The organism is Bacillus cereus group sp. RP29 (genome assembly GCF_040459765.1).
Taxonomy (GTDB): Bacteria; Bacillota; Bacilli; order Bacillales; family Bacillaceae_G; genus Bacillus_A; species Bacillus_A paranthracis.
Map to the genome: position 1 here is coordinate 2,765,149 of NZ_JARVHN010000001.1, position 461,373 is coordinate 3,226,521.

Consider the following 461,373-nt stretch of genomic DNA (forward strand, 5'->3'; position numbering starts at 1 on the left):
TTGAACAATCGTTCTAATTCGCTTGTAATGCTACGCATGTTTGTTTGAAATAGAAAGTAAAAAAATCGTAATGGCTTCATTAAATAAAACTTCTAATTTCTCTGTTTCAAATGAATGAATGAATTGACATAATCCACCTAGCCATGAACCTAATAAAAGACTTGAATCCTCAACATTTTCTATATAAAATTCACCACTTTGTATACCTTCATCCAAAATTTTTTGATATGTTTTTAAAGGGATAACAGCTAAACCATAGAGTTGTTGAATTGTAGAAGGGTTCGCGCTCGGATCAGAGGCAAGTTCTTGTCCTGCTCTTAATAATGGCGTTGTGTAATTATAAAGTACAAATTTAGCTATCCCATATAATTTCCCAGTAGCGTTTGTATACTGTTTTTCTGCTAATTCCCATTTATCGTGCCAATTTCTCATACTGTCTTTAGCTAAATAAACAAATAATTCTTCTTTATTTTTATAATGGTAATATATATGTCCTTTACTATAACCAGAGGCTTTTGCAATGTTATCAATTGAAGTTCTTGTATATCCTTTTAAGGAAAATAATTCTGTCGCCTTCTCTGCTATTATTTCTTTGGCTAAATCGCTATCGTATCGTCTTTTATTCAATGTAGACTCCTTCCGTCGTTTCATACAAAAATTTGAACAGTCGTTCTAATTTCAATATATGTAGGTTTTTCTGTTTTAGTAACTGTTAAGTTTATTATTTCCCCTAAAAATTACGGTGCGTGAAATTACTTGAATCATAAAAAAAAGAGTCTATTATATAGACCCTTCATATTTCCTGAATTAATTTGTATTTGCCTCTGCTAACGGTTGTAACGGTGGTTCTAATTCTAGTTCTAATATATCGCCTTCTTGTATAGCTTGTCCTTTTTCAATACTTTGATTTGTTACATAACCCGTACCTGAAGTTTTTAAATCTAATTTTAATAGTTTAGAAAAATACATAACATCACGCATGGACCAACCTTGTAAATTGGGCATTGTTGCGTTGTTTCCTAATAAAAATATACGATCACCTTCGCTCATTACTTCACCAGACTGCGGATATTGTTTTTTAATTTTTCCTTCTCCTAAAATTATCGGTTGGAGTTTCTCTTTTTTTACATTATTCTCTACCGTATCTATTGATTGATTCACATAGTTTTGCACTTTTAATTGGGATTTTTTCGTTGCATCGGTCATTTGTTGTTCTGTATATGGTTTCACCTTTAAATATTCAAGGCTATTTTTCACAACTGGTTTAAATATTTCAGCGAGTGGCTGAGCTCCATATTCATCTCCCTTTAACTTTGGCTGCTTAATAGCTAAGTATACAATTAACTCTGGGTCATCAATTGGAGCCATACCTAAAAATGAAAAAATATAATTTTCTTTTCCTTCCATATATCGTCCATTTTCAGGATTCGGAATTTGCGCTGTTCCTGTCTTGCCTCCTATTGGGTAACCATCGACTTTATACATTGTACCTGTACCTTTTGAAGACGTAATAACACGCTCCATTAAGTCTCTTACCTTGTCCGCAGTCTCTTTTTTTATCGGATTGCCAACTTCTTTCGGTTGATTTTCCATAATAACTTGCTTGTTTGTTGGATTTACAACTTTGTCAACGATATATGGTTGCATCATTTTCCCGTCATTTGCTATAGCGGTTGCAGCTTGGATTAATTGAATTGGAGTTACTGTAGAACCTTGTCCGAAAGAAGTTGTTACTTGTTGAATTTGTGTATTTAATAATAAAGTATTTTTACTTTCACCAGGTAAATCTATTCCCGTTTTTTGGTTAAAACCAAATTTGTTCATATATTGCTTAAATTTATTTGGTTTTAATAACTGATCTTCTAAAATAGAAAAAGCTACGTTTGATGATCTTTCAAAACCTTCATCAAATGTAATAGATCCCCATCCAAATCCACCATTATGATCTTTTATATCAGATGAACCTACTGAATACTTGCCGGATTGAAAATATTCTTTCCCGTTATATACACCTTCATTAATTGCTGCAGCTAACGTAAATACTTTCATCGTTGAACCTGGTTCATATGCATTTGCGATTGGATCATTTAAAAAGTATTCAATATCCCCTTTATTAGGATTAAAACTAGGTTTACTAGACATAGCTAAAACTTTCCCCGTCTTTGGATCCGCTATAATACCTACTAACATAGAAGGATCATAGTGCTCTTGCGCCTTATTCATCGCTTCTTCTAAAAAACTATTAATTTGTTTATCAAGCGTAAGATATACGTTATTTCCATGTTTAGCAGGTTCTATTTTTCCTATATCATTTGTAAGCGGGATACCTCCTCGCGCTCCCACATATTCTATATTCCCATTTGTCGAGCGCAAATATTTATCTAAACTTTTTTCAAGCCCAAACTTCCCTTCTGTATTTCCTTTATCGTCTGGTCTAGCAAAACCAAGTATATAAGATGCAAAATCTTCATTTGGATACACTCTTGCTTTCTCAGGCATAAAAGAAACACCTGGGATTTTCAATTTTTTAATTTGTTCTTTCTTTTCCCTAGACAAATTCCGGCCAACTTTTCCGATTTCAACTTGCGTACGCCCTTCATGGAAATTCTTTAACACATCTTCTTTATTAATTTCAAGCGCATCAGCTAATTGCGCTGCGGTTTCATCTTTATTTTTCAATTTGCCATTACCTTTCAAATTCACAACAACACGATACGTTGTTGAATCTTGAACGAGCACTTTTCCAGTTTGATCATAAATCGTGCCACGATTCGCTTCCAAAACACCATTTTTATTATGTTGTTCAGTTGCAAGATCCTTTACATTCACATTATGCACGACCCCTACTGCTTGAATATAGAAAAAACGCAAAAGCATAATAAGAAACAAAACAATAAAAGCAATCATAAAATACCGCGCGCCTTTATTCGTTTGAAGTTTATGCATATTTCGCTCCTTTCTTTCACCATTAATTACTACAAAGATGTGCTACAAAATATGTAGTTTTTACTTTCAATACTATATGTTTCGAAGTTTTCGTATGAATTCCTTTAAAACAGTGTGAAACTAGTTATAGTTATTGTCAGTTATTTAAATACTTAAAATACAGCACGTGAAATTTAAGAATATTCATTCTTTTTTTGCATAACACTCAAATTGTTATTGCAAGTAATCTATTCACTTGTATACAACAAAAAATCCTCCTCTGAATTTCCAAAGGGGGATTTTTTCCTAAACTATAAAAGGCTAGTTATGAAATTTAAGCTACATGGTTATATTTCTCTAAAAAACGAATTCGTTTCGCTACGAATGCATACATTTTGAAAACAAGTTTTGCTATTGGTTCAAAAATACGTTTTTTCTGCAATAATAAACAGCTTGTTAAAATCGTTATGACAGCCGCACCCATTACATCTAAAGGAAAATGAACACCTACATACAAACGTGATATACAAACTAATACTGCCCACAAAAGTGCGATATATCTTAACTTTTCTCCTCTAAGAATAAACATGAATGCAATCGATAATACAAGTACAGAATGATCACTAACAAAGGATGAGTTTTCTGCGTGGGGTACTAATTGATTCACATCATATGATACAAAAGGACGTGGATGATAGTATACTAAATGAATAAAAACATTTACTAGCAATGCAATTATTACTGAAAGTGTCGTATACAACACTGTATATTGTTTTCTTATCGCATTCTCTTTCTTTCCGTTATGAAACCATAAGATAAGCATGAATAGAATAGCCACATATGCAGCACTATTTGTAATAGCAATCATTACCTTATCTAAGAGTACAGATGTACCTGCTAAATTGTTTATCCATTGAAATACTGCGTAATTCACATTACTCTCTCCTTATAATTTCTTATTTCACTTGAAATTAAGATACAAGTTTACTTGATTTACACAGTATACAACATTTACACACATTTAGATTTTCACTTTATTCATGTTACTATTTTTCATTTGACAATTATGTAACTATTTACACGCATTAAAAATATATATGATGGAAAAACCTTTAAAATCATATAACCCACTAACTAAAAGTGTATATATTACATAACATATACATATAAAAACATAGGTTATTAAATCATATTTTTATTCCATACGTAGAGCGATATTACCAAACTGTTCTCCCTGCTCCATACGTCTTAACGCTTGAATCGCTTCTTCCAACGAATAAACTTTATCCATAATTGGTTTAATCTTATATTTCTCTATAAACTTAATCATTTCATTAAATTCTTCACTGCTACCCATAGATGTCCCCATAATATCGATTTGATTATAAAATAACGCTCGTAAAGGTAATTCAATTTTATCTCCGGAGCTTGCACCAAAATTAACAATTCTCCCATTCGGTTTTAATACATCAAAGTATTTTAAGAATGTTGCTGGACCTATACTATCAATTATTAAATCTACTTTCCCTCCGCATAAACTCTCTTCCCAATTTCCAGAACTATTAAAAGAAAAATCTGCGCCATATGCTTCGGCAAATTTTCTTTTGTTCTCTACCCTTGAAGTAACACTTACTTTTGCGCCAATTGCTTTTGCAAATAACATAGCAAATGTCGCTACACCGCCGCCTATCCCAGGAATTAAAACATGTTCCCCACGCTTTAATCTACCCTTTGTAAAAAGCGCTCTATATGCAGTTAGTGCCGATAAAGATAGAACGCCAGACTCTTCCCAAGTAAGATATGACGGTTTTCCTACTACATTTTCAGCTGGGACAATTACATATTCAGCAAACGTTCCATCTTTTGGTCCCCCTAACACCTCTGGTAACTCTGGTACTTCGGCAATATTATCCCATCCAATACTAGGATTAATAATGACCTCGGTTTGTAATAAATCAGCTGAAACACCTTCTCCTATTTCTGTAACAATACCTGCACCATCTGACCCTATTACTAACGGTAGATCCATTTCTTTTCTATTGTTTATAATAAATAAATCCCTATGATTTAATCCTGCTGCTTTTAACTTTACTTTTACTTCCCCGGCATTAGGATTTGTTTCAGATAAAAACTTATATTCTAACCCCTCTACCCCTTTTTTATATTGATGTAAAATTGCTTTCATTGCTTCATTCCCCCTTAATATTTTCAATGTACTAGAAATATCGAAATAAATAAACTAATCTGTCTCCAATAATTAGATGTATATCGTTATGACAAAAGAAAAAATCCCTCCCTATAAATAACGCAGGAAGGGATTTTTTAAATTTTTTCAGATAAAAATCTGTAATGTTAATTCTTTTGAGTTTTAGCTAATTCTAATATCTTTTGAATAAATGGTGCTTTTGCATTTGTATAAGAAACACGATCAAAAGGATATGTAGCTGCAAGTCTCTCTTTTAGTTCTCTATATTCTTTACGTGCCCATTCATGCTTTATTAGAAAGTCTCGAAATAAAAGATTGTTTTTCCATTCGTCACTATTATAAATATAAACATGTAAATGATGAGTACCTGCTCTCCATTTTCCCTTTCTAAAAAAACGCCAATTAGGTGTTTCTTTTGGAACATACTCATATCCGATTTTTAATAGATCACCAATCCACTTTTCGATAATTTGCAAATCTGTTACGCCAATCATCATATCAATTAAAGGTTTCGCTCCTAACCCTTGTACAGATGTGCTCCCTATATGTTCAATAGCAATACAATCTTCCCCGAATAAAGAAATAAATTTCTCTTTTTCTATTAAATACTCTTCGTGCCACTCTTTTTCATATGGTTTAATAACGATTTGTTGTTCCATTTTATCCACCTTTTTATAATTGTTTATTATTATATTTATATAAATTTCATGTGATTCACATAGGATTTTTACAAAACGTGTCGAATACTGAAATATATAACTTAATTATAATAAATGCGAGGTATAATATGAAAGATATTCCAGTTGAAATTCAGTTAAATCAAGTTACATTCCAGTTAAAAGAACATCATAATTTTGATTGGCTATTGAAATTAGGAACCGTATTTGCAGTTTTTGACCAGCAAGATTCAGGTAATATAAGTTTTGGTGTTGAAAAAAATGGCCATAAAAAATTCATTAAATACGCAGGGGCACAAACAATTGCATACGAAGGAACAATAAACGACGCTATTGAACGTTTAAAAAATTCAGTTTTCCTATACGAGGAATTAAAACACAACTCGCTTATAAAACTAATTGAACACTTTCCAGTTCAATCTGGATATGTATTAATTTTCGATTGGTTTGATGGTGAATGTCTTCATTCGCACTGGAGTTTCCCGCCTCCTGAAAAATATAAAAATCCAAACTCTCCATTTTATAAATTTAAGCATTTACCTGTTAGAAAACGAGTTCAATCCTTAAATTCCATTTTTTCTTTCCATACATATGTCGAAAAGAAAAAATATGTAGCGATAGATTTTTATGATGGTAGTATTATGTATAATTTTAATACAAATGAAACGAAAATTTGTGATATTGATTTATATTCTAAAAAACCATACGTAAATAAAATGGGAAGATTATGGGGTTCCTCACGTTTTATGTCTCCTGAAGAATTTGAGCTAAACGCTATAATTGATTCGAGAACAAATGTATTTAATATGGGGGCAATGGCTTTCGCGATTTTAGGTGGTGGAAAAGATCGCTCCTTTACAAAATGGGAAGCAAGTAGGGATTTATATGAAATAGCGTATCGCACAGTAAATGAAAACCGAACCGAACGATATGCATCAGTTAAAGAATTTTATGAAGAGTGGGTAAACGTGTCGAATACTAAAAAGATATAAATCTATATTATTCAAACAAATATATAGTTTATACTATTATCATGATAATATATATGAAAAGGAAATTAAAAATAACGAGGCAAATATTATGAACTTTGTGTATATCAATCAACACGTGTTAAATAACCTTCTATACATTTTAAGTAGCATATTTATTTTTTATTTTATATATGATAGCGGGCGCAATTTGAAGAAATATAAAAAACTACTTATTATACTTTGTACGAGTATCCCTCTTATTTTATGTATGCGCTATCCTATCTATATGGATGAAAATTGTATTCATGATTTAAGACAAATACCGGTTATAGTAGGTACGCTTTATGGTGGCTTCCCTGTCGGTATAACATTGTTTGCTATTTTATTAATTACAAGATTTTCATTTTATGGATTTAGTATGTTAACAATAGTAGTGTATGGAACAATGTTTATCATTACAGCATTCGCATCCGCAAAATTTAATACGTATAATAGAAAAATTAAAGTAGCTTATGCAATGTTTTTAACATTTTTCTTAGCAATATTTACAACTGTAATTGTATTAACTTTATCAGATTTTGAAGTGAATAATTTGTACACCATTTATTTCATAATATTACCAACCGTTTTAATGTTGTTTGTAGTTTATTTTAATGAAGTTTTAAAAGATGCAGTATGCATGCGATCGAAGTTAATTAAAATGGAAAAAATGGAGATTGTTAGCCAACTCGCTGCTAGTATATCGCACGAAGTAAGAAATCCCTTAACTGTTGTAAAAGGATTTACACAACTTTTAAAAACACCAAATTTAACTCTAGAATCAAGAGACGAGTATATTAAGCATATACTGGAAGAATTACATCACGCCCAAGGAATTATTGATGATTATTTAACGTTTGCCAAACCTGCTTCAGAAAAATTAGATGAGATTTCAGTAGAACAAGAATTAAATCGAGTTATTAATATGATCTTACCTTTATGTAATATGAATACAATACATATTACAAAAGATTTCTCTACGGCAACAATAGTTGGTAATAAACAGCACTTTCAGCAATGTTTTTTAAACTTATTAAAAAATGGTATTGAAGCAATGCCTAATGGCGGTACTTTAAATATCTCCTCTTCTATTAGTAATAATAAAGTTATCATACGAATTGAAGATAGCGGAATTGGTATGTCACAAGAGCAAATAAATCGATTTGGCGAACCATATTTTAGTACAAAAACGAAAGGTACAGGTTTAGGTACAATGGTTGCTGTTAAGATCATTGAAACGATGCAAGGTAATTTGAAAATCCGAAGCGTTATGAATAAAGGTACTACTTTGACAATTACATTTCCGAAATGTAATACAAACGCATTTAACAATAAATAAAAAAGGAGCAATTATGCTCCTTTTTTATCTGTTTCGATACATAAGTATCTTCTATGTTTTTTAGTTTTACATTTGTGGAGACTAACTAAAAATTAGTACCCTCCGCCCCAGCAGCTGCATCCAACGATAATTAATAAAATAAATAACACAACTAATAAAGCGAAACCTCCACCAAAACCACAAGAACCACCGTAACTCATATTTTCTCCTCCTTTTGGTTTGAAAACTAATAGGTAGTTGATCATTTTAACTGGTTCGTATTATACATTATGTAAATATCCCTTTTTTGAGCATGTCTATATAAAAATAAGTAAAAGCACTCATTTGAGAGTGCTTTAAAATGGATACCAAAAATTTTGAAATACATGTAACTTTACATATACTGCAGCAATTAAAATAAAAATACCTACAAATAAAGCAATGAAATCCTGGCTTTTCGCTTTATTTGTATAGAACCACGTACGTGTATCCTTCTTTCCAAACCCTCTTAAATCCATTGCGTTTGAAACTGTATCGATTCTCTCTAAAGAATGAATAATTAAAGGCCAAAAAATTAAGACACGGTTTTGCATGCGGATCCATAAACTTGCTTCTCCTTTTTCGAAAGCTACTCCTCTCGCCTCTTGGGCATGTTTAATAACTTTATATTCGGACTGAATATCAGGTATATAACGTAATGCAATATTTATCGCATAAGTAATTTTATAATGAATTCGAAATTTACTTAAGCTACTCACAAATTTGCTTGGATCAGTCGTATAAATAAAAATAAGTGTAAATGGTAATAACGTAAAATACTTTAACGAAAGTGTAGCTGCATAAAATAATGTTTCGTATGTAATTGTTGCATATCCAATATACATAAATGAAGTATACGATCCAGTTAATTCAGATCCATGGGTTGGTGTAATAAATAAGATCATGACAGAATTTAATAAACTAAATGTAAATATAACAGTAAAAACAATAAAAATTTTACGAAATGGAATTTTAGCAACTAAAAGTCCGATACATCCAATTATAAATACGAATAGCAATACGCGAAAATCAAAAAATAAAAAGGTAAGCGTCATACAAAAAATAAATAACAACAATTTCACTGCTCCGTCCATGCGATGAAAATATGTATTATACACCTTCCTCCCTCCTAATATCATTAAAATACAGTTCCATAAATTTTTCAGGATTTGCAATACCACTAAATTTAACGAGTTTGAATAAAGAGCTCTCCTTTAAGTTCGCTCTTTGTAACGTTTCTGGATGTCCTAATACAATGGATGCGGTATGATTCGCAATAATTCTCCCTTCGTGTAAAACTATCGCCCTGTCTGCATATTCCAATGCGAGATTCATATCGTGTGTGATAAAAATAAATGATATTCCCTTTTTAGCTAATTTTCTAATAAACGACATAAACTGTTTATAATGATAATAATCTTGTCCCGCTGTCGGTTCATCTAATATGATAAGTTTTGGATTTGCTGTTAGTACAGATGCAATCGTTAATCTCTTTTTTTGTCCATAACTTAACGCCTGAATTGGCCAATTTCGAAATGGATACAAACCACAAATTTTTAACGCTTCCTCCGCTCTAAACTTAATTTCTTTCTTTGAAACCTTTTTTAATTTTAATGTGAATGAAACCTCTTCTATAACAGTAGGTTGTGTAATCATGTGATTTGGATTTTGCATGACATAAGATATAATCTCACCGCGTTTACATATAGACCAAGAATTGATATTTACTCCATCAATTAAAATCCTTCCATTTTTTGTTTTGTTTATTCCTATAAGACTATGAGCTAATGTTGATTTTCCAGCTCCGTTATGGCCCAAAAGTGCTACAATTTCTCCTTCATATATGGATAAATTTACATTCTCTAATACTTTTTGTTTATTAGGATATGAAAATGATAAATTCTCTACTTTCAATAATTCTTTTTTTGTAGGAGTATCTTTACAAAAAGCTTTTTTCTCCATCCACTCTTTTATTACGCCACTAATACTTTCCTTATGAAGATTTTCAAGTGGATATATTACGTCATTATTACTATCAAAATGTAATCTTTTTAATCCTTCTATGTACATAGGTTCTCTTAATCCGATTGAGGGTAATATATTTGACGCTAAAATCTCATCTGGTGTCCCTATCGCAACAATTTCCCCTTCATCAATTAAAATAATTTTATCTAAATCCAGATTTAACATTTCTTCTATTCGATGTTCAATAATTACAATTGTTTTATTATATTGCTTATGTATATTTTTAATAAGTTCAATTGTATGTAAGCTGCTAGCTGGATCTAAATTTGCTAACGGTTCATCGAACAATAATATAGGAGCATTTGTTGTTAACAAACCCGCTAAAGAAACAGTTTGTTTTTGCCCTCCAGATAATTCATGCGGACTTTGTTTATGAAAAGTATGCATCCCTACCTTTTTTAATGACTCCGAGACAATCTTTTTCATTTCATCCTGATTTACACATTCATTTTCTAAATAAAAGGCTACATCTTCTTCTACTGTAAGACCAATAAATTGTGCATCTTGATCTTGCAAAATTGTGCCTACATGTTTACTCAGTTCAAAAACACTCTTTTTCCTCGGATCTTTTCCAGCAATTAAAATATTACCAGTACTAGTCCCTTCATAAGAAAATGGGATTAGCCCATTCATACAATGAGCTAATGTTGATTTCCCTGAACCACTTCGTCCAGCAATTAGCACTTTTTCCCCAGGATATATATGAAATGTAATGTCTTTCACAGTAGGCTGCGCTGCATGCTTATATTGAAAGTTGAATTGTTCAAAAGAAATAATTGGTTGCATTTTAATATCCCTACTTTTCAATTTTTAAATGTGTATGTTTCTTATTCGATTTAGCTAGGCCTATTGTAATTGGCAATCCAAGAACTAAAAATACAATAACGTCAGCAATTGTTGCACCTAACACTTGTATAACAATTTTGTCAAACGGTTCTCCCATTACAATAATATCGAATGCCCCAGCAAATATAATAGCAATGACAATTCCAATTAAGCCAGTAATGGCTAAATAAGAAATATCTCCCTTATTATATGTCCCGTTTTTCACACTAAAGCCAACTCTTTTTTGAATGAACCCCATTGCAAAGCCAATAATGCCTGAACTAATAACCCATCCCCACCAAATACCCCAGCCAGCGATTGTGTCTGTTACGGTATGACCGATAAGTCCTATTAACAGTCCTGCCACTGGACCAAATAACGCTCCAAAAACGGTTAAAATAGCTAATGCAGGTTTAATAAATGTATTTGGTGCAATAGAAAACCCCCAAAGTCCTAATATCCCGTATAATGCTGCTCCAATTCCGATTGCCACTACTAATTTTGTTGATAATTTGTTCATAACAATTCCCCCCTCTTAATAGTCAACTTTTATTACTCTATATTTATTTTGAAAATGAATTATGCATCGACACTCCCTTTCTATACAACAAAAAATGACCTCTTACATAAGAGGTCATTTTCTTTCACGTTTAAGAATCCTCTTATCTTCCAAAAAACACATCGTGTTCTCTGCGGAATTAGCACCTTCCTATATACATTTACATAGGGGTTGCTGAGGTTTCATAGGGCCGTTCCCTCCACCTCTCTGGATAAGTATTAATTTGTAATTCGTATTATGGCATTAAACAATATAAATTTCAACACTTTTCTAATTATTTTTATTTTTTGTTTAATAGCACATTTAAATCATTGTATTCTTATCGGAATTATGAAATAATGAATTCAAAATAGTTACGGGAGGAATATACGATGAAAGTAATTGGTTTAATTGGTGGACTAAGTTGGGAATCTACATCATTATACTATAAACATATTAATACACTTACACTCTCTCAATACGACCAAAATGCAAAGCTTGTTTTATATAGCATGGACTTTGGTGAAGTAACGACTTTATTACAAAATCATCAATATGAAGAAGTGAAAAACGAATTAGTTACTGTTGCAAAGAAGGTTGAAAAATCCGGAGCTGAATGTTTATTAATGTGTTCCAATACGGTCCATTTATTTGCTGAAGAAGTAGAAAGTGCAATATCCATTCCACTTCTTCACATAGGTGATGTAAGTGCTAAAGAAATGGTAGAACAGAATATAAAGCGTATCGGATTATTGGGTACGAAACAAACGATGGAACAAGACTTCTATAAATCACGTCTAGCAAACTATAACATTGAGACAATCATCCCAAATGAAGAGGAAAGAAATTTTATTCATCATGTAATTTTAAATGAATTAAGTAAAGGGATTATTTCAGAAACATCAAAAGAAAAGCTATTACAAATTACAAAATCATTAATTCAAAATGGCGCAGAAGGTATACTACTAGGTTGCACCGAAATACCGTTGCTCATTTCCCAAAACGACCTTACTGTTCCTGTTTTTGATACTGCTTTTTTACATGCAAATACTGCTGTGCAGTTTGCGGGATAATCATATAAAAGCATAAAGGTTGAGCCTCTATGCTTTTATATTACCCACACTATTTATTTAAAAGAGATATAATCACTGTGATTGCTTCATTTGAACCACCACAATCTAAAAAACTATCATTCAGTTTTCGTATACCATGCTTATACTTTTCATTTAAAAGTACGTCTGTTACCGCTTCTTTTAAACTTTGTACATTAACATGCTCTTTCAATAACCTATGTGCGGCTTCCAGCTCAGTTAATCTTTGTGCTATCATCGGTTGATCTTTATCATGTGGAATGATGACAAATGGGACATTAAAATAAATAGCGTCGTGTACACTGTTCATGCCGCCATGTGTAATAAAAACATCTGCTTCATTTAATATTTCTGATTGGGGTACGTATGAAGCAATTATAAAATTGTCTGGCGCTTTCTTAATTTTAGAACGATCATTTCTATCACCAATTGCCATTACAACTACCCCTTTAAAATCTGAGAAAGTATCAATACAAGTATTAAAGAATGGTTCAAGTCCTTCAAGCAGTGTCCCCATTGAAATATAAATAACTTTCTTACCTTTAAGCAATTCAAGTGGAAACTCTACATTTGTTTTACGCTTTGAAATACTTGGTCCAATAAAAATGTTATTTTCTCCAAACAAATCGCTATTAAGTTGGAAGTAACGACTTGTGTACACAAGAGTAATATCTCCCTTGTTATGCATAAATTGAAGATTGTTTTTAGGCTTTACTCCAAATTCATGTTCCATTCGATATAGTAACTGTTCAGAAATTTCATCAGGTTGGAATGGTATTTCTGCATTAGGATGAAAAGGTAAAGTCTCCAAAAATTCAGTAGGAATTAAAAATATAGGAGAAGAAACTATGCCTGGAATTTGTAAATACTCCTTTACTAACTCTCCAGCACCAAATATATCATAAATTACGAAATCAAAATTAATGCTTTCACATAATTGTTTCGTAATTTCTAATATATATAAAGAAGTTTGAACATGTACATGAAAGAAAGAGTTCAATCCATATGAAGTTTCAGTATCAATAGAAATATCCTTTAATAAATCTGGATGGGTATATACAGTAGCTCCCAAATCTTCAATTCTGCCTTTAAAGTGTTCTGTAGTAATATAGTGTACGTGATTCCCCCGTTCAGTAAAGGCTTTGACTAAACTTAATGTCGGGTTTACATGTCCCTCTGCTGGAAAATTAATCATTAAAATATTTAGCACTTCTTTCTCACTCCTTACATTTCAACACTCTTATTAATCATACTGTAATGATTACCGTCAATCTTCCCCTAATAGTCCTAATATACTTGCTACTTTAGATTGATAAATAATTGTCAGTTATTTAATTAAAAAAGGCATCTACATAAGTAGATGCCTAACCGTGATAAGGAGTGTTCTGTGAGGTTAGAATAAGCTTTTCAGCTTGTCCTATGCTATCAATATATGATTTATTTTATAAAACGTGAACAATTGATAGAATGATTTTACCTTTCTATCACCCATTTTGAATCTATCCCTAAATTAAATGACTCTAGTTTCTATATTATTTCATATGTTTTAACCTTCTTGAGAGCTATCTATTTGTAAATTTTCTCCAGTCAATCTCTTATTTTTCAATTCAAAATAAGCATCTAAAACTTCTTTTCCAATATCAGAGTTAATACCAGATTTATCATTCATAACCCACGGCACAACTACAGAGAATGCTACTTCTGGATTATCATATGGCGCATACCCTGCTAACGTTAAGTTATAACATTCTCTTCTCTCGCCCTTTTCATTTCTTCCAATATCGCTTTCTCCACCGTAAACTGTCTGTGCTGTTCCTGTTTTACCTGCTGGTTTATAAGATGCTTTTTGGAACGCCCTTACTCCTGTTCCATCACCCTCTTGGAATACCTTTCTAAATCCTTCTTTTACTTGATTTATATATTCCTCTTTCATATCAATTTTATTTAAAACAATTGGTTCTACTGCATGCACCACTTTACCAATCTCATCTTTTTGCGACGTTTGCTCTCTTACCTCTTGTACAATTTGTGGCTTCATTCGATATCCACCGTTTGCAATTGTTGAAATATACTGTACGAGCTGAAGTGGTGTATACGTGTCATACTGACCAATTGAGTAATCTAATAAGAAACCCGGCTGATTATCTTTTTTACCAATTTGTCCAGCTGTTTCATTCGGTAAATCAATACCCGTTGGAACACCTAATCCGAATTGTCTGAAATAGTACCTCATTTTATCAAAGTATTCCTGTTTAATATTTAATGAACTATTTTTCACATAATCCACACCTGCAATTTTTAATGCTGTATGAAACATATAAACGTTTGAAGAGACTTGTAACGCTCTTAAATCATCAATGTTTCCAAACTCTTTCCAAGACTTCTTCTCCCTAGTACCTTTAAACTTCATAGGTGCATCATAAAAATAAGTACCTGGTGTTATAGCTTTCGTTTCAAATCCAGTTAAAACTGTCGCACCTTTAACTGTTGATCCTAGCTCATATGAACTAGTCATTGTGCCTAATGCATAGTCTTCAACTTCTGTTTTCCCGTCTTTTTCTACAAGTCTTTTCCCAGCCATTGATAATACTTGTCCGTTTTTCGGATTCATCATTACAACGAAAGCACGGTCCAACATAGATTCAGATCCTTTATATGCCTTTAATATTTTTTCTATACTTTCTTCTACTTTTTTCTGTAATTCCATATCTATCGTTAAAGTTAAGTTCTTACCGCTCTTTCCCTCAGAAATTGTTTCCGTTCTAATTGTAGTACCTTGTTTATCTGCAACGCTTCTTACTTCTTTTTTTGTACCATGAAGTACATCTTCATATTGCTGCTCGATATAACTTTTTCCAACCCTATCATTTCGGCTATAATCACGTACTAAGTAATAATCTAATCGTTCACTTGGTAATCCTTCATCAGAATTAGAAACATTTCCAAGAACGGATCGGAATAATCCATCATTCACATACACTCTCTCCCAATCAACCGACACGTCTACACCTGGGAGATTTGCTAAACCTTCACTAATTATAGTAAATTCCTTTTCACTAACGTCTTTTTTTATAATTTGTGGAGCCATTTGATAACCAGAAGTCATCTTACTTTTAATAGCTAACACTTTTATATCTTTATCTGTTAAATCTTGAAGATTTTTATCCGTAACTCGTTTTCTTTTTAACTCTTCAATTTTTTTATCTAAATTTTTTCCGGTAATATCTTTATCTCTGAACTTATTTATTTCTTTTTTAGATACTAATTTTTCAGTTAGTTTCGGATTTAATTGCATCCAAAAATCTTTCTTATCCGTCTCAGTTAGCTTGTCTATATCTTCTTTTGGTATTTCAATTATGTCTGCAAGTTGTCTTGCTGTTTTTAATATTTCTTCTGATTTTACACCTTTCATCTTTGTATATGTAATTGTACGTAAAGACTTATTATCAACTACTGGATTCCCTTCTCGGTCAAATATTTTTCCCCGCGGCACAGAAAGGCTTACGGTTGCATTTTCTCTCTTCTCCACTTCATTTTTATACGTCTCACCATCGATAATTTGTACTTTACCTAATTGTATAATCATGGCAGAAAACAATATAAATACACATAAGAATAAAATGTTTAACCGCATCGGTACTGCTCTACCGCTTTTTTTCTCTTGTTTTTTCACCTTGTCATAATCTCCTCCTTACTGTATTTCTATTAATAATTGAATCTATATATTAAAAGTAATGCACATTTTCTATACATTACTTTGCACAAATACTAATATATTGATAAAAACTTAATAGAAATTAAAGCAAATCTAAAGAAAAGGTAAAGTTTTCTAAATTAAATACAAAAATACCCAATAACGAAAAGCTTAACTTTTCGTTATTGGGTATTTAAGAATTAATAATTGAACGTATTGATTCTAATCTATCATCATAATTTGATAAAGGCTTTTTACTCTGAATTTTTGGCAAGTAAATCGTTACTGTTGTTCCGACGCCAACCTCACTCATAATACTTATATTCCCTTGATGACTTTCAATAATTTTATAACTTAACATCAATCCAATACCGGTACCTTTTTCTTTCGTACTATAGAATGGTTCACCTAATCTTTTAATTCGTTCTTCAGGTATTCCTATTCCTTTATCAATTACACTAATAATGATACCATCTTTGCCTATTTCTTTTATGTGAATTGAAATTCTCCCACCATCTGGCATAGCTTCGATTGAATTTTGCAAAATGTTAATAAATACTTGTTTCAGTTGATTTTCTGAGCATTCAATGATTATATCTTTGGTATCTGTAAATAGTTCAACTTGAATATTCGTCATAATTGCCTTTGTATTCATTAGCGATACGACATTTTTAAAAATTTGATAAATATTTTTCTTTTCTGTATTTATTTCATCCGTTTTAGCAATGGATAGAAATTCTTGAAGGATTGCTTCTATCCGTTCAATTTCAGAAAGCATAAGATTAAAATATTTTTCTTGATCTTCTTTATTAATTTGAAATAGCTGTATAAAGCCTTTAATGACTGTTAATGGATTCCTAACTTCATGAGCAACACCAGCTGCTAATTGACCAATTGCTGCAAGTGTATCTGATTTATTTAGCAATTCTTCTGTCTTTTTCCGCTCTGTAATATCACGTACAATAATCATAATTTTATCATGTAATAACGGTAAACATCTAGCTTCAAAGAAATCGATACTTTCATTAATTGTAAGCGGATATTCAACAATTGCATTTGTTCCTTTTTCTTTCACTTGAAAAATTGCTTCTTGAAATTTTTGTGCTACTGAAGTTGGTAATACTTCGTAAAACTTTTTTCCCATAAAAGCTTCTGCGGGTACGTAAAATTTTGTAGGGGATCCTGCTTTATAATCAATAATTGTGCCGTCATCTTCTGTTAAGAAACATAAGTCTGGTAAAGCTTGAAAAATTAATTCCAATTCAGACGTTTGTTGTATTAATTTCTCTTCTATTGCTTTTAAATGTGTAATATCTACACCAACAGCCCAATAACTAAATCCACTTACAGGAAACTGTTCTGATATATTGGACCACATTATCGTTTTAATTTCACCATTTTTACATGTTAAGCGCATTTCCCAATCTCTAAAGTTCTTTCCACGAGTCAAAAATTTCTTTTGTATCTCGTGACGATAATTATGATCAGGATACAGTAAGCGAAGTGCGTTTGGATTTCCAATTACCTCTTCCGCAGTATATCCTGTTACAATTTCACATTCGCGATTCCACAAAACAAAATCTCCATTATAATCAAGTGCATCAACCATAACAGGCATGTTTTGTAAGATTGTATGTAGTTCCTCCTCTTTTCGAGTAAGTAACGTTGTATTTTTATTTTGAAATCCTTTCATTACCCCACCTATAATTAGATTTGAAAGCATTTCAAAGTATTTTTGGGAATTGAAAATTTCGCTTTTCTGAGACCATACAACAAAAGATCCTAAATATTGATTGTATAAAAAAATGGGGATTTCAATTTTGGGAAGTTTACATATTTTCTTTTCATTTATTCCAAATGAAAATATACATTCTTTTTCAGCATCAAGAAGTTGATGTGATATGTTGGTTAATTGATAAAATTGTTCTGCCATGGTTTCTATTGTACTCACATCAATAAGTTCCATTAGCCGCGCATTCATTCCTTTTTCACCTCAATATGTAAAATTCATACAAACTTTAAATTCATACTTCTCCATTATACGAAGAATGTGCCTGTAGGTATATAGCTGAAGAATAATTATTCGAACAAATTTTATTTTTCAATTAAAAACAAAAAATGTATGCATGCAAATTGAAACTCTAATTAGTAAGTTTTATTCATCTCCGACTGATTATTAGCTGAGCCAATCATGATCTTTTATGTTGCATGAACTCTCCTTAACATCCTTACATTCGTTAAGTTTTGACATAGTTTTATACACACTAGTAGCAATATAAAAATACATTACATATAAAGTTCATAAAATTTTCACAATTATCATGAAAAATATAAACATTTATTCCAATATATTCTATATAATAAAATGTAATAAGGCTTCTATGAATCTCATAGAATACCTTACCCCTAATAAAAAGAAAAAAAGAATCCAATTGGATTCTTTTTTTCTTTTTATGTTACATTACATATTTATATAAAGCATGTGCAACACCATGTTCTTCATTAGATAATGTTTCATATTTACACATCGCTTTTATTTCTTCAACAGCATTTCCCATTGCAATTGAAATGTTCGCTTTTTCCATCATAGAAACATCGTTTAGCCCATCACCTATCGCAACAGTATTTTCAACTGAAATATTAAGATATTCAGCTAAAGTGTATAATCCATTCCCTTTTTGAGCATCTCGATGATTAATCTCTAAATTGTGCCAATATGAAGATGTAATTGCTAAATCTGAATTATGAAGAAATGTTTCTTTTAGTTTTTTTAATTTCTCTATATCATAAGAAAATGGCAACAATTTATGCACGTGTATTTCTGTTTCTACAATTGACTTGCAACTTTCCGTACTATGAAATGCTGTATGCTCAAGGTATAATGCTGCAATTGTTTCTAATTCTTGTATATCCACATTTGTTTTTGAATTTTTCAAATCCTCAATTTCCCTGCGTACACTTTCCACTCCATATTCTGGAACATATACGCCTTTATCTGTATAAAGTTGATAATATAAACCATTCTCTTCAAGATATTCTACTATTTTAAGTGCCTGCATATTTTGAATTGGATATCTTTTCATCATTTTTTTATCTTTATATATAAGTGCACCATTTTCTGCAATGATCGGACACTCTAAATCAGCTTCTAACAATAATCGTTCAATATCGACAATAGAACGTCCTGTACAAATCGCTACAACATGGCCCGCTTCTTGACATGCTCGAATTGCTTTTGCATTCTCTGTACTAATCATTTTATTCCCTGAAAGAAGGGTTCCATCTAAATCAATTGCTATTAATTTCATTATTTCTTCACCACTTTCTAAAATACACGAGTTCTACCTATATTCAAGGTATCGTTTTCACACTGGTCTCGTGAGGTTCTCTTTAGTTATAATTTATGAAAAGCGTTTCAGGTCAAGAAATAATTAAAAATAAAATCAGAAGCTTTTCTTTTTAAAGAAAAGCTTCTGATTTTAAACTATGAACTATAACTAATATATTTCGTCTCACACATGTACACATTCTTTTCTTCAGTTGGGACATATATTTTAAACTTTTCTAAACGTTTTCCGTAAACATGAATAGTGACAACGCTTTCATTTTCTGCTATTTCAAGAATATGACAATCAGCTGGTGGAATGACTTTATCTGTTTCTCCTTCTCCCAAATAAAGATTTTCTGTATGAGTTAAATAAACAAGTGAATTTTCAAACTGCTTCGTTTGTATAAAGTTCTGCACCATTATTCTTCCTGTAAATACGCCTTCTACTCCCCATGTGCCATCATGATCATGCAAAGGAGTCGATTGTCCATCTTTCCATACAAGAGCTAATACTTCAAAACGATTTAAAGGATCTTCATAAAGCAAGTGTCGTGCATATTGAGCCGAATTCGCCTTCTGTTTTTCTAACGGAAGCCATGTTTTCTTTTCTAAAAGTTCTTCTAATAATTTTTCAATCCCACAAACCATTTGATCTTCTAACAAATTACTATTTATTAAATCCGTTACAGCTTTAATAAATGTTTGGAACGTCTTACTTCCATTACACGTTAACATAAGCATCCTCCTCTACTCTTATTCACACACTTCCATACTAAATAACCAACTAAAATTTCACAATTGAGAAATAAAAGAACAAGGTACAGTAAATTTGTACCTTGCTGAACAGTTTATTGAGTTTTTAAGCAGATAGGTAAGAATTTCAAAGTTTGTTCATTTTCCAATATACATTGTTCTAAATTGAACGATGGAGATAATGCTATCTTTTCAAAAGCATTTATAAAGGTAGTTAATGCAATCTCAGCTTCTAAACGTGCAAGTGGTGCCCCTAAGCAAAAGTGAGGACCTTTACCAAATGTTAAATGCTTTTCATTTCCTATTCGGTGTATATTAAATTTAGAGGCTTGTGAAAACTTTTTCTCATCTAAATTTGCTGCACTTACCCACGCAACCACCATTTGATCCTTTTTCATTAAAGGGCCAAATATATTTGTATCCTCTGTAATTCTCCTAGCTAATGTAATGGGAAAGCGATAGCGTAATACTTCCTCAATTGCTTTTGAAATTAATGTAGGTTCTTCTCTTAATTCTTTATATGTTCCTGGTGAATCCACTAAGAAACAGTAAAAACTATTAATAATTAAATTTGTAGTTGTTTCATTGCCAGCCGCTAATAAACCCAATGAAAAAGTAACAATTTCTTCATCAGTTAATCTTTCGCCTTCATATTCAGCTCGTATTAAATCTGAGATAATATCATCCGTTAAATGGTATCTCTTTTCCTGAACGATTGGTAGAAGATATGCTTTAAATTCATTTAGTGCTATCCCCTTTTCTACATCCAGATCATTAAACTTTTCTTTACTATACGGCATAAATAAAATATCAGACCATGCTTTAATTTTTTTGCGGTCAGTTGTTGGCACTCCTAACAAATCGGATATAACAGTAACGGGTAAAGGAGCAGCAAACTCTTCAACGATATTAACTTCACTATATTTTCCAATATGTTGTACAAGTTCATTTGCGATAGCCTGTATTCGAGGTTTCCATTGTTCTAAACTCCTTGGAGTAAATGCTTTAGAAACGATAGAACGTACATTGCGATGTTCTGGTGGATCAGTAGAATTAATATTGATTCGAGTTTCTAAAGGAGGGATTGAGAATTGTCTTCGCTCCCTTCTACTTGAAAACAGGCGATAGTCTGATAAAACACGATTTACGTCCTCATACAAAAATACATTCCAAACATCTTGCTCTTCATCATAATGTACGGGGTGATTATCCCTCATAAATTGATACCACTCATACGGATTCCACAATTCCTCTTTCGTTTTCAGCTTTGAAATTTCATGAACTAAAATCACATTTTCAGGCGAAGCCATAGTCCTTTCCTCCCTTTTCTTTTACAATAAAAGTGATGGGTCGGTAATTCAAAGTTGTATAATCTAACATATGTTATTTTAACATATACTAAAGTGGATTTTTCGTAGGAGAACTTGAGAAATAAATAAGGGGGATTTTTATGTATGTTGATATTTTATTGCTCGCAGAATTGACGTCAGGGCCAAAATATGGGTATGAAATAAAGAAAAATATCCAAAATCGGTTAGGAGAGAATTTTGAATTAAATCATAATATGCTTTATCCTTCTCTTCGACGTTTTGAGAATATGGGGGCTATAACGAAAAAGGTACATACACAAGTCGGAAAACCAAACCGAAATATGTATGACATTACTGAAGCAGGAGAAGAAATTTTTTCTGAAATGTTACGCGAGTTTCCCGAAAAACTCGCGACAAATAATGCAGAATTTCTTGTTCGTATCGCGCTATTTGAAAAACTTGATTATGAAGCTAGAAAAGAAATTTTAACAATACGCCAAAACGTACTACATAAACAGCTTACTGCTATTCAATCTTTAGATGCTAGTTCATCTTTTATTACAGAAGTCATTGAATTTAGTAAATCGTGTATTGAACATGAATTGCTCTGGATTACATCACTTATGAAGAAAATATGAAAAATAACAAGAAAAGTTAAAAACAATGAATGAAAATGAGATTTATTATCAATACTATAATTAATAAAAGGGCAACCACGATTTGGTTACCCTTAAAAATTTATACTTCCGGATCGAAAGTTTTGCAATCTGTTTCTTCTGTAGTCGATGCCTGTTTCCCTTTATGACTTACTACATAAATTGCGTCTGCGCTACATTTATTACCGTTAGCCCAAAATTTACAGTTGTTTACTTCACATAAAACGTCTTGTGCCATAGTATCACACCTCCTTGTTCTATTATCATTAACAAAATTCGGAGGTATGATACTCTTTGTTATGCATTTTTTATTCCCTTTTTAGCTTTCTTAATGGCTCTATATTTCCTTGTACAATAGCACCTATATTTTCAGTTATTTTTTCAATATCAAAATGCCACCATTGAATTTGTAATAATTCTTCTATTATTGCATTTGAAAATCTCTCCCTTATTTTATTTGCAGGGTTTCCGCCAACAATTGTATATGGTGCGACGTCTCTCGTCACAACAGATTTAGCTGCTATTATTGCACCATCCCCTATTTTTATTCCAGGCATAATGGTTGCATCCATACCGATCCAAACGTCATTTCCTATAACTGTATCGCCTTTGTAAGGTAAATCAGACAAATTAGGTGTATACTTCTCCCACCCATTTCCAAATATATTAAATGGATATGCCGAAAACCCATCCATCCGATGATTCGCTCCGTTCATAATAAAGGTAACTCCACTTGCAATACAACAAAACTTTCCAATAATAAGGCGATCTCCAAGAAATTCATAATGATGTAATACTCGATCTTCAAATGTTTCTCCATCTTTCGCATCATAATATGAATAGTCTCCAACGAGTATATTAGCTTTTGTTATTGTATTTTTTATAAAATGGACGTTTTGATTTCCTTCAATAGGGTATTTAACATTTGGATTAGGATTCATTTTGTATAGCACTTCCTTTCCCATTCATTTCACTTTCTATTGCTATCGTTGGCTTTAAATTGTATATAGGTAAAATAAACAATAATCCAATTATAAATAGGAAAGCCGTTCCTTCATACATCATACTTAATGAAAACATCTCCTTTAATGAGCCAGCAATACTCATCGTTACTACCATTGAACCGGTGAATAGTGGACTTAAAATGCCATTTACACGACCAATAAAATCTGTATCGCTATTTTGAATAATGAGCGTATTAATACCTATTTGGATACATGGAAGAGCTAACCCACTAAAAAGTTGCGCTGTAAGTGTTACCCATAAATTTGTCGAATAACCTATAATACCGATGCCAATCGCCTGACCGAGCATACCGATAATTAACATCTTTTGCGGCGCAACGTTTTTTGCAAATACCATCGCTAAAGCACCGCCAACAATCATTCCTGCACCATTTACTGTTAGTAACCATTGTAAACTCTCTTTTGACAGCCCTAACTGCTCAGTTACGATAAATATGCCTAATGGCTGAATTAAACCTATACCTAGTCCTGCTGCCATAAAACAAAGCCCTAGCAAAGTTAATGCTTTTTTCTTTTTGACATACTTAATACCATCAAGCATTTCCTGTAACAGAGTGATTTCTTTCTTCTCATTATCATTCTCAAGATCTTTCGGAAGAAATAACAACACCGCTGCTGCAAGTAAAAAAGCGATACCTGTAATAATAATTGAAATATAAATTCCAAAACTATGAAAAATAAATGTTCCAAGAATCGGTCCTAAAACCATAAATATCGCAAATATTGTTTGATAAATAGACATTGCTAATTGGATTTGTTCTGCCGATAAATGTTGTTTAAATAATTTCATTCCAGATGGTTGAGAAAACTGCGAAAGGATTGCAGAAATAAGTGTTACAAAAAATACGATTTTCCACGTTCCGAACATTAGAGTAATTAATACAGCAAATACTGAAATAGAACTTAACGTTTCACACCATATCATTGTCTTTTTCGGCTTCCACCTATCGGCAAACGTTCCACCAATAAAGGAAAAGATGAAAATTGGAGCAAACTCCGCAACTGAAATCATCGAGATAGCAAAAGCATCACCTTTTGTCATTTCCATTACATATAGTAATACCGCAAAGTTCCGAACCCATATTCCAATTTGTAAAAATAATGCTGATGCTAAAATTCCTTGTACAAACCTGTTTTTTAATACTTGTGATACCCCATTATTTTGTTTCATTTCTACATTTGTCGACATAAAAAAGCCTCCTATTTCATGTTCTGAACAGGAGGCAGCACAAATCATATGAAAAGACTATATTTTTCGCAGAGCGAAATACATCCCTTTTCTATAAATGTACAGACTAATCCTATTCAGAAGAATATTTCGTTTTTTAACGAAGATCTCTTACAAATAGAATTAGTTGATCATTGGGATGTTTTCACCCTTCCGTTTCGAATTTAAATAACACATACATACTCTATGTAAATCATTTTCTATGTATGCATGTCTTACAATAAATATTCTAGAATGTTAATGGTAATTCCTCTAAAGAACGCATTAAATAATTACCTTGCCATTTAATGTCTTCACGATTCCCTTTTATTTGTAGTTCAGGCATTCTCTCAAACAAAGTAGTAATAGCAATTTTTGCTTCCAACCTAGCAAGTGGAGCGCCTAGGCAGAAATGGCTACCATGACCAAAAGCAATGTGACGATTGTTCTCGCGAGTAATATCGAATACTTCCGGATTCTCAAATACGGTTTCATCACGGTTTGCAGAAGCTAATGCAATGACAACCATATCTCCTTTTTCAATTGTTTGGTCGTGAATTTGAAAAGGTTCATCTGCCCATCTTGAAGTTGTTACTTCAACTGGAGAATAATATCGTAATCCTTCCTCAATAGCTGCATCAATTAATTTTGGGTTTTCCTTTAATAACCGTAATTGATTCGGATTTTCAAGAAGCGCTAATACTGTATTTGTTATTAAATTTACCGTTGTTTCGTGTCCCGCCACAATTAATAACATTATCATTGAATATAGTTCTCGAGCGCTAAGTTTATGTCCTTCGCTTTCTGCAAGTATTAAAGCACTAACCAAGTCTTCTTTCGGCTCTTTTCGTTTCATATCAACTAAATATTGAAGGTATGTAATAAACTCAGATAGTTGCTTTTCAGTTTCTTTTATTTCTTCTGGTGTTTCTGGGTAAGCAATAACAGCATGAGACCAAATTCTAAATTTCGCTTGATCTTCTTTTGGAATGCCGAGCATTTCACTTATTACAATGATTGGTAATGGGAATGAATAATCATCCACAAGGTTTAATGAACCTTTTCGCTCGACTTCGTTCAATAAATCATCTGCGATATGCTGAATTCTTCCTTCCAATTGCGCGATCATCTTCGGTGTAAAAGCTTTTTGTACGAGTGACCGTAAACGATTGTGGTTAGGTGGATCAGAATTTAACATGTGCGTCGTTAAATAATCACTATTATCAACAGTAAGAAACACATTCAATGTATCTTGAGAAAATACATTGGCCGGATCTTTTTTTAAGCGATTATCTTTTAATAGTGGTAAAGCATCTTCATATCTTGTTATAAGCCACTCTGCACCTAATTCTGTTTTATTCACAAATAAGATAGGTTGCATTTTACGAGATTCTTTATAAATTTCATATGCATCTTCTTTAAACTGAGCTGAAGCTAAATTGATGCCATCCTCTATTCTTAGCCCAACTTTATTTTTCATTGACATTGTATTCCCTCACTCTCATTTGTTTTTGAAAACCAACCAACATATGCATTATACTCTAATAAAAACGTGAAAATTGTAAATTTTTAATCAAAACCTTACTTCGTATATTGAAAAATAAAAAAAGTGAGAGAGTAAAATACTTCTACTCTCTCACTTTTTTATGCAAAGCACATATAATTACTAATTTGTTGATAGCGGTAACTTACTTTACGACGACGACCACCTTGCCAAGTGTAACCTGATACTCCGTTTCTTCTCACTTCAGTCGGAAAGAACCATAAGTCTCTTCCGAAAGGTCCAGGACGATGTAAACGTAAATAGCCCCACCTTCCTAAACAGTTACACATCCATGATTTCATATTGCCTGCTTGTGCTGGAGAGGAAAATGTAGATGGTAACGATGGAGCTTGAGACGGTGGTGGTGACGTTGGAGCATCTTCCGCATCATCTGGTCTATAATCTTCTTGTTCAATATCTCTCACTTCATTTGTAGATTCATATTCGTAGTTTTGTGGATTATAATACATCGCTTGATCATATGGATAATATTGTTGGTTATACATGTTAACAAATCACCTTCTTTTCATTCAGTACCTTTAACATTCATATGTGATATGCCCTCTAAAGGAAGCTTATGTTATAGCCCAACTTCAGTTTAAAAGCCTTGCATTTTTAAAAATACGAGGTTTTTAAACATAAAATGTATTTATTATTTCCTTAACTTCACACTATAAAAGCGCATTTCATCTAGTGAACCTACAAATTCAAATACTTCTTGTTTAATTAATTCCTTTAAGCGATATTCTAAAAACGTATCGCCAACTAACTGCTCTACAAGACCAAGTGCTTCACCAATTACTATCGGAGCTTTTAGAAATTCTTGATCAGCACCTACACTTTTCGCACATTCAATTATAAATTGATCAAAATAATCTTCTTGTACAGAATGCACTTCATTGTCTGTCCAAACTCTTAAAAATTCCGTACTTTTCGATAGACTATCCCACTCATGTTCAAACTGCATACGTTTCTCCACAGTTAAATACGGCAGTTCTACAAAACTTTTTTGAATTAGGGCTAAACTTTCAGGCGCTAATTCTCCAGTTCCACGAATATCATACTCTTGTTTTAATATTTCTTTACTCGCTTCAGACGTATTTATAAATCGAATGTTTTTCTTATCTTTTAATTGCGCGATTACAAAACTTAAGCCTACATGTTCATGCGCGTTATTTGCCTTCCAAATGGTAATTGGTGTTTCATGCGGAATTGAATGTAGAACTTCTACCGTTTTCTTAAATCTTGGTAAATACTCATCTTCAAAATAACTATCATAAGCGGTTAAGTTGTTTACTAACCATTCTTTTCTTGCTAACTGACCTTCATTTGTATGTAATTGATGTATTGGCCCAATTGAAAAGAATTCAGAGAATGAAACCACACTCTCCTCGAGTAACCCTTCCTGTTTCAACATATATTTTAAACAACCGGCTGTTGAATCATCAAAAGCGATATGAATGTGTATACTTTCACTTATATTCTTTTCCTTAGTTGTATCATTCGTTAATTGCTTAGGAATACTCGTTAAATTTTTTATCATATCTTCATTATAATTCCCGTCTAATACATCTAACTGTATTAGAATACTTTGAAGTAAATGTTTTGCTTCATCTTCATACATATCTTCAACAACGTTTTTAATTTTATCTATCACGTAAATCCCTCTATTCATTTCAAAAATAACGTAGAGTATAGTGTATCATTTTACTATCGTTCTTTAAAAGCTTTTTAGTCAAATCATTTCTTACATTGATTAATGCAGCTATCTAAGTTTTTAATGAAATCTTTCTCCATCTCCTCCTCAACTTATAGACCTAAAATATTTTTTGCTTCCACGTTATCAATCACACAAAATCACAATAGTTGCTAAATAAATTTTAAACACTTTGTAAATCTACTTATTTAAATGTATAATTATATAGAAAATAAAAACTGTAGGAGCAATATTAATGGAAAAAGTACTTACTAATTATAAACATTATTTAAAAAATTGGAGATTTATATTTATTTGTATATTACCTGCTGTCGCTTTATTGTATACACTTGATGTTACCTTTGAACTACTGTTTCACCAAAATTTCTATCTGTCTAATTTAATTATTGCTGTCATTTTATTCTTAATTTTTATTAACGTAAAAGATAAGTTTAAAATTAAAGGTTAAAGAAAACTATAATTGAAACGAAGCCATTGTAGAGCTACATTTTTCATAAAAAATAAGAGCACCCTGCTATTGGATGCTCTAATGTGATTAGAGGTTTTTTCTGAGTATTGATTCAGACACGAAGATCTTGTCCTACTATTTAATATATACTTGTACTTATTTTATTGTGCATATATTAAATATCATATCTAGCTACTTCATACATGCATAGGTATCGTTAAAAAATTTGTTCAAATATCCATTGTACAATTATCATATAAAAAAACATCCCCCTGGATGTTTTTTATGTACACATTTTTAAGCTTCCATAAATTTAGCCGGTACACCGATTTTTTCAACTACAGAAGATATATTAGTAGGATTAATCATTACATTTTCAATGCTAACTAATTTATTTTCTAATAGCCCATTCTCTGTTGTAATAAGTTCTTCAAACCGAGCTAAAGTCATCGAAAATTTGTGTTCACTTCCACCATTCATACTGACTTTTACGTACTTCATAGTGTCACCCGCCTTTCATAATAATCTATAATTCGGTAAAAAGGCGCTTACATCCTTTTTATTTACCCCTAGATTTTTCACTTTTACATTTGCTATTTTGAAGAAAACAGCCACCATTTTATGTTCAAGTTATAATTACTAATAAGAATGATAAAGATAAAAATGCACAAAGTGGTATATATAAAACAGTATCCATTCTAGCAAATTGAGTATCTTTTTTTCGCTTAAAAATACCAAAATAATGAAACTCACCAATTACTCTTATGAGAAATACAATCATACACACCCAGGATGCCACTTGAACAATACTATTAGGAAATGCAAAATGAACAATATTAGTTTGTTGTAATAAAATTATTGCTGCCATACTTAATAATAACGCAATGATCAATGTCATTCCTGCACCTGGTGTAAACGCCTTTTCTCCATCTTTAGTCGGAATAACACTATTTGTCGCCCACTTACCTCCGAAAGCCCAGTAAACATGTAAAAAGCTAACTAAAAATAATATACTGACGGCAATATATATAATAAGCATTTTATCCTCCCATTATTTTATTGGAGTCCTCAGTTTTAGATTATGCTATAAATTTCTCATTAGCAATCTATATGTAATTACAAAAAAGCCTTTAATGATAAATCATTAAAGGCTTACTAATATTTCTTATGCATTATACCTATTTCTACGACGTTCCATCCTTGTTTGTCCTTGAACAGTACCTTCTTTATATTGATGTATTTGCTCTTTCATTTCATATGTTGCAGCTGGAGCCGGTTCTTCGTAATTATGCTCATGTAGTTTTTCTGGTGTTTTTCGTTTTGATACTTTTTTACCAAACTTAAATAATTTCATCCTAAATTTAGGTAATCTTGGAAGTGGAATCTTAAAGGATAATTTTTTGCGTTTCTTTTTTTGTTTAAATAGATTTATATTTTCTTTATTATCATCTTTCTCTTTGCGGTGAATTAACATCGCAAGTAATCCACCAAATATAAGTCCACCAACTAAAAGCATGATATATTTGAAATTGCTTGTCATTAAGCTAGACATACGTTCAAGTATGACTAACGACTGTACTTCTTTCATATCCCAAAGTAAAGCGGACCATAATGCAAATAAACCGAAAGTAAGTCCATATGTACGAAAACGGAATAAACATGGGACTAAAGCGATACAAGAGGCAATTTTCGCATTCGCTATTATTGAACTAGTTGAAATATCTTGATGCCAAATGATTAACAATAATGTAATAAATGGCGCATACGCTATCCAACTACATATACGTGAATATATTTTTTTCGCAAAATAACTACCGAAACTAGTAAAAAATAAAAGACCTCCAATATATAAAGATTGTTCTAGTGGGATTTGCTTTAAAATTCCTGCAACTGGAAAGAGGCCGCTCAATAGCATGAATAGCACATCTAATTTCTTCACAATTCCTCATTCCTTTCAAATTTCTTTTGAATTCATTCATATTACTTTTCCACATGGTGTAGTTTTTCATTTCTAAAAAACATCTTAATCCTGTATGGAAATAAAGTAAATATGTAAAAGAAAAGATACATGACAAAAGATATCCTTATTTACATGAAAAAATGACAAATCCTGACCGATATAATGAACAGGATTTGTCTACTATTATTTAAATCCGAATAATCGAATCTTTCTTTTCTATTTTTATAATATCTACATCCAATTCATCATCAAACTCTTTAAACTCTCTTGCATCTATATCCGTCATATAGCTCTTTATTACTTTCGCCATATGCATGGAATATGGCATGTGTATATTCTTTTCCAAAAGCATACTTGAATTACAGCACATGTAATGTACCATTTTGGCAATATAGTTCCTTTCAACAGCTTTTACACCTAGAGGTAATATTTCAAGTATATATCGATGCAATGTTTCACTATCATTACACAGATACTCACCAGTGCTATAATACATTCCCTTTTGATCTATATATAAACTCGTACTATCTAATACGTCATCACATTCTATCACACCGTATTTGGGTACATCAAAAGATGTATTTATTCTTACAGCATTTAAGTTTGGAACCTTTAGCACATCTGGAACAATGTCAGGGAAAGTATCTATATCAATTTTTTCATTTTGTAACTCTTTTATCCAATGTTTTCTTACATTCGCATCTATAATGAAGTATACTTGCTCATTTTGCTCTTTTGCAGGTTGTAAAATTTCCGCTAATGTTTCAGAAACAAATTGTTTAAATTGAATGCCCATATCATTTCTTTTTGAAGGCTGCGGTAAAAAGGTGTTATGTTTATCTACATTTAATAATAAACGATCAATCGTTTGCCACTCTATATTCCCATATAATTTATATGAAATTTCTTTTCCTTTTATTTTTGAAAAAATGGGTAAGAAATCAAATTTCGAGATTCGTTCAATTGATAAATTAACATATGTACAAGGTAAATTTATCTTATTCCAACTACGTTTTAAAAATCCTTTTTGTTCTAATAAACTCAAAATACCATTTATAATCGTTTTACGAGATACACTTTGGCCTATAAATAAATTAATAAATGCTGAAATACGGTTTGTTCGTGCAAATCCTTCTCTAACAATTTGCTTTGGATCAATTTTTTCACGTCCATCACAATTTTTCATTGCAATTAACGCCAATGTCGCATCATTACGCTTACCTGCAGTAGCATAAACCGCTTTCATAACATCCTCTACTAAATTCGTTTTATACTTCTGGCAATATTGCATCTTATATGGATTTTGCAATACTTTTTCAATATTACATCTTACTATTTTTAACAACACTGGAGAATCTGCATTTAATATATATGATGACTCACTGATTTGAGCTAACACCATTTCACTTTCAAATAATGCTTGTTCTACTTCCAGCGATATTTTTTCAGACCATATTTCTAGCGTTATAGTCTCTAATCCTTTTGGTGCAATTAAAGGGAATACTTCTTTCCTATTGCCTGTTTCAATCTTTTTACATTCTGGTAGTAATGTGAAATAAGAAAATTTTTGCTGAAACCCTTTAAATAGATACTCTCTTTCTTTTGCTTTTATACCAGATCTTATTTTAGTACCTTGAACTTTATATATTCTCTCATTGTATGGAAGAAGTACCCTAAGATTTGCTCCTAGCATATAATCTTTCGGATATTGAAGAATATGATCTAATTCAACTTCTCCACCTATACGAAAATCATCTTTTAAATTTCTAAATATCTTAATCCATTTGATGCCGTTTGTAGCCTGCTGAACTTTTAGTTTTACAAATCGTAATTTCTTATTATTCAATGCAAATTCTGGAGTAGAAATTAATATCATGCCCCGTTTTCGTCTTAATAGCAAAGGGATGTCTGGATGGTTATATTCTTGATAAAATCTCCGAATTCCTATTGAAACATTTAATAATGGAATGTTCTCTCCTCCGCGCGTTATATATTCGAACCGAAATACATAGGCGAAATAGTCTTGTGTTTTTTCATCTTTAATAGGCTCTGACATCGCCTCACAAATATTTTGTGATCTAAGAGGAGAAAAATATATATCTTCTTCATTTATATTTTCTAATTGTACAGGACGTTCACAAAAAATATGTGAAATTAAAGCGGGCACCCATTTAGAATATACTTCCTTATCATGTAGTACTGTTAAATTAGAAATTAAATCGTAATGCCATTCATATTTTGGCGATTCTATTAATTTATTAGGTTTCCAATCATGAATAATCTCATACCAACTTTGAAAAATATAATCAAGTTGTTCTTTTCTTATAGGTTCTTTACATACAATCCATGGTGTATTTTCATTTAGTACATATGGATTATGCTGAATAAATAATATATCAGAAAACATATCATATAATCTTTCATTTAATCGTTTCAACTTACTCGTTAATAAAAATGTCTTATAATGTATCTCTACAATATCAAGCCATTCAATAGGAAAATATATAAATGATACGCTTTCGTTTAAAAGGGGTTCTATTATATTTTCAAATGTTAACAACTTTAATTTTTCCATAAAATGATTACTTCCTTTCTTCATTTTTCTTGATCTCAAAAAACTAAAGTATCATCACATAATTTAATTATTTAAAAGAGAAGCAAATACTGCTTATCCGACTTATATATTAATGACATGACTCTGATAAAAGTTAAAAGAAATTTTCATACATATCCCTCCTTTTATATAATAAATATAATATATTGAGATTATATAATATTAGTCACGTATTGTATTTGGGATTTACAATAATTTTACAAAAGATTATAAAAGAGGTATTGACCATACATATGTATATCAAATCCTCTTTTCACTATCCTATTACCTTTTTCGCTTCTTTATTCACTGACCACTGCTCTAATGTATAAGTCATTTCCCAAAATGAATATTCATATTGACTGCTAATAATAAAATGCTGTTTCATTCCTTTGCGGTCAGACTCTGTCACTTTTTCAGCGATAATTTATGTATATTTCTTCTACAAAACCAGCAACATCCTTATCCCGCCAAGATAGAGCATCATAGAAACGTAGATTGTTAACCTTTGAAACAACACGCTTCCCTACAATAGAAGAATCCACTGTGCTTTTCTTACTGAATTTCACATAAGATGGATCATTTTTAATCCATTGTTCTCCACCAAGATTTAACCAGCCATCTTTTTCAGTCCATACAATATAAGCTTCTGGATTGTTTAACTGGCGAATCATAGAATAGCTTGTACCTGATCCTTTACGTAAGTTAACGTTGTAACCTTCAATATAGGCGATACCGTCTGCTTCTCTAATATAGCACCAAATCCATTAGTAGCTTCTGTTACTCCCTTTATTTGTTTTAATGTTTCAAATGTATCAACATTAATATTAATCTCTAACTTGTTATTAACCATTCTTCATCCTCCTCCGAAATAACTCTAATTTAGTATTGAAATTCTCTAAAACTAGATGTATTATATTTTTGTGTTTTTCTCAGTTCCCGAGCCGAGAATACACCATCACTTGTGAAAGGACCCGAACTCCAGCGGGTTCTTTTTTATTCCTCTTCTTATATTTTTGTTCTTTTTTGTTACGAAATTGCGTTTTGCTTGTATATACCCATGTAAGCACTGAATAAAGAGAGGAGTTTTTATATGAACACTAAATTCGAGATTAATATTTCACCAGAGTTTATTATCTCTATCGTTCAATTATTAAATTTTTTACCTTAGCAGGAATCATTTGATTCTTGCTTTTCTTTTTTCGTTTGTTTTGCGAAATGCAACACGTTTGCGCTTATCTTTCTTTAACAACAAACAAGACGCCACCCAGATCACGGTAGCGCCTACAATAATTGCTGTTGGTTTAATCATTAACAAGTATATCTGGTCCCTTCTTTAACATGTACGAGAAACCCGAAATGAATACGACACTAAATATAATAATAGAAGACCACATATTAAAATGATATTCTTTACCTGCAGCTAAATTATATATGTTATGAACCAAGAAATTAGCACCTATGATAATCCCACCTAAAAATGCACTAATTAATATGCTCATTAAATAAAATTTAAGCTTTTGAAACATTTTCCCTCTACCCCTTTTCTAAAATAAACTTTATTTGAGTTTCTTTAGAAAATTATAACATTTATTTTCAGGTATTATTAAATCCATAGTTAAATTAAGGTTATTTTAAGGATGTGTTTTCTATCCAAATGTCCATTTTATTCAATAAAAAGAGTGCACCTGCGCCAGTAGGTGCACTCTTAATGTGATAAGGAAGTTTCTTATGAGTATTGAAACGAGATAGATACAAGCGAGTGAACTTGTACTATACTTCAATATATGCTTGTCCTCATCAAAAGGTGCAATAAAAAAAGCACCCTCGCCCAGGCGCCAAAAGATAGATCATATACTTTGAGGTAACTAACACGTTAGAAAAGACCTTTCCATATCATTGTATGATTATCAATTATCTTTATACCTAGATGACTCATTAAATATGTTTAATGTATAATTTCTATATAATAAAATAAAAAGCACCTAAATGAATGTTTTTATTAATAAAAACATTCATTACTGACTCATACTTTACCTAAAAGGATTGTTCGCAATGCTTTTTCTTAGATACTCTTCACTGTGTATCAGTTCCATTCTAGGTGGCATACTAATACTTTCTTTATTGTTCTTGTAAAAGTACATACTTTCTAATAAAAAGAGGACATCCATGTTTGGAAATGTCCTCTTTTTCAGTACGCTATTCTGTGATTCAATTACGGTAAATGAAATTTTATCCTGCTTCCAATTACCTATTTCGCTACACTCACCCGCTCCAACAATATTAAGTAGCTGGAAGAAGAGCAAAAGCCCTTCCTTGCTTACACAACAGATTTGACTTTGGAATTGAAAACAAGAAACTTGAAAGGAGAGTATTTCTAACTCTTATTATTCCGTTCATACTATAAATGCACTTGAGTTCTGAACTTCCTTCTTAATGCGTTTCAGAAGAGCAGTTAGCTTTTGCTAACTGCTCTTTTATTTGCAATCAAAGAATGATAAGAATTCACTATAATTAATGTGTTCGAAGTTACCTGTATCATTTTTAACAGCTATACCAACTTCTTCTGGTGTTCTAAACAACTTGAAGTCTTCGTCATTAAAACAATATTCTTTACCAGTACTAAATCCTCTTGATTCAGTTTTTGGCACCACATATGATCAATCTCTAAGACTAATTAATATTGATAAGTCGATTAGAATTTGCAAAACGTCCAGAGTCTTACTCATATCCATTCCTCCTTGAATATAAGTGATAACTTGTCATATACTATTTATGCATCTAGATTTTCATTTTGATCGGAGCAGTTAGCTTTTGCTGGCTACTCTTTGTTTGTAAAAAACACTCAATTAACTGAACGCGCATATAATATTCTGCGTTCCTTTCTTTATAAAATAGTCATTACAAAATGAATCTCGTCATGAGAGCACTTTATTAAGTGCTCTTTCTTGATTTTAAACTAAAACATAATGAAATTTTTACCACATAGCTAATTGTTAAATATTTTACGTTTATACATTATAATTGAATACGGTATTGTGTATTGGCATTAAGAGAAGCACTCTGGTCAAGTGCTTCTCTTTTTTATAAAATAGCGTTTTTGTCTAGTTTTATTACACCAAAGACATATAGAAAACTATATATCAAGATGTTAAAATGTTATTGTGATTCCCATATGGTTTCACAAACGACTTTTTCTCTGTTCTTGGGTTCTTACTATTACGTAAGAACCATTTTTTTATTCAAATTACGATTTTGTTCTATTTTTTGATACATTTATGAAACATTCATATGTTATCTTCAGTATGTTCTTTTCTCTTTTATTAATGCCGTGTGAGATATACTCAGACTTGAAGCCCTAGACCCCCTAACTCTAGGGCTTCTCTATTCAAATAAGAATTTTGTTCTATTTTTTCATTTAAAATATATAAAAATGATCCCTTTATAGAATTCGTCACACCCTAATAAAACAGACATATACTATTGTGTAATTCATTCACTTCTCTATTGGACCACCACCTAAAGGGCACTTATATAGTGCTCTTTTTTAGTATAAATTTTTATTTAAAATAACTATTTTGTTAAATTTCTCAATTCACTAAGTGCTAACTTTATAAAATGAATTCATATACATTTATTGAATACATATACGTTCATATAGAACTAAATAATTTAGGAGCTGATTAGTATGACAAGTAAACCAATGGTAATAACGCTTCCTCCTATATCAAAAACCAAAATTACTTTTTATTCTTCTTCTGGTGAAGTAATTAACAACACTTTTTTACAAACGAGACTTCAGAGCCTATAGCAACGTTTGCATATTGTCCTATAGACTTTGAAAGATTTGAAACTAAAAGAATGCCAGTCCTTATAAAATAATTTTCATTCTCATTTACGAATAATCTTTTTTTCATTACACATACTACATCTGAGCGCTCTCTCCCTGGGCTTCGCTCTTTCAAAACGGAAGGCACTCCTCCGTGCAGTGTATAAACATAGCGGGCAATCCAGTCAGTTGCCTGCTATGTTTGTTTATAGGTGTAAAGATTATTGTAAAAACTAACGCTTTTATTTCAAAATTATATTGTTTTAAACTATCTATTCTACTTCTCTTGTTCATATGCCAAGTTCTCTATTCATACACTAAACATAATTGACATAACTGAATGGAGGATAACTATGTCTTTTGCAAATATTATTAAATACGGACGCGTTCCCCTCTTTAATTCTAACTTCCCTTTAATTTTATTTTGGAGTCAAAAAAGTGGCTGTACCTCTCTTGCACATTGGTTTTTTTATCAAATAAATTTATTTAAACAAGCCATAAAATACGATTCTTTCATCCATAATTATGAAAATGAAATATATAAAAACTCCTCGGACTACTTTATTGAATTAGCTGCAGCTTTATATTCAAAAGAAAAAGATACCTATAAATTAGTAAGAAACCCGTATACAAGAGCTGTAAGTTCATTCTTCTCATTAATCGCTCCCCCTTACATAGAAAACCCAGCATGGAATCCTATTCGGAATTTTTATTATGGTAATCAATTTTGTAATAAACCTATTTCATTTAAAATCTTTCTCTACTACTTAAAAGCACAAATGATGGATTTAGAACAAGTAGATCCACATTTAATGCAGCAGTATGAACCAGGTGAGGATGAGTTTGTTACAAAGTATATCTACCTTGAAAATTTCTCTACTGAAATTATTCGCCTCGAACAAATATATCAACTAAAAACTTCCCCTTTACATATACTAACCAAATCATGGCATCATCAGAAGGACAGGGCGATTTTTAAAGGTAATTTTGCAGATGCTGATATTACCGATTCTTTATTCCCACGCCTCCCAACATACGATAGCTTTTATGACTATGAAACTATCCAATTAGTACAAGATGTTTTTAATAAGGATTTCAGCACATACAAATACCCATTAACTCCTTTAAAAAATAACTGATTTTCTAATTGCAGTTTCATATATTATGAGGAAACTTAAATTGACCTATTTAAGTTTCCTCATAAAACTCTCGTCGTAAGTTGGGACACTGGAAGCCGTGTTTTTTTTAATAAAATCAAATTTAGTCTTTATCAAAATCTTCAATACCATGTAAAATTTATGTAAAAAGTGTTAACCAATCCTCGAAATATACGTAAAATAGAAAGATGGTTAGATGATCCCTACAGCTCGCCAACTCTAACTTTAGGTATAGAGGTGATGAAGTTATTGGTGGATCTATTGTAAGAGGATCTGAAAATGTATTAGAGGTAACTAATGCTAAAATTATCTAAAAAAAGACGGACAAGGAAGTTATATTCGAACAGGATATCCCGTAAGATAGAAATTTAGGAGGATACTTATGAATGATAAAGATTATATGCACAGATAATTAAGTGAATTTTCAGACGAAATATTTCATCAAGATATAGGAACAGTAGAAAAAGCCTTAAATGAATTTATAGAAGAAGCTCACAAAGTGTGTATAGAAAACACTGTAAAGCACATAACTGAATTTTCAAAAAGTTATTTATCCACGCAAGAAAAAGAAGAATTCATTGAATATTATACTGAAATTTATTTTCCTTCTTTAAAACTTAATCCTATAGAATAGCTTGAACAAACAGTTGAAACGTTAAAACAAGCATTAAAAAAGCATTAATAAAAATCGACCGCCCTTAATTAAAGGGCGGATTTTATTTTTTTATCAAACTATTCTTTTGTTTTATTTAACTTCATACCACCAACCTTTACGATCAAGGTATTCTTTCATTGTTTTAATTGAACGTCCGACGTTGAATCAGAAATGAAATATGTTAATCCATCAGGTTTTAAAATGATTTTAGCAATCATTTTCAAGGGCATTACCCCCTGTAACATCAGGAGTTTCATAAGGTAAAAAAGCACCTGATTGGATGATGTTTTGTTTAGGTGCTTGTACAACTTCTTGTGTTGCTGATTCAGTAAACCAAGACATTGATTTATTACCTATAAGTAAATTTTCTCTTTAATTTAAGAAAAAAAGATAAGACTCTTTAAAATGATTTTTCTTGATTTCTCAATATAAAGAGTCTTAGATTTCCGCTAACAATCCTATACTATATGAACAACGAGTAAGGTACGATTGAATGATTGAATATATCCACTAGCGATGGCGCTATATTCTTTGCCGGCATGTACATATATAAAGCTAATATTTTATATGAATATTCGTAATCAATATTCATATATTACAATAGCGTCAGAAGTACCATTAAAACAATTAGAGCAACTACCACAGCTACCACAACCGCCACAACTAAAACAACCAAAACAACCGAAGCAACCAAAACAACGGAATCCACCACAACGAAATCCACCGCAACGACCTCCACAACGACCACAGCCACCACAACGACGAGCAGCATCTTCAATATAGTAATATGGATATTGGTTTTGCTGGTCCCAATACACAACATTTCCAGACTGGTAATCATTAAGGCTTAACGCTTGTAGTTCTTGTTGAAACTGATTCATTTTCATGACCTCCGTTTATTAACTTTTAACCTTTTGACGCTTTCCTATATTTCCTAAGTAGAAATAGCACTATAAAGTGAAACGTTAATCAGTGGGGGTTTTGTTCATCACCCACTGATTATTAGTTGAACCAATCGGACGTTTACGGACAGCCCGACTCCCACCTAACTTCTTTGCTCCAACTGAATTTTGAGGTGGGAGTTTTACTGTCCGTTAACGCGGGATAAACTAAGTTCAATACATACACCTACAAAATATGACCTATCACTAGATGATGCACCTTGTTCATGTACCTATTTTTCCACGGGCTCATTTTTATAAATTAAAAAAAGACGCATTTAGATTGATGCGCCTTTTTGCGATACTTCTTTTGTTAAATCATATACATAAGTATGATTCATACCTGTAAATAGCAATACCTCTTCTCTTTATCCCATTACGTTTTTCTCTTCTGTACTTATCGGCCACTTTTCTAATGTATAAGCCATTTCCCAAAATGAATATTCATATTGACTGCTAATAATAAAATGCTGCTTCATACGCTTACGGTCTGCCTCTGTTACTTGTTCAGCGATAGTATCTAACCTTGTAATTTGCTCTTCAACTAATGTTCGGAACCAATCGGATCCATAAGCAGAAATCCATTCGTTATAAATCGGCTCTTCTGGCTGGCACTCTTTTAAACGCTCACCAATTTCATAATACAACCAATAGCAAGGTAAAATTGCTGCAATAATATCGCCTAAATGTCCTTCATACGCAGCACGATACATATGTGAAGTGTACGCATATGCAGTTGGAGCAGGGATAAAATTATCTTTTTCTTCTTGTGTTATCCCTAATTTCTTCGCAAAATTCTCATGTAAAGATAATTCCGCTTCATATGTATTTTGAGCATGGTGTGCCATACGAGCTGTCGTTTCTAATTCTAGTGCTTTTGCAGCTCCTAAAGTTTGTACTCTAGCAAAGTGACTTAAATAATACGAATCTTGAAGCACATAATAGCGAAAACTAGCTAAATTTAACGTTCCTTCACCAAGTTTTTTTACAAAAGGATGATGAAAACTAGCTTCCCAAATTGAGTCTACTTCTTTACGTAATGATTGTGAAAAAGTCATGTAAATCCCTCCAATTATGTATGAAATTTAAGTATTTACCCACCATTATTAAATCTGTAAAACAAAAAAACTTTCTTTACAGACGTAAAGAAAGTGAAATTGACAGTATTTATACATGAAACAGCAATGTCTTTCCCACTTCCCTACGCTGGCATTAACCAGATCAGGTACTAAGAGTCTCAAATTCCAATTTGATCTCAGCCTATAATAGGCCCCCCTAGTGGATAAAATATTTAATTTTCGTATTGTATTCATCATAACATACTTCATGTAACTGTCAAAAGTTATTCATGATACCACTACTTAAAATCCTTCGTCTTTTCTTACTCTTAATGAAGTTTCAATAATCATATCTAATAGTTTACTATATTCAATTCCCGCTGCAGCTGCACTTTTTGGTAGTAAACTCGCTTGCGTCATCCCTGGTAATGTATTAATCTCCATTACATATGGAATACCATCCTTCACCATCATATCCACCCTTGCATAAACGCTGCATTTTAATGCTTTATAGCAAGCCAGTGACGCTTTGTTTACACGTTCCTTAAGTTCAGCTGGAAGTTCAATAACTTCTTCAATTGTACTAGTATCATCATATTTCGCATTGTAATCAAAGAACTCAGCCGCATGTCGAATTGAAATGATAGGTAACTGTTTTCCATCAAAAATGGAACATGTAATCTCATCACCTTTAATGTACTTTTCTATTACTACTTCAGAATCCCATTCGAACACAGTTTCCAGCATTGAAATTAATTCGTCTTTATCATAGACAATCTTTACCCCCACACTCGAACCACCAGAGTTTGGTTTTACCACTAATGGAAATCCTAACTTATCTAATTCATCAACATTTAGATCCTCCATTTTTGTAAGTTCAATCCAATCAGGTGTTTCTATTCCTTCATAACGTAGAATCTTTTTCGAAACATTTTTGTCCATACATATACCGCTAGATAACATATTGCTCCCGCTATAAGGAATACCTAAACTTTCAAGCGTTCCTTGAACTGTCCCATCTTCTCCATATTTCCCGTGTAATGCGAGCAGCGCAAAATCAATTTCTTTCGCTTTTTCGATTAAATCCATTTTTTCATTTAATGTAATTGGGACAATTTCATATTTATTTTTATCTAAATTTGCAATCATTTCATTTCCAGTCATAATGGATACTTGTTTTTCAGAGGATACTCCTCCCATAATAACGCCAATTCTCATTTCCTCAACTCCAAATTTCGTTTTTTATCCCACATTAACGAGCAGTAAGACCCCCACCTCAAAATTCAGCGAAAGCAATGCAGTTAGGTGGGGGATCAACTGCCCGTAAAAGCCCGATTGGTGAGGGCTAATAATCAGTGGGGGATGACCCCCCCTGATTAAAGTTTCACTTTATTGTATCACCGATTATTTTGATTCCCCGAACTATTTCTTCTTCTTTCAAACGTGAAAATCCTAATCGAAACGTGTTCGCTCCTCCTCCATCAGAATAAAACACATCTCCAGGAGAAAAAGTAACCCCTTGCTCATAACACTTTTGCAAAAGTGTGCGGGCATGAATTTTTTCTTCTAACTCTATAAATAAATGAAGTCCACCATCACCGGTCATTCTTTGAAACGGAATGTACTCGTTACACGCCCCAACAGCTAACTCATATTTTTTCTTATAAACAGATCTTGCCTTTTTTAAATATTTTTCAAAATATCCTTCATGTAAATATTGAAATAGGACAGCTTGATCTAAAGTAGATGTGTGAATAGTTCTTGCTCTTTTCACACTTTCTAAATAATGAATTAGTTCTTTATCTGCAATGATCCAACCTACACGCAAGCCAGGGAAAAGTACCTTTGAAAAGCTACTAATATAAATCACATTATTACCAGCACCAGCAAAAGTTAATAATGGTGCTAAATGTGAACCTGAATAACGTAACTCTTCATTAAATCCATCTTCTATAATAGGAATCTTATATTTTGAAAATAATCTCATCAGTTCCGTTCTTTTCTCTGAACTCGTCACAATGCCGGTTGGATTATGATAGGAAGGAATTAAATACGCAAAATCAAACTCTTTTTCACGCAAGCTTTTTTCAACTTGATTCGTATCAATACCATCTTCATTCATATCAATACCATGAACTTCAAGGCCATGTAAGCGGAATAGCTTCAGCGCAGCATGGTGAGTTGGATTCTCACAAATAACTCGACCTGATTTCTTTGATAACGAGGATAGAACAATATCTAACCCTTCAGTAAATCCATTTGTAATTAAAATATCTTTGTTCGAAATATCTACACCTTTCATTTCCATATAATGAAGTAGATATTTCATTAACGGTCTATAACCTTTTGCGTATCCGTAATTTAATACGACATCACCTTCAATGGACATACGAGTAAGAAAAGCTCTTTTGAAATTTTCCACATCAAATAGCTTTTCGTCCGGAGCAATACTGTTAAAAACAATCATTCCTTTTTCCCAACGAACACCATGTTTCATTAAATCTAATTCATCCGCTAATAAAGTAACTGTATTAAGTTTATTTTTCCAATCTATTTCAACAGACGAAGTGTTCGATATATCAACCTTCGCAACAAAATTCCCTTTTCCTTTAACTGCATAAATGAGCCCTTCTTGCTCTAAATCTGCATAAGCAGCGAGTACAGTGTTTCTGCTTACACTAAGTAATTCACTTAGTTCCCTTGTTGAAGGAATTTTTTGATCCCCGAGCAAATGCCCTTTCATAATCATCTTCTTTAAATAATCTTTTAATTGAATATAAACGGGACGATCTTTCACAACTTTAAAATCTTTAAACAATTCCTTACCCCCTGCAATCATTTTTGCATATTTATTTCATTCTCAAAAGGTCCACTACATATGTATTTTTTATAAAGGGCGGTACGGTTTTATAAAATACAACTTTAATCAATTAGTAACTTTACTCCCCGTTAATACGTGACAAATCTTTACGATATAAATTAATTATATCTTTTAAAGCTGCTGCTGCGGCTCCGCGTGGATTTGATGCACCACCAATTGTAGTAACTTGGCCCATCGTATCTGTAAAGAACGTAATCCCTTTTTCTGTCCCATTTATATTTGCTAGCGGATGATCTTTATCTATTTCGCACGGTTCAACATTTAAATTCACATTGCCATCCTCATCTTTATATGCTGATGCAATTAATTTAATAAATTTATTTTGTTCCTTAGCATTTCGAATTTGTTGTTTTGTAACATGTTCAATTCCTTTTATATGTATATCTGTAAGCATATGCTCTGTTCCCATTAAACTGTTTGTCAAAAGTAACAATTTACACGCACTATCAGAACCACTTACATCTAATATTGGGTTCGTTTCAGCAATTCCTTTACGTTGCGCTTCTTTCAGTGCTTCTTCAAACGTAATATTTTCCTCATTCATTTTCGTCAGAATATAATTTGTTGTCCCGTTTAATATTCCTTCTATTTTTTCAATATGGCAACCAGCTAAACTAAATTGACCAATATCAAGTGTAGGTAATGCGGCCGCAGTTGCACCACTATATCGAATTCGTACATTCGCAATTTTTGCTGCTTCATTTATTTCTCTCCAGTTTGTAACAAGCGCACCTTTTGAAATTGCTACTATGTCCATTTGTTTTTCAATCGCTTGTTTTATATATTGTTTTCCTGGATTTCCATCTTTAAGGTTTGTAACTGTTGATTCTACCAGCACTGTACCACTTATGTTATCTGTTGCACGTTCCTCCGGATGATATTCTATATACTTCTCAATTGCTGCGCTACTGCTACCATACGTTAATAAGTCCTGAATAGATAACCCATCCTCATTATGTATTGCAACATTTCTACCTAATAAGCCACTTACAACTAACTCTATACCATATGTTTCATATATATATGAACATTTTTCATGTAGTAATTTTATAAACTCTCTTCCTACTGTTCCATATCCTGATAATACAACTTTAATTTTCATAATATCCCCCCATATTTTTCTACCAAAGCCCTCTTTCAATATAATATAAAGCGCCCTCGAATTCCATCGAGAGCGCTTTATTACTATCTATTTCGGTAAACGTGATAACTTTTCAGCAATTGCTCTATAAAACTCTTGAATGCTAGAAAAACCTAACGTGTCCGAAACATTTAATCCTACCATGTCGAAATGGTCCCAATTTGCTTTCGTTTCGATATGATTCCATCTTCCAACCTGTAAAGGCTCATAATTATTTACAGCAGTATTAGTAGAAGATACAATCATAGAATTGGTATTTACTACACCGTCATTTTGCCACCAAACAGTATCAATTAATGGACGATTTTCTTCATATCTTGCATAGTAACTTAAGTTCCCTATTAACAATTTTTTCATCGTAATATAGGACAAATGTAATTATCCTGTATATCATGAACACCACCCCAATATTTTACGCCAAGCATTTCTTCTCTACCACATACTCCCCCTAATAAAACGTTTACACTTTTTTAATTTACAGTATGCTTTCATAACTTACACATAATATAAATTATTATATATACGTTATATATATACAGAAAATATATACAAATGTTGATAAATATTAATTCAAGTAAACATTTACTTTTTACAATACATCTTGTAAATCTGTTTATTTGAATTTATAATTAGATATAGTTTCCTCATGTTAAAAAGATTTAAAAACCATAAGAAAACTAATCTCATTGCTTCAAAAGGAGGAAAAATCATGCAAATCGGATCAAATATTCATACATTGTCTCAACCTACTAAAATAACTCCATCTAATCTTGAGCATAATACTATCTCTTCTACTAAACTTGAAAGTAAGAAAGTAAATGATCCCATCAAGTTCGATATTCGTTCATCCGAAAAAGAAATGAAACAGCCAGAGCATAAATTTAATGAATTAGATTTATGGAAGATGCTAAAAGATAAAGGCGTTCCTTTATGGATCATCCTTGAAATGCTACAAAAAGTTCGTAAAGAAAAAGAAGCTCAAAATAATTCGACTCAAAATACTAATGCGATTGAGGAAACAAACGAGACTCGATTAAATGAAGTAATGTAATCTTTTTTATATAAATAGTCTATAAACTAAAAAGAGTTCAAGCTTGATAAAGTTTCTATCAAGCTCGAACTCTTTTTTAAGATTTTTCTCCAATCGTTACAAACTGAAAAGATACTTCTCCTTCCAAACCTTTAATTAGCTTTTTTACTTTGACATTTTCATTAATCATTGTATTATCTGTCGACATTTTAGGTTTTTCGTCACCTATAGATTTTTTAAATTGAAGAAGATGCATTTTTGTTTCATTTGCTTTTATTTCCTTATATACGCTATTTTTTGCTACAATCACATACCATTGTGTTGGATAAATACGCTTGTTACCTATCCAAGCGTCACTATTGTATATGACAGGAATCTCTTTCCCTTCTAGTTTAATACTTTTCAAAGTCTTTTCGTCGTCTTGCGCAAACAGTAGCGAACCCTCTTTTGGGAATTTCGGTAACGTATTTACAGGTATATAATTAGAGCCATTGTCTCGTTCACGAAAAACTTTAGCTTTAATCAATGCTTGTGCTGTAGACTCATTTAAAATTAATACCTGTCCGTTTCCAACTTTACCTTTTTTTACAGAAAATACTTCATTTTCTTTCGTAATTTCCTGATAACGATTAATAATTGGTGAAATTTTATTTTCATCTCCAATGATTAATATACCGTTTGCAGGAAATAGATTCTCCTTTTTAGAACATGCACTAAAACTTATTAATAGTAGTATCGTTAACATAAAAATAGTTAGAGTTCTTTTCATCGCGTTTCCTTTCATCATACAGTTGATTTTTCACATACTTTCATATAGTCTTACAAGCTAATAAACTCTATTGTTCCATAACCTTATAAAGCTTTTGCAGGTAACGCCAACGGGTTATAAAGAAATATAAAACTTGTATACAAATAAATGAAATTAAAATTACGATAGAACTATTCATAATAGAAAAATCGAGTAATTGTTGTAATGCCATATAAGCGACTACGGTATGTATCACTGCAATGATAATCGGTAAGAAGAACATTAATAATAACTGTCTCGTTACAACTTTCTTTAGCTCGCGTTTACCTAATCCCATTTTCGAAATCATTTTATATTGCTGTTGATCACGATCCAAATCCGTATATAATCGGAAATAGATAAAACTAGCAGCGAATGTAAAGAAGACGATTCCGACTAAAACACTTGCCATAAGTAATAGTCCATTCGTTTGCTTCGCACTTAACAAATCTAGAGTTAAAGCTCGAAATTGAAAACTACCTTCTTCTTTCGCGAATGTACTAATTAATTCGTTTGAAATTCTCTTCGTTTTTATCCAATCGTCTACAACAAATCCGTAAGTACGATATGGAATATGAATATTATTTGGATCACTAGTAATAGGTATTTCATCATATACTTGATCCTGAACAGCGATATATATTTTTCTAGTATCATGTGGTAAAACTAAATTTTCTACAGCTTTTTCCACTTGAAATGTCTTTGTCCATTCACCTTGAATGACTTCTATACTTTTTTTATAGTCGCCATTTTTAAATTCGTGTTTTTGTGATACGACTCCAGGAATTAATAAAGTTTCACCTTCATTTTCAATTGTTTCTTGTTGATATCCAAGTGCTTTAGCAAGATCGTTATATTCGCTTAACTTCATTACAATTACATTACTTTCTGTGTATATATATGAAGCTGAAGCCATTCGATATGGAATATTAGCATCAGCAAGATGTTTTTTTATAATAGAAAGATTTTTATTTAATGCTTTATTGTTTTCAAAATCCTCATATAAAAATGTATACGGATTTGTCATCCTTACTAAATCTTTACTTCCAATTGCAGCTGTTGTACCAATCGCTGTAAATGCAACTGCTGAAACAATAGAAACTATAAAAAACATTGTTGCATTATCTTTCATACGGTAAATTAATTCAGAAATCGTTAATATATTTGTTCTCTTTAAAAAGAAAGATTCTCTCCTTTTAGCAAGATGTAATATATACACGCTACACTGTGTATATAAAAAGTACGTTCCTATAATTACTAGTAGGACACCCATTCCGAGCGTAGTAAAACTGGAACTTGAAATGAAACGAAATACTAAGAAATATCCATATCCTATACTAATTAAAGAAAGTAGTGATAATAAAATTGAAGATTTCGGTTCAGGTTTTGGTTTTTCCTCTGCTCGAATAAGTTCCACAAGTTCCGTTATTTTTACCATTTTAAATGTAAATAGTGAAACAATGAAAAATAAGAAAAGAAAAGTGATAATCGTTAATAATACAGCCTTCACTGGTGTATAAAAAGGCAAACCATTATTAATCATTAATACACTTGCGCTTATCAATAAGACTAGTTTAGAAAATATGAGTCCAATGAAAATCCCTATACAAATTGAACCAAATCCAATCAACATATTTTCAATTAATAATAATTTCTTAAATTGTCTCATTGACATACCTTGCATCATTAATATGCCAAATTCTTTCTTACGAGTTTTTAAAAATGAACTAACTGAATATAGGATAAAGAAAAATGAAAATACAAAAATCAAACCTTGCGAAATTGTAAATCCCATCGTACCATATGCACTTATTGTTGCACTTGTTGATTTTAATTCCCCTTGTAAATCAGGATGAAATAATAAAAGGGCATATGTAAAGAAAATCATAATAGAAAATGCACTACTTAAAAAATGAGCAGCATATGTACGCTTATTCCGAAAAATATTATTAAATGCGAACTGACGAAAAGTCATGCCTTTTCCCTCCTAACAAAGAAAGGACATCCATAATCTTTTGATAAAAAGTTTGCCGACTTTCACCACGATAAATTTCGTTATACAGTTGACCATCTTTTATGAAGATTACTCGGCTGCAAAAACTAGCTGCATACGGATCATGTGTAACTAACATCATCGTTGCCTTTTCTTCCTTATTAAGCGTATCCAGCATCTCCATTACATCATTTGAAGATTTAGAATCTAAATTCCCGGTCGGTTCATCAGCAAGTAATAATTGCGGCTTATGAACAATTGCACGAGCAATTGCTGTTCTTTGAGCTTGTCCCCCTGAAATTTCAAACGTTCTTTTATTCAAGATATCTGTAATATTTAATTTCTCTGCAATTTCTTCTACTCGTTTATTCATTTCTTGCACAGAAACACCATCTAATGTCATCGGCAATACGATATTTTCCTTCACTGTAAGCGTACTAAGTAAATTAAATGATTGGAATACAAATCCTAATTGTTTTCTACGGAATAAAGCCAAATCTTCAGATGATAACTGGAAAGGATTCGTACCATTTATTACTATTTCTCCCGATGTTGGAGAGTCAATAGTAGATACCATATTTAATAACGTTGTTTTCCCGCTACCAGATGGCCCCATGATCCCTATAAATTCACCTTCTTGAATTGATAAATCAATATCTACTAATGCTTTAAAAGGTATTTTCCCTTTATATACTTTACTAATATTTTTCGCATGTAAAATTCCCATTTCTATTCTCCCTTCATTTGCACTTCTCATAACAGAGTGTAAATGAATTGTCTTACAGTTCATATTGATTCTTCTTTCATTTATCTTACACGCTTGTAAGATTTCTAAAAAAACTGATAATAACATTATTTACAAATTAAAATTAACGCATAACTATCTTATAATAATTGTATAGTGGTAGGAAATACAATCTCCTATCTTTATTATACGAAAAAGAAAAGACCGATAATGGTCTTTTCCTTCCCGAAGTTATATTTTTAACTTACGCCTTTAATTGAAATGTATTTGATAAATACTCTCTGCATCACTGATCGTAAACTCTTGTAGGTATAGATCTCCACAATCTATTTTAAATAACTTAGTGAATCTATCTTCTTCCATGTTAATCCCCCTTACTTATATTAAAGCTCCTTAATCTGCTTCGTAAGTTCCATAAATCGTTCATCCAGAGCTTTATATTCTTTATCTTTAGAAGTTAAAAAGCTTAATTTCCCTAATACTTCTTGTCTTTCTGTTTCTAATGTTAAACGTAGCTCTTCGATTTCGTCTCTTGTTTTCGTAGGTTCTTCGAGCTGCTTTTGTATTGTATTGTTTACAAACACAAGCTTTGTATTAGTTGTTTTCTCCAGAAAATATCGATCGTGAGAAACGATAACGAGCGTTCCGTTATACTCAGCTAATGTATTTTCAAGCTGTTCACGTGAAGGAAGATCAAGGTGATTCGTAGGTTCATCTAAAATAAGTACATCTTTTTCATCTAAAATATAAGCCATTAGCTTACATTTTACTCGTTCACCCATACTCATATATCGAATCGGCTCTTTCCATTGGGAAGATTCAAACCCTAAATGTTTCATTAAATTTTGGACTTTTCCTCTTTCTTCAAACGTCTCTTTGAAAAATAAATCTTCTGGTGTTTTTTCCAGCGGTAAATCAAATACTTCTTGTGTTAAATAACCGATGTTTGCTGAAGGTGAAATCCATACTTCTCCTTCAGCAGTTTCGTTTCCCATAATCATCTTCAGTAAAGTTGTTTTCCCGCTACCGTTTGGTCCAACAATCGCAATCTTCTCACCGTGTTGAATTGTAAAATTAACGTTTTCAAATAATATTCGATTATTAAATTCTTTCCGCAATTGTTTTACTTCTAAGAAACGTTTCCCTACTTTTTTACTCGCTTGAATAGAAAATTCAACCGAATAATCTTCTTTCACACGTTCAACTTTCGTTTTCTCAAGCTCTTTTTCAAGACGTTTTCGTTTCGATTTTACTTGCGCATCCATTCGCTTCGCCTTTACACGATAAAACTCTTTCACACCTTCTTGTTTTGTGGACTGCGCATGTGCCTTTTGTGACCATGAGCTTAATTCTTTTATATGAGTTTCTACTTGTTCTATCTTTTTTTGTTGTTTTTCATATTCACGCTGCTGCGCCATTCTTTTATGTTCACGCGCTTTCATATAACTCGTATAATTCCCGCTATGATCAATTAATTTCTTATCCTCAATTGACCATATTCTAGTCGCGACAACATCTAAAAAATATCGATCATGCGATACGACGATAACTGTACCTTTCATATTTTTTATTTGTTTAATAAGAAATTCCGTACTCATCTCATCTAGATGATTTGTCGGTTCGTCTAATATTAAGACATTAGGATTTTCAGCAAATCCTTTTGCTAATCGAACTTTTAGCTTTTCACCACCACTTAAAGTAAGAAAATCATTCGTTGGCACGCCCCATTTCGCAAGAAGTTCTGCTTCTTTTGCAATTATATCCTTACTAACAAAAGATTCTTTTTCTTGTTCAACATATGCTGTTGTCATGTTCATTTGCATCCATTCAACAGTACCTTTTGAAGGCTCAATCTTCCCATTTATTAATTGAAGTAACGTTGATTTACCGGCACCATTTTTACCAATTAATCCGATAACATCCCCTTGTTTTACTGTCACATTCATTTTCTCTAACAACATATTTTCCTTTATTTCAACATAAACATCATTTAATTTTAATAGTTCTTTCATAATACCGATCCCTTTCATTAAGGGAGAATAAAAAAATCCTCCCAAATAAATTTGGCAGGATTAGTCGTTAAAATATTTATACCCAAATAAGCTATTGCGCAACATAAATAGCAATACCGTTGTATGGAAATTGGGCAGACTAATCCTATTTTTTAGAAATTGAAATGTATTGAATTTCAACATTTAAAAATAAGATTAGTTAATCATCGTCCACCCATCATTCCTTTCTGTCGTTAATAACCATATTGTACCATACTAGTACTGTATGAGTAAATGTAATTATATGTGCTGTTAAAAAGATTGCTTTCTTTTAGATTTATTTATCATTCCTTAACTTCATGTTGAATAAGCACAAATTACATTGATTGTAATACGTCCTTTAGGTTTCCCCAGTAATAAATTTTATATAAAAACAAAATCTTATTCGTTATCCAATAACCACTTATTGTTTTTCGATAAATTTTTATTGATTATTCCCTTGCAATAAGCTATTATATCTTTACAGAAAATATTAATGTAAGGATTGAATTTATGGACAGGACATTAGAAATCACAAAGTTAAATATGTTTGTAAGGATTTTTATCCTCCCGATTATAGTAGGGATACTTGTTGGTATACTAACGAAATTGGGGCAAGGTATACTTCCAGGAAATTGGCATTCATTAGCTAACTTAGGAAGCGTTTGGTTAGTTCCATCCTTTTTCGTGGCTAGCTTTAGTTATTCTAAGCGTACAGCTATGCTTTCTGGTATCCTTGCACTACTCGGTATGGTATTAGGCTATTATGGTTATGCAATAGTTATTAAAAATGTAGCTCACTCTATTTATTTTATATCTGTATGGATTGTATGTGCATGTATAGGAGGAACGATCTTTGGAATTGCAGGTTTTCTATGGAAAGATACTACAAATCCACTTCATAAATTCGGAAGCGCACTTTTAAGTGGAGTTTTTGTAACGGACGGACTTCACATTCTATTAAACTTTGAAGATTACAGTCACATGTTACCTGTTGGATATACGGAAGTGATAGTCGGAATTATCTTGATTCTTGTATTAGAACGCTCTAATGCTTATCGTGTGTCTTCTTTCTTAATGATGATTCCTATCACTATTTTAGGATTAATTGGGTATAAATTATTAAGTTTGTTTACTTAATTACAATACTGTATCATGAAAAAACAAAAGACTAATTGTATTATAGTCCACAAAACATATCACGTATTCGAACATTACACTTATACATAGGATAGATCCATGAAGCTATCTCTTTCAAAGGGGTGGCTTTTTTCTTACAAAAATATTTATCAGCTTTTTATTAAATCCTTCAAATTTAACAATCGTATTTATTAGTGTGTCATTATACATACTAATATAACGTTTTATCATTTCATATAACCGCTATAAAAAAAGGCTAAAAAACTTATTTCCAAAGCTCTTTAGCCTAGATCACTTATTTATACATTATAAAATTTAATTCGTACAACCGTACCTTTACCAACTTCTGAATGGATTTCTACACTATGTCCTAATTGCTTCGTAATTTCATATACGAGATATAGCCCCATTCCAGTTGATTCTTTAAAATCTCTACCATTTTCTCCTGTAAAGAAAGGTTTAAACACTCTTGGCAAATCTTGCTTCGGTATGCCTACACCATTATCAGCAATTTCAAGTATAACATTATTACCTTCCTTACAAGCTTTCACTTTAATCTTCTCTCGACTACCAGATGAATATTTAATCGCATTTGATAGTATTTGTCCAATTAAAAATTGTAACCATTTCGCATCACTTTCTACTGTAATGTCCTTATCAATTTTAAGCTCTGGATATACAAAATTCCGGATAAAGAAGCGTTTATGTTCATGCACAGAATCATTCACTATTTTATGTAATTGTACTCTTTCCACATAAAAATCTTGTGTAAATGCTTCTAAACGTGCGACATACAGTGCCATCTCTAACCCCTTTTTCAGCCTATCTGTTTCCTCATTTATACTTTCAAAACGCGAATCGACTTCATCCTGTGTAATTAATTCTATTACAGATAAAGGTGTTTTCATTTGATGAATCCACTGATTCATAAAAGTTAAATGATCATTATTTTTTCTTTCTTGTATGTGGAGCTGATTTTGATAATGGCGATATTGTACCTCAAGTAAGTCTTGAAGCGCAGCAGATATAGCTGCAAAATCAGATTTTTGAACCGATTCATCTAAAGATTGCATCGGGTTTGCTAATCGTTCATAGAAAGTACGATGAGTAAAGTAACGAAATACTAAATAGCCTACCATAAAAAAGGCACCTAAAAACATTGCATACAATGCCGTCGCGATATGCTTATGCCCATCAAACCAATATACGAGAAATATGGATAATAGTTGGATGACTGTAAAACAAATAAGAGGTATATGATCACGAATAAACAATCTTATCATTTTTCCATACCAGTATCCCAAGTAATATGCAATCTATATCCAACACTACGAATCGTTTCAATCGCACCCTCAATCTGTAACGTTTTTAACTTTTTTCTCACACGTGTTGTATTTACACTTAATGTATCATCATCAACATAGGATTCGCTATCCCATAATTTATTTAATAGCACTTCTCTACTCACAACACGCGGATAATTTTTCATTAACATTTCTAATAAAATAGCTTCATTTCTCGTTACATCAATTTCTTGATTCTTAAGCTTCAATACAAGCCTTTCAGGATATAAACAAAGACCATGTTGTTCAACCATCCGTTCTTCTATTTTCGGTGCATAATCTCCGTAAGCACGCCTTAAATGACTTCGAATTTTAGCCATTACAACTTCGTAATGGAATGGCTTTGAAATGAAATCATCGCCACCGTTTTCTAGCGCCATAACTTGATCCATCGTACCTTCACGAGCTGAAATAAATAATATCGGACATGTAGAAACTCCGCGAATTTGACGACACCAATAGTAACCATCAAAACTCGGTAAATTAATATCTAATAAAACTAACTCTGGTTGTTCTTCTAAAAAAATATTTAATACATTATGAAAATCCGATACAATAATCCCTTCATACCCATATTTCGCAACATGTGTTGATAATAGTTCTGCAATTTTCATATCGTCTTCTACAATCATAATTTTAACCATGTGTTTACTCCTTTTTCGATCCACAATCTTATATTCAATTATATAAAATAAATACTACCTTTTTTTATATAATCCGTAAATCAAAAAAGATACTTTTATACAAAATCATCCTTCTTCTATCATTTCTTATTTAATATGGAATTCACTCATAGTAAACCCCAATTTCTCCACATAATTCATCCCTAATTCCATTCGAGCAGTCTTCAGCGGGTCCACAACTTGACAAACTTTTAAATCGCCGGCTGCTGATAATAAAAGCGTGGCATCAGCTTTAGACATTTCTAATTCTTCATGTAAAAATGTCACCATATTACGTACAGCTCGATTCGCTGCATCATCTAGCAATTTTTCTGAAGCTATCGTCATTACTTTTTCTTTTTGAATAGCCATTGGCAATGGCCATTTCTTTCCTTTTATAATCTGAACTGTTACCGTCACCTCACCAGCAACCTCTACTCCACTAACCCCAATTTCACCATCGCCCATCGCTGCGTGTAAATCACCTAATGCTAATAGAGCACCAGGAACATTTACAGGTAATAATAATGTTGTCCCTTCTTTTATCTCTTTACAGTCCATATTCCCGCCGTGATCATGTGGTGTGCCACATGAAATGCTCGCTTCTTTCGGCGCTGTTCCAATTACACCGATCATTGGATTAATCGGGATTTGTAGTTCATTTGAAAACAAAACATATTCATTATGTACTGAGACAATTTTCACTGTATTTTCATGTAGCTCTTCACCCATTACACCAAGATTTGCACCTGTAGTTAAAACGCCTTTCTCTGCAATTTTTATCTTTTCAATGGTAACAACTAATATATCACCAGGTTCTGCACCATTAATATATACCGGACCAGTCGCTGGATTAATCCGGTTCCAATCTAACTCTTGAAACACAACATCTTCAGAATCAATTTGATTTTCAAAGCAATCATATGTTTCGAATATAAGGCGACTCCCAATTTCCACTTCCATACATGGTTTATTTTCTGGTGACATTGCGTAAATGATATGTTCTTTCTGAATTCGATACATATTATCTCTCCTCTTTATATTTGTCTACAATTACTAATTAGCTTTTTTCATAAAAGCTCCTTTTAATAATTAATAAATTTACATATAGAAAAGCACTTAGCTTATTTTCATACATACACTCTTTACTATAACAGGTAAAGAAAGGTGGTATCACTATGCCCCTTATTCCATATAACGAAAGCGATGTTGATTTACTAGCTCGTTTAATGCGTGCTGAAGCTGAAGGCGAAGGTCGACAAGGTGAACAACTTGTTGGCTGCGTAGTAGTAAATCGTGTACTTTGTGATTGCTTAGATTTTAAACAACTCCGTACCGTACGTGATGCTGTATATCAAAGCCCTGGTGGATTCGAAGCAGTGCAATACGGATATTTTTATCAACGCGCTCGTGAATCAGAAAAAGAAATCGCACGAAAAGTTTTACAAGGTGAGTGGCGCTGGCCTGCACGATGGGCTCTTTGGTATTTCCGTCCAGTTGGAGCTTGTCCGCCCCAATGGTATAATCAGCCGTTTGTAGGACAGTTTAAAAGTCATTGTTTTTATGAACCTAGTGGTGATGAATGTCCGAAATTGTATTCACGGTAGTAAAATTTGGAACGCAAGTACTTAGCTGAGTACTTGCGTTGCTTTTTTAGAAATCTAATAATTCGATAAATTTTTCGATACCTACAACATGTATTAATAACGGTATACGAGGGCCACTGGACTGATTCATAATAAGCCTATAAATTATAATAAATAATTGTTTTTGATTTTCTTTCATTATTTTTTTATTTTCATGATGACAAATCGAATAAAATTGCTCCATTATGTTTGAATAATTTTTATTTGAACGCAATATTTTACAAACTTCTACTAACCATTTTTTCTGCTTTCCCTCTAATGTGTTATAAAACTCTGTATTTTTCTCCTGATTTACCGCAATTAATTTTTCGGATTGAAAGTTTCTTATCCAATGCTCTGCACGATTACTTATCGCTCTCATTTCATCTAACGCATAGCTCCTATCTATTTTCTCTAATATCTCCTGTAAAATAAATGAGTCAAAATTTAATAACGGCAACGTTCCTGCTACTTGATTAAATTTCGGATATTCTTTAAATCCGCTATCAACTCTAGAAAGTTTAATTGCATCAAATAAATCTTCATTTTTGAGCGTTTTATTCTCATAACTATCTTTCAATCGTTCATATTCTGTATAATTGCGAATTACATCTTCATCAAGACCGATATGAAACGCTGCGTCTGGCCTATATTTTGCAAACATAAATAGAATCACTTCGGGCAAATACACTTTTAGCAACTCGCTAGGTGTAATACTATTCCCTGAAGAACTAGACATTTTTTCATGATGCCCTTTAATTCCAATAAAATCGTAAGCAATATAATGAGGCGCTTCACGATTGAATATTTTTCTCGCAATTTCTTTTGATACATTATAACTACCCGTTTCTGATGAATGATCTCTTCCGCCCGGCTCAAAAACAACATCCTCTATCATCCATCTCATCGGCCAATCGATTTTCCAATTCAGTTTCATTTCATTTGTATTTAATACCGATAATTCAGTTTGATTTCCGCATTCACATTCATACCGAACTGTTTTTAATACTTCATCAAAATGTGTAATCGTTGTCGCATCTTTCCTGCATTTCTCACAATATAATGTAACCGGATAAAAGCCCTCTCGCTCTTCTTCACTACACTCTCCCGTTTTAAAACTCATTAAAATATCATATATTTCTTTTCTTTTATATAAAGCCTCCAATATGTTTTTGTTATATCTTCCACTTCTATATTCAGCATGTTGATATATGAATTCCACTTCAATCCCAAATACTTGAAGCGATTCCTCAAACTCTTTTTCAAAATGCTCGGCATATGAATTATGACATCCATACGGATCTGGTATATCACAGTATGGCATTCCGATATACTTTACAAAAGATGAATCAACATTTTTAGGGACTTTTCTAAATCTGTCGTAATCATCCCATGAAAATATAAAACGAGTCTTTTTCCCTAAATCTTGAAGCGCCCTTACAACAAAATAAGTCGTTACGATTTCACGAAAGTTCCCAATATGAACAGAACCAGATGGACTAATTCCAGATGCGCAAACAAAAGTTTCTTTGTTTGGATGTTTTCTAATTAATTCGTGTGCTACTTCATACGCCCAATGCATATGTTACTCACCTCAATTGTTTTTTGTTTTCAGATTTTCAGTTTTATACAATAAAAAAACTCCCACCCCCAAGATTATTCATCTTGAGGACGAGAGTTATTAGCTTCGCGGTACCACCTCAGTTTGTCAATATGTCGCCATATTAACCTCTTCAGGTACGGCAAAATATGCTTATACCCTATCTCTATAACGGGAGATCCCGTCGCACCATCCCTAAATAAATTAGTTCCTTGCGCAGCTCCAAGTCTTTTTTCATTAAGATGTATACTGCTCTTTCTCAGCTACCAGAGCTCTCTGTACGTATTCTTTCTTAACTACTCTTCTCTTCCATGCCATTTTACATATTAGTTTTTTCATATGATAATTTAAAATAGTTTCATTGTCAAACTTTTCCGAAATAAAACAGTATAATTATCTAAAAAAATTCTTTATCGCTTCTAATTGAATTTTGTGGCTACACTCATCACAACAATATACCCCTTTTGGTTTCTCTTTAAATCGCTTATATTTTTCACTGCCTTCATAAACACGAAATATATTTTTACAAGAAAAACAAACAATTTCATAAAACATCATATGCATTTTCCTCTCAATATTTATACATTGTTTTAATCACTCGAGAAAATCAGTTTTTCCATGGTACAAATCTTAATATTTTCTGATTAAAAGGTTTGTCCCTATTCTTATCGAATTATATAAATATCTTATAAAGCGAGGTGAACATCTTGGACAGTAATATAGAATTAGTTTTAGATGCGAAAGCAAGTTTAGCTGAAGGACCATCTTGGAATGAAAAAAGCAACTTTTATACTGGGTTGATATTGTGGAGAAACAATTATGCATATTTAGTCCTACCGCTAATACAAACCGAGTAATTGCTCTCAATCAACAAATTGGCTGTGTTGTTCCATATTTAGATGACATACTACTCCTAGCTATGGAAAATGGCTTTTATTCTATTAATGTAGAAACAGAAAAACTGACACATATTTTTGACCCTGAACCACATTTATTTAAAAATCGTTTTAATGATGGAAAATGCGATCCGGCAGGACGTTTTTGGGCAGGTACTACAGATACATACGGTATTAATGCTGCTGGCTCCTTGTATTGTTTAAATAATAATTTAAAGGTAGAGAAAAAAGTTTCACATGTAAATACATCAAATGGCATAGCTTGGTCACCTGACCATACATACCTTTACTATATCGATACACCTACTAAAAAAGTAGTTCGTTTTCATTATGATATATGCTCTGGAGTAATTCGTAATCCAAGTGATGTAATTATTTTCCCCGAAAATGACGGTCTACCTGATGGTATGACAATTGACGAGGAAGGTTGCTTATGGATTGCTCATTGGGGAGGTTCAAAGATTACTAGATGGAACCCTTCAACTGGTGAAAAAATATTAAGTATCCCGATTCCAGCGCCATATGTAACATCTTGTACATTTGGAGGGCCTAATTTAACCGACCTATATGTTACAACAGCCAGAACAAGAATGACGGATGACGAATTAAAGCAATATCCACATGCTGGTGGTATTTTTCGAATTCAAACAAATGTAAAAGGTTGTCCTACCCATTCATTTTACAATAATAATATTGGAGCTGAAAACACTATGAATCGCATTAATTTTATAAGACAAGAAGAAAAGAAATATCATGACCTTTGCTATGAACAATATAAACTATTTGAAACTGGTTCTTGGCTGTACAAGCCGGTTAAAACAGTTATGGATTTGATGGATTATTTTGAAGGAAACAACAACTTGCAAGTACTTGATCTCGGCTCTGGCGTTGGAAGAAATAGTATTCCCATTGCCCGAAAGATTCAAAATACTAGTGGTACTGTTACATGTGTGGATTTACTTGATTCTGCTTTAACAAAATTACAAACTTATAGTAAAGAATATGGTGTAATTAATAATATTAAAATAGAACAAGTAGCAATTGAAAACTACTATATCCAACCTAATACTTATGATTATATCGTTGCAGTATCCAGTTTAGAGCATGTTCAATCAGAAGAAGATTTAAAAAACGTGCTCCATTCTATGAAAGAAGGTACAAAAAGCGGCGGTATGAATTGTTTAATTATTAATTCGAACATACAAGAAATTGACTTACATACAAATGAAGAGTTAGATGCTTTAATTGAAATTAACCTTCCTACTGAAGATATGATATATCTATTAAAAAGTATTTATAAGGAATGGAAAGAAATTAAAGTTGAAATAAAAGAATTAGTCTATGATATTGTTCGCGATGAAAGGCATATTCAATTAAAAACAAATGCTATTACGTTTGTTGTTCAGAAATAAAACTATAAAAGGTAGGGTTTTTCCCTCATATATTCAGAGAAACACCCTTACCTTTCAATTATAAATTCTTCAAAAAATTGCTTCGTTATTACCATCTAAAACATTATTTTTATTAGAAATACTATTCAGCTAGTAATTGAATTCATTCATTTATTAATAATTGCTTGTCGAGCTTTTTCTTTATCATCAAAATGAATAGTTGAATCTTTTAAAATTTGATACGTTTCATGCCCTTTTCCTGCAATCAAAACAATATCATTAGAAGATGCCATGTTTATTGCGTGAGTTATTGCAAGTTCACGATCTACTTCTACTTTATAATTCAAATTATTATTCTGCAAAAATCCTTTTTCAATATCTTTCATTATTGCCTGCGGATCTTCCGAACGTGGATTATCTGAAGTAATAAAAACAAAATCGCTATAACTTCCAGCAATTCCGCCCATTATAGATCGTTTTTTTGTGTCTCTATCTCCACCACAACCGAAAACAGTAATAACTTTACCTTTTGAAAACTCGCTAATTGTAGAGAGAACATTTTGTAATGCATCCGGTGTATGAGCATAGTCCACTATTACAAGAAAATCTTGATTTTCATCTATAATTTCCATTCTACCTTCAATACTCTTTAAGTTAGATAAGCTATCACAAATGTTTGTAAGCGGAATGCCTTCAACCATTGCAACTGTTATTGCTGCTAATGCATTATAAACATTAAAACGACCTACAAGATTAAGGCTAACCTCTATTTCTCCATTAAAGGACGAAACTAAAAAACGAATTCCTTTTGGGCTTAAAGTTATGTTCTTCGCTTGAACATCTGCTCTATTATGTATTCCATATGTGATAACCTCAGCTGAAGTAATTTTTTTAAAGTATTCTACCGATGGATCGTCTGCATTCAAAACAGCTATTTTTTTATCCGTAGTAGATAAATCATTTCCTAATCTTGAAAAAAGAAGACCTTTTACATGCTTATATTCATGAAATGTTCCATGATAATCCAAATGATCTTGCGTTAAATTTGTAAAAACAGCTATTTTAAAGTTACATCCTTTCACTCTTTCCATATGTAAACCTTGTGACGTAACTTCCATAACACAATAATCTGCATTTTGATTTTTCATCATTTGCAAATTCCGTTGAAGTGTTGGAGGTTCTTGCGTATTAATATCAGTAGGATACCATTTTGAATCAACTTTCACTCCGTTATTCCCCATGAGCCCCGTGTGATATCCATAATCACTTAAAATTTTTTCAAGTAAATAGGAAGTAGTTGTTTTTCCATTTGTACCTGTAATTCCAATTAGCTTCATTTTATTAGATGGATAACCATAGAAGTGTGACGCAATAACTGCCATAGCATATCTAGCATCTTTAACAATTATTTTAGGTATCTCAATATTTACATCTCTTTCTACAATTAACGCTACAGCACCATTCTTCACTGCATCTTCAACAAATTGATGTCGATCTTCAAGAAAACCATCGATACCTGATACACATATAAATAGATCTCCATCAGTTATCTTTCTAGAATCCATTTCTAACCCCGTAATTTCTACATCCATATCGCCAATAGTTTCTTTAACCAATAACAAATTCGCCAGCTCTTTTAGTTTCAAATCTCCCGCCCCCTTAAACATTTCCCTTATTTATTTTACCACTTTATACAAAATAATGGCTTAAAATACCATATTAATTTAACGAAATTTATTCATCTTAAATAAACAAAAAATAAAAGAGCACTTGTTTCCGCAAGTGCTCTTTTAGGGATTTTGAGATACCCTATTAACGAAAGTTAAGGTTACTTAAAGTTAAAAGGTATTTCTATTATATGCTTGTCCTCTTTATTTGTGCATAATTAATATATAAACATATTCAATCATTCTTAATAACTTTTAGTTATAGTTCTTTCTTACATTTTATCGTTAAAAAGTTGATTGAAGGTTTATTTGCCATGTTCTTATTTGGTTCATCAATTTCCGAAACTTGTACTAGTCCATATTTTTTAAAATCCTGTTTTATAGATTCAGAATCATAGAAGAACATTTTTACGCCTTCCATTATCTCATAATAATCTTTATCCAACTGTTTTCCTTTGCCATACATTGGAGCCTTTTTAGAAACAGTTGTAAAAACCATATATCCACCAGGTTTTAACTGATTATAACAATCTTTAATAAATTTCTCTCTTTCCTGTTCATTCAACAAATGAAGAAGTGCATGACTAAATATACCATCATACAGTTTATTATCAAAAGGCATTTCATTTACTGAACCGTGATAGATACTAACATCTTCTAGTCCGTTTTCTCTTGCTAAATCGATCGCTGTTTTCGAAATTTCAATACCTGTTACATTTATACTATTTTCGATAAATACCTTTGCGTTTCTTCCATAGCCAATACCCGGAACTAATATGTCTTTAACATTGTTTTCCACAAAAAAATCTTTTGTCAAAATTGCAGATTCTGTAGGTTCAAACCCCCACATCGTTTGTTTCTCAATAAAACTTGATTCCCAAAATTCCATTATATTTCTATCTCCTTATTTTTATCTCATGTTTAATATCACATGAAAGACCTATTCCATTTTAACGCTGCTTTTTTCACCACAGTCACTATAGGTCCATTGAATATAGCATATTAATAAGCCTATATCTAATTTAAAGATTGGCTGAATATCTATTCTAAATATTAGCTTTTACAATTAGAAAAAATAAAAAATGCCAATACTTCAATTGTATATTGGCATTTCACATAAGAAATTATCTTTTTATATTGTACTGATCTATTACTTTTTCTAACACTTCTAAAGTGATTGGCTGAGCTTTCTCTATTAATTGGTAACCAATCCGCCCATTTGGTTCAGCTGTAACTTGCTGTAAACTTTTTAAATCATGAATCCCTTTTTCTCTTAATTGCATATATAGTTGTTGTTCCGACATTTTCGCCTTCATCAAATTCTCTTTTACAATCTCTCCATTTTCTACTATTATAATGCTACTGCCATTTAGGAATTGTTCCATCTTCTTTGATTTCAATTCAAAGAAATGAATGATAAGAAGTACGCACGCAAATATTGCAGCTGCAAATATAGATGGGACTACTTTCCTACTTAATACCGGTTCTACAATAATACGTGCAATTGATACTACTATAATGATTTCAGCTCTTGTCATTTGGCTAACAGATTTACTACCTGTCATTTTTAATGCAATAATCCCAGTCAGAATTAAAATAATGCTTTCAAAAATCATATTCATAATAGCCCAATCCTTTAATGGTGAATGTTACTAACATTCCCATTTCATATAGCATTCTAAATGTATTTTAATTAAACTTTTTTGTAAAAATTAAACTTACATATACTGAAAAAGAATCTATTTTGACCAACCTTTTTTCAATAAGGATTTGATACTCCATCTTCCATTATCAAAAAAATAAAAAGCACCCGAATGGATGCATATAGATTAAACTTATTCATTATTACTTTCTTCACTTTCATCATCAACTGATTTGGAGTCTAACATGCTGCCTATATCAGGCGGTAAAGCTAACTCTATTCCAGCTATTGGTTGATTATCTTCATTAAACCATTGTTTCTTAAATCTAATTAATTCTTCATTTTTCTTTTTTTCATCCATATTACCCCGCCTTTTATATACATGATATGAAACATTTTACTTAATATGTACATTAAGAAAGATAATATACTATATATACTATTTGTACATATTGGAAAAGCAAAACCTCTTCTTTGTTTACACAACTCGTTATACCTGGTCATTTATCGATCTGTTTTGTGTTTGACATAATTATGAACGTATTCCCCACTCTTTTTGTAAAGACGTTATAAGTGATATTGTAATCGATTTAGATAACGGCTATATTTATTTACCTAATTGATAAGCCTATCCTTGTCCTTTGCCTTTATTTATTGTACATTTCTGCCCAGCATTTAATAAAACAATTAGCCCTACATTAACTATTCTGACAACATTTTAAGAAAAGTTGTTGCCGCCCAAATGAAATACGCAAGTTGCGTCATGATATACATCGTAATTTCAAAACCTGTAAGCTTTCTTTCCCTTTTGATTTTCTTTAAATATCTATAAAAACAAAATGAACATAGAAGTAATAAAACAATAGACATTTGAAATAGATTTTCCACTAAAAGAACTGCCATTTATTTCATCACCTTTCCAATAAAAAAGTATATAGTTCAAGCATATCATGTTAATGGAAGTAATTACCTTAATTTTCAAATTAAATAATCTTCCTAAGTAAAAGAAGTCACTTTTTTTTAATGTTTCAATACAATATTATGTAATTCACTACGCTCTATATAATATTAGATTACTTTTTCTTTTAATGTACATGCTTAGGAGGAAGTTTTACATGCAATTGATTCATAACATAAAAAAAGCGTTTCATAACTTATGTGACTACGATACGGCAAATCTAATATCCGCTATTCAATCATTAAATATTACACTTCATAAAATATCTCCTTTTATTACTTCACCACTTAACCTTGAATACGGAAGAAATGTTATCTATAAGTCTGAATTTGTGGAGATTTTAGTATTAAATTTCCCTAGCAAAGCAAAGACTCTTATTCATGATCACGGAATATCTATAGGATGTATATTAATAGTCAATGGTACGCTACAAAATATTACGTACGAAAAAAATAGAGAATGGATTGAAGAGTTTACAGAGGGAAATATTTTCACCGTAAAAAAAGATACTGTGCATAAAATGTATAATGCTACAGATTCAACAGCAATAACATTCCATGTATATTCACCACCATTAAAAGATGTACAAATATATGAGTAGTCTTTAAAAGGAGGAAATATGCAAAATTTAAAGGATCACTATATAAAGAGCTTACAAGATGGTCGAAATGTTTGGCTCTATGGAAAAAAAGTAGATGTAACTACAGACAACAATTTTTCGGGGACACTATGTACCATTTCTAATTTATTTTCGTTATTTGATGATCCCAAACAGAGAGATTCTATTGGATATGTGAGCCCAAAAACGAAAGACTTTGTTCATAAATCATTTTTAGTTCCGAATTCCTATAATGAATTATTAATGAGAAGAACTGCATTTGAAACATGGGGTTATGCTACAGACGGTGTAATGAGTAGACTATCTGATTACGCAAGATCGAGACTTACTGGCTGGTACGTATCAAGAGATTTTTATAAAAAGTTCGATGCACAGTTTCCAGATAAAATCGCATCTTATTACGAAAAAGCTAGGGATAATCACTTGTTTTTAAGTATAGTCCAACGTGATCCACAAATAAATCGCTCAACAGAATCAATGTTAAATGCAAATAACTTAGGGTTGCTAAGAGTTACAAAGGAAACTTCTGATGGAATTTATTTAAGTGGTGCGAAAATGATAGGAACTGCTTCTCCTTATTCAAATGATTTATTAATCTACCCATTAACAAAACTGACTGACGCTCAAAAAGATTTAGCTCACTTTCTTATCGTGGCAGCCAATTCTCCAGGATTACATATGGTTTGTAGAGAACCATATGCAAATACAACTTCAAGCACAGTTGATTCCCCTATTAGCTCACAGTATGATGAAATGGATGCACTATTAATCTTCGATAATGTATTTGTCCCTTGGGAACGTGTTTTACTTTATAACAATCCAGAAGCAATTTGGGCTATAAAATCAGATACAGCTTCTAGTAGTTTAGCTTATCATCAAGCTATAGTACGATTACTAATAAAGCTAGAATTTATAACTGCGATTGCTTTTGAAATTGCTGAAGCAATTGGAGCTCACACTTATTTGCATGTTCAAGAAAAACTTGGAGAATTAATTATGCAAATCGAAACAATTCGCGCACTTTTAATTGCTGCGGAAGTTGAAGGTACTACAAATGAAACAAAAACTTATTTACCAAACTTTAAATATATCGAAACTGCAAGGAATCTTGGTTCTAAATATTATCCCCGCGCAATAGAAATTTTACAATTAATTGGAGCAGGTGGCTTCATTCAACTTCCTTCAAGCTCGATTGATTTCCAGAGTCCAATAGCTGATTTATTAAAAAAGCACTTTAAAGGAACAAATATAGATGCCGAACAACGCACAAAATTATTTAAGTTAGCCTGGGATATTATTGGAAGCCCATTAGGATCAAGACACGAATTATACGAAAGATTTTACGCGGGAGATCCAATACGAAATACAGCTACACAATATGTAAATTATGATAAAAATCACTTTAAAAAGATGCTAAGTAAATATTTATGATGAAAAAGAGCACCCTTTGCTAAGAGTGCTCTTAAAAAATATATAATTATCCAGTTACATATATAGTTGCTCCGACCACAACTGCTACTTTTTCCGTAATGGTTTCATCTTATTCACCTTTATGTTTCTAATTAAGCTTTATAACTTTTGGTATATGCTTCCTATCATATTTCCTCGTATAGATTTCTCCATCTGGAGTAACGAATTGTAAAACAATCTCACCACATACCCCATCTAGTATTTCAAATTCACCTTCTGCATTTGAAATACTGCGTTCCTTACCTTTAATAGAATCTTCATAAATTTTCACATTAAATATAGGTTCGTTATTTTGACCTATGATAATACCTCTTGAATACTTACCAACGACAATGCATTTCTTTTTTATAATAATTAGTCACAACTATAGCTCAAATTATTACAACGGTACACACAAACAAGAGAATTATTTTACGCCTCACAACAAACCTCCTTATTCATTTTATTCTTTTTTTAAATTGAAAATTTAGACGTTCCACTTGTTTGATTTCTTCCACTACTTTACGAATTCCTTCCTCAATCCTATCTTCCTTTACATTCGATACGTTTAACTTTAATAGTCTTTGTTTCGGAAAACTTTTCACATAATTTTTATCAATCGTATCGATACTGATTTGCATTTCACTTAGTCTTTGTATCAACATGTCCGAAATACTTGTTTTATGTACTTCTAAACAAGTATGGATTCCAATTGTATTTTGCTTTTTATATGTGAATAAAAGCGGGTTTTCACTCTGCATCCTTTCTAATGCTTCTGCTAGTTTTTTAGATCTATTATTATAGGAAGATTGAATTTTATTTTTATGGCGTTCGAACATGCCACTCTTTATATAAATTTCTAAAGCAGCTTGGGATATCATTGGGCTATCGATATCTAAAATCTTTTTATATGTATGGAAAGCACTCGAAATAATCGGTGGAATAACTGCTACACCAACTCGTAAACCTGGAAAAATAATTTTCGAATAACTCTTTAAATATATGACATGATTACCATGATCCAGGCTATATAATGGATCGGCTTTTGAATCTGTTTCTAAATCTGCTAAATAATCATCTTCCACTATAAATACATTATATTTCTTAGCCAATAACACGATCTTTTCTTTCTCGTCTTTAGAATAAGAAGTTCCAAGCGGATGATGATATCTTGGTATTGTATAAAAGAATTTTATTTTACCTGTTCGAAAAATACGTTCCAATTCATTTAAGTCAATACCTTCATTCGTACGTTTAATACCAATTACTGGAACTTTATTTATTTCTAGATATTCTATATATAAATGATACGTTGGCTGTTCAACTAATATTGTTTCATTTTCATTTGGAAATGAGATAGAAGTTAATATTGCAAGTGCCTGTTGCACGCCTGACGTTATAAAAATATTGTCTTCTTTCGTGAACACTTGATAATTTGCCAACTGTTTTTGAATGACTGGAATTAAAGATGGTAAGCCTTTCGGTGTTCCGTATACGAACAAATCATTTTTATAAGTATCAATAGCCTTATTAATGCAATGCTGAAAATCTAAATATGGGAAAACATCTGGATCTGGTGCTGAAGAAGCGAAATCAATTATCTCTTTATTTTCTATAGTACTCCCAGATTTCTTAACAACGTAGTATCCACTTTGAGGGACAGAATATATAATGTGACGCTTTTCTAATTCATGAAGCGCACGTATAACTGTTGCCTTATTACATTCATATTGCGCAACGAGTGACCGTATTGATGGTAATTTCTGTCCTTCTTTTATCTCTCCATGTTGAATCATTTTTTCTATATCATTTAAAATATGTAAATACTTATACATTCTTTCACTCCCTTATAGAAGTATTTAAAAGGTCCCTCATTCTCACAGTCATTATAAAGTAAAAAGAAATACATCCTTTCTATCATTTTTAATTTTAACATTATTTCACATTTCCTCCTCTTAACAAGGAAATTACAATTAATAAATAGAATATCTTCATGAACAAATAAAAAGTGAGGGATATGTCATGCAGCGTTTAAATACGATTGATATTAGTAACGTTCTAGAATTAGAAAATACTCTTTCTACTTTATTGAATGAAATGATTTCTTCAAAGCTAGACCTAGAAAACTGGTTAAAAGAGCAGTCAAAAGTGATTTGGGAAATCGAAGAACAATTAAGAGCACATTATATCGCCTTTCAATGTAATACGGATGATGAAAAAATAAAGGATACTTTTGAACATGATCAACAATTTGTAAAGCCACTTTTAAAACGGTACCAAAATTTATTGGATAATAAATATTTAGAGTCACCTTTTCGAATGGAATTAGATTCTAACGTATATGGTTTGTTGGATGCAAAAATAAAAAATGCTCAAAAGTTATTTTGTGAGGAAAATATTGAATTAGAAGTAAAGGAAGACAAATTAGTCACAGAGTACTTTGAAATCACTGGAGGATTAATTGGAATTTGGGACGGAGAAGAAAAAACGATAACAGAATTACAATCCTATTTACAAGATTCGAATCGTGACATCCGTAAAAAGGCCAAAACCATTATTTCTGAACAATTTTTATCTGTTGAAAAAGAACTCCAAAACATATTAAATCAATTAATTGAAATTCGCCATCAAAAAGCAAAAAATATTCAACTAGAGAATTATCGCGATTATATGTTCAAAAAATACGAGCGTTTTGATTATTCAGCGAAAGATTGCTATGAACTAGCTGAATCCATACGTAAGTATGTTGTGCCTCTTAAAGATAAAATATTACTAGAGAAAAAAGAGAAACTGCAAGTGGATACGCTTCGCCCGTGGGATGTATCAGCTGTAACTCCAGATCAAAAAGTACTTAAACCAATTGCAAATGAAAATGATTTAATTGAAAAGAGCACTCATATCTTTAACAAACTAGATCTTGAATTTTCAACACTATTAAACCGAATGTATAAACACGATTGTCTTGATTTAACAAGCCGCAAAGGAAAAGCATCTGGAGGCTTTTGTGAGTACTTACCAGCTTCACAATTATCATTTATTTTTATGAACTTAAATTATACACAAGATGATATTATCACTTTTATACATGAAATGGGTCATAGTATTCATAACGAACTTATAAAACCATTAAAATTACGACAGTATATAGAAATTCCAGCTGAAACAGCTGAACTAGCTAGTATGACAATGGAGTTATTCTCGCTTAATTATTGGGATACCTTCTATACAGACAAAAAAGATTTAAAACAAGCAAAAATTAACTTCTTTAAAGATGTTATTTCATATTTACCTATTATGCTTATTGTCGATCAATTTCAACACTGGCTGTATGAAAATCCAAGTCATACTTCTGAAGAAAGAAATGAAAAATACTTACAACTTCAAAAACATTATCAGTCTAGCGTCATACATATTGATGGCTACGAAAACTGGATAGCAACGAGTTGGTTACCTGTACTCCATATCTTTGAAGTACCATTTTATTATATTGAATATGCGATCGCCCAACTTGGTGCATTACAAATGTATAAACAATATAAAGAGGATCCCAAGCAAGCACTTGAAAATTATAAAAAGGCCTTATCATTAGGTAGCTCTAAATCTTTAACAGAAGTATATGAAGCTGCTGGAATTCGTTTTGATTTTTCTAGCGAAACAATTAAGGAACTAATGGCATTTGTAGAAAAAGAATTAGAATTACTTGAGCAATTATAAGAAGAAAGCTGCACCTATATTTTTGGTGTAGCTTTCTTCTTTATTTTATTAATCACCTCTATATACTGAGAATCACCATATCCGATTGTTGGAAATAGTTGAAACAACTTTGTTAATAATTCTTGAGTTGATAAATCTTTATTTTTAGAGATAAATTTCATTACAGCATTATCTTCTTTTAGCATTTTTAAATATAGATCTATAGCCTGATACATTACAGGTGGTACCTTATAGAAAGTCTTTTTATGATTTACTAATACTTCATTGTATACCGAAGAATAATTTCCTAATTCAAGTTCAATTTGATTTACTTTAAATTCATCTTCTCTGAAGCTATTTAAGTATACCTTCCCCTCATAACGAGACTGTTCAAGGTATGAAAGTATTGTAAGTAAGTTCATTTGACAAAACATATCTTCACCAAACCATAAAACAATACATTTATACTCTTTCGTAAAAAGTTTCTTTAATGGATCTATAACCTTTTTTGTGTAACTTTCTACTGAACTGTTATGTCCTGCTGCCCTTGTCTTAATAAATTCTTTATCAAAAACTAGTGTAGTAACTTGGTTTACACACATCGCTTCATTAAATGGTGCGTAATCAGAATCACCCATTAGCTTTTCATTTTTAAATTCTTCATACATCATTTGACCATTCAATATGTTTAATACATCTTTATCAAACAGCTCGCTCTTCGCATTTCGTAATTGCTCAACCTCTATTTTTCTAGAAATATTCCTATTAAACTCTCCTTCCTTATTTATATTGAGTTTAACATATGTAATGCTCTGCTTTATTTAAATTATTAAGCAGGAGATTACCAATACTATCCCCTTTTATGTATTCCATAATAATTGCCTGTCTATTTTGTATCTTTATCACTTCAAATACGTTTGGAACTGACAGCCCACATGAATAAGCATATTTTTGTTTTTTTGCTTCATTCATAGACTCTGTATTCGGGAGGTAATCTTTAAATAATTTCATAATCTTATTATCATATAGATAAATTTCCGCTGTGTTCCCTTTTGCAATTGGATTACCTAAAACCACTTCATTTCTCCCCTTAACATAAATTAGAATAACATCTTATACCTCTCTTTACATTCACTATACCCCTAGCTAAAACCTTCTTCACGACTATACAAAAAACTTACCGCTTTCCATCATTAAATAGAAAGCGGTAAGTTTAATTTACTTGGAATATCAGCATGGAGATTTGGTGTATGCAAGATAGTAAATGAATATCCTTGCTGAATAAATGATACTTCATTATGTTTACATTCATATGGAACACTATTTTTCTTCAAGTTATTTTGTATGCGTTGTAAAAATGCTTGATCTGGTGTTCCAAAAGAAACATGTACTTTCGGTGGTAAAGCTTTCATCGCAATCGGAATCCATGGTCGCTGCCACCAAGTTGCGACAATGTATGCAGTGCCACCTATAACAAAGTTAAAAATATCTCCATCTTCCATTGTTTGCAAATTTAAATTTAATTTCAACCATTCCGTAAATACAGGTACACTTTTAACGGGAAGACCGATTTCCCTTACATATAAAACGTTTAATGGTGAATGCGGTATTAATACATCTTCTTTAACATAACTATGTGCAATAATTTCGAGAAGATTTCCATCTCCGTCTTTAAAGTATAAATTGAATAGATTATTCTCCTCACCAATTATATTTCCATCTTTCCATTTCACAATGAGTAACCCAGACTTTTCAAGCCATTTTGCTGTTTCATGAAATTTTGAATATGGGATCTCAAAAGCAAAATGTGCAGGTGCAATTGGTTCATATACTTCTTGAAAGCTAATTGTTGTATACGGTGTTACTTCAAATTGAATAAATGATGCTGTTTCTTTTTTTATTGGAAAAGATAATACGTCCCTATAAACTTGTTTTACCCCTTCTATGGAAACAGTTTGTAGTTTTATATCAGAAATATGTGTAATCATTTTACGTCCCCCTATTTCATACTATCTATTCGTATTGTATTACAATTATAAATAGATAAAATCAAACGGAAGGATGGATTTTTCATATAAAAGCTACAACTTTAGTATGAATATGTTAGCTTCTTTCATTGCTAGTACAGTAACATTTCAACACCATTATCCTCCATATTTCATTTTTTTGATTAACACTTTACTTAATTTTATTTTTTCAAGTTTCCCCTGCATTATTTCTATATAAAAAGAGCTGCCTTGCCTTAAACGAAAAGCAGCTTTTACAATAAAATACATTAAGATTTTACAGCAATAATCATAAACCTTTTTGAATTCGTACGAATACCTTTTTCAGAACTATTAGCTTTAATGAACTTTTGCAAAATATTAAAATCCTCTTCCTCTTCTCCAAAATTAGGAATAATAGGCGTATGTTTTAATAAGAAAATAAGATTCTCAGGCGTACTGTAATGATCAGTAACATCATATTCACGTACTTGTATGATTTTAAATCCCGCACTAATAAGTTCCCTCATATACTTTTCTTTTAAAGTTCCGTCTCTTTCACCAAAGCATTGTCCTCTGCCAAATACTTCTTTCAGATTTAATTTATCATGTTCGCTTACTTGTTGTGTTAAGAAAAAAGCACCTTGTTTCATTACTTTTGCTAATTCAGATGCTATAAACGGTGCGTGACAACTAGAAGCGATATCAAAATGGGCAGGCGGAAACGTTAACGCTTCAGAATTCATTTGAAAAAACTCAACATTTTGTACACCTGATTTTTTTAAATTGGAATGTGCCGTTTCAATCATGCCGTTAGAATTATCAATTCCAATTAACAGTTTAGCTGAAGATGCTATATTAAGTACATTTTCTCCTCCACCTGTACCAACATCAAGTAGGGTGTCTGAAAGTTTACATCTTTCTTTCACTTCCCCGTAAAAGTCCCATGAATCTCCTACAGTTTCACATTTTATTTTACTAAAATCCCAACCATTTACTCTTCCTACTTTATCATAAAAGTTTTTGTACTCTAATTCGTTCATTTTGTATTTTCCCCTCTATTAACGCTTATGCTATTGATTCTTTGTGAAAAAGATCCACCAATTTCCCCTATATATGCCAGCCAATCTTCATAAAAAGCTTGAACAGTGCGATATCTTTTATTTTTTTCTTTATGTAGAGCTTTTTTACATATATTATATAATTCTAGTGTGCTCTCCCATTTCTCATAGCTTTTATCATTTTTCTCGCCAATAAAAGCAAAAGCAATTCCGGCTAACACATACACATTCGTTTCGCTTGTAATTTGTGCATGCAGTTCATATTCTTCAGGTGCTTTGAAACGACCTGCTCCCCAAAAATCCTCCCCAACTTTATTGAATACAGGTTTTTTTGAAAGAAATCAATATCACAGATCGTAAGTTTTGATTGCTCAAAATTATATAAAATACTACCGTCATAAAAATCAACCATGACATATCCTAATGACTCCACATAGGCTGCAAACTCAAAAATTTGTGTCAATATGTTAAGTCTCTCCGTCACTGATAATTGTCTTAGCTTAACAAAAGGCGAACTTGGTGCATGGTGCTTTTCAAACGGTGTAAAGTCCCAATGATTGTGCATGCATTCCCCATCAATCCAATGAAACCTTAAACAAAATCCGTTTTGCATTTGAATAGGATTAATATATGGAACTAGTAAAGGATATTGAATTTGTTCATACACTTCTTTTGCCTTCATTAATCGTTGGATCGCGTCCTCTATCTTGCCTTTGTATTCTAAATTGCGTGCACCTGCATACTTCAAAAAATAACGTTTTCCATTTTCAATAATACCAAAGCTAATATTTCCTGAATCTTGCTGATCAAACACAGTAAACACTTCTACATCCTTTAACCAATCAAAATTATGCTCCTCAGCCAATGTTAATGGGTATTGATTTTTTCCAATTTTAATATTTATCATGTGCTGCTCCTAGCTTTGAGCGAACGTAGTTGATAGAGGTATGATACGCATACTCAAATTATTTTTACCTCATGCTTGATTTTCTTCTGTTTGTTCATAAAACATCACTCCTTTCAAATAACCGCCCTTAATTACTTTCTATTATATATTATAAAATACAAATTATAAGGAAAATATATTCCATATGCACAAATAGTTTACATAACATTTTTATGGTTTATTTATGTATGTAATCTACATCTCTCCCCAACCACACATACTATTTAAAACAGTACAGACTGCTTTTACATTCTTCATTTTTATTTCCTCCTTAAAATACATGTAAAAAGTAGGATTAACCAAAAAATTAAAGAATTCTATATATGACAAGTATTGGACGAATTATTTTCAAATTTCTCTATAATAAAGGTGGTATAAACAGTGTGAAACTTATGCAAGAACGTAGCCTTACCGTAAAGACAACTTTTACTAAAGAATACAAGATTTTTATTTTGGGTTTACTCATTTCACGAATTGGGGATTCACTATATACTTTTGCGTTACCTTGGATTGCCTATCAATTAACCGGTTCAGCTGTAATTATGAGTTCTTTATTTGCTATTAACGTATTGCCAATCGTTTTATTTGGCCCTTTAGTTGGTGTAATAATTGATCGTTATGATCGAAAAAAGTTACTTTTGGTAGCGGATATTACTAATATTATTTTAGTAAGTCTTGTTCCAATACTACATTCATTACATCTATTACAAATCTGGCATTTATACATAATTACTTTTATGTTAGCAGTTATGTCCATGCTTTTTGATGTAACAACTGTTACAGTCATTCCGCAAATTGCTGGAGCATCCTTAACGAAGGCCAATTCTTTCTATCAAATGGTTAATCAATTGGCTAGTTTATTTGGTCCAATGATAGCTGGGGTTTTCATTTCTTTTATTGGCGGCTTTCAGATGCTTTGGATTAATGTTCTTTCATTTATTGCAACATTAATTGCTGTGATATTATTACCGTCTATGAAAACCGTAAACAAGAAATGCCAAGATAAAAATACACTTCAAAATGTACTAGCTGATTTGGTTAATGGATGTAAATGGCTCAAAAATGACCGTTTAAATTTAGCTTTATCTTTTCAAGCTATGATTGGAAACTTTGGAGCAAGTGCGGTTTTAGGTGTGTTCATGTATTATTTACTATCCACATTGCAACTTACGCCGGAACAAAGTGGTTTTAATTATTTACTAATTGGAATAGGCGGGCTCTTAGGAAGCTTGATTGCAGTTCCTTTAGAAAAGAGATTGCAACGCGGTCTTCTAATTCCATTACTCCTATTTGTTGGAGCAATTGGTTTAACTTTTGCGCTTTGGAGTAGATATTGGCTTGCTCCCGGAATTGCTTTCGGTATTGCAATGACTTGCAATATTGCATGGAATACAATTGTAGCCACCGTTCGCCAGGAAACAGTTCCATCAAATATGCAAGGGAGAGTTTTAGGGTTTTCACGTGTACTTACACGATTAGCTATGCCACTTGGAGCGTTAGTAGGAGGTATTATTTCAGCTTATAATCCTGTCTTTGTATTTGCTTTAGCTGCTTTTACTAAATTAATTGAAGTCTTTATTGCTTTATATAGTCCGATACGAAAACTATAATAGAAGGAAAGATAACTATGATTGGTTAATTGCAATTACGGATAAGTTTATAAAGAAAAAAGGCATATTATAATGCCTTTTTTCTTTACAATCATTTAACTGGATAACAAACTTCTGTAACCCATTTATTAGCATCCGATTCCATCGCTGGGCTCACATGATAAATATTAAACATTGGACCTGCTAATTCGTAACCCTCTGTCTCAATCCATTTTGCCGCAGCTTCATTTACAGCTGTCATCTGTTCATAACTTCCATTAACTGTTATAGAAGCTACATTAGCTGATTCCACATTTTTAAATGTAACGTCTTTTGTATTTTCGTGCTTCCCTAGAATACTTAGCTGTATTTCTATATCTACATCATTTTCTTTGTATTCACGATCATGGAAAACCGCAATACTATAACTCGGATGGTCAATACTAATATTCTCCATTTGAATTTCTTGCATTAATATACTCCATAAATCACCTTCGCAATTATACGATGGAATAATCTTTCTAACACTAGCTACAGTTCTTTCTGGAATTTCTTTTATTGAAACATGATAATTCATCTCAACAACATCCTCTCTCATCGTTTTCATTGAGTCTTCGAGGAGACGTAATTGTTTTTGGAGGTTATACATGTCTTCTTTAATTTGAACACTACGATTTAAAAATTGCTCTTTTATGCTATCTATATTATCGCATTCTATTATTTCTTTAATAGTTGCAATATTAAATCCCATATCTTTTAATGTTTGAATTTGATTTACTTTCTTTAGCTGTGCTGCTGCATAGTATCGATAACCACTTTGTTCATCGACTTTTACTGGTTGTAATAATTCCACTTTATCGTAGTGTCTCAACATACGTATACTAATGGAAGATAGTTTTGAAAAGTCTCCTATTTTAAACATGATTTCCTCCTATAAATTACATCTACTTCGAAGCTCAATTTTATCTTAAACAATGACATTGTGTGAGAGTCAACCGTTTTTTATAACACTTGAATTATATTTCTTTAATTATTTCCCCTTATACTTTTTTCCTTCTTAAGGCTATACGAATTGATATTAGTCCGTTCACAGCTAATAAAGTTACAATAATACTTGTAACTAAAGCTACGTCTGGCGCAAATATTTTAATCGTCCGCCATGGTGAACTTGTACTATAAGTAAGTAGTGGGATGAATGTAATAGATAATAGTAGCGATAGCCCCCCTATAGATAACCAAATTACCTTTTTTACAGTTTTCATATGTTTATACTTTTTAATTAACATAATTGATATTACGAAAAGTATGAGTGTAACTATCAACATAATAATTTGTGTTAATGGTATATTTTTAGGGATATCAACCGGTTCTTCTCCATTCAAAATACTAATAATCCCCTTTTTCAATTCTGATAGTGCGGTTTCTTCTAATACATGATTTTTATTTGTTAAAATCACACCACTCCAGCCACTTTTATTTAAAGTAAATATTTCTGCACGAGCATCGGGCGTTGATCCTGAATGCCAAATCATCGTTTCGCTTTCATTTATATTTGTTGTTCTTAATCCAAAACCATAACTTTTTTCTGAATTTGTTTGATAAAGTGGTGAAAGATAAAGATTCATGTTTTCTTGCTTTAAAAATTGAGGATTTTCTTGGCGATTCAAAAACATAATGAATTGAATCATATCTTCCAAATTCGCGGTAATATAACCATATGGTGCCCCGGCATTATCATAGGACACTACACTTTTTCTTGGTATGCCAAACCACGACTGATAACCTGTTAAATAGCCTTTTTCATATGCAATTTCTTTACTTGCTGCCGCACCATTCATATTTAACGGCTGAAAAATATACTTTTCCATATATGATGAATATATTTCATTTGTGACTTCTTCAATAAGTGCGCCTAACACAATATAATTTGCATTACTATATTGATATTTTTCACCTGGTGGAGCAGTTACTTTTACATTTAAAAGCTCCATTACATTTTCTTTTAATGCTGTAGAACTTTTGGATTGCTTATCTGATAATGCTAAGCCTTCATATGTGTTGATTCCGCTTGTATGAGTTAGTAGATGTTGGATTGTTATAGTTGAGGATATTTGAGAATCTTTTAGTTTAAACCAAGGGAGATATCGTTGAACTGGATCTTCTAATTTTATTTTTTTATCTTCTATTAATTTCACTATAGCTAAAGCTGTTAAAGATTTACTTATTGAGCCGATTGCAAATGGAGTTTTACTAGTTACCTTTTTTTCAGATTCTCCAGTAACCCCCATCGTTTTTGTGAAGAATACTTCTTTATTATGTACAATTGCAACAGAAGCTCCTGGAATATTCTGTTCATTTATAAATTCTTCAATATACTTATCTAAAGTAGCTTTAATATTTTGCTGAGCATACACTTTTGGATGAACGATACATAATACTAATACATTACAAAGAATACATATTTGGAATAATTTATAGATAGTTTTCTTCATTATACTTTAGATAGCTTTCTTTTTTTATAATTTACTAAACTAATAAATACTACTACAGAGATTGTAAAACTACTCATTATTAATAATGAGTTCCACCATTGATTCTCTGATATACGATATAAAATATTATAATCAAATATAGCTTTACTATTAGTTTGGTTAAATGATTCAGTTAAAAATATTGAAAATGTAGTTTGCGAGATGAGGTAAGTAATAAATGCGATGAATATGCCACGTAAGACAAATGTGTTGTATTTTCCTTTTTCATTTTGAAGTTGTTTCATTTTAACTTGTAAATCAATTTCATTTATTTCTAAAAAATCTTGAACAAATAATTGGGGGGTACCTAAATCATCTATACTGTCTTCACCATGTTCACGACATTCTTGAATATGTTCTAATATTTGTCGCTTTATATTTTCCCTTTCTTCTAAACTAATATCGTATTGCTTTAATTCCTTTAGTACGTCTGTTAAAAATTGCTTTTCTTTACCTATCAATCTATTCCTCATTTCAGAAGGTCTCCTTTCAAACCGCTTTTTAATAATGTTTGAATATCCGATTGCAATTCTAACCACTCATTAATTTTCTTCTCAAGACGTATTTTACCGTTTTCATTAATTTCATAATAAATTCTAACTTTACCACTGTCTGTTACTTCTTGATAAGTATTAACCCAATCTTGATTTTTTAACTTAGTTAAAATTGGATAAATACTTCCTACTCCTTTCAATTTTAAATTGTGTACTTCTAGCTCTTTCATAATCTCATAACCATAACTTTTCTTTTTTGACAAAATAGATAATACACACATTTCTAAATGCCCTTTAATTAAACTCGTTCTATCCATAGGATAAATTTAACAGAAATATATACTTCATTCAAGTATATATTTCTGTTAAATGCAAAAAAACAGACAATAAAACAAAAAGATTAACAAACAACAATACCACTCATCAACCATTTTTAATCTTAACAATTATTTTTACAATATAATAATTACATAATTAATATAACTTTTAACGTTATTACCCTCTTACTTCAAGAACCTTATATCTTTATATATTTCAAACCATTGTTGCCATTTATCTTTAGAAAATTCTTTTTCTTCTCCTTCTAGAACGGCAGAAAAAAGATCTAAACAAATATGCCAACCAGCTATATCTTTCGGTGTATGATCAGTTAATTCGTGAATATATTCTTGGAGAAGTAAAAGGGTTCCATTATCCTCTTTATGTATTTCAAATCGGACCCGATCTTTATCCCAAGTAAATTCAAGCACTGAGTTTTGTTGACACTCTATAATATCAATATTTATAAATGAACCATCCATCATGTCGAACTTTATTACACCATTTGTTTTAAGGCTTTCAATCTGCAAATTGGACATCCATTTTTTTAACTTACTATTTTCTGTTAAAACTGACCAAACTTCTTCTATCGAATATGAAAAATGACGTTCAAATTTTACAATATATCCATTAGTTAGTTTCCCGATTTCAGCTATCATATTGATTGCCCCCTATATAGAATGTATGTTCTTAATTTATTTTACACGAATATAAATATAAAATAAATCTTTATATAAACGAAGTAGTAATTAAAAGTTAAACGTGATGAGAAAAACTTTAATCTTTTCTAAATCAATTTAAATAATCTTGAAAAATAAATATCATTTATGCACGTTTCTTCCCAAAATATAGACTTACGCTCAAATAAAAAGAGCCGCATTTGCGACTCATAAATTTATAGAATTACTCCTGTTTTTGTTGAATGATTTACCGCTTAATCGCATCAACAATTAACGATGGAAAACCAAGTTTATCACCTTTATTTCTAGAATCATACCTTTTCGAACGGAAAATAACACCGTCGTTTGCATCCCATTCATTATAATAAAACTGACCATTTTCATCACAATATTCAAGTAAAACTACCTCAAATCCAGCAGTTTCAAACATTTTCGTTAGTGTTTTATAGGTATGGACAATTTTATGACTTGCTGCTGGGTGATCTTTTGGGCCAGGTCCACCTATTTGAACTATCTTTTGGTACGCCTCATCTCGGAAAAATGCATCAGGAACACCGCACCGAATATGCCCCTCTTGCTTTAAAAATTCATAGCAAATTTCAGCAGCTCTTACACCTTCTTCAAACGAATAGGCTGTACTATCTACTTTTATATTTTTCTAAATTTGCGAACTAAAGTGAACACTATACCTGCAAAAACCATCCATAAGCCCATTGTTGTACTATTAGTTGTACTGCCCCCCGTGTTTGGAAGCTCTTTATATGTAGATTCTTTTTTATCAGAATTACTGTTGTTTTGGATATTACCGTTATTACTGTTATTAGTACTACCTTTAGCTTTGCTAGCGTCTGTATCCTTCACTAATACTTTTTGTATGGCATGTACCTTATTACCTACAGAATCTGTGACACTATATATTATTTCAAAAGTACCAACTTTAGTGGTATCTCCAATATCTTTATATACTACTTTAGAAGTAAGATCACCATCTTCTTTATCCGTAGCTGATACACCTACCATTGGATTGAATTCATCTCCCTTAGTAATTGTAGTTGTAGAAGGTACTTTTAGTATTGGTATGTCATTCTTAACTTCTTCTCTACCTGTGACTGTTACAGTTTGTTTCGCAATTTCTTCATGGCCTTTAGAATTTGTAACTGTATACGTTACTATGTAAGTACCGACTTTAGAGGTATCTACTTCCCCCTCAACTTTTACTTTAGAAGTAAGATCGCCGTCTTCTTTATCAATAGCTTTTACTTTTGCCATCGGATCGAATGATTCTCCTACAGTAATTGTCGTTGCAATAGGAACTGTTAATGTAGGTTTTAGATCTGATGTTTCTCCATCCCTCTCTACAATTACGGTCTGTGTTACCGTTGCTTTCCCACCTTGAGAATCAACGACAGAGTAATCCACAATGTATTTGCCTGGTTTAGAAGTGTCTACATCACCTTTATGTTCTACTCGATTTGTTAAATCACCATCTTCTTTATCAATAGCTTTTATATTGCTCATTGGGTCAAACTTATCACCGACACGTAGTGTAATTGTTGGCGGTACTGTTAGCTCTGGGACTTGGTTTGCCTCAGTTTTTTCGTTTTCTTTCACTGTTCCTTTAATTTTTGCTGCATCAAAAGCTTTTTGGACCGTTTCAACCTCAATGGAATTTGCCCCATATTTATTTGTTGCAACTTTAAGACACGCTAATCTTAATTCAGAGAAATTAGAAGTCATGTTCAATTCATCAGTATTTGCATAATAGAAAATATCAAACATTTTATCTTCACCAATACCATTTACAGTTACACCGTTATGAGTGCCACCTTGTGCAATTAAATACGCGACTTTATTAATAATACTTGAGTTGAAATGAACGCCCTCATTATCCTCTCCGTTTAAATCACTGTATTTGCTATAATCATCTGGATACGGTACTCCATTAAAAAATTTGACTGAAGATGGATTTTTCATATTACGGAGAACTGATCCACTTTGTTCTCCTATTGTCCAATTAAATTCCCCATTATTTATATATTTCTCAATAGCCGTTCCCATAATATCAGATAACGCCTCGTTAATTGCTCCAGATTCTCCAAAAAATTCAAGATTAGATTCACTAGATGTAACCGCATGTGTAAATTCGTGACCCGCTATGTCAAACGATCTAACCATTGGATCACCATATATAAGCATACTAACATTGTTAATATTAGCGCTAAATGCATTCCCCCAATTTTTAGGATCACTTGTTTCTCCAGAATCCCATGCATGTACAACTGAAACTACTTTTTCCCCTTTATTATCAAAACTATTACGCTTATATTTGTCTTTATAAAAATCATATACGTTTGTCGCTAAGAAATGAGCACTTACCGCTTTTGGGTCATTAAATGTTGTTGATGTGCTAGTTGTTAATATACCAGGATAATATTTTTCTTCAAAAGTAATATCTCTATAATTTACATCATACGTCTCAATTCCTTGCCCTCTTGTATAATCAGCAAGCGCATATTTCCCGTTACTTTGTTCAGAAATACCGAATGTACGAGTTATTCCTAAATCATCTTTTCCAGTCCCGGTTAATGATTTAAAATTACTTTTTTTACTCTCCTGAATAGCTTCAACACGCTCTTCATTTACTTTTAAATCTGACTCTTGCACCATATTTTTCAACATATCACCACTATGAGCATCCACTAAATAAGTTCCAGATACATAGTTTGGTGTGGCAGCTGCAAATGTAACTTGATATGCATTTGTAGCTTGCCCACGATTTTCATCAACAAAAATAACTTCCTTAACTTCTGCCTCAGAAATAAATTGAATATCATTTCCGTACTTCGTATAAATATATTGTTTTGCTTCTTCTTTTGATAAATTAATAGGATTCTTTAAATCTTCTTTTTCTAAGTTTTGTGCACTTTCCCCTGAAACACTTTTAATAATACCCTTTTTATCTACATGAGCAGTCAATTGGTGTCCGTATACTTCTTTACCTTCATATATTTGTTGCATACGAACAAGTGTAGTCCCATCATATGAACCACGTTTTTGAAGAACCTTGTAATCTACCCCTTTGTCTCCACTAACTTGTTTTGGAGACAAAGCATGTTCCGTCTTTTCCTTAAGTGCATCTTTCACTACGTTCTCTGGCGTTTTTTGTGATGGTTTTGTAAGTTCACCTGTACGGAACGAATCCTCTTGAATATCAACTTGCATTTGATCCGTTTCCTCCGCATAACCTTTCTCGTATGGTACTATGCTTGTCAAAGCTAATCCTGTTGTTAATGCAACTATAGCTATTTCTTTTTTATTTTTCATGTTATTTCCCTCTTATGATTTCCTAAAATATGAAATTACTAAAATTTATACAATCTATTTCTAATGTAAAAAGATGACTTCTGTAATCAACAAAAGTCACCTCTTCAATATGTAATACCCCTAATATATTTTTAATGCATAATTTCTATATAAAACAGAAAAAGCATTCATTAACGAGCATTTTGCATTACTTTTATTAGGTCATTTATATTTTCAACTTTCTGCTGAAACTGATCAAATCTACTATGTAACAATGAAGGATTCTTATCTTCAGTTGAAATAACTTTTTTTAACTCCTGTTCTAATATATCATATGTATCAAAGAAATTATCAAATTCTACACTTACAAGCTCTTCATTTTCACGATAAAATCTTTTTGTTTCTATATAAGTCATGTATGATTTATTTAAAAAACCTAATGAAATTAAATATTTAGAAGTGTTTTCTTGATAAATAGCAATATCACATGCTATTTTCATATCAGAATAAGTCTTTTGAACGAAACAATGCAATTCACAAATCTTAAACTTTAATCCATTATTCATTTCATCCCCTCCCATCCTATCTATTCTACATAAAAAAAGAATATTATACAAAGTAAAATATCAATATAGTACAAAAATAAAAAGCGAAAGAATAAATTCTCCCGCTTATTATATCAATAAATACATTTCATATTGTGCTAAAGAATTCTTTTCAAATCCAGTTTTCTTTAAAAACCCTTCTAGTAAATTGTTATTTGGAAATCCAATTGATAAACTTTCTAAATTCAACTCATCTCTTGCTACTTGTAATAATTTTGATCCAATACTACGATTTCTATACTCTTTGTCTACAAAAATAAAACTAATTTTACCTTGTTCATTTATACATATAGCACCTTTTAACTCATTATTGACATATGCGCCGTAAAATGAATTATTTGTTTTTTCAATATAGTCCATATCATTTTGCCAATTTATATGGAAGTGTAACCATTTCTGAATTTCAACTTTAAAAGCAGGGAATTCTAATTGTTTTACTTCAATTCCTTTACATTCTTTATGTATTATTTTAGTCATATCTTTTAAATTATAATAAGATAGATCGTACACTTTTTCATAGCCTAATTTATTATAAAAACGAATCGCTCGGTCATTACCTACAATGACTTCAAGAAAAAGTTGCTTACACTCATTTTGAAGCGCCTCTTCTTTATGCAGTTCAAATAACTTTTGACTCACACCAACACCACGATAATTCGGATGAACCGCTAATGTACCGCAGCGCATTGTTTTTATATTTTCATAATCCTTTATCCCACCAAGTATTACACCAACTGGCTTGTCACCGTCTAAAGAAAGAAACGAGTGTTCTAACGAATTCCCTTCAGCTCCAAAAAACCTTTTTATAAAATCTTCTTTTGAAACTTCCATCTTAATAATATAATCTGAAAACCCATCCCTAAAAGCTTCATACACTAAATCTATATTTATTTCACTGCATCTTTTATATTGAATCATATAAAATTATCCCCCACTTACTCGTGTTAAACTTAACGTTCAAATACATAAGATCTACTAGTCACATCATACTTTAATTTTGAATTCTACTGCTTAATTTGAAATGAACGGACACTTCCCTACATATCTATCACTATTAATTTGTTTTATAACAAACGGTGCAATATCGCCATTTTGTATTTTAATTCCTGGCATATCAACTAAACTCTCTTTTATACTTCCAATACCATTTCCCTCTATAACAAATGGTAATCTAACAATTGTCCAATCTACCTCACTATTTTGGATAATTTGTAATTCTTTATATTTATCTTGCATCATTTTTGGTAAAAACAATTTAAACAAAGTAGCTCCTATTTTATTTACAATTCCCTTCTGATCTCCCGTAACATTTAAAGAACCTCCGGAAATTAGAATATATCTTTTTATTTTAGACTCCTTCATCGCTTCTAAAATATGCTTCGTTACTGTACTAAAAATGTAAGATTCATTTTTCGGTTGACCTACTGCATTAATTACAGCACTACAACCTTGAAGTAAGTCTTGTATCGTTGAAAAGTTACGTGCATCCCCAATAATAGTCTCTATATTTTCATTTATTTTCTCTGTATTTGTAGAGTTTCTCGTTAATATTTTTACTTGATATCCCTTTTCTAACGCTTCATTTACAAGAATTTTTCCAGCTTTTCCGTTTGCACCCAAAATAGCTATTTTATTTGTACTTTCCAATATTAACCCCTCTTACTATCTATGATTTACTACATTAATCTCATATACACGTAAAAAAGCAATTAAATGCTCACACGCTCGTTCACATGCTAACATTTTAAAGATTTTTTGTTCCTCTTTCGTTTTATCATTTGCTTGATCTGAAGCAGCTTTTAAACATAAAAAAGGTTTTTTATTGATTTGACATACATAAGCAAAAGCTGCCACTTCTTGATCAACTGCCAATGCCCCATATACAGTATGGAGTAAATATCTCATTTCCGAACTACGGATACGTTGATCTCCAGATAAAAATGTCCCGAAATGAATCGGATCATACGATCGTATTTTTTTTATTCTTCTTACAAGTGATTTTGTTGTTTCAATAGGTGCTGTTCTACCATTATATAAGTTAAAAACATCTTCACCCGAACCAGCAGCAGTGACATCGTGTTGTATTGCGTTCAGTGCCACTACAATATGACCATTTTTCACCTTATTTGATAAACTCCCGCATATCCCTGTCATAAACAACTCATCCGGCTGAAACTCACTAATTAATAATTGTACACAACTAGCACAACTTACCTTCCCAACACCAGTTATAACTGAAATAATTTCCAGATCATTTATAGTATGAAAATGAAATTCCCAAGCGGCTTTTTTTTCAATGCGTTCACTTGGATAAGATTGATGCAAATACGTAAGTTCAGGTTCCCAAGCGGCTACGATTGCAATACGTTTCATTACAAACTTCACTTCCCTCACTGTCATTTAAATAATTTATCTATGCTTTCTCTTTTATAATCTGGAATCCACTCTTTATATTTCTCATATAAATTTCGTATTGTTTCTTTATTCTTCGAAATTACTTCACTTCCTCTATCATCATGCATAAACATGATAATATCTTTTGTTGCATTTATGAGAAATACATCTGGATAAGAAATTTCTTTTTTTGCGTCCTAAACGGGGATAAAGACCTGGTAAATCTTCATGATTCGCCGCTTTAATAAGTCGTTTATACTTTATATCACCAGCGAAATATTTTAATGAAAATTGATATGTACAATACAAGTCAGTTTCTTCATCTTCAAAAAAAAAGTGTGGATTTTTTACATTTCCCTTTTTAAGTCAATAAACATTTGCTATTAAAAACACTTTATCTTCTTTTGAAAATATATCTTCAAATAAGTGTTTATTATATGTATGGTACTAATGTAACCCCAGTAAATATTTCATTCATATATTCTTTTAACTGTATTTTATATTCTTTCTACTCTACAATTTCTTTTAACTGCCAATACGCATCTTCTAGCCAAGGGTGCAAAACTTTCAACGTGTCTTTTCTATCCCACAAATATGAAATATATGCAAAAGCTGCATGTTCTAAAGATTTTTCTAACCCCTTTTTTACTTCTACTAAGTATGGTGGTGTCCCATTTTGATCCCATTCTATTTTATCAGCAACAAATAACACTAAATCCATCTTCGTTGCATGTTTACGCAGTGTCGTATGGCAACAAATTGCATTTAAAGTCTCTTCATCATGCACTTTAAATATCTCTTTTGCGAGTACTCTAGAAAGTTTTTGATGAATAATCATTGGAAATTTTCGTTCTTCTTCTAATATCTCTATTCCGAATTCTTCAGCAACTACAATCCGTACTTCATTTGGAAAAATTGCACTAATATCATGTAAATATCCCGCAATTGTTGCCTTTTCTTCATTTACATGATACATAACCGCAATTTTACGAGACTCATTTGCCACTCGAATTGAATGTTTATATGTAACTTCTTTATTGTATTTTAATAGAAAAGCTTTTATATCAGTTTCAATCTTTCCAGTTGGAGTAAATGAATATATATCCTTATATAACATCGTAGTATGTCCCCTTCTTCCTAACTTTCAATATAACGTTGTATTTAAATATCCTTTTTATTTGTATTCGTTATAAATGTTGTAATCCCTTTTTTAATACGTTACATGAAATTTTATACAGAATCATCGCTACAAGTACATAAATGTTTGATATTATAGTAATGTTAATGATTTGTAAGGAAAGGAACTACATAATGAATAAAAATATATTAATTATTGATGACGATAAAGAAATTGTTGAATTACTTGCTGTTTATTTACGAAATGAAGGCTATAACATTTATAAAGCATATGATGGCGATGAAGCATTACAAATGATTTCTACATATGAAGTTGACCTTATGATTTTGGATATTATGATGCCAAAACGAAATGGATTGGAAGTTTGCCAAGAAGTTCGTGAAAATAATACTGTACCTATTCTTATGCTGAGTGCAAAAGCAGAAGATATGGATAAAATATTAGGACTTATGACAGGCGCTGATGATTATATGATTAAACCATTTAATCCATTAGAATTAGTAGCTAGAGTGAAAGCTTTGCTACGACGATCATCTTTCCAAAATGCCACTTCCCAAAAGAATGAAGATGGTATGATTCGCATTCGTTCTGCTGAAATACACAAACATAATCATACCGTGAAAGTAAATGGCGAATATATTAAGCTTACATCTATTGAATTTGATATTTTATATTTACTTGCGAGTAATACAGGAAGAGTATTTAGTTCTGAAGAAATATTTGAACGTGTTTGGAATGAAGATGGTTATGGTTCAAATAAAACTGTAATGGTCCACATTAGTAATTTACGAGATAAGCTTGAAACAGGAATGAACGGAGAAAAATTTATTCATACCGTTTGGGGAGTAGGCTATAAAATTGAGAAATGAAGCATTTGATATATTAAAAGATATCCCGAAATGGAAACTTATTTTTTGGCTCTTATTAGCTATTACACTCACTCCTATTACTGAATTAATTATATATCGCCTCGTTACGAGTGTAATTGAGAGTTCGCTTACGTTAAGCGAACTTGGTAAAGAATTCATTAGAATTTTTGGTTATGAAAAATATAAAGGAATAAAAGAATCTCTATGGATGATGATTGTCTCTTATTTATTTTTATTTTCTATTTTCTCATCCTACCTATACATTTTTTATCGTCATGAAAGAAAGCTTTACTATGAAACTTGTATAAAAAAAATGATAGAAGAGATTCGCTATATTGCAAATGGAAACTTCAATCATAAAGTTTCTATCGTAAACCATAATTATCTAGAAGAGTTAGCAAGCGGGGTTAATCAAATTGTTGAACAATTGAAAGTCTCGATTGATGAAGAAAGACAGGCAGAACAAGCAAAAAGCGAACTTATTACAAATGTATCGCATGATTTACGTACTCCACTTACCTCTATAGTTGGATACGTGAATTTAATCCACCATGATAATTATAGAGATGAAGTAGAATTACGGCATTATATACAAGTCATTTACGATAAAGTAACTCGTCTTAATGCATTAATGAATGATTTGTTTGAATATACACGTGTTCAAAATAAAGAATTAAGTTTATATTCTGTCCCTATTGATATTGTAGAACTTCTCGGACAATTAACCGTTCAATTTCGAATACAGCTTCAAGAGGCTAATATTGATTGTCGCCCCTTTTTCCCATCAAAGAAGTTAATGGTATTAGCTGATGGAGACAAATTAGTACGCGTATTTGAAAATCTAATTATTAATGCTATCGCTTACGGTAACGATGGTGATTATATTGATATTACTGCCTATGAAAGTAATAATATGATTGCAATCGATATAACCAATTACGGCCAACCTATTCCAAGTACCGATTTACCTCATATTTTCGAACGTTTTTATCGCGTTGAGAAATCGCGCTCTACAAACACTGGTGGATCTGGACTCGGATTGGCAATTGCAAAGAGTATTGTCGAATTGCATAAAGGAACAATTGAAGTGTATAGTGATGACAAAAAAACAACATTCACTGTAAAACTACAACCATATAAATGTTAATACAGCTTAATTTTAGGTCCAATTTCTTACGATATAAGAAATTGGACCTTTTATTTTCCAGTAACATCCAAAATTTAATAATCCTTTATAATTCTTTAGAAATTCTTTACCTTTTCTTTCTTCCTAATTAAGCATTCCTTTTTACAATATTATTATCGATGTCATAATAGGAGGATCGCTTATGCAATTCTTAAAAAAATTCACAATTTTATTATTATCTTTTGTTATTACTGCACTTATCGTTTTATATTTTTATCTTTATGTAAATGGCCCAATTATTCAAGCTAAATCAGCTATTTTAATAGATGCTCATTCAGGTGAAGTTGTTTATACAAAAAATGAAGAAACTCCTATACAATCGGCTACTTTATCTAAATTAATGACTGAATATATCACACTGGAACAACTAAATGAAGGAACTATACAGTTAGATGAAGTAGTACAAATAAGTAACGAAGTTTTCCGAGCAGAAACGAGTCCTATACAAGTAACTTCGAAAGATAAAACGACGGTTCGTGATTTACTTCATACACTGTTATTGACAGGAAATAATCGTTCCGCACTTGCCCTTGCAGAACACATCGCTGGAAACGAAGATAAATTCACACAGTTAATGAATGAAAAAGCAAAACACCTAAAGTTATCACAATCATCTCCGTTTCTAAACGCTACTGGAATGAATAACGATACAAATAAACTTTCAACTACAACAGCAATTGAAGTTGCTAAACTAGCAAAACAATTAGTAACAGACTTTCCAGATGTACTGAACGTTACAAAACTAACCTCTTACCAGTTCACCTTCAAAGATACGAAAGTTTTCAACACCAATAAAATGATATATTCCCTTAATAAAAACATTAAACACCAAGGTGTTGATGGCTTACAAACTAGTTTTTCAACTAATGGTAATTATAGTTTTGTCAGTACAGCAAAACGAGGAGATACTAGGCTTATTTCAGTAATATTAGACGCCGAAAATGAAAACAGCACTTTTATTGAAACAAAAAAGTTACTTCAGTACGGCTTTGATCCTTCTTCATACTCTGCACTCCAAGCTTTTAAAGATGCTGTTACATCTTGGGCAGTTTTGCTTCAGTTTAAAAATTTGATTATACAAACATTGTTGATTTTCTTCATTATAACAATTTTAATGTTCTTACATATACGTCAAAGAAAATCCGAGGATTTCAACTAGGAAATCTTCTTATATATAAAAAACGGCTTGCATTTACAGTGCAAGCCGTTTTCTAAATCTATAGTCCTCTCCCAATTAAATTCGCTGAAACAGGCTACAACTTCTTTCCTTGAAATACTTTTGAATACATTTTAAAATCATCAACTTGTACATATTCCTCTATACATTTAACCATGAACGATCACTTCTCTCCGATAAAGTTCTTCTTCAATTTGATTAATTATTTCATCTATAGATAAAGCTCCATCCAAAACAATATCTGAATTTGGCTTTACAGTATGAAGCGCCTCCAAATAGGCTTTTCTAGCATATGTTATATAATGCTTTAAATCATTATGTATTTCACTCATTGCATCTTCTTTAAAATCTCGCAAAATTCTTCTAGCCATCGCAATATCTAAAGGTGTATCGATAAATATGGTTACATCAATGAATTGTCGCATTTCACTATTTAAGTATGCAAAAGGATAATCTAAAATAATATAATCTACATTACTATCTCGTATAAGATGCTGAATATCCTTAATTAATGGTGTGAGTACCCATTCATTATAATTTGCTCCATCATCAATCCATTTACAAATATCTGCAGGACAATTATCAAAGGTGTAGCTATCAAAATATAGTGCTTTTGAATTCATTAACTTATGAGTTAACCCTTCTGTAACAGTAGTTTTACCTCCTCCTGAAACAGCTGCAATTGTAATGATTTTCGTCTTTTTATTCATCATTTTCCCCCAATCCCCTTTTAATTAACATAATTATAGAAAACAATTATATTTTAGCTCTCCATTCATATTCTAACATACTCATTTCCCATAAATTCCAATACGTTTCCCCTACTTTTTTTGAATCCCTTAATAAACCTTCTTTTACAAATCCTATTTTTTCATAACAAGAAATGGCGGACGTATTAAAATCATAAACACCAAGTGTTACTCTATGTAGTTTTAATTCTTCAAATGCAATATGAAGTACTGCTTTCATCATATGTTTCCCTATAGAACGTCCTCGCATTTTCGTATCACCAACTAGTACTTTTCCAATTCTTGCAGATTTATTTATATTGTCTATTTGTCCAAGTGAAATATGACCAATTACTTCTTTGCTCTCTTCATCTATTACTTTGAATGCAAGTGTATTTGTACTTTCTATATATTGTTCTAATTGCTGATCATTTAAAGGATATGTAAATGCATTTCCTGACCATTGTATTAAAAATTCTTCGGAATCAATCCAATTTATTAATTGTTTGAAATCGGATCTTTTTAAGGATTCTAATTTAATCAACTCCATTCTCCTTTCATACACCATTCTATATATCCTCAAACTTATTTCTATATATAGAATATATTCTCCTTTTATACGAAATGAAAATAAAGCCATTCATAAGAATGGCTTTACAAAAAACATAACCTAATTATGCTATGTTTCCTATGTTAACAATGGTTCAATCGCTTCAATTTTACAAACTGAAATAATTACTGTAACTACGCCAGCACTATTAGCAAGCTTTACAACATCACAAGTAACTGAAGAAACAGTTCCTGCATAATTATTAGTTCCTGTTGTAATACGCACTGATCTGTTTACTAACTTTCTCAGCTCATCTCTAATTCCTTGTACACAGCAACAGTCACATGCCTTATTTTGCTCTTCATGTTCTTTTTTACACTCTTCAAAAACATCCCAACAATCATCCTGTTTGCCTGAACACTGTTTACATGAACACTTTTTTCTAGAATTACTATAACGAGATCCCAAAATCTCACCCCCTAGTCATTTCTATTAATATAGTATGTCCACTAGCTTCAAAGTGTATGAGGCAAAAACATAGAAAAGAAAAAACAAACTTTTGTACTAAATCTTTTTATTTTAATTAAAAACTAATCCATTACCGTTTCTACCTTTAATTTAAACCCTTCATTTATGTACAATTCCCAAAAAAATCTCTTTAGTAATTGTATTTAAAAATTTTAAACTGGCCTCCAATAATTTGACGCCAGTATGTATCTATAGAAAATATGAGTTAAAGCTATTTTTTTAGAAAGATCTATCAAATTACTATTTAAATCTACTTCAAAACTTTCTTTCTATTACCAAAAAATATTCTATCTATTTGTTGTAATTTTTCCGCATTTACCGTTTCAAAAGTTATCCTATTTACATTTACTATTATTAATAAGTAGCATAGGAGGTGTAAATAGAATGTCTTGTATTGTTACAGGTTTAACTCAGCCTCTTTGTTTAACGCTTGTTTATAATGTTTCATCGGGTATACTAATATCTTCTACTGTTGATTGTGGAAGTTGTACTCTAGAAACGGAATTCGATTATACTAGTAAGAATCTAGTTATTAGAGTGCCATTTACTGGTGAAGGTACTCTTATATTCAATGACAAATTCCAGGCAAGTTGCGTTACAACGAATTTAACTCAACCTTAGTCCAAGTAATTTTTCAGAGGAAATAGAAGTATAACTTCTACTTCCTCTCTCACCCTCCTAAATTAATAAACAAAACCTAAACTTTTTTTCCATATTAAATTTACAATTTAAAACATGTTGTACAATATTTTTTATTTCTACACTTTAACCTAATTTATTAACTCTTCCCCAAAATCGAACCCCCTACATTTCATTTCCTATTAATAGAAAAGGAGGTTAAAATACAATGCCTTGTGTTTTACCAGGATTAACTCAGCCAGTTTGCTTAACCATTGTTTACAATATTTTATCTGGCACACTAATATCTTCTTCGATCAATTGCGGCGAATGTGAACAGGAAATTGGATTTGATTATATGAGTAAGAACCTAACAATTAAAATGCCATTCACCGTTGAAGGCTCAATTACATTTAATGATAAGTTTTTAGCTAGTTGCATTACAACGAACATAACTCAACCTTAATTAGATTTATAAATTTTTAAGAGAAGTGGAATTCCCTTTATATTAGTCATTTTAGACATACAAAATACTTAAAAAGTTAGATATATAAACCGTCTCATTGTTTAACTTCCATCTTCCGTTTCCTCACTTTTCTACCTTAATATTTCCACTCTTCTTTTTATCTTCTACTCTTCACTTATATTAGTAAATACAAAAATGAGCTCTAATTAAATAGAGCTCATTCCGAGTTTTATAATTTACTAGACTGCAACCCCTGAATAAACGGAACTACCTCAGGATTCACAAGTGACGATAAATCACCTAATTCTTTCCCTAAATAAGCAGCTTTAATGACACGTCGCATTACTTTAGAATTACGCGTTTTCGGTAAATCTTCTACAATGTGAATATCTTTTGGACATAATGCTTTTCCAATATGAGAGTTTACTAAACTCATTAATTCTTTCTTTAATTCACCTGAGAATGTTACATTGTCTCTTAATACTACAAAACAATGACAAACTTCACCTTTTACATCATCTGGTACACCAATCGCAGCAGCTTCTATGACATCATTATGCTTCACAAGAATAGATTCATATTCAGCAGGTCCAATGCGTTTTCCAGCAATGTTTAGCGTATCATCTGAGCGTCCTGTAATAATATATTGTTCACCATCATAAACAACCCAGTCACCATGAACCCACTTATTTTCAAAACGTGACCAATATGTGTTCACATAACGCTCATCATCTTCCCAGAAACTTTTCGTCATACCAACCCAAGGTTTCTCTAAACATAATTCTCCAACTTCATCACGAATCGGATTGCCCTGATCATCGAGCACAACCGCTGCCATTCCTGGTAAAGAAGCGTTAAAGCTAATCGGTGCAATTGGTTTAATAAGGACGTTTCCGAAAATCCCACCAGAAATTTCAGTCCCGCCTGAATAGTTACAAATTGGTACATTACTTTTTCCAACCGTTTCAAATAGCCACATCCAAGGATCTGGATTCCAAGGCTCACCTGTTGAGGCGAATACTTCTAAACTCTTAAGCGAATGTTTATTTACATACTCATCACCTTTTGCCATTAACGCACGAATTAATGTTGGTGATATACCGAGATGTGTAATTTTATATTTATCAACTGTCTCCCATAAACGATCTGCCTCTGGGAAGTCCGGAACACCTTCATACATAACCATCGTTGCTCCATTAATAAGAGAACCGAATAGTAAAAATGGTCCCATCATCCATCCCATATCTGTTACCCATAATACGCGGTCACCTTGTTTAATATTCATTCCGAACCCCGCATCAAAAGCTGCCTTTAAGGGAAATCCAGCATGAGTATGTACTGTCCCTTTCGGTTTTCCAGTTGTACCTGATGTATAAATGAGCATTAATGGATCATCACTATGCATTTCTTCAGCATGTACAAATGGCTTTTCTTTTTCTAACGTACTCCATGAGAAATCATAATTATGCGGTGTAAAATCATTTCCTGCATGACGCACGATAACAACTTTTTCAACAGTTGGACAATGCTCACAAGCCTTATCTACTTCGTCTTTTAATGAAACAACTTTACCTCGGCGTGAAAAACCATCTGCAGTAATAATCATTTTAGATCCTGCCGCTTGCACGCGTGTCATGACTGCATCAGACGCAAATCCTGAGAATATTGGTGAAATAATTGCTCCGATTTTCATTACAGCTAGCATCGCAACAACTGTTTCTGGAATCATCGGCATATAAATTGTGACACGGTCACCATTTTCAATACCCGCATGTTTCAAACCGTTTGCAACGCGACTTACCCAGCTATCAAGCTCTTCATATGTAAATGATTTTGAAGTTCCATTTTCCCCTTCATACTGAAGTGCTGGTTGTGTTCTTGTTTCATCGTCTGCAAGCCAGCGTGATAAAACCGATTCTACAACATTACATGTTCCGCCATTATACCACTGTGCAAACGGCGTACCATTTTCTAAATCTAGCACTTCTGTATAAGGTTTCATCCATTGATAGCCAACTGCTTTCTCAGCTTCTCCCCAAAACCAAGCTGTTTCTTCGATTGACTTTTTATAAAACGTTTCATAATCTTCATAGCCCAATGATTTCATCCAACCATATAAACGCGTTTTTTCTTTATACTCTTCTGTTGGAAACCAAACTGCTTGTTTCAATGTTTTCCCCTCCTTGACTTTTTGAGCAAGAAAGCCCTAAATAGGGCTTTTAAACTGGATAAACCGGATGTTTACGATCCGTAAATACTTGATATTTGCTCATATACATTTCGAATCGTCCTTTTAACTCTTCTCTTAAATTGTTTGGATGAACAATACCATCAATGACCATCTCTGATGCTAAATGGTAAATATCAATATCCTTCTTATACTCTTCGCGTTTTTCAGCAATGAAGCTATCACGCTCTTCTTCTGGTAAAGCTGCAATCTTATTTGCATATACAGCATTGACCGCGGCTTCTGGACCCATTACCGCAATAGAAGCTGTCGGTAATGCTAGGCAGCAATCTGGCTCAAAGGCTGGACCTGCCATCGCATATAAACCAGCACCATATGCTTTACGAACAACGATAGAAATTTTCGGTACAGTTGCTTCACTCATTGCGGAAATCATTTTTGCACCGTGACGAATAATACCAGCACGTTCTACTTTTGTACCAATCATAAATCCAGGTACATCTGCAAGGAACAATAACGGAATATGATATGCATCGCATAAATTAATAAACTTCGCTGCTTTATCAGCTGAATCGTGGAATAATACGCCGCCTTTCATTCGCGGTTGATTTGCAATAATACCTACTGGCTTACCATCAATACGTGCTAAACCTGTAATGAGTTCTTGAGCAAATAATTTTTTCACTTCATAGAAAGAACCTTCATCAATAACTCTATTAATAAGATCTTTCATATTGAAAGGAGCATTTTGATTTTCTGGAATGATTTCTTCTAACGTTTTATCGAATTGTTTCGGTTCTTGAGGTGTAACCAATGGAGTCTTTTCTAAGTAGTTATTTGGAAAATATGAAATGTATTGTCTTGCTTGTGTAATTGCATCTTCTTCTGTCTTACATAAAACATCTCCGCATCCTGATACAGAGCAATGCATACGAGCTCCGCCCATCTCTTCTAAAGTTACCTTCTCACCGATAACCATCTCAGCCATACGAGGAGATCCTAAATACATAGATGCATTTCCTTCTACCATTATTACAACGTCACAAAAGGCTGGAATATAAGCACCACCAGCTGCAGAAGGTCCAAATAATAAGCATACTTGCGGGACTTTACCTGATAATTTCACTTGATTATAGAAGATTCTTCCTGCCCCGCGGCGCCCTGGGAACATTTCAACTTGATCAGTAATACGCGCCCCAGCAGAGTCAACTAAATAAAATAAAGGAACACGTAATTTTTCTGCCGTTTCTTGAATACGTAAAATCTTTTCAACTGTACGTGCGCCCCATGAACCAGCCTTTACCGTAGAATCATTTGCCATTACGCATGCAGTACGACCATGTATTTTACCCGTTGCAGTTATAACACCATCAGCAGGTAATCCTGTTTGTTCACAATTTGCAAATAATGCATCTTCTACATATTCACCATTATCAAATAAAAGAGCTAAGCGAGCTCGAACGAATAGTTTACCTTTCGCTTTGTTTTGTTCATGATATTTTGGTGCGCCGCCTTGTTTAATCGTTTCAACTCGTTCTTCAAATGTATTCGATTGTTGTTTTTGGTCTAACATATTTACTCCCCCTTATACATTGGTGTGCGTTTTTCCTTGAATGCCTGTAATCCTTCTAATCTATCTTTCGTATGGATTACACCTTCATACGCTTGTTTTTCCATTTGTAATCCGGTATGTAAATCAACTTGAATACCGTTTGAAATTGCTTCTTTCGCTAATCGAACAGCAATCGGACCATTACTAGCAATTTTCTCTGCTATTTCAATCGCTTTCTCTTCAAGTAAATGAGGTGGTACAACAAATTCTACTAGACCATATTCTTTCGCTTCTTGTGCTGAAATACGTCTACCTGTATAAATTAATTCTTTCGCTCTACCAACACCAATTAATCTTGGCAAACGCTGCGTACCACCTGCTCCTGGTATAATTGCAAGTGTAGTTTCAGTAAGACCAAGACTTGCAGATTCAGCCGCAATTCTAAAATCACAAGCTAAACATAATTCCGTACCACCACCAAGTGCGATTCCATTTATAGCAGCAATAACTGGCTGTGGTAATTGTTCAACCATTTCCATAGTAGTACGAATCATACTAACAGCATGACGAACTTGTTCTTCATTCATGTCAGCACGTTCTTTTAAATCAGCACCAGCACAAAACGCTTTTTCACCAGCACCTGTTAAAATAACTACACGAGTATTTGCCTCTTCATTTATTTGAGTTAATATGTTTTGTAACTCTTCTAATAACGCTAAAGATAATGAGTTTGCTTGTCTTTCACGATTTAATGAAATCTTTACAACGTGCGGTGTTACATAATCAACTGAAATGTTTTGTAATTGTAGCATCTTCTCACCTACTTATCGTTTTATGTTGAAGCGCTCTATACACATGACTCGGTAATTGGATATTTAATTTACTTTGAATAAATTGACTCGCTCTCAATAGCTTCTCTTCATCAATATTCGTTTGGACCCCTAACTTATGGAGCATATGAACTAAGTCATCAGTTGCAACATTACCTGATGCTCCTGGTGCATATGGACAGCCGCCAAGGCCACCACAAGAACTATCAAATGTTGTAATACCATATTCTAAAGACTTTACTACATTCGCAAGAGCCATTCCGTACGTATTATGGAAGTGCATTGCAAACTGCGAAGCATCATATTTCTTTAATAAATGCTCTAAAACTTGCTCTACTTGTAGTGGATTTGCTACTCCGATTGTGTCGCCAAGAGATACTTCATAAATGCCGTATGAAAATAGTTGATCACATAATTCGTCAACTGCTATGACGCTTATATCCCCTTCATAAGGACATCCAAATACAGTAGAAACATAGCCTCTTACTTTTTTCCCTTCGAATAATGCCTGTTTTGTTATATCTTCAATTACAACTAATGCTTCTTTAATTGATTTATTAATATTACTTTTATTATGAGATTCACTTGCTGATAAAAAAACATTCACCTCATCTACATTTTGCAAAAAAGCTCGTTCCAAACCATTTTGATTTGGAACAAGCGCTGCATATGTAACATTGGGATCCCTTTTCAGCTCTGAAAACACATCATTTGCATCTGCTAATGCAGGGACCCATTTAGGGTGAACGAATGAGGAAACTTCAACGTACGATAATCCCGCCTCTGTAAGTAGTTGGATCCATTTTACTTTATCTTTTGTGCCAACAATCTTTTTTTCATTTTGTAAGCCATCACGTGGCCCGACTTCTTTAATGACAGCAAAATTAGGTAGTTTCAATTCGCTTCCCCCTATATCTCCCTATTCAATTTCTAGTAATACATCTCCTTCATTTACAAAATCGCCTTCTTGCACATTAATTTTCATAACTGTGCCAGCTTCTTCTGAAACGATTGGAATTTCCATTTTCATAGATTCCAAAATGACGACATCTTGCTCTTCCTCTACTGTATCTCCTACTCCTACAACAATCTTCCATACATTTCCTGCCATCGATGCATATACTTTCGTCATCATTTTTTCCCCCTTAGTATTGTTAAATCTTATTTTTTAACAAGTTGTTTCGTTACAAAACCCGTTGTATAAATACCACTTTTGAACACATCATCTTCCAATACTTGAAGCAGCATTGGCGTGTTCGTTTTAATACCTTCTACTTTTAATTCTTCTAGAGCATCATGTAATTTCGAAATTGCTTCTTCACGCGTTTCACCATGAGCAATGACTTTCGCAATCATTGGATCATAGAAAGGTGTAATCGTTACTTGATTCTCCAAAAAGTGATCAATACGTACATTTGTCGGAAGCGTTAAATTTGTAATTTTCCCAGGTGATGGGAAGAAAGTTTTCGGATCTTCTGCATAAATACGTGCCTCAATGGCATGACCACTACGTTTTACATCATCTTGTGTAAACGATAATTTTTCACCACATGCAATTAGAAGTTGTTGTTCTACAAGATCTAAACCAGTAATTTCTTCTGTAACTGGATGCTCTACTTGTAATCTCGTATTCATCTCTAAGAAATAGAAGTTCTTCTGATCATCTACTAGAAATTCAACTGTACCAGCATTTGTGTATCCTAGAGCTTTGGCAGCTTGTACAGCAACTTCACCCATCGCTTTTCGTGTACCTTCATCTAAAAATGGTGAAGGTGCTTCTTCAATTACTTTTTGATTTCGGCGCTGTACTGAACATTCACGCTCCCATAAATACACTGTGTTACCATGTGTATCTGCCAAAAGCTGAATTTCAATATGATGTGCATCTGCAATATAGCGCTCTAAATACATTTCTCCGTTACCGAAGAAGTTTTGTGCTCTCGTTTTGTTGCTTTCAAATGCTTTGGTGAGCGTTTGCTCAGTTTCCATCAACTGCATTCCAATGCCTCCGCCGCCTGCGGATGCCTTCAACATTAATGGGTAACCAATTTGTTTAGCAATTTCAATTGCTTCTTCAGCAGTTTCAATATTTGTAGTAATACCCGGAACTACTGGCACATCTGCAGCTTGCATCGCAATACGTGATTCGATTTTACTTCCCATCTTCGTAATGATTTCTTCTGATGGACCGATAAATACGATTCCTTCTTCTTTACAACGAACCGGAAAAGATGGATTCTCAGATAATAATCCATACCCCGGATGGATTGCTTCAGCATTTGTCTTCTTAGCTATTTCAATAATTTTTTCAAGGTTTAAATAGCTTTCTTGGACACGCGGCCCACCTACTAAGTAAGCTTCATTTGCCATTTTTACATGCAAGGCATTTTCATCTGCCTCAGAATAAATAGCAACAGTGCGAATGCCAAGTTTTTGACAAGTTTTCATAATACGAACTGCAATTTCCCCGCGATTAGCAATTAATATTTTTTGAAACATAGTGATTCCTCCTTTTTATCTACACCCTAAATGTCTAGCAATTACGAGACGTTGAATTTCAGAAGTTCCTTCACCAATTTCTAATAGTTTTGCATCACGAATATGTCGTTCTACTTCATATTCACGCATATAGCCATATCCACCGTGAATTTGTACTGCTTGATTTGCAATACGGCTTGCTACTTCAGATGCGAAAAGTTTTGCCATAGCCGCTTCTTTACCGAAAGGTTTATCGTTATCTTTTAACCAAGCTGCTTTATGTACTAAATTACGCGCTAGCTCTACTTCAGTTGCCATATCAGCTAATTTAAATTGAATCGCTTGGAAATTAGAAATTGATTTTCCAAATTGTTGACGTTCTTTCGCATATTGCAATGCACGTTCAAATGCAGATTGCGCAATACCAACAGCTAATGCTGCAATTGAAATACGTCCTCCATCAAGTGTATATAAGAATTGTTTAAATCCTTTATTTACATCACCAAGAATATTTTCTTTCGGTACACGTACACCATCAAGTACGATTTCACAAGTATTAGAAGCACGTACTCCCATCTTATCGTAAGGGCTTGAGATCGTTAACCCTTCACTAGTAGTCGGTACGATAAATGCAGAAATACGTTTTCTACCATTCTCTTCAACACCGTTGACAGCGGTTACAATAATGGTATTTGCATACTCTGCATTTGTAATCCAACACTTCTCACCACTAATAACATACTCGTCTCCGTCTAATATAGCTTTCGTTTGTGTGCCACCTGCATCAGATCCAGCATTTGGCTCAGTTAGTCCGAAAGCACCTAAAGTTTTGCCTGATGCCATTGGAACTAAATATTTCTGTTTTTGTTCTTCTGTACCGAAATAATAAATTGGAGAAGCACCTAATGAAATTGTTGCAGCGTAACTTAATCCTGTCCCACCACAAGCACGACCAATTTCTTCAACTGCTAACGCGTACGATACTGTATCGCCACCTGAACCTCCATACTCTTCTGGGAATGGGATGCCTAATAATCCTAGTTCGCCCATTTTTTGAAATGTTTCATATGGAAACTCTGCAGTTTTGTCATAATATACAGCTTTCGGTGCGATTTCCTTTTCAGCAAAGTCACGTACCATTTCTTTAATCATTTGTTTTTCGCGAGTTAGAGTAAATTCCATTCCGCTACACACCCCTTATCGAATATTGAGTTTCGACAGCGTGCGAGTTTCTACTACAAACATTACGAATGAAAAGACAAGAACATTAGTTAGATAATTGTTATAATTCTGTCATAATTTAATTTTAAAACAGATTCTGTACTAACGCACAAAAAAATTCCTACATTGTTCTACAACAACATAGGAGTTTTCTTGTCGAATTATGTAATTTTATGTTTAATAATCTCTACCTTTACCTGAATCTGAAATCTCTACTAAAGCTTCAGGATATGGTTCGAAATATGTTTGTCTTAATAAATACTTTTCATCAAATCGAAGAGCCCATGATTTTAAAATTGCAAGTAAGCTACTAAGCGGAATTTTCTTTTCTATATACTTTTGTATTAAATTTAAAAAATGATCTTTTTCTTGTTTTTTCAGCTTTGTTTTAAAGTATCCAAAAATATGCTCACATACATTTACATTTGATGTATAGCGGGGTGTGCGCATAAATAATTCATATAAAGTCTTCTCATAATTTTCAAATACAACTTCAATCTTTTCATTTTTATGATTTGCAATTATACGCCCTAATTCCTTTTGTTTCACCTGATTATATGCCATAAATAAATATTTATTATCCGACTGAAACGATACAAGATCTTTCATATTTTTATTATGTTTAATCATCTTGTAATATGCGATTGTAAATAGCCTTGTAAAGAAATGCTCTCTAATAATAAAATTCGACAATCTGCCTTCCTCTTCAATAGGAAGATGCGAAAATTTTTTTATTACTGCTCCGCCAAATAAGCCTGGTCCCTTTCCTTTTGCTGGCGCTTTTTCAAAACTAGAATAAATTTTCACATCACGCGTACCACAACTTGGTGAACGATTCTTTAAAATAAAACCATCCACATCCGATATCATTTGTAAAAAGTCATTTGAAAACTGCTCCATTTTTTCAGTTACATCTTCTCGTGTTGACGGTTGCACAAGTCTATTCTCACCATTTTCTTCTACAATTCGTATCGTTTCACGAGGAGTCCCTAATCCAATCTCGACTTCTGGACAAACAGGTATAAATGTAACAAATGGCTGCAAATTTCGTATTGTTACATCCGGAATCATCTCTCCATTATAACGACAAGCATCAAACTCTAAACATTTACTTACAACGATTGTAGGTTTTGCAAATTGTCGCATTTCATTACCTCCTTAATGCTAGTCCGTATAATATAAATTGTACTAATATTAACATTTTAAGCAAAGTTTGATTCCTTTAATTTTATAATTGCAAATATAGCAAATGATATATTTGCAATCATTCAACTCTATTTTCTATAAATGCGCCCTCTATAATAACGGTTTAAATACTGTGAAACGAATAATATACACATACTCTGGAGAAATTAACACGTAAGAAAGGAGGGATCGTTATGAAGAAGAAATTATCATCTATTGTATGTGTTTTAGCACTTTCTATTATGTTTTTAGGTACATCTGCCCATGCTGAATACGATGGAACTAATATGAATAGAGTTAATAACACTGACATTTCAACTCGAGTGAATGACAATAACTTAGACAGAGTTAATAATGATGTAAGAACTCGAAATGTAAATACAACAAATGATTTAAATGATAATCGTGATAGAAATAATAATTGGGCTTGGCTCGGTTTATTAGGACTAGCAGGATTATTAGGTCTTAGAAGAAGAGACAAAGAAGTACGTTAATTTAGAATGTTTTTAGTAAACAAGTACTTATTTATCAAAAATATAACAAATATAAATCGCCTTTTTAAAGGCGATTTATTATTTTACTTAAATGTAACATATGTAATTCATACTTCGACGATTAATTTCGTGGCGTTAATCCGTACAATATAAACTGAATCGTATTTTCAATTTCAGTTTCATCATCCCATTTTTCTTCAGGCAATAATAAAAACCGTGTTAATAATAAACCTAATACAGCTGATAAAGTAAGTCGTAAAACAGAAGATGGGGGCATTTCAATAATCTCCCCTTCTACTTGAAACTTTGCAATTAACTTTTTAAAATGGCAAAGCAACTCTGTTTCTACTAATTGTTGTATTTCATTTTTCAGTTCTGGCTGAAATGGCACTTCTTGAATTAATATTTTTATCATTGGAAAATGCTTTTTTGCAAATTCAAATCTATTATGAATAATAACTCTTAGAAGCCCTTCATACGATTCATACTCCGATTTAAATATTTCCTTTGCGAAGGCTTGTACGAAAAATGGTGCAGCAAACTTTGTTAATGTCGGCATGACGACTGCTAATAATAAATCTTTTTTCGTTTTATAGTAGCGGAAGATTGTTCCTTCCGCTACACCAGCACGCTTTGCAATTTCACTTGTTGAAGTTGAAGCGTATCCTTTTTCTCCAAACATATCAACAGCCGCCTCTAATATACGCATTTGACGTTCATTTCGTTTATCCGTGTTAGTTGCGGCAATTAATTCTTCCAGCCAATCTTTCTTCATCTATAATGCCCCTTTGTATCATCATTATATTTTTCGATGTTTCTTTAATGCAAATACATTCCCTATTGCAAATAATATTGAAAAAAGTAATAATACGGTAAGATCTAATGCAATCTCTGTAAATCCTTGATTTCGAATCATCACCTGTCTCATTGCGTTAGCGCCATATGTGAGTGGAAATAATTTCCCTAACATTTGAAGCCACTTATTCATCGATTCAATTGGAAACAAACCCGAAAAGAAAATTTGTGGCACAATGACAAGCGGTATAAACTGGATCATTTGAAATTCATTATTTGCGTATGCCGATAAAAACGTCCCTAAAGTTAATGCCGTTAAAGAAAGCATACATGTAATAAGTAGCGTTAGCCATATGGAGCCAGCTACATACAAGTCTAAAATGTAAACTGAAAAACTTACGATAATAATGGATTGTATAAATGCAAAGATCCCAAAACCAATAATATATCCTCCAACTATTTCCCATCTTTTAATTGGAGTTGATAATAACCTTTCTAAAGTACCACTTAAACGTTCTCTTACGAAAGATACCCCTGATAAAATGAATACAAAGAAAAAGGTAAAGAAACCGATTAATACAGGACCAAGTCCATCAAACATTGTAAAGTTTTTAGAGCCATGTAAATAATTCACTTCAGGTTTCATAATCGATATATCGTTCTTCTCTGTACTTTTTTGTAATATTTGAAGTACAGCACGATTTTTTGACGAATCGCTACCTTCTAATACAATATTCATTTTTCCATTTTCTAAACGAATGACTGCATCTACCTTTTGATTTTCCAGCTCAGACATTGCCTTTTCTGTATTATATTCATAAATTGACGCTTCTTGATTTTTCATCACTTTTACTAACTGAGCGGGCATATCAACAACAGCAATATGCGGTACATAGTCCTTTTGTGTAAACACTAGTGACAATAACCAAAGTAATAACATAGGTGCCCCAAACATCATCGCTAACGAACGTTTATCTCGAAAAAATTGGCGAATAATACGAATGATTACACCGGTAACTCTCATGATTCAGCCACCTCTTCCAACAAAAAGACATCTTCAATCCTTCCTGATGATACCCGCTTTTTCAATTCTTCAGTTGTACCAGTCGCAACTAGCTTTCCTTCTCTAATTAACCCTAGGCGTTCACAAAATTCAGCTTCGTCCATAATGTGTGTCGTTACAATTATCGTTGTGCCTTTCTTTTTCAAATCATAAAATTTTGCCCAGATTGTTTTTCTAAGAAGCGGATCTATCCCCACTGTTGGCTCATCTAAAATTAATATTTCTGGTTCATGAAGGAGTGCTATTGCTAATGATAAACGCTTCTTCATCCCGCCTGAAAAATGCTGCACTTGCTTTTTCATATGTTGTGATAATTGTACAAGGTCAAAAACTTCTTCAATTCTTTCTTTTTTATGCTTTCCCTTTAATCCGTACATCGTTGCCATAAAATCTGCATTTTCATATGCTGATAGTTCTTCGTATAATGCATCAGCTTGAGCCATATAACCAATTCTTTTCATTTCATTTAAATTAGGCATGTTCGTGTTGTAAACAAGCACTTCACCTTCCGTTGCTTCGTTAATACCTGCAATCAATTTAATAAGAGTCGTTTTCCCAGAACCTGAAGGCCCAACTAAACCAAATATCTCTGCTTTTTCAACTTGTAATGAAAGATTGTGTAAAACTTCTTTTTTCCCAAAACTTTTTGATACAGTCCGTAAAATAATGGCAGGCTGCTTCACGTATTCTTCCCCCTTCTCTAAAATGAGTGAGTACTCACTTTTATTTTACTCTTGCGTAATTATATGTCAAACTTCATTGATTAGTATGTATTTTCACTCGACGACATTAAACAATGAAACAGAGTCGACATTAGAATTTTATTTCCTAAAGTCGACTCTGTTTCATTTAAACTATAAATTTTACTTTACATTTTTAAATTCATATACTTCCTAATTCTAGCAACATCTAAAGAATATTCGATAACTAATTGCTGTAACGGTAATATAACTGTGTCGGGATATAAATGTGCATATTGTAATGTTTCTGCATATTTTTCTAATCTTTTTTCTAAATACTTTATAATTTGATCAGGATGAGTTACTAATAAACATTTACAATAATAATGTATTTGTTCCTCAATCGCCGTATACTCTTCAATTTCGTATTCTTTATGCATGTGTACACCCCTTTAAGTTTTTTACATGAATTACTTATCACACTTTTCACTCGACAAATTTTAAGTTTTTTGATTATTTACACTATAACAAACACTGAGGGTCAAATTTTGTTACTTTATGTAACGTAGAAAATTTTTAACAAAATTGTAATGTTTACTCCTGCAAAATACAGAAAGCCCCTTTACTCATTTTTGTATAAAAAAAATCGTACAGCTTAATTTAGCTGCACGACTACAAGTTCTGGCCTATTCAAAATCCTTTGCGGAATGATACTATTACCTAATCCTCTACTTACTACCATAGACGTATTTTGTTCTTCATATAAACCAGCTGTATATGTAGGGAATACCCCTTGATTCGGAGCAACTAACCCGCCAATAAATGGCAATCTAACTTGCCCTCCATGAGCATGACCCGATAATACTAAATCTAGTTGCTCATCAGCGTATTCTGTCAAAAATTCAGGCCTATGGGATAATAATACATCAAATGTATTTGGAGGCATTTCAAATTTCGCTTTTAAAATTGCATCTTTTACAATATTTCCTTCATCACGGTTTCCAGTTACAAACTCCGGATCATCAATACCTAGCAAGTTTATTTCTTGCTCACCCTTTCGAATGCCTACATGTTCATTCCTTAAAACATTGACATCATATTTCTTCAACTCTTTTTCTAAACGGTTATACTTTCCAGACCATTGTTCATGGTTTCCTGTCACAAAATATACAGGATACTTCTTTACAATTTCTCGTATTAATTGCATACTAACTTCTGCATCGTACGATTTACTGTCAATTAAATCACCCGTAATCGCAATAATATCTGGGTCTATGCTTTCAATTTTTTGAATTAATACACCTTGCTTATTGCCAAATTGTTTATTGTGTAAGTCTGAAATTTGTAGAATTTTATACCCTTTAAAAGAGGAGGGTATTTTACTAGAGGTTATTTTAACCTCAGTTATACCTATTAAATTGTTCTGTAAATATAAAAAAGTAATAAAAGCTACTAATATGCCAATAAACAATATGATTCTATTAATATTTCTCTTCATATTCTCTCCTTTTATTTTTATAAAACACTTATTTTATGTTAACAGAATTATATGATACATTTTTGATTTTTATTGAATATAGTACAGTACATGAAATTTCACATCGGATACGTCATATATATTTATTTTACCTTTATCCTCTTAATAATAAAAACACAAAAACGATTCTTTTCATACGAAAAAGAATCGTTTTCTAATTTTATACATCCAATAACATATGGTAAAGAACTGAAATAACTAAGAGATTATTATTTAATAGCATCGATTACAACTTCAGCCGCCTCTTTAATTAGTTGATTATCATAGGTAGCCTCTTTCTCATCTTTACTAGATAAAATTGCGATGATAATAGGTGATCTATTTGGTGGCCAAACGATAGCAATATCATTTCTTGTCCCGTAACTTCCAGCTCCTGATTTATCTGCAACTACCCAATCAGTTGGCACGCCTGCCCGAATAAGTTTGTCTCCTGTAGCATTCCCTTTCATCCAATCTGTAAGAATGTTACGCTTTTGATGCGGAAGCGCATTTCCGACCGTAAAATCTTTAAGATTCCTAGCAATTGCTTTTGCTGTACTAGTATCACGAATGTCTCCTGGAATAGCCTCGTTTAACTCTGTTTCAAAGCGATCAGACATAGTAACCCGATCCCCCATCTTTCTAAGCGCTTTTTCATATCCTTTCGGTCCGCCTATTTTATGAAATAAAATGTTCCCTGCAGTATTATCACTATAACGAACAGCAGCCTCCGCAATTTCTCCTAGTGTCATTCCAGTATCTACATGTTTCTCTGTAACAGGTGAATAATCCACTAAGTCTTCTTTCGTATAAGTAATAACTTCATCTAATTTCTTAGTAGAGTTCTGTTGCAGTAATACCCCTGCCGCTAAAGCCTTGTAAGTTGATGCAAAGGCAAACCTTTCGTTAGGTCGATAAGCGATTGTTTGATTTGTACCAGTATCAATTGCATATACACCTAATCGAGCATCATATTTTTTCTCAAGTTGAGAGAACTCTTTATGCGTCGCCTGGTTTTTATGTTTTATTTTCCCTTTCTTTTCTTTCGCTTCAACTTGCAATGGTCCTCCTGTAAAAGCTTCTAGGCTTGTAATACTTAAACCTAATATACCAACGCATATTCCTATTTTTAGCAGCCTCTTGTTTTTCAAAATCATCATTCCTTTCAAATTCTTAACACTTTTTTTACTTACATATAATAGACAATCACCAAAATAAATTTGTTCCATAATCTAAAAAATTTTATAACTAATATCGGTGTTATTAACAAAATAAAGAGTAGCAACTATGATCGACGCTACCCCTTATTTCACACCTCATCTTTTTACTTATAAATGCTTTATATAAAATAGGGTCTCTTCCCCTGAGAAAAGTAATCAAATTTCACTAATTTTGATTAGGACTATCTGTACTAGCACCCTCACCATGTATACGTTGCTGTTTTAAATCAAAATATGCATCTAAAACTTCCTTTCCAATTATAGAATTAATTCCACTTTTATCATTATGAAGCCACGGAACTACTACTGAGAATGCTACTTCTGGATTATCATATGGAGCATATCCAACTAACGTTAAGTTGTAACATTCCATACGTTCTCCTTTTGCATTTCTACCTATTGGATCATCTCCACCATACACAGTTTGGGCTGTCCCTGTCTTTCCTGCTGGTTTATATGGAGCATTTTTGAAATGCTTTACGCCAGTTCCATCCCCTTCTTGGAATACCCATCTAAACCCTTCTTTTATTTGATCAATATATTCTGTCTTCATATCAATCCGATTTAATACGACAGGCTCTATAGAGCGTATAACTTTACCAACCTCGTCTTTTATTGATTGTTCTCGTATTTCTTGTACAATTTGAGGTTGCATTCTATATCCACCATTAGCAATCGTTGAAATATATTGTGCCAATTGCAACGGCGTATACGTATCATACTGACCGATGGAAAAGTCTAGTAAAAACCCAGGTTGACTATCTACTTTTCTAGTTTGTCCAATTATTTCATTCGGTAAATCGATACCTGTTGGGACGCCTAAACCAAATTGCTTGAAATAATAGCGCATCGTATCAAATGCTCCTTGTTTAATATCCAATGAGCCATTTGGTACGTAATTAACTCCCGCAATTTTTAAAGCTGTCTGGAACATGTATACATTCGAAGATACTTGTAAAGCTCGTAAATCATTAATATTACCAAATCCAGATACATTCCACGATTTCTTAGCTTGTGTACCTTTAAATTTCATCGGTGCATCATAAAATTGATCTCCTGGATGTATTGCTCCTGTCTCATATCCAGTTAATAAAGTAGCACCTTTTACAGCAGAACCTAGCTCATACGAAGTTGTCATGTTACCTAATGCCAAATCCTCAATCTCTAGTACTCCTTCTTTTTCTACAATCTTTTTGCCTGCCATAGATAAAATCTGTCCGTTATTTGGATTCGTCATGGCGACAAAAGCTCGATCGAGCAGCGGCTCAGAACTCTTAAAAGCTCTCAAATTTTTCTCTATACTTTCTTCCACTTTCTTTTGTAATTCCATATCAATCGTTAATGTTATACTGTTACCACTTTTTCCTTTAGAGATTATTTCGGTGTTTATAATGTTTCCTGCTTTATCAGTAACATTTTTCACTTCTTCTTTTGTACCATGTAATATATCTTCATATCGCTGTTCAATATAACTTTTTCCGACACGATCATTCCGGTTATATCCACGTACTAAGTAAGAATCTAAATTTTCTTTTGGCAAACCTTCTTCACTACTCGTAATATTTCCTAATACGGAACGAAATAAATTTCCGTTTACATAATTACGTTCCCAATCAACCGTCGCATCTACTCCTGGAAATTTCGCAAGGTTTTCACTTATCCGCGCATACTCTTCATCTGTTACATCCTTTTTAATAATTTGTGGTGTTAGTTGATAACCCGAACTCATTTTACTTTTAATAGCTAACACCTTTAAATCTTGTACTGTTAATTCTGCCAATTCTACTTCTGTAACGCGACCTCGCCTTAAGTCTTCTATTTTTTTATCTAACTTTTTTCCCTCTATACCCTTTTCTTTAAACGTTTCTATATCTTTCTTAGTAATCTTTGTCTCCGCACGTTTCGAATTCAACTGCATCCAAAAATCTTTTTTATCGATATCGGTTAATTTATTTATGTCTTGTTCGGGCATTTTAAGTACTTCCGCCAAGTCTTTTGCTGTTTTTAAAATAGCTTCACTCGTAATCCCCTTTACCCTTGTATACGTAATTGTGCGAAGAGGTTTATTATTAACGACTGTTTTCCCTTCTCGATCTAAAATTTGTCCACGTGGAACTGGAATACTAGTTATTGCATTTTGACTACTTTCCACTTGGTTCCTATAAGCCTCTCCCTCCACAATTTGTACTTTCCCTAGCTGCATAATAATAGCTGAGAATAGTAAAAATATGCAAAGGAACATGATATTTAATCGAATAGATATATATGTCTTCTGCTTCTTTCCTTTTTGTTCTTTCATAAATCCTCCATATAATTCTTCTGGAACTTCTCACTAATACTTAAACGTTCCCTATATATTACAAACCATTATTCGGTTATAAATAATGTCTTATCTTTTTTTCTAAATCCTTGTAAGTATCAATTTCTTTTGGTATAGCCGCGTAATTGATAAATCTCCCTTCCTTTTTTTTCTCTAGTTTTTTGTCGCTTGCAATGTGACTCATAATATATTTACACATAGGCTGGCTAGTAACTTTTCATACTGATTATTCCTTTCTTCATGCTGTAGTACTTAATAGACAATCTAAATAATAAAGTTGTTCCACATTTACAAAAAAAATAATTAACTATAAGATGAAGTAGGCTACAAAAGGGAGGATTTTATGTTACATACAAAAATAAAAAAATGGGGATTTTTTGCGGTTCTTTCTATTGTAGGTTTGATTTTACTAATTTTATTTAAAATCAACTTCATTTCAGTTACTATCGCAACTTCTTCAGCCGAAAGAGGAAAAATCTTTGATCAAAATGGTGTAATACTAGCTACAAATAAGAAAGTTAAGTCTCTATATTGTACTTCTAATGATGAAAAGTTATCGAAACAAGATACATCAAATACATTAGCTTTTTTCGATCAATTTTCAAGTAAGTTTCAACATGATATTTCTTCAGAGAGCATAAAATCTCAATTACAACAATCTTGTAAAAAACAGACTATGCATGATATACCGTTATACTCTGATATAGCTGAGAATGAACTTGCATTCATAAACAAAAACAAACCGAATAATGTAATAATTAAAGATGAATGGATTCGATATTATCCTAAACATGAAATTGGTTCACAGGTAATTGGGTATGTAGAAAATAACCTTAATTCAAAGCATATGCCAGTTGGAAAAAGTGGGATTGAGTTGCAATATGAAGATGATTTAAAAGGAAAACCGGGTAAAACTCTTATTTTTAAAATGAATAACAAAGAGTTCTTATGGAACATTCAAAAAGTACAAAAAGGTAAGGATATCAGGCTAGCTTTAGATTCTAAATTGCAACAAAAATCAGAGGAAGCATTACGATCGCAAATTAAGAAATTACCTGATGCTAAAGCTGGTTATGCTGTAGTGAGTGATGCAAAAACTGGCGCAATTTTAACTATGGCCAACTCAGCAGTTTTTGATCCAAATATATTACATACTCATGTATCAACTAAAATAGATAACTTAAAATCACTTTCGCAAAATAAAGCAATTCAAAAATTAAAGTATGGTGAATCTTATGTAAATATGGCCTCTACTATAAAGCCACTTACTATTTTAATTGGATTAAACGAAAAACTTTTTCAACCTGAAGATACGTATTTAGATAACGGTACTTTTGAGTATGATAATCAAAATAACATTACAAATGCACCCGGAACACCAACAGGTGAGATTACACCGAGGCAGGCTATCATTAATTCATCTAACACATTTATGACAGCAAAAGTAGCTCTTCCATTATTTAACCAACATAATGGCAATATAGAAAAAGTGGCACATATATGGACAGATTATTTAATACAATTCGGCCTACGTTCTAAAACCGGGATTGATTTACCCTTTGAAGAAGACGGTCAGTATGAATTCCATCCTTCTAATAAGTTTGAAAATGGAATCTCCGCTTTATTAAATGCCTCGTGGGGCGGAAATGAAGTGCATACTCCTCTTCAACTCGCTCAATATGCAGCAACTTTAGCAAGTAAAGGTGATAAATATAAACCACAAATGGCAAGTGCTATTATTGGTCAAGATGGTAAAGAAACAAAAAAGTTTAAACCAATTTTAGAAAGTTCAAATCGTTACCCAATGAACTTTTGGAGTGTCGTACAAGGTGGAATGAGTCAAAATATAGAGGAGATTAAAAAGTTGCCCTTTGACGTCGCTGGTAAAACAGGTATTACAGGTTTTCCGAATGAGCAAGCAAGAATGATAAATCATTCTCTATTCATTGCATATGCTCCTACCGAAGATCCACAGATTGCCGTTTCTGTCGTTATTCCTGGTAGTAATTCAGAAAAAAACATTGCTGCTCTCGTTACATCAGAAATTTTAGAGTCCTGGAATACTCTTCAAAAAGAAAATAAAAACAAAAAGGAAGGTTCATTAAAGTGAACCTTCCTTTTTTACCAAATAGAATCTATATTTATTATTTTCCATTCACCTTCATTATTCTTTTCAAACATAAATGAGTATTTAATGTCAGTTAAAACATACTCTTTTTGTACATATCCAGTATTACCGTTAATTGTCGATATTTTTATATATTCATCATTCTGCACTTTTTCTGGAATCCAAGCTTTTACCATTTCATTAGATACTTCATATAAAACTTGAGATTCTCGCTTTGGTTCAGCTAAAATTTTCGTTTTATTTCCAGTAATAGTTGCATATATAAAATGAGGTTGCTTTGGTTGGTTACTTTCTGTCAATCCACTTGGTACTTTATATACATGTTTTGTATCATTTGCAAATTCTCCCCCCATTGTAAGTGCAACTTGCAACTCATGAAAAATATCTTCATCAAACTTCAATTCATCCTTCTTATAACTCTTCCCTTTAAATTGAACTTCATCGTTTAACGCTTTATACAATTCATTTTTATTTTTTACATTTGTACTTTGATATAACTCATTCATGAATTGTTTTAATGTTGGATCTTGAGCAGACTCATCTTTTGTTTTAGGCTTAATTTGTGTACTACTTTGTACCGGTGATTTATTATCATCAAGCCAAGGTTGTTGAACAATAAAAAATAAAAATGTACAAGCTAAAACCACAACAATTGGCAATGCTTTTTTACGAAATCTTCTTGTTTGTTTTAGAGAGCCTCCCTCATTACTTTCATATATAGATTGCTTTATTTTATAAATATATTCTTCTTCGTTTTTACGGTGTTCCATTGGGCCTTTTTTTAATTTTCTATACCAGTCAGGATTTTGTTTATTGTTCATCACTACTACCCTCCCCTATTAATTTTGAAACCTTACTTCTTGCTCTACTTAATCTAGATTTTACAGTTCCAATGGATACTCCTAACGTTTCAGCCATTTCTTCATAAGATAATTCATATTTTGCATCCAATATGATTATTTCACGGTGCTTTTTAGGTAGCTTTAATACAACTTTCCACACATCATTCATTTCTTCTTGCTTAAAAAATTCTTGTTCTGCCGACTGGGATTGCTTATCGTCACTAAAAAAACCTATTAAAGATATTCTTTTAAAATAAGATGATTTCAAATAGTTTATTGCCGTATTTCTTGTGATTTTTAATATCCACGTTTTAATAGATGACTCCTTTCGAAATGAATTCCAATTTTTAAATACCTTTATAAATACATCTTGCGTAATATCATCTGATAAGTGTGGATCTTTCGTAATAATAAATGAATAATTCCATACATCTTGCCAATAGTCTTTTATAACATCGTCCAGCTCATCATGATTACACTTTTCAATAAACGTCTGTTCCATTTCCGCACCTCAAACTTATTTGAATAAACGTAAAACTACCCTCACTTTTATTATGGTTTCAATATATAGACAAGGTACAAGTTTCATTTGTTCCATTGATTATTTTTTTCAATAGTAGAAATCTTAAATAATCACCAATATATTCTCTTAAATGACAAGTTCCATAATATCACATTTAAAACGATAGAATTTGATTTAAACAATGAATATAATGAGGCATTAACTCCCTAGAACTACAACAAAATAGAAAAAGCATTCTCAATTAGGAAGAATGCTTTTTCGAAACTTAATTCTTCATTTTTTTCTCAATTTATACATTTGAGTTAAGCAAACAATGAATGTAGTAAAAGAATTTACTTTATAATTAAGTATTATTTCTGAAAAACATGTTTTACTTTTTCACCTGGAACGTTACTTCCTCCTCTTCCTTTTACATCTTCAATCATCATGGTAACAATCATGTCTGGCGCATTTGCATCGAAAGCTGCGAACCATCCAAGTTCTTTTCCGTCTGCTTCTTTCGACTCTTTCAGTTCTGCTGTACCGGTTTTACCAGCAAGCGTTACACCATCAACCTTTGCAATTCTCCCTGCGCCATCAGGTTCATTAATGACTTTGATTAATGCACTCTTTAATATCTTTTGATTCTTTTTAGAAATCACATTTTCTTTCCAATTCCCCGCTACTTTTTCTTCTTTTAAAAGATGGGGTGACGGAATATTCCCTTCATTCACAATCGGTGCATATGTTAATGCTAAATGAAGTGGTGTCATTAATACTTGTCCTTGTCCTTGTCCGTATCCCGTGTCTGCTAGTTGAATATCATTTTTTATCCCATCCCTTGCAATAATTGAAATAGGAAATTCATATTCAATTGGTAACTTTTCATGAAAACCATATTTCTTCAGTTCATTTACATACTGAGTTTTTCCTATTTTCAAAGCTTGTTGAGCAAAATAAATATTATCAGAGTACTTCATTTCCTTGTCAAAATCAATTGGATTTGTATCCTTCACACGTGTTACATAATAATTTCCCCAAGATGAATCTTTTGTCCACTTTAACCCTTGAATTTTAAATTCTTCCTTAGGATTTATTGCGTTTGTTTCCAAACCAATTGCACCTGTAATCGTTTTAAATACGGAACCTGATACAAATGCTTGTGTGAAGCGATTCATCATTGGTAGTTTCGCGTCGTTAGTCCACGCTTCTCTTTGGGCTTTTGAGGTTCCTCTAACTATTATATTTGGATTATAAGCAGGGCTACTTACAAGTGCGATTGTTTCACCCGTTTTAGGATTGATCGCTGCACTAGATCCTGCTTCATTTCTCATCTCATTAAAGATTTTTTCTTGAATTGCAGCATCAATTGTTAACGTAACATTTTCCCCTGTCTTCGCTTCTTTTTTTGCTACGTTTTTCATCTCTTTCCCATTCTCATCTTCTATAAATACGCGTCCACCCTTTTCACCACGTAATTTATTCTCCAGTACTTTTTCTAGACCTGTCTTACCTATGAAATCATCAGCTTGATAACCTCTTTTTTGAAGCGATTTTAACTCCTCTGCATTCACCTTTCCTATATATCCTGTTAAGTGTGCCGCTGCTTCTCCTAATGGATACGTCCGAATATTGACTGGGCGAGATGAAACTCCTTCTAATTGAATATAATCATTCTGTCTAGTTCCTTCTTTTAAAATGCCTATTGGTACAAAGGAATCTGATTTTATCCATTTCGCTGTAAGCTTCTGATCGACCTCTTCTATAGACATGTCCAGTAACTGTGCTACTATTTCTTTTGTTTGCGCCGCCGTTTCGCCTAGTTTCTCTGGAATAATTCCAACCTCAGTCGCTTTACCATTCGTTGCTAGACCTTTCCCATTTCGATCGTATATTTCCCCGCGTTTTCCTTGTTCTGTTTGCATACGTACTTTGTAATCTTTTTTCATACCTGGAAAAATGAAATCTGGTGTCCAATCTATTTTCCAAGATTCCTTTTCTTTCACGAGTTTTGCTTCATGGATAAATGAAGCTGGTCCTCCATCCGTATCCATCTTAACTTCAAAAAGAAAAATTTCTTTATCTTTAGCATTCTCTCCTTTCGTTTTAACTTTTAAATTCTTAACGCCAATACCTTCATAAATTTTTTGGTATTTCTCTGTGAATTCCTTTTTAGAAATTGTTTTTTGAGCATGTTCTGATAAATCATCATACATATTTGCAAATTTTCTATCATTCCATAAATTTATATATTCTTCAAATGCTTGTTTTGGCGATTCGTTTTTATTACATCCTACTAAAATAACTGCAAAACAAATAAAAAGCAGCATCCATAATTTTTTCAATTCAATCTTCTCCCTTAGTTAAAAATGTTTTTTTCTTTCTTTATATATAAAATGAAAAATGTTTTAACGCTTAATTGACAATGTAAGTAATGAAATTGTTCCACATCTACACTAAAAATTTAATTTATGGTTAAGTTGGATTAGAAGAGAGAAGTTTTTAAGCTCATACAAGCAGTAGAAGCGGATATAATTAATGAACTTTATTATGAGTATTGTTTTAACAATTTCATTTAAAATATCTCTTAGTTCGGGTTCTCCAATTCTACCTTTTTTGTATATATTTGATAAAAAAAAAGAACCCTTATACTAAGGGTTCTGCAACAGAAAATATCAAAAATATAAATAATAAAAAGAATTACTTAAAGTATAATTTATAGGCACCCTATATACTTCTTTTCGTTTCAAAAAACCCCTGCGCTGTTTGCGACAAGGGTTTAGCTCATTCTAAAACTTATTTAGAAGAGTCATGTACAGGCAAACTATTAAAAATCAATTCAGCAACTTTTACATACCCTTTTGAATTTGGATGAATGAAATCTGTAGACCAAAGCGTATTGTCATTAACTAACGGATGACTCCAAAAGTCAACATGATGAAGCTTATACTCTCTACTCAGTGAACGTATAACATCATTTGCCTCTAATAATTGTTCTTTTATTACTCGTTTTTTTTCAGAAGCAAGAGGAAGCCTTACTGTAAAATCTGGAAGATTTGCTATCATAATATCGGCACCTGTTTTACTTAATTTATCTATCATAAATTCCATATCGTTCTTATATGTTTGAAGATTCCAACGTCCTTTTAATACATCGTTTGCACCCACAATTAGACTAACCAAATCTGGTTTAAAAGCTAATGCTTTTTCCAATTGCTGTGAGCGAATTTCTTTCGTTACTAACCCGCGCTTTGCAAAATTGGCATATTCTATATCGTTTACACACAGTTGAACAAAATGATCTACCCAGCTTTTTAATGCGATTCCCTCAACTTCATCCCCTATCCCCTCTGTAAAACTATCACCAATCGCTACAAATCGCTGCCACATATGTATTCCCCCTTTATTATGAACCATATCTATACTATACAATAGCTCACAACGTATTTGTTATTTCTAAATGGTTTTCGATTTCAATTAAATTCCATAGGAGATTTTTAAAATAGAAAAGGATAAATAGATAAAAATATTTCACATGAACAAAACATGAAAACCTACTTACTATACTCATACCAAATATAAAGTGAAACTTTAATCACTCGAGGTTGCATTCCTTCCCAACTGATTATTAGCCCTTACCTATCAGGATATCCATTAATGTGGGATAAACTTTTCATAATCAAAACTATTAATTTTTTACTACAAAAAACTACATCCTATATCGGACGTAGTTTTCCTAACAGATCTATCTAGGTTTTACTTCTTTGTTATAAAAATCATATAATAATTTAATAGATGAACTAGATAATATAGACATTGCCTTCTCAACTAATTCTCTATCCCAATCAAACCAACGCATTTCCATTAGCATATTTATTTCAGCATCAGTGAATCGTTTCTTTATTTCCTTAGCAGGATTTCCACCGACTATTGTATATGGCGGAACATTTTTACTTACAACAGATCCTGCTGCAACGATTGCACCTTCACCGATTGTAACGCCAGGCATAATAATAGCATTCATTCCAATCCAGGCATCACTTTTTATAATTGTATCGCCCTTCGGTTCATATGAATGTTCAATTTTCTCAACGAATGGATATACTGTAATCCATTCTGAGTGATGATTGTGATTACCACCCATTAAAATGACTACTCCGCTGGCAATACAAACATAATTCCCAATAATGAGTTTATCAAGATGCCATCCCATCTGTTCAATTGGATTGAAAAGTGCTCGGGACTTAGCATCCCCCCACAAATACCTTACACAGCCATCTTCAAAATTTTGATGACCATAATAACCTGAATAATAGGAGTACTCTCCTACTTCAATGAGTGGATTTGTTACTATATCTTTTATATACTTTGTTTCCGACCAATGATTAAATAATGGATGCTTCATAACTTTATTCCTCGCTTCTAAGTAGTGTAGATTTCTGCAATTTACTTAGAAGCTTACTACAACTGCTACATTTTTTAGCTTTCTCAAACGACGAATCATTATATTCAAGCCTTTCTTTTATAATAAAAAAATCATAACGTTATAAATTACATAAGTCAAATTGTAAAATTATGTACTAAACCTTAAAGTTTGAATTGAAATTTCAACATTAAAACAATCGAGCTTTTAAATAAAAAACCCCAATTATATACAATAAAGATATTTTAGCTATACAACTAACTTATTTCTTATATTAGCCTTAACTCCCTCGATATAGTTTTATTATTTATCAATTTGTCTGATAAATCAATAAATGTTAATATAATTATAGAAGATACTATCATCCATTAGATTTCACAGCTAGTTTTTCATAAAAACGATTTCTGAATCCTTAAGTAAATAGGAGGTTTAGAGGATGAAACTTTTAAGGCAAGCAACAATTATTGGTGCATTGACTGTTGGAGGATTTTTATTTTCGAATACAATTGGTACACTCCCACCTGCGTCTGCTGAATCGCAACCTACACAAAAAGAATCACGATTTTTAGATACTTGGCGGTGGCAAAACTATTTTTTATTACATCATAATGCAGACTTTATAGAAGAGTTAGCAGTTGGTGACTTAAAGCATGGAGATACATTCGATGTTACTATATATACTGGTGGTAAGGATACCGGTATTGTAAAAATATATCAATTGAGTGGAAATGAAAATGATGAAATAAACTTGCATAGATATAAAACCATTTATGACTCGGGTTTAAAACATAATTATGGTAGATTTGTAACGCCTATTACTAAGGCTTATAATCCGGGAACATATGTAGCCGTTATGAAACTTGGAGAAAATTATTATTATGGGGGCAGCTTTAAAATCTCAAAATAATTAATGTTTATCTCACCAGCAACCAAATATTGGATACTATTTTCTTAAACAAAAACCATTTTAAAATCTCCTCTACCTTATATAAGATTGAGGAGATTTTGGTTGTTTGCCCTTTTTAAAATTAGAAAAAATCCTTACTTTCTTTATAAATTATCATTTTTACTCAATAACTGTTTCCACTTCTTTAAGTTCTACCATTCAATATGCAATATTGCATATTCCACATGTTCGATTTATAAATATTGAAGGGATAATGCTATATGTCTTTCTTCTCTTGGTCCCCTCTTATTTTCTTAGTAGTTGTTTCAATCATCATTTCTATTAAAAAACTTAAGAAACAATAATGTATTATTTGGAGGTGTAATAATGTCATTTGCAGCGTGGAGTGCAATTTTCATGACTTTAATAGGGGCAATATCCGGAGCAATTTTTGGTACAATCTCCTCTAGAAATTAAAGCAAAAATGAAATACTTACGTAAAAACGAATTTTTAATAAAACTCTATACAAAAAAGTAGCCTATAAAATTTTATAGGCTACTTTTCATTTCATCATTATTACTTAGCTAATTCTTTCGTACCCTTCATTACATCAACGAAGAATCCCCAGTTATTCACAACAGAAGAAATACTAATATGTTCATCTGGAGTGTGAACATTGAATATATCTGGACCGAATGAAATTGCATCTAATTCAGGCATCTTTTGAACGAATACACTGCATTCAATCCCTGCATGTACAGCGAAGATTTCAACATCTTTATTGTATTTTTCTTGATGCACTTTTTCAAATAAATTACGAATTTGTGAATTCGGATTGTATGGCCATTCTGGATACTCTGACTCGATTTCAAATGTTGCACCAACTAATTCGGCAATACATTTAATCTCATCTGCAATATGTTGTTTTAAACTATTTACAGAACTTCTCACTTCGTTACGTAATTTAATTTCATCTTGCAACGTTTCAATAACACCTAAATTTGTTGAGCTTTCTACTAGACCTTTAATATCCATGCTCATACTTTGAATGCCGTTCGGAATTAAGAATAATGATGAAATAAGTTGCTTTTGTGTTTCTTTAGCAAATACTTTTTCTACTTTCTCATCTAATTTTGTAAGTGTAACATGAACATCTGGATCAACAGCACGCATTTCTTCTTGTAATACTCGTGTCCATGATTCTAGTTTTTCTTCTACTTTCTCTACATCTTCTGTACGTAATACGATTGTAGCTATACTTTCACGCGGAATTGCATTCGTTTTTAATCCACCGTGAACTTCACTTATATCAAATTGAATATTTACTGATAAATCATGTAATACTCGTCCTAATACTTTGTTCGCATTACCGCGTTGTTTATCAATTTCCATACCAGAATGCCCGCCTTTTAGACCACCGACATATAGACGGTATGCATCCATATTCGCTGGTGCTTCATCCCAAATTACTGGAATCGTTTCAACAGCTTTTGCACCACCTGCGCTACTTACAAGCAATTTATGATCTTCTTCAGAATCAATATTAATAAAAATCTTTCCTTCAAAATGATTTGAATCAACAGCGAAAGCTCCGCCCATTGTCGTTTCTTCTTCAGTAGTAATAACTACTTCTAGTGCTGGATGCGGAATATCTTTTGAATCTAATAAAGCTAATGCATATGCAACTGCAATACCATTATCAGCTCCTAAAGTCGTTTGATTTGCATATAACATGTCCCCGATAATTCTTAATTCAATTGGATCTTTTTCAAAATCATGTACGGTTGCTTGATTTTTTTCACATACCATATCCATATGCCCTTGAATGATAATAGCTGGTATATTTTCATAACCAGCAGTTGCTTCTTTTTTAATAATGACATTTAATGCTTCATCTTGAATCACTTCTAAATTACGCTCTTTCGCAAAGCCAACTAAAAAATCACTAATTTCCTTTTCATTACCTGATCCTCTAGGAATCTTTGAAATTTCTGCAAAATGATAAAATACAGGGTGCTTTGTTAATTGTTCTAAAGTAGAATACATTTTTAAGCTCCTCTCAAAATAACAAAATAATATGTAAGTCTTTTATCATTATACCATGATTCATAATTTTCACTTTCTATTTCATACTTTAATATCCGCTCGTTAAACATTTAAATTGCATATAAAAAGAGAAAGAAAATGCACTATGCATTTTCTTTCTCTTTTTTTGCTCTCATATATTTTGAAGTACTATTATTCATTAATTTCTCTAACCGATTTATATTTTCCGTTAACGCACCTTTCACAAGAGAGAAATCTGTATTTGGTTCTTCTTTTTTTTCTTTAAAAAACGAAGACTTTTTTACACTAATTTCAGCCATCTCTTCTCCCCCTTTTCAAAAAGATACAACCTTTTATTTATATTATATAGCAAAAGCAGACAGCGTGTACACGTATCATTTTCTTTTTAATTCTTCTTCTAAATCTTCTACTTGCTGTAATGTATCTCCTTTTATTAACGAGAAATCCGTTGTATCTTCATTGTCTTCTTTAAAAAAATCATTATCATTATTTTTTATCACTACAATCACCTCTACGTGCTAGTGTAGGAATGATTGTCCGATTTTATACAAGTTTGTCTAAATTCGCTTTACCTTTATGTATAAGTGAAAAGGACAGAAAAAATTTCTGTCCTTATTTACTAAAATAACTATGATGTATTGTTAAATTATATACATTTTCAAAATCTCGATCTTGCAGGTTATTTTTCTTCCCATCAATAACAATGAAAACATCACTCACTATTTTTGCTGGTATAATTCCGACATTTTCTACTTGTACTGCTTTCTGCTCATTCAATTGCTCAATGTACTCTAATGGAATAATCGTACTAAATTGAGAACGGATACCGCGAAAGTTTGTATTTAATTCCTTTGCCGCTTCAAATACAACAATTTTTGCTCCAATCTTTTCCCCATACGAATCTAAAAATGCGTTTAAGCTTTTTGTATATTCTTCCTCCGTATGCCATTCCATCGTACCGAACACTGCTGGATTGACATTTTGAATGATTGTTGTGTATATTTCTCCTCTTGCTTTAGAAGCAATTAATGACCGTTTTATCGATTGAACTGTCTTGCCGATATCGCTAAATTTCGCTCCCCATATTTCTGAAATATTAGGTGTTAAAATAAATGCAATATCAACGAAAATAACCATTGCAGTGAACATTAAAAGATTTTTCCAGAGGGTTAAATCAATTCCTTTTATCATGAAATACACGGTGACTGATATTATAAACAACCCATACCAAGTCTTTCTAATACGTTGCTTCTTCTCCTCGTACAACTCTTCGTTTTTCCAATAAAAGAAAACAAGTACTAGAAAAACGATTGCTAAAATAAATAAGCCGATTCGAATGTTAGAGATCACCAATGACATCACCCTCCATTCAAAAACTACTCACGATATCATTACATGCACAAGCAGCTCTCTTTATGACAAAAGACGTGGACAAGCTTCTAAATTTAGCTACATCGCATATACATTAGAAGGTGCCACGTCTTTTACCTTGAATCTACATTGTATATGTAGACAAGCATGTGTTTCAAATTTTCATGTTAAAAAGAAATATGTTTCGGAATTTCCCCTTCAGGTACTTCTCCATCCATACTTAAGTAATAATGACGAATTGGACGTAAATTTTCGTCTAATTCATAAACGAGCGGTATACTCGTTGGGATATTTAGTGAAACAACACCATCGCTTGAAAGATTATCTAAATATTTTACTAGCGAGCGAATTGTGTTACCATGTGATGAAATGATTACTTTGTTACCATTCTTTAATTTCGGCGCAATTTCTGAATGCCAATAATCAAGTACTCTTTTCTCCGTATCCACTAAACATTCTGTCAATGGAAACTCACCTTTTTTCAGTGCTTTATATCTTGGATCATTCATTTCATACCTGGGATTATCCTCAGTAAGAGCAGGTGGTCTTACATCAATACTTCTTCTCCAAATATGAACTTGTTCCTCACCATATTTTTGCGCGGTTTCATCTTTATTCAACCCTTGCAATGCACCATAATGTCTTTCATTTAGCTTCCAACATTTATGTACTGGCACCCAGGCAAGATCCATCTCATGAAGTACAATCCATAACGTCCGAATTGCTCGTTTTAATACAGATGTATAAGCTACATCAAAAGTATATCCATTTTTCTTTAATATCGCTCCTGCTTCTCTCGCTTCACTTAATCCATTCTCTGATAAATCTACATCTGTCCATCCAGTAAAGCGATTTTCAAGATTCCATAAACTCTGTCCGTGACGAATAAGTACAAGTTTTATCATTATAATTCCCCTCTCGGAAATGTGAATTTTATTGTTCCATTGCGTACACGTATAAAGTATCTAGTAATGTATCTTTTTATCCATTCACTCTATGATAGCTCCATAGTTGCCAAATGTATGGATAAAATTTGTTCTTTTTCAAACTATAAAAACAGATATATTTCTTTTTATTTTTGATCGATTGCAACTTCCCTTTTCGATATCCAAGCATCAAAACCTGATCGGCTATGTGCCATTTCATTCATAACTTGATGCCAATTTTCTTCACACGATTCACCAAATTTTGAAAAAATAGCACCCATTTGTTGCCTTTGTACATCGCTCAGTTTTTTCTCTAAATCGGTACCTTTTTCTGTTAAAGATAACTGTTTCACACGGCGATCATGTGTAGCTTCATTACTCTCAATTAAGCCCTTTTCCACAAGTTGTCGTAATGGTCCGTGAAGAGCTTGTTTACTTATTTCTAGTAGTGATAATAACTCATTTACACTTATCCCTGGAAAGCGTGCGATAAAAAATAAAATTCGATGATGTACTCTTTGAATACCATACTCTTTTATAATTTCATCTGGCTTTTCAGTAAATGTTTTATATGCAAAGTAAAATAAGGCTAATGCTTCATTCATCTGTTCTTCTTTATGTTGTGTCATCTACTTTCCCCCTGTATGTAAATTATACCACATTCTCGTAATGAATTTTTAAATCCATACTCTAGAGCTACTTTCGTTTATTACAAGACAGCAAAACAATGAGGAGATGATTCACTTGAAAACGCAATATACTGTTAGTACTTATTTATTAGACCGACTAAGCGAACTAGGAATTGAACATATTTTTGGTGTCCCTGGTGATTATAATTTGGCTTTTTTAGATGATGTAATAGCACATGAAAATGTAGAGTGGATTAGCAATTGTAATGAATTAAATGCGGCATATGCTGCAGATGGATATGCTCGTATAAAAGGAATCGCTGCTCTTATTACCACTTTCGGTGTTGGAGAATTAAGCGCCATTAACGGTATTGCTGGATCATATGCAGAAAATGTACCTGTTATAAAAATTACGGGGACACCACCAACAACAGTAATGGAAAATGGAGCACTCGTTCATCATACGTTAGGTGATGGAAAGTTCGATCATTTTTCCAATATGTATAGAGAAATCACGGTGGCACAATCAAAATTAACACCTGAGCATGCCGCTGAAGAAATTGACCGTGTGTTACGTGCATGTTGGAGTGCGAAACGCCCTGTTCATATTCAATTACCGATTGATGTGTATAATAAACCAATTAATAAACCTACGGAACCGATTTTACATAAACCAGTTGTAAGTAATAAAGATGCGCTGGATAAAATGCTTCTACATGCCACTTCAAAAATAAACAGTGCCAAAAAACCAGTAATTTTAGCGGATTTTGAAGTAGATCGATTTCACGCTAAAGAATATTTATATCAATTCGTAGAAAAAACTGGGTTTCCCATCGCAACGTTAAGTATGGGAAAAGGAATATTCCCAGAAAAACACTCTCAATTTATAGGGATTTATACTGGTGATGTAAGTTCTCCATACTTGCGAAAAAGAATTGATGAATCTGATTGTATTATTAGTATTGGTGTGAAGTTAACTGATACTATTACAGGTGGCTTCACACAAGGTTTTACAAAAGAACAAGTTATAGAAATACATCCCTACACTGTGAAAATTACAGATAAAAAATACGGGCCAGTTGTAATGAAAGATGTTTTACAACAGTTAAGTGATGTAATTGAACATCGAAATGAAGAAACGCTTGATATTAAGCCATTTATTTCAGAATCAATATTAATTACTGAAAAGTTTAATCCAAAGCTACAAATGGTTACACAAAAACGCTTTTGGCAGCAAATGTACCATTTCTTACAAGAAAACGACGTCTTACTTGCAGAGCAAGGAACACCTTTCTTTGGTAGTGCCGCTATCCCTTTACCAAACGACACTACATATGTAGCGCAACCATTATGGGGATCGATCGGCTATACGTTACCTGCTCTACTTGGTACACAGCTCGCTAATTTATCGCGGCGCAACATTTTAATTATTGGTGATGGTTCTTTTCAATTAACTGTCCAAGAATTATCAACTATACTACGTCAAAATTTAAATCCAATTATATTTTTAATTAACAACAATGGTTATACTGTTGAACGTGCAATTCATGGTCAAAACGAACCGTATAATGACATACAAATGTGGGATTACACAAAACTAGCGAACGTATTCGGAACAGAAGAAAAAAGCCTAACATGTAAAGTGGAAAATGAAATAGAGTTACAAGAAGTCTTAACTAAAATAAGTAATGATAAGGATCAACTTACCTTTGTTGAAGTTGTAATGAGCCAAGGGGATCAGCCTGAACTGCTAGCTAAACTTGGGAAAAGATTCGGCCAACAAAATTCTTAATATAAAAAGCATAACCTAATTATATAAAAGGAAAAGGATGGAAAGTTCCACCCTTTTCCTTTTATATATACTATTTTAAGAACCTTCTTCGACTAACGTCTCGTGTGACAAGTCAAAATTCTTAATCAACCTTTAACTTTATAGCTTTTGTAGCAATAAATGTTTTAATATGCTTATCTAATATCCTTGTTCCACCAAAATCATCCTCATAAAAACCTGTTATAATAAAACCCGCTTCAATTTGGCCTTGGATTTGATCTTCCAGTGTATGCGCATATTCTATTGTTTGATTTGAATCGATGTAATCTTGAACTTCATCCTCTGGTAAATAATCCAATGTCGATGAAGGGATTGAATGTTTTACATCAAGAATACCTTTTTGTTCTTGATTATCATCAAAAATCCATAGTAACGGATTTGTAAATCCAGAAATGAGAATACCTTTATTCTTTAAAACCCTTGAAACTTCATTCCATACAAGATGTACATCTTTTACAAATAAATTAGAAACAGGATTTACAACAATATCAAAATATTCATCCTCAAAATCACTAAGGTCTGACATATCTCCTTGAACTGTTTTTAAAGTTAAACCATCTCGTTTTGCTACCTTTTCATCTTGTTCCAATTGCTTCTTGGATATATCAGTAACTGTTACATCCGCCCCAGCAGCAGCTAGAACAGGTGCTTGTTGCCCTCCACCTGACGCTAAGCAAAGTATCTTTAATCCATCTAATGATTTTGGAAACCAATCTCTAGGAACTGATTTTTCTGTGGTAACTGTGATTTCCCATTCACCTGATTTACTTCTTTCAATAACCTCGCTACTTACAGGTTGCGTATATCTAGAACCTTCTTCAACCTTTTTATCCCATGCATTACTGTTTTGTTGAGTTGTATCCATTATAACTATTCCCCCTAGCTATCTTGTTACATTTTAAGTGTAAGATCATTTACTATTTATGCTTTTTTCTATTAATCTAACCAATAATTAATACATATTTTTCTATATTTATATTAACAGATAAAAAGTAGTTAGAAAAATAAAATATTCAAAATAGAAAAATATAAATTTATTTAAACAAATAAAAAGGCATTCCAAACTTGTTGACGGTTGGAACACCTTTTTATTTGTTATTTAAATTTTCAACCTCTTAACTACACCCATTAAACAAATCAATTACAATTTATTCCGCAAGTGTTAACTGCCAAGACACACCATACTTATCATTTAACCAACCAAATTTTTTACTAAATGGATAAGAACCTAAAGGCATTAGTACCGATCCATCCTCCGCTAGCTTATGAAAGACAGTTTCAATTTCTTCTTCTGTTTCACAAGTTACATAAAGAGACATAGATGGTGTAAATGTAAAACCATGCTTTACATAACTATCAATGCACATGAATTCTTGGCCATTTAACGTAAACGTTGCATGAATGACAGAACCCTCTTTACCAGGTCCGTTTTCATCGTAACGAGAGATATTTACAATTTCTGATTGATCGAATAGCGACGTGTAAAAATTCATTGCTTCCTCAGCTTTTCCTTCAAACATTAAAAACGTAGTAATTTTTTGATTTGTGTTACTCATTTAGAGACAACCCCTTGTTATGTATTTATGCAAAATATACATCGGTTAACAAAAACGAACATACATTCTCATTATTATATTGTCTATAAAAACGATGAGTTTGTCAATTATCTACATTCTTATTTCTTCTTAAATAATGCTGTCCAAAGAAAGGATTCTCCAAACATAGTATTTGGTTGTTCAATCTGTTCCATCTTTCTAATTTCAATCACTTCAAATCCTTTAAATATCTCTCTTAGTTTTTCTTCCGAATAAGCAAGACCTCCTTGTAAACTCCATCCTCTATATACGTCCCAATCTGTTATTTCTGATCCATTTCGCTCATCTAAATCACCTGCCGCGAAACACGTTAATCCGAAATAACCACCTGATTTCAATGCGTTTTTAATTAAATTCACATAATTTACTCTTCTATGTGGTGGAATATGATGCAAACAGCCCGAATCGTATACAAAATCAAATTCATTTTGAACCTCTAAATTGAAAATTGAATCACAAATAAATTCAATTTCTACTCCTTTTGCTAACGCCCTCTCTTTTGCCCAGTTAATGCCTTCTATAGATAAATCTACTGCTGTTACATCAAACCCTTCATTTGCTAGATAAATTGCGTTTCTACCCGGACCACATCCAAGTTCCAGTACTTTTCCTTTTGAAACCCGCTTTTTTTGTATATACGAAACTAGATTCTCATCTGGAACATTTTCAAAAAACGGAACATCTTTTTCTCTATTCGCATAAAATTCATTCCAAAATGGTTCTGCTGGTCTTAATAATGAATCCAGCATTTTAATAATATCTTCTTGCGTGTGCAACGTTTCATTTTTCATTTGCACCCCTCCAATTTTAATATTCAGAAAATTATTATATATCTTTTAGAACTTTAAGACAAAGAAAAAACTCCTACATTCAATAGGAGTTTTTCTCTTTAAAATCCAAGTACAGCTAACCAGTTTAACAACTTCTTTTCTCGCGCTTTTAAATCATCGTTCCTAAGCTTACCTAACTGTATTTCACTAACAATTTCTCCGTCCGCCATAAAAAGAATTCTTTCTGTTTTTGCTGCTACTTTCACATCATGAGTGACTAACATAATGGTCGTTCCACCACGATTAATATTTAATAATATTTGCATTACTTCTTCTGTTGATTTTAAATTTAAAGCACCAGTCGGCTCATCTGCAAAAATAATATTTGGATTATTAATGAGTGCTCTACAAATAGAGACTCTTTGTAATTGCCCCCCAGATGCTTCGGTTATATAATGAGACGCTATATCACTTATCCCCATATTCTCCATTAGCTCTAGAGCACGTTTATTTACTATTTTCTTACTCTCACATTTCGCTAAATATGCTGACAAGATGATATTATCAAATAGGTTCAAGTTTCTAAGAAGGTTGCTCTGCTGAAAAATAAATCCTATTTCAGTAAGGCGCAACTTGGCTAACGCTTCTTCTTTCATACGAGATATTTCTTTACTACCAAATTTCACACTTCCTGACGACATTTGATCCATTCCACTAATATTATATAATAACGTCGATTTCCCAGAACCAGAAGGCCCCATAACTGATACAAATTCTCCCTCATAAACCTCTAAATCTATATTTTTTAGCACATAATAATTTGCATTTCCATCTATTGAATATGTTTTATTTAATTCCTTTACTTCTAAAATTTTTTTCAAGTGATACACCCCTACTCCCCATTTGGCTTTACATCGTTTGTTTGCTTCATAGTAAAACTACTGAAAAGTGTTGTTGCAGTCACACATATACATAATATAGCTGGACATATTACATAAGAAACGATAGGGTTTACGACAAACTTTATATGAGCTGCTCCCATAAATGAGCCTAACCAACTTACTAACATTTCACCAAACGTAGCAGCTATACATGTCCCTATCACAATGCCTAATAATACAATGAAGATAGAACGTGTTATATACTGTATACGAATATCTTTACTAGAAAAACCGATATTTTTCATAATTAAAATTTGCGAAAAATCTTTTGCTAATAACAGTTTAAAAAACATCGCAGTAATTAAAACTGATATCAATATCGCAATCAAAATAGCCACTTGCGTCACGAGTCTTAATTGTTTAATTGTCTCTCCTAAAGTTTGCTTTACATAATCATTTGTATCTGTTATTTTTGCAGAACTAAATTTTTGTTTATACTCCTTCACTTTTTCTTGCAAATCCACTTTAGGCTTCATATCTACATTTACTACATACCATAATATATTTTCATTATTATTAGAAAAACTAGCTTTAGCTGTTTTCCCGCCATTTGTTACATCTTGATACATACCACTAATCGTTAGTGTTTTCTCTTTCCCATCAACAAATAAAACGATATGATCCCCTACATTCTTTTTTAATTCATTTGCGTTCATATAAGAAAGAGCAATTTCATTTTCATTTTTTGGTGCCCTACCTTGCATATAGTCTAATGGAAATGTAGTGAAGTCTCCCACTTCTACATGTAAGTTTTCATGTGTACCATCAGCGTTTACCATTTTAAATGTACTCGTAACAAATGTTGCATATTTTTCTACTTCTTTATCATTTTTTACATATGAAATAACACCCTTAAAACGTTTCTCTATATTTTCAGTTTGCTGTAAATCTATTCGAATATCACTTTTTCCTGTTCCCATATAATTTACAAAATCCGGTGACTGAATCGTATACAAAAAGTTAACAGGTACAACAATCATGAACACAGCTATTATTAATACGATGCTTAATATACGATATAACTTAAATCTTTTTATAACATCTTGTATACCAATAAATACATTTACATTTTTAAATTTAGATCGATTGAGTGAAAAGGAGTTTCTAATTTTTCTCTTTCCTAGTTTATCTCTTGATTGTAAAGCGTCTATTGCTGTAATTCCCCTAAAATTCCGCAAAATAATACGACAGAACAGGATAACGACTAAAAATAACAATGTTGTAATTATGAATGGCACAATATTGTGTAAAATGCTTTTATTTGCCGCCCCCATATAAAGGGTGATATTTGAAGTGAAGATTTTTGTAACAAATAGTGAGAGTATATATCCACATATACATCCACCAGCTGAAATCACAATATATTTTGTTATATATAATTTTTGAATATCTTTGTTATGAATCCCAATTGCTTTCATAACACCAATTTCTCGATAATCTTCTTCCATCGAAGTAATGATCGTAAATCTAATACATAACATTGCAATTAACATTAATAATGCACTTATTATGATAAGTACTGCAGCTATTATTCTGTCTGTTAATGAATTGAGTGTTTTAAATAGTGAGTACGTAATAGAGGGACCTTTTTGAGGTAAGTTCGATGACTTATATAGATTTTCAAATTCATTTATTTTATATTCGTCTGTTAGCTGGAATTCAATAAGATATTCGCTTTCTCCAAAATTTCTTTTTATTCTTTCAAAATCCTTATTGCTTATTACAAATCGTTTTGAACTAACGATTGATGGGTTCATTTGAACATCACGAACAAATGCTGAAATCGTAAATTCTAGTTCATTATTATCTTTAATAACCCATATTTTATCTCCCATACGCAAATTATATTTTTGCATATAATAAATGGGTACACCTATTTCCCCTTTCCTAACATCGACCACTTCATTATTTAAATTTAATAAAAAATCAAACTTACTATTTTGTTTCACGAAACTAATGTCCATTACACTATTATGTTCTGCTTGATTTTTCTTTTTAATAAAAATGTTAGATCCATTTATTTGAACCATCTCAGCCGTTTGCTGTTTTTTTACAAACGGATTTTTTTCTACAAAGGAATCAATTGACTTTTGATTTACTTCTCCGGCATGCATTTGTACGAAGTGCGGTGCGTTTGATACTTTAACCAATTGATCCATTGAGTTCAATAGATTTATAACATTACTTGAAGCACTAGCCATTAAAAGACTTGATAACATGATAAACATAAATAAAATGGTAATTATCATTTTATTTTGAGAGAAATCTCTTTTTAACATTCTCCTAATCATATTAAGCTAGTTCCCTTCATTCGATAGTATTTTCTTCGTCACAACCGCTATTAATAACATTATGAAACTAATAACTAATATAGGTAAATAAATTTTCATGCTGAATTCTTCAAACATAAAACCGTAAATGACTTGCCCAATCGGTGCCATACATTGGGATACCGCTGTTATAATTGCCATTACTTTTCCTAAGTTCTCATTTGGTGTTTTCTTTTGAACTACAGTAATCACATAGATGGATACAATTGTCATAATCATTGCAATTAGAATAGAAGAAAGTATAAAGAGAATAAATGGTGGATAGTATCCTAAATTAAGAATAACTGGTGTAACTGATAGTGCCATCGGTATTACTAATAGAGCTATTAAAATCATCCAATAATACAATGTTTTCATCTGTAGCTTTTTCGCAAAAAAACCTATTGATAATGCACCTATTATAGTAGCAAAATCGATCAATCCCATTCCAATGCCATATAACGTGTGGCTACTCTCCATTGTTACTCGTATAATAATTGGAGCACCAACAACAAATAGCGGCGTCAGTATTAAATTTAGTAATGCGGCTAAAAGCATAGATTTCAAAATAAATGACTGTTTTAAAACGTATATAAACCCTTCTTTCATATCCTTTACAATTGTCGGTATGATATGGCTTTCTTGCACTCTCTTTATAAAAGGTATTGTAATAAACATTTCTAAAATCGCAGATAAAAAGAAAGCAAAGCAACTTATTATTACGAGCATTTTCAAACCAATTATGCCGTACAATATTCCTCCTAATACAGGAGCAACTATATTAGATAATGCTTGCACACCATTTACGATACCGTTCGCTTGTTCTAACTTTTTCTCTGGAACTAATTGCGGAATACTCGCCATTACAACTGGTGCGTACATTGCATTAACGATTGCTAGTAAAAACATAATTGTTCCGATCAATAGAATAGATACAGATCCAGTAAATAGCAAAACTATAAAGCTTAATACAATCGCAGCATTTATAAAATCAAAAATAACCATTACATTACGGCGATTGAAACGATCTGCTATCGCTCCCCCAAGAGGAGCTAGCAAAAACGGAATACTCGTTACTGCATATAATCCTGCGAATATATCAGCACGCCCAGTTATATCTAGTACATATAATGACAGCGCAAAACGTAAAAGTGTTGAACCCAAAATAGTAATAATTTGCCCACTCACCATTAAATAAAAATCTTTCATCGAAGGTTTTATACTAATAAATATCATAATCACGCCCTTCATTCAACCTAGACCGACTGTCGGTCTATAATAAACAAACAGAAAAACATTATTTCTGTTTCATTAAAACCTCCATCATATAATCAAAGGATCCTTCTTTCGCTCCAACAGATACTTCCATCATTTTAATATAAGCTTTCACCCTCCTCATCATTTCTTCTGGCTTCCATTGGAATAACCCATCATCAAATATGACTTGCGCTGAAGATAGTAATAGTTCAATCGTTTCTTGTGGATATGAAGTCGAAAATATCCCTTCTTCAATTCCTTGTTCTAAAATTTCTGTTAATACAGGAGATAAATGAATAATGGATTGTACTAAACTTTTTTGATGCATTTCTGCATTATTTGGTTGATGAAATTGCTCAATCATTTTATCTTTTATATCACCTGATTTTGGAGATTGCTCCATTAAAACTCGAAATAACTTTTCTAATACTGGTATATTTGGATTAGAGACGATTACTTTCGCTTTAGCAACATCTTCTTTAATAATCCTCATAATAATCTCATCCATTACTTCTTCTTTCGATTTAAAATAGTGATAAAACGTCCCCTTTGCTATCCCTATCTCTTTTAAAATGTCATTTACTGTTGTTTTCGTATAACCTTTCGTAATAAATAAACGTTCAGCCGTTTCTAAAATTTCTTTTCTACGCTCCTCATATTCCTTTACTATTCGCATTCAAGTTCCCCTTCCCATCAGACCGACTGTCGGTCTATTTAAATTATATGCTTAGTTAGTAAAAAGTTTCCTATTATCGTATATATACAACTCCCTACTTTCTATTTCCTTTATAAATTTTTATTTTTTAACTTCCGTTTAATTTGTTTAAAATGTATCTCATGTTTCTTACCGTCACCTTTCATTTGAGGAAAAGAACGATGCCCCCGCTTGATCCTATTTTTGTTGATTCTTCATTCAAACGCACAATACTTTGTAGTTTTTCAGCTCCTTTACCACAAATCTACGCATCTCCTTTTCATCGATGACTTCAAAAAATGACAATTGATTCATACGAAACGGTTTCCCTCTGTTCGATCTATTTACTTATGAATGGATTTTTTGTTAAGTTCCAATATGTAATTTTGCATATTTCATACTTTTAATTTTTGCACATGCGATAATTTATTTATAAAAATATAAATTATTAATAAGGGTGATTTATATGAGCAAGTTCCGAAATAAGATGATTAAATATTTGCAAACATTTTGGGGATGCTTAGCATTTGGTGTATTAATGTTTGCTATCTTCTTAATTATGGATTTAACAGATGCATCTTTAAATACATTAAGCTGGAGAGACTGGCTAGGTTCTGTAGCAAGCGCAGCCATTTTATCTGTTGGGATGTTTACTTTAAATAAATTGGATTTAAAATAAATATTCGGTCAATACTGAATGTAGGCTGTATGCCAACATTCATGTAAAGTAGTCTTCTCTGTATCTCCTTGTATTGAGCAGTTAGCTTTTGCTAGCTGCTCTTTTATTTCGTTCCAGTTCTTACCTCTTAAAGAACTCTTTAACTACGTTTTCCCAATAAATACACATATCTATTCCCCTTTACTATAAAATGAAATCTTTATTTTGTTATACGCTTCCATTCGTTCCATATGCATTCTCCCTTTCTCAACTATTAACCGGACAAGCATATATTATTGTATGGAGGAATCCACTCATAAAAATCTACCTTTCTTGTCAAAGAGCATGCTTATATGTATGTTCCTTTTTATTATGTTTCCTTTCATTTCTAAATAGCATTTTCAACTCTATTCATACTATTTTTTCAACTTTAGGTTACAAACTATTTCTGTAAGCGTAGTATCTCCTTTGTACAATAGGCAATTAGTGTTACCCATAACAGTACACTTCTGCACTATTCACTATAAATTTTCATATATTGTATTGTGCTTGTCCAAAACGTGAGGTTGTTACTCACGCAATCTAAATGAAAGAAAGGAGTGAAAATATGCGATCATCTAGTCGTAAGCTCACGAACTTTAATTGTAGAGCACAAGCCCCCAGTACACTACCAGCTCTCGGTTTTGCTTTTAATGCTACTTCACCTCAATTTGCCACACTATTCACGCCACTACTACTACCTAGTACGGGCCCAAATCCAAACATTACTGTCCCTGTAATCAATGATACAATTAGTACAGGAACTGGTATTAGAATTCAAGTAGCTGGTATTTATCAAATCAGTTATACATTAACAATCAGCCTCGATAATGTTCCAGTAGCCCCGGAAGCAGCGCGCTTTTTCTTAACACTAAACTCATCAACTAATATTATTGCAGGATCAGGAACCGCAGTCCGTTCTAATATCATTGGCACTGGTGAAGTAGATGTATCCAGCGGTGTCATTCTAATAAACTTAAACCCTGGTGATTTAATTCAAATTGTACCCGTTGAAGTAATTGGTACAGTAGATATTCGTTCTGCCGCTTTAACAGTTGCACAAATTCGTTAATAAAAACAATATGCTTGGCTAATTAACATTTAATATTCCTTATACACCCCAAAATATATGTTATAGATTTGACACACATTTATATCAAACAAGCATATTTTATTGTATGGTGACTATGTAGTCACACAAATCTAAAGCGTTCATAAGAGCACACTTATATGTGTGCTTTATTTTTTATGAAAATCAAGCTTTAATATAGCTATTTTGTTTTACTTTATACTCATCACTCTTTTGAACATTTACCTTTTTATTGTTATATTTGCCCATTCTTTTTCTACTTTGTTTTACTAATTAGTTGATTAATTTCGCAAACACCATTTATTAAACATTCCATGTTTCTTCACCCCCTGAATATTTTCCAAATAAAAATACATACTATTTTCAAGCCGCCGTGTCCACGGCTAATACTTCTTTCTTTTGTTACAGCAGAAGCAGATAGATTTTTCACTTATCTGCTTTCTCTGTATATTTTTTAGGGAATCGAAAATAATACGAACAAGCTGTTTGAACTAGCAGCTTCACTCTTCTCGCAATGGGGATGCAAATTATCACAATTAGCTAACTCATTGAGCTCACTGGCAGACAACCAAAATCGTTGTCTGCTTTTTGTATGAGATTTTTTGTTTTACATATACTACTTTTGAACCTGCAGACCAATACGAGCCATTTTGGTGCTTGGGATTTCCCTTCCGGGGATAAGTATTTTTTACTTATCCCTTTTTTTGTATAGACACTTATATTTAGGGTAAAACTAATCACAAGCAGATTTTCTGTTTATGCGTAGTTCTAAACAAGATTACTTTTTCTCCTATTAAAGGACAGCAGGTACGACTGCTAGTCCTTTTTCTTATTTCGCATACTATCCCTTCTGTTAACTTCACACTACATTACCTTCATCGCCGTAGTAAGTAACTTCCCAATAAGGATGGTAGTTGTGCATCTCGAGTTCCCATCGAACAAAACTAACAAAGTTACAAATTTCTTTCACCAAATCGGCCAATTCTTTGTTTGCAAAAGATGTTTTTATATCGTTATACCAATTGATTTTTTCATAATTCGTATCATCATCAGAGGAGCTAGTACGAATTGCTTTCTCTCGATTTTTTTCGATTAAATATTGTCCATACGTAAGTTGCACTTGTTCTTGAATTACGACATGGTTGTAATACCCTTGTTCTACTGGTTTTGGACTATAAACTTTCCTTTGTAAGTTTTAAATACGGTGAATGAAATTTCCGTTTTTTTCTTGCTATCATCCTTGTTCTATACAAAAAAAAAAGAGCCACAATATTTTGCGACTCTTTACAATTATAATTATTTAACGGCCACGTCTTTGCTGACCTTGCTTTGTACTACCTTTTTTATTACTTGGCTTATTAAATGATCGGTTGTTTTCATTTCTTGAACTATTTCTTGAATCACTTCTTGAGCCATTTCTCGAACCACGTCTTGAATCACTTCTTGAACCTTCACGGCTATCTCTTTGACGATACTCGCCTGATTTCTTCGGAGCCGGCCTTGGTACCGGTTTTCCATTTTCATCTACACGTTTTATCTTCGGTTGTTCGATTATTTCTCTTTGTATTGGTGCACCAAGCGTTTTTTCAATTTCTTCTAAATGTTTTTCATCTTTCGCTGCAACGAACGTAATTGCAATACCTGATCCACCTGCACGTCCTGTCCGGCCAATGCGGTGAATATAACTTTCTACATCTTCAGGGATATCATAGTTAAATACGTGCGTTACACCATCTACATCAAGTCCACGAGCTGCTACATCCGTTGCGATTAAGTACTGAATTTTTGCTTCGCGGAAACTCTTCATAACTCTTTCACGTTTCGCTTGAGGTATATCACCATGAAGTTCAGCACAATTATAACCTAGTCCTTTTAAATTATCATAAAGCTTACTCGCTCTAACCTTTGTACGACAGAAAATAACTGCTAAAAATGGCTGATCACGGTCCATAACAAAACGAAGTGCATCTGGCTTTGCACGATCTGTCGTCTCAATGACACGTTGCTCTATTGTATTTACCGTTACTTCTTCACTTTGTACTTGAACCATTTGCGGTTCATCCATATAACGCTTCGCCAATTTTTTAATATCTTTTGGCATCGTTGCTGAGAATAACATCGTTTGTTTACTACCAGGTGTCTCATCTAAAATATCTTCAATATCATATAAGAAACCGAAATAAAGCATTTGATCCGCTTCATCTAATACAATCGTTGTAAGATTACTCAAATCAATTGTTTCACGTCGTATATGATCTAATAATCGTCCTGGTGTCGCAACAACAATATGTGTATTACCTTTTAACTTTCTCAATTGTTGTGCTACATCTTGACCGCCATAAATCGCTAATACATTAATATCTTCTCTTTGCACAAGCATTTTTTTAATTTCAGTTGTAATTTGCAGTGCTAGTTCCCTTGTTGGTGCAACAATTAAAGCCTGAACATCGCTACATTCTGGATCGATTTTTTCTAAAATTGGTAACACAAATGCTAACGTTTTACCCGTTCCTGTTTTCGCCTGCCCAATAATATCTTTACCTGACAGTATAACAGGAATTGCTTCCTCCTGAATTGGTGTTGCTTCTGTTATTCCATTTTCACGTAATGTATGATTAAAAGTTTCACTAATTCCTAATTCTAAAAAGTTTTTCAAATTGACCACTTCTTTTCCTTATTTTTCACATTAGCTTTCATTGTACCATTTGTTTCGCCAAATATGAAAAATAAAAAAATTCTTATCTTCTTTTTTTATATTCATTATGTACTAGTTGGACAAATTCTTTTTGTTTTATCTCAGAATTTATTAATGCTTTCATATTTGCAGAATTCAAAATGAACTTCTTAATTTTTCTATTACTCCAAATTAATTTTGTATACTTTGTATCTTCGTGTAGCTTTCGAAACCACTCAAATTCGCTTAATTTGGCAATATGATGTTTTAATTTCATGTCATTTTGAGGGAAAAATAAAATGATATCTGCTATTACATCAAATAATAAACTCATCTTCTCCCCTCCTGTACATATATATTTCAATGTTACGGAAATATAGTTATAGGGTGATAAAATTGACAACTACATTCATAAGGATCTTTTGCATATTTTACTTACTATATTTTCAATCCACCACAATTATAACGGCAAAATCTCAAACAGATGTAATCAGTGAATTCAAACATGCTTTGCTCAAAAATGATAAAGAATTAATGCAGTCATATGTAACAGAAGGAGTTAAACTACCTACTTTCCAAAAGGAAAAACCTATTCATGAAATTAAAACCGTACTATCTCCAAAAGAAGATACTACAATTCTTATTTCTTATTTCAAAGGCACTAATGATGAATTTACTATCGGTTTCATTTTGGAAATAGTAACAAAGAATAATAAAATATCTCGAATTAATCAAATTTATGATGGAACGAATCCATTTATGAAAGAAGCTACTATCGTAAAAGAATATGAAATGAAGTGTAAGAAACATATACTTACTCCTACAAAATTCCCGTTCGAAATTCACGAATTTCAAGGATACATCTATAACGATTACTTAAACCTCCAATACTACAATGAAGATATTAATGGGATTTTTAAAATCACTGTTTCACCAGTTCAAAACAAATTAAATTTCTATGTACATAGGGGCGCTAAGTTCTATAGCTTAAAAAATAATATAAAAGCATTATACAATCCTCATTTCGATTCAGCATATGAGCTCCTTTTTCAGAAAAATGGTTTTCAATACACAATTGCAATTGGTAACAAACGCTATATACAAGGAAAATATAACATCAAGGATTTAATTCAAATTGCAGAATCTATGAATTAAAAAACGATCTTTTCTATATAAGAAAGATCGGTTTTTTATTATTTTATATATTGAATTCCCCTCCATGATAGCAATAATACTTTACAGCTTTAAGGTCTTTAATCCTCTTTAAAGACTCTTCCGCTTTTTCTATATCTAAACAAAAATTCGGATTAGCTATTACTAATTCACCATTATCTTGAACGGCTGCATCTCCTGTAATTACACTGTGTAAGTCCGGAAAATATAATGAAATATGTCCCGAAGTATGTCCTGGGGTCGCTACTATTTGACATTCACCATTCAAAATTATTTGTCCATCATGTACTTTTTCATCGACGAAAATATGTCTTATATTTTTTAACTGTTGTATAAACCATTTACCAAATTCTTTTTCTTCATTTGGCATACGTTCTAACATTTCTTCTGCTTGAACTAATCTCTCTGATTCTATATCACCATTAATGTAGTTAGATTCAATTTCACTAGCAATAATATTAACTTGAGGATATTTCACTTTAAAATCATATAAAGATCCTATATGATCGTCATCATAATGAGTAATAATTATATTTTTTAAGTTTTTCATCTTGTATCCATGTTTTAAAATTGCCTCTTCAATTAAAGGTAAAAAATTCATATACCCTGTATCTACTAAAGTTAATTCATCGTTTACTATTATTAAACTTGGATAAATACATTGTTTTTGCTCGTTAAATTCGAATTCAATTGGTAGTTCTATTATCTTCATTTTTCTTCCCCCATACCACTTAATAAATGTTTAATAAAAACTAAATCATTTACATACATTTCGTTCAAATTTACGTTTAATGTGTACTTTCTATATAGCAAAGAAAAAAGCATCCGTTATGAATGCTTTCCTTATCTTACCTGTTCAACTACATAAATCAACTTTGGCCTATCCGAAACCTGATATGTATAGTCTTCATTTTTATGCATATATGTTTCTATCCTATTTATCACTTTAAACATTCTGTCTGAATTCGCACTGAACCGAGATACTGAATCACATAAAACTATTGACCCTTTCTTGTAAAAATTTACAATTTCATAAATATCTCGTTCTAAACAAACTTCTCCTACTTGCAAATCCTCTTTCGCTTCATAGTTATAAATTCCCATTCTCATTCCCCCAAAAAATTGTATTTTTTCTTACAACATCCCCTCGTTACATAAATAATACCACGATAAAATTCTAAAACTCAAACTCATCGGCTTCATCTGAGAAAATAAAAAAACATCACCGAAGTGACTACTTTCAAGAAGATGGGAGAAAAGAGAGGAAAAAATAATTCAAAACAAAGTAACACCTGAAATGCTAGATGAAGCAGCTAATCGATTAATAACAGAATCACATTAGAAGCCTATGAATCACCAGCGAGGAAAGGGGCTATTCAAGAATTACTAAATTTCTCATCAATAGATTATTTAGAAGTAATTCAACATTGTACGAATGCAGAGATTAATGTGAAAAATTAACTTTAATACGCATTACCACAAAACGTTATCTACGTAGTACCTTTACTTGGAACGAACATATACACTGTGAGTCGTTACATAACCAACATTCTATTATTTTGAACAGATAATTCCCTATTTTTATTGAAATATACATTAAGAAAAACTATAAAATTGATTAGTCTCCCACTTCTTTGTCTATCCTTTTAAAAAATCTATTTTTTTGTAAAAGGAGTGTTTATATGGAGAAACAGAAACTTTGGAAAAAATTCAAGAAAAGCTCAGCAGATCTCGGTAAATCTAGCGTATATGAAAGTATTATTTTATATTACACAATGAGAAAAAAAGGTTACCTACTAAAGCGAAATTCATCATATTAGCCGCTCTATCCTATTACGTATTAACAATCGACTTTATTCCAGATATAGCTGCTATTATTGGGATTGGCTTATTAGATGATGTTTTGGCGATCGCTGTAGCTCATAAATACGTGATGCGCCATGCAGACGCCGAAATTCGAGAAAAGAGCAAAGTAAAAATGGAGTCATTATTTACTCCCGCACAAGCATAATGAAAGAGGAGCTAATATAATGTTACTTAGCTCCTCTTTTATTACACAATGTTTAAATGTACTATTTCATTTCACTTCATTCGCCACAAAAAATTGCTCACAAACACTCGAAATGCGCTGTAAGTCTACGTTCCCACCAGATATAACTGCTACTACTTTTTTCTCTTTAATATATGTATCCACTTTCCCTGCAAGTAGAGCAGCAGTAGCTAATGCGCCTGCACCTTCTACAACAGCTTTCCCGCGTTGTAATAAGTCTTTCATCGCTAATTCCAGCTCTTTTTCTGATACTGTTACAATATCATCTACTAATTCTTTTACAACTTCAAAAGTTAAATTGCCTGGTATTTTTACCGCGCAACCATCTGCTATCGTAGGTGCCTCATAATGTTCTATAATTGTACCTTTGTCATAAGATGCCTTCATCCCATGAACATTTTCTGCTTGGACACCAATTATATGAATCGACGGATTAAAAGATTTTAATGCAACAGCAATTCCAGAAATAATTCCTCCTCCACCAATTGGTACAATGACCGTATCAACATCCCACATATCATCAAGAATATCTAATCCTATTGTACCTTGACCAGCCATTACTTCTACATCGTCATATGGATGTAAGTATGTTTCACCTGTTTCTCTAATAATCTCCTCACATTTTGCCTTCGCATCATCAAAGGTTTCACCATGTAAAACCACTTCAGATCCATATCCTCTCGTTGCATCAACTTTCGCTTGAGGGGCAGAAATCGGCATTACAATTTTACTTTTAATACCGAGTAAATGAGCAGATAAAGCAATTCCTTGCGCATGATTACCAGCAGAACAAGCAATTACTCCTCTCTCTTTTTCTTGATCTGTCAGCTGTGACATTTTATTAAACGCACCACGGAATTTAAACGAACCTGTTAATTGCATATTTTCTAATTTCAAGTGAATTTCTCCACCTGTTTTACTAGTCAAATAAAATGATTTTACTAATGGAGTTTTACGAACATTTCTGTCCAAAATAGTTTGAGCTTTTTTAATATCGTCTATATGCAATGGTAGTTTTTTAGTTATCATACTAACACCTCTTCCAATGTTCTATTCCTAAGTTTTCGTAAGTCGCAGCTCCTTTATACGAAATGAAAAAGTCTTTATATATGTACCCCACTCTGTAATACATACATCTGCAAACAATTTAACATCCTCTTCATATCACGTTCTTTATAATGATTTAGGCATGCGATTTGGATCCAGTTATTCTTTTGTAAGTACGCTGATTCATAATGGACAATATATCCTTGTAATGCTAACGCATCACCGACCGCTTTAGAAGAAAGACCTTCATTTAATTGAATCGTAAGTATAATTGGTGCGGCATGTTCTTTAGGTGAAACAAGTTTTAGGCCTATACTAGTCATAGCTTCTTCCATATAATCATATGTCTCTTTAATTTTTACAAATGCTTTTTCATCTTCAAATCTCTTCAACGCTTCTTGCAATGCATAAATTAAATTCCATGAATGGGAATACGGAATACTTTCATTTTCTTCGTACATACCAATATCCATATAGGCTGGTAATGTCTCGTTTACTTTCACATTATGATTATGAAAAACGAAAGATAATCCAGTAAACGATTTAATTGCCTTTCCGCTCACGCCACTCGCAAAATATACATCCTTTAAATCTATCGGTATCGCTCCAATTGAGCTAATACAATCTACACATAGTTTCACTTTATACTTTTCACATAAAACATTTAGCTCGTCTAAATCATTTAACATTCCAGTTGATGTTTCGTGGTGAACAAACCAAAGCCATTCATAATGTCCAGCTCCCATTATTTTTTCCAATTCTGTATAAATAAACGGTTCTCCCATTTCTTTTTTATACGTATCAAAATGTAACTCTGCACGTGTTGCATGCCCGACTAATCTATTACCAAATTCCCCATTTGTTAATACGAGCCCCTTTCCTTTTAAAGAACGTAACTGTAAAGCAATGGCATCATTCGCTAATGTCCCTGTTCCTAACATGATTTGCACACGTTTTGCTTTTGTCATTTGAAGTAATCGTTTCTTTACATTATCCATCGTCACTTGAAATGACTTAGAACGGTGTGAAATAGGCTTAGTAGAAAATGCCTTTCGAACATTCTCTTCAATATCTACTGGGCCGGGTAAAAACGTATACTCTTTCGTCATAATTCCCCCAACACTCGACGCTTCAAACATAGCAGGGGTAACATACATAGGCTGGAATGCTGCTGCTTCTGTACCAACTAACGAATGGAAAGATTTGAATCCCATTTGCTCATATAAAGGTAGTTCACGTGTTGTTGCAGAAATGAGTGCCAATTCATATCCATTTAGAAGCAAATAACGATGTAAAAAGCGAATTAAACCTAATAACGCTCTTCCATTTCGATATTCACTTTCTACTGAAAGTAAACGAATTTCATATACGTTTTCTCCATGTTCTTGCAAATAAAAATCTAGATTTGAAATTTTATAATCTAACGAGAATGGTCGTTTTCCTCGCAACGCAACCATACCTACTAACTTATCGTCATCTAAACAAATTAAATATGTATTTTCTTCATGAAAACGATCTATACGAACACGATCTTTCGTTTCTTCATGTTGCGGAATTTCTTCTACAAATGTTTTATAATTCAATTTATGTATACTTTCAAATTCCCAAACTTGATCAGCAACTTTATAAATTAACCCCATGCCCTATCTCCTTTATCTATTTAATAAAAAATGATAAGTGGAGATTAACCCCACTTATTAAATGTTTATTTCATTCGCGATTTACATATAAAATAAGTACAATGATGAGTGCACTTAAAATAGTCGTAACAATTGAGTAAGAATACAAAATCATGCAAAGTGGTAAACAAGCAATTGTAATTAGTCCTGGCTTCGTAAATCCTTTAAAGATTAAATAAAATATAATGAAAACTGCAACGAGGGTAAGCGCTATCAAATAATCAAATGCGATTAGTCCTCCGATAAATGTTGAAATACCTTTACCGCCCTTACCTTTAAATAAAACTGGATAAATATGTCCAATTATTACAGCCAACAATGTTAGCATTACAAATGTAGAATCTTCAAAAAGGTATTTTGCAATAGAAACTACGATTGCCCCTTTGATCGCATCACCTAAAAATGTAGCGACGAAATACCCTTTTCCATACACACGGCCCATGTTTCTTGCACCAGGATTACCACTTCCTTCATCCCGAATATCAACGTTATGTCTCCATTTCGTTACTATATAAGCAGTCAATATGTTTCCAAATAAATAAGAAGCCACCAAATACAAAAATTGCATACTATTAATCATATAATCATTCACTTTCTACGTAGGAGTACTTATACAATATTCAAGAACAATGTATATTGTACGTTTCTATCCGCATCCCTTTATACATTTTAACATCATATATTTACAAATCATACAAAAATTCTCATACAGCTATTTTTTAAAATATATATTTTTCATTAAATAATATGTTCCTTTCACTGCTGATTGTGATTGTGATATAAATGTAACTTTTCCTATGCTTTTCTCACAGCATTTCTTAAATTCATCATATATTTCAGGAACGAAACGCAATATGCTGCCACTTACTGCAATGGAAGCTGATAAATCAAACTGCATCTTGTTATAAACATCTATTGTAATCCTTGCTAATTCCTTTCCAGCTTGCATCATAATTTCATGTGCATCATCATTCCCATTTCTAGCTTCCCGAACAACGAATGGTGCGATTGCTGCAACTTTATCTTTTGAAGAACTATAAACTAGTCTTTTTATATGAGACGATGTTAATAATTGAAACTCATCTTGAATCCTTAAGCTTAATGGACAAAGTGTAACTCCTTGATCCAATTGATTTACCATTCTCTTTAAACCTTGTAATGCAATCCAATATCCACTTCCTTCATCACCTAAAATATGTCCCCATCCCCCACTATACTCGTATACTTTTCCTTTCTTTCCAATACAAATTGCACCTGTACCACCAATGGTTAATATTCCATCTTTCCCTTTTAAAGCAGCGGCATGTGCTATCATTGCGTCATTAAAAACTTCAATTTGTATTCCATACTTCTTTTTTAGACGTAATGTTAATTCATTTATATTTGCTCCGCTTATACCTGCTAATCCTAAACAAATACACACACAATGCTCTTTCACTACACTTATCTGGCAATGATCAATCGCTTCCATAATATGCACAAGAGCTTCTTCAAAATCTATTAATATGTTTCCAAATCCACTAGTAGCTCTTACAAGTTCATTTCCGTCTTTATCAAATGCAATTGCTTCTGTCTTTGTTCCCCCGCCATCTATTCCAATCATATACTTCATATACGTTCTCCTCATTTTCTTCATATTGAAGGGTACGTTACATTCCCTAAAACTACAGATTTCTTTGCACCTGTTGCACTCGGCACATTACTCGGATTACGATGATACGTTTCGTTTGCTAAAATGGCAAAGGCGATTGCTTCTTTCGCCTCTGAAGAATAGCCTATATCTTCTTGAATGAATATTGTACATTTTTCATCCTTCAATCCATACCGTATCATTTCAACAAGTGTGTCATTATAACTGCCGCCACCACCTAAAATTACCTCATCAATTTCATAATACGGCAAAATAAACTCCTTATAATGATGAACAATTGAACTTGCTGTAAACATCGTGACAGTCGTTAATATATTTTCTTTACTATGCTTTTCATACCGCTTCAATAACTGACTTACAAACTCTTCACCAAACTGTTCTCTACCAGTTGATTTCGGTGGATTCATTTTCAAAAATGGATGATTCATACAATATGTCAAAATTTCATCTACAACTTCACCCTGTTCTGCAATTTCACCATTTTGATCATATGGCAACTGAAATAACCTTTGACATACTTCATCAATTATCATATTACCCGGACCAGTATCAAAAGCTATAACGTTCTGATCACTTTTTTGACTTGGTATTACGGTAACATTACTAATCCCACCAATATTTTGTAGTAGTCTATTTTTACTTGGGTCACGATACAAAATAACTTCTGAATATGGTACAAGTGGTGCACCTTGTCCTCCTGCTGCCATGTCCATCGTTCGGAAATTTGAGATAACCGTCGTGTTCGTGTCATATGCTATTACTGCAGGCTCCCCAATTTGCAATGTGGAAGCTATCATATTCCCTTCTGGCTTTGGCTGATGGTAAATCGTTTGTCCGTGAGAACCTATCAAATCTAATTGTTCCAAAGAAAAATTGGCCTCTTTACAAACTTCTTTTACAGCGTTGGCGAAACATAAACCTAACTTAAAATTTAAACTACATATGAGTTGGACATTTGAATTTTCTATTGATAATGCTTGTTGTATTTCACTTTTTATATCATTACGAAATGGAACTGTAGTAAAATGGATGAGTTCGACCTTAGACTCTACACCACTCCCTTCTATACGAACGAGCGCTACATCTATTCCATCTAATGAAGTACCGGACATTACCCCTGCAATATACATAACATGCATGACCTCCTATTTATTAAAAAACAATCATGTAAGTTACAAATGTACAACCGATCGAAAACAATATAAATCTAAAAAACAACTGAGCTTTCGATGCAAACGATCCATCAATGAAAGAAACAACTACTGTAAGCAAAATGCTTGCCGCAATGCTTGTAACAAGCCATATACTATGCATTTGTGATAGATGTAGCATTCTTAATAAAGGCACAAAAAGTAGATTCGCACATATCACTCCAAATAATAATAAAAATACACCTTTATAACTAAATTTTATATTCATTCCATTTCATCCTCTCTGGACTTCATGTGAAAGAAGTGATAGGCAAAATACCTATCACTCATAAATTAAAGCATAAAGATTATGGATTAACAGATTCGCCTTCACCATTCTTCTCAATTTCAAGCATATTTTTGTCGTACATTTTAAAGAATGGTAAATATATAAGGAACGATATTGCTATATTTATAAAAACTAATACTATTGCACGCCAATCTCCGCCTGTAGCTAAATACGCACCAATTGGAGCTGGTAATGTCCACGGTGGCATAATATGTGTTGGTGTTACAAATCCCATCGCAGTTGCTGAATATGCAACAGTTGCCGTTACAAGTGGTGTAATGATAAATGGGATAATTAAAATTGGATTTAGTACAATCGGTAATCCGAATATGACTGGCTCATTTATATTAAAAATACCCGGAACAATACAAGTTCTTGATAATGCTCTCGAATATTTTGATCGACCAAATACAATCATAGCTAATACAAGCCCTAATGTCGCACCAGAACCGCCAATCCATATAAACCATTGATATAACGGCTCTGGTGAAATAAATGGCAACTGATCTGCTCCACTAGCAACTGCTTCACCATTTTTCCCTAAGTATACTTCCCATAATGGCCGAGCAACAGTTCCAACAACCGACACACCATGGATTCCGAATGACCAAAAAAACGTAATTAAAAACACTGGAATCATTACACCGAAGTAACTATCCCCAGCTTTTACTAATGGTGCTGCTAGTTTATCAACAACATGGTGTAAATCAATGCTAAAAACGACAGTTACTAGACTCATAATAATAATAACGAATGCAGCAGGTATAAGTGCTTCAAACGAACGCGACACAGATGGCGGTACTTGTTCTGGCATTTTAATCATTACATTTTTCTTCTTACAAAACCTTAAAATCTCTACGGATAAAATAGAAACAATCATCGTCACGAATAATCCATGACCTCCAAGATTTGTCATCGGAAGCATAAATCCTTTTTTATCAATTAATTCAGGAGTTAATGTTAATAGCAGTGAACATACTGCTAGCTGAGCTCCCGATAAAGCATCTAATTTATAACTTTTCGCCAAATTATATCCTATTCCAAATGCTATATATAAAGACATAATAAACATCGTTAGGCGATATGGTATTAATATACTTGTTTGATTTTTTAATGCCCAAACGGATATGAAACTATCTTTCGGTAAAGGTGGAAATGCTACGATTAAAAAGAAACTTCCTACGATGATAAATGGTAATGCTGAAATCACTCCATCACGGATTGCTTGTAAATGTCTCTGTTCAGAAAGTCTTGCCATCGGTCCAGATAAGTTTTTATCGAGAAACGTGACAAACTTATTCATAACGGTTCCCCCTAACGAATTAAATCATTTACAGTCTTTAATAAAGTCGGTCCGCCAAGAGGTGTATATGCTTGCGGCGGTATAATACCGCACGGGATAGATTCCTCTTCTGCGAATTTTTTAACAGAATCAAATCGATGTCTAACTTGAGGTGCAACCATTACAACGTCCCAGCCATTCTTTACTTCTTCCTCTACCTCATTTGTTCCAATCGCATGCACTTCCATGTTCATACCCTTTTTCTCCGCCTCCTTTTTTAAAGCGTTTACAACAATTGCGCTGGACATTCCTCCAGAACAAACGAACAAAACCTTCATTTATGAATCCTCCTATACTTATAATTTATTCCCCTTCAAATGAAAGGAAGTTTCACTTTACTAACAAGCATATGAAGTAGTAAATGAATTTAGTTATAATGAAAGTAAATTTCAGTAAAAATATTTTTCCTATTAAATTAATGTTTCAATATTTATTTTTCTCAATTGTAAGAACAACCTCATCTCGGATATCATAATAGTTAACCACATAATAGGGAGGCGTATAAATGATTGTTAAACGTTTATTAATGATATGTTGTATCGTCATCTTTTTTATTCCTTTCACTTTCATTTCCCCTCACTCTACTTATGCTGAAGCTAATACTACGTATAAAAAACATGAATTACGTGCTGTATGGATCGCATCTGTTCTTAATATTGATTGGCCCTCAAAAACCGGCTTACCCATCGAAAATCAAAAACAAGAGTTTATTAGATTATTAGACGATGTTAAAAACACCGGTATGAATGCAGTCGTTGTACAAATCAAACCAACCGCTGATGCCTTTTATCCTTCAAATTACGGTCCTTGGTCTGAATACATTACGGGCACACAAGGAAAAGATCCTGGTTATGACCCACTCGCATTTATGGTCGATGAAGCACATAAAAGAAATATAGAATTCCACGCATGGATTAACCCATACCGAATAACGATGAATCACACTGATATAAATCGATTATCAAATAATCACCCTGCAAAACAACACCCCGATTGGATTGTACCTTATGGCGGGAAGTTATATTACAATCCCGGTATTCCGGAAGTGAAAAAATTTATAACTGAAGGTGCTTTAGAAATCGTGCAAAATTATGACATTGATGCGCTGCATATGGATGATTATTTTTATCCATATAAAGTAGCAGGTGAACAATTCCCCGATCAAAAAACGTACGAAACGTATAATAACGGTAGATTTACAAATATAGAGGATTGGCGACGTAACAATGTAAATGAACTTGTAAAAGATTTAAATACTGCTATAAAACAAGAAAAATCATACGTAAAGTTTGGCATAAGTCCGTTCGGCGTATGGCGAAATATAGCTGACGATCCAACTGGCTCTAACACAACTGCAGGTCAAAGGAACTATGATGACCTTTACGCTGATACACGTGAGTGGATACAAAAAGGATATATTGACTACATTACACCGCAAATATATTGGAATATTGGTTTCACACCAGCTGCATATGACATTTTAGTAGATTGGTGGGTAAAAGAAACAACTAATAAACCGATTCACCTATACATCGGTCAGGCGGCCTATAAAATTAATAATAATTCTGTCCCAGCTTGGTCTAATCCAGAAGAATACCCAAGACAAATTGAATTAAATCGGTTATATCCTGAAATAAAAGGTAGTATGCATTTTAGCTTGAAAGATATTAATAACAATCCACTAGGAATTAAAGATAGACTCTCAAAAGACATATATAAATATCCTGCATTAATCCCCTCTATGCCTTGGCTTGATCATGATCCACCAAAACAACCGACTTTAAAAGGTGCTATTCCAAGAGATGAAGGTATTGCTGTAGGTATTATTGACGATAGAGAGAATGATTCTGCTTATTACGCCATTTACCGCGTGAATGGAAAAAGTGAAGTGAATATAGAAAATCCGAAAAATTTACTTACTACTGTAAGAAAGACAAAGCCTGGAGAAATTTATGTAGATAAAACGGCTATCCCTGGAGAAACATATACGTATGTAGTAACTGCGGTTGATCGATTGCATAATGAAAGTGTTGCTTCTAGTCATACTACCGTTAAAGCAAAATAACAACTAATAAAAAAACGCCTTAAAGCTAAGTATTATAGCTTTAAGGCGTCTTTTTTATTTATTCTTAAACTTCTCAGTCGCTGCTCTCATCTTCACATTCAAATCGTGATCAATCGAGTCGCGAATGTCCCTCTCTACTACTTCCATTTCTTTTTGGAAATTTTGTAAGTAGACTTTCAATTCTTCTTCTTTTTCAGGACGTTGTGATGGTGGTAATTGCACCACTAAAGATAACATCGCTATTAAATCTTTCATTAAGAACGTTTCAAGTTTATGTTGTTGTTCAAACATACGTTGCTCTTGATAGTACGGCAGTGCATTTAATACTGAAATTGTAATATCATCAACTGTTTTTTGTAATGAAGGATTTATTGAACGCTTATACGCTTGAATTGTATTTAATGCATCTGGATATCGATCATAAAAATACAATTTATAAAACGATAAATCTGTCGGTTTTACTGTTTGCTGCGTTTCTTGTCTTAAAAAATCTTTCACTTTTATCGCAGCTACATCAATATCTTCATTTGTAAGTTTTTTCGTTGTTTTTGCCATTACATGTACTTTTTTCTGTTTTTCTTTCGGTAACATTGAGAATACTTGCTCTCTCGTACGTTGGCTCGATGCACAGAAAAGAGTGTTTAATGTATGTTGCTCTTTTTTTCCTTCCGTGCGAATCCAGCGATAAAAGAGTGGATGTTGTGTAAATTCTTGTAGAAACGGTAATGATTTATTCGATAACTTTTCTAAAGAATCGTGTGCTCTTTTATATGGCTTCGTCCATGAAAAATACAGTTTTCGTCCGAAATATACGACTAAAACAACGACCGTAAATGCGATTAAAAGCAATGTACCGAGTAATAATAGTACGGTTTGAATGAAACTCATTTTTTCACCTCCTCTAAAAGTCTGCTATTTTCTTGGGCGCTGAATGAGCTTTTGTTTCATTTCATCATTAAATGTGTCTAGTTCAATAACAAACTTCTTACTTGACTCGATAATACGTTCTGATGATTTCTCAGAAGCTTCAATCGCAGCAAATACATTTTGGAATGATTCGCGTAATTTATCCATGCTAATTGCAGGATTTTCAAGAAGTTTTGTTGTTTCTTCTGTATTTTGTTTTAACGCTTGGGAATTACTTAATACCATGGATTCAATTGCTTCATTTGTTGCATTCACTGCATCAATTGTTTTACGTTGATTCGTTAATGCTAGCTGAATCGCAGCAGAAACTGTTACAACGTTTTGCGTCATCGTAATTGCATTACGAATTGCCTCTGTTAACTTTTCATTATTTTTCTTAATAATGTCTACTGATGCGATAGATTGTAATAACACACTTTTCGCTTGTTGCATATTGCGCGTACGTACGAGTATCTTTTCTAATGCATCATTAATTAATGGAATATCCCTTTGACGTTCTGGATTTTGTTTCTCAGCTTCCAGCATGCCAGCAAGTTTTTTCCCTAAGTATACTTGCTTATCAAGCGCGTGAATTTTATCGTGTGATTGTTCCTTAAGCATCTCTAGGCCAACAGTATCTTCTTGTAAGTTGTCACGGCCAATTAGAAGCGATCTTATAATCTCCTCAATTTGCTTATCTATAGATTGGTATTTATGCACGTATGTTTCAAGTGGATTTTTCTTGAATACTTTAAACATAATTTTCTTCATACCACTTGCTTTTAATGAATTCGGATCAAGCTCTGATACTACTTTACGTAATTCTAACAATGTATTCGGGATTTCTTCATTTTTCCCGTTCATCATCGCTGTGACAGGACGTTTTAATGCTGATAACGTTTGTCCTGCTGCTTGTTGTTCTTTATCCCCTAAATCTCCTAGCTGAGACAATACTTTCGATAAATCTGTATTTTGCTCGCTATTTAATTTTTGTACATAAAGATCGGCTTCTTTATTTAATTCATCAAGTTCTTCATCTTTTATAACTGTATCAACTACTACTTCTACATTATTATCTTTCACAATTGATACGGGTTCTTTTTTCTCGAGTTCAGTCAACAAAATCGCTCCTTTATTTATATGTGCGAATTTATGTGCACTATATTTCATCTAATATATTGTATTTCATGTGCAAACAGCCTATATGAAATCAATTTTCAAGAAATACCTGCTTATGCAGTCATTCCCTGTTTCTTACTATAAGTATACCTGTAAACAACATAATTTTCCTCAGACTTAAGACCTAGAGACCGACATGCTGAAGGCGGATTCTTCGTATGTTACGTATATAAATTACGACCTTCCCATCCTACTGTACTCAATCTTTTGACATACACCCTTTTTCAATGTGATAATTATATTGCGTTCAATCCTATTGCTTCTTACGCGCTACAAATGCACCATTTTGAAATGCCAATAACACTGTTTCAAACATTTTATCTTCTTCAATCATTTTTATAAACTCAGCTAATTCACTCGCATGAGAAGTAGCATTATCGACAACAAGAAGACCTTGTGGTTGTAAAATGCGTTTTATATGTTCAAGCCACCACATGTATTGCGTACGCTCTGAATCTAGGAAAATAAAATCAAATGAATGATCTAGTTGTGAATCTAAAAATGCCCCTGCTTCTTGATTGTGAACATCAATCCTTTGCAACAAGTTTGCCTTTTCAAAATTGACAAGTGCCTCTCCAACTCGTTCTGAAGAAAGCTCCACAGTTGTTACATTTCCATTTGTTTCTTCTACCGCATTAGCTAACCACAATGTAGAATAACCATTAGAAGTTCCAATTTCTAAAATGTTTATTGCGCTACACCCTTTTACTAAAATTGATAAAAATTGCCCCATCTCACGAGAAATATTCCGTAATTTTTCTTCCCGTGTTTTTTTATTTCGATCATGCTCTTCTCCATATTGTTCAAGTTGAAATAATAATGAATTTAATGTATCCATTTTTTTCATCGCCTTTCTAAAGCAATATGATGAAAAAGCTCTTGTTGCTCGTCTACTTTCATTATATGCGAAACAAAAACCTTTTTCTCGTTATATGACAAAGATTTATAATTTTTTATAGCATATTGTTTCGTTTTTTGGTAAAGTTAATTTCTACGTGCAATTATTCCATTCATACTATTTTTAATTCAATTGCAGTTGTTAAATCATATAAACCCCATTTAAATGAATCGGTATTTCAAATTCAATTAAGCGCCCTTTCCGGACGCATTTTCTTTGTTTATATATTTCTAGAAGAAAGGATGCTTACAAATGAACGTGATTAGCTTAGATGCTGCTCGAAAACGAAAGCAGCACAAAAAATTAATGATTACTATACCGATTATTACACGTATTTATGAAGAAGACGGGGAAATTAAATTTGAGGTAGCTGGCGAAAAAGATGTACCTCTTGAAATGTTAGAAAAATAATAAAAAGACGCACTTCTAAAGAAATGCGTCTTTTTTATACTATTCTATTTAAGTGCATAAGTTTTTCAGGATTAACCATCATATAAATATTTGAGATTTTCTCATTCTCAAATGTGAATGAAAGTACATAAGTCACTTTGTTTTTCACTTTAACAATAACACCTGGGGCACCATTTACTATCTTATAATCAACATTGTACGCTGATGGGAACTTACTTCTAATTCCAGAGAATAAACGAATAATTCTATCTGCAGAATAGATTGGATGAATCGCAGTTGTAACTTTACCACCACCATCTGCTTTCAATATCGCATCTGTTTTTAATACTTCTAACATACCTTGCGCATCACCACATTGTAGTGATGATACAAACTTTTCAACATAATCAGCCATTTTCTTCGTACTTAATGTTGATTGCTTCGGCTTATCCAATATACTATTTCGTGCCCGTTGAAAGATCTTTCTACAGTTCACACTACTCTTATCAACAATTGAAGCTATTTCTTCGTATTCATAACTGAAAACCTCTCTTAATATGAAAACAATCCTTTCTACCTCAGACAGTTGTTGTAAAAGTAATAAATATGCTGTGGAAAGGGATTCTTTCATAACAAATGACTCTGATGGCTCATTACTTTCTTCTACAAGTGGCTCTGGTAACCACATCCCTACGTACACGTTACGTTTATGCGCTGCCGAACGTAATTTGTCAATTGAACGATTTGTCGCCATCTTACACAAATATGCTTTCATATTTTCTATAGACTGAAGATCCTCTATATTATTTAACGAGATAAATACATCCTGAACGATATCCTCAGCATCCATAACACTCCCAAGGATTCTATATGCTAACGAAAATAATAATGGTTGATACGCTTCATATAATTGCTCCGTTTCCATGATGAACTCCCTCACTTTCTAATTGCTTTAAAATGTGTAACGCTGCACGTTTTCCACTTGCTACTGCAGCATCAGCTAATATTTCATCATGCCCAGTCCAATCACCTGCAACGTAAACACCTGGCATTTCAGGGATATTAGGACCTGATTTTTCAACTCGGTTTATATGAGGAAAATCATATACTACTGTTATTTTCGGTAAATATTGTTGCGCAACAACTTCTCTTTTCCAATTTGGATGTAGCAAATCCATTGTACTTTCTAACTGTTCTTTATCTTCATGAGTATGTTTCATCTCTAGTACAGGATTATGGTACTTAATTAAACTCACTGCAATTGATCCATCATCACTTAATTTAGCTGCTCTTGATTGATTCGTGAAAAATATAGGCTGATCTAACCCTAACGCAAATTGATGTGTCGGATTAGGTAATCGTCTCAAACCAATATCTAATGCAGCAACAGTAACCGGTACCGATTGTTCACTCCATCTATACAAACTTGTTCCTTCCACACCTTTAATTATGTTACAAGCTTCTTTCGGTGGAGTCGTCACAATGACTGTACCTACTTCAAATACCTCATCATCAAAACAATATATTCTTTGTTTATCTTCGTAATGCTCTATTTCCAAAACATGCTTTTTATCCAAAAATTGCACCCCGGCATGATTCGCAATGTCTCTTAATTTTGTTATTATCGTCTCCCAGCCACCATCTACATAAAATACCCCATCTTTTATCGAAAGCTGTATTTGCTTTAGTACAGATGATGCTAATTGTATTGTAGGAGCAAACGTATATGTTGTTGTTCGGCATAGCGCATAAAATATATTGCGAACCATTGGATCTTTTATTTCATTTTCTGCCCATGTAGTTAGGCTCACTTTTTGAACTTTTCTTACATCTAAATTCCCTAAACGAATCATAAGACGTGAGAATTGTACTTTTGCAGACCACGAAAGTAGTGGTGTTGATAAAATTGAACGGAAATCTGTTGGTATGGTGAAAATATCCCCTTTCCATATTCCATGTGCTTTTGTAGATGGAATTCCACCCGGTAGATTCATACCGAGCTCATTAAAAGTTAAAAATGCGGCTCCTCCTCTATATAAGGCGTGTGCACCAAGATTCATACAGATCCCATTTTTATTAATAGTCATCCCTCGACCACCAAAGCGATTGGACTTTTCTAAAACAATCACTTTTCTTCCAGCTTTCGCTAAATATATAGACGCTGTTAATCCAGCAAGGCCACCACCAACAATTGCTACATCAAATTTCTTCATAATAAAATCCCTCCTTATCGTTCTACATACAAGACGAACGATTAAGGAGGGATGTGACATGAAAATATATTTTTACTCATCTATTTTATTACATTATTTTTTTATTCGGTCATATTGCATACGAAATAACTCAATTGCAAATGGTATATCCTCTTCACTCTTTATATAATAACTGATCCATCCTGATTCAGGTAATACGTGATGTGGTTTGACCAATCCTTGGTTTACTAATTCATCCCGCTTTAACTTTGGAAATGGTAAATCGACTAACTTATCTCCATGCAGATGACCAAGTTCTTTCTTACCGTAATTTATTTCAATGCCGCCAAATCGATGCGGTTTTTCAGAAACACCCGCCCAGCTGAGCACTTCATTTCTAATCATTTCACTAAATGACATGAACCTTCACCCCTTATTAATGATTGATGTAATATTAAATTAACACGTTCTTTACTTTTTTCCATCAATCCAAAGTATGAATGGATATACGAATATAGTTTCATCTCAACACCTTTATTTTTTACATAATTAAAATAATTTCAAAGGGGATTTATTCTATTATGTAGAATTACTATTAAAAATAATTTTAAGGGACGGATTTATATGAGCGAGGTATTATTACAAAAGGCAAATTATCTACAATTTAATGAATTAAAACTCTTGAAAAAAGCTATTTTAATAACAATTTAAAAACTAAAGTCAATATGAATAATACTGAACAAACAATTATCATTCAAACACAATTAGCAAAAACATTAAAAGATAACGGCATTTTTTCTTTATTAAATAATAGAACTGCAAATATCCAATCCATATCTTATAAAATAATGAATGATACAATTGTGCATAACAATTTATTAACTACAGATCCAATTGCGTTCCACAATCTAGTATCGTACGAACTATTTGAAAATACCATAACGGCTTATACTTCAGATTTACAACCTATTTATTTACCAGATGGTGCTACAATTATTGATTTTACTTTCTCTGCATTTCCAAAAATTGCACATAACATGAAAAATGCAAAAGTAAACGGTATACCTGTTCCACTTAAAACAAAGGTATCCCATTTTGACGTCATAGAAATCTACTTTGATTTAAAACAAAACTTGGTATTAGATTGGCTCAATTATGCCAATACCGCTAAAGCACAATTAATTATTCAGCAAAAACTATCATAAAAAATAGACCAATGCTTCTTATAAAAAGTATTGGTCTGTTTTTTATGATACGAAATACACCCCATATTCTTTATGGAATAAGCAAATTTAATAAGATACCAACAACTGCACACAACCAACAATAGACACATATCCTAATTTTGTAACCTTACTTACTAATAGAAAGGCAGGTAATACAATTGAGTTCCAATATCGACTACACTTCCCCCTCAATTAATTTCACTTATGATTTAAATAAAAGTAATTTTTTTCAGAAAGATGCTCAAAACTATATAAACGTACTTGGCAAGAAACAATTAAATATGTTAGAAAACACTTCTTTATTAGATATCTATTTAAGTACAGGAAATGTTGTAGAGCCGCACATACATCAAAATGCAGCTGAACTTGTTTACTGCATTTCAGGCTCTGCAGTTGTTTCTTTACTTAATCCTTTTACAAATCAAATATTAAACTTACCAATAAAACCGGGGCAAGTTGCCAACATTCCACAAGCGTGGTGGCATTATGAAATTGCTACAGCAGATAACACTCATTTATTAGCAATCTTCGACGCACCAACACCAGAAGTTATTTTTGGTTCTGACATGTTAAGATTAACTCCCACTAATATAATGGCCCATACTTACTGTCTCGATGAGCAACAATGGAAACAAGCGGTATCCCCTATTCAATCCACTACAGTAATCGGTCCTCCAGCAAATTGTAATCAGAACCGCGGAACGATACCCCCTGCAACTCATCCTCCTAATCCACAACAAAATTTATATTACCAAAATTCATATTATTTTCCTCTTTACTGGGGATATTAATTTATATTATGAAAGGACAATTATTTATCTCCTCGGAAAATACGTAGGAGATTTTTTTATTATATACCCATTCCTATTTATTATCGTAACAATTAATAGAATAGCTACATATAATAGTTATATATTTAATTGGAGGTGATAGTACTATGAGTAATTATAACTATCGAAAAAACTACTCTCATAATAAAAATAGTAGTTCATCAACATCCTCTCAGTCTTCGAATTCTCAATCTTCCAATTCCCAATCACAAAGAGACTTAGCCAATCAAGGCTATGTAAAGAAAAAAGGATGTAACTGTAATAAAAACAAATAGTTGATTACTAATTTGTACAATAACATTTTAACACTCACGATAAATAAATTACTTCCCTTTTATTTAAAAGATGAATTCTGTTTTTAATAGAATTCATCTTTTTTATTTATAGATAATTTTTCAAATCATATAACTTATTCCATAAACAATAGATTATAAATCATTAATTTTGATTTTTTTAACAAAGAGTACTTTCTCAATTGATTTATCACCTATCTTTCCATAAAATATAGCCCACCCTAATAAAATTAGGATGGGCTATATACAAACGCCAATTCAAATTTCAAACAGGCGTTGTAACAAACTAGACGATATTTATACCTGCACTTACAAATCCAGCTACTGCAGCTATTGGACTTGCTGCTGTTAATGAAACGTATAGTAGTATTTTATCTCCTGCAGCTACTGGGATAGCATCAGGTATAATACCTGATGCTGTAGAACCAATTGCGATTGCAGCAAATGCTGGTGTTAATAATAGAGGTGCACCCTGTACTGTAAACGTATTACTTGCTGCAGGTGCAGTTAATATTTGTATCTGCACTTGAACAGGTGATAATGGAGATAATGCAGCTGTTGCACTAAAGAAACCTGCTAATGACGTAATAACACCTGCGCGTGGTGCTACAAATGCATAATCACCTACACCCAACGCTAATGTGATACTAGTTCCACCTGTTAAAGCTATACCAGGCTGACTAAATCCAAATCCAAGAAGAGTTCCTGTATTTGCTACTAATGCGTTAACTAACGCAGCTGGTGTTGTACCCGAAGCGAATGGAATAATAGCTCCGCCACCAGTTGCTCCTGTTGCTCCCGTTGTTCCCGTTGCTCCTGTTGCTCCCGTTACTCCTGTTGCTCCCGTTACTCCTGTTGCTCCCGTTGCTCCCGTTGACCCTGTTGCTCCCGTTGACCCTGTTGATCCTGTTGCTCCCGTTGCTCCCGTTGGAATATAAATTGGCGGAAGAACCGGAAAAGTAGGTCCAATATTTTCTGGTCTTACCATACCTTTATTCAAAGATAATTTTTCATCGCTGTTCAATTTACTACCTCATTTCACATTTTGTTTACTAATTAACAAAATAAACCCTCTATCATTTTAGAAAAATTCCATAACTACTTTTTCATACTCAAATGATTTTACATAAAGTAAACTTTTTACCGTTACTATAACTAGTAGTATTAATATAATAAAATGATAGTTCCATTCCAAAATACTAAATCGCTACTATTAAACTCTTCGACTCCACTTTCCGGATCTATTTTTTCTCCCGCATTATCAACTTCAAATTATAATAATAATTTAATAATTAATTTAACTGCTGGTAATACAATTTCACTTCAACTATTCGGCGTATTATCCATAGTTAATTTAGTTGGAGGTGGTTCAACAGGCGCCTCTTTAACAATTATACGAATCGATTAAAAAATGATTCATTCTTTTTATAATAATCATTCTTAAATGCTAAAATAGTAACTACTAGGTCATTCCTTTAGTTTATATTTTAATAACTTCACGTAAGTGATTATGCAATAAGAAATACTTTGTACTATATTCATAGTACAAAGTATCTATACTAAATTTTCCGTATATACATTATCAATTTACACTCCTCACTGCTAATGTTACATTGAACATGAAGATAGTTTCTCAAATGCGAACCATCTCAAAACATATTTGAGAAACATACCCCAATCCTATACGCGAGAGCAACACTATGTTGACACTCAAATGAGTGTCTTTTTTTGTGGATTATAAAAAATAAAAACCATCTCTTATAGATGGTTTTATCATTACGCCTTTCTTTGTTTTTCAAGGTAGCTGTAAATTTATGAAGTTGAATAATAAATAGTCATATTTAACCGGGTTTGCGTTCTTCCAAAATTACGATAGGAATGCGGTCTATCCGCCTTAAAGCGAATTGAATCCCCGCTATTTAATTTATACTGACAATCATTTATTTCAATTGTCAATTCCCCTTCAAACACCGTTATAAATTCTTCAGTCCCTTCTTTATGACCTTCCGAATTTAACTTTCCTTCTGTTTCAATTTCAACCGTATAGATTTCAAAGTTCCTATCATCTTGGAAAGGAAAAGAAGGATACACTTTATATCTTCCATTGTCTTCTGATAATACTTGAACATCATTTCGTAAAACAACTTTCGTATCCGGTTGCGGATTATTGATTAAAGAAGTAAAAGACACTTTCAAACCATTCGCAATTTTCCATATCGTTGTTAATGTTGGACTTGACTCTCCACGTTCAATTTGTCCAATCATCGTTTTACTCACACCTGTTAATTGGGAAACCTTTTCTAAACTTAATTTTTCTTTTTCTCGAATTGTTTTTAAATTTTTCGCCAGAATAAGTTGAATTTCTTCCATAAGAAACACCCCTACACTATATACAATATAACGACCGTTATGTATAATAAAAAGCACACGTTATATAGTTCTTTTCAGTCATTATAACATACAAAATACTTAGGGGGTTTTGAAATGCCTATATTTTCTTTTTTGTTATTTGTTTTTATAAGTAGCTTCACACCCGGACCCAACAATTTTTTAGCTATGACATACGCTAATCAACATGGTTTAAAAAGGAGTATGCAATTTTGCTTCGGAGTAGCTTTCGGTTTTTTCATCCTCACTTCCTTATGTAGTTTCTTTAATATTGTATTAATTAAAATCCTACCTATAATCGAATTCCCTTTAAAAATCTTAGGTGTAGCATATATGCTATATTTAGCTCTTAAAATACTCACAAGTAAAACTAGCATAAATCCCAATGAAAAATATAATAAAAATTTATTTACAGTTGGGATTTTCCTTCAGTTTATTAACCCTAAAGGAATACTATTCGGACTAACTGTAGTATCAACTTTTATTCTTCCTTACTACAATTCATATTCAAGTTATCTACTTTTTTCATTATTTCTAGGTGTAGTTGGATTAATGAGCACATTTAGTTGGACATTATTCGGTTCCATGTTTCAAAAACTTTTGTTGAAGCATACTAAATCATTTAACATCATTATGGCCGTTTTATTAGTTTTCAGTGCGCTTTCCATTATAACCAATTAAATTTCCTTTATTAAAAAAGAGGATTACTCAATAAAAGTATCCTCTTTTTGAGGCCGAGTGATTTTTCTGTTTCACTAAAATAAAATCTTTACTTAACTTCATACCACCAGCCTCTACGCTCAAGGTAATCCGTCATTCCTTTAAGTTGCGGCCTCTACTTTTTATCATTCATTTTAAAATCTCTTTATAATAATACAGAAAAATACGCTATAATATAAGTTATTGTTCTTTAGGAGGGGTTTAATGGCTGATAAGTATAAATTTTTAATTCTTGTTGTTACAGCATTTTTTTCTTTCTTTTCCTTAATAAAAGATTTCCGTAACACTTCAAAAAGTTTCTTTTGGGGAAGCTTTGCAATTCTAACAAGCTTTATATTATTATTAACACACGCTTTAGAGTTAACTCCAATACTTCTCCATTCAGCCCAGATGGCTCTTGAGATTATTACAATACCTCGTAAATTATTGTTCCCGTCTGGCACTGAAGTTTCTAGTATTTGCTAACAATTCGTGTATCTAAAAAAATTCAAGTCTATATTTCTAATTATCTTTATAAATATAAAAATGCGGTTTCTCCTTTCTAGAGAAACCGCACCCTATCAAAAATTCTTCTTAAATTTTAAACTGACTCGTATACAGATCAAAGTAAAATCCTCTATCTTCCATGAGAGATTCATGGTTCCCTTTTTCCAAAATACTTCCATCTTTTATAACAAGGATTTGATCTGCTTTTTCAATCGTTTTCAGTCGATGAGCGATTACGAAACTTGTTCGACCTCTCATTAAATTGTTTAGTCCTTCTTGTATTTGTAATTCTGTTCTCGTATCAATATTAGATGTTGCTTCGTCGAGAATTAATATATCTGCATCTGCTAAAATTGCCCTTGCAATTGCAAGAAGTTGTTTCTGTCCTTGACTTAAATTCGATCCTTCTGAAGCTATTTTTGTTTCATATTGATTCGGTAAATGTTTTATAAAAGAATGTGCAGATGCTGCCTTAGCTGCATTGATTACTTCTTCATCACTCGCATCTAATCGCCCATAACGTATATTATCCATAATCGTCCCAGCAAATAAATACGTATCTTGTAAAACTACTCCTATTTTACTTCGCAACGAATTCATATCATATTCTTTTATGTTTTTTCCATCAATATGAATTTGTCCTTGCTGTATATCGTAAAAGCGCGTTAGCAAATTAATGATTGTTGTTTTGCCCGATCCAGTTGGACCTACTAAAGCAATTGTCTCCCCTGGCCGCGCTTTAAGACTCACTTCTTTTAAAATCGTTTTATTTTCCTCATACCCAAATGAAACATTCTCGAGTGCAACATGTCCTTGTAAATTTTGTACAACGAATGCATCTTTTTTATTTTTGATTTCCGGTACTTCATCCATAATTTCAAAGACACGTTCCCCACCAGCCACTGCCGCTTGAATCGTATTCATTAAAGTTGCGAATTGACTGAGTGGTCTTGAGAATTGACGAGAATAATTAATAAAAGCTGCAATGACACCTACTGTTGTCATTCCATTTAAAGCCATTACTGACCCAGTCCCAATTACAAGTCCCATACCTAAGTTGTTAATAAAGTTCATACTCGGAAAAATAAAAGCTGAAAATGTATCCGCCTTCGTTGCAGAAACTCTTAGCTGTTCATTAATTTTATTGAAATTTTGTACGGTTTCTTTTTCTTTCCCATATAACGTTGTAACATCCGCACCTGTTATAGCTTCCTCAATAAATCCATTTAATTCTCCTAAATCTTTTTGACGCTTTGCAAAGTTTTTACCACTATAAGCAACTAGTTTTTTTGTAACGAAAAACATAATAGGTACTGTAATTAAAGTAACAATCGCTAAAATCCAATCTAATGCGAACATCGCAATCGTCACACCTATAAAAGTTAGCGCTGATGAAATAATTTGTACAACACTTTGTGTCAACGCTTGATTCAAATTATCTATATCATTTGTTACACGACTCATTAAATCCCCTTGAGAACGTACATCAAAGAACCGTAAAGAAAGCGTTTGGATTTTCTCAAAAATATCTTGTCTTATTTTTTGTATCGTTTTTAATGCAACGTTAACCATGACAAATGTTTGTAACCAAGTTAAAAACACTGTAATACCATAAATTGCGATAAGTAACATGCACATTCTTGCTGTGCCATTTAAATCTTTCGGTACAATATATTGATCTATAATTACTCCCATTAAATAAGGACCTAATAATCCAAGTAACGTTGTAGCAAATACTAAAAATATAACGAACGTAAGAGCAACTTTTTGATACCCCATATAGTTCCATACTCGCATTACAGTTCCTGTCGTATTTTTAGCTTTCCCTAACTTAGGCGCGTTACGTCCACCTTTATTAGCAAATTGCCCTTGAAAATTACGCATGTTCTTTCCCACCTTCCTTATACAAATTGCCACCTTGGGAAAGATAGATTTCTTGATAAACCTCGCATTGTTCTAACAGTTCTTTATGTGTACCATCACCAACTAATTCACCATTATCTAAAACGAGAATTTTATCAGCATCTATTATTGATGAGATTTTAGAAGCAATTAATAATGTTGTTGTTCCTTTATATTCTCTCCTTAATGCTGATTGAATGTTAGATTCTGATTTAGCATCAACTGCTGATGTAGAATCATCTAATACAAGAATAGATGGCTTTCTCACAAGCGCCCTTGCAATGGATACACGTTGTTTTTGTCCACCTGATAAATTCGTCGCACCTTGTGTTACATGATATTGATAAGAATCTTCCAGTTTGTTAATAAACTCAGTCGCACAAGCTGATGAAGCCGCCACTTCCAGCTCTTCCTTCGTTGCATCTTCTTTTCCATAACGTAAGTTCTCTTCTATACTACCTGAAAACAACAATGCCTTTTGAGGTACAAACCCGATTGAACCACGAAGTTTTTGTAAATCGTATGCCTTAACATTTATTCCATCAATACATATTTCACCTTGATCAACATCGTATAAGCGTGGTAACAATTTTGCTAAAGTAGATTTACCACTTCCTGTAGAACCGATAACCCCTACTTTTTCACCTTTACATATGCGAAATGAAATATCTTTTAAAACATATTCATTATTTTTCGTATAACTATAACTAACATTTTTAAAATCAATATTCCCCTCAATTTCCTTAGGTACAAGCGCATTTGTTTCGCTCGTAATATCAACCTCAGTATTTAAAACTTGCTGTACTCGATCCGCAGACGGAAATGCTCGCGCGATTTGCATAAATACCATACTGATAGACATAAGTGACATTAAAATGATATTCAAATAATTTATAAACGCTAATATAGCTCCTACTTGAAGAGTCCCGTTAAATACTTTTTCTCCACCAATCCATAATGTTGCGACAATCCCTCCGCTTACAACTAACATTATGATTGGCATCATTAAGGAAATAAGCTGCACCGCTCGAATATTTATCTTCGTTAAATTTGTATTAACATTTCCAAACTGATTAATTTCATATTTTTGTCTTACATACGCTTTAATAACACGTACTCCAGATAAATTTTCTTGTAACTTTGTATTCACTTTATCTAATGCTTCTTGCACCTTTTTGAACGTCCCGCTCGCTTTACTCGCAATGAATATAATGGCAAGTAATAAAATTGGAACGACTACGAGTAATATAGGAAATAACTCGCGTGCTGTCACAAAAACAATTATGATACTTCCGATAAATAACAAAGGACCACGAACGAGAACACGTAATGTCATCGTCATCGCCGATTGAATAGATGTAATATCATTTGTCACTATCGTTAATAACTTTCCAGTTCCAAACGAATCACGATTTTCACTAGAAAATGTTTCTATTTTCGTAAACACATTTTTTCGTATGTCAGTAGCGAAATTAACAGCTGCTTTTGTAGAATACATCATACACCCAAGCCCTCCAACTAAACCGAGTGCTGCAGCTCCTATCATAAGAAGTCCCATTTTTATTACATAATTCATATCCCGATTTGCTATCCCAACATCAATAATATGTTGCATAATAGTCGGTTGAATTAAGTCCATCGCAACCTCAAGTACCATAAATAGTGGTCCAATAATAGCGAAGAACATGTATGGTTTTAAATACTGTAATAATTTACGAAATGATTTCATACATAATCTCCTTTTCCCATGAAATTACCCCCTAATAACTCATATCCCTCCTTATTTAAGCGCTGTAGTTTGTAATTTCTTTCTTATTCCTATTATATTATGTAAATTAATATTTAACATTATTAAATGATAAGCATTAATGACTTTACGGTCAATAAATGTGCTTTTTATTATATACATATAAAAACCGCATTCCTAATGAAAAGAATACGGTTTTTCATCTATATTTTTTCAGTTGTAAACTCTAAAAACTCAGTCTCAAATCCATTATTTTTAGACGGACTACACGTGTAAAAACCTATTTTAATAGGCTTATTTCCTATATCCTCCATCAAATGAGCGATTCTTATTTGTTCCCATTGGTGGATCTTCTTCACATATATTGTATAATCACCACGTTCACGAACAATTCGAAAACGCAGTTGCTCGTTAGCTAATTCTGTCGGAAAGTCTTGCGTGGACCAATCGGAATATCCATTATTCGTTACGACAGCTCCTAAATGAGATGGACCATCTGGAATATATTCTAATGAAGTTTTCAGCCAACACTTTTCCGAAACCATAACAAAAAGACCAGCTTGATCGAATTTTGAATTTGGATTCATACGCAATTGAACTTCAGCTTGAAAGTCTGTCATCGTCTCTGTATAAAATACATGACCATTCATTACTTCGAATCCATAATGTGTTTTAAGCCAAAAATCTGTTTCGGCTTTCGAGCGGACAATAAGCGCATGATTGTTATTAAGCTTATAATATTCAGGTACATTCATTATAGTAAGTTGCTCAATATGTTCTGGTATATGTGATATTTTCATAGTTCCTCCCTAATAAAGCATCTATATACACATTTAAAATTCTACTAATACTGGGAATTTATAACCTTTCAAATCCAACTCTCTATTACTTCGAACCATTAAATACTTACTTGATTGTAATTCTGTAAACTGTACATCCTCAACCCCTAATTGATCTGGAGAGAAGTAAAATTCGATTTCTGTAAATCTTTCAGCGATCTCCCCACATATTTCATCTAAAACTGGAATTACTGGTGCAAACACTCCATATAATTTCAACTTTTCATTATCTACTTCATACACAATTAGAGCATCGAGTTTCTCTGAATAATACAATTTCTCATTACATTCCGAATTGTACATATTCAAATAAAACGAAGGACGGAAGTTTAATGTTGAAAAATTATTTGAAAGTCTTTGGCTACTATCTATAGTTTCATGTATTAATTTTCTATCCTCTTCCATATAATAATCTAGCTCTCTAAGTAAGGAATCATTATTATTCTTTTTATCATATGGAATAGTCATCAAATACTCCTGCACAACTTTAAAACCATATGATGTATATAGTTCAGGTTTTTCCGTAAACAATAATGTGCATTCACATTTCTTATCGATTTCTTCTATCATTTTACTCATTAATTGTGTCATGAGTCCTTGTCTTCGAAAATTAGGGTGTGTCATCACCGATTGAATGCCTGCTGCATTTATTCTTTCACCATTCACTAGCAATGGTAACGAGAATACCGCAACGTTTGCAATCGCTTTATCTTCTTGTAAAAATGATAAAGCTTTATATGTATCATCCCAATAACCTCTCTCTGAAAAATCATGCAATGTTTGACTTGAAATCCCAAACACTTCTTCAAATAAAGGAAATAACTGCTCTCTTTTCGGTTCTTCTAAAAGAAGTTTTTCAAAACTTTCAACATTCCCCATGTTGTCCCTCCATATGTTAATTCCATCAAATTAGATATAGTTGTAGAACCTGCTCTTAAAGTAATAGGTCTTACCAATCAATATACTATCATAAAATATAAAAAAAAAGTCTAATTAATTTTATGTTTCGACTATTCGAAAACAAGTCGAATAAAACAATATTAGGATTTTTGGATATTAATGAGTTTATTATATAAAAATAGCGCTTTCTAATTCGTTTTTACTAATAGAAATACACTATTTATAATAAAAGATTTTTATTCTTTTATCCCTTCAAGTCTTTCCTTCGTATTAATTTCTTCTCCACTTATACGCTTTTCAAAAGACTTTCTCCAACTACTTGAAAGTGCATTTACTTCTAATATCCTTTTTATCCCTTCAATATTTTGCTTTTCCTTGTGCATGATACGGTTAGCAAACGCTACTGAAACACCCTTTGGATCAGACTGTAGTCTTTTTAAAGTATCGACTGATGATACCCATCCTTCTTTTAATACGCGAAAATAAAACCCTGTATATCCTGTTTCTTGAAAATATAGTGGTAACTTCGGGATATTGTATTTCTTAGCTAATTTAAAACAAGGTTGCCTTGGCTGCGTTACTTGTACAACTGCTTCTCCAATTTGAAATGTATCACCAATACAAACATCCTCTTCGCGCATATCACTAACTGTTATATTTTCTCCGAAAGCCCCATATACAAGATCTTGATTCAACTCTTTTTCCCAGTATGGATAGTGATCACCAGTATAAACACAAACTGCTTTATCTACTCCTCCATGATGAACTAAGTCAGCTTGTCCATCCCCATTAAATTTTACAAAAGATAAATATACCGGTTCCTTTACTTGTTTCTTATTTATGCCTGTATGAATTACTTTTCCGCCGTATGTAACCTCTTTTGGTAATCCTATATTTAAAGATAATAATTGATATTCATTAGCCATTCTATTGCCTCCTTTAAAGGTGTTACATGTATTTTCTCTCGGTTAATTTTTATAACCCTCTCTGTTATATAAAGATGATTATAAAACCTCTAAAATCATTGTTCAATTCAATTATTTATATAATAATGATAGGTATATCCTATTATTATACTTGAGGTGATTCCAATCGAATTACGACAACTTGAATACTTTTTAGCTGTTTCAAAAGAATTACATTTCACAAAAGCAGCTGAGAAATTAAATATTTCACAGCCTTCACTAAGTCAACAAATACGTGCATTAGAGCATGAAGTTGGAATGCCCCTTTTCGATCGAATTGGTAAAAAAATATCTTTAACCGAAGCTGGGAGGATTTTATTATTACATAGTAAAACAATTTTTCATGAAGTTGAACAAGCCCGTTCTGCTATTCAAGATTTAAACGGATTACAACAAGGTTCCTTAACAATTGGATCATTATTAACCGTCGTAAATTACTTACTACCACCAGCTATTTTAAATTTTAATAATTTATATCCCAATATAGAACTTTCTGTATTAGGACTTCGCACAGGAGATATTCGTGAAAAATTATTACAAAACGAACTAAATATTGGCATTACATTTCTACCAGTGCACGATAAAGAAATTATTTCTATCCCTCTCTACAAAAGTGAACTTATAATAGTCGTACCAACTGGTCATCAATTAGCTGAACATAATCATGTATCTATTGCTGAATTGCAGAATTACCCTTTAATTCTTTTACCTAAAAATTTCTTTTTAACCGAATTAATTACATCCCATTGTCAAAAATTCAACTTTAAACCAAAACCAATTTTAGAAATTAGTACAATGGAATCTTTAATCCAAATGGTTTCAAAAGGCATGGGGATTACAGTTTTACCAAAACCGTATATAGACTTTTTACAAAATAAAAACATTCAAGCTATTAAAATAGAAAATCCTACTCCAATAATAGAAATAGGGCTTATTTATAGAAAAGATAAATATATGTGTGCTGCAACTCGAGAATTTATTAAACAATTGAAACTAACCGTACATTCTTTACAAAATTAAACGAACAAAAGAGATTATCCTATGAAGTCATTTCATAACGACCTAGTAGAATAATCTCTTTTCATAATGAAATAAAGTATTAACTATAAATTTTAGTGTACCTTTTTGGAAATTGGAATATATTTTGTAAAATAAGCCCCAACTAACAATAATACGATTGAAAATAGCACTGTCAACATACCGCCGAACTGAAACCAATATGCGAACAAATTAAAAATTGCAAGTGAAAAGAAACAAATTGAAGTTAATGCACTCTTCAATCCTTTTATTTCTGCTTTTTTTCTTTTTTGATACGCAATATACATGGAAACGGCTAAAAAAATGATAAAAACAAACATTAATAAAATGTTTAGCATCGGTAATCCCTCCAGTATAAATAACCTCCTTCGGTGCTACCATATTACCCCATTTACCCTTTTGGAATCAATTTATTATTCTCTTCTCTCCAAAAATCAGTATAAGTTTTATTTTCAAAGTTCACATTCACCTCAGAAAAAGGAAGACTCCCTCCAACCTCCAACGAGTACCAGTCATTTAAAAGTGGAGACCCGAAACAAATATTCATTGTGCATTCATGCAAATCAAATAATACGGAATGTAAAGTTCCAAACCATTCTTCATAATTATGCACCGTCAGCCCGGCAGGATATTCTTTTTGTACTAATCCTTTTAAAGACTCTATACTCACTTGTTCATTTCGATTTAAATGTTCATACAATGTGTGATATCGGTTTGTAGATTGTTCTAATCTTCTACTATTCAGTTTTTGAATAGGTAAACTAATTGCGTGGTTTGTTGATACGATAAAATCTTGGCTTTCCTCAACAATTGTGATTATTGATTTATATCCATCAAATATTTCAATACATACTGCATCTACAGGGTCGGCTACTATTAGATTCATATTACTAGCAATTGGTATTTCTTCTATTAGTGACTTAGCCTCCTGCACATTTTTGCATTTCTCCAATAATACTCTAATGACCGCAAAACATTGTAAACCACTTACCGCTGGCTTTCTTAAACCCGCAATATTTCCAACCGGTTGACCACATGCTGAAAATGTAACAGATAATCCATGCTCGTTAACTCCTTCCGTTCGGCCAAAATATTGAGTAGAAAAGCCACTATGTGCATATGCACCTTCAACATGAGTCGAACAAAAACGCATATCATCTATTACTGGTGACAAATCATAGTTTCTTAATACATAAGTATGCTTTAAATCTGTCTTTTTAGGTAAAACAGCACAATGGCTACAACCTGCTTTTAATAGTGTTTGATAATAATACATCATATTTTCAGATGAAATTTTTAATACTTCACAAAACCCTTCAATCTCTTCATTAATTCCTGGACAATAATTATGTAATATGTTCCTAGATTCTGTCCAATGCTGATGCGATATTAAATTTTCTTTCTGTATAAATTGCGGAATAAGGTAAGGATGTTGTTTTACAAATTCCCCTTGTTGCTTACCGATTTCATAATGACTTCCTTTTAGCGATGAAAAATACCCCTTTACTTGATACATCTAATTCCCCCTTATTGAATTTATCCATATCGTACCAAATAAATTGTATTCATTCTTGATGTTTTTTACTGTCTTTCAAATCAAATACGGCTGGAATAAAGCGAACAGTTATAAAATAAAAACTAGGAAACTGTAATCTTTAACAGTTCCCTAGTTTCCTTCATACTAAATGATTCCCTCTTCCACCATCGTTTCTGCAATTTGCACCGAGTTCCACGCCGCACCTTTTAATAAATTATCGGAAACGATCCAAAGATGGAATCCGTTTGGTGTATCAGGATCTTTTCTAATTCTACCGACAAATGTATCTATTTTCCCTTCTGCGTATAATGGCATTGGATACAGCTGTTCACTAGGGTTATCCTGCAAAATAACACCTGGTGCATCAAACAATACTTCTTTAATTTCTGCAACAGTTGCTTCTTTTTCAAGCTCTATATAAACCGATTCTGAGTGACCTGATATAACTGGAACACGCACACAAGTAGCTGCCATTTTCAAGTTTGGGTCTTCTAAAATTTTCTTCGTTTCTTGTATCATCTTTACTTCTTCAAAGGTGAAATCATTATCCGTGAATATATCTACTTGAGGAAGTACATTAAATGCAATTGGATAATGTTTTTTATCTTTTTTCGCTGGTAATATAGTACTCTCCACTTCTTCACCTGCAAGTATTGACTTAGCCTGTTCTTTTAATTCTTGAATTGCATGAATACCAGAACCCGATACAGCCTGATAAGTGGAAACGATAATTCGTTCTAATCCGAATACTTTTCGTATTGGCTGAAGAGCTGTTACCATCTGTAATGCTGAACAATTCGGAACTGCTATTATCCCTTTATGTTCCTTTAAAGTGTGCGCATTTACTTCCGGAACAACAAGAGGTACATCACGTGCCATTCGATATTCACTTGTGTTGTCAATTACGATGGCACCGCTAGAGACAGCTTGATTTACAAATTGTCTAGAAACTTCTCCTCCAGCGCTAAAAAAGGCAATATCTACCCCTTCAAAGCTATTTATTTTTGCTTCTTGTATAATGATCTCTCGCCCTTTAAATTGTACTGTCTTACCAGCCGATCTTTTTGACGAAAGTAACGTAACTTCAGTTATATTAAACTTTGTTTCTTTTTCTAACAGTTCAATAATTTTCTGACCTACTGCACCCGTAGCCCCAACAACAGCTACATGATAGCCCTTTTCACTCATCTTTTCTCCTCCAATGTTAAATGAATAAATATTTCTACAATTTCATTTTATAAGGAATTTAATCATTTGGAAAATTGAAATACGTGATATAATCATTCACAAATCATGATAATAAAAGAGGGATTGTTTATGGAAATGAGACACGTTAAAACATTTTGTGCGATTGTTAAGTATGGTGGTTTTTCTAAAGCTGCTCATGCATTAGGTTATGTGCAATCTACAGTTACAGCGCATATGAAAGCATTAGAGAACGATTTACATATTCCTCTTTTCGATCGGTTAGGAAAAAAAGTACTTCTTACAAAAGCAGGTCATCAATTTCATCCTTATGCTTTAGAATTACTTGCAATTTATGAAAAAGCGCAAGAAATCCCTCAAAATACCGATCAATTAGAAGGTACATTGAGTATTACATCAAACGAATCATTAGCAGTATATCGTTTACCACAATTATTACGTACTTACAAACAGAAAAATCCGAAAGTAAATATCGTACTTGAAACAAACACAAATGAACAAGCATTACAAAAATTACATGAAGGAGAAACAGACGTTGTCTTCATAATTGGAGAAAGTATAGAACATAATGATTTTATTACGTGTACTTTTAGTAATGAAACATTTGGATGGATTTTACCACCCCATTACTGTACACACTCTAATCCATTTTATTTACTAAACGATACCCAGTTTATCTTTACGGAACAAAGCTGCGGCTATAGACCGATGGTAGATCGTTTTTTACGTCAAAGCGGGAATATTCCAGCTAAAACATTTGAAACTTCCAACGTTGAAGTCATTAAACAATCCGTCATGTGTGAATTAGGAATTTCAATTCTTCCTTACATCGTTGTACAAGAAAGTTGTCAAAAAGAGCAACTCTGTTTTCAGCCTATTGAAACTCCAACAGTTATTCAAAGCCATGTAATCTATCATAAATCTAGATGGATTTCCCCTGTAGTACAGTCGTTTCTTTCACTATTAAAGGTTATGAAAGTATAAAATAATATGAAAGAAAACATGAGTTGAAATCCTTTAAAGAATATCAACCCACGTTTTCTTTACTACCACTTATATAGTCATCTTCTTTTTATTAGGTGATGTTTTTTCTTTAACTAGAACAAATATGATTGGAAGGACAAGTAAACTAGCAATTGCACAGATTGTTCCTAAAGAAAAAAACGGAAATCCATTACTTATGGCAAGTGACGCTACGCCAGAAGCAATAGTCATCCCAATATACATGGCAGAGCTATTTAATGCCATTACAGTCCCTCGCACAGCTGGTTTTAATTCTGAAATTAGTGCCGTTAATGATGCTTGTCCAAATCCAATAAATAAACTCCAAATAATATGTACAATAATTGCAATTACTAGATTTTCTGTGGAAAGCGAGAATAACATTACACTAATTGAGGATACAATGCTCGCAATGACTATAACACTCTTCTTTCCTATTTTATCAGCTAATTTTCCACCTAAAATATTACCAGCTACACTACCAACTCCTGCCAAAAAAATTACTATACCTATTTTACCAACAGAAATTCCAAAATTATTCTCATAATAAACACCTATGTATGAAAACATGCCATGTAATCCAATTGTCCATAGAAACGTTGCTAATAATGCAAATAAAACTGATATATTTACTACAGTCATTTTCAATGGTGCATCCACCGTTTCCGTTAAAGAAACATGTACATCCTCTCTCTCTTTTTCATTTCTTAATATGTGATTAATTAGTAATGTCAGAAATAAAGTTAAAAGTCCTATACTATAAAATGTCCATTGCCAATTTCCTATTTCAGATAAAAATGCGCCTATAGGTACTCCAATGACTGTTGAACCTATCATTGCTCCCATAATTGTTCCCATCGCTTTTCCTCTTGACTCATATGTAACTTTATCTCCTACTAATGCAAAAATACTTGGCATAATCATTGCACCAGATAAACCTGTTAGACCGCGAAATAATAAAAGAATTTCAAAATTCTTCGCTAATCCCGTACAAAATGTAGAAATAGAAAAAATAATAAACCCTATTATGATCATACGTTTCCTTCCAACTCTATCAGACATCATTCCAAATACGGGTGCAGTTATTCCATAACAAAGTGCATAAATAGTAATTAATAACCCTCCACTCCCATCAGGGATACTAATTGTTTCTGTAATTACTGGTAATAAAGGTGCCACTAATAATGAATCTAATCCAACAAAAAAAGCTACAATTGCCAAAATACGTATCATTGACTTTAACTCCATATATAACTCCCCTTTATTTCACATATGAAATAATTATTTATTATTATCCCTTCTTTAATTTTCACTGTACTAGTTTTTATTTCACATATGAAGTATTTATATAAATAAAAATGTAACAGAATGTTACATTTTTACTATATTTAATTCAAGTGCTTCTTCCACTTTAATAATAAAGCCTCTAAAAGTCCTTCTTCTTCTTTCGTAAAACAACCACAATTCTCTTTTAAAAAATCACTATATTGCACATCTACTTGCTTTTTCGTCTCTTCACCTTTTTTAGTTAAATAAACGAGCGTTTCACGTTGGTCATTCGGGTTCTTCTCTGTCATTACGTAACCATCTCGCTTCATCCGTTGAATCATTGTTGTCATATTACTTGGAACACATCCCATGTTTTCAATTAACTTTGACATAGATACTTTCCCAGATTTTGCGAGTACTTGAATCACTCCAAATTGTACATAACTTATATCATATTGTTCAATTGCCTTATCTAGATTTTTTTGGAGTAAATGATAAACATCACGAATATTACCGTAAAGCTCTCTGTTATTCATATGTAAGCCCCTCTATTTTATTTCATATATGAATCATATTCCCATTTATTTCTTGTGTCAACAAAAACACCTTTGTAATTATGATGACAAAGGTGTTTCAACATATCTCTTATTTATTAGTCTGTCCCCCACCTGCAATTAATTTACTACCTGAATATGTACCTTTTTGCATAAACACCTGATTAATCAACTCTTTTTGTTCCGCTTCTGACATTACTCCTGTTCCTTCGCCTAAATTCCCGCTTTGTAATTTCCAAATCTGATTGTGATCCGCATCCATTTTTTCATATTTTCCTTGTTTCCATCTCTCTAAAATATCTGCATATATTTTTCCTTGTACTAGATCATTGTTCTTTACAATATCAAGTAAACTTTCAATACGTTCTTGTGTAATAAAAATATAGCCCCACTTTTGATCAGCTTTCGTTTTTTGATGTGCCATTTCATGTAACGCTGTCTGTATTTTCTCATCTGTCCATTTAAAATTTTTATTAAAGCCGCTATTTGGTAATGAATGATTGCCATTTTCTAAAACCTTTGCATCTTCAGCTTTTACATTACTATCAGCCAGCACTTCTGCTGCCGGAGCAGCGGGTGATGCCTTTTTCGCAGCTGGTTTACTATTATTCAAATAATACAGCATACCATATGTTAAACCTACTCCGATTACCGCCATGCCAGCTATAATTCCAATTATTTTAAAGAATGTTTTCATCTTGCTCGTTTCCTCCCGCATATCTCATTCATAATATCTATTTATCAAAAACAGATGCAGCATCTCTTTTTTCGCTGCTTACTACAATTTTTTCATACTAGTCAACATAAACATAACTTTTACTTTCTAGAAATGTAGCAACTCCATCCTCATCGTTACTTTTAGCAATAAATTTAGCGACTGCTTTTAATTCCTCAACAGCGTTACTCATCGCTACACCAACCCCACACTTCTCTATCATTTCCATATCATTGTAGTCATCTCCAAAGGCAATAACTTCAGATACGTCTCGATTTAAGTGTTGTAGAACATATTGAATACTATTCCATTTTGAAACTTCTGCATGCATAATTTGACACAATGTCCCGTCATCTATAATGACTGCCTTGCATTCATCAGGCAATTCTTTAATAAATTTCTGGTTTATTGAGCCTTTAGTACAAATAATCGCTTTAGAAGCTTTTTCAAATTCTAAACCTCTTACATCCATAATTTCACATGGTATATTACCAAAATAATAAGTAACATCAAAATTTGAATACAACTTATCACCTATTTCAAGGCAAATCTCATGAAGATTATACTTGTTTGCTATTTCTATGATTTCTAAAATGTTATTTTTAGAAATCTTCATTTCATATAAAATATCATTCCCTTTAAGAACTAGAGCCCCGTTATAACAAATGATAATCTCACTCTTTAACACGTCGGGAATATACTGTTTTATAGCTCTTGGCGGCCTTGCTGTAGCAAAAATCAATTCGTCTCCATTATTTTTACATTCCCTTAGAATATTAATAGATTTCTCTGAAATTGTTTTATCACTTCTTAATAAAGTCCCATCAAGGTCTGAAATAATAATCTTTTTCATACTTATCTTTATTCTCCTTTCACAAATAATAATTCGAAATATTGGTTATTTTTCGGATCACCAGAGCTGCTGCGGATAGTTAATCTCAACTTTCTTTTTTTCTCAATTTAATTCCAAATATCATTTCCATTTGTTATATATTTTTTATTTCCTGAAGTACATACATATTTCCTTATATTGTATTTCTTTTCTTTAAAAATTGAAAGATTATTCTGTCAAAAACACTATCTTTTCTAAATACTAATTCCACTCAAAGCATTTCATTTTAATTTTATAAAAATAAATGATAGCCTTATATTTAAAGGAGATGAATAAATATGAGTTTATTGCATAACGGTTTAACTTTTTTAAACTTTGATGATACGTATTTATTACAAAATAAACTACATTCTTATTCACATGAAGATATTGATTTTACTCATTTAGAACACGCAAATCTATATTGCGAAAACACTTCTTTAATGCATATAAAAAGAGCATTAAATCGCAGAAAGAATAAAGGAATTACTTTTATAGGTTCTGGAAATTATCATTATGTATCTCATTTATTATTAGAAGAAATAAACAAGCCTTTTACCCTTATACTATTTGATCATCATACTGATATGAACTTACAGGGAGCGAATGAACAGACTCTTATTTCCTGTGGATCTTGGGTATCATTTTCTCTTCGAAATAATGATAATTTAAAGAAGGTAATCATTATTGGGCCTTCTTCTCTTACAATTCATTCTAATGATTGTCCATACGTAGAAATTTTTCCAATTGATATATCACATGAAGTATCCATACATACAATACTTTCACATATTCATACAGAAACAATATATGTAAGCATTGATAAAGATGTTTTAGATCCAAAAGTTACTATTACCAATTGGGATCAAGGGCACATGAAATTATCTAGACTTTTACAATTTATTCATTCTCTAATTATGAATAAATCTATTTATTGTATTGATATTTGTGGTGAACACCCAGTTTATCCTTCTCAACTTTTCTTACCTAAATATAAAAATGCTATTCATAAAAATGAACAAGCAAACTTACAAATTTTAAAAACAATTTATGAAACGAACTTACATATTCAATATGCATAAAAAGAACGAGTACCTTATAAGGTACTCGTTCTTTTTATGCGCGATTTTCTTTTAACCACTTCGTAATCGCATCTAATCTCGAAACATCAAAACGACTCTCTTCACACACATGTAAACTGTTTAAGTTATTTACAATTTCTAGTTCATTCGTTTTTACACTTTTCGCTTCAATTATTTTGCAGTACCCGTCTGTAATGGCATTTAAATTTTCATAATAACGTTGAAACGATTTTGATATATGTAAATGTTTTTCAAAGTTTCTTCTTCTTTTTGTCTCGTCAAATTCTTTCCGTTTTCTAAGTTCTTCATCATTCGTATATAAATAAAAATATTGATCAGGAAAACCAATTTCCCTATGTATCAGCTTTTCTTTATAAAAGTTTTCTATTAAAGATAATGGCTGATCAAATATTTCAAAATGGAAACACCAATTATAACTAAGCGGCTGATAAATGTCTCCATCAAGTATTACTAATTTATATTGCTCTGACTTCTGCATTGCTATTTTCCAGCGCTCTACTTGTTTTTCAAAATACCATGTTCTATGTTCATTTTTTGGTCTTTCAAATAATAAATTCACTTCAGGTATAATATAAGCACCATAATTCTTTTCTAACTCACGACACGTTGTGCTCTTACCAACCGCACTTGCTCCCTCAAACGCTATAATCCCCATAGTTTCTCCCTCTTTCATTAACTAAAATCTCTTTGTTTCGCTTTTCTCCCCCATAACTGTTTCCATAAAACAATTGAAGCGATGGAGAGCATTATTGTTGTAATGATACTGCCTTCAATACCAAATGTGCCTCCATGCAATATTTCTGGTCCATTTGTTATAGACTTAAAAATCGGAGTGGAATACACATTTGTACCACTAACGGCGAAACCATATACATTATATTGCGCCCAATTCCAAATTGAGTGCCATGCACATATTCCCCATAGACCATCTTCTTTCAATACGTATAAAGCTGCGTATACTCCAACTAATATTATATTCGATATAGATAATATTGTAATTCCCGGATTAAGGAGATGAAGAAATCCAAATAAAAAAGAAGTAACAATTATTCCAACCCATATACGACCTCTAGTAGAAAGAACCGGGAATAACCAACCTCGTACAATAATTTCTTCAGTTGCCCCTTGTATTAAAAATGCAACTAAGGATCCTAATATACCTACTATTACTGTTGAGGTAATATGTTGTACTTGTAATTTTACACTTCCCATTAGTAACAGCAAAATAACTGGTATTGAAATAAATACAAATCCTATTAATGCACCTTTTAAATACTTTCTCATCCATTTCTCTTTCCAAAAACCAATGGATGAAAATGGCCTTTTTTCTACAAAACGAATCCATATAAATAAAATGAGTATAGCTCCTCCAAATGTTAACAGCATTCTAATATTATCATAAATCCCTTTCATGAATGTTGTTTCAACTTTGGGTAAAAATAACATAAACAACATAAATAGTTCACCTAAAGTCAAAAATATAATGGCTAATATTACAGCAAAGATTGGATGGACTTTTTTTCTCCCTGTTTTTGCTGCTTCAATTATTTTAAATGAATTATTTTTCACTCTCTTTCCTCCTTTTCCTTTATTAATATTTAATTCCCACCAGTTAACAACCATATTTTACCACAAGTGACCTATTAATAATATTTCACTCCATTTTTTACATGATTTTGCATAAACCAAAATTAGGAATAATATATAAATAAAAGAGATGTTTTTGTGTCTTTTACCATCCGATTTCACACTGGTATTACCAGCACTTGCTATTTCCCACCATTTGTTGTAAGATAGTAATTAAGGTCAATTTAACAGTATATTTTCTTTGCATATTATCAAGTATCAATCAGGAACATTTTATATTCCTTATGGGTTTTTGATAATATGTGAAATTTTATTTTTCATTCAAATAAGGCCGAACATATTGTAATCTTTTTAATTTTTAGGAGGCATTACCATGACATTAACAGGTAAAGTAAAATGGTTTAACAGCGAAAAAGGTTTCGGTTTCATCGAAGTTGAAGGTGGCAACGACGTATTCGTTCACTTCTCAGCTATCACTGGCGACGGCTTCAAATCTCTTGACGAAGGTCAAGAAGTTAGCTTCGAAGTTGAAGACGGTAACCGTGGACCTCAAGCTAAAAACGTTGTAAAGCTATAATTCAAACAATAAAAAGGTTGTTACCAGCACGGTTAACAACCTTTTTAATATATAACTAAAATTTTTTACATAAAAGGAGTGGTTACATGTATCGCAATCGAAAGAACGATGTAGCAGAAGTACCACCAGAACAAACCCCTGTCTGGGAATGTGAAGCAGAGGATTGTTTAGGATGGATGAGAAAGAACTTTTCATTTGAAGAAGAGCCTAAATGCCCTTTATGTAAAAGTAGCATGAAAAGCGGAGAACGTTTATTACCTAAGTTAGGTTAATTTTTACTTAACCCCTCTTATTTAAGAGGGGTTTTTTATTATAAATTTAAATCTTCAACATCCGTTCGAACTATAGAATACAATAATGCATCATGTTGCTTATTTCCTTGATGAATATATCCACGTAATAATCCTTCTTTATGAAAACCTATTTTACATAACATTTTACAAGAAGTAACATTTTCAGGGTATGTAATAGCACCAATTCTAAATAAGCCTAAATCTTGAAATCCATAACGAATAATTTCCCTGGCTGCTTCTGACGCATAACCATTCCCCCAATAACGAGGATGTAAGTCATATCCAATTTCAGATCGTTTACTCCATAATTGTAAATTATTTAATCCAATTGTACCTATTAAAGTATTTGTTTCTTTTAATACAATCCCCCATCGTATTGCCTTTTTCTCAAAGTAATTTTTTGAAAAAGATTCAATCATACGTGAAGCTTGTCCAAATTCTGTAAAAGAATTCATACCGTAATAACACGTTACCTCATCCAATGAAAAGATTTCATATATTTTTTGACAATAAGATTGTTCTATTTCAACTAAACGCAAACGTTCTGTTTCTAATATAGGAAATGCCATAGGATCACTCCTTTCTTTCTACTTATTCATTATAGCAGAAAACATATTTATAATTAGGAAAGTCCTCAATGTCCCATTAATCAAATATTTCAAGAGTAGCCTACCCTCTTAATTCAATACGAACTAAGAGTAACCCTTCTTGCATTTACATGATGCGAAAAATAAAGAGATGATCATAGTACATTGATCATCTCTTTATTCCATACTCACTTTTCCCTTCTAAAACAACACCCTACCCCATACATTTATGGTAAAATATAGTCAATACATTATTTTATTGTGGAGGTGTAAATTTCCTTTGTATATATTCATCAGCTTATCCCTCTTACTCATATTACTCATATTTTTATTCGCAAAAAAGTTCACTCCAAACTCATTCATGATGACTAGTTTTAAAGGCAATAGCTTTAAGACATTTTCAATCAGCATTTTAATCGCCGCTACTCTTTCTCTTTCATATGGAATCTATCACGCAGCAACATATCAACCTAAACATTTAGATATCACATTACAAAATCAAAACTTTACTGTTTTCGGTAACGTTGGAGAGCTTGGATATTTCTCAGAAGAATTATTAAAAAAAGATACAGAAGTTAAGCTACATTTTGCCTCTTGGAAACCAATGCAATTAAATAATCCAGAAATAATAGTAAACTATCCTTCAGGTAAACAGGAAACATGGAAACCGAACATAACATTACTTCCTGCCAATAAATTAAAAGAGAAACATGGTATAAAAGAGCTTTATCAACTCTCATCATATTCATTTAAAGAATCCGGTAATATAACATTAACGATTACTGAGAATCATACAACGAATAAAAAGATCTCAATTCAAGTAAAATAAATAAAATGTCCCTCCGTTATATTGGAGGGACATTTTATTTATATATGTATGCTATATTAATTTGTCGGTTCATTTAATGTTGCAATTATCTTATTTGCAGTGTTCTTTCCATTTCCAATACACGCACCAATACCGACACCGTAATATGAGGCACCTGCTAAGTATACATTAGGATATAGATCCGTCATTTTTTCTTGTAATGTTTGAACTGCTTGATTATGTTCTAAATGATATTTCGGCATTAAATCTTTCCATTTTGTCACTTCAACTACTTCTGGTTCACCTTTAATTCCGAGACTCTTTTCAATATCATATAAAGCGACTCGTACTAGTTCTTCTTCATTATAATTTTTAATCGTTTCATATACCGGATTCGTACTCTTATAAAACATTCTCACTAATAGCTTTTGGTTTCCAGATGTATGTTTCCACTTCCGGCTTGTCCATGTACAAGCATCACAATGTAAATCACTGTTTTCTGTTACGATAAATCCTGTGCCGTCCGCTGGTAATTGTTCATCTAGTATGTCAAATCCTAAGTAAATACTTATAAGTGATGAATTTTTAAATGTATGAAACTGCTCGTTTAACTCATTAGACTGTAATAAACTTTCTGCGATATCATGCGGAGTCGCTAAAACAACATAATCAGCTTGGATTGATTCGTGATTTGCAAAGGAGACTTCATAGCGATTACCTTGTTTACTTACAGCTGTCGTTACAACACCCTTCTTAACAACCGTCTCAGTCAGCACTTCTTCTAAACGATCAATAATCGTAGATAATCCACCTTTAAATGATACGAACTTTTTGTTTCCTGCTGATTGAAACTGCTTTTTATTCTCTTCAAAACCTTTAATAATACTTCCATATTTATTTTTATAATCCAGTAAATACGGTAGTGTAGACGCCATAGTAAGCTCATTCAATTTACCAGAATATACACCTGAAAGCACCGGAGCAATTTGTCTTTCTACTAACTCTTTTCCTAAAAAGCTTTCTAAAAATACAGCAAGAGAAGTATCTTTTGTAAACTCTTTATTTTTCGTTATGAAATCTTTTAAAGCAACAATTTTCCCCTTCGTTGATACTAGCGTACTGCTAAACAACGATCGGGCACTCATCGGTATCCCAAATATAGTGTCAGAAGGAATTGGATGTAAAATATTATCAGAATATATGTAAGAAATACCCGTTTCATTATATACCATTTCTTCTTCTAAATTTAAATCTTTTATAAGCGGCATGACATGTTCATTACGAGCAACGATAGAATCTGCTCCGGATTCCATAATAAAATCCTTTTCTTCTACACTATGGATTTTCCCACCTAAGTACTCTTCTTTTTCTACAAGGATTAAATTTAAATCTATATTATAATCCTTTTTTAATTTTTCTAAATAAAACATAGTAGAAAGTCCCGTTATACCTCCACCGATGACAACAACTGTTTTCATATGTATTGCGCTCCTAACCGATACAATTAATAATTCCTTTATTATTATACCCAAAAGTCCTTATATTCGACTAGCAACTTGCGCATTCTGTAAGAAATTAGACAATATATCCGAATAAATTTTTGGTTGATCATTATGTACTAAATGACCGGCAAACGGAATAACGGCAATATGAATATTTCCGTTTAATTGTTTGAACGTTGTAACAGCTGTAACTTCATCTTCTGAATCTCCCCCAGCAATACAGAGTGTAGGTATTTGAAGATTCGCTACATCACCAGTTTCATCGAAAGGATATCAATCTTTAACTTGCCACGATTCAAGCAATGCTTTCCAATCACTTTTTTCATGAATTTGATTCATATACGTTATAACTTCTTCATTTTTCATCAATTGCTCGTGACACTTCGCTTCATACTCCAGAGACTCTTCCCAATTATCCCTCTTAACCGGAAAGATTCCTGAAAAAGTTAATGTTCTCACTTTCTCTGGATACTTTTTTGCAAATAATAAAGCGATTAATCCCCCTAGTGAAACACCCGCTATATGACATCTATCAATTTATAGATGCTCTAACGTATCATATAAATCCTTTGCAGAACGTAGGAAATAATTCTCCAATGTCCCCCCTGATTTTCCATGCCCTCTTAAATCAGGGCGAATGACTTGATAATTTTGTTCTCGAAAAAATGCTACCTGCTCTTCATATTCTACTAAACCTGTCATACCACCAGAATGTAAAAGTACGATTGGTTCCCCTTCTCCTGAAATGTACGTATGTAATATCATGTATCCGCCTCCTCTAAAACAGAATATTCCATCTATTATTAGTATATAGAATATACATCTGAATTTCCAAATAAAAAAGAACTATAACATTTTCACATCATGTCATAGTTCTTCCTATTTTAAAAACATAAAGTAATTAATCAGTTTGTCTATTTCTTGACTTAATGCCAATACTTTTTCATGTTGAATTCCGTAATCTGATACTAAATATAAAAGTTCTTCTTTCTTTATTTCAATTATTTTTTCCAATTTCACTAATTCCATGTCGTTTTACTTCTCTCTCCAATACTAAAATGTATGTATTTTAGTATAGCCTATTTACATAATTAGTAAAAGTAAAATACTCATGTAAAATCTTACATATTTTAAAATAATATACTAACAACAAATAAATTTATATTTTTGTACCTTAATACAGACCATTAGGCTTCATTACGTATTCATAACAAATCGGAATTTCTCTAAAGTTATATCTTTATATTTTGGAGCCCTCCTAATATGATCAAAGTAACTATATGAGAATTTAAAAACATGTCCAAAATCCCAATCAATTGACAAGCCACCTTTTAAAACAGTTTTATTTTCCATCTTTCTATCCCCCGTAAAAAAATCACTTTATACTCATCCTAAAGATGGCGTCAATACAAATAAAATATGATTGGATTCATCACTCTTATTCAAAAAACGATGTTTCACATTTGGCGGGATACGTACAACATCTCCTTCTTCTAAGAAGTACTCTTTGCCTTCTAACTCCACATAAACTTCTCCTTTCATAACAACAGCAATTTCTTCTTTATCTTCATGTGAATAGTGATTTTCCGTTGTATTTGCTTGTTTATTTAGGTCCATCATTAACATTTCAATACGCGCTTTCATAAAATCTGGTGTTAATACATCGTAAACTATGTGATCGCTATTTTCTCGATATACTTTCTTTCTATCTTTCTTCTTAGAAATGAGTGAATCTGTATCAATCTCATTAATAAATAGTGTAAATAGCGGTACATTTAACGCTTTCGCTATTAATTCCAATACACTTAACGAGGGATTCGCATGTCCTCGTTCAATTTGACTAATTAATGAAGTACTAATTCCTGCATAATCCGCAAATTCGCGAATTGTCATCTTATTTTTCTTACGATAACTTAATACAGTTTGTCCAAGCCTATCATGTATCATAGTAAATCCTTCCTTCGTCCATCATAATATATATTTCATCGCTTTTGTGTTGACTTACTAAACAAAGGCAAATAATCCTTTTCTATCGTCTCCGAGACTTATATACTTACCTTTGTACATTTTATCGTATTTAGTTCATTATAATAGACAATCTATCGGAGGGACAAACTTTGAAATCACCTATTCTTTCATATTGCATCTTATTTTTCGGTGTATTCGCCTTATCAACTTCAGCGATTTTTGTAAAATTGGCAGATGCTCCTGCAACTATCATTGCTTTTTATCGATTATTTTTCGCTGCATTAATTCTGTTGCCATTATTACTTTTTAATCGAAACAATCGAAACGAACTAAAAACAATAACAAGAAGACAATGGGGATTCGGATTCATTTCTGGGCTATTTTTAGCTGCACATTATGTACTATGGTTTGAATCGTTACAATATACTTCTGTAGCAAGCTCTACTGTTATCGTAACGTTACAACCTTTATTCTCAATGATTGGTGGTTATTTTTTATTCAAGGAAAGGTTTACGAGAGGCGCGATTATCGGTTGTCTCATTGCTATTTCAGGAAGTATCATCATTGGCTGGCAAGATTTCCAAATTAGCGTGGAAGCCTTATACGGAGATATTTTAGCATTTATTGCGGCAGGAATTATTACCGCATACTTTTTCATTAGCCAATATGTTCGTAAAGATTTGTCACTTATACCGTATTCGCTCATTAGTTATGGAAGTAGCGCCTGTTTTCTTGGTATATTTGCTTATATGAAACACGAATCTCTTATCCATTACTCTACACAAACTTGGCTATGCTTTATTGGTTTGGCGTTTATTGCTACGATTTTAGGGCAAACGATTTTTAATTGGTTATTAAAATGGATGAGTGCTACTGTAATCTCCATGAGCATTTTAGGAGAAACAATTGGGACTTGTATACTAGCGTACTTTATATTAAATGAGACTATTTCTTTACAACAAGGACTAGGCATTACAGTTATTTTTATTGGTCTTGCATTATTTTTATTACAACCAAATTCTAATAAAAAAGCATGACATTATACTGTCATGCTTTCACTATCCATTATGTACAATTAAACCATCAGGTCTAAAACGACTCATCATAATTTCATTAATAAACTTTCCGTGAGCTTTCAAATTTCCTATCTTTACTCCCTCTTCTACAAATCCGAATTTTTCATATAGAGTTTTCGCTTTAGGATTCGTTTCTAAAACACCTAGTTCTACTCTCTCTAACATTAACCAATTATCAGCCAAATCAAGCATTTTTGTAAGAAGAGCTTTTCCAATGCCTTTATTATGATATTCACTATCTACCCCGATAAACAAATCACCCGAATGAGATCTACGTCCAGGACTTTGGGTTAACCCAACAAATCCTACAACTTCCCCATCATACTCTGCGACAAATTCAAATTGATTTGGTGCTAAATTTCGAATTCTATTTTCCATCGCATCTACACGCATGCTAGGTAAGAAAATCATATAAGGTAAAACGTCATCTTGTATGCATATACGGTGAATCGCTCTGGCATCTTGTATTTCTACTGCTCTTACTTTGATCGTCATATTTTCTTCCCTCCATATTCTTAACAATACATATATTCCATTCTAGCCTCCCGCATGAAACCCCTTCTCTCCTTTATTTCTTTATGTTATTTTTATATAATTATTTCGGCATAATATTAGCTTTACGAACAAACTTATCTACATTAACCGGTTAACTTTTTACTTTATTATATAACGCAAGCAGCTTTTCCATTGGAATACCATTTACTTTCATACCGGCTATATCACAATTTTCTATTTCCATATTTTTTAGATTACTACTACTTATCGTACTCCCTTCTAAATCACATCTATTAAATGAAATAGGATATTTATTTTCTCCAAGACTTGTATCTTTAAATTGAACTCCACCTAAAATCACCAAACTAAATTTACTGCCAGAAAGATTTAAATCTGCATATGAAGAACTTCTAAAATTAATATTTCTAAACTTGGATTGACTTACATTACAATTGCTCATATTCATATTCCTTATATTGCTGCCAACAAATGAACTATTTTTTAAATTTACTTGATAATACTCTGTATTTTCCAAGTTGCAGTTTTCGTATTGGCTATTTTTCATGTCTTCATTTTTAAATACACTTTCTTTGTTTGAGCTCGTCCCTATTCTTTTCACGTAACAATACTCATCTTCTGATTCAAAAATTGTTTGGTAACCCATCTTTTTATAAAAATGGTGATTATTAATTTGTCTACTCGATGTTTCGAGATCCCAAATCCTTATGCTTGGATATTCCGCTTCTATTAATTTAATAACATTTGATCCAATTCCTTTCCCTTGATAAACAGGCTCTACAAAAATACGATCAATCCGGCCATATGACTTACCTGAGATTGTAACTATAATTCCCCCGATTATTTTTTCATCCATTATTACTTTATAAGAATCCAATTCTTCGATTGAATATCTCATCATTTCTACTGAAGAATACCCTGGTGGTTGGATGTTATAGTCAATAACATCACCTTGACCACATAACCATCGTTCTGCTTCTTCATCAAATGTTCTTGTCATTATTTCTGTTAATTTTTCAGCATCTAAAATTGTAGCTTTTTCTATAGATATTATTGCCATTTTTGTTTTCCCCTTTATTATTACAAGATAATATTTTTGTAAACAATACAGTTATAAAATAAAGAAAATTAAAATTAATCACTCTACTTATTATTAAACTACAAATCAACCTATATTTTCCACTGTTCTTTAGATGAATAAAAAAGAGACCATGCAATATAAACATGATCTCTTCTATTATTTATTTTCACTTGTATATAATTTAAAATTAGTTTTTATTTCAGCCACTCGTTACAACTATTACTTAACTCCTGTAAATCCTCTATAAATCGACTTGCATGATATCCATCACAAACCGAATGATGTACTTGCAATGAAACTGGTAGCATAACTTTATTTTTTTCATTAAAATATTTCCCACAAGTTATAATAGGTAATAGATAATCAGCATCATTACTAATATTAAGATTAAATCCAGTAAAACTAGTCCAAGGTATGCTAGAAATCGGAAATACATTAGGCGGAGTATTTTCTTTCGTGAAAAGACCATGGACACTAGCATAGTATCTCATATCGTCTTCATAATTTTTATAGAAAGTGCGGAAATCACTTGAATAATCCGTCCATATACTTGAAAAAGACTTATCATCTTTATGAAAGATTGTATAACTCGGGATCATTTCCTCCCAATAGCCTAAAGCTCCTTCATCATTAAAAGATGTTCGAAATTCTTTATGATTATTTACTACTTTAGAAATTAAATATATAAAAACGGGATAAAATTTTACTCCCTTTTGATATACTTCCTCTAATAACATCGTGATATCAACATTAACAGTCATACTAAATGTACATTTCAACTTTAAATAATGCTCAAAATACTGCTCTCTATTCCAATTTTCTCTATCAATTACATGAAACTTCATTTTAATAGCCTCCTAAAATTTTCTTTTTATTTTAGGAGGCTAATTTCCTTGCTTTCACCATAATTGTTCACTCCTAACAGTTTACATTTCACCCTAATTGTTTATTTAATTATATTACATCTATAAGAATCAATTCACATATTTCTGGAAATCCATCCACATACTATAAATAAATCAAATAAAATTTGGAGGATTCATACATGAATAACAAAAATATAAATAAAAAAGAAAATGTTATCGAAAACGCTACACCTATTCAAAATAATAATACTGCCAATCTTACTATCGAAGAACAGGCAATGAACGGCTTATATGGAATGCCAGAAACCGATATTGAAGATGCTGATCATGCTGCATCTGATGATTTGACTTCAAAAAATTAATTACATTGAAAAAAGCCAAGGAAAATATCCTTGGCTTTTTCAACTACGCATCCACTTTTTGTATCTCTTCACTCTTCCTTGAAAGTTTTCCTGGCCAAAAAGCAAAGCGACCTAAAACGACTGTGATTGCCGGTACAAGTAGTGGTCTTACAATAAACGTATCTAGTAATACACCAATTGCTGTTACAATACCAAATTGAACGAGCACTTGAATTGGAAGTGTTCCTAATACAGCAAAAGTTCCAGCTAAAATTAAACCTGCAGATGTAATGACACTACCGGTTTGTATAACGCCATTTTTTACTGCATCCAAATGATTTTGTGTCTTTCTGTTTTTCCATATTTCTGAAACCATAAAGATATTATAATCTTCACCTAAAGCAACTAAAAATACGAATGCATATAACGGTATTGCGCCTTGAATGGCTGGTGCTCCCATACCGAAGTGAAGTAATATCCATCCTGCTCCTAATGCAGAGAAAAATGATAAAACAACAGTTACAATTAAATAAATCATCGCGACAATTGATCGTAAGTAAACAAGTAATAATAAAGCTATAATACTAATCATTACTGGAATAATAACCGCTTCATCACGTTCTGTAATTTGCTTTGTATCATATAATGAAGCCGTTTCTCCGCCAATCCATAGTCGATCTTCTGCATTACTAACCCCAGCATCTTTTAATACTTTTTCTACACGAGTTTTCAATTTAGGGATTTGATCTAATGCTTCAATTGAGTATGGATTTTCAGCTAAAGAAACCTCATACATTTTAATTTGCTTATTTTCTTTCCCCTCTTTTGGTTCTTTCACTGTTTTTACGAAAGAGAATTTTTCTAGTTCTTGTTTAATAGGAAGCTCTTTTCCTTTCGTATCAACAACAACTTTTGCTGGCGCTAGTTCACCAGCTGAAAAATGATCACTAATTAACGTAAACCCTTCGCGTGAAGGCATATCCTTTGGAAATGATTCTAATAGGTCATATGTGTATTGAATACGTGGTACAAATGAAGCCAATCCACCTAGTACAAATACAGTAAGCATAATGATTGTCCACGGTCTTCGTACTACTACATCTCCAAGTTTTTTACTAAAGGCACCTTTTGATTTTTTAACTTTTACTACTTTCTTTTTCCTTCTTGCTAATTCCTCATTCATCGAAGTTGTTCTCGGTACAAACGGGAAGAATGCAGCTCTACCGAAAATTAATAATAACGCTGGTAAAATTGTTAAAGCAGCGATTCCCATAATAAATACAGCAACACTAAATGGTACTGCAAATCGATGGAAGGCACCATAATGAGCAAGCAATAATGTTCCTAATCCAAGTACAACAGTTAACGCACTCATTATTATTGCACCACCAGAAGCTTTAATTGCAAGTTGCAGCGCCTTATATTTGCTTTCTTCTTCTAACAAGTACTCCCGATATCTCGAAATTAAAAATAAGCAATAGTCCGTTCCAGCACCAAACAATAGCACTGTCATGATTGATATCGCTTGGGCATCGACTTTAATCCATCCGTAATCAGCTAAAAAACCAAGTGTAGGACTAATAATACCGTATGCAAAGCCAACAACAAGTAAAGGTAAAATCGCTAATATTGGTGAGCGGTACAATAAGATTAATAAAACCAATACAAGTAATACAGTAGCAACTAACAATTTCACATCTGCTTGACTAAATAAGCTAACTGCATCCGTTTGAATGCCTACAGGTCCAGATAATCGAACATGTAAACCAGCGTCACTAATTTTTCGTTTGAATGGATCTTCATCGACTTTACTATTCACTATGTTTCTTAAATCTTCAAGATTTCCTTTTAATATATCTGTTCCAGCCGACTTGTTAAAAAATACCGGTGTAACAAATGATGTACCGTCTTTTGAAGCACTTTTTGATAATACTTGTTCCGGGATTGTATCAAATGGTGGTAACGTTGATTGTTCCTTTAAAGGACTAGCTTTTAACTCTTTATAAACGTCTTGTATGAGTTTATAATCTTGTGACTGTAATCCACCATCTCTATACCATACTACTAACAACGGATTCCCCGCATTATTCGGAAACTCTTTTTTCATAAGTGCTTCCGCTTGCTGCGACATAGCTGTTTCGGGTAAATTTTTCGGGTTCGGTTCTTTCGTACTATTTACTTGTGGTAACGTAAATGAAAGTAATAATGTAATAAGAATCCATACCGATAAAGTGATCCATTGCGTATTTTTACCTGCTACAAGCCTCCCTAACATATGTAACGGGTGCTTTTTCATAAAAAAAACCACCTTCCTTTTTTCCTCCACTATTAATTATATATACTGGTCGGTTAATTAATCAAGAATGAATAAAAATTATGTTATAATTATCTAAACAATACATGTCAGGAGCGAATGGATTTGGAACAAAAACAACGCCCTCTTGGAAGGCCTCGTCAAAATAAAAATACAAAATCTACAAAAGCAACCATTTTAGAAGTTGCAACTCGGTTATTTCTTACTCAAAATTATCAAGTCGTTTCTATGGAGGAAGTAGCAAAAGTTTGTGGTGTTACGAAAGCAACCGTCTACTATTACTATTCAACAAAAGCAGATTTATTTACCGCTACTATGATTCAAATGATGGTACGTATACGTGAGAATATGTCGCAAATACTCTCTACAAACAATACTTTAGAAGAGAGATTATTAAACTTTGCTAAAGTTTACTTACATGCCACAATGGATATCGATATGAAAAACTTTATGAAAGATGCAAAACTGTCGTTATCTGAAGAACAATTGAAGGAATTAAAAAAAGCTGAAGATAGCATGTATGAAGTGTTAGAAAAAGCACTCGCTAAAGCGATGCAATTTGGAGAAATCCAAAAAGGAAACCCTAAATTTGCCGCTCATGCATTCGTATCTTTATTATCAATTGGGAATTTTAAAGATGAAAATGACAATCCTATTCTTACAAATATAGATGAATTAGCACAAGAAATCGTTTCTTTTTATTGGAACGGATTAGGACGTTAAAATTACATGGGTTTCCTTTAATAAAAAAGCATGCTTGTATTTCTTCAAACATGCTTTTTTATCATTTAAGTGTTTTATTTATATACCAACAATTAGACTACACTTTAGCATCCATTATTAAAAAATTATTATCTTCGACTTTTACAAATTTTGAAGTTGAATCTTTATATTCCCCTTACTTAATCCCCCGTGGTAACAAACTACAGATTCAATATCTAGATTTAAATACTTCTTCAAAGACTGCCATGCTTCCATAATATTTAAAGTTGTTGGAGCATGAACTCCTCCTAACACTCCATTCACACTATACATCGAGTCTCCAGCGACAAGAATTTTGCTTCGTTTCAAATATAAACTAATATGCCCCGGAGTATGCCCTGGAGTATGGAGAATTCGTATTCCACCGCAATACGGAAGTTCTTGCCCGTCAATCACAGTGTCACTCACTTTTCCTTTTGGTGGATTCTCTACATGTACATCTTTCAATAAAGGTAAATCTCCCTCAATATATGGCTTATCTAACTCGTGCGCATATACTTTAATATCGCTTACACCATTCTCAAATACATCAGGAAGGCTACCTATATGATCTATATCCTGGTGTGTCAAAATCACAACTTTTAGCTTATCAACAGATACCCCAACTCTCTCCATCTCTACTTGTATATCTTCGAATTGTCCAGGAAAACCAGTATCTATTAAAACTGCCATTTCATCATTCCATAAAAGAATTGGGTGAATGATAAATTCTTGAAATTTAAGTTGTAACATTTCTACCCCTTTAGCAATCTCCATACAGCAATTCTCCTTTATAACTGAAGTTTGAAAATATGTACGAGTAAACTGAAAATATAAAGCACCGCTATCTCATAATATGTTTTGTCATCCCAATAGAGAATGCTTCAAACCCTATAGATTCATAATAAGATTGCAATTTTTCCACACACATAAGTTGCGGAATAACCTTATTTTGTTCGCAGTGATGGATTAATCGTTTCACTATGTCTTTTCCAATACCAATATACTGATACTCCGGCATTACACATACACCGCAAATAACACCTGTTATTACACCATCTGATATAACACGCCCCATACCAATTAATTGTTGCTCTTTAAATGCGTATATTGCATACCAACTTTGTTTACACATTTGTTCTAATTCATTCACTGTTAATTTAAGAGAATTCCATCCTAAAGATTCATATAAAGCTAATAATTCATTAAATTTTGTAGGATGTTCACTTGTGTAGTGTATACTATTTTTCATGTAAATACTCCCTATTCTATAGTTTGTTAATGTTTCATAAAATTCCCCTTATGAAAATTGCGATTGACGTGAAAATAACTAGAACAAACTTCAATAAGAAAGATAGAATTCCTTCTCAACATAAAATAAAAAGAAGTTATCTCACTTGAGATAACTTCTTTTATGTAAGACTCTCATTATATTATCAACCAAAAAATATACAACTGCATACGATTAGCACAAACAAAACTAATAAACCATTTGAGAAATAACCCATTGAATACTACCCCTTTATTAAATTATGTAAAAGATTTTATCATAAAATGATTTACAACTTAATAACTGAAAAAGACATTGTATTCATTAGTTACGTATATTTAGTAATATTTTAATTTCTATTCATATTCTCCTTACTTTATTGTACTAGAAACTAAAAAGAATTCTCTTTCCCTTTTCATCCCTCAACTAAAATTCAATAATACAAATTTCAAAATGTTAATATATGATAAAATAAATTTAACAACACTTTACTTACAATAATAAGGGGGCCTGCTCATGAAGGCGAATCTAGGAACAATAAAAGAACACTTAAACAGTGAAGAAGATATTCTTTCTACACTCTACTGCGTAATAAATTTTGGTTATATCAGTAGATCTGGCATTTTAGCTGCTACAAATAAAAGATTATTGTTCTGTTCTGATGCTATGTTTGGAAAAGGACTAAAATGGGAATTCAAATATACTGAAATAGAAGATTTCAGTCATACGGATGGGGTTGTATTAGAGATGTCTGCAATTCCCTTTATCAAAAAAATAACCATGAACCATGGAGACGATTTTATTGTCTTTGATAATTTTTCAAGCCCACAAAACGTACAATCCTTTTTTAAGTTGGTTCAATCCAAGCAATAAACCTATCAAGACTCTTACATATACCATATTCTTTGACACGGTAAAGCTTATAGAATGTAAAAAGAGGGTTGCATTTGCACCCCTCTTTTTATATGTCACTGTTTTACTTTAAAATCTCTTTTTCACACATAGCTCTACTTATATTTTTTTGACTCATAATACCTTCTTAATTTTCATAATGTTTTCACCTAACTAAACGTATGATTTAGATTATCTTCATTATGCATGCTACAATCTTTCAATAGACCACATTTAACATTATATAATTTTTATAATTAGATAATACAAATTTATTTACGCTACTTTTACAGCTTTATTCTTCAAAATAAACTTTGCAAATAAGAAACGCACAAGTGGCCCCATAATAATTAATTGTAATGGATAAGCCATAATGAAATTTTTAATAAAAATTGTAAAATATATTGAAACAAATGAATCCCCTTGTAGCCCACCATGTAAATGCATCATAGTCATTCCGAAAAATGACATAAAGAACACCATTCCGATTACCATTGCTGTCGCCATCGCAACTATAATATTTATTTTCTTCGATTTATCAAACGGTAACATGAATACAATTTTTTTCGCACAAGGTCCAACGATACATATTTCAATTAATAGCGCAATAATAAATCCAATTAGTAGTTCTAATGCGATCTCCTTAATATGAATTGGCCCTCCTGATCCATTCGTTAGTAAATTGTAAAACGTCATTACGATAACCATCCCAAGGCACATCATCATACCAAATTGGAGGTTTTCCTTTCTTGTTGTTGGCAAAATTCATCATCCTTTCTCTTTGAGTCTTTGTCATTATATCGATATTGGAAACCTCTTCGTAAGTGAACATTTTGTGAACAAATTTAAAACGTTTTCATATATTTTCTTTGCTTTCAACTCAAATTCTCACTTTTACTTATAAAGGTTTTATATATTTCAATGTTGAATTACTAAATTGAAACATTACTACTAGGAGGAGAACCATGAATGAACAAGGATTTTTCGTATATCATATCGTAACAAGGAAAAAAATGAAGATTGGACAAAGCATTCAATTTAATAAAAATCAAACTAATACGCTATTCCACTTCTTTTTTGAAAGAAAACATTTAAATTCTAATGGTAAAGATTCTATACAAATTTTAAAAGAACATTATACAAATGAAGAATTACATATAAAGAATGAAAATGCTACAGTCGTTATGAATTACATGGATCAAACAATTAGAGCCATTAGAGAAACGATTGTGGAAATGGTTAGGCTGCAAGAATATCCTGATTATCCATCAAGATTGTCTTGTTTATATGCTGCTAAAAGCTATGAAGATGCTTTAAAATGGAAAGCATTATTTGATTCTTACAATCGAGAAGTTTTGCAGATTGTTAAACTACGAGTAATCGGAAGTTCTTTTGAAGGTGACGGGAATCTTTTACCGAAAGAAGATGCTATTCCTTTTTCTCAAAAAATGGAACAAGCTAGAGAATATTGGAAAGGAAATGTGAATAACGAACTCCCTGAGCTACTCATTAATGGCGAAATTGAAGTAGTCGAAATTATTGATGACTTTTCCTCAATGCATGTTTAATTTCTAACTAAATCAAATAGGATGGAGATTACAATGATGAAAAAAGTGTACTTCAATCATGATGGTGGTGTAGATGATTTAATTTCACTATTTTTATTACTTCAGATGGATAATGTCAAACTTACAGGTGTTTCAGTTATCCCTGCTGATTGCTATTTGGAACCAGCAATATCTGCAAGTCGCAAAATTATTGATCGCTTCAGCAAAGAATATATTGAAGTAGCCGCATCAAATTCCCGTGCGAAAAATCCATTTCCAAAAGACTGGCGGATGCATGCATTTTATGTAGATGCTTTACCAATTTTAAATGAGGCTGGAAAAGTTATAACACCTGTAGCAGCAAAGTCTGCACATCATCACTTAATAGAAACGCTTCTACAAACGGAAGGAAAAACAACTTTATTATTTACGGGACCCCTAACTGACCTTGCTCGTGCATTATATGAAGCTCCCATAGTCGAAGATAAAATTGAACGTCTCGTTTGGATGGGTGGTACATTTCTTACCGCAGGCAATGTACATGAACCAGAGCATGACGGAACAGCTGAGTGGAATTCATTTTGGGACCCTGAAGCAGTGGCTCGTGTATGGGAATCAAAAATTGAAATCGACTTAGTGACACTAGAAAGTACAAACCAAGTTCCATTAACTATAGACATACGTGAACGTTGGGCAAAAGAACGAAATTATATTGGTGTAGACTTCCTTGGCCAATGCTATGCGATGGTTCCTCCCCTCGTTCACTTTTCAACGAACTCTACTTACTACTTGTGGGATGTACTAACAACTGCGCTTGTCGGAAACACTAACCTCGCAAAAACTCAAACGATTAATAGTATCGTTCATACATACGGACCAAGCCAGGGGCGTACAGTGGAATTTGATGGTGGGCGACCTGTAAATGTAGTATATGATGTAAACCACAATGGATTTTTCAAATATATAACTGAATTAGCAAGGAAGGCTTCTACTTGAACCACTATCTATACGAAAAACACATAGAATGACACCCCTCCAGACAATGATTCCCCATTTAGAATTTGGTTGAAACTACATATTTAAGTATTGAAAAGAGTATTGAATTAAATTTCAATACTCTTTTTGTGCAATTTAATTATATTGGATTCATGTCGTGTCTTATTGATTATTCATTTCATAACCATTTACAAAAAACGTTATTGTTTCTAATTCATCTTCATTTAATTCTCTATCTATGTCTCGTTTATACGCTTCCTTTATCTTCCCTTCATCGCCTTTATGTATTTCAGTATAAGTTCCTACTGTTTTTAACATACGAATCTCTTGTAAAAACTCCTCTCGATTTATCGCTTCCCCATGAGAGAGAATATATGTCTCAGCATCAAATTTTTCTAATTCATCTATTAATGCAAACGTTCTTTTCGTCGTATAGTTCCACTTCGAAGAAAAAATATCTGCATATATACAGTCTCCTAAAAACAATATCTTTTCTTCTTTTATGTACATAACAACTGAATCATGTGCATGATCTCCGCCCACATGTTTTAACACGCAGGTCACCTCACCAAGGTCTAATTCAATTTGATCCTGGAACGTTAAGGTTGGAAGAATAATTTTAATATTTCTCGCTTTTTCTTCAAACTCTTTTTTGATGCAATCCGCACAAAATGCAATTTCCGTACCCTCTTTTACGCGTGCGTCCAACGCTTCATCTGTCCATTCATAAGATACTATTGCCTGCATTTCTTTTTTCGTTTCAGCGTGTGAAATAGTTAATGCATTCTGTAATACAGATAATCCAAAAATATGATCCCAATGCCAATGCGTTAGTGCTACAAAATCAGGATTCGATACATTTTTTTCTTTTAACATTTCTAAAAATAATTGTGCATGTTCCTCTGAATTCCCTGCATCGATCATTAACGTTTTTTCTTTTCCAATGACCATTCCTAATATAGGTCTATCTGTTTCAGAAACTGGTGTCATATACCAAAATGAGTTTCCTATTTTTTTAATTTGTTGCATCATTTGTTCCTCCATTTACTATTACTCTCTTGAATTATTATCTGTAGAACCTTTATCAAGCACATAGGGTGAAATTATATTGCTTTCTTTAAAACGTAATAACTTTTTCTATCCATTTAAATATGCATCCCAATCGTAGTCTTCAATTTTATAGAATCTACCTTCATCATTTCTTTCATATGCACATAAAGGTGGTTCCTCAAGAAATTTTAAAATAGAATCATCTATATTCAAAATGACTCCAATTGAAATAATTTGAAAGTTTTTAGGATTATTGACATAGTCATCACTTTCATAACCACTCAGTATTGACCAACCAGAGTCACCTTTTTCTCTTGAATCCTCTTTAAGCATAAAGTTAAATTCTCTTTTTTCAAGTACATCATTACTAACAATTACCTTCGTATCAAAATAAAAATCCCAATCTTTTGAAGATGGATCGTCATATTCCGTATCACATATATTTTCAATCCCAAATGAAATTTTATCACCTATTTTTAAATCTAAGCGATATGGTTCATTGCTCAGTTCCCCTACAAACTTCTTCTCATTTCTTTCAATGATTTCAACCCACATTCTTTCACCATTAAATCCATCTTCTTCCTCATTTTTAGATACAAAAATTAGCTTTACCAAATCCCCAACCTTTAATTTCTCCAAAACTTCTGAGCTAGGAAGGTAGAATGTATAGGGCGCTTCTTTATTTAATTCATAAACATTATCTAAGTACCAAGTCATTTTTCCTCTCCTTAAAGGCTTTTCACATTCATATTTTTAAAATAATACTATTTTTTCTTCCGGCAGACTACTACCATAGAATAGCAATCTTCTCCCAACTCATTGCCTTCCCAATCATTATATATATGTAATAATTCAAAACCATTCGCTACTAATAATCTTTCTAACTCCTGCGGGTACGTATAACGAAGATCTATCGTTGTTTTTATTTCCTCTACTAGAGTATCCCCCTCATAAAACCTTCTTGTTGTTATGTAGTGCTGTATTTGTTGAATTGAATCGTATGTCATTTCAGTATATAAATCACATTTTCTTCCCTTTTCATCATTAACAGTTGTCCAATATTCTTCTATAGATGGTTGTATTAATTCTTCTTTTGAAGGGAAACGTGTATCGAATATGAATATACCATTCTCAGCTAACACATGATGAATAGATGTTAATAATTGATTTTGATGAATATTTGTAAGGAAATGCTGGAATCCATGCCCCACCATAAATGCTAGCGAAACGGTATCTTCAATGTTCAATTGTAAGCAGTCTTGTTGTAACCATTTTACCTTCTTACAATCCGTAGTTTTTGTCTTTGCTTCAGCAAGCATGCCTTCATGTATATCTACACCAATCATTTGATATCCATTTTCTATAAATGGAATTGTAACCCTTCCTGTACCACAGGCAAGATCTAGAATCCATTCATTTTGTATATGTAGTTTTTGTGCCCATGATAGTAAAAACGGAAAATCTGATAAACTTTTATTTTCTATATCATATCGTTTTGGATTTTCGTATTCAGATAAACTCCATTTTGTTTGCAAAATTATTCCTCATTTCATATTTACACTTAAATTTAATATATAAATTATAACGAATTATTAGTTTTTTCTCTATAATCAAACACAATTACTTGGACTAATCTAACTTTCCTTTTCGTAAGCTAAAAATAAGGTGGAAGAATCGGAGTGTGATACGATGGAACGATTATGGATTCCTATGATAGTTACATTTTTTTCATTTGGTGGCTTATTATTAGGCGGTGCTGTTGGCATTGCTACGCGCCAGCTAATTGAAGAAAAAATGCATCGTTTATATGCATTATGTGGCGGAATTTTACTTGGACTCTTACTACTTGAAATTATTCCTGAAACATTTTCAAGTTATGAAATGATTGGACCTATACTTGGTATGGCTATCGGTATTTTAATTATGAGCTTATTAGATAACTATTGTCACCATCCAATGATACATACAAAAGATCAACAAGCATGGCAAACTTTCCTTTTTCTCTCTTTCGCTATATTTATTCATAATTTGCCGAGTGGATTTGCTTTAGGTACTGCTTTTATTAATCATGCTGACTCTGCCATACCTTTTTTAATAGCAATCGTCGTTCACCATATTCCTGAAGGCTTAGCATTAATTATCCCCTTTCTATTTACAAAACATAAATATATTTCCTTTTTATTAACAACTTTATTACTATCTCTTATTCTCGGTACCGGTACAGTTTTTGGCATTTTAATGGAAGGAAAAGCGCTTCATTTACAAGGACTCATTATGGGAAGTGCTATCGGTTCACTTGGCTATGTCACAATTCATGAAATGCTTTGGAAAGCAAAGAAGCAGCTCTCTTTCCTTTCATTTTTAACATGGGCATCTAGTGGATTTTTACTAATAACAGTATTTACACTATTCGCTGGTCATCATTAAAGATAATAATATTATCATTTGTATATTTTTCCTTTTTCTCCAAAACATAATAGTATCTACCTAATTATAAGGAGGAACAATTATGTTTGGAAAAACAGCCGGTGAAGCATTAGTTGATTTATTAATTGACTGGGGCGTAGAACACATATACGGTATGCCTGGAGATTCCATCAATTCTATCATTGAAGCTTTAAGAAAAAAACAAGATAAAATTAAATTCATTCAAGTTCGCCACGAAGAAGCTGGTGCATTAGCAGCGGCTGCCTATGCGAAATTAACAGGAAAACTTGGCGTTTGTATGGCAATTGCAGGACCTGGTGCTATTCATTTATTAAATGGTTTATATGATGCGAAACTCGATAAAGCCCCTGTTCTAGCAATTTCAGGTCAAGTAGAAACCGATTTACTCGGAACGGATTTTTTCCAAGAAGTAAATTTAGAAAGAATGTTTGATGATGTCGCGGTTTATAACCAGCGTATTATGTCAGCAGAGCAACTACCTGCCGTAGTGAATCAAGCAATTCGAATGGCTTATACGAAAAAAGGTGTATCCGTTCTTACAATTCCAGATGATGTCCCGAAATTCGAAGTAAAAAATGGTGCTCGTATTACAAATACTTCTTTTACTTTGCCTGAGTTGTTTCCACAAAAAGAAGATTTAGATGCAGCAAAACTCGCAATAAATGCAGCGACAAAACCTGTTATTTTAGCTGGTAAAGGAGCAAAACATGCGAGAGAATCTTTACTTGCATTTGCAGAACATATTGGTGCTCCAATCGTACTTACATTACCAGCTAAAGGCGTTATTCCAGATGAACACCCTCTTTGTATTGGTGGATTAGGATTAATCGGAACGAAACCTTCTTATGAAGCAATGAAGCATGCAGATACTTTAATTATGGTTGGTACTTCTTATCCGTTCACCGGTTTCTTACCTGAAAAAGCTAAGACAATTCATATCGATACAGATCCTGCCCAAATTGGGAAACGTTATGCGACAGATATTGGTTTAGCTGGTGATGCTGAAAAAACTTTACGATGGTTAATTGAAAATGTTGAAGAACACACAGACCATTCCTTCTTAGAACATTACCAAGACATGATGAAAAAGTGGGAAGAAAAATTACACGATCAAGAAGAAGACTCTTCCATTCCAATTAAACCACAACGCGTTATGCATGCTCTGCAGCAAGTAGCACATGATGACGCAATTCTATCAGTCGATGTCGGAAATGTAACAGTATGGACAGCAAGGCACTTCCGTATGACAAATCAACAATTTATCATTTCTAGCTGGCTCGCAACACTTGGTTGCGGTTTACCTGGTGCTCTTGCTGGAAAAATTGTATTCCCGGATAAACAAGTATTTGCAGTTTGTGGTGACGGTGGTTTTGGAATGACAATGAACGAATTCGTAACAGCTGTTAAATATAAACTACCAATTGTTGTCGTCGTATTAAACAATAATAAAATTGCGATGATTAAATTCGAGCAAGAAGTCATGGGTAATATCGAATTCGAAACAGACTTAACGAACCCTGATTTTGCAAAATATGCAGAGGCGTGTGGAGGTATCGGATACCGCGTTGAACATATAGATGAATTACTCCCAGCTTTTGAAAACGCAGTAAAACAAAACAAACCATGTATTATCGATGTAGTTGTAGATGCTAACGAAGCACCAATGCCAGCAAAAATCACATTTGGTCAAGCTGCTGGTTATACGAAGCATATGATAAAAGAATTATTTGAAGAAGGTAAGATTGATTTACCACCACTATAAACAGAAAAAGATAGCTGAAAACAAGTTGCTTTCAGCTATCTTTTTATTTTTGTATCTCTCTATAAAAAGAAAAGTCATTCGTAGTTGGTTGTACTTGTTTCTCTGCTTGCACTTCTCTACCTTTCCGCTCTGGCCTTCTCGTATTTCCTAACTTAATCGCATCTTGCATACTATTACTAACTAGATTTCCTGCGAGAATTGTCATACTATAAAAAGCAATCGGTATAAGTACAATCCATGTATGTGTAGTTAAATGGCGGAAGTTTTGACCAATTAGGCCAGTCCATTCTTTTGTTACACTATCTGGATCCATTCCACTGAAGGTTATTGTTCCGCCAAAAAATAATTGTAACAAACCAAGATGTAAAAGAAGTAATAACGTACTTACAAATTGTTGTGCTACTAATAAAAGAAATGGTGGTAACATATGAGGCCATATATGGCGCTTCAACCTCTGCCACTTACTACCGCCGAGCACAGTGGCTGCCAACATAAATTCTTCTTTCTTAATACGTTTTACTTCTTGCGCTACATACAACATCACTGTTGGTACAGCGAGACATACAAGAACTATAATTTGAAATGCCGCACGCAAATATAACGGCACAACTTCTGCTCCACTATCAAACGTTAATACTTCATTTAACATAAAATAAGAAATCATAACCATCGGTACAATACTAAAAGGATCAAAAAAGGATGAAATAACTGGAAAAGAGCGTTTACCATACATACCAAGAAGTAAACCAATTCCCCCTCCAACTATAACTCGTAAAATCGCTATAATTATACTTGCACCAACTGTCCATTTTGCACCTTCTATTATTAATTGAACAAGGTCACGACCTTTCACATCACTTCCAAACCAAAATTTACTTGATGGTGCAAATGGAGCTGCCTCTAGTTCCCCTTTTTCGTTATACATCATCGTAAGTTCACGAATATTCCCATCAAAAAACAACGTATATCCAATACTAACAATCATTAGTACACTCAAAAAAGTAATACCTATCCAAAATCTCACATCTCTTTTTACAACTTGCCACATGTTACACACGCTCCTTTATAACATTTTGTAAGAACGTATGTAATAAACGAAACAGTATAAAAAGCGGTACGTATAATATTACTAGACTCACTGTAAATATTTCTAATTTCGAATTTTCTTTTACAAAAACAAACATACCGTACGTATTAAATATCCATTCAATAATATATAAATTTGATAACATAAATAAAATATTTGTTTTTGCATAATAGATCGTTGTTAACAAAACATTTCTTGAAATATGATGTGTTAAAATATGTCTTAAACTAAGCCCTTTACTTTTAGCAAATAAACTATAATCTTTCTCTAATTCTTCTTTAAACCGTAATAACAACAGTTTAATAAACAATAATGTTGTTGGTATTGTAAGACATATAATTGGTAACAAACGTATCCTTTCTTCCCCTAATCCAGCCAGTTTGATCGGCATAACTCCTGTTTTTTGAAACATAATTACGACAAGAAGTTGCGATAATAAAATAAGTAATATATCTGGTATACTCTCAAGCGTAAGAAAAATCCCGTTCCACATTTTCTGTTTCATATGAGAACGCTGTAATACCCAAATGACAAGTATATACGCTATAAGCAAAGAGAGTAAAAAAGCTGAAAGAAATACAATCATCGTTTCAATATAATGAATCCATATTTGCGGAAATAATTTTCTTGAATCCCGAAATCCATATGTAATTTCACCCGGTTGAAGTAACTTCCCTCCAAGAAATACAATCGTATTCCAAAAACCGATTAAATCAATTTGTAATCCCTTAAATAAACGTGGTAGCGCTCCTAGGCAGATTATACATAAAATTGCAGCTACTAGTTGTAAACAAGTAATCCCACACCACTTAACCATTCGCATCAACATAACAATTTCCCCTTACCATACGATAGAATATTCAGAAATAAAAAACTAAATATATCACATCTCTTTAGCTACTGTATGTACTTGCTTTTGCCCACTTGGTAAAATAGCTTGATATAAACATGTAACAAACAATAATAAACCAAATAAAATAATATACAATGTATCTGCAAGAATCCATTTTGGGAATAACATCGCTATCGCACCGAGAGATAAAAGCTGGAATCCTGTCGTTAATGGACTAAGCAAGCTTTGTACACGCCCCATGAATGACTCTTCTACAATTTCATACATCCAGCCCGATATTGCAACATTAATAAACGGTAAAAAGAAAGTCGCAAAAGCGATACATACATAAAAAGACCATACGTGATTTACAAAGTAACACATACCGAAGAAGATCCCTGAACCTGCCATACCAAATACAATAATAGGTTTAGGAGCATATTTCTTACCTATACTCGTTGCTACTATACTTCCAATTAATAATGAAATCCCTCCAACTACACCGCCCACCATTGCTAAACTTTCATACGTTGCTGGTGCCAATTTGTATTTTAATATGTAAGTAGTAGATACGCTTAAAATACCATTTAATAAACCAAACACGATAAATCCTAAAAGTAATTTTTTTAAAGTTTCATTTTGGTATATATACTTGATCCCTTCTTTAAACTCTGTTATTAACATCTTCAAATTAACTTCTTTCCATTTTGTTCTCCCATTTGGTAAACGAACTTTTTCTGGAATGGAGATCGTTTGAATCAAAATACCACTCATAATAAAAGTGAGCGTATTTACTAAAATGCTCCCGTAAATTCCAAAAGTCCAGTACACCATCGTTGCAATTCCTACACCAAACAAAGCATACAAACTATTTACCATTTGATTCATACCCGCTGCTGCACCGTATTGGTCTGATTCAACCACTCCCTGTATCATCGACTGTTCTGATGGAGAGAAAAATTGTATACATGCATTTTCCAAAAACAAAAATATAAAGACAAGTATAATCATCCCGTAATAAAGCGAAATTAGGATTCCAATATTACAGAGCGAACAACATATATTACTTATCGTACAAATACGTTGTCTATCAAAACGATCCACTACTGTCCCTACTAATAGAAAAAAGATTAATGCAGGTAACGCAATCATAATTTGCGTCATTGTTGCGTAAACTGGTTGTTTTCCGTATTGATCTAACAAGTAAAACATTAAAGAAATTCCAGCAATCATAGAACCGAGTCGTTCTAAAATATTCGCTAGAAAAAATCGTGCATACACTTTGTTGCGAAATAACTGTAGCATTTCTTTCATATTTCGTATCCTTTCTCTCGACAAAATAGTATTATTTTAGTCATTTCTCGGAAGTTATATTATATTTTTCGACCATTATCCAATCTTTTCCTTCTATATAAAGAACAATAAAAAAACTCTTGTTATCTATACAAGAGTCTTTTTTATTTAACTTCGCTTCATGTAATGATATATCTCGCTAACTTTTTAATTCTCTATAGTTTGGATACACTTTATTTATTTTACAAATGTATCGGACATCCACTCATAAAACTTTTCCTTCTCTTCAAATTGCGGATAATGCGCGGATTTTTCAAAAGTAATAAATTCTTTTTTCTCTGCTTCAATCGTATCAAAATATGTTTTTGCCGCATGAAATGAAGTATTATAGTCATATTTCCCCATAAGGAAATAAAACGGTAACTTCAGTTTCTTCACCTTAGTAGGTAATGGATTCTTTAAATCTTTTTCTAATAAGACAGTCTGAGAGTGTGATAATCCAACGTTATAACGAATTACGTCAAACAAGTTATATTCATTACTAAGTAACATCCCGATGTTATCACCATTTGGATTTTCAATGAGTCTTGATGTTCCACCATATTTCGCAACATAATTTCGCGGAGTGTATGTATCGCCATTTTTAATTTTTTCAGTCAATCCATTTAAATAGGAAACCTCATCTGTATTCCCAGCATTTTGTGCCTGTTCAATTACATAGTTTAAACTATCCATTTCACTTTCTACTGTATCACTCATCTGCCCTATCCCAACATACGCTTCGTATTTTTCAGGTGCTTTATTAGCAGCTTGCATTCCAATATATGTACCGTAAGAATGACCAATTAATATTACCTTTTCTTTTCCCATACGTTTTGAAATATACTCTGTCATAGCTAATACATCCTCTACAAGAAGATCTGATGTAAGATTTGAATAGTCCTCAAAGAAATGATACGATTTCCCACTTCCTCTTTGATCATAATTAACTACGGTGAATTTCTCTTCCAATAATTTTTGATACTTTTGAGCATATGGTATTTCTGAAGAACCAGGTCCACCATGTACAAAAATAATAACTGGATTGTTCTTATCTTTGCCGCGTATCATAATTTCATGACTACTTCCATTTATCTCTATTTGTTCTAATGTACTTATACTGTTTTTTCCTTTTATTTGCGAAGTCCATGTAGGAAATACTAGTGCTACGATTAATGTTAGTGTAGTTATGACTCCAATAAATGTTATTAATTTTTTTATCTTCTTCATAGGATATATCCTTTCTTATAAATTTGTAAAAATAACAATTTAATTCTATAAAACTACATTAATAATATCCCATACACTTCTTAACATTCCGCTATATAAACTCTTAATATTTTCTTAATTTCCAATACATTAATCGTAGAAAAACTTAATCACAGGTATTACAAATATAGAAAAAAGCCCTTGTTTTCAAACAAGGACTCTTTTCATAAACTATTTAGCTACTTCTTCTTTCGGCATTACCATTCCTTTATACAATTGAACAGTTATCCAGTAATAGATGAAATAAATGACTAAGAAAATCCCAATTGGCACCCACACTTTTACAAACGGGTCAACTAATATAAAACTAAATAAGTTAAGCCCTACTAACACGTGAGAAATACCAATGATTGCTGGGAAGATAAATAAATATGAAATTTCTTTATATATACTTTTCGTTAACATACTACGTCTCACACCGATTTTTCGTAACATTTCATAACGGCGTACATCACGAGAAGCACCTGTTAATATTTTGAACATAAGGGAACTTGCCATCATTGCTAAAAAGGCAATTCCGAGGAAAAATCCCATAAACATTGTTCCGCTCATGAAACTGTTCATAAATTGATAAATTGTCATTTTCGTAAATAAGTCTACTTTTGCACCTGTTGTTTTTTCAATTTGTTCTTTTTGTCTCTTATCTATTTCGATCAACAACGGTTTATACTTTTTCATATCATCTACTTTTGCTAATGTTACAGTGTGTTCTGTTCCTTGAATTCCTTTATAATGTGCTTCATCTGCAATTCTTACAGGTTTTCCGTTAAATTGATTATGTGTAATTTGTATTTCTCTTACAATTGCATCTTCCCAATCTCTCGGCATACGAGGGAATTTTGCTAATTCAGGAGCCTCTAAAGCAGAATATACAGGTTCAGTTAAAGGTTCAGTCACACGTTTACGAACAGGCTCTTTTAAAGTTTTTGTATCAAAGTGGTCTGAAACAAGTGGCGGTTTCGCAGTTAAATCGTTACGTAAATAATAAACCGCTTCTCCATCTACTTTATACTTGTACTTGCTTTCTTCCACAATTTCCATTTCTTTTAATGCAGCTGTATCTTGTTCATTCGGATCATGAATTACGACATCATACACACGTGAGAAGTCTGTCATAATACCTACATTTTTTTGGAACGCCATACCTGCTGTCATCGCACCTGCTCCTAATGCAATTAACATTGCTACAGTACCTAATACTCTCGATAAACTATTTACTCGAAAGCGTAGCTGTGCATATGTAAAACTATTTAAGCCCGTTTCATTTCGCTTTTTATTCCCTTTAATTTTCATCACAAAAAATGGGAGCAATGAACTAAAGATAAAATATGTTCCAAGCGTTGTAACGATTGTCGCTATTATAAAACCAAATTCAGCATATATTTTTACGTTAATCATAAAATAGTACCCTGTACTTACTAGTAATACACCAAGTACAGTCATTATAATAATGCGAGTTTTACTTTTCTTCACTTCATCTAGTGTTTCATCTTCACGTATTAATTCTAATTCTGTTTTACGTAATAAACGGATGCTATTCATTAAACCAGTAATAAAAAATAATATTAAGAAGAATATAGCTGTAACTATGATTGCTGGTGTATATACAGATGAATAACTACCCTTTGCTGAAATTTCCATACCATTCATTAAAAAATTTCCTGCTACACTTGCAAGTAACATCCCTACTAAAATCCCGATAATAATACTAACAATACCCATACCGAATGTTTCAATAAATAATAATTGTGCTACTTTTTTCTTTTTCGCTCCGAGCATCATGTACATACCGAGTTCTTTTCTTCTTAATGTGAGTAAGAAAGAATTGGCATATATAATATAAAATACTGTAATGAAAGATAATAGTATTGCACCTACCCAGAATACGAGTCTTATACTACTAATAAGACTATTATCTTTCGTAAATTCACTATTCATCGCCATCGTTTGGAACATGTAAAAAATACTAATACTAATAACGAGACCGATAAGTAAAACCATATAATCTTTTAACATTTTTTTCATACTATGACGTGATAATTTGAATGACATAGTCTCTCCCCCCTACTTAGACTCAGCAGGTGAGCCCATATGAGCGAGCACACCTAAAATGTCTTGATAGAAACTTTCTCGCGTTCCTTGACGCTTTAATTCTTTATATAAAAGACCATCTTGAATAAATAAAATACGTTCACAATAACTGGCACTAAATGCATCGTGTGTCACCATCAAAATACTTACATTGTGATTTTCATGTAAATCTTGCATCGCTTCTAATAAGCTTTTTGCATTTTTACTATCAAGCGCTCCTGTCGGTTCATCTGCTAATACGATTGCTGGATTATGTACTAAAGCTCGTGCTGCCGCTGTTCTTTGCTTTTGTCCACCAGAAACAGCAGTTGGATATTTTGTTAAAATTTCAGTAATTCCTAATTTCTTCGCCACCTCATTTACCTTTCCAGTAATCTCACTTGAAGGTACACCTTGCAGAGAAAGTGGTAAAGCAATATTTTCATAAATTGATAAGTTTTCTAGTAAGTTAAAATCTTGAAAGATGAACCCTAATTTTTGAGATCGAAAATCTGATAATGCATTCCCCTTCATAGAAGTAATATTTGTACCAGCTATTGTCACACTGCCACCTGTCGCTTGATCCAATGTACTAATCACATTCAGTAAAGTCGTCTTTCCAGATCCAGAAGGACCCATAATCCCTACAAATTCCCCTTCTTTAATACTTAATGACACACCCCTTAATGCTTTTGACTGATTCTCATTTCTTTTCCCATACGTTTTTTCTACACTTTCTACAGTAACTACATTTGTTGACATCTCTTTCACTCCATCCCTTTTGTATAAATTTAATTTCTCACACATTTCTTATCTTTTTCTCATGTAAATTCTTAAGAATTTTTTAATTCTTCAAACTAAAAAGGTTATACAGATAACATGAACCTATTTCCTACTTCATATTCTCATCTTTCTACAACTCGTTCCTTCGATTTCGCTTACATTTACCTTACATTTTTGTAAGGTAAAAAAGAAAACACACCATTATGAATTGGTGTGTTTTCTCTTTAAACTCTATTTCCGATTATTTATTTCCTCTTTCATACTTTCCACAAATCCATTTAGTTCAACAACTTCTGATTTTTCTTCCCCATATTTACGTACATTTACAGCTCCGTTTTCCATTTCCTTATCCCCAATAACAAGAACATAAGGAACTTTTTGCATTTGTGCTTCTCTAATTTTATATCCTAATTTTTCATCTCGTACATCTCGTTCGACACGAACACCAGCTTGTGCTAATTTATCCGCAATCTCATCTGCGTATTGTACATGGACTGCATTCGAAACTGGAATGACTTTCACTTGAACTGGTGCCACCCATGCCGGGAATGCACCACCAAAGTGCTCAATTAATATTGCTAAAAATCGGTCTAAAGATCCTAATACTGCTCTATGAATGACAACTGGTCTTCTCTTTTCATTCTTCTCATCTATATAATTTAAGTCAAACTTTTCGGGCATTTGGAAATCTAGCTGGATTGTTCCGCACTGATGACTTCTATTTAAAGCATCTTTAATATGGAAGTCAATTTTCGGTCCGTAAAATGCACCGTCACCTTCATTTAGTCTATATTTACAATTCAATGAATGTAATACATTTGCTAACGCCGCTTCTGCTTGTTCCCACAACTTATCATCACCCATTGAATCTTCTGGACGAGTAGAAAGTTCTACTTCATATTCAAATCCAAAAGTTTTATATACATAATCGATTTGCGCCATTACAGATTTGATTTCATCTTCAATTTGTTCTGGAGTTACAAATAAATGTGCATCATCTTGGCAGAAAGTACGTACTCTTAATAATCCGTTTAACGCCCCACTAAATTCATGGCGATGTACTTGACCAAACTCACACATACGAATCGGTAATTCGCGATAAGAATGCAATTTATTTTTGAACATTAACATATGACCTGGGCAGTTCATTGGTTTTAATGCAAAACTTTTATTATCCACTTCTGAGAAATACATATTATCTTTATAATGTCCCCAGTGCCCTGATCTTTCCCATACTTCTTGGTTCATCATGAATGGAGTGCGTACTTCTTGATAATTATATTCTTTTTGAATTTCTCTTAAAAAAGCTTCTAATTCATTACGAATAATTTGACCTTTCGGTAAATAAAACGGCATTCCCGGAGCCTCTTCAGAAAACATAAATAACTCAAGCTCACTCCCTAATTTACGATGATTTCTTTTTGCTGCTTCTTCAACGAAATGTAAATACTCTTCTAATTCTTTCTGGGAAGAGAATGCAACACCATATATGCGCTGAAGCACTTGATTGTTACTATCTCCTCGCCAATATGCACCGGAAACGTGAGTTAATTGAAAGGCTTTCAAATAACCTGTAGATGGTAAATGTGGTCCTCTACATAAATCTACAAATTCACCTTGCTTATATAGTGTTACACTTTCCTCACTAGGAATTGCTTCTAAAAGTTCTAATTTCAAGCGATCGTTCATTTCTTGAAACAGTTTAGCTGCTTCTTCTCGAGAAACCTCAACTCGTTCTATCTTGATATTTTCATTTATGATCTTTTTCATTTCTTTTTCAATTTCCCGTAAATCTTCTACGTTTACACTACTTGGAAGATCCATATCATAATAAAATCCATTTTCAATTACCGGTCCTACACCAAGGTTTACATTACCATAAATTCTTTTTATAGCTTGCGCTAAAATATGTGCCGCAGAGTGTCTTGCAATTTCTACACCTTCATCTGAATCTATAGTAACGATTTCTACTTCCGCATTTTCTTCAATATTACGGCGTAAATCATATAACCCATCATTTACTTTCCCTGCGACTGCTTTCTTTTTTAAACTACTGCTAATAGATCCAGCAATTTCTTCTAAAGTAATTCCTTTTACAAATTCTTTCACACTACCATCTGGAAATTTAATTTCAATCATTTGTTCTTTCATTTTTCATCTCTCCATTTCATAATAAAAAGCACACTCATCCCTACAATAGGGACGAGCGTGCTTATACCCGTGGTTCCACCCAGATTCCCATCATAAAAAACATAATGGCTTCATTTACGGTAACGTCGTTTACACGGCACTAGATACTTCATTTCCCCAGTGCAGCTCTAAGGTGGTAAGTTATTTTTCTGCGTTAGGAAGTTCTCAGCTTTCCTTCCTTCTCTGTATAACCGGGGAAAATAACTCGTGTCCTTTTCTTCGCTTATTATGAAATTGAATGCAAAAAAGCATATTCATCCCTAAAATAGGGACGAATATGCTTATATCCGTGGTTCCACCCAGATTCCCATCACAAAAAACATAATGGCTTCTTTTGCGATAACGTCGCTTACACGGCACTAGATACTTCGTTTCCCTAGTGCAGCTCTAAGGTGGTAAGTTATTTTTCTGCGTTAGGAAGTTCTCAGCTTTCCTTCCTTCTCTGTATAACCGGGGAAAATAACTCGTGTCCTTTTCTTTGCTTTTTTAAATACATCCATTAATTGTTATTTACTATATCTTATTCATTTTATTTTTGCAAGTGTTTGGAAAAGATTTTTTATTTAATAAAAAAAGAAACCAAAAAATGTTTTTGGTTTCTCCTTCTCAATTTTACCACTCTTGTGGTTCGTAATTTAAGTCTGCAAATAGACGGCGTTTCTCTTTCTTCGTTAAATCTCTCCACTGTCCAACTGGTAAATTATTTAATTCAATATTCATAATTCTCGTACGTTTTAACGTATATACTTGATACCCTAAAGCTTCACACATACGGCGAATTTGACGATTCAATCCTTGTGTTAAAATAATTTTGAACTCATATTTTGATAACTGTGTGATCTCACAAGGAAGTGTTTTTGTACCTAGAATTTTAACACCCGCTGCCATTTTTTCTAAGAAATCAGGTGTAATTGGCTTATCTACTGAAACGATATATTCTTTCTCATGTTTGTTTTCAGCACGTAAAATTTCATTAACAATATCACCATCATTCGTTAACAAAATTAAACCATCTGAATCTTTATCAAGACGTCCAATGTGACTAATTCGTAATGGATGATTCACTAGATCGATAATATTACCTTTTACTGATTTTTCACTCGTACATGTAATACCTACTGGTTTATTTAAAGCGATATATACGTGATCTCGAGCAATGCGAAGTTGCTCTCCATTTACGCGTACATCATCACCTGGATTCACTTGGTCACCAATTTTTGCAACCTTACCGTTAATAATTACTCTTCTCTCATTAATTAATTTATCTGCTCCGCGTCGAGACGCTTTTCCAGCTTCACTAATAAATTTATTGATACGCAAATTAGGCACATCCTTTTCTAAAAAAATTTCAAGCTCACACTGCTTCTACCGTACAATACAAAAGGGTAAGCCTCCTATTATAACTTAAATATATTAACATGAAAGGGCATATAACGTCTTCTATTAATTACTTATTTATAAGAAAATATCTTTATTATACATTCATTTATGCACTTTTTCCGTGCTTAATATACAAACCATTCTTCCTTACATACAACTTGTTTACCTCTCATATCTTCTATATCTTCATGAATATTAGCTAGTTTATACAACTCAGGGAAAATCTCTTCTACATAATTTTGATGTGCCATTCCATCTTTCCAATAAGTTAACACGATGTAACGATTTTCATTTTTTAAAGACTTCCCAACTACCCCACCTAGCATCCCTTTTATATTTTTCATTCCTTTATTCCAAATTGTTTCTTGTTTATGTAAAAATTGCTTTTCTTTTTCTTCCTTTACATCACATACAGCCGCCCTTACGAAGGATCCTTCTGTAACAACGTCTTTCAAAGGCACTTCTGCTATATCATACAACGTTTGAAATAATTCGATTTCACATGAAAGAAACGTATCCTCTTGATTACTATTTAAATAAATTGTATCGTGAGCACCATTCATAAATGATTGATATGCATTTCTATCTTCCCATAAAGTAAATACACATGCCTCATTTTCATTCCATCCACCAAATTGTCCATAAAAACCATCTAGGTGCTGTATATCACGCCATTTTTCTTGTGCCATTGAAAATAACTCTTTTTTCTCTTCTTCTACTTTACAATAGATTGTTTTTAGTAGCATTTTTAATTTCCCCTTTAGCATATAATTGATCTTCTTCTCACAATAATTAGTTCACATAATATTTTTATAATCACCCTAATACTCTTTATAGATATATAGAACTAATCATATTTAGGACTACATCTATCAAAACATCTATCGAATTTAATTTCAAATAATTCAGAATAAAAAAAGATGTAACTCTTAATGAATTACATCTTTAGCTAATCTCCCTTATTCATCTTTTTCTCAAATAAATAATACGTAATTTCTCCCGGATAATGTAATACAGTTACCTTCCGCTCCCCTTTTTTAAAACTAACAGTATGCCCGTTTTCTCCTAAGTTCTCCCATCCATTTGCCTTTGTAATAGGCATTACACTTATATATTGATAGTCCTCTTCATTATCATCGTTAATATGAATTGCTGACATTGGTACTGGAAAACCTTTAATTTTAGATTCTTTATTCATAAATATGAATGCAATTAAACCAACTAATAACATAGCCATTGAAATACTTGAAACTAGTTTTCTTCTATTCATTTTCACTAAAAACCCTCTTTTCTCGTATATAACTTTCATTATTTTACCAACTTTAATTATTTACGTATATAAAATAAATAATTTATATACTTTCCAACTTAATTTTCTCTACTTTAAACAACATCATTGTTATATATTATAATTATAAGTTTTTAAATTTTGGAGGCGTTACATATTGCAGAAATTACTTTTTACTAAATTGTCAGTTATTATTTCTATTTTCATCATTTTCGGTACGATTTTCTACGTTACTAATGTGAAAAATAACAATGAAAAAGCAACTGTAGAAACAGTGGATACAAAAATTTTCAAAACTAAATTACAACCTAAAATCGATGAATTGACTACTAATTATAATGACATCATCGAAAAAGATTGGTTGCCTGCCTGGGAAGAGATTAATACGACTGGAGATTCAGTAGATCGAAATAAACTATTAGTTACAATGAATGCTGTTTCCAAACAATATGAAAACATTATGAATGAAATAGACACTTTGAAAATTAAAGAAAATATATCGGAAGTACAAATACAAGAACAACTAGTTTATTTCACAACTGAGTTTAAAGCTGCTTCTAAATTTATGAAAAACGCGGCAGATTTAATTATAGACGGAGCCACTAACTCTACTCCAAACAGTGCAACAATTGAAAATACGAAACATGCTTTAGGGCTTGCAGATCAACATATTGTCATCGCTTTATCTACTTTAACTGAAGTTGAAGAGAAATTAGGACTTTCGAAAAAATAGAATTCTTTACTATTTTAAAATAAAAAATGATTGCATTTCATTAATTGTATATCTATAATGTTTTTATTGATTCTATACACATTCAATTCGTATAGGTTATTAATTTTATAATTCGGATGAACCATTCAGGAGAAGGTCTATTGATCTACCGACGGGGCAAAAAGTTGTTAACCGACTTTGAAACTCTCAGGTCTTGTTTACAAGTAGAACTGCATGGGGACGAATCTCTGGAGAGACTCCCTCCCGCTTTAAATAGCGCGGAGGAAAACGAGCACCGAAGGAGCAAATCCGCTACTATAGCGGATAATCTCTCAGGTAAAAGGACAGAGACAAGCGAAAGAAAATGCCGATTTGTATCGGTTTATTTTTCTATCCCTTGTTTCTCCAGAGACCATTTCATTTACTTGAAGTGGTTTTTATTTTTTCTAAAAAAGGAGAATAAAGATGGAGACAGTAAGTAAAGTATTAGAACAAATCAATCACTATGTGTGGGGATTACCAACGTTGTTGTTACTCGTTGGTACTGGTATTATTCTCACAGTGCGTTTAAAAGGTTTACAGTTTAGTAAACTATTATACGCTCACAAACTAGCTTTTAAAAAATCAGAAGATACATCTTCCTCTGGAGATATTAGCCACTTCCAAGCACTTATGACAGCTATGGCGGCAACGATTGGTATGGGAAATATAGCTGGTGTTGCAACCGCTGTGACGATTGGTGGGCCTGGTGCAATCTTTTGGATGTGGATTACTGCTTTATTCGGTATGGCAACAAAATATGCCGAAGCAATTCTTGCGGTGAAGTACCGTGTTAGTAATGAAAATGGTGAATATTCGGGTGGGCCAATGTACTATTTAGAACGTGGTTTAGGTAAGAAATGGCTTGCAGTTTTATTTGCTATATTCGGTACAACTGCTTCTTTCGGTATCGGTAATATGGTGCAATCTAATTCAGTTGCAGAGGCAATGCGAATTAATTTCTCTTTCCCTCCTGCTTTAACTGGTATAGTAATGTCATTTTTAATCGCTATCGTTATTTTAGGCGGTGTAAAAAAAATCGGGAAAGTAACAGGATATGTTGTTCCTATTAAAGCTTTCTTTTATATCATTGCTGGTCTTATCATTATTTTCTATCACTACGATCAAATTCCTGAAGCATTTTCACTTATTTTTTCTGGTGCGTTTAATGGTACTGCAGCTGCTGGTGGTTTTATCGGTGCAACAGTTGCATCAGCTATTCAAATTGGAATGGCGCGCGGCGTATTTGCGAACGAAGCTGGTTTAGGGAGTGCCCCTATTGCCGCGGCGGCTGCAAAAACTGATTCCCCTGCAAAGCAAGCTTTAGTTTCAATGACTGGTACTTTTCTAGATACATTTATTGTATGTACAATTACAGGGCTAGTATTAATTACTACAGGTGCATGGAAGTCTGGTAAAACTGGGGTTGAAGCTACAACACTTGCGTTTCAATCTGTATTCGGTACTGCTGGTAGTATGATTCTTGGTATCGCAATTATTTTATTCGCCTACTCTACTATTTTAGGCTGGTCGTATTACGGTGAGAAATGCGTGGCTTATTTATTTGGAGAAAGTGCTGTTAAATATTATAAAGCAATCTTTATTGTCATGATTGCTATTGGTGCGAATTTAAAATTAGGCATCGTATGGACATTTGCGGATATTGCAAATGGACTTATGGCGATTCCAAACTTAATTGGTCTTATTGGGTTAAGTGGTATTGTTGTTGCTGAAACGAATCGCTTTTTACAAGCAGAGAAATTGAAAGAAAATAATAAAAAACAGGCAAGTTAATCTATGAAAAAAGGAATGACTCATACATGATGAGCATTCCTTTTTTCATCCCCTCTTTTACTTTATTACTATCATTAAAAATATATTTATATCAATGTTTACTCCTTTTTATTCCTCCAAAAGTTTTTCACATAAATGTCATAAATCGTATGGTCTAACTATATAGTTGAAAAGGAATGCGACATTAAAGTGTCGCTGAAAAACTCATCCAAGAAAAGGGAGGAAAAATCTTTTGAAAAACAAAATCATTGTTTTCCTATCTGTTTTGTCTTTTATTATTGGTGGTTTCTTCTTTAACACGAATACTTCAAGCGCTGAAACATCATCTACTGATTACGTTCCTAACCAATTAATCGTTAAGTTCAAGCAAAATGCATCTTTAAGTAATGTGCAATCTTTTCATAAATCTGTCGGAGCTAATGTCTTATCTAAAGATGATAAGTTAGGTTTTGAAGTCGTTCAATTTTCAAAAGGTACTGTAAAAGAAAAAATAAAGAGTTATAAAAATAATCCAGATGTGGAATATGCAGAACCGAATTATTACGTTCACGCCTTTTGGACTCCAAACGACCCATATTTTAAAAATCAATATGGATTACAAAAAATTCAAGCTCCACAAGCTTGGGATAGCCAACGAAGTGATCCTGGTGTAAAAGTAGCCATTATTGATACAGGAGTTCAAGGCTCACACCCTGATTTGGCTTCGAAAGTAATTTACGGGCATGATTATGTTGATAACGACAATACATCTGATGATGGGAATGGTCATGGTACACATTGCGCTGGAATTACTGGAGCACTTACGAATAACAGCGTCGGAATTGCTGGTGTTGCCCCACAAACTTCCATTTATGCTGTTCGCGTATTAGATAATCAAGGAAGTGGTACTCTCGATGCTGTAGCGCAAGGTATTCGAGAAGCTGCTGATTCGGGTGCAAAAGTAATTAGTTTAAGTTTAGGAGCTCCAAATGGTGGTACTGCATTACAACAAGCCGTTCAATATGCATGGAATAAAGGCTCTGTTATAGTTGCAGCTGCTGGAAATGCTGGAAATACAAAAGCTAATTACCCTGCTTATTACAGCGAAGTAATTGCAGTTGCTTCTACAGACCAATTAGATAAGAAATCTTCATTTTCTACTTATGGTAGCTGGGTTGATGTTGCAGCACCAGGTTCAAATATATATTCTACTTATAAAGGAAGCACGTATCAATCATTAAGTGGTACATCTATGGCAACACCTCATGTCGCAGGAGTTGCTGCTCTTTTAGCAAATCAAGGATATAGCAATACACAAATTCGCCAAATTATTGAGTCAACTTCTGATAAAATTACTGGTACAGGTACGTACTGGAAAAACGGTAGAGTCAATGCATATAAAGCTGTACAATATGCGAAGCAATTACAAGAAAATAAAGCTTCTTAAGAAATAAAGTAAAACTTTAATCAGTTGATCTACCATTCATGCGGAATAAAATAGAAGGAGAGACTTCTACAACTAAAGCCTCTCCTTCTTATAAACTATATTACTCTCCCTGCTTTTTAACCATATGTAAATACAGAACAAAATCCATCATTGTCGACGAATGACCAAGTTGACGAATCATCGCTGTTATATTTCCTCTATGATATGTACCATGATTTACAACATGTTGTACTAACTCTAAAATTGAAGTTTCTAATTTTCCTACATACGGATTCTCGATAACAAATACAGCATTCACATCTTGTATTGTACTTAAAAAGTCTTTATATTGATCTGCCATATTTTCAAACATTTTTTCTAATTCATGTAACGATTTGTTTTCCATTTGTTTTCGTAAATCTTCTCGGCCTTGTATTGCTTCATTCATACTTTTACCATGCAATATGTGTAACCACACTTGATCTGTAATATAAATATGGGCAAACGTATCCTTGATTGATGGAAATACACTCTGCATCTGTTCAGTAAAAATCGTCTCATAGTTTGGTAATTCTTTTAGTCGATTGAATAATCGTAGATTAGCCCAAGCATGGTAATCCACTTGTTTTAACATGTACTCTTTCAATCGAAATCGCCTCCTTATTGTATGAAACGAATAGTTTGTTTCTTTATTTCTGATTCTCTATCAGCTTTTGCAATTCCTTTTTCTTCAATTTCTTGTTTATTTATAGTTTTATATTTTACATACGTATGAAATTCCTTTTGAAATGGAAACGGTGTAATCCGAATTGTTTCCTTGTCCACCCATTCAGCTTGTATAGGTTTCTCCTCCTTACTATTAAACATTTCTGTTCCTTCAAAACCATCTTTAAACAAATCAATTTCCTCTTCCTTTTCTACACCCGGTTTATTCATACAGACATATAAAGAAAGTTCATCGCAAAACTTTAATAATCTATAATGTTTATCGAACATCGCAAATTGTTCTTTTGTTAGCGTCGTCAATATTCTTTTTTGTCGTTCCAATTCCCCTGTATAAAATGACATCATCTCTTCATCTTCCTCATTTAATGGAAATGATAAAAAATGCTTACTACAAAGTAATGCTCCGTATGGATTGGAATCTTCAATTTCATTCAAACCAATCGTATAAAAGACAAAACGTAATGAACTTGGACAATCCATAAATGTATATGGGATATTTTTAGCATCATTTAAAATTGGTACTTTATCAAGTTCTATCCATCCTCTATCATGCTCATATATTGCATCAATTGTCTCTTTTAAATATGTGTCATCTTCAAAAAAATCTTCTTTTATATGCTTTGCAATCTCTCCAGCTAAAAAACCATGATCATGTTGACGAATTAATGTACTTTCTTTCTCATCCTTTTCACGAAAAATCATCCGTATACTCCCCCTCATCCTCATATTATAGCGTTTTCTATGCATCATTTCTTAATTAATCCCTAATTATTAGCAGGGATTCAGTTTCCTGCAACGAAATTAACATAACTATATAGCATTCTTTCTAACAATATAAATAGCTTTATCTTTACTATCTATTATACTAAATCATTCATTCCAAAAAATTTTTTTATGAGGTGAAAACATGAACAAAACAGAATTAATTAAAAATGTCGCACAATCAGCTGATATTTCTCAAAAGGATGCTTCTGCAGCTGTACAATCTGTATTTGACACAATTGCTACTGCATTACAGTCTGGCGATAAAGTTCAATTAATCGGCTTTGGAACTTTTGAAGTGCGTGAAAGATCTGCTCGTACAGGACGTAATCCACAAACCGGCGAAGAAATTCAAATCGCTGCTGGTAAAGTTCCTGCATTTAAAGCAGGTAAAGAGTTAAAAGAAGCTGTGAAATAAACAAGAAACCAGCCATTTTATAGGCTGGTTTCTTGTTTTAATTTAGTAATTGCTTTATATTTTCTGCATGATACACCTCGCAAATATAAAATATGCATCTGCAGTTACTTACAATTTGATATTTTCTTGTTGGATACACATGCGCCGAAACAGAGCATCCATCAAATAATTCAATAATATTCCCAGAAGGCTGATATCCTTCATATAATACGTTCCTTCTTACTTCCATCTTTTCTATAAGTTTTTCAACTGGAATGTTTCCACTCTCTAGCTCCCTCTTTATTGTATTTGGTAAAAACGAGGTATCCGCAAAAATGAGATTTTCAGATAATACTTTCCCTTTATAACTAATATTGGATACACGGTAAAGAAATGTTCCGTTTTTATCAAAGAAACTCTTTGCTTCTTTCGGGATATACTGTCTATCCAGCACCTCTTGTTCTAGAACATCAAACTGAACTGTATCATTCAATAACTTTTCTAAAGCATGAATAGATGATGTATCTCCAGAAAATAAAATATTTTTAATTGCTTGTACATTATAAGTGGATTCATTTGTTCTATTTTCCGCTACTAGCATGAGGAACACCTCTTCTATAAAATATTTTATTAAACTTATTTATAATTTAAAAGCGCTACTGCATCCAGCTGTATGATTTCGGTGACTTCTTTACTACATATTGCAATTGAAGCTATATAATCTATACTTGGCCTTAAATCTCTCATCACTGTATTTTCTACTAACTCTTGTCTATCCTGAAAAACTAACAAGTTTGGAGGATCATTTGGAGCTGATATAGTAATATCCACTGGTGGAATCATTAGACCTTCACCTGTCGCTTTGAGCACAGCTTCCTTTCTAGTCCAATATGTTAAAAAACCTTCTATTTTTTGTTCATTTGGCAACTTCATAACTTGCGCTATTTCAATGTCGGTTAATACGCCTTCTACCATTTTCATAACATCAACATCTGGATTCATTTGTTCAACATCAACGCCTACAGGTGCAGACTTTGTAAATGCAACTACAACCCACTCACCCGAATGTGAAACCGATAACTGCGGCATCCCCTCTGGTAATTGTGGTCTACCATGTTGTAACTTACATACTGGGCACAGCCTATCAATTGGCACTTGAACTGGTGACATAGAAAGTATTTTACCTAGAACTAATCTACTAATTACACAACCGATTATAAAACGAGCACGATCTGCCGAATGATGATATGAATTTGCTTTCTCTCGTTCAACATCATTTAGTAAATTGTAATGCCATGATTGTAAATCCGAAATTCTTCCCCACCATATTTGACAATCATTCTCATTCAAAATCGGTATAGAATCTACAACTTTACTTTCTATCATGTAAACTCTCTCCTTCTAAATACCAATATCATTTTATTTCAAAAGACCATTTTCAAACTTATTCATTTACAACTTCTTTCTCTTTTTGTAATACAGGTAACGGTTTTTTCTTCTTTTTTGACATTACCTCTTTATCAGAAATACGTAAAGAAAATAGTAATGCTACGAGTAAAAATATTGCTGATCCAATTAATGCTGCTTGATATGGCAATAAATCTGAATGAGTATTATGTTGTACACTGCTATTTCCAAAACCGGCTAGTATACTAGCTAAAACAGCAACTCCTATCGCTGAACCTAATCGATTTTGCACATTAAATATAGTAGTTGCTCTCCCCATAGAAGGCGGCGTTATATTGTTAAATGCAGAAAATTGAACTGCTCCAACTGATTGGCCTAAGAAAATACCTATGCCAAACAATAATACCCGTATTTGCCAAGGGTTCGTATCGTGATTTACAAAACTTAATAAAATAAAGATAATCGCCGTACAAATTAACCCTATAGAAATTACCTTACGAGCTCCTAATTTCTTATATGACCATGGCACAATCTGTGACGATATCATTAATCCAATGGCCTCTGGGAATGTAGTAAGACCTGATTCCAGTGCGGATGCTCCTATTACATTTTGATACATAAGTGGAAAAACAAATAACATTCCTAGTAAACCAGCTGATGAAAATAATGAAATAAGGCTCATCTTTCTAAAGACTGGTTCTTTTAATAAGCGTAAATCTAACATCGGTTGCTTTACTTTCAGTTCTACGATTATAAACAATGTAATGAATACAACCCCAGCTATCCCAGTACTCATAATTTCTGGAGAAATCCACCCTTTTGACGGTCCCTGGCTGAGTGCATATATGAGCATCGCAAATCCTGGTGCTGATAAAATAAAGCCGAGAGAATCAAAGCGACCAGCTGATTTTTCAACATGCTCTGCTAAAAATAGAAGTCCAAATAGCAATGCAACGATTCCAAATGGTAGATTAATATAAAATGCCCAGCGCCAAGACATTTGATCTACAAAAAAGCCACCAATAATTGGTCCTACTGCCGGTGCGACAGCAATTGGCAACACAATAAACCGAGAAATTTTCGGCCTTTCCTCTGGTGAAAATGTTCGGAATAACATCGCCATCCCAACTGGTGTTAAAAGCCCCCCACCAGCACCTTGAATAATACGAAAAATATTCAAGGATGTAATATCGTTCGCTATCCCACATAACGCAGATGCGGTTGTAAATACGAAAAGAGCAGCTAGAAATACTCTTTTCGTACCGAATCGATCTCCTAACCAACCAGAAATCGGAAGGAAAACAGCTAAGCTAACTAAATATCCAACATTAACTGTCCCCATCGCAGATGGTGGCACTTGCAGTTCCTTACTTATCGTTTGCAGTGCTACATTTACAATCGTTGCGTCCATGGCAGCCATAAACATCGCTGTTATATATACGATGCTTACAACTACTTTTGGATTTATTTTTGCTTTCATTATCGTTTTCCTACTACTATTTTTTCACCAGCTTGATTACTTTTTGGATTCAAATCTGTCCAGGTATTTTCAACATATTGTAAGCAATCGTGCCTGCTAGCTTCTTCATGTACGACATTCCACCCAATAGGTACATCAAGAAAGACAGGCCAGAGAGAATACTGGCCCTCCTCATTTATTAATACTTTATATGTGTAATTATCATTTTCAAATGGATTCGTCATACTCTCCTTACCCCTTTCTTATTCTGCAAATATTTCGCTAATACTTGTCCAATTTCCGTAAGTGGACCTGGCTGACATAGATCTTTATGTCTACAGTCAATATCATGCTGCAAAATTTTCCCATCTAAATAATTTAGCCATGTATTTGGAGAAATAGGATCAAACCAGTCTGGTATAACAGTAGATCTAAAGAATAAAATATCTCCATTATAAACTTTCGGTACGTATCTCCCTAATAATCCTACCGAATTTACATATGTTTCTTTCAAGTTCAATATAGTCTCTTCTTCAAGACTTGCTAATGCACTTCCATCTGTACGAAGGATTTCAACTGCACTTTCCATCGTAAGTGGTTTACCATCCATGTTATCTGGGTCATATCCGCCTAAAGCAAGTAATGCGATTAACGCTTCCTCTTCAGTAGGCGCTTCCGTATTCGGTAGGAAGTGACCAGGATAAGAATCTAGCATAACGAGTAATTCTACTTCTTCCCCTTCATTTTGTAGTTGCACTGCCATTGCATGCACAACATTTCCTCCGAGCGACCAACCGAGTAAACGATATGGTCCGTGAGGCTGTACTTCACGAACGTGTTTTAAATAATCCGCTGCCATTTCCTCTAAACTTTTTGGAAGTTCTTCATTTTTAGCGATACCACGTGCTTGTACACCATAGATTGGATAATCTGTTCCTAAAGATTTCATAAGTCCTGCATAGCACCAACTTAATCCACCTGCTGGGTGTACACAAAATAGTGGCAATTGGTTTCCACTTGCTCGTAACGGAAGCAACACATCGAGTGCACTTTGTCCATTTCCCACTTCAAGTCTTTCAGCAAGGCCTGCGACAGTAGGTGCTGCAAATAAAGTTCCGATATTTAATTCGATCCCAAGTGCTTCTTTAATACGGCTCATAAGCTGCACTGCAAGGAGTGAATGACCACCTAAATCAAAGAATCCGTCATCAATTCCAATTTGAGGTACACTTAGTACTTCTGTAAACAAGTCACATAACATTTCTTCTTGCGGTGTTCTTGGTCCACGACTAGAAGATGATACGATAAATTCTGGAGCTGGCAATGCCTTTCTATCTAACTTACCGTTCGGAGTTAAAGGGAACTCATTTACTACTACAAAAGCGTATGGAACCATATAATCTGGTAAACTACCACTAGCAAACTGACGCATTTCATTCGTATCAATCGCTTCATTATTTGATGCGACGATATAAGAAACTAATCGTTTATCCCCTGGTTGATCTTCCCGTACAATAACTGCTACTTGCTCAACTGTAGGGTGTTTCATTATGACCGCTTCTATTTCTCCTAATTCAATTCGGAATCCACGAATTTTTATTTGATGATCTGCACGTCCTATATAATCTAGCGTCCCATCTTGACGCCAGCGTGCTAAGTCTCCAGTACGATACATTCTTGTACCTGGCTTGCCAAATGGATCTGCAATAAAACGTTCTGCAGTTAAACCTGCCCTTCCTAAATATCCACGAGCAAGCCCTGCACCTGCAACATACATTTCTCCAACTACTCCAGGTGGCACTGGTTGTAAATAATGATCTAATACGTATACTTTAAGATCAGGTATACTGCACCCAATTAAACTATTTGCTCGTAAAGAAACGGTACTCTCATCTAGCTCAATATAACTAACATGTACTGTCGTCTCAGTAATACCGTACATATTAATAAGCTTCGGCGCGTTATGAGGATGTCGACTATACCAATCTTCTAATCGACTTAGCTCAAGTGCTTCACCTCCAAAAACAACATATCGTAAAGATAATTGTTGGCCAATCTCTTTATTTTCACGATCTGCTTGCATCAATTGATAGAACGCTGATGGAGTTTGGTTTAAAACAGTTACCTTTTCTTTAACAAGAAGCTGTAAAAATTCTTTCGGCGAGCGACTTACAGTATGTGGAACTACAACTAAGCGCCCTCCGTATAATAAAGGTCCCCAAATTTCCCAAACCGAGAAATCAAAAGCATATGAATGGAACATCGTCCACACATCGTTTCCATCAAACTGGAACCAATGATCAGTTGCTCCTAAAAGTCTTACTACATTTTGATGAGGTATCATAACGCCTTTCGGTCTACCTGTTGAACCTGATGTATAAATAACGTAAGCAATATGTGATGGAGTTAATGGCTTCACGCGCTCCATTTCATCAATATTGTCTTCACTATGTTTCTCAATTTCTTCTATTACTTTTACATTATCAACTAAAACTTTTAGTGCCTCATTACATTCAATTTCCACTTCTGAATTCGTTAAAACACATGATGGTTTCGCATCGTGTAGCATAAAAGAAATACGGTCTGCTGGGTAATCTGGATCTAACGGAAGGTATCCAGCACCAGCTTTAAGAACAGCTAATAAGCTTACAACCATGTTTAATGATCTTGGCATCGCTAAAGCAACGAGTTGATCAGGACCAATTCCTTTTGCTATTAGGAATCGAGCTATTTTATTTGCTTTTCTATTTAACTCTTCATAAGTTAATTTCTTATTTTCAAAGACGACAGCAATAGCATTTGGATTAATATGAACCTGCTTTTCAAATAATTGTGGCAATGTCATTTCTGGTGCAATTTGAAAACCACCATTCCACTTTTCTAACACTGTATTTTTCTCTGCTAAAGTTAATATTTCTAATCTGCCAATGGATTGATCTGGATTTGTCGCCGCATCATCTAATAACAAAATGAATCGTTCTATTAGTTTTTGAACCGTTTCATGTTTATATAAATCGGTACTAAACTCTAGTAAACCATGTAAACCGTTCGGAGTACCATCAACCCCGTGACTCTCACTAATTTCAAATGTTAAATCAAACTTCGCAGAGCCAACACTTTGAATTTCAAGGCTCGTTTCTATATCCGGGACATCAAAGATTGCTTCTGGCGTATTTTGGAAAGCTAACATAACTTGAAATAGCGGATGACTATTTCGAGTACGCACCGGGTTTAACACTTCAACGAGTCGTTCAAATGGAACATCTTGATTTTCATAAGCTGCAAGATTTGCCTGCTTCACTCTATTTAATAATTCTTTAAAACTTGGATCTCCTGAAGTATTTGTACCTAACACTAATGTATTTACAAATAAACCAACAATATCTGAAAGTACATCATCATTTCTTCCAGCAATCGGACTTCCAATTGGTATATCAGTGCCTGCACCTAATCTTGTAAATAGCGCACTTAGTCCTGCTTGTAATACCATAAACAAACTAACTCCGTTTTTCCGTGCGAGCTCTACTAACCTACTATGCATACCTGCATCTATATGAAAATGAATTGTTTCTCCTCTGTAACTCGTTTCCATTGGACGCTGATAATCTGTAGGTAACTCCAATTGATCTGGTAATCCCTTTAACTCTTTCTTCCAAAAATCTAATTGTGTTGAAATGAGACTTTCTTGTGTAGTTTCATCCCCTAACAATTGCTGTTGCCAAAGTGCATAATCTGCGTATTGAACTGGAAGTGTCTCCAGCTGTACTTTGTTCCCTTGACATCGCGCTTTATACGCCGCTGTAAAATCTCTCGTCAACGGTTGTAACGACCAGCCATCCCCTACAATATGATGCAATAGAATTAGTAATACATGTTCGTTTTCATTCACTGTAAATAGTTGCAAACGAACTGCTGGTTCAACATCGAGGTTAAAGCTATATCTTACAGCCTCCGCAAGTACACTTTCTAATTCATTTTTACATGTATTTGTTATAATCATTTCAAGATTTAAGTTTTCCATATGTAAAATTTCCTGGTAGGAACTACCTAATACGTTAGGGAAAATTGTTCTAAGTGTTTCATGTTTCTCGACTACATCATAAAAGGCACCTTGTAATGCTCCCTCGTTCAACTTTCCAGACAAACGAATGACTAACGGAATATTATAAGTAGGACTTGGACCTTCTAAACAATGTAAGAACCATAATCTACGCTGTGCAAATGAAAGTGGAACTTCATTTGGCCTACTTACTTTCTTAATCGCTGGTCTTGCAGTTTTTGCTCGATCCAATTGTTTCACTAATTCAGCAACAGTTGGCGATTCAAATAGTTTTCCAATTCCTAATTCGACACTTAACGTTTCACGAATTCTTGCCATTAAACGCGATGCAAGAAGCGAATGTCCACCCATTTCAAAGAAATTATCATCAATGCTAATGCGAGAAACACCAAGTACTTCTGCAAATAAATGACATAATATTTCTTCTTTCGGATTTCTAGCAACTCTCTCATTGTTCATGCCATTAAAATCAGGAGCAGGTAATTTCTTTCTATCAACCTTTCCATTTGGCGTTAATGGTAATTCTTCTAGCAATACAAATGCTGATGGCACCATATAATTCGCTAAACTTTCTGAAACATAAGAACGAATTTCTGAAAGATGAATCGTTTCCTTCTCTTCGGCAACAATATACGCAATGATTCGTTTATCATTTGGACGATCTTCTCGTACCATAACCACTGCTTGCTTAATATTTTCATGGCGTTGTAATACCATTTCAATTTCAGCTAATTCAATTCGGAAACCACGAATTTTAATTTGATGATCTGCGCGGTTCATGTACTCTAAAACACCATCACTGCGCCATTTTACTAGATCACCTGTACGGTACATGCGCTGCCCTGGTTTTCCATAAGGATTTGCAACAAACCGTTCAGCTGTTAACTCCGGTTTTCCTAAATATCCGCTTGCAAGCCCTTCCCCTGCAATATACAATTCACCAATTACTCCAGGTGGTACTGGTTGTAAACCTGCATCTAATACATACACGTCTGTATTCCAAATTGGCTTTCCAATAGGAGGTATACCACTTTCCCTTTCATCGATGTTCATGACAGTAGACCAAATAGTCGTTTCAGTTGGTCCATATAAATTAGTTAATGAACAACCTAATTCTTTTAATTTATTTGCTAAATGCGCTGGAAGAGCTTCACCACCAACTAGTATGTTTAGCCCTTGTAGCTTCTCTGGATAATCAGTTACTAACGCCTGCCAAAGCGTCGGTGTAGCCTGCATAATGGTCACTCTTTCTTCCTGTAAAAGTGTCGTTAATGCAGAAGGCTCTTGAATGTCTTCCTTTTGCGCAATTGTTAAACTTGCACCACTAATAAGAGGTAAATAAATTTCTAGAGCAGAAATATCAAACGCAAATGTTGTCACTGCTAATAAATGATCATGTTCATGTAACGAAAACTTTTGTTGCATAGCCATTAAAAAGTTACTTAAACCTCTCATAGGAACAATTACACCTTTTGGGTTACCCGTTGAGCCTGAAGTATATATTGTATAGGCTGGGTTTAAAATTGATACATCATTCTTACATTCTATATTCATACGAGAATATGTATGTAATGCTAGTTTCGTTTCTTCGTCATCTAATACAATTTTTTTCATATCATTTTCTATAACTAACTTAGATGAAACAGATGAATGTGTTATGATACAAACTGGTTTTGCATCATTTACTATATAATTTATTCGCTCAGCTGGGTATTCTGGATCTATTGGTAAATACGCTGCACCAGCCTTTAAAACTGCTAGCATACTAGTTACCATTTCTATTGATCTTGGAAATACTAAAGCTACAAACTGATTTGGTCTTATTCCTTCTTCTACTAAATAATGTGCTAGTTCATTCGCTCGTTCATTTAACTCTTTATACGTAAGATCTACACCGTTACAAGTAACTGCTACTTTATTTGGAGTTTTTTGCACTTGTTTTTCAAATGATATAGGTAGACTGATTAACTCATCGTCTTCCTTCGTTTCATTCCATTCCAATAAAACTTTATGATTTTCTTTAGGAAGAGTAATGTTTATCTTTCCAATTGACTCGTTTTTTTGATAAGCATTTATCATTAATTCTAATAATTGCATAAATCTTTCTTTATGCAATGCTAGCTCCGCACCATTATATACTTCCGGATTCGCATCAAAATGAATCATTAGCTCATTTTGATCAAAACGTTTATATACATTTATTGATAAATCATCGACAGGTCCCGCTGATAAATTATGTGTAATACCACGATTCCCCGCAAAGTTAAGCCCATAATCAAAAGGCATAACATTCACTAACGGTCCAAATAATCTTTGATTTTCACCTAATAACTTTAAGTCTCTTCTTAATTCCTCATGACGGTATTTATGATGGCGACGTACAGCTCGGATTTCTTTAGAAACTTGCTGCAATAATTCTACGAGAGTTATATTTGGAGTTACAGTAAGACGAAGTGGTACTAAATTCATTACCATACTCGGTGTATGAATAGATGCAGAACCTAGACGCCCCATCATCGGTAAACCTAAAACAATATCATTTTCACCTGTTAATTTATGCATATAAATACTTGTTACAGCGACAATGAATTCCGGCCAACTTGTTAACGAAATATTGATATTTTCTAGTAAAGCTTTCGTACTAGAACTACATAAATAAGCTGTTTCACGTAAAAATCCATTCGATGTTCTCGGTGCTCGTTCTGCCAAACTTACAACTTCTGGTTCATCCGCAAATTTTTCTAACCAAAAAGCACGATCTTCCTGAAATTGTTTAGACTCACGATACTCCATATCTTCTTGCACAACTTTTGCAAGAGAACCAAATGTCTTTTCATTCTTGTTTGTTTCTTCTATAAGTGATGTATACTCATTCGCTACCTTTTGGCTAAGAAGTGAAAATCCATAGCCATCCATCACAATGTGATGGATGCGCTGATACCAAAAGAAACGATTATTTTCAACTTGAATAAGTGCTTCAATAAATAAAGTATCTTTTTTCAAATCGACTGGCATAGATAAATCATTTTTCATCCATGCTTTAGCAGCCTCTTCAGGATTTTCTTCTTTACGAACGTCAATAAAATGCATATGAAACTGTGATTCTTCAATAACTTGCCATGGGCCAATTTCATCCTCTTCGAAGCGAACATGAAGTGCTTCTGCTTCCATTACAACTTTACGTACAGCTAATTCAAAAATGTCTTGATGAATATTTCCGTTTATTTCTACATATTCCCCAGTATTATAAATTGGATTAAGCGGATCTAATTGTTGCGCAAACCACATACCAGACTGCGCAGATGATAACGAATGACGAATCTTTTGACTATTAGGCATTCTTCACTACCCCTTTATTATGTAGTCTATATTAAAGTACACGTTCTGTTTGCAGAGATAATAAGCGATGCCAATCAACAACTGTTGGGTTCTCTGCTAAATCCGCAAAAGTAATCTCCTTTCCTTCGCGACGCCACTTCTCTACTAAACTCATAATTCTGACCGAATCAAGTCCTCTATTTAATAAATCTTCATCAGTCCCAACACTCTCTACTGGTTCACGAAGTAATTGTGCAACTAGTTCATGTACTTTTTGTAAAGTGATTTCATCATCATCTTTTAAACCTTGTAACTCTGTTAACAAACTGTTAGTTGATGTCGTTACTGCACATCTATTTGACGCATACTCCAACGCTTGTTTATGATGTTCTAGTGAAAAATCAGCAACTGCATCCGCTACAAAGAACGGCTGAATTCCATCCATAAATGCTTCACAAGCTGTTAAAAGGCAGCCAATATGCGCATAAATACCGCAAATAATGAGTTGATCTCTTCCTTGTTCATTTAAAATTTCTAATAGATTTGTCTTTTTAAATGCACTATATCTCCATTTTGTTAAGAATATATCATCCTCATCAGGAGTAAGTTCATCGACAATTTTCTTTTTATCTGGTCCAGCAGGAATACCGTCCCCCCAAAAATCTTGTAATAACCCTCGTTGTTCTAGTGTTTGTCCACCCGGTTGCGCTGTATAAACAACTGGTATACCAAGTTCCTTACATTTTTCTCTTATCACCTTAATATTTGAAATGAGTTCTACTTTCGGTGACTCTTTATCGCTATATGCATCAAGAAAATATTCTTGCATGTCATGGATTAGAAGAACCGCACGTTTCGGATCTGGTTTCCAATCCACTTTATTTTTTGGTAGTTCTGATTCAATTGGCATTTTATATACTGAAATAGATGGGATAGCCATCTAATCACTTCCTTCCGGTTTTTATTATTGTTTTACTGTAATAAGTTTTTCAGCAATGACTTTACGTAGTTCTTTTTTGCTTACCTTTCCAACGCCTGTTTGCGGGAATGATTCAATAAATTCAATTCGATCTGGAATCTTATAAGCTGCTATACCACGCTCTCTTAAAAATTTTTTTAATTCACTTACTGCCGGAGCTTGTCCGCGAGCTATAACAAATGCACAAGTACGTTCTCCTAAATAATCGTCAGGCATAGATACAATCGCTACATCATGTACTGCAACATGTGCTAATAGATGATTTTCAACTTCTTCCGCGGCAACTTTCTCACCACCACGATTAATTTGATCTTTATCTCTTCCTTCTACAATGATGTATCCTTGTTCATTTACTTTTACAAGATCACCTGTGCGATAAAATCCATCCTTTGTAAATGATCGTGCATTATGCTCTTCTGCTTTATAATAACCACGAATTGTATATGGCCCTCTTGTTAATAAACTACCTACTTCGCCAGGTTTTACATCGTTGTCATTTTCATCAACAACTCGTACTTCATCGAGTTCAGACATTGGTCTACCTTGTGTATGAATAATAATTTCTTCCGGATCATCTAATCTTGTATAGTTCACTAATCCTTCCGCCATACCGAATACTTGCTGTAATGTACATCCAAATGTAGGGCGTATACGTTTTGCAACTTCAGCACTAAATTTCGCGCCACCTACTTGAATCACTTCTAGACTCGATAAATCGTTATTACGTGAAGATGCAGCATCAAGCCATATCATTGCTAATGGTGGTACGAGAGCAGTAATCGTAACTTTTTCTTTTTCAATAAGTGCAAATGCCTCATCTGGACTACCTCCAGTTGCCAGCACTACTTTTCCACCCGCATAGAAAGTTCCAAATGTTCCAGGAGAGCTCATCGGGTAATTATGTGCTACTGGAAGAACGGCCATATAGACACTCTTTGCACTTAAATTACAAATTTCAGCGCTAACACGTAAACTATAAATATAATCATCATGCGTTCGAGGAATTAATTTAGAAAGTCCTGTTGTCCCCCCTGATAATTGGAGAAACGCAACATCACTTGGCTGAACTTCTGGTAATGGAACGGGATCTATATATAAATCACTTATGTTCACAAATTCTTCTTCTTCTCCCACTACAATTACATGTTGTAAAGTTGGCACTTTCTCTTTCACTTCTCTTGCTAGTTTTCGATAATCAAAACCGAGAGCTTTATCTGAAATAACGTAAGCACTCGCCTCACCAAACTCACAAAAATAACTAATTTCACTGCTTCGATGTGAAGGTAATGCAAAAACAGGAAGTGCCCCAATTCGAAATAGCGCAAAACATACTTCGAAAAACTCAATAACGTTAGGTAGCTGGATTACAACTCGATCCTCTTGCTTTATTCCTAAATTCAGTAGCCCTGAAGCTAATCGATCTACTTTTTTATCAAACTCACTATACGTAATATGCGTATTACCACTTACAACTGCAATTTGATCGCCATATTTTTCAGCTCGCTCTCTTAACATCCCGCCAAATGTTTCCCCAAGCCAACACCCTTCCTCTCGATAACGATCAGCAAATTCTTTTGGCCATTTTGTATAACCTGTTAGCATTCTTTCTGCCCCCTACTTTTCATTAAGTGAACTATCATTTAATCCTAATGCTTTCAACATTGTTTGGAACTTAGCTGATGTTTCTGCTAATTCATCTTCTGGTTTTGACTCAGCAACAACGCCCGCTCCTGCATATAAACGGAGTGTATTTTCTTGTACTTCAGCACAACGAATTGTAACAATCCATTCACCGTCTCCATTTAAATCACTCCACCCTAGCATTCCTGTAAAGAATTCACGGTCAAATGGCTCAATTTTTTGAATCGCCTCTCTCGCTTCTTCCATCGGTGTGCCGCAAACTGCTGGCGTCGGATGAAGAGCAATTGCTAATTCCAAAGAAGTAGTATTCGGATCCTTTAGTTCACCTTTCACTTCAGTAGATAAATGCCACATCGCTTCACTATGAATAACGGATGGCTTTTCCGGAACATGTAATGTATGACAGTACGGACGAAGCGCTGCAGCAACTGCTTCTACTACTACCGCATGTTCATGTAAATCTTTTGGAGAAGAAAGTAATTCCTCTGCTCTTCTCTTATCTTCAGCTGAATCCTCACTACGTGGCCTTGAACCAGCTAACGGATTAGAAATAACTTGCATACCATTACGTGAGACGAGTAATTCAGGGCTCGCTCCAATTAACGTCTTACTACTCTCATTTTCATCTTTCGATACATTCACAGCAAATGTATATCCATGCTTATTATGCGCTGCTAATTCTCGAAGAAGTTTTTGCTTATCAATCTTTTCGGAAGAATTAACATCTAACGATCTAGATAGAACGATTTTTTTTAAATCCCCGCCCTTTATTTTTGCAATTCCTTGCTTCACACCATTCATATACACTTCAGGCGCTGGCATTGGCGTCATTTCGAATGTTAAGTTCTCATTTGTTTCAAGCTGATTTGTTGTATCCAATTGTAATCGTTCAGAAGTCCTACTATATTCTGGTACGATAAGTTGGACTTCTTTTCTACGATCAAATGGCAAAGCACCGACAACGATAGGATTCAGATTTCCGGCTTGTTTTGCATTACATAATACTGCTTGTACAAGTTCTGGGAAACTTTCAATTTCATGATGCTTTACTGTAGTAAACTCTCCTTCTGCTAATATCGTTCGAGTTGGTGAAGCGAAAAAGAATGAAGATTCAGTCTTATAATCTTCTAGTAATTTTTCTGACAGTTCCTTTACAGCCGTAAATTCCTTCATTGTATAGTAACCCCCTGAATTTTTTATTAAACGCCTAATGTAGCTCCGCCATCAACACATAAATTATGCATTGTAATATGACTAGCTTTATCTGAAGCTAAAAACAATACTGCTTCAGCAATTTCTGAAGGCTGTGCAATTTTTTGTAACGGTATACCGAGTCTATATGTACTTTGAGAACCAGCAATTATATTTTTTTCTCCATTCTCATCAGCCCATAGTAACCTTTGCATTTCAGTTTCAGTAGAACCTGGAGAAACTACGTTACAGCGAATGTTATACGCTGCAAGTTCTAATCCTAAACATTTCATAAACATCGTCGTAGCAGCTTTTGATGCAGCATATGCAGCCATCTCCATTCTCGGCGTATTTGCTGCATTTGAACCAACTGTAACAATTGCCCCTGACTTTCTTTGCATCATATGTTTACTTACTGCTCGGGACATATAGAAAACTCCTGTAGAATTTACAGAAAACGTTTTATTCCAATCTTCATCACTTAACGAGTGAATCGCTCCCATACGTAAAACCCCTGCAACATTTACTAATATATCTATTGGAGCTATTTCATTTTCAATATCATTTACCATCTGTTCAACTGCGGTACTATCACTCACATCTAAGCAAAACGTTTTCAAATGTATTTCATTTAAGAGTTCGTTTAATCCCTCTTCATTTTGATCAACCGCAATAACTGTAGCTCCTCTTTCTAAAAACATTTTAGCAACAACACTACCTATACCTTGAGCTGCACCTGTTACTAAAACAGTTTTCCCATCAAATTCCCCTAAGTTCATTTCCTCTATCCTTTCATTTAAAAATCAATCTAATTAAATAAATAATGATAATGATTATCATTATCGATGTAAAAAATAATACACTTACTAAACTAATTGGTCAAGTGTACTTTTCATTAAAATATTATTCATTGATAATGTTTTTCATTTAATGTTCTTACACCGAAATGATAATCTTTATCAATAAACTTGTCAACCTATTTTTATTTTTCAGATAAAAACTTTAGTGCTTTTCAATACAATTACATCTAAAAGTATTAATAAACACTTACATTAATACTTTAATTCTTACTCCTCTTTGTAAAAATTGAAGATGATAAACTGAAGGTCTCTTCAGTTACAAAGCCTTAACAAAAAGTCGAGCATTTATTTTCTCAATATTTGTCTGAAAATATATCTTGCAAACATCAATTCATATTTTCTTTATTATTTAAGATTTAATACATATTTCGAATACGATGTATCGATTTATTATATTCCAATATAATCCAAACGGATATTTCACTCACTTTTATATCAAAAAAAATAAAAAGTAATTTAACCTTGTTAAAATAACTCAAAAAAGCACCCTATTTAACAGGATGCTTTTTCGTAACTATAGTGTTATAGAAGATTTATATACTTATGCTACGCTGCGATACGCTTCTTCTTGTTCTTTTTTCTGTTTAGGTGCTCGAATTAAAATTGCGATAATGAATGACACGACACATAGTACGCCAATCACCATAAAGGTTGGTTTGAATCCACCTAGAAGTGCACCGATAAAGGAACCTGCAAGCGCTCCAAATCCAAATCCTTGATACACAATTCCGTAATTCTTACTATGGTTTTTCATACCGAAGAAATCACCAACAATAGCTGGGAAAATAGTAATATTTCCACCAAAACAAAACGCTACACTTGCTACACATACGAAGTAGATACCGTAATTCAAATCTACGAAACTTAGAACTAATACCGAACTCGCCATAACCACAAAAGTACCCGTAACGATTTTTAAACGACCAATTTTATCTGATAACGGTCCTAGAATAATACGACCTAATGTGTTAAATATTGCAACCATAGCCACCGCATTAGCTGCTGTCGCTGCACTAAGCCCTACAAGTTGAACACCAATGTCTTTTACCATACCAATTAAGTATAAGCCACTCATACATGATGTAAATAACATGATGAATAATAAGTATACTTGTTTTGTGCCTAACATTTCTTTCATTGTATATTCATGAGTGTTTGTTTCCTGAACTGCACCTTGATCAGCAGCTTGATGGATTAAACAAGCTCCAAGGACAATCATAGCTGTAACAATTAAACCCCAATATATAAACGCTTGCGATACACCAACGGAATCGATTAACTTTGCATTTATATATTTGAAAATTAAGCTACCTGTACCATATGCAGCTACAGATATACCAGAGATTAAACCTTTACGTTCAGGGAACCACTTAATTAAATTAGATAGTGAAGTAATATAAGCTGTACCATCTGCGTAACCTACAACAACTCCTGCTAGTATATAAAGCAATATTAACGAAGAAGCTTGTGAACTAAGTACTAATCCTAGTCCTAATGCTAGTCCAGCTATCATAATAAGTTTACGAAGTCCCCATTTTTCTTGCAATTTACTTGCAAATAAAGTTGAAAATGCTAAGGAAAGACTAGTAATTGAGAAAGTTATCGCAACCGCGTTAAGACTCCAACCGTATTTACTAACTAAAGGCTGATTGAATAAACTCCATGTATATATCGTTCCAAGTCCCATTTGAACTATTACTGTACCAAGGACAACAAGCCATGGATTAACCTTTGATTTTTTCATACCTTTCCGCCTCCTCTTTCTATTTCAATGCTTTTCGCTAAGTCTTGTTTTTTTATGTTCATTTTGGTCATCTCTTTTGATTTAACACCTTCATTGTATAAGATGTTTTCAGTCATGTAAGCACTTACAAGGCAGGGCGTCAAAAACATGGAATCAGTTACAGAAAACGAAGGATGAAATACAAAAAAATGTTTTTTAAATACGTAATAGTTGTTCATATTGTTTTGTATAAGTTAAATTTACATATGTTTTTGAATCCTTTTTTCAATAGTAAAACAATAAAACCGTCTCTTTAATAAACATTAAAGAGACGGTTTTATTAAATTAATTCATAAGCCTGACTTTCTTTATACATTTATAATTGTTTCTTCAAATGTAATAATTGGCTCTACAAATTCCATCATAATGAAAGCATTTTTAATACGTCTTGTTAAAACTTCTTTTAATTCTGCACACATTTCTTCTGTAAGTGATTTTACAAATACAAAGTTGTGATAATACATCACACTCTTCTCTTTACTTAAAGGATTTAAAAACATCCCCTCTTTTGTAACGAGAGCGTTAGAATGCCCCGCTAAAGTTGAAAGAAATGTCTCTAAAATTTTTATTTCTCTTTTTGAAAATGCTTCTTCACAAACTACTTTAATATTCATTTCTGTTATCATTTATATATTCCCCCAACCATTTTTTCACAAGGGGATACTATTAAATCTTTACACAACTCCCCTTGTCGTTCAAAAAATTCACCAGAAAACTAAGTTGACTAACTTGTTTTTTCCCTTTATTCATATAAATCTCTCCTTTCGTATATATTACTTCTCCATTTGTAATTGATTACCTTTTTATATTGAAGTTTTTCTATGTTTTTAATTGGAATTTCACCAAAAGGGATCTTATTCCTAAACATATATTTTTTTGTACTCCTAAAAAACCCTTACTTATTTACTTTACGTTTTGGGCTACATAGTATTTGTCTTTTAAATAATTTGTTTAGCTGCAGTATATATTACATAGAAATATTGTTTCACTGATGCTGAAAACAATTTACTTTGCTTATAATAAAATATAACTTTTAGCATAGGAGTACTTTATACTCTTCTATTAGACTACAAATATTTTTTTGATAAATAAAACTAAATATTCACTAATATACTTATACGTGGTTTAATATATATAATAAAAAATATTTCTGTCTTTAATGAGGAGGTACTATGAAAGCAAACGTAGGGGATACTATACTTTTTCAACGAAACAATTTAAAGATTACAGGATCTGTATTAAAACTTTATACTGAATCGGTCTTAGTTGAAATTACAAATGTAAGCGGTGGTACTTTTGAATTTGATCGAACAATTGTAAATCATAAAAACTATAAAGTTTTAAATGCAAATACATAAAACAACCCAAAATAGCCCCTGCTAAACAGCAGGGGCTATTTTATATAAAAATATTTCACTAGTTTATATACCCTAAAACATTAACAATCTTACTCGCTTTTAAATTGTTAATATGATAATAAATTTCTAAACCTCTTCTCTCTGCTCGTAACACTTTACCCTTCATTTTTGATAAATGTTGTGAAACAGTAGATTGCGGGATGTTCAGTAACTCTGTTAATTGTGTTACATTACAAGTTTTTCTTGTACTTAATTCATTTACAATTTGCAGTCGGATTGGATGCGCCATAATTTTTAAAATATCTACATCTTCTTCTGAAACTAAAGTTTTTTTCATTTCACTCGTATATGTTGTCATAAGACATTCCCCTTTTATATGAATTCCATTTTTATAAGATCTATTTCCAAAATTTTTAAAACCCTCGATTAAAACTTTCATATAGAAATAAAAGGATTTTAAATTTTTGAAAACAGAACTTACATTCACTTTATTTATTTGGTACATATACATAATACAATGTTAATATGTGCTCTATGTGAAGTTCGCATAAATTTGTAATGAAGATTTTTCAAATAATTCACATCTAACTACATATTTCCTCCTAACACTATCCAGTGATTTTAACATATTTTAGGCGTTTGTATATACTATCTACAAAATAAATGTTATTTAGGGGGAATTCAAATGCCTACAATGTTACAAGAAGAAGTTGAAGAAGCGCGCGAAACATATGTCAGTCGTATCATTTTGGTCGGTGGATCGGCTTTATTTTTAGTAGGCGGTGTTATCTCGGCAATTTCGGCTTTTAAAGCTTATAATCGTTTGGAAAATACGCCGTCTTCTACAGATAACTCATAGGTGAATTATCTAATTTTGAATAACAAATAAAGAGGCTGTCCCAAAAGATGCTTTTTAGCCAAAATCGTATAAAAAGTGAAAGGCAGAAATGTTGATTTTATAACATTTCTGCCTTTTCGATTTCATGTAATCTTACTTCGAAAGAGACTTATGAGACAGCCCCTTTATTTTATCAAAAATTCTATACTAAAGAATCGCAAATAATATGAATTACAATTGAACTTACTTCACCACAAACCGTGTCTGACTACACCCATCCTTCTGCTTCGTTACTTCTAATACAGCTGGCATTGCGTTTTTCAGCTCTTGAACGTGTGAAATGACACCGATAAATCGGCCTGATTTTTGTAAGTCAATTAATGCGTCTACAGCTTTTGTTAATGACTCCTCATCTAATGAACCGAATCCTTCGTCGATAAACATCGTTTCGATGGATATACCACCTTCATATGCTTGAATGACGTCTGCCATTCCGAGCGCTAAGCAAAGCGATGCATTAAATTTCTCGCCGCCAGATAGAGTTTTTACATCGCGTGTTTGGCCTGTGTACGCGTCGTATACATCTAGACCTAATCCACTTTGACGATTTCTCTTTTCAACTCGTTCACTTCGTTTTAAATAAAATTGTCCATTTGATAATTTACGTAATCGTTCGTTTGCAATTTGAACAATTTGTTCTAAATACTCAATTAAGATGTAACGTTCAAATGATATACGGCTTTCGTTATCACCTTTCATTACTTCATATAAGTCAACAAGTTCTTGGAAAGCTTTTTCTTCCTCATGAATTTGCTCATCAATACGTCTAATATTTTCATGTAAATCAGAAATATATGTTACCGCATTTTGCGCACGTTGACGTTTTTCTTTAATGATATCAAGGTTAATTTCTAGATCTTTTATATGTTCACCTAACGCTGTAATATCCATATACTCTTTATCTTTTAATTCACCCTGTAACTCTTCAATTTGTTTTGCAAGTACTTCAAGAGATGAATAATAGCTTTGAATTTCTTTTTGTAACATATCCATCTCGGCATCACTTAATTTCGCTTCTTTATACGTAATTTGATCTGTAAATCCACTCTGTTCAAGCTCTTTCATAAAGCGCGTGAAAGTCTCTTCTTTCTTCGATTTTGCACTTTCAAATTGATTAGAAGCACCTTCCTGTTCTGCTTGAATACGTATATTTTCATTTTGCCAATGTTGATACGCCTCCTGCACTTTCTTCCATTCGTCCTCCATTAATTTGAGCTCATGCATAGCTTGGTCAAACTGGACTTTCCAAGCTTGGACTGTTTGTAAGTTTTCAGGAATGTTTTTCTTATCATGTTCATATGACGTACGAAGCTGCATACAATCCATTTCTATACGGTGCTGTTCTGTTTCTACCTCATGTTTTTGTTTCTGAAGTGCATCTACTTTTTCTTCTATGCTTTTTATTTTCACAGCTGTTTGCTTACGCGTTTCTTCACTTGCTTTTAACGTATTCACTTCAGTTGCTAATTGTTTTCCTTTTTGAACAAGCGCACTATATGTTTCAGCTAATTCTTCTGAGCGATAACCTCGCTTCTTAACCTCTTCTATTACTTGTTCATATTGAAGATGATAGAAATTCCATTTCTCCTCTACTTGCACATGTAATTTTTCAGCAATGTTCTTCTTGTCTCTTAAATCATTTAACTCTTTTTCATTGATGGCATCACTTTGCTCTGAAGCTTTTTTCGGATGGTTCGTGCTGCCACATACTGGACAAGATTCACCATCATGTAGATGAAGAGCTAATATACCAGCTTGTTCACTTAACCAGCGACGTTCCATATTCTCATATGCACGAACTTTCTCTTGCATCTTAATAAATGCAGTTTCTTTTTCTTGCTCGAATTTTTGTTTTTCTTGCCATACGTCATATGCTTGCTTTAAAACTTTTGCATCTTCTCGCATATTCGTTAGTTCTTCTACTTTATCTACATATCGTTCAAGCGCTCGCTCTAATTGCTGTAATTCACCAGACATTAGCTGTTTTTGATTTGTATTCTCTTCTAATTGTCGATCTAAGTTTTGCATACTTTCTTTTAATTTTCCTAGTTGAATTTCTGCATTTTGTAAATTCAACTGTTTCTCAGCTAATGATGCAATAATCGGTTGTAACTCTTCTAATCTTTGAACAAGTTTTTTTGCATTTTCTCTCTCAGGTTCTTTATTCTTTACTGCTTCATATTTCTCCTGAGCAAGTTCAAAATTATTCATTATATTTTCTTTTTTAGCGATAATTTGTTTTAACAAACTTTCAGCTTTCTGCTCATTTTGCATTGCTTCTTCGTACCACTGTTCAAATGGTAATAAGCGCTTCGTTTGTTCCGCACGCTTAAAAGATATTTCTTTCATTTCAATTACTGAACGTTTTTCTTGTAAAGTATTATATTTCTCATTCTTTTGTTGTAAATCTATAAATTTCTCATTTACAGACTTCGCTGCATGAAAACGTGTTTCAGCATCCTTTAATTGCTTCGTTTGAATATCTTGTTCTACTTGTAATTGCTCCACCTCTGCCTTATACGCAGCTGTCTCTTGTTCTAATGCCTCTACTACTTGATGCGTATTTACATGGTCTTGTTCCACTAATGTCTCTAATAATGCTCCATCACGAATTGGTAATTTAAAAACATTACGGAAATATAACTCTCGCTCTTTCTGTTTTTCTTGTAAGACGTCTTTCCATTGTTTTCGTTTTTGGTCAAGTAACTCACGCATTAACTTATAACGATCTGTTTTAAAAATACGACGCAAAATCTCTTCTTTGTTTTCTGTCTCAGATGTTAATAGTTTTCGGAATTCCCCTTGCGGTAACATAACAATTTGGCTAAATTGATGTTTACTTAAACCAATTAAATCTTCTACTTTTTTATTTACATCCGTTACATGGAAACGATCAACAGCCGGAATCTTCTCTTCATCAATTACTTCATATAATTCTACTGCATGTCCCGTAATCGTCTTGTTCCCTTGTTTTTTATGTCCCAGTTGTCGTTTTATTTCATAACGTTTCCCTTTTAACTGAAAGGTTAATTCTACGCTTGTATACACATTATCATCAGCAAATTGACTGCGGAGCATGCTCGTATCACTTCGTTCTTCTCCGCTTGCCTCACCATATAAAACATAACAAATCGCATCAAAAATCGTTGTCTTTCCGGCGCCCGTGTTTCCAGAAATGGCGAAAATACGATGCTCTCCCAAATCGTCAAAATCAATTACTTCTTTCTGTTTATATGGGCCAAATGCCGTCATAATAAGCTGAATCGGTCTCATCCTCGTTCACCTTCCCGTTCTTGCACTGTTTGTAATACTTCTACAAATAGACGTTCTTTCTCTTCTGATAAATCTAAGCCTTTCATTTCTTTATAAAAAGCCTTTAATAATGATAAATCATCCATTTTATGTCTTGAAACAGTTACTTCATTTGACTCAGTGAACTCTCGTCTTTGAATGGCTCTTTCAACATGCATTGCATTTGGATAAACAGAGCGTATTTTTTCCATTGGCTGCAAGACAGGATTTTCATCTAATAATTTTACAAACACGTAATCTTCACTTACTGGATGTTGTAACAATTCATCTATTTTCGCTTCTACTGTTCGCATTTTACGGCGTGGTGTAAGTAACCTTTTTTCAATTGTTACTTCACCTTGCTCGTCCAATTCCACAATATAATATCCTTTTTTATGTTTTTCTTCAGAAATAGAATATGCAAGTGGAGAACCTGAATATCGAATTGTCTCATTACGTACAAAATGCGCTTGATGTAAATGTCCAAGCGCTGTGTAATGAAACTTATCAAAATAATGACTATTCACGTATTCAGCACCACCAATTGAAAGCGGTCGTTCAGCATCACTTGTATTCTCTTCCGCTTCGCCCGCAGAAGTTACAAATGCATGACCAACAAATACATGTCTAGCTTCTTTATCCATCGTTTCAGAAAGCTCATTCATAAAAATACGCATCGCATCATCATGAGAACGTACGTCTTCGTTTTTCAATACATGTCTCACTATGCTTGGATCCGCATAAGGAATGAGATGGAAGTGAACCTCCCCATATTCATCATTTAATATAATTGGCTCATATGGAAATTGAAATTGCCCCACAATAAATAATCCTTGTTTCTTCATTAAACTACTTCCAAAATGAATACGATCTGGACTATCATGGTTTCCTGCGACTGCAATAACTGGTGTTTGTAAATCAATCACTATTTTTTGCAGCACATCATTTAATAAGTCTACTGCTTCCGTAGGTGGAATTGCTCGGTCATATAAATCCCCTGCAATAATTACGGCATCTGGTTTTTCTTCTTCAACAGCTTGTACAAACTGATCTAATACAATCTTTTGATCTTCAGTCATATACACGCCATGAACAAGCTTTCCTAAATGCCAATCGGCTGTATGAAATAACTTCATGGTTTCCTGCTCCTTTTAATTTACTGAATTTAGTGATACAAGTTGATAGTTTATTGTAGTTTTTCCGTTCTCCCATTCTAACTTTTGTATCATTGCACTACCGATTCTTTCTTCATTTGATTTATATAAAGGTAATATTTCTTGAACTGTAAATAAGTGATAACCATCCAATTTTAATTGAAATATGTTTTCTTCTATATGTAATCTTACTTCTTTTTCATTTGAAATAATTTTTGTGTGCATCTCAAATTTCATGATAGATACAACCCCTTTTTCTAATCTCTACACTATTAATAGTATATTGGCTATGCAAGATTGACAAGTAAATACACGGTAAAGTACATACTTTTCTATTGCGATATGTTTTTTTAATTTCACATATAATACGGTATGTGAAATTTTATTCTTTCCAAAAATAAAAATGTCTCATATGACATCTTTATTTTTGGATAAATTCTTTCATTACATAATATAAAACTGTAATGAAAACAATCGCTACAAAAAATGAAAATACTGCAACAATGTACCCATCTTTATTTAATAAAATGCAAAAAGAAATAGATATGATAAAAATCGGAAATACAAGTCGTACTTTTTCCTTCACTTCCTCTGTCGTATCTGTATGATGAAAATATTGCGTTATCCCTATCATTAAAGAAGACAAAATAATCACCGACAATAGTAAAGGTACTGGCATTCCGATTTCTCCTTTCTCTATTTCTAATGAAAAGCAATTTTTCTTTCATTATAATCACTTCAAATACTCTTTTCGAAGTGATTATGTACAATTTACACATATATAATAGCGTGTTTATCATGGTAACTTCAAATAATTACAATTACAGTAATGTTGTAATATTCATTTTCAACCTCCAAAATCCTGCAAATATAACTCGTCAAAATATGCAGTGGATAAATTAACATATACCGCCAACTTTAGACAAAATTTATAAAGGACATTTCAGTACGTATAAAGAATTAAGAATAAGAAGATATGTAAGGGAGGATGAATTATGACTGAACACGTTTTATTTTCTGTTAGCGAAAACGGCGTTGCATCAATTACTTTAAACCGCCCAAAAGCACTTAATTCTTTATCTTATGACATGTTGCAACCAATTGGGCAAAAACTGAAAGAGTGGGAACATGATGAGCGAATTGCGCTTATCGTATTAAAAGGAGCTGGCACAAAAGGTTTTTGTGCAGGTGGCGACATTAAAACTCTTTATGAAGCACGTTCAAATGAAGCTGCATTGCAGCATGCGGAACGTTTCTTTGAAGAAGAGTATGAAATTGATACATATATTTATCAATATAAAAAACCGATTATCGCTTGTTTAGATGGAATTGTAATGGGTGGTGGTGTCGGTCTTACAAATGGTGCGAAATACAGAATTGTAACTGAGCGTACGAAATGGGCAATGCCAGAGATGAATATTGGCTTCTTCCCAGACGTCGGTGCTGCTTATTTCTTAAATAAAGCTCCAGGGTATGCCGGCCGCTATGTCGCTTTAACAGCATCTATTTTAAAAGCTTCTGACGTATTATTTATAAACGCTGCTGATTATTTTATTGCATCTGATTCATTACCAAATTTCCTTACTGAACTAGAAAGTGTAAATTGGTCTAAAGAAGATGATGTACATACTCATTTAAAAGAAGTCATTCGTACATTTGCAACTGCTCCAACATTAGAAAGCGAGCTTGCTCCTTCATTAGAAGAAATTAATTCACATTTTGCATTCGATACAATTGAAGAAATTATTCATTCATTAGAGAAAGATCAAAGTTCCTTTTCTTTAAAAGCGAAAGAAACGTTATTATCAAAATCTCCTATTTCACTAAAAGTAACATTAAAACAGTTTATTGATGGACAAAATAAGTCCGTTGAAGAATGTTTCGCTACTGACCTTGTACTTGCTAAAAACTTCATGAGACATGAAGATTTCTTTGAAGGAGTACGATCTGTTGTCGTTGATAAAGACCAAAATCCAAATTATAAATATAAGCAGTTAAGTGATGTTTCAGAAGAAGATGTAAACCGGTTCTTTAACTTACTTAATGCGTAAAGTGAGAATTTAATAAGTAGGGTTTATCTCCCTCTTATTATTAGTAGAAGCAATCGCCCTTTCATACGGGATTAAATTGAGGCTATATAGTCGTATAATTACACGCCTATATAGCCTTTTTCCTATTTAATAAATTTTAATAAAATTTAATTTTATTAAATCGAATTATGTGCTACACTATTTTTAATTAAATATTCTAAAAATAAAAGAAGGAGGAGCGACTATGATTGAAAATTATTTTCTTTTCATCATTATGTCTATTTGTCTTATTATTTTACCTGGTCCTGATACTGCAATGGCTACGAAAAACACATTAGTTGCTGGTAAGGTAGGCGGGGTGAAAACAGTGTTCGGTACATGTGTTGCACTATTGATTCATACTTTAGCAGCAGTAATCGGACTTTCCGCACTTATTGTAAAGTCAGCTCTTTTATTTTCTATTTTCAAGTACGTTGGAGCTCTATATTTAATTTATATTGGTATTAAAGCCCTTTTAGCAGTAAGAAATAAAGAAGGCGTCAATACGAACGATATATCTTTGAATAACGCAAACGAGAATACTTCTTGCTTTCGCCAAGGGTTTCTTACAAATTTATTAAACCCTAAAATCGCAGTCTTCTTTTTAACATTTTTACCGCAATTTTTAAATCCAAATCATAATACGTTTATCCAACTTCTTATAATGGGCCTTACTTACCTAGTTTTAACAGTTATTTGGTTCGCTTTTTATATATTTTTAATTGATAAAATTAGTGCTTTTATGAAAAAACCGAAGACACAACGTTATATTCAAGGGTTAACGGGAATTGTCTTAATTGGTTTTGGTATTAAACTCGCTTTTGAAAAAAGCAATTAACAAGAAGAAAACCACCACTATTCATAGTGGTGGTTTTCTTTTAACAACTGATTTGGCTGTCTACTTTATATTAAAACCAGCGCTCAGTTACAACTTTTTTACGTGTATAGAATTGAACGCCATCTGTACCATTTGTACCTAAATCACCAAAGAATGAAGCTTTATTTCCTGCGAATGCGAAGAATGCCATTGGTGCTGGAACGTTTACGTTTACACCGATCATGCCCGCATCGATGTTATCACGGAACGTTTGTGCATGTTTACCGCTTGATGTATAAATAACCGCACCATTTGCAAATTTAGATTGATTTGTTAGTTTAATACCTTCTTCTAAATCTTTAACACGTACAATGCTTAATACTGGAGCAAAAATCTCATCTTGCCAAATTTTCATTTCTTGATTTACACCGTCAAAGATTGTCGCACCTACAAAGTAACCTTCTCCAACTTCTTCCTTAATTTTACGGCCATCTACTAATAAAGTAGCTCCATCTGCTACACCGCTGTTAATATAGCCCAATACGCGTTCTTTATGAGACTCACGAATTAATGGTCCAACATAATTATCTTCGTGGAAACCGTCACCTACTTTTAACTTCTTCGTCTCTGCTACTAGTACGTCGATGAACTCATCTGCAATTTCATCAACTACTGCTACTACTGAACATGCCATGCAGCGCTCTCCACTACTTGCAAATGCAGATCCAATTACACCTTGTACCGTTTTCTCAAGATTGCAATCTGGCATAACAATCGCATGGTTTTTCGCACCAGCTAACGCTTGTACACGTTTCCCATGTTTCGTACCTGTTTCATATACGTAACGAGCTACCGGCTCAGAACCAACGAACGAAACAGCTTGAATATCTTTATTTTCTAAAATGCTATTTACAACATCTTTTCCGCCTTGTACTAAATTTAATACGCCTTTTGGAAAACCAGCTTCATAGAATAACTCTACAAGTCGCTCTGCTAAAAGTGGTGTTCTTTCAGATGTTTTTAATACGAATGTATTACCACAAGCAATTGCAAGCGGGAACATCCATAATGGAATCATCATCGGGAAGTTAAACGGCGTAATTCCAGCAACAACTCCAATTGGGTAGCGCCAAATTGATCCATCAATGCCGCTTGCAATATTCGGAAGTGCTTGTCCCATCATTAAATTTGGAGTAGATGTTGCAAGTTCTACTGCTTCAATACCACGTTGTACTTCACCAGTTGCATCCGTTAATGTTTTACCATTTTCTAGCGTAATGATTTTTGCAAGTTCTTCTTTGTTTTCTTGTAAAAGCTGTAAATATTTATACAATTGTCTTGAACGATTCGGAACTGGTACTTTAGACCATGTTTCGTATGCTGCTTTTGCCGCTTCAACAGCTTTTTCAACATCTTCTTTCGGAGATAGCGGAACGTAAGCGATAATTTTTCCAGTCGCCGGATTTGGAACTGCTTCTACTTCTGTACCAGTAGATTCTACCCACTCACCATTAATATGATTTTTTACTCGTTTAATTTCAGTTGTAATCATTATATTCTCTCCTTTTTTATGATGTTTATAAGTCTATTATTTTTGATTAGAAATTAATTGTTCACTAACTTTCTTATATAAAGCAGCCATATCGTTTTCACCATACCCAGCTTCACTTGCTTCTTCATATACGTTTAATAGCATTTCGCTTACTGGTAAGTGAAGCTCACTTTCTTTCGCTAAATCTACTGCAAACCCTAAATCTTTCTTTAATAAATTTACAGTAAAACCTGGCTCGTAGTTTTCTGATGCAATAAAACTTTTATAATTGCGCTCATAAATTCTACTTTGACCATAGCTTACATTTAAAATATCAAACATTTTATCTAAATCCATATTGTTCTTTTTCGCTAATGTTAAAGCTTCACTCACACCAGCTGTATAAAAACCAATTAATAGGTTATTAATTAATTTAACTGTTGTCCCACTATCAATTTGCTCACTAACATGGAAAATGTTCGCACCTAATACACCCATGATAGATTCCGTCTTTTCATATACCTTTTTTGATCCACCAACCATAAATGTTAATGTACGGTTTTCAGCTCCAATTACCCCACCACTAACAGGTGCTGCTAAAAAGTCTACTTTCTTTTCCTTTGCAGCTTCCTCTAACTGTTTGTTTAACTGTGGAGATACAGTACTTGTATCAATTAAAACTACATTCGAGTGACTATTTTCAAATAATCCTTCTTCGCCAAAATATACCGCTTCAACAGCGCGAGATGAAGGTAAACTTGTAAAAATTACATCGCATGTTTCTGCTAGTTTTGAAATTGATAAGCCGATAATTCCGCCTTCTTTTTCAAAAGAAGCTTCAGCATTTTTATTTAAATCCACACCATATACTGTGTAACTTGATTTAACTAAATTTTTAGACATCGGAAGACCCATGTTACCTAAACCGATAAAACCAATCTTTTTCATATCGCTTTCCTCCTATTTACACAATATACTTTCCGCGATTTATAATAGCTTTCGCAATTTCTCTCTTTTTTGTAAATACGTTCGTGTATAAAGGCACTAATAATTGACGAATTTCAGTTAAAATCACGTGTCTATCTTGTTCTTCTGTAATAGCCGCGGAAAGTATAGAAATCGCTGATTCTTCTACTTTGCGATAGCCTTCTTCACAAATAACGTCAGTTATCATTTGTTTCGTACGCTCTTTTTCTGCACCATTTTTACTAATTGCTTTACTCGTACGTAAAAATGCTGATTCCATGACGTACACGTCCGTTAACATATTTGATAATACACGTGAATATTCTTGCTCTTGATCAATTTTTAAACCTGGAGTTTTAGAGAGCGTTTTCAAAGATTGTTTCAACAATTTTTTCGCTAATAAAATGTAACGATGGTTTCTTTCGACATTTTCTACATCAATCTCTATTTCAGTATCTTCAATTTGTTCCATTTGCTTCATTAACATTTTGGCAACTGTTAATCTATTAATTTCGTTCGTCCCTTCAAAAATACGACTAATTCTAGCATCACGGTATAATCGTTCTACTTCATACTCTTGCATATAACCGTAACCACCATGAATTTGTACAGCTTCATCTACGATATGACCAAGTGTTTCAGAAGCATTTACTTTATTCAGTGCACATTCAATTGCAAATTGAGACATTTTCTTCATAAGATCTTCATCGCTCTCATGAATTGCTTCATCAATTACACCTGCTGTACGATACGCTGCACTTTCTGCTCCATATGTAGCAATGATCATATTTGCAATTTTCTCTTGAATCATCGTAAAGTCTACTAATTCCGTTTGGAACTGTTTACGTTCTTTTCCGTATTGAACGGACAATCCAATTGCTTGCTTTGCTGTTCCAATATTTCCAAAGGCAAGTTTTAATCTAGCAAAGTTAAGAATATTAAGAGCTACATGATGCCCTTTCCCAACTTCCCCTAAAACATTTTCTGCAGGGATGACAACATCTTCTAAAATAAGCGTCGCTGTTGAAGAACCTTTAATCCCCATTTTCTTTTCTTCTAGCCCAATAGATACACCTTCACATGTTCTTTCGACAATAAACGCTGTCATTCCTTTATTTGTCTTCGCAAAAACAACGTATACATCTGCCATATGAGCATTTGTAATCCACTGCTTCTCACCATTTAACTTCCAAGCAGTACCATCTTCATTTAATACTGCACTCGTTTTTGCACTTAAAGCATCAGAACCAGCATTTGGTTCAGTTAAAGCATAAGCCCCAATCCATTCTCCTGATGCAATTTTCGGCAAATATTTTTCTTTTTGTTCTTTCGTTCCGTAATATATGTAAGGCAATGTACCTACACCTGCGTGTATATTAAATGAAACGCTAAATGCACCAGCGTATCCCATTTTTTCTGCTACAAGCCCTGAAACTGCCTTTCCTAATTCAAATCCGCCATATTCTTCTGGAACCTCGATACTTAATAATCCAAGTTCTCCAGCTTTCTCAAACAATTGACGAGAAACTTTATAGTTATGTTGTTCAATATTCTCCATTTGTGGAACAATTTCTTGTTTAACGAATTGTTCAGTCGTTTTTGCGATTAAATCTTCGTCTCCTGAAAAATCTTCTGGCGTAAAGAAAGCATGATTCACATCTTTATTAAGTGAAAAAAATTCATCCCACGGTAACTTCGTTTTCTCCATCTGAATCCCCCTATCATTTCGGCCTTACTTGCTACTACATATGCTCGTCTACGATGAGTGGAATATCTTATTTTTGAAAACAGAAGGCGATGAATTTTCACATCAAGCAGTTTGTCTTGCCAAAGATGTCTTCTCATCGCCTTAGTTGTTTTATCTATTGATCCTCTGATAATACTGTTTTTGCAATTCCAGTATCTAGTTCTTCAAAGTCATGATATGAAATTGTTTCATATAACTCACTTCTCGTTTGCATATTAGAAAGTGCATCTTTTTGAGAACCTGTTTCCTTAATTAAAGTAAACACATTCTCATACGCTTTCGCTGCAACACGAAGTGAAGTTACAGGATAAATAACCATTTGGAAGCCCATATTCGCAAATTCTTCTGCACTATAATACGGTGTTTTTCCGAATTCAGTCATATTCGCTAATAAAGGTGCATTTACCTTGCTATTAAATAGACGGAATTCCTCTTCTGATTGTAGCGCTTCTGGGAAAATTGCGTCTGCACCTGCTTTTACATATGCATTCGCTCTTTCAATTGCTTCATCTAATCCTTCTACACCACGAGCATCTGTGCGCGCTACAATATATAAGCTCGGTGCAACTTCTTTAATCGCTTTAATCTTTTGAACTAATTCTTCTGTCGTAACGAGTTTCTTACCATTTAAATGGCCACATTTCTTTGGTAATTGCTGATCTTCAATTTGGACAGCTGCTACTTTCGCTTCCACCATTTCTACAGCAGTTCTCGCTACATTTAATACACCACCAAACCCTGTATCAATGTCAACAAGAACAGGTAAATCTGTAGCTCTTACTAAATCTCTTGCTCTCTCTGCTACTTCAGTAGACGTTACGATTCCTAAATCCGGTAGCCCTTTACTTGCAGTATAAGCAGCTCCCGATAAATAAAGAGCTGAAAAACCTGTATTTTTCGCAACAAGAGCTGCCATTGCATCATGAGCACCTGGAATCTGTAAGATTTCATTTGCTTCTACTAAAGCTCGGAAGCGATTCGCAAGCTCTTCTTGTGTTGACTGTTTATCCACAACCCAAGCCATTCTAGATTCCCCCTATTATTAAATTAAGAATAGATCTACAAATTCATTTACATTCATATTTTCTAGTTTCTCTTCATTTAAACAAGCTTCATGAATTTGTTCTTGTTGCTTACTAGAATAATGACCTGCCATATTTGCAGTGAATTTTTGAACAACTTTTGGAATTGCTTCGTCTCTACGGAAACGGTGACCAAGTGGATATTCACATTCCACATTTTCTGTTACAGTTCCATCTTTGAAATGAACTTGAACAGCGTTGGCGATTGAGCGCTTGTTCGGGTCAAGGTAATCTAAACTGTACTGTTTATTTTCAACAACAACCATCTTATTACGTAATTCATCTACACGTGGATCATTTGCTACTGCATCCTCATAATCATCCGCAACGATATCCCCTTTTAATAAACCAATTGCCGTAATGTATTGTAAGCAATGATCACGATCCGCTGGGTTATTTAATGGACCTTCTTTATCAATAATACGAATTGCTGATTCGTGCGTTGTAATTGTAATACGGTCAATTTCATCTAATTTTCCTTTAATTTCTGGATGTAATTTCACAGCACATTCTGCAGCTGTTTGTGCATGGAATTCTGCTGGATATGAAACTTTAAATAATACATTTTCCATTACATAAGAATCTAATGGTCTTGCTAATTTTAATTCTTGTTTATTGAATAATACATCTTGGAATCCCCAGCCCGGTGCAGATAATGCTGTAGGGTAACCCATTTCACCTTTTAGAGCAGTCATTGCAAGATGAACACCGCGGCTCGTTGCATCACCTGCTGCCCATGATTTACGTGATCCCGTATTTGGAGCATGACGATATGTACGAAGACTAGAATTATCAATCCATGCATGTGATAATGCATTAAAGATTTCTTCACGTGTTCCGCCAAGCATTTTTGCAACTACTGCAGTTGTTGCTACTTTTACATATAATACGTGGTCAAGGCCAACGCGGTTTAAGCTATTTTCTAAAGCAAGTACACCTTGAATTTCATGAGCTTTAATCATCATTTCTAATACTTCACGTACTTTTAACGGTTCTTTTCCTTCTGAAATACGAACACGGCTAATATAATCTGCCACAGCTAAAATTCCGCCTAAGTTATCAGATGGGTGTCCCCACTCTGCTGCAAGCCAAGTATCGTTATAGTCTAACCAACGGATCATACAGCCGATATTAAATGCACCTTTCACTGGATCAAGTACATATGACGTACCTGGTACACGTGTACCATTTGGCACGATTGTTCCTGGTACAACTGGTCCTAATAATTTCGTACATTCTGGATATTGTAACGCTAAAATTCCGCATCCAAGTGTATCAAGTAATACGTAACGAGCAGTACTGAATGCTTCTGCACTTGTTACCTCTTTATTTAATACATAATCCGTAATCTCTTCTAATAATGCATCTTTTTGTTTAATTTCATTTGTTTTAATCATGCTATCCTTCCCTTTCTGTCGAAAATTCGTTATTATTAATGATGGGTGTCGGTCAAACACCCATCTGGCGGGCGGTACTAACAACTCCCCAGTTGTTCTTATTTACTAAGCACATGTCGCTCGCCAATATAATTTACACGTGGACGGAACAAACGATTGTTCGCATGTTGCTCAATAACGTGCGCACATAGTCCTACTGTTCTAGAGCTAAAGAAGATTGGTGTGTACAGTTGAATTGGAATACCAAGCATCCAATATACTGGAGCTGCGTAATAATCAAGGTTCGGATAAATTCCTTTTTCCTTCTCCATAATCTTTTCTCCAGCTTCACACATTTCATATAGTGTATAATCACCTTTCACATCACATAACTGCTTTAAAGCTTCCTTCATCATTAAAGCTCTTGGATCCATCTTCTTCATATATACACGGTGTCCAAAGCCCATAATTTTTTCTTTGTTATATAGTTTCTTCTGTAATAACTCTTCAAACTTTTCAACATTACCAGCTTCTAAAAGCATGTACATAACCGCTTCGTTCGCACCGCCATGTAAGCTACCTTTTAAAGATGCAACCGCACCTGTTAAAGCACCATATAAGTCGGATTGCGTAGATGCAATAACGCGCGCTGTAAATGTAGAGTTTGGCATTTCATGTTCACTATATAAAACAAGGGAACGATCAAAGATCTTCTCCTCAAGTTCAGTTGGTTTTTTACCTGTTAACATATAGAAGAAATTCGCGCTATATGATAATTCCTTAAGTGGCTCAATTGGCTCTTCATTATTTAAAATATGATAGCTATTCGCTACTATGTTTGGTACTTTACTCAATAATTTGTATCCGCGGCTTTTGTTTACTTCTAACGAGCGGTTTTCAATATCATTATCGTAACCAGCTAATGCGGACACACCTGTACGCAATCCATCCATAGGGTGCGTTTCTTTCGGTAATGCCTTCAGTACGTTGAATACACCTTCTGGTACCGCGTATTCTTCTTTTAATTTCTTTTCAAGTGTTGCTTTTTCATCTGCATTCGGTAGATGTTCTTCCAATAAAAGGTGCACAATGTCTAAGTACTCTTTTGTTTTTGAGAGTTCGATTAAATCATACCCTTGAATTACAATTTCACCTTTCACTGTGTCAAGAAACGAAATCTTCGTCTCCGCTGCCACTACACCATCTAATCCCGGGGAAAATTTTTCTTCAGCTTTCATCATTATTTCCTCCAATCCTAATAGATCTTCGTGCACATAACTGTAAGCCTTTACAATATTGTGAAACTACATTTCTATTTCAATGTATCAGAGTTTTTAGAAGATTTCAATTTATTTTATAATGATAAGTTTCCTACACTTTTACCGATGTAACAATACAATTTTTTAAAAATAATTTTCATATTTTATAAAGAAAGGACAGACTTCTCCTTATTTATCTTTAAAACAAAATATAAAGTTAATTCATATAATCCAGTTAAATATATACCTACTTTACAATTTCTTTTACTAAATAAAAAAACGAGCTGTATTCATATACAGCCCGTTTTTTGCACTATATTTATTTCACTATTCTCTAAATATAATTTCCATATAAAATTTATTTATTTTTAATAAAGTTATTATTTTACGTAATTAAATTGAATTTCTTCTATTTCCTCATGATAACTTACAACTAAATCATAATTTTGAAAGTACCAAAGATCATCAACATCTACAAAAAATAAAATGCCTTCTTTCTCAACTGACACGATTTCCCGATCTGGTTTCTCTGCAACAATCCCTAAAGAATATCCAGGCTGAATTGAACTATTCCCTCCGTACCTTACAGTAAAACGTACAGATTCACCGTGCTTTATACGTAATTCTTCCTGGAACCATTGTAGAGCTTTACGATCAATTGAAATTCTCATCTTTATTCCCCCCAGTTTATGCAAACTCTTTTTTTCCTAATCGTTGTTTTACAAAGAAGACGAAAATAATTAAGGCTATTAATGCTGAAATTGCACTCCCTGAAAATAAAATACGATAACCAAACATTTGTGAAACAACTCCAAGTAAAATAGCACCTAACCCGATTCCTAAATCAAACGCTGTAAAAAATGAAGCGTTCGCAACTCCTCTTTTACTCGGATCGACAATTGTAAGCATTGCCGCTTGCAATGCTGGCTGTGCTGAACCGAATCCAACACCATATAATGTAGCTGCGATAACTACACCTATTAAATCATTTGAAATCGTTAATACAACTATTGCAATAATAGTAATGCATAGTGCCGGAAGTATGATAAATACTTCTCCATACTTATCTAATAGTTTTCCTGAAATTGGCCTTACAATCGTTAAAGCAATTGCATATACAAGAAAGAATGTCCCAGGATTCACATCAATTGACGATGCAAATAGCGGTAAAAACGTCGTAATCCCTCCATATGCAAATGATAAAAAGAATACAACTATCGTAATGGATAGAACAGATTTTTCAAACAGTTGCATTTTCCCTTTTTCTTTTTGTGGTGTGAATGGCATTTTCGCCATTAACGATAATAGGACTGCCATAAAGGATAAAAGAGTTGCTAACAAGAATAGGCCGTGAAATGAATAATTTTGTACAACCGATAATCCAATCATTGGACCGATTGCCATTGCAATCGTCATAGCCATTCCATACCACCCCATACCTTCACCACGTCGAGAATCTGGAATAATATCAGTTATCGCTGTTCCAACAGCTGTTGTAGAAACAGCCCATGTTACTCCGTGAATAACACGTAAAACAGCCAAAAGGACAATAGTCGTCGCTAAATGATAAGAGTACATCGTTAACCCAAAAAAGATGAGTCCGAAAATAATGAAGGATCTTCTACCATATTGATCCAACATCCCTCCAATAATCGGTCGTATTACAACTGCCGCTATTGTAAACATTCCCATCATGAGTCCAACTTGTGATTCATTGCCACCTATCTCTTTAATAAAGAGCGGGAGTGTTGGAACAAGTAAATAAAATGCTGTAAATAAAAATAACATTGCGAAAGTCATTTGAATAAATGATTTCGTCCATAATCGTTCCATTAAAATTCCTCCATAAACACGTATGTTATTGCAATTAACACCTCCATTTTACATTTTCTTCGTGCCTTTGCCTTCCGTAAATAGACGTATCTTTTTATAATAAATGGTCCATCATCATTTTAAATTGGTCTTACAACTTTATACGTATGTTTTAGCCTAAAGTCCTATCTAACTGTACCTTTATATGTGTGAAAAGAATATACTACTTTATTATTGCAACTTAGGAGTGAATATTTTTATGTGGGTATCATCAAGAGTAACTGCCGTAGTTCCTTCGACTCCTGGGATACACGTTCCCGCCGTTCATACAGCTAGTTCCGATGTCGGTATTGAACTTCCCGCAACTTGGCAACACTATCAAATTCCCGGTCAAATTACCCCCTCATTTTGGCATCATGGCGCACATCCAAGTAGTACCACCTTTCAAAACCACAGTTATCCTCCGTTACCTCAATCTCAAGTTTTTTATCATTTTCCTTCAATTTATTTTCAAAATTTCTATGGTACTTTTAATATTTAAAATACATTGTCTCATAGCTACTGCATTTAAAAGAAAAAAGCACTTAAGATTGTAATGTCTACAAATCTTAAGTGCTTTTTAATAATTTTCATAAAATTTTCTTATTGTCCATTATTAGCAGGGGCCTCTCCTGCATTACCGCCAGTTTCTGGTTGTGTGGTCGCTGGTGGAGTTGTATTTCCTTGGCCTCCTCCATTATTTGCTGGAGGGGTTGTATTTCCTTGACCTCCTCCGTTATTTGCTGGAGGGGTTGTATTTCCTTGACCTCCTCCGTTATTTGCTGGAGGGGTTGTATTTCCTTGACCTCCTCCGTTATTTGCTGGAGGGGTTGTATTTCCTTGGCCTCCCCCGTTATTTGCTGGAGGGGTCGTTCCTTGACCATTCCCATTATTTTGTTCATTTTGTTTCTTTTCTTCTTCTTGTTTCTTTTGCTCTTCTAGTTTCTTTTGTTCTTCCTGCTTCTTCAGTTCCTCTTGTTTCTTTTCTTCTTCTTGTTTTTTAAGTTCTTCTTGTTTTTTTAATTCTTCTTGCTTTTTCTCTTCTTCAGTTTTTTGCTGTTGATCTTGTTTTGGTTTTTCCGTTGTATCCGGTACGCTCGTATTTGGAGAAGAATCACGTTTTTCACCTTTTATACGTAACTCACTGCCTTCTTGAATTACACTACTTGGCATTTTAAAGCGTGATTTATCCGTAGCCATTTCACTCATCATTTCTTTAAAGATCAGTTGTGCAATTTTCGTATTTTTACTACTAATATACTCGTCTTTACCATCTTTCATATATCCAGTCCATACTGCCATCGTATACTGCGGTGTATAACCTGCAAACCAACTATCACGAGTTGCACTTTCTGGAATGTTAAATTTCGCTAATTGTTTTGAATCATAGTTTGTTGTACCCGTTTTACCAGCAACATCTAAAGAACTAATATTTGCCGCTGTACCAGTACCTGATGCCACTACTGAGCGCAGCATATCAGTAATCATATATGCTGTAGAGTCAGCTATAACTTGTTTTGGTTTTTGTCCAAAACTTTGTGACTTTCCGTCTGGATAAACTACTTTCGTAACAAAATGCGGTTTTGCATACTTACCACCATTACCAAATGTCGCATAAGCACCCGCTATTTCAGTTGGTGATACTTCGTTTGTACCAATAGCTGTAGATTCTGTTGGCGCTTTTTTAAATGTAATACCTAATTTCTCAGAGAATTCCTTTGATTTATTAAGTCCTACTTCTTTTGCAGTTTTAACTGCTGGAACGTTACGTGACATTTTTAACGCCTCACGCATAGTAATTGGACCTAAATGACTTCTGTCTGCATTTCGAAGTTCTTGTCCAGTTGAATATTTAAATGGAGAATCATCAATTTGATGATACGTAGCCCATTTTAAGTATTCAATTGCAGGACCGTAATCAAAGATTGGCTTCATCGTCGAACCAGCTGCACGATCTAATTCAATGGCCATATTATGCCCTTTAAATACGGCTTTATTTTCACCGCGCCCACTACCTATAGCACGAACTTCTCCTGTTTTCGTATCCATAAATGTGAAAGCACCTTGGAATTTATCATTTGGATAATTAATAATATTTGTATTTAAAATATTGTCAGCTAATTTCTGTGCTTTTGGATCCAAAGTTGTATGAATTTCTAAACCATCAGAGCCAATATTAGCATCGGGCAATTCTTTTTCTACTTCTTTCACAACTGCATCCATAAATGCAGGGTATGGCATTGCTTGAAGTTGAGTTGCAGGCTTGAGTCCCTTTTCTACGTCAACTTTTGATGCTTCTTCCATTTCCTGTTTTGTTATATATCCATGTCGATTCATTAATTTTAGTACAACATTTCTTCTTTCTGTTGCCCTTTGAACATTTTCTTTTTTCGTTGGATCATAGTTATTCGGTGCTTTCGGTAAACCTGCAAGCATCGCAACTTCTGGTAATGTTAACTCCTTCAATTCTTTACCATAATAGTTTTGTGCTGCTGTTGCGATACCATATGAACGATTACCTAAGTTAATTTTATTTAAATACATTTCTAAAATTTCATGTTTTGAATATTGTTGTTCTAGTTTATACGCTAAATATATTTCCTGAACTTTACGTTTTGATGTTTTTTCCATCGATAAGAAGTAATTTTTAATAACCTGTTGCGTTATTGTACTTCCACCTTGTGAACCGTAATCTCCTTTAAGACTCACCAAAACAGCACGGGCAGTACCTTTAAAGTCTACTCCGCTATGCTCGTAAAAACGTGCATCCTCTGTTGCTAAAAATGCATTTTCTACTAATTTAGGAATTTGATCATACGTAACATTCGTCCGCTTTTCTTTCCCGTATTCATATACCAAATCGCCGTTTTTATCATAAATTTTTGAGGATAACGGATTAACAAGTTTTGCTTTCTCAAGTTTTGGTGCATCCTTAATCATTACAAAAAAGGTAGCAACTCCCCCCACTAAACCAACAATACCAAGTAATAAACAAGTAATTAAAAACTTGCGAAAGAACGATGTTTTACCTTTTGGTTTTTGTGTTTTAGAAGCTGGCTGTTTTTTCTTTTTAACTTGTCGTCGCTCCTCTCGAGAACGATAATTTTCTGACATGTTACTTTCTCCTGCCTTTCAATTCTCCCGTTGATTTACTTAAAAATATTGAGGTCACTTTCTAAAATGAATTAAATTAAGAAAGTATATCGACCTGGAGCATTCAATATTTTCCTAATTCACAGATTATAAATTTTAGAATGCTTGTTACACAAAGTATTTTCACTTCTATTTTTCTAATAATGCTGCCCCTTTAAGCATAGAATGTAAAAAGTGAATTTTTAATACCTCGTATAAATAATATACCTTTTTTTCAAATGGTCAATATTTTCTTATTTATAAATCAAAGGTGAAATAAAAATAGCACAACGATATGTACTTCGTGTGAACTTCCTTATAATTACGTATAACGAACATTTAATATATTGCATATAAGTATAATACCTCTTTAATTATAAAGATTTCAACATCACAACCTCAACATCTATAAGATATTATTAAAAATGAAAAGTGAGGAGTTGCGTAATGATGGAGTTATCTCCCGTGATTTCCAAAACTATAGTTGCTGTTGGATATAATCCTTTTTCTATGATTTTACGCATTCAATTAAAGAATGGAATGTATGATTTCTTTAACGTTCCTGAAAACATTTACACCGGTTTATTAAACGCACACTCTAAAACGAATTATCACAATACTTATATTAAAAATTCTTACCGCTACACTAAAATTTAAACTTAACTAGAATGAAAAAAGAAAGGAGGTAGTCCCCCTTTCTTTTTTAAATCATTTCACAACTCAGCTATCTTCTGTTCTTTTTATTTATTTCATCATATGCTTGAATTTGTTTTTTTAAACGCCGATCTGCTTTTTTATCATGTACAACTAATATCGCATGAATAACACCTGGAACCCAAAATATTAATGTTAATATGAAATTAATTACTGCTTGAAATGGTTTTCCGCAAAATAATACGGCTACAGGTGGAAGAAGAATTGCCAACAAATACATCATCTCTTGAAAACTCCTTGTTTTGTATTTTTCTCTCTCCATACACTATAAAAACCAGTAACTTTTACATTTCCGATATTTTTATTACCCACTAATAACTGTTCTACCATATCCTACATCTTAATAAAACTATATTTATGTTTACAGTGAGATTCGTCTAAAAATTTTTCAAACCATTTTTTCAACATAGAACTGTTCACCTCTATGAAAGAATCTTCCTCTTGCCTTATTACATACTTTTACTTAAATACTCAATCTCATGTTGTAACTTTTTAAATTGTTCAAAATGCATAGTGATAGATTGACTGTTTCCATACTCAGCACTATGCTTCACCAATAAAACACCCGTGTCATGAAAAAACGCGTCAAGCTCTTTTCTAATGGATACTTTCATTATATGCGCTGTTTTAATAGCCGATAAAATTGCAATTTCATTAAACTTTAATTTTATTTCCTTTGGACAAAATGCTTCTTCCACCAATATAACTTCATTGCTATAAATAAGTGCAACAAGATTACTTGACTTTGCATCTGTTAAATCTACTTTTTTTATAACATTATTCATTACATTTTGCCTCCTTTGTTTTCATATATGATAATTATACAATTTCCATTTTTAATTACGTAACCTTACATTCAGTGTAACACACTTTTATTATAGGATTAAGCTACACTTCAAACCTTTTATTATTCCGCAATTTTCGTTAGATGAACCCTTTGGACTATAAGACCATATAGTAGTGTTAACAAATGATTGTAAAGTGGGTGAGAACTATGCCCTCAGTTGTAGGGAATTTAGTTGTACAAGATAGTAACGGTTCATTTAATTTAGGTGATTTCTATAACGTTTCTCCAAAAGAAAACACGAAGGCTTATAATGGATCTGGTGCTTCCAACGTTGGTTTTGTTGTTAATACTTTTAATGGTGTGAGTGCGACTAATACGTTTGATTCTGACCTTGCGGATCAAAACCAAGTCGGTACAGCTTAACCCTATTTTTTCATCGTTCTGTTTAAGAATTTTTAATTTGTCCATACTATAATCAGGCTGTTATACAGCTATTGTTGATTTTTGGAGTACCCTATCTTTTTCTCCCTTTCCCTGGGGCTTAGCAGCTAGTATGAAGCTAGCTGCTTTTCCGTTTCATTTTTTCTGTTTCACATCTAACATAGCTTACTTTACGCTATTTCAATAATATCCGTGGTATTAAATACGTAAGTTTTATAAAACGCGTCAGTACACATTACAATGCGCTTTAGCGGATTTATATGTACAACTGTCATGTAGCTTGTAAGTATGTATCCATCTTCAAAATATGTCACCAATATTTCTTTCTCAGACAATAATGACATTAATAATTTATCAGAAATTCCCTCTTTTGCTTCTTTTGTTAAAAATGGTTTTTGTACTTTAAATTTCTCCCCAATAACCTTTCGCATACTTAATAACTGTTCCGACATTACTGTAAATGGAACCCATTCTCTTTTTGCTCTTTGTATCTTTACATCATTCATTTCTCTATCTCCTCGATTATTTATCCATTCTATTTCAAACATATTGCGCTTCGATTATTCTTTAATAATTGCTCGGCTCATATTTCCCCCGCATGAACAGGTAAGAAATCTCCCACCTCAAAACTCAAGACATACAAGGAAAGTAAGTCGAAGATCAACTTCCCGTAAACAGCCGATTGGTGAAAATGTAATTAGTGGATGATGAACACCCACTAATTACATTTTCACTTTATTTCTAAATCGTATACTATCTACACATACAAGAACATTCGTTCTAATTATACACGAACCTACGTTCTTTTGAGAAGGAATTTATTTTTTCTTCATCAAATGATCTTTTCACTTCCTATTAAATGGGAGGTGAAAAGATCAACTAAACAGTTTTAATTTTTTCGAGTTTATTAACCATCTATAAATGAAAGCATATATTATAAAGAACGAACTCACAAAATTTAAGGGATTTATAATGGACCTCCATTCGTTCCTTATGAATTTCTATGAAAAGAGAGCAATTTAAACACTCTCTTTTCGTATATACTACATAAAACTATTCATTAATAATTCACTCTAATTACTAAATATATTTTGGTTGTACTATTATATGTAACTCCCTCTCTGTTACTGCTTTTTTCGGGTTTCGAAAATACTCTAATTCGTATTTTAATACCTCATATTCAACCATCCCGATCTTAATCCCTTTCGTTTCTTTTAAAATAGCTAATAGGTTATTTATATCTTCATCATACGATTCAAAAATTTTCCCTCCGTCTTCTCTTTGAAAAATCACTTTCACATTTTCTCCCCCTACATCATTTATTTATCTATCCAATAATTCATTCTTCACCTTAAAATTTCATACGAAAAAGAACATCCATCTTAATAGAATGCTCTGCTTTTCACTTCATTTAACGTCAATATATTTCAATCTTATTGTATGTTTCATTCTGCAAATTATGTTTATCCACTTCTATAAAGTGAAACTTTAATCCACTCAATCTTTGTTCATTCCTGACTAATAATTAGCCTACGCAAATCTTACTGCCTACAAATAATGGGCTAAAATTAATTAATTCATTTTATATTTAATGAGATGAAACAAAACATTATAATATCAACATTCTATGAAGTGATGATTAACCTACTTCAAAATAATTACATAAATTCCCATTGTAATTCTTAATATTTATATGTAATATTGTATTGTCTTACTATCTATTTATAACTCACACACTAACTAGAAAAGGGAACCTTTAAAGGTTCCCTTTTCTAATTACAGTCATTATTTCTTTTCTAGAAATTCAAATGTATTTTTAAACTCTTTATCATTCACCTTAATATCAGCATCTTTCAATAATTCATTGACTACTTGTTGTTTCCATTTACCTGTCGTGTCTTGTAGTCTTTGCTGTTCTATATCTTTACGAATTGAATCTTTTACTTCATCAAATGGCTTTAATTCTTTTTTATCTGTCACTTTAATAATATGGTAACCGTAAGTTGTTTTTACTGGTTCACTTACTTGTCCTGCATCTAATTTATATGCAGCTTCCTCAAATTCTTTTACCGTTTGCCCTGGAGCAAAACCAGTGATTTCCCCGCCCTGTTCTTTTGAACCAGTATCCTCTGAGTATTGCTTCGCTAAAGCCGCAAAATCTTCTCCGTTATTTACTTTCTCTTTCACTTCTTTAGCAGTCTTTTCATCTTTTACTAAAATGTGACTTACCTTCATTTCTGGTTTATAGTTATCTTTTACATCTTTTTCTGTAACAGTCGCTTTAATCGCTTTCTCAAATGCAATTTCTGGCTTCATTTTTTCTTTTAATTCATCTTCATTTTTCAATCCAAGTTGTTCTAAAGTCGCTTTAAAGTTCTCACCCATTTTATCTTTTGCTTCTTCTACTTTCTTTTTTGCTTCCTCATCTGAAACTTTATATTTATCGAGCAACGCCTTACTTAACACCATTTGGTATAAAGTACTTTCCCCATATTTTTGTCTTAATTCTTTACTTAACTCTTTCTCTGTAACATTTCCTACTTTTGATGTTACTACGTTGTCTGAGGAGCCACATGCGGATAATGCCAGTACTACGCATGAAATAATTGTTCCTAAAAATAGCTTTTTCTTTTTCAATTCAAAATACCTCACTTTTATTATTATATAAGAATAACTATACAGTGTTGTTGTGTATACAATGTGTTTTCTAGATGTAATTCATTTCATTTGAATAAACTATGTATCAGTAAAGGGACTCTTTACGTATTCATAACACATGTAACTACCTATAGTTACATGCTCTTCTAGTATCCAATTATTTTATCCAATATGTACCGCATTTTTCGCTCTGCCCACACATGTAAAAATTTTGATTCATTAATATTCCCTTAATAATTTATACATTCAGGCTCTGCATAGTAGTGAACTTTATATCATTATCAACTAAAGATTCATATTATACTAATATGCCTTTATAATCTAAACAAAAAACGCAGTATACAATAATACTGCATCATAGGAGCTGATTTCATGGAGAAAAAACCTATTGTTTTCAAAGTCCCACCAAATTCAAAATTAAAAGTTACATTTTTCGGTCCTTGTAACGAAGTAATTACAAATGTTTCTATAATTAATCAACTTTCCACACCTAAATGTCAAACTATTACACAATATCCAAACTATACGAAATATGAAACTGAAGTACGATTATTATCGAGTTGTTAATCCATTCTATACAAAATCCTTACAATTTGGTTAACTACAAAACCTTATTAATAGACTAAGATTACTCATTTCATGATATTTCATTGATAATTTATTGATTTTTCACACATTTACATCAACCGAACATATATTATCGTATGGAGATTATCCACTCATAAAACCTATCTTTCTTTAGAGCGTACTTTTTATGTATGCTCTTTTTTTATTTATCCCTTATTCTGTACATATAAATCTGATCACTTTTATATTTCACGTCGGGTAAATCGACCTGCCCTTTATAAATAATCTAGTCAAGGTGTCCCCCATAATACTTCTTTATTTATTAGACATTCACTACTCTATTAAATTCGTGTATCCATTCAAGCACCATTTATCTAATATATTTTCCTTCTAAATTCACCAAAGATGTATTAAAATTCTTTATATACTCAAGGAGGTCAAATATGTTCAAGTTGCATCCCATACTACTCATCTTAGGATTTATTTTATTTTTATATAGTGTACTTGCCTTCATGTTATTCCTTTCCATACAATAGTAATACCTGCACAAACCGATGTTAAATATGTAATTTCTATATAGTAATGAAAAAGCCTTTAATTATACGGACATAAATTAAGATGTCTTTTTATACCATTAGGCAACTAGCAAATGTAACGCCAAAGAACTTTTACAACCTAGTTACTTACTCTTTTTATTACCTGCAGAAGATCTAATACTTAAAATAAGATAGCCCTTTCAACATCAAAACTGTAAAAAATAATTTTTAAAATTTACCTTTCATCATTACATCTTTAGCATGTGAAATTTTCATGAAACAAACTATATTTAATCGATTCACTTGTATATTTTAAATAAACAATAATAATCCCCCACCATTCGGTACAGGGGATTAACTAGACCTACTGAAAAGTATTTTATTCTCTTCGTTATTTAATTGGAGAAGGGAATCTTGCTGCTTCAAAATGTGAGCCGTCTTCCGAAGTACTTAAAACTCCGTCTATGCTACTTTGTGCATAAACCTCAACTTGATCTCCTTCATGCAATTGAATAATCGTCGAAACACTTACTACATTTCCAAAACCTATTGGACCAAAAAAGTCATTATCTATAGCTATTGCTGCATTGCCATTCACACGAATTTCTACCCGTGCTCTATAATTTAAACTTGGATCGTTAGGAAAGAAACCAATCGTTCCAATAAAAGAATATACTCCTTTAGTCTTCGGTATAAAAATAGATGTTTCTGGATTATACTCATTCGCTAAATCAAATTGTTCATTTTGGAACAATACTTTTACAAAAGTATTAGCAGGAACAGGTTGATTCACCGTATTTCTAGCTCTAAATGCTGATGCCCTAACAAGACTATCCTTGTTGTCATTACACTTACTATTGTTCTTACAACAGTTATGCTGTTTCTTTTTATATTCTTTACAATACTTACAGTAGTAATAGCAAGACATACTCGTTCCCCTTTCATGCTTATTACTCCATATTATGTAAAGGAGATTCACAATGTTTGGACGAACTATTGTTTTCCCCCTATACTTGTCGCCTATTTATATACACGTAAGCGGAAGACATTTCAATAACACAACAACCTAGTAGTATAGTAATCTCTATTCAAATTTGATAAATCCCTTTCCTTTCTATTTTACTTTTTATGCATAAAAAAGAACGAACTTACATTCGTCCTTTCACACATTTTTATGGTCCAAAGCTTATCATCCAACCTAACATAAATCCAAATATAGAAAACAATAGCATAAAAAGATATAAACTACATGCCCACAATGCATATTTCCGACTTTTTCTTTTTGTGATCATTCCTATGACTGAGCATACCAATCCAATACCAACTATTTGCAGAAAACCTTTACCTATAAATGTTTCTTGTATAAGCAATATAATGTTCAAATATAATAACGCCAGAAAGGCAATAATTAATGAAATAGTCCCCATCCACGTTTCCTGTTTATAAATATGATTCTTTCTTTTTTTTAAGAATGCCAATTCCATAACCTCACTTCACCTACTTTCAATTTTCTAACTTTTTCGTGGCTCATTAATTTTTCAACTTCTGCTTTAGGTCCTGTTACAACTGCCCCATATGTTTTTATCCCATTTTTTTCAAGGAAAGAAATACGCTTTGACAACTCTAATACTTTCGCTCTAGATAGCTTCACTGCTAAATTTTCATGCTTTTGTAATGACTTTAACACATCAATAAATTGTTCCTCATGAGGTGAATCACTCACAAAAGCACCACTTGGCCTTGAAATCATATCTGCTGGAAAGCCAATCGGAGCAACATACATACCCTCGTCATTCGTTTGCTTCTCCTCTACCCCTGTATTAACGGCATACCAGACGATATCAATAGTGGGAAACATATTCGTTACCTCTTGTACACTCAACAATTCTCTAAAAGATATAAATGCTTCTACAACAGATTCTTGCGGAAGACCCTTTAATACTTGCGCTTCTTCACTACTATTATAGGATGAATTATAATTATTAGGATGAGACAATACCTCGTTATCTATATATGGGACTTCCGGAATTTTTTCATCTGTTGTATATTCACGGCTAACTTTCGTTGCTCTACTAAATATATAATCTGTTTTCTCTTCCCCTATTCGAATATCTTTCTTTCCTACCCTTTTATACAAATCAAAATGCAATTGTAAACTAAGCGGTAACAATGTTTGCTCCATGTCCCTATCTTTCAAAAATACATTTGGTTCTGTTACACTTAATGTTTGATTTACTACATTCCGTATCTCCATTGCGTTTGTAGGTGCAAATACATAGTATGCGAGAGTAGATATATATAATATAGGTTGAATAAGTAATAAAAAAGTAAATACAATTAAAACATTCGTAATACGCGCTCTTTTTTTCCCTATTTTCATCACTTGCTCCTGTTTTCCATTAGAAAGTGTATCCGGCCTTTGATGAAGAGCTTCTTGTAACAATTCTTTATAATCATCTTGTTCAGAATGAGGTTTATCATTTGTCATTTTGACTCTTTTCCTCCTTTAACAATTCTTTTAATCTCTTTCTCCCGCGAAATATGTGACTTTTATACGTGTTTAACTTTAAATCTAATACAGAAGCACCCTCTTCGTACGTTAATTGATGTACGTCACATAATAAAATAGCTTGCGCCTCTACCACCGGTAAAGTATGAATAATCTGAATTAATTTTTCATAACTATTTTTTGCGACTACATACTCTTCTGTAGATTCACCTGCTTGAATTGTTTCTAATTCCTCCGTTCCTACAAAAGCTACTTTTTTCTCTTTCCTAACAAAATCAATAAAGGTATGATATGCCACTTTAAAAAGCCATGATTTCACCTTTTGGTTTTCATAGTCTTCTAGATAAAGAAACGCCCGATAAAAAGTCTCCTGCATCAAGTCCTCCGCTAAATGATGGCTACGAGAAAGGGAAAATAAATACCGGTACACATCGTTTATATAAACTTTATATATTTCTTCAATCTCCATCCCCCTCCTCCTTTCATATATAACACGAATAAACAAATTAAAAAGTTGCATTATTTTTCCTTTTTATTCATAAAAAATATTTATACATTTCAATAACTATTTACAATTATAAACAAAACATAAGATGTTATGGCTATAAATATACTTCAAAATGGGGAAAAACGGTCCGAATGTTCTCCTGCTCTTGTAAATTGATAGTCATAGGACAATCTTCCTGTACGATATAACCACAGATAGGATTTCGTTGCTACCTCTCGTCCTGGTTCGCGTTAGTAAATGTTCATGTATCTTTTCATATAGTGCCACTATCCATCATTTGTCATGATAAGATAATTCTCATTCTTTCTTCGATCGACGATATTTTCTTACCAAAAAACAACTTGTAGAGTATGTACAAAGATTATCTCATCAACTATTTACAAATTGTAGATGGAACTATTTGACGCTTACATATACACTCACCCCCCTCAATTATTTCCGCTATTTGCGGATACCTCAAAATTCGGCATCTGTGATAAAGGTAGGTGGGAGCTGGGTTTCCCGTATATATCCAATTGGTAATGGTTAGGTTAATAATCGTTTTGGGATTCCTGCTCCTATTCATAAAATTTTCAGCTTATAGATTGAAGACAGTTCCATATGGAATCGTAAGAAAAGAACTTCCATACGGTGTGATTTGATGCACTGGATAAAAATACTCCATGGATGAATAATACGGCTGGATACCTTGTTGTTGCATTTGCATTTGTTGTTGCATTTGTAACGCTTGTTGAACAGCTTGAACTGTACTTTGTGCTCCGCTAAACGTTATTGATGTACCATATGCTGGTCGCATACCCGCTTGAGAATAAAAATACGAATAAAACATTTTTTTCAGCTCACTTTCATATAAGTTATTACAAATTATGTTATGATTCTTTATTTCAGTGGGTGCTGAAAGTTAGTCTATTAGCTTTGATTAGGTTTAAAAATTTCTATTCTCTCTTACACTTTCATATTTCATTTACAAAGTTTATCTCCTAATACTAATTTAATTTTCGGAGGGGCATTTCATTTACAAGTTTTCGATAATTATTTTACAAACTAAAAAGGTAAAAAATTCACTATTTCTAATTCCATTCGATTACCTTCAAAACTATACAAATGAATTTTTAAGATTATTAAAGGTAAATTATCTATCTGTACATCCTCCACAAAATAAAAGCACCCTAAACGGATGCTTTATTTTTCACTACTATAATTTCTTAGCAATAATTCAATTGTCCACGAATTTCACCATTAGGATGTTGTACTGTATGAACATTAATATAAATGTTTCCAGATATGATTTCATTTACAAGAGTAGCTAATGTTTGACCCGCTAACGGCCCAACCAAATCTTCTTGAGTAATTATTCCCGTAAGCGTTGCACACTCTATTGAAACCGGATTTGTTATAGGTCCAAATAAAAAAGCTACAACAGGACCATTAGTTCCTTTTGCTCCAATATGCAGATGGGCAACTACTACATCCTCTATATCAAATAAATCCAACTTAAATTTTAGGCTAAGCTCGTCCTGGCTTAATTTAAAGAAAGCCTCCCCTCGAGCGTCTGTTTCTACTGGTGGAACTTCATTTCTACCACGTAGCTTTGCAAAAAACATATCTATCACTCCTATGCTTTTATATACTACTAATATATTCATACCCTTTATATAAGGTGATAAAGAAGCAGTTGTTAGACCAATAAAAATTCATTTTATATGATAGATTAATTTATCAATTTTATAAAATTCATTAATTTAACTATAGCGTTATTTAAATTTAATTCATATATTGTAGTAGATTACTAGAAGGGAGGTGTAAATATGGAAAGTTGTGTTTTGTTCGTTAATGGACAACCTCTTTTAGTGGTATCAGTTGCTGGAATCGAAATTGCTAGATTAGAACTTTCTCTTCAAGTAGCATTGACTTTAATAGCATTAGGAATTCCAATCTGTGCATAAAAGTTAGGCATTTATAAAAAGAGGGCTTAAGCCCTCTTTTTTATTTTTACCTTTCCTTCACAACAAAAAAAGACGCCATTAAAATCACGGCATCATGTACAATAATTGCGATTTGTTTTATCATTACTTCACTAGCAACCCTAATTCATGTAGAATTTCTGAGAACGAATAGCCATATGCAAAACCTATAATACGAATCCCTGGGGTCCATCTATGTTCTAAATTTTCATTGTATGTTTTCTTATAATACTTTAATTCAGAATCTATATTATATTTGTCGTTAATAATTACTTCCTCACTATGAAATCCATCTATTTCAATCTGAACAGCTACGTACTCTGCTCCCTCAATTAAGGCTTTAATATAACACTTTTCTAATTCCTCTAATGTCATCCCCATTATTAACCTCCTATCATAATGGGCGTTTTGTTCGATAAAAAAGAACATCTGGATCAGTAAATACGAAGATATACAAAAGGTAATCTCATTGAGTATTCAATAGTTTATAAGCTGTTTGCTTGTCCCGCAACATATTATATGATTTTTATATAAAAATAGTTCATCCAAAAAAGTAAAAATTACCATTTATTATTTTAAAAGATAGTTACAATCTTATTTTTTAAGCTAGTCTATCAATCGCTCCCTTGTGTTAAAAGAAGCAACTAATTATATTTATGAGTTTAAAAACAGTCACAAATTATCTATATCACGCTCTAATCTTATTTTCTTAACCTCATTAAATTCCTTTACAAATTAAAAAAGCAGCTGTTACGCTACTTTACATTCATTTTATCCCCAAGAGAAATGATAAATATATTCTCCCGTTACATTTTGATTAATCCCAGTAATTCTAGCAAACCTCATTAAGTCTGTCCCTTGAAGAAAATACATCGCAAGCATTACTGGTACTTGCGACCACATAAATTGATAAAAATCCTCGACTCTTTCGTTTGTTGAAACAATTAAATCATTTACAGGCCCTTGATTCCATACAGAAGTACTAACTAAACGAAACGGAAGATCTTTCCCATTAACTACTATTCTTGCCATGCTTTGAGTTATGTCCACATCAATTCCCTCCATCATTACAAAAATCGGACCTGTGTATTTACTCCTATGGTTATAAATATTCTTGACTTTCATAAATGACTAAGGCAAATCTCTATTTTTCACTTCTATTCAAATGAATTTATTACAGTAAAAAATAAATGAAATTTTAGTATTACTCTCCCTCAACTTCCGTATTATTTAGATTATTTATACCCTTGTTCGCTTTTACAATCCGGTATGCAAAATTACATATCTTATTATCTCAATATCACTTTATTAACTACAATTTGATAGAAATTCATTTGTATCACCTGATAAATCAGCGTTTGTAATTTAATTCCTTATTTGAAATTCCACTCTTTTATTTTTAAACACTATATTCAAATAATTATATTGGAATTTCTTGTTGTATACACATCTATCTTTTTCATGTATTATATACGAGAAGAGTAAGGTAAGAGTTACTCTTTGCCATTTTAGGAAAGGTCCTGTTGGAAACAACAGGACCTTTTTCGTATTAGTAAAAGCAATCTTGATTTACTCATTTAACCCACTCATTACTTCCCAAAATATAGTTTCAACCATTTTTGCTTTAAGCTCTCTGACCTGAAATGCTATACGTTCTCTTCTAATTAATCGACTACTCGTACTATGCGTGCTTCTCTTTACATACCTAACTTTCCGTACAGCTTGTTTCCCTTTAAAGTATTTCACATAATACAAACAAAAGAGCCGTTCTTGTTCCGTCAACTCTTCATCATCTAGCATCTCGTTCACCGCCTTCAAAATGCAGGATTTCCCTTTCCACTATCGAATTAGTAATGTTCGGAAAGGGGGTGTAACATGGCGGAAATTAAGGTAGGACTTACACAATTTTTAGACTTTACACTGAAAAGTAGTGCAGCTAAAACAAATTTTGTAAAGAATCTTAAATCTCAACCTGAATATCACCCAGTTTTTGATTACTGGAAACAATTACGAGAAACTGTTATTAAATTTCATAAAAACAAACTAGCTTTTGACTGTTTTGAAACATTAGTACAAACTGTTGACCAGAAGAAAAAGCAAAACTACATTGATGTTATAAAGCAGTATAAAAAATTTATTAAAAACAAAGACGTCTCTTGGTTTGATCCAGGTAAATCACATTGGTTATCACATAATTTAATCGTCCGCTCATCACCTGAACTCGGTTTGCTCATTAATGATGAGCCACATCTTATTAAACTGTTTTTCAAAGGAAAAAAAGAGCGAATTGATAAATATAACATCAACTCAACATTAACATTATTAAACGAATCAACATTTTCGAATGAACATAACAATGTGAATTATACGGTCCTTAATATCCAAAAGAACAAAATGTATACGAATAACTCTATTAATAATGATCATGTAATAGCTCTTGAATCAGAAGCTCACCAGCTTTGTTATTTATGGAATAAGATATAAAGGGTTTAGGAATCTCTTTATATGTCTTGTTCATGCGTAATTTAGGAACATTTTTCACAAACTACATTCATTTCGTTTAATTGAAGCTCACCTTCTTGTTTCTCACAAACAATGCAGGGTGGGCATTTTAAAAAAAATAGTTTCTTTACCCATTTCACCATCCTAGTTACCCCTTTGAAAGAATAATGTAATACTGTCTTTCTATCACATCTACATTCCCCCTGACTTCTACCGCTAAATACTTCCTAACATGTTCTTACGATTCCTTTCTCGCTCCATATCATGTTTTTCTTTCACTCTATACAGTGCCGCAATTTCCCCTTCTAGTTAGCCTTGCTTCTTTTACCTGCATTACTTTATTTAGCTGTAATTGTTGCTGGAACTCCGCTAACGCCACTTAATCTCTTGTCTCACAACACCTCATAAAAATATATGTGGAAAAGAACTTTATAGCAATGGCTATCATGAATACAATTTACCTTACTAATAAATAGTAGCCTTACAATTTCAGAAGTTTGACACAGCTCACGAAAAAGCTTATAAAGAAAAGTGAGGTTCCTAATATTCATTTCTAGATTTAAGATGCATATAAGACTAGGACATAAAAAGTAGAATCACACTGGATATCTACTCATATGTACCAGGACTTCAAGAAACTGCGGTGGATCAATTTGCTAACGAATTTTTCGAAAAGAAAGGTTCTCGTTATAAGTTTTCCTTTCACAGCAAATACACCAACTAAATAACCAAAAATATTGATAGTGAAAAAGGAGAAACTAACATGAAAGAAATCAAATCTGAACAGGAATTTAAAGACATCATCGCAAGCGAGGAGCCAGTAGTTGTTAAGTTCTTTACTACATGGTGTCCAGATTGCGTGCGGGTGAAGTAGTACGAATTATGTATGATTATACAATGTTAATAAGCGTTAATATATAAGGGTTTAGAGGACATATCAGCGACCATTTCCCTCTTACCATTACTAAGAAGTATTCGTTTAGTTTGCATTTTTGTTTGCAGTTTGGTTTGCAAACTTGTTAGCATATTTTTATTTAGATAATACACGCATTCCTTCTTAAAAATATGCCCATAATTATTTTTGTGATTTATTCTTTAATAAGGAAAATTGTAATTCCAATCTAATTTATTTAAATCTTCATGGAGCCTTTCTAAACGTTCGAAATCTTTTACGCCATATTCTTCTAAAGTTTCCTCATAATCATCACAAACTTTTCTTTCTAACCATTGTGTCATCATTTCAATTACTTCCTCTGCACTCACATTATACTTACGTAAAACCGTATTTAACGCTTTTGTTGTTTCAGTCATGATGGATCGCCCCTTTTTTATATTTCTTCTATTAGATGCACCCTCACAAACACATCATATTTAGCTGCTAACTCTTCCAATTTCTTTTCTCTATATTTTGTTACTGTAAAGAAATGAATCACTGGCATTTTCCCGTTGTACTTCTGTTTATAAATTTGCGTGAACTCTTCGTATTTTTTTATCTTCTCTTCATTCACTTTCATTTTCTGTGAGCGATCTACTTCGACTGCATGGAGTACCCCTTCTTCATCACGAAACTTCACATCAGGTACTATTTTCTTTTTTTCCTTATTCTTTATATAACGTATATCTGTTTCAATCTGCCAATCGTCTGGACAGAATAAATATAACCATGCTTCATTCCGTAATAGTGCATGTGCAAGCTTCCCTCTCGAAACAACCTTACCGTCATCACCAAACATGGCATGCCCCTCTTTATTGAGATAATACACATATTCTTTCCCTTGCATCGTCTTACTCAAATACGGCTTCAAATCGCCCATAATTCTGTTTGCATTTCGGATACCACCCATATCATGCACACTCATTACGTGTCTTCTTGTTGCAAACTGCAGCTTTCTAATCGTCGCAAGTATCGCCATCTGACGGTTGATTTTTATGTGACTCTGGATGTTCATGTTTTTCCACCTCATATTTTTTTAGATGTTTCCACATCATTTCATCGCTAATATAAGGAACTTGAATTTCAGTAAGCCGATCACTTTTATAAATCGCTCTACCAGGTAAGGATGGCAATATTTCTAGTCCAGATTCATCAAGAACAACCTCAGATGCCACTCTTGTCGGTAGTCGAAATCCTAACTTCGCATCGGACATTTGTTTAACCACTGAAGGTATTGATGTAACAGTTGGATACTGTGTAGCCAAAATCAAACGAAATCCTAATCCACCTGATACAGTCGCTATATAACTAAGCATGTACTGACACTCTTCTCGAATTTTATTAACAGCACGCGGTAATCCTTTTGCCGGAGCAAGTACGGCACCCTCATCGACAATTATGAAATACCTATCTTTTTCTTTTGTCTCAACTATATTTTTGTAGCCATTTTTCTTCATAAGTGTCCCACACTCTTCAATTTTCACCATAATTTTCCCGAGTACACGATGTGCCTTTTCGACTGAATCAGCTACCTCCACCACTTGTTTTAAATTACTAAACTCACTAAATTCCAATCCTTTTTCCTTCAAGTCAATTAAATATACATGAGCATTTTCAGGGTTTGCTTCAATCAAGGTGGTAAGTAGTACTTTCAAAAACACTGTTTTCCCCATTCGTGTAAGACCACCTAATACCATATGCGGAGTTTTATCGAAGTCATGATAAATCAATCTTTCTAGACTTTGCCCCATCGGAACGCGCCATTTCCCTTTCTCTACTAAACCTGTTGACCAATTCCACTTCTTCGGTATCTCCCGATGAAACACGCGAATGTTCAATTTATAATTATCGTAATGAATACGTACTGGTTTATTTAATCCTTCTGAAACTACATCCTCAACCTTCTGTATGATTTTACTCGGCATACCCAGCGGTAAGGTATATACATAAGTCGTACTACGATCATCCTCTATTTGCTTTTGGAACTTTGGATATTGTAATTTTTCTTCATTATTTCTCTTAATCGCAATACCAGCTACCTCAAAAAACACCTGTATTTTTCGCTTATCATCATTTTTACTTTTGAACTTTTCACCGAATAATGCCACTGTCAAACCTGCAGCTGGAACGAGTAATAATTCAATCATTTTCTCCACTCCCCATATACCCTTTATAAGGGTATATATCCCTTATTTTTGGAAGACTCCCGTACATGTTTTATGTCAACGTTCTGTAAATGTCCTGCAATTCCAGGTTGGTATTCCCTTATAGAAACGCGAAAAGCACATAACGTAGAAGATATAAGAACGAGCCCGTAAGCGTTGTGTACATGGTCATACGTGGAAGCCAATGTGGAACACTCTGCCCCATTTTTTCTGCAACCTTCATCGTAATCACTGACAAGCCTGTTGCCGTCCATACCACTATCGCTTCTCCTACGATTGTCATTTGAATCCCTCTTTTCGAATCAGTTGTAATCCTTTCGGTGTCATAACCGGTTGATACTCATTAATGACGTCTCCCCAATCAAGCACTTCATCCTCATCTTCGTATAAATCCTCCATAATATCTTTTGATAAACGGTAATAGCCTTTATACTCACAATCATTAAAAACCTCATGCCTTTCCATGTGGTCCACAATTGCGTTTGTTTCTTTTTTACCACTAGCACCTCTATACATATTTCTCAATTCTTTTGATGGATACAGGTAAGGAGTTTCATTCAAATATGAATATTGCCAACGCATGCGTGCCCTCTCCCCTCTTGGTGTCCTTGATTCCACTTGGTATTCCTCGTGGTCTTGATAAAGGTATATGATCTAGAAAGGAGGATTTTGCCTGTCTATACAAATTTAATTATGATTTTTTTACTAATTATATTTGGAAGGTAATTATCTGGACAATATGGAATAACTCAACAGGTGATAATAATGGTTATTTTGAAGAGTAACATTGGGGAATTATTAAAAAATAGTGGATTAAAAGGAAAGTGGATTGCACAGCAATTAAAGATAAGTCAAAATCAAATGAGTAATTATGTAACTGGTAAGTCTTATCCTCCAGTAGACAAGGCATTTGAGTTAGCGAAAATATTCAATTGTAAAGTTGATGATTTATATGAGGTACAAGAAAAAGCCCCTCCTTCTAATAAATCGTAAGTAAAAAGGAGGGGTAAATATAGCCATTTTAAAATATCAATATTATTGTTAATAAAATATTAGTTAGTATTGAGATTAACAAAATCCCCTTGCCCCATATACTTTTATATGGTGGAACAACTAATTGTTTAATTATACTTGTAATATCGTCTCTTACTTCCCATAGAGCTTCATTTAACCATAGCAACTTTGTAATAACTTCCTTTTCAGTTCCTTCTATTTCTTTATTTAAGATTAATCGAATGTTTGTTAAGAGTTCGTATATAGATTGAATTTTCCAGTTCAATTCATTATCTATATAAGGTGAACAAAGCGCTATTCTTTTTCGTACGTTTTCATTCAAAACTTTGAATTCTAATTTTATAGCATCTAAATTCAAATTAGAAATTCTTAACGAATCATTCGCTAATTGAAAGAACTCAACATTCGATTCATGTAAAATCTCAATCTTTTTATCTAGGTATTTATCTTCTCCTCTTCTTTTTAATTTATCTTTCCATCTTAAATGTTCCATTGTCTGATTAACAAAAACAACTACTAATGCTACCCCACCGCCAATTGCCGCGCTAATTAATGGTACAAATTCATTTTTCATTTTCTCTCATTCCCCTATTTTTTCTCTAATAAATCTTTTTATTTTGATACCATAATTAAATTATATTACAATTTTCCAAATATAAACATTAATAAAGAGTGAATTTCCCTATTATGGACATACTCATACTGAGGTGAATTGCATGATTTGGGCAATAGCATTACTTGGAATTGTTTTTCTCGTCGGTTATATAATGAGAAGTCCACACGTAACACCTGAAGAAATTAGAACCGAGCGAATCAAAAGAACTGCAACTCGTAGTAATTTAGAAGTAATGGATCCGAGGGAATTTGAACATTTTGTAGCTGATGTCTTTCGCACTCTTGGTTATACAGTCCAGGTTACTTCTGGTTCTAACGATGGCGGAAAAGACATTATCCTTTATAAAGATAACGAAATGAAATTTGTTGAGGTAAAGCGCTATACGAAAAACTCCATTGGCAGGCCGTTCATTCAGAAGCTTCATAGCGCCATTGTAGATGCGGATGCTGTTGGAGGATATTTTGTTACGTTGAGTAATTTTAACAAAAACGCAAGAATATACGCAGCCAATAAAAACATTGAGTTAATTGATGGGGATAAGCTCATTCATATGATGAATTCATAATTATTAAAGAAGCTGATTCTATAAAGGGATTAGTTTCTTTCTTTTTATAATCAGATTTACTAATATTTGCTATAATTAATTACATATTAATCAGTTATATATGCGGAGAGATTTTTGTGGAGAATAACTACATAAAGGTTAATGAATGTTATGATGTTTGAGAGTTTCCAGTTACACTTGCTGAAATAATTAATATTTCAAAGGAACTTCCAATTTAAAGAAAGTAATGAAAGCAAAAGAAGCAATTCATTTTGGGGAGTTGCTGATCCAAAGCCAAGTAAGAACGGATACATAGTTAGTTGAACAGTTGTTTGAGCCTTCCCGTATGAATACAGGCATCATTTATCTGGAAATGAAAAAATATTTGGTTCAAAAAACGTATGATTGGTAATAAATTCAAATAAATATAAAGGATTTGATAAACATGATTGCTAGGCAAAAAAACTTTTCGAACTATTACAAAAGGCATTATTGCACACAATGTAATCAATTCACTGTCCGAGAACATTGGGATTATTTTTTCGAGTGTGAAAATGATTGTGAAATTACTCAGAGACAAGTCGAACGCTTGATAGCAAAGGACAAATTCAAGGGGTACTATGAAAGAGAAGAAATAGAAAATAATTTTGTTTGCAATGAGCGTGATTTGTTTAAGCATCCCCTGGAACCTGAAAAAATTTTTTATACTTTATCAAAAAAAGAAGGTGAGGAATTAAACGAGCTATTTAAACGAAAAAATTATTTAGAGATTAAAATTGATGACTGTATAATTAAGTATTTAAACCAAAATCAATTAAATGAGCTACCTGATAAAATGAACAATTTTGGTTATATGGTTAACCTAATTGAAGACATTCACTATTTTTTAATTAGGTCTTGTCAAGAAATAATACTTTATGATATTGCATTAGAAAAAAATTCAAAACGCGATTGGGCTCCCTTCCATTCTTCAAGATTCTTTTTCAGTAATAGTATTGAATACTGTTGGTATGCTTATGAAAGAATAGTAGTTTATTTAGGGTTGAAGTATAACTATCAATTTTCTGAAGAAATTTCAAAAAACAAATCATTTCAGATCCTAAAACATCTCAAGAAAAATGAAAAATATAAGCTTTCAAATTTTAAAGATTTGTTAGCAAAATATAATAGTAACAATAAACATTTTATCGATAAATTCCGTAAAGAAAACACACATAGTATGTCTATTCATATTTCCAAACTTAATGAGTCTATAAAAAATAATGAAAAAGAACAAAAAGAAATAATGAGAAACAATGCTAATTATATGGATACTATACAATTAAAGCCTATTGTTAAAGATATTATTCGGTCAATTAAAAGCCTATACTGTATTCTCGAACAATTCCTTAATGATTTTTATGAAGATATAACACAGTTCGATAATCAATCAATACCGATGTTAAAAGAATACATTACACCAGTAAATATTAAATCGAAGGCAATATTGGAAATGGATCAAAATTATATAGAAGATTTAAAAGTACAGACTTTCTACAAGATCGCCACATCCAGTAAGTATATAAATCAAAAAGATAAACAACTCCTTTTTGACATCGCATTTCGTTTGGAAGAAGTTCAAAAGTGCATATATGACTCTATAAATATTTTTGTCGGCACTTTCTTTAATAGATGGTATCAAGAAATTGGGATAGATTTACGGCCTAATTTTGATGATAAATGTTTAATATATGCCGGGCAATGGAGAATAAATGCATGCATGGATAAAATCGCTGAATATTTCAAAAATAAACTTGATATTAATAAAATTAAATACTTTTCGGACTTTAAAGGATTAGATGATTCTTTTGATGATATCTACATAAGTAAAATCAATGAAATAATTGATAGTTCACCTTATGTTCTCTTGGCATCCTATAGAAACCAAACAGCACATAATCTAAGGCCTGGTGTATTATTTGGTGAAGAAACAGTTCAAATTGAGAATTTTAATATTCTTAATGCTATGTATGAAATTTTATTGAATTGTTTTAATTTATTACTTTTAGAACTTAATAACAACACAGAGCCAAGTGATATTTAACATTTTTATTATTATCCATCTACAAAATTCGTTAAAAAAATAGACTATAATTAATTAAGTTAATATAAATTAACATTGCTTCAAAAAATAAACAACAAAAACCGACTCCTTATGAGTCGGTTTTTGTTGTTCCATCCTTACCTCTAACAATTTCAATAATCAGTATTAATAAATCCCATAGTATTTGTTTAAATTTCTCACTCTTGAATAATCTAATTAAGAGATTCTGAATTTTCTCTTTTATAAATTTTAACATTACTTCTCCCACCACTTTTCCTTTAACATACTTTTAGCTATACTTCGTAAAAAATTACTTTTACTATTTAACGAAATATCTTCTAACAGTTTAATTGCAATTTCTTCATTAGATTGATTTCTATCCATATTTAGTAATTCTTCCGCTTTTTCTGAAAGTTCATTGATGTTTATATCAATATCATTTTTAACTGCAACATTAATTTCTTCCATTCTAAATTTCAATAAGCTTGATTCCTTTTCTGCCAAATCTAATGCAGCGCCCATAACTTGTGATTCAAACTTATTTTTTATCGCTTGTAATTCCTCATGCTTTTGGATTAACTGCAGTTCATTCTGAGAATCTACATTTCCGTTCTTATCCATCAAATCAACTCCTTATAATTTATATATATAAACATTTTAACGAAAAAATCGTTACAAATATATAGATTTATTTAATTTTTCCAAGCAACTAACTATCTCCAAAGGCATCTTTACATATAGAACATTGCAAAATTGACTAACACCTTTTCTACATTGCTATTCTTTCAGTTTTTCGATTCTATCATATCTCTTCCATTGTCCAAACCTCCCTCCTACTCTTCGCATAGCATGTACTAGAAAGGAGGTACGTACTTAATATGTCAAACTATTATTACAACCGTTCACATAAGTGTTATCGGAAGAAACGGAAAAAATGCGACTGTGATTGTCATTGTGAACCTCGCTATCAAACTTATACATCCGGCCCTCTATTCCGTAATGCTGACACTGATTTTATTCAAGTTTCTGCGCTTAATCAAACAGACGAACCACAAATTGTAACTATAGCGGTACAGAATTATCAAGATACTTGTGAGGGTGATATATACCCTTCTTATGGATATCTTTGTGGAGAGTTAATTAACGATGATAATGGTGGTTCTGATGATACTATACGAAACGGTAACGGTGGATGTATCTATTGTGAACCTGAAGGAGTAACTCCGTTTCTTGGACCAGTTACATTTACGATTCCACCACGGCAGCTGTTTAGCTTGAGGGTGTTTACGCCAACAGACCCAGCACGACCAACTGACCCTATATACGTAGTTCGGGTGACGACGCCGGTAGACCCTGTTTCCCCAACTGACCCTCTCTCTCCGCAGGACCCTTTCCGACCAGTTACCATAAACACATGGGGCATTAACTTCGCTGGAGTAATTCAGCAAGGGAATACGGTGTTGAACGAGCAGTTTGGACCAGTTGACCCGTTACTTCCAACCGATCCCTTCTAATACAGAACAAATAAAAAAAGCCGTCAAATGACGGCTCTTATTTTTGCTCAAACTATTCTTTTGTATAGAAGTATTTAAGTCCTCTAGCATCTAACCACGCTGTCGCTCGGTCTAGTTCATTCCCTTGGCGATATGCTGTTTCAAATCTAACTAATCCTTGTTTATCTCCATATGAGATAATACGAGATTCATACCCAAGAGCATCCATCATTCCTAACATTTCTGGTACTAACGCTGTACCAAACTCATACGTAACAACTTTATTAAATTTATTCACGATAATCTCCACTCCTTCTTCTTGTTTCTCTGTTTTTTCAGCAATTTGATTTGTAAACCACGACAAGGACTTGCTTCCAATTAACTCATTTAAATCACATTTACCAATACCAGGTACAATCCCTGTTTCTGTGTATTGCCAAATATCACATGGATATGCTGGTTTGTTACTGCCATAACGTGGAATCCATACGAAGTCACATTTTACATTTGCCATACCAAAAGGAGCGTACATATGATGGCCGACATATAAGCCGACTTTCTTAGCGCCTAAACGGTATAACTCATCGATAAACGCTTGGGTGCCAGCTCTCATGTCGTCCATTGTTTTTACTTCTACATCAGCCACCCAGACCGTCGCACTTTTATCTCCACGGTTCCAGAAGTCTTGCGCTTCTTTCTTTGCATCAGCAATGGAAACGAATCGGCAAAATGCATAGTTACCAAAAGGAATGTTATGTTGCTTCATGGCTTGTACATATCCTTTGTATAATGGATCAACGTAATTTGAGCCATCTTGCACACGAGCAATTACAAAATCCAAATACTGTTTTGCGACTGTCCAGTTAATATTTCCGTTCCATTTTGAAATATCTACGATTTGTCCCATTATTGATCCACTCCTTTTTTCTCCGTTTGTTTTTGTTTCCCACCTAAAATTTCAACAGCATTCGTTAAAGCTTGCGGAAGCGGAACTCCCATTCTTCCTGCATTTTCTAAAAGAGACAGTAACTCATTTCCGATAAAAAAGAAAATCGTCGCTTCTCGTATTGCACTGTTTGTTCCCATAATTGCATCCGCTTGGGTAGCTGCTGCAACCAAAAGAAAAAGCACCACCTTTTTGGCGATGCCTTTAAATCCCACTTTACTTTTTAATTCCCCGTTAAAGCCTGCTGCGAATACACCGGTAATATAGTCGATTGCTGCCATGATAACAAGAACTTTCAACGTTGTATCCCACCCTCCCAAAAAGTATCCGCAGTAGCCACCAAAAGCAGCGATAAAAGATTTTAGTAATACATCAATTCGTTCCATTGTTCCTCTCCTTCCCAAAATAAAAAAGCCCACTATTGTGCGCTATCCGTAATTAAATCTACTCTTCCATTGTCAGTCAGGTATTTATCAATTCTTTCTTTGTAAGTCTTCATTTTTACGATAATAAATGTATACGTAAACACTTCATCAATCACTCGCTGTGCCATGTACTCAGCCATTCTACATCCGCTCCTTTTTATTAAATGCTTGCAATGATTAATTCATCCAAAGCCTTTTGCATCAACGCTTGTTGCTCATTTAACGCCTTCAATTCTTCCTTATCTGGGCTGTTAATAATAATTTCATCTAATGCTTGTTGCATTAATTCCTGTTGTTTTTTAAGTACTATTAATGCGTCTGCGTTGGAATCATCCACTTGGATAACTTCCCACTCGTAATAAAAAGAATTCTCCTGCTTATTGTAGTAAACACGGCCGATTCGATTCCCCTCGATTTTATCGCTTGGTATTTCGCCATTATATAAAACCCAACCTTGTTTAATGGCATCTTGTGCGTTTTTTGCGAATCCGTTTAATTCATCTAATGGCATTAGATGCCTACTTACAACTAACCCTTTTTCGTTTGCAATAAATGCTTGCATTCACTTCACTCCTTACTCCCATAAAAACGGGAATGCTCCATACGGACTTTGATCTACAACTAATGTTTTTACGGACTCAACTGTAATCGGATAAGTCCATACTACTTGTCCAGCAGATGAGATTTTCTTAACTGAATCTTTGAAAGCTGCAAAGACATTTCCTGTTTTATCAACAGTAATATCTTTTATATCACCTGGTACAGACCAAGTAACTTTTAAATCTGGTCCCATCTTTACAAGTGAACTAGGTAAATTTGCTGCATCAGTATAAACCGCATATAAATTTTTATATTGATCGAGTGTAGTCTGTAAAATTGATACTACGTTCGTAGCGGCAGTAGCTACCTCTTTACCATTTGGATCAATCTTCTTAAATGTAGCTGTATCATTGCCGGCTGTATTCATAAATGTGTAAATAAACCCTTGACTATCTATAGATAGATTAGGGGCTTTGTTTGAAGAAAAAGAGTAATTCCAAATGTCTTTTCCGCCAGGAGAAACCTTTTTAATTTGACTCCCACCAGAATAATAACTGATGTATACATTTCCGGTTACGTCTACAATGATATCCTCCAAGAAATCCGTTTGGTTAATCTCCCAAATTCTTTCACCATCAGGACTAAATTTTAGTAACCGCCTAATATCATTAAATGCATAAATGTATCCGTCTTTATCTACCGCTAACCGCTGAATACTCCTGTCATAACTTTTAGACCATATTACTTGTCCTGTAGGTGAGATTTTTTTAATTTCACCTACAGTGGCTGCTGCGTTCGGTGCTCCAGAAGCGCTGTAAATATACCCATTTTTATCAACTACCACATCGTTAACAGCACCAATATGGTTATTGACAGACCAAACTTCTTTCCCTGTATCTGGTGCAATCTTTTTAACCGTTTTATCGGTTGTTCCAATATATATGCTGAGTTCTAAATTGCTAAAGCTTCGCCAACTTGTACCATCCCAATATTGACCAATTAACCATTCCCATTTTCCGTTTTTGTAAATACGGGATGTACCAAGCAACGAGTAGACTTGCATAAACTTATTTTTTAAGACATTAATTTTGCTAGAATCCATTGAACTAATGAAATTCTCTCTTGAATACTCGATGTTGATTTCTTTTTTGTTAGAGAATACTTTAAGCGCTCGTTCTAACATAAATTTAATATCAATATCGTAAAGACTGATCCACAGCGTCCCTTCCACTTTTGGTGGCTCTAATCCATATTCTCGGAATACAGTTTTGGTTGCTGGTGTAGCAGACTTAATCCATACTGTACCTTTATTTTTTGTTGTTGGCTCAGTGTTTTGGACAAATACTTTTACTGCTCGTATCAATCCAAGATTTGCCCCACCAATACCATGTTCTTCTAAAAAACTCATCGCGGCACCGCCTTTACAAAATCACCGTCTTCATCGTATTTCAAATCGAATATTTTTGTTTTGTATGATACACCATCTTTATAATAAGTAACGGTACGAACAAGATAATTACCATCTGTATCAGGACTAGAAAGAACTGAACGTTTCCAAAGTTTTCCGTCCTCTTGCATTTCCTCGTAAGTTGTAAAAATACCATTCTCATCTTTTCCGCTTCTGGATGGAATCTTTTCTTCTGCATCACTTGTTGTAAGGACTCGTTCGCCTTTTACTTTTACCCCTTGTGTGTTTACTTCACCTTCAGGATTTATCCATATTGCCTTTGCCCATTGCCAGTCATCTTTATTTGTAGTTCCTGACGGAATGAATTTCAATCCCTCTTGGTTTGTATTTATTAACCACCACTTTTTATCATGTGGTCGGAACTGCATAGGATTAGGATTATAATAAGCGAAGTCTCCTGTTAGGTTGTCCCCACCTTTAGACACTAGATTATTTGCATTGACGAAAAATTCCCCAGTCTTACCGTCAAGTTTCCACAGGTATTTATTCCCCGGATGGTTCCATGCAAACCAATCACCATTGTTATCTACTGCTATCCCCGCAAGAGACGTACCGTCATCTTTTTTAAATTGAAGCTCTTTATTCGTTCGGAACTCCAAATGACCTGTCATAGCATCCCCGGTTTTCTTTAGGAGGTTTGTTTCTGCTGATACTGTAAATAAATTAGCAGCTCTATTATATTTGAAAATTTGCTTGTTATCTTTATAATTGTGGAACAAAAGATCGTTTTGAGAAGATTCGATTGTCCATAATCTGTCCGCGCCTTCTTTCCATTCTAAACCTCTATTCGGGATTCCTGCCCCGACCGGAAATGTTAGAAGTCCTGTCATGGTATCTCCTGTTTTCTTTAGGAGATTGTCTGCATTGACTGTAAAGGTCCCATCTTCATTTTTAACAAAAAAGTATTTTCCTCCTTGTTCATCCCATGCGAAGAATCTATTTTTTTCATCTACAGCCAAGGAAGCTCTTCTTTTTCCGTCTGCACCTTGGAAGAAAATTTGCATACGGTTATCCATTGTAAGGTTACCGCTCATTGTATCTCCTGTTTTCTTCAGAAGATTAGTCTGAGCATTTACAGAAAAAGTATCTGTACTAATGTTATAAACCCAAGGGTACTTTTCAATTGCTCCATTAAAGCCTCGAAAGTAAATCTCAGAGTTGTTATAGATCAAATCCGCTTTCTTGGTTTCGCCATCCAACCAAGACACCCCTTTAAGTGGAGCAGCAAAGTTTAATGGTCCTGTCATTATATCCCCTGATTTTTTTAAGAGGTTGTCTGCATTGACGATAAACCCAGAATCATCATTTGACATCAGTGTTTTCTTACGCTTCCAATCTTGCATGATAAGTCTCTTACCATCTGATTCAGTAACTAAACCGTAATCCATATTCACATCATCTTTCCAGATTACACCTGTACCAGATTTATCAAACTTGAGTTGTCCACTCATTGTATCCCCTGATTTAGAAACCTTTTTTGCTAAATTATCATCAATTTCTTTTTTAGCTGTATTAAAATCTGCTTGCAGCATTACCAATCTATCGATGTCTTCAAATATTTTATTCAACACTGCTCTATTTACATATTCATTACCATTTGGCAATGCTAGTTTTAATCGATTTGTTAAGCTAGGCACATTCTCACACCTTTCTATACGTTTCTAGTTGATCCCAAGTTAGTTTAAGAGCGTCTAATTGATCCCACGTATACTTGTAGCTTTCAAGTTCATCCCATGTTAGATATGTGAATACAAATTTCACATCTAAATGAGCAGGAATGATTTCTCTTAAAGCTAATTGGATGTCATCAATATTAGGTGGTATACCAAATTTACTCGCAAATGTAATTGTGACTGTGTAATTTGGTACATCTTGCTTTACATCCACTTCACCATACTCAAATGATTCTGCTACTTTCTTAATCAGCATTAGCCTTGTGGAACCAGTACTTCGCATTTTACTTTTCACAACTGATTTTCTTTGTTCTAATGGCTTTTTGGTATCGATCTGTATACCGAATTCAAATTCCCAATCACCAATGGACCAAGTAGCTGTATCGATATCAAACTGCAACCGTACATCTTCAAATTCCTGATTTTCTTCAATGGCTGTTCCCGCGCTGATCTGCATGAGATTCACAAATAAATCCGAATCTCGGTACTCTTTCATGGAATCATTTAGAAACGCTTCTACTAATGCATCACGTTCCTTCATAGAAAATCACATCTCCAAGTACTGCAATTTGACCAGATTGAATGGTGACGTCTTTCTGCTCACCATTCATTAGCAATTTATTAACTGTTATTAACTCCATTACGTCTACCGCAACAGAACCTACTTTTAAATAACTAATTTGATAAGGGTCTTTTAATATGGATTGTTTACGTGCATTTTCGCGCCAATAGAGTCGATTGGTAAATTTAAAGTATTCGTTTATTCCCTCAATCAGCTGTTGTTTTAATGCTTCTGCTTTTTGTTTTGAAGAAACATATATAGCTAGATTCACTTTTACTGGGATAGCTGCAACAACCGATACAGAAGCTCCAATCGGCGCCTGTCCTTCACCCATTTCATTAGAAGGGGCAATGTAATCTTGCACTCTCTTAACCAATTCCGTTGAAGCGGGAGAGAAGCTTGCATTACATACGGATAGTTGAACAGTGCCTTTCCCTTTTGCAATAGGAAAGACTAATACACCGCCCACATCAGGCACACTAAGTGACCAGCGAATGTAATCACCAATATTTCCAGAGTTTGAAGATTCACGTAGCCATGTAAAATAGCGTGATCGTAAATCCTCATCGCTTTCTTTTTCTTCTCCACCAGTGATTTTTTCTACGTTCGTAACATTTGAGACGCCAAATACTGCTTCAATTAATTCAATTGTGTTTTCGGAAGTGTTTCCGATTAAACCAGAAAGCACCGCTTCAATTTCAACAATTGTATTACCATTCGGGCCAATAACCGCATCTGCTAATTGCGTATATTCAATGATTTTATTATCCAAGTCATATCGAACCGCCACGTATACAGAGCCTTTCGCAAGCTTTGTGCCCTCATTACCTGAAACAGTAACCTTCCCCTTTGCTTTTTTGGCAGGATAGCGCTTCAAAGGAGTCCTTGATTCTACAACTGCATCCAAATTATCACCGGTTGCATATTGAGCGAATCTTGTGTGATACCATTTCTTAAATTCTTCACGCTGTTCCGAACGAACAATTGATAAAGGCTTTAAAACATCATAAATAAAGCCGCCTTCTCGTTTGTCCCATCGTTTATCTACTTGATTTAATGCACGATTAAAAATTTCTTGTTCCGTTTCATTCCACCATGCAGGAGCTGTCATACTTTCACTTCCCTTCTTACCGGAACGTCACCGTATATTGTGTAGACGGTATAGGAAGCTATATAAGCATCTTTTTCGCCTTTTGTAATTTCTATTTCACTTACATCTGTAATTCTCTCGTCATAAATCAAGGAATCTCTTATTGCTTCTTTTACCCGTAAAATACGTCCCTTTTCACCAAGTTCACTATCTAGTAATACGTTACGTACCTCAGAGCCGTAATCGTCTGTATAGACTCGATAGGCACCTCTTGGGGCACGATGAATTTTTTCGATAAGGTTTGCTATTCCTCTTTGCCCATCATCTAGAGCGATTGCTCCACTCGCATCCGTAACAAATTCACCTTTTGAAAAATCAAAAAGAGGCGTCATATACCCGACAACCTCTTCGCTTTCAAAATTATTAACTTCAGGGAGTTCCCATTCAATTCGCGGTAATTTAGGAAATTGCATACGTATTAATCACCACCCATAAAGAATTTGATGAAGGGAAGCGATTAGGAAGCAACATCACATTCGTTCCAGGGTTAAGATTCCATGGACAAAATGTTTGGGAAGCAGGATAGCGTACTTTTTCATCTGTTATCGATACATATTCCGGACCAGTATAACGGCATAGCGATACCATTTCATTGAGTGGCTTTACTACAAATTGCCGATCCGTAGCACCTGCTCCAGATATACGTTGTATTAAAACTGTTTCTCCTCTAGAAAACTTCACATTTGGCATAATAAAAAATGCACTCGGTAAAGCTTTATCGGATCCGTGTATTTGGATTGTAACGTGCGGTTCGGCTGTGATGATTTTTCCTAAAGAAAAAGAATCATCCGTTATATCTGGTCCTTGCATATGATGTAAAATACGTTCAATCCCTCGCTTTTCCACCTTCTCACCTACCCTTCATCATTTTGTTGCGGTGGAACATACTCTTTATCTGGTAAAGCAGCTGAATGAGCAATATCCGCACTAAAAATAACTCTATTTTTATAAATTTGATAAGCAGCTTTTTTCACATAGTATCCACCTAGAATAGTACTTGTTGGGTCCTCTAAATAAATAAAGTCACCCGACCATATTCGCGGTTCTTCTATGCTGTGTACATGTTCGATTTGCCGTGAAACTTCCGGTAAAGTTCTTGTTCTAAGCACACCATCTGCATAACTAATTGCAGCTGCTTCTGTTTCTCCACTGAAGTCCTCAATTGTAGAAAGAGGACCGTATTTTCTAATAGATCCACCATCTTCTCTAAACACAAATATGTTTTTCTCCTTGTTTATAATAGCGATTCTATTCTTTACTTCCTCAGCAGAAACAGTTTTTTCAACGTTTGTTAATCCTGAGCCTAGTACAGGGATGAGTTTTGCAGGTTTCCACTCAAATACCCGTAGTCCCTCAGGCTCAAAACGAATCCAATACTTCTTACCTGTTACCTTCTTGCTTTCATATAAAATAACAATCAGCATTTCAAATACACTTTGAGCACTATTGCTATCTAAGTACATAAGCGGGAATATCGTATTAATTTCTACTAATTCTTTAACTGGATAGTTGTACTTACCCAATATAGAACGTATCATCTGGCTTGCTGTACGGTTTTGAAATACAAATTCATCACTAGACTTAACTAGATTAAAAAGATGGTCATAAGCAGTAACGTCAATATTACGACTCTTTGCATTTTTGTACGCTCTCACTACTCCAGCAAACCAAGTGATTCCATTAACGATTATTCGTATTAGTTTCCCGTCAATTTCATCTAATTCTTTTTTATAAATCAAAGTCATTTCCGCTTTTACTGGTCCTGACTGATAATCATCATCTAATTTGATAGGAGGAACAACAGCATCTGTTACTACCATGTTCCCAATAATAACTTCTAACATCATTCTTCCTCCTATCTAATGTAATTTGCAGCAGCATAACCATGTAAGCTTCCAGATTGAATGTATATCCATCCGGATTGGGTCTTACTGTTTCTAGCGAAGGTTACACTCGCTCCCTGTTTCAATGTCCCAATAATTTTACCGCTTTGTGACGGCGTATCACGAACTGCTAACATATGCGTGCCAGTCACTTTACCATCGGTTAATGCGTATTTATTTAAATCATTGGAAGGTGGTCTTCTAATGTTTCCCGCTCCATCTTTATATCCAAGTTTAATTTCACGATATTCTTTAAAGGTGATATTAAATTCGATATAACCAGGTGCATCTTTCCAGTATTCAAAGTTCTTCACTATCATTTCCCTTTTATAATTAATATCCGGAATGTTTAATAGCACGACTTCCCCGGAATCTTTTAAACCAGAAAGGAAACGAACTGATGAAAGTGGATCTTGTCTTGCTTCTTCGCCAGAAATTTTATTAAAAGAAAAAAAGGAGGTAAATGTAACCTCCTCCAGTTCCTTCCCATCAAAAAAAGGAACAACTCCTTGTCCCAATGTGTTTACTTCTTCTATTTTGGCGTCGCCACCTTTTGGCCCGACCCCTTTAGGAGTGTGGGGAAAGGTGTATTTTGCCCATTTTGTCAGTAGGAAGATCATGACTCCATCACTCCTAAATTAACTTTTGTTTTTCCTGTTGATGCATCATCTAGTTTATCAGCAATGTAATTTATTACCTTCTCAGCTACTTCTGTAAATGTATCTTCATTTTCATTCATGTCTTTAGCAGTGCCACCAGAAATATGAATATGGAACTCATTCTTTGTACTGCTCGCATTTGTTGTTTGATTTGTATTCGACTTATAAGAAGTTCCTTTTACTTCTGTAGCAAACGGTACGTTCTGCTCTTCGCTTTTAGCAGCCGTGGCGAACGGTGCATGTGTCTTTTCAGAAACGTTTACCGCTGAATTAACAGCCATATCTGTATTTTTTTCCATACCTAATCCAAGACCCTCAGTGATAAATCCACCAAGCTCAATCATTAAACGAGATGGACTGTGTATATCAAAGAATCCAGTTACGGCATCTTTAATACCACCCGCAATGTTGCCTACTGCATCCCAAGCAGCTGAAGCCATAGAGGAGATACCATCAATCAAACCATTGATGATGTCTTTACCAATTTGGAATAAGTCGATCCCTTTAAACGTATCTACAATGATATTCCATATATCAACGGCTATTTGACAAGCGGCATCAAACGCAGCTTTCCATTCTCCATTGAATAAATTCGATACAACTTTAACGACGCCCTCAATCACGCTACCGCCAATTTTAACTGCCGCTTTTATTAAACTGAACGCAATTTCAGTTACGCCAGACACTATCGGCATTACCGCTTGGAAAAGTCCAGACATAAATGATAGAACATTGCCTACAATCGCACTTATTGTAGAAAATGCTGTACTCACAATCGACATAATTTGCGAACCATGAGCACTCCAAAATTGAGCTAATGCTGATAGCACCGTTCTTATTATCGAACCTATTACGCTGAGAATTGTGGAAATTGTCGTCCAAATTCCGCGCCACGCCATGGACGCATACTGCATTATTTGTGTGCCGTGAGCGTTCCAAAAACTAGCTACCCCGGTTAGTACACTACGAACAACGGAACCTACTCCATTTAGTACCGTACCTACGACTGTTTTCAGTCCGTTGTAGGCTGCCGATGCATAACGCACTATTTGTTGGCCATGTTGTGACCAAAAACGAGTCATTCCAGAACCGATAGTACGTACCGTATTCATGATCCCAGCCATACCTTGAGTTATTGCGCCCTTTACCCCATTTATAATGGTAATGGCACTACGGATCGTCTGTGGCGATAATCCAATGGAGCTTAATATAGAAACACCTTTTCCGGTATTCCCGCTAAACAACGCACCCATTCCCTTAAAAAAGCTTCCTAAGGTAGAAATTTGTTGTTTAATTTGATTTACAGCATTTCTCACACCAGTTGTCATTGTAACAAGTGGTCTCATGGCTTCAGGACCCATTCCTAAACTAGTTAGAATAGAGACTCCCTTACCTTCGTTACCAGAAAAGATTGCCTTAATTCCTGACCAAGCTGTTGTTAATACTCCTTTTATTTGGTTGACCTTCGCCAATAAGGAGTCAAATGCAGCCTTTACCCCGTCAAACGCAGCATAAACTATATTCCTAAATGTTTCACATTGCGACCATAGAAAAGCGATTCCTATGCCTATTGCGGCGACTACTCCAATTACACTTAAGGCGGTTCCCATTACGCCTAACAATGCCCCTGAGGTCATTCCCATCGCGCCAGCTAATAGTGCAAACCCTTCAATTATTCCCGGCAAGAAACCAAGTATTAAAAGTACTGGCCCTGCTAATAAGAGAAATACCCCTGTAAGAGCAAGTATGACTGTTAATACCGTTTGTACAGGACCTGGTAAAGCATTAAACGCATCAGTTAACATGCCTAATCCATCAGCAATTACTCGAATTACTGGTATCAGTGCATTCCCCATTGAAATTTGTAGCGTTTCAAAAGAACCGGATAACTGGTTAAGCGATCCGTTTAAGTTATCTTGCATTTTCTTCGCTGTATCCGCGGCTGCTCCACCAGAATCTTGTAAGCCTTTCGTAAGCTTTTGTAATTTATCTGGACCTGCTTCAACTACTGCAAGCATTCCTGATACTGCTTCTGTACCGAAAATAGAAGATAATGCAGCTGCTTTTTGAGCATTCCCCATATCCTTTGTTGCATTACCGACCTGACCGATAATATCATGAAAAGGAAGCATTTTACCTGACGAGTCTTGAATGGTAATACCTAAATCAGCAAGCGCTGTTCTAGCAGACTTAGGTGGATCAGATAAACGTAGTAAAGAAGCACGTAATGATGTACCTGCTTGCTCACCTTTGATACCTGAGTCTGCCATGATGCCAGTAGCTGCAGATAATTCTTCTAGCGATATACCAAGCATTTTCGCAACTGGTGCAGCATATTTGAAGCTGTATTGCATGTCCAAAATACCAGCTGCTGATTGGTTGGCAGATTGAGAAAGTACATCCGCTATATGAGAGGACTCTTTCGCTTCCATACCAAATGCATTTAAAGCGGCAGCGACCGTTTCAGATGTCATTGCCATATCTTCCTGTGCGGCTTCGGAAGCAGCGATAATACCAGGCATTGCACCGATAATATCGTTTACCTCGAAGCCTGAAGCGGCTAGGTTTTGCATACCTACTGCAACTTCACTGGCTGATTTGGTAGTGGATGCACCTAATTCTTTAGCGGTTTCTGTCAAACTGCCTATCTGATTTCCTGTCGCACCAGAAATTGCGCCTACTTTAGCCATTTGTTGCTCAAAATCGGCGGCGGTATTTACTGCTGAACCTAGCCCAACCGCAATAGCTCCACCAGCAATTGAAGCGGCTGCACCTGTAGAAAATAAAGCACCGCTGGCTCGATCTAATCCATTGAGCATTGTAGCTTGTCTCTCGCTCACTCCACCAAATCTATCACGTAATGCAGCCATACTATTACCTGCATGTTGTGCACTTGTAGCATTTTGATTTAGCGCTGAGTTCATTTGGTTAATCTGCTGGGTCGCTTGCTGCATTTCCCTGGTCAATTGTTCGACCTGAGTCTCCAAATGATTAATTCGTTGCGATGACTGCTGTAAGTCCCTTTCCATCGTTTGCAAGTGTTGTTCTAACTGATTTACTTGCTGTGCTGATTGCTGGAACTCTTGACGTAATTGCTGCATTTCATGCTCAAGTTGATTAACCCGCTGTGTAGATTGGCTTAAATCTGTATTTAAATGATGTAGATTATTACCAAACTGAGTTGTTCCTTGTGCAGATTGGTGTAAATGGTTCGTTAACTGTACAACGTTATGGTCTAACTGTGATGTACTTTGCGTTGCTTGATGAAGCGGTACAACATTGGCACTTTGAAACCGTAATGCTGTATCTAATTCCCTTGCTGCTCGTGACGTTTGCTCCATGTGTTGCGTCATTTGACGTAATGGAGCAGACATCGCATCTACTAAACTAATCTTACCTGTTACTTGTCTTTCACCCATAAGTCACCGCCCTTCATTCTTGGGCCGCTGCGGCTTTTTCATCTAGTTCGTCTTGATGTAGACAGGACGCAATAAAAAAGACTTTCTTCTCACGTTTCATAAGAAAAAAGTCTTCCGGATCAATATTCTTTTGTTGAAAAAGCCTGTGGGCCCATGAAGCCATTGGGTCGGTTTTAATTAGTTTTTTACCGCATCAATCTCATCTTCCATTGAATCTTGACCTAAGCCAGATAACTCAATAATGTATTGCGTAGCCGCTACAATACCACCTAGTGATAAAATCTTTGGCACTACAAATTCAGGAGCTGGTGTAGGTGCTTTTACCTTTTGTGCTAATTCAGGTGATTTCCAATTAATATTTGTTCTTGTTTCATCCGTTGCAGCTGCAATCATAAGCGCGTTATATTTAGCTTCATTCAATTCTTCCAACATTGGAACACCTTTACCTTGAGGGATTTTTCTCGTTGAAGCTTTTTTAATACTTTGCGCTACATCAGCATCAATAGATTTTAGGGGTAACTCGATATAATTCCCATCAATTGTTTGGACTTTCTTTTCTCCACGAACACGATCGTCTGTATTTACTCCAAATAAATCTTCTAAGCTTGCAAATTGTTTTTTCTGTAATTCTGCCATAATAAGTATTCCTCCTAGTGTTTTTAACACGTTATTTTATGTGAATAAGAAAAAGAGAGGTTGTCCCTCTCTTTAGCCAAGAATTTCATAATCATCAAATGTAAATGGAAAATCATCATCAACTAAATCTTTTACTTTAAACCCTAATAAAGTTACCTCATCAAAGCTAACGCCTTTAAAAGCAACTTTCATGTTTGCACTTTCTGCATTTTCATCTGGATCGTGGTAATCCCCTACAAGGGTAAATGTCTGATCAGGATTTTTTAGAATACGCATTGCTAATTCTTTTGCCTTAGCAGTATGATACATTTTCATTTTCCCAGTAGCAGAACCACCCATAATACGGTTACCGTCTAAAAATGCATTTGCACGTTCAATTTTCTTTTTATCAAATTTAATTTTACCTTCAAACTCTGTTACTTCTGCCCACTGCTCTCCTAAATCGTCATAAACCGCTCCGTATTTACCACGAACGATATTACGAGGATTTACAGTAGGTAAACTGTTATCGTACATTGACATTTAGCAGACCTCCTTAGGACACCTTATTTTTGTTGTATACTTTTTCAATCGCATCAATGACAAGATATTCAGTAATGAAGAACGCTTCATCCTTGTAAACTACCTTGCCTTGATTTTCTGTATGACGTGGATCTTCGTAGCAGTTGAATGAACCTAATTCGATTACTTCCTGTACTGCCAATGGTTCTAATAATTCATCTTTAATCGCTTGTGCAGCTGCAATTCTACGCGGTTGTGTATTCGCTTTTGACATAAAGCGATTAAACACTTTTTCTTCTGCACTTGTAATATAATCAATCGCTGCTACTACTTTTACCTTTTGTAGTGTACGGATTGCGGCGCGTTCATCTGCTTCTTTCGAAATACCAACTGCCTCATCCATATTTCTAATTGTCGTCATGGTATTAACTGCGGTATTAAAGCGAACTGTGTTGCCTTCTTGGAAGAATAGTAAATTACCCTCTGACAATCTACGTTTCGTTTCAGTTACAGATAATTTTTCTACTGAAGTGAAAGGTGTCTCTTTTTGCGTCATACTCTCATTCAGTGGGCATGAAATTAAAGCAGCTGCTGCATATACTGCTACTTCTTCAGCCGTGTACTGTTTGTCATAAATACTTGCCTTTTGAATGTTATTTGTAACAGCATAATAATCAATTTCTTTTGCTTCTTCTCCACCTGTATTACCTACAATTAACTTTCCAGTAATACGGCTTGATTGTACAAATTGAGTCAGCATTGTTTTTACTGCTTTATCTTGTACCCCATCAAGACAGATTCCATTGAAATCCTCATCTTTTGCTAGAGCGAAGAAATTAACGTAATCTTCTACTTTTACGGCTTCACCACTTACACCACCAGTAAGTGGAACGTTGTTAATATCTTCAATCGTTTTTAGCCCGTCTACCTTTGTAACAGTTATATACAAGCTATCTTTCGTTTTCGATACTAACTCATCAATTGCAGTGAACGTAATTCTCTCAAGCTCTATATTGTTTTCTACTAGAATCAATTGTTTAGCAGTTTCATCACCGATTTTTGGGCGAATTGTTACTTTAAAGTTATTTCCACGTGCTCCTGTGTAAAGAGCTTCAATTTTAATCGCTTGCAGATCCAAGGAAGCTTTCTTAGCATCTTTTGTAGCAAGGCGTACTGCTTTTAATTTCTGAATAGGTGCTTTAAAAGCAAGTTCTAATAAATGAGCAGTTTGGCCAACAAAATTCGCCTTAGCTTCTTCTAAAGAATCTAAATCTACTACTGTATTTTCTTTACCCCAATCAGCCTTAATTGGCATAATCAGGACGCCACGTGCATTTTTATTAACTGCACCTTTGACAACAAGCTCAGTAAAGGAGTAAACACCTGATTCGATTTCATTTCTACCTTCTTTAAATGCTTTTGGCATGGTACTACTTCACCTCTCTCTTTAATAATGCTTTTACTTTCTTTTCCGCAGTCTCTAAATCTATTTCATCGATACCTTGTAGAGCAGCTGCTGCGGTATAACTAGGAACACCAAACAATGTATCTGATTGTTCAATTACTTCTGCTACTGGATAACGAACAGCTGAAGCAGTTTGTTTTACTTCCACTTCTTTACTTGCCATTCCAGCCACCTCATTTCTTTTCTATTAACCTGACATTGTTATGAACTTTACGCAGGATTTCATGATGCTCAACAAGCTCAACGAATCGTTCTCCTTTTACGCTAAACGTCCATACATCAACATCAGTTTCTTGCATTTCAAACTCAACATCTTCTAAACGAGCGTTTGTTGGTTTGTACTTTTCATCAACTAGCGGTATATCATATCGACATCGTATAAGTGCATCTTGCAACTTCGCTTGAAATTGCAGCGCTTGTGTTTCTGGTGTATCTTTATCCAGGAACAATGTACCGTGGATCAGCGGACGATATCTGTGAAACCCAACTGAGTCTTGGTACGGTTTACCTACTGGTGTTTGCAGATAGAAAAAAGGAGGCGTTGCTTCCTGCCTCCTTCTTGTTGTATATCCTTTTACTCCAGTGGTATCTTGAATGAATTTTAGTACACTAGTTAAATCACACGAAACCAAGTTCATTCATAACCTCTCCCACTCTATCCTCAAGCCATCGCAATGCTTCTGGCTCGAATTCATGCCAAGAGTCTTCCAACATATGAGCACCTTCTACCCATTTCCCTGCTTGTTTAGCGGTTTCTCGGCTCATTCCACTATGTCTTGTACGATGCCCTGCTTCTACATACTCAGCATAGAATAAGTTTGAACCAACAATGATTTCAACTCCTTCTCCCATACCAACTTTCAAGAAAACAGAACCATCACCATTTACACCTGCACCAGCAGAAAGGAATGAGTTTCGTAGTGCCCCTTGGTCAACTGGCGTTTTCTCTGCCACCATTGACATTAATTGTAGAGCTAATACTTCCGCCCACAATTCGAGCATTTTAGGCAACCTACTTTGAATTACGCTTTTCATTTGGTGCATCCATTCATCGAATCCCTCGAGAACAAATCCGCCTTCCATACCACCACTCATACTGTTACCTCACCTTTCAGGTCAATCTCAAAATGATGAATGCCTTCTCGATCAAATACTGGATATGGATGAGAAGCGATATAACGACCTAAAACATATTTTGTCTTTGGGTCGTATACATCAATTGTATCCCCTGCTTTTACATCAGGGTAAAGCGTGTGAATGAAGACTACATTGTCAATTTCGACTCTACCTAACACTTCATTCACTTTGCTTTGATTTTTCTTTACGAGAGCGCAGGGAAGATCAGTATCAATTTCTTTCATTTCTTGCTTACTGTCGTACTCGCTCTCATCAGAAACAACACGAGAAACAGTCATACGGTGAAATAGTATCGATTCATATCTACTCAAAAGAAAAACACCCCTGATTCGTTCCCTGTTTGCATGTATGGCTCAAGTAGATCCATTGCAAGGTCACGATAGGATGTACCTTTATCAGCGAATGTTTCTTTATAATCAGAACGCTCAATACTTTTCACCTGCTGCGGCTCTTTCTCGTCTTTCACAAGATAACAGACGGCAAGTTTGATATCATCAGGGACTTGCTCATCTATTTTCTTCACTTTTGAGCGCACAAAAATAGAAGCTCGTAATAGTGCGGCTTCCAGATTATTCACGTTATTTAGTTCAGCAAATAAGCTTTTCGCTTCATCTGCCGTAATTAAGCTCTTCATCACACATCGATTTGCATTACGCCTGATGGATAGCTTAATTCAGGGAATGCAGCTTTACCAATTTCAACGAATTCATTCTTAGTATTTTGTTCAACTCCAGTATCTACATAAATACCAGTTTGACCATCTTTCTCTACTGTTGGTCCTTGTACAGTTGAACCTAAAGATTTTTTACCTTCAATTCCTAAAAATACAACACGGCGCTCCGGTAAATAACGTTCTGTAGTTCCATTTTCGAATGAAATTTCTAAATCATTTGTTGTAATCGGTGGGATATTCCAACGGGTTAAGAATGTTGCTAATTCATCAGGGGTTACCATGCCACCTGCTACACCTTTAATATTAGAAATAGTTGATTTTGATTGTAAAATATCAAGGTACGCTGCATTAGACATATGAATAGCTAAAGGACGACGCCCTGCGTTTGCTTTCTTAAACTTTTCAATCCAATCTACTAAATCTTTAATTGGGTTTGCATTCTCATGATCACTCCATTTAGTTGCAGCTTTAATCGCTTTTGGAACATCGAACGCTAAATCTAGTGAAAAACCGTCTAAATCATACTTAAGCTGCCCTTTGTATAAAATAGAAGTGCGTAAAAACTCTTCCGTTTCTTCTACCCCTAGTTTTAAGTTATCAATATAATTAAACGCTTTATCAATTACTTGTTGGCGTTCTTTATCATATTTTGCATTCAAAATAGTTAACTGGTCCCTTTGATCAAAACGATAGCGATGGCTCATTTTCGCAACTTCAGCAACCGCACGTTCCAAACCTTGTTTGTCGCGTAGTGGAGCAGGTGTCCCAAACTCTACTAAGTTTGCAGCTACATTATTATGTTTTCTATAAATATCGTAAGCGAAATCTAAACTAAAAACGTCCTTATCACGAGGTAAGAACGGTAATGTTTTCGATTCAAATGGTACTGTTAAATTCTCTACATAACCAATTAAGGTTTCACGTTTAAATTCATCTAATTGTAAAATAGCCATTCAACTTCACTCTCCTTATCGAATATCAAGCATTTTTGCTTTTGCTTTAAACTCTGCTGTAATCGCAGGACATTTTGATTCTTTTACATAACCACCAACAAGCCCTACTGCTTGTACATCATTTGTATCGATGCGAATGTCACGGAACAATAATGAAACTTGTTCTGTCGATTCTGCGTCCTTTGTTTTATCGAACGGTCGTGTTTTCTTTGTTGTTGCATCAAAGATTAATGATGTACCAGCAGGGATAATGCCAGGTGTAAATGCAGTGTAATCCAATGTTACTGTAATTGTTTTTAATCCAACGATATCTCGCAGAATCTCTTTACCAGCAACAACTGTGTCTTTACGTGTATATAGATTCAATTTGTTTCACTCCTTATTTTTGTTGTGTTTGACTACGACGTTTCGCTAATTCTGCACCTTTATCGTAGTCTGTTTTAGATGCAGGTGGATTTCCACCACCTGGTGCAGTACTTCCTGGTCTTTGTGAACCACCTCCTTGACCGCCTTCTGGTGCAGCTTCCTCACTTGCAAATAAGAACGGTTTTTCTGTCTTGACCTGCTCAATAGCTTCCTTCATATTAGTGATTTCGCCAGTATCAGGATCAGTCGTTAATAACGGTTGAACCGCAGTAAAAAGGAGATCTGCATCATGCGGTTTGTGCCCAATAGAAGCTTTAACAAACGCAAGTTCAGTCTCCAATGATTTGTTTTTAGTTGTAAGCGTTTCGTTTGAAGCTCGTAATGTTGCATCTGCCTCTTCTTTACCATTTGCAGCAGCTAATTTATCTTGCAAATCCTTTAATGATTCAACACCTAATTGCTTATACACATCTAATTTCGCTTGTCTTTTTGCTTCTTTCGTTGCATCAGAAAGCTGCGTATCCAGTTGTTCCTGAGTATATGTCACAGGTGGATCATTCGGCGGATCTGTTGGTTGTGGGTCTTGTGGCGGATCAGCCGGCGGATTCGGGTCCGAAAAGTATTGTAAGTTTAAACGTAATTTATATAATGATTTCATCACTCTTCACTCTCCTGTTTCTTGTACTGCTTACTATAACTAGCAGCAGAATCTAAATTTTGTTCTTTTGCATACTCTTCAAAGTTTTTCGCATCAGTACGATACGTTTTACCAGTACTCATACTTCTTGCAGCACGTTGGCGGTTCGAATTATCAAACCCTCTTATTACTGCAACAAACGTTCTCCTGCAATTTGGATGTTCTGTAGCTGGTATACTCTTCGCTTCTTCTACAGAAAACTCTCTACCATCCATCGCTTGGCATTTTTTGCACGTTCTATTATCCAATGTTTCCAGTACTTTCATAGCTTTGAGTAAGTCCATGCCCATCTCATTACTACGCTTATCAAAATCAGTCATGTATTCTTTCTTCGCTTCATTACTGGCCGTTATAATTTCAGAACGTACAAGGCGCTCACTTTTATAAGCTTCTTGACCAATCCGCTTTTGCAACTTAACTGTAGTGGTACGGAAACTTTCACCACGCTGCATAGAATTGACTAATGTTGTACGTAAATGCTCTTTGAAGTTCTCTGTTTGCCCCCACAAGTTATCTGAGAAGTGTCCGTGCCCCCAATCCTTCTCTACGAGTATCTTAATAGCACGTTCTGGTATAACTGGCGGAACAACAATATATCCTTGTATATGAGCAGCAGCAATATAAGAAGTAAATGCATAATCAACAACACCTACTGTTTTTATAGAGTTGGTAATTATGCCTGTTGCTTCTTCGTTTATACGATTAATACTCATTTCCATCTGCCTTAGGATTGCTTCTAAATCTTTTCCTCTTCTGATTTCGTCCCAATCCCATTTATCTTCTGGTGAGCCTAAGCTTGTACGTGTATATAAATAAGAAAGTTCTTTATTTATGTCTTGCAGAAACTCTGCATACACTTCAAGCAGTACTCGAATGCGCTCATCTTTAAATTTAATTAGCTTCTTTTGTTGCTCTATTGCCATTTCCTGAAGTTTTTTCAGTTCTTCATGATTCATAGCTCATCGTCCGTTTTATCACTCTTCTGCATACGTTTATCACGGTTTGCGATGTGATTATCAATATTCTTTAAATCAACAATTTTACTCTCTGCTGCTTCTTTATCCAATCGTTTTTGTTCTTCTTGAACATCCTCAACAAGTGGATTCTGCTGAAGTAGAGTAAATTGTGACAACCGACCTTCTAATTTGTTAAGCATCTCAATAATTTCTTTCACATTTTGCGGTTTATTACGATGGATTTCCCACCAAATCCACTTGTAATTGTATAAATCATTATTTTCATTTCGTGGGTTCAACGTTTCTTTTAACGCTTCTGCTGGGTTCTCATGACCACTCTCAATTAATTTCTGTGCATTGAGCATTAAAGTGATAATCATAAACTTACGTCTAATGTATCGTAGCAGGTATATTTCCTTCTCATTCACTTGTAAATCAAGTGGAGCGTATAACTGCTCAATTGCTACACCTGACAAATCACCAAGTGCTTCCTGCTTATATATTTTAGGTAGTTGAGAAGTTTCAAAGATTGAATCAATAATAGTTTTCGCTTGCCATTCAATCGGTTCATTCTTCATATCAGCGATTAGATAAGAAGCATCGGCTTGCTCTCCCGGGTCTCCTTTTATACTAATCGCACGGGCTTTCCGCATTTTGATGCCTTCTTCCGGATCAACTTTAACCCCTTTAAACAATAAATACGGATCGCAGAATACATCTAGTCGGTTTGAGTTGTCCGATATCAACCTTGCTAATTCCTCAAGTTGTGTAATGATATCGTCTGAAAGGTTACTTGGTCCATACTGAACCATGCCGCCTCTCGGTTTCGCAAATTCTCCATTTTGAAAATAAGCAGCAGGTACAATCGGAATTGAATGCGGAATTGGATTGATTTTGTAATCTCCGTTTAGTTTGAATGTCCCATTCTCATTGATTAAATACGTTACGGTTGCATCATCGTATACTTCCACATGTTCGATTTCTTCATCGCCAACTTTTGTTTTATAACGATGAATAGTAGCAAGCATGTCACCCTTATGATCAAACACCGGAAAGCATTCATTGATTGGATATGATTTATATTTAATCTCGCCCATTTCATCAAAATAAAAAAGGACTGTCGCACCACCTGCAATCAATCCGCGTTTCGTATTTAAATAATCAACTGCATGGTCATCATTTTCTTCTAGCACATACTTTAATTCATCCCTAAATTGTTCAACTACTTCTTTACTTGCGCCCTTATCGATTACCGTATCAGGTACATCGTAACTTATCGGCTTCCCTAACATATAAGAAGTTGGCATACCACAAATAAGCTTGGAGTAATTGACCACAATTCGATGATTCGGATCGTCTGTCCGTTTCGGTTTTCTTTCTAAAATATCAAAGTCACCATCAAATACCTTCTGTCTTTTCTCTACATCCAGTAAAAGTTTATCGTGCTCTTTTAATATCTCATTCAGCAATTCCCAATCCTTCTGCTTGAGCTTTTCTGTATAATTCTCCTTCACACTCACACCTCCTTTTCGTTTAAAAAGGGTGCGGAACCACTCTTTTAAGCGTTCAAACATAGCGCACCTCCTAGAATACACGTTCAAATGCACTCGCATGACTCAGCTCTTTCAAGTCGGATACTTCATATCCATCTAAGCCATACCAGATAGCTGAAAAAGTATGTGGATCTATATTAAATTCATCCAAGATGATATTTCCGTTGCTATCTTTTTTGTATGTTAAATTTTTGAGTTCTCGCCTTATATTTGGGCAAGCAGTGGAGCAGATTATTTTCTTGAATCGCTTTACTTTCTTGGTATTCGCTAATCGTGAGCCTTGGAACTTCTTGGCTCCACTCATTTCAAATCCTTTTTGTCTAAAGTAAGCGATGGTTTTCGGCTCTGCACTATCTGCTTTAATGTGTTCACCTGACTCTTTAAATTCAATTAAATCTTTTGCAGTTTGCGGATCAGTCTGCTTATTCTTGTAATACTCCCAATACAAGTAGAGATACTTCTTCTCATGGTCAATTGCCATACGTACCACCGCGTTAAATGATGTTTCAAAACCGAAGTCCATTCCAACTCGTAGCATCAATTTGCGCTGGTTCTTAATGATTTCATCCATCTTTTCAGCTTCCATCATTTCGAACTGCGGTAATACCTTGACACCGTTGACACCAAACTTTCCGTATCTTGCAACACGGTGCAGGTCCGGATCATACTCTTTTGTTTCATCCAATTCATCGATGTACGATTGTGGCAAGAATAAATTATCATCCGCTGTACTGTGGTGGTAATACGTATCTTTCACAACAACTGTATGCTTCTCGTATAGTTCCTCATCATCTAATACCGTTCGCTCATTCACTTCATCTTTAAAGAAATGCAAATAAACCCAATTATCGATGCTAACAGGATTTGTTGAGAGAATCATGTGTAGTTTTAATGATGGATGACGCATACGTTTCTTTACTTCTTTAAAGCCCTCATACTTGATTTCTGATGCTTCTTCCAGCCAAACCATTGATACATTATGAACAGACTTTAATTTCGCGGGTTTGTCCATACCACGGAAAATGATTGTACTTCCGTTTGGGAATTTGATTTTCATTGGTGATTCAGTGACTCTGATTGTATCGGAAAGTCCTAAATCTTCAATGATATCTACCAAAAGAGCAAAGCAGCTCTCTTTAATTGTCTCGTATACTTCACGTATTACAAGACATTTGCGCTTCTCTTCCAATAGCTTTAAAACGATTTTCAGTGCAACATGATAGCTTTTTGATGAACCGTAACCGCCAACAAGAAAGTAATTTTTATGATTCCAATCAAACAGAAAGTCTTCAAAACGTGGATTCACTTCTTTTTCAACAATCATGATCGCTCACTCTTTCTGGTGATTTTAATCTCGATTGGCTCATTCTTTCCTTTACCAGTTAACGCTTCAGTTTCAGCATTAGCTTTCTTTATCTGAGCATCATACATTTCTTTTTGCATACGATGACGTTCTTCTTCAATTTTTCGTTTGAAGTTATCAGGCACTAAATCGAAGTACATCGCCAATTTATCAAGTGCTCTCATCTTGTCAGCAAGCTTGATAGATACGCCCTCTTTGCCCTTTTTCACTTCGGCGATGATAGAGCCATCAACCATGTCCGATTCATTAAAATCAACGTAATTAATGGTTCTCATGACTGGTTTTCCGTCTTCATCTTTTACAGGTCCAAACGGGCCCATAACTTCTACTTCTCTTTGGCCAAAGGTTACGTAATTCGTAATATCAGCAAAAGCAATCTTAATGTATTCATTCAATACGTCCATCGCTTCAACAAAAACATTCTCGACCATTTCACCTTTGATCTCTCGAATGTACGATGCTACACGTTCTCTTCTAAGTAACCGACTACTCGTAACATGTGCGCTACTCTTGGCATAGCCAGCTTTCAATGCAGCTTGCGTACCGTTAAAATACTTTACGTAATACAAACAAAAGAGCCGTTCTTGTTCATTCAGCTCTTCATCATCTAGCATCTTTTTCAACTTGGCTTTTGTCTTGGGATTTTTAACATTAGTAACGCTCCTTTTCGCAATAGTAACGTTACCTTTTAATTGTTCATCCCATTTGTCTTGTGATTTCCACTTTCTTATTTGAGATGGCTTTAAGTTTAATTCCCTCGCGATCTCAACAAGTGGCTTCTCACCATTACTTGCTTTGTATATTTCGAATGCTTTATCACGGTCTGGACTACGCTGTCTCGCCATCTACATCTCACCTGCCACCTCGCGTTCAAATTTTTATACTTCTATGAGTTCACTCCTTATGCTAATCGCTTTGTAAAATAAAAACATCCATTATGTGAATGCTTCGTGTTATTATATTTAAGCTGTCTTAATTCAGATTGATATGTAGGTGAAACGAATGGAGAATAAACAACCTGAACAAAAGTACGATTTAAGCAAGATATACACATACACAGAACATCCTGACAAAATCAGCGGTCGCTGTGATAATTGCGGAAATACCGCATTCAAAAGTTCCGTTAAAAATTTCATCTATTTAAGAGAATGCCGTAAATGTGGCATGAAGAAAAGTATCTAGCCCCGTATTGGGCTTTTTTCTTTATAAAATAACTAAGCCACGATACAAATGCACCGCGGCTGAATATATAAATGTAATTGGTCTTTCCGTCCTTTTTGCGGATTCTTACCGCCCATGCCCGTTCTCCGGTAACGTTTTGATAAAGGGGCTATGATCATTGGTTATGAGCGCATAGATACGTTATCCCCACATTATGCTCTTTTCAAAGAACAATTAACTGTAGGAATATCGTACCGTTGATTCCAATGTAAAAAGGTACCCAATTCACTGCCCAAAATACTGCCCTGAATGGTACCCTAAAACTTCCATATGCAGTTTTAAATCATGTTTAATGCCTTTGCGAAGTTAATAATTCCCGTTTTTCTTTTCCGATAAAATTTACCTGGTTTCATACCTAAGATTGTTGCCAGGTAATCATTATTCAACTCTTTACCACTCATATATTTCGCTTCCAGCACCCTTTGCTCGTCTTCATCAAGCGCTTCTTCAAACGCCCTTTTTAATTGTCTGTACCTTATTTCATCCTGTGTACTCTTTCTAAGTTCTGGAAACATTAATTCCACTCCAAATTCCGTTCGTTCTTGAATATTTTTAAATTTCACTTTCAGCACACGGTAATCTCGTAACTCTTCTATCACGAAAGGCCGTATTTCCTTTTCATTTACATATCTAGAAGGTTGATTCATATGATACGGTTCCCCTCCGTTCAATCTGCTTTCTTATCAAAAGATTATTCTATCGAATTATCAATTTCGTATTTCTTTGTTTTTCCAATACGGATTGCATCTTGAATAGTGAATAAGCTTGAGCTTCCAATCATTTTTCTTTTCCCTTTATAATACAATCTGTATCGCGGATGCTTTGCATAGCCTAAACCTTTACCTCTTTTTTTGTATTCCAACCTTATCACTCCACCATCAGGATATCTGTATATGGATTGTGACTTTTCATGTTCAGCTCTCACTTCCCTCCATCCCCTTTTCTACAAAATGAAATTTTTATATTAATCTTCCTCAAGTTCCGTAACAGTTATATAATTTCTAGCATTTTTTCGTTCTGCTACTCGCCTTTTATATGCTGGTCTCTTATAAAATTTAACGGTTTCAGGACGTACGCCCATATGTTGAGCGCATTGCAGTATGGTCCCGACGCATACGAATGATTCACCTTTATAAACGACGTACTCCTTTACCTTCACTGTTCATTCTCCTTCCTTCCCAAATAGCGTTTTTGTTGAAAATGATGCTCTCATTCATTTGGACACATTTACCAGTATTGTTACCAAAAAATTCATGATATGGTTATTTAGTCGAGTACGTCATTACTTGACAATTACCCTTAGAAATCCCGTTGATAAACGGGGTTTCTTTTATTTAAATAACGATTTTATTAAGTTTTTCATTCCAAATAGTACATCCTTTATTAACTTGTTACTTTTATTTTTCCTAGGAAAAATAATAAAGTTTGTTTGTATTTTTTATTACTGCCCATTTCCTATTATTCTGTATTCCTATAAATAGACAACAGCATAGGATAAACAGGAAATGATAAAATCATGAGAGGAGCTTGAATATGCAATATCATCCACGTTATTATCAATGTCAAAGCTCAATGGATAGCATCTGGAATAACAATAATTGGATTTACGCTTGGAATCCTTATTATTACAGTTACAACAATAATGCTTTGGACCACAACCGCTATCCTTATTGTGAAAATTTCAGATTAACAGATTATGGAACTAGACCATTTGTATTGAATATTAATCAAGCCACCAAACAAAACAATACTTACCGAACCGCTATCTGGACAGGAAAAAACTTACAAGTAACTTTAATGAGTATTAATGTTGGTGATGACATAGGTTTAGAAGTACACCCTACAACCGATCAATTCATACGTATTGAAGAGGGTCAAGGACTCGTTCAAATGGGTGATACCAAAGATAAATTAGATTTTCAAGAAATGGTCTATGATGACTATGCCATTATGATACCTGCTGGAAAATGGCATAATGTAATTAATATGGGGAATAAACCACTTAAAATTTACTCTATATATGCACCTCCAGAGCATCCCTATGGTACAGTTCATGAAACAAAAGCGATTGCCATGTCTACTGAAGCAAATCGATATTACTAATGAGAAAATATCTTAGTCTTAAACAAAATTATTGCTTAAATACTTCAAAACTATAAAAAATTTAAAATAACTCTTAGTCATAGAGCCCCTTAAAAACCACTCTTTAATTTTTAAATAAAGTTTTTATAAACATCTTTATTTCTTAATTTAATGATTTATGTTAAAATCATCTCATATCAATCTTTTTACTTTCACTTTAAAGATGATACTTCGATTGTGGTCCTAGTTTACTAGGTCCTCTTTTTTATTTTTTTAATTTTATTTAAATCCATTAACCGATCTCATACTTTGACATACAATACTACTACCTTTCTGTATAACGTGAGCTCGTCACTTTCGTTATAATGAGGCATAAGGAGCGCTCTCGATCAGCGCTCTTTTTATTTGTTATCAAATAAGAATTTTGTTTAGTTTGTTTTTGCAGCTTTATATTCAAAAAAGCTGGAAGACTTTTTATGTTTATCACAAGCATATACATCTGTAGGAAGATGCTTTCTTCCTTTTGAATCTCTACTTAATACAAATCCTTTAGTTGTTGCATCATTTTTGCATCCGACATAATTGCATTTCTCCACGTTCATTTCCCTCCAAAATAACTATTTTGTTTAAATTCACCTTAATTCTCTTTAGAGTTTCTTAACATTCAAATTAATAACTGTATAATAAAATTAACCATTAATTAGGAGTGTTAAAAATGATAGAAACCATAGTAATTTGTCTATATATTATCTTTGGTATAGGCGCAATATTTGGCTTAATTAAAGAATTTCAAAAACCCGAGAAAAAATATTCTATGATTTTATTCGAATTTTTAATTCTAATGGCAGTTACAATCACTTTATATAGAATATTAATCTAAACTACATAACGCATATAATTTGAAGTCCACGGCAGCTAGGGAGTCCTAACTGCCTTTTGCTTTAAAATAACACTTTTGTTCAATTTAGTAATTTTCTGTATAATAAAAGTTAACTAATCCAGAAGGGACTGAATTATGCGCAGATATCAATATTTTTAATCTACCTATCACAACAACATAATGGAGGTAAAAGTATTGATTACAGAACTACACACACAAAGATTGCATTTAAGACAAATGAAAGAATCAGATTCATTAAGCTTATTTAGAATATGGTCTGATCCTGACGTTACAAAATTCATGAATATAAGTAATTTCACTGATGAAAACCAAGCGAAAGATATGATTCATTTCCTCAATGAACTGGCTCAAAATAATAAAGCTATGCGTTTTACTATTATTGAAAAAGAATCTAACCAAATCATCGGTTCATGCGGTTATAATTCCTTAGATTTCGAAAACTCAAAAACAGAAATTGGCTATGATATTTCGAAATCCTTTTGGGGCAAGGGATATGCCCCTGAAGCGATTTCTGCCCTATTAGATTATGCTTTTACACATTTGAAACTAAATCGTGTCGAAGCAAAAGTTGAACCTGAAAATGTGAACTCCATAAAAGTATTACAAAAATTACAATTCACTTTTGAAGGGACTCTAAGAAAAAGCGAAATCTCAGCTGGGAAGCTTATCGATTTAAATATCTATTCGAAATTAATAACAGATTAATTTTAGTCCCTCGGCCTATACGATATCGTAGTATAGGCTTCTTTAATTTTTATACAAAATTCAAATTGGATACTACTTTGCAACCCCTTGCTCTTTCCCAAAAGCTGCAGCTCTCCCCTTGATTCGTTTTAATATGCGACTAATTTGAGTTTGACTAACTCCAACTTTCTTCCCGATAATTTCTTGCGACATATGATTTGAATACATATCCCATACAATCATTTCTCGATCTGGTAATGTCTGAACAAAAGAACCAACTATTATTGCATGTTCAACTTTCTCATTTTCATTCGTTGAGCGTTCATCAATTAGCATCTGTTCAAGTGTTAAATCGGTATCACCACTCCCTGTTGAAAATGCTAATTCATTTATAGAACTTGGAATTTGTTGATATTGCAAAGCTTCTTCTACAGCCTCAACAGATACGCCTAATTGTTGACTAATGACCTCTGGTTTTTCTTCTGTTAATTTTTTTCTAATGATTTTACTTTTCAAGTGGAATATCTCACTTGTTACCTTAACTTTTTGATTATTTATAATTGCTTTGGTAGTTTCTCCATGCATTTTAGGAATTGCTAAAGTGGAAAACTCACACCCATATGCAGGGTTAAAGTCTCTTCTTGCTTTAAGCAACCCAATCATGCCACTTTGAATTAAATCCTCTGCATCTAAACCAGTAGTAGTTTTTATCGATTCTAAAACTGCTCCGTACTTTCTCCATACAAACTTGTAAACTAGCTTTTTATATTTTTTTACAAATTCATCATCCGACATGGCTTTTATATCAACTACTTCAGGCATTCGCTCCACCCCTTTTGATTTCTCTCATATCAGTTGGCCCTTTCCATTTCCCTTCACTTTCCCACTTCTTTTTAAGCTTTCCAACATAGGTAAAGCTACGATCATACATAATGCTGATTTCCTTATCTGGAATTCCCTTTTGATTTAACCCTCTTACGATTTCAGGCGTTAATCCCACTGGAATTCTCTTTCTTGGTCCACCATTCTTTTTAGGCTGTGTATCCAGGTATCTGCCCAACTGACGTAATGTTTCGCCAGTCGGACATACTTTACACTCATTAACACTAAAGCTTTCATTGCATGAGCGATTATAATAACAACGTCTGCATTTCTGCTCGATAATATCGCCAATTTGGTATGTGATTTGAGTTCTTTCTTCTTTTGTCAGTTTCATACCGCTCACCTATAAGACTGCCTTGAGCGCAATTCCGAGCGCTTGTGATCTACCTTGTAACTCAAGTCGATGCTCACGTTCTTTCGCGGCCGTTTCTTCTGCAGCGCGCACATTGATATGCATTTTTCGTAGATCATGTTCCAATTCATGATTCTTTTCAGTAATTGCATTAAATTCATTTAGTAACGTGTTGTAATCCTCATCACGAGACTGTAGCTGATCTTGCATGAGTTTGAGTGCATCTTCCGCTTCCAGTCGAGCTTGCGTTTCTGCAATGAAATCTTTTGCTAGTTTTTCTTTTAGCTCTTTCAACCCCTCATACATTTTTGATACTTCGCTTAACTCTTTTTGAAGTGCATCTTTTTCATCAAGGATTGTATTTAATTGTCCTTTCCAGGAAGCATCTAACGTTTCTGCTTTTTCGATATGATTAGCTACTACAGAATTTAATTTTGGTGGTTCAGATTTCGTTTTTTCGTTGTTTTGATGTCGTGGTGATGGTTTTGTATTCTGAGGTATATTTGATGCACCTACGCGTTTATTAGGTGCTCCTTTTTCTTCCCGTCTTTTAGAAATGTGATGATACAAAGTCTTTTCATTTACCCCCAAGTGTTCAGCGATATTTCCCCAAGTCCATTTCTTTTTATCTGCCTTACGTAACTTTTCAGCTGTTGTACAAATATGATCCCAGTTTTTTTGTTCAGCCATGTGTTCCGTTCTCCCCTCAAGTAGACTTTCGCCTAACTTTTTTAGTCTTTGACCAATCTCACAATTCTTTTGACACCAACCCACTAATTTAGATGAATTCGTAAATACTGCTGGATATTTCGTACAACCCTCACAATGATTCTCTTGCATATTTATAATGTCGATTCGGACCTGACTCTTCTCCGCTTTATTCAACCCATCACCCCATATGAGATTGAAAGGCAGGTAGTATAACGAATTTGTCATACTACCAACCTACTTTTATTAGTCTTCTAATTTTTCATCAAATGGCTTTTCCTCATCAGTTCCTTCAGATTCCTCAGAAGATTGCAAATCTTGTTCTTGCACCTGTTCTTCTTCCGATACAACAGGTTCTTCTGTCTCTGTTTCTTCCTTCGGTTTCTCTTCTGCCTTTGGCTGTTCAACTACATCAGGTTGATTTTCTTTCCACTCGTACCACTTAATCGCTAATGGAGCGACACGCTTACGGTACTCATCAATCACTTCAATAATTTGGCCTGATGACATATTAAGTTCATTCGCAAGCTTCAAGTAAGACTCACCTTCAAGACGGCGTTTCACGATTTCAGGCATCTTATTTGGCATTCCGTCAAAGCTTGGTGCTAAACCACTTGTAATGAACTCGTCAACAATTTCACGATCCGCTTGTTCTTTCTCTTCACGAGTTTGAATCTTTTCTTCAGGGATATCAAAATCAGCTTCTAACTGTTCGAATGATGGTTTTACTTCTTGCACAATCCCTTTCTCATCAACTTCATACTGCGTTACAGGCTCGTTTGTTTTCGTGTTAATTGTTACGTTAAAGCTAACTTGCATAGACTCCAATGCAATTAAAACTTTTGTATCTATCAAATCAGATAAAGCATCTAATTTCCCTTTTAACGATGAATCCGATACCTCTAACACAATTTCTTTCTTACCATCTGCTTTTAGATTTACTTTCTTTAAAGTTGGTTTAAATTCGATATATGACATATAATTCGCTCCCTTTATTTAGCCTTTTTTATTTTTTTCTCTTCACGTTTTAACTTGTCGTACTCATCCAATGTGATAAATCCGCCATACTTGATAACATGCTTTAAAAGAATGAGTTGTAAGTGTGGATATTTATACTCAAACAGTTTTCGCTTTACCGCGAACGTTTCCGTTACCATTCCCTTTATATCAACGACTTCCACATCACCATTTGGCAAATAAACCATGAAGTCTGCACTATATGTAATTGCTTGATATTTTTTGCCGTTCTTTATAAACGCTGGTTGTAAAGTGAATCTCGGTTGTAATTCAAGATTTAAAATTTCACCTGCAGCTTTGCGAACTTTTAAACCCGTGTAATAATCCGATTCTGCCTTACTATCAAAAACATGGCCATCTATTTTAACTTTCTTATTATTGTACTTACTCAATATCCATCATCCTGACGTTGATGATTTACTTTGTTCTTTTCCAGGTATGCTTGCTCTATATCTTCATGAGTAAAGCCCAGGTGCTTTGTTCCTAATTCCATAAACAAGTTAAAAATTATTTCAACGTCATCCGCTAATTGCAATTTACTGTCTGGATAATTGTGTGCTGTATCCCACATTTCTCCTACGTAATAAAACAGCTTATTAAATGTATTGACAATCATTTTTTCTGTTTCATCTTCGCAACGAAATTCTATTGTGATATCCAACTGATTACTGATACTTAAAATAAAATGTAATCCATCCACAAACTCTGTCAGAATGGTTTCTCTTTCACTTGATCCTTTATTACTCCAATGTTTAAAACAACGTGTTTCATTTGCTAATTCAGCAATTTCTACTTGTAAAGCCAGGATTAAATTACAAACTAAGTTTTGACCTTCCAGACCATGCTGTTTAATAATCCGATTATCAAGTATCCTTTGTAGTCCACGTAATTTTGCGATGTTCATTATTTTCTTTCCCCTTTCGTTTCGCTGATCAGTAAAGTGATTTCGTAAACGCCATTTTGAAAGTCTGTCATTCCATCCATCCCCTTTAACATTTATTAGCTAATCCCACGAGCAGCAACAATATCAAGTGCCTGTTCTTGCGTGAATCCTTCCTTTACCAACGCATCAAATCTCGCTTTATATAATTTTGCAAGCTCGCCGTGATACTTAATTTGTAGAGGTAATTGATTTTTAAAATCGTCCAGTATCATTTCGAATTCAATATTGGACAATTTGCCGTTTGGCTCATTCATATCGCATACTCTCCCTTCTGGTAACTTCGAACCACATTACCCTCGTCATCGTAGTAAGCAATTTCCCAAAAAGGATGGCAATTGTGCTTCTCAATTTCTCCATCGAACAAAACGAACAGATTAGTTTTCCAGTTCCCAACGATCGTACCCCACATGCCAGCTACGTTTACTCGCATACCCATGTAAGCAAAGTGTAGGTTGCGATAGTTTTGCATTTTCTTAAATGCCTGTTCTGCACTGTACATCCTCTTGATGTCAAAAACACCTTCGTTCTCGCACTTTACAAACTTCATGAATTCAACCATTGGCATTGTTAGAAATCTTGTTCTAAACTTTTGCCAATACAAGAATCTTGCCTTTCCTTCGGTTTCCGCTACTACATATTCTTCATTCGGCCAATGTTCGAAAATGGTGGTTAATTTATATTTGTAAAGGACAGCCATCCCTTCATCTCCCCCTTAATTTGCAATCAATTTACGGAACAATTCTTCATTTCTTGTGTCTAATGCATGATCAATGAGTTGTGCTTTAGCGAGTTTCTCTAAATCATTAACTACCTGGGCTAATTCCAAGCGTTCGGTAAAAGGTAGCTCTGTTTCATCAGATGTTTCACCTTCCAATATCTCAATGAATTGAGGGTGCTTATATTTATCAGCAAAGTTTAATTCAATAAAGATATCTTCATCACGGTTATGTCGGATATGTTGAAATGCTTTATCTGGATCAGTACCCACTAAACCATTCCGGTAGAAAACAAAAGGCTTCGTTTCCACACATGTTGTTGAAATGAATATAGCTCTTGAATAATTTCCTCTTGCATTTTCAACGAAATGAACTTGCTGCAATAACTGATCGTGGCTCATTAAGTAATTTAAAGTCCATACACTTTCACGCCACTTACATTGAAAATTGTTCAAAAACCACTTAACAAACTCACGCTTTTTCTCAACCGACACGCTGCCCATGCAGTAACCCCCTTTTCCATCCTTCAAATTTTTTTATCCAAGCATCCCAATGTTCTTGGTATGAAGCTTCCTGCTGCTTTGCTACCTCACAATTACACCCTTCAATCGTTATCATCCCTGGATAAATTTCTTTATGAATTACACCAGTGTTACTGCATGTCATGCACATTTTCTTCACTCCTTTACGAATCTTCTTAATCGATAATTGTTACCGTTCATTTCAATAACTTCCGTTTCATCATCAAAGATGCGGCTGAAAATTCGTTCGTCATATATCCCAAATAAAGCTTGCACGGAATGATTTGTTGTATAAATCGTGTGCCGTCCAATTCGGCTATCGATAATTTCAAACATTTTCTTCCTTGCCCACTTATGCTTTTTTAACTCCTCTTCATCATCTGGTTCCTTTTCAGCACCAAGATCATCAATCACCAAGCAATCGATTTTCGAAAGCATTGTCAGTAGTTCATCTTCTGTCATGTCGCTTTTACGGTTATACGTGGACTTCAATTTGGTAAATAACTTTTCTTCTGTAATAAAGCAAGCACTTATACCGCGTTTCATTAACTCTTTTGTCATCGATACGGCTAAATGACTTTTGCCCGTTCCATAATCACCGACAAGCATGATGTTCTTTCCGATTTTCTTGTTAAACGTTTGTACGTATTGCTCACATGCTTCTTTTGCATCATAAAGTTGTTGACTTGGTGGCACATAATTTTGAAACGTTGCCTTTTTCAACTTCTGATTGATTAAGCTGCCATCTTCAAATCCTTTAAATAACTTGAGGACCTTTTCTTTCACATACATTTCTTGTGCTTCTGTTGCTAATTGCTGGTCTTCCTTCTCTACCGTTTTACACTGCGGACAAAATTCTTGTCCTGTTTCTTTATCGATAAGCATGCGCTTGTTGCATACATCTTTTATGTTTTTCTTCCCTACAATGAAAACGTTTTGGCATCGATTCGGTGAAAATTGAAACATTTCCGCTGCTTTCTTTCTAGCGTTTTGAGAAATCGTATTTGCTGAAGAACTCTTCACTTGATTTACCTGTTTTAACTGACCCATTCGATCCACCGCCTTTTACTTTTCCTGTTCGTTGTACAGGTCGCTCATTTAAATAACTCTCAAATTTTGTACCAAACAATGTAATAGGTCTTAAATAACCGCACATATTCGGGTCATTAATCCATTGTTTTACTTTTGTATCAATAACTTTTTTAAAGTCGTCTAAAGTAAAACCATCTTTCCAACGTGCGTGAATTAATTCCTTGGTTTTTTTAGAAGTATATTTGTACTGTGTTTCTGCTTTTTTATTAAGATATTTCACAATTTCTTGATACGGAATTTCATCAGGTGCATGGTCCTGAGGTTCATCAGGACTATATTCTTTTATATCTTTTAAATCTTTATCTTCTTCTTTATCTAATTCTTTATCTTCTTCTATGTCCGTGACATTTCCGTGACCTGTCACGTGACCAGTTCCTTCTGGTGGATTTAAAGCTGCTTGTTTTTCTCGTTCTCTTTGGCGTTGTTTCCTAATCCGCGCTTGTTCTCTAATCTCATCCAAACGATCTAAACTTTGATGCTTACCCCAATTTTTAATATTGATGTAATGCTCTTGATCCACTTCAATCATTCCGAATTTATGAAAGGTTTCGAGTGCCAGTCGTACGGTGTTAAGTGGACGATTAAATACCGTGGCTAGCATGTCATCTGTATACGGAATGTTTTCTGCTAAGAAAATGTAACCATTTGCGTTTGTCTTCCCTGCAAGTGATAAAAGCTTCACCCAGCAAATTAAAATTGTATCTGCTTCTGGCATACTTTCAATGATGCGAATCTTTTCATCATCGAACATACTAACTGATAGCTTAATCCATTTAACATCTGACACTTTTATTACCCCCTTGTGCAAATCGCGATGTAAGACCCGTTCTCCTTAATAACTTTTTTAATCTGGCATTCCGGATAAGACGTCCTAAAATACTGTTTAATCCGCTCTTTTATTTCATCTTTAGATTTTGCTTCTCTCCAGAATGCACTGGGGAGAAGCACCTTGTATGGAACGTTTCGCATGGATTAAAGCTCTTCATCTTCAAAGTTGAACTCATCCTGATCTTGTTGCTCTTGAACAATTGCTTCTGCCTTCTGGCGATTCGCATGTTCTAAATCAATAAATTTTGAAAGGGCTGTAATTTGTTGTAACGATAAATCGTTTGGCTTCATGTTGAATTTTTCTTTGATAATTATTTTTAAATCATCTTTGGTCATGTCGTACCCTTGTAGCTTTTCATTTATCGAAGCCCATTGTTTTTTGAATTCATCTTCCGTATCAATAACTTCACCTTCTTCAACTTGTAATTGATTTGGCGTAATATCTACTCGAGCCCCTGGTTGATAAGAAGGTGTCTCTTCAACAGGTTTGCTTGCAACTGGTTCCTCTTCACCAATTTCAATTCCGTACTGCAATTTAGCTGATCGTTTTAATAAATGTTTTTTGAACATATCGTTGAACCAGTCTTTCCACATGTCGGCATTGCGCCCTTTAGTTAAATGTTCAACTTCACTTGCTTCCATTAGCACCACAACATCTTCGAATCCATCACGCTTTGCTACTGAATATCCGCCAATTACCCGCCCTCTTGGAAAACCAACAGAATGAGTAACTTCTTTAGTTGTTGCGTTATATTTAAAATCATCATTTTCATGTACCAGTTGTGCATCTACACCTTTATATCCATCTGTTTTTCTCGCGAGAGCAAGCACTCCTTCAACTGCTATTTGAATGCTCATTTTCGGCCCATTTTTGGTGTTATACACGATGCAATAGATGTGGTTTAAGAAAGGATTTAAACCTGAATTGACACAAGTTTGAACAAATAATGCGAATTGCTCATCTGAAGTTCCGAGTGCGATAGTTCCTTTGATTGTATCCAGCTCACTTTGCGTAAAGCTTCCTACCACCGCTTGTGTATTCGAAACTGCTACTTGATTTTTAACCATTGATTTGTTCCTCCTTTTGTTTTTCTAATTCACCTTGAGCTTCTTTAGTCAACTTGTAATACTCAACTTCCACAAAACCAGTCGGTGCTGAATACAACATTTCTGGTTCAATGACGTTCGCTTGAATAAGCGCTTGGCTCATCCCTCGGTTTTCCGACCAATTTTTGATACCAACTGTATCTGAAGAAACAGGATACAGATTCACTGTTGCTGTCGTAATAAGATCACCACCATATTCCGTTCCTTTCGCACCTAATAATTGCATTGCTATATTTCCATTCCCGTACATTCCAAAAGCAATTTCACAATCATAATTTCTATAACGCATCTTCATGAACAACTTCCCCCTTGTTTTCAATTGTTTTTGCTTGAACTGTAAATTCTGTATCTTGAACCTGTGCCACGATCAGTTGGCCGACTGGTTTTTCGAAGTGTAAAATACTTTCTGCGTTATCGATAAATGTTGGTACGATAAACTCTGACTGCTGACTTAATACTTCAATGACTTCTAAACCTGCTTTTATTTTTTCAGCAGTACTTAGTCGGCTGTATGGCTTGCCATCCATCAATATTTCGAATGTCTCGCGTTCCTCGCCATTTTTCAGCGTTTCGTACAATTGAACATCGATTGTTTTAAATAACGCTTGAATCTTTTTCACCATTAATTCACTACGTTTGGTACGGAAATCTTTAATCGCATCCAGTAATACAATGGACTCATTTTTCTCTTTTCGGATTTGCTCTTTTGTTGTTGCCGCTTCATCAATTTCTTTTTGTAAGAGTTCTAAGTTATGGACTTGTTTTAATTTCGCATTTAGTGAGAAGATTTGATTATCTAGCTCGCTGGTTTGCGTTACATCTACTTCAACTGGTGATAATTGTTTGAACTGTTCTGCCAACTCCTTATGCTTAGCTACCATGCTTTTTCCGAGTTGTTTCGCTTGTTCAAAACGATCGATACGATTTTGCTTCACCTTATTCAAAGCTTCACCTTGTAACGCTTGACCGCATGTGTAGCAAGACTCTTGTACCTGTTCCGCTTTGATAGCGAAAACCAATTCTTTTTGCTTTTCAATTTCTTGCTTAACGCCTTCAATTTGATATTGCATTTGCGTATATGCTGATTGTTGTTTTTGAGAAGCGCGAACCTTTTCATCAATTGCAGAACGTTCTGCCTGTAATTTCGCTAACTTTTGTTTAACGACTTCTGTATCCGTTTCTGGCTGTTCTTTCTTTTGTTTATCCAGTTGCTCTTGTAAGGTAATTACGCGCTCACTTGCACGTTCATATGATTTTTCATGTGTTCTTTTTCGTTCTGCATGCACTTTTTGTAAGTCATCCAATGAATGCTTTTTCAACTTCTCCTCGAGCAGATCCACCTGCAATTTCGATAACTCCGCAAATACTTCTGCTTTTAATGGCTCGCTTACATATGTGAGAAGCTGTTCACGCTGCGTTTGCCAATGTTGTGTACTGAAAAAGCTAGGATTGAATAGCGATAAGAATGCTTGTTTATCAATTAATCCTTCCATCCAAGCTTCAAACTCTTTCGCTTTCTTAGGTACCTCATTGATAAAGTACTTTGCTGTTTTTTTCTGCTTGCGACCGATTAAGATGTCTTTCCCATCTACACTAATTAGAAGTTCCACTACTGTTTCCGCTTCTGAATCACCGATTGGCTTTGGATCAAGTTTTGTTCCAAATGGATCTGTACCGAAAAGCGCCCAAGTGATTGTTTCTGCAATTGTTGATTTACCAACACCATTGCGACCTGCAATGGAAGTAATATCACCGAATAAAATTTGTAAATTTGAATGATTCTTGAAATTTAAGATAGACAAAGATTTAAACTGAACGTGCATTTTATATCCCCCTTGTGATAAAATATTGTTAATTAAATTTGTTTAAGGGAACCCATTGCCGTGGGTTCTTTTTTATTCCCCTGCGGTTTTCTTCTCAAATCCAAGCTGCGTAATCATGTAATCCATGATGTTTTCTCTTAAAACTACTTCACCATCTGGTGCCATCAAAAACTCATCACCTGGTAGAATTTCATTACCTAATGCATCCTCAATTGGATGGTCTATCATTTGTTCTTGTGGATCTGCTTTGCTGTAACCATTGTGCATCGACATCGGGTTATCTAGCATCTTGTTCACCTCCTTCCACAGAAGAATGAAATATGTTATACTAGCCATGCGTCATACTTCAAACCGTTCTAGGCGTAGGACGGTTTGTTTTGTTTTTAGCCAACCTCTTCGCAAAGAGTTATGTAATGCGCTCTTACCACCGCACTCGCATCAACACCTTGACTTCTTAACCGCTGAATGATTCCTAAAATGTTTTTCCGATCTCTTTCATGTTCTTCATCATATTTTTCTTTCGCTCGATACAGTGCTGCAAGTTCCCTTCTCGCAAGTCGTGCTTCCTTAATCCATTCACATAATGCATTTGCATCACGCTCTCTTAACACTTTAATTTGCATTTGATTGCAATGTTGTAAGAACTCATCTAACACTTGTTTCTTTTGCATGTCTTTTGGTAGAACTGGTGCTGTTATGCTCATTCGCTTTGCTCCTTTTCTTTTCGTTCGATCTCTCTCTCGATAGTTCGTATATGACTTTTAACTCTACTACGAAATGGTCTACTTACTTGCATCGCTTTGATTACTAACCAAAAATCAAGTATTTGTTCATCGACCACAAACTGTTTGAAAATGTTTTTATAACAAAACAAATTGATAATCGTAGCGTGACCAGCTAATGCAAGTGTAGCTTCGTAAGACTTTGCTGATTTCGAATCTTCAGCAACTCCTTCTCGCAATAACTTTTCATCCTCTGTTACTTCTAGTACCTCAAATTCTGCTTCTACATGTTGTTTAATTCTTTCTTGCAACTCCTTCGGTGCCTCTTCCAACTTGATTTGTTTCATATTCTCTTCACCTTCCGTAATTGTTTATTTTCTTGCTTGAGCTGTTCATTCTCGCTGATAAGTTTTTCAATAAATGTACCTAATAGCGTTACGCCACCCACGAATGACACGATAACCACCGCTGTTATTAAAAGGCTGAATGTGCTTTCAACCAATATCACTTCCACTAAATCCCTCCTATACGATTTTTTCAGCTTGCTTTTCCATCCACTCATAAAATTTATGAGTAATGATCATCCATCGTTTCCCTTCTCTAAATGCTGGGAATCCGTCAGTTTTAACAATTTCGTACATTCTGTTCTTTCCGACTCCCAGAATCTCCATCGCTTCTTCCAATGTAAGTAAAGTCTTTTGATGATTAGATTGCGACTGTTGATTTTGAAGAAGATCCATTAATGGCTGAATTGCTTTTGTTACCGCTTGTTGAATTTGTTCTTCAATGGTCATTTTGTTTTGCTCCTCTCTATTTAACTTAACCAACTTTAACTTAACTATTAGTTAAGTTAAGGACAAAAAATTTTAATTTCATCTAGTTTCACTTTAAAAAACTCAGCAATCTTTACAATTAAGTCAAAATAAGGACGACGTTGACCATTTTCTATATACCAGTAATAAACTTCAGTTATACCAACGGCCTTAGCTACATCCTTATACCTATAACCTCGTTCTTCCCGTAGCTGTTTTAGAGTCTTCATGTGCAAATCCTCTCTTCCGTTTTTGTTGTTAAATCCATAATAACTTAACCGATAGTTAAGTTCAAGTGTTTTTTGAAATTTTTTTAAAAAAATTCCCTCTTCCAACTTAACTGATAGTTAATATATAATGTCAGTAAGGTAATATGAAATAAAATGAGCATATTATAAAATAATATAAAATAAATTTTGGGGAGCTTGGAATATGTTTAATCATGAGAGGTTGAAATCGCTAATTGATAAAAGAGGGATTTCCCAGCAACAATTAGCTGATGCAATTGGTGTTAGCCATGTTTCTGTTTATAACTATGTTGAAGGTAAAAAACCACCAGGTACACGCACACTTCAAAAAATGGCTAATCATTTAAAAGTTACTACTGATTATCTGCTAGGACTATCTGAGTCACCAGATCTAACAGCCGACCAAGATCTACAACTAACAAAAGAAGCGCAGGAGATTCTTCAAATTATAAATGACTTACCTGAGGGACAACGCAAAAAAGCATTGGAACAACTAGAAATGTTTGTGAATTACGAAAAAGCCAAAGGGAATATTTAACGAAAAAAGACTATCCGAAGAGTAGATAGTCTTTTTTTACATTGCTTTTTCTCTTTTAGGTTCACTTAAACAAATAGATAATAACGTTTCTTTTGGATTCTCCTCTTCTTGCAGTAGTAATAGAGCTTGTTTTATCAGATTAACTTCCCCTTCCGGACTCTTCATCTTCTCTTATCCCCTTATCGTTTTTGTTATTTTTTTACATAAATTTCTTTTTTGTTCGTACACCTAAAAAGGAAATTCTCCCTAAAACTACAAATGACATCGCCTAAATAGACGATGTCATTTTAAATATATATGTAAACCTTAATTGCGTATCTTACCAACCGCCACCAGGATCAACCATCATTTGTTGAACTACTGGCTTTGATTCATTAGTACTAGGCTTTTCTTTCGCAGAATCAGTGTTAACAACTAGTGTAGCTGCTAATAATAGTGCAGGAATAATTGTAATTAATTTTTTCATCTTATCACCTCTTTCTATTACTAATTATACCAAATATTCAAATTAAACCCAAGTAAATTTTCGGTAAATTCGAATAAAATATATTCCCTGATTTTTGACACATTAGGAGAGATTGTTTCAGTAACTCTTCTCTTTTAGTCCCTTGATATGTTAAAGCTAAATATGCGGTCTGTATATCCGTTAATTCACCAGTGGCACTTTTTATTTGATTTAACAATTCTCTTGCTCCTGTTGTGTTACCTTGTCTAATCATTAAATATGCCATTTCACCTGGATGCACAACATCTGAATCACTAATTTCTTTATCATGATGAATTTTTAAAAACGATAATGTATGTTGCACCATCTCTTTTTTCTTCTCGACACCTTTAACCTTTGTATTACCAATCATTTGTAAAGTTTTCTCTAGGTAATATTTTGAGTTTTCATATTCAGCTTCTGTGAATACGTAAGATTCACCTAGCTTTAAGTACGCATTTACTTTTGGAAAAGAAAAAAAGTTATCCCACTCAAGATCATCTATTAATTTAATACACACACTTCTGGCTTCATCTACTTCTCCACCTTGTAATGAAGTAACAGCAATTGCTTCTCTGTAACGTAGTTTGAAGCACTCACGAAGATACTTATTACTAATTTCATCAATTTTAGTTTCCAATGATTTCAGGCGCTCATTTAAAGCAGTATAGTTCCCTGTTTGATATTGCGCTTGACATAATAAAATGTCAGTTAATACTTCCATCTCCGTTGTTTTTACTGATTTACTTTCTATATGTAACGCTTTATAGTACTGTTTGGCATTTAATTCACCTATATATCGGTTATAAATAATCTGATATACTCTAGCGAATTCTTTATTTTCAGAAACCTTAGAATGTAATTCATTATTTATTACTTCAATTAAAAGATCGAACTTACCTCTTAAAGCTAAATCCTCCATCGCTTCACGTAAATTCTCTGATTTTGGATTTGTGACATCGATATAATTCTTCAACATATTCCTTTGCACCTGTATACCTTTATTTAATAGAATGATTGTTTTAGAAAGAAAACCAAAACTAATATCTGTATTACCTTTAAATACTTTTGTAACAGTACTTGGCTTAACACCCCAATGATCTGCCAGTTTGTTTTTTCTGATACCAGCTACACATAATTCTTTTTCAATTTGACCTAGAGCTTTCCACATGTTTTGTCCCCCTTGTTGGAACAAGACACACTTCCCTATCATGAAAACGCACCTTAATGATGAATCACATCCAAAAGCTGTGTTATACTAGCCGTATACGTTACGTAAACTCGTAACCGAAAGGCTCATGGCAAATGTTTTCCCTACTTCTATTAGGGTTAAACGGTGTAAACGTGTTCCCAGCACAGTTACACACGCTATGGGTCTTTTTCGTTCCGTTTGATTTCTTAAAATCAGTTTATCACAAGATTTGGAATTTTTAGTGCAACGATTGTACAACAAGGTTGAGAAATATTTTCTCAACCCATTGATAATATTTATAACATTTTATTTGATTTTTGAGTTTATTACAATCAATTATAGTGGATAATGAAGAATTTACCTATAATTTTTTGTATGGATACATTATCTTATTTTGCTACAAATATAAAATTACTACGTGAGGAACGTGGTTTAACACAGCAACAATTAGCAGATAAAATGACCCTATCTCGCAGTCGAGTAAATTCACATGAAAATGCTATATCAGCACCTGACTTTGACACTCTTGTGCAATATGCAAATTTCTTTGATGTATCTACTGACTTCTTGTTAGGTTTAACTGATGAAAGACGTACTTATGCACCGACGGATCAGATCGGATATTTATATACTTCTTTATCAGATATCTTAACGAATTTAACAGTAGAACAACAAAATGAAATTACGAGAAATTTGATGCGTTATGCCCGTTTCCTCAAAAACGATGTAAAAGACTTCACATAACGTGAGGTCTTTTACTTTTCTTTATTTTACCATAAAATAGAACATTAGTTCCCTTTAATTACAAAAAATTATTGAGAAAGTTTTTTCGTAATACCGAGCACAAATATTACACACCCGTTCCCGGGTCTGCATATCCTGCACCGCCACCAGGGCCAGCTTCACTATTCTTTTGAGTGTAATTCCATCCACCCGGATCTTTTATATATGTATTTCTCATGGCTTCTTCCCTCCTTCCAGATTTGAATCTACAATTATTTTAGCTCACATGTTCTACATCTGTAAATTCACTATTTAACCTTTAGTTTCAATTTCACTATCATCAAGAAGGCATATTTATGAATATTTCTAATATATACGACAAAAAACGACAATTTTCATATCAATTACTTGTTATGCTTACAAAGCAATATATAAAAATATAAGGGAGGATAATTAAATGAAAGAAATCATTTATCTTGATACTGATTTAATGAACTCAATGCTAGCACAAGTAGGACAAGGTCTTATTACTAGTTTTTCTGCCGAACAAAATTCACAAGAGACATTGACAGCGGGTCAACAATCCAGTCAAGGAAAAACCGCAACAGTAAAAGGTGGGTTTCAAGTTGGTAGACTTCTAGGAAAAGCTGGACTTGATGGGCAAATCGGTAACCTTGAAAAAGAATTAACACATGATTCGAGAGCTTTTTTAGAGGGTGAAAAAGATATTTTAAATAAAGCATTCCATGATTATGCATTAGATATTTTACAAGAAAAACTCATAGATGAAAACCTTCTTCAGCCTGGTCCTGATTTTCAAGAAGGCGATGTACATTTAGGTGAATCTACATATCAATTTTATGATTTTGAATTAATTAAAAAGATTACAAACTACAAAGCAATGAAAGAAATTATGCTATTTGGAACTGGCGGAATAGTTCAAGATTTTGACGAAGCACTTGAAATTTGCAATAAAAAAAAGAAAAAACATCAAATGACAGAATTAGAACAATTGGAGTTAGCTGAGGCTCAGCAAATTGTAAATAGTTATGAACACTTACGACCAATGTTGAAAATAATCAAGCAATTAGAAACACTTAGTTCCTATACACACGAAGCGTTTGGTGATTTATCTATAATCAAAATGGGAAATAAAGTAGGGTTACTAAAAAAGGGCTGCCTAAGAGAATCTTCAGAAGCTCTATCTTTTCGAACAAATAAAAGTAGAAGCATAAAATATTTAGTGAGAATAATCGGAGTGAAAGACGCTGTTTATTCCGGAGAAACATCATTATTTGAAAAACCTGAAGATATGCATGTTATACCAAATATGATATTTGACGTAGTACTTGGATCGTTCAATATTATAAGTGCAGGAGATGTTTTAGTCACTCCGATTGCTATTTATTACGAATGATATCAAACATATTATCCGTACCTTTTTTACGATTCTGAAATTTTTCAGATTTTGTTTTAAGTGAATTTCTTATCTCTGCAGAGTTTATATTATTATTGCTTTTCATGTCTTTATAAGCATTATTCATTTGCACCATTTCTTTTGTTGTTTTAGAAAATATAGAACTCGCTTTTTTGAAAATCATTTTGTAACACCTCCATTACAATTATTATCATATGACTGTATATAATATTCAAGAGGAATATTTACAGTACTAGTAATTAATTACTTTTATTGATTAAGTGTAAAAAAGAGCCCTATGGCTCTTTTTTTATTCATACTTCCCTATTTTGATATGGTAAAATATATCCATCGCTGATATGTCCAACTATGTAATTTTCATAGCAGCAAAATTACAACTAGACTTACACAACATGAATCAATTTGAGATGAAGGAGTGTATACAGTGAAAGGACATATTATAAAAAGAGGAAGTAAATACAGTTTCGTATTGGATATCGGCCCAGATCCAGAGACAGGCGGAAGAAGACAGAGATGGTTTTCTGGGTATAAAACAAAAAAAGAAGCACAAACCGACATGGCTAAAAAAATCGTAGAAATAGAAGAAGGCTCATATATTGAGCCCACAAAAATGAGAGTACGTGAATTTTTCCTTCAATATCTTGAAGCCAGAAAGATAAATCTACGAGAAACCACGTACTACAACTATCGAAAACATATTAACAATCATATTATACCAAAACTCGGAAACATTCCAATGCAAAAATTAAAAGGTGTGGATCTTGAAAAGTTCTATGGTGATTTATCCGAAACTATGAAACCTGTCACGGTTCGTAGCATTCATCAAATCGTACGAACCGCATTATCTTACGCTGTACGCCATGAAATTGTAAAAAAGAATGTTGCTGATGTCATTAGCCCACCTACTGCAGGCGCTGATGCAAGAACGGTTAATACATGGACTGAAGAAGAAGTTCTTCTTTTTTTAGAGAACGCAAAAGAAAGTCGTTATTATATTGCTTACCTTCTTGCAATTACATGTGGAATGCGTAAAGGTGAAATCTTAGGGCTTCAATGGAAGGATATTGATTTTGAGAGAAGAACGTTATCAGTTAACCGTTCCCTCTCTCATATCACTAAAGAATTTCATGAACCTAAAACATCTTCAGGAAAAAGGTTAATTGTTCTGCCTGAAATCACTTTACTGGCTCTTCAAGAACATCTTCAGAAGATAAACGAAGAAAAAGAACGGTATGGCGATGGATATAATAATTTTGATTTAGTTTGCCCAACCTATAATGGTAACCCTTGCAATTTCAGAAGTTTGACACAGCTCTGGAAAAAGCTTATAAAGAAATGTGGGGTTCCTGATATTCGTTTCCACGATCTACGGCATACCCATGCAACATTAATGTTGAAACAGGGTATTCACCCGAAAATCGTAAGTGAACGATTAGGACATAAAAAAGTAGGTATCACATTGGACACCTACTCACATGTCGTACCAGGCCTACAAGAAAAAGCAGTCGAAGATTTTGCAAACAATCTATTTCAAAAACACTAATGTTTGCAAAATGTTTGCAATTACGGATTTTGCATAAAAATACTAGCTTATCCGTGTGACATTGAGAGGAGCCAAAAACATGAGAGAAATCAAGTCTGACAAGGAATTTAAAGACATCATCGCAAGCGAGGAGCCAGTAGTTGTTAAGTTCTTTACTACATGGTGTCCAGATTGCGTGCGTATGGACAACTTTATCGGAGATGTAATGGAAGAGTTCAATAAGTTTGAATGGTATTCTATTAATAAAGATGAGTTCCCAAGTATCGCTGAAGAGTATCAAGTAATGGGTATTCCAAGTTTACTTGTATATCAAAATGGCGAGAAGCTAGGCCACTTACATAGTGCTAACGCAAAAACTGAAGAGCAAGTTACTGAGTTTTTAGAAGCATACTAAGGTAAAAACCCTCTGAAAAATATTTTCTAGAGGGTTTTTTATTTTTTCCAAATCAGCTGTCAGAAGTGTACATATTTGTACTCCCTTCTCCTTCCCGGGTTATACATAGATCTAAATCGCTTGCATACCCTAACTTTGCACTTTACAACATATTTTTCCTTCATGAAACTTTGTTATCCACTTCTTAAAAAGCTATAAAACGTCAACAATGTTTGTATAGACCCACACGACTTTCGTTTGATACTCTATTTATAGAAAGAAATTCCTTGTAGAAAGGTGAGTGATTAAAATGGATACTCTTTCTCATAAAGAAGCTGATAAAGGTGCTATTGTCAGCATTTTGGCCTACATATTTTTATCCTCTATGAAAATCATCATCAGTTATATTACCCTCTCTAGCGCATTACGTGCTGACGGTTTAAATAACTTAACCGATATCGGTGCTTCTTTAGCGATATTAATTGGTCTAAAAATCTCTCGGAAACCTCGTGATCCAGATCATCCATATGGGCATTCGCGTGCAGAACAAATTGCATCACTTGTTGCTTCTTTTATTATGGCAACGGTCGGATTAGAAGTTGTTATTAGTGCCATTCAATCTTTTTTAAATCCGAAACAAGCAGCACCTAATGTACTTGCTGCATGGGTAGCTTTATTTTCTGCTGTCGTTATGTACTGTGTGTATTTGTATACGAAAAAGATTGCAGCACGAACAAGAAGTAAATCATTAGAAGCAGCTGCAAAGGATAATTTATCAGATGCTCTCGTAAGTATTGGTACAGTAGTAGGTATTGTCGGTTCGCAGTTCCAAATGCCTATTTTAGATCCTATTGCTGCTTTAATTGTCGGTCTTATTATTTGTAAAACTGCATGGGAGATTTTCGTAGAAGCTTCTCATATGTTAACGGATGGAATCGATCCAGATAAGATGGAAGAGTACGCTGATGCGATTGAACATATTGGTGGCGTGGAAAACATCGTAGATATTCGCGCTCGTATGTACGGGAATCAAACGTACGTTGATATTACAATTGAGGTAGATGCTCGTATGGATGTTGGAGAAAGTCACTGTATTACTGACAACATCGAGGCAATGCTTCGGAAAAAGTTTGGCATTTATCATGCGCACATTCATGTTGAACCAATGGAAAAAGAACCTATTATGACATAGGTTCTTTTTTAATGAACGTTTTATGACATAGGTTCTTTTTTAATGAACGTTTTATGAAATATAACACATAAAACGAGCCAGCTACCGCCAGCTGCCCATCCTGCTAATATGTCAGATGGATAGTGAACGCCAAGATATATTCGGCTAACTGAAATAGATAATACAACAAAGCTCGCTATAAAAATAATCAACAATTTTTTATGCAACGTAATACGTTCTTCTGTAATCGTGACGTATGCAATAAATCCTAAAAAAGCAGTAGCATTCATCGTATGACCGCTCGGAAAACTATATCCAGTTGCAGTAACAAGCTGCGACACATCAGGTCTTGCTCGCTCGTACCATAGTTTAAGCATACTGTTTAAATAACGAGATCCATAATAATTAATTGTTAGAAGTAATGCGCTAAGCAACTTTTTTCTAACGAGAAAATACATTACAAGAATAATGAGTAACGGAAAATATATTCTTTTGGAACCGATAAACGACACCCAAGTAAAGTAGGCTGTCAAATAATCGTTTCGAAAACTTCGAATAAAATGCGCGACTATATTGTCAAATTTCTCAATACAAGCGGTATGATACGAAAGTGATAATACGACAAAACAAATGAGTAGCGTTGAACTTAACAAGTATAAATGTCGATATCGTTTCACATACATAACCTCACTATGCAAAAAAATGGAGCGGTTGTTTTAGTTTTCCTCTCCATTCCTTTTTTATGCATAGTTTATTTAAAAATATAATTGTTAATTGTTTCTTTCATCATTGGAATATCTTCATTCGTTACTGTAAAGCGCATCACTTTCTCATCAAGATCAAGTGCTTCTGCAAATAAACCTGCTAATCCACGAGATTTTCTGTCTACTTCCATAATAATCTCTAGGCGATCGTAAGCACTTGGTAAAATTAATAATTCTAGTTCATCTAATTTCCCATAATACTGTCCAGAAACAGGAACAAACTCAAATTCTTGTGCAAATGGAACTTGCTTACGTAATCGATACGGTAATTCTTCACATTCTATATGACGCGCTTTAAAACCTAATTGATTCACACTTTCTAACACACTATTTAATAGTGCATTTGGCAACACTTGAATGTAATCACGATCACTTGGATCTATACTACGTTTAATATCAAGGCCTGTGTGAACCCAAACTGTTTTCATTCCAAGAGTAAGCGGTGTTTCAACTGGCATTTTAAATGAAAATGGAATTTCTCTTTTTTCATTCGGCTCAACAGAAAAAGGTTCTGTTAAACGAACTCGCTCTAAATCATATGTTGTTGTTATTTTTTTATCATCCACTTCTCGAATATACGATGTTGATAGCGTTAAGTAAATGCTTTCAATTTGTTGGCTGACGGAACCTCCAGTTATGTGAACCTTCCCGAGTATCTCTTCTCCTACAATATACTCATCTTTTTCAAGAACTGTATCTACCTTTGCATTACCGATACCAACGCTTGCTAAAAACTTTTGAAACATGGGGCCTCCATCCTTTCTAAAGCAAAAGCTACATCTTTTTTTAAATCTCGTACATTCTCATAGTACGGCGTTTTTATTTGTAACATACGCATCAGCATTTCACGGTTATAATTTTCCAAAGTTAATTCGTCATACCATGGTTTTTCATATTTTTCATTAGATTCATAGCCTGCATATAATAAAAATAATGAGAAATGACCAAGCGCATAAAAATCGCTACGAAAGTGAACTTCTCGCATCAAAGCTTGTTCACCTTCATACGTTGTAGCTCGTTCATCACCCTCACCTTTCAATTTCGCCAACCCAAAATCAATAATACTAATTTGGTTTTCTTTCATTAATATGTTTGGAATGCGTAAATCTCGGTGAATAATACCTTTACTATGAAACACTGATACAATTTCTAATATTTTATATAAAATTTTTAAAACTTCACGTTCTGTATATACATGTCCATCTAAGAAAATATAATCTTCAAAATTTTTACCAGGCATATATTCCATCACAAAAAAGCTTTTTTTCTCCCATACGAAATGATCATATAAACTAGGAATTGCATGATGATTTAATGTTTGTAAAATCATTTTCTCTTGTTCAAATGATTTTCTACCAGACTCATATCTTTGTTTACTTTGTCTTAATTGTTTTAAGACTTTATATCTATTTATTTGTAAATCATTAACGACATATGTAACCCCATAACTACCCATTCCAATTACTGATTCAATTTTATAACGTTCTACAACAATTGTATTTTTTCGCAGTGGTCTATCAAATAAAGCTAGTATACGACGCCATTTCATCAACTACTTGAAAAGAAGCTACGGCTTTTACGTTTTCTTTTATAATGATGATGCCCATAACCAGATGAACGTCGTTTATAATCGCTACTTGAATAAGAGCGACCTCTATGGCGATAATCACTACTAGAATACGAACGATATTTTTTCTTTCCTAATAAAGAATCAATAATTTTTTTGAACATCCCTTCACCTCTTGAGTAAAATTTTCTTTTAATTATACCAAGTATTGCTGGCTACATTTGTGACAAGTTTGTAAAGAGTAAAAAACGACGAGTTAAGCCCGTCGTTACTTTCACTCATCCTCTTCATCAAACACTTCATCAATCATACATTTCTCTAATAAATACTCAAATGTAATATCTGCGAGATCTTCAATTTCTTCTCGTTTTGGGACGTATCCTCTTTCAATTAGTTGCTCATAAAAAAACTCCGCAATCTCTTCCGTATCAATTACGACTTCAATTTCCTTCATGAGCATCACTCCTTTATTTCTGTTTTATGAAAAAATCTCAAAAATATGTATATGAGATTAGAAAAATAGTTTTTCTTTTTTATAGGTCATATCCTTTGGACAAGGTGCATACGATGGTAGTACAAGCTATCAAAAAGGGGGATATAATTATGGAATATCAATACGAGGTAAAGCAAGAAGTAGGACAAACAAAAGAAGAGTTCATGCATGAAGATCAATGGGCAGACTCTCTTATTAAATGGCTTTTTATTTTTTTAATAATTGTAGGCATACCTTATACTGCATATGTTGTTGTTCAATTCATTCTCTCTTTCTAGTTAACTATTTTTTCTCTGTCAATTTAACTAAATAATTATGAACAACATCCATAACAATTTTGTATTCTTCATCTTTAAATGTATCAAATAACAATTGATAATCGTTATAAATATCAAGTAATCCATCAATGATTTCTTGACGATTTGTCTTAACACTCACTTTTTTCGAGTTGTTAATTGACTTTAATTTTCCTAAATCTAATTTATTCATACCTGCTTTATCTTGTTTCATTTTCTTCAAAATTGCATTTGCCGTTTGAGCATTGGCAAGTAACGTTAAATCTGACTCATCCGCTTCTAACCATTCACCATCCGTAATTCGTGACAGTTCATATATTGTATCTTCCCATGCATCATTTTTATATCTCCATACTTCTGTACGAAAACCAACAATACGGAAAACATCTTTATCATATCCTGTTACTTGCACGAGATCACCAAATGTGAAATTATAGTTTAATTCAATCCACTCAGTTTCACCTTTTTTCATATCTTGCTCTGTAACGTGCTGCAATGTTTGCTCTACGTAAAATCCATCGTGATTATTGACTTCGTATACGTAAACTCCATCTAAAACCTTCATATTTGTGATTTTACCAACGGTTCCATATAGCGTAATCACGACTATGTCCCCTACGTTATATTTAGGTTGCTTTTTCCTTGCCATCTATATCTCTCCTTTTTTTGACGTCGTGATTTTGATAACAGTATATGCAACCTACTTAAAAACGCTTATCACAGAAGCGTATATTCATAAATTTTTTCAATAAAAAATATCATCATATGAAAATTTATTTACAACGTAAAAAAAGCTAGCAAATAGACTAGCTTCATGTCGAAAAAAGTTCATATAGTTTTTATCTATCTTGTATGTATAAATCCCACGCTTCATCAAATATAGACATACTTTCTAGCATTCCACTTAGCTCTAAGTATGAACTAATTTCATCGTAATCTTCAGATTGCTTCGGAAAACTTAAATCATCATACATTGCCTCTGCTAAATTCGATATTTCATTACTAAATAAAGCTGCACGATGCTTCATCATATAGTGGTAAAATGTCTTTTTCAAAAATATTCCCTACCTTTCTAGCTTGGGTACATTATACAAGGCAAAAAAGAAAAAAACCAGCATAAAAGCTGGTTAAAAGTCGAAATAATTTCTTTTTAATAGACGTGGTCTTCCCATTAATTCTTCATATGTTAGTTGTTTTGGTAAGTCTTTCGTATAAATTAGAAACAATTGATCTTCTATTTCTTTCACTGTTTGATCTGATTGATAGTCCATACCACATGAGGAACAAGAAATGCATGGTGTCTCTTGGATTTCAATGGCTTTCGTACCATCTGGTAATTCCCAATATACAGTATTTAAGCTTTCTTTTGCTTCTGTACTGTCACACCACATACAATTCATACTGCATCACCCTCAGTTTTTTTGTCGTTTTCTTCTAATTTAGCCATTTGTGCTTGATATTTTTTATCTTTCAATTGGTCGCGCTTATCACGTTTATCTTTTAATGTTGCATGCGTTTCATTATCCTCATAGTCTTTACGACGGTTCATACGCTGTAAATCGTCTGGAACAAGATTAAATTTCTTATCACTCATAAGGCCTGCGATACCAACATCTGAACGTTTTTCTTCGTAGTTTGGATAAATTTCTTTAAAGTACCCTTCTGCTCTTCCTGGAATGTAGCTTTCTGGCTCTGGATACGTTGTAATAACACCTTCAAAGTTACGAAGTACAACTTTATCTGCACTTTGCGAGATTAAATAGTTTGGTTGAAGCGCAATTTTACCGCCTCCTCCTGGTGCATCAACAACGAATGTTGGTACTGCATAACCAGACGTATGTCCGCGTAAACCTTCAATAATTTCAAGACCTTTAGAAACTGGTGCACGGAAATGACCAATACCTTCCGATAAGTCACATTGATAAATATAATATGGACGTACACGGATTTTTACTAAGTCATGCATTAGTTTTTTCATAATTGGAACACTGTCATTAATACCAGCTAAAATTACTGCTTGGTTTCCGACTGGAACACCAGCATTCGCTAACATTTCACATGCTTTTTTCGATTCTTCAGTAATTTCAATAGATGTATTGAAATGTGTATTTAACCATACTGGATGATATTTTTTAATAATGTTACATAAGTTTTCTGTAATACGCTGCGGGAATACTACCGGCGCTCTCGTTCCGATACGAATAATCTCAACGTGCGGAATCTCTCGTAAATTTTTTAATACATATTCTAAAATTTTATCGTTAATAAGAAGACCATCACCACCAGAGATTAATACATCTCGTACTTGTGGTGTTTCACGAATGTAAGCAATTGCATCATCTAATTGTTTCTTCGGCACACCCATTCCAATTTGTCCACTAAAACGACGGCGTGTACAGTAACGACAATACATAGAACATTGATTCGTTACTAAGAATAGTACGCGGTCAGGATAACGATGTGTTAACCCTGGAACTGGTGAATCTTCATCTTCATGAAGCGGATCTTCTAAATCATATTTTGTTTTATATAACTCTTCCGAGATCGGTACAGATTGCATCCGAATCGGACAGCGTGGGTCATCAGGATTCATTAACCAAGCATAGTACGGTGTAATATTTAACGGGATCGTTTTCGTTGAAATTTTAACGCCCTCTTCTTCATCAGGTGTTAAGTTAATCACTTTCTTTAAGTCATCTAACGTTTTGATCGTATTCGTTAATTGCCAAACCCAATCATTCCATTGCTCTTCAGTAACATCTTTCCATAATTCGATATCCTTCCAGTGACGATTTGGTTTGTATACATCATGTAACATTGCTATTCCCCCTTTTTATACGCTCATCCTTTATATAAGCAATAGTTATGCCAACTTTACTTTATTGATAAGTAAACGTACGGATAACCCTATTATATAAGCGAAAAAAATATTTTTAAGCACTGTATGAAATCCATACATACTATCATATTCATTACTTTTTATATATGTAAACGCTCTTTTATTGGTGCAAACACACAAAAACCGCCAATTATTCGGCGGTTTTGTCGTACTTACTCAGTTTATATTGAAGCGTCTGACGAGGGATACCTAACATTTTTGCAGCCTGTAATATATTCCCTTCTGTTTCAATTAACGCTTGATCTATTAATTTTTTTTCCGTTTGATGAAGTGCTTCTCTAAGAGGCAATATGCCCTTCTTCTTTGGAAAACTCTCTTTCCGAAATGTACGCGGTAAACAATTGGCTGTTAATGTATTCCCTTCTGCAATAATGACAGCATGTTCAATCGTATGTTTTAACTCTCGAACATTTCCAGGCCATTGGTAAGCTTGTAGTCTTTCTTTCGCTTCCTGATCCATTTGAAGTACACCTTTTTTATAACTTTTATTATATTCTTTCAAAAAATAAGACGCTAACAATAATACATCCTCCGTTCTTTCACGGAGCGGCGGAATATATAATGAAAAGACATTTAATCGATAGTATAAATCAGTGCGAATTTTATTCTCTTTTAAACATATTTCTGGTGGCTGATTCATTGCGGTAATAACGCGAACATCTACTTTTCTCGTCTTATTATCACCAATACGACGAATAACACCATCTTCTAATACACGTAGCATTTTCGCTTGTAAATCGAGTGGCATTGAATTCAGTTCATCTAAAAACAATGTCCCTCCATCTACAAGTTCAAATAATCCCGCTCGTTCAATTGCCCCCGTATAACTACCTTTCGTCGTTCCAAACAATAAACTTTCTAATAGAGACTCTGGCAAAGCTGCACAGTTTTGTGCAATAAACGGCTTGTTCTTCCGCTTAGAGGCTTCATGAATCGCTTGTACAAATAATTCTTTCCCTGTTCCTGTTTCCCCATATATTAAAACATTCGCATCAGTTGGGGCTACTTTTTGTGCTAATTCTTTCGTCTGTTTAAACCGAGCATCATTCGTCACGATCGTCTCAAATGCAACATCCTTTTTGACCGCTTTTTTTCTAGATGACCGCTTTATTTTCGACTGCAAATCGACTATTGTATCGGTAAGTTTTTGTACTGTGGAATAATCTTTTGCAATTTCAACAGCTCCAGCAATATTTCCATCTATGAAAATAGGTAACGTCGTATTTACTGTACAAATGTCTTCCCCATTTAAGTTTTGATAATGCTGCACTTGATGAACGATTGGCTTTTTTGTATCTAATACTTTCATCAACGTACTTGTTTCCCTAGATAAAGAAGGAAACGCTTCTAACAAATGTTTACCTAACACTTTTTCAATTTTTGATCCATCGTGTTTTGCAGCTACAGTATTATAGAAAATTGTAATACCATTTTCATCTACTGCGTGTATAGCCTCATCAATACTGCCCAAAATCGCCTCAATGACTTCTTGTGTCGAAACTGCTAGCAATGTCATCCCCCCTCTTGCCGAAAATCCAGCAAATACTATGCCGAATTTCCGGCATACCTATGTGCGATTATAAGCATGACGATTCCGTTCTATTTTTATAACGTACTATTTAGACAAATCTTTTACCCATATATTCATATCTTCTAGCTTATCAAAAATGTAGCAATTGTTCGCCAATCTTCCTGTATACGTATAGCCTAACTGATGAAAGGCTGCATTCATTCCGAAAGAAAGCGATCGAGCAATTGTATAAGAACAGAAAATCGATTTTTCTTGAAGTTCTTCTTCTAACTTAATTAATAAACTTTTCATAAACCCATGTTTACGATATTCGGGTAAGGTCGCACAATTCGTTAATTCTGCATTTCCTTCTTTTATATTCATTTCTGCAGACGCTGTACTAATTATTTTCCCCTCGAATTCATACACATAGTAAATTGTATCGTCTTCTTTCATCGTTTGTTTTACATAACTCGCTTCGTTTAAAGGAGTTGGATACACTTCAAATACTTCTCCAAAGACAGCTGCTAATTCTTCTGCGTCCTCTTCTGTCGCTTTTCTTAATAGGAATTTTTCCGGAACTATTTTTTCCTTTACTTCTTTTGCTTTTACACCGCTTAAAATGGTATCTTCCTTAGCCCAATGAATACTATTTCGTCTTTCATCATTATTAAATTTCACGAAGAAGTATGCATCGTGACCTTGAAAATAATGTGGTATTGTTGCTTCTAATAAAAAACCGAAAGAGAGCCATGTTGAAACATGCTCTCCCTTTCCTTTAACAATACATTTAGTGAAAGAATGTTTCTCTGCTAATTCGTCAATTGTTTGGATGATTCTCTCAATATTTCCTGTGTAGTGGTCTACTCGAATACGTTTATTAAAATAGTCCAACACGCCTTCTACTGTATAGCCATTTGTCTGTTCTCTAAAAGATTCATAGTATTTCATTTTTTCACCTCACACCAATCTAGTAATGTACATGCAATAATTTTCGCGGCAGCTATCATTTTATCAACTTCTATATATTCGTTTGGATAATGCGCTACTTTCGTTTCTCCTGGGCCAAATACTATCGTTGGTACACCTGCGATTTGTGTAAATAAACCTCCATCAGTCCCCCACGGTGATGCTTCAATAATCGGTTTGTTCCCTTCGATTTCAACAAAGTTATGTTCAAGCGTTGTAATTAACTCATGATTTTCTTCTAGTTCACCTGGAACCCATCTTGCTCCAAACCATTCCACTTCTACAGGATTTTCAACAAACCAATTGTCCACATCATTTAATTCAGCGATCCAATTCTCGAACTCTTCTTTTGCTGCCTCTATAGTCTCATTCGGCGCAATACCGCATCTTCCTTCTAAAATTAACGAATCAGGAACAGAACTTGGCCAGCTACCGCCTTCAATTTTCCCAATATTAATTGGAATTGGGATCGGGATTCCTTTAAATAATGGATCTGTAATTCGGTCATTTCTCTTCTCTTCCAACTTTCTCAAATGATCTATAACAAACATACTTTTTTCAATTGCACTTACTCCTTCATAACGCGTCCCACCGTGTGCTGCTTTCCCTTTCACATGTAGACGAAACCACATGGATCCTTGTTGTTTCGGGAAAAACTTCATATTTGTTGGCTCCGGAATAATAACACCATCTGCTTTATATCCTCGTAATATAGTTGCTAATGTTCCTGCTCCGCCGCTTTCTTCTTCTATTACACTTTGAAAATAAATATCTCCTTTTAATTCAATACGAGATTCAATAATTGCTTCCATCGCAAGTATTAATGCGACATTGCCGCCCTTCATATCTGTCGTTCCACGACCATATATACGATTTCCTATTTTCTCACCACTATAAGGATGATAGTCCCACTGATTCACATCTCCTTCTGGTACGACATCAATATGCCCATTTAATATCATAGATTTCCCGTCGCCGCTTCCTTTAAGGGTTGCCACAATGTTCGGGCTATCTGAAAAACTTGTACGCGGTGATACAAAATAAGGATGATCTTTCATTTTAGAAAATGATGGCTCCCATATATCAAGATCTAAACCTAGCTCACGTAATTTTTCAATCACAATTGCCTGCGCACCACTTTCATCACCAGATACGCTCTTTTCTTGAATTAATCGTTTTAAAAATTTTACGCTTTCTTCTTCATGACTCTCAATATAATCACAAACTTGTTTTTTTAATTGCTCCATATATTGTATCTCCCCTCATTCAATTACTAGTAAGTTAGAGCCAATTTTAAAATCCGCTTCTGTATGTTGTTTTATATCTTCCACTGTGTATGGGCTCATCAATTCTTGTAAAATAAGTCCATCCTGCGTTACTTCCATTACTGCCATATCCGTAATAATTAAATCTACGCATTTTTTTGAAGTTAATGGTAATGTACACTCCGAAACAATTTTTGCATTTCCGTATTTATCGACATGATTCATCACAACAACGACCCGCTTCGCTTTTTGAGCTAAATCCATTGCTCCTCCAATACCTGGAACACGTTTTCCTGGAACAATCCAGTTTGCTAAATCACCATTCTCGCTTACTTGTAATGAACCAAGAATCGTTATATCTAGTAAACCTTTTCGAATCATCCCAAACGCTGTGCAACTATCAAAATAACTTGCTCCTGTAATAAGAGAAGTTGGCAAACCTGCTGCGTTACATAAATTTTCGTCTTCATTTCCTTTGCTTGGTGTAGGTCCCATACCTACAATTCCATTTTCTGCATGAAACATAACGTTTATATCGTCAGGCAAATGATTCGGTACAAGCGATGGTATACCAATTCCTAAATTTACAATCATACCATTTTGTATTTCTTTCGCTGCACGTCTAGCAATCTTATCTCTCACTTCTACGCCCATACCCATTTCCAATTCACTCCTTCCGACGGTACGATATAATTTACAAATACTCCTGGGACAACAATTTCTTCTGGATCTAAACTTCCCAGTGGAACGATTTCTTCTGCTTCTACAATCGTTATATCCCCGGCCATAGCAACGTGAGGGTTCATGTTACGAGCGCTCTTATCAAACACAAGGTTGCCGAACGGATCTGCCTTTTTCGCATATACAATCGCAACCTCAGCAGTTAATGCTGTTTCAACTAAATATGTTTTACCATTCATTTCAACAGTACGTTTTCCCTCTTCTACAATCGTATCAACACCTACATCAACTAATACGCCACCAAGTCCTACACCACCAGCACGAATACGCTCTGCTAATGTTCCTTGAGGAGAAAACTCAATTTGTAACCTTCCTTCGTTTAGCTGTCTTCCTGCATTTGGATTTGATCCAATATGAGAAGTAATTAATGATTTTACTCTTTCATTCGTAACGAGACGACCGATTCCTACATCAGGAAATCCTGTATCATTTCCAATTAAATTTAAATTTGTAACTCCTTTTTCTAAAATGGCCTGTATTAAAGATGGAGGGGAGCCAATCCCCCCAAATCCCCCAAACATTAATGTCATATCATCGTGGAATAAAGAAATTACCTCCTCTATCTCTTTTAATTTACTGAATGTATTCGTAATAGTTGTCATACGATACTATGCCCTCCTTTTTGCATCATTTCTTCAACACTTTTTGCAAAAATTGAAAGTAATTCATCTAACTCGGAATATGTAGTTGTCATTGGCGGTGCTACAAGCAGTGCGCTATCTTCTTTTCCTGCTTGCCCTGAAACAGCTTGGTATAAAAGAAGACCATTTTTAGCTGCAACCGAAATAAGTTCCGACGCTTTTGTAAACGGTTGCAATTCTACTCCAATCAGCAATCCTTTTCCACGCACATCAGCAATGATTGTTGATTGTTGCTGAACTTTCTGTAATCCTTTTATTAAATACTCTCCCTTTTCCGCTGTTTTTTCAGGTAGATTATGTTTCTCCATATATTCAATAACAGCTAGAGCTGTTGCTGCAGATAATGGATTTGCACTTAACGTATGTCCACTCATAACAGAACGCGATCCTCGTAAAATTGGCTCCATAACACGGTCACTTACAACCGTCGCTGCCATCGGTGTGTATCCAGCTCCTAAACCTTTACCAAGGGTCATAATATCCGGTTCTACACCCCAATGCTCCATCGCAAACCATGCACCAGTACGCCCAAGCCCAGTCATTACTTCATCAGCAATAAATAAAATATCGTAATGACTACAAATGTCTTTAATAACTTTATAATATTCTTTCGGCGGAACGACTGCACCTCCAGCTGCTCCAATAATCGGTTCAGCAATAAAAGCCGCAATATGTTCTGCCCCAATCCTTTCAATTGATCTTTCTAGTTCAGTCGCACAAGCAAGCTGACAAGTTGGATATACCTTTTGTACCGGACATCTAAAACAATATGGAGCTGGAATAGTTGGATAATCTTCTAAAATTGACACGAAACGTTGTCTACGCAGTGGATGCCCAGACATTGATAAGGCTCCCATCGTAATACCGTGATAACTCATCCATCGTGACAAAATTTTATGTTTCCCTTGAATACCTCGCTCTTGAAAATGTTGAATTGCAATTTTCATAGCTGTTTCATTTGCTTCCGTACCACTATTCACAAAAAAGCTCCAGTTCAAATCTCCTACACTTAAATCGCTTAATTTCTTCGCTAATTTTTCAGCTGGTTCACTCGTAAACTGTGATCTATAAACGAAAGCAATCTCCTCTGCTTGCTTTTTGATAACGTCCGCAATCTCCTTTACGCCATGCCCAATACCTGCCGTAATTGCCCCTGACGAGCCATCAAAATATTTATTTCCGTTTTGATCATACAAATACACACCTTTTCCATGTGAAATCATTGGATACGGCTGACCAACAAGTGGTTTAATTAAGTAATCGCGCATAGCGCTCCCCCATTTCTCCAATTTGTATATATATATGAAGAAAATTGACGTTTCTTTCATAAAAAAGAACCCTCTGCGAAAGCAGTGAATTTATCAAAAAACTATTATAAAATATACAAATGAGTGCTAAATATCATTTTAAAAACAGAAAATTCAGAACTTAAATTAAAGACCAACCCTTATCTATACGCTCAAATAACCCTCCCTTATATAAAATTAACGCTTCACTAAATGTTTTTCTAACATAATGTCAGCTTCCCTCAAATGCCGACATTGTGTAAACTTCGACGAAACTCCCTTTAAACTCCTTCCTGTTCTCCTACTTTATATTGCATATTTTTAAACAAATCTCGACAATTAATCCTACTAAATGCATAGCAATTATTTTAAAGAAATCAATATTTCACATACAACTCCATCCGTTTTATACAATAAAAAAAAGAACCGATTAACCACATTAATCAGTTCGGCACGACGCTCTTTTATCAGTTAATACCGTCACTTGCTAACATAAATAGAAACAATAGTATTACAAAATCACAATTCATCCTACAGTATAAAGCACAAAACCGTCCATAACTCCATTTACAATTCCTTGCGGGATATCCCCATCCCAAGGTTTCATTCCTTTCCTTAATTTCAAACTACCTTTCCTTTATAATTTATGTAGGACAATTATTACTTTGTATGTGTATTTGCCCATAATTAAAAAAATCCCTAGTTTCCTAAGGGTTTCAGGACATGGTTTCGACATGTCACGTGTTATGCTCTCAAATTTTTCATTTCGAAATACACACTTCCTCTGCCAATATGGATGATATATTTTTGTATCCTCTAGAAAATTATAACTCTCGTTCACCTAAACTTATCTTATCCTTAAAAAATACTTATTATTAATTTTCAACCTTTCTCCTTTAAAAAACAATTTTTTCGCATAACCTCATTCTTGCTAAGCATATAGTTTTAATGATGACAAAGGAGGAATGTTCATGTCTCAATCTGAAATCGAAAAATATGGACAAGAAGCTGCACGTTACGAACAGCTCGCTCGTTACTATCAATTTCATAATCCAAAAAAATATGTAGAACTATATATGAAATATTATGATGCGCTTACGAATCTTGTACAGGCATACGAAAAAAGAAATTCACAAGAAGCTGCTTTACCATCGCACATAAGATTTTTTCACTCTGCTTCAAATACACCTGCCGTTGACATTTTAGTAAATGGGCAAAAGGTAATTAAAAATATTTCATTTAAACAATTTAGTCCTTATTTAACATTAGTACAAGGTAAGTACCGAATAGATATCGTTCCTGTTGGAAATGAAACGCCCATCTTTTCAGCTTTAGTACCAATAATGGGAAATCACACTTATACTTTTGCCGCAATAAATAGTGATAATCATCTACAATTACAACCTATGCTTGATAATACTCATTTACCAGCAGGCCAGGCAAAAATACGCTTTGCACACTTTTCTCCTGATACCCCTGTTGTAAATGTAAGTTTAAAAGCTGGCGATCATTTATTTGAAAATGTACTCTTTAAACAAATAACAGATTTTTTAGAAGTTAGCCCTGGTACAGCGGATATAGAAGTTTCACTCGCAGATCATCAAAGTGTCTTACTAACTATACCGGATTTCAAAGTCGAACCGAACATTATTTATACAATTTCAATTTTAGGTTATTCAACGAAAGATCCTAAATTAGAAGCCGTTATACTTACGAATTAAAACAGTCTACACCATTCATTTGGTGTAGACTGTTTATTTTTGAAATGCAATTTGAAATTCTGTCCAATCATTATCTGAACGACACATGATGGACCCATTATGCTTTTCTACAATTTGTTTACATACAAATAACCCAATACCAGTTCCTAACTTTTTAGTAGTTACAAATGGTTCAAAAATCGTTTCTACATTTTCAGCTGGAATCATTGGTCCGTTATTTTTTATTACAATCCGAATCGATTGATCTTCTTCAAATACATCAATGATAATTTTTCGTTCTTCTTTCATTGATTCAAGAGCGTCAATTGAGTTCATTAATATATTTAAAAATACTTGTCTCACTTCACTCCGATAACCAGTAAGCGGAATTGGATATGGCAAATTCTTTTCAATAGAAACATTTGCATTGACCAAACTTGGATATAAGAACTGTATAATGTCTTGAAACAAATCATTTAGCCAAAACCGTTCAGATTCAGTCCACATTTCTTTTTTCGATACGAGTAAAAATTGCGAAATGCGAAAATTTAATTGGTCTAATTCATGAGAAATAATATCTAAATACGATAAACTAGGATGGTCTGCCTTTAATAATTTGACAAACCCCATAATGGAAGTAAGCGGATTACGAAATTCATGTACAAAACTAGCTGACATTTGCCCTAAAATTGTCAGCCTTTCTTTATGTGTTTCGTTAATATATTGCTGTTTTTCCTCTAAATTTCTTGATATAATTTCCGAGTATTTTAAAACAGTGTAATAAATTAATTTGTCAAAACAAGTATGTATTTGGGCCATAATTGGTTTCAATTCACGTGCACTAACATCTAATTCACACATCGCTTCGAAAAGCTCATTTCTTCCTACATTTGCATTATAAACAAAATCACCTATATTCGCATCTGCTCCTGCACGTTCAATAGCAATTTTCTCGCATAATGGCTGAAGATAATTTATATCTTTTTCTTCCATAGTAAGTTCAATAATAAACTCTAATAAATCCTCTCCATTTTGAACTGCTTCTAGTCTAAATGGATCTTTATCGGAAATTATCATTTTGTTTTTCCAGTTCTCAACGAATTGGTGCCTGTTGTTTTTCAAGTGCGAACAAAATACTTCTTTAATATCCTTATCGATTGGAAAAACCTCCATTCCTCCATTTCCATGCGACGAACACCCTTTATATTTTGAATATTAACACAAAAAACATGATTCGTTAATAGATTATTGTCACATTTTGTTAATATGTGTTGATAAAATTTTTATAACTTTATTAATTGTTTAGATTGTTACATTCCATTTTCCTTCCTTTCATTCAAATTTTTTATATTCGATGCGACTTTTTTTGCATCCTGCTTCATTCTTTCGTACAATAGAAAAGGAAAGGTGTGAAAAATATGGTAAATAAAAATGTGGAAGATTATCTCCAAGAAGGCATTTACGGCCAAAAGCAAAACAAACCAGAAGAACGTAATATGTATTTAACTACATTACGTGAGCGTGTAGAAATCGCTTTAACTATCGGTCAAGTAATGCAAAGTAATGTATATTCTGAAGTAGCTAGTAGCATGCGCTCTTCTCAATCATTACAAATATTCCTAAATGGTGGCATTGCTTACCCACATTTATCAAAATACATTAAATTAGCGAACGAAAAAAATGTTCCTTTTACAATTGTTCAAAATAAAGGTACAGAAACACCAATCGGTTTAGTATTATCTCATAGCACTGCTGTCGACAAAGAACAAATTTATGTAGAAGATGCTATTTTCAAACAAGAAATGAAGTAAAAGGTACACTTGATTAAATGAAATCATTCTAAGAAACGTCAAATAAACAAAAAAAACGAGTATGGAATCGTAAACATTTCCTACTCGTTTTTTTGCGATGTTTAAATTCTAGTTCCTTTATTTTTTAATACACACTAATTTCATTTCTGTCATTTCTTCGATTGCATATTTAATTCCTTCACGCCCCGTACCACTTTCTTTCACACCCCCGTAAGGCATATGGTCTACTCTGAACGTTGGAATATCATTTATCATGACACCACCAACTTCAAGCTCATCAATTGCACGCATAGCTTTAAACAAATTATTTGTAAATACACCTGCCTGTAGACCGTAACGTGAATGATTTACTTGCTCTATAGCCTCATCAAATTCTTTAAATGTATTTACTGTCATAAGTGGACCGAACACTTCTTGGCACTGTACAGATACATGCTCTGGAACATTCGTTAATACAGTTGGTTCAAAAATCCTTTCATCACGTTTGTTACCACCATACAAAACGTTCGCTCCTTCTTTAACTGCTTCTTGCACCCAGTTATCGATACGCTCGACATCTTTTTTCGAAATTAAAGCTGATACATCCGTTTCCTCAAGCAACGGATCACCAACAACAACTGTTTCCATCGATTTTTGTAACTTAGATAAAAATTCATCCAGTCTCTCTTCATGTACAAAAACGCGTTGTACCGAAATACAAACTTGTCCATTATTAACAAATGCTCCCCATTTTACTCGTTCAATTAATTCATCTGTTAATTCAACATCTTCATCAATAATAACAGCGGCATTCGATCCTAGTTCTAACGTAACTCGCTTTAACCCAGCCTTTGCCTTAATTCCAAGTCCAACTTTCGGACTTCCCGTAAAAGTAATGGAAGCAACATCATCATTTGTAACTATTGCTTCGCCTACAGTTGAACCAGGACCAGAAACAATATTTAAAGCCCCTTTTGGCAATCCTGCTTCTTCAAATAGTTCAACTAATGCATAAGATGATAGAGGCGTTTGATCAGCTGGTTTTAATACAACTGTATTTCCAGCAGCAATTGCGGGGCCCACTTTATGTGCCACTAAATTTAATGGAAAATTAAATGGTGTAATAGCTCCTATAACCCCAATCGGTTTTCGTATTGTGTATGCAATACGCCCATCTGCACCAGGTGCCGCATCAAGTGGCAGTGTCTCACCGTATATACGCTTCGCTTCTTCAGCTGCAAATTTGTATGTCTGAACGGTACGATCTACTTCTCCCCTTGCAGCACGTATTGGTTTTGCAGCCTCTTTTGCAATAATTTCTGCAAATTCTTCTCTTCTTTCATCCATTTTTTGTGCGACTTTCTCTAAAATAGTCGCTCGATCATATGCAGATAATGTATTCATTTCTTTCATTGCATTTTTTGCGGCAGTAACAGCCTCTTTTACATCTTCTTCCGTTCCTTGCGCAATTTCCGCTAATGTTTCTTCAGAGTATGGTGCGTATAATGGTTTATACGTGTTTACAGACTTCCAATCTCCATTTATATATAAATGCTTTTTCATAATTCTTCCCCTTTCAAATATATGTATACAACAATACTTCACCTAGTGAAAGGTCTGACTTATTTCATTGTAACATAGCCCTTATTCTGCCAAAAACATTATGCTCAAAAAAAACTCTGCCATCTAGCAGAGTCTACGAACTAATTTGTTCTTGTAATGAAATTTGTTTTTCATCTTCTAAAATAACAATTGATTCTACAGTTTTTGTAACTTCTAGTCTCTTTATATAATGTCCATCTAATTCTTTTACGCAAAACTTATAATTTTCGATTTCAATGAAATCCTCTTCGGCAATTTCTATATTCTTCGTTAAAATCCATCCACCTATTGTGTCAACACCATTATCATCAATCTTTAAACCTAATAACGTATTTACTTCACTAACAAGTACTTTTCCCTCTAGTATTGTTTTCGTTTCACTAACAAGTACTTTTCCCTCTAGTATTGTTTTCGTTTCACTAACTTGTTGAATTTCTGGCTGTTCATCTGTATCAAACTCATCTTGAATATCTCCAACTATTTCTTCTAAAATGTCTTCAACAGTAACAAGTCCAGACGTACCACCATATTCATCTATCAATATAGCAATATGTGTTCTTTCTTTTTGCATTCTTAAAAATAAGTCGTGTATTGGGATAGAGTCGATAACTAAAATAATCGGCCTAATATATTGCTCTACTTTCTTATTACTAACCGCATTATGCTGCACAAAATCTGTGAAAATATCTTTAAAATTCACAAAGCCTATTACGTGATCTTTGTCGCCATCAACAACTGGATATCTCGTATATTTTTCCCGAGACATTTTTTGCAACGCTTCTTCAGCAGGCATTTCTTTACTTATAATATGCATCTCAGTTCGGGGTACCATTATCTCTTTTGCTATACGATCATCAAATTCAAAGATTTTATTTACATATTTATATTCAGACTGATTAATCTCTCCATTTTTGTAACTTTCTGAAACTAATAACCGTAATTCTTCTTCTGAATGAACTTCATCGTGCCCTTTCGGTGGTTTCAGCCCTAGCAACTTCGTAATTATTCGGGCTGATCCATTTAATAGCCAAATAAATGGAAACGCCATACGATAAAAGAAAGTTAACGGTTTAGCAACAAATAAACTCACCTGTTCAGCTTTTTGAATCGCAAATGTTTTTGGAGCCAATTCCCCTATTACAACATGCAAAAATGTAATAAACAAAAACACTAAAATTACAGCAAAAATATCTGCTAGTTGAGTAGAAATGTTCAAATTCACAAAAAATGTGTCAAACATTTGCTTTAACGCAGGTTTACCGAACCACCCAATTCCCAGTGCTGTAACTGTTATTCCTAGCTGACAAGCAGATAAATATTCGTCTAAGTTTGTAATGACTGTTTTGACAGATGTTGCGCGATTATTTCCTTCTGCAATTAAATAGTCAATTCTTGAACTTCGCACTTTAACAATTGCAAATTCTGCTGCAACGAAAAATGCCGTTAAGGCAATTAAAACAATCACTATACTTATACTATATATGTCCAAATACTTTTCCTTACTTACATTGTAAGCAAGGAAGCCACCTCCTACTTAATTTTATTCAAGTGAAGTAAGCATTCTAATACTCTAACAAAATTCTACATTAGCAACCACCTTTTTATATATTATATGCATACATAAAAAAGATATTTATCATTATGATAATCTAATTCATTTCCCTCAGTCAAATGATTCTAAATTTCAAGATAAAAACTTTTATATTCACGATATATTCTTCCTAGCTTCATTTCGTGAAAAAACACTTTCTTTGCCGATTCCACACTTCTTTTGTCACACTGGAAGGGAACTTACTTCATAGATCGAAATCATTCAACAGGATATATATAGGAGGGATTATTTTGGAATATAAAACACCATTTATCGCAAAAAAATTAGGTGTTAGCCCAAAGGCTGTTGTCCGGATTGCACAACAATTAAATCTTACTATAGAAAAAAATAAATATGGTCACTTTATTTTTACACAAGATGATTTAGACCAAATGTTAGAATACCATCTTTCACAAATAGAGAAGTCCCAAAACACTCACCCTACTCAAAAAACATCATCAAATGATGTTGAAGAATTGAAAACTCAAGTAAATACAATTGTTCAAAACATATCATCACATGATTTTGAGCAATTAACCGCTCAATTAAACACAATTACGAGAAGACTAGATCGAATAGAAGAACAAATGCAAGATAAGGCAAATGATGTTGTTACGTACCAACTTTTACAACATCGCCGTGAAATGGAGGAAATGTTAGAGCGAATTCAAAAACTAGAAGCTACCCTCAAGAAAGAAGAACCAATCTATATTACTCCCGATACAAAGCCAATATATGAACGTGAAAAGAAACCGAAGCGCCGTAAAATGATTTTTAGTATATTTGGATTATAATTTTTAGACCCTTATTAAAATAATAAGGGTCTTTTTCATGAAGAATAATTTCATTTTAAAATCGCATTCTCTTTATTATACATATTCATTTCGTTTTATTTGGTTAACATAATATTCTTACTGTATTCTGCGATTAATGCCTGTGCATGGGCATTTCCTTGAATTACATCTCGAAATTCTTTTAAAGAATACAAATGCGTAGCCCCTTTTCGGGCATGAATTCGTACTGGTACACCTTGTAAAGTATCATGAAATTGAAATGGCTTATCTATCGGTTCAATTGGGAAACCGAGTGTTAATAAATACATATACATTCTTTTTGTAACCGCTGCGATATACCATTCTGCTTTTGTTTCTAATGCATGCATAAATAAAATAGCTGTTAGTCTTTTGAAGTGTCCTCTCCCACGAGACGTTTTCGCAATACTTAACTTGCCTATTTCATATACATTTTGCAAATCTTTCACTAAATCATTTTTAGAAAACGGATAGAAAAACTCAGAATTTGATTGTTCTGGTACCGTATACTTCATACATTCTACTGTACCGATATGATGTTCATCTTCTATTAATAAAAATCGTGATGGATTTAAATTACGTTCTACGAACATTAAGTTTCTTTCTTCACAAAAATCTCCCCATAGTTGCTCGAACCAAAAATGTTCTTCCTTTGTTTGAACACGCTGGAACATATTTCCCCGCCTTTCCCATCGCCGCTCTGTTTTTGATAACGCTTTCACTATCTATCATATAAGAACAAATCTTCGTATGCAACTAAAAATATTTATGACTTATTATATTCTGCAAAACGAATTAAATTCCATCATAATCATCTCTTATCCCTCATGTACCATCCTTCTCACAATATATTTATATTACTTGCAAATTCATATCGTATGAAGCCGTCTCCCCTACTGCATATAATTCTTCTTAATCTAAAGAAATCCTTTATAAAAAAGGATTTCTTTTACTTCTTCATGCTTTTTAACCACTTCTCAAAAATTTGTACCATTCCATGTTTTCCAGCTAATTTCTCTTCCCCTTGCTTTGTTTTATATGGATATAATTGTAAGAAAATACCACAACCAGACTCAATTTTTTTACCATGCATATGACTTCCTGGATATACACAAATGACTTCATAAATGGCCCTTCGATGATAGACTCGCTTTCCATCCTGTTCTTCTACAAATTTTATAGACCAGTACTTATACATTTGCTCAGTTGCTTTCGTATTCCCAACGTGCTGAAAAATATTGTACATTGGGCTATACTTCACTTCAATAATAATAGAAGATTGATAGACGTATTTCTCTTCCCCCTTTACATAACAGTCTAAGCGAATATCTGGCTTCTTCGTATCTTCTCCATTATAAAAATTACTCCCTTTACTTAATGCAATAAGAGGATGTGTTTCAATTAAATCATTAAATGCGACATGGACTTTCATATCATCTCGATGTAAAACTACTGTCGTTCCATCTTGTAATCCATCTACATAAAAATGTTCTTGTATTTGTTCACGAATGGAATTTCTAGCTTCAAAACCAATTTGCTCTAACATGGAAATAACGATAAAAAAAGCGTAATATTCATACACTAAAAAAGTTGGTTTATAAACAAATAATAAAGATGGAGATTGATCTGTATATTGTGGGAGTAAATCTAAATGCTGTAGTAATTGTTGATGTGGTATCGGTAAATTATGTGCGTTCATTCTACCCGTTTCAGAAACTTCTCTCCAAAATGGAGAATGCATTAAAGTTTGAAAGTATTGTACACTATCATGTACGAAATGCGCTAAAATTTTATATTCTTGTATCTTCATAGAACTTTTTCGTAAATCCGCCTCTTTTAGTAAATGTATATTTTTATATTTTTGTTTCTCTCTATCGGTCACTGATCCATTACGCTCAATTGTTTGTATAATCGTTTTTACAGCTTGAAATTCTTCTGATTTCTTCTTTTTTTCTCTTTCTAATATTTCAATTGTTTGACGCAAAAAACTTTCGGCTTCAAGTAAATAAAGATAAAATTGCATCGCTTTAAATTTAAGAAATGCATTTTCTATACTATTTTTTTGTTCGATAAACTTACGATTATAATATTTTGCGTACGGTTTTCTTTCCGCCACTACCGCTCCTTTCCTCGTTACTTTCCGCTCCTTTTCTTCCCATTTATATTCATGTATAAATTTTGAACTCGATTCTATTTTCTTAAAAATTTGCTTTATCTTTTTCATTTTTTGCGGCAACTTTCTAAGTAACACTAGATAAGAAGAATCTTCAATATCGCTAAGTGCAGAGAAAGTCTTTTTATAATAACCTCTATCTAAAATCAACTCATTTAAAATTGACTTCACATAGTTTTGAATCATTTCAAATTGATCATCAAAAAAATTTTTTGGAACGACTTGAAAAGCGCCATAATACGTTCGATCTTCTATATTCACCTCAAAATGATATAAACCACAACGCCATGGATAAAAGAATTCCGTTTTTCCATGTTCATATATTAATACCTTTTGTTTTTTTTCATTTATTTCATATTTTGTCTCTTTTATATTTTTCTGTCCCTCATAGACTTTATTCCATATAAAAGTAATATTCATTGGATTTTCATAATGGTATTGCAATCTAATTGGTTTTAATTCTTGCACTTTATAAATACATTGAACTAATGCTGTTGCAGAGGTACAAAGACGATTTAATAAAATATATTCTCCTTTTGACTCCGTTCCAATAATTAACTTTAATACAAAAGGAAGCGTTTCTTTCGTATCAACGATTTCTGTTTCGTATCGTCCATCATTTTGCATAACCATACAACTCCAGTTCTCTACGCTTTTCTCTTATATATGCTAAAGAGTGTTCAAATGTAGATACTCTGTTTGCAAGTGGAGATTGCAAAAGAGGTACTAATGTTGCCCCCCTTTTTACTTCCTCTGAAAGTAAAGACCCAACCATCATTTCAGTCCCTCTTATTTTCGTCAATACACGTTGCTTTATTTGTAAATCAAATCCTTCCTCTCTACTAATCATATAAGAATGATTATTTTGGAACGGTATATTTTGCAAATAAGTAGCAATTGCATTTGCACATCGAAAAGAAATTCCCTTTGACGTATCGTGTGATGACAATACACCATGTAACTTATCTAATAGCTCTAACTCTTCTTCAGAAAACACCTCAATCATCGTTTTATTCCTGACCCAATTTATGCGAAATTCTCCTGCAGTTACTTTCAGAGGTGGTTGTAATACAACTTTCTCTTGCTCCATACACATCTCACAAAACGGAATCTTTCGTAAAGTTATTACATTCGTCCGATCTAATAATCGATCTGAGAGCTCCTTCGTTGTTTCATCAAAATTCACAGTACCAACAAATATAATATTTTCTCCAATTTCAATTGTTGGCGGAATTGAATTTTCTTTTTCTTGCACACCTTCATATAAATTTAAAATACGATTTTGTTTTTCAAGTTGAAGAACAGATAGAAATGGAGTAAACCAATGCTCAATATGTGACATATTCATTTCATCAAAAACGATTATATACAGCTGATTTTGATTTTCTTTTGCCTTCATTAACGCCCTAACTAATTTTGTTTCACTTTCAATAAAAGTACCATTTGGATGAAGGTAACCAAGTAAATCATGTGGTTCTTGATATGATGGTGAAATCGGGATCCAAACCAATTCTTCCCCGTATTGTAATCCAAGTGCTTCTGCATAAGCTTGCACAAAACGGGATTTTCCAGCACCTGGTATCCCCCCCAGAATCGTCAACATATTTGTTTTTGTACTTATATGAAAGTTATAAATATCTGTTTCATCCAAATATAGCCCTCTATTACGTACAAAACTTTTCACATACTGTAAAAAGACGGATTCACGCTCATCCCATTCCCATTCATCCTTTTGCACTTTTATTTCCTCTACCTCTACAAGCTTACCTTCTTCAGTTATTCGTTTTTTTAATTGCTCATACACATGATTGCTTACAAAATATAATTGATCTTCTACCGCTATTTCTACATACTTCATCCAGTCATTAAGTTCTATATACTTACATTCCCGCTGCTGTTCAAAATATGCGATTGAACTAATTGACGATGACTTTAAAGATATATTTCCATATAACCTTCCCTCATGCCACAATAACTCAGGGGGCTCAAAGTCTTTCGGATATTTTGGCATTAGAAATGACAAATAACCATTACTAAGTTTTCTTTCTAAAGACTCTCCCTTTTTATAATCGGAAACTTTAGGTACTGGAATCATTTTATAACCGTTTGCTATTTCTCGCGGTTCTTCTGTACAAATTAACTCCACGTATATATGTCCTCTTTCATAATAAAGACGAAACATAACCAATTGCTTTTCTAGTTTTCTTTTTTTTAATTCCGAAAAGACTTTTTCATTCTTTTTATTGCTACATAAACCTTCAAATACATATGGTTCATTTTTTAATTGCTCTTGCAACGTGAATGGTATTGGCGATAGGCATTGTATAAAGAAATTCTCTCCACTCTTCTCACTCTCTGCTTTTGTAAACTTCCCAATAAATCTCATATAGTACATTCGTTTTATAAAACTTGGCTGAAAAGCTTTATGTAATTTCACCTTCGTCACCTTCTTTTTTCATACTATTCTTAGTGTATGAAAGAAACGCAAAACTAGAAACAAAAAACCTGACGTTATCCGCCAGGTTCAAAATGAAATCGTATATTAATGAGATGGAAATGCGTTTTTCTCTTGTAAGATGGCATTATGAGCAATTTTCATTTTAGCAAGTACATATCGTAAACGATCTTCAGCGTTTTCATCTTTATGTTGCTGTAATTCCGCCAAATTCTCTACCGCACTCGCTAAATTTTCAATCACTCCTCGCAGTTCAGGATGATGATTAAAAAAAGATTCTTGCACTAACACTTTCCTTACTTCACTCGCTAAATCAACAATTCTGTTCAACTGTTCTTTTCCTTCCATTTTCATCCCTCCTGAATATCTTATGTATTAAATATTCTATAGACAAAGAAAAAAGCCCTTTAAATGAAAAGGACTTTTACATTTTTATATTTCCAGTCAATAACATATAAAGAGATGTAACAGCTGCTACGACAATTGCCCACATTACATATCTCTCTATACGAGTAAAACAACGATTTCCTTTTTCTTTTCTTGCGTACACATAAACAATGATCCCAATTCCGTATACGATTGAAACGAGCAATAAATTCTTCAAACCAGCTGCATAAATAAGCCATATAGAGTAAAGTGAAGCAATTAAAGCTAGCGAACCATTTTTCACTTTTGCATCTTTTAGTTCATTTGTAATCACTAATTTGAATTGGAATAACGCTGATAATAAATATGGTACTAAAATTGATGTTGACGCTATGAAATACATAATTTGATATGTTGACTCTGAAAACAGAACGATTATAAATATAACTTGGGCAACGCCATTTGAGATCCATAATGCCATATGCGGTGTTTGTTTTTTATTTGTTTTCGTAAAGACTTTCGGAAACACGCCATCTTTTCCTGCTACATGGGAAATTTCAGAAACAAGTAAAAACCAACCTATTAATGTACCTACAAGTGAAGCAACTAACCCGATGTTAATCGCTACTGCGCCCCACGTCCCAACAACATGTTCTAATACATGTCCCATTGACGGCGTTTCTAAAACAGAAAGTTCTCCTCTTGTCATCGCTCCCATTGACAAGACAGAAATTAAAATATAAATAGACATTACTAAAATAAGTCCTAATACTGTCGCTTTACCGACGTCTCGACTATTTTTCGCTCTTCCAGATAATACTACCGCTCCTTCAACCCCGATGAAAACCCAAAGAGTTACAAGCATTGTATTCTTCACTTGACCAAGTATAGAGGAAACTGAAATAGTTCCTTCTCCCCAAAAATCATGTGTAAATGTATCCCAGCGAAACGCTGTTACCATTACAACAATAAATAATACGATTGGTACCAATTTCCCTATTGTTGCAATCACATTCATAATAGATGCTTCACGAATGCCAAATAAAATTAGAAAATGAAGTGTCCATAATAAAAGTGATGCTCCTACGATAGACGCAACACTATTTCCACCTTTAAAAATGGGGAAGAAATAACCTAATGTACTAAACAGTAACATGATTGTTGCAACGTTTCCTAAAATTCCTGCTAACCAGTATCCCCAAGCACTGTTAAATCCGATATATTCACCGAAACCAGCACGTGCATAACTATAAATCCCGCCCTCAAGCTCTGGTTTCTTTCTTGCTAACGTTTGATATACGAGCGCGAGTGGAATCATTCCCATCGCTGTAATACACCAGCCAATTATGATAGAGCCGCTATTTGCTCCTACTGCTAAATCATGCGGTAAACTAAAAACACCGCCACCAACCATTGTTCCGACTACTAATGCAATTAATGGAAAAAATCCTAACTTCTTTTCTATTTGTACCACCCCATCTGTCATTCTAGGTGTTATGTTCGTTCAACTATTAAAGTCACCTTTTTCTCTAATAGACGCTTCTCTTATATTTTTTCAGGAAAACATTACTTATTCTAAAAGAAAATGAAGAAAAATGGAATACTTTTTTGAAAAAATGTATAAGTATGCACAAAAAAACCGTTCATTTTATAATGAACGGTCATTTCATACATATGAATTTGTATATTTTTTGTAAATTTAACGAAGTAAATTCTCTTTTTGTAAAAATTGTTTTGCGACTTCTTCACTACTTTTACCATTCACATTTACTTCATAATTCATTTTTCGCATTTCTTCATCTGTAATTTTTCCAGATAATTTATTTAATACTTTTTCAAGTTCAGGATATTTTTGTAATGTCTCTTTTCTTAATAACGGTGCACCTTGATATGGTGGGAATAACCCTTTATCATCTTTTAACACTTTAAGTCCGTACTGTTCCAATTCACTATCTGTTGAATATGCATCGATTACGTTAACATCTCCAGATTCAATTGCGCTATAACGCAGCTTCGGCTCCATCGTTTTAACATTCGAGAACTTATAGTTATATAATTTTTGCATTCCTTTATAACCATCTTCACGATCAGCAAATTCTAATGTGAACCCTACTTTAGCATCCTGTGCAATATTTCCTAAATCAGAAATTGTACTTATATTCTTTTGATCTGCTATTTTTTTCGGCATAGCTAGTGCATATGTATTGTTATACTCCATTGGTTTCAACATAACCATACTATATTTCTTTTCCATTCCAACGCGAGCCTGCTCATATACTTCATCCCGATTTGTACTTTTTGGCTCTTCTTTCACGAATGTAGATAAAGCTGTTCCCGAAAACTCAGGGTATATATCTACTTCCCCTGATTTCAACGCTTCGAATACAAATGATGTTTTTCCAAGACCTTGTTTTAATTGTACATGTAAATCGGTATCTTGTTCAATAAGCTGCTTATACATTTGAATTAAAATTTCAGGTTCTGATCCAAGTTTGCCCGCAATAACAATATCTTTCTTTTCGGTATTCCAAAGAAATGGAGAAGCAACCATTATACAAACAATACATATCGTCAATATAACACGCTTAGACGAACGTTTTGGACTCTCAAGCACCCGAAGTACTACATCAAAGAATAAAGCAAGTAACGCGGCTGGTACGGCCCCTAAAATGATAAGCGCATGATCATTCCGATCGATACCAAGCAATATGAGTTTACCAAGCCCACCAGCACCTATAAGAGCTGCTAATGTAGCCGTTCCAACAATTAATACCATTGCCGTACGAATACCGGCCATAATAATTGGTAACGCAAGAGGAAGCTCTACCTTCCACAGTCTTCTCCAGCTATTCATCCCCATAGCTTTCGCTGCTTCAATTAAAGATTCATCTAACTCCCGTATTCCTGTATATGTATTGCGTAAAATAGGTAATAGTGCATACACAACTAATGCGATAATCGCTGGAAGTTTTCCGATTCCTACTAACGGAATTAATAGTCCGAGCAATGCAAGTGATGGCACTGTCTGCATTACTGCAGAAGTTCCTATTATAAATTCAGCCATTCGCTCTTTTCTCGTTAATAAAATGCCAAGCGGTACCGCAATAATTACTGCAAAAAATAATGAAATAAGCGATATTTGTAAATGCTCACTTAATGCAGTTAGTAATTCTATTTTTCGTTCTTGGAACGTCTGTATAAAATCAGTCACTGTTTAGCCTCTTTCCTTCATTTGTTCAACGATATAATTGACAATATGACGACTTGTTAAAGCTCCAACATATCGACCATTTTCTTCAACTGGAACGACTTCATCAGCTCGCAGGCGAACTAATGCTTCTTGTAAAGAAGAATGTAATGATAGTGCCTCCCCTTCTATCCGCATACTTTCATCATGTGGCAATACATCTTCAATACTTTTCCCCTCATACCAAGGTCTTCCACGATTTCCAATGAATTCTTCTACAAATTCATTTTTCGGGTTATGTATAATTCCTTCTGGCGTATCTAATTGAACAACTTTTCCTTCTTTCATAACACAAATGCGATCTCCAAGTGATAATGCTTCTTGCATATCATGTGTTACGAATACAATTGTTTTTTGAATCTTCTTTTGCAATTGTACGATATCCTTCTGAAGCTGTTCTCTACTTAATGGATCTAGCGCACTAAATGGTTCATCCATAAGAACGATTTTCGGGTTTGCGGCTAATGCCCGCACGACACCTACACGTTGTTTTTGTCCTCCTGATAATTCATCAGGCATGCGATCGCGATATACGTCTGGATCTAGCCCGACCATCTGGAGCAACTCATCGACACGAGCTTTTATTTTTTCTTTGCTCCACTTTCTCATTTCAGGAACAACTGCAACATTTTCAGCAATTGTCATATGAGGGAACAAAGCGATTTGCTGCAACACGTACCCTATATCCCATCGTAATTCATTAATATTGTATTCTTGAATATCTTTTCCATCGATTAAAATTGAGCCTTCTGTCGTTTCAATTAAACGATTAATCATTTTCATTGTCGTTGTTTTCCCGCAACCACTCGGACCAATGAGAACAAAAAATTCTCCCTTTTTAATTTCTAAATGCAATGAATCCACTGCTTTTGTGCCATCTTCATATGATTTTGACACTTGATTAAACTGAATCACAAATACAACTCCTTTATCGTTGTTTCCTTTATTTTGATGGAATATGGAATTCATTTCAAATGATACGCATTATTCAACAAAAAAAGAGCTCACATTTGAGCTCTAACGGTCTAACAATATGGTTTTCATTATAGCGGCGTATTCACGCACATACATTTTTCTCTTAGAGCGCATTGGCGTTTCAGCAGCTAGTGCCTCCATCCTCATGCCTAAACGCTTTGCAATTATTTTCGTTCTATATAAATGATACGTATTGCTTACAACTACCGCATGTTTCACATCATATAAATCTATACTAAACTTTAAATTCTCATACGTATTTGTAGATTGATCTTCTATTAAAATACGACTCTCATCTATACCATGTACCATTAAATAGTTCCTCATACTATGAGCTTCCGGTATATCTTCATCTTCTCCTTGACCACCTGAAACAATTACTTTCGCTTCAGGATGAGAAACTAAATATTCCAATGCTACATCCAAACGGTTTTGAAGAGATAAAGACGGTCTATCTCCAAATAACTTTGCACCTAATATAAGAACGTACGGAGAGTGATGGCTCAGCTTTTCACGAGCAACTTTCTTCATTCGAAAGGTCATACAAAGAATGTATAGTGGTGGTAATAATAAGATTATAAGTAATATCCATTTGTTCATAAATATGTTTGCACTCCCTTTCTTTTTATTATATAAAAAAAGATTGGAAGGCAGAAGTGTTTTTTAAACGATTGATTTATTAAAAACTTTCGTCCCTACTTTACGTTGTGAATATACATAATAAAGAGCAATTCCTAATGATAGAATCAATATACAGCTAAGTACGTAAAACGGGAGCATTACCCCAGCTTTAGATACACCAGCTGTAAACAGCATTAATAATACAATTCTTATTCCTGTACCAATTAATCGAAATAAGCTGTCAACACGTCCCATTACTTCGTTTGGGATTTCCTCCATCATCAATACATTTCTCGCCACTCTTGTCCCCGCATTTCCAATCGCATGAAAAATCGCTAGTCCATATAACAACATTACGGAAGGTTCAATAATCATTGCGGTAATTGAAATTACATAAATGCACATCGTCATAACGATTGAAACTTCTGTTTTGACATATTTCATTATCAGTGGAATACAGATTCCTGCAACAACAGCTCCAACACCGTACATCATTCCCTCTATCGCGTATACAGAGGCATTAGCTTTAAGTATATCCGAAATATAAACTGGTATTAAATAATTTGCCATCATGACACCTATAAACGGCATATAAGTAGCAAGTAAGAACCAAAAGAGCTTAGGACGTTTTTTCATAAAGTGAATTCCTTCGAACAATTGCTTCTTAAATGTTATTTTCTTTTTAATCTCTTTTTTCTTGACATACGGTATACATAAAAACAGCAAAAATGCTCCTACAAAAGTTAACATATCTACTAACAATATCCACTTCAAAGACACAACTTCAATTAGAAAGCTCGCGGCTGCTCCTGAAATAACTTGTGTTAACTGTCCTTGTATTTCCATCGTTCCACTTAAACTTTTATAATGTTCTGCTTGAAAAATTTCTTGGTTGAACGCAAAAATTGTAGGATAAAATAATAGATAGTAAAAAGAGCCCGCTATATAAATAAGAATATAATGAATAGAATGATAGGATTGCCCAGCAAATCCCCATATAACCATTATTCCGATTACGGCTATCCCAATACCTTCATTACATAATAATAAAGATTTTCTTGAAAAACGATCAATACTTTGCCCGATAAACGGAGTTAACAAAAACATAATCAGTGTTGAGATGATGGAAACATAACCAAACGTTGTCTCTCCTCCACTCTCTTTAATTAACAACCATGGAATCGTTATCATTACAATACCGGAACCAATAGCTGATAGACTATTGGCCCCTAGAATGAAATACAAGCGTGAATCTTTATAAAGAGATGACATATCACTCAACTCCTAGTTGCTTTTTCACCTCTTTATATACGCTCATATATGCTTTCAATTCTTTAACTACATCATGAATTAATGGTTTTGCATCTTCCCCAAGTTCACCATCTTGCACATGTAATCCATCAAGAACAACTTGTTTTGGAATTGCATTTGCATAAACACCTCTAGCGACCGTTCGCATGCTGTTTAATGCATTTATTCCACCTTTACCGCCACCAGCAACCGCTAACAACGCAACTGGTTTATGAATAAATTCATTACTACTTAAGTAATCTAAAGAGTTTTTCAGCGCACCGCTCATCGCATTATGATATTCTGGTGTACATAATACAACCCCATCCGCAGCTTTCACTAACGTTTTTAATTTTTTCACTGCCTCTAAATCACGTTGTGACTCTTCTCCATTGTATAAAGGTAACTCCTCAATTGCTAAATCATATAATTCCCCTTCAAATTGATCCGCAATATATTTTGCCACCACGCGAGTTCTACCAAATTTTCTTGGTGTACCGTTAATAACAACTAGTTTCATGATTATTTCTCCCCTTTGTTTTCAATTTCTACTTATATATTATCAGAAATTTCTACACAAAACACAATATAAAGAGTTAACTTGTTTCATAAAATAGTATGATAAACAAAAAAGAACTCATACTTTCGTATGAGTTTCGTACAATTACTTTGTTTCATCTCTCATGCTCAATGTACCTAAACTTTCATTTGCTTTAAAATGGTTATATGCTTTTTCCGCTAATCTTTTCCGTTCTTCTGATAATTCTATATATTTCATTACGTTTTCAATTATTTTTTCATACGGAGTAAATACAATACCCGGCCAATCTATTTCGTCCTCTGGGTTGCTATTTTCCGAAATAATAAATTTCTTATTTGCCACTGCATAAGAAACTCGAGGAGTTTCAAGAATACCAGATAAGTAAAAGTGGATATTTAATATAATTTTAGACCTGGCAATTAACTCATTTCTAACAATTCCCCATGCATTATTTTTAAAAACAATATTTAAATTCGGGGCAACGACTTTTAATTGATCCAATATAGCTTGCCGCCTTGGGTTAAGAGCACCTATAAACAGTATATCAATGTCTTCAATTAATTCTTCATCAAATGCATCTTTTTTTATTTCTAAAGTTGGTGCATAGTTCATGCCTACATGTTTTATTTCTTTTCCTACTCCTCTTTGTTTTAACCATTCTATATTTTGTTTACTATAATCCCAAACTTCCTTATCTTTTAATAACATTAAATAAAGAGGATGCGCATAAGGGCTTCCTTCATATAGCTGTTCTAAATTATAAATAATTGCATTTTTCGGAAGGAGATGTGGGCTATGTGCATATGTATGCGCTCCAAAAACAATTGTATTCCCCACATTTTCGAGTATTGTTTCTGATATGATTGCTGTATTTCCCTCTTGCTCCAATCGCCATTTCAAAGCTCGCGCAACATCTATAAAACTACCATACGTCTTTGGGCATATAAACAAACAATAATCATATTCTTTATTCAAATAAGCTTCCATTAGCCTTAAATTATTCTTATATAAATCTACATCCGGATATTTCAGTAAAAGATCCTTTGCATGTTTTTTTGCTACTTTATATAGTCCAGCATAATAAGCAGCAATGCACCTTCTTAATTCAATTCTTTGCTGATGTTCATCTGATACGTCCATGTTTAACAGAAGATTTGCGATACAATACGCTTTTAAATGATCACGATCATAATAATAATCTAGTAGTGGCAACAATTCTTCATACGTATTTCCATGCACAGATTCTCCTAGTTCTAGCGCCCATCGTATTAATTCCATTATTACTCCACTACTCCTTTAACCGAAATTGTATTTAATAAAATTTCGCATTACTTTCTACCATATTTGCTATATGCAACGGTAACTCATCTTTTTTCGATTCCAAAAATTTTTGTGACACTGCACCTAAATGCTTTTTATGTGGTATATAAAAAGCATTTATAGAAATCTCATAGTCAAATAAGTAATCATACACATGATAATCTACAAATAGAAGATCATTTTTCGGAAAAGGAATTTCCTTCCCTTGCAGGGCATACATCAAAGCAATATTATTTTGAGATTTTAATCGATACATTCTTGCAAGTTGATATAATGGCTCAGCCCTAGTTGGTCTATATTCCCACGCTTTTTGAAAATAAAGAACAGCTAATGCTGTATATTGCTCTTCTTGTTTCTTAGCATTTTCTTTTTCATCCACTTCTGTTACTTCAAGTTGTTTATTTGCTGAACGAGTTGCTAATTGTTCATAACAAAATCCTATTCGCAATAACGAATAAAATACCTCTTCAACCCATCCCCCTGCTTCCACTCGTTTTTTATACCATTTAATCGAATCTTCAAATTGACTTAAATGAAAATACGTTTGGGCTAAATAAAATAAATATCTTATATGCAAATCTGGCGTAGTTTCTGGATCACTCAGCCCTTGTAACAACAGCTTCTCATCTCTTTCAAATTTATCCGCTTTACTCCCACCATCACCAGGGTCATTAACGACAAGCGTCTCCAGTCTAGCTACTCTCGTATTGTAATCCTCTCCAACTTTGGAACGATCTATATCCCAATACTCATGAGTAACACCGACTGATTTCCATGGTAAAGACGCTTTTAAAAGCCGTGTAAGCCAATACTTAATATGAATATCATATTGTAATGTAAGATAATGGTCTTCCGTTAAGCTCGTTTTATCGAAATTCGGATCAACCTCTAAAATCATATCCGCATCTAATATTAATAAATAATCTGCTTCTGGGTATGTTTTTTGCGCTAACGAAACAGCTAAGCTTCTGTTATAACCAAAGTTTTTAAACGGCTCATGATGAACCGTCCCAGGTATCTCATTTTCCTTACACCAATTTTCAATAATTTCAGGCGTATGATCAGTTGATCCAGTATCACAAATAGAAACAAAATCTACAATTGATTTCGTAGCATTTAAACATCTTTCCATAATTCTAGACTCGTTTTTAACAATCATACAAAGACATAACTTTTTTTCTTCCCCTACATTCTTCACTTGCTCATTTCCCATTTAACCACCTCATATTTTTTTAACACGCTCTCTCCATATGTAACATCATTTCTTAGCTACACTGATGACATAATCATTCTTTTACTATTTATGAAAACTTCATTTTATTTATTCTTATTTTTATGTTGGGACATATTTCATGCAGCGCTTTATACTTAATACAACCAATACAAAAAACATAATGCGGGAATCCGTACATTTCAAAGTCTAAGAGGAGGCTATATTTTGTTGGATTACATTTGGCTAGATGAAAAATCACCATTTTTTGATACAAACGGATTATTAGAAGTAGATAATACTACTCCATTAGATATTTGGGACATTAGCAATAATGAGTTAATTATTACTAGCGAAGACAATGAGTATGCGTTTATGAGTATATTCGATTCCTTTACAACCTTATTATTAGCTAAAGAAGAAAATATAGAATATATTGTTCAATCAATGAACGTTGAAGCTGTCATTTGTGACAAAAAAACGATGATTGATTGGTATTTTTAAATTAGTAATTTCTTAAACTATAAAAAAAGAAACTTGCGCTTATGCACAAGTTTCTTTTCAAAAATCATCCTCTATTTTTTCACAACTTCATGCCCACCGAACTGATTACGAAGGGCTAAAACTACTTTTCCATGGAATGTATCATCCTCCTGAGAACGGTAACGCATAAATTATGACATTGCGATTACTGGTGCTGCAGCTTGCAGTTTCAACAGTCCATTTTCCTTCTCCTGAAGAGTTCATTACACCTTTAATGCCATCTAGTTTCGGACCTTCTGCAAATGATTTTTCAGTTAAGTCCATTAACCAACCACGGATAACGGATCCGTTCGTCTATAAATATCATGCCCATTCATATGTTGTAATAAATCTTCCGCTTGTTTCGTACTGCGATTATCTGCCCAAATAATAGAGCGCGTTAACGGCGCACCGTTTTCATCTACTGCAATTAATGCGTGCATAGCTGTACTAATACCGATTGAAGAAATATCTTCTGGTAATACATTACCTTTTTTATGGAAACACTTACACTTTTATATACAGCGGCACATATTACATCAGGATCTTGCTCAGCCCATCCTACATTCGGTTGAATAATTGGGTAATCGATTGCATATGATGCAATGACTTTTCCTTTTTCTGTGAACACAACCATTTTTGCACTTGTGGTACCGATATCAATCCCGATTACTCTCCCCCTTGTTTCCATGCGAATCTTCCCTTCATTTCTAGCAAAATACGATTTAGTAAACCGTTTACATGAATTAGTATATAATTTTTTTTCATTTATCAAGTTATAAAAAGAAAATTTTTTTCATAACAAAAAAATAAATCCCCTCATTCCGTTTCATTTACATACTCTATGTAGCTTTTCCGTCCGGTAAAATTGCATCATATTCGTTTTGCAACACACTTTTTTTCTAGTTTTTCGGTAACTATTTTTTTAGCTTAATGGGTATGTTATTCGTTGTACAATACCTACATTTTAGTAATATTTCGTAAGGTATTAAGAGATAAAAACGTTTAAATTCCTTGACCAAATTGTTGTAATAGATCAGATACAAAAACGCCATCCTTTCCTATGATTCTATAGAAAGAATAGCGTTTTTTTCATTTTAGATAGAATTTTATTTTGTTAACTTGATGATACTGTGCTTCTATCCCACATCGTCTCTAATTTGAAAACATTTATTCCATTTAATAATCCTTTAATGAAAATAACCTAACTAATATATTCAAACAACTCTATTGACACTTAACACTACACTTCATTAAGGTACATTATTCTAAATTTATTGATGTAGTTGAGATGGACTCACTTTTTGAATTTGAACAAGTATATCAAACGCTTTACCTAATGATATATCAACTGTTTTTGGTATATCAGGCCCTTCGGTAGTTACTCCAGCGAAAATTGGATGTTGTTCGTTCAACCAAGTTTTTGTCACGCCGTTTGCCTTACGTAAATCAATAAAAAATTGATCTTTTTTAACTTGTCCAAAGATGTAGTTATAACTGTTTGGATCATCCGATTTTAATATTCCATATGGGCCAAATTCACCATTGCTATTCTTGACATTGTATTGTCCTTCATAAACTGATGTTCCAATAGATACGTACCGTTTTCCGTAATACTCTGCTAAATACTGCCCAGCTACTTTAGGGTATACAAAAGGAAGCATATTTGTTTTCGAAACGTGGCCATTATGCCCCCATACAATAGTTTTTCCTAAATGTTCTTCAGTCCACTTTGCATTTTCATACATTGCGATATCATGTTTCAAATATAAATCAGATGGTTTATCAGGAGGTGACGTTAACATTGTAGTAAACTGTTCAATAATACGAGCATTTTGTTTTATCCATGCGAACTCTTTAGATTTCCCATTTAAATAACTTTTATTTTCCTCTAATAAAGCACTAATTTGTTTAGCATCTGAAATATACTTTTCTTTTTCTTCTTTCGTAAGGCTTTCAAAAGTATTCATATCCTTTGTTACAGGAATAAGACCTTTTATCTTCTCTTCTATCCTCGGCACAAGTTTTGAATTGGTTCTTTTAACATATTCTATTATATTATTATAAACATTCTCGTTTACTGATTGAATGTCCATCCCGATGATACGCACTTTAGATTTATGTTTTGGATTAGCATTATATTGCCGAATCCAATCAAGTAAATCTAACATTTCTTTCGTCTTAAATACAGGTGATAGATGCTGGCTTGGATTTCCCTTACCAGTAAGAACATATCGATCAAGTTCTAAAGCTCTGTCCCACCCCTCTTCTAAAACTAGGTTGGTAAAACCCTTTTCAGATACTAAATAATTTACAATACGGTTTTTCATCGTAAAAACTTCATGAGCCCCATGCGTAGCTTCACCTAAACCTACAATTGAAGCTGAACCCACCATATTCTTAAATGGTTTTAAATCATTAAAAGGTGTATTTGGATTTGTTGTTTTTAAAGGCTTCGCGTGCATTTCTAACCATTCCGCTATTTGATTTTTATTGTAGGGAGCTGTAACAGAAACTCCTGTTTTAGAGTCTGCATAAGTACTTCCTACAAAATTAGTCAGTATTATAGCAGAAACACCAAGTGCAGTAATCATTTTCTTTTCATAAAACCCTCCTGAAATATTTACTTAAAACGATAGCGTTCTTTTATTCTTAATTACGAGTATTAAATTTTTTTAGAGCAAGTTGTTTTTTGCACCAAAATGATATATTTTAAACTATAAACCTATGACAAAACTTATCCATTTCGCCTTTTTGCCTACTTCCTAAATTCAGCAAGTAAAATACTTTTAAAAGGATCAGGATTACTAAAGTTAAAGCTGTTCAAATTGACGGCCAATGTATGCTTGCCTCCAAGTGTTCCACCAACAAAAGTGGAAAACCCTAGAACGCTACCTCTGTGTCCCCATACCGAGACACCGTTCGGAAGCTTAAATTCAACGATTCCAAGACCATATCCCGCTCCTTCTCTATCTGTAGGAACTGTAGTAAGCATTTGTTTTAGTTGCTGTTCCTTCAGTAATTTACCACTGAGTAAGTATGAGAAGAATTTATTTAAATCGTCAGCAGTAGAAATTATATCTCCATCCGAGCTACCTGGGTTAATATACGTAACGTCTTTTAGCTCACTTGCTCCATCTAGTTGGATATAACCACGGGCATGCTTGGTGCCTGGAATCACGCTTGAATTACCAGGTAGGAATGTATTTGACAAATCAAGAGGTTCAATAATCCGATTTTCAACCTCTTCCGCATAGCTGTTGCCAGTTACTTTTTCAATAAGAATCCCCAGTAATACGTATCCTGTGTTTGAATAAGACCAACCCTTTCCCGGGGCAAAGTCTGGGGGAAGAGAAATCCCCATCTTTACAAATTCTTCAGCCGTATACGATTTTTTTGTATCCATAATATCGAAGTCTTTTGAATTCATATATTCAGCAATACCACTTGTATGATTCAATATTTGCCGGATCGTAATCTGGTTACCATCATATCCGTTTCCTTGAATGACACCAGGCAACCATTTTTCAATGGAGTCGTCTAGATTCAAACGGTTCTCTCCAGATAATTGAAGTAGAACTGTTGCAATGAACGTTTTCGTTACACTGCCAATGCGAAAGCGAAAATCTGCTTTCATTGGTTTCTTAGTTCTCACATCTGCTACCCCAGCGGTATAACTCCAAGTTTTACCACCCTTAGAAATTTGAGCGAGTATTCCTGGGTATCCAAGTTGTAGTGCATCTCGCATTGCTTTCTTAACGGAAGTACGATCGCTTTGCGTACTCGTTTGTAACGAACTTGATACATTTTGCGACGGTTCTGCTTTTACAATTGAGGCTGGTGTTATGTATAACAGGGAACTCCCAGCTATTAATAATGCTAGACTTCCACATATAATTTTACTGCGTGTTTTCATAAAGCATTCCTCTCCTCTATTTAAATTGTATTGCTGGTTGATAGTTATGTCATATGCTAATCACACAGCTATCACCCCTCCCAATGATAAAAGTCAATACTGAATTTGCAATCATCTATAGACCAATTATTTCTTCAAACAACTCTCTGACCTAATAAATGATTAATCCCTCTTCTTCAGATATCTGTTAACTTCTATAATTTCTTCTTTTCTTCCATAGCGTTTTATTAATTAATTTGTTTTTATATAAATAGATAGTAACTACTCCCCCCTCCCGTTCTTCTCTATATTTTGATCATACACATTGAAAATCTCTTTTTTCTTACTCCTTCCTTACAAATTCCTTACGTTCCAAACCACTTCTATATTTCGGTGGTTTTTGTTTTAAGAAAACTTAGTTCTATTAACTTGGTAACATTGGAATAACACCAAATGCCAATCAATTGAAGTAAAGTAAATGCTTCGAAAATGGGAATATTGGGAATTTCTCTTGATGGACATAGAAATCCGGTCCTCAATATAGAGATTTCCTTATGTAAGTATATTACGTATTATAATTATAAAACTTAATTAATTTCTTATTTTTCAGAAAAATATAAAAATATCCCAGAATTTATTGTATAATGTTGTAAAAAGATGTCGGAGGGATTTAATGTTACATAAAATATCTCAATTCACAATTAAGCTTTCATCAATTCTTTTATCACTCTTATTATTATTAAATTTACCTTATTTATTTATCACTCAAAATGGATTTACCTTTCAACCAATTCTTTTTTTTAACCAGATTGTTACTATGTTAAAAGATGTTTTCTCCCCTGAATCATTAGTAGTGATAGGATCAGATCCGAAATTTGGTAGTTTCAAAAAAACACCCTTATTCCCAACTGTTTTAGAACCTTACCTATATTCATTTACTGTATTATTTTTAGCCTTTTTACTTGCGCTCTTTCTATCATCCAGCATGGCATTTTTTTATTTTTTAGCAAAAGATTATATAAAAAAATGGATAAACCGAATTGTGTTCATATTAGAAGCTGTCCCTGATATGATGATGATGATTTGTTTGCAAATATTTTTCATATGGGTACTTAGAAAATTCGGGGAAGCTCCTTTCACCATTATTTCTTTTAATGAAAATCGAGCTTATTTACTCCCAATTGTATCTTTAGCAGTCTTACCTACATTACAAATGTTTCGAATGATGGTGTTATACATAAAAGAAGAACATGGAAAAGATTATGTAGAGGTTGCCTATGGAAAAGGCCTTTCATCAAGTTATATACTATGCATTCATTTATTCAAAAATATATCTATCCACTTCTTCCACCATTTAAAAACGATTTTTGTTTTCTTACTTTCTAATTTATTCATTTTAGAATTTGTTTTTAATATGGAAGGCATTATTCAATTCTTATTTAATAAGGCGTTTATTTCACCTCCAGCTGCATTTATCATACTGGTTATGATTATCTTACCGTTTTATACTATTTTTCAAATAATCTCATTCATGATGAATAGATGGCAAAAGCACTTGAAAGGAGTAGCATTATGAAATCTATTTGGAAATCAAAACGCTTTTTAATCGGCTTTACTTATTTATTTATACTTATTTCAGCCAGTTTTATTTATAGTTGGTTCTTTAAAGATAACATCCCAAAACCTCCTCAGTTACTTTACAATGACAATAACGAATTACTTGGAAAGGCCCCCTTTCCGCCATCGTTAATTCCGCCTTTTGGATCTGATCGTTTTGGAGAGTCTGTTTTCTTACAAATTATAGAAGGAGCAAAATTTACTATTTTATTAGCCGTGGCAATTAGCTTCTTTCGAATTTTATGCGGAACATGTATAGGAATTCTCTTAAGTTTATATGCTCCAAAATTCAAGAGATTTTTCCAAGCATGCTCAGAAGTTTTTTATTATATTCCAACTCTATTTATCGCATTCATACTCATCACGCCCGTTAATATTGTAATCACATCAAATGCTGATGGGTTAGATCCAAATATTTCATTTACGTTTTATCAAGTACTCGTACTTATTTTCGTTGCTCTGCCTACACTTTCTTTATATATATCCTCAGAGGTTGATGAATTTATGAAACGAGATTACATTTTAAGTGCACAATTATTAGGTGCTAGCCGTTTTCATATTATGAAAAAACACTTACGAGTCTTATTACTTGACCGCTTATTTGTATTATTTATGGAACATATCGTCCAAACACTCATACTCGTTATCCATTTAGCGTTGCTTAACATTGTAATTGGTGGGATACAAATGCGTGAACTGTATGACGGAGTGCTCAAACCTGTTTCTCTATCTAATGATTGGGCAGGCCTTATTGGCTTAAATCGTAATGAAATGAATCTTTCATGGTGGATCATTTTTTATACTCTCGCTTCATTCTTTATTACGATTCTATTTATTAAGCTTATGACACTCGGGATTCAAGATGCACTGAAAGCAAGAGATTCGCAAACTGTAGCAATTCAAACCGTTCCTGATCATAAAAAATTTGTTAAACATAAAGATTCTTTTTCTTTTGCAAATAAAGTGAACCTTTAATCCTGTCTCATTAATCAAATATGGATTGGCATTGATATTAGTAGAATATAAAAAAGATGATCCCTATTGCATACAGGGATCATCTTTTTATGCAGTCTAACTTTTTTACATGTACTTTGTTAGACTCATATTTTTTATATTTAATGTGAATTATTTGCAATCACAATTATGCTGTTTAAAATCGATTACCATACGTCCTTGAATTCGACCTTGTTCCATTTCTTCGAATACACTTTGTACTTTATCTAGAGAACAAGTTTGAACAACAGGCACTACTTTTCCTTCTGCACCGAATATAAATGCCTCTTCTAGATCCTTACGAGTACCGACTAGAGAGCCAACCACTTCAATTCCATCTAGTACAAGTCGCGGAATGTTTAAATCCATCGTTTCTACTGGTAAACCTACTGCAACGACTTTACCACAAGCACGTACTGCATCAACTGCAGAGTTGAATGCTACTTTTGAAACAGCTGTTACTACAGCAGCATAAGCACCACCAAACTCATCTTGAACAATCTTATCAGCAGGACCTTGAGAAATTGGATTGATTGTCATATCAGCTCCAACCTCTTTTGCTAAGGCTAATTTATCGTCATTAATATCTACTGCAATTACCTTTGCACCAAATACGTTTTTAGCATATTGAATAGCTAGGTTACCTAATCCACCACAACCATAGATGACGATAGGTTGGCCAGGTTTAATATTGGATACTTTTATAGCTTTATATGTAGTTACACCCGCACATGTGATTGATGATGCTTGAACTGGATCTAATCCTTCTGGTACTTTCACCGCATAATCAGCTGTCACAATACATTGTTCAGCCATACCACCATCTACTGAATAACCAGCATTCTTAACTTCACGGCAAAATGTTTCCCTACCTGTTACGCAATATTCACAACGTCCACAAGATTGGAACATCCATGCAATACTTACACGGTCTCCCACCTTTAGTGAAGTAACATCATCAGCGATTTTCGTCACAATACCTATACCCTCATGACCAAGAATACGGCCATCTGTGTTTCCAAAATCATGATTTGCAACGTGTAAATCAGTATGACAAACTCCACAATACTCTACATCTACTAGCGCTTCACCTGAGTGTAACGGACGTAATTCTTTTTCAATAATTTCAATGTTTGCTTTACTATTTTTATTAACTACTACTGCTTTCATATGTGATCTCCCCTTTAGTGTTTTAGAATTTTTCATGAGTTCATCTCACAACTTCTGTCTTCACTAGTTTGGCTAATCATTGTGCCAAGTTTAAATGTTCAATCATCATTACATGTTCATCATAACATGACACTTCAAAAACAAATTGTGAAATTATGAACAATGTTTGAATTGTTGTATAAATCGTTTTATATTTTTTTAAATGAGAGTCACCACTGGCTATAAGTAAGTCTCATATTTCTACAAGAAAATAAATAAACAAACTATTCACTAATAAAAAAGGGGCTGTCTCATAAGTCTCTTTCGAAGTAAGATCACATGAAATTGAAAAGGCAGAAACGTTATAAAATCAACATTTCTGCCTTTCACTTTTTATACGATTTTGGCTAAAAAGCACCTTTTGAGACAGCCTCTTTTTTATATTCGTTTCATCGAAATTGTTTCACGAATACTTTGTAGATTTTGCAACGTTTCTTCTTGGCGTTGTAACGATAACCCAACGTACAAAGTATCTAATAAACTTAACTGCGCTAATCTTGATGAACTTGCTTCTGTGCGGAATTCCGTTTCACGTGTTGAAGTGTATAATGTAATATCAGCCAGTTGAATTAATGCCGATTTCTGATAACTCGTAATCGCAATAATTTTAGCTCCTCTTGCTTTCGCTACTTCTAACGCTTCCAGTAACCCTTTATTGCTACCAGAATGAGAAATGCCGATAACAACTGAATTTTTCGAGAGCAAACCAGCTCCTATAATTTGAAAATGCGAATCAGTATGAGCGATACATGAAATACCCGTTCTCATAAATTTATGATATGCATCCATCGCAATAATACCAGAACCACCATTTCTGTAAAACTCGATTCGATTTGCTTCTTACAAAGCTTTTACAGCTTGCTCTAATGCCGTATCATTTAACAAATGCAATGTATCTTGTAGTCCTGTAATATGTGAATGAAAAACTTTTTAGCAACAGTTACCATACTATCTTCTGCTGATACTTCTTCATGAATATTTTGCATCGGTGTATGGACAATTTCACGAGCTAATGTAATCTTTAAATCTTGGAATCCTTGCCAACCGAGGTGTTTACATAAGCGAAATATCGTAGCCTCAGAACTATTCGTAACTTCTGCTAACTCAGTAATAGATCTATGTACAACATCTTGTGGATGTTTTAAAATATGTTCAGCAATACTTCGCAATTCCGGTGATAAACCGTTTAACGAAGCTTGAATCTTTCCAATCCCACTTCTTGTACCAGGCATAGCATATCTTCACCTTCCATCGTAGCTTTATCCCGTAAAAAACAATTGGTGTGGGCTAATAATCAGTGGGGATAGACCCTCCACGGATTAAAATTTCATTTTATTGTACCTAATTATTGCAAGAAGAAAAACCTTTATTAGACTTAACTATAACATTTTAATTGCTCCTATGTATTCTGTCATACTATACGAAACATTTATTCATACTTATTATTATTTTCCCCATGTTTCACTGCATACAATGCAGCTTGCGTACGATCATCTACTTCTAATTTAGCTAAAACATTTGAAACATGTGTTTTTACAGTTTGTTCTGTAATATGAAGCACTGCTGCAATTTCTTTATTACTTCGCCCTTTCGCAATTTCACGAAGTACTTCTTGTTCTCTTTTCGTTAACATAGAAAAAGGGTTTTCTTTCTTGACTACTGATCGTCCTAATAGTGCTGGTGTTACTTTCGGATGGAAATTCGTATTTCCTTCATGTACTGCAATAATAGAAGCTACAAGTTGCTCAGGTTGTACTTCTTTTAATTGATAACCATCTGCTCCGGCTTCAAGTGCTGGTAAAACATAATCTTGCTCTGAAAAACTGCTTAATATTAGTATCTTTATCGTTTCATCATATTGTTTTATTTGTTTTGTTGCTTCGATGCCATCCATCTTCGGCATTGATAGATCCATTAATACTACATCTGGCCTTTTTGTTTGGACGAATGTTAACGCATCTTCTCCATTTTCTGCTTCCCCAACAATTTCAAATTCTTCTCTCGTTTTCAAAAAGAATACAAGTCCTCTTCGAACGATATGATGATCCTCAACTAGTAGTAATTTAATTTTCAACCTTCTTCTCCCCTTCAAACTGGCAATTGAATTTCAATTTTCGTACCCTTTTTCAGCTCCGTTTTTATTTGAAATGATCCCCTCATTAACTGAATACGTTCCTTCATACTTTTTAAACCGAGTGCTGACTCTCTTACTTGCTCTTGTATAAATCCTATTCCGTTATCCTCTATGTAAAAATACAACTGGTTATCTTCTATTTTTAAAAGAACATGTACCTTTTCACATGAAGCATGTTTTTTACAATTATGTATCGCTTCTTGACTAATACGCCATAAAACTTCTTCTATTTCATCACCAATTGAAACCATTCCATCAATTCGAACTTCCACGTGAATCCCTAACAACTTTCCGTAATTTTTAATTGCTTCAGCTAACCCTTTCTCTAATCCTTCCGGTCTTAATTGCCAAATCAAAAGTGTCATCTCTTGTAATGCTTCCTGTGATAATTCTCCAATATAGCTCAACATCTCTTGCAAGTCTCTATCTTGCGTCATATTTAGAGTACCTTTTGCGGTTAACATGATAGAAAATAACAATTGTTTTACTGAATCGTGTAAATCACGTGCAAGTCGATTTCGTTCAGCTACTACTACATATTTACGTTCTTTTTCCACTAGCTGAATACGTTGGATTGTCGTCCCTATTTGAAATGCAATTGATTCTAATAATGCTAATTCTTCCTCTGAAAAATGTGTTTTTTGAGGCGCGGCCACATTTAAGAGACCAAACTTCTCCGACCCGGACCTTAATGGAATTGTCGCATGGTGCGTAACATCTTCAGTATCTCCCCAATTACACTCAATCGCATCCTCTATTCGCTTACATTCAATAATATTTGTCGCTTTTTCCAATCTGCCATTTACAAAACGCTCTACACACCAGCAATCTCCTTCACACATCGGCTTCTTCTCTTGCCACGTAAGAGCTGGCGGTAAGTTTTGATCTACAAGCATACGGTGTTTTCCACTTTCATCAATAAAAAAGATCCAGCCTGTTTGTAAATTCATAACTTGTAACAAAGTATGTAACACTTTTTCTAACATGTCTTGTAAATTTGTTGCTTCATTTAATAATTCAGCAATTTCTTTTAATGCCTCTAAACGATGCATCTCTTTTTCTTCAAAGTTCATTTTCATCACCATCTATCATTATAACATTAAGAAATTTCTAAATTCTACAAATTAAAAAGAACTGAATTCCTTCAGCTCGTTTTTATATCAATCATTTTATTATTATTTTTCTATCCAATGTCGAAAGCAGCACTTCCGTTACCAAACTATTCTACTTTAGCTGTCCGATAAAGATTGTCCACCTTGTCTATGCTGTAAACTTTCAGTAGTAACAAGCATATTTGCTGCTGGCATTTGCACTTGATTCTTATGGAACATAGACATTAATTCAAATCTTACTTGTCTAGAAGTTTCAAAATAATCTTCTGGCTTTATTAAACCTGTAATACAAAATTCATATCCAACGTATTTCAGATTCGGGTTTAAATCTGTAACACCTACATATTTAAAAGGTTCAACAGCTTCATCCTCTACTTTATAAAGACTTGGGGCCAACTTTTCATTACAATTCACACAAACTTCCTCTAACAATTCCTTAACTCTTGTCGGATCTTCCTGATAACTTACCGTAATTCGTTCAATTACGCGCATCCAGCCTTTATTAAAATTTTGTATCGTTCTAATCTCTCCGTGTGGTATGGTAAGGAGTTTTCCTGACCATTCACGAATTTGCATAAAACGAATACTAATTTCCTCAATCGTTCCTGAGTTTGTTCCGTTAAAAGTAACAAAATCGCCAACACGAAACTCTTTGTCCGCTAATCTCGCAAAGCCTAATATAACATCTTTCAGCATCTGTTGTGCAGCAAAACCGATAACAACCCCCGCTATCCCTGCACCTGCAATGATACTTTTTATATCTACAAATTGGCTAATTAAATATATGATTAGACTAATGATAATGATATATCTAAAAATAGATCGAATCACACTTTGAATCGTTTGCTCTACCTCTTCATCAAAAAAGCTTGATTTCCTAAAAAACCAATCAATAATGCGGTTTATGACAAATGAAATAATGATTAGGACGAAAGCAAATAGTAAAAATCTTAAAAGTAAAAACTCTCTTACATAATTAAAAAATTCTTCAGTATACGTTAATAAACTCATCTAACCACTTCCTTACTAATTAAAAAATTCATAATCGTCTCAGTTTATTCTAGGAAAATCTATTATCTTCTCTAAAACGTCGCTACCCTTACTATGTATTTTGACTTTATTACTAATTCACTTTAAACAGTATGTCTAGATGTTCTTTTCCTTTCCCTTTAAATATACCCTTTTTAATAACCTAAAGGGAGCTAATCGTGAAATTTTTTAAGCGTTAAAACTTTATTCTACTCATTACGATTTCAACTAATTTATTCATTAACTAGATAAAAAAAGAGCTGAATTTATCAGCTCTTTTATTCGATATTAATTGTTGTTTTACTGTTTTTTTCTTCTTTCAATTTTGGCAATTCAATTGTCAGTACGCCATCTTTATAATTTGCTTTAACATTTTCTTCCTCAACTCGTTGAAAATTAAAGCGTCGAGTTACAGAACCTATAGAACGTTCTTTACGAATATATATGCCATTCTCATTTTTTTCTTCTACTTCATTATGATTAGTTGCTTGAATCGTTAATACATCTTGTTCAAATTCAACTTGAATGTTTTCTTTTTGAAAACCCGGTAAATCTGCTTTTACTGTATATTTATCAGACTGTTCATGAACATCTACTTTAAAAGTATCCATGTTGATCGGTTTAAAGAAAGCATCTGTCATCCCTTCTAATAAAGAAGGCCCAAAATCAAAAATACCATTTTGACGTTTTGTTATCTCTGGAAATAAATTACGCATATTTTTTCCTCCTTATTATTTATGAATGAAAGATTATCTCTTTCTGCCTTTATTATAACATTTGGTCAAAAAAGGTCAAAGATTTTGTTTGACCTTTTTTGATGTATATTTTACCAAATAAAACAAATAAGTTATATGACTTCTCTCCCTCTTATAAAGAGGAAAATATTCACATAACAACGAATAGTATATTTGCTCTTATTTTTTCTTACGGAGGTTACATACAATGGGGTATATTGAAGAACTTAGAAAAGTTGTCGGATCAAGACCACTCAATCTAGCAGGAGTTGCTGTAGCTGTTTTCAATGAACAAGGACAAATATTACTTCAACAAAGGCGAAATGGTATTTGGGGTGTTCCTGGTGGATTCGTTGAACTTGGTGAATCAACAGAAGAAGCTGGGAGACGAGAAGTGTTCGAAGAAACAGGGATTGAAATAGGAACCTTACAGTTAATAAGCGTATTTTCTGGAAAAGAATTTTTTGTAAAATTACCAAACGGGGATGAGTTTTATCCTATAACAATCGCATATCTTTGCAAAGACATTAAAGGCGGCTTGCTAAAAGCTGATGGGATCGAATCATTAAGTGTCCAATTTTTTGATTTTGATAAGCTACCAGAAAATATTAGCCCATTTATAAAAAAATTAATTGAGCAAAACCTCGTCTCAATTTAAACGTAAAAAGAGACCTTTTTTAAAGGCCTCTTTTTTTACTTCACTTCTGCGTTTAAACAAGATTTAAAATGCCCAAGTGCAAATTCATGCCCTTGCGCATTAAAAGATGCAACCGCCTTTTCATAAACTACAATTTTAAACCCTTTATTATAAGCATCTACTGCTGTATGAAGAACACAAATATCAGTACATACCCCTACAAGGTGAACCTCTTCAATTCCTCTTTCTCTTAACTTCATCTCTAAGTCTGTTCCTGCAAATGCACTATATCGCGTTTTATCCATGTAATATACATTCTCTGCATTTTTATATGTTTCGTACACATCTTGTAATTCACCAAACAAATCTCTTCCATTTGTACCCGTTATGTTATGAGGCGGGAATAATTTTGATTCAGGATGATATACATCATTCTCTTCATGTTTATCAATAGCAAAGACAACGTAATCTCCATTTTCGATATATCGCTTCGTTATATGTACAAGTTCTTTCTCAATTTCTTGACCGGGTTTTCCGCAAGTTAAAGCACCTTTTTCCGCTACAAAATCATATGTATAATCAATATTTATAAGAGCTCGTTTCATTACTATCTCTCCTTCTCCTGTTTCACAGTAAACAATAGAAAATTTGTTATTACGACATCGTATGTACTATTCGACATTTCAAATGAAATACCTACATTTTTCTTCTGAAACTTACCTTATTCCGAGTTTATCATATAATAGCTAAACAATGGTAAAACAAATAGACCCTATCGATAAGTCATAAATTTGATAATGGAACGTAACTTGCATCATAAACCAAATTACTGACATCATCATATTAATCAAGAAGATACAAATACACCAGTTCACCTCTTCAACCGCTTTTTCTGTCATAGTAGTAACAAGTGGTCTCTTCCTAATTTAATCATATTAGAAAACGAAACAAGTGATTCACTATTACAACCTCTAGTATAAATAAAAAGTACACTACTTTTTGAGTAATGTACTTTTTATTCTTCTTATGACGCTGGTTTTGTTTCGAATGTTGCTTGATTAAAACTAATAACCTTTCCTTTCGGATCATTGTTTTCATACTGAACTGCCGTAATCGTATGACTACCTGTTTCAAGCGTCTTTTCTTTTAATTGTACTGTTGTCTGTGTTGTACTAGTTACTTGATATTTATCTGCAAACACTCGATCTACAAATACGAATGTTTCTTTATCATTTTGAAAATTAGAGAGCTCTAATTCAACGTGTTGAATTAAAGTATCCTTTTTAATGAATACAGCTGGTATATTACCATTCTCAGAAGTACCGTCTGGTGTAATAACTTTTACTTTTCCTTCTCCGACTGGCACTGCTCCTTCAGGAAATACTACTATATTCTCATTACTTGCGTTTACAACTCTTTCTTCCTGCTTTGATTGCGCACCTTCTTTTTCTTGTGGAGCGCCGCAACCGGCTAATAACAATACAGACAATCCAGTGATTATGAATTTTTTCAAAATTCATCCCCCCTGTCATTTCATTATAATTTATTATACAAAAATAACTTTTAAATTTTAAGACTATTTCCAACACTTTCATGAACAAATAGAATCTTGCTCACGATTAATGTATCATACTTTCCCTAATAGAACATTAATTTTTTTTATGAAATAAATAGTAATTCCCTCTTATCTATCATTTTAGCCTAACAGATTAATTACATACCTATCCAAAATAAAAAGACATTGTTTATTCAATGTCCTTTTATTTTGAGCTTTAAAAAACAAATGTTGTAATCTCATCTACTTCTTTTCTTGGAAGTTTCTTCGGCTTATCTTTCGGAAAACCGAGTGATATAACCATATTTATTTGCTTTTCAGGCTCAATTTGTAAATATTGTCGTAGTTCATCTTGAGCTAACAATACCGGTCCTGTCATTGGGCATGTACCAAGCCCCTTCGCATGTGCAGCTAACATTAAGTTTTGTGCCGCTAAACAGCTGCTCTTAATTCCTTCTTCTTCCCAAACTGAATCTGGAACAAAAGCAATCGGATCAAATATCTTTTCACGAAACTTTGATTCATATGGCGTTGCCAAACATACGATTAATACTGGTGCCTCCGAGAAAGCTGTTGCATATGGTCCAAAAGAACGTGTAAGTAATTTCCCTGCTTTCTCTTCTCCGGTTTCTGCCGCTTTTGCCGCAAGTTTATGTAATGCATCCCATGTCATTTGTTCAATTTCTTTAATTTTCTCTCGGTTCATAATGACCAAGAACTCCCAAGTTTGTGAGTTCGTATCACTCGGTGCATAACGAGCACAATCAATAATTTCTTTTATATCACTAGTGGATACTTCTTGTTCTGTGAACTTTCTAACACTTCGTCTACCGTGAATTACTTCTTTAAAATCTTCATAATTCATACATTAAATCCCCTTTTTACAGCGTTTTCAAATCTTGTCCTATCCTTGAATTATATCATGAAAAAAAGCTGGAGTAATACCAGCTTTTTTCTTCAATATTAGTTCGTAACTTTAAACAAACGAATACTTTCTTCATATGCAACTTGGAGTTTCTTTGTAATCGGTCCTCTTTCGCCGTTCCCGAACTGCTCGTCACCAATTTGAACGACTGGGAATATTTCAAGTGGCGTCGCTGTGAAGAAGCATTCATCGGCCTCATACACTTCTTGAAGTGGAAATTCTCTTTCTTCTACTTCAATATGTAACTCTTTCGCTAATGTAATAACATAGTGACGTGTAATGCCGTGTAGAATGAAATTGTCAGCCGGATGTGTAATCAATTTATTATTTTTCACCATAAAGAAATTTGAATGACACCCTTCCGTTACAATTCCATCTCGTACTAATATCGCTTCTTGATAGCCTTGTTCGTTTATTTTATTTTTAATCATAATATTAGGTAGCAGGTTTAAGGATTTTATATGACAGAACTTCCAGCGTATATCCTCTTCTACAGTAACTTTTATTCCTCGTTCCATAGAAGCAATTGGTCGTGGAAAAGAAACAATGTTTGCAAAATATGTTGGTTGCATATTTGACTCATATACATGATTACGTGCTTGAACCCCTCTTGATATTTGCAAATATACATTCCCATCTTCCTGAAATTTATTTTTTTCAATCATTTGATATAACTCTTCCATTAACTCTTCCTTAGTAAACGGTGGAATTAATTTTATTTCTTCCATAGAATGAAAGAATCGTTCTAAATGTAAATCTAATAAATGTGGCTTCCCATCATATAGTCTGAATACCTCGTATATACCATCACCAAATTGAAAGCCTCTCTCCTCTAATGGAATCATCGGCTGTTCTTCCTTCGTATTTACAATTCTTCCGTTAAATAAAATCCAATCTTTATGAGTAGCTTTCATTTATTCCCACTCCTTTATTTCATGATTGTTTTAATTGTACAACTTATGCACGATCAAAAGAAGGAATTTTCTGTATTTTAACAAAATAAAAATTGCATCACCTATTTAAAGTGATGCAATTTTTATTTACTTCAGAAAATATTTTTCAATATCATCTAACATAAGATTTGCAGCTACAATACCACCTGCTGTATTCCAAATCACTTCATCTACTTGGAATACTTTATTCTCTTTAGAAGCCTGCAGTTGTTTAAAGAGTGGATCTTCTGTCCATTCTTTTGCTAATGTATTTCCTTCATTATTCTTATCCGCGTCTTTATCAGATGTGAAATAGAATAAATAATCCCCGTCCATATTTGGAATTTGCTCTTTTGTAATTCCTTTAATTGCAAATTCATCTTTATCTTGTAATGGTGGTCGTTTAAATCCAATATCATTTAATACAACACCTGAGAATGAATTTTTTTGATAAATACGAACGTCACCAGGGACGAAACGAATAATAGAAACTTTAGAGTTAACTTTATCACCTAATTTTTCTTTTATTCCTGCAATACGCTTTTTATAATCATTAAGAGCATTTTGCCCTTCTCTTTCTTTATTTACAGCTTTCGTATAAAGTGTAAAGTTTTCTTTCCAATCACCGCGTAATGTTTCAGCATATACTGTTGGCGCGATTTCTTTTAATTGTTCGTATATTTTTTCGTGACGCATTTTATTTCCGATAATTAAATCCGGCTGAAGCTTCATTACTGCTTCTAAATTAATGTCACGCTCAGTTCCTACTACTTTCGTATTTTTTAACCCTTTCGCTAAATGAGGATACCATTCATCACCAGCTCGTGGTTTCGTCGTTCCAACCGGCGTTACTCCAACAGATAAAAGTGCCTCAGCGCCCTCATTTGTTAAAACAACAACTCTTTTTGGCGTACCATTTACTGTCGTTTCGCCCATTGCATGTTTTATCGTATACGAATCTTTTGCTTTAGCTGATGTCTCATTTTCTTTCTTCTCTTCTTTACTACACCCTGCGATTATGATCGTTAGTAGCATAACGCAAAATATAAGTATATTTTTAGTGCGTGTCATAAGTCCTCCTAGTTGAAATTGATTATCATTTACATCTTAAAGATTAATGTATATCTCATACATTGTCAATAGATATATCAGAAAACTTTTTCAATATATATAATTTAGACCTCATTTTTATTCAAACTATTTTTATATTTATTTGCTACTCACATTTTTTATTCGTAACATGTGAAACATAAATGGACATAAGAAAGTAATTGTAAATCCAGTCAATACATAACGTAAATAATACATATCAGGTATGACTTTTTTTAATAGGAGCTGTACCACTAACAAAATACTAAGACCCAATACTGTTTTTACCACTTGCATTTTAAAATCATTACTTTCATTCATATTAATAAAATGATTCTCTAACATGATACCAATCGTAGAACCTGTCAAAACTCCTAGTAATTTAAGATTATCTACTTGGCTTGTCATAACATACATAATGAGTGAAACAGCCAATATAATTCGTTGTAACAATATAAATTTCCTATCACTTAATCCCATTGTTACCTTCGTATATAAATAAACAACTATGACACTAAATAAAACGGCACCTATTATATCACTGAGCCAATGTACACGTAAATATAGACGAGAAATAGAAACTAATATAATAAAAACAATACCAATGATCCAAATGATTCTCTTTTTACATAAAATCATAAATGAACCCCAAAACGTTGTTGCTAACTGCACGTGTGTACTTGGGAAAGAATAACTTGCAGCTGATTTTTCATATAAAGATTGAATTCCGTCGTATGTATACGGTCGCGGAATTTTCATAAATTCTTTTATCACTATCCCTATATATCCAGAGAAACAAAGCATAACAATCATATGAAATGCTTTTCTTTTAGAAACGCACCAATACGAAATTGAAATAACAATTAAATATAATGTTTCATTTGCAATAATAGATACAAGTTTAAAAAGTGCTGTAAGTACACTTCCCTCCAGACTGATCATCCATTCAAGAAATAACATATCAATATTAAACATACAAACACGATACCTCCCTAAAATTTAATTCTGCTATTTTTTAGCACTTCATATAAAGTGAAACTTTAATCAGCCCTAACCAATCGGACTTTTATGGGCAGCCCAATCCCCATCTAACTTCTTTGCTTTCGTTGAATTTTGAGGTGTGGGTCTTACTGCCCATTAAAGCGAGACAAACTAGTTGATTAACATTTCCAATTTATACACCCACTTACGTTACAGATTAAGAATATATAGTACCACATACTAAAAACAGATAATATGTTAAATCCTCTAATCATTTTTATAAATTTCAATGGAATTTTGAGTTTTATATACAAAGCCATTACAATTACAAATTAAAAAACCGCCTTATGTAAGGCGGTTTCTATCATTTTGTTTTAACCAATTTAAAATAAATATATACGATTGATAGTGAATATAACGTATGCAAAATAAAAGAAATAAAAGGGCTATTCCAGTGGTACTATACAGCAAACCAAACTTCAAAAAAATATTTAACAGCGGTGGAAAGTTCGTTATGTTTTGTAATGTAAGTAGCATACAAAACAAAAGGAAAAACACTGGGGCATATTGTAATTCATATGGCTTTCTCTTCTTATTCATTCTTTTTCGAATAAGCATATGGCTTAGCTCCGCTACTAAAAAACATCCTCCAATTAATACAAGACCAGAAGTCATCGTCATACACCCACCTGCCTTATATTTATCCCGCATAACTACTCATCGTTATATTTTCTTCACATATATTCCGTCTTCCACATTAAATCCAAAGCTCTCTATGAAAGATTTCGCTTGTTCTGTTAATTCCGTTTGTAATACCTTTATCTCTTTCACATTTCTTTCTTTCATCATCATTTCAAATGTAAAATACGTATTTGTCCCATAACCGTAACTTTGATAATCAGAGTGAATAATTAACTGAGATAAAACCGCAGTCTCCCCTTGAACACGATAATCTATTACACCAATATATGTATCATCGACTTTCACACAATACTGTACCTGTTTCTCACTTAAACTATGTGAGTAAAACATTTCTTTAACAACGCTTTCATTTTCTACAGTTACTTTTTCAAACGTAATCATATGTTGTCCATCCTTTTACTATTATTGTATCAATAATACGTCCTATTTATGAAAAAAACCTTAAGACCATATGCGATCTTAAGGTTTTTCTAATTAAACTAAGCTATACGCACGTTTCGTTTCTTCGTGGAACTTATTCGTATCGTATTTATGCTCAACATAAATTTGATGCCATACCATAAACGCAAGTACAGTCCAAATTTTACGGCTATAATCGCCTTTATCTGCACAATGTGCTTCCAGTAAGTTTAATACATACTGTTTGTCGATTAAATGCTCTGTTTTACTCTCGTTTATAATATTGATAGCCCAATCATGCATTTCGTCTTTTAACCAGTGACGAATTGGTACTGGGAATCCAAGTTTTTTACGATCTAATACGTGATCTGGAACGATTCCGCGTGCTGCTTCACGTAAAATAGCTTTCGTAGTTCCGTTAGCAATCTTAAATTCAGTTGGAATTTTAGATGCAACATCGAATACTTCTTTATCTAAGAACGGTACGCGAAGTTCTAATGAGTTCGCCATTGTCATTTTATCAGCTTTTAATAAAATGTCACCGCGTAACCAAGTGAACATGTCAATGTATTGCATTTTGCTTACATCATCATAATCTTTAATTTCGTTATACAATGGTTTCGTGATATCCATATAGTTAACACTTTCATTGTAATACTTCATTAATTCAGCTTTCTCTTCTTCACGGAAGATTTTCGCGTTTCCATAGTAACGCTCTTCAATTGGCGTACATCCACGCTCTAGGAAGCTCTTTCCTTTAAAGCCTTCTTTAAGAGCACCACTTAGTGCTTTTAGAACGCTCTTACCTGGGCTAGGAATGTAAGAGAACATTTTCAGTGAGTTTGGCTCACGATAAATGTTATAACCACCAAATAGCTCGTCTGCACCTTCGCCTGAAAGAACAACTGTTACATGCTTACGTGCTTCTTTTGCAACGAAGTACAACGGTACAGCTGCTGGATCTGCTAAAGGATCATCCATATGCCAAATGATTTTTGGGAACTCATCCATAAACTCTTTCGCTGAAATGAATACGTTATGGTTTTTAACACCTAATTTCTCAGCAGTTTCTTTCGCAACATCAACTTCACTGAAACCACGTTGCTCAAAACCAACAGAGAATGTTAAAAGATTTGGATTCATTTCTCTTGCGATAGAAGCGATGATAGATGAATCGATACCACCAGATAAGAATGAACCTACTGGTACATCACTGCGCATATGCACTTTTACTGAATCATATAACACATCACGAATTGCTTGGATATGCTCCTCTTTCGTTGCACTTGAAGCATTGAAATAAGGTTTCCAGTAGCGATGGATTTCCATCTCTTTACCGATTTCTTTTACGAAATAATGACCAGGTTCGATTTTATTAACATCAATTGTTAATGTTTCTGGCTCTGGACCATATTGGTACGTAAAGTAATGTTGTAATGACGTTGGGTTAACGCCTTTATCTTCCATCACATGCATAATACTTTTCTTCTCAGATGCGAAGAATGTAGTATCACCTTGTTGTGCGATGTATAAAGGTTTAATACCGAAGTGGTCACGTGCACCGAAAAGTTTCTTTTCTTCACGATCCCAAATCATAAATGCAAACATACCACGAAGGTAGTCTACACATTTTTCTTTCATATGTGCATACAATGCAATGATAACTTCTGTATCAGATTGCGTTGCAAACGTTGCACCTTTTTCAAGTAACATTTCACGTAATTCTACATAGTTGTAAATTTCACCATTAAAAATAATTACATATCGATCATTTTCATAAGTTAGCGGCTGATGTCCTGCCTCTAAGTCAATGATACTTAAACGGCGGAAGCCAAATTGTACATGCTCATCACGAAAATATCCTTCGTCATCTGGACCACGGTGGAAAATCATCGTGTTCATATTTTCAAATTGATGTTTTTCTGTTTCTGAAAACTCTCTAGGGTTTTCACATAAACATCCTACAAAACCACACATACTTCTTACCCTCTTTCAGTTTTCATTCTGTCTCTATACTACTATATCAACCCTATTTATACTAGCATAATCAACTGAATATGGCGACCAAAAACTATAAAAAAATCACTCCATTTCACATTTTTAACAATTTTTTATGAAAACATGAAAATTAGGCAATCACCTTTCTCCGCTTTTGTCATATGATATTGCAAATTGATTTCTAGGAGGGAATACCATGAGTGAAGAAAAAAAAGACTCTTCTCGCCCACCGGTTCGCAATTATTTAAAGCAAATTGATGATTTCTTCGAGCAAACACCACTTCGCAATGTAATTGCTGATTTAAATCATTTTTTCCAAAAAGGAAATCGTTTATTAACATTCCCTGTAGATTTATATGAAGTTGGTGAAGAACTCGTTGTTACAGCTGAACTACCAGGTATACAAAAAGAACAAATTCAAATTGAAATACAAAGTGAATACTTAAAAGTCTCTGTAAAAGAAGAGATACTTGAAGAGGCTGAAGAAGAAACTTCTCATAACTATTATCGCCGAGAACGTTCTATTTCAGAAGCATCCAGATTAATTAAATTACCGTACTCCATTAATAAAAAAGCAGCAAAAGCTTCGTATCAAAATGGCGTGTTAGAAATTCGGGCTCCAAAACTTCCACAGCAACATGACATTTTATCCATAGATTAATGTAAAAAAGAAGGGTGCTTTAATCTGCACCCTTCTTTTTATTCTGCTAATCGCTTCATATCACGTATAATGTCCTCATACGGCGTATTACTAATGCCACTGTACTTTTTCATTACTTTTCCGTTTTGATCAATTAAATAAAATGACGTACCATGTATCACTTGACCATTTTCAGGTTTATCTACAAGTGATTGGAAATTATCTTTTGAAAACTTTGTAATATCTTCTAACGAATAACCTGTTAACAAGTTCCAGTTACTTGTATCTTCTGTAAACTTTTGAATGAAAGCTTTCAAGTTTTCTGGCTTATCAAGGTCAGGATCTACGCTAAATGATACAAACTGAACATCTAATTTCTCTTCCTTTGCCATTTTCTGCAATTTCGCCATATTAGCAGTCATTGGCGGACAAACTGTTTGACAGTTTGTGAACATAAAATCTGCAACCCAAACTTTCCCTTTTAAATCTTTTGTACCAAATGGCTTTCCATCTTGATTTGTAAATTGGAAAGTTTCTAAATCCCAATTCAATGGTTTACGAAGCTTTGAACCTGATCCACTACATCCAGCAAGTACAAAGAGACAAAATACAACCATAAGACCAATTACTTTTTGATAACGCTTCATTTATAAACCTCTTTTCTCTATCCTAAATTTAAATAGGTTATGTTTATCATAACAAAAGTTAACACTACGAGAAAATTGTTTACTACATTTGTTCACGAAATCGTACGAATTTACGTATGTTACTTCTTTATTTCAAGCGAATTACTAGACAAAATAATTTTTTTACTATTATTTCTCTAAATAATCGTCGCAAAACTAATTCTATTGTTATTTTTGTAAATGCACCTTCCTGTTTTTTTACAATTATTTAAACATTCATCCATGTTATACACTGTATTCCTTAACAACATTTCGGTACAATACAATTACAACGATTTTAAATGAGGTGATGTTCATGGCAAAGCGCTATGAAAATATGGATAATGTGAGTACAAAAAAATCAATTCGCTCTTTTATACGCTGGCGTAAAGAACGAAAGCAAAACAAAAAAGATTTTTCTTTCTTAGTAGAACAATCACCCGTTAAACAAAGTGCATTTTTGCAAAGTAATATTGAAAAAACGACTGTCACATGGATTGGGCATTCTACTTTTCTTATCCAAACGAATGGACTTAATATACTAACGGATCCAGTATGGGCCAATAAATTGAAGCTAGTCTCAAGACTTACTGAACCTGGTCTTTCTATACAAGAACTACCTAAAATTGATATTGTCCTCATTTCACATGGTCATTATGATCATTTAGATTTTTCAACACTTCGCCAACTTAATGATGACGTATTATACTTAGTACCCATTGGGCTAAAAAAATTATTTACTCGTAAAAAATTCAATAATGTAGAAGAGTATAAATGGTGGGAAAGTACGACTATTGATGATGTTTCCTTTCACTTCGTACCTGCTCAGCACTGGACGAGAAGATCATTATTTGATATGAACACATCTCACTGGGGTGGATGGATTATTAAAAATGACAATATGGAAGAAACCATTTATTTTTGTGGAGACAGTGGCTATTTCCAAGGTTTCAAAGAAATTGGCAAACGCTTTTCAATTGATGTTGCCCTTATGCCAATTGGAGCTTATGAACCAGAATGGTTTATGAAAATATCTCACGTTTCACCTGAAGAAGCAGTGCAAGCTTATTTAGATTTAAATGCTACACACTTTATACCAATGCATTACGGAGCTTTTGCACTCGCTGATGAAACACCTCGCGAGGCAATAACAAGGCTTCGAAATAATTGGAATTTACGTATGTTACCGTGGGAACAACTGCATGTACTCTTTTTAGGTCAAACTTTCATTTATAATAGTGAAACACATTATAAGAAAGTGAATGAAAAAATTGAAACATTACATGTGTAACGTAACTACTGATTTTCTATATTCAACATATAATATAGAAAATCATAAAGGGTGTTTTTTATGAATGAATATTTACAGACTCGCTATATCATTAGCGGTAGTGCCTGTATAGCCCTTCTTATTTCTTACTTTCTATTCACATAAAAAAGCTACTTGAAATAAATTTCAAGTAGCTTTTTTATTACTCTGCTAAATACATAAATCCGATTGCACCCGGACCTGTATGAGTACTAATAATAGGCGTTGTAAAGAAAATTTCTGATTTAGCAAATCCACTTACTTTTTCAACAGCCGCTTTTACATTTTCAGCTAAAGGAATTGCTTTCGCATGCGGAATTGCCACAGCTTTTACAACTTTTCCAGCTGTATCTTCCTCAAATAACTTAGCTAACGTTTTTACAATTTGACCTTGGCTACGCACTTTCGTTACAGGGTTATAAACACCATCTTCAAGGCTAGCAATTGGCTTTATATTAAGTAGCGAACCGATAAACGCTTTTCCTTTACCGATACGCCCACCCTTCACTAAGTTTTCTAATGTATCTACTACTACATATAATCGAGTATTCTTCCTTACTTCATCTACACGTTTTAAAATTTCTTCTAGTGAGCGTCCTTCATTTGCCATTTTCGCAGCTTCAACTACTTGATATGCTAAAGCATGTGTAATAAATTGCGAATCAACAACTGTTACTTTTGTGTCGGTCATTGATGCAGCACTATTTGCAGTTGCCACAGTACCACTCATTCCACTTGTCATATGAATGGAAAGTACTTCACTTCCATCTTCCCCTAACTTGTCATACATTTCTACAAATGTACCCATTGCTGGTTGTGATGTTTTTGGTAGTTCCTCTGATTTAATCATTTCTTCAATAAATTCATCTGGTTGTAGATCAACGCGATCTAAATATGTTTGTCCATTTACAGAGATTGATAATGGTAGAACATGGATGTCATACTTCTCAATTACCTCTTGTGATAAATCTGCCGTTGAATCTGTTACAATTTTAATTTTTTGCATATTATATTCTTCCCTTTCCAATACGCTCTCCTTGTTATTATACTAGTATTCCCATTGCTTTCAACAATTTGAAACGAAATTTCATTAAATTAATTATATTTTTATATCTAAAATGAAAAAGACAGAGCTCTTAACCCTGTCCCCACTCTATATCATGCATTTTTTTCAAGAGTATTTGTTTTATATACATTTAAATAATCATTCCACTTCAAACAATTTTGTAAATATTCACGGAAAGAATACGAAAATCTTGGGTGTTTTTGTTTTTGAATTTTTGCAATAAATAATTGAAGACGAGACTGTATTAGAAACGATAATGGATGCTGCGCTTGTAGGACAGGGATTTCAAATATTTTAATACACTCCCCTGTTGAATGAGTGAAATAAAAACTTTTCGTAATCACAATATCAATCCTCTTTTTCATTGGATTTTTGAACTTCTTCTACTTTACGCTGTAACACGTTGTTTAAAGTGGCGACTCCCATGAATACAAAAGTATCCTTAGACAATCTCTGTAGTCCTTTTGGTTAGAAGATTTATACTCTATTCATCTTCACCTAATCCATCCCCCACCCTAAATTCCTAATAAGATAAGGACTCGTTATCCGTATATTGCTTAATATATTCAGTATAAACTTATAAAAGCGCAAAGTTTGTCTAAATTTTGGAGATTCTATAATTTTTTTCTTCTCTATATTGTATACGTTTATAACTAGAGTATAACAAATAAATAAAAAAAGTGCCTTTATAACGAGGCACTTTTCGACTGAATTTCTTCTTCTCTTTTCTTTTTTCGCTTACTCACAATCTTTGATAAAGCGATACTAATTTCATAAATACAAATAAGCGGTACCGCAACTAAACTATGTGATAAAAAATCTGGCGGTGATATACACGATGCAATGATAATCAATGCTACGTAAGCATACCTTCTTATTTTTATTAGAAATTCCGCCGTCAATAGTCCAATACTCGTTAAAAACATTACTACTACTGGCAATTCAAAAATTACAGCAAATGGAACTGTTAAATTAAGAACAAAATGAAAATACTTTTCTGTCGTAAACATCGTATTAAACATTTCATTACCTATCGTAGTTAAAAAATGAAATAAAAACGGCATTACAACAAAATATCCAAAGCATAAACCTGCAATAAATAATATAGACAATACCGGTATATACATTAACGTCATCTTTTGTTCATTTGCATGTAAACCCGGTTTTACAAATAACCAAATTTGTATAGCAGCAAAAGGAATTGTACAAACGATAGCAAATACTGTAGCAATCGAGAAAAAAATCCACAATACATCACTTGGACCGAGAACAGTTAATTTCATTGGTAAGTCTTTTACAAGCCAAAAATAAATATCCTTCGTAAAAGTAAACCCAACAATTAAAAATAGTACAAAGGATAACACGGTATATATTACTCGTTTGCGAAGCTCAACTATATGTTCTACTACACTCATTTCCCGATCTTCCATCTCGTTCACCACACTTTATTTATCCATTTCGAAGAAAATTCATTACATTTTTTCTTTCTTTTCCTTCTCTTGAAATGCATCATCAGTCAATTCTTTCGTTGATTTTTTAAATTCTTTTAACGTTTCCCCTAAAGCCTTTCCGATTTCCGGCAATTTTTTCGGCCCAAATAAAATAAGTACAGCTACTAAAATTAAAATTAATCCTGGAAAGCCAATATTTGAAAACATTTCTCCATCCCCTTTATTAGTAGATTCCTTGTCCTACTATTGCATAATTTTATTTTGTCAAAAAAGTTTGAAAACGTCAACAAAACCATTACCTTTTGTCAAAAAAATTCAAAAATATAATCAATTATACAAATTTCATTTTCTATTGCTCTTGTGTATGATATGGTAAGGGAAATGACATATTATTTTATAATAGTAGAAAGGATTGGCATTATGACTGAAAAAATGACACGAATGACCCAATTTGTAAAAGAAGAAATTGCAAATGCAATAACACATGGTATCGGTGCCATTTTAAGCATCCCTGCCTTAATCATATTGATTATTCATGCTTCTAAGCATGGTACCGCATCAGCTGTAGTTGCATTTACTGTTTATGGTGTAAGTATGTTCTTACTGTACTTATTTTCAACGTTGCTACATAGCATTCATCATCCTAAAGTAGAAAAAATATTTACTATTTTAGATCATTCAGCCATTTACTTATTGATTGCTGGCACGTATACTCCTTTTCTACTTATTACACTCCGCGGCCCATTAGGATGGACATTACTTGCTATTATATGGACCCTTGCAATCGGAGGTATCATCTTCAAAATTTTCTTTGTACGTCGCTTTATTAAGGCATCGACGCTATGTTATATCATAATGGGATGGCTCATAATCGTTGCTATTAAACCACTTTATGAAAATCTAACTGGACATGGTTTTTCACTACTTTTAGCAGGTGGAATTTTATATTCTGTAGGAGCTATATTCTTCCTTTGGGAAAAGTTACCTTTCAACCATGCCATTTGGCATCTTTTCGTATTAGGTGGTAGTGCGATGATGTTCTTCTGCGTACTCTTTTACGTCTTACCTACAGCATAATAAAAAAGGTTTCAGCTTAATGTAAGCTGAAACCTTTTTTATTACTTATGTAATTGTGATGCGATAACATCCTGTGTATACTTCGTTAACTCTTTAATATCCATAGTCGCATACTCTTCAGGTGTAATCGGCTTAGAAATTGTTACTGTTGCACGAGCTCGCTTCATACGATTTCCATTTGCTTCAAACATTTTATATGTCCCATCTAATGTTACAGGTAAGATTGCTACACCAGATTTTACAGCAAGATGAAAACTACCAGCCTTAAACTCTCCAACTTCCCCACCCTTACTTCTCGTTCCTTCAGGGAAAATTACGATAGAATGTCCATTCTTCAATAGTTCAATCCCATCTTTAATCGCTTGAAGTGACTGGCGGCGATTGCTACGATCCATAAATACACAATTCATAAGTTCCATCCAAGTTGGTACAACTGGGAACTTTTTAATCTCTGCCTTTGAAACGAAGCCAATTGGTTTATTTAAATAACCTAGTAAAACAGGGATATCCATATTACTCTGGTGATTACTTACAACTAGTACCGGCTTGTCTTTCGGAACATTTTCAAGTCCTTTAACTTCTACTGTTCCTCCAGCTACACGTACCATTTTCTTACCAAACCAATTTGTCGTTTTGTACACAGCATTATCTTTTTCTTGTGGCGACATCGTATTTACTTGTCTTTTAAGACGCCACATTCTCGGTGTAATCGCAATTACGATTAAAATTAAATAAAAGATTTTAAAAAACGTTTGAATCATACAGAACCCCCACCTATTATCATTCCGACCTTCATTATACTAGACAAACGAAGGAAAAAGAAGAAAAAATGTCCAAACAACAAGTGTTTGGACATTTTTAAGTATGATATATTAGAAACGTTTTGCTAATTCACGAGCATTAGCAATTGCTGCTTCTTTAATTTCTTGTGCTTTTTCAGGGTTTGCATTCATACCTTCAACTGCAATATATTCAGTATCATTTACACCGACAAATCCTAATACAGTTTTTAAGTGATTGCGTCCGAAGTCTACAGCTGCGTATGCTCCTTCAGAATATACGCCACCTGTTGCTTGAATGTGAAGTGCTTTTTTACCTTCTAACAAGCCAACTGGACCATTTTCAGTATATTTGAATGTTTTACCTGCGATTGCTACGTTGTCTAAGTATGCTTTTACTACTGGTGGGTAGCTAAAGTTCCACATTGGAGTTACAAATACATAACGATCTGCATTCATAAATGTTTCTAAGTTTGTGTTCATTGCTGCAACTTTTTGTTGTTGAGCTTCAGTTAAAGTCTCAAAGCCTTCACCTGCTGCAAATTTACCCCAAGCAGCGAATACATCTGCATCGATTGCTGGTACTGTAGTGTTGAATAAATCAATTGTTACAACTTCGTCTTGTGGATGTTCGTTTTTATAAGCTTCGATGAATGCTTCCCCTACTGCCATTCCGAAAGAACCTTCTGCTGAATTTGGATTTGCTGTAATAAATAGTACTTTTGTCATTGTATTCTCTCCCTTTTCTACATTTTATCTTTAATTTGAGATTTATAATTTGAAAGTAAATAACTTACCTTATGTAAGTATAATACAAAAAGTTTCATTCGATGTCAATAAAAAATAGCTACTTTTTTTTCGTAAGTTAATGATTTATTTTGTTTCCTAAAAATTCAGTATATAGATATTAAGAATTCTTTCATAGAAAAAGGCTAGCTCTACAAATTATAGAGCTAACCTTTTATTACATATTATTTTTGAAATACATGTTTTACTTTTTCAGCTGGAATATTACTTCCGCCTCTACCTTTTACATCTTCAATCATCATAGTAATAACCATATCTGGTGAATTTAAATCAAATGCAGCGAACCAGCCTAGTTCTTTTCCTTCAGCCTCTTTTGATACTTTTAATTCCGCTGTACCTGTTTTTCCAGCAAGAGTCATGCCATCAATTTTAGCAATTTTCCCAGTACCATCTGGATCATTAATTACTTTCGTCATAGCAGTTTTTAATATATCCTGATTGCCTTTTGAAATTACATTCTCTTTCCAAACTTTTGGTTGCTTATCTGTTTTAATAATATATGGAGAAGGTATGTTTCCATCATTAACAATTGGTGCGTACGTTAATGCTAGATGGAGTGGCGTCATTAATACTTGTCCTTGTCCATAACCTGTGTCTGCCATTTGAATATCATTTTTAATACTATCATTTGCGATTTTAGAAGCTGGGAATCCATATTCAATTGGTAATTTCTCATCGAATCCGAATTTTTTCGCTTCACTCATAAATTTGTCTTTCCCGATCTTCAAAGCTTCTTGTGCGAAATAAATATTATCCGAGTATTTCATCGCCTTATCAAAATCAATCGGATTTGCATCTTTTACACGCGTTACATAATAATTACCCCAAGAAGAATCTTTTGTCCATTTCAATCCTTCAATTTTTAACTCTTCTTTTGGATCAATCGTTTTCGTTTCAAGACCAATTGCTGCTGTAATAGGCTTAAATACAGAACCTGGAACTGATAATTGTGTAAATCGATTCGTCATCGGTTTTTTCGGATCATTATTTACCGCATCACGTTGCGCTTTTGACGCCCCTCTTGTAAGGGTATTTGGGTTATAAGCTGGTGTGCTCACAAGTGCAAGTGTTTCTCCAGTCTTTGGATTAATTGCTGCACTTGATCCTACCTCATTTTTCATTTCATTATAAATTTCGCTTTGAACTGCACTGTCAATCGTTAAAGTTACATTTTCTCCATCAACAGCATCTGTTTTTGCTAAATTTTTAATTTCTTTTCCTTGTGCATCTTCTACGAAGACACGACCACCTTTTTTACCGCGTAGCTTTTCTTCCAGTACTTGCTCTAAACCGGCTTTACCTACTGGATCATCTGCTTGATAACCTTTCTTTTGTAACGTTTTTAAATCTTCAGCATTCACTTTTCCAATATAGCCAGTAAGATGTGCGGCTTCTTCTCCTAATGGATATGAGCGAACATTTACTGGTTTTGTTGCAACACCAGGTAAATCTATGTACGTATTTTGTGTTGCTCCTTCAGGCAATATTCCAATTGGTACAAGGTAATTTGGTTTTACCCATTTAGCTGCTAGTTTTTGATCAATTTCTTCGACAGACATATTTAGTAACTTCGCTACCGTTTCTTTCGTTTGCGGAGCTGTATCCCCTAATTTTTCAGGAATCAATCCGATTTCAGAAGCTTTACCATTTACCGCAAGATATTTACCGTTACGGTCATATATTTCTCCGCGCTTCGGCTCTGTCGTTTGCATACGCACTTTACTATCTTTCGTCATACCTGGGAATATAAAATCAGGAGTCCAATCTATTTTCCAAGATTCTTTATCTCCATCCTTTTCTTTCACCATTTTTGCTTCATGGGCAAAATTGATTTTACCACCAACAGTATCCATGCTTACTTTAAAAGGAACAGGACCTTCATCTTTTTTATCTTCTTTTACTTCTCCTGCTTCTACTTTTAAGTTTTTCACTTCAATGCCAGAATAAATTTTTTCATATTTCTCAGTGAACTCTTTCTTTGAAATATCTTTTTTTGCCTTTTCTGATAATTGATCATACATTTCTGCAAATTTTTGTTTATTCCATGCTTTTGCATATGTATCAAATGCTTCTTGTGGTTTTTCTTCTTTACCACATCCGACTAACATGAATGTTAAGCAAAGAAAAAGAATCCCCCATATCTTTCTCAATCGATTCTCCTCCTCTTTCTCTCTTAATACTCTTGAAAATTTTAGCATTTTCACATGCTACCTTTCATTATAGCACTATCGAATCTCATCTATAAACCTATATTGATGGATATAAATAAAAAGATTGATGCGAATATTCACATCAATCCTTATTATTATTGTTGCTTTTCATATACATGATAATAGTACGTATACGGATTTTTTTCATCCGTTAAACCTTTTTCAACAAAAACTTCTTTCCAATTTGTCATATCCATTTCTGGGAAGAATGTATCTCCTTCAAATGCATGATGGATTTTTGTTATATATAACTTGTCTACATAAGGTAAAAAGAGATCATAAATTTGTGCTCCGCCAAAAATAAAGATCTCTTCTTCATTTTTGCATAGCTCAAATACTTCTTCTACAGAATGTGCTACTTCACATCCTTCAACATGATACCCTTCATTGCGAGTTACAATAATATTACGTCTTCCAGGCAGTGGTCTACCAATCGCTTCATAGTTCTTTCTTCCCATAATAAGCGGATGACCCATCGTTGTTTTCTTTACATATTGTAATTCACTCGGTAAGCGCCAAGGTAAATTATTATCTTTACCAATTACTCTATTCTCGTCCATTGCGACCATAAATGAAACTATCATCTTTTCATCTCCTCTACAATTACACTGCAACCGGTGCTTTAATTGCTGGGTGTGGATCATATCCTTCAATTGTTAAATCTTCCATTTCAAAATCGAACACAGATTTCACATCTGGATTTAATATAAGTTTCGGGAATGGACGTGGTTCACGTGCCAATTGCTTTTCTACTTGTTCAAAATGATTCGTATAAATGTGTGCATCTCCAATTGTATGAACGAATTCTCCTACTTCAAGTCCACATTCATGTGCAATTAAATGTGTTAGTAACGAGTAACTTGCAATGTTAAATGGAATTCCAAGGAATATGTCACCACTTCTTTGATATAGCTGACAAGAAAGTTTGCCATCTGCTACATAAAATTGGAATAACGTATGACAAGGCGGTAATGCCATACTTGGTACATCTTCAGGATTCCACGCAGAAACAATTAGGCGACGCGAATCTGGTGTTTTCTTAATCATTTCAATTACATCTTTTAATTGATCGAGTGTCTCACCAGCTGTCGTTTTCCAAGCACGCCACTGCTTACCGTATACGTCTCCTAAATAACCATATTTATTTGAGAAATCATCATCTTCTAAAACGTTCTTTTTAAACAATTCCATTTGCTCATCGTACTGAACTTTAAATTCCTCATCTTGTTGTGAGCGAAGACCGAAATCAGTCATGTCAGGACCCGTATACTCGTCACTTTCTACCCAACTCTTAAATGCCCATTCATTCCAAATGTTGTTATTATGCTGCAATAAATAACGAATATTTGTATCACCTTTCATAAACCAAAGTAGCTCACTTGCTACAAGTCGAAACGGCACTCTCTTTGTTGTTAATAAAGGAAAACCTTTACTTAGATCAAAACGCATTTGATATCCAAATACAGATACAGTGCCTGTCCCTGTACGGTCTTCTTTCTTCGTACCATGCTCCATTACATGGCGGCATAAATTTAAGTATTCATTTTCAGCATGTTTCATATGTAGAAAAACCTTCTTTCAAATCTCTAGTCTATATGGATTTTATCATAAATTTAATGCTAACAGATTGAACAAACTAAATTTATAAAAAAACATTTCTATACTTAACAAAATTCTACTTCTGTATGTTCTTACAAAATCTAAATTCATATGCGCCTGAACCTAATTTCATTTCAGGCATATCACTTGACCTCCAATCATCTTCCACTATTCGTAATGTAGCAGATGTATTTGTTGGCACATCAACGTTTAATACTGCTTGTCCATGTTCTACACGCCAATCAATTTTAATTTCCCCATATGCTGTTTCACGCTTAATACAAACCCAATCTAGATTAGAATTAAAATGAGGCTGAATATAAAAATGTTTATATGCTGGTTTTGTTTCATCCACTTCTAATCCAATAATATATCGGTATATCCATTCAACGATAGAACCATATGCGTAATGATTGTACGAATTCATACTATCATTCCAAAGGGTTCCATCCTCTTTCACACCATCCCAATGTTCCCAAATCGTTGTGGCACCTCGTTTCACTTGGTATAACCATGATGGATAATCTTCATGAAATAGAAGCTTACAAGCAAGGTCATGACGGTTAAACTTGCTTAATATTAAATTTAAATACGGTGTTCCTATAAAACCTGTTGTTAAATGATTTTTATTTGCTTTTAAAAGCTCAATTAATCGATTAAATACTTTCTCCTTCACATTATCTTTCACTAGTTCAAAAAGAAGTACTAATATGTGGGCTGTTTGGGTATTTGAAATTAACCTACCATTCGGTGTAACAAATTCATTTTGAAACGCTTGAACAATATTTCCATGTAGCTCAGCATAAAACTTAGCATCTGTATTTTCACCTAAAATCTCAGCAACCTTTCGTAAAAGCGATGTAGAATACGCGTAATAAGCTGTCGCAATAAAATGCTTGTCTGTTCCGCCTTCATATACATCAGGTTTCGTATCTAATGCGAGCCAATCCCCTAAATGATAGCCTGTATCCCATAAATACTCATTTTCACCTTGTGAACGTATGTAATCTATATACTTCTTCATACTGTTATATTGCTCTTTTAAAATGGATACATCTCCGTAATGTAAATAGTGAACCCATGGACAAATAATTGCTGCATCGCCCCAACCGCCAGAAGTATGTAAATCAAAATCCGCTCTTTTCCCAAATGCATCTGGAATAACTAATGGCACAGCTCCATTCACATTTTGATCTAATGATAAATCTTGGAGCCATTTTTTAAAGAACAATTGCACATTCATAATTTGCGTAGCTGTCCCAATAAACATTTGTGCATCTCCTGTCCATCCAAGTCGATCATCTCGCTGCGGACAATCTGTTGGCACATCAAAGAAGTTCCCTCTTTGAGACCACTCCACATTATGATGAAGTTGATTGATTAATAGATTAGACGTTTCAAATGCTGTTGCTTTTTCCATATCTGTATGTAATACACACCCTTCAAAATCTGCTATTTGAGGGGGCTGGGTTAATCCACTTATTTTCACATATCTAAAGCCTTGATAAGTAAAATGAGGTTCAAACGTTTCCTCCTCTTCTCCTTTTGCTATATACACTATTTTTTGTTTTGCCTTTCGGAGATTCCCAGTATAAAAGCAACCGTCTTTATTTAATATTTCAGCATGATGCAATTCTATCTTTTGTCCAGTATAAACATGACGGACTTTAAACCGAACCCAACCTACCATATTTTGCCCCATATCAATAAGCCATTCATGATTGGGTAGTTTTGAAATAGCGATTGGTTTTATAATTTTCACTTTACGAATCGCTTCATTTTCCTGTGCAACAATTATTTGTTTGGAATGCTCAATTACTTCACCATCTTCTAGCACTTGTTCACTTTCTTCTAGCCTAGCGTCATAAACTTCTCCTTCATAAATTTCCGAATACAAAATAGGGCTTGGAGTTACTTTCCATGTTTCATCTGTTACAATTTTTTCTTTCGTTCCATCTTCATACGTGATATGTATTTGAGCAATTATCGCACGTCTTTTCCCGTAATAATTACGTACATGCTGCATAGTAATCGGCCCTTTATACCAGCCGTTACCTACCAGAGTAGAAATATCATTATACCCAATCTTTAATACATGCGTTATATCATATGTTTGATACAATATCCTTTTATCATAACTTGTCCATCCAGGGGTAAAATAACAATCTCCAATACGCTCTCCATTTATAGAAGCCTCGTATAATCCTAAACTAGTCATATATAAACGTGCTTTTTTAACTAATTTTTTAATAGAAAAGCTTTTATGAAAAGACATAACTTGCGTGCGTTCTTTTTTCGCAGCAATCCATTTTCCGCTCCAGTTTTGCCCTTGTAATCCAGTCTCCCAAAATGCTACTTCTGACCAAGGTGATTCTTCTCCGTAATTATCCCATACCTTCACTCGGTAAAAATAGCGTGTTTCCGTACTATATGAAAACGAATTAATTGGTATATATAAACTTTGATCTGTTTCTACCTTCTGTGAATCGAATACTATAGTTTGAAACCCTTTATCCTTCGCAACCTGCAATTGATACGCAAGTTGTTTTACATTTCGTTTACTCGACTCGATTTGCCAACTAATTTTAACAACTTTCGAATCTATACCTATCGGATTATTTTTATTATCACAGAGCAATTTTTTTATTGTTAGCACACTTCTTCACCCTCTTTTCTAAATCTTAATTTAAATTAATTATAATAAAAGTAAAATTCTAAATAAATAATAATTTTATTCATCCTTACAAAATTATTAACTTTCCATATTTAAAAAGGTTTTCATTTTCTATTACCGAAAGTATAGTGCGGTAGAACAAAATTTATATTTGGAGGTTAGAAGTATGTCTAAAATTGAAACGCCTGTTATGACTTCTTTACAAACAACGGTTGAAAAAATGATGAAGGATTTAAACGTTCCGGGAGCTGCTGTAGCTGTTATAAAAGACGGTGAAATGATTATTTCAGAAGGTTTCGGCTATCGTAATTTAGAGACAAAAGCCCCTGTTACACCGCGTACTTTGTTCGCAATCGGTTCCTCAACGAAAGCTTTTGGCACACTTTCATTAAGTTTGTTAGCACAGCAAAAAAAGTTTAATTGGGATGCTCCTGTCCAGTCTTATATACCAAACTTCTCTTTATCTGAACTACTTGCTAGCTCACAAGTTACCGGACGAGATTTAGCTTCTCATCGAACTGGCGTAAGCCGCCATGAGGCTCTTTGGTATAGCTCTTCCTTATCTCGAAAAGATCTCGTTGAAAAAATAAAACATTTACCACTTGATGCACCGTTCCGCACATCATTTCTATATAACAACTTAATGTATGCGACAATTAGCTATATTGTAGAGAACATCACAAATCAAACGTGGGAGCAATACGCTACAGAACATATTTTAGAACCTTTAAATATGAGACATACAAACTTCTCTGTTACCGATTCACAAACGACAGAAGACTATGCTTTACCTTACATTGAAAATGATGGGGAAATAAAAGAAGTTCCATTCCGCAACATTGATACCGTTGGCGCTGCTGGTTGTATCAATTCTACAATTAAAGATATGGCAAATTGGGTACTTCTCCACTTAAATGAAGGAAAATTTGGAGATCATGAATTAATCTCCTCTGAATTATTACAACAAATGTATACACCACACAATTCCATTCCAGACCAACCGGTTTTATCACTTCCTGAATCTCCATTAAATAGTTACGGCCTTGGTTGGTTTATTAGCGCTTATCGTGGTAATAAGGTGATTCATCATGGTGGTAATATTGATGGATTTTCAGCGCTTGTTTCTTTCATACCAACAGAAAACATAGGCCTTGTCATTTTAACGAATGCTGGAGGAACATTACTTCCTACTTATCTCGCTAATCAAATTTATGACGAACTACTTGAATTAGAATCCATTGATTGGCATAAACGTGCTGTAGAAGATACTGAAAAAATGAAGGAAATGATAAAAGAAGCAACTGAATCCATTCCAGAACAAATTAAAGGAACTACACCTTCTCATAAATTAGAGGATTATACTGGTACTTTCGAACATCCGGCATACGGAACATTACAAGTATACAAGCGAGATGATTCGTTATTTGTACAATTTATGGAGATGGACATTCAATTAACACATCATCATTACGACATCTTTTCTGCAAAAGTTGATTTATTCCAAATGAAGATGAATCTATTATTTGCATATGAAATGAGTGTGAACGGTGAATTCCCTTCCCTTCAGTTACATGTACCAGCTACGCTAAGTACTCAGCCTCTTGCATTTAAGAAAATTAAATAAAGTTTTAATAGAGGGATGATAACACGTCCCTCTATTTTTCATTACAATCCCCATCCAAATAAAGGATTTTAAGCATTGAGTAAAGAATCCTTTTATTTAACTATTTGAATTATAAGGAGGAAAAGCCGTGTACTCAGAAATTTTTAAAGAAGTTGTTTCAATTACTCATCACGATTATTCAGGTTGTATAGATAAAAAAGGATGGGACGATCCCACTACTTATTTACAGACAATCGAGAAACTAGAGAGACAAGGTGAACTAACACCAGTACAATTTACTGAAATTGTACGTGATTACTTATTAGACTTTAAAGATAATCATATGTTTTTCAAAATGATCTCTACTAATCAACCCCTTAATAGTGTTGGCTTTCAAGTAAAAAGATACGAAGACCGACTATATATTACATCTACTTCACAGGAAATAAGAGTGAAAAAGGGACAGTCTATTCTAGCATTAGATAATATGAAAGTTCCTGAGTTATTAATAAAATATAAGAAGTATTTAAATGAGAATACATATGAACGTGAAAAATGGGATTATGTTTTATTAAAATCATCAAATTGTACACTTATAGATGAAAACGGAGTAACCGAAACCATTCGTTTACAAAAGTATAAACAAAACGAATACACACCTATTTATTCATTTAAACAACATAACAAAGATACACTCTTAATTACTTTGACGGACTTCGCAAATGCTGAAGTTATCAATACATTATTAGACTCACACAAAGATGAGCTTAATGCTTTTCCGAATTTAATCATAGATGTGCGATTAAATCGTGGCGGAAGTGATGATGCATTTTTCAACCTACTTCCTTACTTATTTGAAGACAAAGAGATTTCTCTTTTCGATTCTTCTGATACAATGCAATTAAATCATACAGAACGGAACTTTCATTTACGTATGAAAGAAATGGAAATGGAAGATTATGATTCTTTAGACGAACTTTCCAAATTATTCACTAATATGTTTATTCAAGATTTAAAAAAGAATTATAAAAAAGGATTCGTTACATTTGATACCCCTGGGTTACCAAAAGAACTTCAATCATTAAAAATACACGGACGAAAATCACCTAGTAGAGTAGTTATATTAACAGATGTTACATGTGGGAGTTCTGGCGATTCTTTTGTAGAAGTTGCAAAAAAATCATTGAAAGTAAAAGTAATAGGTCGTCCTACTGCTGGTGTAAATGATTATTCTAATTTAGCAGTAATGGAATGGGCTGATACATTCGCTCTTTACTACCCTACTTCACGACTTTCCATTATAGATAAAGGTGAAGGAATGTCCGGAATTGGTATACAACCACATATACATATCCCGTGGACTCCGGAACATATACAAGAAGATGTGGATTTAAAATTAGCATTGCAACTACTTCAAAACGAAGAATGGTAAAAAATAAAGGTAGATGTGAATCACACCTACCTTTTTTATTTCATCTTAATCTTTTCTGGTTGAAACCAAGTTGGCTTTAATAGCTCAAAGTCTTTATGATCCTCTAAAACGATAGTAAGGCGCTCTAACGTATCATCTAACATATGCGGTGCTGCTCGTAATGTCCAGACAACTGAGGAGAAGACTGTCATACCAACGTACACCGTGTATAATTTCCAGAATTCCTCTGGTATTTTTCTATTAAAGTATCCTTCTATTTGTCCGATTGAATACGGAATACTAATGTCCCTTGCAAACAGTGCAATTTTCACAAAATCATGAAGTGGGTCGCCCCAGTCGTAGCCATTAAAATCAACAACACCTACATATTTTCCATCCCGTACAATTATATTTTCTAAATGAAAATCATCGTGTTGAAATCGATTGGGGCGGTTCTTTAAAGATATTTCATTTTCTTCAATAAACTTTATGATTTTATCATCATTTTTTATGTTTATTCCGCACGTTTTATATGCCTCTACATATTTTTGATGTTTTTTCATTGCCCTTTCATACCATGGAAGTAAATCCTTAGGAGCTTCATATGTATGCATTTTTGCTAAATCTTTTCCTGCCTCTATACCAATTTCATATTGTTCTTTTGGTGAATACGTAGGCAATAGCTTCTTTGCATCTTCCCCTTCTAAATACGAAAAAATACTATAGCATACACTTTCATCTTCCAATATACCTATTTCAATCGGCTTTTGTGCCTGTATGTTACGTTTTTCCATTTCATTTAAAATTTGAAACTCTATTTTTCTTCTTTCATACTCTTGTATATCGCCAATCCGTAACAAATATTTTTCCTCATCATTTGTCGTAACTATATATTTCTTATCCGGTGAAAAACCTTTAGAAATTTCTGCAATATTCGTTGCATCTTTTACTATTTGTATATTGTTTTGCCATGTTGTAATTGTTTTCATGTATATTCCTCCTTACATTTCTACATTTGGTGTGTAAGCCACTTCTATAATAAACCCATTCGGATCATAAAAATCAATCGTATAGTACCCTCCCGAATAATGATTCATTTCCATCGGACCACGTATTATCTTTATTTTCGTGCTAGAAAGAAATTCTGCTACCTCATCAACTACTTTTCTATTAATAGCTTGGTAACAAATATGTCTTGGTCCTAAAGTTCTTACGATTTCTTCATCTACTTCTTTAAAATATATTTCACTTTCTCCTGTGCTATATGCTACTTCATTTAACTTTCTCCAGCCAATTATAGAAAATAACATATCATAAAAAGAAATGGACTCCTCTAAATTCGCTACCCAAAATTCAATATGATGAATACCTGCTCGAAGTGTATTCATATTAAGAATACGCCCCTTGTACTACTTGCACAATTTCCATCGGTTTATTAACCATATAATCTGGTGCATCTTTTTTCACTGTTTCAATGACATCATATCCCCAAGATACCCATATTACGTTCACCCCAGCCTTTTTACACGCTGCTACGTCTCGCTGTTCGTCACCGACGTATAACATATCTTTCTCCGTTATCTTTTTCGATTTTAAAAACCTTTTAATCATTTTATCTTTACCGAACAAATTTTTAGAACAATACACTTCTTGTATATTTTCTATATCATTATTGTGTAAAAACGCCCGAATATGCTCTTCTGAGTTGGATGATATGACTGCAATTCCGTAACCTTTTTTATGTAGTTCATCTAATACTTCCTTCATCCCATGGAACAAAATAAGATCTTTTATGGCAGGTTGATACAATTTATAAAACTCCAGCGCTAATATTGGTAGTTTATACAGCGGTACATCAAGTTGTTTACATCTTTCTGGCATCGTTAATTTACGTAAATACTCAATTTCTTCTTCCCTTACCGTTTTATATCCGTTCTTTTCAGCAAGTTGATTATAAATTGGTACAAATATATTTTGTGAATCTACTAATGTGCCATCAAAGTCAAAAACAATATATTTTTGCATTGTCCTACTCCCTTTACTTCTTTTTCTAAACCTATTTTATTCAACAACATAGTCGTCTTACCCTTCTATAAACATAAAAAAAGAACAAGATTTCTCTTGTTCTTTTTAAGAAAGCCATTTTGGCGGCACATTCGTATTCCAATAAATATTTCCCAACTCATGATGTCCGGAGTACCCATCATCAAAACGGTGATAGTGGAAATTAAAATAATACCCATCTTGCGGTGGATGATCTCTTCTTACGTGGAAACGCAATAAGTCATTTCCTGTTTTCGTATCGTAAACGTGAAAAATCTTTTCATTATTTCCACCAGCTGGTTTTTGAGAAATCGCTAATGATTGTAACGAATCTTCCGGTACATCATTTGCTAGTTCAGCAATTGCCTCTTCAATCTTCGGTAATATTACATCTTTAAACTCATCTTCAATTACTGGACCAATTTTAGTACCAAACTTTTGCATCGACTGTTTCTCTGCTTCTTGCATTGCATAAGTAATAAAAGTATCGGTGGTTAACCTGTCATTCGTTTCTTCATATGTATAGGACGTACTCTCCAAATTTTGTTGCCCAGCTGTGCTCGTAGGCTTGTCCGCAGCTTTGGCATTATCAAGCAATATGGAAGGAGGCGTCACTAAACCAAATGTAAATACGGTAATTAATGCGACTAAGGTTTTTCTAAACCAATTTGGCATGTATGTTTCCTCCCCTTTCACTCATTATATTTTATATAACGGTTGTTTTCTCTATTATACAAAATGATTGTAATTTTTGCACTTTACAATTTTGTTAACGTTCACATATTTTTCACTTGAATATGAAATTGTAAGATTTCATACAATAAAAATACAACAATAATGAGGAGGAGCTCCGATGACTTTAGATGCCATGTATTCCGCCGCAAGCATACTCGTTTTAGTATATTTTATTTATCAATGTGTTACGGATTAGAAAAAAGAGCCATTTTTCGGCTCTTTTTTCTATGGTAAGAATACTATCCAACCAATCCATACTATAAAAATGACTCCAGCAATTAAAGCTGGTAATAAATAAAAATGAGAAAGTATAACTATTCCATATAAAAGTATTACTGGAAGTAATAAATAGCCATCTGCCCTCCATCTTAACAATAGTAATTTTCCTTCATCACAATATAAATGAAGAAACATTTTTTTCGCAAACTCAGTCCAATAATCGCGTGCATAGCGGGAAATTGCAAATAAAGCAAATGCAAGAATAATAGCGGCAATCCATTTCGGACTCATAATAATACTGACAATGCTTATACATACAATTTGAATATAAAATATTCGTGCACTACTTGTACGGAAAAATTCTTTTAAAAAGGATTCAACAATACGATAATCCGTTTTCTTTCCTAAAAACTTTTTAGAACGCGGAAACATCCACGGCTTTTTATTCGAACTACTCGGTTTAGCTGCATGACCACCAACTTGCATAATCCCACTCGTCCAGCGCATACTTTCTTCTTTTTCTCTCTCAACTTCTTTAAAAAAGCAATTTTTATAATTTAATTTTTCTTTTATCAATATGATAATTAGAAACACTGCTAGACCGATACTTAGTATAGAATACAATGGATTTTTATAAATAAGAAACAAACTCAATCCAAAAAAGGATAGACTTATAGAAAATATTACATTTTTTATAATCCATAGTAGCCATCGTTTCCCCACACGTACATGAATAAATCTCGTTAATAACGCCAACAAAAATCGAAATATAGTAAAGAATAGCCAAAATAATACGACTTGTATCTTCGTCACTCCAATACTTTTCATCAACACTGGTAACATCGCAACAACAACTACTACATTCGTTATTGCTATTCGAATAAACGTATATGTCATGCCATACTGGATTAACTTTTTCATGTGAACAGGATACGAAATTAAAAATAAACTATCCGCTTGCTCAAAAAATGAGCGAACTCCTCTTGCATATGTAATCACATAAAATGCGAGTAGGCCTAATCCGAAAAAAACCGTCTCTCCTATCGCTAGTTCTTCCATCCATAGTGAACGATAATAAATTCCCATAAATATAAGTGCCGGAATAATAATATATAGCGCAACCGTCCAATCAGTTATAGAACGTATGGACTTCCATTTGCGCCCCAGTTCATGGCGTAATCTTTTATAAAATTGTTTTTTAATCATGCTGTTCACGCCTTACGATTACATCAAAACAATCTAATAATGAACTTCCTGGCATTTCTGCTAACGTTTGAATTGCCTCTAAATGGCCATCTGCGACTAATGTACCTTGAGAGATGAGTAAAAATCTTTCGCAAATTCTTTCAGCTGTATCTAATACGTGCGTACAAAGTAAAATTCCTGCCCCGCGTTCTTTTTCTTTATATAAATAACTTAAAAACTCTTTCGTAGCTACTGGATCTAGTCCGATAAAAGGTTCGTCAATGATATAAAAATCTGGTTCTGTTAAAAACGCTAATATAAGCATCGATTTTTGTTTCATACCTTTAGAAAACTTTAATAAATACTCATGTTTATGCTTATCCATTCGAAACATATGTAATAACTCTTCAGCTTTCCGTTCCCAGCTTCCGGCTTCGTTCTCGCGAGCTGCCATTAATAATTCAATATGTTCCCAAAGCGTCAAATAATCATAATATGTCGGGTGTTCTGGCACATATGCATACGGATTTTTCTTCTCGCCAAATGATATTTCACCATCCACATTTACAAGTAACCCGAGTATCGTTTTAATCGTCGTACTTTTCCCGGCACCATTTGCACCAATAAGAGCAACTAATTCACCTTTTTCAATAGAAAAAGCGATATCATGAATTGTTTTTTCACCTATTTCATATCCAGCAGAACGGATATTTACTTCTAACATACATTCCCCTTCTTTCCATTTCCAATACAAACAAGGAAAAGAATAATATATAACTATTTATATATCATTATAAAATATTTACTTTCCTAGCAGGAAAAAATATTTTTTAACAGAATAATAAATGTTTGATTACATTTTATTGGAGTGGATAATATGTCTTTTCAAATTCGTGAAGCGACGATAGACGATATAGATGCGCTTTGCTCTTTGACGAAAGAATTAAAAGGTTCCTCTATTTCCTATGAAGATATGAACAACCGATTGCAATTCGTACAAATGAGTCCTTTTGATTTTTTATATGTTTATGAGGAAGAAGAAACTATATTTGGATTACTTGGGTTTCGTATACGTGAAAATTTAGAAGATGTAACTCGTTATGGGGAAATTTCAATTATTAGCGTTGATTCTACAATACGACGAAAAGGCATTGGGCAAGTATTAATGGATTATGCAGAGCAATTAGCAAAGAAGCATAATTGCATTGGCACATGGCTAGTTAGTGGAACAAAAAGAGTAGAGGCTCATCCTTTTTACAAAAAATTAGGATATGAAGTAAATGGTTACCGATTTGTAAAATATTTTTAAACTACTTTTTAACGGAAAGGACTATAACTATGACAAACTTTCAAGCAATTTTCATTGACCGTGACGGTACAATTGGTGGCGATACTACAATACATTACCCAGGATCATTTACATTATTTCCTTTTACAAAAACATCCTTGCAAAAACTAAAAGCTAATCATATAAAAATTTTCTCTTTTACAAACCAGCCAGGTATCGCTGACGGGATAGCAACTGTAACCGATTTTGTACAAGAATTAGAAGGCTTCGGTTTTGATGATATTTATGTATGTCCTGATAAACACGGTGATGGTTGCGAATGTCGTAAACCAAATACAGGCATGCTTCTACAAGCAGCTGAAAGACACGGGCTTGATTTAACACAATGTGCTGTAATTGGTGATCGCTGGACTGATATCGTTGCAGGAGCAAAAGTGAATGCGTCAACGATTTTAGTACGAACAGGCGCTGGATACGACGCTTTACATACGTACCGAGACAAGTGGGCACATATTGAACCAAACTACATTGCAGAAAACTTTGAAGATGCGACAAATTGGCTTTTAAGTCAACTATAATGCAAATGAAAAGAGACGCCTTCAAAATGAAAGCGCCTCTTTTCATCTAATATTTTTTAAAACGTCAATTCATAATGGAAATAACGATTATCTCTCAAATAACCATTTTCAGCGTATAATCGCTGCGCTGATAAATTATCAATCTCCGTTTGTAATTTTACACCTTTTGCACCATTTTCTAAGGCAAATTCTTTCGCAGCTTCTAATAATTTTTTTCCTGTTCCTGCTCCGCGCTTAGCAGCTTGCACAAATAAATCATTTAAAATCCATAATTCTTTCATCGAAATAGAAGAAAATGATGGATATAATTGCGTGAATCCAATATATTCCCCGTCTTCAACTGCCACGAAAATAACTGATTCTTTTTTCTCGATTCGATTTCGTAAAAATACTTTTGCTCCTTCTAAATCGGAATCTTGTCTATAAAACATACGATAGTTATTAAAAACTGATGCTAGTCCATCTAAATCTGCAATTGTTGCCTCATATATTCTCATTTTACTCCATTCCCCTTCCAATACTGTCTCATTATATCCGTGGCCCATTTAGGCTGTACGATTTCTTCTTTCGGCATAAACTCTTTCATTATCGGCTTTATATCCAATATAGGGGTACCATCAATAGCATCTAACCCCTCAACAATAATTGATTTACCTTCTCTTTTCATTACCTTTACAATGGTTGCTCCTATACGATTCGGACGATTTTTCCCGCGCTGTGCAAAAATCCCTACTTTAGGATAATCATGATTATTTCTAGGATGTCTAGCAACATATTGAATTTGTTCATCAGTTACTTTGTGAAAATAAAAAACTACTTCAATATGAGAAAAATCTTCAATCCCTTGTATACTTTCTTCTGTATACATTTCCGTTAAAGTAATATAGGATTTTACTTCTCCCCACTCATCGTCTTTTATTTCCTTTCTTTCATTATGTACAAATGCGATTGGTTGAACTGAAAACATACGCATTCCCCCTTACATGTAACCACTTACATTATAAAATATTTTCTGAATGTTTTCCACATATACAAATTAGGTTACATAATATAATTATAATCTATTTCCTACAGCGAAATTAACTGCTTCAACTGCATGTATATAAGTCGTATCGAATATTGGAATGGATACGTCTTCCTGCTTTATTAATAATCCTATTTCTGTACATCCTAAAATGATACCCTGTGCGCCTTTTTGCACTAAATCTTCTATAACTGTTTTATAATACTCTCTGGATTGAGATACGATTTTTCCTAAACATAATTCTGTATATATGACTTCGTTTATTTTTTCTCTATTTTTTTCTAATGGCACTATGACTTTTATATCATTCTCTTTAATACGTGATTTATAGAAATCTTGCTCCATTGTATATTTTGTTCCAAGTAAACCAACAGTTTGAATACCTTTTCTTTTCATTTCTTTCGCAGTTGCATCTGCGATATGTAAAACTGGAATATGAATATTCTCCTTTATTTTCTCAATTACTTTATGCATTGTATTTGTGCAAATAATAATAAAGTCTGCGCCTCCCATTTGTAATGAATATGCTGCATTCCCTAGAATTTCTCCTGCACTATCCCAATCACCGCTAGACTGGAATCCTTCAATCTCTTCAAAGTCTACACTATTAATTAAACATTTAGCTGAATGTAACCCACCTAATCTACTTTTTATTTCTTCATTTATGATTCGATAATATTCAGCAGTTGATTCCCAACTCATACCACCAATAAGACCTATCGTTTTCATTAAACCCACACCCACCTTATACTATTTATTCAAGATAATTTCGAAATTTTATTATGTATATTATACATAATAAAACAAGACTTTACGTTTGATATATAAAGTCTTGCTTTAACTATTTCCAAGGAAATTTATAAGAATATTCTGAAATTAATCACCTAATGTTTTTATAGAATCTTCATATCGATAATGAAAACATTCTCGATACAACTGTTTAATTTCATCATATGATGGCACACGTGGGTTATTTGCTGGACTTCCACTTTCAATTGCATCTGACGCCATTTTAGAAATAGCTTTTTCAAATTCAACTTCACCAATTCCGTATTCTTTTAAATTTGGAATACGAAGATCAAAACAAAGTTTTTTTATTTCCCCCAGCGTGTAGTCGGCTACTTCTTCATCACAATAGGAATACAAATCTTTATTTAAACAGCGGCCGATTTCCGCTAATCTTTTTACCGCACTACCTTTTGTATATTCTAAAACTGTAGGTAATAGTATTGCATTTGATATACCGTGTGGTACATGAAATAATGCCCCAACTGGCCTCGACATTCCATGAACTAACGTAACAGATGCGTTTGAAAATGCAATTCCAGCTTGTAAGGAAGCAATCATCATCGCTTCTCTTGCCTCCATATTCTCCCCATCTTCATAAGCAATACGTAAATATTTCATAATACTTTCAATTGCTGAAAGAGCGAGTACATCTGTAAGTGATTGTGAAACTTTAGAAATATATGCTTCGACTGCATGACATAATGCATCGATCCCTGTTGCTGCTGTAATATGAGGTGGTACAGAACGTGTTAAAATCGGATCAATAATCGCTACTTGCGGGGTAAAACTCGGATGCTTCATCATCATTTTTACATCTGTTCGTTTATTCGCAATTACTGCTACACTTGTTACTTCTGACCCAATACCCGAAGTTGTTGGAATTGCAATGAGCGGTAGCGGATCATTGTCTATTTCCATATCCTTTTGGACATAATCTTCTACTTCTCCGCCATTTGTATATAACACCGCAACTGCTTTTGCTGCATCAATACAACTTCCACCACCAAGACCGATAATAAAATCACACTTTTCTTCTTTACAAATAGTTAACGCCTCTAACACGTGTATATTTGTAGGCTCAGCATTTACCTTATTATATGTAATAACGGTAATACCTTTTGTATTTAATTGTTGTATACAACTCTCAACATATCCTAAATTCTCCATAATTGTATCCGTAACTATAAACGCTCTTTTCCCGAATTTCTTGGATTGTTCCCCCAGTTTTTCAAGCGAATTTCTTCCATATAATACAGACTTCGGCATACGAAATTCAGCAACTTCTTGCAACTACTCCACCTCTTCTTTCCCTAATTCATGTTTTCGTCTATAAAATATCTATTTAATAAATCCCTGTTAAAGTATAGAACGTGATAACTAAAAATACAGCAAGCGTTTTCAAAACTGTAATTGCAAAAATATCTTTATATGACTGTTTATGAGTTAATCCGGTTACTGTAAGAATAGTAATAATAGCCCCGTTATGTGGTAGTGTATCCATTCCTCCTGATGCCATTGATACGATACGATGCATTACTTCTAACGGAATATCAAATTGATGAGCCGCTGCAATAAACTTATCTCCCATTGCACTTAAAACGATTCCCATTCCTCCTGATGCAGAGCCTGTAATACCGGCTAAAATATTAGTCGTGACTGCTCCATTCACGAGAGGGTTTGTGAATGTGGCAGAAATGCCATCTCTCATGATTGCAAAACCTGGAAGTGCGGCGATGACACCACCAAAACCAAACTCAGCTCCTGTATTCATTGTCGCAAGTAACGCTCCGCCAATACTTGTATTCAATCCAGCTTGAAATCCTGTTACGACTTGTTTCCAATATAATAATAACGTTGTTACAATACCTATTATAAGTGCCAATTCTACCGACCAAATTCCAACTACTGCACTTAATTCTACTTTGCCAAATGCTTTCATACCAATTGTAGAAAAATCAAAACCATTCGGATACCACTTCGGTATCATGATAGTAAAAACTTTATTCATTACACCTACTAAAACAAGTGGTATAAAAGCAATTACTTGCTGTGCTCTTGTAATTTCAAGGCTTTTCAGTAACGGCATATCTTTTTGTTCTACTTGTAAAGAAGCTGCCATTTCCGTATTCCCATCGTTAAAACCAAAATATCCTTCTCCAGCTGCTTTCGCCTTCTTACGTCTACTCTCTAAATATAGTAAACCTAACGTAAGTACAAAAATTGCTCCTACAATACCAAGTACCGGCGCAGCATAAATGTCTGTTTTAAAAAACGTTGTAGGTATTACGTTTTGAATTTGTGGTGATCCAGGTAGCGCATCCATCGTAAACGTGACTGCTCCAAGAACAATCGTTCCAGGGATTAAACGTTTTGGAATATTCGCTTGTCGAAACAGCTTTGCTGCGAATGGATATACAGCAAACACTACTACATACACACTAACACCGCTATATGTTAAAATAGCCCCCATTAATACAATTGCTAATATCGTACGTTTTTCACCAACTAACTCTATAATTGTCTTTGCAATTGAGTCCGCAATTCCTGACATTTCTACTACTTTCCCAAATATTGCTCCAAGTAAAAATACAGGAAAATATAGTTTAATAAAACCTACCATTTTCTCCATAAAAATATTCGAAAAGAAAGGTAATACAAAACTAGGCTCTGTCAAAAACACTGCAAATAAAGCAAAAATCGGTGCAAATAAAATAACAGAAAAGCCTCTATAAGCTACAAACATAAGTAAACTAAGTGCTAATAATATAATAACTAGCTCCAATTATACCCCTCCTTTAACAGAATATTCAAACTTTTATTGATAAACTTCTACTACTAATCTTTTGATTCTGACATCCCTCCTCTTATTCATACAAATTTTTCATGCTAAAAATGTCTAATTATAAGTATTCGATTACATATGAAAAATCCCTTTAAACAAAAAACGATTTCATCATCATACGTTATAAAGGGATTATTAGTCTCTATATTTACTTCTTTATCAAACTATTTTCTAAACAAAAATGATGTAGTTCTTTTACATCATTTACGATATGAGTCGCACCAACTTCAGTCAATTCCATTTCACTACCATAGCCATATAAAACGCCAATCGATGCAATTTCATTATGATTCGCGCCGATTATATCGTGCTTTCTATCTCCAATCATAACAATTTCTTCTTTATTAAGTTCTTCATTTGTTTGTAAAATATGAGCAATGATTTCTTCTTTTTTTATTCTTGTACCATCTAAATTACTTCCAATGATACCTTCGAAATAATTTGTTAGTTGAAAATACTCTACAACTTGTTCAGCAAATATAGTAGGCTTTGAAGTTGCTATAAATAAACGATTTCCAGTATCTTTTAATTGTTTTAAAAGATTTGGAATACCCTCGTAAACATTATTCTCCAACAATCCACGTTGCTTTAAATATTCTCTGAAATAAAAAACAGCTCGTTCAACTTCTCCTTCATTCATATTATATCTCTCTACAAATGATTGCTGGATGGGTGGACCAATAAATGAATCTAACTCGCTTATATGTAATTCTTCAATGCCAACCTTTTTTAATGCATACAATACTGAATTGACAATCCCTTCTTTCGGATCCGTCAATGTTCCATCTAAATCAAATAAATATGTTGTGTACACGTTTCAATCCCCCACTCATTTTACTTTATAAGTAACCTATAACAGATCTCCCCTCTTTCCCTTCTATTATAATACTATCATTATCTTTTTTTCTGAAAAATTACTTTTCCTATGTCACATACTTTCAGTTACAAAAAAAGATACATATGGTAAAGTGAAAAAGTTACAATTATTTTAATAGAAACTGGTGAAACAAATGTCAATTACGTTAATTTTTATAATGGCTTTCACAATTATTATCCATGCGGTTGAAACTAGCTCTTATAGTATTCGATTAGCTGGTGTACGTTTAAAAAAGATTGCCGTTGCCTTATCCGTCGTAGGAATGGTACTGCTTATTTCTAGAACATCTAACTTACTACAAGCCTTTTTAATCGGTGGTATTGTCGATGAAGCAAAACTAGATTCTTCTATTGATTTAGAGCATATTATACGTCTCGTTCTATTATCTGCTTCTATCGGTACATTACTTGCGATTATACTGTATCCAACTTTGACAAAACTATTTGGATACGTCATTCAAAATTTTGAAACAGATGGTTCATTCATTCGAATGATGAAGACGAATAACATTCAAAAGTTAAAGTACACAAAAAAATATGTACGCTTTCCAAAGTTAGAAATGATTCATAGACTACGCATTGGTGGTATTCCAAAACGTATTATGCTTATTAATATGTTTGCTACTGCCATTTATACAGCAGGTGTTCTTTCTGCCCTTTACGCTTCATTTCTAAATCCAGATTATGCAACAAACGCAAGTACAGCTTCTGGTCTTGTAAATGGTTTTGCTACAATTTTATTAACCGTACTACTCGATCCACGCATCGCTCTTTTAACAGAACGTGCTTTACAATCAGAGAATGGTGCTGAGTCTATGAGTAAAATGTACGGTTGGCTAATGATTTCTAGACTTTTCGGTACATTATTAGCACAACTACTATTTGTACCAGGTGCTTACTGGATTTTATGGATTATTGAACTAATACATTAATTTACTAGAAAGGTGAATATGTCAATGAATATCCAAACAGAGCAACATATCATTCGCTTAATAGAAAACGACGAATGGATGATGGACGTATTACAATTAGCAAAATCACTAGAATTACCTGATTGGTGGATTTGTGCCGGGTTTGTTCGTTCTAAAATTTGGGATACTTTACATAACTATGAAGCTAAAACGACTATGCCTGATGTTGATGTGATTTATTATGATAGTCTACATAAAGATGAGATATACGAACAATCATTAGAAACGAAATTAATGAATATGGATGCTACTATCCCTTGGTCTGTAAAGAATCAAGCTCGTATGCACGTAGTAAATAATATGCCACCGTATTCTTCTTCTGTTAATGCTATTTCTAAATTCCCTGAAACAGCAACGTCTTTAGGGGTTACATTAGACGAAAAAAACAATGTTATATTAACAGCTCCGTGCGGCATTGAAGATGTTCTTTCCTTACAAGTGAGACCAACAGCTCATTTTCTGGAATCGAAAGAGCGTATACATATGTACAAAAACAGAGTTATTAAAAAGAACTGGCAAAGTAAGTGGCCTAGCATTACAATCACATATCCAGAAATTTAGAAAGGATGCTTCTTATTTAGAGAAGCACCCTTTTCTTCATTTCAAAAAATGTATGACTGTTTCTGCAAACCTATTTGCTTCCTCATAATGAGGTGAATGACCACTTTCTTCAAATACGATATACTTGCCGTTTCGGGCATCTTTATTAAATATTTCAATTTGTTTTTCACACGTTACAACATCATATTTTCCTACTATTAATAACATTGGATTCTGTACATCTTTTATTTTAGATAATAATGACGTATGACATGCTCCCTCTAATTTTAATCTATCAAAGTGAATTTTGGAGCGATTTGAAAATTCTTCCCACTCTTCATCACTATATAAACTCTCATCTGTCTCATCTTCCTTATTATTGTAAATCTCCATTCTTTTTTCTTCTAATTCATCACTTAATCTTATATAAGCTTCTAACAACTCTTCTGAACAAGCATTGCTAGATGAATAAAATAAACACGCTTTTGCTACTTCTTCTTTTCCATATTTTTTTAATAAGTCCGCTGTCTTTTGTAATAAAGCTCTACTTGTTAATGCAAAATCGAAAGTTGGCCCTTCAAATATTATTTTCTCTATTGAACTTGGATATATCGACGCATATAACAATGCTACATATCCACCGAAAGAATGTCCAATTACAGACCACTTCTCAATTTGTAATACTTTTTTTAACTCCTCACAGTCTTCAATTAAATCTTTTAATCCAAAATCTTCGTCCTCAGTAATTTCTTCTGAGCGACAAACACCTCTTTGATCTATCATAATTACATATAAAGAATCTTTTAAACGTTCCGCTTGATGAAATGAAAAATCGTAACAACTTTCTCCTGGTCCACCATGCAAGTATAGAACTGGTTTATTTTTAGGGTTTCCATGCGTTTCAACGTATAGCTTTTTTCCTCTAATATGCATGTATTTCCCTGCTTCTATCAAATTCGCCTTTATGATCATCACCTTCTTTTTTTACTGAATATTATAACATCAACTGTTAAATAATCCCTATTACATTTAAAAAGACGATAATGATTGCGAGTGGTGCTACAAATCGAAGTAAAAACGCCCAACAAGTAAATACTTTCTTTCCATAATTTCCACCTACAAAAAACTCTGCTTCTAATACCTTCTTTTCCATTTTAAATGAAACGAAAATACTAATGAATAGTGCACCAAGTGGCATTAATATATTACTAGATAAGAAGTCTACTGCATCAAAAATATTTTTTCCGAAAATCGTAATATCACTCCATACTCCAAATGATAACGCTGATGGTATACCTACTAAGAAAATGCAGAAACCGATCATCCATGATAACTTTGTTCTTCTTTCTTGTTCGCCATTTGCTACTGCTGAAACAACTGTCTCTAATAGTGAAAATGCCGATGTTAATGTCGCAAATGTAAATAGTGCAAGGAATACTGTTAAGAAAAACCCACCAAATGGAATTTGACTAAATACTGATGGTAATACGATAAATAGTAATCCAGGCCCTTCTGTTGGCTCCATTCCTAATGAAAATACGGCCGGAAAAATTGCAAGTCCTGCAAATAATGAAACAAATAAATTCAATCCAACAATTGTTATTGCTGATTTTGGTAAACTTTCTTTTTTATTTAAATAGGAACTATACGTGACCATAATCGAGATCCCGATACTAATCGCAAAGAAAGATTGCCCCATTGCGAACAAAATACTTTCTGAAGTAATCTTTGAGAAGTCTGGTTGTAAGAAAAACTTCACACCTTCCATTGCATTATCAAGTGTTAATGAGCGAACAATAAGAGCGACAAATAAAACGAACAACGCTGGCAACATATATTTACTTGCTTTTTCAATTCCGTTTTGTACACCTTTTGATACGACCCAAATCGTAATGAACATAAAAGCGAAATGTCCCATAATTGCCCAAACAGGATTTCCAATTGTTTCAGTAAATAATGAACCGTAATTTTGTCCTGGAGTAATAAGTTGTCCCGTTACTCCTCTGAATAAATAAATTAACACCCATCCACCTACAACACTATAAAACGAAAGTAATATAAAACACGTTCCTACGCCAAGGCGTCCAATCCAGTGCCACCCTGTATTTGGTGCAATACTTTTAAATGCGCCAACTGCTTGTTTCTGCGTACTACGTCCAATCATAAATTCAGCTATAAGTAGTGGTAATCCAATTAATACAGTAAATAATATAAAGATTAAAAAGAATGCTCCTCCCCCGCTCTTGCCGGCGATATAAGGAAACTTCCATATTGCGCCAAGTCCAATTGCCGATCCGGCTGCAGCCATTATAAAACCTAATTTCGAAGTCCATTGCTCCGTCTGTTTCATCTCATTTTCCTCCTAATAGAATCATTTTATATAAATAATTAAATTTTATAGACCAATCCGAATAAACCCTCCATTTCTATTTCCATAAAATAAAAAAATGGCTCAACGTCTCTATATAAAGAGACGCTAAGCCATTTACTTAACGCGGTACCACCCTTATTGATTCCATTATGAATCCACCTTAGTAGTAATCGTTTGATTACAAACCTAATATCGAAGGTTAACCGTTAAGATTTACTAAGAATGTGATTCCGTTCCACCTTACTGCTCCTAGGCGAGTTCAGGATGTCATTTGACTATGTCACACCAACCCATAGCTCTCTGTACAAATATACGACCTTACTACTCCTATTCAACACATTTAAATATTTAGAATATATTTTCTTTTGAAATTAATATGAAGTATATCGGTTATATTAGTAACTGTCAAGGGACATATTAAATTTTAATGAGAAAATGCGGAATTCCTTCCCCTATTATTAAGGGATAAGCCTTGTACAGTCCCTTGGAAAAGCACTCGCCTCTCGTACGTTTGTTAATTCTAACAATTTGCAAACAACTCTCTCTAAGCCAATTCCAAAACCACCTTGCGGAGGACAACCGTATCGGAATGTATTTAAATAAGATTGAAATTTATCTGGATGTAATCCTTTTTCTTTAAAAGAAGCAAGTAACATTTCATAATTATGAATTCGCTGTGCCCCTGATGTTATTTCTAATCCTTTATATAGTAAGTCGAACGAATCAGTAATAGATGGATTCTCGTTATTCGGCAACGTATACATCGGTCTCGCTTCTTTCGGATAATGTGTAATGAAAACAAATTCACTCTTATATGTTTTCTTCACATATTTCCCTAGTAACTTCTCACCTTCTGTATCTAAATCCCCAATTGGCGATTCTTTCCGATACTTACTTTTCAAAATTTCTTGCGCTTCTAACAATGTGATTTTCGGTATTTCTGTAATGACAGGTACTTCTATTTGTAATAGTTGTAGTTCTTTCTCACAGTTTTTTGCTACTTGTTGAAACATATATCGTAATACATCCGTTTCTAATTGCATCACTTCATGAAAATCATTTATAAAGCCAATCTCTACGTCTAACGATATATATTCATTTAAATGACGGGAAGAATTGTGATGTTCCGCTCTATATACAGGTGCAATTTCAAAAACACGTTCTAATCCTCCCGCTACCATCATTTGCTTGTAAAACTGTGGTGATTGAGCTAAATACGCTTCTTTTTGGAAGTATGGAAGCTTAAAAACATTTGCTCCTCCTTCTGCCCCTTGCGAAACAATTTTTGGAGTAAATATACGTGTGAAATCGTTCTCTATAAGGAATTCACTAAAGCTCTGGACGAGCGTAGATTTCACTTTAAATATAGCAGCGGTTCGCTCATGTCTTAATGATAATACCCGTTCATTCAGTAGTTGATCTAAGCCAACTTGTAACTTCTTTTTATTTATTTCAAATGGAAGTGGTTCTGCGCCGTTTATTACTTTCACTTCATGCGCAAGTAATTCAACACCCAATTCTGTTTTCGTTGTTTCGACTATCTCGCCGATTACATGGACGACACTTTCTACATCAACTTTATATCCAGCTAATTCATTTTCTAATACACATTGAATTACCCCTGTTCTGTCCCGTAATAATAAAAAACTAACATTTCCAAGATGACGAATCTTTTTTACCCACCCTTGAAGTAATACAACTTTTCCGCCTTGCTTTGTACATTCTTTTGTGAGTGAACGCTTCATTATTGACTCCATTATTTTTCCCTCCGGTAATTTTATAGTTATTTACGATATTGTTGTTGTCATCGTCATCATCCACGGTCACTCACCTCCCTTAAAAGAATACAAAAATCCGCCCCTATAAATAGGGACGGATTTTTCCGCGGTACCACCCAAATTGTCATAATGACCATCTTAGTCCTGATAACGGTAGGTACCGTTTGCTTTTACTAATTATCACGTTCAAAGCAACACTCACAGGTGTCTTTCTATCATGCAGTATCGCAATCTTCTCAGCAACCGATTGCTCTCTGTAGACCTTTGCATCATGTACTTTTCCTGATCATCACTTTTTGTATTTACAGAGTATTCTATCTCTTCGCACTATAAAATGCAAGCACTTTTAAATATATTTTAATTTTTCACATCCACTTTTGTACAATTTCCTCTAAAGCCATTCCGCGTGAACCTTTCAATAAAACAACATCTTTTTTCGTTACTACTTTTAATACTTCCTCTGCTATCTCGGCTTTATTATCAAATGATTGTACTTTTCCTGCATGATAGTTCTTTCTTGCTTCTTCCGCTACAATTTTGGCTAACTCTCCATACGTAAATACATATTGAATGCTCTCCTCATTTAACATTTTACCAATTTCTCTATGATATGTTTCACCTTTCTTCCCTAACTCCAACATATCCCCAATCACTATCATTTTTTCTTATAGGCATTTAACTTCTGTAACGTTTCAATTGCAGCCTTCATGGAGGAAGGACTGGCATTCCATGCATCGTTAATAATTGTAAAACCTGTTTTAGCGGTTAAAAACTGAAAGCGCATTTGTGTAATATTTATTTGTTGCAATGCTTCTTGTATTTTTTCTGTAGGGACTTTGTAAAATTGACCTACAGCGATTCCGACAATCGTATTAAAAATATTATGTTTTCCATATAAGGGAACATCGTACTGTATTTTTGAATGATTTAATTTAAAATGAACACCATATTCATCTAATTGTACGTTCGTTGGAAACAAATCATTTGTATACTTTCCACCAAACGACTTACTTTCTATACCTAGCGTATTAATATGTTGAGAAAGTAATGGCTCATCACCATTATATAAGAACAGTCCACCGTCATGTAATCCGTCTACAATTTCAAATTTAGCCTTCGCAATCTCTTCTCTTGATCCAAGCGTCTCTAGATGTGACTGTCCAATCATTGTAATAATCGCTACATCTGGCTGTGCGATTCGTGATAAATTTCGAATTTGTCCTTTTTCACTCATTCCCATTTCAAGTATCAAAAACTCAGTATCTCGTTCCATTTCTAAAATTGTTAACGGTAAACCGATTTGACTATTAAAATTACCTTTTGTTTTATGCACTCTATAAGTTGAACTTAAAATGCTTCCTATTATATCTTTTACCGTAGTCTTGCCATTACTACCTGTAATTCCTATTACTTTTACATTTATCTCTCTTCGATAAAATTGTGCCAATTGTTGCAAAGCAAACAAAGTGTCATCCACAAATATAATTGGAATCCCTTTTGGCGGAGTACCGTAAGACTTTTTCCACAAGGAAGCGACAGCTCCATTATCCATTGCTTCTTTCACATACTCATGCCCATCTTTCACCCTAATGATTGGAACAAATAAATTTCCTTCTTTCATGTTTTTGGAATCTATACAGACACCATGTATTTCTAAATGATGAAATGATTCGTATAACCCTTCTCCATCTATTACTTCTTCAAGTTTTTTCAAATTCATTTGAATCAAAGCATCACCTTTTTCCATCAAATTACATATTTACTGTTTTATTTACACATATTAATAAAAATTTTATAGCGAGGTGTGTATATGCAAAAAGCGATTAGTTTCTTTCTCCTATTGTTTTGCCTAATTGTAGTAAACGAAACGTACGCCTATTCACCAAAATCTTTACCAATCTCTCAAAACTCTGATCAATGGCAAGTGAATATTGATAAACCGAAAAAAACAAACAAGAATATGCTTCAAGCTAAAAAAGATGAATTTCAAACATATCAATTTTCATTGAAAAATGTTGGAAACAGTGAAGTATATAACGTACAAGTCGAAATATTCCGCAACGAACCAAAAACAAAAACGAAATATGAACTCTTTTCTCTAAAGGAAAGTCGTTTAGCAAGTGGAAAAACTGGATTTGAACATGCTAATTTTCCAGTTGCTACAAAAGCGGATGAAGTTGATGTAATGATTACTTGGCAAGAACACCCTTTCCGATCGATGCGAAATGGTCAAAAAGTTGAATCTAGAAAATTTAAAGAGCATTTTGTTTTTAAAGATGAAAAAAAATAAATGGAATGCGAATAAATTCACATTATCATCTATATAGCTTACTTTACTAGTACCAGTTCTAAAGCAAATTAAAAAGTCGTGGCTTATACATGCCACGACTTTTTATATTAATTCGTACTAATTCCTCTCGCTGCCCAAATACGATCGATATCAGCGGCATGTTGTCCGCCATATAAAAGAGCATCTGCTTGCTTAATTGCTTTCGCTCCATCACTGAATTTAGAGTTTGGTGTTAACGACCAGTGCGATTGTAAAATAATTTTCGTTGCTACATCACGACCAAATGCTTGCGCCATCTCATATTGTCCTTGAGCCCAAATTTCTCCATCATCATGTACTTCATTCGTAATATCTTTCGGATACACTTTATTATTATCTAATCGGCGTAAGCACGTTGGATCTGAACTAGAATAAGCAGTCGCATCCCATTCTCCAACACATGCTTTTCCGTAGCCTGTTGTTGATACTGCATCTTCATACGTAGCACCTAAGAAATCACCAAATCCTTCTCCCATCGCTCCACCTTCTGCAGAACTACCGAAGCCAGGAACTTGGTTATCTTGAATTGAATGTCCATATTCATGTGCGATAATACCAGCATCTTCTGCATCATCTACTCCACCAGTACCAAATGTTAAAGCCTTCGTTGTCGGAGAATAAAACGAGTTGTCCGCCGTCGTTCCATTTACATTCACTTTAATAGAGCGATTATTAATATTTTTAAAACCTAGACTTTGAATGTAACGTTGTAAAGTATCGATATGATAATACGACATCACATCTTCAAAGCTATCATTTGCACGTGTATAGTTAAATTGTAAGTTTGTAGATTTCGTTTTTGCTTTTGAAGAAATCGTTACATACTCTCCAATTAAAAATCCTGTCCCATCTAAACCTTTTAACGTAACAGTCTTTAATTGGTTCGTTAATGCTGTTGAATCTGCATCATTGTTATCTTTTAAACCTACTTTACTACCGCTAGATACGACTGGGTTAGGTAAAAATACTTTTCCTGATCCTTCTGCTTTACGGTTTATATCAACCTTTTTAATTAACTTTCCATTTTCTGCATCAACAAATGTTTCCCATGCACCAAATGGATTATTAGAATGGACTACAACTTTATATACTGGACGAGCAATTCCTTCTTCAACAATATATCCAAATTCTTTCTCTGTAGGAGCCCATAAGTTTTGTTCACTTACTTCTCCAACATACGCCATTGATTTTTGTATTGCATCTTTTTCACTAATTTTTGTTGTAACTTCCTTCACACCTTTAACAGATTGATAATCAGAAACAGCAAGTACTCCTTTTCCCTCACCGTTAAGAGTAACTGTAATTTGTTTTGAAAACACAGGCGCACCATTCACAACTTGTTGGAACCTAACATATGAAGCTACTGACGTTTCTGTTGTAGAAATATATTGCAAGTCTGAAAGGTCTGCTTTTAATCCATACTGCGCAGCATTTTCTTTTAAATATTCTGTTGCTTTTTTCTGAGGCGAATAAGCTTCTAGCTTTACTTGCTGTTGTTTTTCCAATGCCGAAACTGTAGTAATCGTCCCCATTACTAACGGCACAGTCATTGCCATTACCACCATTTTTTTATTAAACATAGAACCACTCCCCCTAATAAAGTAGCTCAACCTTATCCCATTACCACTAGGCAATCATTCCCCATAAAATGGGGGGAATAAAAATTGAATCTACGAGTAATTCTCTATGAACAATTCTATTACCTTTCCATTTAGGGGGAGTGAAATTTTCTCAATATTTATTTGTAAAGCGAAAACAATACTGTAGAAATAAATTTTAACAGCATTTTAATTAGCGTGTTATGGAGAAAGAATTTTTCTAGAGGTCCTATCGAATGTATTATGCAGAAAATAGCCGGATAAATTTCCATCATACAAAAAGGAAGTTGGAATCATTCCAACTTCCTTTTCTTTAATTAGCTGAGCTTAATTTAATGCGGACTTTTGTCTCACCTAAAGAAATTTCATCGTCTTTATTCGTTAAGTGACCAAATGTAAATTGTTTAACGAGTAAGTTTTCTTCCAACAACTCTTTATGATTCGTTAACGTTTGCTGTAGTTCTTCCTCTGTATCAAGAATTACATCTACCCGTAAATTAACAGGTAAATTCAACTGCTTACGATATTCTTGAACGGCGCGAATGAATTCACGTGCTACCCCTTCTTGTAGCAATTCTTCCGTTACATTCGTATCTAACATTACTGTATATTGTCCGTTAGTTGTATTAGAGAATCCAGATTTCGCAACTTTCTCTACTAATACATCTTCAGTCGTTACAACTATTTCTTCTCCTGATGCTACTTCGTAAACTGCTCTTTCTGTAGAAACAAAGTTTTGTACCTCGTCTTGTGATAATTGTTTTAGCCAGCCATTTACTGCATTCACATTTTTACCGAACTTCGGCCCAGCCGTTTTAAAGTTCAGCTTTAATTGATAGGACGTGTATTTCGTTTCATCGAGTTCAACATGGAACGCTTTTACATTTAACTCATCCATAACGATATCACGATAAGATTCCCAATCCATATCATTTTCATTATGCTCAAGTAATACAAGTTCCGCTAACGGCTGTTTTACTTTTAAAGAATGTTGATTACGATTACTTCTTCCAAGTTCAACAACTTGTAAAACTGCATCCATTTCCGCTTCTAATTTCGGCTGAAGTAGTGATTCATTTACAACTGGATAATCCTCTAAATGAACGCTACTTCCAGTTAAATTCAAATGAATATCTTCAGCGACAAACGGTGTAAACGGTGCGATTAATTTACTAATTGTCACAAGCACTTCGTGAAGTGTCTCATACGCAGCTGCTTTTTCAGCATTCATACCAGATTCCCAGAAACGATTACGTGATCGCCTTACGTACCAATTACTTACTTCATCTACAAGCGCCGCGATTTCACGAGCTGCATTCGTAAATTGATAATCATCAAGTGCAGTTCTCACTTTTTTCGTTGTGCTATGCAATCTTGATAATACCCATTCATCCAATTTCGTCCGCTTTACGTCATACGTTTCGTTCGGATTATACTCATCTAAATTTGCATATAAAACGTAGAAGCTATACACATTGACTAATGTATCTACAAATTTAGATTTTGCTTCTAATACTGTTCTTTCAGAAAAACGCTTCGCATTCCACGGAGCACTGTCAACGAGTAAAGCCCATCTTAAAGCATCAGCACCAAACTTCTCTACTAAATCAACTGGATCTAGTGCATTCCCTTTACTTTTAGACATTTTCTGTCCTTCCTCGTCTAGAACATGCCCTAGTGATAGCACTCGTTTATACGGTACTTTTCCAGTATATAGTGCTGATACAGCTAATAAACTATAAAACCAGCCGCGTGTTTGATCAATTCCTTCTGCAATTACATCTGCTGGAAACTGTTCTTCAAATAACTCTTTATTTTCAAACGGATAATGATATTGCGCAAATGGCATCGAACCACTATCAAACCAAACATCAATTACTTCTGGTGTGCGATTCATTGTACTTCCGCATTTTTCGCAGCAAACTTGCACTTCATCTACATATGGCTTATGCAATTCTAAGTCTTCAGGTGTCTCTTTCGTACTATGCTTTCTTAAATCAGCAATGCTTTTCGGTGCGAATTGATGATCGCAACTTTCACATTCCCATACGTTTAATGGTGTTCCCCAATATCTATTTCGGCTAATATTCCAGTCCACCATGTTTTCTAAAAACTTACCAAATCTTCCATGTTTCATATGATCTGGATACCAAGTAACAGTATCGTTGTTTTGTAAAAATGTATCTTTAATTGCAGTCGTTCGGATTAACCAACTTTCACCTGCATAATAAAGAAGGGGTGAATCACAGCGCCAACAATGTGGGTAACTATGCTCATACTTTTCTTTATGATAAAGTAAACCCTCCTTCGCTAAATAACGAACGATATCTACGTCACAATCTTTTACAAATTTACCTTTCAAAAATGGTACTGCTTCTGTATACTCGCCTTTCTCATCTACAACATGTAAGAATGACAACCCTTCACTTTGAACGACTCTATAATCGTCCTCTCCATATGCTGGAGCAATATGAACGAGTCCTGTACCACTATCTGCCGTTACGAAATCTGCTCCGATTACGCGGTAACCATTTGTAACTTCTTTCATCGGAAACGGTGCTGTATAAGAAATATTTAATAATTCTTCTCCTTTATGAACAGATAATACTTCATAGTTTTCTTTTAATACATCTCGTACACGTTCTTTCGCAACAATGTATACATGACCTTCTTGTTTCGCTTTCACGTATTCCATATTTGGATGTACAGCGAGTGCAACATTTGCTGGAAGTGTCCAAGGTGTTGTCGTCCAACCTAGGAAATATTCATTTTCACTATCTTTCACTTTAAACTTAACGGTTGCACTTAAATCTTTTACTGTTTTATACCCTTGGGCAACCTCATGTGAACTTAGTGAAGTTTGACAGCTTGGGCAATATGGTGAAACTCTATGCCCTTTATACAATAATCCTTTTTCATGAATCGTCCCTAAAATATGCCATACACTTTCGATATATGGATTCTCTAACGTAACATATGGATCATCCATATCTACCCAGTAACCGATGCTTTCAGTGAATTCACGCCACTGCTTCTCATATGTGAATACACTCTCTTTACACTTCTTAATAAATGGTTCAATTCCATACTCTTCGATTTCATGTTTACCAGAAATACCAAGTTGTTTCTCAACACCTAATTCTACAGGTAAACCGTGTGTATCCCATCCCGCTTTTCTTAACACTTTATAACCAGACATCGTTTTATATCTTGCTACTACATCTTTAATTGTTCGTCCAAGTGCATGACCTACATGCGGTAATCCATTCGCCGTCGGTGGTCCTTCATAAAACACAAAAGATTGTGCGCCTTCTCGATTCTGAATTGATTGCTCGAAAATGCTCTGCTCGTTCCACTGTTTGCGAATACGTGTTTCTCTCCCTACAGCTGACTCTTTTACATCTACTTTCTTCATCTACAATCACTCCTTTTGAATGTTTTAAAGCACACAAAAAACCCGTCCCTATAAAGTAGGGACGGGTTTACCCGCGATACCACCCTAATTCTATTAGTTCTTCACTAATAGCACTTAGCAACGTACGATCATACGTGTTCTTTGTAACGGTAGACATCCGTCCGAGCTTACTCATTTTCAGCCTCGGCTCCTCGGAGATGATTTTCAAATAACGTCTGCACACCGGCTTTCAGCAACATACCGGCTCTCTGGGGAACAGTACACTATTTTACTCTTTCTCGTCTTCAGATTTGTATACTTTGTTAAAAGCTATTTTATGCCATTTGGTAACAAATTGTCAACTAATTCGAAATATATATTTAATTATGCCCTTTTTTCACTATTCTTATACAATTACTTTTCAAATTCTCGCAGTGCTGCTAAATTTTCATCATCCTCGATAAGTTCAGCGAAAAATCCCGACTCATCCTCACGAAGTACAATTTCAAGCTCTTCCTTCGCCTCTTCATTCCTGTTTAACTGTGCTAAATAACAAGCACGATCATATCTTGCTAACAAATCACTCGCATCCATTGTTACTACTTCATTTGTTATTTTTTCTGCCTTTATCGTTTGGCCAGCACCATGATATGAAGATGCTAAAGAAAGAAGAATTGCTGTTTCATTCGGATGATGGATAGAGGCATTTTCTAATACATGAATTGCCTCTTCAAACCTCTCTTGACTTTGATATATTTCTCCTAAAGCAAGAAATGCTCTACTTACAAATGGTGTTTGCTCCGTTAATTGTAAGGTAATCTTTTCTGCTTTTCTTTCTTCTCCTGCTTTAAAGAATACTTGTGCCTGAAGAAGAAGAGTATCGTAATCATCTGGTAACTCTCGAACCATTTGCTTCGTTAATTCCATAGCATCTCTTAACATACCTTCTTCCTCGCACTCAACGAAAAGATTTACAAGTTGCTTCGCTACTTCATAATCCCATTTATTTTCTAGTGACGTGTGCAGAATCTCTATTGCTTCTCTATTCATCTCTACATTCTCATAAAATAGCGCAAATCGTTGCGCTGCCATACTATTTTTCGGATTTAACTGTAACGAAATTTCATATAAATCAATGATTGTAGTAATAATCGAAATTTCTTTCGCACGGTTTTTCATACGATAAAGAGCTCTCGTAAATATAGATTTCTTCGGCTGTTCATTTTGTTGACGTTCAATCCATCTTTCTGTAACTGCAGATGCAGCATACATAAACGCCATACTTCTTTCTGCCTTTTTTACTTTTAATATGTGAAGAAAATCTCGTATGTTAGACCATTTCTTATGTTGTTCTATCGCTTTTACATATACATCAAATATACGTTCATTATTTACATCTTTTTGTATAACCTTCATTGCAATTTCAATTGCTTTTGCATTTCTATTTTTCACTAATACTTTTGCATAATGATATAAAACTTCTGTATGCTCACTATCTAATCGTAGTGCCTCTTCAATCTGTGCTTGTTCTTTATCTATTTCATCCATCGCTCCATACACATATGCAATCGCATCTAATCGCCATATTTCAGGCACTTCGTCCACTAATTGTTCTAGTTCAGTCAGCAACTCTTTCTGAAGATTCATTTCTACTGAAAGCTGCGCCAAATATTCCATATTAATATGCAGCGGCTCTTCTTTCATCGCCTGAACCATATGACTTTGTTCCTTAGAACGATTTTCTTCTTTTTCATATATTTCCGCAAGCTGTAAATGTACACCGACAAAATTCCCATCAAGCTCTAAACATGTTTCATATGCCTGTTTTGCTTCCGTCAATTGTCCTAATGCCATAAGTGTTTCACCAATTCGGTAATACGGTAATGCCGTTTCCTTTTGTTCTATCGCCCTTTTATATCTTTTCATCGCTTGGCCATATTGTCCGATAGATTCATATAAAATACCTGTATAACAACCATATTCACTTACTTCATTTCTTTCTTTTTGTAACGTTCTTAAGAATGCTATACCTCGCTGCACAAATACCGTTCCTTTAATTCGATTCACATATTCATCTAACGCGCTTGCTACATTATATTCGCTCTGCTTTATACCACTCTCTAACTTAGACAATGCTACTTTAAACCCTTCTTCACTTCCACCAAGTTCAACTTCAGCATCCCATAAAACCATTCCCGCATTCATAAGAAAATCTTGGCTCTTTTCAATTTGTTTTCCAATACCAAGAATATATTCTTTTGCTTCCTTATATTGTTCTCTTGCCATATAAACTTGCGTAAGTCCGAAGTGAGAATAAACATCATCATGATTTTCTTCTAAAGCACGAGTATACAACGATTCTGCTTCTTCCAGGCTATCATTTTGAAAATGATAGTCACCCAGTTTTACATATAGAGGTGCCTTATCATCACAATTCTCAATACCTTTTAATAAAATTTCTTTCGTACTTTCTTCATCCTTCAGATCAGATTCGTATATTTCTGCAAGTTTCGTATAAATGTAAGGTGCATTACTATCCAAATGAATCGCTACTTGAAGCCCTTTTATCGCTAAATGTAATTTCCCTAAATGATGCGCACATCTCGCTCGCTCATACCATACATGTGCCTCATTTTTATACTCTCTTAACAGGTCGTTAAAGATTTTATACGCTTCTTCATATCTTTCTAAATCTATTAATATTAACCCGTGATTCGTTAAAGTAAATCTTTCTGGACTACGTTCTAAAGCAACTTGAGAAAACTGCAATGCCTTATCAGATTGATCGATATACATATAGGATAACGCAAGGAAACTCCAAGCAATCGGCTGATCTGCGTCTAATTGTAATGAGGAACGAAAACTTGAAATCGCTTCTAAATAACTTTCCTGCTCAAAAGCATACCTTCCGTTTATGAAATGATATAAGGCACGACTATTTTTCTTCTCAACACTCGCAAGCATGTGCCCAGCTTTTTCTAACTCTTCCAGGCGAATAAAGCACTGTGCACCATGTAATTTAACAAAATCTGAGTTAGGAAATTTCTCCATTAAATTTTCTATACAATATAAAATAAATTCTTTATCTACTTCAACATCTAAATGCTTAACCGTATATAACCACGTATTCGGATTATCACTTGTCTCTTTTAAAAACTGTACTAAGTCATGAATCCCCTCTTTATCTTGTTCATCCAAATGATCTGTTAAAGAAAAAATAGATTTAAAATAATGATGTTCTTCTTCATTTAAAAATGATAGTAGTTCCTTCTTTTCTTGCGGAACAAACGTAATTGCTAAACAACCTGTATAACGATATTTTTCTTGTAACTTACTATATTCCACAATAACTGGCTCTATAAAGTTCGGATCTTGAACATAAAAGGCCTGCAATGTATCATCATATCCAGCTAGTACTTGTACATGTGAAGCATGCTCAATATCTATACTTAATAAAACAGGAATTCCTTCATCAATCAGTCTCTTATAATTCTCTTCATTACCTTTAAAATAACGATATTCATAACCTAATTCTTCCAAATAAGAAACAGTATCTGAAAACTTCGATCCTGTCATATCAAAAATAAACTCTGCTATTTCATCTTGTGTACGTTTTTCTCCCCATAACTGCAACATCATTTCTAAACTTGTCGGCACACAATAATTATCCTTTTGTACAATGGGAACGATCGGCAGGTGAACCTTTTTTCCATCTGGATTTTTTTCTAAATTATGATATAAAGACCCTTTTAAACTTTTTTCTTCTTTTAATAACTGTTGTAAATCTACAAGTTTATTCATTTTGTACAGTGCTTCTGCTCGTAAATGTACGAAATAAGCTTTATACGCATGATAAGGAAGCTGTTTATTTATGTTATCTATTACTGATAACATATCTTCGTACTTCCCTAAATCTAACACATATTTTATCTTTTCAAAATGAAAATATGGTACTTGTGGGAACTTTACAATTGCATCATCAATTAGCTGCAATGCACGTTTTTGTTCTCCTTTATTCGCATATAACTGTGATAATAAATAGGTAGATAACTCTTCACAATCTTTATGCTGCATACCAGCTATAAATTGTTCTTCTGCTTTCTCCCATTCACCTGTATGCATATAGACGTATCCCCATTTATCAAACACGGCACGTTCACTGTACTCCTCTGCCTTTTTCATATAATAAAGAGCTTCTTCATTTCGTTTCATTTCCAACAAACATCGTACTAAAGTAAAATATGTTTTCGCTAAAAGATCAACTTCAATTTCTTCTTTATTTACCTCTTCTAATGAGTCTTTTAACAACTGTTCTGCTTCAAGAATTTTCCGCTCATCAATTAACTCATCACAATATAAAGAGAGCGTTCTCATATTTGGGAATTTTTTATAGGCATAGCGAATGAGGAATGAACTGTATTGGTGCATAAGCCCTTCATCAGTAAGACGTATTAATATATCAAACTCCTTATGTGAAGGAATATTAGCAAGCCAATTCTTTACATAAGATAAAGTATTCTTTTCTTTTATATATGAAATTTCATTATTTATTTCCTGTAATCCATCTATAAATCTCTTGTCTTTCAAACAAGCATCTAACTGCTTAAAATCTAGCATGTATTCACCTCGAATATTTATTTATACTGCTACTTGCTTAGATTTTACACATCATATTGTATGTATTCAACTAAAATCTCCTATAATGGATAGTATTATTTAATATTATTCAAATTTATAACAAAATATAGTCAAAATGATTGTTTTTCTCTGTATTTTGTTTGATTATATGGAATAACGTAACATGTGGATCTTATTTTTATATAGCTGAAATCATTACATGAAATTATATCGGCGATAATTCAAATATATCGGCGATTTTCAAAATATATCGACCGATTCTTAAAATATATCAGCGATTATATGTCGAATATCGACTTATCGACATTCAGCGACATGTTTCATCGTATTACTACCTATTAACATACTATTTCACCAAATGTAATTTTCATATTCGGAGCGTACACTAATGAAGAATGTATATGAAATGCTTTAAAAAATCGTAGTTCAGCTTCATATTGAGCTAGCGCATCATCATATGTTAATCCTCTGTCTATTAAACGTCCTATAAATTGCTGTTTATCACCTGGATTCCCCGCAATCCCCTCTTCCTTTAATGAATGATACAACTTCGCTTTACCATGATGGTGCATATTAGAATCTAAAAAGTTCACTTTATAACTTACTCTACATTCAATATTTTCCACGCCTAATTCACTTAAATATATCGGTATTTTCATACCAATATTTCCATCTTTTCCGCTTCTCTGTGTGTCACTTTCAAATAACTTCTGCAAAGTGCCTAACCTAATAAATTCCGATTGATTCTCCCCATCTAAAAAGTATGAAGACATATTTGATATCCAATGTGGTTCAAAACAGATTATTTTTCCGCCCTTTTTAACTGAATGTATCATTTTTTGTAGCATTGTTTCTGGAGTAGTCATATGTAATAAGAAAGCATGACAGATTGCTATATCGTATTTATCGTTCAGTTCAATTTCTGTAGCATCTCCTTCAAGAAATTGTGACTCATACGGAAGTAAACGAAACAATTCTCTCGCTTCAGCAAGTAATGTTCCCCCGCTATCAATGCCTGTATACTTTGAACCTTTTGGAAGTAATGGCATTAATACTAAGCCTAAATAACCATATCCACAACCGAAATCAACGATATGTACGGGCTTTTTAATCTTCCAAACTGTATTTACTAAAAAGCTTACATAATCGTCATTGTAATATAAATCTCTTGTATTTTTTAAATAAGTTAGTTTACTGTTCCAATCATACGTTTCCAACGTCTAACGCCTCCTTTTATATACAAAACTAAAGTTCTCTATATAATAGTCGTATTCCTACACTTTTCTTAAAATTTCAAAGCAAAAAGCTAGTGTGTTATTAACAAATACACTAGCTTTTTATTTGGAAGAAAAATTTAACAAGTACAATCACAATCAAAACAATCCGTACAATCTAAATCGCCACAATCTGCTTTTCTCTTTCTTTTGTTTCTCTTAAGATAATAATACAGTAGCCCAATCAATAGTATACAAATAGTAAAAGCTATTATTGCTTCTGTATACTTATTTTGAATCATAAAACCAATTCCACTTCCACCTGAAATAAAAATTAGAATTAAGTAAATCCAGAACATCTATGTAAATACCTCCGTTACTATATACCTTAAGATAATATCCAAATAACACTTGATGAAATAAATAACCCCATACCATTACCGCTTAATACACCAGTAGTTACTCTTAGTAAATTTGTGCTACTTCTCCATTTCCACTTTTGGGTAAATCCATCAATAAGTAACGGAATTTGAGCAGAAAATGATAGTATAATTGCAAAAAGAAATGAAAGTGTTATATAAAAATAAATTGGAAACATTAATATACCGATAAGCATGCCTGTACAACGCGCACATAAAGGTATGTATTTTTGTAGTTTAAGAAAACTTCTATCTGATCTTCTATGACAAGGAATTTGTAAAATCATATTTCGAATCAATATAAATCCTCCTCTCTAAAAAGATTTTAATTGATTTTGAAAATTAATTATATATCCAAATAAAAAACAAACCAGGTTTATATACTAAACCCAGTTTGTCAGTTTATTACTATGTTACATCTCCTCAGGTGCCTCCACCCCAAGTAAACGTAATCCCTCTTTTAATACAACCGTCACAGCATACACTAATGCCAGTCTACTGTCTTTCTCTTCACTCTCTTCTAATATACGCACATTTCCATAATATTTATTAAACGATTGTGCCACATCTAATACGTATTTCGAAATAACCGATGGCTCATTTTTGTTACATGCTCCTTCAATTACTTCTGGGAATTTGTTTAGTAATTTTACGATATTCCAACTATAATCGTCTTTTAAGGTAAACGTACACGTTTCAAATTCTACGCTTTCTTTTCTTAAAATAGAGCAAGCACGTGCATGTGTGTATTGTACATATGGGCCTGTTTCCCCTTCAAATTTCAGCATATTTTCTAATGAGAATTCAATATTATGCATACGCTCATTTTTTAAATCGTGGAAGATAACTGCGCCAGCACCGACTTGCTTTGCTACTTCTTCTTTCTGTTTTAAATTCGGATTTTTCTCTTCAATATTTTGTTTTGCAAGTTCGATTGCTTCCTCAAGTACTTCTTCTAGTAAAATAACTCTTCCTTTACGTGTCGACATTTTCTTACCATCTTTTAAAATGAACCCAAACGGTACATGTTCCATGCCGTCAACCCAAGTGTAGCCCAACTTTTTTAATACAGTGAAAAATTGATTGAAGTGTAAACTTTGTTCCGGGCCAACTACGTATAACGCTTTATCAAAACCAAATGTGTTTTGACGATATAGTGCTGCTGTTAAGTCACGCGTTGCATAAATCGTCGCACCATCTGATTTTCTAATTAAGCAAGGTGGCATTCCCTCTTCTTCTAAATTAACGACTAATGCGCCTTCTGACTCTTCAAGTAAATCATGTTCCTCTAAAATCCCAATAAAGTCTTCCATTAAATTATTATAAAAAGCTTCTCCTTGAAAATTAGTAAATTCCACACCGAGAAGTTCATAAATACGAGAAAATTCTTTTAAGGATTCGTGGCGGAACCAATTCCAAAGCTCAACAGCTTCTTCATCACCTTCTTCTAATTTCTTAAACCAAGCGCGTCCTTCTTCTTCTAATTCTTCGTCGTCTTTTACCTCTTCATGAAATTGAACATATAACTTAAATAATTCACGTATTGGATCCTCTTTCACTACTGCTTCATTTCCCCATTTTTTATAAGCTGTAATTAACTTTCCAAACTGTGTTCCCCAGTCTCCAATATAATTAATTCCTACAACTTCATAGCCACATTTTTCAGCGATATGTTTCAATGAATTTCCTATCATTGTAGAGCGTAAATGCCCCATTGAAAATGGCTTTGCGATATTAGGAGAGGAATAATCGATAACGACCGTTTTTTCATATCCAAAATGATTGTGACCGTACTCTTCTTTCTCCGCTAAAATCGTTTTTAATACTGTATCACTTACCGTTTCACGATTAAAAAAGACATTTACGTAAGGACCAACAGCCTCTACTTTCGCAAAAAACGGATCACTTAATTTCTGTGCAACTTCCTTTGCAATAATAGCCGGTGCTTTTTTATATTGCTTTGCTAATGAAAAGCATGGGAACGCTGCATCTCCGAATTCATCTTGTTTCGGTGTTTCAATTAAATCTAAACTTTGCTGTTGCGTTAATTCATTCGTAAAAATATTAGATAAACTTTCTGCAAACTGCTTTTTATAATCCATGCTACAACCTCCTTCATTTTTAAAATACAAAAAACTCGTCTCTAAAAAAGAGACGAGTTTGAACCCGTGGTACCACCCTTGTTGTTCATTACGAACCACTTTCCCGTTTATAACGAGGACAGGGGGCCTCGGCTTACTCTACTATTCGTTCAAGAAGCATCTCCGAAGTGCGCTTCATCTTTTTCTTCCGCACTAGGCTCACACCATCCCTAGCTCGCTTTCCTTCTAAAAAAGACTACTCTCTTCATCACAGACAGTATATTTAATTAATTATTGCTTATTATACATCTTTTCAAACAATTAGCAAGGGTCAATTACACCAAAGTGAAACTTAGCACTTTTTCTTTTGTATACGTGAAAATTGTGTTTTTCAAATCTAGAACTACGGAAATGATCTTTTAATACGACACGCTTTCTCGCCACTCGCTTCGCCTCCGCAATTGTTTCATCAGTAATATCATGATACAAAGCGAAATGTTTTAATCCTTTAATTCCGTCAGATTCTATGACAGTTTCTTCAAACATCGGATCGAGATAAACGATGTCATAGCTATTATCTTCACATTGTTTTAAAAATGCGAAGTGCTCCGTTTGCTTTACATCAATTCGTTGCATTGCTTCATCAATTTCAGAAACAGATGAAGACCATGTTTTCAAACCATTTTCCATAATATAAGCCATATACTCATTGCCTTCAAGTCCTGTTACTTTTCCGCTTTCACCAACAATATAACTAGCTACAATACTATCTGATGCCATCCCGAGCGTACAATCTAACACTGTCATTCCTCTCTCTAATTGCGTGGCTTGTACAAACGGATCATGTTCTCCGCGCATTAACCTTTTCACACGAAACATCGCTGAGTTCGGATGAAAGAAAAACGATTCTTCCGTACCTTTTGGATAAATAGCTAATCGGTTCTTCCCTACGACAAGTACATCTTGTTCATACTGTTCATGCAGCTTATGTACTGGTATGTCATTACGTTTAACGAAAGAAGCATTTAATTCTGCTGCTACCCTGTTTGCATAAGCTGTCATTTCTTTGTTCGTTCTTCCTGCTGTTGTTACTATCATTTTTTCACCTCTATATAAAGAAAAGAGGGAGATTTACTCTCCCCCTTCTTTAGCAATTCTTTTCGAAAGCTTGTTCTAAATTCGTAATAATTTCGTCCATAGTTGCACCTTCAATTTCATGACGGTGAATGAAGTGAACAACTTCTTTTCCTTTTAACAATGCCATAGATGGTGAAGACGGAGGAATTTCTCCGAAGTATTCACGCATTTTTGCAGTAGCATCTTTATCTTGACCTGCGAATACAGTTACAAGATGATCAGGTTGTTTTTCAGCACGAACAACCGCTTGACCTGCTGATGGACGTGCTAAACCAGCTGCACAACCACAAACAGAGTTTACAACTACTAAAGTTGTACCTGTTACGTTTTCCATAAATTCTGTTACAGCTTCTTCTGTAGTTAACTCTTCAAACCCAGAACGCACTAACTCTTGGCGCATTGGGATTACCATTTGGCGCATGTATTCTTCATAAGCATTTGACATCTTGTAATCTCTCCTTCAACTTTCATTCCAAATTCATCATATCACGCTCTATTAATAGGTGCAAAAGAAAGATAACGATGATTTCATTTTTTTGTAGGGATTTCACAAATCCCTTCGCGGCAATGTCCAACTGGGACAAGTTTTCTATTGTTAGCGATATAATCGTATACTTTACTTCCAAAACCAAGTACGATAGATAGCTTTATAAAAGGTACGGCAAACCAATAAGATGGAACGACCTTTGCTAATACATATATGCTATGAATGCCGTCATACCACTTATTATTTTTTAAAATATACAATCTTTGTTCCATCTTACTTTGTAGTTCTTGAGAAAGTTCATACTTCTCAACTACATCTTCATCTCGAAATGAAAAAAATTTCACCTTACCCTTTTTATCTAATTTTTTCGTACGTTCTGCAACCGCCGTACACATCGGACACCAACTATCATAGAAAACAATCATACATTATTCCCCTTTACGAGACTCCGTCATTTGTTTCCATACAGAACCTTTTGCTTCTTCTCCGCCTTCAATACGCTCTAACGCTAGACGTGCTTGCATTGCTACTTCAAACTCTGGATCATCCTGCGCTGCTTTTAATGCTGGAATTGCACTTTCATCTCCTAGTTCAAATAAGAACATCGCTGCACGCCATCGTACTAATTTACTTGGATCTTTCAGAGATTTAATCATAACGAACATCGCCGCCGGATCACCTACATCTGATAAACAATCTCCTGCAGTACGACGAACGCTTACAGAGCGATCTAATAAGGCTTTATATAATAACGGTAATACTTCATCACCTTTTACCATACCTAAATATGCTGTTGCTAAACGGCGAATCGAAACTTTTTCATCATCTAACGCCATCTTCAACACTGGAATATCTTCTTCAGTAGGATCCATTTGTTCTAAAGCTGCAAAACGTTTTTTCCAGTCAGCATCTTTCATCATCTCTTCTGTTACTTTATATGGCTCACGCTTTTGAATCGTTACTTCAACAGCACCTGCCTGATTTAATAATTCTTTAACCGTTTCATTTACACGTTCTTCCGGATAAGCAGCAACAATCTCTTCTACTACTTCTTTCCCGATTTCTTCAAAATTACCGTAACGTGTACTTTGTTCCACCCATTTACGTTCTTTTACAACGTTTGGTGCAGACATTTGCACTTTCATAATTGATTCTTTAAAACGGTCAGGTAAACCAACACGTTCTTCCGTCGTTCCATCTGTTAACTTTACTTGCATTGGAATTGTAAAGAACATTTGAACAAACACTTTCACTTCCCCAAAATGAGCAAGTTGTTGTTCTTCACTTTCTTCCACTACTTCTTCGCCAAAAACAGCACGAACTTGTTGTAATAACACTTTCCAGTCATACTTTGCATTTCGCTCCACCGCTAAAAAGTCGGCTACATGATATACACCTTTAATGCCTTCAATTTTCAAAATTTCTTGCACTTGCATTGGTGCTTGTTCTTTATTTTCATTTGTATAATTATTACGTGCTCCTGATGGTAATACTTCATTCAAAATAACTTTCATTGTATTTGGACTTGGCGTCGGTTCAATTGCTTTAATCTTCACGTAAATAACTCTCCTTTATTGCATGTTCTTAGCTGTATTGTAACATGTTATCACGCTATACTCCTACTCGGATGCTTAATTTTACTATTTACTTTTCTACATTGCTGGAAAGTTTCATTCATTCTATTTTCACCTAATCATTCCATAACTATAGTTAAAAGTGTAATTGACAATTACATAAAAAGGGATTAACCTTAACTCATAAATTGACCGTGGTCATTTTATGAACAAAGTCATTTAAAGGTGGAGTGATAACAAATGAACAATGTCATAATTATTGGTGGCGGTATTGCTGGACTTTGCGCAGCAATTTCCTTACAAAAAATAGGAATAGAAGTAAAAGTATATGATAAAAACAATGAGCCTACTGTTGCTGGTGCGGGTATTATCATTGCTCCAAATGCAATGCAAGCACTTGAGCCATACGGAATTTCTGAGAGAATAAAAAAATTCGGCAACGAAAGTAACGGCTTTAAACTTGTATCCGAAAAAGGAACTATTTTCAATAAATTGATTATCCCAGCTTGTTATCCTAAAATGTACTCTATTCATAGAAAAGATTTACATCAATTGCTACTTTCTGAACTACAAGAAGATACTGTCGAATGGGGAAAAGAATGTGTAAAAATAGAACGAAATGAGGAAGACGCCTTAAAAATAGTATTTCAAGATGGTAGTGAAGCATTTGGCAATATACTGATTGCTGCCGATGGTATTCATTCTGTCGTTCGAAAACAAGTAACACAAAGGGATAATTATCGTTATGCAGGATATACGTGTTGGCGCGGCGTAACTCCTACTAATAATCTTTCTTTAACAAATGGCTTTATTGAAACTTGGGGAGCGAACGGTAGATTTGGTATCGTCCCTCTTCCCAACAACGAAGTATACTGGTATGCGCTCATAAACGCGAAAGCTAGAGATCCAAAATACAAAGCTTACACAACAGCAGATTTATATAATCATTTCAAATCTTACCACAATCCCATACCATCTATTTTGCATAATGCATCGGACGTTCATATGATTCATCGTGATATTATAGACCTCACTCCAATGAAACAGTTTTTTGACAAACGCATCGTATTCATTGGGGATGCTGCCCATGCACTTACTCCGAATTTAGGCCAAGGTGCTTGCCAAGCAATTGAAGATGCGATTATTCTGGCTGAATGCATTAAAAATAATGCTCATTATCGTCAAGCATTTTTAGAATACGAACAAAAACGACGAGATAGAATTGAAAAAATCTCAAATACTGCATGGAAAGTTGGAAAAATGGCACAAATAGAAAGTAAACCTTTAACTATAGTAAGAAACGAAGTAATGAAACGTATGCCAAAATGGGTTTCTGAAAGGCAAGCACATGAACTATACAACTTTCATTTATAATAAAAATAAGAAACAGCATCCTCTATCCTTCTTTCGATTACATTAAACTTAATTATGAAGTAAGATTTCATTTGAGATTATCTATTAAACAGATATAATTGTTTGTGTTAGGAGTAGATTATATGCTGAGAGAAACGAGAAAAAAAGAATTAAAAGAACTTATATTCCTAAAAGCAGTACAACTCTTCCAAGAACGCGGGTACGAAAATGTAACGGTTCAAGATATTACTACTGCATGTGGGATAGCGAAGGGCACTTTCTTCAACTACTTTCCGAAAAAGGAAAACATATTATTATTTTTAGGTGATTCTCAAATTGAGCTATGGAATGAAAGTTTAAAAACTTACGAAAATGTGGAGCATCCAAAAGAAAGAATCAAACTTGTTTTAGGCGATTTACTGGATCGATTTACTGGACATGGTGATTTAATGAAGCATGCCGTCTTTGAGATTATAAAGTCAAACTACTTAGTAGAAAATGAATTAAAAAGTATACAACAGCTACAAGAAGGTTTGTCTTCAATTATTACAGAAGCGAAAGAGGCAGGAAAATTAAACAGTCAATGGGATATAAATATTATCACTTCTACTGTTATGAGCACTTATTTTTATACACTAATGTCGCATTCGCTACTACATGGAAATGAAATCAATGCGAAAAATATTCTCAATCAACAATTAGATGTTGTTTGGGAAGGTATTAATCAAAATTGATAGAGGGCTATGTTACTAGACCCTCTTATTACGATGCCCCCTCCCGCCTTCTCTCCAAAAAGGTTATACTCTCAATCACAACTTCAGTTCTATATATTCTCTTGCCTTGTTCATCATCGTAATTACTCGTCTGAATACGCCCTGTAATCCCAACAAGTGAGCCCTTCTTACAATATTCAGTTACATTCTCAGCCGATTTTCGCCATACGACATATCTCCATAAATATGTACTTAAACTTCATGTACATATTTATCCCTATCCAACACTATAAAAACAAGTAAATTCTAAATTTTAAGAAATTATTGTTGTACACAAAAAAGCGACAATATATTATAGATTTATACACATATCTTTCGACCAAATCCGTAAAGATAATGTACAAAATTATGTGATTGGGGGGGACAGTAAAAATGATTACTCTACAATTAGAAAATTATAAGTTTTTCTCTATTCCTGTTTGGCTAGAATGGAATACTTCAAGTAAAAGTGATATAACAAATAAGAAATTCTCAATTATTGGACTTAAAGAAACTTCAAATGACATACACATTGTACATCCATTAAGCGATTTTATACTAAGCAATTGGAAATATAATGCTTACAATACCCAAAGAAAACATTGTAATAATACGGTTTCTTTTCTAAACTACTTATTAACTAACAAGAAACAGTTAGGGATTAATAATCTAAAAGAATTAAAAATAGTACATGGAAATGATTTTCTTAATAATCTATCTCGCAAAGAAAGAACAGTAGGTACTGTTAAAGATGCTGAAAGAACACTGACATTATTTTATATTTGGCTTCAAAAGAAAGGATGCTTACCAAAAGTAAATGAAACCCTTTTTATAAAAAAAGAGACTTATCAAGGAACATATTATTTCCAATCCCCTTTTGAAGTCATCTATCCCACCAAAACAGTCTCAAAGCAAGAACATATGTTACCAGCAAAATACATTCCTCTATTATTAGAAATTGCTACCCTAAAAACAAAGCCAATCGCATTAGGAGTCTATCTACAAATATTTGGTGGCTTAAGAAGAGGCGAGGTTGTCAATTTGAAACGTTCAAACTTAAAGAGAAAATTACATACTGGAGATTTTCTACTCACTTTAGAAAATCAAAATTTCAGAAAGGATATTAAAGATCATTCTGGATCCAGTAGCGTAAAAAAGCCTAGAAATCAGGCCATCCTACAAATATTTGACTGGGGAAAGGTTCTTTTTACAGATCATATTAATTTATATAAAGATCATACTGACTCAGGTGCTCTCTTTATAAATAGAGATGGAAAAGCTATGTCAGGAAAAAGCTACAGTCAATATTTTAATAAACTAAAACGTAATTTTATAAATTTCTTAAAAACATACGGTAACTCAGAAGAACAAATTCTTGCGAATCATTTACTCCTTGCAGATTGGTCTACTCATATAGGGCGAGGGACTTTCACTAACCTTATTGCCGAAAATACAGATAATCCTCTTGAAATAGCTTTTCATCGTGGAGATAATAACTTATTATCCTCTTTAACATATATGGTTAAGACGGATAGAATGAGAAAAAAAATTGAAGGTAAATTCGATAATATGCATGAAAATTATATACCTCGTCTTATTAATAGAAATAAATTTGATTAATACTATATTCCCTTCAAAAAAGAGGTGAACAAATGTCTACTGAAAATAATGGCGAACTCCAATACTTAACTGTACTGGAATTTAGTAAAGCACTAGGAATTCACGAATCTACAGCTTATAAATATATTAAAAGGGGCTTTATCTCAAAGATAAAAAACATTAAAGGACGTATGTATATTGATATAGACGAGATAGAAAAAACAAAAGAAAAAGCTAACCTAAATCCTGTTGATGATAGAAACTCCTACCTAACAGCATATGAAGTTTTTGAAGTTTTAAAAAAAGACGGTTTGAGTATACGAGGAACATCATGGATTCACGAAAAGATTTCCACTGGGTTAATAAAAAGATATATGAAATTTAAAAATAAACTTTATATTCATAAAGAAGAAATAAAAACACTAAAAATTTATTATTTCGAACATTCTAACACACAACTTCCTTCACAAAAAATTGAGGATTACTATACAATTAATGAACTTAGCCTAGAACTGGGAATACCCAAAGAACGAATTTACAAATACATATATGCAAATAAAATCAGCACTTTTAAACTCCCTCATTCTAAAGGAAATATATTTTTTCTAAAGTCTCATTTATCATTAATAAAAAAGAAGATTGGCTATATAGATCAATTTAACCCTAAAGAATTTCTTTCCATTAAAGAAATAATAAGTCAACTTAAAAAACACCGAATTAATGTGACAGATAGCTCAATCCGACGTCTAATACACACAAAGCGAATACCAAATTATGTAATGCATCTAAATAAATATTATTGTCATAAAAACGAACTCACCCACCTATTAAATTATTTTACTAAAAAAGATTATTACACACATGTAGATACAGCAACACAGAAACAAGAAAAAAACAAACACATGACAAATTTCTTAACCGTTAAACAAGCATCAGAAAAACTACAAGCTCCACCAATTTGGCTAAGAGGGCTTTTAAAAGACTACTTTCCTAATTCTACAAAAGTGCCTGCAGCTGGTGGATACCATTGGCTAGTATCAAAAATTGATTTAGAGAATTTCCAAAAAGAATACTACTATAATCATAAAACAAGAATGCTACATTTAATTGATCATTACGATTTGAATACCCTAAGCTCTATTTCAGGATTTACATTTGATAAACTACGTTTAGATATAAAAAAAGGCCTATTGACAGGTGCTATAAAAATAAATAATAGGCTCTTTATCCCTATCCAAAATGCAAATAGGTATTTAGAAAGTCTACAATATGTATTAGATACTGTTTATGATACACATAAAGCTTTAAAAGACCTACTGAACCATTATCATAACCATCCTCCTACCACTGATTTAATAAAAACATCGTCTATTTACAAAAAATGGGTGGACATCAAGATTAATTCTAGTAATGCTAGACCATCCTCCTTAAGAGGCTATACATTAAAATTTATTAATTTATATGATAAAATGCTTTCTTATTTCCATGAGGAAATATGGACTACTTCGAATGCTAAAATAGAGCTTTTTCTTTCCAACAAAACCTTATCTAATGAACTTAAAAAAATTTTCGTTCAGTTTTTGTCATATTGTGAAAATCAAAATGGAATAAATAGAGAAAAAAAATATTTATACTACTACTCAAAAAAAGATCCTGCTTATTCAGAAAAAAATATATACTCATTTGAAGTTTATCACCAATATTATACTCACGTTCAAAACATTGAAATGCATATTACTAACGCTACTAAATGTAGATACTACGCGAATATGTGGGCGTACACAATAATTCTTCTCACCAATAATTGGAGAGGAACAGATATTGTTCATGAATTCCCTTCTATAGAACTGGATTCTATAAGAGCAGACAAGTTATCTTGGTTCAAAACCAATAAATTAACCATGGAAGAATCACAAAGTATTATTAATCAACTTTATATTAAGCTTCGAAATGCCGTCGCAAACAAAGTTTCTGTACTTTATAACTTCTATGTATCTCCAAACTTAATAGAGAGCTTAGCGCATTCACTTGTCATTTCTGAACTTCATAAAAGAAATATACAAAATTACATTGCACTTCCTGAAAATTCTCTTATACTTGGTACTTTCTTTTTTGGCAAAAAAATTGTATCAACCAGAGTATCCGGAATGGATCAGCATTTAAACTTTTTTAATCCCTCTCCTCAATTAAAAGATTTTGACTGTTTAACCATGAATAGAAGTACCATGACTTATCTTTTTTATTCAATCTTAGAAGAAGATGGTGAAGATGCTGATTTAGCCCTAGAAATTACAAAAAACACTAGATCACACAAAAATTCAGATACAACTGCTATTTACATTCAAGCAAAAAATAAAGATGGTAGCATAAATAGAGTCTCAATAAACTTGTTAAACCGTGGTATGTTTGGGTGGTTATACAACTATATTTTACTTAGATTAAAAGAAGACTTACAACATGGACAAACAATTGAAGAACGAACCGATACTATTAAAGAGCTACGTAATTCTATTTCACCTATGGAACTAGAAAAATGGGCGATCTTTTTGCAAAACATTCATACTAATAAGAACCGTGTTTTAGATGAAATCAAGTATCTTCCAATGGAAGAACTGAAAACACTTGCAATAAAATTATTTACAAATCAAATGCCTTCGAAAGAAAAAGCGGGCCAATGTCTTGTATATCCTAATTGTAAAAGAAAAAATCTAAAAACATGTTATTCTTGTGAGTATTTTATCCCTGAAAAAATGGTGTTAATTGAAGCCATTAGTGAACTTAAGCGGTTAACTAGTTCATTAGAGAACACCAAATATGATGCTATTAGAAAAAGGGATTCGTTTTTTCTTCTCAATATTATTTTATTAATTGACGAAGCAATTAAAGGTTTTGGTATTAATGTCGTCAATTCTTTTCTTCCTTTAAAAGAAAAAACAAAAATATTAGAGAAAGTTAAACAACATTTACTTTTATAAAAAAATACTATGTAAAGGATATATATTATGCAATTAAAAAAGATAATAAATATGGGGAGCACGCCAATAGCCGTTACTGAATCTATAACTTACAACGATATTAATGTTTCCAAATTCGAAAATATCTTTAACGATTTACTTATCCATGGATATATAATGGCAAAATCTTTTGATGATGATGAATGGCTTATTCCATGTAACATCCAAAATACACCTTTTAAGCTGTCATTTCATAAATTATTTTCATATAAAAAATTATGCACCATTATTAAATGTTATCTTTTATTACGACGTGCTTCAGGCATCTCACCTTCAACTATAGAAACTGAATTCAATATACTTAGGAAAATAATTTTAACAACCGAGGGTGTAACTTCCACAGATCAATTCGAAAAATTACTTTCTAGTTTCAGCATACCATGGGCTTCAACATTTGCACTTGTACTTAAAGAGTTTTTGAAATTTTCACCGTTGCCAGGACATGAAAAATACATAGAAATATGCGACTCATTCCCTTCACCTAAATGGAAAAATAGAGATTTACCCAATTTTTATCATGTTCTGCTTTTTGATGAAATAATTAATGATTTTAAATATAAGATAGTCCTACCTAGATACCATAAATATTATCCTGTAATTTTATGGTGGACTATTACAAATATTATTCCCATGAGACCCAATGAATTTTTAAGAATGAAATATAATTGTCTATATGAAAAAAATGATGGTAAAACATGGATTATTATTCCTAGATCGAAACAAAAGTTCGATAGCCCCAAACAACAAGAATATTTTCAACATATTCTTATTACTGATGATATGTCTAAGGCGATTAAAGATTTTCAATATGTGTTGAATACTTATAACATCCATACAGATAATCTATTCCCACAAGAATTTTATTGTCAGTTTTTTTCTAGAGGTATTAAGAGATCCTCAAATAGAATTTTAAAACATCAATTTCAAACTTTAATGAATAACTTTTATACAGAAATAGTTGAACAGATGTATTCACAGCACTCTTTAGATAAGATTTCTCCGGGTGATACAAGGCATTTTGCAATCATTAACATGTTCTTACAAGGATTTAATGTTTTATCCATCGCCAGATTAGCTGGACAAACAACTATACAACATGCGTCAAACTATTATTCTCATGCCAAATTATTTGCTCAATCATATGTATACAGACTTACTCAAACTATAGTTGAGAAACAAGCTCAAAACAAAATGTCTGGTGGCTTTTTGGGAACTAAAAGAAAAATTTTTGATAACAGAATATTATATTCACCTAAAAACTCAGACCAGTACCAGAAAGTTGATTATGGCTACTGCACTGATAAAAATTTCCCTAATAATTGCGTTGAGGATTGTAGAATATGTGTTAATCATTACTTTTTCAATCCATCTATCGATGAATATGACGAGGCGATTAAATGGTTAGAAACATACTCAAGGGACTTAGAAAATAGAATCAATGATCATCTTGAATATATTAAAGAATTTAGTTTATCGAAGTCACATGAACGAGTGAACTATCACGAGTCTCTTCTAACTAAACATTCTAGACAACTATTAAAGTATATGGACCACAAGGCTATTGTTGATGCAAAGTTTATAGAGGAGTGAAAAAACTGATGCTAAAAGGCAGACAAAAAAATTCAGGACGGCCTAGAATTTTTACTGATCAGGAATTAAAAGAACTTGCATTAGAAGTAAAAAACAGATTAGGACACGTACATTTAACTTACTCTCTTCTTGAAAAAGAGACCGGCATTGGAAGAAACACCTGGAAAAGAAGATTAGAAAAAACTATAGCTGAATTAAATAAACCTATTTATCGAACAATTGGTGTAAACAAAGATGATGAGGTATATTTTCCAAACATAGAACAAATTTTTGAAATTTATAAGGGTAATACTCCTAAAATTATTAATGCACTTCATGAATTTGAAACAATGTTTATTAAATTGTATGAAGAACTCCATACCCTAAAAAAAGATGAACAAAAAATTATCCATATAAAGCAAATTGCTGCTGAAAAAGATTTGCAAATTAAAAAGCTTAAAGTACAAGTTGAACATTATAAAAACCTTTACGATCAATTAGCTCTTTCTAGTACCTTCCCTCACTTACAAGAAAAAACAGGACTCAAAGACAATCTTTTAGATTTCAACGCTAGCGTTGATAAAAACAGTAGCTTAACAAATTTTAAAACTCTATTCAAAACTTCTAAGGACTCAATAAAATCCTCAGAAAAAAATAATTTAGAGGAACCTATCAATAAACTACAAGAGATGTTTCCTGATTTTTTCAATGAAAAATAATAAAGAACATGTACCAAACAAAAAGAATCCATTTTTTAAATGGATTCTTTTATAAAAGAGATTGATTAAAGATAGGATAAAACCTATTAAATCAATGTTTTATTGAAAAAATCAGCTTTATTTCATCGCATTTTTATTTTAAACAGTGCGACTTTATTTCAAATCTACACGAACTGTTTGTATATTAGGTATTCAAAAATTTCCTAGCGTATATCTCATTACTAGGTATTTTAAACTTATAGTTTTAATTTTAGTATACTCATTTTCTTATTTTTTAAATAATAATCATACATCATACTCGCTGGTAACATTCTATTCTGGATATTTTCAAGTCCTAAACCGTGTAGCATCGATAATTGAACATATCCTTTATCTTGAATTGAATCTTCTTCTGTTGGGAACAGAAAACAATTTTTTATATCATCTATTCCATGTTTTGAAGTGAATTCCTTATATGCCTGTTGATATAAATATTGCTTGGTGATAGATTCAATTCCAGGCTGACCACTTAATTTTTTAGAATTCAAAACTAAATTATAGTATTTTGCATCAAATATTATAAATTGGCACTTATCATCAACTAGATTAACAGAAATTAAATCGGGAATTAATGTCTTCTTGGCTGAGTGTTCATATTCTTCTCCATTTTCATCTTCAAATTTCCATCTTGGCTTTTCTATTATCGAAATTAAAGTGTCACTTTTAGTATATTTCTTATCTAGTGGCTTCGGTAACTTTAAAAACGAAAGTGGCGTTTGAAGCTGATTATCCAATACTTCCGCACATATTTTTTCCCAAATTAGGTTATAGGAATTTGTTCCATACATACTAAAGCTATCCATATCAGCCAATGTACCACCATAAGAAATATATGCATACATTGTCTTTAAAAGAAGCTGCTTCCTAGTATTAAATTGAATATTCAACTCTTTTTCAATTCGGTCTAGAATATACTCTTTATCTCCAAAGTCTGAAATCTCTTCATCAGTTAACGCAACGCCCATTATGTCAAAAAGATTTAGTAAATTAGCATCGCTCAATTCTTTTGTACCCTTAGTCAATATGTATTCATGTAGACGTTTGAAATAATCAAAATCATCATTTATCCTTTTTCGTGTTAATAAATCTGGATAAATTGGTCTATTATTTGAAAGCAAAGTGAATGTTTCATTTATGGTCTTATCCCATAAAATTTCCCCTGTTCCATTAATCTCAATTATATCTTTACTGCTAATATACGACCCATACTCATAGAAATCGTTCAGTAAAAACAATATTACTGCTAAAAGATTGAAAGCGCTACTGTCACTGGTTTCATTGTACATTCTGATAATTTGTTCTTTAGAATTGTACTTTGCAATAACTTTAAGGACTATTTTCATTTCTTCAGTTGGAGTATCAATACTCAGCAAATATTTAGGATAAATTATTAATAAGCGATTATCAATCGTAATAACACCTACATACGTGAAGACGTATAAATTCTCATTTTCGCCGACCTCAACATCAGCGACTTCTATATCTTCATCTAACAAGTCAGATAAAGCTTTCTGTTCATCAGATTTTTTCACAGACTTTAAAACGCCATATTGTTTTAGTTTCTTTAAAATTGAAACTAATTCTTCTTCTGAACAACTAAAAAGTTTAACTAGCAATTCCTGATTGTATCTTTTTTGTTCTCGTAGAAAAATAGAATTCATTATTCTTCATCCTCTACAGAAAAGACAGCAAATTTATTCCGAATGCCTTCTGCGAATATTTCTATACCTCTCTTATCAAAATCACTACAAATAGCCGAATATAGCCTTGGATTAACTGCTCCTGAGAACAGACTAGGTCTCTTTTGTTTAGCTGCATCATCAAACAAGTACATAATCACCTTGTTCTTGAACACCTCCTTAAATATTTGGCTATCTTGCAATGCTCCTTTAGAAATGAAATGTGGACCAAGTAACTTATCTTCGTTCACATTATAGCTAAGAAGTTCTTCGTTAATTGCTTTTCTTAATTGATTCCAATTTACTTTAGCACCACTTTCGCCAAGAGAAATTTCACACTCTTTAATGTCATCTTCACCTTCATCAATTCCTTGATAAGTGAAATCCCACCTACGTTTAAATGCAGTATCCATAGGGAATACACCTTGGTCAGCACTATTCATTGAAGCCCAAATAAACATATTATCAGGTAATTTTATCTCAGAATATTCACTAGGATTTCCACCTAATTCCTTAGCAAGATATTTCTTCATATCTTCTGATGCTTGAATAGAGTATTCACTAACATTGTCATTATCTCGATCTAATAACTGGAATACATCTCCAAATACAGCGGCTACGTTAGCCCTATTAATTTCTTCAACTATCAATAGATATGGTTTAGGGTTTAAAGTCCTAGCATTTTTCAATGCCTTTACATATATTCTCATGAATGGTCCTGGAACATATTCATACGAAATTTCAGACACAATATTTTTGTTCGAAATCAAGTTCACAAACCGACGTATTGCTCTTCCGTGGTTTCGCTCAACACTATTATCCCCTGCAGCATTAGTACCATCTTTCTTGCGGGTATTAAATTTATCATCTGTATAAAGCCCGAGTAATAACGGCAAACGTGTTAAGTCACCATCTTTAAATTTATCATACAGTAGATCATATTTTTCCTGTGCTGTTTTTTTATCATCTAATAACACAGATAAGATACTCTTTTCATCCCCGTCTACATTTAAAAGTGGGTCTGTTTCTACCATTGTTGGCTTATAAGTTCCTACAAAATTTGCATAAGAATAATCAGGATGAAATGTTACTCTTTCGCATTCACCACCATCAGAGAGTAGCTTTTTACGCTCTTTTTCCAAAGTATAACTTTTTCCTGTTCCTGGAGCTCCAAAAATAATTCGATTATGTGGAAAATCTGTTTTAAAGTTAGTTATATAATTCGAAGAAGAACTTTCTTCAGAAAAATTCTTCTCTTCAGCTTCACTATTAATATCAACTTCATTGACAATCGTATTTACTTTTTGCGACGACAACTTAAGGAAGGTCTCTACTCTTTTTTGATACTCTTCTAACTCTAGTTCTTTATCGTCAACTCCAGAAACAACCCAGTTGTTGTATGATACGTTTGGATTCAGTTCATCTTTTAGAGCAGAATTTAATATTCTTAGAGAACCTTTTGCTTCCTTATCACTTTTAATATTGACACTGGATTTTGTATCAATAAGTGCTTTGTAAATACTATTTTGGTTGAAAATAATATCATTTTCTCCATCAACCAATTTATAGATTGCGCCTTCAGAAAGTATAGAAAGAATTGAAATTAATCTATCTTCGTATTTCTTTTCTTTTTCAACAGTTAGTCCAATCCAAGATAACAATACTTTATAGTACTCATCTCGGTCGTCTCCAATCACCTCGTGAATTACATCAGCATTGATGGTAAAATTAATTTCTTTTTCAAATCTTGCTCCACCTGTTCTCTCAGCACTAGCAGGCTTATCATCAATAAAATCAATTTCTGCTAACTTCCAAATCAACTCAAATACAACGATTAAAGCTTCTAATTGAGACTTGAATAGAGGATTTTTATTCACTATTTCAATAAAATCTTCTTCGGTAATACTTGCATCATTCAAAATATCCTGGTTTTTTTTCAACAATTTTGATTTCAAACTATCATCAATAATGATTTGATTACCTTGAGATTTTGAATATTTTAATTCTGATTTCCCTTCTGATGCTTCAAAAAACAAAATTGCAAGTCCTAGTGTGCTTTTAACTTCTGGTAACGATGATTTGATTCCTAACTTTAAATCAATCTCATCATACTTAGTTAATTGATAGGGACGTGTCATGTAATTATCTCCTCATGTCATTTAATATTGTCTTCGCTATAGCGTTTGCGAGCATTGGTGGTACAGCATTTCCAACCTGCTTCATTTGAGAAGTTTTCGTACCAAAGAATCTGAAGTCATCCGGAAATGATTGAATTCGTGCGGCTTCTCTTACCGTAATTGCACGATTTAGAAATGGATGAGTAAATTTACCAGACGACGGCGTATCAAAACGAGTTGTTACCGTTACAGATACTTCATCTTTTCTCATTCGAGTCCATGTTCCACTATATATGGATTTAGTCAGATGTTCTTTGGGTAATACCTCTCTTCCGGCATTCGGTGGGATTAACTTCAATCTTTCAAGAGCTACTTTAGAATGATTAGTTGCAACATGATTATATAATTGCGTACTTTTTTTTCTCATCACTTGTTGATAGAAGCTTTCTGCAGCTTTTCTATAATCCTGCACCTCATTTCCCTCACCTGATTCTAGAAAGGCGAGGTCGCTAATCGCATCCCAAATGGTGTTTTTTTCATTTTTTGGTTTTGGGAATTCTGCTGGGGCGAGTCCTCTTTTTCCAATAATAACGGCCCTTTTACGATTTTGTGGCACTCCAAAATCTGCAGCATTCAAAACACCTGAACTTAGCGAATATCCCAAAGACTTAAACAAGTCATATATTTCCTTTTTAAAGTAGCCTTTTTCAGCCGTCAGCAAGTTAGGAACGTTTTCCATAACGAAATACATCGGTTTAATCAATCCAACAACCGAGACAAAATACTTAAAGAGAAAATTTCTGTCATCATTAATAGTTTTTCGCTGTCCTTTTTGAGAAAACCCTTGACATGGTGGACCACCAATTATCACATCTATTTTTCCAACGTATGGACAAAAAACATTTTTTATATCTAATTCCGCTATGTCACCGACTATCATTTTAGTGTTTCTATGATTTTTTTTATATGCATTGGCTATTGATTCGTCATATTCATTTGCTAATACAACCTCAAAACCTTCTTGTTCAAAACCAAGTGATAACCCACCAACACCCGCAAATAAATCAATTACTGTGGGTTTCATTACTCAATCTCCTCAATTCTGCTTTGTGCAATATTAAAATATTCTTGATCCAATTCAACACCAATGAAATTTCTACTAAGTCTTTTCGTAACCACACCTGTTGTGCCACTACCCATAAACGGATCAAGAACCCAATCATTGGCATTAGAAAGAAGCTCTACGAAATGTTTTATCAAACTTTCTGGTTTTTGAGTTGGATGTTTCCCGTATTTCTTTTCGGTGCTTGATGTCAAAGAAGTTTCAATAAAATCATGGAATAGGGCTCCTTCATTATTGAACGTGCCAGTTCTTGTTTTATACGTAAAATAAACCCATGCTTCTGTTGAATTCACAAAATGTAAATTCATATTTCTCGGCATTGGGTTTGTTTTATGCCATATCCCAGTGGTTTTATAATAGAATCCATGTTTTTCCGCTAAACTAATTAATGTTTCAACTTTGATTATTGCCATGAAAACAATCATAGATCCGCCTTTTTTCATAACTCTAGCTGATTCTTCAAAAAAAGAGTCCATTGAATCTTTCCACTCATCAAATTCCATATCATCCCATCCAGCAGTAGCGAAAAAATTTTCCCTCATTTTTTTTAGATTTGTATCTCGGTTTCTCATAAAATTCCCAAGATTATATGGTGGATCAGTAACTATCAAATCAATTTTATTTGTTTCAATTTTTTTCATTGATTTTATGCAGTCATCATTATATAAAATGTTTTCAATCATGATTATACTTTCCTTCCCCTTGCATTTAACTAAAATGCACTTTTGCCACTTTTTATCCATTCATCAAGCTCAGAACACTTAAACTTCCACATTCTTCCGACTTTATGAGCCGGAATATCACAATTTTCATTTTTTATCCAATTACGCAGAGTAACCGTTTTTATACCTAAATATTTTGCAGCGTCATCTATGTTGATGTAGCTATCATTAATTTTTTCATTCATGGTTTTCACTCCAATGCTATTAAAAAAATAACTCTCATATTATACCCTTAAGTCACTCTGTTTTACAATATATTTTGATATTAGTTGATATTAGTTGATATTTAAATCCTATTGTTTTTATACAGTAACACCCCATTCTAATTTAAATACTCCTTTAGCAAAAAAATTATAAAACCATCTCTTCCTCTAAATATAAACCAAAATAAAAAGGCTTCAGATTCCGCACAGGCTCTGAAACCTTTAATTCAAGCACTCTCTGCTAATTTTACATTGTATTAAATTACCTATTAATATTTCAATGTAAATCATATCTACTGAATTACTATAATTATTTTGTAAATGGCGTAATACTTCTAAATTATCCCCATGAAAAATAAATTTTCACTATTTTTATTTTCATCGGAACTGATTATGTTGGTTTGGAATAAAGCTCAATTAAAATCATTCTACTATGGAATAGCATATTTAATTCTTGGATTAACTTTTAAAACGTTCACTCTAAGTATAAATGTAGGTTTATACTAAATTTTGCTTAGTGTACAAACTTCACGTTTTGTTGTCGATATGCCCTACACCCAACTAGACAATTCTGTTTGATTTTTGGTAAAAAGACATCTAAACATTTCATTTAATTAAATTATTATTAATATTTAATATATAAAGTCACTGTACCTCTAATGAACTATTGAAGAAAGATGATTTCTATCAAAATTTTTTATAAATTATCAATTTTTTATAAAATCACAAATTATATTAATTGCAATATCTTTAATTTATTATATATAGGTTTATTTTATTATGTACAATTATATATCATGATGACCTATACTTTTTGTACATGTTATTAATTTTGTACAGCTACCTATTTCAGTTCAACGTTAATACTGCTAATAGATGGGATTTAAAATACAATTATGTACATTAGAGATTATGGAGATATTATCACACAATTAATAAAATCTACTTGTTGTTCACCTAAACTATTTCGAAATCCTCTATTCACCGCAACACATACTCGTGCATACGCGACGCCTTGCTTTGTGTAGTATAATTCTGGCTCCTTTGTCAATCTACCGATTAATACAACTCGATTCAATCTCCGTACTAAATTATATATGTAATAATTAAGCAGTACCGATATAAAAACATTCTCTTAATTTCTACACATTGTTCTTGTGTAGAAATTAACCTATACCTTCTCTTCCTATTTTGATTAGTTTAGATTACTTTAATTTCTCTTCATAATTTTCTAGTATTTTATACCCCGAAGACAGTAAATCTTTTAAATATTCATCTTCCAAAAGAGTATGTAGTATTTCTAATTTCCCTAATTTTTTATAAGCATATTTTAAATCTATTTTGGCTTCTCCATGGTATATTTGGTTAATTGAATCGATATAACCTTTAGTAACCATCTTGAATTGTTCATCAATTAAGTTCTTTGATATTACAATACCACTATTATTTTGTTCCACATTACCCTTAGACATTGTTTCTAATTCCCTATCCAATACTTTCTTTAGATAAAAGTAAAATCCCGTCCTATCTCTACACCTATCAATAGATTTAATCACATTTAAACTAAAATCCGATTCATCAAATTCATAAAGTGATTTATAAAGAATGTAAATTTCCTCAATATCCAATAAAATTTCTTCACATAATAATGATTCCATTCTATTACTTGTTAATAAATACTCTTTTAATGTTGCAGGTAACCTTATGCTATTCTTGATGCCGTCCATACTTAAATTATCATCCTTCTTTAATTTTAATATCACACTATAACATTATAGACTAGAAGTTTCGTTGTGACTATAGTCTGCATGATTAGGAGTTAAAAAATATACTTGTAACACTACCTTAATTTGTATATTTACTCTGATTCATTATTAAAGGGACTCTATTCTTTTCCATACTAACTAATTTAACACTAACCTCTATACTATTTTTCTTTAACTCTACAGACAATAGTCTTCTTTCTTGCAGACTATAGTCTGTAGAGTTAAAGAAATCACTCTCCCACAATTATTGTATAAAGATTGGGAGAGTGGTTTCTTGAGTATTGAACAAACTTTTGGTACTGTCTTGCAGGAATATCGTCTTAACTCAAAAATGAGCCAAGAAGAATTAGCGTTTAACTCTGAATTAGACCGGACCTATATTAGCCTTTTAGAAAGAGGAAAAAGAAAACCGACAATAAACACAGTATTTGCACTATCTAAAGCCTTAAAAATTAATCCCTCACAACTTATTAAAGAGTTAGAAGAAAAATTATCCAACCAAAAAATATAACAAGAAACAAAAGAAAATATTTCAATTATTTTCTTTTGTTTCTCTTTTTTATTTACTATTATTCTTAAAAAAACGAAAATTCCTAAATCTAACTTGTGTTGTAAATTAATTATGTTCACTTTATGCTTTTTATATCTGTGGATATAAATAAGAATCTTTTCAAGGTTTCAAACGCTTTTCGAAAAATATATATCATCTCTTTTTTCTTTACGAGTTCCAGAACTCATTACATAAAAATGTGTATCTGCATCAAGTTCACTTATCCTAGCACAAGCACTATATAATCTTTGCATTTATAAAGGATTAATAAAGTTACTAAATTTGAATCTATAAAATACAAAAGCCTTACATAATTAAACTAATGTAAGGCTTTTAATAACGCTTTTGTTCTTCTGCTGTAAGAAGTTCTCGTACCCTCACATACATAAGAATTCCTCCCCATTTTAATAGTTATAAAGCTATGATATACGATTTTAATTTTACAGAATTTCTATTTAATTGTCCCATATTTTCAAATCCATAAGAATGATGAGGACTTCATTTCAAAATAATATCCATAAAATAATAAAGTCTCAAAAACATTAATGTTTTTGAGACTTAGATGAATTATACATATAAACGTTTCAATACTTGTTTCATTTCTGATTTGACATTAATACTTGAACGGATTTCTTTTGCTTTTTGTTCCGCTTCTTCTACGTTAGATGCATGCCCTAATTCTACTAATAATCCAGTTGCAACTGTACCTGTACGATTACGTCCACCGGAACAATGGAAAAATACTTTCTTATCTTGTTCAACAGCTTCTTTGACAGCTGCAATTGCATTTCTTACTGATTCATCTTGCCCTTCTACACCTTCTACGATTGGATAAACATGACGTTTAGTTCCAGCCGGAAACCCTTCTGGTTCTTCTCCACCATCACGTAAATCAAACACCTCTGTGATCCCGTGCTTGTTTACTGCGTCTTGTATAGCGTCTACTCCACCAATATATACTTTTCCTTTTACGAGTTCGTGATAGTTAGTCATGTTTGGTAGTCTCCCTCAATTATTAATTAGCAGCAATTAGATCCGCCACTGATAACAAGACCTGCGCCTTGTTGATCTTCTACATAGTCTAGTGTCAATGTATTTACAATTTCAACGATCTTTGGATCCATGGCAACTTGAACACCATTTACTGTTTCTGTGATATCACTTTCTTCTGCTTCCCCTAAATTAATACCGTAACTAGGGCCACAGCATCCAGCACCCTCAAATGTAAAACGTAATGTTGAAACACCGTTTTCTTTCATGGCATTTTCAATAAACTCTTTTGCTTTATCTGTAATATTCATTATTATTTCTCCCCTTCACAGTAACTAATTAAAATGTTTTATTTTACTAACTCTTTAAGTTTCTCATATCCTACAATATCTTCCGATTGCCAAGGGATAATAACACAGTTATTTTGTGATTCCTTTTGCACTTCTTGAATCCACTGTATTTCGGACTGTGCTCTTCCTCTTAACACAAAGTCACTTGTATGTGTTGCGTAAAAACTTTGATTGATAACCCACCATTTCGGAGTAATATCCGCACGTTTTAAGTCTTCTTGTAGTCGGCTTGCTTCATGAACTGGTGTTGCTTCTGCAAGTGTTACAATTACAACGCTTGTTTCTTCTGGATTACGCAAACGTGGTAATAAGTTTTTCACAGACTGTGGTACTTCACCCGTAGAACGTGCAATTTCCTTATGATACGTTTGTGCTGCATCTAGTAACAATAATGTATGACCTGTTGGTGCTGTATCAATTACTACAATTTCATCATTAGCTCTTTCAACAATATCGGCCAAAGCACGAAAGACTGCAATTTCTTCCGTACAAGGAGAACGTAAGTCCTCTTCGAGATACGCTAAACCTTCTTCATCAACTGTATCTTTTGCTTGCTCTATGACTTCCTTACGATAGTTTTCAACTTCTACTTTTGGATCAATTCGACTTATCGTAATGTTTCCTTGTTCTCCATGCATGACATAATCAATATGCGCTGCGGGATCAGTTGTAGTTAGGTGTACATGGTGTCCTTTTTCCGCCAGACCTACTGCAATTGCTGAAGCTACCGTAGTCTTTCCGACACCACCTTTTCCCATTGTAAAAATTACTCGTTTTCCCGATTCTGAAAGATTAGTAATCAATGTCTGAAGTGAAGGAATAGAGACAGTATTTGTTTCTTCATCCGAAATCGAGAGATTTTCCATTGGTTGAACTAGTTTTCTCATATTCTCTATCCCAGTAACATTAAACGGTACTAATGGAATTTCATAAGTAGGAAGATTTTTTAATTCTTCTGCCATGTTTTCTAACGCGCGTGATTGTCTCTTAAACAATGCATTTGAGATATTATCATTTTGCATATAGTCTTTCAAAATCCCATTTACAAGTAGAAACTGATTACTTACACCAATTTCTTTTAATTCATGAGCTGCTCGTTCTGCTTCTTGTAATGGAGAACTATCTGGTCGTGTAACAAGCAATAACATCGTTTGGTTCGGATTAGATAGTGCCTGGACCGTTTGATTATATAACTCTTTTTTATCACCAAGTCCTGCTAATGGTCCTAAACAAGAAGCCCCATGAGTACTTTCTTCCAAGAAACCACTCCAAGCCGTAGGAAGTTGAAGAAGACGTAACGTATGACCTGTTGGTGCTGTATCAAATATAATGTGATCGAATTTTGATGTTAATTCTTTATTTGTAAGTAACGTAGAGAATTCATCAAATGCAGCCATTTCTACTGTGCAAGCACCAGATAATTGCTCTTCCATCGTTGCAATAACAGCATCAGGGAGCTTTCCACGATATGGACCAACAACACGTTCTTTATATTCATGAGCTGCTGTTTCAGGATCTAAGTTTGCTACTTGTAGATTTGGAACACTTGGAATTTCTTTCGGTTTATTCGTAAGTTCTATTTCGAACACATCTTGTAAATTAGAAGCTGGGTCAGTGCTTATTAATAAAACTTGTTTCCCCATATCAGCTAACGTAATAGCTGTTGCACATGCAGTAGATGTTTTTCCTACTCCGCCTTTACCAGTAAAGAACAAAAATGGTGTGAATACTATTGTGTTTGGGTTATATAAGTTTGTCATTGCCTTTCACTTCTTTCTCTATTTTTTCACGTTTAACTTTAAACGTACGACTGGCTTTTGACTCAACTCTTCTACTGTTATATCTGTTAATTGTGTAAGTTCTTCATTTGTCAGGTGACTTTTTTCTTTTACTACTTTTCCATCTACCAAAGTTACAGGCAACACGTCTGGTCCTTTATCTGTTAATAGTTGACTGATAACAACATTATTGGCAAATGCATCTGGTTCACTTGCCAAATTATAACGAGTCACATCAATTCCTTTATTCTTCAAGTTGTTAACAGCAACTGAAATACGAATTAACTCTGGATCAACACTTGGACCGCAAACTCCAGTAGAACAACACATTGCAGGATCAAAAATTTCAATCTTTTTCATCTCTGATTTCTCCCCTTCTTTATAAAAAAGCCGAGAAAAAATTCTCGGCCTATTTTGTTTTCAATTATTCTCCTGTTTCAGCATACTTTTTAATGCGTGCGCCAATTTCATCACGAACTCTTTGGAATACAGACCATTCTTGCCCCGCTGGATCATCAAATCCCCAGTGAACTCGTTTTACATGAGGTGGTGTTGTCGGACATACATCATTTGCGTGACCACAAAGTGTTACAACTAAATCTGCTTTGTCTAAAATGTCACGGTCAATGATATCAGATGTTTGATCCGTAATATCAATGTCTATTTCTTTCATTGCTTTAATTGCATTCGGATTTACTCCGTGTGCCTCAATACCAGCAGAAAGTACATTCCATTTGTCACCTAAGTATTTTTTACCCCAAGCTTCTGCCATTTGGCTACGACATGAGTTTCCTGTGCATAAGAAGTAAATTGTTTTTTTGTTTTCCATGATAATTCCACCTTTATTATGATTGTTTATTTTTATTGTGTTTGAAAGTATTTACGCTGGAACCAAAGTGCTACATTTACAAGAGCTATCATAACTGGAACTTCAACTAAAGGTCCGATAACTGCCGCAAAGGCTGCACCTGACTGAATTCCAAATACACCTACAGCTACTGCAATCGCTAATTCAAAGTTATTACTTCCAGCTGTAAACGCTAATGTTGTTGACACCCCGTAACTTGCACCGATTTTTTTGCCCATAAAGAAAGACACAAAGAACATGATTACAAAGTAAATGAGTAATGGAATTGCAATACGTACAACATCAAATGGTACGCTAACAATCACTTCTCCTTTTAGAGAGAACATCACAATGATTGTAAATAGTAATGCGATTAAAGTAATTGGACTAATCTTTGGAATGAATACTTTTTCATACCATTCTCGTCCTTTCGTTTTTACAAAGATTAAGCGTGTTAGCATTCCTGCGATGAATGGAATTCCTAAATATATAAACACTGATTTTGCAACCTCAGCCATTGTTATATCTACAACAGCACCTTCAATTCCTAACCATTCTGGAATAACTGTTACAAATACATAAGCATATACTGAGAAAAATAACATTTGGAATACAGAGTTAAATGCTACTAATCCTGCCGCATATTCTGTATCACCTTTTGCTAAGTCATTCCAAACGATTACCATCGCTATACAACGAGCCAAACCTATCATAATTAAGCCCACCATATATTCTGGTTTATCCGGTAAGAATATAACAGCTAAAGCAAACATCAGAACAGGACCAATAATCCAGTTTTGTACCAACGATAATACTAATACTTTTACATCTTTAAAAACTCGCCCCATCTCTTCGTAGCGAACTTTCGCGAGTGGAGGATACATCATTAAAATTAATCCAATGGCAAGTGGAATAGAAGTAGTTCCTACCTGTAAGCTATTCATTCCCTCAACAAAACCAGGGGATAGATATCCAACTCCAATTCCAATAGCCATTGCAAGGAAAATCCAAAGAGTTAAATACCTATCTAGAAATGACAGTCGCTTTTTCCCCGTGTTGCTCATTCTTCTCACTTCCCTTTCCTATTGTCACACTAACATTTACATCGAAGGGTTGGATTACACTTTTCAATTTGTTGAATGTTTTCTTTCTGATCAGGTACATGTTGCAAAATATCTTTAATAATTGGATAAAAACTACTTTCCTCATTTAAAGAATAGTAAATCCATTGTCCCTGCCGTTCTTCCTTTAATAATCCAATATCTTTTAATTTTCGAAGATGTTGGCTTATAGATGGTTGGCTCATATCAAATACTACTTGAAGTTCACATACACAACATTTACGCTCATTTAAAATTGCAATGGTTGTTAGTCTTGTTTTATCTCCAAGTAGCTTCAAAACACCTGATACTTGAGCTAACTCTACAACTGTTTGTTGCATCGCAATCCCTCCTTTCAAATAATTATATAAGCATACACTTATATGTTAGGTAAAAAAATAAATCCTTATGCAGTTATTCAAAATAAATATAAAATCATGACTGAATTCGATATAAGTATATAACTAATTACTTATATGTTTCAAGTAATATAACTGATTTCCAGAAAAAATTATTGCTTCTAGAGATTGAATGCAAATGTTTTATTTAAACAACACCTATAAAGAAAAATATGAGGTTTCTCTTATTTTGTAATCAATTCATCAATCTCACTTATTT

At 33.5% G+C, this 461,373-nt stretch carries 454 protein-coding genes, 31 pseudogenes, 3 riboswitches and 7 other annotated features; of the genes and pseudogenes, 104 read left to right on the forward strand and 381 right to left on the reverse strand.

Annotation, left to right across the window (positions count from 1 at the left end):
- Positions 1–30: 30 nt before the first annotated feature.
- The 5 genes from QCI47_RS14800 to QCI47_RS14820 form a co-directional block, all read right to left on the reverse strand.
- The gene (locus tag QCI47_RS14800; RefSeq protein ID WP_001042680.1) at positions 31–627 is read right to left on the reverse strand and encodes a TetR/AcrR family transcriptional regulator; all 597 of its coding nucleotides are present in this window, start codon (positions 625–627) and stop codon (positions 31–33) included.
- Positions 628–807: 180 nt separating this feature from the next.
- Positions 808–2,946 (reverse strand): penicillin-binding protein, encoded by a 2,139-nt coding sequence (locus QCI47_RS14805; RefSeq protein ID WP_000549357.1) that lies wholly within the window; start codon positions 2,944–2,946, stop codon positions 808–810.
- A gap of 313 nt (positions 2,947–3,259) precedes the next feature.
- Entirely contained in the window at positions 3,260–3,859 is a 600-nt protein-coding gene (locus QCI47_RS14810; protein WP_001104979.1) for an undecaprenyl-diphosphatase, read from the reverse strand.
- Positions 3,860–4,120: 261 nt separating this feature from the next.
- Positions 4,121–5,110: a zinc-binding dehydrogenase gene (locus QCI47_RS14815; RefSeq protein WP_000644319.1), complete on the reverse strand. Its 990-nt coding sequence runs from the start codon at positions 5,108–5,110 to the stop codon at positions 4,121–4,123.
- Positions 5,111–5,277: 167 nt separating this feature from the next.
- Positions 5,278–5,790 carry a GrpB family protein gene (locus QCI47_RS14820; protein ID WP_000437686.1) on the reverse strand — a complete coding sequence of 171 codons (513 nt, stop codon included), beginning with the start codon at positions 5,788–5,790 and terminating at the stop codon, positions 5,278–5,280.
- Positions 5,791–5,918: 128 nt separating this feature from the next.
- On the opposite strand from QCI47_RS14820, the gene QCI47_RS14825 reads away from it, so the two are divergent.
- Together QCI47_RS14825 and QCI47_RS14830 are read left to right on the forward strand one after the other, a co-directional pair.
- Complete coding sequence (locus tag QCI47_RS14825; protein WP_309423019.1) at positions 5,919–6,800, forward strand: protein kinase family protein; 882 nt, start codon at positions 5,919–5,921, stop codon at positions 6,798–6,800.
- An 88-nt stretch (positions 6,801–6,888) separates the two neighbouring features.
- Positions 6,889–8,157, forward strand: coding sequence for a LytS/YhcK type 5TM receptor domain-containing protein (locus tag QCI47_RS14830; protein ID WP_309423017.1), 1,269 nt, complete (start codon positions 6,889–6,891; stop codon positions 8,155–8,157).
- Positions 8,158–8,249: 92 nt separating this feature from the next.
- Here the strand turns inward: QCI47_RS14830 and QCI47_RS14835 are convergent, their stop codons facing one another.
- From QCI47_RS14835 to QCI47_RS14850, 4 genes are all read right to left on the reverse strand, one after another.
- Positions 8,250–8,357 (reverse strand): YjcZ family sporulation protein, encoded by a 108-nt coding sequence (locus tag QCI47_RS14835; protein ID WP_000120182.1) that lies wholly within the window; start codon positions 8,355–8,357, stop codon positions 8,250–8,252.
- Positions 8,358–8,492: 135 nt separating this feature from the next.
- On the reverse strand, positions 8,493–9,293 hold the full coding sequence (locus tag QCI47_RS14840; protein WP_000282907.1) for an energy-coupling factor transporter transmembrane component T family protein: 801 nt from the start codon (positions 9,291–9,293) through the stop codon (positions 8,493–8,495).
- Positions 9,286–10,986, reverse strand: coding sequence for an ABC transporter ATP-binding protein (locus tag QCI47_RS14845; RefSeq protein ID WP_309423015.1), 1,701 nt, complete (start codon positions 10,984–10,986; stop codon positions 9,286–9,288). The genes QCI47_RS14840 and QCI47_RS14845 overlap by 8 nt, the downstream gene beginning before the upstream one ends.
- A 10-nt stretch (positions 10,987–10,996) precedes the next feature.
- Positions 10,997–11,545: an ECF-type riboflavin transporter substrate-binding protein gene (locus QCI47_RS14850; protein WP_001038200.1), complete on the reverse strand. Its 549-nt coding sequence runs from the start codon at positions 11,543–11,545 to the stop codon at positions 10,997–10,999.
- A gap of 139 nt (positions 11,546–11,684) precedes the next feature.
- A riboswitch (SAM riboswitch) is annotated at positions 11,685–11,802 on the reverse strand.
- Positions 11,803–11,955: 153 nt separating this feature from the next.
- On the opposite strand from QCI47_RS14850, the gene QCI47_RS14855 reads away from it, so the two are divergent.
- Positions 11,956–12,636 carry an aspartate/glutamate racemase family protein gene (locus QCI47_RS14855; RefSeq protein WP_000864406.1) on the forward strand — a complete coding sequence of 227 codons (681 nt, stop codon included), beginning with the start codon at positions 11,956–11,958 and terminating at the stop codon, positions 12,634–12,636.
- Positions 12,637–12,685: 49 nt separating this feature from the next.
- Here QCI47_RS14855 and QCI47_RS14860 read toward each other — a convergent pair whose 3' ends face one another.
- The 6 genes from QCI47_RS14860 to QCI47_RS14885 all read right to left on the reverse strand — a co-directional run bounded on the left by QCI47_RS14860 (position 12,686) and on the right by QCI47_RS14885 (position 21,739).
- Positions 12,686–13,864, reverse strand: coding sequence for a macrolide family glycosyltransferase (locus QCI47_RS14860; protein ID WP_353811838.1), 1,179 nt, complete (start codon positions 13,862–13,864; stop codon positions 12,686–12,688).
- Positions 13,865–14,200: 336 nt separating this feature from the next.
- Positions 14,201–16,327 (reverse strand): peptidoglycan D,D-transpeptidase FtsI family protein, encoded by a 2,127-nt coding sequence (locus tag QCI47_RS14865; protein WP_309423012.1) that lies wholly within the window; start codon positions 16,325–16,327, stop codon positions 14,201–14,203.
- A 214-nt stretch (positions 16,328–16,541) separates the two neighbouring features.
- Positions 16,542–18,329, reverse strand: a complete 1,788-nt coding sequence (locus QCI47_RS14870) for an ATP-binding protein (RefSeq protein WP_309423010.1) — start codon at positions 18,327–18,329, stop codon at positions 16,542–16,544.
- Positions 18,330–18,804: 475 nt separating this feature from the next.
- A complete protein-coding gene (locus tag QCI47_RS14875; RefSeq protein WP_000766401.1) occupies positions 18,805–19,656 on the reverse strand; it encodes a Cof-type HAD-IIB family hydrolase in 852 nt (283 codons plus the stop codon).
- A gap of 176 nt (positions 19,657–19,832) precedes the next feature.
- Positions 19,833–20,411, reverse strand: coding sequence for a cysteine dioxygenase family protein (locus QCI47_RS14880; RefSeq protein ID WP_353811839.1), 579 nt, complete (start codon positions 20,409–20,411; stop codon positions 19,833–19,835).
- A gap of 113 nt (positions 20,412–20,524) precedes the next feature.
- Positions 20,525–21,739: a cytochrome P450 gene (locus tag QCI47_RS14885; protein ID WP_000158000.1), complete on the reverse strand. Its 1,215-nt coding sequence runs from the start codon at positions 21,737–21,739 to the stop codon at positions 20,525–20,527.
- Positions 21,740–21,879: 140 nt separating this feature from the next.
- Here QCI47_RS14885 and QCI47_RS14890 point away from each other — a divergent pair, with 140 nt between their 5' ends.
- Entirely contained in the window at positions 21,880–22,377 is a 498-nt protein-coding gene (locus tag QCI47_RS14890) for a PadR family transcriptional regulator (protein ID WP_071741675.1), read from the forward strand.
- Positions 22,378–22,477: 100 nt separating this feature from the next.
- Here QCI47_RS14890 and QCI47_RS14895 read toward each other — a convergent pair whose 3' ends face one another.
- From QCI47_RS14895 to QCI47_RS14920, 6 genes are all read right to left on the reverse strand, one after another.
- Positions 22,478–22,633, reverse strand: a complete 156-nt coding sequence (locus QCI47_RS14895; protein ID WP_000046091.1) for a DUF1540 domain-containing protein — start codon at positions 22,631–22,633, stop codon at positions 22,478–22,480.
- Positions 22,634–22,703: 70 nt separating this feature from the next.
- A complete protein-coding gene (locus QCI47_RS14900; RefSeq protein WP_001069232.1) occupies positions 22,704–23,336 on the reverse strand; it encodes a Vat family streptogramin A O-acetyltransferase in 633 nt (210 codons plus the stop codon).
- Complete coding sequence (locus QCI47_RS14905) at positions 23,326–24,609, reverse strand: MFS transporter (RefSeq protein WP_071741676.1); 1,284 nt, start codon at positions 24,607–24,609, stop codon at positions 23,326–23,328. The genes QCI47_RS14900 and QCI47_RS14905 overlap by 11 nt, the downstream gene beginning before the upstream one ends.
- A gap of 268 nt (positions 24,610–24,877) precedes the next feature.
- Positions 24,878–26,113 carry a cytochrome P450 gene (gene cypA / locus QCI47_RS14910; RefSeq protein ID WP_000062100.1) on the reverse strand — a complete coding sequence of 412 codons (1,236 nt, stop codon included), beginning with the start codon at positions 26,111–26,113 and terminating at the stop codon, positions 24,878–24,880.
- A gap of 158 nt (positions 26,114–26,271) precedes the next feature.
- Complete coding sequence (locus tag QCI47_RS14915; RefSeq protein ID WP_309423009.1) at positions 26,272–26,676, reverse strand: hypothetical protein; 405 nt, start codon at positions 26,674–26,676, stop codon at positions 26,272–26,274.
- A gap of 146 nt (positions 26,677–26,822) precedes the next feature.
- Complete coding sequence (locus QCI47_RS14920; RefSeq protein WP_071741677.1) at positions 26,823–27,827, reverse strand: DUF1835 domain-containing protein; 1,005 nt, start codon at positions 27,825–27,827, stop codon at positions 26,823–26,825.
- Between the two features lie 295 nt (positions 27,828–28,122).
- Between QCI47_RS14920 and QCI47_RS14925 the strand changes: the two genes are divergently transcribed.
- Complete coding sequence (locus tag QCI47_RS14925; protein ID WP_000416834.1) at positions 28,123–28,335, forward strand: hypothetical protein; 213 nt, start codon at positions 28,123–28,125, stop codon at positions 28,333–28,335.
- Between the two features lie 297 nt (positions 28,336–28,632).
- Here the strand turns inward: QCI47_RS14925 and QCI47_RS14930 are convergent, their stop codons facing one another.
- From QCI47_RS14930 to QCI47_RS14970, 9 genes and pseudogenes are all read right to left on the reverse strand, one after another.
- Positions 28,633–28,836: a hypothetical protein gene (locus QCI47_RS14930; RefSeq protein WP_000878365.1), complete on the reverse strand. Its 204-nt coding sequence runs from the start codon at positions 28,834–28,836 to the stop codon at positions 28,633–28,635.
- 124 nt (positions 28,837–28,960) lie between these two features.
- Positions 28,961–29,374: a DUF3995 domain-containing protein gene (locus QCI47_RS14935; RefSeq protein ID WP_353811840.1), complete on the reverse strand. Its 414-nt coding sequence runs from the start codon at positions 29,372–29,374 to the stop codon at positions 28,961–28,963.
- 126 nt (positions 29,375–29,500) lie between these two features.
- The gene (locus QCI47_RS14940; protein ID WP_061130282.1) at positions 29,501–30,274 is read right to left on the reverse strand and encodes a DUF3959 family protein; all 774 of its coding nucleotides are present in this window, start codon (positions 30,272–30,274) and stop codon (positions 29,501–29,503) included.
- Positions 30,275–30,482: 208 nt separating this feature from the next.
- Complete coding sequence (locus QCI47_RS14945) at positions 30,483–32,870, reverse strand: RNaseH domain-containing protein (protein WP_309423004.1); 2,388 nt, start codon at positions 32,868–32,870, stop codon at positions 30,483–30,485.
- Positions 32,871–33,165: 295 nt separating this feature from the next.
- Positions 33,166–33,312 (reverse strand): annotated as a pseudogene (locus tag QCI47_RS14950) (TenA family transcriptional regulator); the annotation flags it as partial.
- Between the two features lie 19 nt (positions 33,313–33,331).
- Positions 33,332–33,628, reverse strand: a pseudogene (locus QCI47_RS14955) (SH3 domain-containing protein); the annotation flags it as partial.
- Complete coding sequence (locus QCI47_RS14960) at positions 33,559–33,741, reverse strand: hypothetical protein (RefSeq protein ID WP_061130414.1); 183 nt, start codon at positions 33,739–33,741, stop codon at positions 33,559–33,561. The pseudogene QCI47_RS14955 and the gene QCI47_RS14960, both read right to left, overlap by 70 nt.
- Before the next feature lie 451 nt (positions 33,742–34,192).
- Complete coding sequence (locus QCI47_RS14965; RefSeq protein WP_061130413.1) at positions 34,193–34,417, reverse strand: hypothetical protein; 225 nt, start codon at positions 34,415–34,417, stop codon at positions 34,193–34,195.
- 948 nt (positions 34,418–35,365) lie between these two features.
- Positions 35,366–35,542, reverse strand: a complete 177-nt coding sequence (locus QCI47_RS14970; protein ID WP_239696957.1) for a hypothetical protein — start codon at positions 35,540–35,542, stop codon at positions 35,366–35,368.
- A gap of 1,528 nt (positions 35,543–37,070) precedes the next feature.
- On the opposite strand from QCI47_RS14970, the gene QCI47_RS14975 reads away from it, so the two are divergent.
- The 3 genes and pseudogenes from QCI47_RS14975 (at position 37,071) to QCI47_RS14985 (ending at position 38,508) form a co-directional block, all read left to right on the forward strand.
- Positions 37,071–37,856 carry a sulfotransferase family 2 domain-containing protein gene (locus QCI47_RS14975; RefSeq protein ID WP_309423002.1) on the forward strand — a complete coding sequence of 262 codons (786 nt, stop codon included), beginning with the start codon at positions 37,071–37,073 and terminating at the stop codon, positions 37,854–37,856.
- 168 nt (positions 37,857–38,024) lie between these two features.
- Positions 38,025–38,238 (forward strand): annotated as a pseudogene (locus QCI47_RS14980) (RNase A-like domain-containing protein); the annotation flags it as partial.
- A gap of 18 nt (positions 38,239–38,256) precedes the next feature.
- Positions 38,257–38,508: pseudogene (locus QCI47_RS14985) on the forward strand (contact-dependent growth inhibition system immunity protein).
- A gap of 111 nt (positions 38,509–38,619) precedes the next feature.
- Here QCI47_RS14985 and QCI47_RS14990 read toward each other — a convergent pair.
- From QCI47_RS14990 to QCI47_RS15020, 7 genes and pseudogenes are all read right to left on the reverse strand, one after another.
- Positions 38,620–38,895: pseudogene (locus tag QCI47_RS14990) on the reverse strand (N-acetylmuramoyl-L-alanine amidase C-terminal domain-containing protein); the annotation flags it as partial.
- A 215-nt stretch (positions 38,896–39,110) separates the two neighbouring features.
- Entirely contained in the window at positions 39,111–39,416 is a 306-nt protein-coding gene (locus QCI47_RS14995) for a heterocycloanthracin/sonorensin family bacteriocin (protein ID WP_080495756.1), read from the reverse strand.
- Positions 39,417–39,838: 422 nt separating this feature from the next.
- Entirely contained in the window at positions 39,839–40,528 is a 690-nt protein-coding gene (gene tenA, locus QCI47_RS15000; RefSeq protein WP_309423000.1) for a thiaminase II, read from the reverse strand.
- A 123-nt stretch (positions 40,529–40,651) separates the two neighbouring features.
- Positions 40,652–40,757, reverse strand: a riboswitch (TPP riboswitch).
- Positions 40,758–40,831: 74 nt separating this feature from the next.
- A complete protein-coding gene (ddlB, locus tag QCI47_RS15005) occupies positions 40,832–41,746 on the reverse strand; it encodes a D-alanine--D-alanine ligase (RefSeq protein ID WP_309172068.1) in 915 nt (304 codons plus the stop codon).
- A gap of 166 nt (positions 41,747–41,912) precedes the next feature.
- Entirely contained in the window at positions 41,913–43,346 is a 1,434-nt protein-coding gene (gene pdxR, locus QCI47_RS15010; protein WP_000471621.1) for a MocR-like pyridoxine biosynthesis transcription factor PdxR, read from the reverse strand.
- Positions 43,347–43,467: 121 nt separating this feature from the next.
- Positions 43,468–44,511 carry a homoserine dehydrogenase gene (locus QCI47_RS15015; protein WP_000695910.1) on the reverse strand — a complete coding sequence of 348 codons (1,044 nt, stop codon included), beginning with the start codon at positions 44,509–44,511 and terminating at the stop codon, positions 43,468–43,470.
- Between the two features lie 87 nt (positions 44,512–44,598).
- Positions 44,599–44,928 (reverse strand): annotated as a pseudogene (locus QCI47_RS15020) (lipase-like domain-containing protein); the annotation flags it as partial.
- A 331-nt stretch (positions 44,929–45,259) separates the two neighbouring features.
- On the opposite strand from QCI47_RS15020, the gene QCI47_RS15025 reads away from it, so the two are divergent.
- Positions 45,260–45,601, forward strand: coding sequence for a DUF3914 domain-containing protein (locus tag QCI47_RS15025; protein WP_001165503.1), 342 nt, complete (start codon positions 45,260–45,262; stop codon positions 45,599–45,601).
- 76 nt (positions 45,602–45,677) lie between these two features.
- Here QCI47_RS15025 and QCI47_RS15030 read toward each other — a convergent pair whose 3' ends face one another.
- The 5 genes and pseudogenes from QCI47_RS15030 to abc-f all read right to left on the reverse strand — a co-directional run bounded on the left by QCI47_RS15030 (position 45,678) and on the right by abc-f (position 51,117).
- The gene (locus QCI47_RS15030; protein ID WP_002163634.1) at positions 45,678–46,349 is read right to left on the reverse strand and encodes a lipoprotein BA_5634 family protein; all 672 of its coding nucleotides are present in this window, start codon (positions 46,347–46,349) and stop codon (positions 45,678–45,680) included.
- Between the two features lie 67 nt (positions 46,350–46,416).
- Entirely contained in the window at positions 46,417–48,342 is a 1,926-nt protein-coding gene (locus tag QCI47_RS15035) for an ABC transporter permease (protein ID WP_000144167.1), read from the reverse strand.
- The gene (locus QCI47_RS15040) at positions 48,317–49,087 is read right to left on the reverse strand and encodes an ABC transporter ATP-binding protein (protein ID WP_000511813.1); all 771 of its coding nucleotides are present in this window, start codon (positions 49,085–49,087) and stop codon (positions 48,317–48,319) included. The genes QCI47_RS15035 and QCI47_RS15040 overlap by 26 nt, the downstream gene beginning before the upstream one ends.
- A gap of 282 nt (positions 49,088–49,369) precedes the next feature.
- A pseudogene (locus tag QCI47_RS15045) lies at positions 49,370–49,468 on the reverse strand (acetyltransferase); the annotation flags it as partial.
- 20 nt (positions 49,469–49,488) lie between these two features.
- Positions 49,489–51,117, reverse strand: coding sequence for a ribosomal protection-like ABC-F family protein (gene abc-f / locus QCI47_RS15050; RefSeq protein ID WP_002170234.1), 1,629 nt, complete (start codon positions 51,115–51,117; stop codon positions 49,489–49,491).
- A 531-nt stretch (positions 51,118–51,648) separates the two neighbouring features.
- On the opposite strand from abc-f, the gene QCI47_RS15055 reads away from it, so the two are divergent.
- On the forward strand, positions 51,649–52,275 hold the full coding sequence (locus QCI47_RS15055; protein ID WP_000376248.1) for a DUF6518 family protein: 627 nt from the start codon (positions 51,649–51,651) through the stop codon (positions 52,273–52,275).
- Between the two features lie 299 nt (positions 52,276–52,574).
- On the opposite strand, the gene QCI47_RS15060 is transcribed toward QCI47_RS15055, so the two are convergent.
- From QCI47_RS15060 to QCI47_RS15070, 3 genes are all read right to left on the reverse strand, one after another.
- Positions 52,575–53,558 (reverse strand): sensor histidine kinase, encoded by a 984-nt coding sequence (locus QCI47_RS15060; RefSeq protein ID WP_002163637.1) that lies wholly within the window; start codon positions 53,556–53,558, stop codon positions 52,575–52,577.
- Positions 53,555–54,262, reverse strand: a complete 708-nt coding sequence (locus QCI47_RS15065) for a response regulator (protein ID WP_353811842.1) — start codon at positions 54,260–54,262, stop codon at positions 53,555–53,557. Before QCI47_RS15065 ends, QCI47_RS15060 begins: the two co-directional genes overlap by 4 nt.
- A gap of 126 nt (positions 54,263–54,388) precedes the next feature.
- A complete protein-coding gene (locus QCI47_RS15070; protein ID WP_061130404.1) occupies positions 54,389–55,303 on the reverse strand; it encodes an acetamidase/formamidase family protein in 915 nt (304 codons plus the stop codon).
- 155 nt (positions 55,304–55,458) lie between these two features.
- Here QCI47_RS15070 and QCI47_RS15075 point away from each other — a divergent pair, with 155 nt between their 5' ends.
- Positions 55,459–55,887 carry a cell wall hydrolase gene (locus tag QCI47_RS15075; protein WP_061130403.1) on the forward strand — a complete coding sequence of 143 codons (429 nt, stop codon included), beginning with the start codon at positions 55,459–55,461 and terminating at the stop codon, positions 55,885–55,887.
- Positions 55,888–55,933: 46 nt separating this feature from the next.
- Here the strand turns inward: QCI47_RS15075 and lysS are convergent, their stop codons facing one another.
- Entirely contained in the window at positions 55,934–57,487 is a 1,554-nt protein-coding gene (gene lysS, locus QCI47_RS15080) for a lysine--tRNA ligase (protein WP_061130402.1), read from the reverse strand.
- A gap of 82 nt (positions 57,488–57,569) precedes the next feature.
- Positions 57,570–57,826: a binding site (T-box leader), on the reverse strand.
- Between the two features lie 72 nt (positions 57,827–57,898).
- A complete protein-coding gene (locus QCI47_RS15085; RefSeq protein WP_000551046.1) occupies positions 57,899–58,069 on the reverse strand; it encodes a DUF2197 domain-containing protein in 171 nt (56 codons plus the stop codon).
- Between the two features lie 143 nt (positions 58,070–58,212).
- Between QCI47_RS15085 and QCI47_RS15090 the strand changes: the two are divergent.
- Together QCI47_RS15090 and QCI47_RS15095 are read left to right on the forward strand one after the other, a co-directional pair.
- A pseudogene (locus QCI47_RS15090) lies at positions 58,213–59,111 on the forward strand (SMP-30/gluconolactonase/LRE family protein); the annotation flags it as partial.
- On the forward strand, positions 59,112–59,813 hold the full coding sequence (locus QCI47_RS15095; protein ID WP_076873915.1) for a class I SAM-dependent methyltransferase: 702 nt from the start codon (positions 59,112–59,114) through the stop codon (positions 59,811–59,813).
- Between the two features lie 146 nt (positions 59,814–59,959).
- On the opposite strand, the gene QCI47_RS15100 is transcribed toward QCI47_RS15095, so the two are convergent.
- The 5 genes from QCI47_RS15100 to QCI47_RS15120 all read right to left on the reverse strand — a co-directional run bounded on the left by QCI47_RS15100 (position 59,960) and on the right by QCI47_RS15120 (position 64,004).
- Positions 59,960–61,438: a UDP-N-acetylmuramoyl-L-alanyl-D-glutamate--2,6-diaminopimelate ligase gene (locus QCI47_RS15100; RefSeq protein WP_353811843.1), complete on the reverse strand. Its 1,479-nt coding sequence runs from the start codon at positions 61,436–61,438 to the stop codon at positions 59,960–59,962.
- Between the two features lie 280 nt (positions 61,439–61,718).
- Positions 61,719–62,348 (reverse strand): class I SAM-dependent methyltransferase, encoded by a 630-nt coding sequence (locus QCI47_RS15105; RefSeq protein ID WP_000397616.1) that lies wholly within the window; start codon positions 62,346–62,348, stop codon positions 61,719–61,721.
- Between the two features lie 235 nt (positions 62,349–62,583).
- A complete protein-coding gene (locus QCI47_RS15110; RefSeq protein WP_001055961.1) occupies positions 62,584–63,081 on the reverse strand; it encodes a DUF421 domain-containing protein in 498 nt (165 codons plus the stop codon).
- 213 nt (positions 63,082–63,294) lie between these two features.
- Complete coding sequence (locus QCI47_RS15115; RefSeq protein WP_000343608.1) at positions 63,295–63,462, reverse strand: hypothetical protein; 168 nt, start codon at positions 63,460–63,462, stop codon at positions 63,295–63,297.
- A gap of 341 nt (positions 63,463–63,803) precedes the next feature.
- Complete coding sequence (locus QCI47_RS15120; protein WP_000279690.1) at positions 63,804–64,004, reverse strand: hypothetical protein; 201 nt, start codon at positions 64,002–64,004, stop codon at positions 63,804–63,806.
- A 212-nt stretch (positions 64,005–64,216) separates the two neighbouring features.
- Here QCI47_RS15120 and QCI47_RS15125 point away from each other — a divergent pair, with 212 nt between their 5' ends.
- Entirely contained in the window at positions 64,217–64,660 is a 444-nt protein-coding gene (locus tag QCI47_RS15125; RefSeq protein ID WP_061535665.1) for a cysteine dioxygenase, read from the forward strand.
- A gap of 18 nt (positions 64,661–64,678) precedes the next feature.
- Positions 64,679–66,109 carry a 4-hydroxyphenylacetate 3-hydroxylase family protein gene (locus QCI47_RS15130; RefSeq protein WP_309422988.1) on the forward strand — a complete coding sequence of 477 codons (1,431 nt, stop codon included), beginning with the start codon at positions 64,679–64,681 and terminating at the stop codon, positions 66,107–66,109.
- A gap of 127 nt (positions 66,110–66,236) precedes the next feature.
- Here QCI47_RS15130 and QCI47_RS15135 read toward each other — a convergent pair.
- Positions 66,237–66,516 (reverse strand): annotated as a pseudogene (locus QCI47_RS15135) (carboxypeptidase regulatory-like domain-containing protein).
- Positions 66,517–66,585: 69 nt separating this feature from the next.
- Positions 66,586–67,962, reverse strand: a complete 1,377-nt coding sequence (locus QCI47_RS15140; RefSeq protein WP_309422986.1) for an aminotransferase-like domain-containing protein — start codon at positions 67,960–67,962, stop codon at positions 66,586–66,588.
- 187 nt (positions 67,963–68,149) lie between these two features.
- Between QCI47_RS15140 and QCI47_RS15145 the strand changes: the two genes are divergently transcribed.
- On the forward strand, positions 68,150–69,841 hold the full coding sequence (locus QCI47_RS15145) for a M3 family oligoendopeptidase (protein WP_071741691.1): 1,692 nt from the start codon (positions 68,150–68,152) through the stop codon (positions 69,839–69,841).
- A 14-nt stretch (positions 69,842–69,855) separates the two neighbouring features.
- Here the strand turns inward: QCI47_RS15145 and QCI47_RS15150 are convergent.
- From QCI47_RS15150 to QCI47_RS15170, 6 genes and pseudogenes are all read right to left on the reverse strand, one after another.
- A pseudogene (locus QCI47_RS15150) lies at positions 69,856–70,626 on the reverse strand (AraC family transcriptional regulator); the annotation flags it as partial.
- Positions 70,622–70,897: pseudogene (locus QCI47_RS15155) on the reverse strand (protein kinase family protein); the annotation flags it as partial. The pseudogenes QCI47_RS15155 and QCI47_RS15150, both read right to left, overlap by 5 nt.
- Positions 70,898–71,013: 116 nt before the next feature.
- Positions 71,014–71,808 carry a VOC family protein gene (locus tag QCI47_RS15160; protein ID WP_000627955.1) on the reverse strand — a complete coding sequence of 265 codons (795 nt, stop codon included), beginning with the start codon at positions 71,806–71,808 and terminating at the stop codon, positions 71,014–71,016.
- A 287-nt stretch (positions 71,809–72,095) separates the two neighbouring features.
- Positions 72,096–72,848, reverse strand: a complete 753-nt coding sequence (locus QCI47_RS15165) for a class I SAM-dependent methyltransferase (RefSeq protein ID WP_001003855.1) — start codon at positions 72,846–72,848, stop codon at positions 72,096–72,098.
- Entirely contained in the window at positions 72,845–73,087 is a 243-nt protein-coding gene (locus QCI47_RS30300) for a hypothetical protein (protein WP_226805551.1), read from the reverse strand. The genes QCI47_RS15165 and QCI47_RS30300 overlap by 4 nt, the downstream gene beginning before the upstream one ends.
- Entirely contained in the window at positions 73,081–73,773 is a 693-nt protein-coding gene (locus QCI47_RS15170) for a serine/threonine protein kinase (RefSeq protein WP_376746379.1), read from the reverse strand. Before QCI47_RS15170 ends, QCI47_RS30300 begins: the two co-directional genes overlap by 7 nt.
- A gap of 422 nt (positions 73,774–74,195) precedes the next feature.
- On the opposite strand from QCI47_RS15170, the gene QCI47_RS15175 reads away from it, so the two are divergent.
- Complete coding sequence (locus tag QCI47_RS15175; protein ID WP_000772537.1) at positions 74,196–75,422, forward strand: MFS transporter; 1,227 nt, start codon at positions 74,196–74,198, stop codon at positions 75,420–75,422.
- Between the two features lie 91 nt (positions 75,423–75,513).
- On the opposite strand, the gene QCI47_RS15180 is transcribed toward QCI47_RS15175, so the two are convergent.
- The 13 genes and pseudogenes from QCI47_RS15180 to yqeK form a co-directional block, all read right to left on the reverse strand.
- Positions 75,514–76,323, reverse strand: a complete 810-nt coding sequence (locus QCI47_RS15180; protein ID WP_000472643.1) for a MerR family transcriptional regulator — start codon at positions 76,321–76,323, stop codon at positions 75,514–75,516.
- A 118-nt stretch (positions 76,324–76,441) separates the two neighbouring features.
- Entirely contained in the window at positions 76,442–77,893 is a 1,452-nt protein-coding gene (locus QCI47_RS15185; protein ID WP_000751423.1) for a serine hydrolase domain-containing protein, read from the reverse strand.
- Complete coding sequence (locus QCI47_RS15190) at positions 77,893–78,405, reverse strand: hypothetical protein (protein ID WP_002080533.1); 513 nt, start codon at positions 78,403–78,405, stop codon at positions 77,893–77,895. The genes QCI47_RS15185 and QCI47_RS15190 overlap by 1 nt, the downstream gene beginning before the upstream one ends.
- The gene (locus QCI47_RS15195) at positions 78,402–78,743 is read right to left on the reverse strand and encodes a PadR family transcriptional regulator (protein WP_001997521.1); all 342 of its coding nucleotides are present in this window, start codon (positions 78,741–78,743) and stop codon (positions 78,402–78,404) included. The genes QCI47_RS15190 and QCI47_RS15195 overlap by 4 nt, the downstream gene beginning before the upstream one ends.
- Before the next feature lie 178 nt (positions 78,744–78,921).
- Positions 78,922–79,403, reverse strand: a pseudogene (locus QCI47_RS15200) (SRPBCC family protein).
- A 268-nt stretch (positions 79,404–79,671) separates the two neighbouring features.
- A pseudogene (locus QCI47_RS15205) lies at positions 79,672–80,052 on the reverse strand (class I SAM-dependent methyltransferase); the annotation flags it as partial.
- A gap of 20 nt (positions 80,053–80,072) precedes the next feature.
- The gene (locus QCI47_RS15210) at positions 80,073–82,748 is read right to left on the reverse strand and encodes a M4 family metallopeptidase (RefSeq protein WP_309422714.1); all 2,676 of its coding nucleotides are present in this window, start codon (positions 82,746–82,748) and stop codon (positions 80,073–80,075) included.
- A gap of 170 nt (positions 82,749–82,918) precedes the next feature.
- Entirely contained in the window at positions 82,919–83,293 is a 375-nt protein-coding gene (locus tag QCI47_RS15215) for a hypothetical protein (protein ID WP_076874699.1), read from the reverse strand.
- A 108-nt stretch (positions 83,294–83,401) separates the two neighbouring features.
- On the reverse strand, positions 83,402–84,250 hold the full coding sequence (locus QCI47_RS15220; RefSeq protein ID WP_309422715.1) for a GNAT family N-acetyltransferase: 849 nt from the start codon (positions 84,248–84,250) through the stop codon (positions 83,402–83,404).
- A gap of 93 nt (positions 84,251–84,343) precedes the next feature.
- The gene (locus QCI47_RS15225) at positions 84,344–84,979 is read right to left on the reverse strand and encodes an SDR family oxidoreductase (protein WP_000446321.1); all 636 of its coding nucleotides are present in this window, start codon (positions 84,977–84,979) and stop codon (positions 84,344–84,346) included.
- 15 nt (positions 84,980–84,994) lie between these two features.
- Entirely contained in the window at positions 84,995–85,732 is a 738-nt protein-coding gene (locus QCI47_RS15230) for a phosphorylase family protein (protein WP_000218296.1), read from the reverse strand.
- Positions 85,729–86,222 (reverse strand): annotated as a pseudogene (locus QCI47_RS15235) (DUF3885 domain-containing protein). Before QCI47_RS15235 ends, QCI47_RS15230 begins: the two are co-directional and overlap by 4 nt.
- A gap of 12 nt (positions 86,223–86,234) precedes the next feature.
- Positions 86,235–86,843: a bis(5'-nucleosyl)-tetraphosphatase (symmetrical) YqeK gene (gene yqeK, locus QCI47_RS15240; protein WP_000965871.1), complete on the reverse strand. Its 609-nt coding sequence runs from the start codon at positions 86,841–86,843 to the stop codon at positions 86,235–86,237.
- Between the two features lie 194 nt (positions 86,844–87,037).
- Between yqeK and QCI47_RS15245 the strand changes: the two genes are divergently transcribed.
- From QCI47_RS15245 to QCI47_RS15255, 3 genes are all read left to right on the forward strand, one after another.
- Complete coding sequence (locus QCI47_RS15245; RefSeq protein WP_001038815.1) at positions 87,038–87,733, forward strand: response regulator transcription factor; 696 nt, start codon at positions 87,038–87,040, stop codon at positions 87,731–87,733.
- Positions 87,723–88,880, forward strand: coding sequence for a sensor histidine kinase (locus QCI47_RS15250; RefSeq protein ID WP_001243301.1), 1,158 nt, complete (start codon positions 87,723–87,725; stop codon positions 88,878–88,880). The genes QCI47_RS15245 and QCI47_RS15250 overlap by 11 nt, the downstream gene beginning before the upstream one ends.
- A gap of 181 nt (positions 88,881–89,061) precedes the next feature.
- A complete protein-coding gene (locus tag QCI47_RS15255; protein WP_076868860.1) occupies positions 89,062–90,078 on the forward strand; it encodes a D-alanyl-D-alanine carboxypeptidase family protein in 1,017 nt (338 codons plus the stop codon).
- Positions 90,079–90,178: 100 nt separating this feature from the next.
- On the opposite strand, the pseudogene QCI47_RS15260 reads toward QCI47_RS15255, so the two are convergent.
- The 4 genes and pseudogenes from QCI47_RS15260 to exsK form a co-directional block, all read right to left on the reverse strand.
- Positions 90,179–90,253: pseudogene (locus tag QCI47_RS15260) on the reverse strand (alpha/beta hydrolase); the annotation flags it as partial.
- Positions 90,246–90,806: a nucleoside/nucleotide kinase family protein gene (locus QCI47_RS15265; protein ID WP_002163645.1), complete on the reverse strand. Its 561-nt coding sequence runs from the start codon at positions 90,804–90,806 to the stop codon at positions 90,246–90,248. The gene QCI47_RS15265 and the pseudogene QCI47_RS15260, both read right to left, overlap by 8 nt.
- A 46-nt stretch (positions 90,807–90,852) precedes the next feature.
- Entirely contained in the window at positions 90,853–91,392 is a 540-nt protein-coding gene (locus QCI47_RS15270) for a GNAT family N-acetyltransferase (protein ID WP_002163646.1), read from the reverse strand.
- A 120-nt stretch (positions 91,393–91,512) separates the two neighbouring features.
- Positions 91,513–91,842, reverse strand: coding sequence for an exosporium protein ExsK (gene exsK, locus QCI47_RS15275; protein ID WP_000535712.1), 330 nt, complete (start codon positions 91,840–91,842; stop codon positions 91,513–91,515).
- Between the two features lie 907 nt (positions 91,843–92,749).
- On the opposite strand from exsK, the gene QCI47_RS15280 reads away from it, so the two are divergent.
- The gene (locus QCI47_RS15280) at positions 92,750–92,986 is read left to right on the forward strand and encodes a hypothetical protein (RefSeq protein ID WP_001112247.1); all 237 of its coding nucleotides are present in this window, start codon (positions 92,750–92,752) and stop codon (positions 92,984–92,986) included.
- Between the two features lie 229 nt (positions 92,987–93,215).
- Here QCI47_RS15280 and QCI47_RS15285 read toward each other — a convergent pair whose 3' ends face one another.
- The 8 genes from QCI47_RS15285 to QCI47_RS15320 all read right to left on the reverse strand — a co-directional run bounded on the left by QCI47_RS15285 (position 93,216) and on the right by QCI47_RS15320 (position 102,401).
- Entirely contained in the window at positions 93,216–95,156 is a 1,941-nt protein-coding gene (locus tag QCI47_RS15285; protein WP_309422716.1) for an AMP-binding protein, read from the reverse strand.
- Between the two features lie 49 nt (positions 95,157–95,205).
- Positions 95,206–96,747, reverse strand: a complete 1,542-nt coding sequence (locus QCI47_RS15290; RefSeq protein WP_309422717.1) for an acyl-CoA carboxylase subunit beta — start codon at positions 96,745–96,747, stop codon at positions 95,206–95,208.
- 2 nt (positions 96,748–96,749) lie between these two features.
- Complete coding sequence (locus QCI47_RS15295) at positions 96,750–97,538, reverse strand: enoyl-CoA hydratase (protein WP_098671552.1); 789 nt, start codon at positions 97,536–97,538, stop codon at positions 96,750–96,752.
- A gap of 4 nt (positions 97,539–97,542) precedes the next feature.
- The gene (mvaB, locus tag QCI47_RS15300) at positions 97,543–98,454 is read right to left on the reverse strand and encodes a hydroxymethylglutaryl-CoA lyase (protein ID WP_088314707.1); all 912 of its coding nucleotides are present in this window, start codon (positions 98,452–98,454) and stop codon (positions 97,543–97,545) included.
- Positions 98,455–98,475: 21 nt separating this feature from the next.
- Positions 98,476–98,691 (reverse strand): acetyl-CoA carboxylase biotin carboxyl carrier protein subunit, encoded by a 216-nt coding sequence (locus QCI47_RS15305; RefSeq protein WP_001985297.1) that lies wholly within the window; start codon positions 98,689–98,691, stop codon positions 98,476–98,478.
- A gap of 26 nt (positions 98,692–98,717) precedes the next feature.
- Complete coding sequence (locus QCI47_RS15310) at positions 98,718–100,055, reverse strand: acetyl-CoA carboxylase biotin carboxylase subunit (protein WP_000486740.1); 1,338 nt, start codon at positions 100,053–100,055, stop codon at positions 98,718–98,720.
- A 15-nt stretch (positions 100,056–100,070) separates the two neighbouring features.
- Positions 100,071–101,216, reverse strand: coding sequence for an acyl-CoA dehydrogenase (locus tag QCI47_RS15315; RefSeq protein ID WP_309422718.1), 1,146 nt, complete (start codon positions 101,214–101,216; stop codon positions 100,071–100,073).
- 216 nt (positions 101,217–101,432) lie between these two features.
- Positions 101,433–102,401: a YbgA family protein gene (locus QCI47_RS15320; protein ID WP_001248634.1), complete on the reverse strand. Its 969-nt coding sequence runs from the start codon at positions 102,399–102,401 to the stop codon at positions 101,433–101,435.
- Positions 102,402–102,634: 233 nt separating this feature from the next.
- On the opposite strand from QCI47_RS15320, the gene QCI47_RS15325 reads away from it, so the two are divergent.
- A complete protein-coding gene (locus tag QCI47_RS15325) occupies positions 102,635–102,934 on the forward strand; it encodes a WGxxGxxG family protein (protein ID WP_353811845.1) in 300 nt (99 codons plus the stop codon).
- Positions 102,935–103,055: 121 nt separating this feature from the next.
- On the opposite strand, the gene QCI47_RS15330 is transcribed toward QCI47_RS15325, so the two are convergent.
- From QCI47_RS15330 to QCI47_RS15360, 7 genes are all read right to left on the reverse strand, one after another.
- Positions 103,056–103,709 carry a TetR/AcrR family transcriptional regulator gene (locus QCI47_RS15330; RefSeq protein ID WP_000711171.1) on the reverse strand — a complete coding sequence of 218 codons (654 nt, stop codon included), beginning with the start codon at positions 103,707–103,709 and terminating at the stop codon, positions 103,056–103,058.
- Positions 103,710–103,733: 24 nt separating this feature from the next.
- Entirely contained in the window at positions 103,734–104,753 is a 1,020-nt protein-coding gene (locus QCI47_RS15335; RefSeq protein ID WP_061130506.1) for an ABC transporter permease, read from the reverse strand.
- On the reverse strand, positions 104,750–105,475 hold the full coding sequence (locus QCI47_RS15340; RefSeq protein WP_000812700.1) for an ABC transporter ATP-binding protein: 726 nt from the start codon (positions 105,473–105,475) through the stop codon (positions 104,750–104,752). The genes QCI47_RS15335 and QCI47_RS15340 overlap by 4 nt, the downstream gene beginning before the upstream one ends.
- A gap of 185 nt (positions 105,476–105,660) precedes the next feature.
- The gene (locus QCI47_RS15345) at positions 105,661–105,912 is read right to left on the reverse strand and encodes a hypothetical protein (RefSeq protein WP_353811847.1); all 252 of its coding nucleotides are present in this window, start codon (positions 105,910–105,912) and stop codon (positions 105,661–105,663) included.
- A gap of 215 nt (positions 105,913–106,127) precedes the next feature.
- Positions 106,128–106,970 (reverse strand): metallophosphoesterase, encoded by an 843-nt coding sequence (locus QCI47_RS15350; protein WP_000827833.1) that lies wholly within the window; start codon positions 106,968–106,970, stop codon positions 106,128–106,130.
- Positions 106,971–107,218: 248 nt separating this feature from the next.
- A complete protein-coding gene (bla, locus tag QCI47_RS15355; RefSeq protein WP_061130519.1) occupies positions 107,219–108,145 on the reverse strand; it encodes a class A beta-lactamase Bla1 in 927 nt (308 codons plus the stop codon).
- A 229-nt stretch (positions 108,146–108,374) separates the two neighbouring features.
- Positions 108,375–110,507, reverse strand: coding sequence for a peptidoglycan D,D-transpeptidase FtsI family protein (locus QCI47_RS15360; RefSeq protein WP_309422719.1), 2,133 nt, complete (start codon positions 110,505–110,507; stop codon positions 108,375–108,377).
- A 364-nt stretch (positions 110,508–110,871) separates the two neighbouring features.
- Between QCI47_RS15360 and QCI47_RS15365 the strand changes: the two genes are divergently transcribed.
- The gene (locus QCI47_RS15365; protein ID WP_000903322.1) at positions 110,872–112,638 is read left to right on the forward strand and encodes a peptidoglycan D,D-transpeptidase FtsI family protein; all 1,767 of its coding nucleotides are present in this window, start codon (positions 110,872–110,874) and stop codon (positions 112,636–112,638) included.
- An 11-nt stretch (positions 112,639–112,649) separates the two neighbouring features.
- On the opposite strand, the gene QCI47_RS15370 is transcribed toward QCI47_RS15365, so the two are convergent.
- From QCI47_RS15370 to QCI47_RS15390, 5 genes are all read right to left on the reverse strand, one after another.
- A complete protein-coding gene (locus tag QCI47_RS15370; protein WP_309422720.1) occupies positions 112,650–113,477 on the reverse strand; it encodes an SH3 domain-containing protein in 828 nt (275 codons plus the stop codon).
- Positions 113,467–114,000 carry an RNA polymerase sigma factor gene (locus QCI47_RS15375; RefSeq protein WP_000438318.1) on the reverse strand — a complete coding sequence of 178 codons (534 nt, stop codon included), beginning with the start codon at positions 113,998–114,000 and terminating at the stop codon, positions 113,467–113,469. Before QCI47_RS15375 ends, QCI47_RS15370 begins: the two co-directional genes overlap by 11 nt.
- 371 nt (positions 114,001–114,371) lie before the next feature.
- Entirely contained in the window at positions 114,372–116,345 is a 1,974-nt protein-coding gene (locus QCI47_RS15380; RefSeq protein WP_353811848.1) for a penicillin-binding transpeptidase domain-containing protein, read from the reverse strand.
- Positions 116,346–116,796: 451 nt separating this feature from the next.
- Positions 116,797–117,417, reverse strand: a complete 621-nt coding sequence (locus QCI47_RS15385; RefSeq protein WP_139303590.1) for an SGNH/GDSL hydrolase family protein — start codon at positions 117,415–117,417, stop codon at positions 116,797–116,799.
- Positions 117,418–117,745: 328 nt separating this feature from the next.
- Positions 117,746–118,405 carry a CatB-related O-acetyltransferase gene (locus QCI47_RS15390; protein ID WP_071741709.1) on the reverse strand — a complete coding sequence of 220 codons (660 nt, stop codon included), beginning with the start codon at positions 118,403–118,405 and terminating at the stop codon, positions 117,746–117,748.
- Positions 118,406–118,859: 454 nt separating this feature from the next.
- On the opposite strand from QCI47_RS15390, the gene QCI47_RS15395 reads away from it, so the two are divergent.
- On the forward strand, positions 118,860–119,330 hold the full coding sequence (locus QCI47_RS15395) for a DUF5065 family protein (RefSeq protein ID WP_029438359.1): 471 nt from the start codon (positions 118,860–118,862) through the stop codon (positions 119,328–119,330).
- Between the two features lie 556 nt (positions 119,331–119,886).
- Here the strand turns inward: QCI47_RS15395 and pepD are convergent.
- The 6 genes from pepD to QCI47_RS15425 all read right to left on the reverse strand — a co-directional run bounded on the left by pepD (position 119,887) and on the right by QCI47_RS15425 (position 124,303).
- Entirely contained in the window at positions 119,887–121,356 is a 1,470-nt protein-coding gene (pepD, locus tag QCI47_RS15400; RefSeq protein WP_086708279.1) for a beta-Ala-His dipeptidase, read from the reverse strand.
- A gap of 143 nt (positions 121,357–121,499) precedes the next feature.
- Positions 121,500–121,676 carry a stage II sporulation protein SB gene (gene spoIISB, locus QCI47_RS15405; RefSeq protein ID WP_000808046.1) on the reverse strand — a complete coding sequence of 59 codons (177 nt, stop codon included), beginning with the start codon at positions 121,674–121,676 and terminating at the stop codon, positions 121,500–121,502.
- Positions 121,677–121,751: 75 nt separating this feature from the next.
- Positions 121,752–121,877, reverse strand: coding sequence for a D-alanyl-D-alanine carboxypeptidase (locus QCI47_RS15410; protein ID WP_139302694.1), 126 nt, complete (start codon positions 121,875–121,877; stop codon positions 121,752–121,754).
- 112 nt (positions 121,878–121,989) lie between these two features.
- A complete protein-coding gene (locus tag QCI47_RS15415; RefSeq protein WP_002021399.1) occupies positions 121,990–122,727 on the reverse strand; it encodes a type II toxin-antitoxin system SpoIISA family toxin in 738 nt (245 codons plus the stop codon).
- A 188-nt stretch (positions 122,728–122,915) separates the two neighbouring features.
- Positions 122,916–123,653 (reverse strand): 2,3-diphosphoglycerate-dependent phosphoglycerate mutase, encoded by a 738-nt coding sequence (gpmA, locus tag QCI47_RS15420; protein ID WP_309422722.1) that lies wholly within the window; start codon positions 123,651–123,653, stop codon positions 122,916–122,918.
- 167 nt (positions 123,654–123,820) lie between these two features.
- A complete protein-coding gene (locus QCI47_RS15425) occupies positions 123,821–124,303 on the reverse strand; it encodes a MarR family winged helix-turn-helix transcriptional regulator (RefSeq protein ID WP_071741711.1) in 483 nt (160 codons plus the stop codon).
- Between the two features lie 106 nt (positions 124,304–124,409).
- On the opposite strand from QCI47_RS15425, the gene QCI47_RS15430 reads away from it, so the two are divergent.
- Complete coding sequence (locus QCI47_RS15430) at positions 124,410–126,095, forward strand: alpha-keto acid decarboxylase family protein (RefSeq protein WP_309422723.1); 1,686 nt, start codon at positions 124,410–124,412, stop codon at positions 126,093–126,095.
- A gap of 121 nt (positions 126,096–126,216) precedes the next feature.
- Here the strand turns inward: QCI47_RS15430 and QCI47_RS15435 are convergent, their stop codons facing one another.
- The 7 genes from QCI47_RS15435 to QCI47_RS15465 all read right to left on the reverse strand — a co-directional run bounded on the left by QCI47_RS15435 (position 126,217) and on the right by QCI47_RS15465 (position 133,682).
- Positions 126,217–126,999: a class I SAM-dependent methyltransferase gene (locus tag QCI47_RS15435; RefSeq protein ID WP_000381793.1), complete on the reverse strand. Its 783-nt coding sequence runs from the start codon at positions 126,997–126,999 to the stop codon at positions 126,217–126,219.
- Positions 127,000–127,282: 283 nt separating this feature from the next.
- A complete protein-coding gene (locus tag QCI47_RS15440) occupies positions 127,283–127,690 on the reverse strand; it encodes a VOC family protein (RefSeq protein WP_000072475.1) in 408 nt (135 codons plus the stop codon).
- 119 nt (positions 127,691–127,809) lie between these two features.
- Complete coding sequence (locus QCI47_RS15445; protein WP_071741713.1) at positions 127,810–128,520, reverse strand: class I SAM-dependent methyltransferase; 711 nt, start codon at positions 128,518–128,520, stop codon at positions 127,810–127,812.
- A gap of 98 nt (positions 128,521–128,618) precedes the next feature.
- Complete coding sequence (locus tag QCI47_RS15450) at positions 128,619–129,380, reverse strand: ABC transporter ATP-binding protein (RefSeq protein ID WP_071741714.1); 762 nt, start codon at positions 129,378–129,380, stop codon at positions 128,619–128,621.
- 11 nt (positions 129,381–129,391) lie between these two features.
- Positions 129,392–131,731: an ABC transporter permease gene (locus QCI47_RS15455; RefSeq protein WP_309422724.1), complete on the reverse strand. Its 2,340-nt coding sequence runs from the start codon at positions 131,729–131,731 to the stop codon at positions 129,392–129,394.
- Positions 131,732–131,737: 6 nt separating this feature from the next.
- A complete protein-coding gene (locus tag QCI47_RS15460; protein ID WP_270726976.1) occupies positions 131,738–132,985 on the reverse strand; it encodes an MFS transporter in 1,248 nt (415 codons plus the stop codon).
- Between the two features lie 61 nt (positions 132,986–133,046).
- Positions 133,047–133,682 carry a TetR/AcrR family transcriptional regulator gene (locus tag QCI47_RS15465; protein WP_086708286.1) on the reverse strand — a complete coding sequence of 212 codons (636 nt, stop codon included), beginning with the start codon at positions 133,680–133,682 and terminating at the stop codon, positions 133,047–133,049.
- A 484-nt stretch (positions 133,683–134,166) separates the two neighbouring features.
- Here QCI47_RS15465 and QCI47_RS15470 point away from each other — a divergent pair, with 484 nt between their 5' ends.
- Both QCI47_RS15470 and exsF read left to right on the forward strand, forming a co-directional pair.
- On the forward strand, positions 134,167–134,379 hold the full coding sequence (locus QCI47_RS15470) for a hypothetical protein (protein WP_000033168.1): 213 nt from the start codon (positions 134,167–134,169) through the stop codon (positions 134,377–134,379).
- Between the two features lie 586 nt (positions 134,380–134,965).
- Positions 134,966–135,469 carry an exosporium protein ExsF gene (gene exsF / locus QCI47_RS15475; protein WP_001257912.1) on the forward strand — a complete coding sequence of 168 codons (504 nt, stop codon included), beginning with the start codon at positions 134,966–134,968 and terminating at the stop codon, positions 135,467–135,469.
- A gap of 877 nt (positions 135,470–136,346) precedes the next feature.
- Here the strand turns inward: exsF and QCI47_RS15480 are convergent.
- The 3 genes from QCI47_RS15480 to QCI47_RS15490 form a co-directional block, all read right to left on the reverse strand.
- Complete coding sequence (locus QCI47_RS15480; RefSeq protein WP_001177683.1) at positions 136,347–136,607, reverse strand: hypothetical protein; 261 nt, start codon at positions 136,605–136,607, stop codon at positions 136,347–136,349.
- Positions 136,608–136,787: 180 nt separating this feature from the next.
- Positions 136,788–138,152, reverse strand: coding sequence for a DEAD/DEAH box helicase (locus tag QCI47_RS15485; RefSeq protein ID WP_071741717.1), 1,365 nt, complete (start codon positions 138,150–138,152; stop codon positions 136,788–136,790).
- A 73-nt stretch (positions 138,153–138,225) separates the two neighbouring features.
- Positions 138,226–138,495 carry a hypothetical protein gene (locus QCI47_RS15490; RefSeq protein ID WP_061536410.1) on the reverse strand — a complete coding sequence of 90 codons (270 nt, stop codon included), beginning with the start codon at positions 138,493–138,495 and terminating at the stop codon, positions 138,226–138,228.
- A gap of 29 nt (positions 138,496–138,524) precedes the next feature.
- Between QCI47_RS15490 and QCI47_RS15495 the strand changes: the two genes are divergently transcribed.
- Positions 138,525–139,316, forward strand: coding sequence for a hypothetical protein (locus tag QCI47_RS15495; RefSeq protein WP_025991664.1), 792 nt, complete (start codon positions 138,525–138,527; stop codon positions 139,314–139,316).
- A gap of 43 nt (positions 139,317–139,359) precedes the next feature.
- Here QCI47_RS15495 and QCI47_RS15500 read toward each other — a convergent pair whose 3' ends face one another.
- The gene (locus tag QCI47_RS15500) at positions 139,360–140,046 is read right to left on the reverse strand and encodes an MBL fold metallo-hydrolase (protein ID WP_086708288.1); all 687 of its coding nucleotides are present in this window, start codon (positions 140,044–140,046) and stop codon (positions 139,360–139,362) included.
- A gap of 131 nt (positions 140,047–140,177) precedes the next feature.
- Positions 140,178–140,438 (reverse strand): hypothetical protein, encoded by a 261-nt coding sequence (locus QCI47_RS15505; protein WP_000513520.1) that lies wholly within the window; start codon positions 140,436–140,438, stop codon positions 140,178–140,180.
- A 216-nt stretch (positions 140,439–140,654) separates the two neighbouring features.
- Between QCI47_RS15505 and QCI47_RS30305 the strand changes: the two are divergent.
- Both QCI47_RS30305 and QCI47_RS15510 read left to right on the forward strand, forming a co-directional pair.
- Positions 140,655–140,792: pseudogene (locus QCI47_RS30305) on the forward strand (SMI1/KNR4 family protein); the annotation flags it as partial.
- A gap of 224 nt (positions 140,793–141,016) precedes the next feature.
- Positions 141,017–141,345: pseudogene (locus QCI47_RS15510) on the forward strand (YkvA family protein).
- Positions 141,346–141,411: 66 nt separating this feature from the next.
- Here QCI47_RS15510 and tdcB read toward each other — a convergent pair.
- The 8 genes from tdcB to QCI47_RS15550 all read right to left on the reverse strand — a co-directional run bounded on the left by tdcB (position 141,412) and on the right by QCI47_RS15550 (position 148,860).
- On the reverse strand, positions 141,412–142,413 hold the full coding sequence (gene tdcB / locus QCI47_RS15515) for a bifunctional threonine ammonia-lyase/L-serine ammonia-lyase TdcB (RefSeq protein ID WP_046197412.1): 1,002 nt from the start codon (positions 142,411–142,413) through the stop codon (positions 141,412–141,414).
- 74 nt (positions 142,414–142,487) lie between these two features.
- Positions 142,488–144,071 carry an aminotransferase class V-fold PLP-dependent enzyme gene (locus tag QCI47_RS15520; RefSeq protein ID WP_071741719.1) on the reverse strand — a complete coding sequence of 528 codons (1,584 nt, stop codon included), beginning with the start codon at positions 144,069–144,071 and terminating at the stop codon, positions 142,488–142,490.
- Between the two features lie 70 nt (positions 144,072–144,141).
- On the reverse strand, positions 144,142–144,690 hold the full coding sequence (gene plsY / locus QCI47_RS15525; protein WP_000610858.1) for a glycerol-3-phosphate 1-O-acyltransferase PlsY: 549 nt from the start codon (positions 144,688–144,690) through the stop codon (positions 144,142–144,144).
- A gap of 132 nt (positions 144,691–144,822) precedes the next feature.
- Positions 144,823–145,722 carry a BadF/BadG/BcrA/BcrD ATPase family protein gene (locus tag QCI47_RS15530; RefSeq protein WP_309422726.1) on the reverse strand — a complete coding sequence of 300 codons (900 nt, stop codon included), beginning with the start codon at positions 145,720–145,722 and terminating at the stop codon, positions 144,823–144,825.
- A gap of 20 nt (positions 145,723–145,742) precedes the next feature.
- Complete coding sequence (anmK, locus tag QCI47_RS15535) at positions 145,743–146,891, reverse strand: anhydro-N-acetylmuramic acid kinase AnmK (protein WP_309422727.1); 1,149 nt, start codon at positions 146,889–146,891, stop codon at positions 145,743–145,745.
- A gap of 22 nt (positions 146,892–146,913) precedes the next feature.
- Positions 146,914–147,180: a hypothetical protein gene (locus tag QCI47_RS15540; protein ID WP_001021973.1), complete on the reverse strand. Its 267-nt coding sequence runs from the start codon at positions 147,178–147,180 to the stop codon at positions 146,914–146,916.
- A gap of 79 nt (positions 147,181–147,259) precedes the next feature.
- Positions 147,260–148,543 carry a PTS sugar transporter subunit IIC gene (locus QCI47_RS15545; RefSeq protein WP_309422728.1) on the reverse strand — a complete coding sequence of 428 codons (1,284 nt, stop codon included), beginning with the start codon at positions 148,541–148,543 and terminating at the stop codon, positions 147,260–147,262.
- Between the two features lie 11 nt (positions 148,544–148,554).
- The gene (locus QCI47_RS15550) at positions 148,555–148,860 is read right to left on the reverse strand and encodes a PTS sugar transporter subunit IIB (protein WP_000865887.1); all 306 of its coding nucleotides are present in this window, start codon (positions 148,858–148,860) and stop codon (positions 148,555–148,557) included.
- Positions 148,861–149,087: 227 nt separating this feature from the next.
- Between QCI47_RS15550 and QCI47_RS15555 the strand changes: the two genes are divergently transcribed.
- The gene (locus tag QCI47_RS15555) at positions 149,088–150,647 is read left to right on the forward strand and encodes a glycoside hydrolase family 10-like protein (RefSeq protein WP_262718194.1); all 1,560 of its coding nucleotides are present in this window, start codon (positions 149,088–149,090) and stop codon (positions 150,645–150,647) included.
- Positions 150,648–150,701: 54 nt separating this feature from the next.
- Here QCI47_RS15555 and QCI47_RS15560 read toward each other — a convergent pair whose 3' ends face one another.
- From QCI47_RS15560 to QCI47_RS15570, 3 genes are all read right to left on the reverse strand, one after another.
- Positions 150,702–151,535: a DUF3974 domain-containing protein gene (locus QCI47_RS15560; RefSeq protein WP_000008365.1), complete on the reverse strand. Its 834-nt coding sequence runs from the start codon at positions 151,533–151,535 to the stop codon at positions 150,702–150,704.
- 24 nt (positions 151,536–151,559) lie between these two features.
- On the reverse strand, positions 151,560–152,672 hold the full coding sequence (locus QCI47_RS15565; protein ID WP_000137402.1) for a toxic anion resistance protein: 1,113 nt from the start codon (positions 152,670–152,672) through the stop codon (positions 151,560–151,562).
- A gap of 313 nt (positions 152,673–152,985) precedes the next feature.
- Entirely contained in the window at positions 152,986–153,579 is a 594-nt protein-coding gene (locus tag QCI47_RS15570; protein ID WP_001997477.1) for an O-methyltransferase, read from the reverse strand.
- 303 nt (positions 153,580–153,882) lie between these two features.
- On the opposite strand from QCI47_RS15570, the gene QCI47_RS15575 reads away from it, so the two are divergent.
- Positions 153,883–154,041, forward strand: coding sequence for a hypothetical protein (locus QCI47_RS15575; RefSeq protein ID WP_001100984.1), 159 nt, complete (start codon positions 153,883–153,885; stop codon positions 154,039–154,041).
- Positions 154,042–154,075: 34 nt separating this feature from the next.
- Here the strand turns inward: QCI47_RS15575 and QCI47_RS15580 are convergent, their stop codons facing one another.
- The 3 genes from QCI47_RS15580 to QCI47_RS15590 form a co-directional block, all read right to left on the reverse strand.
- A complete protein-coding gene (locus QCI47_RS15580) occupies positions 154,076–154,945 on the reverse strand; it encodes an RNA polymerase sigma-70 factor (RefSeq protein ID WP_000447135.1) in 870 nt (289 codons plus the stop codon).
- A complete protein-coding gene (locus QCI47_RS15585) occupies positions 154,923–156,233 on the reverse strand; it encodes a phytoene desaturase family protein (protein ID WP_000712990.1) in 1,311 nt (436 codons plus the stop codon). The genes QCI47_RS15580 and QCI47_RS15585 overlap by 23 nt, the downstream gene beginning before the upstream one ends.
- Positions 156,234–156,326: 93 nt before the next feature.
- Positions 156,327–156,632, reverse strand: a complete 306-nt coding sequence (locus tag QCI47_RS15590; RefSeq protein ID WP_000010324.1) for a luciferase domain-containing protein — start codon at positions 156,630–156,632, stop codon at positions 156,327–156,329.
- A 260-nt stretch (positions 156,633–156,892) separates the two neighbouring features.
- On the opposite strand from QCI47_RS15590, the pseudogene QCI47_RS15595 reads away from it, so the two are divergent.
- Both QCI47_RS15595 and QCI47_RS15600 read left to right on the forward strand, forming a co-directional pair.
- Positions 156,893–157,417: pseudogene (locus tag QCI47_RS15595) on the forward strand (TGS domain-containing protein); the annotation flags it as partial.
- A gap of 179 nt (positions 157,418–157,596) precedes the next feature.
- The gene (locus QCI47_RS15600) at positions 157,597–158,229 is read left to right on the forward strand and encodes a cupin domain-containing protein (protein WP_309422729.1); all 633 of its coding nucleotides are present in this window, start codon (positions 157,597–157,599) and stop codon (positions 158,227–158,229) included.
- Positions 158,230–158,847: 618 nt separating this feature from the next.
- Here the strand turns inward: QCI47_RS15600 and QCI47_RS15605 are convergent.
- Positions 158,848–159,489 (reverse strand): annotated as a pseudogene (locus QCI47_RS15605) (exosporium glycoprotein BclB-related protein); the annotation flags it as partial.
- Between the two features lie 279 nt (positions 159,490–159,768).
- Between QCI47_RS15605 and QCI47_RS15610 the strand changes: the two are divergent.
- A pseudogene (locus tag QCI47_RS15610) lies at positions 159,769–159,969 on the forward strand (BclA C-terminal domain-containing protein); the annotation flags it as partial.
- A gap of 404 nt (positions 159,970–160,373) precedes the next feature.
- Here QCI47_RS15610 and QCI47_RS15615 read toward each other — a convergent pair.
- Positions 160,374–160,988 carry a helix-turn-helix domain-containing protein gene (locus tag QCI47_RS15615; protein WP_116777243.1) on the reverse strand — a complete coding sequence of 205 codons (615 nt, stop codon included), beginning with the start codon at positions 160,986–160,988 and terminating at the stop codon, positions 160,374–160,376.
- Between the two features lie 57 nt (positions 160,989–161,045).
- Here QCI47_RS15615 and QCI47_RS15620 point away from each other — a divergent pair, with 57 nt between their 5' ends.
- Positions 161,046–161,630 carry a LysE family translocator gene (locus QCI47_RS15620; RefSeq protein ID WP_071742207.1) on the forward strand — a complete coding sequence of 195 codons (585 nt, stop codon included), beginning with the start codon at positions 161,046–161,048 and terminating at the stop codon, positions 161,628–161,630.
- Positions 161,631–161,718: 88 nt separating this feature from the next.
- On the opposite strand, the pseudogene QCI47_RS15625 reads toward QCI47_RS15620, so the two are convergent.
- Positions 161,719–161,778: pseudogene (locus QCI47_RS15625) on the reverse strand (N-acetylmuramoyl-L-alanine amidase C-terminal domain-containing protein); the annotation flags it as partial.
- Positions 161,779–161,873: 95 nt separating this feature from the next.
- On the opposite strand from QCI47_RS15625, the gene QCI47_RS15630 reads away from it, so the two are divergent.
- Complete coding sequence (locus tag QCI47_RS15630; RefSeq protein WP_046197421.1) at positions 161,874–162,134, forward strand: hypothetical protein; 261 nt, start codon at positions 161,874–161,876, stop codon at positions 162,132–162,134.
- 108 nt (positions 162,135–162,242) lie between these two features.
- Here QCI47_RS15630 and QCI47_RS15635 read toward each other — a convergent pair whose 3' ends face one another.
- The 5 genes from QCI47_RS15635 to QCI47_RS15655 all read right to left on the reverse strand — a co-directional run bounded on the left by QCI47_RS15635 (position 162,243) and on the right by QCI47_RS15655 (position 168,469).
- Positions 162,243–164,039 (reverse strand): ABC transporter ATP-binding protein, encoded by a 1,797-nt coding sequence (locus QCI47_RS15635; protein WP_071742208.1) that lies wholly within the window; start codon positions 164,037–164,039, stop codon positions 162,243–162,245.
- The gene (locus QCI47_RS15640) at positions 164,032–165,786 is read right to left on the reverse strand and encodes an ABC transporter ATP-binding protein (protein ID WP_000834810.1); all 1,755 of its coding nucleotides are present in this window, start codon (positions 165,784–165,786) and stop codon (positions 164,032–164,034) included. The genes QCI47_RS15635 and QCI47_RS15640 overlap by 8 nt, the downstream gene beginning before the upstream one ends.
- 221 nt (positions 165,787–166,007) lie before the next feature.
- Positions 166,008–166,604: a DUF1349 domain-containing protein gene (locus QCI47_RS15645; RefSeq protein ID WP_071742210.1), complete on the reverse strand. Its 597-nt coding sequence runs from the start codon at positions 166,602–166,604 to the stop codon at positions 166,008–166,010.
- 33 nt (positions 166,605–166,637) lie between these two features.
- Positions 166,638–167,522: a GNAT family N-acetyltransferase gene (locus tag QCI47_RS15650; RefSeq protein ID WP_353811851.1), complete on the reverse strand. Its 885-nt coding sequence runs from the start codon at positions 167,520–167,522 to the stop codon at positions 166,638–166,640.
- Between the two features lie 257 nt (positions 167,523–167,779).
- Complete coding sequence (locus QCI47_RS15655) at positions 167,780–168,469, reverse strand: MOSC domain-containing protein (RefSeq protein WP_001262994.1); 690 nt, start codon at positions 168,467–168,469, stop codon at positions 167,780–167,782.
- A gap of 156 nt (positions 168,470–168,625) precedes the next feature.
- Between QCI47_RS15655 and QCI47_RS15660 the strand changes: the two genes are divergently transcribed.
- Positions 168,626–169,528, forward strand: coding sequence for a LysR family transcriptional regulator (locus QCI47_RS15660; protein WP_000612252.1), 903 nt, complete (start codon positions 168,626–168,628; stop codon positions 169,526–169,528).
- 92 nt (positions 169,529–169,620) lie between these two features.
- On the opposite strand, the gene QCI47_RS15665 is transcribed toward QCI47_RS15660, so the two are convergent.
- The 3 genes from QCI47_RS15665 to QCI47_RS15675 form a co-directional block, all read right to left on the reverse strand.
- The gene (locus QCI47_RS15665; RefSeq protein ID WP_000932117.1) at positions 169,621–169,884 is read right to left on the reverse strand and encodes a hypothetical protein; all 264 of its coding nucleotides are present in this window, start codon (positions 169,882–169,884) and stop codon (positions 169,621–169,623) included.
- A gap of 53 nt (positions 169,885–169,937) precedes the next feature.
- Positions 169,938–171,062: a C45 family autoproteolytic acyltransferase/hydrolase gene (locus QCI47_RS15670; RefSeq protein WP_000285217.1), complete on the reverse strand. Its 1,125-nt coding sequence runs from the start codon at positions 171,060–171,062 to the stop codon at positions 169,938–169,940.
- A gap of 165 nt (positions 171,063–171,227) precedes the next feature.
- Positions 171,228–172,271 carry an aspartate-semialdehyde dehydrogenase gene (locus tag QCI47_RS15675; protein WP_001290626.1) on the reverse strand — a complete coding sequence of 348 codons (1,044 nt, stop codon included), beginning with the start codon at positions 172,269–172,271 and terminating at the stop codon, positions 171,228–171,230.
- 129 nt (positions 172,272–172,400) lie between these two features.
- On the opposite strand from QCI47_RS15675, the gene QCI47_RS15680 reads away from it, so the two are divergent.
- Positions 172,401–173,273, forward strand: coding sequence for a LysR family transcriptional regulator (locus QCI47_RS15680; protein WP_000425885.1), 873 nt, complete (start codon positions 172,401–172,403; stop codon positions 173,271–173,273).
- Positions 173,274–173,342: 69 nt separating this feature from the next.
- On the opposite strand, the gene QCI47_RS15685 is transcribed toward QCI47_RS15680, so the two are convergent.
- From QCI47_RS15685 to QCI47_RS15700, 4 genes are all read right to left on the reverse strand, one after another.
- Entirely contained in the window at positions 173,343–174,539 is a 1,197-nt protein-coding gene (locus QCI47_RS15685; RefSeq protein WP_048556993.1) for an MFS transporter, read from the reverse strand.
- 140 nt (positions 174,540–174,679) lie between these two features.
- Positions 174,680–175,096 carry a MarR family winged helix-turn-helix transcriptional regulator gene (locus QCI47_RS15690; RefSeq protein WP_001065034.1) on the reverse strand — a complete coding sequence of 139 codons (417 nt, stop codon included), beginning with the start codon at positions 175,094–175,096 and terminating at the stop codon, positions 174,680–174,682.
- Between the two features lie 109 nt (positions 175,097–175,205).
- Positions 175,206–175,811 (reverse strand): PRK06770 family protein, encoded by a 606-nt coding sequence (locus QCI47_RS15695; RefSeq protein WP_000846580.1) that lies wholly within the window; start codon positions 175,809–175,811, stop codon positions 175,206–175,208.
- Positions 175,812–175,908: 97 nt separating this feature from the next.
- The gene (locus QCI47_RS15700; RefSeq protein WP_353811852.1) at positions 175,909–176,682 is read right to left on the reverse strand and encodes an HAD family hydrolase; all 774 of its coding nucleotides are present in this window, start codon (positions 176,680–176,682) and stop codon (positions 175,909–175,911) included.
- A 317-nt stretch (positions 176,683–176,999) separates the two neighbouring features.
- Here QCI47_RS15700 and QCI47_RS15705 point away from each other — a divergent pair, with 317 nt between their 5' ends.
- Positions 177,000–177,782: an arginase family protein gene (locus tag QCI47_RS15705; RefSeq protein WP_309422733.1), complete on the forward strand. Its 783-nt coding sequence runs from the start codon at positions 177,000–177,002 to the stop codon at positions 177,780–177,782.
- A 34-nt stretch (positions 177,783–177,816) separates the two neighbouring features.
- Here the strand turns inward: QCI47_RS15705 and QCI47_RS15710 are convergent, their stop codons facing one another.
- Complete coding sequence (locus QCI47_RS15710) at positions 177,817–178,476, reverse strand: nucleoside/nucleotide kinase family protein (RefSeq protein WP_000657887.1); 660 nt, start codon at positions 178,474–178,476, stop codon at positions 177,817–177,819.
- Positions 178,476–179,372, reverse strand: a complete 897-nt coding sequence (locus QCI47_RS15715; protein ID WP_000794828.1) for a CPBP family intramembrane glutamic endopeptidase — start codon at positions 179,370–179,372, stop codon at positions 178,476–178,478. Before QCI47_RS15715 ends, QCI47_RS15710 begins: the two co-directional genes overlap by 1 nt.
- A 391-nt stretch (positions 179,373–179,763) precedes the next feature.
- Here QCI47_RS15715 and cspD point away from each other — a divergent pair, with 391 nt between their 5' ends.
- Together cspD and QCI47_RS15725 are read left to right on the forward strand one after the other, a co-directional pair.
- Positions 179,764–179,967 carry a cold-shock protein CspD gene (gene cspD / locus QCI47_RS15720; RefSeq protein ID WP_000176368.1) on the forward strand — a complete coding sequence of 68 codons (204 nt, stop codon included), beginning with the start codon at positions 179,764–179,766 and terminating at the stop codon, positions 179,965–179,967.
- An 86-nt stretch (positions 179,968–180,053) separates the two neighbouring features.
- Complete coding sequence (locus QCI47_RS15725) at positions 180,054–180,239, forward strand: cold-shock protein (RefSeq protein WP_000286198.1); 186 nt, start codon at positions 180,054–180,056, stop codon at positions 180,237–180,239.
- Between the two features lie 38 nt (positions 180,240–180,277).
- On the opposite strand, the gene QCI47_RS15730 is transcribed toward QCI47_RS15725, so the two are convergent.
- Positions 180,278–180,829: a GNAT family N-acetyltransferase gene (locus QCI47_RS15730; protein WP_000885380.1), complete on the reverse strand. Its 552-nt coding sequence runs from the start codon at positions 180,827–180,829 to the stop codon at positions 180,278–180,280.
- A gap of 298 nt (positions 180,830–181,127) precedes the next feature.
- Between QCI47_RS15730 and QCI47_RS15735 the strand changes: the two genes are divergently transcribed.
- Entirely contained in the window at positions 181,128–181,676 is a 549-nt protein-coding gene (locus QCI47_RS15735) for a hypothetical protein (RefSeq protein ID WP_000275268.1), read from the forward strand.
- Positions 181,677–181,732: 56 nt separating this feature from the next.
- Here QCI47_RS15735 and QCI47_RS15740 read toward each other — a convergent pair whose 3' ends face one another.
- The 5 genes and pseudogenes from QCI47_RS15740 to QCI47_RS15760 all read right to left on the reverse strand — a co-directional run bounded on the left by QCI47_RS15740 (position 181,733) and on the right by QCI47_RS15760 (position 185,104).
- A complete protein-coding gene (locus QCI47_RS15740) occupies positions 181,733–183,133 on the reverse strand; it encodes a protoporphyrinogen oxidase (RefSeq protein WP_000860368.1) in 1,401 nt (466 codons plus the stop codon).
- Between the two features lie 60 nt (positions 183,134–183,193).
- Positions 183,194–183,922 (reverse strand): annotated as a pseudogene (locus tag QCI47_RS15745) (alpha/beta fold hydrolase).
- A gap of 114 nt (positions 183,923–184,036) precedes the next feature.
- Positions 184,037–184,186, reverse strand: coding sequence for an aspartyl-phosphate phosphatase Spo0E family protein (locus tag QCI47_RS15750; protein WP_071725005.1), 150 nt, complete (start codon positions 184,184–184,186; stop codon positions 184,037–184,039).
- A 168-nt stretch (positions 184,187–184,354) separates the two neighbouring features.
- The gene (locus QCI47_RS15755) at positions 184,355–184,510 is read right to left on the reverse strand and encodes a hypothetical protein (protein WP_000428945.1); all 156 of its coding nucleotides are present in this window, start codon (positions 184,508–184,510) and stop codon (positions 184,355–184,357) included.
- Between the two features lie 33 nt (positions 184,511–184,543).
- Complete coding sequence (locus QCI47_RS15760) at positions 184,544–185,104, reverse strand: helix-turn-helix domain-containing protein (protein ID WP_000581024.1); 561 nt, start codon at positions 185,102–185,104, stop codon at positions 184,544–184,546.
- Between the two features lie 170 nt (positions 185,105–185,274).
- Here QCI47_RS15760 and QCI47_RS15765 point away from each other — a divergent pair, with 170 nt between their 5' ends.
- Complete coding sequence (locus QCI47_RS15765) at positions 185,275–186,162, forward strand: DMT family transporter (RefSeq protein ID WP_000841792.1); 888 nt, start codon at positions 185,275–185,277, stop codon at positions 186,160–186,162.
- Between the two features lie 21 nt (positions 186,163–186,183).
- Here the strand turns inward: QCI47_RS15765 and QCI47_RS15770 are convergent, their stop codons facing one another.
- The 3 genes from QCI47_RS15770 to catA form a co-directional block, all read right to left on the reverse strand.
- Positions 186,184–186,696, reverse strand: coding sequence for a GNAT family N-acetyltransferase (locus QCI47_RS15770; RefSeq protein WP_000153560.1), 513 nt, complete (start codon positions 186,694–186,696; stop codon positions 186,184–186,186).
- A gap of 151 nt (positions 186,697–186,847) precedes the next feature.
- Positions 186,848–187,774, reverse strand: a complete 927-nt coding sequence (locus QCI47_RS15775; RefSeq protein ID WP_000974857.1) for a GNAT family N-acetyltransferase — start codon at positions 187,772–187,774, stop codon at positions 186,848–186,850.
- A gap of 215 nt (positions 187,775–187,989) precedes the next feature.
- Positions 187,990–188,640: a type A chloramphenicol O-acetyltransferase gene (gene catA / locus QCI47_RS15780; RefSeq protein WP_000668566.1), complete on the reverse strand. Its 651-nt coding sequence runs from the start codon at positions 188,638–188,640 to the stop codon at positions 187,990–187,992.
- A 200-nt stretch (positions 188,641–188,840) separates the two neighbouring features.
- Here catA and QCI47_RS15785 point away from each other — a divergent pair, with 200 nt between their 5' ends.
- On the forward strand, positions 188,841–189,023 hold the full coding sequence (locus QCI47_RS15785; protein ID WP_001060594.1) for a DUF4021 family protein: 183 nt from the start codon (positions 188,841–188,843) through the stop codon (positions 189,021–189,023).
- A gap of 43 nt (positions 189,024–189,066) precedes the next feature.
- Here QCI47_RS15785 and QCI47_RS15790 read toward each other — a convergent pair whose 3' ends face one another.
- Positions 189,067–191,298: an MMPL family transporter gene (locus QCI47_RS15790; RefSeq protein ID WP_076873682.1), complete on the reverse strand. Its 2,232-nt coding sequence runs from the start codon at positions 191,296–191,298 to the stop codon at positions 189,067–189,069.
- 123 nt (positions 191,299–191,421) lie between these two features.
- On the opposite strand from QCI47_RS15790, the gene QCI47_RS15795 reads away from it, so the two are divergent.
- Entirely contained in the window at positions 191,422–192,039 is a 618-nt protein-coding gene (locus QCI47_RS15795) for a TetR/AcrR family transcriptional regulator (RefSeq protein WP_000435998.1), read from the forward strand.
- A 141-nt stretch (positions 192,040–192,180) separates the two neighbouring features.
- Here the strand turns inward: QCI47_RS15795 and QCI47_RS15800 are convergent, their stop codons facing one another.
- Both QCI47_RS15800 and QCI47_RS15805 read right to left on the reverse strand, forming a co-directional pair.
- Positions 192,181–192,834 carry an MBL fold metallo-hydrolase gene (locus QCI47_RS15800; protein WP_071742215.1) on the reverse strand — a complete coding sequence of 218 codons (654 nt, stop codon included), beginning with the start codon at positions 192,832–192,834 and terminating at the stop codon, positions 192,181–192,183.
- A gap of 67 nt (positions 192,835–192,901) precedes the next feature.
- A complete protein-coding gene (locus tag QCI47_RS15805) occupies positions 192,902–193,309 on the reverse strand; it encodes a GNAT family N-acetyltransferase (RefSeq protein WP_000797950.1) in 408 nt (135 codons plus the stop codon).
- A gap of 534 nt (positions 193,310–193,843) precedes the next feature.
- Here QCI47_RS15805 and QCI47_RS15810 point away from each other — a divergent pair.
- A complete protein-coding gene (locus QCI47_RS15810; protein ID WP_000646618.1) occupies positions 193,844–194,200 on the forward strand; it encodes a PH domain-containing protein in 357 nt (118 codons plus the stop codon).
- Positions 194,201–194,494: 294 nt separating this feature from the next.
- Here QCI47_RS15810 and QCI47_RS15815 read toward each other — a convergent pair whose 3' ends face one another.
- On the reverse strand, positions 194,495–194,980 hold the full coding sequence (locus QCI47_RS15815; RefSeq protein WP_001143424.1) for a DUF2798 domain-containing protein: 486 nt from the start codon (positions 194,978–194,980) through the stop codon (positions 194,495–194,497).
- Between the two features lie 203 nt (positions 194,981–195,183).
- Between QCI47_RS15815 and QCI47_RS15820 the strand changes: the two genes are divergently transcribed.
- Both QCI47_RS15820 and QCI47_RS15825 read left to right on the forward strand, forming a co-directional pair.
- On the forward strand, positions 195,184–195,786 hold the full coding sequence (locus tag QCI47_RS15820) for a DUF2441 domain-containing protein (protein WP_001005240.1): 603 nt from the start codon (positions 195,184–195,186) through the stop codon (positions 195,784–195,786).
- Positions 195,787–195,819: 33 nt separating this feature from the next.
- On the forward strand, positions 195,820–196,761 hold the full coding sequence (locus QCI47_RS15825) for a nucleoside hydrolase (RefSeq protein ID WP_061130756.1): 942 nt from the start codon (positions 195,820–195,822) through the stop codon (positions 196,759–196,761).
- Between the two features lie 162 nt (positions 196,762–196,923).
- Here QCI47_RS15825 and QCI47_RS15830 read toward each other — a convergent pair whose 3' ends face one another.
- From QCI47_RS15830 to QCI47_RS15840, 3 genes are all read right to left on the reverse strand, one after another.
- On the reverse strand, positions 196,924–197,790 hold the full coding sequence (locus QCI47_RS15830) for an MBL fold metallo-hydrolase (protein ID WP_001184077.1): 867 nt from the start codon (positions 197,788–197,790) through the stop codon (positions 196,924–196,926).
- Positions 197,791–197,898: 108 nt separating this feature from the next.
- Positions 197,899–198,528 (reverse strand): immunity protein Imm33 domain-containing protein, encoded by a 630-nt coding sequence (locus tag QCI47_RS15835; protein ID WP_000220342.1) that lies wholly within the window; start codon positions 198,526–198,528, stop codon positions 197,899–197,901.
- Between the two features lie 47 nt (positions 198,529–198,575).
- Positions 198,576–199,346, reverse strand: a complete 771-nt coding sequence (locus QCI47_RS15840) for a class I SAM-dependent methyltransferase (protein WP_309422734.1) — start codon at positions 199,344–199,346, stop codon at positions 198,576–198,578.
- Between the two features lie 154 nt (positions 199,347–199,500).
- On the opposite strand from QCI47_RS15840, the gene QCI47_RS15845 reads away from it, so the two are divergent.
- Together QCI47_RS15845 and QCI47_RS15850 are read left to right on the forward strand one after the other, a co-directional pair.
- A complete protein-coding gene (locus tag QCI47_RS15845; RefSeq protein ID WP_000440593.1) occupies positions 199,501–200,238 on the forward strand; it encodes a ZIP family metal transporter in 738 nt (245 codons plus the stop codon).
- An 82-nt stretch (positions 200,239–200,320) separates the two neighbouring features.
- The gene (locus QCI47_RS15850; protein ID WP_309422735.1) at positions 200,321–202,021 is read left to right on the forward strand and encodes a pyruvate oxidase; all 1,701 of its coding nucleotides are present in this window, start codon (positions 200,321–200,323) and stop codon (positions 202,019–202,021) included.
- Positions 202,022–202,064: 43 nt separating this feature from the next.
- Here the strand turns inward: QCI47_RS15850 and QCI47_RS15855 are convergent, their stop codons facing one another.
- The 10 genes from QCI47_RS15855 to QCI47_RS15900 all read right to left on the reverse strand — a co-directional run bounded on the left by QCI47_RS15855 (position 202,065) and on the right by QCI47_RS15900 (position 214,276).
- Positions 202,065–203,069, reverse strand: a complete 1,005-nt coding sequence (locus QCI47_RS15855) for an ABC transporter permease subunit (protein ID WP_309422736.1) — start codon at positions 203,067–203,069, stop codon at positions 202,065–202,067.
- A gap of 1 nt (position 203,070) precedes the next feature.
- On the reverse strand, positions 203,071–203,937 hold the full coding sequence (locus QCI47_RS15860; protein WP_000929038.1) for an ABC transporter permease subunit: 867 nt from the start codon (positions 203,935–203,937) through the stop codon (positions 203,071–203,073).
- A 54-nt stretch (positions 203,938–203,991) separates the two neighbouring features.
- Complete coding sequence (locus tag QCI47_RS15865; RefSeq protein ID WP_255254330.1) at positions 203,992–205,263, reverse strand: MFS transporter; 1,272 nt, start codon at positions 205,261–205,263, stop codon at positions 203,992–203,994.
- Between the two features lie 207 nt (positions 205,264–205,470).
- Entirely contained in the window at positions 205,471–206,502 is a 1,032-nt protein-coding gene (locus QCI47_RS15870; RefSeq protein ID WP_000721363.1) for an alpha/beta hydrolase, read from the reverse strand.
- A 210-nt stretch (positions 206,503–206,712) separates the two neighbouring features.
- Positions 206,713–208,593, reverse strand: a complete 1,881-nt coding sequence (locus tag QCI47_RS15875) for an FtsX-like permease family protein (protein ID WP_353811854.1) — start codon at positions 208,591–208,593, stop codon at positions 206,713–206,715.
- A 12-nt stretch (positions 208,594–208,605) separates the two neighbouring features.
- Positions 208,606–209,373, reverse strand: coding sequence for an ABC transporter ATP-binding protein (locus QCI47_RS15880; protein ID WP_353811855.1), 768 nt, complete (start codon positions 209,371–209,373; stop codon positions 208,606–208,608).
- Between the two features lie 252 nt (positions 209,374–209,625).
- On the reverse strand, positions 209,626–211,545 hold the full coding sequence (gene thrS / locus QCI47_RS15885; RefSeq protein ID WP_076868064.1) for a threonine--tRNA ligase: 1,920 nt from the start codon (positions 211,543–211,545) through the stop codon (positions 209,626–209,628).
- A gap of 44 nt (positions 211,546–211,589) precedes the next feature.
- Positions 211,590–211,813, reverse strand: a binding site (T-box leader).
- Between the two features lie 35 nt (positions 211,814–211,848).
- Positions 211,849–212,072 (reverse strand) — a binding site (T-box leader).
- A gap of 124 nt (positions 212,073–212,196) precedes the next feature.
- A complete protein-coding gene (rluF, locus tag QCI47_RS15890) occupies positions 212,197–212,904 on the reverse strand; it encodes a 23S rRNA pseudouridine(2604) synthase RluF (RefSeq protein WP_001222168.1) in 708 nt (235 codons plus the stop codon).
- A gap of 185 nt (positions 212,905–213,089) precedes the next feature.
- A complete protein-coding gene (locus QCI47_RS15895) occupies positions 213,090–213,710 on the reverse strand; it encodes a YdbC family protein (RefSeq protein WP_076868063.1) in 621 nt (206 codons plus the stop codon).
- A gap of 203 nt (positions 213,711–213,913) precedes the next feature.
- Positions 213,914–214,276, reverse strand: coding sequence for a hypothetical protein (locus QCI47_RS15900; protein ID WP_139339200.1), 363 nt, complete (start codon positions 214,274–214,276; stop codon positions 213,914–213,916).
- Between the two features lie 133 nt (positions 214,277–214,409).
- Between QCI47_RS15900 and QCI47_RS15905 the strand changes: the two genes are divergently transcribed.
- The 3 genes from QCI47_RS15905 (at position 214,410) to QCI47_RS15915 (ending at position 218,223) form a co-directional block, all read left to right on the forward strand.
- The gene (locus tag QCI47_RS15905; protein WP_001170861.1) at positions 214,410–214,985 is read left to right on the forward strand and encodes a hypothetical protein; all 576 of its coding nucleotides are present in this window, start codon (positions 214,410–214,412) and stop codon (positions 214,983–214,985) included.
- A gap of 217 nt (positions 214,986–215,202) precedes the next feature.
- A riboswitch (glycine riboswitch) is annotated at positions 215,203–215,322 on the forward strand.
- 107 nt (positions 215,323–215,429) lie between these two features.
- The gene (locus QCI47_RS15910; RefSeq protein ID WP_000451019.1) at positions 215,430–216,797 is read left to right on the forward strand and encodes an alanine/glycine:cation symporter family protein; all 1,368 of its coding nucleotides are present in this window, start codon (positions 215,430–215,432) and stop codon (positions 216,795–216,797) included.
- A gap of 232 nt (positions 216,798–217,029) precedes the next feature.
- Positions 217,030–218,223: a S8 family peptidase gene (locus tag QCI47_RS15915; protein WP_000790931.1), complete on the forward strand. Its 1,194-nt coding sequence runs from the start codon at positions 217,030–217,032 to the stop codon at positions 218,221–218,223.
- Between the two features lie 100 nt (positions 218,224–218,323).
- Here QCI47_RS15915 and QCI47_RS15920 read toward each other — a convergent pair whose 3' ends face one another.
- Positions 218,324–218,848: a DinB family protein gene (locus QCI47_RS15920; RefSeq protein ID WP_000666447.1), complete on the reverse strand. Its 525-nt coding sequence runs from the start codon at positions 218,846–218,848 to the stop codon at positions 218,324–218,326.
- 14 nt (positions 218,849–218,862) lie between these two features.
- Complete coding sequence (locus QCI47_RS15925; protein WP_061184685.1) at positions 218,863–219,630, reverse strand: DUF3891 family protein; 768 nt, start codon at positions 219,628–219,630, stop codon at positions 218,863–218,865.
- Between the two features lie 205 nt (positions 219,631–219,835).
- Here QCI47_RS15925 and QCI47_RS15930 point away from each other — a divergent pair, with 205 nt between their 5' ends.
- Positions 219,836–220,108 carry an HU family DNA-binding protein gene (locus QCI47_RS15930; RefSeq protein ID WP_001043907.1) on the forward strand — a complete coding sequence of 91 codons (273 nt, stop codon included), beginning with the start codon at positions 219,836–219,838 and terminating at the stop codon, positions 220,106–220,108.
- 37 nt (positions 220,109–220,145) lie between these two features.
- On the opposite strand, the gene QCI47_RS15935 is transcribed toward QCI47_RS15930, so the two are convergent.
- The 11 genes from QCI47_RS15935 to QCI47_RS15985 form a co-directional block, all read right to left on the reverse strand.
- Positions 220,146–220,688, reverse strand: a complete 543-nt coding sequence (locus QCI47_RS15935) for a hypothetical protein (protein WP_000959145.1) — start codon at positions 220,686–220,688, stop codon at positions 220,146–220,148.
- Positions 220,689–220,723: 35 nt separating this feature from the next.
- Positions 220,724–221,473 carry a 4'-phosphopantetheinyl transferase Sfp gene (gene sfp / locus QCI47_RS15940; RefSeq protein WP_000572991.1) on the reverse strand — a complete coding sequence of 250 codons (750 nt, stop codon included), beginning with the start codon at positions 221,471–221,473 and terminating at the stop codon, positions 220,724–220,726.
- 58 nt (positions 221,474–221,531) lie between these two features.
- Positions 221,532–222,974 (reverse strand): MDR family MFS transporter, encoded by a 1,443-nt coding sequence (locus QCI47_RS15945; protein ID WP_000644781.1) that lies wholly within the window; start codon positions 222,972–222,974, stop codon positions 221,532–221,534.
- Positions 222,974–223,198, reverse strand: a complete 225-nt coding sequence (locus QCI47_RS15950) for an MbtH family protein (protein WP_000184064.1) — start codon at positions 223,196–223,198, stop codon at positions 222,974–222,976. Before QCI47_RS15950 ends, QCI47_RS15945 begins: the two co-directional genes overlap by 1 nt.
- Positions 223,195–230,352, reverse strand: coding sequence for an amino acid adenylation domain-containing protein (locus QCI47_RS15955; RefSeq protein ID WP_353811856.1), 7,158 nt, complete (start codon positions 230,350–230,352; stop codon positions 223,195–223,197). Before QCI47_RS15955 ends, QCI47_RS15950 begins: the two co-directional genes overlap by 4 nt.
- Before the next feature lie 31 nt (positions 230,353–230,383).
- A complete protein-coding gene (gene dhbB, locus QCI47_RS15960) occupies positions 230,384–231,271 on the reverse strand; it encodes an isochorismatase (RefSeq protein ID WP_001007245.1) in 888 nt (295 codons plus the stop codon).
- A gap of 24 nt (positions 231,272–231,295) precedes the next feature.
- The gene (locus QCI47_RS15965; protein WP_076868058.1) at positions 231,296–232,912 is read right to left on the reverse strand and encodes a (2,3-dihydroxybenzoyl)adenylate synthase; all 1,617 of its coding nucleotides are present in this window, start codon (positions 232,910–232,912) and stop codon (positions 231,296–231,298) included.
- A 12-nt stretch (positions 232,913–232,924) separates the two neighbouring features.
- Entirely contained in the window at positions 232,925–234,124 is a 1,200-nt protein-coding gene (dhbC, locus tag QCI47_RS15970) for an isochorismate synthase DhbC (protein ID WP_071742228.1), read from the reverse strand.
- 26 nt (positions 234,125–234,150) lie between these two features.
- Positions 234,151–234,921, reverse strand: a complete 771-nt coding sequence (gene dhbA / locus QCI47_RS15975) for a 2,3-dihydro-2,3-dihydroxybenzoate dehydrogenase (protein WP_001048422.1) — start codon at positions 234,919–234,921, stop codon at positions 234,151–234,153.
- 622 nt (positions 234,922–235,543) lie between these two features.
- Positions 235,544–236,746 (reverse strand): L-lactate MFS transporter, encoded by a 1,203-nt coding sequence (locus QCI47_RS15980; protein WP_000748916.1) that lies wholly within the window; start codon positions 236,744–236,746, stop codon positions 235,544–235,546.
- A 347-nt stretch (positions 236,747–237,093) separates the two neighbouring features.
- On the reverse strand, positions 237,094–237,411 hold the full coding sequence (locus QCI47_RS15985) for a hypothetical protein (RefSeq protein WP_000627294.1): 318 nt from the start codon (positions 237,409–237,411) through the stop codon (positions 237,094–237,096).
- A 546-nt stretch (positions 237,412–237,957) separates the two neighbouring features.
- On the opposite strand from QCI47_RS15985, the gene QCI47_RS15990 reads away from it, so the two are divergent.
- Positions 237,958–238,143: a YkvS family protein gene (locus QCI47_RS15990; RefSeq protein ID WP_000646792.1), complete on the forward strand. Its 186-nt coding sequence runs from the start codon at positions 237,958–237,960 to the stop codon at positions 238,141–238,143.
- 58 nt (positions 238,144–238,201) lie between these two features.
- On the opposite strand, the gene QCI47_RS15995 is transcribed toward QCI47_RS15990, so the two are convergent.
- Positions 238,202–238,501: an ArsR/SmtB family transcription factor gene (locus tag QCI47_RS15995; RefSeq protein ID WP_000214794.1), complete on the reverse strand. Its 300-nt coding sequence runs from the start codon at positions 238,499–238,501 to the stop codon at positions 238,202–238,204.
- Between the two features lie 327 nt (positions 238,502–238,828).
- Between QCI47_RS15995 and QCI47_RS16000 the strand changes: the two genes are divergently transcribed.
- On the forward strand, positions 238,829–239,002 hold the full coding sequence (locus tag QCI47_RS16000; RefSeq protein WP_001142747.1) for a hypothetical protein: 174 nt from the start codon (positions 238,829–238,831) through the stop codon (positions 239,000–239,002).
- Between the two features lie 222 nt (positions 239,003–239,224).
- Here QCI47_RS16000 and QCI47_RS16005 read toward each other — a convergent pair whose 3' ends face one another.
- The 4 genes from QCI47_RS16005 to QCI47_RS16020 form a co-directional block, all read right to left on the reverse strand.
- Positions 239,225–242,314, reverse strand: a complete 3,090-nt coding sequence (locus tag QCI47_RS16005) for an SbcC/MukB-like Walker B domain-containing protein (RefSeq protein WP_001247430.1) — start codon at positions 242,312–242,314, stop codon at positions 239,225–239,227.
- A complete protein-coding gene (locus QCI47_RS16010; protein WP_000765138.1) occupies positions 242,311–243,468 on the reverse strand; it encodes an exonuclease SbcCD subunit D in 1,158 nt (385 codons plus the stop codon). The genes QCI47_RS16005 and QCI47_RS16010 overlap by 4 nt, the downstream gene beginning before the upstream one ends.
- Before the next feature lie 15 nt (positions 243,469–243,483).
- Entirely contained in the window at positions 243,484–243,723 is a 240-nt protein-coding gene (locus QCI47_RS16015; protein WP_000667348.1) for a DUF2584 domain-containing protein, read from the reverse strand.
- Positions 243,724–243,907: 184 nt separating this feature from the next.
- Entirely contained in the window at positions 243,908–244,165 is a 258-nt protein-coding gene (locus QCI47_RS16020; RefSeq protein WP_074543904.1) for a hypothetical protein, read from the reverse strand.
- Between the two features lie 316 nt (positions 244,166–244,481).
- On the opposite strand from QCI47_RS16020, the gene QCI47_RS16025 reads away from it, so the two are divergent.
- Together QCI47_RS16025 and QCI47_RS16030 are read left to right on the forward strand one after the other, a co-directional pair.
- The gene (locus tag QCI47_RS16025; protein WP_000134902.1) at positions 244,482–245,537 is read left to right on the forward strand and encodes an enoyl-CoA hydratase/isomerase family protein; all 1,056 of its coding nucleotides are present in this window, start codon (positions 244,482–244,484) and stop codon (positions 245,535–245,537) included.
- A 223-nt stretch (positions 245,538–245,760) separates the two neighbouring features.
- Positions 245,761–246,393, forward strand: coding sequence for a LysE family translocator (locus QCI47_RS16030; protein WP_000572339.1), 633 nt, complete (start codon positions 245,761–245,763; stop codon positions 246,391–246,393).
- Between the two features lie 70 nt (positions 246,394–246,463).
- On the opposite strand, the gene QCI47_RS16035 is transcribed toward QCI47_RS16030, so the two are convergent.
- The 8 genes from QCI47_RS16035 to QCI47_RS16070 all read right to left on the reverse strand — a co-directional run bounded on the left by QCI47_RS16035 (position 246,464) and on the right by QCI47_RS16070 (position 256,166).
- A complete protein-coding gene (locus QCI47_RS16035; RefSeq protein ID WP_000633358.1) occupies positions 246,464–247,924 on the reverse strand; it encodes a CoA-acylating methylmalonate-semialdehyde dehydrogenase in 1,461 nt (486 codons plus the stop codon).
- A 36-nt stretch (positions 247,925–247,960) separates the two neighbouring features.
- Positions 247,961–248,851 carry an NAD(P)-dependent oxidoreductase gene (locus QCI47_RS16040; protein ID WP_353811857.1) on the reverse strand — a complete coding sequence of 297 codons (891 nt, stop codon included), beginning with the start codon at positions 248,849–248,851 and terminating at the stop codon, positions 247,961–247,963.
- 16 nt (positions 248,852–248,867) lie between these two features.
- On the reverse strand, positions 248,868–250,577 hold the full coding sequence (locus QCI47_RS16045) for an acyl-CoA dehydrogenase family protein (protein ID WP_000416019.1): 1,710 nt from the start codon (positions 250,575–250,577) through the stop codon (positions 248,868–248,870).
- A 154-nt stretch (positions 250,578–250,731) separates the two neighbouring features.
- Positions 250,732–251,640: a methylisocitrate lyase gene (gene prpB / locus QCI47_RS16050; protein ID WP_000312630.1), complete on the reverse strand. Its 909-nt coding sequence runs from the start codon at positions 251,638–251,640 to the stop codon at positions 250,732–250,734.
- Between the two features lie 18 nt (positions 251,641–251,658).
- Positions 251,659–253,095, reverse strand: a complete 1,437-nt coding sequence (gene prpD, locus QCI47_RS16055) for a 2-methylcitrate dehydratase (protein WP_000598131.1) — start codon at positions 253,093–253,095, stop codon at positions 251,659–251,661.
- Between the two features lie 98 nt (positions 253,096–253,193).
- Positions 253,194–254,315 carry a citrate synthase gene (gene mmgD / locus QCI47_RS16060; RefSeq protein WP_001997427.1) on the reverse strand — a complete coding sequence of 374 codons (1,122 nt, stop codon included), beginning with the start codon at positions 254,313–254,315 and terminating at the stop codon, positions 253,194–253,196.
- Between the two features lie 398 nt (positions 254,316–254,713).
- Positions 254,714–255,004, reverse strand: coding sequence for a HesB/YadR/YfhF family protein (locus QCI47_RS16065; protein ID WP_309422739.1), 291 nt, complete (start codon positions 255,002–255,004; stop codon positions 254,714–254,716).
- A gap of 16 nt (positions 255,005–255,020) precedes the next feature.
- Positions 255,021–256,166, reverse strand: coding sequence for an MFS transporter (locus QCI47_RS16070; protein ID WP_270724656.1), 1,146 nt, complete (start codon positions 256,164–256,166; stop codon positions 255,021–255,023).
- 238 nt (positions 256,167–256,404) lie between these two features.
- Between QCI47_RS16070 and QCI47_RS16075 the strand changes: the two genes are divergently transcribed.
- Complete coding sequence (locus tag QCI47_RS16075) at positions 256,405–256,686, forward strand: hypothetical protein (protein ID WP_061130890.1); 282 nt, start codon at positions 256,405–256,407, stop codon at positions 256,684–256,686.
- 101 nt (positions 256,687–256,787) lie between these two features.
- Here QCI47_RS16075 and QCI47_RS16080 read toward each other — a convergent pair whose 3' ends face one another.
- Entirely contained in the window at positions 256,788–259,298 is a 2,511-nt protein-coding gene (locus tag QCI47_RS16080) for a PBP1A family penicillin-binding protein (RefSeq protein WP_309422741.1), read from the reverse strand.
- A gap of 465 nt (positions 259,299–259,763) precedes the next feature.
- On the opposite strand from QCI47_RS16080, the gene QCI47_RS16085 reads away from it, so the two are divergent.
- The gene (locus QCI47_RS16085) at positions 259,764–259,973 is read left to right on the forward strand and encodes a KTSC domain-containing protein (RefSeq protein WP_029438178.1); all 210 of its coding nucleotides are present in this window, start codon (positions 259,764–259,766) and stop codon (positions 259,971–259,973) included.
- A gap of 67 nt (positions 259,974–260,040) precedes the next feature.
- Here the strand turns inward: QCI47_RS16085 and QCI47_RS16090 are convergent, their stop codons facing one another.
- Together QCI47_RS16090 and QCI47_RS16095 are read right to left on the reverse strand one after the other, a co-directional pair.
- Positions 260,041–260,253, reverse strand: coding sequence for a YqaE/Pmp3 family membrane protein (locus QCI47_RS16090; RefSeq protein WP_000990231.1), 213 nt, complete (start codon positions 260,251–260,253; stop codon positions 260,041–260,043).
- 226 nt (positions 260,254–260,479) lie between these two features.
- Entirely contained in the window at positions 260,480–260,815 is a 336-nt protein-coding gene (locus QCI47_RS16095; protein ID WP_001066866.1) for a hypothetical protein, read from the reverse strand.
- Between the two features lie 209 nt (positions 260,816–261,024).
- Between QCI47_RS16095 and gerPF the strand changes: the two genes are divergently transcribed.
- Complete coding sequence (gene gerPF / locus QCI47_RS16100) at positions 261,025–261,240, forward strand: spore germination protein GerPF (protein ID WP_309422742.1); 216 nt, start codon at positions 261,025–261,027, stop codon at positions 261,238–261,240.
- A gap of 188 nt (positions 261,241–261,428) precedes the next feature.
- Here gerPF and QCI47_RS16105 read toward each other — a convergent pair whose 3' ends face one another.
- The 3 genes from QCI47_RS16105 to QCI47_RS16115 form a co-directional block, all read right to left on the reverse strand.
- A complete protein-coding gene (locus QCI47_RS16105) occupies positions 261,429–261,764 on the reverse strand; it encodes a YolD-like family protein (protein ID WP_001000611.1) in 336 nt (111 codons plus the stop codon).
- A gap of 574 nt (positions 261,765–262,338) precedes the next feature.
- A complete protein-coding gene (locus QCI47_RS16110; RefSeq protein WP_000864286.1) occupies positions 262,339–262,557 on the reverse strand; it encodes a hypothetical protein in 219 nt (72 codons plus the stop codon).
- 486 nt (positions 262,558–263,043) lie between these two features.
- Entirely contained in the window at positions 263,044–263,895 is an 852-nt protein-coding gene (locus QCI47_RS16115) for a peptidylprolyl isomerase PrsA (RefSeq protein WP_000727481.1), read from the reverse strand.
- Between the two features lie 393 nt (positions 263,896–264,288).
- Between QCI47_RS16115 and QCI47_RS16120 the strand changes: the two genes are divergently transcribed.
- Complete coding sequence (locus tag QCI47_RS16120) at positions 264,289–264,483, forward strand: hypothetical protein (RefSeq protein ID WP_000412567.1); 195 nt, start codon at positions 264,289–264,291, stop codon at positions 264,481–264,483.
- Positions 264,484–265,410: 927 nt separating this feature from the next.
- Here QCI47_RS16120 and QCI47_RS16125 read toward each other — a convergent pair.
- From QCI47_RS16125 to QCI47_RS16150, 6 genes are all read right to left on the reverse strand, one after another.
- Positions 265,411–265,947, reverse strand: coding sequence for a C1q-like domain-containing protein (locus tag QCI47_RS16125; RefSeq protein ID WP_025991667.1), 537 nt, complete (start codon positions 265,945–265,947; stop codon positions 265,411–265,413).
- A 244-nt stretch (positions 265,948–266,191) separates the two neighbouring features.
- Positions 266,192–266,503 (reverse strand): hypothetical protein, encoded by a 312-nt coding sequence (locus tag QCI47_RS16130; RefSeq protein ID WP_000417668.1) that lies wholly within the window; start codon positions 266,501–266,503, stop codon positions 266,192–266,194.
- Entirely contained in the window at positions 266,485–267,507 is a 1,023-nt protein-coding gene (locus QCI47_RS16135; RefSeq protein WP_061130888.1) for an anti-sigma factor, read from the reverse strand. The genes QCI47_RS16130 and QCI47_RS16135 overlap by 19 nt, the downstream gene beginning before the upstream one ends.
- The gene (locus QCI47_RS16140) at positions 267,497–267,997 is read right to left on the reverse strand and encodes a sigma-70 family RNA polymerase sigma factor (protein WP_076872877.1); all 501 of its coding nucleotides are present in this window, start codon (positions 267,995–267,997) and stop codon (positions 267,497–267,499) included. The genes QCI47_RS16135 and QCI47_RS16140 overlap by 11 nt, the downstream gene beginning before the upstream one ends.
- A gap of 616 nt (positions 267,998–268,613) precedes the next feature.
- Positions 268,614–268,865: a DUF3947 family protein gene (locus QCI47_RS16145; RefSeq protein ID WP_000500111.1), complete on the reverse strand. Its 252-nt coding sequence runs from the start codon at positions 268,863–268,865 to the stop codon at positions 268,614–268,616.
- Between the two features lie 376 nt (positions 268,866–269,241).
- Positions 269,242–269,640 (reverse strand): CHRD domain-containing protein, encoded by a 399-nt coding sequence (locus QCI47_RS16150; RefSeq protein ID WP_000464534.1) that lies wholly within the window; start codon positions 269,638–269,640, stop codon positions 269,242–269,244.
- A gap of 204 nt (positions 269,641–269,844) precedes the next feature.
- Between QCI47_RS16150 and QCI47_RS16155 the strand changes: the two genes are divergently transcribed.
- Complete coding sequence (locus QCI47_RS16155) at positions 269,845–269,982, forward strand: DUF3956 family protein (RefSeq protein ID WP_000443219.1); 138 nt, start codon at positions 269,845–269,847, stop codon at positions 269,980–269,982.
- 123 nt (positions 269,983–270,105) lie between these two features.
- On the opposite strand, the gene QCI47_RS16160 is transcribed toward QCI47_RS16155, so the two are convergent.
- The 3 genes from QCI47_RS16160 to QCI47_RS16170 all read right to left on the reverse strand — a co-directional run bounded on the left by QCI47_RS16160 (position 270,106) and on the right by QCI47_RS16170 (position 271,800).
- The gene (locus QCI47_RS16160; RefSeq protein ID WP_000525900.1) at positions 270,106–270,381 is read right to left on the reverse strand and encodes a hypothetical protein; all 276 of its coding nucleotides are present in this window, start codon (positions 270,379–270,381) and stop codon (positions 270,106–270,108) included.
- Between the two features lie 390 nt (positions 270,382–270,771).
- Entirely contained in the window at positions 270,772–271,125 is a 354-nt protein-coding gene (locus QCI47_RS16165) for a hypothetical protein (protein WP_309422743.1), read from the reverse strand.
- 444 nt (positions 271,126–271,569) lie between these two features.
- The gene (locus QCI47_RS16170; RefSeq protein ID WP_242230443.1) at positions 271,570–271,800 is read right to left on the reverse strand and encodes a terminase small subunit; all 231 of its coding nucleotides are present in this window, start codon (positions 271,798–271,800) and stop codon (positions 271,570–271,572) included.
- A 75-nt stretch (positions 271,801–271,875) separates the two neighbouring features.
- On the opposite strand from QCI47_RS16170, the gene QCI47_RS16175 reads away from it, so the two are divergent.
- The 3 genes and pseudogenes from QCI47_RS16175 to QCI47_RS16185 form a co-directional block, all read left to right on the forward strand.
- Positions 271,876–272,484, forward strand: coding sequence for a hypothetical protein (locus QCI47_RS16175; RefSeq protein WP_000807973.1), 609 nt, complete (start codon positions 271,876–271,878; stop codon positions 272,482–272,484).
- A 506-nt stretch (positions 272,485–272,990) separates the two neighbouring features.
- Positions 272,991–273,226: pseudogene (locus QCI47_RS16180) on the forward strand (hypothetical protein); the annotation flags it as partial.
- 39 nt (positions 273,227–273,265) lie between these two features.
- Positions 273,266–273,370, forward strand: a pseudogene (locus tag QCI47_RS16185) (thioredoxin domain-containing protein); the annotation flags it as partial.
- 227 nt (positions 273,371–273,597) lie between these two features.
- Here the strand turns inward: QCI47_RS16185 and QCI47_RS16190 are convergent.
- From QCI47_RS16190 to QCI47_RS16210, 5 genes are all read right to left on the reverse strand, one after another.
- Positions 273,598–273,813, reverse strand: a complete 216-nt coding sequence (locus tag QCI47_RS16190; protein WP_270702609.1) for a hypothetical protein — start codon at positions 273,811–273,813, stop codon at positions 273,598–273,600.
- A 17-nt stretch (positions 273,814–273,830) separates the two neighbouring features.
- Positions 273,831–274,361 carry a replication-relaxation family protein gene (locus tag QCI47_RS16195; protein WP_270702636.1) on the reverse strand — a complete coding sequence of 177 codons (531 nt, stop codon included), beginning with the start codon at positions 274,359–274,361 and terminating at the stop codon, positions 273,831–273,833.
- Positions 274,362–274,392: 31 nt separating this feature from the next.
- Positions 274,393–275,583 carry an FtsK/SpoIIIE domain-containing protein gene (locus QCI47_RS16200; RefSeq protein ID WP_270702607.1) on the reverse strand — a complete coding sequence of 397 codons (1,191 nt, stop codon included), beginning with the start codon at positions 275,581–275,583 and terminating at the stop codon, positions 274,393–274,395.
- Positions 275,584–275,701: 118 nt separating this feature from the next.
- Positions 275,702–275,884 carry a hypothetical protein gene (locus tag QCI47_RS16205; protein ID WP_097820102.1) on the reverse strand — a complete coding sequence of 61 codons (183 nt, stop codon included), beginning with the start codon at positions 275,882–275,884 and terminating at the stop codon, positions 275,702–275,704.
- The gene (locus tag QCI47_RS16210; RefSeq protein ID WP_270702605.1) at positions 275,881–276,183 is read right to left on the reverse strand and encodes a hypothetical protein; all 303 of its coding nucleotides are present in this window, start codon (positions 276,181–276,183) and stop codon (positions 275,881–275,883) included. The genes QCI47_RS16205 and QCI47_RS16210 overlap by 4 nt, the downstream gene beginning before the upstream one ends.
- Before the next feature lie 183 nt (positions 276,184–276,366).
- Here QCI47_RS16210 and QCI47_RS16215 point away from each other — a divergent pair, with 183 nt between their 5' ends.
- Positions 276,367–276,594: a helix-turn-helix transcriptional regulator gene (locus tag QCI47_RS16215; RefSeq protein ID WP_270702603.1), complete on the forward strand. Its 228-nt coding sequence runs from the start codon at positions 276,367–276,369 to the stop codon at positions 276,592–276,594.
- Positions 276,595–276,622: 28 nt separating this feature from the next.
- Here QCI47_RS16215 and QCI47_RS16220 read toward each other — a convergent pair whose 3' ends face one another.
- On the reverse strand, positions 276,623–277,189 hold the full coding sequence (locus QCI47_RS16220; RefSeq protein ID WP_270702602.1) for a hypothetical protein: 567 nt from the start codon (positions 277,187–277,189) through the stop codon (positions 276,623–276,625).
- A 142-nt stretch (positions 277,190–277,331) separates the two neighbouring features.
- Between QCI47_RS16220 and QCI47_RS16225 the strand changes: the two genes are divergently transcribed.
- Complete coding sequence (locus QCI47_RS16225) at positions 277,332–277,796, forward strand: restriction endonuclease (protein WP_270702600.1); 465 nt, start codon at positions 277,332–277,334, stop codon at positions 277,794–277,796.
- A 424-nt stretch (positions 277,797–278,220) separates the two neighbouring features.
- The gene (locus QCI47_RS16230) at positions 278,221–279,858 is read left to right on the forward strand and encodes a hypothetical protein (protein WP_270702599.1); all 1,638 of its coding nucleotides are present in this window, start codon (positions 278,221–278,223) and stop codon (positions 279,856–279,858) included.
- A 255-nt stretch (positions 279,859–280,113) separates the two neighbouring features.
- Here the strand turns inward: QCI47_RS16230 and QCI47_RS16235 are convergent, their stop codons facing one another.
- The 30 genes from QCI47_RS16235 to QCI47_RS16380 all read right to left on the reverse strand — a co-directional run bounded on the left by QCI47_RS16235 (position 280,114) and on the right by QCI47_RS16380 (position 305,221).
- On the reverse strand, positions 280,114–280,479 hold the full coding sequence (locus QCI47_RS16235; RefSeq protein WP_270702598.1) for a hypothetical protein: 366 nt from the start codon (positions 280,477–280,479) through the stop codon (positions 280,114–280,116).
- Between the two features lie 577 nt (positions 280,480–281,056).
- Positions 281,057–281,266 carry a hypothetical protein gene (locus QCI47_RS16240; protein ID WP_353811858.1) on the reverse strand — a complete coding sequence of 70 codons (210 nt, stop codon included), beginning with the start codon at positions 281,264–281,266 and terminating at the stop codon, positions 281,057–281,059.
- Positions 281,267–281,424: 158 nt separating this feature from the next.
- A complete protein-coding gene (locus tag QCI47_RS16245; RefSeq protein WP_270702594.1) occupies positions 281,425–282,258 on the reverse strand; it encodes a GH25 family lysozyme in 834 nt (277 codons plus the stop codon).
- Positions 282,258–282,683 (reverse strand): phage holin family protein, encoded by a 426-nt coding sequence (locus QCI47_RS16250; protein ID WP_073535912.1) that lies wholly within the window; start codon positions 282,681–282,683, stop codon positions 282,258–282,260. The genes QCI47_RS16245 and QCI47_RS16250 overlap by 1 nt, the downstream gene beginning before the upstream one ends.
- A 32-nt stretch (positions 282,684–282,715) precedes the next feature.
- Entirely contained in the window at positions 282,716–282,862 is a 147-nt protein-coding gene (locus QCI47_RS16255) for a hypothetical protein (RefSeq protein ID WP_227585607.1), read from the reverse strand.
- Between the two features lie 20 nt (positions 282,863–282,882).
- Positions 282,883–283,284, reverse strand: a complete 402-nt coding sequence (locus QCI47_RS16260; RefSeq protein WP_227585606.1) for a hypothetical protein — start codon at positions 283,282–283,284, stop codon at positions 282,883–282,885.
- A gap of 12 nt (positions 283,285–283,296) precedes the next feature.
- Positions 283,297–284,670 (reverse strand): outer membrane protein assembly factor BamB family protein, encoded by a 1,374-nt coding sequence (locus tag QCI47_RS16265; RefSeq protein ID WP_270702591.1) that lies wholly within the window; start codon positions 284,668–284,670, stop codon positions 283,297–283,299.
- Positions 284,667–286,367, reverse strand: coding sequence for a hypothetical protein (locus QCI47_RS16270; RefSeq protein ID WP_073530774.1), 1,701 nt, complete (start codon positions 286,365–286,367; stop codon positions 284,667–284,669). The genes QCI47_RS16265 and QCI47_RS16270 overlap by 4 nt, the downstream gene beginning before the upstream one ends.
- A 4-nt stretch (positions 286,368–286,371) precedes the next feature.
- On the reverse strand, positions 286,372–286,944 hold the full coding sequence (locus QCI47_RS16275; RefSeq protein WP_073530773.1) for a putative phage tail protein: 573 nt from the start codon (positions 286,942–286,944) through the stop codon (positions 286,372–286,374).
- The gene (locus tag QCI47_RS16280) at positions 286,931–288,076 is read right to left on the reverse strand and encodes a baseplate J/gp47 family protein (RefSeq protein ID WP_270702587.1); all 1,146 of its coding nucleotides are present in this window, start codon (positions 288,074–288,076) and stop codon (positions 286,931–286,933) included. Before QCI47_RS16280 ends, QCI47_RS16275 begins: the two co-directional genes overlap by 14 nt.
- On the reverse strand, positions 288,073–288,528 hold the full coding sequence (locus QCI47_RS16285; RefSeq protein WP_073530771.1) for a DUF2634 domain-containing protein: 456 nt from the start codon (positions 288,526–288,528) through the stop codon (positions 288,073–288,075). Before QCI47_RS16285 ends, QCI47_RS16280 begins: the two co-directional genes overlap by 4 nt.
- Positions 288,515–288,961, reverse strand: a complete 447-nt coding sequence (locus tag QCI47_RS16290) for a hypothetical protein (protein WP_073530770.1) — start codon at positions 288,959–288,961, stop codon at positions 288,515–288,517. The genes QCI47_RS16285 and QCI47_RS16290 overlap by 14 nt, the downstream gene beginning before the upstream one ends.
- A gap of 8 nt (positions 288,962–288,969) precedes the next feature.
- Positions 288,970–289,959, reverse strand: coding sequence for an XkdQ/YqbQ family protein (locus QCI47_RS16295; protein WP_074585803.1), 990 nt, complete (start codon positions 289,957–289,959; stop codon positions 288,970–288,972).
- An 11-nt stretch (positions 289,960–289,970) separates the two neighbouring features.
- The gene (locus QCI47_RS16300; protein ID WP_270702585.1) at positions 289,971–290,618 is read right to left on the reverse strand and encodes an SH3 domain-containing protein; all 648 of its coding nucleotides are present in this window, start codon (positions 290,616–290,618) and stop codon (positions 289,971–289,973) included.
- Positions 290,615–294,076, reverse strand: coding sequence for a phage tail tape measure protein (locus tag QCI47_RS16305; protein WP_074585873.1), 3,462 nt, complete (start codon positions 294,074–294,076; stop codon positions 290,615–290,617). Before QCI47_RS16305 ends, QCI47_RS16300 begins: the two co-directional genes overlap by 4 nt.
- A 177-nt stretch (positions 294,077–294,253) precedes the next feature.
- A complete protein-coding gene (locus QCI47_RS16310) occupies positions 294,254–294,712 on the reverse strand; it encodes a phage tail assembly chaperone (protein ID WP_074585874.1) in 459 nt (152 codons plus the stop codon).
- Positions 294,713–294,784: 72 nt separating this feature from the next.
- A complete protein-coding gene (locus QCI47_RS16315) occupies positions 294,785–295,234 on the reverse strand; it encodes a phage tail tube protein (protein WP_074585875.1) in 450 nt (149 codons plus the stop codon).
- A 13-nt stretch (positions 295,235–295,247) separates the two neighbouring features.
- Positions 295,248–296,639: a phage tail sheath N-terminal beta-sandwich domain-containing protein gene (locus QCI47_RS16320; protein WP_071742270.1), complete on the reverse strand. Its 1,392-nt coding sequence runs from the start codon at positions 296,637–296,639 to the stop codon at positions 295,248–295,250.
- A gap of 4 nt (positions 296,640–296,643) precedes the next feature.
- On the reverse strand, positions 296,644–296,841 hold the full coding sequence (locus QCI47_RS16325; protein WP_071742273.1) for a YqzN/YkzM domain-containing protein: 198 nt from the start codon (positions 296,839–296,841) through the stop codon (positions 296,644–296,646).
- 10 nt (positions 296,842–296,851) lie between these two features.
- Positions 296,852–297,316, reverse strand: a complete 465-nt coding sequence (locus QCI47_RS16330) for a hypothetical protein (RefSeq protein WP_071742275.1) — start codon at positions 297,314–297,316, stop codon at positions 296,852–296,854.
- Positions 297,297–297,773, reverse strand: a complete 477-nt coding sequence (locus tag QCI47_RS16335) for an HK97 gp10 family phage protein (RefSeq protein WP_074585876.1) — start codon at positions 297,771–297,773, stop codon at positions 297,297–297,299. The genes QCI47_RS16330 and QCI47_RS16335 overlap by 20 nt, the downstream gene beginning before the upstream one ends.
- Positions 297,770–298,126: a hypothetical protein gene (locus QCI47_RS16340; RefSeq protein ID WP_074585877.1), complete on the reverse strand. Its 357-nt coding sequence runs from the start codon at positions 298,124–298,126 to the stop codon at positions 297,770–297,772. The genes QCI47_RS16335 and QCI47_RS16340 overlap by 4 nt, the downstream gene beginning before the upstream one ends.
- Positions 298,123–298,449 (reverse strand): hypothetical protein, encoded by a 327-nt coding sequence (locus QCI47_RS16345; RefSeq protein WP_074585878.1) that lies wholly within the window; start codon positions 298,447–298,449, stop codon positions 298,123–298,125. The genes QCI47_RS16340 and QCI47_RS16345 overlap by 4 nt, the downstream gene beginning before the upstream one ends.
- Complete coding sequence (locus QCI47_RS16350; protein ID WP_073530818.1) at positions 298,449–299,441, reverse strand: major capsid protein; 993 nt, start codon at positions 299,439–299,441, stop codon at positions 298,449–298,451. The genes QCI47_RS16345 and QCI47_RS16350 overlap by 1 nt, the downstream gene beginning before the upstream one ends.
- Before the next feature lie 15 nt (positions 299,442–299,456).
- Positions 299,457–299,807, reverse strand: coding sequence for a hypothetical protein (locus tag QCI47_RS16355; RefSeq protein ID WP_270702583.1), 351 nt, complete (start codon positions 299,805–299,807; stop codon positions 299,457–299,459).
- A 13-nt stretch (positions 299,808–299,820) separates the two neighbouring features.
- On the reverse strand, positions 299,821–300,465 hold the full coding sequence (locus QCI47_RS16360) for a phage scaffolding protein (protein ID WP_057525897.1): 645 nt from the start codon (positions 300,463–300,465) through the stop codon (positions 299,821–299,823).
- Positions 300,465–301,460, reverse strand: a complete 996-nt coding sequence (locus QCI47_RS16365; RefSeq protein WP_074585880.1) for a minor capsid protein — start codon at positions 301,458–301,460, stop codon at positions 300,465–300,467. Before QCI47_RS16365 ends, QCI47_RS16360 begins: the two co-directional genes overlap by 1 nt.
- Positions 301,457–303,034, reverse strand: a complete 1,578-nt coding sequence (locus QCI47_RS16370; RefSeq protein ID WP_270702580.1) for a phage portal protein — start codon at positions 303,032–303,034, stop codon at positions 301,457–301,459. Before QCI47_RS16370 ends, QCI47_RS16365 begins: the two co-directional genes overlap by 4 nt.
- A 10-nt stretch (positions 303,035–303,044) precedes the next feature.
- Positions 303,045–304,334: a PBSX family phage terminase large subunit gene (locus QCI47_RS16375; RefSeq protein ID WP_084638355.1), complete on the reverse strand. Its 1,290-nt coding sequence runs from the start codon at positions 304,332–304,334 to the stop codon at positions 303,045–303,047.
- Positions 304,334–305,221, reverse strand: a complete 888-nt coding sequence (locus QCI47_RS16380) for a terminase small subunit (RefSeq protein ID WP_071742291.1) — start codon at positions 305,219–305,221, stop codon at positions 304,334–304,336. Before QCI47_RS16380 ends, QCI47_RS16375 begins: the two co-directional genes overlap by 1 nt.
- A 157-nt stretch (positions 305,222–305,378) precedes the next feature.
- Between QCI47_RS16380 and QCI47_RS16385 the strand changes: the two genes are divergently transcribed.
- Positions 305,379–305,558 carry a DUF8096 family protein gene (locus QCI47_RS16385; RefSeq protein ID WP_071742293.1) on the forward strand — a complete coding sequence of 60 codons (180 nt, stop codon included), beginning with the start codon at positions 305,379–305,381 and terminating at the stop codon, positions 305,556–305,558.
- Positions 305,559–305,875: 317 nt separating this feature from the next.
- On the opposite strand, the gene QCI47_RS16390 is transcribed toward QCI47_RS16385, so the two are convergent.
- Genes QCI47_RS16390 through QCI47_RS16400 form a run of 3 tightly spaced genes read right to left on the reverse strand, consistent with a single transcriptional unit; the run spans position 305,876 to position 306,756 of the window.
- Positions 305,876–306,244, reverse strand: a complete 369-nt coding sequence (locus QCI47_RS16390) for an ArpU family phage packaging/lysis transcriptional regulator (protein WP_071742294.1) — start codon at positions 306,242–306,244, stop codon at positions 305,876–305,878.
- Positions 306,245–306,288: 44 nt separating this feature from the next.
- On the reverse strand, positions 306,289–306,522 hold the full coding sequence (locus tag QCI47_RS16395; protein WP_071742296.1) for a hypothetical protein: 234 nt from the start codon (positions 306,520–306,522) through the stop codon (positions 306,289–306,291).
- Positions 306,523–306,561: 39 nt separating this feature from the next.
- Positions 306,562–306,756 (reverse strand): hypothetical protein, encoded by a 195-nt coding sequence (locus tag QCI47_RS16400; protein ID WP_000864997.1) that lies wholly within the window; start codon positions 306,754–306,756, stop codon positions 306,562–306,564.
- Between the two features lie 374 nt (positions 306,757–307,130).
- Here QCI47_RS16400 and QCI47_RS16405 point away from each other — a divergent pair, with 374 nt between their 5' ends.
- A complete protein-coding gene (locus QCI47_RS16405) occupies positions 307,131–307,700 on the forward strand; it encodes a cupin domain-containing protein (RefSeq protein WP_044791496.1) in 570 nt (189 codons plus the stop codon).
- A gap of 407 nt (positions 307,701–308,107) precedes the next feature.
- On the opposite strand, the gene QCI47_RS16410 is transcribed toward QCI47_RS16405, so the two are convergent.
- Positions 308,108–308,275 (reverse strand): hypothetical protein, encoded by a 168-nt coding sequence (locus QCI47_RS16410; RefSeq protein ID WP_270702577.1) that lies wholly within the window; start codon positions 308,273–308,275, stop codon positions 308,108–308,110.
- Between the two features lie 479 nt (positions 308,276–308,754).
- Here QCI47_RS16410 and QCI47_RS16415 point away from each other — a divergent pair, with 479 nt between their 5' ends.
- Positions 308,755–309,285 carry a GNAT family N-acetyltransferase gene (locus tag QCI47_RS16415; RefSeq protein ID WP_270702574.1) on the forward strand — a complete coding sequence of 177 codons (531 nt, stop codon included), beginning with the start codon at positions 308,755–308,757 and terminating at the stop codon, positions 309,283–309,285.
- Between the two features lie 72 nt (positions 309,286–309,357).
- Here the strand turns inward: QCI47_RS16415 and QCI47_RS16420 are convergent, their stop codons facing one another.
- From QCI47_RS16420 to QCI47_RS16525, 21 genes are all read right to left on the reverse strand, one after another.
- Complete coding sequence (locus QCI47_RS16420) at positions 309,358–310,086, reverse strand: sigma-70 family RNA polymerase sigma factor (RefSeq protein ID WP_071742302.1); 729 nt, start codon at positions 310,084–310,086, stop codon at positions 309,358–309,360.
- Entirely contained in the window at positions 310,079–310,480 is a 402-nt protein-coding gene (locus QCI47_RS16425) for a hypothetical protein (RefSeq protein ID WP_071742303.1), read from the reverse strand. The genes QCI47_RS16420 and QCI47_RS16425 overlap by 8 nt, the downstream gene beginning before the upstream one ends.
- A gap of 9 nt (positions 310,481–310,489) precedes the next feature.
- On the reverse strand, positions 310,490–311,188 hold the full coding sequence (locus QCI47_RS16430; protein ID WP_071742691.1) for a hypothetical protein: 699 nt from the start codon (positions 311,186–311,188) through the stop codon (positions 310,490–310,492).
- A 264-nt stretch (positions 311,189–311,452) separates the two neighbouring features.
- Positions 311,453–312,184: a 2-methylcitrate dehydratase gene (locus QCI47_RS16440; RefSeq protein ID WP_071742305.1), complete on the reverse strand. Its 732-nt coding sequence runs from the start codon at positions 312,182–312,184 to the stop codon at positions 311,453–311,455.
- Between the two features lie 14 nt (positions 312,185–312,198).
- Complete coding sequence (locus QCI47_RS16445; RefSeq protein ID WP_071742307.1) at positions 312,199–312,615, reverse strand: DUF1064 domain-containing protein; 417 nt, start codon at positions 312,613–312,615, stop codon at positions 312,199–312,201.
- Positions 312,612–313,127 carry a dUTP diphosphatase gene (locus QCI47_RS16450; RefSeq protein ID WP_071742309.1) on the reverse strand — a complete coding sequence of 172 codons (516 nt, stop codon included), beginning with the start codon at positions 313,125–313,127 and terminating at the stop codon, positions 312,612–312,614. Before QCI47_RS16450 ends, QCI47_RS16445 begins: the two co-directional genes overlap by 4 nt.
- A gap of 95 nt (positions 313,128–313,222) precedes the next feature.
- Positions 313,223–313,420, reverse strand: coding sequence for a hypothetical protein (locus QCI47_RS16455; protein WP_071742311.1), 198 nt, complete (start codon positions 313,418–313,420; stop codon positions 313,223–313,225).
- Entirely contained in the window at positions 313,417–313,863 is a 447-nt protein-coding gene (locus QCI47_RS16460) for an MFS transporter (RefSeq protein WP_071742313.1), read from the reverse strand. The genes QCI47_RS16455 and QCI47_RS16460 overlap by 4 nt, the downstream gene beginning before the upstream one ends.
- Positions 313,864–313,878: 15 nt before the next feature.
- A complete protein-coding gene (locus tag QCI47_RS16465; protein ID WP_071742315.1) occupies positions 313,879–314,385 on the reverse strand; it encodes a YpiB family protein in 507 nt (168 codons plus the stop codon).
- Positions 314,366–314,554, reverse strand: coding sequence for a hypothetical protein (locus tag QCI47_RS16470; protein ID WP_353811860.1), 189 nt, complete (start codon positions 314,552–314,554; stop codon positions 314,366–314,368). The genes QCI47_RS16465 and QCI47_RS16470 overlap by 20 nt, the downstream gene beginning before the upstream one ends.
- 5 nt (positions 314,555–314,559) lie before the next feature.
- Positions 314,560–315,453 carry an ATP-binding protein gene (locus QCI47_RS16475; RefSeq protein WP_483299104.1) on the reverse strand — a complete coding sequence of 298 codons (894 nt, stop codon included), beginning with the start codon at positions 315,451–315,453 and terminating at the stop codon, positions 314,560–314,562.
- Complete coding sequence (locus QCI47_RS16480) at positions 315,386–316,282, reverse strand: phage replisome organizer N-terminal domain-containing protein (RefSeq protein ID WP_353811861.1); 897 nt, start codon at positions 316,280–316,282, stop codon at positions 315,386–315,388. Before QCI47_RS16480 ends, QCI47_RS16475 begins: the two co-directional genes overlap by 68 nt.
- A 185-nt stretch (positions 316,283–316,467) precedes the next feature.
- Positions 316,468–317,391 carry a RecT family recombinase gene (locus tag QCI47_RS16485; protein ID WP_353811862.1) on the reverse strand — a complete coding sequence of 308 codons (924 nt, stop codon included), beginning with the start codon at positions 317,389–317,391 and terminating at the stop codon, positions 316,468–316,470.
- Entirely contained in the window at positions 317,384–317,725 is a 342-nt protein-coding gene (locus QCI47_RS16490; RefSeq protein ID WP_353811863.1) for a hypothetical protein, read from the reverse strand. The genes QCI47_RS16485 and QCI47_RS16490 overlap by 8 nt, the downstream gene beginning before the upstream one ends.
- Positions 317,709–319,253, reverse strand: coding sequence for an AAA family ATPase (locus tag QCI47_RS16495; protein WP_353811864.1), 1,545 nt, complete (start codon positions 319,251–319,253; stop codon positions 317,709–317,711). The genes QCI47_RS16490 and QCI47_RS16495 overlap by 17 nt, the downstream gene beginning before the upstream one ends.
- A 72-nt stretch (positions 319,254–319,325) precedes the next feature.
- Entirely contained in the window at positions 319,326–319,541 is a 216-nt protein-coding gene (locus tag QCI47_RS16500) for a YqaI family protein (RefSeq protein WP_353811865.1), read from the reverse strand.
- Between the two features lie 95 nt (positions 319,542–319,636).
- Positions 319,637–319,957, reverse strand: a complete 321-nt coding sequence (locus QCI47_RS16505; protein WP_353811866.1) for a hypothetical protein — start codon at positions 319,955–319,957, stop codon at positions 319,637–319,639.
- Positions 319,954–320,322, reverse strand: a complete 369-nt coding sequence (locus QCI47_RS16510; protein WP_353811867.1) for a hypothetical protein — start codon at positions 320,320–320,322, stop codon at positions 319,954–319,956. Before QCI47_RS16510 ends, QCI47_RS16505 begins: the two co-directional genes overlap by 4 nt.
- On the reverse strand, positions 320,319–320,489 hold the full coding sequence (locus QCI47_RS16515; protein ID WP_353811868.1) for a hypothetical protein: 171 nt from the start codon (positions 320,487–320,489) through the stop codon (positions 320,319–320,321). The genes QCI47_RS16510 and QCI47_RS16515 overlap by 4 nt, the downstream gene beginning before the upstream one ends.
- 10 nt (positions 320,490–320,499) lie before the next feature.
- Complete coding sequence (locus tag QCI47_RS16520; RefSeq protein WP_353811869.1) at positions 320,500–320,769, reverse strand: helix-turn-helix domain-containing protein; 270 nt, start codon at positions 320,767–320,769, stop codon at positions 320,500–320,502.
- A gap of 56 nt (positions 320,770–320,825) precedes the next feature.
- Positions 320,826–321,017 (reverse strand): helix-turn-helix domain-containing protein, encoded by a 192-nt coding sequence (locus QCI47_RS16525; RefSeq protein WP_353812012.1) that lies wholly within the window; start codon positions 321,015–321,017, stop codon positions 320,826–320,828.
- A 202-nt stretch (positions 321,018–321,219) separates the two neighbouring features.
- Here QCI47_RS16525 and QCI47_RS16530 point away from each other — a divergent pair, with 202 nt between their 5' ends.
- Positions 321,220–321,573 carry a helix-turn-helix domain-containing protein gene (locus tag QCI47_RS16530; RefSeq protein WP_073540604.1) on the forward strand — a complete coding sequence of 118 codons (354 nt, stop codon included), beginning with the start codon at positions 321,220–321,222 and terminating at the stop codon, positions 321,571–321,573.
- A gap of 36 nt (positions 321,574–321,609) precedes the next feature.
- Here QCI47_RS16530 and QCI47_RS16535 read toward each other — a convergent pair whose 3' ends face one another.
- The 3 genes from QCI47_RS16535 to QCI47_RS16545 form a co-directional block, all read right to left on the reverse strand.
- Positions 321,610–321,738, reverse strand: coding sequence for a hypothetical protein (locus QCI47_RS16535; protein ID WP_275655120.1), 129 nt, complete (start codon positions 321,736–321,738; stop codon positions 321,610–321,612).
- 154 nt (positions 321,739–321,892) lie between these two features.
- Positions 321,893–322,039: a complement C1q protein gene (locus QCI47_RS16540; protein ID WP_073540603.1), complete on the reverse strand. Its 147-nt coding sequence runs from the start codon at positions 322,037–322,039 to the stop codon at positions 321,893–321,895.
- Between the two features lie 37 nt (positions 322,040–322,076).
- A complete protein-coding gene (locus tag QCI47_RS16545; protein WP_353811870.1) occupies positions 322,077–323,228 on the reverse strand; it encodes an AimR family lysis-lysogeny pheromone receptor in 1,152 nt (383 codons plus the stop codon).
- 396 nt (positions 323,229–323,624) lie between these two features.
- Here QCI47_RS16545 and QCI47_RS16550 point away from each other — a divergent pair, with 396 nt between their 5' ends.
- Together QCI47_RS16550 and QCI47_RS16555 are read left to right on the forward strand one after the other, a co-directional pair.
- Positions 323,625–323,993, forward strand: coding sequence for a helix-turn-helix domain-containing protein (locus tag QCI47_RS16550; RefSeq protein WP_071742337.1), 369 nt, complete (start codon positions 323,625–323,627; stop codon positions 323,991–323,993).
- Between the two features lie 436 nt (positions 323,994–324,429).
- Positions 324,430–325,389, forward strand: coding sequence for a DUF6414 family protein (locus tag QCI47_RS16555; protein WP_353811871.1), 960 nt, complete (start codon positions 324,430–324,432; stop codon positions 325,387–325,389).
- Here QCI47_RS16555 and QCI47_RS16560 read toward each other — a convergent pair.
- A complete protein-coding gene (locus QCI47_RS16560; RefSeq protein ID WP_073540600.1) occupies positions 325,373–325,573 on the reverse strand; it encodes a hypothetical protein in 201 nt (66 codons plus the stop codon). The two genes, QCI47_RS16555 and QCI47_RS16560, sit on opposite strands and share 17 nt — an antisense overlap.
- A 261-nt stretch (positions 325,574–325,834) precedes the next feature.
- Here QCI47_RS16560 and QCI47_RS16565 point away from each other — a divergent pair, with 261 nt between their 5' ends.
- The 3 genes from QCI47_RS16565 to QCI47_RS16575 all read left to right on the forward strand — a co-directional run bounded on the left by QCI47_RS16565 (position 325,835) and on the right by QCI47_RS16575 (position 328,518).
- Positions 325,835–326,953 carry a site-specific integrase gene (locus QCI47_RS16565; protein WP_353811872.1) on the forward strand — a complete coding sequence of 373 codons (1,119 nt, stop codon included), beginning with the start codon at positions 325,835–325,837 and terminating at the stop codon, positions 326,951–326,953.
- Positions 326,954–327,032: 79 nt separating this feature from the next.
- Positions 327,033–327,347 carry a thioredoxin family protein gene (locus QCI47_RS16570; protein ID WP_001206934.1) on the forward strand — a complete coding sequence of 105 codons (315 nt, stop codon included), beginning with the start codon at positions 327,033–327,035 and terminating at the stop codon, positions 327,345–327,347.
- Between the two features lie 289 nt (positions 327,348–327,636).
- The gene (locus QCI47_RS16575; RefSeq protein WP_000380376.1) at positions 327,637–328,518 is read left to right on the forward strand and encodes a cation diffusion facilitator family transporter; all 882 of its coding nucleotides are present in this window, start codon (positions 327,637–327,639) and stop codon (positions 328,516–328,518) included.
- A 20-nt stretch (positions 328,519–328,538) separates the two neighbouring features.
- Here the strand turns inward: QCI47_RS16575 and QCI47_RS16580 are convergent, their stop codons facing one another.
- The 5 genes from QCI47_RS16580 to QCI47_RS16600 form a co-directional block, all read right to left on the reverse strand.
- A complete protein-coding gene (locus QCI47_RS16580; protein ID WP_002163663.1) occupies positions 328,539–329,174 on the reverse strand; it encodes a phosphatase PAP2 family protein in 636 nt (211 codons plus the stop codon).
- A gap of 74 nt (positions 329,175–329,248) precedes the next feature.
- Positions 329,249–330,007 carry a sporulation protein gene (locus QCI47_RS16585; RefSeq protein ID WP_076872874.1) on the reverse strand — a complete coding sequence of 253 codons (759 nt, stop codon included), beginning with the start codon at positions 330,005–330,007 and terminating at the stop codon, positions 329,249–329,251.
- The gene (locus QCI47_RS16590; protein WP_098946725.1) at positions 329,989–330,810 is read right to left on the reverse strand and encodes a serine/threonine protein kinase; all 822 of its coding nucleotides are present in this window, start codon (positions 330,808–330,810) and stop codon (positions 329,989–329,991) included. The genes QCI47_RS16585 and QCI47_RS16590 overlap by 19 nt, the downstream gene beginning before the upstream one ends.
- Complete coding sequence (locus tag QCI47_RS16595; RefSeq protein WP_000473370.1) at positions 330,810–330,992, reverse strand: hypothetical protein; 183 nt, start codon at positions 330,990–330,992, stop codon at positions 330,810–330,812. The genes QCI47_RS16590 and QCI47_RS16595 overlap by 1 nt, the downstream gene beginning before the upstream one ends.
- Positions 330,993–331,102: 110 nt before the next feature.
- A complete protein-coding gene (locus tag QCI47_RS16600; protein ID WP_000658451.1) occupies positions 331,103–331,282 on the reverse strand; it encodes a YozD family protein in 180 nt (59 codons plus the stop codon).
- A 149-nt stretch (positions 331,283–331,431) separates the two neighbouring features.
- Here QCI47_RS16600 and QCI47_RS16605 point away from each other — a divergent pair, with 149 nt between their 5' ends.
- Complete coding sequence (locus tag QCI47_RS16605; RefSeq protein ID WP_000456537.1) at positions 331,432–331,599, forward strand: DUF3930 family protein; 168 nt, start codon at positions 331,432–331,434, stop codon at positions 331,597–331,599.
- A gap of 4 nt (positions 331,600–331,603) precedes the next feature.
- On the opposite strand, the gene QCI47_RS16610 is transcribed toward QCI47_RS16605, so the two are convergent.
- The 10 genes from QCI47_RS16610 to QCI47_RS16655 all read right to left on the reverse strand — a co-directional run bounded on the left by QCI47_RS16610 (position 331,604) and on the right by QCI47_RS16655 (position 340,910).
- On the reverse strand, positions 331,604–332,266 hold the full coding sequence (locus QCI47_RS16610; protein WP_000101501.1) for a hypothetical protein: 663 nt from the start codon (positions 332,264–332,266) through the stop codon (positions 331,604–331,606).
- Between the two features lie 190 nt (positions 332,267–332,456).
- Positions 332,457–332,672, reverse strand: a complete 216-nt coding sequence (locus QCI47_RS16615; RefSeq protein ID WP_000750724.1) for a YozE family protein — start codon at positions 332,670–332,672, stop codon at positions 332,457–332,459.
- A 72-nt stretch (positions 332,673–332,744) separates the two neighbouring features.
- The gene (locus QCI47_RS16620; RefSeq protein ID WP_000995764.1) at positions 332,745–333,017 is read right to left on the reverse strand and encodes a YokU family protein; all 273 of its coding nucleotides are present in this window, start codon (positions 333,015–333,017) and stop codon (positions 332,745–332,747) included.
- Complete coding sequence (gene kamA / locus QCI47_RS16625) at positions 333,014–334,435, reverse strand: lysine 2,3-aminomutase (RefSeq protein WP_000902136.1); 1,422 nt, start codon at positions 334,433–334,435, stop codon at positions 333,014–333,016. Before kamA ends, QCI47_RS16620 begins: the two co-directional genes overlap by 4 nt.
- Before the next feature lie 211 nt (positions 334,436–334,646).
- Positions 334,647–336,032: an arginine utilization transcriptional regulator RocR gene (gene rocR, locus QCI47_RS16630; RefSeq protein WP_309422744.1), complete on the reverse strand. Its 1,386-nt coding sequence runs from the start codon at positions 336,030–336,032 to the stop codon at positions 334,647–334,649.
- Positions 336,033–336,131: 99 nt separating this feature from the next.
- Positions 336,132–336,977: a putative beta-lysine N-acetyltransferase gene (ablB, locus tag QCI47_RS16635; RefSeq protein ID WP_309422745.1), complete on the reverse strand. Its 846-nt coding sequence runs from the start codon at positions 336,975–336,977 to the stop codon at positions 336,132–336,134.
- Positions 336,974–338,242 (reverse strand): peptidase, encoded by a 1,269-nt coding sequence (locus QCI47_RS16640; protein WP_061130882.1) that lies wholly within the window; start codon positions 338,240–338,242, stop codon positions 336,974–336,976. Before QCI47_RS16640 ends, ablB begins: the two co-directional genes overlap by 4 nt.
- Before the next feature lie 15 nt (positions 338,243–338,257).
- The gene (locus QCI47_RS16645) at positions 338,258–338,920 is read right to left on the reverse strand and encodes a CoA transferase subunit B (protein ID WP_000525280.1); all 663 of its coding nucleotides are present in this window, start codon (positions 338,918–338,920) and stop codon (positions 338,258–338,260) included.
- Complete coding sequence (gene atoD, locus QCI47_RS16650; RefSeq protein ID WP_000208119.1) at positions 338,905–339,603, reverse strand: acetate CoA-transferase subunit alpha; 699 nt, start codon at positions 339,601–339,603, stop codon at positions 338,905–338,907. Before atoD ends, QCI47_RS16645 begins: the two co-directional genes overlap by 16 nt.
- On the reverse strand, positions 339,600–340,910 hold the full coding sequence (locus QCI47_RS16655) for an aspartate aminotransferase family protein (protein WP_060630714.1): 1,311 nt from the start codon (positions 340,908–340,910) through the stop codon (positions 339,600–339,602). Before QCI47_RS16655 ends, atoD begins: the two co-directional genes overlap by 4 nt.
- A 989-nt stretch (positions 340,911–341,899) precedes the next feature.
- Between QCI47_RS16655 and QCI47_RS16660 the strand changes: the two genes are divergently transcribed.
- Positions 341,900–342,649, forward strand: a complete 750-nt coding sequence (locus tag QCI47_RS16660; protein ID WP_000083263.1) for a DUF4397 domain-containing protein — start codon at positions 341,900–341,902, stop codon at positions 342,647–342,649.
- Positions 342,650–342,682: 33 nt separating this feature from the next.
- Here QCI47_RS16660 and QCI47_RS16665 read toward each other — a convergent pair whose 3' ends face one another.
- Positions 342,683–343,801 (reverse strand): BA2291 family sporulation histidine kinase, encoded by a 1,119-nt coding sequence (locus tag QCI47_RS16665; RefSeq protein ID WP_000451748.1) that lies wholly within the window; start codon positions 343,799–343,801, stop codon positions 342,683–342,685.
- A 245-nt stretch (positions 343,802–344,046) separates the two neighbouring features.
- Between QCI47_RS16665 and QCI47_RS16670 the strand changes: the two genes are divergently transcribed.
- Positions 344,047–344,439, forward strand: a complete 393-nt coding sequence (locus QCI47_RS16670) for a YueI family protein (RefSeq protein WP_000247572.1) — start codon at positions 344,047–344,049, stop codon at positions 344,437–344,439.
- Between the two features lie 117 nt (positions 344,440–344,556).
- On the opposite strand, the gene QCI47_RS16675 is transcribed toward QCI47_RS16670, so the two are convergent.
- On the reverse strand, positions 344,557–345,981 hold the full coding sequence (locus tag QCI47_RS16675; protein WP_309422746.1) for an aldehyde dehydrogenase family protein: 1,425 nt from the start codon (positions 345,979–345,981) through the stop codon (positions 344,557–344,559).
- Between the two features lie 133 nt (positions 345,982–346,114).
- Positions 346,115–347,509 (reverse strand): hemolysin family protein, encoded by a 1,395-nt coding sequence (locus tag QCI47_RS16680; RefSeq protein WP_353811874.1) that lies wholly within the window; start codon positions 347,507–347,509, stop codon positions 346,115–346,117.
- A gap of 353 nt (positions 347,510–347,862) precedes the next feature.
- Here QCI47_RS16680 and racA point away from each other — a divergent pair, with 353 nt between their 5' ends.
- On the forward strand, positions 347,863–348,405 hold the full coding sequence (racA, locus tag QCI47_RS16685; protein ID WP_309422748.1) for a chromosome-anchoring protein RacA: 543 nt from the start codon (positions 347,863–347,865) through the stop codon (positions 348,403–348,405).
- Between the two features lie 95 nt (positions 348,406–348,500).
- Here racA and QCI47_RS16690 read toward each other — a convergent pair whose 3' ends face one another.
- The 12 genes from QCI47_RS16690 to QCI47_RS16745 all read right to left on the reverse strand — a co-directional run bounded on the left by QCI47_RS16690 (position 348,501) and on the right by QCI47_RS16745 (position 362,624).
- Complete coding sequence (locus QCI47_RS16690; protein WP_000487805.1) at positions 348,501–349,097, reverse strand: hypothetical protein; 597 nt, start codon at positions 349,095–349,097, stop codon at positions 348,501–348,503.
- Positions 349,098–349,372: 275 nt separating this feature from the next.
- Positions 349,373–351,223: a hypothetical protein gene (locus QCI47_RS16695; RefSeq protein ID WP_309422749.1), complete on the reverse strand. Its 1,851-nt coding sequence runs from the start codon at positions 351,221–351,223 to the stop codon at positions 349,373–349,375.
- Complete coding sequence (locus tag QCI47_RS16700; protein WP_353811875.1) at positions 351,213–353,033, reverse strand: AAA family ATPase; 1,821 nt, start codon at positions 353,031–353,033, stop codon at positions 351,213–351,215. Before QCI47_RS16700 ends, QCI47_RS16695 begins: the two co-directional genes overlap by 11 nt.
- 105 nt (positions 353,034–353,138) lie before the next feature.
- Positions 353,139–353,399 (reverse strand): hypothetical protein, encoded by a 261-nt coding sequence (locus QCI47_RS16705; protein ID WP_000398576.1) that lies wholly within the window; start codon positions 353,397–353,399, stop codon positions 353,139–353,141.
- Between the two features lie 76 nt (positions 353,400–353,475).
- On the reverse strand, positions 353,476–354,903 hold the full coding sequence (gene arcD, locus QCI47_RS16710) for an arginine-ornithine antiporter (RefSeq protein WP_000129462.1): 1,428 nt from the start codon (positions 354,901–354,903) through the stop codon (positions 353,476–353,478).
- Positions 354,904–355,116: 213 nt separating this feature from the next.
- Positions 355,117–356,628 carry an ABC transporter permease/substrate-binding protein gene (locus QCI47_RS16715; protein WP_309422751.1) on the reverse strand — a complete coding sequence of 504 codons (1,512 nt, stop codon included), beginning with the start codon at positions 356,626–356,628 and terminating at the stop codon, positions 355,117–355,119.
- Positions 356,629–356,631: 3 nt separating this feature from the next.
- Positions 356,632–357,579: an ABC transporter ATP-binding protein gene (locus QCI47_RS16720; RefSeq protein WP_000614093.1), complete on the reverse strand. Its 948-nt coding sequence runs from the start codon at positions 357,577–357,579 to the stop codon at positions 356,632–356,634.
- Between the two features lie 102 nt (positions 357,580–357,681).
- A complete protein-coding gene (locus QCI47_RS16725; RefSeq protein ID WP_001045788.1) occupies positions 357,682–358,239 on the reverse strand; it encodes a YdcF family protein in 558 nt (185 codons plus the stop codon).
- Positions 358,240–358,302: 63 nt separating this feature from the next.
- Positions 358,303–359,532: an MFS transporter gene (locus QCI47_RS16730; protein ID WP_000097178.1), complete on the reverse strand. Its 1,230-nt coding sequence runs from the start codon at positions 359,530–359,532 to the stop codon at positions 358,303–358,305.
- A gap of 1 nt (position 359,533) precedes the next feature.
- Entirely contained in the window at positions 359,534–360,070 is a 537-nt protein-coding gene (locus tag QCI47_RS16735) for an NADPH-dependent FMN reductase (RefSeq protein ID WP_000780354.1), read from the reverse strand.
- Positions 360,071–360,214: 144 nt separating this feature from the next.
- Entirely contained in the window at positions 360,215–361,369 is a 1,155-nt protein-coding gene (locus QCI47_RS16740) for a CgeB family protein (protein WP_353811877.1), read from the reverse strand.
- Positions 361,370–361,403: 34 nt separating this feature from the next.
- The gene (locus QCI47_RS16745; RefSeq protein ID WP_353811878.1) at positions 361,404–362,624 is read right to left on the reverse strand and encodes a tetratricopeptide repeat-containing glycosyltransferase; all 1,221 of its coding nucleotides are present in this window, start codon (positions 362,622–362,624) and stop codon (positions 361,404–361,406) included.
- Positions 362,625–362,882: 258 nt separating this feature from the next.
- On the opposite strand from QCI47_RS16745, the pseudogene QCI47_RS16750 reads away from it, so the two are divergent.
- A pseudogene (locus QCI47_RS16750) lies at positions 362,883–363,125 on the forward strand (DUF2711 family protein); the annotation flags it as partial.
- A gap of 71 nt (positions 363,126–363,196) precedes the next feature.
- Here the strand turns inward: QCI47_RS16750 and QCI47_RS16755 are convergent.
- From QCI47_RS16755 to QCI47_RS16770, 4 genes and pseudogenes are all read right to left on the reverse strand, one after another.
- Positions 363,197–363,455 (reverse strand): annotated as a pseudogene (locus QCI47_RS16755) (hypothetical protein); the annotation flags it as partial.
- Positions 363,452–363,834 (reverse strand): annotated as a pseudogene (locus QCI47_RS16760) (FGGY family carbohydrate kinase); the annotation flags it as partial. The pseudogenes QCI47_RS16760 and QCI47_RS16755, both read right to left, overlap by 4 nt.
- 583 nt (positions 363,835–364,417) lie before the next feature.
- Entirely contained in the window at positions 364,418–365,737 is a 1,320-nt protein-coding gene (locus tag QCI47_RS16765) for an erythromycin esterase family protein (RefSeq protein ID WP_309422752.1), read from the reverse strand.
- Positions 365,738–365,901: 164 nt separating this feature from the next.
- Positions 365,902–367,059, reverse strand: coding sequence for a serine hydrolase domain-containing protein (locus QCI47_RS16770; protein ID WP_309422753.1), 1,158 nt, complete (start codon positions 367,057–367,059; stop codon positions 365,902–365,904).
- A 652-nt stretch (positions 367,060–367,711) separates the two neighbouring features.
- Here QCI47_RS16770 and QCI47_RS16775 point away from each other — a divergent pair.
- The gene (locus QCI47_RS16775; protein WP_098313110.1) at positions 367,712–368,614 is read left to right on the forward strand and encodes an ABC transporter permease subunit; all 903 of its coding nucleotides are present in this window, start codon (positions 367,712–367,714) and stop codon (positions 368,612–368,614) included.
- Positions 368,611–369,630 (forward strand): ABC transporter permease, encoded by a 1,020-nt coding sequence (locus QCI47_RS16780; RefSeq protein WP_000836563.1) that lies wholly within the window; start codon positions 368,611–368,613, stop codon positions 369,628–369,630. Before QCI47_RS16775 ends, QCI47_RS16780 begins: the two co-directional genes overlap by 4 nt.
- 150 nt (positions 369,631–369,780) lie before the next feature.
- Here the strand turns inward: QCI47_RS16780 and adhP are convergent, their stop codons facing one another.
- From adhP to QCI47_RS16810, 6 genes and pseudogenes are all read right to left on the reverse strand, one after another.
- Positions 369,781–370,818: an alcohol dehydrogenase AdhP gene (gene adhP / locus QCI47_RS16785; protein ID WP_309422754.1), complete on the reverse strand. Its 1,038-nt coding sequence runs from the start codon at positions 370,816–370,818 to the stop codon at positions 369,781–369,783.
- A 417-nt stretch (positions 370,819–371,235) separates the two neighbouring features.
- Positions 371,236–372,089: pseudogene (locus QCI47_RS16790) on the reverse strand (MurR/RpiR family transcriptional regulator).
- A gap of 197 nt (positions 372,090–372,286) precedes the next feature.
- Positions 372,287–372,931 carry a response regulator gene (locus QCI47_RS16795; protein WP_000694640.1) on the reverse strand — a complete coding sequence of 215 codons (645 nt, stop codon included), beginning with the start codon at positions 372,929–372,931 and terminating at the stop codon, positions 372,287–372,289.
- A gap of 14 nt (positions 372,932–372,945) precedes the next feature.
- The gene (casK, locus tag QCI47_RS16800) at positions 372,946–374,064 is read right to left on the reverse strand and encodes a two-component system sensor histidine kinase CasK (protein WP_001008456.1); all 1,119 of its coding nucleotides are present in this window, start codon (positions 374,062–374,064) and stop codon (positions 372,946–372,948) included.
- A gap of 156 nt (positions 374,065–374,220) precedes the next feature.
- Positions 374,221–375,114 (reverse strand): mechanosensitive ion channel family protein, encoded by an 894-nt coding sequence (locus QCI47_RS16805; protein WP_000055418.1) that lies wholly within the window; start codon positions 375,112–375,114, stop codon positions 374,221–374,223.
- 296 nt (positions 375,115–375,410) lie between these two features.
- A complete protein-coding gene (locus QCI47_RS16810; protein ID WP_309422755.1) occupies positions 375,411–375,848 on the reverse strand; it encodes an Hsp20/alpha crystallin family protein in 438 nt (145 codons plus the stop codon).
- Positions 375,849–376,074: 226 nt separating this feature from the next.
- On the opposite strand from QCI47_RS16810, the gene QCI47_RS16815 reads away from it, so the two are divergent.
- Positions 376,075–376,524, forward strand: coding sequence for an NUDIX hydrolase (locus QCI47_RS16815; protein WP_000540517.1), 450 nt, complete (start codon positions 376,075–376,077; stop codon positions 376,522–376,524).
- Positions 376,525–376,559: 35 nt separating this feature from the next.
- Here the strand turns inward: QCI47_RS16815 and QCI47_RS16820 are convergent, their stop codons facing one another.
- The 10 genes from QCI47_RS16820 to asnB all read right to left on the reverse strand — a co-directional run bounded on the left by QCI47_RS16820 (position 376,560) and on the right by asnB (position 385,063).
- Positions 376,560–377,108 (reverse strand): cysteine hydrolase family protein, encoded by a 549-nt coding sequence (locus tag QCI47_RS16820; protein WP_000816786.1) that lies wholly within the window; start codon positions 377,106–377,108, stop codon positions 376,560–376,562.
- Between the two features lie 141 nt (positions 377,109–377,249).
- Positions 377,250–377,402 (reverse strand): hypothetical protein, encoded by a 153-nt coding sequence (locus QCI47_RS16825; protein WP_168770395.1) that lies wholly within the window; start codon positions 377,400–377,402, stop codon positions 377,250–377,252.
- A gap of 125 nt (positions 377,403–377,527) precedes the next feature.
- A complete protein-coding gene (locus QCI47_RS16830) occupies positions 377,528–378,016 on the reverse strand; it encodes a putative periplasmic lipoprotein (RefSeq protein ID WP_000713485.1) in 489 nt (162 codons plus the stop codon).
- A gap of 259 nt (positions 378,017–378,275) precedes the next feature.
- On the reverse strand, positions 378,276–378,923 hold the full coding sequence (locus QCI47_RS16835; protein WP_001105307.1) for a nitroreductase family protein: 648 nt from the start codon (positions 378,921–378,923) through the stop codon (positions 378,276–378,278).
- A 98-nt stretch (positions 378,924–379,021) separates the two neighbouring features.
- Positions 379,022–379,897: a D-amino-acid transaminase gene (gene dat, locus QCI47_RS16840; RefSeq protein ID WP_000648363.1), complete on the reverse strand. Its 876-nt coding sequence runs from the start codon at positions 379,895–379,897 to the stop codon at positions 379,022–379,024.
- Between the two features lie 126 nt (positions 379,898–380,023).
- Complete coding sequence (locus QCI47_RS16845) at positions 380,024–380,986, reverse strand: ABC transporter substrate-binding protein (protein ID WP_061130869.1); 963 nt, start codon at positions 380,984–380,986, stop codon at positions 380,024–380,026.
- Positions 380,987–381,124: 138 nt separating this feature from the next.
- Positions 381,125–381,979: a phosphatase PAP2 family protein gene (locus QCI47_RS16850; RefSeq protein ID WP_309422756.1), complete on the reverse strand. Its 855-nt coding sequence runs from the start codon at positions 381,977–381,979 to the stop codon at positions 381,125–381,127.
- A gap of 351 nt (positions 381,980–382,330) precedes the next feature.
- Positions 382,331–382,660 carry a hypothetical protein gene (locus tag QCI47_RS16855; RefSeq protein WP_000200476.1) on the reverse strand — a complete coding sequence of 110 codons (330 nt, stop codon included), beginning with the start codon at positions 382,658–382,660 and terminating at the stop codon, positions 382,331–382,333.
- Positions 382,661–382,708: 48 nt separating this feature from the next.
- Positions 382,709–383,068, reverse strand: a complete 360-nt coding sequence (locus tag QCI47_RS16860; protein ID WP_000627529.1) for a GNAT family N-acetyltransferase — start codon at positions 383,066–383,068, stop codon at positions 382,709–382,711.
- Positions 383,069–383,161: 93 nt separating this feature from the next.
- Positions 383,162–385,063, reverse strand: a complete 1,902-nt coding sequence (gene asnB / locus QCI47_RS16865) for an asparagine synthase (glutamine-hydrolyzing) (RefSeq protein ID WP_000333816.1) — start codon at positions 385,061–385,063, stop codon at positions 383,162–383,164.
- Positions 385,064–385,280: 217 nt separating this feature from the next.
- Here asnB and QCI47_RS16870 point away from each other — a divergent pair, with 217 nt between their 5' ends.
- Entirely contained in the window at positions 385,281–385,745 is a 465-nt protein-coding gene (locus QCI47_RS16870; protein WP_001288083.1) for an Hsp20/alpha crystallin family protein, read from the forward strand.
- Between the two features lie 38 nt (positions 385,746–385,783).
- On the opposite strand, the gene QCI47_RS16875 is transcribed toward QCI47_RS16870, so the two are convergent.
- Positions 385,784–386,371, reverse strand: coding sequence for an SCO family protein (locus QCI47_RS16875; protein ID WP_000833353.1), 588 nt, complete (start codon positions 386,369–386,371; stop codon positions 385,784–385,786).
- 334 nt (positions 386,372–386,705) lie between these two features.
- On the opposite strand from QCI47_RS16875, the gene QCI47_RS16880 reads away from it, so the two are divergent.
- A complete protein-coding gene (locus tag QCI47_RS16880) occupies positions 386,706–387,680 on the forward strand; it encodes an MBL fold metallo-hydrolase (RefSeq protein ID WP_001129618.1) in 975 nt (324 codons plus the stop codon).
- Positions 387,681–387,861: 181 nt separating this feature from the next.
- Here QCI47_RS16880 and QCI47_RS16885 read toward each other — a convergent pair whose 3' ends face one another.
- The 4 genes from QCI47_RS16885 to QCI47_RS16900 form a co-directional block, all read right to left on the reverse strand.
- Positions 387,862–388,704 carry a DegV family protein gene (locus QCI47_RS16885; protein ID WP_025991670.1) on the reverse strand — a complete coding sequence of 281 codons (843 nt, stop codon included), beginning with the start codon at positions 388,702–388,704 and terminating at the stop codon, positions 387,862–387,864.
- Positions 388,705–388,856: 152 nt separating this feature from the next.
- Complete coding sequence (locus QCI47_RS16890; protein ID WP_000629015.1) at positions 388,857–389,108, reverse strand: DUF2535 family protein; 252 nt, start codon at positions 389,106–389,108, stop codon at positions 388,857–388,859.
- A gap of 342 nt (positions 389,109–389,450) precedes the next feature.
- Positions 389,451–390,194, reverse strand: a complete 744-nt coding sequence (tatC, locus tag QCI47_RS16895) for a twin-arginine translocase subunit TatC (protein WP_000390137.1) — start codon at positions 390,192–390,194, stop codon at positions 389,451–389,453.
- Positions 390,195–390,236: 42 nt separating this feature from the next.
- Positions 390,237–390,422 carry a twin-arginine translocase TatA/TatE family subunit gene (locus QCI47_RS16900; protein WP_000492443.1) on the reverse strand — a complete coding sequence of 62 codons (186 nt, stop codon included), beginning with the start codon at positions 390,420–390,422 and terminating at the stop codon, positions 390,237–390,239.
- Positions 390,423–390,635: 213 nt separating this feature from the next.
- Here QCI47_RS16900 and trhA point away from each other — a divergent pair, with 213 nt between their 5' ends.
- Positions 390,636–391,292 carry a PAQR family membrane homeostasis protein TrhA gene (gene trhA, locus QCI47_RS16905; RefSeq protein WP_000136887.1) on the forward strand — a complete coding sequence of 219 codons (657 nt, stop codon included), beginning with the start codon at positions 390,636–390,638 and terminating at the stop codon, positions 391,290–391,292.
- 41 nt (positions 391,293–391,333) lie between these two features.
- On the opposite strand, the gene QCI47_RS16910 is transcribed toward trhA, so the two are convergent.
- The 6 genes from QCI47_RS16910 to QCI47_RS16935 all read right to left on the reverse strand — a co-directional run bounded on the left by QCI47_RS16910 (position 391,334) and on the right by QCI47_RS16935 (position 399,343).
- On the reverse strand, positions 391,334–392,053 hold the full coding sequence (locus QCI47_RS16910) for a lysophospholipid acyltransferase family protein (protein ID WP_000616592.1): 720 nt from the start codon (positions 392,051–392,053) through the stop codon (positions 391,334–391,336).
- A 111-nt stretch (positions 392,054–392,164) separates the two neighbouring features.
- Positions 392,165–392,800, reverse strand: coding sequence for an FMN-dependent NADH-azoreductase (locus tag QCI47_RS16915; RefSeq protein ID WP_000170029.1), 636 nt, complete (start codon positions 392,798–392,800; stop codon positions 392,165–392,167).
- Positions 392,801–393,042: 242 nt separating this feature from the next.
- On the reverse strand, positions 393,043–395,028 hold the full coding sequence (gene pbpC, locus QCI47_RS16920) for a penicillin-binding protein 3 (protein ID WP_001227220.1): 1,986 nt from the start codon (positions 395,026–395,028) through the stop codon (positions 393,043–393,045).
- A gap of 155 nt (positions 395,029–395,183) precedes the next feature.
- The gene (locus QCI47_RS16925; RefSeq protein ID WP_000637198.1) at positions 395,184–395,672 is read right to left on the reverse strand and encodes a dihydrofolate reductase; all 489 of its coding nucleotides are present in this window, start codon (positions 395,670–395,672) and stop codon (positions 395,184–395,186) included.
- A gap of 19 nt (positions 395,673–395,691) precedes the next feature.
- Positions 395,692–396,648, reverse strand: a complete 957-nt coding sequence (locus QCI47_RS16930; RefSeq protein ID WP_000679598.1) for a thymidylate synthase — start codon at positions 396,646–396,648, stop codon at positions 395,692–395,694.
- Between the two features lie 115 nt (positions 396,649–396,763).
- Positions 396,764–399,343, reverse strand: coding sequence for a family 78 glycoside hydrolase catalytic domain (locus QCI47_RS16935; RefSeq protein ID WP_309422757.1), 2,580 nt, complete (start codon positions 399,341–399,343; stop codon positions 396,764–396,766).
- A 184-nt stretch (positions 399,344–399,527) separates the two neighbouring features.
- On the opposite strand from QCI47_RS16935, the gene QCI47_RS16940 reads away from it, so the two are divergent.
- Positions 399,528–400,985, forward strand: coding sequence for a serine hydrolase (locus QCI47_RS16940; protein WP_061130565.1), 1,458 nt, complete (start codon positions 399,528–399,530; stop codon positions 400,983–400,985).
- Between the two features lie 127 nt (positions 400,986–401,112).
- Positions 401,113–402,396, forward strand: a complete 1,284-nt coding sequence (locus QCI47_RS16945) for a S41 family peptidase (RefSeq protein WP_061130564.1) — start codon at positions 401,113–401,115, stop codon at positions 402,394–402,396.
- A gap of 35 nt (positions 402,397–402,431) precedes the next feature.
- On the opposite strand, the gene QCI47_RS16950 is transcribed toward QCI47_RS16945, so the two are convergent.
- From QCI47_RS16950 to QCI47_RS16975, 6 genes are all read right to left on the reverse strand, one after another.
- Positions 402,432–403,364 carry an aminoglycoside phosphotransferase family protein gene (locus QCI47_RS16950; RefSeq protein ID WP_242230435.1) on the reverse strand — a complete coding sequence of 311 codons (933 nt, stop codon included), beginning with the start codon at positions 403,362–403,364 and terminating at the stop codon, positions 402,432–402,434.
- 12 nt (positions 403,365–403,376) lie between these two features.
- Positions 403,377–403,763: a VOC family protein gene (locus QCI47_RS16955; RefSeq protein WP_001094657.1), complete on the reverse strand. Its 387-nt coding sequence runs from the start codon at positions 403,761–403,763 to the stop codon at positions 403,377–403,379.
- 1 nt (position 403,764) lies between these two features.
- Complete coding sequence (locus QCI47_RS16960) at positions 403,765–404,400, reverse strand: HAD family hydrolase (RefSeq protein WP_061130561.1); 636 nt, start codon at positions 404,398–404,400, stop codon at positions 403,765–403,767.
- Positions 404,401–404,505: 105 nt separating this feature from the next.
- Positions 404,506–405,093, reverse strand: a complete 588-nt coding sequence (locus QCI47_RS16965; RefSeq protein ID WP_001134413.1) for a YpjP family protein — start codon at positions 405,091–405,093, stop codon at positions 404,506–404,508.
- A 285-nt stretch (positions 405,094–405,378) separates the two neighbouring features.
- Positions 405,379–406,578, reverse strand: coding sequence for an ABC transporter permease (locus QCI47_RS16970; RefSeq protein ID WP_061130560.1), 1,200 nt, complete (start codon positions 406,576–406,578; stop codon positions 405,379–405,381).
- Positions 406,571–407,281 (reverse strand): ABC transporter ATP-binding protein, encoded by a 711-nt coding sequence (locus QCI47_RS16975; RefSeq protein WP_309422758.1) that lies wholly within the window; start codon positions 407,279–407,281, stop codon positions 406,571–406,573. The genes QCI47_RS16970 and QCI47_RS16975 overlap by 8 nt, the downstream gene beginning before the upstream one ends.
- A gap of 153 nt (positions 407,282–407,434) precedes the next feature.
- On the opposite strand from QCI47_RS16975, the gene QCI47_RS16980 reads away from it, so the two are divergent.
- Complete coding sequence (locus QCI47_RS16980; protein WP_000009783.1) at positions 407,435–407,866, forward strand: GNAT family N-acetyltransferase; 432 nt, start codon at positions 407,435–407,437, stop codon at positions 407,864–407,866.
- 29 nt (positions 407,867–407,895) lie between these two features.
- Positions 407,896–408,423 (forward strand): HAD-IIIA family hydrolase, encoded by a 528-nt coding sequence (locus QCI47_RS16985; RefSeq protein ID WP_309422759.1) that lies wholly within the window; start codon positions 407,896–407,898, stop codon positions 408,421–408,423.
- A 56-nt stretch (positions 408,424–408,479) separates the two neighbouring features.
- Here the strand turns inward: QCI47_RS16985 and QCI47_RS16990 are convergent, their stop codons facing one another.
- The 6 genes from QCI47_RS16990 to QCI47_RS17015 all read right to left on the reverse strand — a co-directional run bounded on the left by QCI47_RS16990 (position 408,480) and on the right by QCI47_RS17015 (position 413,892).
- Complete coding sequence (locus tag QCI47_RS16990; RefSeq protein WP_001223863.1) at positions 408,480–408,920, reverse strand: GNAT family N-acetyltransferase; 441 nt, start codon at positions 408,918–408,920, stop codon at positions 408,480–408,482.
- Positions 408,917–409,390, reverse strand: a complete 474-nt coding sequence (gene tsaA, locus QCI47_RS16995; RefSeq protein ID WP_000493235.1) for a tRNA (N6-threonylcarbamoyladenosine(37)-N6)-methyltransferase TrmO — start codon at positions 409,388–409,390, stop codon at positions 408,917–408,919. Before tsaA ends, QCI47_RS16990 begins: the two co-directional genes overlap by 4 nt.
- 87 nt (positions 409,391–409,477) lie before the next feature.
- Positions 409,478–410,176 (reverse strand): aspartate/glutamate racemase family protein, encoded by a 699-nt coding sequence (locus tag QCI47_RS17000; RefSeq protein WP_000848549.1) that lies wholly within the window; start codon positions 410,174–410,176, stop codon positions 409,478–409,480.
- 147 nt (positions 410,177–410,323) lie between these two features.
- Positions 410,324–411,526, reverse strand: coding sequence for an alcohol dehydrogenase EutG (gene eutG, locus QCI47_RS17005; protein WP_353811881.1), 1,203 nt, complete (start codon positions 411,524–411,526; stop codon positions 410,324–410,326).
- A 52-nt stretch (positions 411,527–411,578) separates the two neighbouring features.
- On the reverse strand, positions 411,579–413,018 hold the full coding sequence (locus QCI47_RS17010; RefSeq protein ID WP_061130557.1) for a GntP family permease: 1,440 nt from the start codon (positions 413,016–413,018) through the stop codon (positions 411,579–411,581).
- 208 nt (positions 413,019–413,226) lie between these two features.
- On the reverse strand, positions 413,227–413,892 hold the full coding sequence (locus QCI47_RS17015) for an HAD family hydrolase (protein WP_000288834.1): 666 nt from the start codon (positions 413,890–413,892) through the stop codon (positions 413,227–413,229).
- 196 nt (positions 413,893–414,088) lie between these two features.
- On the opposite strand from QCI47_RS17015, the gene QCI47_RS17020 reads away from it, so the two are divergent.
- Complete coding sequence (locus tag QCI47_RS17020; RefSeq protein WP_000028910.1) at positions 414,089–414,886, forward strand: lipid II flippase Amj family protein; 798 nt, start codon at positions 414,089–414,091, stop codon at positions 414,884–414,886.
- Positions 414,887–414,910: 24 nt separating this feature from the next.
- Positions 414,911–415,486 (forward strand): nucleotidyltransferase family protein, encoded by a 576-nt coding sequence (locus QCI47_RS17025; RefSeq protein ID WP_353811882.1) that lies wholly within the window; start codon positions 414,911–414,913, stop codon positions 415,484–415,486.
- A 36-nt stretch (positions 415,487–415,522) separates the two neighbouring features.
- Here QCI47_RS17025 and QCI47_RS17030 read toward each other — a convergent pair whose 3' ends face one another.
- The 4 genes and pseudogenes from QCI47_RS17030 to QCI47_RS17045 form a co-directional block, all read right to left on the reverse strand.
- Positions 415,523–416,437 carry an alpha/beta fold hydrolase gene (locus tag QCI47_RS17030; RefSeq protein WP_000584223.1) on the reverse strand — a complete coding sequence of 305 codons (915 nt, stop codon included), beginning with the start codon at positions 416,435–416,437 and terminating at the stop codon, positions 415,523–415,525.
- Positions 416,438–416,474: 37 nt separating this feature from the next.
- Positions 416,475–417,815 carry a sodium-dependent transporter gene (locus QCI47_RS17035; RefSeq protein ID WP_000814557.1) on the reverse strand — a complete coding sequence of 447 codons (1,341 nt, stop codon included), beginning with the start codon at positions 417,813–417,815 and terminating at the stop codon, positions 416,475–416,477.
- 116 nt (positions 417,816–417,931) lie between these two features.
- Positions 417,932–418,180: a binding site (T-box leader), on the reverse strand.
- A gap of 114 nt (positions 418,181–418,294) precedes the next feature.
- Positions 418,295–419,593 (reverse strand): aspartate--tRNA(Asn) ligase, encoded by a 1,299-nt coding sequence (aspS, locus tag QCI47_RS17040; protein WP_353811883.1) that lies wholly within the window; start codon positions 419,591–419,593, stop codon positions 418,295–418,297.
- A gap of 108 nt (positions 419,594–419,701) precedes the next feature.
- Positions 419,702–419,913, reverse strand: a binding site (T-box leader).
- A 66-nt stretch (positions 419,914–419,979) separates the two neighbouring features.
- Positions 419,980–421,361, reverse strand: a pseudogene (locus QCI47_RS17045) (UDP-N-acetylmuramoyl-tripeptide--D-alanyl-D-alanine ligase).
- A 63-nt stretch (positions 421,362–421,424) separates the two neighbouring features.
- Here QCI47_RS17045 and QCI47_RS17050 point away from each other — a divergent pair.
- Positions 421,425–421,904 carry a hypothetical protein gene (locus QCI47_RS17050; RefSeq protein ID WP_309422761.1) on the forward strand — a complete coding sequence of 160 codons (480 nt, stop codon included), beginning with the start codon at positions 421,425–421,427 and terminating at the stop codon, positions 421,902–421,904.
- A gap of 107 nt (positions 421,905–422,011) precedes the next feature.
- On the opposite strand, the gene QCI47_RS17055 is transcribed toward QCI47_RS17050, so the two are convergent.
- From QCI47_RS17055 to QCI47_RS17105, 11 genes are all read right to left on the reverse strand, one after another.
- Complete coding sequence (locus tag QCI47_RS17055; RefSeq protein WP_309422762.1) at positions 422,012–423,523, reverse strand: M36 family metallopeptidase; 1,512 nt, start codon at positions 423,521–423,523, stop codon at positions 422,012–422,014.
- A 331-nt stretch (positions 423,524–423,854) separates the two neighbouring features.
- Positions 423,855–426,956: an isoleucine--tRNA ligase gene (gene ileS / locus QCI47_RS17060; protein ID WP_353811884.1), complete on the reverse strand. Its 3,102-nt coding sequence runs from the start codon at positions 426,954–426,956 to the stop codon at positions 423,855–423,857.
- 54 nt (positions 426,957–427,010) lie between these two features.
- Positions 427,011–427,250: a binding site (T-box leader), on the reverse strand.
- Positions 427,251–427,349: 99 nt separating this feature from the next.
- On the reverse strand, positions 427,350–431,552 hold the full coding sequence (locus tag QCI47_RS17065; RefSeq protein ID WP_309422764.1) for a tetratricopeptide repeat protein: 4,203 nt from the start codon (positions 431,550–431,552) through the stop codon (positions 427,350–427,352).
- Between the two features lie 359 nt (positions 431,553–431,911).
- Positions 431,912–432,790: a class I SAM-dependent methyltransferase gene (locus tag QCI47_RS17070; RefSeq protein WP_309422765.1), complete on the reverse strand. Its 879-nt coding sequence runs from the start codon at positions 432,788–432,790 to the stop codon at positions 431,912–431,914.
- Between the two features lie 137 nt (positions 432,791–432,927).
- A complete protein-coding gene (locus tag QCI47_RS17075; protein WP_071742389.1) occupies positions 432,928–433,146 on the reverse strand; it encodes a hypothetical protein in 219 nt (72 codons plus the stop codon).
- Positions 433,147–433,175: 29 nt separating this feature from the next.
- Positions 433,176–433,505: a DUF2085 domain-containing protein gene (locus QCI47_RS17080; RefSeq protein WP_000620803.1), complete on the reverse strand. Its 330-nt coding sequence runs from the start codon at positions 433,503–433,505 to the stop codon at positions 433,176–433,178.
- A gap of 114 nt (positions 433,506–433,619) precedes the next feature.
- A complete protein-coding gene (gene argS, locus QCI47_RS17085) occupies positions 433,620–435,308 on the reverse strand; it encodes an arginine--tRNA ligase (protein ID WP_353811885.1) in 1,689 nt (562 codons plus the stop codon).
- Between the two features lie 45 nt (positions 435,309–435,353).
- Positions 435,354–435,568, reverse strand: a binding site (T-box leader).
- 40 nt (positions 435,569–435,608) lie between these two features.
- Positions 435,609–436,385 carry a class I SAM-dependent methyltransferase gene (locus QCI47_RS17090; RefSeq protein WP_000637441.1) on the reverse strand — a complete coding sequence of 259 codons (777 nt, stop codon included), beginning with the start codon at positions 436,383–436,385 and terminating at the stop codon, positions 435,609–435,611.
- 49 nt (positions 436,386–436,434) lie between these two features.
- A complete protein-coding gene (locus tag QCI47_RS17095; RefSeq protein WP_000063713.1) occupies positions 436,435–436,869 on the reverse strand; it encodes a BrxA/BrxB family bacilliredoxin in 435 nt (144 codons plus the stop codon).
- A gap of 83 nt (positions 436,870–436,952) precedes the next feature.
- Positions 436,953–437,336, reverse strand: a complete 384-nt coding sequence (locus QCI47_RS17100) for a thiol-disulfide oxidoreductase DCC family protein (RefSeq protein ID WP_000634897.1) — start codon at positions 437,334–437,336, stop codon at positions 436,953–436,955.
- A 3-nt stretch (positions 437,337–437,339) separates the two neighbouring features.
- The gene (locus QCI47_RS17105) at positions 437,340–438,467 is read right to left on the reverse strand and encodes a conserved virulence factor C family protein (RefSeq protein ID WP_000692572.1); all 1,128 of its coding nucleotides are present in this window, start codon (positions 438,465–438,467) and stop codon (positions 437,340–437,342) included.
- Between the two features lie 258 nt (positions 438,468–438,725).
- On the opposite strand from QCI47_RS17105, the gene QCI47_RS17110 reads away from it, so the two are divergent.
- Both QCI47_RS17110 and QCI47_RS17115 read left to right on the forward strand, forming a co-directional pair.
- Complete coding sequence (locus QCI47_RS17110; protein WP_353811886.1) at positions 438,726–439,859, forward strand: FAD-dependent monooxygenase; 1,134 nt, start codon at positions 438,726–438,728, stop codon at positions 439,857–439,859.
- A gap of 122 nt (positions 439,860–439,981) precedes the next feature.
- Positions 439,982–440,572: a TetR/AcrR family transcriptional regulator gene (locus QCI47_RS17115; protein ID WP_309422815.1), complete on the forward strand. Its 591-nt coding sequence runs from the start codon at positions 439,982–439,984 to the stop codon at positions 440,570–440,572.
- A gap of 28 nt (positions 440,573–440,600) precedes the next feature.
- Here the strand turns inward: QCI47_RS17115 and ssb are convergent.
- Positions 440,601–440,786: pseudogene (ssb, locus tag QCI47_RS17120) on the reverse strand (single-stranded DNA-binding protein); the annotation flags it as partial.
- A 197-nt stretch (positions 440,787–440,983) separates the two neighbouring features.
- On the opposite strand from ssb, the gene QCI47_RS17125 reads away from it, so the two are divergent.
- Genes QCI47_RS17125 through QCI47_RS17140 form a run of 4 tightly spaced genes read left to right on the forward strand, consistent with a single transcriptional unit; the run spans position 440,984 to position 447,491 of the window.
- On the forward strand, positions 440,984–442,210 hold the full coding sequence (locus QCI47_RS17125; protein WP_001992851.1) for a hypothetical protein: 1,227 nt from the start codon (positions 440,984–440,986) through the stop codon (positions 442,208–442,210).
- A 32-nt stretch (positions 442,211–442,242) separates the two neighbouring features.
- A complete protein-coding gene (locus tag QCI47_RS17130; protein WP_043896966.1) occupies positions 442,243–445,164 on the forward strand; it encodes a helix-turn-helix domain-containing protein in 2,922 nt (973 codons plus the stop codon).
- Between the two features lie 27 nt (positions 445,165–445,191).
- Positions 445,192–446,793: a site-specific integrase gene (locus QCI47_RS17135; protein WP_001992859.1), complete on the forward strand. Its 1,602-nt coding sequence runs from the start codon at positions 445,192–445,194 to the stop codon at positions 446,791–446,793.
- A complete protein-coding gene (locus QCI47_RS17140; protein WP_353811887.1) occupies positions 446,790–447,491 on the forward strand; it encodes a hypothetical protein in 702 nt (233 codons plus the stop codon). Before QCI47_RS17135 ends, QCI47_RS17140 begins: the two co-directional genes overlap by 4 nt.
- A 236-nt stretch (positions 447,492–447,727) precedes the next feature.
- Here the strand turns inward: QCI47_RS17140 and QCI47_RS17145 are convergent, their stop codons facing one another.
- The 7 genes and pseudogenes from QCI47_RS17145 to QCI47_RS17175 all read right to left on the reverse strand — a co-directional run bounded on the left by QCI47_RS17145 (position 447,728) and on the right by QCI47_RS17175 (position 455,101).
- Entirely contained in the window at positions 447,728–449,191 is a 1,464-nt protein-coding gene (locus tag QCI47_RS17145) for an LlaJI family restriction endonuclease (RefSeq protein ID WP_048539338.1), read from the reverse strand.
- Positions 449,191–451,347: an AAA family ATPase gene (locus QCI47_RS17150; protein ID WP_001992785.1), complete on the reverse strand. Its 2,157-nt coding sequence runs from the start codon at positions 451,345–451,347 to the stop codon at positions 449,191–449,193. Before QCI47_RS17150 ends, QCI47_RS17145 begins: the two co-directional genes overlap by 1 nt.
- Before the next feature lie 4 nt (positions 451,348–451,351).
- Entirely contained in the window at positions 451,352–452,410 is a 1,059-nt protein-coding gene (locus QCI47_RS17155; protein WP_001992801.1) for a DNA cytosine methyltransferase, read from the reverse strand.
- The gene (locus QCI47_RS17160; protein ID WP_001992829.1) at positions 452,410–453,132 is read right to left on the reverse strand and encodes a DNA-methyltransferase; all 723 of its coding nucleotides are present in this window, start codon (positions 453,130–453,132) and stop codon (positions 452,410–452,412) included. Before QCI47_RS17160 ends, QCI47_RS17155 begins: the two co-directional genes overlap by 1 nt.
- A gap of 29 nt (positions 453,133–453,161) precedes the next feature.
- Entirely contained in the window at positions 453,162–453,356 is a 195-nt protein-coding gene (locus QCI47_RS17165) for a helix-turn-helix domain-containing protein (RefSeq protein ID WP_001992799.1), read from the reverse strand.
- Positions 453,357–454,296: 940 nt separating this feature from the next.
- A pseudogene (locus QCI47_RS17170) lies at positions 454,297–454,452 on the reverse strand (single-stranded DNA-binding protein); the annotation flags it as partial.
- 127 nt (positions 454,453–454,579) lie between these two features.
- Positions 454,580–455,101 (reverse strand): hypothetical protein, encoded by a 522-nt coding sequence (locus tag QCI47_RS17175; RefSeq protein WP_353811888.1) that lies wholly within the window; start codon positions 455,099–455,101, stop codon positions 454,580–454,582.
- 313 nt (positions 455,102–455,414) lie between these two features.
- Here QCI47_RS17175 and QCI47_RS17180 point away from each other — a divergent pair, with 313 nt between their 5' ends.
- Positions 455,415–455,651 (forward strand): helix-turn-helix domain-containing protein, encoded by a 237-nt coding sequence (locus QCI47_RS17180; protein ID WP_000021281.1) that lies wholly within the window; start codon positions 455,415–455,417, stop codon positions 455,649–455,651.
- 606 nt (positions 455,652–456,257) lie between these two features.
- Here QCI47_RS17180 and QCI47_RS17185 read toward each other — a convergent pair.
- The 7 genes from QCI47_RS17185 to QCI47_RS17215 all read right to left on the reverse strand — a co-directional run bounded on the left by QCI47_RS17185 (position 456,258) and on the right by QCI47_RS17215 (position 461,096).
- Positions 456,258–456,683: a protein-tyrosine phosphatase family protein gene (locus tag QCI47_RS17185; protein ID WP_353811889.1), complete on the reverse strand. Its 426-nt coding sequence runs from the start codon at positions 456,681–456,683 to the stop codon at positions 456,258–456,260.
- 26 nt (positions 456,684–456,709) lie between these two features.
- Positions 456,710–456,991 carry a HesB/IscA family protein gene (locus QCI47_RS17190; protein ID WP_048556849.1) on the reverse strand — a complete coding sequence of 94 codons (282 nt, stop codon included), beginning with the start codon at positions 456,989–456,991 and terminating at the stop codon, positions 456,710–456,712.
- 38 nt (positions 456,992–457,029) lie between these two features.
- A complete protein-coding gene (gene arsA, locus QCI47_RS17195; protein WP_048556850.1) occupies positions 457,030–458,790 on the reverse strand; it encodes an arsenical pump-driving ATPase in 1,761 nt (586 codons plus the stop codon).
- Positions 458,791–458,808: 18 nt separating this feature from the next.
- Positions 458,809–459,168, reverse strand: a complete 360-nt coding sequence (gene arsD, locus QCI47_RS17200; RefSeq protein WP_000717836.1) for an arsenite efflux transporter metallochaperone ArsD — start codon at positions 459,166–459,168, stop codon at positions 458,809–458,811.
- Positions 459,169–459,232: 64 nt separating this feature from the next.
- Positions 459,233–459,637, reverse strand: a complete 405-nt coding sequence (gene arsC, locus QCI47_RS17205) for an arsenate reductase (thioredoxin) (protein ID WP_048556851.1) — start codon at positions 459,635–459,637, stop codon at positions 459,233–459,235.
- A 32-nt stretch (positions 459,638–459,669) separates the two neighbouring features.
- Entirely contained in the window at positions 459,670–460,719 is a 1,050-nt protein-coding gene (gene arsB, locus QCI47_RS17210) for an ACR3 family arsenite efflux transporter (RefSeq protein ID WP_000072353.1), read from the reverse strand.
- Positions 460,720–460,748: 29 nt separating this feature from the next.
- Positions 460,749–461,096 carry an ArsR/SmtB family transcription factor gene (locus tag QCI47_RS17215; protein ID WP_001188007.1) on the reverse strand — a complete coding sequence of 116 codons (348 nt, stop codon included), beginning with the start codon at positions 461,094–461,096 and terminating at the stop codon, positions 460,749–460,751.
- Positions 461,097–461,373 lie beyond the last annotated feature (277 nt).

Bases quoted from the DNA above. Each gene is read 5' to 3' on its own strand.
- QCI47_RS14805 (WP_000549357.1), bottom strand. From the start codon at position 2,946: ATGCATAAACTTCAAACGAATAAAGGCGCGCGGTATTTTATGATTGCT.
- QCI47_RS14815 (WP_000644319.1), bottom strand. From the start codon at position 5,110: ATGAAAGCAATTTTACATCAATATAAAAAAGGGGTAGAGGGGTTAGAA.
- QCI47_RS14820 (WP_000437686.1), bottom strand. From the start codon at position 5,790: ATGGAACAACAAATCGTTATTAAACCATATGAAAAAGAGTGGCACGAA.
- QCI47_RS14825 (WP_309423019.1), top strand. From the start codon at position 5,919: ATGAAAGATATTCCAGTTGAAATTCAGTTAAATCAAGTTACATTCCAG.
- QCI47_RS14830 (WP_309423017.1), top strand. From the start codon at position 6,889: ATGAACTTTGTGTATATCAATCAACACGTGTTAAATAACCTTCTATAC.
- QCI47_RS14835 (WP_000120182.1), bottom strand. From the start codon at position 8,357: ATGAGTTACGGTGGTTCTTGTGGTTTTGGTGGAGGTTTCGCTTTATTA.
- QCI47_RS14845 (WP_309423015.1), bottom strand. From the start codon at position 10,986: ATGCAACCAATTATTTCTTTTGAACAATTCAACTTTCAATATAAGCAT.
- QCI47_RS14850 (WP_001038200.1), bottom strand. From the start codon at position 11,545: ATGAACAAATTATCAACAAAATTAGTAGTGGCAATCGGAATTGGAGCA.
- QCI47_RS14855 (WP_000864406.1), top strand. From the start codon at position 11,956: ATGAAAGTAATTGGTTTAATTGGTGGACTAAGTTGGGAATCTACATCA.
- QCI47_RS14870 (WP_309423010.1), bottom strand. From the start codon at position 18,329: ATGAATGCGCGGCTAATGGAACTTATTGATGTGAGTACAATAGAAACC.
- QCI47_RS14875 (WP_000766401.1), bottom strand. From the start codon at position 19,656: ATGAAATTAATAGCAATTGATTTAGATGGAACCCTTCTTTCAGGGAAT.
- QCI47_RS14880 (WP_353811839.1), bottom strand. From the start codon at position 20,411: ATGTTAACGTGTAATGGAAGTAAGACGTTCCAAACATTTATTAAAGCT.
- QCI47_RS14885 (WP_000158000.1), bottom strand. From the start codon at position 21,739: ATGGCTTCGCCTGAAAATGTGATTTTAGTTCATGAAATTTCAAAGCTG.
- QCI47_RS14890 (WP_071741675.1), top strand. From the start codon at position 21,880: ATGTATGTTGATATTTTATTGCTCGCAGAATTGACGTCAGGGCCAAAA.
- QCI47_RS14895 (WP_000046091.1), bottom strand. From the start codon at position 22,633: ATGGCACAAGACGTTTTATGTGAAGTAAACAACTGTAAATTTTGGGCT.
- QCI47_RS14900 (WP_001069232.1), bottom strand. From the start codon at position 23,336: ATGAATCCTAATCCAAATGTTAAATACCCTATTGAAGGAAATCAAAAC.
- QCI47_RS14905 (WP_071741676.1), bottom strand. From the start codon at position 24,609: ATGTCGACAAATGTAGAAATGAAACAAAATAATGGGGTATCACAAGTA.
- cypA (WP_000062100.1), bottom strand. From the start codon at position 26,113: ATGTCAATGAAAAATAAAGTTGGGCTAAGAATAGAGGATGGCATCAAT.
- QCI47_RS14915 (WP_309423009.1), bottom strand. From the start codon at position 26,676: ATGTATAACCAACAATATTATCCATATGATCAAGCGATGTATTATAAT.
- QCI47_RS14925 (WP_000416834.1), top strand. From the start codon at position 28,123: ATGGAAAAAGTACTTACTAATTATAAACATTATTTAAAAAATTGGAGA.
- QCI47_RS14930 (WP_000878365.1), bottom strand. From the start codon at position 28,836: ATGAAGTACGTAAAAGTCAGTATGAATGGTGGAAGTGAACACAAATTT.
- QCI47_RS14935 (WP_353811840.1), bottom strand. From the start codon at position 29,374: ATGCTTATTATATATATTGCCGTCAGTATATTATTTTTAGTTAGCTTT.
- QCI47_RS14945 (WP_309423004.1), bottom strand. From the start codon at position 32,870: ATGGAAAAATTAAAGTTGTTAACATTTGAAAATATAATAGAACCCCTT.
- QCI47_RS14960 (WP_061130414.1), bottom strand. From the start codon at position 33,741: ATGGTTAATAACAAGTTAGAGATTAATATTAATGTTGATACATTTGAA.
- QCI47_RS14965 (WP_061130413.1), bottom strand. From the start codon at position 34,417: ATGTTTCAAAAGCTTAAATTTTATTTAATGAGCATATTAATTAGTGCA.
- QCI47_RS14975 (WP_309423002.1), top strand. From the start codon at position 37,071: ATGTCTTTTGCAAATATTATTAAATACGGACGCGTTCCCCTCTTTAAT.
- QCI47_RS14995 (WP_080495756.1), bottom strand. From the start codon at position 39,416: ATGAAAATGAATCAGTTTCAACAAGAACTACAAGCGTTAAGCCTTAAT.
- tenA (WP_309423000.1), bottom strand. From the start codon at position 40,528: ATGACTTTTTCACAATCATTACGTAAAGAAGTAGACTCAATTTGGGAA.
- ddlB (WP_309172068.1), bottom strand. From the start codon at position 41,746: ATGAGAATTGGCGTTATTATGGGAGGAGTATCCTCTGAAAAACAAGTA.
- QCI47_RS15015 (WP_000695910.1), bottom strand. From the start codon at position 44,511: ATGAAAATTAAAGTTGTATTATCAGGATATGGAACAGTAGGAAGAGAG.
- QCI47_RS15025 (WP_001165503.1), top strand. From the start codon at position 45,260: ATGCAAATCGGATCAAATATTCATACATTGTCTCAACCTACTAAAATA.
- QCI47_RS15030 (WP_002163634.1), bottom strand. From the start codon at position 46,349: ATGAAAAGAACTCTAACTATTTTTATGTTAACGATACTACTATTAATA.
- QCI47_RS15035 (WP_000144167.1), bottom strand. From the start codon at position 48,342: ATGACTTTTCGTCAGTTCGCATTTAATAATATTTTTCGGAATAAGCGT.
- QCI47_RS15040 (WP_000511813.1), bottom strand. From the start codon at position 49,087: ATGGGAATTTTACATGCGAAAAATATTAGTAAAGTATATAAAGGGAAA.
- abc-f (WP_002170234.1), bottom strand. From the start codon at position 51,117: ATGAAAGAACTATTAAAATTAAATGATGTTTATGTTGAAATAAAGGAA.
- QCI47_RS15055 (WP_000376248.1), top strand. From the start codon at position 51,649: ATGGACAGGACATTAGAAATCACAAAGTTAAATATGTTTGTAAGGATT.
- QCI47_RS15060 (WP_002163637.1), bottom strand. From the start codon at position 53,558: ATGATAAGATTGTTTATTCGTGATCATATACCTCTTATTTGTTTTACA.
- QCI47_RS15065 (WP_353811842.1), bottom strand. From the start codon at position 54,262: ATGGTTAAAATTATGATTGTAGAAGACGATATGAAAATTGCAGAACTA.
- QCI47_RS15070 (WP_061130404.1), bottom strand. From the start codon at position 55,303: ATGTATCGAATTCAGAAAGAACATATCATTTACGCAATGTCACCAGAA.
- QCI47_RS15075 (WP_061130403.1), top strand. From the start codon at position 55,459: ATGCCCCTTATTCCATATAACGAAAGCGATGTTGATTTACTAGCTCGT.
- lysS (WP_061130402.1), bottom strand. From the start codon at position 57,487: ATGCATTGGGCGTATGAAGTAGCACACGAATTAATTAGAAAACATCCA.
- QCI47_RS15085 (WP_000551046.1), bottom strand. From the start codon at position 58,069: ATGCATATGATGTTTTATGAAATTGTTTGTTTTTCTTGTAAAAATATA.
- QCI47_RS15095 (WP_076873915.1), top strand. From the start codon at position 59,112: ATGAATCGCATTAATTTTATAAGACAAGAAGAAAAGAAATATCATGAC.
- QCI47_RS15105 (WP_000397616.1), bottom strand. From the start codon at position 62,348: ATGGAATTTTGGGAATCAAGTTTTATTGAGAAACAAACGATGTGGGGG.
- QCI47_RS15110 (WP_001055961.1), bottom strand. From the start codon at position 63,081: ATGAATATGATTTTTGAAAGCATTATTTTAATTCTGACTGGGATTATT.
- QCI47_RS15115 (WP_000343608.1), bottom strand. From the start codon at position 63,462: ATGGATGAAAAAAAGAAAAATGAAGAATTAATTAGATTTAAGAAACAA.
- QCI47_RS15120 (WP_000279690.1), bottom strand. From the start codon at position 64,004: ATGGCAGTTCTTTTAGTGGAAAATCTATTTCAAATGTCTATTGTTTTA.
- QCI47_RS15125 (WP_061535665.1), top strand. From the start codon at position 64,217: ATGCAATTGATTCATAACATAAAAAAAGCGTTTCATAACTTATGTGAC.
- QCI47_RS15130 (WP_309422988.1), top strand. From the start codon at position 64,679: ATGCAAAATTTAAAGGATCACTATATAAAGAGCTTACAAGATGGTCGA.
- QCI47_RS15140 (WP_309422986.1), bottom strand. From the start codon at position 67,962: ATGTATAAGTATTTACATATTTTAAATGATATAGAAAAAATGATTCAA.
- QCI47_RS15145 (WP_071741691.1), top strand. From the start codon at position 68,150: ATGCAGCGTTTAAATACGATTGATATTAGTAACGTTCTAGAATTAGAA.
- QCI47_RS15160 (WP_000627955.1), bottom strand. From the start codon at position 71,808: ATGATTACACATATTTCTGATATAAAACTACAAACTGTTTCCATAGAA.
- QCI47_RS15165 (WP_001003855.1), bottom strand. From the start codon at position 72,848: ATGAACGAATTAGAGTACAAAAACTTTTATGATAAAGTAGGAAGAGTA.
- QCI47_RS15170 (WP_376746379.1), bottom strand. From the start codon at position 73,773: ATGATAAATATTAAAATTGGAAAAAATCAATACCCATTAACATTGGCT.
- QCI47_RS15180 (WP_000472643.1), bottom strand. From the start codon at position 76,323: ATGTTTAAAATAGGAGACTTTTCAAAACTATCTTCCATTAGTATACGT.
- QCI47_RS15185 (WP_000751423.1), bottom strand. From the start codon at position 77,893: ATGAAGAAAACTATCTATAAATTATTCCAAATATGTATTCTTTGTAAT.
- QCI47_RS15190 (WP_002080533.1), bottom strand. From the start codon at position 78,405: ATGAGGAATAGATTGATAGGTAAAGAAAAGCAATTTTTAACAGACGTA.
- QCI47_RS15195 (WP_001997521.1), bottom strand. From the start codon at position 78,743: ATGGATAGAACGAGTTTAATTAAAGGGCATTTAGAAATGTGTGTATTA.
- QCI47_RS15210 (WP_309422714.1), bottom strand. From the start codon at position 82,748: ATGAAAAATAAAAAAGAAATAGCTATAGTTGCATTAACAACAGGATTA.
- QCI47_RS15215 (WP_076874699.1), bottom strand. From the start codon at position 83,293: ATGAATAATGGATTAAAGTTTAAGATTTGTGAATTGCATTGTTTCGTT.
- QCI47_RS15220 (WP_309422715.1), bottom strand. From the start codon at position 84,250: ATGATTCAATATAAAAGATGCAGTGAAATAAATATAGATTTAGTGTAT.
- QCI47_RS15230 (WP_000218296.1), bottom strand. From the start codon at position 85,732: ATGACAGTGAGGGAAGTGAAGTTTGTAATGAAACGTATTGCAATCGTA.
- yqeK (WP_000965871.1), bottom strand. From the start codon at position 86,843: ATGTTATATAAGGATATATATTCATTTACTCCAACTGGAAAGATTGAA.
- QCI47_RS15245 (WP_001038815.1), top strand. From the start codon at position 87,038: ATGAATAAAAATATATTAATTATTGATGACGATAAAGAAATTGTTGAA.
- QCI47_RS15255 (WP_076868860.1), top strand. From the start codon at position 89,062: ATGCAATTCTTAAAAAAATTCACAATTTTATTATTATCTTTTGTTATT.
- QCI47_RS15265 (WP_002163645.1), bottom strand. From the start codon at position 90,806: ATGAATAAAAAGACGAAAATCATTACAATTGCAGCTGTTTCAGGAGGA.
- QCI47_RS15270 (WP_002163646.1), bottom strand. From the start codon at position 91,392: ATGGTGTATGAAAGGAGAATGGAGTTGATTAAATTAGAATCCTTAAAA.
- QCI47_RS15280 (WP_001112247.1), top strand. From the start codon at position 92,750: ATGCCTTGTGTTTTACCAGGATTAACTCAGCCAGTTTGCTTAACCATT.
- QCI47_RS15290 (WP_309422717.1), bottom strand. From the start codon at position 96,747: ATGTTAGACCAAAAACAACAATCGAATACATTTGAAGAACGAGTTGAA.
- QCI47_RS15295 (WP_098671552.1), bottom strand. From the start codon at position 97,538: ATGCTACAATTACAAAACATTTCAGTTGATTATGTAACACCGCACGTT.
- QCI47_RS15305 (WP_001985297.1), bottom strand. From the start codon at position 98,691: ATGATGACGAAAGTATATGCATCGATGGCAGGAAATGTATGGAAGATT.
- QCI47_RS15310 (WP_000486740.1), bottom strand. From the start codon at position 100,055: ATGTTTCAAAAAATATTAATTGCTAATCGCGGGGAAATTGCAGTTCGT.
- QCI47_RS15315 (WP_309422718.1), bottom strand. From the start codon at position 101,216: ATGGAATTTACTCTAACTCGCGAAAAACAAATGATTAAAGAAATGGTA.
- QCI47_RS15320 (WP_001248634.1), bottom strand. From the start codon at position 102,401: ATGCGACAATTTGCAAAACCTACAATCGTTGTAAGTAAATGTTTAGAG.
- QCI47_RS15325 (WP_353811845.1), top strand. From the start codon at position 102,635: ATGAAGAAGAAATTATCATCTATTGTATGTGTTTTAGCACTTTCTATT.
- QCI47_RS15330 (WP_000711171.1), bottom strand. From the start codon at position 103,709: ATGAAGAAAGATTGGCTGGAAGAATTAATTGCCGCAACTAACACGGAT.
- QCI47_RS15335 (WP_061130506.1), bottom strand. From the start codon at position 104,753: ATGAGAGTTACCGGTGTAATCATTCGTATTATTCGCCAATTTTTTCGA.
- QCI47_RS15345 (WP_353811847.1), bottom strand. From the start codon at position 105,912: ATGCATAAAGAATACGAAATTGAAGAGTATACGGCGATTGAGGAACAA.
- QCI47_RS15350 (WP_000827833.1), bottom strand. From the start codon at position 106,970: ATGAAGAGAAATATTAATAGAATCATATTGTTTATTGGCATATTAGTA.
- bla (WP_061130519.1), bottom strand. From the start codon at position 108,145: ATGATTTTGAAAAACAAGAGGCTGCTAAAAATAGGAATATGCGTTGGT.
- QCI47_RS15360 (WP_309422719.1), bottom strand. From the start codon at position 110,507: ATGAAAGAACAAAAAGGAAAGAAGCAGAAGACATATATATCTATTCGA.
- QCI47_RS15365 (WP_000903322.1), top strand. From the start codon at position 110,872: ATGTTACATACAAAAATAAAAAAATGGGGATTTTTTGCGGTTCTTTCT.
- QCI47_RS15370 (WP_309422720.1), bottom strand. From the start codon at position 113,477: ATGAACAATAAACAAAATCCTGACTGGTATAGAAAATTAAAAAAAGGC.
- QCI47_RS15375 (WP_000438318.1), bottom strand. From the start codon at position 114,000: ATGGAACAGACGTTTATTGAAAAGTGTAATCATGATGAGCTGGACGAT.
- QCI47_RS15385 (WP_139303590.1), bottom strand. From the start codon at position 117,417: ATGGTTCATAATAAAGGGGGAATACATATGTGGCAGCGATTTGTAGCG.
- QCI47_RS15390 (WP_071741709.1), bottom strand. From the start codon at position 118,405: ATGAAGCATCCATTATTTAATCATTGGTCGGAAACAAAGTATATAAAA.
- QCI47_RS15395 (WP_029438359.1), top strand. From the start codon at position 118,860: ATGAAACTTTTAAGGCAAGCAACAATTATTGGTGCATTGACTGTTGGA.
- pepD (WP_086708279.1), bottom strand. From the start codon at position 121,356: ATGTATTCTACTTTAGAACAATTAACAAAGCACCCTGTATTTTATCAT.
- spoIISB (WP_000808046.1), bottom strand. From the start codon at position 121,676: ATGGCTGAAATTAGTGTAAAAAAGTCTTCGTTTTTTAAAGAAAAAAAA.
- gpmA (WP_309422722.1), bottom strand. From the start codon at position 123,653: ATGATAAAACTTGTACTTATTCGTCACGGACAGAGTTTATGGAATCTT.
- QCI47_RS15425 (WP_071741711.1), bottom strand. From the start codon at position 124,303: ATGACACAACATAAAGAAGAACAGATGAATGAAGCATTAGCCTTATTT.
- QCI47_RS15430 (WP_309422723.1), top strand. From the start codon at position 124,410: ATGATTCACTTGAAAACGCAATATACTGTTAGTACTTATTTATTAGAC.
- QCI47_RS15435 (WP_000381793.1), bottom strand. From the start codon at position 126,999: ATGGATACAACTCAACAAAACAGTAATGCATGGGATAAAAAGGTTGAA.
- QCI47_RS15440 (WP_000072475.1), bottom strand. From the start codon at position 127,690: ATGAGTAACACAAATCAAAAAATTACTACGTTTTTAATGTTTGAAGGA.
- QCI47_RS15445 (WP_071741713.1), bottom strand. From the start codon at position 128,520: ATGAAAAATGAAACGTTGCACACGCAAGAAGATATTATTAAAATGCTG.
- QCI47_RS15455 (WP_309422724.1), bottom strand. From the start codon at position 131,731: ATGATTAGGAGAATGTTAAAAAGAGATTTCTCTCAAAATAAAATGATA.
- QCI47_RS15460 (WP_270726976.1), bottom strand. From the start codon at position 132,985: ATGATATTTATTAGTATAAAACCTTCGATGAAAGATTTTTATTTAATG.
- QCI47_RS15465 (WP_086708286.1), bottom strand. From the start codon at position 133,682: ATGCGAATAGTAAAGGAATATGAGGAGCGTAGAAAAGAAATTTTAGAA.
- QCI47_RS15470 (WP_000033168.1), top strand. From the start codon at position 134,167: ATGAGCAAGTTCCGAAATAAGATGATTAAATATTTGCAAACATTTTGG.
- exsF (WP_001257912.1), top strand. From the start codon at position 134,966: ATGCGATCATCTAGTCGTAAGCTCACGAACTTTAATTGTAGAGCACAA.
- QCI47_RS15490 (WP_061536410.1), bottom strand. From the start codon at position 138,495: ATGAGTTTATTATTTGATGTAATAGCAGATATCATTTTATTTTTCCCT.
- QCI47_RS15495 (WP_025991664.1), top strand. From the start codon at position 138,525: ATGTTACGGAAATATAGTTATAGGGTGATAAAATTGACAACTACATTC.
- QCI47_RS15500 (WP_086708288.1), bottom strand. From the start codon at position 140,046: ATGAAGATAATAGAACTACCAATTGAATTCGAATTTAACGAGCAAAAA.
- QCI47_RS15505 (WP_000513520.1), bottom strand. From the start codon at position 140,438: ATGGGAATTTATAACTATGAAGCGAAAGAGGATTTGCAAGTAGGAGAA.
- tdcB (WP_046197412.1), bottom strand. From the start codon at position 142,413: ATGATAACTAAAAAACTACCATTGCATATAGACGATATTAAAAAAGCT.
- QCI47_RS15520 (WP_071741719.1), bottom strand. From the start codon at position 144,071: ATGGGGTTAATTTATAAAGTTGCTGATCAAGTTTGGGAATTTGAAAGT.
- plsY (WP_000610858.1), bottom strand. From the start codon at position 144,690: ATGATTAATAGTATGCAATTTTTGTATTTGGTGGCTTCTTATTTATTT.
- QCI47_RS15530 (WP_309422726.1), bottom strand. From the start codon at position 145,722: ATGAAGTATATGATTGGAATAGATGGCGGGGGAACAAAGACAGAAGCA.
- anmK (WP_309422727.1), bottom strand. From the start codon at position 146,891: ATGTATATTGCAGGGGTAATGTCCGGTACTTCATTAGATGGAATAGAT.
- QCI47_RS15540 (WP_001021973.1), bottom strand. From the start codon at position 147,180: ATGAATATAAAATTTAGTTATAAAGGTGTATTTTTATTATTATTTGGA.
- QCI47_RS15545 (WP_309422728.1), bottom strand. From the start codon at position 148,543: ATGAATAAGTTTGTCACGTTTCTCGATAAAAACTTATCTGGACCGATG.
- QCI47_RS15550 (WP_000865887.1), bottom strand. From the start codon at position 148,860: ATGAAGGTTTTGTTCGTTTGTTCTGGAGGAATGTCCAGCGCAATTGTT.
- QCI47_RS15555 (WP_262718194.1), top strand. From the start codon at position 149,088: ATGATTGTTAAACGTTTATTAATGATATGTTGTATCGTCATCTTTTTT.
- QCI47_RS15560 (WP_000008365.1), bottom strand. From the start codon at position 151,535: ATGAGTTTCATTCAAACCGTACTATTATTACTCGGTACATTGCTTTTA.
- QCI47_RS15570 (WP_001997477.1), bottom strand. From the start codon at position 153,579: ATGAAAAAAATGGATACATTAAATTCATTATTATTTCAACTTGAACAA.
- QCI47_RS15575 (WP_001100984.1), top strand. From the start codon at position 153,883: ATGAACGTGATTAGCTTAGATGCTGCTCGAAAACGAAAGCAGCACAAA.
- QCI47_RS15580 (WP_000447135.1), bottom strand. From the start codon at position 154,945: ATGGAAACGGAGCAATTATATGAAGCGTATCAACCATTATTATTTTCG.
- QCI47_RS15585 (WP_000712990.1), bottom strand. From the start codon at position 156,233: ATGAAGAAATTTGATGTAGCAATTGTTGGTGGTGGCCTTGCTGGATTA.
- QCI47_RS15590 (WP_000010324.1), bottom strand. From the start codon at position 156,632: ATGTCATTTAGTGAAATGATTAGAAATGAAGTGCTCAGCTGGGCGGGT.
- QCI47_RS15620 (WP_071742207.1), top strand. From the start codon at position 161,046: ATGCCTATATTTTCTTTTTTGTTATTTGTTTTTATAAGTAGCTTCACA.
- QCI47_RS15630 (WP_046197421.1), top strand. From the start codon at position 161,874: ATGGCTGATAAGTATAAATTTTTAATTCTTGTTGTTACAGCATTTTTT.
- QCI47_RS15635 (WP_071742208.1), bottom strand. From the start codon at position 164,039: ATGCGTAATTTTCAAGGGCAATTTGCTAATAAAGGTGGACGTAACGCG.
- QCI47_RS15640 (WP_000834810.1), bottom strand. From the start codon at position 165,786: ATGAAATCATTTCGTAAATTATTACAGTATTTAAAACCATACATGTTC.
- QCI47_RS15645 (WP_071742210.1), bottom strand. From the start codon at position 166,604: ATGAAAATATCACATATACCAGAACATATTGAGCAACTTACTATAATG.
- QCI47_RS15650 (WP_353811851.1), bottom strand. From the start codon at position 167,522: ATGGGGAATGTTGAAAGTTTTGAAAAACTTCTTTTAGAAGAACCGAAA.
- QCI47_RS15655 (WP_001262994.1), bottom strand. From the start codon at position 168,469: ATGGCTAATGAATATCAATTATTATCTTTAAATATAGGATTACCAAAA.
- QCI47_RS15665 (WP_000932117.1), bottom strand. From the start codon at position 169,884: ATGCTAAACATTTTATTAATGTTTGTTTTTATCATTTTTTTAGCCGTT.
- QCI47_RS15670 (WP_000285217.1), bottom strand. From the start codon at position 171,062: ATGTATCAAGTAAAGGGGTATTTTTCATCGCTAAAAGGAAGTCATTAT.
- QCI47_RS15675 (WP_001290626.1), bottom strand. From the start codon at position 172,271: ATGAGTGAAAAGGGCTATCATGTAGCTGTTGTTGGGGCTACGGGTGCA.
- QCI47_RS15680 (WP_000425885.1), top strand. From the start codon at position 172,401: ATGGAAATGAGACACGTTAAAACATTTTGTGCGATTGTTAAGTATGGT.
- QCI47_RS15685 (WP_048556993.1), bottom strand. From the start codon at position 174,539: ATGGAGTTAAAGTCAATGATACGTATTTTGGCAATTGTAGCTTTTTTT.
- QCI47_RS15690 (WP_001065034.1), bottom strand. From the start codon at position 175,096: ATGAATAACAGAGAGCTTTACGGTAATATTCGTGATGTTTATCATTTA.
- QCI47_RS15695 (WP_000846580.1), bottom strand. From the start codon at position 175,811: ATGAAAACATTCTTTAAAATAATTGGAATTATAGCTGGCATGGCGGTA.
- QCI47_RS15700 (WP_353811852.1), bottom strand. From the start codon at position 176,682: ATGAAAAAGATTATTATTTCAGACCTTGATGGGACTTTATTAAGAAGT.
- QCI47_RS15705 (WP_309422733.1), top strand. From the start codon at position 177,000: ATGAGTTTATTGCATAACGGTTTAACTTTTTTAAACTTTGATGATACG.
- QCI47_RS15710 (WP_000657887.1), bottom strand. From the start codon at position 178,476: ATGAAAGAGGGAGAAACTATGGGGATTATAGCGTTTGAGGGAGCAAGT.
- cspD (WP_000176368.1), top strand. From the start codon at position 179,764: ATGACATTAACAGGTAAAGTAAAATGGTTTAACAGCGAAAAAGGTTTC.
- QCI47_RS15725 (WP_000286198.1), top strand. From the start codon at position 180,054: ATGTATCGCAATCGAAAGAACGATGTAGCAGAAGTACCACCAGAACAA.
- QCI47_RS15730 (WP_000885380.1), bottom strand. From the start codon at position 180,829: ATGGCATTTCCTATATTAGAAACAGAACGTTTGCGTTTAGTTGAAATA.
- QCI47_RS15740 (WP_000860368.1), bottom strand. From the start codon at position 183,133: ATGAAAACAGTTGTTGTCATCGGTGGAGGTATAACGGGACTTTCTACT.
- QCI47_RS15750 (WP_071725005.1), bottom strand. From the start codon at position 184,186: ATGGAATTAGTGAAATTGGAAAAAATAATTGAAATAAAGAAAGAAGAA.
- QCI47_RS15755 (WP_000428945.1), bottom strand. From the start codon at position 184,510: ATGGAAAATAAAACTGTTTTAAAAGGTGGCTTGTCAATTGATTGGGAT.
- QCI47_RS15760 (WP_000581024.1), bottom strand. From the start codon at position 185,104: ATGATACATGATAGGCTTGGACAAACTGTATTAAGTTATCGTAAGAAA.
- QCI47_RS15770 (WP_000153560.1), bottom strand. From the start codon at position 186,696: ATGACGATCAAAGTAAGAGCAGTAGAAATACAAGATGCCAGAGCGATT.
- QCI47_RS15775 (WP_000974857.1), bottom strand. From the start codon at position 187,774: ATGGCAATAATATCTATAGAAAAAGCTACAATTTTAGATGCTGAAAAA.
- catA (WP_000668566.1), bottom strand. From the start codon at position 188,640: ATGAAGTTTCATGTAATTGATAGAGAAAATTGGAATAGAGAGCAGTAT.
- QCI47_RS15785 (WP_001060594.1), top strand. From the start codon at position 188,841: ATGAATAACAAAAATATAAATAAAAAAGAAAATGTTATCGAAAACGCT.
- QCI47_RS15790 (WP_076873682.1), bottom strand. From the start codon at position 191,298: ATGAAAAAGCACCCGTTACATATGTTAGGGAGGCTTGTAGCAGGTAAA.
- QCI47_RS15800 (WP_071742215.1), bottom strand. From the start codon at position 192,834: ATGGAGATTGCTAAAGGGGTAGAAATGTTACAACTTAAATTTCAAGAA.
- QCI47_RS15805 (WP_000797950.1), bottom strand. From the start codon at position 193,309: ATGAAAAATAGTATACACTACACAAGTGAACATCCTACAAAATTTAAT.
- QCI47_RS15810 (WP_000646618.1), top strand. From the start codon at position 193,844: ATGAAGGCGAATCTAGGAACAATAAAAGAACACTTAAACAGTGAAGAA.
- QCI47_RS15820 (WP_001005240.1), top strand. From the start codon at position 195,184: ATGAATGAACAAGGATTTTTCGTATATCATATCGTAACAAGGAAAAAA.
- QCI47_RS15825 (WP_061130756.1), top strand. From the start codon at position 195,820: ATGATGAAAAAAGTGTACTTCAATCATGATGGTGGTGTAGATGATTTA.
- QCI47_RS15830 (WP_001184077.1), bottom strand. From the start codon at position 197,790: ATGCAACAAATTAAAAAAATAGGAAACTCATTTTGGTATATGACACCA.
- QCI47_RS15835 (WP_000220342.1), bottom strand. From the start codon at position 198,528: ATGACTTGGTACTTAGATAATGTTTATGAATTAAATAAAGAAGCGCCC.
- QCI47_RS15845 (WP_000440593.1), top strand. From the start codon at position 199,501: ATGGAACGATTATGGATTCCTATGATAGTTACATTTTTTTCATTTGGT.
- QCI47_RS15850 (WP_309422735.1), top strand. From the start codon at position 200,321: ATGTTTGGAAAAACAGCCGGTGAAGCATTAGTTGATTTATTAATTGAC.
- QCI47_RS15855 (WP_309422736.1), bottom strand. From the start codon at position 203,069: ATGTGGCAAGTTGTAAAAAGAGATGTGAGATTTTGGATAGGTATTACT.
- QCI47_RS15860 (WP_000929038.1), bottom strand. From the start codon at position 203,937: ATGTTGATGCGAATGGTTAAGTGGTGTGGGATTACTTGTTTACAACTA.
- QCI47_RS15870 (WP_000721363.1), bottom strand. From the start codon at position 206,502: ATGAAGAAGATAAAAAAATTAATAACATTTATTGGAGTCATAACTACA.
- QCI47_RS15875 (WP_353811854.1), bottom strand. From the start codon at position 208,593: ATGTCATTCAAATTATCACGTCATAGTATGAAAAAAATGTTAAAAGAT.
- QCI47_RS15880 (WP_353811855.1), bottom strand. From the start codon at position 209,373: ATGTCAACAAATGTAGTTACTGTAGAAAGTGTAGAAAAAACGTATGGG.
- thrS (WP_076868064.1), bottom strand. From the start codon at position 211,545: ATGAAAGAACAAATGATTGAAATTAAATTTCCAGATGGTAGTGTGAAA.
- QCI47_RS15895 (WP_076868063.1), bottom strand. From the start codon at position 213,710: ATGCTACTAAAAACAATCTATTGTAAAGTAGAAGAAGAGAAAAAAGAG.
- QCI47_RS15910 (WP_000451019.1), top strand. From the start codon at position 215,430: ATGGAGACAGTAAGTAAAGTATTAGAACAAATCAATCACTATGTGTGG.
- QCI47_RS15925 (WP_061184685.1), bottom strand. From the start codon at position 219,630: ATGATTTTTCGTGAAAAGGATGAGAAAGAAAGTACATTAATTCGTCAA.
- QCI47_RS15930 (WP_001043907.1), top strand. From the start codon at position 219,836: ATGAACAAAACAGAATTAATTAAAAATGTCGCACAATCAGCTGATATT.
- QCI47_RS15935 (WP_000959145.1), bottom strand. From the start codon at position 220,688: ATGCTAGTAGCGGAAAATAGAACAAATGAATCCACTTATAATGTACAA.
- sfp (WP_000572991.1), bottom strand. From the start codon at position 221,473: ATGATAGAAAGTAAAGTTGTAGATTCTATACCGATTTTGAATGAGAAT.
- QCI47_RS15945 (WP_000644781.1), bottom strand. From the start codon at position 222,974: ATGAAAGCAAAAATAAATCCAAAAGTAGTTGTAAGCATCGTATATATA.
- QCI47_RS15950 (WP_000184064.1), bottom strand. From the start codon at position 223,198: ATGACGAATCCATTTGAAAATGATAATTACACATATAAAGTATTAATA.
- QCI47_RS15955 (WP_353811856.1), bottom strand. From the start codon at position 230,352: ATGCCTAATAGTCAAAAGATTCGTCATTCGTTATCATCTGCGCAGTCT.
- dhbB (WP_001007245.1), bottom strand. From the start codon at position 231,271: ATGGCTATCCCATCTATTTCAGTATATAAAATGCCAATTGAATCAGAA.
- QCI47_RS15965 (WP_076868058.1), bottom strand. From the start codon at position 232,912: ATGCTAACAGGTTATACAAAATGGCCAAAAGAATTTGCTGATCGTTAT.
- dhbC (WP_071742228.1), bottom strand. From the start codon at position 234,124: ATGAAGGAATTTACGGCTGTAAAGGAACTGTCAGAAAAATTACTAGAA.
- dhbA (WP_001048422.1), bottom strand. From the start codon at position 234,921: ATGAACTTAGGGGAATTTGATGGGAAAACTGTTTTAGTAACAGGTGCA.
- QCI47_RS15980 (WP_000748916.1), bottom strand. From the start codon at position 236,746: ATGAAAAAATCAAAGGTTAATCCATGGCTTGTTGTCCTTGGTACAGTA.
- QCI47_RS15985 (WP_000627294.1), bottom strand. From the start codon at position 237,411: ATGATAACAGAAATGAATATTAAAGTAGTTTGTGAAGAAGCATTTTCA.
- QCI47_RS15990 (WP_000646792.1), top strand. From the start codon at position 237,958: ATGAAAGCAAACGTAGGGGATACTATACTTTTTCAACGAAACAATTTA.
- QCI47_RS15995 (WP_000214794.1), bottom strand. From the start codon at position 238,501: ATGACAACATATACGAGTGAAATGAAAAAAACTTTAGTTTCAGAAGAA.
- QCI47_RS16000 (WP_001142747.1), top strand. From the start codon at position 238,829: ATGCCTACAATGTTACAAGAAGAAGTTGAAGAAGCGCGCGAAACATAT.
- QCI47_RS16005 (WP_001247430.1), bottom strand. From the start codon at position 242,314: ATGAGACCGATTCAGCTTATTATGACGGCATTTGGCCCATATAAACAG.
- QCI47_RS16010 (WP_000765138.1), bottom strand. From the start codon at position 243,468: ATGAAGTTATTTCATACAGCCGATTGGCATTTAGGAAAGCTTGTTCAT.
- QCI47_RS16015 (WP_000667348.1), bottom strand. From the start codon at position 243,723: ATGAAATTTGAGATGCACACAAAAATTATTTCAAATGAAAAAGAAGTA.
- QCI47_RS16020 (WP_074543904.1), bottom strand. From the start codon at position 244,165: ATGCCAGTACCTTTACTATTGTCGGTGATTATTTTGTCTTCTTTAATG.
- QCI47_RS16025 (WP_000134902.1), top strand. From the start codon at position 244,482: ATGACTGAACACGTTTTATTTTCTGTTAGCGAAAACGGCGTTGCATCA.
- QCI47_RS16030 (WP_000572339.1), top strand. From the start codon at position 245,761: ATGATTGAAAATTATTTTCTTTTCATCATTATGTCTATTTGTCTTATT.
- QCI47_RS16035 (WP_000633358.1), bottom strand. From the start codon at position 247,924: ATGATTACAACTGAAATTAAACGAGTAAAAAATCATATTAATGGTGAG.
- QCI47_RS16040 (WP_353811857.1), bottom strand. From the start codon at position 248,851: ATGAAAAAGATTGGTTTTATCGGTTTAGGTAACATGGGTCTTCCGATG.
- QCI47_RS16045 (WP_000416019.1), bottom strand. From the start codon at position 250,577: ATGGAGAAAACGAAGTTACCGTGGGATGAATTTTTTTCACTTAATAAA.
- prpB (WP_000312630.1), bottom strand. From the start codon at position 251,640: ATGGCTTGGGTTGTGGATAAACAGTCAACACAAGAAGAGCTTGCGAAT.
- prpD (WP_000598131.1), bottom strand. From the start codon at position 253,095: ATGATTAAAACAAATGAAATTAAACAAAAAGATGCATTATTAGAAGAG.
- mmgD (WP_001997427.1), bottom strand. From the start codon at position 254,315: ATGATGAAAGCTGAAGAAAAATTTTCCCCGGGATTAGATGGTGTAGTG.
- QCI47_RS16065 (WP_309422739.1), bottom strand. From the start codon at position 255,004: ATGAGAATTTCAATTGATCGTAAAGCTCTACAATGGTTCCAGGAAGAA.
- QCI47_RS16070 (WP_270724656.1), bottom strand. From the start codon at position 256,166: ATGGAACGATTATGGACGAAATCATTTATTCAAATGACTTTCGCAATG.
- QCI47_RS16075 (WP_061130890.1), top strand. From the start codon at position 256,405: ATGTGGGTATCATCAAGAGTAACTGCCGTAGTTCCTTCGACTCCTGGG.
- QCI47_RS16080 (WP_309422741.1), bottom strand. From the start codon at position 259,298: ATGTCAGAAAATTATCGTTCTCGAGAGGAGCGACGACAAGTTAAAAAG.
- QCI47_RS16085 (WP_029438178.1), top strand. From the start codon at position 259,764: ATGATGGAGTTATCTCCCGTGATTTCCAAAACTATAGTTGCTGTTGGA.
- QCI47_RS16090 (WP_000990231.1), bottom strand. From the start codon at position 260,253: ATGATGTATTTGTTGGCAATTCTTCTTCCACCTGTAGCCGTATTATTT.
- QCI47_RS16095 (WP_001066866.1), bottom strand. From the start codon at position 260,815: ATGAATAATGTTATAAAAAAAGTAGATTTAACAGATGCAAAGTCAAGT.
- gerPF (WP_309422742.1), top strand. From the start codon at position 261,025: ATGCCCTCAGTTGTAGGGAATTTAGTTGTACAAGATAGTAACGGTTCA.
- QCI47_RS16105 (WP_001000611.1), bottom strand. From the start codon at position 261,764: ATGAATGATGTAAAGATACAAAGAGCAAAAAGAGAATGGGTTCCATTT.
- QCI47_RS16120 (WP_000412567.1), top strand. From the start codon at position 264,289: ATGGAGAAAAAACCTATTGTTTTCAAAGTCCCACCAAATTCAAAATTA.
- QCI47_RS16125 (WP_025991667.1), bottom strand. From the start codon at position 265,947: ATGTCTTGCTATTACTACTGTAAGTATTGTAAAGAATATAAAAAGAAA.
- QCI47_RS16130 (WP_000417668.1), bottom strand. From the start codon at position 266,503: ATGGAATTGGCATTCTTAAAAAAAAGAAAGAATCATATTTATAAACAG.
- QCI47_RS16135 (WP_061130888.1), bottom strand. From the start codon at position 267,507: ATGACAAATGATAAACCTCATTCTGAACAAGATGATTATAAAGAATTG.
- QCI47_RS16140 (WP_076872877.1), bottom strand. From the start codon at position 267,997: ATGGAGATTGAAGAAATATATAAAGTTTATATAAACGATGTGTACCGG.
- QCI47_RS16145 (WP_000500111.1), bottom strand. From the start codon at position 268,865: ATGTTTTATTCGTATTTTTATTCTCAAGCGGGTATGCGACCAGCATAT.
- QCI47_RS16150 (WP_000464534.1), bottom strand. From the start codon at position 269,640: ATGTTTTTTGCAAAGCTACGTGGTAGAAATGAAGTTCCACCAGTAGAA.
- QCI47_RS16155 (WP_000443219.1), top strand. From the start codon at position 269,845: ATGGAAAGTTGTGTTTTGTTCGTTAATGGACAACCTCTTTTAGTGGTA.
- QCI47_RS16160 (WP_000525900.1), bottom strand. From the start codon at position 270,381: ATGGGGATGACATTAGAGGAATTAGAAAAGTGTTATATTAAAGCCTTA.
- QCI47_RS16165 (WP_309422743.1), bottom strand. From the start codon at position 271,125: ATGAAAGTCAAGAATATTTATAACCATAGGAGTAAATACACAGGTCCG.
- QCI47_RS16170 (WP_242230443.1), bottom strand. From the start codon at position 271,800: ATGCTAGATGATGAAGAGTTGACGGAACAAGAACGGCTCTTTTGTTTG.
- QCI47_RS16175 (WP_000807973.1), top strand. From the start codon at position 271,876: ATGGCGGAAATTAAGGTAGGACTTACACAATTTTTAGACTTTACACTG.
- QCI47_RS16190 (WP_270702609.1), bottom strand. From the start codon at position 273,813: ATGACTGAAACAACAAAAGCGTTAAATACGGTTTTACGTAAGTATAAT.
- QCI47_RS16195 (WP_270702636.1), bottom strand. From the start codon at position 274,361: ATGAGTGTGCATGATATGGGTGGTATCCGAAATGCAAACAGAATTATG.
- QCI47_RS16200 (WP_270702607.1), bottom strand. From the start codon at position 275,583: ATGATTGAATTATTACTCGTTCCAGCTGCAGGTTTGACAGTGGCATTA.
- QCI47_RS16205 (WP_097820102.1), bottom strand. From the start codon at position 275,884: ATGACAATCGTAGGAGAAGCGATAGTGGTATGGACGGCAACAGGCTTG.
- QCI47_RS16210 (WP_270702605.1), bottom strand. From the start codon at position 276,183: ATGCGTTGGCAATATTCATATTTGAATGAAACTCCTTACCTGTATCCA.
- QCI47_RS16215 (WP_270702603.1), top strand. From the start codon at position 276,367: ATGGTTATTTTGAAGAGTAACATTGGGGAATTATTAAAAAATAGTGGA.
- QCI47_RS16220 (WP_270702602.1), bottom strand. From the start codon at position 277,189: ATGAAAAATGAATTTGTACCATTAATTAGCGCGGCAATTGGCGGTGGG.
- QCI47_RS16225 (WP_270702600.1), top strand. From the start codon at position 277,332: ATGATTTGGGCAATAGCATTACTTGGAATTGTTTTTCTCGTCGGTTAT.
- QCI47_RS16230 (WP_270702599.1), top strand. From the start codon at position 278,221: ATGATTGCTAGGCAAAAAAACTTTTCGAACTATTACAAAAGGCATTAT.
- QCI47_RS16235 (WP_270702598.1), bottom strand. From the start codon at position 280,479: ATGGATAAGAACGGAAATGTAGATTCTCAGAATGAACTGCAGTTAATC.
- QCI47_RS16240 (WP_353811858.1), bottom strand. From the start codon at position 281,266: ATGGTAACTGGTCGGAAAGGGTCCTGCGGAGAGAGAGGGTCAGTTGGG.
- QCI47_RS16245 (WP_270702594.1), bottom strand. From the start codon at position 282,258: ATGGGACAAATCGTAGATATTTCAAAATGGAACGGAAATATTAACTGG.
- QCI47_RS16250 (WP_073535912.1), bottom strand. From the start codon at position 282,683: ATGGAACGAATTGATGTATTACTAAAATCTTTTATCGCTGCTTTTGGT.
- QCI47_RS16255 (WP_227585607.1), bottom strand. From the start codon at position 282,862: ATGGCTGAGTACATGGCACAGCGAGTGATTGATGAAGTGTTTACGTAT.
- QCI47_RS16260 (WP_227585606.1), bottom strand. From the start codon at position 283,284: ATGCAAGCATTTATTGCAAACGAAAAAGGGTTAGTTGTAAGTAGGCAT.
- QCI47_RS16265 (WP_270702591.1), bottom strand. From the start codon at position 284,670: ATGAGTTTTTTAGAAGAACATGGTATTGGTGGGGCAAATCTTGGATTG.
- QCI47_RS16275 (WP_073530773.1), bottom strand. From the start codon at position 286,944: ATGAAGGAACGTGATGCATTAGTAGAAGCGTTTCTAAATGATTCCATG.
- QCI47_RS16280 (WP_270702587.1), bottom strand. From the start codon at position 288,076: ATGACAGCTCCTGCATGGTGGAATGAAACGGAACAAGAAATTTTTAAT.
- QCI47_RS16285 (WP_073530771.1), bottom strand. From the start codon at position 288,528: ATGCAATTTCCTAAATTACCGCGAATTGAATGGGAACTCCCTGAAGTT.
- QCI47_RS16295 (WP_074585803.1), bottom strand. From the start codon at position 289,959: ATGTTAGAAGTTATTATTGGGAACATGGTAGTAACAGATGCTGTTGTT.
- QCI47_RS16300 (WP_270702585.1), bottom strand. From the start codon at position 290,618: ATGATCTTCCTACTGACAAAATGGGCAAAATACACCTTTCCCCACACT.
- QCI47_RS16305 (WP_074585873.1), bottom strand. From the start codon at position 294,076: ATGGGTGAAAGACAAGTAACAGGTAAGATTAGTTTAGTAGATGCGATG.
- QCI47_RS16310 (WP_074585874.1), bottom strand. From the start codon at position 294,712: ATGGCAGAATTACAGAAAAAACAATTTGCAAGCTTAGAAGATTTATTT.
- QCI47_RS16315 (WP_074585875.1), bottom strand. From the start codon at position 295,234: ATGTCAATGTACGATAACAGTTTACCTACTGTAAATCCTCGTAATATC.
- QCI47_RS16320 (WP_071742270.1), bottom strand. From the start codon at position 296,639: ATGCCAAAAGCATTTAAAGAAGGTAGAAATGAAATCGAATCAGGTGTT.
- QCI47_RS16325 (WP_071742273.1), bottom strand. From the start codon at position 296,841: ATGGCAAGTAAAGAAGTGGAAGTAAAACAAACTGCTTCAGCTGTTCGT.
- QCI47_RS16330 (WP_071742275.1), bottom strand. From the start codon at position 297,316: ATGAACTTGGTTTCGTGTGATTTAACTAGTGTACTAAAATTCATTCAA.
- QCI47_RS16335 (WP_074585876.1), bottom strand. From the start codon at position 297,773: ATGAGTGGTGGTATGGAAGGCGGATTTGTTCTCGAGGGATTCGATGAA.
- QCI47_RS16345 (WP_074585878.1), bottom strand. From the start codon at position 298,449: ATGAAGAGCTTAATTACGGCAGATGAAGCGAAAAGCTTATTTGCTGAA.
- QCI47_RS16350 (WP_073530818.1), bottom strand. From the start codon at position 299,441: ATGGCTATTTTACAATTAGATGAATTTAAACGTGAAACCTTAATTGGT.
- QCI47_RS16360 (WP_057525897.1), bottom strand. From the start codon at position 300,465: ATGAAATCATTATATAAATTACGTTTAAACTTACAATACTTTTCGGAC.
- QCI47_RS16365 (WP_074585880.1), bottom strand. From the start codon at position 301,460: ATGAATCATGAAGAACTGAAAAAACTTCAGGAAATGGCAATAGAGCAA.
- QCI47_RS16370 (WP_270702580.1), bottom strand. From the start codon at position 303,034: ATGTTTGAACGCTTAAAAGAGTGGTTCCGCACCCTTTTTAAACGAAAA.
- QCI47_RS16380 (WP_071742291.1), bottom strand. From the start codon at position 305,221: ATGGCGAGACAGCGTAGTCCAGACCGTGATAAAGCATTCGAAATATAC.
- QCI47_RS16385 (WP_071742293.1), top strand. From the start codon at position 305,379: ATGGAGAATAAACAACCTGAACAAAAGTACGATTTAAGCAAGATATAC.
- QCI47_RS16390 (WP_071742294.1), bottom strand. From the start codon at position 306,244: ATGAATCAACCTTCTAGATATGTAAATGAAAAGGAAATACGGCCTTTC.
- QCI47_RS16405 (WP_044791496.1), top strand. From the start codon at position 307,131: ATGCAATATCATCCACGTTATTATCAATGTCAAAGCTCAATGGATAGC.
- QCI47_RS16420 (WP_071742302.1), bottom strand. From the start codon at position 310,086: ATGCCTGAAGTAGTTGATATAAAAGCCATGTCGGATGATGAATTTGTA.
- QCI47_RS16425 (WP_071742303.1), bottom strand. From the start codon at position 310,480: ATGAAACTGACAAAAGAAGAAAGAACTCAAATCACATACCAAATTGGC.
- QCI47_RS16430 (WP_071742691.1), bottom strand. From the start codon at position 311,188: ATGGCTGAACAAAAAAACTGGGATCATATTTGTACAACAGCTGAAAAG.
- QCI47_RS16440 (WP_071742305.1), bottom strand. From the start codon at position 312,184: ATGTCATATATCGAATTTAAACCAACTTTAAAGAAAGTAAATCTAAAA.
- QCI47_RS16450 (WP_071742309.1), bottom strand. From the start codon at position 313,127: ATGAACATCGCAAAATTACGTGGACTACAAAGGATACTTGATAATCGG.
- QCI47_RS16455 (WP_071742311.1), bottom strand. From the start codon at position 313,420: ATGAATGAGCCAAACGGCAAATTGTCCAATATTGAATTCGAAATGATA.
- QCI47_RS16460 (WP_071742313.1), bottom strand. From the start codon at position 313,863: ATGGCTGTCCTTTACAAATATAAATTAACCACCATTTTCGAACATTGG.
- QCI47_RS16465 (WP_071742315.1), bottom strand. From the start codon at position 314,385: ATGGGCAGCGTGTCGGTTGAGAAAAAGCGTGAGTTTGTTAAGTGGTTT.
- QCI47_RS16470 (WP_353811860.1), bottom strand. From the start codon at position 314,554: ATGTGCATGACATGCAGTAACACTGGTGTAATTCATAAAGAAATTTAT.
- QCI47_RS16475 (WP_483299104.1), bottom strand. From the start codon at position 315,453: ATGGGTCAGTTAAAACAGGTAAATCAAGTGAAGAGTTCTTCAGCAAAT.
- QCI47_RS16485 (WP_353811862.1), bottom strand. From the start codon at position 317,391: ATGGTTAAAAATCAAGTAGCAGTTTCGAATACACAAGCGGTGGTAGGA.
- QCI47_RS16490 (WP_353811863.1), bottom strand. From the start codon at position 317,725: ATGAAGATGCGTTATAGAAATTATGATTGTGAAATTGCTTTTGGAATG.
- QCI47_RS16495 (WP_353811864.1), bottom strand. From the start codon at position 319,253: ATGCACGTTCAGTTTAAATCTTTGTCTATCTTAAATTTCAAGAATCAT.
- QCI47_RS16500 (WP_353811865.1), bottom strand. From the start codon at position 319,541: ATGCTAGATAACCCGATGTCGATGCACAATGGTTACAGCAAAGCAGAT.
- QCI47_RS16505 (WP_353811866.1), bottom strand. From the start codon at position 319,957: ATGAGCATAACAGCACCAGTTCTACCAAAAGACATGCAAAAGAAACAA.
- QCI47_RS16510 (WP_353811867.1), bottom strand. From the start codon at position 320,322: ATGAAACAAATCAAGTTGGAAGAGGCACCGAAGGAGTTGCAAGAAAGA.
- QCI47_RS16520 (WP_353811869.1), bottom strand. From the start codon at position 320,769: ATGACCATTGAAGAACAAATTCAACAAGCGGTAACAAAAGCAATTCAG.
- QCI47_RS16525 (WP_353812012.1), bottom strand. From the start codon at position 321,017: ATGAAGACTCTAAAACAGCTACGGGAAGAACGAGGTTATAGGTATAAG.
- QCI47_RS16530 (WP_073540604.1), top strand. From the start codon at position 321,220: ATGTTTAATCATGAGAGGTTGAAATCGCTAATTGATAAAAGAGGGATT.
- QCI47_RS16535 (WP_275655120.1), bottom strand. From the start codon at position 321,738: ATGAAGAGTCCGGAAGGGGAAGTTAATCTGATAAAACAAGCTCTATTA.
- QCI47_RS16540 (WP_073540603.1), bottom strand. From the start codon at position 322,039: ATGAAAAAATTAATTACAATTATTCCTGCACTATTATTAGCAGCTACA.
- QCI47_RS16545 (WP_353811870.1), bottom strand. From the start codon at position 323,228: ATGTGGAAAGCTCTAGGTCAAATTGAAAAAGAATTATGTGTAGCTGGT.
- QCI47_RS16550 (WP_071742337.1), top strand. From the start codon at position 323,625: ATGGATACATTATCTTATTTTGCTACAAATATAAAATTACTACGTGAG.
- QCI47_RS16555 (WP_353811871.1), top strand. From the start codon at position 324,430: ATGAAAGAAATCATTTATCTTGATACTGATTTAATGAACTCAATGCTA.
- QCI47_RS16560 (WP_073540600.1), bottom strand. From the start codon at position 325,573: ATGATTTTCAAAAAAGCGAGTTCTATATTTTCTAAAACAACAAAAGAA.
- QCI47_RS16570 (WP_001206934.1), top strand. From the start codon at position 327,033: ATGAGAGAAATCAAGTCTGACAAGGAATTTAAAGACATCATCGCAAGC.
- QCI47_RS16575 (WP_000380376.1), top strand. From the start codon at position 327,637: ATGGATACTCTTTCTCATAAAGAAGCTGATAAAGGTGCTATTGTCAGC.
- QCI47_RS16585 (WP_076872874.1), bottom strand. From the start codon at position 330,007: ATGTTTCAAAAGTTTTTAGCAAGCGTTGGTATCGGTAATGCAAAGGTA.
- QCI47_RS16590 (WP_098946725.1), bottom strand. From the start codon at position 330,810: ATGAAATGGCGTCGTATACTAGCTTTATTTGATAGACCACTGCGAAAA.
- QCI47_RS16595 (WP_000473370.1), bottom strand. From the start codon at position 330,992: ATGTTCAAAAAAATTATTGATTCTTTATTAGGAAAGAAAAAATATCGT.
- QCI47_RS16600 (WP_000658451.1), bottom strand. From the start codon at position 331,282: ATGAAGGAAATTGAAGTCGTAATTGATACGGAAGAGATTGCGGAGTTT.
- QCI47_RS16605 (WP_000456537.1), top strand. From the start codon at position 331,432: ATGGAATATCAATACGAGGTAAAGCAAGAAGTAGGACAAACAAAAGAA.
- QCI47_RS16610 (WP_000101501.1), bottom strand. From the start codon at position 332,266: ATGGCAAGGAAAAAGCAACCTAAATATAACGTAGGGGACATAGTCGTG.
- QCI47_RS16620 (WP_000995764.1), bottom strand. From the start codon at position 333,017: ATGAATTGTATGTGGTGTGACAGTACAGAAGCAAAAGAAAGCTTAAAT.
- kamA (WP_000902136.1), bottom strand. From the start codon at position 334,435: ATGTTACATGATGTATACAAACCAAATCGTCACTGGAAGGATATCGAA.
- rocR (WP_309422744.1), bottom strand. From the start codon at position 336,032: ATGACATTGCTAGCAGTTTCGACACAAGAAGTCATTGAGGCGATTTTG.
- ablB (WP_309422745.1), bottom strand. From the start codon at position 336,977: ATGAAATACTATGAATCTTTTAGAGAACAGACAAATGGCTATACAGTA.
- QCI47_RS16640 (WP_061130882.1), bottom strand. From the start codon at position 338,242: ATGGAGCAATTAAAAAAACAAGTTTGTGATTATATTGAGAGTCATGAA.
- QCI47_RS16645 (WP_000525280.1), bottom strand. From the start codon at position 338,920: ATGGGTATGGGCGTAGAAGTGAGAGATAAGATTGCTAGACGTGCAGCG.
- atoD (WP_000208119.1), bottom strand. From the start codon at position 339,603: ATGACAACTATTACGAATACATTCAGTAAATTAAAAGAGATAGAGGAG.
- QCI47_RS16655 (WP_060630714.1), bottom strand. From the start codon at position 340,910: ATGCGCGATTACTTAATTAAACCACTTGTTGGTCAGCCGTATCCAATG.
- QCI47_RS16660 (WP_000083263.1), top strand. From the start codon at position 341,900: ATGTCTCAATCTGAAATCGAAAAATATGGACAAGAAGCTGCACGTTAC.
- QCI47_RS16665 (WP_000451748.1), bottom strand. From the start codon at position 343,801: ATGGAGGTTTTTCCAATCGATAAGGATATTAAAGAAGTATTTTGTTCG.
- QCI47_RS16670 (WP_000247572.1), top strand. From the start codon at position 344,047: ATGGTAAATAAAAATGTGGAAGATTATCTCCAAGAAGGCATTTACGGC.
- QCI47_RS16675 (WP_309422746.1), bottom strand. From the start codon at position 345,981: ATGAAAAAGCATTTATATATAAATGGAGATTGGAAGTCTGTAAACACG.
- QCI47_RS16690 (WP_000487805.1), bottom strand. From the start codon at position 349,097: ATGTTCCAGCGTGTTCAAACAAAGGAAGAACATTTTTGGTTCGAGCAA.
- QCI47_RS16695 (WP_309422749.1), bottom strand. From the start codon at position 351,223: ATGCAAAATGATGGACGATACGAAACAGAAATCGTTGATACGAAAGAA.
- QCI47_RS16705 (WP_000398576.1), bottom strand. From the start codon at position 353,399: ATGGAAGGAAAAGAACAGTTGAACAGAATTGTTGATTTAGCGAGTGAA.
- arcD (WP_000129462.1), bottom strand. From the start codon at position 354,903: ATGACAGATGGGGTGGTACAAATAGAAAAGAAGTTAGGATTTTTTCCA.
- QCI47_RS16725 (WP_001045788.1), bottom strand. From the start codon at position 358,239: ATGAACAAATGGATATTACTTATAATCTTATTATTACCACCACTATAC.
- QCI47_RS16730 (WP_000097178.1), bottom strand. From the start codon at position 359,532: ATGTCATCTCTTTATAAAGATTCACGCTTGTATTTCATTCTAGGGGCC.
- QCI47_RS16735 (WP_000780354.1), bottom strand. From the start codon at position 360,070: ATGAAACTAGTTGTTATTAACGGTACACCAAGAAAATTTGGTAGAACT.
- QCI47_RS16740 (WP_353811877.1), bottom strand. From the start codon at position 361,369: ATGGAATTAATACGATGGGCGCTAGAACTAGGAGAATCTGTGCATGGA.
- QCI47_RS16745 (WP_353811878.1), bottom strand. From the start codon at position 362,624: ATGGGAAATGAGCAAGTGAAGAATGTAGGGGAAGAAAAAAAGTTATGT.
- QCI47_RS16765 (WP_309422752.1), bottom strand. From the start codon at position 365,737: ATGATTACTGCACTTGGTGTTTCTGCTATAATACTGACTAATTTTGTA.
- QCI47_RS16770 (WP_309422753.1), bottom strand. From the start codon at position 367,059: ATGAAAACACGCAGTAAAATTATATGTGGAAGTCTAGCATTATTAATA.
- QCI47_RS16775 (WP_098313110.1), top strand. From the start codon at position 367,712: ATGTTACATAAAATATCTCAATTCACAATTAAGCTTTCATCAATTCTT.
- QCI47_RS16780 (WP_000836563.1), top strand. From the start codon at position 368,611: ATGAAATCTATTTGGAAATCAAAACGCTTTTTAATCGGCTTTACTTAT.
- adhP (WP_309422754.1), bottom strand. From the start codon at position 370,818: ATGAAAGCAGTAGTAGTTAATAAAAATAGTAAAGCAAACATTGAAATT.
- casK (WP_001008456.1), bottom strand. From the start codon at position 374,064: ATGAACTTTGAAGAAAAAGAGATGCATCGTTTAGAGGCATTAAAAGAA.
- QCI47_RS16805 (WP_000055418.1), bottom strand. From the start codon at position 375,114: ATGAGTTTATTAACGTATACTGAAGAATTTTTTAATTATGTAAGAGAG.
- QCI47_RS16810 (WP_309422755.1), bottom strand. From the start codon at position 375,848: ATGCGTAATTTATTTCCAGAGATAACAAAACGTCAAAATGGTATTTTT.
- QCI47_RS16815 (WP_000540517.1), top strand. From the start codon at position 376,075: ATGGGGTATATTGAAGAACTTAGAAAAGTTGTCGGATCAAGACCACTC.
- QCI47_RS16820 (WP_000816786.1), bottom strand. From the start codon at position 377,108: ATGAAACGAGCTCTTATAAATATTGATTATACATATGATTTTGTAGCG.
- QCI47_RS16825 (WP_168770395.1), bottom strand. From the start codon at position 377,402: ATGACAGAAAAAGCGGTTGAAGAGGTGAACTGGTGTATTTGTATCTTC.
- QCI47_RS16835 (WP_001105307.1), bottom strand. From the start codon at position 378,923: ATGAATTATGAAGATTTTAAAGAAGTAATTCACGGTAGACGAAGTGTT.
- dat (WP_000648363.1), bottom strand. From the start codon at position 379,897: ATGAAAGCTACTCATAAAGATTGGATTTTATTTAACGGAAGAATTGTA.
- QCI47_RS16845 (WP_061130869.1), bottom strand. From the start codon at position 380,986: ATGACACGCACTAAAAATATACTTATATTTTGCGTTATGCTACTAACG.
- QCI47_RS16850 (WP_309422756.1), bottom strand. From the start codon at position 381,979: ATGTTTAATATTGATATGTTATTTCTTGAATGGATGATCAGTCTGGAG.
- QCI47_RS16855 (WP_000200476.1), bottom strand. From the start codon at position 382,660: ATGACTTCTGGTCTTGTATTAATTGGAGGATGTTTTTTAGTAGCGGAG.
- QCI47_RS16860 (WP_000627529.1), bottom strand. From the start codon at position 383,068: ATGATTACGTTTGAAAAAGTAACTGTAGAAAATGAAAGCGTTGTTAAA.
- asnB (WP_000333816.1), bottom strand. From the start codon at position 385,063: ATGTGTGGTTTTGTAGGATGTTTATGTGAAAACCCTAGAGAGTTTTCA.
- QCI47_RS16870 (WP_001288083.1), top strand. From the start codon at position 385,281: ATGAGTGAAGAAAAAAAAGACTCTTCTCGCCCACCGGTTCGCAATTAT.
- QCI47_RS16875 (WP_000833353.1), bottom strand. From the start codon at position 386,371: ATGAAGCGTTATCAAAAAGTAATTGGTCTTATGGTTGTATTTTGTCTC.
- QCI47_RS16880 (WP_001129618.1), top strand. From the start codon at position 386,706: ATGGCAAAGCGCTATGAAAATATGGATAATGTGAGTACAAAAAAATCA.
- QCI47_RS16885 (WP_025991670.1), bottom strand. From the start codon at position 388,704: ATGCAAAAAATTAAAATTGTAACAGATTCAACGGCAGATTTATCACAA.
- tatC (WP_000390137.1), bottom strand. From the start codon at position 390,194: ATGGAAGATCGGGAAATGAGTGTAGTAGAACATATAGTTGAGCTTCGC.
- QCI47_RS16900 (WP_000492443.1), bottom strand. From the start codon at position 390,422: ATGTTTTCAAATATTGGCTTTCCAGGATTAATTTTAATTTTAGTAGCT.
- trhA (WP_000136887.1), top strand. From the start codon at position 390,636: ATGACTGAAAAAATGACACGAATGACCCAATTTGTAAAAGAAGAAATT.
- QCI47_RS16910 (WP_000616592.1), bottom strand. From the start codon at position 392,053: ATGATTCAAACGTTTTTTAAAATCTTTTATTTAATTTTAATCGTAATT.
- QCI47_RS16915 (WP_000170029.1), bottom strand. From the start codon at position 392,800: ATGACAAAAGTACTATTTATTACAGCAAATCCAAATTCAGCAGAAGGT.
- QCI47_RS16925 (WP_000637198.1), bottom strand. From the start codon at position 395,672: ATGATAGTTTCATTTATGGTCGCAATGGACGAGAATAGAGTAATTGGT.
- QCI47_RS16930 (WP_000679598.1), bottom strand. From the start codon at position 396,648: ATGAAACATGCTGAAAATGAATACTTAAATTTATGCCGCCATGTAATG.
- QCI47_RS16940 (WP_061130565.1), top strand. From the start codon at position 399,528: ATGTCTAAAATTGAAACGCCTGTTATGACTTCTTTACAAACAACGGTT.
- QCI47_RS16950 (WP_242230435.1), bottom strand. From the start codon at position 403,364: ATGAAAACAATTACAACATGGCAAAACAATATACAAATAGTAAAAGAT.
- QCI47_RS16955 (WP_001094657.1), bottom strand. From the start codon at position 403,763: ATGAATACACTTCGAGCAGGTATTCATCATATTGAATTTTGGGTAGCG.
- QCI47_RS16960 (WP_061130561.1), bottom strand. From the start codon at position 404,400: ATGCAAAAATATATTGTTTTTGACTTTGATGGCACATTAGTAGATTCA.
- QCI47_RS16965 (WP_001134413.1), bottom strand. From the start codon at position 405,093: ATGCCAAATTGGTTTAGAAAAACCTTAGTCGCATTAATTACCGTATTT.
- QCI47_RS16970 (WP_061130560.1), bottom strand. From the start codon at position 406,578: ATGATTAAAAAACAATTTTATAAAAGATTACGCCATGAACTGGGGCGC.
- QCI47_RS16975 (WP_309422758.1), bottom strand. From the start codon at position 407,281: ATGTTAGAAGTAAATATCCGTTCTGCTGGATATGAAATAGGTGAAAAA.
- QCI47_RS16980 (WP_000009783.1), top strand. From the start codon at position 407,435: ATGTCTTTTCAAATTCGTGAAGCGACGATAGACGATATAGATGCGCTT.
- QCI47_RS16985 (WP_309422759.1), top strand. From the start codon at position 407,896: ATGACAAACTTTCAAGCAATTTTCATTGACCGTGACGGTACAATTGGT.
- QCI47_RS16990 (WP_001223863.1), bottom strand. From the start codon at position 408,920: ATGAGAATATATGAGGCAACAATTGCAGATTTAGATGGACTAGCATCA.
- tsaA (WP_000493235.1), bottom strand. From the start codon at position 409,390: ATGTTTTCAGTTCAACCAATCGCATTTGTACATAATGAAAGAAAGGAA.
- QCI47_RS17000 (WP_000848549.1), bottom strand. From the start codon at position 410,176: ATGAAAACGATAGGTCTTATTGGTGGTATGAGTTGGGAATCAACTGCT.
- QCI47_RS17020 (WP_000028910.1), top strand. From the start codon at position 414,089: ATGTCAATTACGTTAATTTTTATAATGGCTTTCACAATTATTATCCAT.
- QCI47_RS17025 (WP_353811882.1), top strand. From the start codon at position 414,911: ATGAATATCCAAACAGAGCAACATATCATTCGCTTAATAGAAAACGAC.
- QCI47_RS17030 (WP_000584223.1), bottom strand. From the start codon at position 416,437: ATGATCATAAAGGCGAATTTGATAGAAGCAGGGAAATACATGCATATT.
- QCI47_RS17035 (WP_000814557.1), bottom strand. From the start codon at position 417,815: ATGAAACAGACGGAGCAATGGACTTCGAAATTAGGTTTTATAATGGCT.
- aspS (WP_353811883.1), bottom strand. From the start codon at position 419,593: ATGGAGTCAATAATGAAGCGTTCACTCACAAAAGAATGTACAAAGCAA.
- QCI47_RS17050 (WP_309422761.1), top strand. From the start codon at position 421,425: ATGCAAAAAGCGATTAGTTTCTTTCTCCTATTGTTTTGCCTAATTGTA.
- QCI47_RS17055 (WP_309422762.1), bottom strand. From the start codon at position 423,523: ATGTTTAATAAAAAAATGGTGGTAATGGCAATGACTGTGCCGTTAGTA.
- ileS (WP_353811884.1), bottom strand. From the start codon at position 426,956: ATGAAGAAAGTAGATGTAAAAGAGTCAGCTGTAGGGAGAGAAACACGT.
- QCI47_RS17065 (WP_309422764.1), bottom strand. From the start codon at position 431,552: ATGCTAGATTTTAAGCAGTTAGATGCTTGTTTGAAAGACAAGAGATTT.
- QCI47_RS17075 (WP_071742389.1), bottom strand. From the start codon at position 433,146: ATGTTCTGGATTTACTTAATTCTAATTTTTATTTCAGGTGGAAGTGGA.
- argS (WP_353811885.1), bottom strand. From the start codon at position 435,308: ATGGATTATAAAAAGCAGTTTGCAGAAAGTTTATCTAATATTTTTACG.
- QCI47_RS17090 (WP_000637441.1), bottom strand. From the start codon at position 436,385: ATGATAGTAACAACAGCAGGAAGAACGAACAAAGAAATGACAGCTTAT.
- QCI47_RS17095 (WP_000063713.1), bottom strand. From the start codon at position 436,869: ATGTCAAATGCTTATGAAGAATACATGCGCCAAATGGTAATCCCAATG.
- QCI47_RS17100 (WP_000634897.1), bottom strand. From the start codon at position 437,336: ATGATTGTTTTCTATGATAGTTGGTGTCCGATGTGTACGGCGGTTGCA.
- QCI47_RS17110 (WP_353811886.1), top strand. From the start codon at position 438,726: ATGAACAATGTCATAATTATTGGTGGCGGTATTGCTGGACTTTGCGCA.
- QCI47_RS17115 (WP_309422815.1), top strand. From the start codon at position 439,982: ATGCTGAGAGAAACGAGAAAAAAAGAATTAAAAGAACTTATATTCCTA.
- QCI47_RS17125 (WP_001992851.1), top strand. From the start codon at position 440,984: ATGATTACTCTACAATTAGAAAATTATAAGTTTTTCTCTATTCCTGTT.
- QCI47_RS17130 (WP_043896966.1), top strand. From the start codon at position 442,243: ATGTCTACTGAAAATAATGGCGAACTCCAATACTTAACTGTACTGGAA.
- QCI47_RS17135 (WP_001992859.1), top strand. From the start codon at position 445,192: ATGCAATTAAAAAAGATAATAAATATGGGGAGCACGCCAATAGCCGTT.
- QCI47_RS17145 (WP_048539338.1), bottom strand. From the start codon at position 449,191: ATGAATTCTATTTTTCTACGAGAACAAAAAAGATACAATCAGGAATTG.
- QCI47_RS17150 (WP_001992785.1), bottom strand. From the start codon at position 451,347: ATGACACGTCCCTATCAATTAACTAAGTATGATGAGATTGATTTAAAG.
- QCI47_RS17155 (WP_001992801.1), bottom strand. From the start codon at position 452,410: ATGAAACCCACAGTAATTGATTTATTTGCGGGTGTTGGTGGGTTATCA.
- QCI47_RS17160 (WP_001992829.1), bottom strand. From the start codon at position 453,132: ATGATTGAAAACATTTTATATAATGATGACTGCATAAAATCAATGAAA.
- QCI47_RS17165 (WP_001992799.1), bottom strand. From the start codon at position 453,356: ATGAATGAAAAAATTAATGATAGCTACATCAACATAGATGACGCTGCA.
- QCI47_RS17175 (WP_353811888.1), bottom strand. From the start codon at position 455,101: ATGGACGGCATCAAGAATAGCATAAGGTTACCTGCAACATTAAAAGAG.
- QCI47_RS17185 (WP_353811889.1), bottom strand. From the start codon at position 456,683: ATGACTAACTATCACGAACTCGTAAAAGGAAAAGTATATATTGGTGGA.
- QCI47_RS17190 (WP_048556849.1), bottom strand. From the start codon at position 456,991: ATGAATATTACAGATAAAGCAAAAGAGTTTATTGAAAATGCCATGAAA.
- arsA (WP_048556850.1), bottom strand. From the start codon at position 458,790: ATGACAAACTTATATAACCCAAACACAATAGTATTCACACCATTTTTG.
- arsD (WP_000717836.1), bottom strand. From the start codon at position 459,168: ATGAAAAAGATTGAAATTTTTGATCCTGCAATGTGTTGTTCTACTGGA.
- arsC (WP_048556851.1), bottom strand. From the start codon at position 459,637: ATGGAAAACAAAAAAACAATTTACTTCTTATGCACAGGAAACTCATGT.
- arsB (WP_000072353.1), bottom strand. From the start codon at position 460,719: ATGAGCAACACGGGGAAAAAGCGACTGTCATTTCTAGATAGGTATTTA.
- QCI47_RS17215 (WP_001188007.1), bottom strand. From the start codon at position 461,096: ATGCAACAAACAGTTGTAGAGTTAGCTCAAGTATCAGGTGTTTTGAAG.